Annotated in this window: 333 protein-coding genes, 5 tRNA genes, 98 pseudogenes and 1 other annotated feature (2 of these 437 running past the window's edge); of the genes and pseudogenes, 261 read left to right on the top strand and 175 right to left on the bottom strand. The window is 52.2% G+C overall.

Annotation, left to right across the window (positions count from 1 at the left end; all coding sequences use genetic code 11):
* From rhlE to O3W44_RS07210, 3 genes are all read left to right on the top strand, one after another.
* Positions 1-1,148: the 3' portion of an ATP-dependent RNA helicase RhlE gene (rhlE, locus tag O3W44_RS07220; RefSeq protein ID WP_269292528.1), read on the top strand. 205 nt of this gene lie to the left of the window's left edge; only the last 1,148 of its 1,353 coding nucleotides appear in the window; its start codon lies off the left edge, out of view; the stop codon is at positions 1,146-1,148.
* 3 nt (positions 1,149-1,151) lie between these two features.
* A complete protein-coding gene (gene dusC, locus O3W44_RS07215) occupies positions 1,152-2,102 on the top strand; it encodes a tRNA dihydrouridine(16) synthase DusC (protein ID WP_269294388.1) in 951 nt (316 codons plus the stop codon).
* A 73-nt stretch (positions 2,103-2,175) separates the two neighbouring features.
* Positions 2,176-3,363, top strand: a complete 1,188-nt coding sequence (locus O3W44_RS07210; protein WP_269292527.1) for an MFS transporter — start codon at positions 2,176-2,178, stop codon at positions 3,361-3,363.
* Between the two features lie 38 nt (positions 3,364-3,401).
* On the opposite strand, the gene O3W44_RS07205 is transcribed toward O3W44_RS07210, so the two are convergent.
* The 8 genes and pseudogenes from O3W44_RS07205 to O3W44_RS07170 form a co-directional block, all read right to left on the bottom strand.
* On the bottom strand, positions 3,402-4,367 hold the full coding sequence (locus O3W44_RS07205) for a hypothetical protein (protein ID WP_269292526.1): 966 nt from the start codon (positions 4,365-4,367) through the stop codon (positions 3,402-3,404).
* Between the two features lies 1 nt (position 4,368).
* Positions 4,369-5,982, bottom strand: coding sequence for a DNA methyltransferase (locus O3W44_RS07200; RefSeq protein WP_269294387.1), 1,614 nt, complete (start codon positions 5,980-5,982; stop codon positions 4,369-4,371).
* Positions 5,983-6,113: 131 nt separating this feature from the next.
* On the bottom strand, positions 6,114-6,491 hold the full coding sequence (locus O3W44_RS07195) for a hypothetical protein (RefSeq protein ID WP_269292525.1): 378 nt from the start codon (positions 6,489-6,491) through the stop codon (positions 6,114-6,116).
* A 530-nt stretch (positions 6,492-7,021) separates the two neighbouring features.
* Positions 7,022-8,625: pseudogene (locus O3W44_RS07190) on the bottom strand (inorganic phosphate transporter).
* Between the two features lie 155 nt (positions 8,626-8,780).
* Positions 8,781-10,919 (bottom strand): peptidase domain-containing ABC transporter, encoded by a 2,139-nt coding sequence (locus tag O3W44_RS07185; RefSeq protein WP_269292524.1) that lies wholly within the window; start codon positions 10,917-10,919, stop codon positions 8,781-8,783.
* A complete protein-coding gene (locus O3W44_RS07180) occupies positions 10,919-12,181 on the bottom strand; it encodes an HlyD family secretion protein (protein WP_269292523.1) in 1,263 nt (420 codons plus the stop codon). Before O3W44_RS07180 ends, O3W44_RS07185 begins: the two co-directional genes overlap by 1 nt.
* 155 nt (positions 12,182-12,336) lie before the next feature.
* Positions 12,337-13,442: pseudogene (locus O3W44_RS07175) on the bottom strand (L,D-transpeptidase family protein).
* 195 nt (positions 13,443-13,637) lie between these two features.
* Positions 13,638-15,452 (bottom strand): glycoside hydrolase family 15 protein, encoded by a 1,815-nt coding sequence (locus tag O3W44_RS07170; protein WP_269292522.1) that lies wholly within the window; start codon positions 15,450-15,452, stop codon positions 13,638-13,640.
* A gap of 117 nt (positions 15,453-15,569) precedes the next feature.
* Here O3W44_RS07170 and O3W44_RS07165 point away from each other — a divergent pair, with 117 nt between their 5' ends.
* Positions 15,570-16,343, top strand: coding sequence for an SDR family oxidoreductase (locus O3W44_RS07165; protein WP_269292521.1), 774 nt, complete (start codon positions 15,570-15,572; stop codon positions 16,341-16,343).
* Here O3W44_RS07165 and O3W44_RS07160 read toward each other — a convergent pair.
* A complete protein-coding gene (locus O3W44_RS07160) occupies positions 16,337-16,915 on the bottom strand; it encodes a DedA family protein (protein ID WP_269292520.1) in 579 nt (192 codons plus the stop codon). The two genes, O3W44_RS07165 and O3W44_RS07160, sit on opposite strands and share 7 nt — an antisense overlap.
* 206 nt (positions 16,916-17,121) lie before the next feature.
* Between O3W44_RS07160 and O3W44_RS07155 the strand changes: the two genes are divergently transcribed.
* From O3W44_RS07155 to O3W44_RS07145, 3 genes and pseudogenes are all read left to right on the top strand, one after another.
* Positions 17,122-17,709: a Yip1 family protein gene (locus tag O3W44_RS07155; RefSeq protein WP_269292519.1), complete on the top strand. Its 588-nt coding sequence runs from the start codon at positions 17,122-17,124 to the stop codon at positions 17,707-17,709.
* 176 nt (positions 17,710-17,885) lie between these two features.
* Positions 17,886-18,832: pseudogene (pbpG, locus tag O3W44_RS07150) on the top strand (D-alanyl-D-alanine endopeptidase).
* Positions 18,833-18,967: 135 nt separating this feature from the next.
* Positions 18,968-21,403, top strand: a complete 2,436-nt coding sequence (locus O3W44_RS07145; protein ID WP_269292517.1) for a DUF3772 domain-containing protein — start codon at positions 18,968-18,970, stop codon at positions 21,401-21,403.
* Between the two features lie 117 nt (positions 21,404-21,520).
* Here O3W44_RS07145 and chiP read toward each other — a convergent pair.
* Positions 21,521-22,917, bottom strand: a pseudogene (gene chiP, locus O3W44_RS07140) (chitoporin ChiP).
* A gap of 328 nt (positions 22,918-23,245) precedes the next feature.
* Positions 23,246-24,947 (bottom strand): annotated as a pseudogene (gene dld, locus O3W44_RS07135) (D-lactate dehydrogenase).
* A 154-nt stretch (positions 24,948-25,101) separates the two neighbouring features.
* On the opposite strand from dld, the gene bglX reads away from it, so the two are divergent.
* The 5 genes and pseudogenes from bglX (at position 25,102) to idi (ending at position 32,473) form a co-directional block, all read left to right on the top strand.
* Positions 25,102-27,399: a beta-glucosidase BglX gene (gene bglX, locus O3W44_RS07130; protein WP_269292516.1), complete on the top strand. Its 2,298-nt coding sequence runs from the start codon at positions 25,102-25,104 to the stop codon at positions 27,397-27,399.
* Between the two features lie 83 nt (positions 27,400-27,482).
* Positions 27,483-28,352, top strand: a complete 870-nt coding sequence (locus O3W44_RS07125; RefSeq protein ID WP_269292515.1) for an oxygenase MpaB family protein — start codon at positions 27,483-27,485, stop codon at positions 28,350-28,352.
* Between the two features lie 253 nt (positions 28,353-28,605).
* Positions 28,606-29,716 (top strand): annotated as a pseudogene (locus tag O3W44_RS07120) (suppressor of fused domain protein).
* Between the two features lie 181 nt (positions 29,717-29,897).
* Positions 29,898-31,792: pseudogene (locus O3W44_RS07115) on the top strand (methyl-accepting chemotaxis protein).
* A gap of 147 nt (positions 31,793-31,939) precedes the next feature.
* The gene (idi, locus tag O3W44_RS07110) at positions 31,940-32,473 is read left to right on the top strand and encodes an isopentenyl-diphosphate Delta-isomerase (protein WP_269292514.1); all 534 of its coding nucleotides are present in this window, start codon (positions 31,940-31,942) and stop codon (positions 32,471-32,473) included.
* Positions 32,474-32,506: 33 nt separating this feature from the next.
* On the opposite strand, the gene O3W44_RS07105 is transcribed toward idi, so the two are convergent.
* Entirely contained in the window at positions 32,507-33,976 is a 1,470-nt protein-coding gene (locus O3W44_RS07105; protein ID WP_269292513.1) for an MFS transporter, read from the bottom strand.
* Positions 33,977-34,178: 202 nt separating this feature from the next.
* Between O3W44_RS07105 and osmF the strand changes: the two are divergent.
* From osmF to O3W44_RS07085, 4 genes and pseudogenes are all read left to right on the top strand, one after another.
* Positions 34,179-35,089, top strand: a pseudogene (gene osmF / locus O3W44_RS07100) (glycine betaine ABC transporter substrate-binding protein OsmF).
* A gap of 2 nt (positions 35,090-35,091) precedes the next feature.
* Positions 35,092-36,257 (top strand): annotated as a pseudogene (locus tag O3W44_RS07095) (ABC transporter permease); the annotation flags it as partial.
* Positions 36,258-37,205, top strand: a complete 948-nt coding sequence (locus tag O3W44_RS07090; RefSeq protein WP_269294386.1) for an ABC transporter ATP-binding protein — start codon at positions 36,258-36,260, stop codon at positions 37,203-37,205.
* Positions 37,193-37,923 (top strand): annotated as a pseudogene (locus O3W44_RS07085) (ABC transporter permease). The gene O3W44_RS07090 and the pseudogene O3W44_RS07085 overlap by 13 nt, the downstream one beginning before the upstream one ends.
* A 172-nt stretch (positions 37,924-38,095) precedes the next feature.
* Here O3W44_RS07085 and O3W44_RS07075 read toward each other — a convergent pair.
* Positions 38,096-38,830, bottom strand: coding sequence for a MerR family transcriptional regulator (locus tag O3W44_RS07075; protein ID WP_269292512.1), 735 nt, complete (start codon positions 38,828-38,830; stop codon positions 38,096-38,098).
* Between the two features lie 150 nt (positions 38,831-38,980).
* Between O3W44_RS07075 and O3W44_RS07070 the strand changes: the two are divergent.
* Both O3W44_RS07070 and O3W44_RS07065 read left to right on the top strand, forming a co-directional pair.
* Positions 38,981-39,543: pseudogene (locus O3W44_RS07070) on the top strand (helix-turn-helix domain-containing protein).
* Positions 39,540-40,058: a GNAT family N-acetyltransferase gene (locus tag O3W44_RS07065; protein ID WP_269292511.1), complete on the top strand. Its 519-nt coding sequence runs from the start codon at positions 39,540-39,542 to the stop codon at positions 40,056-40,058. Before O3W44_RS07070 ends, O3W44_RS07065 begins: the two are co-directional and overlap by 4 nt.
* 76 nt (positions 40,059-40,134) lie before the next feature.
* Here the strand turns inward: O3W44_RS07065 and O3W44_RS07060 are convergent, their stop codons facing one another.
* Complete coding sequence (locus O3W44_RS07060) at positions 40,135-41,220, bottom strand: iron-containing alcohol dehydrogenase family protein (protein ID WP_269292510.1); 1,086 nt, start codon at positions 41,218-41,220, stop codon at positions 40,135-40,137.
* A gap of 246 nt (positions 41,221-41,466) precedes the next feature.
* On the opposite strand from O3W44_RS07060, the pseudogene dinG reads away from it, so the two are divergent.
* Positions 41,467-43,628 (top strand): annotated as a pseudogene (gene dinG, locus O3W44_RS07055) (ATP-dependent DNA helicase DinG).
* A gap of 28 nt (positions 43,629-43,656) precedes the next feature.
* The gene (gene ybiB, locus O3W44_RS07050; RefSeq protein WP_269292509.1) at positions 43,657-44,625 is read left to right on the top strand and encodes a DNA-binding protein YbiB; all 969 of its coding nucleotides are present in this window, start codon (positions 43,657-43,659) and stop codon (positions 44,623-44,625) included.
* Position 44,626: 1 nt separating this feature from the next.
* Here the strand turns inward: ybiB and O3W44_RS07045 are convergent, their stop codons facing one another.
* The 3 genes from O3W44_RS07045 to hutH all read right to left on the bottom strand — a co-directional run bounded on the left by O3W44_RS07045 (position 44,627) and on the right by hutH (position 49,282).
* Positions 44,627-45,784, bottom strand: a complete 1,158-nt coding sequence (locus O3W44_RS07045; protein WP_269292508.1) for a M20 aminoacylase family protein — start codon at positions 45,782-45,784, stop codon at positions 44,627-44,629.
* A 236-nt stretch (positions 45,785-46,020) separates the two neighbouring features.
* Complete coding sequence (gene hutU, locus O3W44_RS07040) at positions 46,021-47,715, bottom strand: urocanate hydratase (RefSeq protein WP_269292506.1); 1,695 nt, start codon at positions 47,713-47,715, stop codon at positions 46,021-46,023.
* Between the two features lie 10 nt (positions 47,716-47,725).
* Positions 47,726-49,282 carry a histidine ammonia-lyase gene (gene hutH / locus O3W44_RS07035; protein WP_269292505.1) on the bottom strand — a complete coding sequence of 519 codons (1,557 nt, stop codon included), beginning with the start codon at positions 49,280-49,282 and terminating at the stop codon, positions 47,726-47,728.
* A 303-nt stretch (positions 49,283-49,585) separates the two neighbouring features.
* Between hutH and hutC the strand changes: the two genes are divergently transcribed.
* Complete coding sequence (hutC, locus tag O3W44_RS07030; RefSeq protein WP_269292504.1) at positions 49,586-50,341, top strand: histidine utilization repressor; 756 nt, start codon at positions 49,586-49,588, stop codon at positions 50,339-50,341.
* On the opposite strand, the gene O3W44_RS07025 is transcribed toward hutC, so the two are convergent.
* Positions 50,325-50,864: a HutD/Ves family protein gene (locus tag O3W44_RS07025; RefSeq protein ID WP_269292503.1), complete on the bottom strand. Its 540-nt coding sequence runs from the start codon at positions 50,862-50,864 to the stop codon at positions 50,325-50,327. The two genes, hutC and O3W44_RS07025, sit on opposite strands and share 17 nt — an antisense overlap.
* On the bottom strand, positions 50,861-52,216 hold the full coding sequence (locus O3W44_RS07020) for a formimidoylglutamate deiminase (protein ID WP_269292502.1): 1,356 nt from the start codon (positions 52,214-52,216) through the stop codon (positions 50,861-50,863). The genes O3W44_RS07025 and O3W44_RS07020 overlap by 4 nt, the downstream gene beginning before the upstream one ends.
* A gap of 74 nt (positions 52,217-52,290) precedes the next feature.
* Here O3W44_RS07020 and hutI point away from each other — a divergent pair.
* Positions 52,291-53,513 (top strand): annotated as a pseudogene (gene hutI, locus O3W44_RS07015) (imidazolonepropionase).
* Positions 53,510-54,297: pseudogene (gene hutG / locus O3W44_RS07010) on the top strand (N-formylglutamate deformylase). Before hutI ends, hutG begins: the two co-directional pseudogenes overlap by 4 nt.
* A gap of 86 nt (positions 54,298-54,383) precedes the next feature.
* On the opposite strand, the gene chbG reads toward hutG, so the two are convergent.
* The 7 genes and pseudogenes from chbG to O3W44_RS06975 form a co-directional block, all read right to left on the bottom strand.
* Positions 54,384-55,151, bottom strand: a complete 768-nt coding sequence (chbG, locus tag O3W44_RS07005; RefSeq protein WP_269292501.1) for a chitin disaccharide deacetylase — start codon at positions 55,149-55,151, stop codon at positions 54,384-54,386.
* Entirely contained in the window at positions 55,144-56,505 is a 1,362-nt protein-coding gene (locus tag O3W44_RS07000; protein WP_269292500.1) for a 6-phospho-beta-glucosidase, read from the bottom strand. Before O3W44_RS07000 ends, chbG begins: the two co-directional genes overlap by 8 nt.
* A 50-nt stretch (positions 56,506-56,555) precedes the next feature.
* Positions 56,556-57,389, bottom strand: coding sequence for a transcriptional regulator ChbR (chbR, locus tag O3W44_RS06995; RefSeq protein ID WP_269294384.1), 834 nt, complete (start codon positions 57,387-57,389; stop codon positions 56,556-56,558).
* A gap of 26 nt (positions 57,390-57,415) precedes the next feature.
* On the bottom strand, positions 57,416-57,760 hold the full coding sequence (chbA, locus tag O3W44_RS06990; protein WP_269292499.1) for a PTS N,N'-diacetylchitobiose transporter subunit IIA: 345 nt from the start codon (positions 57,758-57,760) through the stop codon (positions 57,416-57,418).
* Positions 57,761-57,809: 49 nt separating this feature from the next.
* A pseudogene (chbC, locus tag O3W44_RS06985) lies at positions 57,810-59,166 on the bottom strand (PTS N,N'-diacetylchitobiose transporter subunit IIC).
* 71 nt (positions 59,167-59,237) lie between these two features.
* Complete coding sequence (locus O3W44_RS06980; protein WP_269292498.1) at positions 59,238-59,558, bottom strand: PTS sugar transporter subunit IIB; 321 nt, start codon at positions 59,556-59,558, stop codon at positions 59,238-59,240.
* A gap of 349 nt (positions 59,559-59,907) precedes the next feature.
* The gene (locus tag O3W44_RS06975) at positions 59,908-60,540 is read right to left on the bottom strand and encodes a flavin reductase family protein (protein WP_269292497.1); all 633 of its coding nucleotides are present in this window, start codon (positions 60,538-60,540) and stop codon (positions 59,908-59,910) included.
* 139 nt (positions 60,541-60,679) lie between these two features.
* Between O3W44_RS06975 and rlmF the strand changes: the two genes are divergently transcribed.
* Positions 60,680-61,603 (top strand): 23S rRNA (adenine(1618)-N(6))-methyltransferase RlmF, encoded by a 924-nt coding sequence (gene rlmF, locus O3W44_RS06970; protein WP_269292496.1) that lies wholly within the window; start codon positions 60,680-60,682, stop codon positions 61,601-61,603.
* Positions 61,604-61,648: 45 nt separating this feature from the next.
* Here rlmF and ybiO read toward each other — a convergent pair.
* The 6 genes and pseudogenes from ybiO to rhtA all read right to left on the bottom strand — a co-directional run bounded on the left by ybiO (position 61,649) and on the right by rhtA (position 68,454).
* Positions 61,649-63,921, bottom strand: a pseudogene (gene ybiO / locus O3W44_RS06965) (mechanosensitive channel protein).
* Between the two features lie 273 nt (positions 63,922-64,194).
* Entirely contained in the window at positions 64,195-64,917 is a 723-nt protein-coding gene (gene glnQ, locus O3W44_RS06960; RefSeq protein ID WP_269292495.1) for a glutamine ABC transporter ATP-binding protein GlnQ, read from the bottom strand.
* Positions 64,914-65,573 (bottom strand): glutamine ABC transporter permease GlnP, encoded by a 660-nt coding sequence (gene glnP, locus O3W44_RS06955; protein ID WP_269292494.1) that lies wholly within the window; start codon positions 65,571-65,573, stop codon positions 64,914-64,916. Before glnP ends, glnQ begins: the two co-directional genes overlap by 4 nt.
* A 77-nt stretch (positions 65,574-65,650) precedes the next feature.
* Positions 65,651-66,397, bottom strand: a complete 747-nt coding sequence (glnH, locus tag O3W44_RS06950) for a glutamine ABC transporter substrate-binding protein GlnH (RefSeq protein WP_269294383.1) — start codon at positions 66,395-66,397, stop codon at positions 65,651-65,653.
* A gap of 315 nt (positions 66,398-66,712) precedes the next feature.
* A complete protein-coding gene (gene dps, locus O3W44_RS06945) occupies positions 66,713-67,216 on the bottom strand; it encodes a DNA starvation/stationary phase protection protein Dps (protein ID WP_269292493.1) in 504 nt (167 codons plus the stop codon).
* Positions 67,217-67,540: 324 nt separating this feature from the next.
* Positions 67,541-68,454 (bottom strand): annotated as a pseudogene (gene rhtA / locus O3W44_RS06940) (threonine/homoserine exporter RhtA).
* 371 nt (positions 68,455-68,825) lie between these two features.
* Here rhtA and ompX point away from each other — a divergent pair.
* The gene (gene ompX / locus O3W44_RS06935; protein ID WP_269292492.1) at positions 68,826-69,338 is read left to right on the top strand and encodes an outer membrane protein OmpX; all 513 of its coding nucleotides are present in this window, start codon (positions 68,826-68,828) and stop codon (positions 69,336-69,338) included.
* Between the two features lie 262 nt (positions 69,339-69,600).
* Here the strand turns inward: ompX and O3W44_RS06930 are convergent, their stop codons facing one another.
* Positions 69,601-69,792, bottom strand: a complete 192-nt coding sequence (locus tag O3W44_RS06930) for a hypothetical protein (protein ID WP_269292491.1) — start codon at positions 69,790-69,792, stop codon at positions 69,601-69,603.
* A gap of 267 nt (positions 69,793-70,059) precedes the next feature.
* Here O3W44_RS06930 and mntR point away from each other — a divergent pair.
* From mntR to O3W44_RS06890, 8 genes and pseudogenes are all read left to right on the top strand, one after another.
* Positions 70,060-70,517, top strand: a pseudogene (mntR, locus tag O3W44_RS06925) (manganese-binding transcriptional regulator MntR).
* Positions 70,518-70,538: 21 nt separating this feature from the next.
* Positions 70,539-71,647 (top strand): annotated as a pseudogene (locus O3W44_RS06920) (SLC13 family permease).
* A 138-nt stretch (positions 71,648-71,785) separates the two neighbouring features.
* Positions 71,786-72,936 (top strand): annotated as a pseudogene (locus O3W44_RS06915) (HlyD family secretion protein).
* Positions 72,933-74,501: a DHA2 family efflux MFS transporter permease subunit gene (locus O3W44_RS06910; RefSeq protein WP_269292490.1), complete on the top strand. Its 1,569-nt coding sequence runs from the start codon at positions 72,933-72,935 to the stop codon at positions 74,499-74,501. Before O3W44_RS06915 ends, O3W44_RS06910 begins: the two are co-directional and overlap by 4 nt.
* 1 nt (position 74,502) lies before the next feature.
* Positions 74,503-76,035, top strand: a complete 1,533-nt coding sequence (locus O3W44_RS06905; protein WP_269292489.1) for an efflux transporter outer membrane subunit — start codon at positions 74,503-74,505, stop codon at positions 76,033-76,035.
* 332 nt (positions 76,036-76,367) lie between these two features.
* Positions 76,368-77,816 (top strand): annotated as a pseudogene (locus O3W44_RS06900) (sugar porter family MFS transporter); the annotation flags it as partial.
* A gap of 436 nt (positions 77,817-78,252) precedes the next feature.
* Complete coding sequence (locus tag O3W44_RS06895; protein ID WP_269292487.1) at positions 78,253-78,654, top strand: H-NS family histone-like protein; 402 nt, start codon at positions 78,253-78,255, stop codon at positions 78,652-78,654.
* 176 nt (positions 78,655-78,830) lie between these two features.
* The gene (locus tag O3W44_RS06890) at positions 78,831-80,423 is read left to right on the top strand and encodes an ABC-F family ATPase (RefSeq protein WP_269294382.1); all 1,593 of its coding nucleotides are present in this window, start codon (positions 78,831-78,833) and stop codon (positions 80,421-80,423) included.
* A gap of 34 nt (positions 80,424-80,457) precedes the next feature.
* On the opposite strand, the pseudogene moeB reads toward O3W44_RS06890, so the two are convergent.
* Positions 80,458-81,207: pseudogene (gene moeB, locus O3W44_RS06885) on the bottom strand (molybdopterin-synthase adenylyltransferase MoeB).
* Positions 81,208-82,443 (bottom strand): molybdopterin molybdotransferase MoeA, encoded by a 1,236-nt coding sequence (gene moeA, locus O3W44_RS06880; protein WP_269292486.1) that lies wholly within the window; start codon positions 82,441-82,443, stop codon positions 81,208-81,210.
* A 217-nt stretch (positions 82,444-82,660) separates the two neighbouring features.
* On the opposite strand from moeA, the gene O3W44_RS06875 reads away from it, so the two are divergent.
* The 6 genes and pseudogenes from O3W44_RS06875 (at position 82,661) to O3W44_RS06850 (ending at position 89,413) form a co-directional block, all read left to right on the top strand.
* Positions 82,661-83,626 (top strand): isoaspartyl peptidase/L-asparaginase family protein, encoded by a 966-nt coding sequence (locus O3W44_RS06875; RefSeq protein WP_269292485.1) that lies wholly within the window; start codon positions 82,661-82,663, stop codon positions 83,624-83,626.
* A gap of 9 nt (positions 83,627-83,635) precedes the next feature.
* Entirely contained in the window at positions 83,636-85,489 is a 1,854-nt protein-coding gene (locus tag O3W44_RS06870; protein ID WP_269292484.1) for a dipeptide ABC transporter ATP-binding protein, read from the top strand.
* A 63-nt stretch (positions 85,490-85,552) separates the two neighbouring features.
* Positions 85,553-87,087, top strand: a pseudogene (gene gsiB, locus O3W44_RS06865) (glutathione ABC transporter substrate-binding protein GsiB).
* A gap of 45 nt (positions 87,088-87,132) precedes the next feature.
* Positions 87,133-88,053: pseudogene (gene gsiC, locus O3W44_RS06860) on the top strand (glutathione ABC transporter permease GsiC).
* 9 nt (positions 88,054-88,062) lie between these two features.
* A pseudogene (gene gsiD / locus O3W44_RS06855) lies at positions 88,063-88,967 on the top strand (glutathione ABC transporter permease GsiD).
* A complete protein-coding gene (locus tag O3W44_RS06850) occupies positions 88,964-89,413 on the top strand; it encodes a DUF4385 domain-containing protein (RefSeq protein ID WP_269292483.1) in 450 nt (149 codons plus the stop codon). The pseudogene gsiD and the gene O3W44_RS06850 overlap by 4 nt, the downstream one beginning before the upstream one ends.
* On the opposite strand, the pseudogene rimO reads toward O3W44_RS06850, so the two are convergent.
* Positions 89,410-90,740 (bottom strand): annotated as a pseudogene (gene rimO / locus O3W44_RS06845) (30S ribosomal protein S12 methylthiotransferase RimO). The gene O3W44_RS06850 and the pseudogene rimO overlap by 4 nt on opposite strands.
* A 341-nt stretch (positions 90,741-91,081) precedes the next feature.
* On the opposite strand from rimO, the gene O3W44_RS06840 reads away from it, so the two are divergent.
* Both O3W44_RS06840 and O3W44_RS06835 read left to right on the top strand, forming a co-directional pair.
* Positions 91,082-91,717: a carbonic anhydrase gene (locus O3W44_RS06840; protein WP_269292482.1), complete on the top strand. Its 636-nt coding sequence runs from the start codon at positions 91,082-91,084 to the stop codon at positions 91,715-91,717.
* Positions 91,718-91,836: 119 nt separating this feature from the next.
* The gene (locus O3W44_RS06835; RefSeq protein WP_269292481.1) at positions 91,837-92,973 is read left to right on the top strand and encodes a PQQ-dependent sugar dehydrogenase; all 1,137 of its coding nucleotides are present in this window, start codon (positions 91,837-91,839) and stop codon (positions 92,971-92,973) included.
* Here O3W44_RS06835 and O3W44_RS06830 read toward each other — a convergent pair whose 3' ends face one another.
* A complete protein-coding gene (locus O3W44_RS06830) occupies positions 92,974-93,630 on the bottom strand; it encodes an HAD family hydrolase (protein ID WP_269292480.1) in 657 nt (218 codons plus the stop codon). It abuts the gene before it with no gap.
* Between the two features lie 272 nt (positions 93,631-93,902).
* Between O3W44_RS06830 and O3W44_RS06825 the strand changes: the two are divergent.
* A pseudogene (locus O3W44_RS06825) lies at positions 93,903-95,104 on the top strand (serine hydrolase).
* Positions 95,105-95,139: 35 nt separating this feature from the next.
* Here the strand turns inward: O3W44_RS06825 and ybjG are convergent.
* Entirely contained in the window at positions 95,140-95,745 is a 606-nt protein-coding gene (gene ybjG / locus O3W44_RS06820) for an undecaprenyl-diphosphate phosphatase (RefSeq protein ID WP_269294381.1), read from the bottom strand.
* 409 nt (positions 95,746-96,154) lie between these two features.
* Positions 96,155-97,842 (bottom strand): annotated as a pseudogene (locus O3W44_RS06815) (aspartate:alanine antiporter).
* Between the two features lie 256 nt (positions 97,843-98,098).
* On the opposite strand from O3W44_RS06815, the gene ybjM reads away from it, so the two are divergent.
* On the top strand, positions 98,099-98,464 hold the full coding sequence (gene ybjM / locus O3W44_RS06810) for an inner membrane protein YbjM (protein WP_269292479.1): 366 nt from the start codon (positions 98,099-98,101) through the stop codon (positions 98,462-98,464).
* Positions 98,465-98,661: 197 nt separating this feature from the next.
* Here the strand turns inward: ybjM and O3W44_RS06805 are convergent, their stop codons facing one another.
* Positions 98,662-98,925, bottom strand: coding sequence for a GrxA family glutaredoxin (locus tag O3W44_RS06805; RefSeq protein WP_269292477.1), 264 nt, complete (start codon positions 98,923-98,925; stop codon positions 98,662-98,664).
* A 237-nt stretch (positions 98,926-99,162) separates the two neighbouring features.
* Here O3W44_RS06805 and O3W44_RS24665 point away from each other — a divergent pair.
* From O3W44_RS24665 to rlmC, 10 genes and pseudogenes are all read left to right on the top strand, one after another.
* A pseudogene (locus O3W44_RS24665) lies at positions 99,163-99,321 on the top strand (DUF1418 family protein); the annotation flags it as partial.
* 108 nt (positions 99,322-99,429) lie between these two features.
* On the top strand, positions 99,430-100,152 hold the full coding sequence (nfsA, locus tag O3W44_RS06795; RefSeq protein ID WP_269294380.1) for an oxygen-insensitive NADPH nitroreductase: 723 nt from the start codon (positions 99,430-99,432) through the stop codon (positions 100,150-100,152).
* Positions 100,153-100,173: 21 nt separating this feature from the next.
* Complete coding sequence (gene rimK / locus O3W44_RS06790; RefSeq protein WP_269294379.1) at positions 100,174-101,076, top strand: 30S ribosomal protein S6--L-glutamate ligase; 903 nt, start codon at positions 100,174-100,176, stop codon at positions 101,074-101,076.
* 87 nt (positions 101,077-101,163) lie between these two features.
* The gene (locus tag O3W44_RS06785) at positions 101,164-101,646 is read left to right on the top strand and encodes a YbjN domain-containing protein (protein ID WP_269292476.1); all 483 of its coding nucleotides are present in this window, start codon (positions 101,164-101,166) and stop codon (positions 101,644-101,646) included.
* A gap of 372 nt (positions 101,647-102,018) precedes the next feature.
* On the top strand, positions 102,019-103,128 hold the full coding sequence (gene potF / locus O3W44_RS06780; protein ID WP_269292475.1) for a spermidine/putrescine ABC transporter substrate-binding protein PotF: 1,110 nt from the start codon (positions 102,019-102,021) through the stop codon (positions 103,126-103,128).
* Between the two features lie 122 nt (positions 103,129-103,250).
* Positions 103,251-104,384 (top strand): putrescine ABC transporter ATP-binding subunit PotG, encoded by a 1,134-nt coding sequence (potG, locus tag O3W44_RS06775; RefSeq protein ID WP_269292474.1) that lies wholly within the window; start codon positions 103,251-103,253, stop codon positions 104,382-104,384.
* Between the two features lie 9 nt (positions 104,385-104,393).
* Positions 104,394-105,356, top strand: a complete 963-nt coding sequence (gene potH, locus O3W44_RS06770) for a putrescine ABC transporter permease PotH (RefSeq protein WP_269292473.1) — start codon at positions 104,394-104,396, stop codon at positions 105,354-105,356.
* Positions 105,353-106,197 (top strand): annotated as a pseudogene (potI, locus tag O3W44_RS06765) (putrescine ABC transporter permease PotI). The gene potH and the pseudogene potI overlap by 4 nt, the downstream one beginning before the upstream one ends.
* A gap of 74 nt (positions 106,198-106,271) precedes the next feature.
* The gene (locus O3W44_RS06760; protein ID WP_269292472.1) at positions 106,272-106,739 is read left to right on the top strand and encodes a YbjO family protein; all 468 of its coding nucleotides are present in this window, start codon (positions 106,272-106,274) and stop codon (positions 106,737-106,739) included.
* Between the two features lie 48 nt (positions 106,740-106,787).
* Positions 106,788-107,917, top strand: a pseudogene (gene rlmC, locus O3W44_RS06755) (23S rRNA (uracil(747)-C(5))-methyltransferase RlmC).
* A gap of 117 nt (positions 107,918-108,034) precedes the next feature.
* On the opposite strand, the gene artJ (O3W44_RS06750) reads toward rlmC, so the two are convergent.
* The 6 genes and pseudogenes from artJ (O3W44_RS06750) to O3W44_RS06725 form a co-directional block, all read right to left on the bottom strand.
* Positions 108,035-108,766 carry an arginine ABC transporter substrate-binding protein gene (gene artJ / locus O3W44_RS06750; RefSeq protein ID WP_269292471.1) on the bottom strand — a complete coding sequence of 244 codons (732 nt, stop codon included), beginning with the start codon at positions 108,764-108,766 and terminating at the stop codon, positions 108,035-108,037.
* A 123-nt stretch (positions 108,767-108,889) separates the two neighbouring features.
* Positions 108,890-109,557 (bottom strand): annotated as a pseudogene (gene artM / locus O3W44_RS06745) (arginine ABC transporter permease ArtM).
* A complete protein-coding gene (gene artQ, locus O3W44_RS06740; RefSeq protein WP_269292470.1) occupies positions 109,557-110,273 on the bottom strand; it encodes an arginine ABC transporter permease ArtQ in 717 nt (238 codons plus the stop codon). Before artQ ends, artM begins: the two are co-directional and overlap by 1 nt.
* A gap of 6 nt (positions 110,274-110,279) precedes the next feature.
* A complete protein-coding gene (gene artJ / locus O3W44_RS06735) occupies positions 110,280-111,011 on the bottom strand; it encodes an arginine ABC transporter substrate-binding protein (protein WP_269292469.1) in 732 nt (243 codons plus the stop codon).
* A 15-nt stretch (positions 111,012-111,026) separates the two neighbouring features.
* Positions 111,027-111,755, bottom strand: coding sequence for an arginine ABC transporter ATP-binding protein ArtP (gene artP, locus O3W44_RS06730; protein WP_269292468.1), 729 nt, complete (start codon positions 111,753-111,755; stop codon positions 111,027-111,029).
* A gap of 242 nt (positions 111,756-111,997) precedes the next feature.
* The gene (locus O3W44_RS06725; RefSeq protein ID WP_269292467.1) at positions 111,998-112,537 is read right to left on the bottom strand and encodes a lipoprotein; all 540 of its coding nucleotides are present in this window, start codon (positions 112,535-112,537) and stop codon (positions 111,998-112,000) included.
* A gap of 107 nt (positions 112,538-112,644) precedes the next feature.
* On the opposite strand from O3W44_RS06725, the gene O3W44_RS06720 reads away from it, so the two are divergent.
* Positions 112,645-112,965: a heavy metal-binding domain-containing protein gene (locus O3W44_RS06720; protein WP_269292466.1), complete on the top strand. Its 321-nt coding sequence runs from the start codon at positions 112,645-112,647 to the stop codon at positions 112,963-112,965.
* Positions 112,962-113,782 (top strand): annotated as a pseudogene (locus O3W44_RS06715) (N-acetylmuramoyl-L-alanine amidase). The gene O3W44_RS06720 and the pseudogene O3W44_RS06715 overlap by 4 nt, the downstream one beginning before the upstream one ends.
* Positions 113,783-113,785: 3 nt before the next feature.
* Here O3W44_RS06715 and ltaE read toward each other — a convergent pair.
* A complete protein-coding gene (gene ltaE / locus O3W44_RS06710) occupies positions 113,786-114,787 on the bottom strand; it encodes a low-specificity L-threonine aldolase (protein ID WP_269292465.1) in 1,002 nt (333 codons plus the stop codon).
* A 73-nt stretch (positions 114,788-114,860) separates the two neighbouring features.
* Positions 114,861-116,582: a ubiquinone-dependent pyruvate dehydrogenase gene (gene poxB, locus O3W44_RS06705; RefSeq protein WP_269292464.1), complete on the bottom strand. Its 1,722-nt coding sequence runs from the start codon at positions 116,580-116,582 to the stop codon at positions 114,861-114,863.
* A 185-nt stretch (positions 116,583-116,767) separates the two neighbouring features.
* Here poxB and O3W44_RS06700 point away from each other — a divergent pair, with 185 nt between their 5' ends.
* Positions 116,768-118,417, top strand: coding sequence for an ATP-dependent nuclease (locus tag O3W44_RS06700; RefSeq protein ID WP_269292463.1), 1,650 nt, complete (start codon positions 116,768-116,770; stop codon positions 118,415-118,417).
* A gap of 71 nt (positions 118,418-118,488) precedes the next feature.
* On the opposite strand, the gene cspD is transcribed toward O3W44_RS06700, so the two are convergent.
* A complete protein-coding gene (gene cspD / locus O3W44_RS06695; protein ID WP_269292462.1) occupies positions 118,489-118,710 on the bottom strand; it encodes a cold shock-like protein CspD in 222 nt (73 codons plus the stop codon).
* A gap of 320 nt (positions 118,711-119,030) precedes the next feature.
* Between cspD and clpS the strand changes: the two genes are divergently transcribed.
* Together clpS and clpA are read left to right on the top strand one after the other, a co-directional pair.
* Positions 119,031-119,351, top strand: coding sequence for an ATP-dependent Clp protease adapter ClpS (gene clpS, locus O3W44_RS06690; protein ID WP_193403323.1), 321 nt, complete (start codon positions 119,031-119,033; stop codon positions 119,349-119,351).
* A gap of 55 nt (positions 119,352-119,406) precedes the next feature.
* Positions 119,407-121,681, top strand: a pseudogene (gene clpA / locus O3W44_RS06685) (ATP-dependent Clp protease ATP-binding subunit ClpA).
* Positions 121,682-121,772: 91 nt separating this feature from the next.
* Here clpA and infA read toward each other — a convergent pair.
* From infA to trxB, 5 genes and pseudogenes are all read right to left on the bottom strand, one after another.
* Positions 121,773-121,991 carry a translation initiation factor IF-1 gene (gene infA, locus O3W44_RS06680; RefSeq protein WP_002211347.1) on the bottom strand — a complete coding sequence of 73 codons (219 nt, stop codon included), beginning with the start codon at positions 121,989-121,991 and terminating at the stop codon, positions 121,773-121,775.
* 344 nt (positions 121,992-122,335) lie between these two features.
* Positions 122,336-123,027, bottom strand: a pseudogene (aat, locus tag O3W44_RS06675) (leucyl/phenylalanyl-tRNA--protein transferase).
* Between the two features lie 33 nt (positions 123,028-123,060).
* Positions 123,061-124,790: pseudogene (gene cydC, locus O3W44_RS06670) on the bottom strand (heme ABC transporter ATP-binding protein/permease CydC).
* Positions 124,790-126,559: a heme ABC transporter permease/ATP-binding protein CydD gene (gene cydD, locus O3W44_RS06665; protein ID WP_269292461.1), complete on the bottom strand. Its 1,770-nt coding sequence runs from the start codon at positions 126,557-126,559 to the stop codon at positions 124,790-124,792. The pseudogene cydC and the gene cydD overlap by 1 nt, the downstream one beginning before the upstream one ends.
* A 144-nt stretch (positions 126,560-126,703) precedes the next feature.
* A complete protein-coding gene (trxB, locus tag O3W44_RS06660) occupies positions 126,704-127,672 on the bottom strand; it encodes a thioredoxin-disulfide reductase (protein WP_269294378.1) in 969 nt (322 codons plus the stop codon).
* Positions 127,673-128,193: 521 nt separating this feature from the next.
* Here trxB and lrp point away from each other — a divergent pair.
* From lrp to O3W44_RS06630, 6 genes are all read left to right on the top strand, one after another.
* On the top strand, positions 128,194-128,688 hold the full coding sequence (gene lrp, locus O3W44_RS06655) for a leucine-responsive transcriptional regulator Lrp (protein ID WP_006118610.1): 495 nt from the start codon (positions 128,194-128,196) through the stop codon (positions 128,686-128,688).
* Positions 128,689-128,807: 119 nt separating this feature from the next.
* Complete coding sequence (locus O3W44_RS06650; protein ID WP_442954614.1) at positions 128,808-132,293, top strand: DNA translocase FtsK 4TM domain-containing protein; 3,486 nt, start codon at positions 128,808-128,810, stop codon at positions 132,291-132,293.
* A 175-nt stretch (positions 132,294-132,468) separates the two neighbouring features.
* Positions 132,469-133,080 carry an outer membrane lipoprotein chaperone LolA gene (lolA, locus tag O3W44_RS06645; protein WP_269292460.1) on the top strand — a complete coding sequence of 204 codons (612 nt, stop codon included), beginning with the start codon at positions 132,469-132,471 and terminating at the stop codon, positions 133,078-133,080.
* Between the two features lie 7 nt (positions 133,081-133,087).
* Complete coding sequence (locus O3W44_RS06640) at positions 133,088-134,431, top strand: replication-associated recombination protein A (protein ID WP_269292459.1); 1,344 nt, start codon at positions 133,088-133,090, stop codon at positions 134,429-134,431.
* Positions 134,432-134,525: 94 nt separating this feature from the next.
* On the top strand, positions 134,526-135,818 hold the full coding sequence (serS, locus tag O3W44_RS06635; RefSeq protein WP_269292458.1) for a serine--tRNA ligase: 1,293 nt from the start codon (positions 134,526-134,528) through the stop codon (positions 135,816-135,818).
* A 314-nt stretch (positions 135,819-136,132) separates the two neighbouring features.
* The gene (locus O3W44_RS06630; RefSeq protein ID WP_269292457.1) at positions 136,133-137,284 is read left to right on the top strand and encodes an MFS transporter; all 1,152 of its coding nucleotides are present in this window, start codon (positions 136,133-136,135) and stop codon (positions 137,282-137,284) included.
* Between the two features lie 61 nt (positions 137,285-137,345).
* Here the strand turns inward: O3W44_RS06630 and pflA are convergent, their stop codons facing one another.
* The 4 genes and pseudogenes from pflA to ycaO all read right to left on the bottom strand — a co-directional run bounded on the left by pflA (position 137,346) and on the right by ycaO (position 143,609).
* Complete coding sequence (pflA, locus tag O3W44_RS06625; RefSeq protein WP_269292456.1) at positions 137,346-138,086, bottom strand: pyruvate formate lyase 1-activating protein; 741 nt, start codon at positions 138,084-138,086, stop codon at positions 137,346-137,348.
* A 165-nt stretch (positions 138,087-138,251) separates the two neighbouring features.
* On the bottom strand, positions 138,252-140,534 hold the full coding sequence (gene pflB / locus O3W44_RS06620) for a formate C-acetyltransferase (protein ID WP_269292455.1): 2,283 nt from the start codon (positions 140,532-140,534) through the stop codon (positions 138,252-138,254).
* Between the two features lie 70 nt (positions 140,535-140,604).
* Positions 140,605-141,465, bottom strand: coding sequence for a formate transporter FocA (gene focA / locus O3W44_RS06615; RefSeq protein WP_269292454.1), 861 nt, complete (start codon positions 141,463-141,465; stop codon positions 140,605-140,607).
* 381 nt (positions 141,466-141,846) lie between these two features.
* Positions 141,847-143,609, bottom strand: a pseudogene (ycaO, locus tag O3W44_RS06610) (30S ribosomal protein S12 methylthiotransferase accessory factor YcaO).
* A gap of 309 nt (positions 143,610-143,918) precedes the next feature.
* Here ycaO and serC point away from each other — a divergent pair.
* The 12 genes and pseudogenes from serC (at position 143,919) to O3W44_RS06550 (ending at position 157,925) form a co-directional block, all read left to right on the top strand.
* Positions 143,919-145,004, top strand: a complete 1,086-nt coding sequence (serC, locus tag O3W44_RS06605; protein WP_269292453.1) for a 3-phosphoserine/phosphohydroxythreonine transaminase — start codon at positions 143,919-143,921, stop codon at positions 145,002-145,004.
* 85 nt (positions 145,005-145,089) lie between these two features.
* Positions 145,090-146,376 carry a 3-phosphoshikimate 1-carboxyvinyltransferase gene (gene aroA, locus O3W44_RS06600; protein WP_269292452.1) on the top strand — a complete coding sequence of 429 codons (1,287 nt, stop codon included), beginning with the start codon at positions 145,090-145,092 and terminating at the stop codon, positions 146,374-146,376.
* A 194-nt stretch (positions 146,377-146,570) separates the two neighbouring features.
* Positions 146,571-147,251 (top strand): (d)CMP kinase, encoded by a 681-nt coding sequence (cmk, locus tag O3W44_RS06595; protein WP_269292450.1) that lies wholly within the window; start codon positions 146,571-146,573, stop codon positions 147,249-147,251.
* A 124-nt stretch (positions 147,252-147,375) separates the two neighbouring features.
* Positions 147,376-149,049, top strand: a complete 1,674-nt coding sequence (rpsA, locus tag O3W44_RS06590; RefSeq protein ID WP_269292449.1) for a 30S ribosomal protein S1 — start codon at positions 147,376-147,378, stop codon at positions 149,047-149,049.
* Between the two features lie 83 nt (positions 149,050-149,132).
* Complete coding sequence (ihfB, locus tag O3W44_RS06585) at positions 149,133-149,417, top strand: integration host factor subunit beta (RefSeq protein ID WP_003849360.1); 285 nt, start codon at positions 149,133-149,135, stop codon at positions 149,415-149,417.
* 204 nt (positions 149,418-149,621) lie between these two features.
* Positions 149,622-151,874, top strand: coding sequence for a DNA internalization-related competence protein ComEC/Rec2 (locus O3W44_RS06580; protein ID WP_269292448.1), 2,253 nt, complete (start codon positions 149,622-149,624; stop codon positions 151,872-151,874).
* A gap of 34 nt (positions 151,875-151,908) precedes the next feature.
* Positions 151,909-153,657, top strand: coding sequence for a lipid A ABC transporter ATP-binding protein/permease MsbA (msbA, locus tag O3W44_RS06575; RefSeq protein WP_269292447.1), 1,749 nt, complete (start codon positions 151,909-151,911; stop codon positions 153,655-153,657).
* A pseudogene (lpxK, locus tag O3W44_RS06570) lies at positions 153,654-154,654 on the top strand (tetraacyldisaccharide 4'-kinase). Before msbA ends, lpxK begins: the two are co-directional and overlap by 4 nt.
* 28 nt (positions 154,655-154,682) lie before the next feature.
* Positions 154,683-155,899: pseudogene (locus O3W44_RS06565) on the top strand (winged helix-turn-helix domain-containing protein).
* 92 nt (positions 155,900-155,991) lie between these two features.
* A complete protein-coding gene (locus O3W44_RS06560) occupies positions 155,992-156,174 on the top strand; it encodes a Trm112 family protein (RefSeq protein WP_081135850.1) in 183 nt (60 codons plus the stop codon).
* Positions 156,171-156,920 (top strand): 3-deoxy-manno-octulosonate cytidylyltransferase, encoded by a 750-nt coding sequence (gene kdsB, locus O3W44_RS06555; RefSeq protein ID WP_269292446.1) that lies wholly within the window; start codon positions 156,171-156,173, stop codon positions 156,918-156,920. Before O3W44_RS06560 ends, kdsB begins: the two co-directional genes overlap by 4 nt.
* 112 nt (positions 156,921-157,032) lie before the next feature.
* Positions 157,033-157,925: pseudogene (locus O3W44_RS06550) on the top strand (hypothetical protein).
* Here the strand turns inward: O3W44_RS06550 and elyC are convergent.
* Positions 157,905-158,689 (bottom strand): annotated as a pseudogene (elyC, locus tag O3W44_RS06545) (envelope biogenesis factor ElyC). The pseudogenes O3W44_RS06550 and elyC overlap by 21 nt on opposite strands.
* A 125-nt stretch (positions 158,690-158,814) precedes the next feature.
* Between elyC and cmoM the strand changes: the two are divergent.
* From cmoM to O3W44_RS06510, 7 genes and pseudogenes are all read left to right on the top strand, one after another.
* Positions 158,815-159,599 (top strand): annotated as a pseudogene (gene cmoM / locus O3W44_RS06540) (tRNA uridine 5-oxyacetic acid(34) methyltransferase CmoM).
* Positions 159,596-160,917 (top strand): annotated as a pseudogene (gene mukF, locus O3W44_RS06535) (chromosome partition protein MukF). The pseudogenes cmoM and mukF overlap by 4 nt, the downstream one beginning before the upstream one ends.
* Positions 160,898-161,623, top strand: a complete 726-nt coding sequence (gene mukE, locus O3W44_RS06530; protein ID WP_269292445.1) for a chromosome partition protein MukE — start codon at positions 160,898-160,900, stop codon at positions 161,621-161,623. Before mukF ends, mukE begins: the two are co-directional and overlap by 20 nt.
* Positions 161,620-166,086, top strand: a complete 4,467-nt coding sequence (gene mukB, locus O3W44_RS06525) for a chromosome partition protein MukB (protein WP_269292444.1) — start codon at positions 161,620-161,622, stop codon at positions 166,084-166,086. Before mukE ends, mukB begins: the two co-directional genes overlap by 4 nt.
* 169 nt (positions 166,087-166,255) lie before the next feature.
* Complete coding sequence (gene ldtD / locus O3W44_RS06520) at positions 166,256-168,067, top strand: L,D-transpeptidase (RefSeq protein WP_269292443.1); 1,812 nt, start codon at positions 166,256-166,258, stop codon at positions 168,065-168,067.
* A 186-nt stretch (positions 168,068-168,253) separates the two neighbouring features.
* Positions 168,254-168,802: a YcbK family protein gene (locus tag O3W44_RS06515; RefSeq protein WP_269292442.1), complete on the top strand. Its 549-nt coding sequence runs from the start codon at positions 168,254-168,256 to the stop codon at positions 168,800-168,802.
* Positions 168,803-168,841: 39 nt separating this feature from the next.
* Entirely contained in the window at positions 168,842-169,471 is a 630-nt protein-coding gene (locus O3W44_RS06510; RefSeq protein ID WP_269292441.1) for an MBL fold metallo-hydrolase, read from the top strand.
* Positions 169,472-169,515: 44 nt separating this feature from the next.
* On the opposite strand, the pseudogene O3W44_RS06505 reads toward O3W44_RS06510, so the two are convergent.
* The 4 genes and pseudogenes from O3W44_RS06505 to pncB form a co-directional block, all read right to left on the bottom strand.
* Positions 169,516-170,707: pseudogene (locus tag O3W44_RS06505) on the bottom strand (amino acid aminotransferase).
* A 224-nt stretch (positions 170,708-170,931) separates the two neighbouring features.
* A complete protein-coding gene (ompF, locus tag O3W44_RS06500) occupies positions 170,932-172,026 on the bottom strand; it encodes a porin OmpF (RefSeq protein ID WP_269292440.1) in 1,095 nt (364 codons plus the stop codon).
* Between the two features lie 301 nt (positions 172,027-172,327).
* Entirely contained in the window at positions 172,328-173,728 is a 1,401-nt protein-coding gene (gene asnS, locus O3W44_RS06495) for an asparagine--tRNA ligase (RefSeq protein ID WP_269292439.1), read from the bottom strand.
* A 158-nt stretch (positions 173,729-173,886) separates the two neighbouring features.
* Positions 173,887-175,091: pseudogene (gene pncB / locus O3W44_RS06490) on the bottom strand (nicotinate phosphoribosyltransferase).
* Positions 175,092-175,333: 242 nt separating this feature from the next.
* Here pncB and pepN point away from each other — a divergent pair.
* Positions 175,334-177,949 carry an aminopeptidase N gene (pepN, locus tag O3W44_RS06485; RefSeq protein WP_269292438.1) on the top strand — a complete coding sequence of 872 codons (2,616 nt, stop codon included), beginning with the start codon at positions 175,334-175,336 and terminating at the stop codon, positions 177,947-177,949.
* Between the two features lie 35 nt (positions 177,950-177,984).
* Here the strand turns inward: pepN and ssuB are convergent, their stop codons facing one another.
* From ssuB to ssuE, 5 genes and pseudogenes are all read right to left on the bottom strand, one after another.
* Entirely contained in the window at positions 177,985-178,773 is a 789-nt protein-coding gene (gene ssuB, locus O3W44_RS06480; protein ID WP_269292437.1) for an aliphatic sulfonates ABC transporter ATP-binding protein, read from the bottom strand.
* Positions 178,770-179,560, bottom strand: a pseudogene (gene ssuC, locus O3W44_RS06475) (aliphatic sulfonate ABC transporter permease SsuC). Before ssuC ends, ssuB begins: the two are co-directional and overlap by 4 nt.
* Before the next feature lie 10 nt (positions 179,561-179,570).
* The gene (ssuD, locus tag O3W44_RS06470; RefSeq protein ID WP_269294377.1) at positions 179,571-180,716 is read right to left on the bottom strand and encodes an FMNH2-dependent alkanesulfonate monooxygenase; all 1,146 of its coding nucleotides are present in this window, start codon (positions 180,714-180,716) and stop codon (positions 179,571-179,573) included.
* Between the two features lie 10 nt (positions 180,717-180,726).
* Positions 180,727-181,679 (bottom strand): annotated as a pseudogene (locus tag O3W44_RS06465) (sulfonate ABC transporter substrate-binding protein).
* Between the two features lie 10 nt (positions 181,680-181,689).
* On the bottom strand, positions 181,690-182,241 hold the full coding sequence (ssuE, locus tag O3W44_RS06460; protein ID WP_269292436.1) for an NADPH-dependent FMN reductase: 552 nt from the start codon (positions 182,239-182,241) through the stop codon (positions 181,690-181,692).
* A gap of 767 nt (positions 182,242-183,008) precedes the next feature.
* Between ssuE and O3W44_RS06455 the strand changes: the two genes are divergently transcribed.
* The 4 genes and pseudogenes from O3W44_RS06455 (at position 183,009) to O3W44_RS06440 (ending at position 187,333) form a co-directional block, all read left to right on the top strand.
* Positions 183,009-183,989 carry a glycosyltransferase gene (locus tag O3W44_RS06455; RefSeq protein WP_269292435.1) on the top strand — a complete coding sequence of 327 codons (981 nt, stop codon included), beginning with the start codon at positions 183,009-183,011 and terminating at the stop codon, positions 183,987-183,989.
* A 214-nt stretch (positions 183,990-184,203) separates the two neighbouring features.
* Positions 184,204-185,505, top strand: a complete 1,302-nt coding sequence (locus O3W44_RS06450; RefSeq protein ID WP_269292434.1) for a flippase — start codon at positions 184,204-184,206, stop codon at positions 185,503-185,505.
* A gap of 134 nt (positions 185,506-185,639) precedes the next feature.
* A pseudogene (gene pyrD, locus O3W44_RS06445) lies at positions 185,640-186,649 on the top strand (quinone-dependent dihydroorotate dehydrogenase).
* A 141-nt stretch (positions 186,650-186,790) separates the two neighbouring features.
* A complete protein-coding gene (locus O3W44_RS06440) occupies positions 186,791-187,333 on the top strand; it encodes a cell division protein ZapC (protein ID WP_269292433.1) in 543 nt (180 codons plus the stop codon).
* A gap of 3 nt (positions 187,334-187,336) precedes the next feature.
* Here the strand turns inward: O3W44_RS06440 and O3W44_RS06435 are convergent, their stop codons facing one another.
* Entirely contained in the window at positions 187,337-188,446 is a 1,110-nt protein-coding gene (locus tag O3W44_RS06435; RefSeq protein ID WP_269292432.1) for a YcbX family protein, read from the bottom strand.
* Positions 188,447-188,555: 109 nt separating this feature from the next.
* Between O3W44_RS06435 and rlmKL the strand changes: the two genes are divergently transcribed.
* The 6 genes and pseudogenes from rlmKL (at position 188,556) to rmf (ending at position 196,532) form a co-directional block, all read left to right on the top strand.
* Positions 188,556-190,670, top strand: a complete 2,115-nt coding sequence (gene rlmKL / locus O3W44_RS06430) for a bifunctional 23S rRNA (guanine(2069)-N(7))-methyltransferase RlmK/23S rRNA (guanine(2445)-N(2))-methyltransferase RlmL (RefSeq protein WP_269292431.1) — start codon at positions 188,556-188,558, stop codon at positions 190,668-190,670.
* 6 nt (positions 190,671-190,676) lie between these two features.
* Positions 190,677-192,596 (top strand): ABC transporter ATP-binding protein, encoded by a 1,920-nt coding sequence (locus tag O3W44_RS06425; protein ID WP_269292430.1) that lies wholly within the window; start codon positions 190,677-190,679, stop codon positions 192,594-192,596.
* Positions 192,597-192,612: 16 nt separating this feature from the next.
* Positions 192,613-193,881 (top strand): membrane integrity-associated transporter subunit PqiA, encoded by a 1,269-nt coding sequence (gene pqiA, locus O3W44_RS06420; RefSeq protein WP_269292429.1) that lies wholly within the window; start codon positions 192,613-192,615, stop codon positions 193,879-193,881.
* A 27-nt stretch (positions 193,882-193,908) separates the two neighbouring features.
* Positions 193,909-195,512: pseudogene (pqiB, locus tag O3W44_RS06415) on the top strand (intermembrane transport protein PqiB).
* Positions 195,509-196,081: a membrane integrity-associated transporter subunit PqiC gene (gene pqiC, locus O3W44_RS06410; protein ID WP_269292428.1), complete on the top strand. Its 573-nt coding sequence runs from the start codon at positions 195,509-195,511 to the stop codon at positions 196,079-196,081. The pseudogene pqiB and the gene pqiC overlap by 4 nt, the downstream one beginning before the upstream one ends.
* Before the next feature lie 280 nt (positions 196,082-196,361).
* Positions 196,362-196,532 (top strand): ribosome modulation factor, encoded by a 171-nt coding sequence (gene rmf, locus O3W44_RS06405; protein WP_269292427.1) that lies wholly within the window; start codon positions 196,362-196,364, stop codon positions 196,530-196,532.
* A gap of 61 nt (positions 196,533-196,593) precedes the next feature.
* Here rmf and fabA read toward each other — a convergent pair whose 3' ends face one another.
* Positions 196,594-197,112 (bottom strand): bifunctional 3-hydroxydecanoyl-ACP dehydratase/trans-2-decenoyl-ACP isomerase, encoded by a 519-nt coding sequence (gene fabA, locus O3W44_RS06400; protein WP_269292426.1) that lies wholly within the window; start codon positions 197,110-197,112, stop codon positions 196,594-196,596.
* Positions 197,113-197,180: 68 nt separating this feature from the next.
* Positions 197,181-199,048 (bottom strand): annotated as a pseudogene (locus O3W44_RS06395) (AAA family ATPase).
* A 53-nt stretch (positions 199,049-199,101) separates the two neighbouring features.
* Here O3W44_RS06395 and matP point away from each other — a divergent pair.
* Complete coding sequence (matP, locus tag O3W44_RS06390) at positions 199,102-199,569, top strand: macrodomain Ter protein MatP (protein WP_269292425.1); 468 nt, start codon at positions 199,102-199,104, stop codon at positions 199,567-199,569.
* Between the two features lie 84 nt (positions 199,570-199,653).
* Here the strand turns inward: matP and ompA are convergent, their stop codons facing one another.
* Both ompA and sulA read right to left on the bottom strand, forming a co-directional pair.
* On the bottom strand, positions 199,654-200,724 hold the full coding sequence (ompA, locus tag O3W44_RS06385; protein WP_269292424.1) for a porin OmpA: 1,071 nt from the start codon (positions 200,722-200,724) through the stop codon (positions 199,654-199,656).
* Between the two features lie 349 nt (positions 200,725-201,073).
* Positions 201,074-201,565, bottom strand: coding sequence for an SOS-induced cell division inhibitor SulA (gene sulA / locus O3W44_RS06380; protein WP_269292423.1), 492 nt, complete (start codon positions 201,563-201,565; stop codon positions 201,074-201,076).
* Between the two features lie 209 nt (positions 201,566-201,774).
* Between sulA and O3W44_RS06375 the strand changes: the two genes are divergently transcribed.
* Positions 201,775-202,404, top strand: coding sequence for a TfoX/Sxy family DNA transformation protein (locus O3W44_RS06375; protein WP_269292422.1), 630 nt, complete (start codon positions 201,775-201,777; stop codon positions 202,402-202,404).
* Here O3W44_RS06375 and yccS read toward each other — a convergent pair.
* Entirely contained in the window at positions 202,367-204,541 is a 2,175-nt protein-coding gene (gene yccS / locus O3W44_RS06370; protein ID WP_442954613.1) for a YccS family putative transporter, read from the bottom strand. The two genes, O3W44_RS06375 and yccS, sit on opposite strands and share 38 nt — an antisense overlap.
* A gap of 1 nt (position 204,542) precedes the next feature.
* The gene (locus O3W44_RS06365; RefSeq protein WP_269292419.1) at positions 204,543-204,986 is read right to left on the bottom strand and encodes a YccF domain-containing protein; all 444 of its coding nucleotides are present in this window, start codon (positions 204,984-204,986) and stop codon (positions 204,543-204,545) included.
* A 123-nt stretch (positions 204,987-205,109) separates the two neighbouring features.
* On the opposite strand from O3W44_RS06365, the gene helD reads away from it, so the two are divergent.
* Entirely contained in the window at positions 205,110-207,164 is a 2,055-nt protein-coding gene (gene helD, locus O3W44_RS06360) for a DNA helicase IV (RefSeq protein ID WP_269292418.1), read from the top strand.
* Position 207,165: 1 nt separating this feature from the next.
* Here the strand turns inward: helD and mgsA are convergent, their stop codons facing one another.
* Positions 207,166-207,624, bottom strand: coding sequence for a methylglyoxal synthase (gene mgsA, locus O3W44_RS06355; RefSeq protein ID WP_269292417.1), 459 nt, complete (start codon positions 207,622-207,624; stop codon positions 207,166-207,168).
* 69 nt (positions 207,625-207,693) lie between these two features.
* Complete coding sequence (locus O3W44_RS06350; RefSeq protein ID WP_269292416.1) at positions 207,694-208,332, bottom strand: YccT family protein; 639 nt, start codon at positions 208,330-208,332, stop codon at positions 207,694-207,696.
* 168 nt (positions 208,333-208,500) lie between these two features.
* Here O3W44_RS06350 and O3W44_RS06345 point away from each other — a divergent pair, with 168 nt between their 5' ends.
* The gene (locus O3W44_RS06345; protein ID WP_269292415.1) at positions 208,501-208,923 is read left to right on the top strand and encodes a CoA-binding protein; all 423 of its coding nucleotides are present in this window, start codon (positions 208,501-208,503) and stop codon (positions 208,921-208,923) included.
* Between the two features lie 31 nt (positions 208,924-208,954).
* Here O3W44_RS06345 and hspQ read toward each other — a convergent pair whose 3' ends face one another.
* Both hspQ and rlmI read right to left on the bottom strand, forming a co-directional pair.
* Positions 208,955-209,272 (bottom strand): heat shock protein HspQ, encoded by a 318-nt coding sequence (gene hspQ, locus O3W44_RS06340; RefSeq protein ID WP_269292414.1) that lies wholly within the window; start codon positions 209,270-209,272, stop codon positions 208,955-208,957.
* 60 nt (positions 209,273-209,332) lie between these two features.
* On the bottom strand, positions 209,333-210,523 hold the full coding sequence (gene rlmI / locus O3W44_RS06335; RefSeq protein WP_269292413.1) for a 23S rRNA (cytosine(1962)-C(5))-methyltransferase RlmI: 1,191 nt from the start codon (positions 210,521-210,523) through the stop codon (positions 209,333-209,335).
* Between the two features lie 85 nt (positions 210,524-210,608).
* Between rlmI and yccX the strand changes: the two genes are divergently transcribed.
* Positions 210,609-210,887, top strand: coding sequence for an acylphosphatase (gene yccX / locus O3W44_RS06330; RefSeq protein WP_269292412.1), 279 nt, complete (start codon positions 210,609-210,611; stop codon positions 210,885-210,887).
* On the opposite strand, the gene tusE is transcribed toward yccX, so the two are convergent.
* Entirely contained in the window at positions 210,888-211,214 is a 327-nt protein-coding gene (tusE, locus tag O3W44_RS06325; protein WP_269292411.1) for a sulfurtransferase TusE, read from the bottom strand.
* Positions 211,215-211,316: 102 nt separating this feature from the next.
* The gene (gene yccA / locus O3W44_RS06320) at positions 211,317-211,973 is read right to left on the bottom strand and encodes an FtsH protease modulator YccA (protein ID WP_269292410.1); all 657 of its coding nucleotides are present in this window, start codon (positions 211,971-211,973) and stop codon (positions 211,317-211,319) included.
* 220 nt (positions 211,974-212,193) lie between these two features.
* On the opposite strand from yccA, the gene O3W44_RS06315 reads away from it, so the two are divergent.
* The 3 genes from O3W44_RS06315 (at position 212,194) to agp (ending at position 214,273) form a co-directional block, all read left to right on the top strand.
* A tRNA-Ser gene (locus O3W44_RS06315) sits at positions 212,194-212,281 on the top strand.
* 74 nt (positions 212,282-212,355) lie between these two features.
* Positions 212,356-212,443 (top strand) — tRNA-Ser (locus O3W44_RS06310).
* A gap of 264 nt (positions 212,444-212,707) precedes the next feature.
* The gene (agp, locus tag O3W44_RS06305) at positions 212,708-214,273 is read left to right on the top strand and encodes a bifunctional glucose-1-phosphatase/inositol phosphatase (RefSeq protein WP_269292409.1); all 1,566 of its coding nucleotides are present in this window, start codon (positions 212,708-212,710) and stop codon (positions 214,271-214,273) included.
* Between the two features lie 54 nt (positions 214,274-214,327).
* On the opposite strand, the gene O3W44_RS06300 is transcribed toward agp, so the two are convergent.
* The 3 genes from O3W44_RS06300 to wrbA are packed head-to-tail and all read right to left on the bottom strand — an operon-like array spanning position 214,328 to position 216,607.
* Positions 214,328-215,701 (bottom strand): NAD-dependent succinate-semialdehyde dehydrogenase, encoded by a 1,374-nt coding sequence (locus O3W44_RS06300; protein ID WP_269292408.1) that lies wholly within the window; start codon positions 215,699-215,701, stop codon positions 214,328-214,330.
* Positions 215,702-215,757: 56 nt separating this feature from the next.
* The gene (locus O3W44_RS06295) at positions 215,758-215,988 is read right to left on the bottom strand and encodes a YccJ family protein (RefSeq protein WP_269292407.1); all 231 of its coding nucleotides are present in this window, start codon (positions 215,986-215,988) and stop codon (positions 215,758-215,760) included.
* A gap of 19 nt (positions 215,989-216,007) precedes the next feature.
* Positions 216,008-216,607, bottom strand: a complete 600-nt coding sequence (gene wrbA / locus O3W44_RS06290; protein WP_269292406.1) for an NAD(P)H:quinone oxidoreductase — start codon at positions 216,605-216,607, stop codon at positions 216,008-216,010.
* Positions 216,608-216,920: 313 nt separating this feature from the next.
* On the opposite strand from wrbA, the gene O3W44_RS06285 reads away from it, so the two are divergent.
* Both O3W44_RS06285 and O3W44_RS06280 read left to right on the top strand, forming a co-directional pair.
* On the top strand, positions 216,921-217,097 hold the full coding sequence (locus O3W44_RS06285; protein ID WP_269292405.1) for a general stress protein: 177 nt from the start codon (positions 216,921-216,923) through the stop codon (positions 217,095-217,097).
* A 92-nt stretch (positions 217,098-217,189) separates the two neighbouring features.
* Positions 217,190-218,103: pseudogene (locus O3W44_RS06280) on the top strand (DMT family transporter).
* Here the strand turns inward: O3W44_RS06280 and rutG are convergent.
* The 6 genes and pseudogenes from rutG to rutA all read right to left on the bottom strand — a co-directional run bounded on the left by rutG (position 218,104) and on the right by rutA (position 223,061).
* Positions 218,104-219,432 carry a pyrimidine utilization transport protein G gene (gene rutG, locus O3W44_RS06275; RefSeq protein WP_269292404.1) on the bottom strand — a complete coding sequence of 443 codons (1,329 nt, stop codon included), beginning with the start codon at positions 219,430-219,432 and terminating at the stop codon, positions 218,104-218,106.
* 47 nt (positions 219,433-219,479) lie between these two features.
* Positions 219,480-219,995, bottom strand: a complete 516-nt coding sequence (gene rutF / locus O3W44_RS06270) for an NADH-dependent FMN reductase RutF (protein WP_269292403.1) — start codon at positions 219,993-219,995, stop codon at positions 219,480-219,482.
* Positions 219,996-220,016: 21 nt separating this feature from the next.
* A pseudogene (gene rutD / locus O3W44_RS06265) lies at positions 220,017-220,825 on the bottom strand (pyrimidine utilization protein D).
* Positions 220,825-221,219, bottom strand: a pseudogene (gene rutC / locus O3W44_RS06260) (pyrimidine utilization protein C). Before rutC ends, rutD begins: the two co-directional pseudogenes overlap by 1 nt.
* A gap of 36 nt (positions 221,220-221,255) precedes the next feature.
* Positions 221,256-221,970 (bottom strand): annotated as a pseudogene (gene rutB / locus O3W44_RS06255) (pyrimidine utilization protein B).
* Positions 221,970-223,061 (bottom strand): pyrimidine utilization protein A, encoded by a 1,092-nt coding sequence (gene rutA, locus O3W44_RS06250; protein WP_269292402.1) that lies wholly within the window; start codon positions 223,059-223,061, stop codon positions 221,970-221,972. The pseudogene rutB and the gene rutA overlap by 1 nt, the downstream one beginning before the upstream one ends.
* A gap of 295 nt (positions 223,062-223,356) precedes the next feature.
* On the opposite strand from rutA, the pseudogene rutR reads away from it, so the two are divergent.
* Both rutR and O3W44_RS06240 read left to right on the top strand, forming a co-directional pair.
* A pseudogene (gene rutR / locus O3W44_RS06245) lies at positions 223,357-223,987 on the top strand (HTH-type transcriptional regulator RutR).
* 32 nt (positions 223,988-224,019) lie between these two features.
* A complete protein-coding gene (locus O3W44_RS06240) occupies positions 224,020-224,994 on the top strand; it encodes a metal-dependent hydrolase (protein ID WP_269292401.1) in 975 nt (324 codons plus the stop codon).
* A 50-nt stretch (positions 224,995-225,044) separates the two neighbouring features.
* On the opposite strand, the gene cycA is transcribed toward O3W44_RS06240, so the two are convergent.
* The gene (gene cycA / locus O3W44_RS06235; RefSeq protein ID WP_269292400.1) at positions 225,045-226,439 is read right to left on the bottom strand and encodes a D-serine/D-alanine/glycine transporter; all 1,395 of its coding nucleotides are present in this window, start codon (positions 226,437-226,439) and stop codon (positions 225,045-225,047) included.
* Positions 226,440-226,723: 284 nt separating this feature from the next.
* On the opposite strand from cycA, the gene O3W44_RS06230 reads away from it, so the two are divergent.
* The gene (locus O3W44_RS06230; protein WP_269292399.1) at positions 226,724-227,419 is read left to right on the top strand and encodes an extensin-like domain-containing protein; all 696 of its coding nucleotides are present in this window, start codon (positions 226,724-226,726) and stop codon (positions 227,417-227,419) included.
* Here O3W44_RS06230 and O3W44_RS06225 read toward each other — a convergent pair whose 3' ends face one another.
* The gene (locus O3W44_RS06225; protein ID WP_269292398.1) at positions 227,420-228,094 is read right to left on the bottom strand and encodes a DUF4396 domain-containing protein; all 675 of its coding nucleotides are present in this window, start codon (positions 228,092-228,094) and stop codon (positions 227,420-227,422) included. It abuts the gene before it with no gap.
* Between the two features lie 553 nt (positions 228,095-228,647).
* On the opposite strand from O3W44_RS06225, the gene sdiA reads away from it, so the two are divergent.
* Positions 228,648-229,370: a transcriptional regulator SdiA gene (gene sdiA, locus O3W44_RS06220; protein ID WP_269292397.1), complete on the top strand. Its 723-nt coding sequence runs from the start codon at positions 228,648-228,650 to the stop codon at positions 229,368-229,370.
* Between the two features lie 122 nt (positions 229,371-229,492).
* Positions 229,493-230,104 (top strand): acyl-homoserine-lactone synthase, encoded by a 612-nt coding sequence (locus tag O3W44_RS06215; protein ID WP_269294376.1) that lies wholly within the window; start codon positions 229,493-229,495, stop codon positions 230,102-230,104.
* 31 nt (positions 230,105-230,135) lie between these two features.
* Here O3W44_RS06215 and O3W44_RS06210 read toward each other — a convergent pair whose 3' ends face one another.
* Positions 230,136-230,360, bottom strand: coding sequence for a DUF2594 family protein (locus tag O3W44_RS06210; RefSeq protein ID WP_269294375.1), 225 nt, complete (start codon positions 230,358-230,360; stop codon positions 230,136-230,138).
* 414 nt (positions 230,361-230,774) lie between these two features.
* Between O3W44_RS06210 and uvrY the strand changes: the two genes are divergently transcribed.
* From uvrY to O3W44_RS06180, 6 genes and pseudogenes are all read left to right on the top strand, one after another.
* Positions 230,775-231,434 carry a UvrY/SirA/GacA family response regulator transcription factor gene (gene uvrY / locus O3W44_RS06205; protein ID WP_269292396.1) on the top strand — a complete coding sequence of 220 codons (660 nt, stop codon included), beginning with the start codon at positions 230,775-230,777 and terminating at the stop codon, positions 231,432-231,434.
* Positions 231,427-233,258, top strand: a pseudogene (uvrC, locus tag O3W44_RS06200) (excinuclease ABC subunit UvrC). Before uvrY ends, uvrC begins: the two are co-directional and overlap by 8 nt.
* A gap of 68 nt (positions 233,259-233,326) precedes the next feature.
* Entirely contained in the window at positions 233,327-233,875 is a 549-nt protein-coding gene (gene pgsA, locus O3W44_RS06195; RefSeq protein ID WP_269292395.1) for a CDP-diacylglycerol--glycerol-3-phosphate 3-phosphatidyltransferase, read from the top strand.
* Positions 233,876-234,027: 152 nt separating this feature from the next.
* A tRNA-Gly gene (locus tag O3W44_RS06190) sits at positions 234,028-234,103 on the top strand.
* Positions 234,104-234,143: 40 nt separating this feature from the next.
* A tRNA-Cys gene (locus tag O3W44_RS06185) sits at positions 234,144-234,217 on the top strand.
* Between the two features lie 10 nt (positions 234,218-234,227).
* Positions 234,228-234,314 (top strand) — tRNA-Leu (locus O3W44_RS06180).
* A 104-nt stretch (positions 234,315-234,418) separates the two neighbouring features.
* Here O3W44_RS06180 and O3W44_RS06175 read toward each other — a convergent pair.
* Complete coding sequence (locus O3W44_RS06175) at positions 234,419-234,580, bottom strand: hypothetical protein (RefSeq protein WP_269292394.1); 162 nt, start codon at positions 234,578-234,580, stop codon at positions 234,419-234,421.
* A gap of 196 nt (positions 234,581-234,776) precedes the next feature.
* Here O3W44_RS06175 and O3W44_RS06170 point away from each other — a divergent pair, with 196 nt between their 5' ends.
* The 5 genes from O3W44_RS06170 to O3W44_RS06150 all read left to right on the top strand — a co-directional run bounded on the left by O3W44_RS06170 (position 234,777) and on the right by O3W44_RS06150 (position 241,134).
* Entirely contained in the window at positions 234,777-234,974 is a 198-nt protein-coding gene (locus O3W44_RS06170) for a DUF6404 family protein (protein WP_269292393.1), read from the top strand.
* A 471-nt stretch (positions 234,975-235,445) separates the two neighbouring features.
* Entirely contained in the window at positions 235,446-238,223 is a 2,778-nt protein-coding gene (locus O3W44_RS06165) for a hypothetical protein (protein WP_269292392.1), read from the top strand.
* Positions 238,224-238,557: 334 nt separating this feature from the next.
* Positions 238,558-239,295 carry a hypothetical protein gene (locus O3W44_RS06160; RefSeq protein ID WP_269292391.1) on the top strand — a complete coding sequence of 246 codons (738 nt, stop codon included), beginning with the start codon at positions 238,558-238,560 and terminating at the stop codon, positions 239,293-239,295.
* 223 nt (positions 239,296-239,518) lie between these two features.
* Entirely contained in the window at positions 239,519-240,037 is a 519-nt protein-coding gene (locus tag O3W44_RS06155; protein ID WP_269292390.1) for an ankyrin repeat domain-containing protein, read from the top strand.
* A 62-nt stretch (positions 240,038-240,099) separates the two neighbouring features.
* On the top strand, positions 240,100-241,134 hold the full coding sequence (locus tag O3W44_RS06150) for a hypothetical protein (protein ID WP_269292389.1): 1,035 nt from the start codon (positions 240,100-240,102) through the stop codon (positions 241,132-241,134).
* 198 nt (positions 241,135-241,332) lie between these two features.
* On the opposite strand, the gene O3W44_RS06145 is transcribed toward O3W44_RS06150, so the two are convergent.
* Together O3W44_RS06145 and O3W44_RS06140 are read right to left on the bottom strand one after the other, a co-directional pair.
* Positions 241,333-242,838: a SulP family inorganic anion transporter gene (locus O3W44_RS06145; protein WP_269292388.1), complete on the bottom strand. Its 1,506-nt coding sequence runs from the start codon at positions 242,836-242,838 to the stop codon at positions 241,333-241,335.
* Between the two features lie 140 nt (positions 242,839-242,978).
* Positions 242,979-243,239 (bottom strand): biofilm/acid-resistance regulator YmgB/AriR, encoded by a 261-nt coding sequence (locus O3W44_RS06140; protein WP_269292387.1) that lies wholly within the window; start codon positions 243,237-243,239, stop codon positions 242,979-242,981.
* Between the two features lie 629 nt (positions 243,240-243,868).
* On the opposite strand from O3W44_RS06140, the gene O3W44_RS06135 reads away from it, so the two are divergent.
* From O3W44_RS06135 to O3W44_RS06020, 24 genes and pseudogenes are all read left to right on the top strand, one after another.
* Positions 243,869-244,300 (top strand): MarR family winged helix-turn-helix transcriptional regulator, encoded by a 432-nt coding sequence (locus O3W44_RS06135; protein WP_269292386.1) that lies wholly within the window; start codon positions 243,869-243,871, stop codon positions 244,298-244,300.
* Positions 244,301-244,302: 2 nt separating this feature from the next.
* The gene (locus O3W44_RS06130) at positions 244,303-245,982 is read left to right on the top strand and encodes an MFS transporter (protein ID WP_269292385.1); all 1,680 of its coding nucleotides are present in this window, start codon (positions 244,303-244,305) and stop codon (positions 245,980-245,982) included.
* Positions 245,983-245,984: 2 nt separating this feature from the next.
* A complete protein-coding gene (locus tag O3W44_RS06125) occupies positions 245,985-247,076 on the top strand; it encodes an HlyD family secretion protein (RefSeq protein WP_269292384.1) in 1,092 nt (363 codons plus the stop codon).
* A pseudogene (locus tag O3W44_RS06120) lies at positions 247,076-248,448 on the top strand (efflux transporter outer membrane subunit). Before O3W44_RS06125 ends, O3W44_RS06120 begins: the two are co-directional and overlap by 1 nt.
* Positions 248,449-248,690: 242 nt before the next feature.
* On the top strand, positions 248,691-249,077 hold the full coding sequence (locus tag O3W44_RS06115) for a hypothetical protein (protein WP_269292383.1): 387 nt from the start codon (positions 248,691-248,693) through the stop codon (positions 249,075-249,077).
* 220 nt (positions 249,078-249,297) lie between these two features.
* Positions 249,298-250,029 (top strand): beta-ketoacyl synthase chain length factor, encoded by a 732-nt coding sequence (locus O3W44_RS06110; protein WP_269292382.1) that lies wholly within the window; start codon positions 249,298-249,300, stop codon positions 250,027-250,029.
* Positions 250,022-250,831, top strand: coding sequence for a lysophospholipid acyltransferase family protein (locus tag O3W44_RS06105; protein WP_269292381.1), 810 nt, complete (start codon positions 250,022-250,024; stop codon positions 250,829-250,831). The genes O3W44_RS06110 and O3W44_RS06105 overlap by 8 nt, the downstream gene beginning before the upstream one ends.
* Positions 250,832-250,843: 12 nt before the next feature.
* A pseudogene (locus O3W44_RS06100) lies at positions 250,844-251,097 on the top strand (phosphopantetheine-binding protein).
* Between the two features lie 16 nt (positions 251,098-251,113).
* Positions 251,114-251,368, top strand: coding sequence for an acyl carrier protein (locus O3W44_RS06095; RefSeq protein ID WP_269294374.1), 255 nt, complete (start codon positions 251,114-251,116; stop codon positions 251,366-251,368).
* A gap of 16 nt (positions 251,369-251,384) precedes the next feature.
* A complete protein-coding gene (locus tag O3W44_RS06090) occupies positions 251,385-251,936 on the top strand; it encodes a hypothetical protein (RefSeq protein WP_269292380.1) in 552 nt (183 codons plus the stop codon).
* Complete coding sequence (locus O3W44_RS06085) at positions 251,933-253,261, top strand: AMP-binding protein (RefSeq protein ID WP_269292379.1); 1,329 nt, start codon at positions 251,933-251,935, stop codon at positions 253,259-253,261. Before O3W44_RS06090 ends, O3W44_RS06085 begins: the two co-directional genes overlap by 4 nt.
* The gene (locus O3W44_RS06080; protein WP_269292378.1) at positions 253,248-253,595 is read left to right on the top strand and encodes a 3-hydroxyacyl-ACP dehydratase FabZ family protein; all 348 of its coding nucleotides are present in this window, start codon (positions 253,248-253,250) and stop codon (positions 253,593-253,595) included. Before O3W44_RS06085 ends, O3W44_RS06080 begins: the two co-directional genes overlap by 14 nt.
* Positions 253,589-255,316, top strand: a complete 1,728-nt coding sequence (locus tag O3W44_RS06075; protein ID WP_269292377.1) for a glycosyltransferase family 2 protein — start codon at positions 253,589-253,591, stop codon at positions 255,314-255,316. The genes O3W44_RS06080 and O3W44_RS06075 overlap by 7 nt, the downstream gene beginning before the upstream one ends.
* Complete coding sequence (locus O3W44_RS06070) at positions 255,291-255,710, top strand: acyl-CoA thioesterase (RefSeq protein WP_269292376.1); 420 nt, start codon at positions 255,291-255,293, stop codon at positions 255,708-255,710. Before O3W44_RS06075 ends, O3W44_RS06070 begins: the two co-directional genes overlap by 26 nt.
* On the top strand, positions 255,704-256,312 hold the full coding sequence (locus O3W44_RS06065) for an outer membrane lipoprotein carrier protein LolA (protein WP_269292375.1): 609 nt from the start codon (positions 255,704-255,706) through the stop codon (positions 256,310-256,312). The genes O3W44_RS06070 and O3W44_RS06065 overlap by 7 nt, the downstream gene beginning before the upstream one ends.
* Positions 256,281-258,605 (top strand): annotated as a pseudogene (locus O3W44_RS06060) (MMPL family transporter). Before O3W44_RS06065 ends, O3W44_RS06060 begins: the two are co-directional and overlap by 32 nt.
* Positions 258,602-259,174 carry a DUF3261 domain-containing protein gene (locus O3W44_RS06055; RefSeq protein WP_269292374.1) on the top strand — a complete coding sequence of 191 codons (573 nt, stop codon included), beginning with the start codon at positions 258,602-258,604 and terminating at the stop codon, positions 259,172-259,174. The pseudogene O3W44_RS06060 and the gene O3W44_RS06055 overlap by 4 nt, the downstream one beginning before the upstream one ends.
* Positions 259,171-260,332: pseudogene (locus O3W44_RS06050) on the top strand (beta-ketoacyl-[acyl-carrier-protein] synthase family protein). The gene O3W44_RS06055 and the pseudogene O3W44_RS06050 overlap by 4 nt, the downstream one beginning before the upstream one ends.
* The gene (locus tag O3W44_RS06045; RefSeq protein WP_269292373.1) at positions 260,322-260,798 is read left to right on the top strand and encodes a hotdog family protein; all 477 of its coding nucleotides are present in this window, start codon (positions 260,322-260,324) and stop codon (positions 260,796-260,798) included. Before O3W44_RS06050 ends, O3W44_RS06045 begins: the two are co-directional and overlap by 11 nt.
* Entirely contained in the window at positions 260,795-261,526 is a 732-nt protein-coding gene (locus tag O3W44_RS06040) for a 3-ketoacyl-ACP reductase FabG2 (protein WP_269292372.1), read from the top strand. Before O3W44_RS06045 ends, O3W44_RS06040 begins: the two co-directional genes overlap by 4 nt.
* A complete protein-coding gene (locus O3W44_RS06035) occupies positions 261,526-262,761 on the top strand; it encodes a beta-ketoacyl-ACP synthase (RefSeq protein ID WP_269294373.1) in 1,236 nt (411 codons plus the stop codon). The genes O3W44_RS06040 and O3W44_RS06035 overlap by 1 nt, the downstream gene beginning before the upstream one ends.
* 234 nt (positions 262,762-262,995) lie before the next feature.
* Positions 262,996-265,213 (top strand): annotated as a pseudogene (locus tag O3W44_RS06030) (TonB-dependent receptor).
* Positions 265,214-265,341: 128 nt separating this feature from the next.
* Positions 265,342-265,485, top strand: a complete 144-nt coding sequence (locus O3W44_RS06025) for a hypothetical protein (RefSeq protein ID WP_269292371.1) — start codon at positions 265,342-265,344, stop codon at positions 265,483-265,485.
* Between the two features lie 39 nt (positions 265,486-265,524).
* Positions 265,525-265,704, top strand: a complete 180-nt coding sequence (locus tag O3W44_RS06020) for a hypothetical protein (protein ID WP_269292370.1) — start codon at positions 265,525-265,527, stop codon at positions 265,702-265,704.
* Here O3W44_RS06020 and O3W44_RS06015 read toward each other — a convergent pair.
* On the bottom strand, positions 265,692-266,855 hold the full coding sequence (locus O3W44_RS06015) for a beta-glucosidase (RefSeq protein ID WP_269292369.1): 1,164 nt from the start codon (positions 266,853-266,855) through the stop codon (positions 265,692-265,694). The genes O3W44_RS06020 and O3W44_RS06015 overlap by 13 nt on opposite strands.
* 154 nt (positions 266,856-267,009) lie before the next feature.
* Here O3W44_RS06015 and O3W44_RS06010 point away from each other — a divergent pair, with 154 nt between their 5' ends.
* Positions 267,010-268,467, top strand: a complete 1,458-nt coding sequence (locus O3W44_RS06010) for a phospholipase D family protein (RefSeq protein WP_269292368.1) — start codon at positions 267,010-267,012, stop codon at positions 268,465-268,467.
* Between the two features lie 29 nt (positions 268,468-268,496).
* Here the strand turns inward: O3W44_RS06010 and mdoC are convergent, their stop codons facing one another.
* Positions 268,497-269,621, bottom strand: a complete 1,125-nt coding sequence (mdoC, locus tag O3W44_RS06005; RefSeq protein WP_269292366.1) for a glucans biosynthesis protein MdoC — start codon at positions 269,619-269,621, stop codon at positions 268,497-268,499.
* A gap of 268 nt (positions 269,622-269,889) precedes the next feature.
* On the opposite strand from mdoC, the pseudogene O3W44_RS06000 reads away from it, so the two are divergent.
* The 3 genes and pseudogenes from O3W44_RS06000 (at position 269,890) to O3W44_RS05990 (ending at position 274,364) form a co-directional block, all read left to right on the top strand.
* Positions 269,890-271,426, top strand: a pseudogene (locus O3W44_RS06000) (glucan biosynthesis protein G).
* Entirely contained in the window at positions 271,419-273,971 is a 2,553-nt protein-coding gene (gene mdoH / locus O3W44_RS05995) for a glucans biosynthesis glucosyltransferase MdoH (protein WP_269292365.1), read from the top strand. The pseudogene O3W44_RS06000 and the gene mdoH overlap by 8 nt, the downstream one beginning before the upstream one ends.
* A gap of 186 nt (positions 273,972-274,157) precedes the next feature.
* Positions 274,158-274,364 carry a YceK/YidQ family lipoprotein gene (locus O3W44_RS05990; RefSeq protein ID WP_442954661.1) on the top strand — a complete coding sequence of 69 codons (207 nt, stop codon included), beginning with the start codon at positions 274,158-274,160 and terminating at the stop codon, positions 274,362-274,364.
* Here O3W44_RS05990 and O3W44_RS05985 read toward each other — a convergent pair.
* The 3 genes from O3W44_RS05985 to O3W44_RS05975 form a co-directional block, all read right to left on the bottom strand.
* Positions 274,355-274,756: a MysB family protein gene (locus O3W44_RS05985; protein ID WP_269292363.1), complete on the bottom strand. Its 402-nt coding sequence runs from the start codon at positions 274,754-274,756 to the stop codon at positions 274,355-274,357. The genes O3W44_RS05990 and O3W44_RS05985 overlap by 10 nt on opposite strands.
* A gap of 116 nt (positions 274,757-274,872) precedes the next feature.
* Entirely contained in the window at positions 274,873-275,139 is a 267-nt protein-coding gene (locus tag O3W44_RS05980; protein ID WP_269292362.1) for a hypothetical protein, read from the bottom strand.
* A gap of 566 nt (positions 275,140-275,705) precedes the next feature.
* Positions 275,706-276,629 carry a Kdo(2)-lipid IV(A) acyltransferase gene (locus tag O3W44_RS05975; RefSeq protein WP_269292361.1) on the bottom strand — a complete coding sequence of 308 codons (924 nt, stop codon included), beginning with the start codon at positions 276,627-276,629 and terminating at the stop codon, positions 275,706-275,708.
* A gap of 263 nt (positions 276,630-276,892) precedes the next feature.
* Here O3W44_RS05975 and trhO point away from each other — a divergent pair, with 263 nt between their 5' ends.
* Entirely contained in the window at positions 276,893-277,942 is a 1,050-nt protein-coding gene (gene trhO, locus O3W44_RS05970; RefSeq protein WP_269292360.1) for an oxygen-dependent tRNA uridine(34) hydroxylase TrhO, read from the top strand.
* 39 nt (positions 277,943-277,981) lie between these two features.
* Here the strand turns inward: trhO and O3W44_RS05965 are convergent, their stop codons facing one another.
* From O3W44_RS05965 to grxB, 9 genes are all read right to left on the bottom strand, one after another.
* Positions 277,982-278,554: a YceI family protein gene (locus tag O3W44_RS05965; protein WP_269294372.1), complete on the bottom strand. Its 573-nt coding sequence runs from the start codon at positions 278,552-278,554 to the stop codon at positions 277,982-277,984.
* Positions 278,555-278,558: 4 nt separating this feature from the next.
* Positions 278,559-279,134 (bottom strand): cytochrome b, encoded by a 576-nt coding sequence (locus tag O3W44_RS05960; protein WP_269292359.1) that lies wholly within the window; start codon positions 279,132-279,134, stop codon positions 278,559-278,561.
* A gap of 297 nt (positions 279,135-279,431) precedes the next feature.
* On the bottom strand, positions 279,432-280,550 hold the full coding sequence (gene solA / locus O3W44_RS05955; protein ID WP_269292358.1) for an N-methyl-L-tryptophan oxidase: 1,119 nt from the start codon (positions 280,548-280,550) through the stop codon (positions 279,432-279,434).
* Between the two features lie 96 nt (positions 280,551-280,646).
* A complete protein-coding gene (bssS, locus tag O3W44_RS05950) occupies positions 280,647-280,901 on the bottom strand; it encodes a biofilm formation regulator BssS (RefSeq protein ID WP_193405483.1) in 255 nt (84 codons plus the stop codon).
* A gap of 266 nt (positions 280,902-281,167) precedes the next feature.
* The gene (locus tag O3W44_RS05945) at positions 281,168-281,437 is read right to left on the bottom strand and encodes a hypothetical protein (RefSeq protein WP_269292357.1); all 270 of its coding nucleotides are present in this window, start codon (positions 281,435-281,437) and stop codon (positions 281,168-281,170) included.
* Between the two features lie 146 nt (positions 281,438-281,583).
* On the bottom strand, positions 281,584-281,829 hold the full coding sequence (gene dinI, locus O3W44_RS05940; protein WP_269292356.1) for a DNA damage-inducible protein I: 246 nt from the start codon (positions 281,827-281,829) through the stop codon (positions 281,584-281,586).
* A gap of 62 nt (positions 281,830-281,891) precedes the next feature.
* Positions 281,892-282,938 carry a dihydroorotase gene (pyrC, locus tag O3W44_RS05935; protein ID WP_269292355.1) on the bottom strand — a complete coding sequence of 349 codons (1,047 nt, stop codon included), beginning with the start codon at positions 282,936-282,938 and terminating at the stop codon, positions 281,892-281,894.
* Between the two features lie 132 nt (positions 282,939-283,070).
* Complete coding sequence (locus tag O3W44_RS05930) at positions 283,071-283,634, bottom strand: lipoprotein (RefSeq protein WP_269292354.1); 564 nt, start codon at positions 283,632-283,634, stop codon at positions 283,071-283,073.
* Between the two features lie 112 nt (positions 283,635-283,746).
* Positions 283,747-284,394, bottom strand: a complete 648-nt coding sequence (grxB, locus tag O3W44_RS05925; protein ID WP_269292353.1) for a glutaredoxin 2 — start codon at positions 284,392-284,394, stop codon at positions 283,747-283,749.
* A 299-nt stretch (positions 284,395-284,693) separates the two neighbouring features.
* Between grxB and rimJ the strand changes: the two genes are divergently transcribed.
* The 4 genes and pseudogenes from rimJ to murJ all read left to right on the top strand — a co-directional run bounded on the left by rimJ (position 284,694) and on the right by murJ (position 288,520).
* Positions 284,694-285,284 (top strand): ribosomal protein S5-alanine N-acetyltransferase, encoded by a 591-nt coding sequence (gene rimJ, locus O3W44_RS05920; protein WP_269292352.1) that lies wholly within the window; start codon positions 284,694-284,696, stop codon positions 285,282-285,284.
* Positions 285,285-285,300: 16 nt separating this feature from the next.
* Positions 285,301-285,939, top strand: a complete 639-nt coding sequence (locus O3W44_RS05915; RefSeq protein ID WP_269292351.1) for a DUF480 domain-containing protein — start codon at positions 285,301-285,303, stop codon at positions 285,937-285,939.
* A gap of 1 nt (position 285,940) precedes the next feature.
* On the top strand, positions 285,941-286,861 hold the full coding sequence (locus O3W44_RS05910; protein WP_269292350.1) for a Gfo/Idh/MocA family protein: 921 nt from the start codon (positions 285,941-285,943) through the stop codon (positions 286,859-286,861).
* 121 nt (positions 286,862-286,982) lie between these two features.
* A pseudogene (gene murJ / locus O3W44_RS05905) lies at positions 286,983-288,520 on the top strand (murein biosynthesis integral membrane protein MurJ).
* A 35-nt stretch (positions 288,521-288,555) separates the two neighbouring features.
* On the opposite strand, the gene flgN reads toward murJ, so the two are convergent.
* The 3 genes from flgN to flgA all read right to left on the bottom strand — a co-directional run bounded on the left by flgN (position 288,556) and on the right by flgA (position 290,058).
* A complete protein-coding gene (gene flgN, locus O3W44_RS05900; RefSeq protein ID WP_269292349.1) occupies positions 288,556-288,987 on the bottom strand; it encodes a flagellar export chaperone FlgN in 432 nt (143 codons plus the stop codon).
* Positions 288,988-288,992: 5 nt separating this feature from the next.
* On the bottom strand, positions 288,993-289,295 hold the full coding sequence (gene flgM / locus O3W44_RS05895) for a flagellar biosynthesis anti-sigma factor FlgM (RefSeq protein ID WP_269292348.1): 303 nt from the start codon (positions 289,293-289,295) through the stop codon (positions 288,993-288,995).
* 103 nt (positions 289,296-289,398) lie between these two features.
* Entirely contained in the window at positions 289,399-290,058 is a 660-nt protein-coding gene (gene flgA, locus O3W44_RS05890; RefSeq protein ID WP_269292347.1) for a flagellar basal body P-ring formation chaperone FlgA, read from the bottom strand.
* A gap of 153 nt (positions 290,059-290,211) precedes the next feature.
* On the opposite strand from flgA, the gene flgB reads away from it, so the two are divergent.
* From flgB to flgL, 11 genes and pseudogenes are all read left to right on the top strand, one after another.
* Positions 290,212-290,625, top strand: coding sequence for a flagellar basal body rod protein FlgB (gene flgB / locus O3W44_RS05885; protein WP_269292346.1), 414 nt, complete (start codon positions 290,212-290,214; stop codon positions 290,623-290,625).
* Positions 290,626-290,627: 2 nt separating this feature from the next.
* Complete coding sequence (gene flgC / locus O3W44_RS05880; RefSeq protein ID WP_269292345.1) at positions 290,628-291,032, top strand: flagellar basal body rod protein FlgC; 405 nt, start codon at positions 290,628-290,630, stop codon at positions 291,030-291,032.
* 11 nt (positions 291,033-291,043) lie between these two features.
* Entirely contained in the window at positions 291,044-291,721 is a 678-nt protein-coding gene (flgD, locus tag O3W44_RS05875; protein ID WP_269292344.1) for a flagellar hook assembly protein FlgD, read from the top strand.
* A 26-nt stretch (positions 291,722-291,747) separates the two neighbouring features.
* Complete coding sequence (flgE, locus tag O3W44_RS05870; RefSeq protein ID WP_269292343.1) at positions 291,748-292,971, top strand: flagellar hook protein FlgE; 1,224 nt, start codon at positions 291,748-291,750, stop codon at positions 292,969-292,971.
* Between the two features lie 20 nt (positions 292,972-292,991).
* Positions 292,992-293,749: pseudogene (locus O3W44_RS05865) on the top strand (flagellar basal body rod protein FlgF).
* Positions 293,750-293,765: 16 nt separating this feature from the next.
* Positions 293,766-294,548, top strand: coding sequence for a flagellar basal-body rod protein FlgG (gene flgG / locus O3W44_RS05860; protein WP_269292342.1), 783 nt, complete (start codon positions 293,766-293,768; stop codon positions 294,546-294,548).
* A gap of 63 nt (positions 294,549-294,611) precedes the next feature.
* Positions 294,612-295,322, top strand: a complete 711-nt coding sequence (locus tag O3W44_RS05855) for a flagellar basal body L-ring protein FlgH (protein WP_269292341.1) — start codon at positions 294,612-294,614, stop codon at positions 295,320-295,322.
* Between the two features lie 9 nt (positions 295,323-295,331).
* Positions 295,332-296,441, top strand: coding sequence for a flagellar basal body P-ring protein FlgI (locus O3W44_RS05850; RefSeq protein WP_269292340.1), 1,110 nt, complete (start codon positions 295,332-295,334; stop codon positions 296,439-296,441).
* Positions 296,441-297,379, top strand: coding sequence for a flagellar assembly peptidoglycan hydrolase FlgJ (gene flgJ / locus O3W44_RS05845; RefSeq protein WP_269292339.1), 939 nt, complete (start codon positions 296,441-296,443; stop codon positions 297,377-297,379). The genes O3W44_RS05850 and flgJ overlap by 1 nt, the downstream gene beginning before the upstream one ends.
* Positions 297,380-297,503: 124 nt before the next feature.
* Complete coding sequence (flgK, locus tag O3W44_RS05840; RefSeq protein ID WP_269292338.1) at positions 297,504-299,144, top strand: flagellar hook-associated protein FlgK; 1,641 nt, start codon at positions 297,504-297,506, stop codon at positions 299,142-299,144.
* A gap of 13 nt (positions 299,145-299,157) precedes the next feature.
* Positions 299,158-300,123: a flagellar hook-associated protein FlgL gene (gene flgL, locus O3W44_RS05835; RefSeq protein WP_269292336.1), complete on the top strand. Its 966-nt coding sequence runs from the start codon at positions 299,158-299,160 to the stop codon at positions 300,121-300,123.
* 158 nt (positions 300,124-300,281) lie between these two features.
* Here the strand turns inward: flgL and rne are convergent, their stop codons facing one another.
* The gene (gene rne, locus O3W44_RS05830; RefSeq protein WP_269292335.1) at positions 300,282-303,599 is read right to left on the bottom strand and encodes a ribonuclease E; all 3,318 of its coding nucleotides are present in this window, start codon (positions 303,597-303,599) and stop codon (positions 300,282-300,284) included.
* A gap of 576 nt (positions 303,600-304,175) precedes the next feature.
* On the opposite strand from rne, the gene rluC reads away from it, so the two are divergent.
* Entirely contained in the window at positions 304,176-305,132 is a 957-nt protein-coding gene (gene rluC, locus O3W44_RS05825; RefSeq protein ID WP_269292334.1) for a 23S rRNA pseudouridine(955/2504/2580) synthase RluC, read from the top strand.
* Here rluC and O3W44_RS05820 read toward each other — a convergent pair whose 3' ends face one another.
* On the bottom strand, positions 305,133-305,732 hold the full coding sequence (locus O3W44_RS05820) for a Maf family protein (protein WP_269294371.1): 600 nt from the start codon (positions 305,730-305,732) through the stop codon (positions 305,133-305,135).
* 139 nt (positions 305,733-305,871) lie between these two features.
* Between O3W44_RS05820 and yceD the strand changes: the two genes are divergently transcribed.
* The 14 genes and pseudogenes from yceD (at position 305,872) to ptsG (ending at position 318,098) form a co-directional block, all read left to right on the top strand.
* Positions 305,872-306,393, top strand: a complete 522-nt coding sequence (yceD, locus tag O3W44_RS05815) for a 23S rRNA accumulation protein YceD (protein WP_269292333.1) — start codon at positions 305,872-305,874, stop codon at positions 306,391-306,393.
* Between the two features lie 14 nt (positions 306,394-306,407).
* Positions 306,408-306,578, top strand: a complete 171-nt coding sequence (gene rpmF, locus O3W44_RS05810; protein WP_034939285.1) for a 50S ribosomal protein L32 — start codon at positions 306,408-306,410, stop codon at positions 306,576-306,578.
* Between the two features lie 25 nt (positions 306,579-306,603).
* Positions 306,604-307,643: pseudogene (plsX, locus tag O3W44_RS05805) on the top strand (phosphate acyltransferase PlsX).
* A complete protein-coding gene (locus O3W44_RS05800; RefSeq protein ID WP_269292332.1) occupies positions 307,644-308,597 on the top strand; it encodes a beta-ketoacyl-ACP synthase III in 954 nt (317 codons plus the stop codon).
* A gap of 16 nt (positions 308,598-308,613) precedes the next feature.
* Positions 308,614-309,546 carry an ACP S-malonyltransferase gene (gene fabD / locus O3W44_RS05795; RefSeq protein ID WP_269292331.1) on the top strand — a complete coding sequence of 311 codons (933 nt, stop codon included), beginning with the start codon at positions 308,614-308,616 and terminating at the stop codon, positions 309,544-309,546.
* A gap of 10 nt (positions 309,547-309,556) precedes the next feature.
* Positions 309,557-310,291, top strand: a complete 735-nt coding sequence (gene fabG / locus O3W44_RS05790) for a 3-oxoacyl-ACP reductase FabG (RefSeq protein WP_269292330.1) — start codon at positions 309,557-309,559, stop codon at positions 310,289-310,291.
* A gap of 153 nt (positions 310,292-310,444) precedes the next feature.
* Entirely contained in the window at positions 310,445-310,681 is a 237-nt protein-coding gene (gene acpP / locus O3W44_RS05785; protein WP_269292329.1) for an acyl carrier protein, read from the top strand.
* 84 nt (positions 310,682-310,765) lie between these two features.
* Positions 310,766-312,006, top strand: a pseudogene (gene fabF, locus O3W44_RS05780) (beta-ketoacyl-ACP synthase II).
* A 120-nt stretch (positions 312,007-312,126) separates the two neighbouring features.
* The gene (pabC, locus tag O3W44_RS05775) at positions 312,127-312,936 is read left to right on the top strand and encodes an aminodeoxychorismate lyase (RefSeq protein WP_269292328.1); all 810 of its coding nucleotides are present in this window, start codon (positions 312,127-312,129) and stop codon (positions 312,934-312,936) included.
* The gene (gene mltG, locus O3W44_RS05770) at positions 312,936-313,955 is read left to right on the top strand and encodes an endolytic transglycosylase MltG (RefSeq protein ID WP_269292327.1); all 1,020 of its coding nucleotides are present in this window, start codon (positions 312,936-312,938) and stop codon (positions 313,953-313,955) included. The genes pabC and mltG overlap by 1 nt, the downstream gene beginning before the upstream one ends.
* Entirely contained in the window at positions 313,945-314,580 is a 636-nt protein-coding gene (gene tmk, locus O3W44_RS05765; RefSeq protein WP_269292326.1) for a dTMP kinase, read from the top strand. Before mltG ends, tmk begins: the two co-directional genes overlap by 11 nt.
* Entirely contained in the window at positions 314,577-315,566 is a 990-nt protein-coding gene (gene holB, locus O3W44_RS05760) for a DNA polymerase III subunit delta' (protein WP_269292325.1), read from the top strand. Before tmk ends, holB begins: the two co-directional genes overlap by 4 nt.
* An 18-nt stretch (positions 315,567-315,584) precedes the next feature.
* A complete protein-coding gene (locus O3W44_RS05755) occupies positions 315,585-316,382 on the top strand; it encodes a metal-dependent hydrolase (RefSeq protein WP_269292324.1) in 798 nt (265 codons plus the stop codon).
* Positions 316,383-316,664: 282 nt separating this feature from the next.
* Complete coding sequence (gene ptsG / locus O3W44_RS05750; protein ID WP_269292323.1) at positions 316,665-318,098, top strand: PTS glucose transporter subunit IIBC; 1,434 nt, start codon at positions 316,665-316,667, stop codon at positions 318,096-318,098.
* Positions 318,099-318,145: 47 nt separating this feature from the next.
* Here ptsG and bglB read toward each other — a convergent pair.
* A pseudogene (bglB, locus tag O3W44_RS05745) lies at positions 318,146-319,284 on the bottom strand (beta-galactosidase BglB).
* A gap of 9 nt (positions 319,285-319,293) precedes the next feature.
* Positions 319,294-320,885: pseudogene (locus O3W44_RS05740) on the bottom strand (MFS transporter).
* A 359-nt stretch (positions 320,886-321,244) separates the two neighbouring features.
* Between O3W44_RS05740 and hinT the strand changes: the two are divergent.
* The 8 genes and pseudogenes from hinT to O3W44_RS05700 all read left to right on the top strand — a co-directional run bounded on the left by hinT (position 321,245) and on the right by O3W44_RS05700 (position 327,401).
* Positions 321,245-321,595 carry a purine nucleoside phosphoramidase gene (gene hinT, locus O3W44_RS05735; protein WP_269292322.1) on the top strand — a complete coding sequence of 117 codons (351 nt, stop codon included), beginning with the start codon at positions 321,245-321,247 and terminating at the stop codon, positions 321,593-321,595.
* A gap of 21 nt (positions 321,596-321,616) precedes the next feature.
* Complete coding sequence (locus O3W44_RS05730) at positions 321,617-321,985, top strand: YcfL family protein (RefSeq protein WP_269292321.1); 369 nt, start codon at positions 321,617-321,619, stop codon at positions 321,983-321,985.
* A gap of 10 nt (positions 321,986-321,995) precedes the next feature.
* Positions 321,996-322,595 carry a penicillin-binding protein activator LpoB gene (gene lpoB / locus O3W44_RS05725; protein WP_269292320.1) on the top strand — a complete coding sequence of 200 codons (600 nt, stop codon included), beginning with the start codon at positions 321,996-321,998 and terminating at the stop codon, positions 322,593-322,595.
* A pseudogene (gene thiK, locus O3W44_RS05720) lies at positions 322,555-323,396 on the top strand (thiamine kinase). The gene lpoB and the pseudogene thiK overlap by 41 nt, the downstream one beginning before the upstream one ends.
* Positions 323,397-323,433: 37 nt before the next feature.
* Positions 323,434-324,474, top strand: coding sequence for a beta-N-acetylhexosaminidase (nagZ, locus tag O3W44_RS05715; protein ID WP_269292319.1), 1,041 nt, complete (start codon positions 323,434-323,436; stop codon positions 324,472-324,474).
* Positions 324,475-324,514: 40 nt separating this feature from the next.
* Entirely contained in the window at positions 324,515-325,057 is a 543-nt protein-coding gene (ycfP, locus tag O3W44_RS05710; RefSeq protein WP_269292318.1) for an alpha/beta hydrolase YcfP, read from the top strand.
* Between the two features lie 212 nt (positions 325,058-325,269).
* Positions 325,270-326,574: an NAD(P)/FAD-dependent oxidoreductase gene (locus O3W44_RS05705; RefSeq protein WP_269292317.1), complete on the top strand. Its 1,305-nt coding sequence runs from the start codon at positions 325,270-325,272 to the stop codon at positions 326,572-326,574.
* A 284-nt stretch (positions 326,575-326,858) separates the two neighbouring features.
* Positions 326,859-327,401, top strand: coding sequence for a glycine zipper 2TM domain-containing protein (locus O3W44_RS05700; protein WP_269292316.1), 543 nt, complete (start codon positions 326,859-326,861; stop codon positions 327,399-327,401).
* 167 nt (positions 327,402-327,568) lie between these two features.
* Here the strand turns inward: O3W44_RS05700 and mfd are convergent.
* Both mfd and O3W44_RS05690 read right to left on the bottom strand, forming a co-directional pair.
* Positions 327,569-331,011 (bottom strand): annotated as a pseudogene (gene mfd, locus O3W44_RS05695) (transcription-repair coupling factor).
* A gap of 108 nt (positions 331,012-331,119) precedes the next feature.
* Positions 331,120-331,329 (bottom strand): hypothetical protein, encoded by a 210-nt coding sequence (locus O3W44_RS05690; RefSeq protein WP_269292315.1) that lies wholly within the window; start codon positions 331,327-331,329, stop codon positions 331,120-331,122.
* Between the two features lie 246 nt (positions 331,330-331,575).
* Here O3W44_RS05690 and lolC point away from each other — a divergent pair, with 246 nt between their 5' ends.
* From lolC to cobB, 4 genes and pseudogenes are all read left to right on the top strand, one after another.
* Positions 331,576-332,775, top strand: coding sequence for a lipoprotein-releasing ABC transporter permease subunit LolC (gene lolC, locus O3W44_RS05685; protein ID WP_269292314.1), 1,200 nt, complete (start codon positions 331,576-331,578; stop codon positions 332,773-332,775).
* Complete coding sequence (gene lolD / locus O3W44_RS05680; RefSeq protein ID WP_269292313.1) at positions 332,768-333,472, top strand: lipoprotein-releasing ABC transporter ATP-binding protein LolD; 705 nt, start codon at positions 332,768-332,770, stop codon at positions 333,470-333,472. The genes lolC and lolD overlap by 8 nt, the downstream gene beginning before the upstream one ends.
* Positions 333,472-334,716 carry a lipoprotein-releasing ABC transporter permease subunit LolE gene (gene lolE / locus O3W44_RS05675; protein WP_269292312.1) on the top strand — a complete coding sequence of 415 codons (1,245 nt, stop codon included), beginning with the start codon at positions 333,472-333,474 and terminating at the stop codon, positions 334,714-334,716. The genes lolD and lolE overlap by 1 nt, the downstream gene beginning before the upstream one ends.
* 149 nt (positions 334,717-334,865) lie before the next feature.
* Positions 334,866-335,698: pseudogene (gene cobB, locus O3W44_RS05670) on the top strand (Sir2 family NAD+-dependent deacetylase).
* A gap of 30 nt (positions 335,699-335,728) precedes the next feature.
* Here the strand turns inward: cobB and potD are convergent.
* Genes potD through potA form a run of 4 tightly spaced genes read right to left on the bottom strand, consistent with a single transcriptional unit; the run spans position 335,729 to position 339,515 of the window.
* Positions 335,729-336,772 (bottom strand): spermidine/putrescine ABC transporter substrate-binding protein PotD, encoded by a 1,044-nt coding sequence (gene potD, locus O3W44_RS05665; protein WP_269292311.1) that lies wholly within the window; start codon positions 336,770-336,772, stop codon positions 335,729-335,731.
* 13 nt (positions 336,773-336,785) lie between these two features.
* Positions 336,786-337,559, bottom strand: coding sequence for a spermidine/putrescine ABC transporter permease PotC (potC, locus tag O3W44_RS05660; protein WP_269292310.1), 774 nt, complete (start codon positions 337,557-337,559; stop codon positions 336,786-336,788).
* Positions 337,556-338,416, bottom strand: coding sequence for a spermidine/putrescine ABC transporter permease PotB (gene potB, locus O3W44_RS05655; RefSeq protein WP_442954611.1), 861 nt, complete (start codon positions 338,414-338,416; stop codon positions 337,556-337,558). The genes potC and potB overlap by 4 nt, the downstream gene beginning before the upstream one ends.
* Positions 338,400-339,515, bottom strand: coding sequence for a spermidine/putrescine ABC transporter ATP-binding protein PotA (gene potA, locus O3W44_RS05650; RefSeq protein WP_269292309.1), 1,116 nt, complete (start codon positions 339,513-339,515; stop codon positions 338,400-338,402). Before potA ends, potB begins: the two co-directional genes overlap by 17 nt.
* Positions 339,516-339,826: 311 nt before the next feature.
* Here potA and pepT point away from each other — a divergent pair, with 311 nt between their 5' ends.
* Positions 339,827-341,056, top strand: coding sequence for a peptidase T (gene pepT, locus O3W44_RS05645; RefSeq protein WP_269292308.1), 1,230 nt, complete (start codon positions 339,827-339,829; stop codon positions 341,054-341,056).
* 145 nt (positions 341,057-341,201) lie between these two features.
* Here the strand turns inward: pepT and O3W44_RS05640 are convergent, their stop codons facing one another.
* From O3W44_RS05640 to rluE, 8 genes are all read right to left on the bottom strand, one after another.
* On the bottom strand, positions 341,202-342,326 hold the full coding sequence (locus O3W44_RS05640; protein WP_269292307.1) for a ribosomal protein uL16 3-hydroxylase: 1,125 nt from the start codon (positions 342,324-342,326) through the stop codon (positions 341,202-341,204).
* Between the two features lie 56 nt (positions 342,327-342,382).
* Positions 342,383-343,843, bottom strand: coding sequence for a two-component system sensor histidine kinase PhoQ (phoQ, locus tag O3W44_RS05635; RefSeq protein ID WP_269292306.1), 1,461 nt, complete (start codon positions 343,841-343,843; stop codon positions 342,383-342,385).
* A 2-nt stretch (positions 343,844-343,845) separates the two neighbouring features.
* On the bottom strand, positions 343,846-344,514 hold the full coding sequence (gene phoP, locus O3W44_RS05630; RefSeq protein WP_269292305.1) for a two-component system response regulator PhoP: 669 nt from the start codon (positions 344,512-344,514) through the stop codon (positions 343,846-343,848).
* A 105-nt stretch (positions 344,515-344,619) separates the two neighbouring features.
* Positions 344,620-345,990: an adenylosuccinate lyase gene (gene purB, locus O3W44_RS05625; protein ID WP_269292304.1), complete on the bottom strand. Its 1,371-nt coding sequence runs from the start codon at positions 345,988-345,990 to the stop codon at positions 344,620-344,622.
* 42 nt (positions 345,991-346,032) lie between these two features.
* A complete protein-coding gene (gene hflD / locus O3W44_RS05620) occupies positions 346,033-346,674 on the bottom strand; it encodes a high frequency lysogenization protein HflD (protein ID WP_269292303.1) in 642 nt (213 codons plus the stop codon).
* 34 nt (positions 346,675-346,708) lie between these two features.
* Positions 346,709-347,833, bottom strand: a complete 1,125-nt coding sequence (gene mnmA / locus O3W44_RS05615; protein WP_269292302.1) for a tRNA 2-thiouridine(34) synthase MnmA — start codon at positions 347,831-347,833, stop codon at positions 346,709-346,711.
* A gap of 39 nt (positions 347,834-347,872) precedes the next feature.
* Positions 347,873-348,346 (bottom strand): NUDIX domain-containing protein, encoded by a 474-nt coding sequence (locus tag O3W44_RS05610; RefSeq protein ID WP_269292301.1) that lies wholly within the window; start codon positions 348,344-348,346, stop codon positions 347,873-347,875.
* 47 nt (positions 348,347-348,393) lie between these two features.
* Positions 348,394-349,053, bottom strand: a complete 660-nt coding sequence (gene rluE / locus O3W44_RS05605; protein WP_269294369.1) for a 23S rRNA pseudouridine(2457) synthase RluE — start codon at positions 349,051-349,053, stop codon at positions 348,394-348,396.
* A gap of 110 nt (positions 349,054-349,163) precedes the next feature.
* On the opposite strand from rluE, the gene icd reads away from it, so the two are divergent.
* Complete coding sequence (gene icd / locus O3W44_RS05600; protein ID WP_269292300.1) at positions 349,164-350,414, top strand: NADP-dependent isocitrate dehydrogenase; 1,251 nt, start codon at positions 349,164-349,166, stop codon at positions 350,412-350,414.
* 317 nt (positions 350,415-350,731) lie between these two features.
* Here the strand turns inward: icd and O3W44_RS05595 are convergent, their stop codons facing one another.
* From O3W44_RS05595 to O3W44_RS05585, 3 genes are all read right to left on the bottom strand, one after another.
* Complete coding sequence (locus tag O3W44_RS05595; protein WP_269292299.1) at positions 350,732-350,998, bottom strand: hypothetical protein; 267 nt, start codon at positions 350,996-350,998, stop codon at positions 350,732-350,734.
* Between the two features lie 32 nt (positions 350,999-351,030).
* Complete coding sequence (locus O3W44_RS05590; protein WP_269292298.1) at positions 351,031-351,489, bottom strand: glycosyltransferase family 25 protein; 459 nt, start codon at positions 351,487-351,489, stop codon at positions 351,031-351,033.
* 1,112 nt (positions 351,490-352,601) lie between these two features.
* Positions 352,602-352,850, bottom strand: a complete 249-nt coding sequence (locus O3W44_RS05585; protein WP_269292297.1) for a DUF883 family protein — start codon at positions 352,848-352,850, stop codon at positions 352,602-352,604.
* 183 nt (positions 352,851-353,033) lie between these two features.
* Here O3W44_RS05585 and O3W44_RS05580 point away from each other — a divergent pair, with 183 nt between their 5' ends.
* A complete protein-coding gene (locus tag O3W44_RS05580; protein ID WP_269292295.1) occupies positions 353,034-353,240 on the top strand; it encodes a DUF2767 family protein in 207 nt (68 codons plus the stop codon).
* 78 nt (positions 353,241-353,318) lie between these two features.
* On the opposite strand, the gene O3W44_RS05575 is transcribed toward O3W44_RS05580, so the two are convergent.
* Positions 353,319-353,876, bottom strand: coding sequence for a hypothetical protein (locus O3W44_RS05575; protein WP_269292294.1), 558 nt, complete (start codon positions 353,874-353,876; stop codon positions 353,319-353,321).
* A gap of 63 nt (positions 353,877-353,939) precedes the next feature.
* Positions 353,940-354,269, bottom strand: coding sequence for a hypothetical protein (locus O3W44_RS05570; RefSeq protein WP_269292293.1), 330 nt, complete (start codon positions 354,267-354,269; stop codon positions 353,940-353,942).
* Positions 354,270-354,484: 215 nt separating this feature from the next.
* Here O3W44_RS05570 and O3W44_RS05565 point away from each other — a divergent pair, with 215 nt between their 5' ends.
* The 4 genes and pseudogenes from O3W44_RS05565 (at position 354,485) to O3W44_RS05550 (ending at position 355,955) form a co-directional block, all read left to right on the top strand.
* Positions 354,485-354,664 (top strand): hypothetical protein, encoded by a 180-nt coding sequence (locus tag O3W44_RS05565; RefSeq protein WP_269294368.1) that lies wholly within the window; start codon positions 354,485-354,487, stop codon positions 354,662-354,664.
* A 145-nt stretch (positions 354,665-354,809) separates the two neighbouring features.
* On the top strand, positions 354,810-355,037 hold the full coding sequence (locus tag O3W44_RS05560) for a YgdI/YgdR family lipoprotein (RefSeq protein WP_269292292.1): 228 nt from the start codon (positions 354,810-354,812) through the stop codon (positions 355,035-355,037).
* Positions 355,038-355,147: 110 nt separating this feature from the next.
* Complete coding sequence (locus O3W44_RS05555) at positions 355,148-355,531, top strand: hypothetical protein (RefSeq protein WP_269292291.1); 384 nt, start codon at positions 355,148-355,150, stop codon at positions 355,529-355,531.
* Positions 355,532-355,542: 11 nt separating this feature from the next.
* Positions 355,543-355,955 (top strand): annotated as a pseudogene (locus tag O3W44_RS05550) (GNAT family N-acetyltransferase).
* On the opposite strand, the gene O3W44_RS05545 reads toward O3W44_RS05550, so the two are convergent.
* Together O3W44_RS05545 and ldcA are read right to left on the bottom strand one after the other, a co-directional pair.
* Positions 355,956-356,618 carry an MBL fold metallo-hydrolase gene (locus O3W44_RS05545; protein WP_269292290.1) on the bottom strand — a complete coding sequence of 221 codons (663 nt, stop codon included), beginning with the start codon at positions 356,616-356,618 and terminating at the stop codon, positions 355,956-355,958.
* Positions 356,619-356,640: 22 nt separating this feature from the next.
* Positions 356,641-357,561 (bottom strand): muramoyltetrapeptide carboxypeptidase, encoded by a 921-nt coding sequence (gene ldcA, locus O3W44_RS05540; protein WP_269292289.1) that lies wholly within the window; start codon positions 357,559-357,561, stop codon positions 356,641-356,643.
* Between the two features lie 165 nt (positions 357,562-357,726).
* On the opposite strand from ldcA, the pseudogene emtA reads away from it, so the two are divergent.
* A pseudogene (gene emtA / locus O3W44_RS05535) lies at positions 357,727-358,351 on the top strand (membrane-bound lytic murein transglycosylase EmtA).
* 39 nt (positions 358,352-358,390) lie between these two features.
* On the opposite strand, the gene O3W44_RS05530 reads toward emtA, so the two are convergent.
* The gene (locus O3W44_RS05530) at positions 358,391-359,338 is read right to left on the bottom strand and encodes a sugar-binding transcriptional regulator (protein ID WP_269292288.1); all 948 of its coding nucleotides are present in this window, start codon (positions 359,336-359,338) and stop codon (positions 358,391-358,393) included.
* Between the two features lie 183 nt (positions 359,339-359,521).
* On the opposite strand from O3W44_RS05530, the pseudogene O3W44_RS05525 reads away from it, so the two are divergent.
* The 8 genes and pseudogenes from O3W44_RS05525 to O3W44_RS05490 all read left to right on the top strand — a co-directional run bounded on the left by O3W44_RS05525 (position 359,522) and on the right by O3W44_RS05490 (position 368,503).
* A pseudogene (locus tag O3W44_RS05525) lies at positions 359,522-360,462 on the top strand (D-ribose ABC transporter substrate-binding protein).
* Positions 360,463-360,474: 12 nt separating this feature from the next.
* The gene (locus tag O3W44_RS05520) at positions 360,475-361,080 is read left to right on the top strand and encodes a DUF2291 family protein (protein ID WP_269292287.1); all 606 of its coding nucleotides are present in this window, start codon (positions 360,475-360,477) and stop codon (positions 361,078-361,080) included.
* Positions 361,080-362,595 (top strand): annotated as a pseudogene (locus tag O3W44_RS05515) (sugar ABC transporter ATP-binding protein). The gene O3W44_RS05520 and the pseudogene O3W44_RS05515 overlap by 1 nt, the downstream one beginning before the upstream one ends.
* Positions 362,596-362,597: 2 nt before the next feature.
* A complete protein-coding gene (locus tag O3W44_RS05510; RefSeq protein WP_269292286.1) occupies positions 362,598-363,701 on the top strand; it encodes an ABC transporter permease in 1,104 nt (367 codons plus the stop codon).
* 99 nt (positions 363,702-363,800) lie between these two features.
* Entirely contained in the window at positions 363,801-364,631 is an 831-nt protein-coding gene (locus tag O3W44_RS05505; protein ID WP_269292285.1) for a transketolase, read from the top strand.
* On the top strand, positions 364,624-365,574 hold the full coding sequence (locus O3W44_RS05500) for a transketolase family protein (protein WP_269292283.1): 951 nt from the start codon (positions 364,624-364,626) through the stop codon (positions 365,572-365,574). Before O3W44_RS05505 ends, O3W44_RS05500 begins: the two co-directional genes overlap by 8 nt.
* Positions 365,571-367,058, top strand: coding sequence for an FGGY family carbohydrate kinase (locus O3W44_RS05495; protein ID WP_269292281.1), 1,488 nt, complete (start codon positions 365,571-365,573; stop codon positions 367,056-367,058). The genes O3W44_RS05500 and O3W44_RS05495 overlap by 4 nt, the downstream gene beginning before the upstream one ends.
* A gap of 17 nt (positions 367,059-367,075) precedes the next feature.
* Complete coding sequence (locus O3W44_RS05490; protein WP_269292280.1) at positions 367,076-368,503, top strand: L-fucose/L-arabinose isomerase family protein; 1,428 nt, start codon at positions 367,076-367,078, stop codon at positions 368,501-368,503.
* A gap of 58 nt (positions 368,504-368,561) precedes the next feature.
* Here the strand turns inward: O3W44_RS05490 and O3W44_RS05485 are convergent.
* Both O3W44_RS05485 and O3W44_RS05480 read right to left on the bottom strand, forming a co-directional pair.
* Positions 368,562-369,664, bottom strand: a pseudogene (locus tag O3W44_RS05485) (mechanosensitive ion channel family protein).
* Positions 369,665-369,762: 98 nt separating this feature from the next.
* Positions 369,763-370,497 carry a flagellar brake protein gene (locus O3W44_RS05480; protein ID WP_269292278.1) on the bottom strand — a complete coding sequence of 245 codons (735 nt, stop codon included), beginning with the start codon at positions 370,495-370,497 and terminating at the stop codon, positions 369,763-369,765.
* A 211-nt stretch (positions 370,498-370,708) separates the two neighbouring features.
* Here O3W44_RS05480 and O3W44_RS05475 point away from each other — a divergent pair, with 211 nt between their 5' ends.
* Positions 370,709-370,957, top strand: coding sequence for a GlsB/YeaQ/YmgE family stress response membrane protein (locus O3W44_RS05475; RefSeq protein ID WP_269292277.1), 249 nt, complete (start codon positions 370,709-370,711; stop codon positions 370,955-370,957).
* A 58-nt stretch (positions 370,958-371,015) separates the two neighbouring features.
* On the opposite strand, the gene O3W44_RS05470 is transcribed toward O3W44_RS05475, so the two are convergent.
* Positions 371,016-373,118 (bottom strand): TonB-dependent siderophore receptor, encoded by a 2,103-nt coding sequence (locus O3W44_RS05470; protein WP_269292276.1) that lies wholly within the window; start codon positions 373,116-373,118, stop codon positions 371,016-371,018.
* 176 nt (positions 373,119-373,294) lie between these two features.
* Positions 373,295-374,981, bottom strand: a pseudogene (gene treA, locus O3W44_RS05465) (alpha,alpha-trehalase TreA).
* A gap of 222 nt (positions 374,982-375,203) precedes the next feature.
* Between treA and ghrA the strand changes: the two are divergent.
* The 3 genes and pseudogenes from ghrA to O3W44_RS05450 all read left to right on the top strand — a co-directional run bounded on the left by ghrA (position 375,204) and on the right by O3W44_RS05450 (position 377,515).
* Positions 375,204-376,144, top strand: a pseudogene (gene ghrA / locus O3W44_RS05460) (glyoxylate/hydroxypyruvate reductase GhrA).
* A gap of 40 nt (positions 376,145-376,184) precedes the next feature.
* On the top strand, positions 376,185-376,922 hold the full coding sequence (locus O3W44_RS05455; protein ID WP_269292275.1) for a phosphatase: 738 nt from the start codon (positions 376,185-376,187) through the stop codon (positions 376,920-376,922).
* Positions 376,923-376,948: 26 nt separating this feature from the next.
* Entirely contained in the window at positions 376,949-377,515 is a 567-nt protein-coding gene (locus O3W44_RS05450; protein WP_269292274.1) for a TorD/DmsD family molecular chaperone, read from the top strand.
* A gap of 1 nt (position 377,516) precedes the next feature.
* Here O3W44_RS05450 and O3W44_RS05445 read toward each other — a convergent pair whose 3' ends face one another.
* Both O3W44_RS05445 and O3W44_RS05440 read right to left on the bottom strand, forming a co-directional pair.
* The gene (locus O3W44_RS05445) at positions 377,517-378,881 is read right to left on the bottom strand and encodes a CoA transferase (RefSeq protein ID WP_269292272.1); all 1,365 of its coding nucleotides are present in this window, start codon (positions 378,879-378,881) and stop codon (positions 377,517-377,519) included.
* Positions 378,882-378,928: 47 nt separating this feature from the next.
* On the bottom strand, positions 378,929-379,813 hold the full coding sequence (locus O3W44_RS05440) for a DMT family transporter (protein WP_269294367.1): 885 nt from the start codon (positions 379,811-379,813) through the stop codon (positions 378,929-378,931).
* Between the two features lie 181 nt (positions 379,814-379,994).
* On the opposite strand from O3W44_RS05440, the pseudogene O3W44_RS05435 reads away from it, so the two are divergent.
* Positions 379,995-380,716: pseudogene (locus O3W44_RS05435) on the top strand (glutamine amidotransferase).
* Here the strand turns inward: O3W44_RS05435 and O3W44_RS05430 are convergent.
* Entirely contained in the window at positions 380,704-381,267 is a 564-nt protein-coding gene (locus O3W44_RS05430) for a class I SAM-dependent methyltransferase (protein WP_269292271.1), read from the bottom strand. The pseudogene O3W44_RS05435 and the gene O3W44_RS05430 sit on opposite strands and share 13 nt — an antisense overlap.
* Before the next feature lie 223 nt (positions 381,268-381,490).
* Between O3W44_RS05430 and exaC the strand changes: the two genes are divergently transcribed.
* The 4 genes from exaC to O3W44_RS05410 all read left to right on the top strand — a co-directional run bounded on the left by exaC (position 381,491) and on the right by O3W44_RS05410 (position 384,740).
* The gene (exaC, locus tag O3W44_RS05425) at positions 381,491-383,011 is read left to right on the top strand and encodes an acetaldehyde dehydrogenase ExaC (protein ID WP_269294366.1); all 1,521 of its coding nucleotides are present in this window, start codon (positions 381,491-381,493) and stop codon (positions 383,009-383,011) included.
* 89 nt (positions 383,012-383,100) lie between these two features.
* Positions 383,101-384,084 carry an aryl-sulfate sulfotransferase gene (locus O3W44_RS05420; RefSeq protein ID WP_269292270.1) on the top strand — a complete coding sequence of 328 codons (984 nt, stop codon included), beginning with the start codon at positions 383,101-383,103 and terminating at the stop codon, positions 384,082-384,084.
* Positions 384,081-384,443, top strand: a complete 363-nt coding sequence (locus tag O3W44_RS05415) for a hypothetical protein (RefSeq protein ID WP_269292269.1) — start codon at positions 384,081-384,083, stop codon at positions 384,441-384,443. The genes O3W44_RS05420 and O3W44_RS05415 overlap by 4 nt, the downstream gene beginning before the upstream one ends.
* Positions 384,444-384,554: 111 nt before the next feature.
* Positions 384,555-384,740 (top strand): hypothetical protein, encoded by a 186-nt coding sequence (locus tag O3W44_RS05410; RefSeq protein ID WP_269292268.1) that lies wholly within the window; start codon positions 384,555-384,557, stop codon positions 384,738-384,740.
* A gap of 656 nt (positions 384,741-385,396) precedes the next feature.
* On the opposite strand, the gene ychF is transcribed toward O3W44_RS05410, so the two are convergent.
* Both ychF and pth read right to left on the bottom strand, forming a co-directional pair.
* Positions 385,397-386,488 carry a redox-regulated ATPase YchF gene (ychF, locus tag O3W44_RS05405; protein ID WP_269292267.1) on the bottom strand — a complete coding sequence of 364 codons (1,092 nt, stop codon included), beginning with the start codon at positions 386,486-386,488 and terminating at the stop codon, positions 385,397-385,399.
* A 108-nt stretch (positions 386,489-386,596) separates the two neighbouring features.
* Positions 386,597-387,183 (bottom strand): annotated as a pseudogene (pth, locus tag O3W44_RS05400) (aminoacyl-tRNA hydrolase).
* 262 nt (positions 387,184-387,445) lie between these two features.
* Between pth and ychH the strand changes: the two are divergent.
* The gene (gene ychH, locus O3W44_RS05395; protein ID WP_269292266.1) at positions 387,446-387,724 is read left to right on the top strand and encodes a stress-induced protein YchH; all 279 of its coding nucleotides are present in this window, start codon (positions 387,446-387,448) and stop codon (positions 387,722-387,724) included.
* Here ychH and O3W44_RS05390 read toward each other — a convergent pair.
* From O3W44_RS05390 to lolB, 4 genes and pseudogenes are all read right to left on the bottom strand, one after another.
* A pseudogene (locus tag O3W44_RS05390) lies at positions 387,721-388,870 on the bottom strand (GGDEF domain-containing protein). The gene ychH and the pseudogene O3W44_RS05390 sit on opposite strands and share 4 nt — an antisense overlap.
* 218 nt (positions 388,871-389,088) lie before the next feature.
* Positions 389,089-390,036 (bottom strand): ribose-phosphate diphosphokinase, encoded by a 948-nt coding sequence (gene prs, locus O3W44_RS05385; RefSeq protein WP_006118899.1) that lies wholly within the window; start codon positions 390,034-390,036, stop codon positions 389,089-389,091.
* Between the two features lie 125 nt (positions 390,037-390,161).
* Complete coding sequence (gene ispE / locus O3W44_RS05380; protein ID WP_269292265.1) at positions 390,162-391,031, bottom strand: 4-(cytidine 5'-diphospho)-2-C-methyl-D-erythritol kinase; 870 nt, start codon at positions 391,029-391,031, stop codon at positions 390,162-390,164.
* Positions 391,028-391,651, bottom strand: coding sequence for a lipoprotein insertase outer membrane protein LolB (gene lolB / locus O3W44_RS05375; protein ID WP_269294365.1), 624 nt, complete (start codon positions 391,649-391,651; stop codon positions 391,028-391,030). Before lolB ends, ispE begins: the two co-directional genes overlap by 4 nt.
* 214 nt (positions 391,652-391,865) lie before the next feature.
* Here lolB and hemA point away from each other — a divergent pair, with 214 nt between their 5' ends.
* From hemA to kdsA, 6 genes and pseudogenes are all read left to right on the top strand, one after another.
* Entirely contained in the window at positions 391,866-393,122 is a 1,257-nt protein-coding gene (gene hemA, locus O3W44_RS05370) for a glutamyl-tRNA reductase (RefSeq protein WP_269294364.1), read from the top strand.
* A gap of 43 nt (positions 393,123-393,165) precedes the next feature.
* Complete coding sequence (gene prfA / locus O3W44_RS05365) at positions 393,166-394,248, top strand: peptide chain release factor 1 (RefSeq protein ID WP_269292264.1); 1,083 nt, start codon at positions 393,166-393,168, stop codon at positions 394,246-394,248.
* Positions 394,248-395,080, top strand: a pseudogene (gene prmC / locus O3W44_RS05360) (peptide chain release factor N(5)-glutamine methyltransferase). The gene prfA and the pseudogene prmC overlap by 1 nt, the downstream one beginning before the upstream one ends.
* Positions 395,081-395,091: 11 nt before the next feature.
* Positions 395,092-395,489: pseudogene (locus O3W44_RS05355) on the top strand (SirB2 family protein).
* Positions 395,486-396,295: an invasion regulator SirB1 gene (gene sirB1 / locus O3W44_RS05350; protein WP_269292263.1), complete on the top strand. Its 810-nt coding sequence runs from the start codon at positions 395,486-395,488 to the stop codon at positions 396,293-396,295. The pseudogene O3W44_RS05355 and the gene sirB1 overlap by 4 nt, the downstream one beginning before the upstream one ends.
* A gap of 25 nt (positions 396,296-396,320) precedes the next feature.
* Positions 396,321-397,175: a 3-deoxy-8-phosphooctulonate synthase gene (gene kdsA / locus O3W44_RS05345; protein WP_269292262.1), complete on the top strand. Its 855-nt coding sequence runs from the start codon at positions 396,321-396,323 to the stop codon at positions 397,173-397,175.
* A 64-nt stretch (positions 397,176-397,239) separates the two neighbouring features.
* Here kdsA and chaA read toward each other — a convergent pair.
* Positions 397,240-398,330: pseudogene (chaA, locus tag O3W44_RS05340) on the bottom strand (sodium-potassium/proton antiporter ChaA).
* 372 nt (positions 398,331-398,702) lie between these two features.
* Between chaA and chaB the strand changes: the two are divergent.
* Entirely contained in the window at positions 398,703-398,933 is a 231-nt protein-coding gene (chaB, locus tag O3W44_RS05335) for a putative cation transport regulator ChaB (RefSeq protein ID WP_269292261.1), read from the top strand.
* Between the two features lie 205 nt (positions 398,934-399,138).
* Positions 399,139-399,816 carry a gamma-glutamylcyclotransferase gene (locus tag O3W44_RS05330; RefSeq protein WP_269292260.1) on the top strand — a complete coding sequence of 226 codons (678 nt, stop codon included), beginning with the start codon at positions 399,139-399,141 and terminating at the stop codon, positions 399,814-399,816.
* A 71-nt stretch (positions 399,817-399,887) separates the two neighbouring features.
* On the opposite strand, the gene O3W44_RS05325 is transcribed toward O3W44_RS05330, so the two are convergent.
* From O3W44_RS05325 to O3W44_RS05290, 8 genes and pseudogenes are all read right to left on the bottom strand, one after another.
* Entirely contained in the window at positions 399,888-401,318 is a 1,431-nt protein-coding gene (locus O3W44_RS05325; protein ID WP_269292259.1) for a serine/threonine protein kinase, read from the bottom strand.
* Between the two features lie 42 nt (positions 401,319-401,360).
* Positions 401,361-402,313 (bottom strand): annotated as a pseudogene (locus O3W44_RS05320) (hypothetical protein).
* Between the two features lie 14 nt (positions 402,314-402,327).
* Complete coding sequence (locus O3W44_RS05315; RefSeq protein WP_269292258.1) at positions 402,328-403,104, bottom strand: PP2C family protein-serine/threonine phosphatase; 777 nt, start codon at positions 403,102-403,104, stop codon at positions 402,328-402,330.
* Entirely contained in the window at positions 403,101-404,240 is a 1,140-nt protein-coding gene (gene tagH / locus O3W44_RS05310) for a type VI secretion system-associated FHA domain protein TagH (protein ID WP_269292257.1), read from the bottom strand. Before tagH ends, O3W44_RS05315 begins: the two co-directional genes overlap by 4 nt.
* 36 nt (positions 404,241-404,276) lie before the next feature.
* Entirely contained in the window at positions 404,277-404,975 is a 699-nt protein-coding gene (gene tagF, locus O3W44_RS05305; RefSeq protein WP_269292256.1) for a type VI secretion system-associated protein TagF, read from the bottom strand.
* A gap of 13 nt (positions 404,976-404,988) precedes the next feature.
* A complete protein-coding gene (gene tssM, locus O3W44_RS05300) occupies positions 404,989-407,103 on the bottom strand; it encodes a type VI secretion system membrane subunit TssM (RefSeq protein ID WP_269292254.1) in 2,115 nt (704 codons plus the stop codon).
* A pseudogene (gene icmH, locus O3W44_RS05295) lies at positions 407,103-408,317 on the bottom strand (type IVB secretion system protein IcmH/DotU). The gene tssM and the pseudogene icmH overlap by 1 nt, the downstream one beginning before the upstream one ends.
* 81 nt (positions 408,318-408,398) lie before the next feature.
* Positions 408,399-408,889 (bottom strand): annotated as a pseudogene (locus tag O3W44_RS05290) (SH3 domain-containing protein).
* A 489-nt stretch (positions 408,890-409,378) separates the two neighbouring features.
* On the opposite strand from O3W44_RS05290, the gene O3W44_RS05285 reads away from it, so the two are divergent.
* The 7 genes and pseudogenes from O3W44_RS05285 (at position 409,379) to cobA (ending at position 421,298) form a co-directional block, all read left to right on the top strand.
* On the top strand, positions 409,379-410,602 hold the full coding sequence (locus O3W44_RS05285) for a nitrate- and nitrite sensing domain-containing protein (RefSeq protein WP_269292253.1): 1,224 nt from the start codon (positions 409,379-409,381) through the stop codon (positions 410,600-410,602).
* A gap of 259 nt (positions 410,603-410,861) precedes the next feature.
* Positions 410,862-412,112, top strand: a complete 1,251-nt coding sequence (locus O3W44_RS05280) for a CmpA/NrtA family ABC transporter substrate-binding protein (RefSeq protein WP_269294363.1) — start codon at positions 410,862-410,864, stop codon at positions 412,110-412,112.
* Between the two features lie 11 nt (positions 412,113-412,123).
* Positions 412,124-412,996: a nitrate ABC transporter permease gene (gene ntrB / locus O3W44_RS05275; protein WP_269292252.1), complete on the top strand. Its 873-nt coding sequence runs from the start codon at positions 412,124-412,126 to the stop codon at positions 412,994-412,996.
* A 10-nt stretch (positions 412,997-413,006) separates the two neighbouring features.
* Positions 413,007-413,792, top strand: coding sequence for an ABC transporter ATP-binding protein (locus O3W44_RS05270; RefSeq protein WP_269292251.1), 786 nt, complete (start codon positions 413,007-413,009; stop codon positions 413,790-413,792).
* A 10-nt stretch (positions 413,793-413,802) separates the two neighbouring features.
* Positions 413,803-417,869, top strand: a pseudogene (gene nirB / locus O3W44_RS05265) (nitrite reductase large subunit NirB).
* Positions 417,866-420,480, top strand: a pseudogene (locus O3W44_RS05260) (nitrate reductase). Before nirB ends, O3W44_RS05260 begins: the two co-directional pseudogenes overlap by 4 nt.
* Positions 420,477-421,298, top strand: coding sequence for a uroporphyrinogen-III C-methyltransferase (cobA, locus tag O3W44_RS05255; RefSeq protein WP_269292250.1), 822 nt, complete (start codon positions 420,477-420,479; stop codon positions 421,296-421,298). The pseudogene O3W44_RS05260 and the gene cobA overlap by 4 nt, the downstream one beginning before the upstream one ends.
* A 299-nt stretch (positions 421,299-421,597) precedes the next feature.
* Here cobA and O3W44_RS05250 read toward each other — a convergent pair whose 3' ends face one another.
* Entirely contained in the window at positions 421,598-422,410 is an 813-nt protein-coding gene (locus O3W44_RS05250) for a DeoR/GlpR family DNA-binding transcription regulator (RefSeq protein WP_269292249.1), read from the bottom strand.
* Between the two features lie 350 nt (positions 422,411-422,760).
* Between O3W44_RS05250 and O3W44_RS05245 the strand changes: the two genes are divergently transcribed.
* The 8 genes and pseudogenes from O3W44_RS05245 (at position 422,761) to O3W44_RS05210 (ending at position 431,284) form a co-directional block, all read left to right on the top strand.
* The gene (locus O3W44_RS05245) at positions 422,761-423,558 is read left to right on the top strand and encodes a GolD/DthD family dehydrogenase (protein ID WP_269292248.1); all 798 of its coding nucleotides are present in this window, start codon (positions 422,761-422,763) and stop codon (positions 423,556-423,558) included.
* Positions 423,559-423,608: 50 nt separating this feature from the next.
* The gene (locus O3W44_RS05240; RefSeq protein WP_269292247.1) at positions 423,609-424,544 is read left to right on the top strand and encodes a D-ribose ABC transporter substrate-binding protein; all 936 of its coding nucleotides are present in this window, start codon (positions 423,609-423,611) and stop codon (positions 424,542-424,544) included.
* A gap of 45 nt (positions 424,545-424,589) precedes the next feature.
* Positions 424,590-425,201, top strand: coding sequence for a DUF2291 family protein (locus O3W44_RS05235; protein ID WP_269292246.1), 612 nt, complete (start codon positions 424,590-424,592; stop codon positions 425,199-425,201).
* A 10-nt stretch (positions 425,202-425,211) separates the two neighbouring features.
* Positions 425,212-426,744, top strand: coding sequence for a sugar ABC transporter ATP-binding protein (locus tag O3W44_RS05230; protein WP_269292244.1), 1,533 nt, complete (start codon positions 425,212-425,214; stop codon positions 426,742-426,744).
* Positions 426,745-426,761: 17 nt separating this feature from the next.
* Positions 426,762-427,828, top strand: a pseudogene (locus tag O3W44_RS05225) (ABC transporter permease).
* Positions 427,829-427,839: 11 nt separating this feature from the next.
* Positions 427,840-428,637 carry an SDR family oxidoreductase gene (locus tag O3W44_RS05220; protein WP_269292243.1) on the top strand — a complete coding sequence of 266 codons (798 nt, stop codon included), beginning with the start codon at positions 427,840-427,842 and terminating at the stop codon, positions 428,635-428,637.
* A gap of 238 nt (positions 428,638-428,875) precedes the next feature.
* Positions 428,876-430,279: a YchO/YchP family invasin gene (locus tag O3W44_RS05215; protein ID WP_331283433.1), complete on the top strand. Its 1,404-nt coding sequence runs from the start codon at positions 428,876-428,878 to the stop codon at positions 430,277-430,279.
* A gap of 99 nt (positions 430,280-430,378) precedes the next feature.
* Complete coding sequence (locus O3W44_RS05210) at positions 430,379-431,284, top strand: bestrophin family protein (protein WP_269292241.1); 906 nt, start codon at positions 430,379-430,381, stop codon at positions 431,282-431,284.
* A 68-nt stretch (positions 431,285-431,352) separates the two neighbouring features.
* Here the strand turns inward: O3W44_RS05210 and O3W44_RS05205 are convergent, their stop codons facing one another.
* Positions 431,353-431,514, bottom strand: a complete 162-nt coding sequence (locus O3W44_RS05205; protein ID WP_269292240.1) for a hypothetical protein — start codon at positions 431,512-431,514, stop codon at positions 431,353-431,355.
* Positions 431,515-431,698: 184 nt separating this feature from the next.
* On the opposite strand from O3W44_RS05205, the pseudogene O3W44_RS05200 reads away from it, so the two are divergent.
* From O3W44_RS05200 to spy, 6 genes and pseudogenes are all read left to right on the top strand, one after another.
* Positions 431,699-432,917 (top strand): annotated as a pseudogene (locus O3W44_RS05200) (aspartate aminotransferase family protein).
* Positions 432,914-433,945, top strand: coding sequence for an arginine N-succinyltransferase (gene astA / locus O3W44_RS05195; RefSeq protein WP_269292239.1), 1,032 nt, complete (start codon positions 432,914-432,916; stop codon positions 433,943-433,945). Before O3W44_RS05200 ends, astA begins: the two are co-directional and overlap by 4 nt.
* A pseudogene (gene astD / locus O3W44_RS05190) lies at positions 433,942-435,407 on the top strand (succinylglutamate-semialdehyde dehydrogenase). The gene astA and the pseudogene astD overlap by 4 nt, the downstream one beginning before the upstream one ends.
* Positions 435,404-436,731 (top strand): annotated as a pseudogene (gene astB, locus O3W44_RS05185) (N-succinylarginine dihydrolase). The pseudogenes astD and astB overlap by 4 nt, the downstream one beginning before the upstream one ends.
* Before the next feature lie 50 nt (positions 436,732-436,781).
* The gene (astE, locus tag O3W44_RS05180) at positions 436,782-437,777 is read left to right on the top strand and encodes a succinylglutamate desuccinylase (protein WP_269292238.1); all 996 of its coding nucleotides are present in this window, start codon (positions 436,782-436,784) and stop codon (positions 437,775-437,777) included.
* 295 nt (positions 437,778-438,072) lie between these two features.
* Positions 438,073-438,564 carry an ATP-independent periplasmic protein-refolding chaperone Spy gene (spy, locus tag O3W44_RS05175; protein WP_269292237.1) on the top strand — a complete coding sequence of 164 codons (492 nt, stop codon included), beginning with the start codon at positions 438,073-438,075 and terminating at the stop codon, positions 438,562-438,564.
* Positions 438,565-438,642: 78 nt separating this feature from the next.
* Here spy and cho read toward each other — a convergent pair whose 3' ends face one another.
* The 4 genes and pseudogenes from cho to O3W44_RS05155 all read right to left on the bottom strand — a co-directional run bounded on the left by cho (position 438,643) and on the right by O3W44_RS05155 (position 442,346).
* On the bottom strand, positions 438,643-439,503 hold the full coding sequence (gene cho, locus O3W44_RS05170; RefSeq protein ID WP_269292236.1) for an excinuclease Cho: 861 nt from the start codon (positions 439,501-439,503) through the stop codon (positions 438,643-438,645).
* Positions 439,504-439,619: 116 nt separating this feature from the next.
* Complete coding sequence (gene nadE / locus O3W44_RS05165) at positions 439,620-440,444, bottom strand: ammonia-dependent NAD(+) synthetase (RefSeq protein WP_269292235.1); 825 nt, start codon at positions 440,442-440,444, stop codon at positions 439,620-439,622.
* Positions 440,445-440,560: 116 nt separating this feature from the next.
* Positions 440,561-441,714, bottom strand: a pseudogene (locus O3W44_RS05160) (multidrug effflux MFS transporter).
* 44 nt (positions 441,715-441,758) lie between these two features.
* A complete protein-coding gene (locus O3W44_RS05155) occupies positions 441,759-442,346 on the bottom strand; it encodes a TetR/AcrR family transcriptional regulator (protein ID WP_269292234.1) in 588 nt (195 codons plus the stop codon).
* A 190-nt stretch (positions 442,347-442,536) separates the two neighbouring features.
* Here O3W44_RS05155 and osmE point away from each other — a divergent pair, with 190 nt between their 5' ends.
* Positions 442,537-442,872 (top strand): osmotically-inducible lipoprotein OsmE, encoded by a 336-nt coding sequence (osmE, locus tag O3W44_RS05150; protein ID WP_269292233.1) that lies wholly within the window; start codon positions 442,537-442,539, stop codon positions 442,870-442,872.
* A 56-nt stretch (positions 442,873-442,928) separates the two neighbouring features.
* Here the strand turns inward: osmE and O3W44_RS05145 are convergent, their stop codons facing one another.
* The 6 genes and pseudogenes from O3W44_RS05145 to hxpB form a co-directional block, all read right to left on the bottom strand.
* Positions 442,929-443,303, bottom strand: coding sequence for a DUF6515 family protein (locus tag O3W44_RS05145; RefSeq protein WP_269292231.1), 375 nt, complete (start codon positions 443,301-443,303; stop codon positions 442,929-442,931).
* Between the two features lie 198 nt (positions 443,304-443,501).
* Positions 443,502-444,893 (bottom strand): L-cystine transporter, encoded by a 1,392-nt coding sequence (locus O3W44_RS05140; protein WP_269292230.1) that lies wholly within the window; start codon positions 444,891-444,893, stop codon positions 443,502-443,504.
* Between the two features lie 147 nt (positions 444,894-445,040).
* A pseudogene (locus O3W44_RS05135) lies at positions 445,041-445,629 on the bottom strand (metal-dependent hydrolase).
* 131 nt (positions 445,630-445,760) lie between these two features.
* On the bottom strand, positions 445,761-446,522 hold the full coding sequence (gene kduD, locus O3W44_RS05130) for a 2-dehydro-3-deoxy-D-gluconate 5-dehydrogenase KduD (protein ID WP_269292229.1): 762 nt from the start codon (positions 446,520-446,522) through the stop codon (positions 445,761-445,763).
* 15 nt (positions 446,523-446,537) lie between these two features.
* On the bottom strand, positions 446,538-447,374 hold the full coding sequence (gene kduI, locus O3W44_RS05125; protein ID WP_269292228.1) for a 5-dehydro-4-deoxy-D-glucuronate isomerase: 837 nt from the start codon (positions 447,372-447,374) through the stop codon (positions 446,538-446,540).
* A 172-nt stretch (positions 447,375-447,546) separates the two neighbouring features.
* A complete protein-coding gene (hxpB, locus tag O3W44_RS05120; RefSeq protein WP_269292227.1) occupies positions 447,547-448,215 on the bottom strand; it encodes a hexitol phosphatase HxpB in 669 nt (222 codons plus the stop codon).
* Positions 448,216-448,370: 155 nt separating this feature from the next.
* On the opposite strand from hxpB, the pseudogene O3W44_RS05115 reads away from it, so the two are divergent.
* A pseudogene (locus O3W44_RS05115) lies at positions 448,371-448,905 on the top strand (YniB family protein).
* A gap of 4 nt (positions 448,906-448,909) precedes the next feature.
* Here the strand turns inward: O3W44_RS05115 and O3W44_RS05110 are convergent.
* Together O3W44_RS05110 and ghoS are read right to left on the bottom strand one after the other, a co-directional pair.
* Positions 448,910-449,803: a fructosamine kinase family protein gene (locus tag O3W44_RS05110; protein ID WP_269292226.1), complete on the bottom strand. Its 894-nt coding sequence runs from the start codon at positions 449,801-449,803 to the stop codon at positions 448,910-448,912.
* Positions 449,804-449,891: 88 nt separating this feature from the next.
* Positions 449,892-450,200, bottom strand: coding sequence for a type V toxin-antitoxin system endoribonuclease antitoxin GhoS (gene ghoS / locus O3W44_RS05105; RefSeq protein WP_269294362.1), 309 nt, complete (start codon positions 450,198-450,200; stop codon positions 449,892-449,894).
* A gap of 352 nt (positions 450,201-450,552) precedes the next feature.
* Between ghoS and O3W44_RS05100 the strand changes: the two genes are divergently transcribed.
* From O3W44_RS05100 to btuD, 13 genes and pseudogenes are all read left to right on the top strand, one after another.
* A complete protein-coding gene (locus O3W44_RS05100; RefSeq protein ID WP_269292225.1) occupies positions 450,553-451,314 on the top strand; it encodes a DUF481 domain-containing protein in 762 nt (253 codons plus the stop codon).
* A gap of 244 nt (positions 451,315-451,558) precedes the next feature.
* Positions 451,559-453,487 (top strand): threonine--tRNA ligase, encoded by a 1,929-nt coding sequence (gene thrS, locus O3W44_RS05095; RefSeq protein ID WP_269292224.1) that lies wholly within the window; start codon positions 451,559-451,561, stop codon positions 453,485-453,487.
* A gap of 3 nt (positions 453,488-453,490) precedes the next feature.
* Positions 453,491-454,042 (top strand): translation initiation factor IF-3, encoded by a 552-nt coding sequence (infC, locus tag O3W44_RS05090; RefSeq protein WP_269294361.1) that lies wholly within the window; start codon positions 453,491-453,493, stop codon positions 454,040-454,042.
* 100 nt (positions 454,043-454,142) lie between these two features.
* Positions 454,143-454,340, top strand: coding sequence for a 50S ribosomal protein L35 (gene rpmI, locus O3W44_RS05085; RefSeq protein ID WP_006118955.1), 198 nt, complete (start codon positions 454,143-454,145; stop codon positions 454,338-454,340).
* A gap of 39 nt (positions 454,341-454,379) precedes the next feature.
* Positions 454,380-454,736 (top strand): 50S ribosomal protein L20, encoded by a 357-nt coding sequence (gene rplT, locus O3W44_RS05080; RefSeq protein WP_269292223.1) that lies wholly within the window; start codon positions 454,380-454,382, stop codon positions 454,734-454,736.
* A gap of 115 nt (positions 454,737-454,851) precedes the next feature.
* Positions 454,852-454,977 (top strand) — a sequence feature (Phe leader region).
* On the top strand, positions 454,857-454,901 hold the full coding sequence (gene pheM / locus O3W44_RS05075; RefSeq protein WP_106120997.1) for a pheST operon leader peptide PheM: 45 nt from the start codon (positions 454,857-454,859) through the stop codon (positions 454,899-454,901). (Overlaps the previous feature by 45 nt.)
* Positions 454,978-455,048: 71 nt before the next feature.
* Positions 455,049-456,032 carry a phenylalanine--tRNA ligase subunit alpha gene (pheS, locus tag O3W44_RS05070; protein WP_269292222.1) on the top strand — a complete coding sequence of 328 codons (984 nt, stop codon included), beginning with the start codon at positions 455,049-455,051 and terminating at the stop codon, positions 456,030-456,032.
* Positions 456,033-456,046: 14 nt separating this feature from the next.
* Positions 456,047-458,434, top strand: a complete 2,388-nt coding sequence (gene pheT, locus O3W44_RS05065) for a phenylalanine--tRNA ligase subunit beta (protein ID WP_269292221.1) — start codon at positions 456,047-456,049, stop codon at positions 458,432-458,434.
* A 4-nt stretch (positions 458,435-458,438) separates the two neighbouring features.
* On the top strand, positions 458,439-458,741 hold the full coding sequence (gene ihfA / locus O3W44_RS05060) for an integration host factor subunit alpha (protein WP_003853259.1): 303 nt from the start codon (positions 458,439-458,441) through the stop codon (positions 458,739-458,741).
* 202 nt (positions 458,742-458,943) lie between these two features.
* A complete protein-coding gene (locus tag O3W44_RS05055) occupies positions 458,944-459,321 on the top strand; it encodes a DUF2502 domain-containing protein (protein WP_269292220.1) in 378 nt (125 codons plus the stop codon).
* Positions 459,322-459,417: 96 nt separating this feature from the next.
* Positions 459,418-460,401 (top strand): annotated as a pseudogene (gene btuC / locus O3W44_RS05050) (vitamin B12 ABC transporter permease BtuC).
* Between the two features lie 39 nt (positions 460,402-460,440).
* Positions 460,441-460,986: a glutathione peroxidase gene (locus O3W44_RS05045; protein ID WP_269292219.1), complete on the top strand. Its 546-nt coding sequence runs from the start codon at positions 460,441-460,443 to the stop codon at positions 460,984-460,986.
* Positions 460,987-461,373, top strand: a pseudogene (gene btuD / locus O3W44_RS05040) (vitamin B12 ABC transporter ATP-binding protein BtuD); it runs 362 nt beyond the window's last position. It abuts the gene before it with no gap.

Here is a 461,373-nt window from a genome sequence, read left to right as displayed (position 1 = left end):
TTGCGCGTGGCCGTCGTCCGGTTCGCGCTCTGATCCTGACCCCAACGCGTGAACTGGCGGCGCAGGTCGGTGAAAATGTCAGCGACTACAGCAAGTATCTGCCGCTGCGTTCGCTGGTGGTATTTGGTGGCGTGAGCATCAACCCACAAATGATGAAGCTGCGCGGTGGTGTCGATATTCTGGTTGCCACACCGGGCCGTCTGCTCGATTTGGCGCATCAGAACGCCGTTGATCTGTCCCAGGTCGAAGTGCTGGTGCTGGATGAAGCAGACCGCATGCTCGACATGGGCTTTATTCACGATATCCGTCGCGTACTGGCCAGATTACCGGCTAAGCGTCAGAACCTGTTGTTCTCTGCCACTTTCTCAGATGAGATCAAGGGGCTGGCCGAAAAACTGCTGCATAACCCGGAGCAGGTTGAAGTGGCACGTCGCAACACTGCCTCTGAGCAGGTTTCTCAGCAAGTGCATTTTGTTGATAAGAAGCGCAAGCGGGAACTGTTATCGCAGCTGATTGGCGAAGGTAACTGGCAGCAGGTTTTGGTGTTCACCCGCACCAAGCACGGTGCGAATCACCTGGCTGAGCAACTGGGTAAAGATGGCATCACTGCCGCCGCCATTCACGGTAATAAAAGCCAGGGTGCGCGTACTCGTGCGTTAGCGGACTTTAAATCGGGCAGCATTCGCGTGCTGGTGGCTACTGACATTGCGGCGCGTGGTCTTGACATTGAAGAACTGCCACATGTTGTTAACTACGAGTTGCCAAACGTAGCGGAAGATTATGTTCACCGCATCGGTCGTACCGGCCGCGCGGCGGCAACCGGTGCGGCATTGTCACTGGTGTGTGTTGACGAGCACAAATTACTGCGTGATATCGAACGCCTGCTGAAGCGTGAAATTCCACGCCTGGCGATAGCGGGTTATGAGCCGGATCCGAGCATCAAAGCCGAGCCGATTCAAAATGGTCGCCAGCAGCAAACGCGCAGCGGTGGCGGCGGACGTGGCCGTGGTCCGGGTTCTTCTGCTCCCCGTCCTTCTGGTGACAAGCGTTCTTCACAACCGCGTCGTCAGGGTCAGGCACCAGCAGCACAAGGCGATAAGCCTGCGCGTCCACGCCGTCCTGCACCGAAACGTAGCGGAAACGTCTAAGTGATGCGGGTTTTACTGGCGCCAATGGAAGGCGTTCTCGATTCACTGGTGCGCCAGCTGCTGTCTGAGGTGAACGACTACGATCTGTGCATTACCGAGTTTTTGCGCGTGGTCGATCAACTGTTGCCGGTAAAATCTTTCTATCGCCTCTGCCCTGAGCTGCATAACGCCAGCCGCACGCCGTCTGGCACGCGGGTGCGTTTGCAACTGCTGGGGCAGTATCCTGAATGGCTGGCTGAAAACGCTGCCCGCGCGGTGGAGTTGGGTTCCTGGGGCGTTGATCTAAACTGCGGCTGCCCTTCAAAGTTAGTGAATGGCAGCGGTGGTGGGGCGACGCTACTGAAAGATCCCGACCTTATTTATCGCGGTGCCAAAGCGATGCGCGCAGCCGTACCGGCAGAATTGCCCGTCACGGTGAAGGTGCGTCTCGGCTGGGATTCTACCGCACACAGCCTGGAAATCGCCGATGCGGTTCAGCAGGCTGGTGCCAGTGAGCTGGTGGTGCATGGCCGGACTAAAGAGGATGGCTATCGCGCTGAAGCCATTAACTGGCAGGCAATTGGCGAGATTCGCCAGCGGTTACGCATTCCGGTGATCGCCAACGGTGAAATCTGGGACTGGCAAAGCGCGCAGGAATGCTTGCGCATGACCGGGTGTGATGCGTTAATGCTGGGGCGCGGGGCGCTCAATGTGCCCAATCTGAGCCGGGTAGTGAAGTACAACGAAGCGCCTATGGCGTGGCCGGATGTCGTTTCGCTGCTGCAAAAATATACCCGCCTGGAAAAACAGGGCGATACCGGGCTTTATCACGTTGCCCGCATCAAACAGTGGTTGGGGTATCTGCGTAAGGCTTACGGCGAGGCAGATGGCTTATTCAGTGAAATCCGGACATTAAAAATGTCATCCGACATTGCTGCTGCGATTGATCGCCACGCAGTTGTTCACGGTTTGTGAAAAAAAATCAGGCGACTGGTTAGCAGGCTAAGCGTATGATGAACGAAACTTTCCTCTACTTTACAAGCCTGCTATGTCTGACGTCGCTGTATTGAGTAACAGCCAACTCAACAAACGTATTCTCTCCGTCATTATCTTCACTTTTTTTTGTTACCTCTCTGTTGGTTTGCCGCTGGCAGTGCTGCCCGGTTTTGTGAAAAATCAGCTCGGTTTTAGCTCATTTATCGCGGGTCTGATTATTAGCCTGCAATATTTCGCCACCTTATTAAGCCGTCCGCAGTCCGGTAGCCTGGCCGATCGGCTGGGACCTAAACGTGTCGTGATGCTGGGGTTGATCTGTTGTGGCATGAGCGGCGTGCTGACCATTGCCGCCGCACTGGTCACCGGTTTACCGATGTTAAGCCTGGCTTTGCTGGCGCTTGGCCGGTTATTTCTTGGCGTAGGGGAAAGCTTCAGCAGCACTGGCTCGACACTTTGGGGCATGAATATCGTCGGGCCGCTACAAACCGCGCGCGTCATTTCATGGAACGGCGTGGCCACCTATCTCGCCATGGCGATTGGCGCACCGCTCGGTGTATTACTGAATAGCGGGTTTGGCATGAGCGGCTTCGCCGGACTGGTTGCGCTAATGGGACTGGCAGGTTATTGGTTAGCCAGCAATAAACCGGCAGTCAGCGTGAGCGTTGGCGAGCGCATCCCGTTTCACCGCGTGTTTTCCCGCGTCTGGTTATATGGACTGGCTCTGGGTTTCGGCACCATCGGCTTTGGCGTTATCGCGACCTTTATCACGCTCTATTTTGCCAGCCGCGACTGGAACGGTGCGGCGCTGGCATTGTCAGTATTCAGCCTCGGATTTGTTCTGGTTCGCCTGAGTTTTGGTCGTTACATCACGCGCTTTGGCGGCTTGAAAGTCTCTCTGGTGTCATTTGTACTGGAGTGTCTCGGCTTGCTCATCATCTGGCAGGCAGACAGCGCCTGGCTGGTTGGCGGTGGAGCCTTCCTTACCGGCTGTGGTTTCTCGTTGATTTTCCCGGCGCTTGGCGTGGAAGCTGTGAAGCAGGTCGAACGCCAGGATCAGGGCTCGGCGCTCGGCACCTATTCGGCGTTTCTCGATCTGGGATTAGGATTAACCGGGCCGGTGGCAGGATTGTTTATTGCTCACTGGGGCATGCAATCGGTTTATCTGGCGGCGGCAGTGATGGTGTCAGGTGCGCTGCTGATCACGTTGCGACTGCATTTAAAAAGTCTGGTGCGGAATTAGTCCATGCTGCGCGGCATCAGAGAGCCGCGCATTATTGATTAGCTCAGCGCCTTCAGTAACAGCTGTGCTTTGTGCTCGTCGCTTACCGTGTCCCAGACAGTGGATAATTTCCGATAAGACTCTTTAGTGATATCAACGGGTACTGCCAGCCCATCATCTAATTCCGGACCTTTCAAATTATGGCTGTGTTCTTCAATAGCCTTTAGAATAGCATCGCTTACCACACCTTTATCAAGAGAACCCAGGCCCGCACGTAAGGCGTTAGCCGTAGCGGAAGTGATCCATAAACGCACTGTATATGCATCTACAGGTTCACTTTGTGCTCTGAAATAGTATAAATTCTCATCGTCCGGCAAAGGCACATCAAAATAGGGTTGGATTTTTACCCCAGCACTGGTGGTGACGGAATAGCGTTTCTGTCGGGTACTCTTGTCATATATCCATAAGCTTTTACTGGCCTTGCGCGACCCTTTTGCGGGAGTAGTATTCCATGCGGCAATATAATCCTCTGGGTTCGGTATATGCATTTTTTCTTCGAAGTAAAGGAATTCTTCTAATGTATCTTCCCAAATAAGCCAGCCTGTCCGCATATCGGGTTCAATATCAGGCGATAAGGCCCTTACTTTTTGAGTACGATCGCGAATTAAGTCTGCATATTGCTTAAAAACATCAATCATTACCTCGTCAGCAGGTAATGAGGTGTCATCTATTCTGATCGATCTCGTCGCCGCCGGATGCATTAACGTTGTGCCACACACTGATTTTAATGATTTGCTTTTTGCGCCTGAGATACGCAGTGCTTTGAGTTCTAGACCTAATCCTTTATGGTTTATATCAATATTTAAATTACTCCATTTACCATCAGGTATGCCTTTGGCTAAACAATAAACACTGCTCCAGTCGCCTTCTTCAAGCTTTCGCCCCATCATCGAAGCCACCTGAGTGGAAAGATAGCGTTTAGCTGAACGATATTCATCCTCTGAAAAAGCTTTCAAATACGGCACATCAACGCCCTCTGCCTTTTAAAAAATCGACAACTTGCAATCTAAAGGATGAAAAATCTACCATTTTTCCCTGTCGGGTAAAAGAATGCGCTAAAAATTCGCTGTAGAGCGTTCTGTGGTCGATATCTGCATCTCGGTTGACATGAAGGTAAGGAAGTACAGGAACAGGTTCTTGTCTCTCTGCTAAAAATTCAGCAACGGATAAGGGTTTTTCGGACAAGCCACGCATAACGGGTTTTGAGACGCTGCTTGCTTTGCGGCAGTGCAACATTAAATCTGAACCCGCTGTATTATCGCTAACAAACTGCTTAAACGTGCCATGTTGCTTATCGAAAATATCAACACGTTCGATAATAAATCCTGCATTCTCGATAGCGTCTCTTATTCTGTTCCAGATATCTTTGGATGAATTCATAAAAACCAGTACCATCCAGTGATTATCTCTTAAGACGCGATAGCATTCAGATAAGCTTTGCGTCATTAATTCCTGATATTTATCAGCATCTTTTTTCTGGCTGCGATTAACAATGGCTTCATTTTTAACATCAGTAAAGTCTTTGAGCCAGGCTTCCCAAATAACATTCATTTCACTGTAGTTAATATTCGCGCCAAAGGGAGGATCGGTGAAAATAAGATCAACACTGTTATCCGGCAGCACACTGATATGGGTGGCCGAGCCTGTATTGACGACGCATCTTCCTTGATAAAACTTAACCGTAGAGCCAAGATGATCAATTATCGATCTCGCCTTTCTTTGAAAGGTGGTGAAAACATTAGCTTCATTAAAAATGAAAGGAACGTTAAAGTTTGCTGTGTTACCACTTCCACCCCAGAATCTGTATTCAGAGAGCTTTGTGACCCTTTTATAGAGTGATGTAAAGATAAATGCTAAAAAAGCCGCTAAATTATCATCATCAACTTTATGGATCTCTTCCCACAGTTTACTCATGGCGAGTAAGTTTCTCGTCGTATAAAAATCCTTGACGTTATTCAAACCATGCCGTTTAGGTTGAGAAAGATTGACACCATCCGGCAAGTCATAATCCGGTAAATACTTTTCATTGAGTTGCGATGAATTATTAATATTATTAATGACTGCTATATCTTTTTCGTTGGGCTCGACTTCAGCCTGCATTTTAGAACAGCATTTATAACCCACAAGCACGGGCACAGCTTCTGTTCTTTCGAGCTTTGACTTTTTTAACGTTTCGTGACAGTTGGGGCACGGAAACTCTTTTAAAAATTTGTGCTCCCGGACGGTATTACCATAGCTTCGACTTTCATCCCACAGAATAAATTCGTGTGCACAGCAACTGCATTTTACTTTATAAGACCAGACGGTAAAAAGTAAGTCAGTATCTTTACCGCAGGTGCGGCATTGTGTTGAGTAAATCTCTTCCCTTAACGGTTGTAAATTTTTAAATATTTTATTGACAGCAGCAGTTAAAGCCGATGGTTCGCAACGCGAAGTGAAACGATTGGAGATAAAACTGGCCGCAGGCGAAATCTCATTAAGGATAACATCATTACCGGTAACCAGAGCCGCAACGCCTGTCATGCCACTACCAGAAAAGGGATCAAAAACCAGCCCACCAGCAGGAAGGTATTTTTTTATAACCTGCGCAATGCCTTGCGGAGGAACTTTCGTATGATAAGTATGTGCATCATATGTATAAGTATTTTTACCGGCTGATACGCCTCCAGCAACAGCTTCATTAACGGTATCGGCTTCCTCGTCATGATCGCTCAGAATCTCAGAAAGCAGTTCGCTCCCACCGCCCCATAGCTGGCCTTTTTTACTCTTTCAAGAAGAGAGTGAGGATTATTATCTGATAAAGATATTTCGTCTTCACGGGTACTCGCTGTTACAGCATGTTTAATACCTTTAGATGCGAAGTTATTTTCCTGAACAGGCGTGCGGAGATTAATAATCTCACCATTCTGACAATGGATTAATAATGCATTAAGCTGCTGCGTCATATCCACGCCGGGATTAATATCTCCTCGAGACCATCGCATCAAAGCAAAATAAGATGTGCCCAGGTAGTGTGCTAACACTTTATGATCAGAGCCAGTTAATGAGATTATTTCAGCAATAACATCTTTTATTTCTTTTTCAAACATTTCTTTCTCTTTGTATCAGCACAACATGACTTAAAATTTATCTTGCAGGTATCCCTGAAAGCATTACTGCTGGGCATTTTAACATTGATGAAGCAGAAAATCTTGACAACTTTGAATAAGCCAGCCAGATGAATTGTGGCTTATCTCTTTGTAAATCAGGATTAAAATTATCCCATTCAAGCAATGCCACTTGAAAGCTTAGCTCAGGCAGGGAATAAAAAATAAGTGATTTTACGTTGCAGGTGATCGACTGGCTTTAAACCAGAAACGTTAGCATAACGTGTATAAAAAGTGGCTTGAATAAAGCCGACTTCAGTTACGACGTGTAAGTTACGCTTGATTAAGCAAAAGCATAAATTAATTCAGTGCTTCATGAAGTTGCATTAAAAATAATATCATGGGGTTGGCGATAATGTAGCCATTTGCAGCGGGCCGTTGAAGAGCAAATCCTTAATTGTCAGAGAACAAGTCAGGATCCGCTCATACAAAGGTGTATCCATTGCCGTGTGTAGCCCTGACCAACCAGCGGATCAGAGGTGGATAAACAGCCCATACAGCAGAGCCGAAAGTAAAATGGAAACCGGCAGCGTCAGTACCCAGGCAACCGCAAGGTTACGCAGCGTAGAGAGCTGTAATCCTGAACGGTTGGCCGCCATGGTGCCTGCGACACCAGAAGAGAGAACGTGGGTAGTAGAAACGGGCAGGCCGAAACTGTCAGCTGCGCCGATGGTGGCCATCGCCACGAGTTCGGCACTGGCCCCTTGTGCATAAGTCAGATGGGTCTTGCCGATGCGTTCTCCCACTGTTACCACGATGCGACGCCAGCCGACCATGGTGCCCAGGCCAAGTGCAATCGCGACGACCACTTTTACCCACATCGGAATAAAACGGGTGGCGCTATCCAGTTCGCGTTTAACCGCTGCCAGATTGCGCCCGGTCTCTTCCGGCAGCTTCACGTTGCTGGTTTGTAAATGCTTGATTGTTTCCGAAGCCAGATACATCTGGTTGCGGGTATTGGTGACAGACTGCGCCGGAATATTCTCCATTGAGCCGTAGCGCCGGATCTGAGCGCCAATATCATTCAGCGTTGCGGCCAGTGCAGGCAGCACATTTGCGTTCATATTGCTGCTACGCACAAACTGAGTCAGCACCTCACGAGAAGCGGGCGGTTGGCTGGCGGCGGGCTGGATTTGCAGTAATTGTTGTTCCGTCACTTCGGTTAAGGCCGCCACACGTGGGATCTGATCGGGCGGCAGCGATCGATTGAGTGCGTAAGCGATTGGCATCGTGCCCACCAGGATCAGCATGATCAGCCCCATGCCTTTTGCCCATCGTTTGAGCCGTGCGCAAAGGACACGCCAGTGCAGGTAAGAATCAATAAGCCGCGGATCCAGACCGGCGGCGGCTGAGGACTTTCGGGCGCCTGATAAAGCTGACGGTTGCGAATAAACATCTTCATTATCCACAGCAGCAGTGCCGCACAGAGGAAGCCGACAACCGGCGAAAGCAGCAGTGAATAACCCACTTTCAGGGCCTGATCCCAGTCCACGCCGCTGACACCGCTGCGACCATGCAGCATGGCATTCGCCACACCCACGCCAATAATCGAGCCAATCAACGTATGTGAGGATGAGGAGGGCAAGCCGAAGTACCAGGTTCCGAGATTCCAGATAATGGCGGAAAACAGCAGCGCATAAACCATGGCGAAACCGTTACCGCTGGCGGCTTGCAGAATCAGTTCCACGGGCAGCAGCGAGATGATGCCAAACGCCACCACGCCGCTGGACAGCAGCACGCCGAGAAAATTACAGATGCCAGACCACACCACCGCCACACCGGGTGTCAGCGAATGGGTATAGATTACGGTGGCCACCGCATTGGCGGTATCGTGAAAACCATTCACGAATTCGAAGCCGAGGGCAATAATCAACGCCAGGCCCAGCAAAAAGAAAGGAAAATAATGGGTTACCGGCGCGCCAGTTTCTTCAACATCATTGAACAGATTTAGCCCGGCGAACACTAAACCGCCCACCAGCAAAACCAGAAACAGCGGCTTCGAAAAGCGGCCACCTTTTTTGTCAAAGTTGGGACGACCACGCGCTGATGATGAGGACGACAAACTATTTTCGCTCATGGCATACCTCTGATTTCAGTTTGCAGATGCTCATTCGCACCTGTTAACCGCAGTGTGATACGCGCTTTGTATGACAGAAAAATGATGCGGCCCGTCTGACGGCACAAAGCAGGCGCACGCTGTTTCTGTTGACGGTGATGACCGCGCTGATGCTGTTAGTGCTGGTTTTCATGCAGGTGGCTGGTTGGCGGGCTTTGCGCCGACCACGGCACCAGCTGGCCATGTTGCAACTGCAATACGCGGTCTGCGCTGGCCAGCGTTTCGGGCCGGTGGGCAATCAGTAATACCGGCAGATCCAGCTGGCGTATGACCTCTGAAATTAACCGTTCGTTTTCCTGATCGAGCTGGCTGGTGGCTTCATCCAGGATCAACAAGCGAGGACGTTTGTACAGCGCCCGCGCCAGCAGGAGACGCTGGCGTTGACCACCGGACAATGCGCCACCCAGCTCGCCCAACAACGTGTGATAACCCATTGGCAGACGCTGAATATGATCGTCAATCTGCGCCTGACGCGCGCACGCTTCTGCCCGGCAGCGGTCGGCAGGCTGGCTAAACAGGGTAATATTGTCCATTATGGAGCCGCTAAACAGCCGATCATCCTGAAGTACGCAGCCCACCGTTTGCCGGACGCTGGCGCAATGCCGGGCGCTGAGCGGTAAACCAAACAGGTGAATCTCACCGCTTTCAAATGCATACAGTCCGAGCAGCAGCTTTGCCAGCGTGGTTTTGCCACAGCCGGAAGGGCCGGTCAGTGCCAGAATTTCCCCAGGATGCAAGGTAAAATCGACACCATCTAACAGCCACGGTGCCTGCGGATGATAACGAAATCGTACCTGTCGCGCCTCGATCACCGCTGCCGGGGCTGTGGCGATCCCTTCGGGACAGGTCGCCGCCGCCTCTTCCGGCGACGTCAGAACAATATCCGCCAGACGTTCGCGATAAATGCCAATCTGCAGCCAGCTAAATAAGCTATCGGTGAGTTGACTGATGCTGGCAGAAAAGCGGCTCTGAAAACTCAGCCAGGCAACCAGCATGCCCACAGTAAAACGATCTTCCAGCACTTCGGTCGCCCCCAGCCACAGCACCAGCGCCGTGCACAGGCTCATCAGGGTAATTTCAATAACGCCAAACAGCATAGCCAGTTTTTGTTCCGCCAGCTGAGCATTGCGGCGGGCAATATTCAGATGCTGCCAGGCGATTTCGCGTGGCTGCATTGCAGCATTAATGCGCAGGCTCAGCACACCGTGTAAGGTTTCGAGAAAATGGCTGTTTTCTCGCGTGGCAGCCTGCCAGCTTTGTTCCGTGGCCTGGCGAAACGGACGATAAGCCACCAGGCGCAGCAGAAAATAGAGCAGGGCAGCGGCCAATGCCACGGCGGTGAGTTTTACGCTATAAAACAGCATGATCACCAGCATCGTGGTAACCAACAGCATATCAAGCAGTGCACTCAGCAAGGTCTCTGTGAGCGTGCTTTGCAGCGTATTGACGGCATCGAAGCGAGCACTGATGCCGCCTGTATCACGCTTCTCAAACCAGTCGATGGGTAAACGCAGCAGGTGATGAAAGACCTTTTGGCTCCACTGGACGTTAAGTGAGAGCGACAGCGATAAAATGGCCCACTGGCGTAGCAGACCCAGCAGCGTTTGGGTGGCGACCAGCAGGAGCGAGGCCAGCACGATAAGCGTCAGTAAATTACTGTCACGCGCAACCAGCACATCGTCTATCACCATTTGATTCAGCAACGGCGCGCCAAGCGCAAGGATCTCCATCACGCTGGCAAAACAGAATATACGCGCCAGCGCCGGCATTAAACCGTGACAGCGTCCCAGTAGCTGGCGTAGCCCGATATCACGGCGTTGATCCTGAGGGGTAAACTGCGGTCGCGGTGTCAGCTCCAGCGCAATACCGGTGAAGTGGCGATTCACCGACGCCCAACTGAGCGTCAGACGGCCTGCGGCGGGATCGTGGATAATAATGCCTTTGCGCAGCACTTTAACGATCACCACAAAGTGCTGGTTATCCCAGTGAAGAATCGCCGGGCAGGTAAGCTGGCGGATCTGTTCCATTTCCAGGCGCAACGCACGCCCCTGTAAGTCGCACGCTTCGGCACAGGCCAGAATTTCATTAAGGCGCATGCCTTGCGCGGCAGGAACAAAGCGGCTGCGCAGGCTGGCCAGATCGCAGCGTTGACCAAAATGATCAAGCACCATGGCCAGGCAGGCAAGGCCGCATTCAGCCGATTCAGTTTGCTGGATCAGGGCCATGCGCCGCCGCCAGCGAAGAGGCGCGACCACTATACATTTCCTCGCAGTGCCCACAGCGGTTCCAGCAGCCATTCCCACAGATAACGCTGTTCCAGCTCGACCGCGCCGCTCAGCGTCATACCGGGGCGCAGTGGCTCATCTTTTCCATAAGCGCGAAGTGTCGTGCTGTCGAGTGCCACCACGATACGGTAGTGTGCCTCGCTGCGCTGCCATGTCGCCAGCTGGCGTGGCAGGACATCACCCGCCTGCAGACTGACCAGCGTCATGGTTTGTACTGTCCCCCACTGAATACCAAATTTTTCATGGGGAAACGCATTCAGGCGCAGGCCGACCCGCTGGCCTGGCTGGATAAACCCCACGGCAGCACTGGGGGCATAGAGTTCTGCCTGCAGCTGCGCATCGGCGGGGAGTAAAGTTAACAAACGTTCTCCGGCGCGCACGCTTTCTCCCGCTTTTACCAGCAGTGCCGCAATTTTTCCCGCGACCGGTGCATGAATCTGACTAATCCCGCGTTCGGCTAAGGTCAGTTGCTGCTGATGCAGCGATTCTTGCTGCCGCTTCAGCTCCTCCTGACGAATGGCAAATTGCTGTTTTTGTTGAAGTTGGTTGGTTTGCAGCAGGCTGCGATCGCGCTCCAGCCGCTGCTGCTGCTGTTGCAACTGCATCAACGCCAGTTGCGCATCATTAAGCGCGAGCTGTTGCTGTTCACGCTCGTGGGCAGAGATGAATTGCCGCTGGTGCAGTTGCTGATAGCGTTCTGCATCGCGTTTTAACAGGTCAGCTTTCTGTCTGGCCAGCGTCCGCGCCTGCGCTGCGCTGGCGATTTCTGCACTCAGTTGCTTTAGCTGCATGTCGCTGTGCTGCTGCTGCAATTGCGTTAATGTCTGTTCCTGGCTTTGCTGCTCAATCAGATGCTGCTGCTGGCGTGCCAGTGACAGGCGCAAGGCGCGCAGGTTATCGTCTCCGATGCCTTGTAATGATGCGCTGCTGAGTCGTAATAATGGGGTCTCTGCGGCGACGCTGTCGCCTTCCTGAAAAAGCTGAGTCTGGACATAACCCTCACGTGGGCTGGTGATATGAAACAGCCCGGCAGCAGGTAAAATAATGCCCTGGAGCTGCGCTTTGCGGGTATAAGTGCCAAAGACGAGAAGCAGAATAAGCGCCACCAGCAGCAACAGCGATGCCAGGGCGAAGAGGGTAAGGCTGTTCTGCACCGGCAGAACCAGAACCCCCTGAAGGGCGGGCTGTTGCTGGCTGTCGAGATATCCCTGACGTAAAAGTGGTGCTGACATCCTGCTCTCCTTAGCGGGGGTTCAGCGTGCGATTATTGGTGGCTGTGCCAGTGGAATCAATATCGATTCAATTAAAAGAGGCGAAATATTCGGCAAAAAAAGCCAGCGACAGGCGCTGGCTTTTACCGTGCAACTCAGACTAATGCGAGAAGCTTTTATGAATTGTTATCGTTTGCGGTGGCAGGCTGAATTTGCGGCTGCGGCTGCGGCTGCGGCTGTGCGGCGTTCGGCGCCTGTACATTTGCACCCTGTGATGTCACCGGTGACATCGGCTCTTCTTTGGCTGCGCGTCAGGGGTTTCAGGAACATCAACCGGCGCTGTTGGCACGCTGTCAGCGACGCCGTTAACTTTTACCGGCATGCCGGTGCGGCTCTGAATAGCGTTATTCACCTGGTCCTGATTAACGCTAGCGTCAACCAGCACTTTGCTCACCGTCTGAGTCAGCGTAACAGGCACCAGTTCACGCGAGTTAAACTGCTCTTCGGTGGTAGAGAGCGGGTTATGGACTTCCACATAACGTGAACCGTCTGGCTCAACCGTGGCTTTAACTGGCTGGTCAACAAACTGCACGCGCGTACCCACCGGCACATTCTGGAATAGCCATTTGATGTCGTCAGCACGCAGACGGACGCAGCCGTGGCTCACGCGCAGACCGATCCCAAAGTTAGCATTGGTACCGTGAATGGCATACAGACGGCCAATATAAAGCGCATACAGACCCATTGGGTTATCCGGGCCAGCCGGGAACACTTCCGGCAGGTTTTCACCGCGCGCGGCATATTCGGCGTGCATCGCTTTGGTTGGCGTCCAGGTTGGGCCATCCTTTTTACGCTGTACGCTGGTGGTCCAGTTGATCGGCGTATCTTTTCCTAACTCACCAATACCAATGGGCAGAACCACAACGGTTTTGGTGCCTTTCGGATAATAATAAAGACGCATTTCCGCACTGTTGATCACAATGCCTTCACGTGGGGCGTCAGGCAAAATCAGCTGCTGCGGGATGATCATTTTACGGCCAGCCTGTGGCAGATAAACGTCAACGCCAGGGTTGGCTTCCAGCATATTGCTGAGACCCATTTGATACTGCGCTGCAAAGGCTTCCAGCGGCAGTTTGCTGTCTTGTGGGACGGTAATTTCGATATTTTCCCCAACCAAACGGCTGTTAGCGGCTGGTAAAGGGTAAACCACGGCAAAGGCAGACTGGCTGAAAGCGGCCAGGGCCAAAGCGATTGAAGCGAACGCGCGAATGCTCATTTTCATATTTTACAAGTCGTTATCGCCATATTTCAGGCTTGTCAGTGTGTCGAACCCATGCCGGTCAGATGACCCGCTGCGCATTATATGTTCATTGTTCTCAAGTTGTGAATCAGGATTTTAGACCGCTTAACATACTTTACCTAACCTCTTGTGTTAACCAGACGATTCTTTTAGTGATTTTGGGCGAAACAGGGCTTTTCAGGGCTGCCACAACGTCACTTCACCGCTGAGTTTGCGATTCAGGAAAAAGGCGGCACTGATTAAAGCCAGATGCGTCAGAGCCTGCGGAAAGTTGCCTAGCGCATGGCCACGGCTGTCAAACTCTTCCGCATAAAGGCCGAGCGGATTGGCATAGCTGAGCAGTTTTTCAAACTCGAAATGCGCTTCCTGAATGCGCCCGGCACGTGCCAGACACTCTACGTACCAGAAGGAGCAGGCACCAAACGATCCTTCCGAGCCTTTCAGCCCGTCAGCGGGTGTTTCATCGATATTGTAGCGCCGCACCATCCCGTCGCTTACCAGCTGCGTTTTTATCGCATCGAGCGTAGCCAGCCAGTCAGGATCGGTGGCACCGACAAAACGGACCAGTGGCATCAAGAGCATAGAGGCGTCGAGATTCTCTCCGTTTCGCGTTGAAACAAAGTGGCCGCGCTCGCTGTTCCAGAAGTTTTGCCAGATATCTTCGCGAATTTCACGCCGGACCCGGTCCCAGCGTTCATAAGGCATCGGCAGCGATCGTTTCATGCCGAGACGTAATGCACGATCCAGGGCTACCCAGCACATTAAGCGCGAATGTAAAAAATGTTCTGGCTTGCCGCGCATCTCCCAGATTCCGGCATCCGGCTCGTTCCAGCTATCGCACAGGCGGTCAATCATTTGTGAAACGTAGCGCCAGCCGCGCTGGGAAATCGCTTCGCCATATTTATTGGCAAGGTAGACGGCATCCATCAGTTCGCCGTAGATATCCAGTTGGGTTTGCTGCCAGGCATCATTACCGATACGCACCGGACGTGAATCACCGTAGCCAGAAAGATTAAGCAGCTCGATTTCATGCAATTCAGTGCCGCTGTCGAGACGATACATCACCTGTAAACGCATCTCATCATGGTGACTGTTCACGACGCAACGCCCCACCCAGTGGGTAAAATGTTTCGCCTCCTCAACATAGCCGAGCCGCATTAAGGCGTACATGCTAAACGAGGCGTCACGAATCCATGAAGCACGGTAATCCCAGTTACGTTCGCCGCCGACTTCTTCCGGTAAGCCAAAGGTTGCCGCGGCAGCAATAGAACCGTGCTGCCACGATGTCAGCAGCTTGAGTGCCAGCGCCGAACGCTGAACTCTCTCTCGCCAGCGGCCATTGTAGTTGCTTTGGTTGCTCCAGCGCCGCCAGAAGGTAAGGGTATCTTCAAAGCATCGCTCGGTAGCAATAGCTTCTATGTGTGCATCGTTAACGCTGCCAAATTCAAACTCGGCATGCTCGCCTGCCTTGAGAACAAAGCTGGCGGTGGCTGCGTTCTCTTCCCGCGTCATCACCACGGTTGCCGCCAGACGCAGCGAGGGCTGACCCTCCGCATGAAAATCGATACAACCGCGCTGAGCTTCCGCTCGGGTATGCGCACGGGCGTAATCGTGACGCGGCGCGCAGCGCATGTTGAAGCGTGCGCAACCCCGCACCATTTTGACCCGGCGAATCAGGCGTGGCAGTTTGTCGCGGTCATCACAGATTGGCATGTAATCAGTAATTTCCGCCACGCCATCATCACTTAACCAGCGCGTCTGTAAGATATTGGTATCGGGAAGATAAAGTTGCTGGCGGCGCACATCTTGCCAGTCTGGGGCCAGCGAAAACAGCCCGGCCTCGTCGCTGTCAAGCAGGGCGCTAAACACTGAAGGACTGTCAAGCTCTGGCCAACAGAGATAATCAATGGTGCCGTCATTGGCAATCAGTGCACAGGTGCGCAAATCGCCAATGATGCCGTGGTCTTCAATTTTGCGTTTTACCGTGCTCATTCGTTTCTCCCGCTCAGTTTCAGATTTAACTATAGCCAGGTGACTCAATACGGCCTCGCTTGGGCACAGATGGATAACATCTATACTTTTCTGACACACTTTTTATAGGAGGTAGAGATGTCGACTCAACAGACGAAAGTAGCCGTGATTACCGCATCAGATTCAGGTATCGGCAGCCGCTGTGCTGAAATGCTGGCAGAGCAGGGGTTTGATATTGGCATTACCTGGCGTTCAGATGAGCAAGGCGCACAGGAAACCGCCCGTAAAGTGCGTGACAAAGGCCAGCGCGCCGAAATTATTCAACTCGACCTGTCTGATCCGCAGCAGGGCGGTAAGTCATTGCAGCAGTTGATCGACAAATTTGGCCGCATTGATGTGCTGGTGAACAATGCAGGCACCAATGTAAAAGCCGATTTTCTGGATATTAAATTTGAAGACTGGCGAAAAATATTCAGTGTGGACGTTGATGGCGCGCTTATTTGTGGCCAGATTGCGGCGCGTAAAATGGTGGAGCAGGGCGAAGGAGGACGCATTGTTAACATCACCTCGGTGCATGAACATACTCCGCTGCCGGGTTCAGTTGCCTATACGGCGGCGAAACATGCACTGGGCGGCTTAACCAAAGCGATGGCGCTGAGTCTGTTGCCGCATAAGATCCTGGTGAATGCCGTCGCGCCTGGTGCGATCGCCACGCCGATGAATGATATGAGTGACGAAGATGCACACAAGGTGAAAATGCCCGACATCCCTGCGGGTCGGCCAGGCGACACACGTGAAATCGCGAGCATGGTCACCTGGCTCTGCTCAGAGTGGGCCACCTACACCACCGGGCAATCCTTTATTGTCGATGGCGGCTTTATGCTGGCGAACCCACAGTTCAAAGGTTACTGATCGGCCCGTCTGGTGTGCCAGCGACGAATGATCCAGCGGAGCAGCAGCGCAAATACAATCGCCCCGACCAGCCACAGCAGATGTTTTACGTGCTGGTCGAGTTTGTGTAGCCAGGGCGTAATAATGCCGCCTGCAAAGTAGCCGAGCGTGACAAATATCAGTGCCCAAATGGCTGCGCCGACAATGTTCAGTAAAAAGAATTTCATTGGATTGAGGCGGCTGGCGCCAATAATGACTGGTCCAATCAGACGAAAGCCATACATAAAGCGAACACCGATCACAAACAGGCTGGGGCGACGTTTAATCAGGCGGTTGGCTTTGACAATTTTGTCCTGATGTTTCTTGATGCGGCGCAAAATACGCGCGCCGTAGCGTCGTCCCAGCCAGTACAGCAACTGATCGCCAACAATTCCGCCTCCCATTGCCGCCAGGGCCACGCCAGTAAACTGCACCAGGCCCTCATGCGCCGCCACTCCGCCGAGTAATGTAAAGGTTTCCCCTTCCGCGATACAGCCAAGAAACAGCGCGAGATAACCGTACTGAGTTATTAATCCATTGATATCAAAGTGCAAAATTAGCCTCCCTGTCAGATAAACGTTTCTCTCAGTCTATACGCTAACGGCGAAGGCATCTGCCCGGACGCGGGTGTCAGGCTTTTTCGCTGATTTATTGCGCAATCACTACACAAATTGCTGCGCCGTTTATACTTGAGGGGAAGCTGCCCTCGCGATCGGTTTGCAGGTAAAAGGGCGGCCCTTCGCATCAGAGGAGTGATTGTATGAATCATGTCTGGGGTCTTCTGGCGCATCCTAATCAGGAAATGCGCGATATCAAGCAAGAGAATGAAAGCGTTTCGCACCATTACACCCACCATGTTCTGTTAATGGCCGCAATCCCGGTGATTTGCGCCTTTATCGGTACCACGCAGTTGGGCTGGAATTTGGGCGAAGGGCAATATATTCAACTCAACCTGATGACCGGGATTGGACTCGGCATCCTGTTCTATTTGATTATTTTAGGCGGCGTAGCCGTTATGGGCCGCGTTATTCACTGGATGGCGCGCAACTATCCGCAGCGTCCCAGCGTTCAACGTTGTACGGTGTTTGCTGGTTACGTGGCGACACCGCTGTTTTTAAGCGGCTTAGTGGCACTTTATCCACTGGTATGGCTGTGTGTGCTTATCGGTGCGCTGGCAATGGTCTACACCGGCTATTTGCTGTATGTCGGTATTCCGCTCTTTCTGAATATCGACCGTGATGAGAGTCTGCGTTTCTCTGGCTCTACGCTGGCTATTGGTGTTCTGGTATTTGAAGTCCTGCTGGCGATGACAGTTGTTTTGTGGGGATACGGACCAAGGCTGTTTTAATTCTGTCGCTGCCGCCACGCTGGCGGCAGCATGCTTTTAACGCCCGGAAACAATCTCACCAGGAAATCTCCCAATCTTAAGCGTATGATGCTGCTGCCAGCCCGCGCTCCGTCTGGTCTGAAGCGGGCGGCCTGTGTTTAACACAGCGCACAATCTTAACCGGGTCTTTTCTTACGATGCCTGCAAAAATTCGTTATTCACTGCTGTCGCTGGCGCTGCTCGTTTCCGGGCAAGGGCTTTCACTTCCAGCGCAGGCGGCGACGTCACTTTCTCAACTGGCCCCTATTGCCCAGCCGCAAATTGCTTCTGGCAGTGCGATGATCGTCGATCTCAATACCAATAAAATTCTGTTTTCCAGTCATCCAGACCGCGTGCGACCTATTGCCTCTATCACAAAGTTGATGACAGCAATGGTGGTACTGGATGCGCATCTGCCGATGAATGAAATGCTGACGGTAGATGTCAGCCAGACGCCAGAAATGCGCGGCGTGTTTTCCCGCGTAAAACTCAACAGTCAGATTAGTCGTCGTAATATGCTGTTGCTGGCGCTGATGTCATCAGAAAACCGCGCTGCTGCCAGCCTCGCGCATGCTTATCCGGGCGGATACAACGCCTTTATTCGTGCGATGAATGCCAAAGCGCGTGCGCTGGGTATGATGCATACCCGCTACGTTGAGCCGACCGGTTTGTCGATTCATAACGTTTCAAGTGCAGAAGATTTAATTAAATTACTCAAAGCAACCCGCCAGTACCCGCTGCTGGGTCAGCTCAGCACCACCAAAGAAGAGACGGCTGTATTCGCACATCCGAATTACGCCTTGCCGTTTCGCAATACCAATCATCTGGTCTATAAAAATAACTGGCACATTCAGTTAACCAAAACCGGCTATACCGATGAGGCGGGGCATTGTCTGGTGATGCGCACCATGATTAATAACCGGCCAGTGGCGCTGGTGGTGTTGGATGCCTTTGGTAAATATACCCATTTTGCCGATGCCAGTCGTCTGCGCGACTGGTTAGAAACCGGCAAAGCGGCACCGGTTCCCGCTGCTGCGCTGGCGTATAAAAACAAAAAGCGTCACAGGTCGCCAGCAATGGGACCAACAGGGCCGCGGTTGAATAAAAAATGTTCGGTGCTCACTGCGGTGAGCACGTTCAGAATGCCTTAATTCCTATAGTTTCACAGCAGACTAAGCCCTACACTACGCGCGACTGGCGAGGGACGTTCGCCTGATTATTGTGCTGGAATCCCACTCTTATGTTTAAGTTAAAATCCCTTTTTACATTGTTATTCGTGGCGCTGATGGTGTTGGCTCCCACGTTCAGCCAGGCAGCAGATGAAAAGGCTGATGCCGCTCAGGAAGAAGCATCGCAGCCAAAGCTCAATGCAGCAGTTGAACTGCCGAAAATGCAGAAAATCCTCGACAAGCTCAAAGGGCAGGTGTCGGGCGATGCAAATGAAAGCAAACTCAATCAGCTCAATGATATGGCGCTGGAGCTGTCGGGAAATGCCGATACGCTGGGTCAGGCGCTGCTGCCCGATCGGCAACAGCTTGAGGCGCAGCTTGCGGTGCTCGGGCCCGCACCCAAGCCAGACAGCGGCGTGAAAGAGACCGCAGAAGTGACGCGCAAGCGTAACGCGCTCGAAAGCCAGAAAAGCAAAATGGACGATCAAATTAAGCAGGCCGAGGGCATTAAAAACAGTGCGCTGATGCTCTCGTCGCAAATCGTCAATTTACGTCGCGATCAGCTAAAAAACCAACTGGCACTTAATTCCGGCAGTATTTTAGGCACCCGGTTTTGGGCACCCCTGTTCAGTCGCCAGGATCTTGATGGTGAAAAGATCAGTGATTTCCGCGACGAACTGCAAAACACGGCTGCGCTGTCGTGGGAGGCGGGCTGGCGCGTGGGCACCGTTGCCTGGCTAATCGCCGCACTGCTGGTGATGACGTTAGGGCGTCGTTACAGCGAAGAGTTTCTTGCCTGGGTTAGCATTCACAAACTGCCCGAAGGGCGCCTGCGCCGCAGCTTCCTGGCGGCGGCGATCGCCCTGACAACGCTGGTTGCGGTCGTGCTGGCCTTTAATTTTATCGCGCTGGCTTTTACCCGCCGCGATGAAGTCTCAAGCGATGTGCAGGGTTTCGTTGATCGGCTGGTCGAGCTCAGCGTGTTTTGTGGTCTGATTGCCGGTTTAGGCCGTGCCTTTTTATCAACGCGGCGTCCCAGCTGGCGGTTACCACTCCTTTCCAACGACGTGGCGACGGCGCTGAAGCCGTTTCCGCCGATTACCGCCTTGCTGGTGTTTATCTTCCAGACGGCGGAAGCCTACAATTACAGCGTTGGCACCAGCCTTAGTACCACTATCTTTGCCAATGGCCTGACCGCGTTGCTGATTGGCAGCACCGCACTGGCAATCAGCATGCGCACTAATCGCGTACGTCGCCGCATGGCGCTGGCAGGCACACCGCCGGAGGCGCGCTCTACCCTGGTTGGCCTGATCCAAATGGCGCTTACGCTGACAGCGGTTGCGATTCTGCTGTCACTGGTGATTGGTTACGTCGCAATGGCGCGCTTCATGAGTTATGAAGTGATTTGGTGCGGCATCCTGTTTGGCTCGTTCTATTTCCTCAGCCATCTGGTTAATGACGGATGTGAAAGCCTGTTTTCAACCAGCAACTCCTCAGGCAAGCGTATCCAGAACTCGCTGAATATTGATGAGCGATATCTGCAACAGGCTGCCACGCTGTTAGCGGCGATCGGTAAAACACTATTGATCCTGTTCGTTGCGCTGGCGTTGCTGAATGGCACCTTTGCCTCTTCAACCCCGATTGAACTGGTGCAAAAAGCCATTGAATTCTGGGGCGGTAAAGGGCTGGAATCGCTGAATATCGTACCGGCTCATATGGTTAATGCGCTGGTCTGTCTGTTTGTCGGCATCTATGCGCTGCGTTCGGTGCGTCGCTGGCTGGATAATGATTTCCTGCCAAAAACCACCATGGATGTCGGGATGCGCGTTTCGCTGGTGACGCTGTTCAGTAACATCGGTTATGTGTTGATTATCCTGCTGACGCTCTCGATCATGGGCCTGCAATGGAACAAACTGGCCTGGATCGTCAGCGCCTTGTCGGTGGGTATCGGTTTTGGCCTACAGGAGATTGTGAAAAACTTTATCTCTGGTCTGATTCTACTGACTGAACGACCGGTGAAAGTGGGCGATCTGGTAAGCATCAGCGGTATTGAGGGTGATATTCGCCGCATTAATGTGCGTGCGACCGAAATTCAACTGGGCGATAAATCAACGGTAATTGTACCGAACTCACAGCTTATTTCGCAGAACGTGCGTAACGCGACCATGGGTAATGCACAGGGTGTCGTTACGATTTTGCTGACTTTCCCGCTGGATATCGATCCGGTACGGGTGCGCGAAATTTTGCTGGAGGTTTATAACGAAAACGAACGCATTCTTGAAACGCCAGAACCGTCGGTTTCGTTTAAAGATCTGACACCACAAGGTATTGTGCTAAGCGTCACTGGCAACGTGGCGGGCCAGCGACAAATTTCAGGGGCCAAAAGCGATCTGTTGTTCGATATTCTGACGCGACTGCGCAAAGAGGGCATTATGCTGTCGACGCCGCAGACGATGATTATCGAACGACGCCAGCACGCGGCAGCGGCAGAAGAGCAGATGCCATAATGCAAAAGGCCGATACGCTATCGGCCTTTTATTTTTGCCTGAGCCAAACCTGAGCAAACTGGCTTATTACCCTGGTCACGCGGTGTTTAAATCGGCAAGAAAAAGTCTTTCAGGACATTAAAAAACGGTGAAAGGCGCAATCACCATAAACTTCACATCTTTTTCGTCCTGAAAAATATTGCTGTAACCCCCTTCGTAGCTGGGGATATTGGTATGGTTATCATATTGGGTGTAATGCAGCTTAAACGTGGTCTCTTTTAAACGGCCTTGCTGGATCTGGTAAGCTAAATCCAGACTCCAGGCTGACTCTTTCAGGCGCTGCTGTTGATCCCAGGCTGGATTTGTTGACGGTTTCGCATCCCAGCCCCAGGCGTAAGAAGCCCCGACTTTCCAGCCGGCTAATTGCCATGGGGAGAGATCAAGCATAGCGCCGACAAACACCGCTTTTTCCCCGTTGGCGTTCCAGTCAGATCGCTGATCCCACCAGATATCCAGTCGACCATTACTGCTGGCATATCCGGGTGTCATGCGCTGCAGGAAATAGCCCTGATTACCTTCCGCTTTTACCCAGGTTCCTTCCAGACGTAAATCCACCGGGCCGAGGGTATAGCCCAGCGTTAATGCCTGTAGCCATGCGAGACCATCATAGACATCATTAGGATTACTGGCACCACCACGCTCTTTATCTTGTGCGCCATAAAATTGATAACTGGTCCGCAGATCATTTTCACCTAAAGGGAAAGCCCAGGAGAGTTTGGCAAAATATTGATCCATATAGTGAGCAGCCTGGCCGAATGCACCTTCCAGCACCAAATTGTTTTTGAAGTCATATTTAACGCCGATGGAGTGTAAATAAGGGATGCCTGTTTTGCCATCGGCTTTGCGGAAGTTATACATGTGTTGATACCAGGGGCTTTATAATAATCACTCCACATATAGGAAAATGAAAATTCGCCAGCAGTAGAGAAATCATATTTAGCACCACTTTCTAATCCACGATAGGTACCGGGTAAAAAGCTCCAGTGCGGGGCTAACAGAGTCTGACCGCTGGGCTGCAAATATCCCGCACGCAGCCAGTAATCAGACCATTTTAATTTAACCGCAGCTTTGTAAATACTGGCTCCGCTTTTATCGCCACTCCACTCTTCATCCCAGCGGGTGCGTGCATCACTAAAACCAATCTCATTCGGTGCGGCTGGCCCGCTGTTAGCCAATTCCACTGCGCCAAATACCGCCAGATCGAGACCGATGAAATCAGCCGCATAGCCCGATTGATAATCGAGACTGGTATTCAATGTTGAATGATGAAGATTAGCGCGATACTGGCCGTAATGTTCGGCCGTGGGGGTTAACTCTTTTCGATCGCGTTGGCGTTGCCAGTAATAGAAGGCGCCGGTTAAGGTTGAATCCTCGACGAAACCCGCTGCATAGACGGGAAGGGTGGAAATAAAGCAACCGGCACCACTGACTATCGCTGCTGAAAATATAAAAGGTATTGAAATTTTATTACCCATAAAGAACCATCCTTGAGTAAGAAAAATAAAAGGCATTGTTTATTAAAAAGGTGTTACCTGATTGAAAGTATTTTTTGCGCCGCGAATTATCAATATAAAAAAGCCAGAGCTGTGATCCTGTGCGCAAATTAATGCCGGGTGTTGTTTTGGTAAATAAAGGGTTAATTAACGTGAAACGCTAATTTATAAAATCCGTTTTTCGTTAAATTTATGTTTGTTTAATTCAGTGTTGTGGTTGAAGGAATTACAATGTTAATTTCTTATTTGTTGTTAAGAATAAAAAAGGCTTATTAAGCCTTTTTTATCTATTATTTTCGCACGCTATACGTTATGGCACTCTGACCGCCCAGCCTTTTTGCTTGCTGGTTTTACCAATGCCAGGGTTAAAGCTGTTGGTTGGATCAAGATGGCGATAGAACGCCGCAAGCTGCGGCCTGGCCTGATACAAATGCCCCACGTTATGCTCTGCGGGATATTCTGCACCGCGCGCCTGAAGAATTTCTAACATCTTCTCTTTTAACGCATGCGCATCGACGCCTTTCTTAACGATGTAGTCCTGATGAAAAACGTGACAAAAGAAGTGACCGTAATAGAGGCTGTGACTGAGCGATTGCGTAATGTCTGGCGGTAGCGTTTCAAACCAGTCGCGATCGTTGCGTCGCAGCGCAATATCCAGCGCCAGAATATCTTCGACATCGTCAGCATGTACCGCATGATAACGAACCGCCGCGCCTGCCGCTGCATAGCGATGAAGAAACGCATGTGTACCTTCTTTGCCTTCACACTCAAAAATTCACCGCCTCCTTCGCGGAAATAATCTTTCAGATAGTTGCGCGCTTCAGCGACACCGTCGCCAGACATCTTTAACATTAAGTGATGAGCATACTTATCGCGATACTGCGTCATTCGCTTGGGCAGGTGAGGGGAAACAGACGGGTCAAACGTTGCAGCATACGATCGGTGAAGTGGGGTTTGATAAAAGAGAGTTTTGCCAGCCAGGCATCTACGCGACCTTTCAGGGAGAAAAACAGCGGCATTTTGTCGGTGCCCAGTTTGTCGATCATCAGAAAGGTATCTTTGCCATAAACTTCAGCAATATCGTAAATATCACGGTGCATATATTCGCCCGCGACAGGCAAATTTTTGAAATGCGCCAGCATATGACGACGAATGTCGCTCAGCACGGCCACATCGTTAGTCCCAATATAAAAAACCTGCTGCTGCGGTTCAGTGGGAAAGGTGTCGAGTCGCACGGCAAATACGGCAAGCTTGCCCGCACAGCCGGAAGCTTCAAACAGGCGGCGCGCATCGGCGTTAAAACGCGCTGGTGTGTCGGCATCTACATCTCGCACCCGCTCAGCATACTCATGATCTGACGCATGGCGCCCGTCGTGCTGCACATCCTGCGGCTGCCAGCGATCGTCATCCAGCCGGCCTAATATCTCTTCCGGCGATGTGCCGAGATCGATGCCCAGATGGTTAACCAGCTTTAACTTACCTTGCGCATCGATTTGTGCAAACAGCGCCATTTCGCTGTAAGCCGGACCGCGTTTGATCAGCGAACCGCCTGAGTTATTACAGATACCGCCCAGTACGGATGCGCCAATACAGGATGAACCAATCACCGAATGCGGCTCACGTCCCAGCGGTTTAAGCACTTTTTCCAGTTGATACAGCGTGCTGCCCGGAAAGGCTAAAATTTGTTTGCCGCCATCAATCAGCTGTAATTTATCCAGCCGTAACGTGCTGATGATCACAAGCGGGCGATCGTAATCGTTACCCTGCGGCGTTGAACCTTCGGTCAGGCCGGTATTGGCAGCCTGCATCAAAATAATGACATCGGCACTGACCAGTGTTTGCAGCACCTGCCACAACTCTGACAGCGTACCGGGAAAGACCACCGCCAGCGCATCACCCTCGCCCGAGCGAAAGCCTTTTCGATAGCGTGCGGTCTGTTCTGCTTCTGTGAGCAGGTGAGAAGCGCCGACTAAACGGCGTAAATCGGAAAGCAGGGCAGAGGTGTTTATCATCATTCATTCCCTTATCTTGTTAATGCGTCATTACTGTAGCACGTCCGCTGCGTGGGACCAGTGTGCCAGCGGTGGCTACCTGCTATCCTCATCTTGTGGCACACTGCCGCCTGTTTAATTGATATTGCGCAGTCACTTAAGAGAACCCGAACTGATGAAATGGATTTACTCTGTTAGTCTCGCTGTTTCCCTCGCCATGCAACCCGCGCTAGCGGAGGAGTTAAGTGGTAACCATCCGATGACTGAGCAGGCGCGCGACGCCTTCGTCAACGATTTGCTTAATAAGATGACGCTGGATGAGAAAATCGGCCAGCTACGTTTGATCAGTGTCGGCCCCGACAATCCTAAAGAAGCCATCCGCGCGATGATTCATAAAAGTCAGGTCGGCGCGATTTTCAATACTGTGACGCGTCAGGATATTCGCGCCATGCAAGATCAGGCGATGCAACTCAGCCGACTGAAAATCCCCCTGTTTTTTGCTTACGACGTCGTGCACGGTCAGCGCACTATTTTTCCGATTCCACTCGGCCTGGCGGCCAGCTGGGATCTGGACGCGGTGCGTGAAGTTGGACGCATTTCCGCCTATGAAGCTGCCGATGATGGGTTAAATATGACCTGGGCCCCGATGGTTGATGTCAGTCGCGAACCGCGCTGGGGGCGCGTATCAGAAGGCTTCGGTGAAGACACGTACCTGACGTCAGAGATGGGCCGCAGCATGGTGCAATCGATGCAGGGCAAAAGCGCCGCCGATCGCTACTCTCTTATGACCAGCGTGAAACACTTCGCCCTGTATGGTGCTGTGGAAGGCGGACGCGATTACAACACGGTTGATATGAGTCCTCAGCGCATGTTTCAGGACTATCTTCCTCCCTATAAAGCGTCACTGGATGCGGGCAGCGGCGGGGTGATGGTGGCACTGAACTCCATCAATGGCGTGCCCGCAACGGCAGACAGTTGGCTACTGAAAGATCTGCTGCGTGGTGAGTGGAAATTCAAAGGCATTACGATTAGCGATCACGGTGCAATCAAAGAGTTGATTAAGCATGGCGTTGCCAGCGATCCACAAGATGCTGTGCGCATTGCCCTCAAGTCGGGCGTTGATATGAGTATGAGCGATGAGTATTACAGCAAATACTTGCCCGGTCTGGTGAAAAGCGGCGCGGTGAGCATGGCGGAAATTAACGATGCGGCGCGTCACGTACTGAACGTCAAATATGACATGGGGCTGTTTAACGATCCGTACAGCCATCTTGGTCCAAAAGAGAGCGATCCGCAGGACACTAACGCAGAAAGCCGCCTGCACCGTGCCGAAGCGCGTGACGTCGCGCGGAAAAGCATGGTGCTGCTGAAAAACCGCCTGGAGACGCTGCCGCTGAGTAAATCGGGGACGATTGCGCTTGTCGGCCCGCTGGCGGACAGCCAACGCGATATCATGGGCAGTTGGTCAGCGGCAGGTGTCGCAAAACAATCCGTTTCGCTGCTACAGGGAATGCGTAACGCGACGGCAGGCAAGGCCACGCTGTTATACGCCAAAGGGGCCAATATTTCCGACAATAAAGGCATTCAGGACTTCCTTAATCTCTATGAGCAAGCGGTATCGGTTGATAAGCGTTCGCCACAACAATTGATTGATGAAGCCGTCGAAAAAGCCAGACAGGCGGATGTGGTGGTCGCAGCAGTCGGCGAAGCGCAGGGAATGGCGCATGAAGCCTCCAGCCGCAGCGAACTGACAATCCCGGCCAGCCAGCAGAAACTGCTCGCCGCGCTGAAAGCCACGGGTAAACCGCTGGTGATTGTGCTAATGAATGGCCGTCCACTGACGCTGGTGAAGGAAGATCAGATGGCCGATGCCATGCTGGAAACCTGGTTTAGTGGCACTGAAGGCGGTAACGCTATCGCTGATGTGCTGTTTGGTGATTACAATCCATCGGGCAAACTGCCGGTCTCTTTCCCGCGTTCAGTTGGACAAATCCCAGTGTATTACAATCATTTGCCTACCGGCCGCCCTTATAATTTTGCGAAGCCCAACAAGTACACATCACACTATTATGACGCGGTTAACGGCCCGCTCTATCCGTTTGGTTATGGTCTGAGTTACAGCACATTTACGCTGTCGCCGGTGAAGATGTCATCGCGCACGATGCCACGTGACGGTACTATTGAAGCGAGCGTAACCGTGACCAACAGCGGCAAACGTGATGGCGCCACGGTGGTGCAACTCTATCTGAACGATCCTGTCGCCACCCTCAGCCGTCCAGTGCAGGAGCTGCGTGGCTTCAGGCGCATCATGCTGAAGGCCGGTGAGTCACAGACCGTCACCTTTAAGATTGATGTCGATGCGTTGAAGTTCTGGAATCAGCAAATGCAGCATATCGCTGAGCCAGGCAAATTTAACGTTATGATCGGGCTGGATTCCGTACGCACTCAGGATGCGCAGTTTGATTATTTATAAGTAACTCTGCGCGATATTCCCCAACGCTCCTCCTGTAGTAAGGAGCGTTGGGGTAAAAGCATTGAGCCGCAGAAGACAACGACATGAACATTCGATACCGCATTCAACAACAAGTTTTTCGTCTGAACGGCCTGGGACTGAATGAGTTTGATATCTCCCAGCCGCCCGGCGATCCCGGCCTGTTTGGGCCAGACAGCGTGATCTGGCGCGTGCACGGCGATTTCACCTCAATGATGTGCGGCGGCATCAGTGCGCTTCTGCTGCAAATGCTGCATCCCGCTGCGCTGGCAGGCGTCTGGGATCATTCCAACTTTCGTCAGGATATGATGGGACGGTTGCGTCGCACCAGCCAGTTCATCGCCGTGACGACGTTCGGCAACCGGCAGGATGCTGAAATACTCATCGAGCGGGTTAAGCGCATTCATCTTAAAGTCAGTGGCGTTGATAACTGCGGTAAACCTTATGCGGCCAGCGATCCGCATCTGCTTACCTGGGTTCACGTTGCTGAAACCAGCCGTTTTCTGGCTGCACATCTGCGTTATAAAAATGCCTCTCTCAGCGCATACGAGCAAGATCGCTATTACGAAGAGGCGGCTGTCATTGCCGAAGCGTTAGGTGCGAAAAATGTCCCTAAAAGCTGCGCTGCGGTGGAGGCCTGGCTGCAGGAGATACGCAGCGAGTTGCGCTTTGATGAGCGCACAGCGGATGTGACGCACCGGCTTATGAACGCCCCTGCACCGAGCTGGCAGGCAAAACCGGTAATGAAAGTGATGCTAAAGGCGGGCATTGGACTCATGCCAGACTGGGCACAGGCGATGTCTGGTCATCGTATTGGCCGCTGGCAGCAAAGATTGCTTGATCGACAGATTGATGTGATTGCCGCTTCATTGCGTTGGTCAATTCAGCGCGGGGCTTATCAGCGCGCTATGTTGCGCATGGGCAGAAATCCCTGACGGCCAAAACGTAACCTTGCTGACAGGTGTAACAGGCGCGTCGTGAACAGATTGTCACGCAACAGGCGTGGCAATCTTACCTTCAAAAAGGGGCACCGGTGGCACGCAGGGTACTTTTCTGTTTGGCTTAATAAGCTTGCTTATCCTCTCCTTTCGACACTTTGAGATTTTTACCCTTGTCACACATGGCGGCAGTCAGGATCCTGCTCTAATCTCGAGGAAAATGAATTCCTCCTGGCTTTGTCGAGGCACTATGACGTACCAACCTCTGATTGCTGAAGTTTACAATCAGCAACGTACCCTGACGGCGATCGTCGAGCAGGATGCGCGCACCGCTTACTTCTATATCTGGCCGACGGATCTGTTTCGCAGCCAGTATGCGGTGCGTGGCTGCTGGCTGCGTAATCTGTTACCCGCGCCAGCACAGGAAGATCGTGAAGCAATGGAGCAGGGCATTGCGCCGCTGCTCAGCGCCGAATATTGCCGCACGCTGGAAGCGGAGCCAGCACTTGATCCGGCGGGACTGCAAGTCCTGTGGGAGCCGGGTGATGATGGCGCGGCGCTGTGGTATTACGGTCAACTTTTTGGCGGTCATTCCCGGCTGGAGCCTGTATCAAAACAAGCAGGTGAGTTTTTCGGCAGGGTGTATCAGGAAAAATCGCCTGACCGCGCCGCTCGGCTCGGCCTCAACCAACGATTACTACGCGCGTGCCGAACAGCAGCGCCAGTTCTGGCGAGAATGGCATGACGGTAGTGAATGGGACAAGGTGCAGAAAGCCCTCATGACCTGTTACCAGGCGCAGTTTGGCGAATCAGTGAAGTATTACGCTATCGATCAGGGCAGCTGGCCGCCCATGGCTATCTCTCAGCACTGGCATAAAGGCGTATGGTATTTTCTGACGCTGGGCATGAGTATTCGCCCTATGCCGCAGGTCGATTATCTGTTTGATGAGCTGGCGCCGCAGTATCGCCGGATTGAGTTAGCCATAGCGGTTGATGGTGAAGTGATGACCGAAGGCAATGCGGTACAGATGGCCAGCGCGTTGGCAGAATTTGTTCATTTGCCCTGGGCGCGCCTGACCTGGCTGGGTGAAGGGCATACGCTGGCATCTGAAGTTGCTCCAGTGGGGTTTGAAAGTTTTCTGCTGTCGAATGAGCTGGCGGGTGATAAGGCGCAATTCAAGCTACCCAAGCGTGACGGCGACAGGCCAACCTTGTTATGGGCGACACCGATAACAGAAGCGGAGCGCAAATTTGCCCAGGCTGACGAGCAGGGCGGCCAGCGGCTCAGAGAATGGCTGACCGCAGAAGGCAATAATCATATTTTCCGTCCACGCCAGCAGGTCGTGGATTCAGACGAGTAATCGTGGCTATGCGCGTTGAGCACATCAGTGCGCATTGTCCTGAGCTACAGGCTCTGCATCTAAATTATGACAGTAATCAACTATTTCCTGATTCTGTGATCTTCACCACCTCAAGTTCCCTTTAAGCAAGCCGTTAATCCCGATCAGGCAATCGCGCCGTACCAGGCTTGAGGGAACAACGATGTTAAAAACAACCCAATCCCGCTTCACTGCAACACTCATCGCATTTTTTATGTTACTGATGGTGATCACCGTGCTGGTGATCAACCAGTTTGTCGCGCCTCAACTCGTGCATAACGAAAATCGCCTGGTGCGTTATCAGGTCGACTCACTGGCAAGCGGTATCGTGGAACAGATGAACCGCGTGCAGGCGCAGCAACGTGCCATTACGGAAGCGGCATCGGTGATGGAGAGCAGCACCATTGATAAACTTCTGCCAACGCTGGTGAACCAGTATCAGGACAGCAACGTCTTTGGCGGCGGTATCTGGCCTCTGCCGAATCGGCGCGATGCAGACAAAGAGAAAAACAGCAGTTTCTTTGCGCGCGATGCCAGTAATCAATTGCAGGAAAATACTTACTGGAACTCAGCCGCGGCCGACAATTACTGGGAGCAGCCGTGGTACAAAGATGGCATGGCGGCGGCTAAAGGGCATTGCGCCTGGGCGAAAGCCTATCAGGATGCCGCAAGCCCGCAACCGCGAACGAACTGCGCGATGGCAATTTATCGCAATGGCGCGGTTTGGGGCGTAGCCACAATTGATGTGACACTCGGCTTTTTCAACCAACTGGCGAAACAAATGGGTGACGCCATTCAGGGCAACGTCCTGATTGTGGAAGCAGACGGCAAAGTTGTTGGTAACGCCGCGCTGGCGAACAGCACGGCAAAACTGCAGAACCTGACTGACCTGCAAATACCGATGGCGGCACCGTTGAAAGCGATGCTGGCAAATGCAGGCGCGCAGCCAACCGAAATGGCTTACGACACCGATGATGGCGAGCAGACGCTCTTGCTTCAGGCCATTCCTGACAGTCCGTGGTATCTCGCCAGCAGCGTACCGACCAGCCTGCTGAATGCGCAGGCGCATAACATGCTGACGCGCCTTGGACTGGTACAGATCCCCTGGCTGTGATTCTGCTGCTGGTGCTGCTCGGCTTTGTGCGAAACATGATGAAGCGTTTGAGCGTGCTGAACAGCAATATCGAGGCGCTGTCGCAGGGCGGTGCAGATTTAACCCAGCGCCTGCCTGCCAGTAACAGCCCGGAATTTAATGCGGTGGCGCAAAGTTTCAACCAGTTCATCAGCTATCTGCAAGGATTAATGCGTCAGGTTGGCGACAGCGCGCTGGCCATTACCGCCGCATCGCGTGAAATTGCCAGCGGCAATGCGAACCTGTCGTCACGTACTGAAGATCAGGCCAGTTCGATTGTTGAAACGGCGGCCTCTATGGAACAACTGACCGGCACGGTGCGCCAAAACGCGGATAACGCCACGCATGCCAACCAGCTGGCTGACGGGGCGTCACAGGTGGCAGCACGCGGCACTGACGTGGTTCGGCAGGTGGTCAGCACCATGGGTGAGATCCATCATTCGTCACGTAAAGTGGTCGATATCATCAGCGTCATCGACAGTATCGCTTTCCAGACCAATATCCTGGCATTAAACGCTGCGGTAGAGGCAGCCCGAGCTGGTGAGCAGGGACGGGGCTTCGCCGTGGTGGCCTCAGAAGTGCGCAGTCTGGCACAGCGTTCAGCGAACTCAGCGCGAGAAATCAAGAAGCTGATTGAAGAATCCGTGGCAAACATTGATGCCGGCAGTCAACTGGTTGAGCAGGCCGGCACCACTATGGATGAATTGATGCAGGGTGTCAGCAGCGTCACCACATTAATGAGTGAAATCATGTCCGCCAGCCGTGAACAGAGCATGGGCATTGAGCAGGTTAACATTGCTATCACTCAGCTTGATGGAACGACGCAGCAGAACGCGGTACTGGTTGAGCAGGTTTCTGCCGCCGCACAGGCGATGGAAGCGCAAAGCGTGCAGCTTGAGCAGGTAGTACAAAGCTTTAAACTGTAATTTTTCGCAGGCCAGCTATGCTGGCCTGATTTTTTCCTGCCCTTCATACCTTGTCTGGCGCGGCCTGGGGTTTGGGAATACGTTTTTTTACACTCAAAGATCTGATTCCTGTGCCAAAATAGTGAGGAATTAACGCAAGGAACCGACATGTCTGCTATTGAAGTTATTCTCGTCGACCATCTGGATCGTCCCACCGGCAAAATGGAAAAGCTGGAAGTACATGAGAAGGGATTACTGCATCGTGCGGTGACGGTCTACATCTTCAATTCGCGGCAAGAGCTGCTATTGCAACGTCGTGCCAGCGACAAATACCACTGTGGTGGTTTATGGAGCAACACCTGTTGCGGCCATCCTTATCCGCATGAGTCGACACAGGATGCGGCTGAACGTCGTCTGCGTGAAGAGATGGGTATGAATGTCTCGCTCACGCCAGTGTTTGAACTGAGTTATAACCTGCCACTCAGCAATGGCCTGACTGAACATGAGTATGGTCACGTCTTTTTTGCGGTATGTGACGACTTACCCACTCTTAATCCGCAGGAAGCGGATGCGTTCGACTATCGTCCGATAGCGGAGATACAGCAGCAGATGTCACAACATCCGCAGCAGTTTACGCCGTGGTTTATCCATACTTTTCCGCGCATTCCTGCTCATTTTGACGCATTTAGCTTCCCGGTGTAATGTAAAACCGCACCTCATCAGGTGCGGTCTGATTCACTGATTAAAATCCTCAGCGTCAACATCATAGCCCGACGGCTCCCAGCGTATCGCCAGCAGCGCCAGCAAACCTGCCAGCGGCGCAAGGAATATCACCCAAAATACGCCCGTCCCCAGAGCCGCGACCAATACCGGAAACAGAAACAGCGATACGGTTGAACTGCCACGCATTAAGGTCTGATTGAAGCCAACGCCAACGCCGCGCAGCGAAGTTGGATAGCTTAGTGAGGCGAAAGTCATGGTGTGCGAGCCGGGGCCAAATCCCTGGCCGAACAGGAACAGCGCCAGCATACCGATAGCCAGCAATGCTTCCTGTCCACCTTCCGGGCGACCGATCAGCGCCAGACCCAGCAGCGCCACACACTGACAGGCATAGCCCGCCACCGACATCTTCCACGCGCCGAGTGTCGGCACCAGACGTACGGCAAGTATGCCGCCGACAAAGGCAAACAGCAGGTTCAGCGCCAGCGAGACCAAAATGGTGGTCAGCATCGACTGGGCAAAAAAGCTGGAGATGATCACCGGTAAACCAAACGCGACAGCATTATAAGCAAATGATGAAGCGATCGAGGTAATCGTAGCCAGCAACGTCCGGCGCAGATAGACACCCTTCAACAGGGCACCATAGTTACGCCAGCGGGCGCGACGGGCCGGTTTAGCCGGTGTCAGCGAGGCATCTTTTGCGACCTGGGCATTGATATTCCATGAACGGCGTAAAATATTCGCCGCCCCTTGCAAATCGCCCTGATTCGCCGCCCACACCGGCGATTCGCTCATATAGCGGCTGCGAATCGCAATGATCAAAATAGCAGGCACGGCGCCAAAGCCTAAAATCAGGCGCCACAGCCAGTCAGAATGGCTCTCCGGCAACACCGCATACAGCAGAAGCACCAGAAGATAGGAGATGCTGATCGCCGCATACCAGGTCGGACACCACATCGCTACGCTGGCAGCCTTGTTACCTTTACCGCGTAGTCTGGAAAACTCCGCTAAAAATGCCATCGCCACCGGCAAGTCAATACCAACGCCAAGTCCCATCACAAAGCGTGCGCCGCCCAGCACGTACTCATTCGGTGCAAAAGCACAGGCCAGCGCCGCGACAACAAAGAAGAACATGTCGGCCATGAAGACCCGATAGCGACCAATTTTATCGGTGAGATAGCCGCCGATAAGCGCACCGACAATAGCCCCAAAGGTAATAGCCGATGCCACCATGCCGGTGCCAGTGGGTGTTAAGTTGAATTCACGCGCAACGTCTTTGATACCAAACGCCAGCGCACCCAGATCGTATGCATCAAGAAAGACGCCGCCGAGCGCAATCGCCACGACAATGCGGGCGTTATTACGTGCGCTGTTGCCGTTGTTAATCAGACTGGAGACATCTGATGCGCTGCGGATCCATTGCGTTTCGCCCGTGGGCGTACTCCCTGCCGTTGCCACATGGGCTGAAGAAGTTAAGTCGGACATGATGTTGTCTGTTTTTTATAAAAATAGAAATTGAGAATAATCCGCGGACGTCTGGACGTAAATTCCATTAGGTTATAACTCAGATCACAATGGTATTAATCTGTTAACTGAATCAATTATTGCTGGTCGCGCAACCGCAACGCCAGGCTACGCTTTTAGAACATACCGCTAAAAACGTAGTGCTGAAAACAAGGAATGCGTCATGACGAAATTTCAGGGGTGGATCGGAATAAGCGCGCTGTTGCTCAGCCTGAGTACAGCGCACGCTGCCGATCCGGTGCGGGTAGGTTCAAAAATTGATACCGAAGGCTCGCTGCTTGGCAATGTGATTTTACAGGTGCTGCAAAAGCATGGCGTGAAAACCGTCAACAAAATTCAGTTAGGCAATACCCAGGTGGTGCGCGGGGCCATTACCGCCGGTGAGCTGGATATCTATCCGGAATATACCGGTAACGGCGCTTTTTTCTTCAATGATGAAAAAGACAGCTTGTGGAAAAATGCGCAGCAGGGATATGACAAAGTTAAAAAGCTTGATGCGGAGAAAAATAATCTGATCTGGTTGACGCCTGCGCCTGCGAACAACACCTGGACTATCGCGGTACGCAAAGACCTGGCGGATAAAAATCATTTACAGTCACTGGATGATCTCAGTGCTTATCTGAAAAAAGGCGGCACCTTGAAACTGGCCGCCTCGGCTGAGTTTATTGAGCGCAGTGATGCGTTGCCTGCGTTTGAAAAAGCTTACGGCTTCGATCTCAGCCAGGATCAGCTGTTGTCGCTGGCGGGGGAGATACTGCGGTGACGATCAGTGCAGCGGCACAGCAAACCTCTGGCGTAAATGCAGCGATGGCTTACGGCACTGACGGGCCGGTGGCGGCGCTGGGGTTACAGACGCTGAGCGATCCGAAAGGCGTACAGCCAATTTATGCGCCTGCGCCGGTGATCCGCGCGTCGGTGCTTAAGGCTTATCCCGACATTGCTGACTGGCTGAAACCGGTCTTCAGCGCCCTTGATACAAAAACACTGCAACAGCTTAACGCGAAAATTGCGGTAGAAGGGCAGGATGCCAGCAGCGTGGCAACGCAGTGGCTGCAACAGAAAAAGTTACTGTAGCGATGCTGATATCGCGGGATGCGATGATTCACCCCCGTGGCTCGCCAGTGGCGCTGCTGTTGGTCACGCTGCTGGTTATCACGCTGGTCAGCCTGCCGTTTCTCAGCCACGCCGCGAATCGTTTAGTGGGTGGTCAACCGTTAATGCTGTGGCAAGTGAGTAAGGCTATGGCGCTGCTCCTGCCGCTGGCGCTGCTGGTTATCACGTCGTGGCCAAAACCGACTCGCGGCACGCTGCTGATCTCCCTGTTGGCCAGTGAGTTACTGCTGGCCGGGATGATTGGCTTAAGCGGCAATCAGGCCTCCCTGCTGGCAAGCCAGGGCAGCCCGCTGGCGCGCACCAGTTTTGCCAGTGGCATGTGGTGTGCGAGCGGGATCACGCTGCTGTTAATCACTGACACTATCCGTCAGTTGACGCGCCATAAGCTCTGGCAACTGCTGCTTAACCTGCAAGTATGGATTATCCCGTTACTGCTGCTGTTTGGCGGTATGCTTGATCAGCTCTCTTTGCTCAAAGAGTACGACAATCGTCAGTCGGTGTTTGACGCCGCCCTCTCGCGCCATCTGGCCCTGCTTGGTGGAACCTTGCTGCCTGCGCTGATTATTGCGCTGCCGCTGGGCATTGCACTGTATCGCCGTAGCCACTGGCAAAGCGCCGTTTTCAGCGTGCTGAACGTGATCCAGACGGTGCCATCGGTGGCGCTGTTTGGGTTGTTGATAGCGCCGCTGGCGGGGCTGGCAAAACATTATCCCTGGCTTGGCGACTGGGGAGTAAGCGGCATTGGAATGGCGCCTGCACTCATTGCGTTAGTGCTCTATGCCTTGCTGCCGCTGGTGCGCAGCGTGGTAGTGGGACTGCAACAGGTACCGCAGGATGTACGCGAAACGGCGCGCGGCATGGGAATGGGAACGTTACAGCAACTCATTGCGGTTGATGTACCGTTAGCTCTGCCCGTGTGGCTGGCAGGACTGCGCGTGGTGGTGGTGCAAACGCTGGGCATGGCCGTCGTCGCGGCACTGATTGGCGCGGGGGATTTGGTGCGATTATTTTTCAGGGGCTGCTGAGTAGCGCACTTGATCTGGTGCTGCTTGGCGTCATTCCGGTGATTGCGCTGGCGGTCATCATTGATGCGCTGTTTCGGCTGCTTATCTCTCTGCTGGAGAAAAAAATGATTCAGTTTGATGGCGTGAGCAAATATTTTGCCGGTAAAGCGGCGGTAAAAAATTTATCGCTGAAGATCGATCAGGGCGAGTTCAGTGTTCTGCTCGGCACGTCGGGATCGGGGAAATCAACCACGCTTAAGATGATTAACCGGCTGGTGGAAGCGGATGAAGGCGAGATTCGCTTTGCCGGTGAGGCGATTCGTCAGCTTAATGCCAGGGCGCTGCGCCGCCGCATGGGCTATGCCATTCAGTCTATCGGCCTGTTTCCGCACTGGACCGTAGAAAAAAATATTGCCACGGTGCCCGCGCTGTTGGGCTGGCAGAAAAATCGGGTACGCGAGCGGATTGAGGAACTGCTTACGCTGCTCAATCTGGACGAGCAATTGCTGCAGCGTTATCCGCATCAGCTTTCGGGCGGACAACAGCAGCGCGTCGGCGTGGCACGGGCGCTGGCAGCCGATCCGGACGTTTTATTGATGGATGAACCTTTTGGTGCCCTCGATCCGGTGACACGCGGCGCGCTGCAGCAGGAGATGTTGCGCATTCATCGCCTGTCGGGACGCACTATCGTGCTGGTTACCCACGACATTGATGAGGCGCTGACGCTGGCAGATAACATCGTGTTGATGGATGACGGTGAAATTGTGCAACAGGGCAAACCGGTTGAACTGTTAACGCAGCCAAAAAATGATTTTGTGCGGGATTTTTTTGGTCGAAGTGAAATGGGGGTCAGGCTACTGGCGTTGGGTCAGGCGGGTAATGCTGCCCGGCGCGGCGAATGGCTGGAAGGAGAACCGATCGCTGCCGGCTTGTCGCTAAGAGAGGCGCTGTCGCAATTTATTACGCGCCGCACCGACAAGTTGCCGGTGGTGGACGATCAGTTAAAACCGCTGGGCGTACTGCATTTTAATGATTTGCTTAACCTGCGTGAGGGTATGCAATGCGCTGGTTAAAGGATCCGCTGCTGTGGCTGGTTGTGCTTTACCTCGCACTGCTTAGTGCGATGCCCTACAGCGGCCCCTTGTTTGCCCACTGGTTTCCTGAACTCGCTCGCCCGCTTTACCAGCAGGATAGCTTCTGGCAGCTCACGCTGGCGCATCTTTTCTGGTGGTAACCGCCAGCGTGCTGGCGGTGGTTATTGGCGTCGGTAGCGGCGTGTTGGTCACGCGTCGGCATGGACGCGCGTTTCGTCCCGTGATTGAGACCCTTGTTGCTGCCGGGCAAACCGTGCCGCCAGTCGCGGTACTAGCCATTGCCGTGCCGGTGATGGGATTTGGCGCCTGGCCTGCCGTGATCGCCCTGTTGCTGTATGGACTCTTGCCCATTTTGCAGGGAACCTTAGCGGGAATTGACAGCGTGCCTGCCAGCAGCCGCGAAATCGCCCAGGGCGTCGGCATGAGTGCCTGGCAGCGTTTATGGCAGGTGGAATTAGCGTTGGCTGCGCCGGTGATCATTGCAGGCGTGCGTACTTCCGTGATCATTAATATTGGCACTGCGGCGATTGCCTCCACCGTCGGGGCAAAAAGCCTGGGATCGCCCGTGATTATCGGTTTGAGCGGCTTTAATACAGCCTATGTGATTCAGGGCGCATTGCTGGTAGCCCTTTTAGCGATTGTCAGCGACCGTCTGTTTGAGCGTCTGCAACGCTGGTTTAGCGTGCGTGCACAATAAGGCTGTAACCGACCAGCATCAAGCCGCCAGTACCGCCAATAGCCATGATGAAAAACAGCGTTGCGAAAAAGATTTTTGCCAGTTCATGCAGAAACCCGAGAGTAAGACAGAGAGCGGGGAATAATAGCGCGCGCAAGGCAGCAGGCAAAGCGCCCGGCGTGCGTTTTTGTTATCAAGGCGTTTCGTGCAGATGAACGCTGTAGCCTTGTTCCTTCCAGTGATCCATCTGTTCCTGTTGACGACGCGTCAATTTTTTACCGGTCCAGACAAACATATTCATGCCGGGAAAGAGTTCCGGGCGGGGCAAATCAAGCGGTTCAGCCAGTACATCAATACGCCAGCCGTGCTGTGAAAGTCGCCAGCCTTCGAGCCAGATGCGGGTGCGATCATCAATGCCCCAGCCAATAATTAACGCATCTTTACCCGCTTTTTTACGTCCAGAGTTAAGACAAAAAGCCACATAATCGATCAGTAAGCCATCCAGCAGACTACACATGGTGCGCGCGGTGTTTTGATCCAGGCCGAGCTTTTGACGCACCGGCATAAAAACGTGATCGATCAGCGCATCTACCGGATGTTCCCGGCCAACAGCCGCAATTTTATTACGCAGCTTGGCGGGGCGAACATGGCGTAACGTGCAAATCAGCTCATCCTGTAGATTAGTCCAGCCATCATGCGCATCAATATCACTGCCTTCCATCAGTGCTTTGACTTTTCCTACCGGCACACCGCTTTCAATCCAACGTTTAATCTCTTCAATACGTTGAACATCTTCGTCGTCGAACTGACGATGTCCACCTTCGGAGCGTTGTGGCTTTAATAAGCCGTAGCGTCTTTGCCACGCGCGTAAAGTGACTGGGTTTATTCCACAGCGTTCGGCCACATCACCGATACTGTAAAAGGTCATACAATCCTCTTTTTTCTGACGGAGTCGAAACACCTTAACCAGGCACGTTAAGTTGTACAATAGATTTTTGCCTGTACAACTTGACCGTTGGGCTTATTTTCTGCTTAATCTCATATTTGAGAATTAATTCCCAAAAATGAGAGAGTGCCGATGCAAATACCGGATACAGAACAACGGCTGGCCGCTCGCCTTGCCGAGCTTCGACTTCAACGTGGTTGGTCGCTGGACGAGCTGGCGACAGCAACAGGCATTAGTCGGGCGTCATTATCGCGTATTGAACGCAGCGAGACCAGTCCAACGGCAGCACTGCTTAATCGCCTGTGCGTCGCGTACGGGCTTACCCTGTCGCGTCTGCTAAGCGAGGTTGAGGAGGGCGTAGACCTGCTGCTTACGCGTGATCAGCAGCCAGTCTGGCATGATGAAGCCAGTGGATTTCATCGCCGTAACGTGTCACCACCTGCCACTAATTTTAGATGCGAATTGGTAGAGGGCAAGCTGCGGCCCGGCGCTCGCATCGATTATGATGCCCCGCCGTTGCACGGAATGGAGCAACATATCTGGCTACGCGAAGGGGATTAACCCTCACTCTGGCGTCGCAACAGTGGACGCTGCGCGCCGGTGACAGCTTACGCTTTCATTTAACAGGAAAATCTTCGTTTGCTGCTCACCTGACCGAGGGCGCGCGATATCTGCTGGTGGTGTGTAAACCATGATCGATTATGAACAGCTCAGTGCGACACAAGCGCAACAGCTATTGCCGCAGCTCTGTGATGTATTGCAGGCCTGCGTCGCTGATGGCGGCAGTATCGGTTTTATTGATGCCACGGATCGTGATGTCATTGCGCGCTTTTGGCAGGATCGGATTGACAGCCTCGCCCGTGGAAACTGTGATTTGCTGGTGGCACGTCAGCAGGGCGTCGTGGTGGCAACGGTAATGGTGAATAACAGCGGAATGCCTAACGGCCGTCATCGCGCCGAAATCAGTAAACTGCTGGTGCTGCCGCTGGCGCGACGTCAGGGCATTGCCCGCCAGTTGATGCAGCAGGCCGAACTGCGTGCGCAGGCACAGGGGAAAACCTTGCTGGTTCTGGATACGCGCAGCGGTGATGTTGCCAGCGAGCTCTATCGCTCGCTTGGCTGGCAGGTGGCAGGTTCGATCCCGTTTTATGCCGAATCAACCGAAGGTGTTTTCGAGGCCACCACCGTGATGTTTAAAGTATTGCAGTAAAAAATAGCGGGTCATTTAGCCGCCTCTTGCTCTTTCTGTGGCAGAGGCGGGGATGGAAAGAGCAGGCCGCAGAAAATTAAACCTGCGCTGCTAATGCCTCAACGCGCTGAATCGCGGCCAGCACGCTTGCCTCGGTCACCGGCTCTGCCATCATCGCCATGTCTGGCGCATGGACCGACTCCCTAATCACCAAAGCCAGCTCAGCTTCATCCAGCAAGGCGATATCGCGCAGCATCAGCGGCACGCCACACTGACGTGCCAGTTTCATTTCTGCCAGCAGTTCAGCATCCGGGCGATTTTCCAGCGCCAGTAAGCAGAGATTGCCGAAACCCACTAACAACCCATGCCCAAACTCTCGCGTTTTATCACAGAAGGTAAAACCTTCATAAATGGCATGCGCTGCGGCAGCGTGAGCGCCGTTGCTCATCAACGAGGTTAAACCTGCCCAGGTAAAAATAGCATCCAGCACCTGATCCAGAGCAGCACTGCTTTCGCCCTGTAACACGGCCTGATAAGCCTGCGGGCCATGTTCAGCAATCACGTCGTAACAGATCTTGCTGTGAGCCAGTGAGGAGAGCGCATTGCCTTCACGCGCGGGGTGCAGACGGCTGACGGCACGAAATTCATACCACTTCGCCAGCGTGTCGCCCAGTCCAGCCGCTAACCAGCGAGCCGGGGCGCTGGCCAGTAATTCACTGTCGATCAACACCGCAGCAGGCGCTTGCGGCAAGGGAAAAATATCGTAAAAGTTACCGTTATCGTCATAACGAATCGCCAGCGGCGTTACGGCTGAGCAGGTAGCCGCAATTGTCGGAATGGTGATTAACGGTAAGCCAAGCTGAGCGGCAACCGCTTTGCAGGTATCCAGCGATTTTCCACCGCCTACGCCAATGATCAGGTCTGCCTGCAATGTGGCTGCGCGGGCTGCCAGGCGCTCAATCTGTGATAAAGAGGTTTCACCACCAAACCACTCCTGAGCCAGTAGCGTGACGTCAGCGGTGTGCAACTGCGCCTGCACGTCCTTTTCCACTGCACGCAACGCCTGATTACCCCCAATCAGCAGCGCCCGTTTTCCCAGGCTGGCCGCGACGGAACCTAACTGCGCTAAAACGCCTGCGCCGCGTAAGATGCGTGCAGGAAACACCAGATTCATTTCACTCATTCCGCTTTCCCAAAATAATTGATGCTGGCAACAGGCGCAGCATCGTATAAAACAAACAGCTATCTTTTGCTGGACACAGAGACCTGTTCATACTATCCGAGCCTTTTCCTTTTCGGGAGTCGTTCTTTTCATCAGGCGTGCTGAGAAGCCAGTTTCTGAATGGCGCACGAAAAAATCATAACGAAAGCTGACGTTGCCGGGACACTGTGTAAAAATACAGGCAATTTTTCCGGTGGTAACGAGACAATGGCCCTGACAGCAGCATTAAAAAGCCAGATAGCGCAGTGGTATAAATCACTCCAGCAACAGGTGCCTGATTTTATTCCACGTGCGCCCCAGCGGCAGATGATCGCTGAAGTGGCAAAATGTCTGGCAGGTGACGATGGCCGCCATCTGGCGGTAGAAGCGCCGACAGGCGTAGGTAAAACCCTTTCCTATTTGATCCCTGGTATTGCCGTCAGCCGTGCTGAAGAGAAACGGCTGGTGATCAGTACCGCCAATGTGGCTTTGCAGGATCAAATCTTTACCAAAGATCTGCCGCTGCTTAAAAAGATCGTTCCCGATCTCACCTTTACCGCGGCATTTGGTCGCGGTCGCTATGTTTGTCCGCGCAATCTGGCCGCTCTGGCGGCAGATGATGACCAGCAAGGCGATTTGTTGTTGTATCTCGATGATGAAGCGATTAGCAGCACTAAAGAGGAACAAACGCAGTGTGCTCGTTTGCAAACATCGCTGGATCGCTATCAGTGGGATGGGTTACGCGATCACAGCGAAGAGAATGTCAGCGACAGCTTATGGCAGCGGCTCTCAACAGATAAAGCCAGTTGCCTCGGCGCGCACTGCCGTTGGTATCGCGAATGCCCCTTTTTATTGCCCGACGTGAAATTGAACAGGCAGATGTGGTGGTAGCGAACCACGCTCTGGTCATGGCGGCGCTGGAAAATGAATCGGTGCTGCCGCCAGCGAAGCAGTTAATGCTGGTCCTGGACGAAGGCCATCACTTGCCCGACGTGGCGCGTGATGCACTGGAAATGAGCGCCGATATCACGCCTGGCTGGAGCAGCTTACAGCTCGATCTGTTTGTAAAACTGGTCGACGGCATCATGACGCAGATGCGACCAAAATCGCCGCCACCTCTGGCTAACCCTGAGCGTCTTAAAGCGCACTGTGAAGAGTTGCGTGAGCTTCTTACTGTTATCAGCAACGCCCTGAATCCGCTGCTGCCGCCGCATAGTCAGCCCGGCGAATACCGTTTCGTCCTGGGCGAATTGCCTCAGGAACTGCTGGCGCTGTGTGCGCGTTTGTTTAAGTTAAGTGACGCGCTGCGAGGCCTGGCGGAAGGCTTAATTAACGCGCTGAGTGAACAAACCGGCAAGGTAGATATGGTGCGCTTGCATCGGAACTTACTGCAACTGAATCGCCAGTTTGGCTGGTTTGAATCGATCAGTAAGCTGTGGCGCCTGGCCGCTCTGGAAAAAGCTTCCGGCGCACCGGTGTCAAAATGGATCACCCGCGAATTACGTGAAGGCCAGGCGCATTTGCTGTTTCACTGCGCCGGCATTCGCGTCAGCGATCAGCTCGAAAAATTGTTATGGCGCAAGGTGCCTCATGTGGTGGTCACCTCTGCCACGCTGCGCTCGCTCAACAGCTTTAACCGTTTGCAGGAGATGTCGGGATTAAATGAGAAGGCGGGCGATCGCTTTATCGCGCTCGATTCCCCGTTCAGTCATGTTGATCAGGGCAAGCTGGTGATCCCGCAGATGCGTTACGAACCGCTAATGTCGAACGAAGCAGAACACATTGCCGAAATGGCAGGCTATTTCCGTCAGCAAATGGCAGAAAAAAAGCACAAAGGTGTGTTGGTTTTGTTTGCCAGCGGGCGTGCGATGCAGCAGTTTGTTGCCTTTTTGCCCGATTTGCGTCTGTCAATGCTGGTGCAGGGCGATCAGCCGCGTAGCCGTCTGGTTGAGCTGCACCGTAAACGAGTGGAGCAGGGCGATAGCAGCATTCTCATTGGCTTACAGTCATTTGCGGAAGGGCTGGATTTGAAAGGCGATCTGCTGAGCCAGGTGCACATTCATAAAATTGCTTTTCCACCGGTGGACAGTCCGGTAATTTTAACCGAAGGCGAGTGGCTGAAAAGCCTCAAACGTTATCCGTTTGAGGTACAGAGTTTGCCCAGCGCCTCGTTTACGTTGATACAGCAGGTTGGACGCTTAATTCGTAGTCATCAATGTTATGGTGAGATTGTCATTTACGATCGCCGTTTACTGAGTAAAGCCTACGGCAGCCGACTGTTAGCGGCGCTGCCGGTCTTTGCCATTGAGCAGCCAGCAACACCCGAACCTGCAAAGATAAAAAGCGCACCCACGCGCACCGTGCGAAAAAAACGGCCAACGCGGCGCTGACCGCCGCGCACTTTAAGGGAAGCGAGTGATGGAACTGAATAAAATTATCAAAGAGATCGGGCGGGGAAAAAATCACGCTCGCGATATCGATTTTGACACGGCGGTGGCGCTTTACAGCGCGATGCTGGCGGGCGAAGTGCCCGATCTGGAATTAGGTGGCATCCTGATTGCGCTGCGCATTAAAGGTGAAGGCGAAGCCGAAATGCGCGGTTTTTATCAGGCGATGCAGGCAAAAATGATGACGCTTCACGCCCCAGCCGGTCGTGCCATGCCGGTGGTAATCCCGAGCTACAACGGTGCGCGCCGTCAGGGAAATTTAACGCCGCTGCTGGCGCTGCTGTTGTCGCAACTCGGCTTTCCGGTTCTGGTGCACGGCGTGAGCGACGATGCAACGCGCGTCACCAGCGAAGCGGTCTTTGCTGAACTTGGCATTCAACCCGTGACGTCGGCAGAGCAGGCGCAGGCAAAGCTGGATAACGGCGAACTGGCGTTTATCACTATTGATCACCTCTGCCCGCCCATGGCAAAACAGCTCTCGCTGCGCTGGCGTATGGGCGTGCGTAACAGCGCGCACACCCTGGCTAAACTGGCGACACCGTTTGGCGAGCGTGAGGCGCTGCGTCTGTCAAGCGTGTCACATCCCGAATATGTGCCGCGTGTCGGCAAGTTTTTCAGTGATATTGATGCTCCCGCCATCCTGCTGAATGGCACAGAAGGCGAGGTGTATGCTAATCCGCAGCGTTGTCCGGCCATCAGTTATATTCATGGCGCACAGGCCGAGGCGGAAGTTTGGCTGGCGCGGCAGCCTGAAATAACGCTGGAACTGCCAGGCGACAAAACTGCGGCGGTGACGGCTCGCTGGATCGAAACCGTCTTAGCGAAGCAGCGGGCGGTGCCAGAAGCGTTGCGTTTGCAGATAGCCTGCTGCCTGCGAGCCAGCGGTCAGTGTGACTCGCTGGATGCCGGCTTGCAGCGGCTACGCGACGCCGGATACTGACTCAGGCCTGGGGCAGCGTCTGTTCAACCAGGTTCTGCCAAAACGTAATTGCCAGCGGGATCAGCGCATCGTTGAAGTCGTAACGGGCATTGTGTAAGGGTGCGGAAGGGATTTCGCCATCTGCACCCAGCCAAAAATAGGCACCCGGACAGGCTTCCAGCATGCAGGCAAAATCTTCTGAGGCCATCGACGGATTGACCTGCCACTGCACCTTCTCTTCGCCAAAAGTCTGCTGCGCAACCTGACGCACCTGTTCAGCCGGACCCGCGTGATTGGCCGTCACCGGATAACCCGGCAGCCAGTCAATCTCCCCACATACGCCAAACGGTTTTGGCAGCGTGTGGACAAAATCTTCAATCAAACTTCGTACGCGATCGCGCACGTCGGTTTGCAGGCAGCGCACCGTACCGCGCAGCACAATCTGTTCCGGAATAACGTTAATGGCTTCGCCACCGTGAATTTGCGTGACGCTGACTACCGCAGAGGTCAGAGGTGACAGGCGGCGCGAAGGAATAGTTTGCAGGGCGAGAATTAACTCAGCCGCCACCACCATGGGATCGGCACCGCTTTCCGGCATGGCGGCGTGGCAACTTTTGCCGTTCAGGGTAATTTCGAACGCATCGAGTGACGCCATCATCGCACCCGGATTCACCGCCAGCGAGCCAAGCGGCATGCCTGGCCAGTTGTGCATTGCGTAAACCGCATCCATGGGGAAACGCTCAAACAATCCCTCTTTCACCATTTTTCGGGCGCCACCGAGATTTTCTTCCGCAGGCTGAAAAATAAAATGCACCGTACCGCTGAACTGGCGCGTAGCGGCGAGCTGTTTGGCAGCGGCGAGCAGAATAGCGGTATGTCCGTCGTGTCCGCAGGCGTGCATCACGCCGGGCTGCGTTGATCGCCAGGCAACATCGCCTTTTTCGGTGATCGGCAAGGCGTCCATATCAGCACGTAAGCCAATCACGGGACCCGGCCCGTTTTCCAGCGTGCCAATGACTGCCGTTCCCGCCAGCCCACGACTCACCTGCAGGCCTGCCAGTTCAAGCTGTTGTGCAACGACCTCACTGGTGCGGTGCTCCTGATAGCCTAATTCAGGTTCACGATGAAACTGGTGACGCCAGCGCAGGGTTTCTTCAAGCAGGGCAGGGGAAAGGGTCATGCAGAAACGCGCTCCTTACGGATTGAGAAGGTTTCACTTTAGTGGCAAGGCGGCACGGCGTCTATTGCCGAAACAGGGAAATATGGCTGTAACCTAAAACAAAATGGAATAAGTAATAAGAGAGTGAGATTGAACAAGCGGATGCTGATCGCTAACGGCGCGCTATCGCCCTATTGGTTTACCGCAGAAAGGGCAGAGAACCAATAGGGCAGCAGTGCGCAGAGGTGCCAAAAATATCAGCGCGCAGCGGGCTGCATGGGCAAATTCAACCCATGCTGCTGAGCACAGGCCTGCGCCTGTTCATAACCTGCATCGGCGTGGCGCATCACGCCCGTTGCGGGATCGTTCCATAGCACGCGACTGAGACGGGTGTCAGCAGCCTCGCTGCCGTCACAGACAATCACCATGCCCGCATGCTGTGAAAAGCCCATGCCAACGCCACCGCCGTGGTGCAGGCTAACCCAGGTCGCACCGCCTGCGGTATTCAGTAAGGCATTCAGCAACGGCCAGTCAGAAACCGCGTCGGAACCATCTTTCATCGCTTCCGTTTCCCGATTTGGCGAAGCCACCGAACCACAATCCAGATGATCGCGTCCAATCACAATCGGCGCTTTTAACTCACCGTTGCGCACCATCTCATTAAACGCTAAGCCTGCCAGGTGGCGCTCACCCAGGCCCAGCCAGCAAATGCGCGCCGGTAAACCCTGAAAGGCGATACGTTCCTGTGCCATATCCAGCCAGCGATGCAGATTCGTATGATGAGGAAATAGCTCTTTCAGTTTGGCATCGGTTTTACAGATATCTTGCGGATCGCCCGATAACGCCACCCAGCGGAACGGCCCTTTGCCTTCACAGAACAGTGGTCGAATATAGGCGGGAACAAAGCCCGGAAAATCAAATGCATTGTGCACGCCTTCATCCAGCGCCACCTGACGGATATTGTTACCGTAATCAACCGTTGGGATACCCATATGGTAAAAGTCGAGCATCGCCTGGACATGCACCGCCATCGAGGCGCGTGCTGCTTTTTCCACTGCTTTAGGATTATCCAGTTTTTCCCGCTGCCAGCGCGCCACATCCCAACCCATCGGCAAATAGCCGTTGATCGGATCGTGAGCCGAGGTTTGGTCGGTAACAATATCGGGTGTTAGCCCGCCAGCTTTGGCGCGCTTCACCAGTTCTGGCAAAATTTCCGCCGCGTTACCCAGCAAGCCCACGGAAACGGCTTTTTTCGCCTGGGTCGCTTCATCAATTATGGCCAGGGCTTCATCCAGCGAGGTGGCTTTTTGATCGACATAGCGCGTGCGCAGGCGAAAATCGATGCGCGATTCCTGACACTCAATCGCCAGCACACAGGCACCGGCTAACACGCCTGCCAGCGGTTGCGCACCGCCCATGCCGCCCAGACCGGCAGTCAGGATCCAGCGCCCACGCAAATCGTTGTTGTAGTGCTGTCGGCCTGCTTCCACAAAGGTTTCATAGGTTCCCTGCACAATGCCCTGCGCGCCAATGTAAATCCACGACCCGGCAGTCATCTGGCCATACATCATCAGGCCCGCTTTATCCAGCTCGTGAAAATGATCCCAGTTGGCCCAGTGCGGCACCAGGTTTGAGTTCGCCAGCAAGACTCGCGGTGCGTCGGCGTGAGTACGGAACACGCCAACCGGTTTACCGGACTGGATCAGCAGCGTTTCATCGGGTTTTAACACCTGCAAGGACCGCAAAATCTGCTCGAAGCATTCCCGGTTTCGCGCCGCTTTGCCAATGCCGCCATACACCACTAAATCTTCCGGGCGTTCGGCTACGTCAGGATCGAGGTTGTTCTGGATCATGCGATAAGCGGCTTCAATCAGCCAGTTAGCGCAATGCAGCTCATTTCCATGCGGCGCACGAACTTCACGTGCAACGGCCTGAGACAGGGTTTCGCTCATGTCGGATTCCTTATTCAGCAGTAAGAGGACGCATGCTGGGCAGCAGTGCGGTCAAAGGTTGAGGCCAGTCGGTGCGGCTTGCCCACAGACGCATTGCCTCGATGTCCGGTGCGAGCAGCCGATCCTGTTCCAGAAAAGCGACCTGCTCGCGAATGAGACTGATCGCCTGTTCAAGCAAGGCGGAACTCTGTAGCGGGCGGTTAAATTCAATGCCTTGTGCCGCCGCCATCGCCTCAATTCCCACTACTGCGGCGGTGTTAAAACACATATCGCCAAGACGACGCGCCGCATAGGTTGCCATCGAAACGTGATCTTCCTGATTGGCTGAGGTCGGCAGGCTGTCAACGCTGCCCGGATGCGCCAGCGATTTGTTTTCTGAAGCCAGCGCCGCGGCAGTAACCTGAGCGATCATAAAACCTGAATTCACGCCACCGTCGTGCACCAAAAAAGGGGGTAAACCGGATAAACCGGTATCAAGCAACAGTGCAAGGCGGCGTTCAGAAATTGCACCGATTTCTGCCACGGCCAGTGCGATGATGTCAGCGGCAAATGCCACTGGCTCGGCGTGGAAGTTTCCGCCAGAAATGACATCGCCAGAATCGCTGAACACCAGCGGGTTATCCGAGGCGGCATTCGCTTCAGTCTGCAATACGCGCGCGGCGTACGTCAGGTTATCCAGGCAGGCTCCCATGACCTGAGGGACGCAACGAACAGAATAGGGATCTTGTACCCGACCACAGTTGACGTGCGAACCGAGAATTTCGCTGCCCTCAATCAGCGCCGTCACGGCAGCTGCCACAGCGATCTGTCCCTGCTGGCCCCGCGCCTGATGAATACGTGCATCGAAAGGTTTAAGCGAACCTTTAATGGCTTCCAGCGACAGCGCACCGGCCATTAAGCCCGCTGCGAACACATTTTCTGCTTCAAACAGGCCGCGCAGCGCCAGGGCTGTTGACACCTGCGTGCCGTTAAGCAGCGCCAGCCCCTCTTTCGGACCGAGAACAAAGGGTGCGAGACCGACTTTCGCTAAGCCTGCAACCGCAGAGATCATTTCGCCCTGAACGCGCACCTGGCCTTCACCCAGTAGCATCAGCGACATGTGCGCCAGCGGAGCTAAATCACCAGATGCGCCAACCGAACCTTTTGCGGGAATACACGGCATGATGCCCGCATTAAACAGTGCCAGCAGCGCATCGACCAGCACCATACGCACACCCGAGTGACCGCGAGCCAGACTGACAATTTTGCTCGCCACAATCAACCGCGTGACATTATCCGGCAGCAGATCGCCCAATCCTGTGCTGTGCGAAAGCACCAGGTTGCGCTGCAAGTCGGCCAGACGGTTAGCAGGGATTTGGGTCTGCGCCAGCTTGCCGAAGCCGGTATTGATGCCATACACCACGTTGCCCGAGGCCACAATGGTCTCCACCGTTCTTTGTGCCTGCGCGATGGCCTCGCGAGCGCCCTCATCAAGGCTAAGCGTGACGTTACCCTGATAAATAGCGCGTAACGTTGCGAGATCAACCTCGCCTGGCACCAGGCGCACATCCTGCGATGAACCTGACATAGTCTACTCCTGTCTATACAAGTGCGTGGCCGCTAATACCCCGTTCAAAGCGTTAGCGTTTACTGGAATAAAGCGAGTGAAGCATAAGCGTCTAATCTTGTCTATACAAGTAGCAAGGGCTGTGCCAGGCCGATCACAAAAAAGTCGTCGCAGTAAAGAAGGGGAAAGCAGCAACTTAGCGGAAAACGCTGCATCGCAACGGTGCGCGGGCTGCACCGCTGACGAGCAGGGGACAGGCAGATGTCTATACATTTGCATATGCAGACAGTAAACTCAGGGCATTATCAGAATGAGGAAACAAAAATGGTTGAGCATACGGCGATAGCGCAACTGGCTGCGGCCATGAGCGATGAACCTGCCCCAATCTATCAGCGCGTTAAGCAGGCCATTGTGAGTCAGATTCGGGCGGGGCACTGGAAATCGAATCAGCGCGTGCCGTCAGAAAGCGAGTTAGTGAATGAGCTCGGCGTCAGCCGTATGACAATCAACCGTGCGCTGCGTGAGTTAACCAGCGAAGGTTTTTTGGTGCGTATGCAGGGTGTTGGCACCTTTGTCGCTGAGATGAAAGGCTACACGGCGATGCTGGAAGTGCATAACATCGCTGATGAAATTGCCCAGCGTGGTCATCAGCACAGTTGTAAAATCCTCGCTATCGGTCAAACCAAAGCGGATCCTGAACAGGCAGCAGTATTAGGATTAAGCACGGGTCAGACGCTTTTCCATTCTCTGATTGTGCATTACGAAAATGACCTGCCGGTGCAGTTAGAAGATCGCCTGGTGAATCCGTTGATGGCACCCGACTATCTGACGCAGGATTATCAGCGACAAACGCCCTACACCTATTTAATGCGCGTTGCGCCGTTAACCGCGGGTGAACATATTGTTGAAGCGGTGCTGGCGGATGCGCGGCAACGCAAACACCTGGCATTGGATGAGCATGAACCCTGCCTGCTGATCCGTCGCCAGACGTGGAGCGACAATAAAATCGTGACCTATGCGCGCCTGCTCTATCCCGGCTCACGCTATAAATTGCTGGGCCGCTTCAAGGGACACGGCTGAGGCGGGTAAACAACAGGTGTGCCTCCTGACTGAGCGGGGTAAGCTGCACGGGCTCGTCAACCCACCAAATGCCCTGCTGGGGTGCGAGGATTTTACCGTGCGCCAGCCGCCATTCTCCTGACAATACAAATGCAACGCCGTGTTCACTGCTTACCGCAGTTGAAAGCACCTGGACCGCTGCGAGCCAGCTTGCACGGCGCGTCATGATATTGAAATCCAGGCTGGTGCCGCCGGTCAGGGTGGCCTTTAGCGCCAGCTCACCAGGAAACGCCCACGGCTGATGCAGCGTTAAACGCTGCTCTGTACCCGGTGCGTTAAGCCTGACTGCATCGCCCTGTAACAGAGTAATCACCCGATCCACACCGGGAAACAGCGAAAAAGCGCCGTCTGTTGAAATTGTGGCAATACTGGCGCGCCAGCCAAAGTGCACTTCACCAGGCGGAAAGCTGATGATTTCACGCGTTTCGCCACCGCCGTTGCGCCAGCGACTGACCGGCAGATCGTGATATGAAAATGGGTTCATCGTAGCGCCGCCATCGCCTGTTTGAAGCGCGTGGCACAGGCTTCTTCGGCAGAATGATGGCCATCATTAATCAATTGCCTGCCTGCGACATAGACGTCACGAATGTGTTCGCGCTGGCCTGCAAACAGCCAGCGATTCAGCAGGGCGCGCTCATCAATATTGCTGAACCAGGTTTCATCACGTAGCACCAGCCAGTCGGCGCGTTGTCCCACAGCCAGCTCACCGCTACGAATGCCGCACGCTTGCGCACCGCCACGTGCCGCCTGGTGCCAGAGCAGATCGCCCACTGAAGCGTGTCCGGGCATCGTTATCCGGTTGCGGCGGCGATCGCGCAGGCGCTGACCATATTCCAGCCAGCGCAACTCCTCCAGCGCACTGAGCGAAACGTGGCTGTCGGAGCCGATACCCCAGCGCCCGCCCCGGGCAATATAATCCACTGCCGGGAAAATGCCGTCACCCAGATTGGCTTCGGTGGTGGGACACAAACCGGCAACGGCACCGCTGAGCGCGAGACGATCGATTTCACTGCTATCCAGATGGGTGGCGTGGATCAGGCACCAGCGTGCATCAACGTTAAAACGGTTCATTAACCAGCTAACCGGACGTTCGCCCTGCCAGGCCAGACAATCGTTAACCTCTTTTTCCTGTTCGGCGACGTGAATGTGAACCGGTAAAGTGGCATCGCTCGCCGCCAGCACCGCCTGCATTTGTGTTTCGCTTACGGCACGCAGCGAATGAAAACAGAGGCCCTGATTCTGTAACGGCTTGTTGCGTAAGGCGTCGCGCAGTTTGCACTGCTGCTGTAAATAGCGTTCAGTATGCTGAACAAAGCGTTTCTGGCCTTCAGCAGGCGGTTGTGCACCAAAACCGCTGTAGCTGTACAACACCGGCAGCAGCGTTTGACCTATACCTGCGGTGTCGGCAGCGGCAATAAGCTGATGCAGCATGGCATCGTCCGGGTAGGGCACGCCGTGCGGATCGTGATGTAAATAGTGAAATTCTGCGACCTGGGTATAACCGCCTTTTAGCATGTCGATATAGAGCTGCGCAGCAATATCGCCTGTTTGGTGTGGCGTCAGACGCTGCACCATGCGGTACATTAAATCGCGCCAGGTCCAGAAGCTGTCCTGCGGATTGCCGGCGACTTCGGCTAATCCCGCCATTGCGCGCTGAAAAGCATGGGAATGCAGATTGGCCATGCCGGGGATCACGTCACCCTGGAGAATAACATCCGCTTGTGAAGGGCTGTCGGGCGTAATCGCCTCAATGAATCCTGCCTGATTTACTGAGATGCGCACCCGGTGTCGCCAGCCTTCAGTCAGCAAAGCGCGTGCGGCAAAAAAAGTCGCCATGGTTGATCCTCAACGGCTGTGGTTGTATATACATATACATACTTTATGACGCAGTGTAAATGTCGGGACGGGGTATGGAAAAAGCAGATGAGTGGCAAGCAGACAGCCTGTGGCTGGGCGCCGATGTCGTCACGATGCAGGATGGCCGTTACCACACCATCCGTGATGGCGCGCTGGCTGTAAAAGCGGGCAAGCTGGTTTGGGTCGGTGCGCGGGCAGATATGCCTGCTTTCGGGGCCGCTCAACGTCATGTTTTTGCAGGTGGGATCATTACGCCAGGCCTGGTGGATTGTCATACGCACCTGGTGTTTGGTGGCGATCGTAGCCAGGAGTTTGAGCAGCGTTTGAATGGCATCAGCTATGCTGAGATTGCAGCCCAGGGCGGCGGCATTCTTTCAACGGTTCGCGCCACGCGTGCAGCCAGTCAGGATGAACTGGTCAGCTCGGCGCGCTGGCGCTTAGAGAGATTGCTGGCAGAAGGCGTGACCACGGTTGAGATTAAATCGGGCTACGGTCTGGATATTGAAAGTGAATTACGCATGTTACGCGCTATTCGCGAATTGAACACCAGCGTACCCGCCGATCTGTTATCCACCTGCCTGGCTGCACACGGTTTCCCGCCAGAATACAAACACAACCCGGATGGCTGGATCGATATCATTTGCCAGCAACTCCTGCCCCAGGTCAAAGCTGAAGGGCTGGCGGACGCGGTGGATGCGTTTTGTGAACATCTGGCATTATCGCCTGCGCAAGTGGCGCGGGTGTTTGATCAGGCGAAAGCATTAGGAATGCCGGTGAAGCTCCATGCTGAGCAGCTTTCTGCGCAGGGCGGCGCGGCGCTGGCGGCACGTTATGGCGCTCTTTCCGCCGATCATCTTGAATACGCCAGCGAAGCGGATGTCCAGGCAATGGCACAGCAGGGTACGGTGGCCGTTTTACTGCCCGGCGCGTTTTACCTGCTGCGCGAAACCCAGCGTCCGCCGGTTGAACTGTTTCGCCGTTATGGCGTGCCGATGGCGTTAGCCAGCGATGCCAATCCAGGCACCTCGCCGGCGCTGTCGCTACGTCTGATGCTGAACATGGGCTGCACGCTGTTTGGCATGACGCCAGAAGAGGCGCTGGCAGGCGTGACGCTCTGGGGCGCAAAGGCGCTTGGATTGCAGCAGAGCCACGGCTCGCTGGAAGCCGGGAAAGTAGCAAACTTTGTGCACTGGCCGCTGGCGCGTCCGGCTGAACTGGTTTACTGGCTGGGGGGCAACTGCCCTGCAGTGTTATCTGTCGCGGAGAAGCGTTATGACATCCTTCCATTTTACCCAAGGCAAGATCCCGTTGCTGGTCAGCATTCCGCACGCCGGAACGCAGCTTACCCCTGAAGTGGAGGCGGGGCTGACCGAGGCGGCGCGGGGGTTGCCCGATACAGACTGGCATATTCCGCTGCTGTATGACTTTGTACGCGATCTCGGTGCCAGCGTGTTAATCGGCCACTATTCACGCTTTGTTATCGATCTGAATCGTCCACCAGATAATCAACCGCTCTACAGCACGGCCACCACCGGCTTGTTTCCGGAAACCCTGTTTGATGGTACGCCGACCTTTGCTCAGGGTAAAACCCCAACGACTGAACAGCGTCAGGGCTACATTGATTACATCTGGCAGCCTTATCATCAGCAAATCCAGCAGGAGCTGGCGCGACTCAAAGCGGAACACGGTTATGCTCTGCTGTTTGACGCGCATTCAATTGCCAGCGTGATCCCGCGCCTGTTTGAGGGGCGGTTGCCGGATATCAATATCGGCACCCATGACGGCAAAAGCTGTAGCGGCGCGGTTATTGCTGCCCTTCGCGCCGTGTGTGAAGCGCAGAGTGATTACAGCTGGGTGGTCAACGGGCGTTTTAAGGGGGCTATATCACGCGCGCCTATGGTCAACCTGAGCAGAAAGTGCAGGCGGTACAACTGGAACTGGCGCAGCGCCATTATATGGATGAGACCACGCCCTTTGCCTGGCATCAACAGCGCGCTTCCCAACTGCAAAAAGTGCTGAAGGCGCTGATCCTTGCCCTGACTGAACAGGGCAGCATCTGAGTAAAGCAGGGTGATCGCTTTTTCAGGCCCGGCAGGGGCGATGCCCCCTGTCGGGTTGAGATGTGCCGGATCCGGCTGTAAAGGCGTTAACGCATCAGGTCCCGATACGATCCCAGTTGATAACCCCTTTCGGCAATAGCCTGTTTAAGCGAGGGTGCCGTCAGGATATCCAGCTCAATAAGGCGCGGAAAACAATACCGACTTTTAAGAAGGGTATTATCTACAAAGGAAGGGTGGCACATCATCTCCAGCGACTGCTCTTCGCGAAGAGCAGAGCGATCTAACAGCTCTAAAAACAGTTTTTGCGTAATCTTCTCACCATAGAATCCACTCTCGAAGCCGTGTGTGCTGAGCGAGCCGCAAAGCTGGATATGACTGCTTGCCGCGGCGCGTCGGTCGATGCGTATAGCGATGCCTTTATCTTTTGCAAAAGTTTCTACCAGCGGGAAAAGTTGAGAATGCATGTGGACATGATGATGACTGTCGATATGGGTTGGCAGACGGCCAAACAGCTTAACAAAACGCAAAAACTGGCACTCAAGCTCATTTGCTATTGCTGCGAGTGGCAGCGTGCCTGCCTGCGCCTTTAACCAAAACAACTCGCCCAACTTACCCTTTTCATCTGTCAGCTCTTTCAGCGGAGAGAGCGGCTGTCCGGTGGTCAGGACAAAATGCAGGCCAATATCAAGTTCGGGATGTGCCGCGCTGAGCGTTGCTGCCTGCGCGCTGCCCGCAGCATTGACCATTGCTGTTGTGGAGGTCACAACGCCATTCACGAATGCGTCAATGATGCCGTAATTTTGTGCTTTGCAAAGTCCAAAATCATCGGCATTCACAATCAATAATTTATTCATGGGTGTCTTGCTCTTTTAAGGCGGCAACAGCCTGCGTGAAGTTCGGTAATAAATGCTGGTGGGCTAATAACATATCGCGAGCCAGTTTCTCGGCATCTTTATCAGAAAGGATCAGCGGGCTAAGATTCAGGGCCAGTAGCACATCGTTAAATTTTCCGCTTAATGCTGCTTCGCTGGTAGCGATTTCGAAACCTTTAATGGTGTAGATCAGCCCCAGCGTCTTTTCATCAAAGTGTTTCAGGCGTGGGTGTGGTTTTGCGCCATTCCGGCCAATAGAGCAGGTCATTTCAACAGCCCAGTCGGCAGGAATATTATCGATATGCCCGCGATGCGGGAAGTTCACATAATGTTCGGTCTGTTTGTCATTGTAAATTGCGCTAATGACGTCACAGGCAGCATCGGAATAGTAAGCGCCGCCGCGTAATTCAAGCTCGGCAGGCTTCACATCCAGGTCTGGTTTTTTATATAAATCAAACAGCTGTTTCTCAACTTTCTGCACAACAGTGGCACGAGCACCGCCTTTATAAAATTCACCCATTTCAATGGCCAGCATCTCTTTTTGCTTGAAGTAATAAAGCAAATAAGAGCACGGCAGCAAATTAAGCGAACGAATAAGTCCTTCACTGAAAGGTAAATCAAAAATGTTTTTCACTGAATTAGCTGACAACCTACCTGATGCCACACCGTCAAGCAGTTCAGTAAAGCGTGACTGGCCGTTAACATAGACATCTTTAATAAACACTAAATGATTCAGGCCAAACAGATCAATGGATAACGCTTCCTGCGGCCGAACCTTAAGGACATCCCTGATAAACATTTTCATGCCTACAGGAACATTACAGACGCCGATGAAATTTTTAAAACGGGTGTGACGAAAGACCGCCTCGGTGACCATGCCTGCCGGATTAGTAAAGTTGATTATCCAGGCTTTCGGGCAAAGCTTCTCTACATCCTTGATGATGTCAAAGATAACGGGAATGGTGCGCAAACCTTTAAACAAACCGCCTGCACCATTGGTTTCTTGCCCTAAATAGCCGTGGCTGAGTGGAATACTTTCATCAAGTTCACGCGCTTTAAGCTGACCGACACGGAACTGTGTGGTAACAAAATCAGCATCAATCAAAGCTTCGCGGCGATCTAAAGTTTTATAAAGCGTAATCGGCACGCCAGCACGTTCAATCATCCGCTGGCAAAGGTCAAATATAATGTCTTGTTTTTGCTTACCGCTTTCAACATCGACCAGCCATAGCTCTTTGATCGGTAATTCAGCGTAACGTTTTATAAATCCTTCAACCAGTTCAGGGGTATAACTACTGCCGCCACCAATAGTGACTATTTTTAGGTTTTTTTGCATAAGTATTCCTAAAACAGGATTGCGTCGAAAGAAGGTTGTTAAAGTCTCTTTTATTCAGGTCCATTAATCGTGCATAACTTATTGCGATAACGCTTGGGTGTAAAAGAGGTCATCTTTTTAAAGTTTTTGATAAACATGCTAGGGCTGCTATAACCCGATTCGAAAGCGATATCTGTGACAGAATAATTTGTAATTTCCAGCTGCTTTTTTGCGAAGTCGATGCGAATTTCATTAATAACTTGCATAGGTGTTTTTCCATAATGGCGCTGCATGGCGCGGGTGAGATACTCCTGTGATTTCCCCGATAAATTCACCATGTTGTTTAGAGCATTATCACTAAAGTATTTTTTATCGTGCATCTGCTCTACCGTGTACTTCAACCAGTTGGGGATGGTTGGATTACTGTCAACCTCCCGCTGGTGACGTAGACGATTAACAATATAAAATGTCACCATCTCAAGAAATTCATTAAACTCACCGTTCCTGAAATTCAGCGATGCGATAACTGACTCAATATAATTTAAAAATTCACTCTTTATTTTATACGCCTGAGACGCCACGATGTTTGAAGGTAATAAAGGTAAGTAGTGCTGTTCGAAAAACCTTTTGCTGATCCCGACGTTGAGTATCCGTGTTGCACCAAAATCATAATGACTTTGATGATAAGATCCTAAAGGAATAAAAACGAACTCCCCGCGCTCCAGTAATACCTGTTTGCCATTGATGTCCTGATAATAACGGTCGGTGAGTACAATCGTAAATTCATAATAATCGTGTTGATGTAATCCTGAAATGCTTTCAACTTTATTAAAAATTAACATGTGAAAATCTTGACCATCAAACAGTTGATTCTCGTGAGCTGTCTTGATTTCCATTGTTATTATCCGTGGCTACATTAAGGCAGATTACGTTATTTTATCTTTTCATGCAGTACAATGAGCTCCATCACGAGTTCGCGCACCAGCATCGCGTTCATTAAGTGATCCTGAGCGTGTACCAGTATCAAACTGACTTTCGTTTTACCCGTTCCTTCATCATCTTCAATCAGTTTGGTCTGTACCAGGTGCGCTTCATTAATTGAGAGCTGTGATTGCGACATTAACGCTCTGGCAGTATTGAAATTCCCTTTTTTAGCTTCTTTCAGCGCGGCATAAGCCAGACTGCGTGCCTGTCCCGCGTTAATGATCAATCCCATTATGATATCTTCAAGTTCCTGCAATTCGCTATTTTCAGTTATATCATCGGAGGGAAACATGATATTTCTCCAGGTTAGTGATAAGCCGGTTCGCTATACAATTTTGCAATCAAAACTTTAACGCATTAGCAATCTCTTCTTCGGTTTCTTCTTCCTGCAGAATGCTTTGTGCTTTATTGGAGAGGGTAACAAAGGGCAGGTAAAACAGCGTTGCAACACACAGGTTAAATAACGCTAAGGCGAGTGCCGCCAGGCTGCCATTGGTATTGAAAAACGCCCCTAAACCGGTAGGCATTGTCCAGGGCGCAATATTTGTGATCGGTGGGATAACGTTCAGGTGATAAGCAAACAGAGTAATTGCTGCCAGAATGGGCTGTATTAACACGAATGGGATAAACATGACCGGATTCATAATAATGGGCAGACCAAATAAAATCGGCTCATTTATTTGAAAGATCCCTGATGGCAATGAAAGTTTGGCGATTTGCCGATGATCAGCGCGGCGTGAACCAATAAAGATCGCGATGATTAAGCCCAGTGTTGCGCCTGTGCCGCCCAGGAAGACATAGGAGTCAAGCATCGGCTTGGCCCAGACATGAAAGGTTTTTCCCGCCTGCAGAGCAGCTTCAACCGAACCATATTGCGTGTAAATCGCCACGTTTTCCAGCGCCCATGGTGTCATGATACCACTGTCCAGCGCAGCCAGTGCGAGTGAGCCATGCACGCCAAAAAACCACAACAGAGAGGTAAAAATAACATAGGCCCAGCCGACAATTGCACCCATAGACGCCAGCGGTGTAGAGATGGAGTCCATAATGATTTGATGAAAATTGCTACCTGCAACGGCCAACGCCCAGGAAAGAATGCCGAAGAGAAAAAGAATCAGAAAGCCTGGAATAAGTGCTGAGAAGGAGCGCGATACCGAGCCGGGAACGCTCTCGGGTAATTTAATGATCCAGTTGCGCCGAATTACAAAGGTAAACATTTCTGCCACTAACAGGCCGATAACAATACCTGAAATGATATTCGCACCCCCAGCCAGGTTGCGTTAACAGCATAAGCCCCGTTTACACTAAAGGGTGTGACGGTCATAAAGGCAGCCACGGATAATAAGCCTGCTGCCAGTGAATCGACTTTGCGCTCTTCGGCCAGTGACATGCCAATAAAAAAGGGGCCATTAATGACATTAACCCCAGCGTGCCGTTGTAGACGTTGCCGCCAATTAATTTTAGCCCATCAAGCGTTTCAATCGTTGAAGAATCTAAACGAATGCCTAAAGAATGAAAAAAGGAGCCTGCACCAAAACTTAAAAATACATTATTAATTAACACAAACATTGCACCGGTCAGGGTTAAAGGCATCAGTTTTATGAAGCCATTTTTTATTGCGTTGACGTGGGGTTGTTTGCCTATTTTTAACGCGAAGGGCAGGAGTAATTTTTCCAGAGAATTAATGGCGTGATTCATATGCTATCCTTGAATATCACACAGCCAGCGGCCTGAAAGAGTAGAGTTTTACGTTAAAGACAAAAGTAAAACTACCGTTTATCGTTTTGTTTTATTGACGCAACCGCTGCTTTTAAAACACCCAGTCCATCTATTTTCCCGTATAAAGCAGAATCAATAACCTCAACGCTTTTACCCGGTAATAACTGTTGTATTTCCGGAAGCATATAGGCAATTTGTGGGCCAAGCAGGATAAGATCGGCCTCAGGGCCTTTTTCAGCGGCCCGCGTTTCAGGAAAGGCCTCAATACAAACCGGAACTTGATATTTATCCGCTTGCGCTCGCATTTTACTGACCAGTAACGATGTAGACATGCCCGCAGAACAAAAAAGGTAAATGACTTTATTATCCATAACTAAATCCTTATATTCTTAATAAGTTGAAGCCAGATTGTTATATTATCGATAATGTTAATTTAATAGCAGGGGAGAAATTCAGTAACGCAAAATTGGGAAATTTATGGCTGAATTAAGTATACGTTGTTACGTTAAGCTGAAAAAATTTTAAGCAGGCAAAAATCGTCTCTGCTTGACCATTGTTAATGATCGCTCTCCCATTTTAAGTAAATCATTTAAGCGAAAAACAGTAAGGTCCGGTGAGCGTTAACCAGTGACTGGTATGGCGTAGGGCAGGTTAATAGCACGTTAAATATCAGGCGTGATAAACGAAATTTAAAGCGCACCGGGCGGTACGCTTTACAGACTAACGGCGGCGCGCATCCGGGCGAACCAAATCAAACCGCTGCGCTTCGCTGATACTATAATAGGCGCTGGGTCCCCCTGCACGCAGAATGGGCTCCGCTTTCGCGGTCTGATAGATCCCGTCTGCCAGCAATGTCTCATCAATATGAATAGCCACCGCTTCGCCCAGCACCAGCCAGCTATCAATGGGCACGCCGTTTGCGTCCTGCAATTGAATGAGCTGGGTTAATTTACACTCAAAGTTGACCGGGCTTTCTGCGACAAGGCTGGCTTTAACCTGGGAGGCGGGCAGCGGTGTCAAACCGGATAAAGCAAATTCATCCTGATCGGCAGGCACTGACGCCGAACTTTCATTCATCGCTTCCGCCAGGGAGCGCGTCGCCAGATTCCAGACAAACTCTTTGGTTTCAGAAATGTTTTGTACGCTGTCTTTCCAGCCGCTGCTGGCGAAACCGATAATCGGTGGATGATAATTAAAACAGTTAAAGAAGCTGTAAGGTGCCAGGTTGCGATGCCCCTGGGTGCTGACTGAACTGATCCAGCCAATGGGGCGCGGACCGATAATGGCATTCAGCGGATCGTGTGGCAAACCATGCCCAGCGCGCGGTTGATAAGAGTAGCGTTTCTGCGTCATAACCTGTCCTGTTAAGTGATTTATTTTCTCTCAGGACAGCATGGATGGTGTGCGGCAAAAAAGGGTAAGCGGATTGTGCGGGTTTATTTTCGCTGATTCACAGCGTATTGTACGCGCGCCAGAATAATTGAGAGAAAGTATGAAAAAGTCAGTGAGCTTATCGCCATTCCATGCCCGCAATCGCCATCAGGGTGAATATGATTTTGCCGCATTAACGGCTGCGCATCCGCCGCTGGCAGCGAAAGTACGGCCAAACGGTTATGGCGTACAGTCGGTGGATTTTGCCGATCCTGAAGCCGTCATGTTACTGAATCAGGCGCTGATCAAACTGTTTTACGGCCTCGACTGGCAGCTTGCACCGGGCTCGCTCTGTCCCCCGGTGCCGGGGCGTGCCGATTACCTGCATTATCTTGCTGATTTGCTGGCGCTGGATAATCACGGCAACATTCCCATGGCTGACGTGCTGGATATTGGTTGCGGCGCGAACTGCATCTATCCGCTGATTGGTCAGGCAGAGTATGGCTGGCGTTTTACCGGAACTGAGATTGATGAACAGGCCCTGAAAGCGGCAAACCAAATTATTGCCGCAAATCCCGGTTTGCAGCGTAACATCCGGTTGCGCCGCCAAAAAAACAGCGCCGCGATTTTATCCGGCGTGGTAAACAAAAACGATTTCTTTCATGCCGTAATGTGTAACCCGCCCTTTCACGCCTCTGCTGTGGAAGCCGCCGCAGGCTCTCAGCGCAAGGTGCGTAATCTTGGCCTGGAGAACGCGGCACCGCTTAACTTTGGCGGTCAGCATAATGAACTGTGGTGTGAAGGCGGTGAAAAAGCGTTTGTCGCGAAGATGATTGCAGAGAGCGTGGCGCTGGCGCGGCAGTGCGTATGGTTTACCTCTCTGGTATCGCGTAAAGAAAATCTGCCTGCGCTGGAAAAACAGCTTAAGGCACTGGATGTGGCAGAAGTGCGGGTGGTGAACATGGCACAGGGCCAGAAACAGAGTCGTTTCCTGGCGTGGAGTTTTATGCCCGCAGCCGTACGTGCGCAGCGACTCGCTAAGTAATCAACAGGCCAGAGGCTGCGGCTTCTGGCCTGTCAGGTCAGGGCGTTACTGTGGCGGCGGTAACGCCGGTAAGCTGGCGGCACCCGCCACATCGCCGCCGGTTTGCATCACTTCCACCGTTTGATGCGGCGCTTTAATGCCTGCAGCATCAAAATGCTTCTTCACTTTATCATCGAGCGCAAAGCGCACTGTCCACTGCTTGAGCGGCTGGGTGGTGAATGAGACGCGCACGGTAAATGCCTGATTAGTCAGACCCACCAGGCCGGCGAAATTCGGTTCGCCAATCACCATGCCGCGGATCTCCGGGTTTTCCAGCAGTTCATTAACCGCTGACTGCAGCGCCTGTTTCGCACGTTCAGCATCTTCATTACGATCAACATCATAGTTGGCCACAAATGAACCGATACCGCGTACAAAGTTGGCGAAAGTCGTTATCGAAGACCACGGAATAATATGATACGCACCCGTATCCTGGCGCACACCCACTGAACGTATCGACATGCGTTCAACCGTGCCAGTAATCGCGCCGATAGTGACCAGATCGCCAGTATTCATACCGTTTTCAAACTGGATGAAAATACCGGTAATGATATCTTTCACCAGCGTTTGTGAACCAAAGGAAACTGCCAGTCCCAGCGCACCCGCACCGGCCAGCAGGGGTGCGATGTTAACGCCAATTTCCGACAGCAAAATCATGATGGTAATAGTGCTGATAACCACGGCCAGTGCGTTTCGGAATAGCGTGAGCAGCGTACGTGTGCGGGCGCTGGGCATTGGCCGACCGTGAGAATCGGATGCCAGACGACTTTCAATCAGGCTGGCCAGCACCGTCCAGCCAATGGCAGACAACAGTAAAATCATCACGATGCGGATCAGGACATCAACCATCTTCTCGCCTGCGCCTACCGTCAGCCAGTGCCAGAGATCAAACAGATTCCAGGCGTTGAGCAGCAGTAGCAGGGTGGCAAACACCACAATAATGCGTGCCAGTTTCAGCATCGCTTTTACCCAGTCATTGACCCGTTTTTGCAGTTCAGGGTAATTACGACGGACGTCAGGTGACAACGTAATGGTTTTGCTGATCCAGCGTGACAGGATACCGGAGATAAAAGCCGCAAGGCCTACAATGGCCAGGCTACGTACCGTGGCAGACATCATAAACTTCAGGCTATCGCCAGGGTTGAAGATCGAGAACAGAAACAGGGCGATGAAGTAGGCGCTCGCCAGCCAGTGCCAGATCAGGGCAAAGGCACGAATAAACAGCGCGAAAAAGGCCATGCTGCGATCGGCCAGGCCAACCAGAGCGTTATGAATTTTGCGCTTATTGTGAATATCAGCCATAGCGCCCAACTGGTCATCACGGCCATAATCACGATGTTCAGTAATGCCGCGATCTGTACATTTACCTGATTAGAGACAATCGGCACGATAACCAGCAGACCATATCCCATGATGCCACTGAGCCAGCTCAGTCGCGTATTCCAGTAGCTGGCGCGATCGTCGTGGAGAGGGAAAAAACGCAATTCAGGAAAACGTGGGCAGAAAATCAACCGCAGCAGCGCCTTGAAGAATTCAATCAGTGCGAAGGCATTAAGAAATAACCCTTGCTGATAGGAGATGGTGCGGCTGCCGCCATGAAAATTATCGCTAATAATCTGGCCGACAAAGAGTGCCAGCGCCAGCAGCAGCAAATCAATAATAAATGCGCCGATGATCGCCGCAGGCAGCTGAATCCAGTTGCGTTGCTCATGGTTTTTATGCCGCCCCCATTGGCCAAGACGACGATACAGCGGGTAAACCATGCGCCGCAGCAGCCAGTAAAAAGCAAACAGTACCAGCGCCAGCCCCACGAAGTGGTTAACCGCCTTGATAAAAGTGGTTGGGTTAAAAGTTTTATGCGGTGCATAAAAAATATTGTTACGCAGATGCAGGAATTTAGCGGCTACTTCGCCGCCATATTCCCGCGTCATCTCCGTCAGCCCTTGCAGCACCGTTTTCTCTTCCGGCTCTTCAGTCGGCGGTAACAGTTCAGGTGTTTCGGTGTCAGCAGGCGCAGTGGCAGCGTTACGCAGTTGATCGATTAATTCCTGACGCGATTCATCATTCTCAAGGATATTGGCCAGTGCCGCATAGGCTGCTTTCTTCTCGTCCAGACCCGGTGTTTCTTGCGTATTGCTGGCATTTGTTTTGTTTTGCTGGCTTGCAACAGCGGCTTGAGGAAGTGTAACGGCTTGTGCTGTGGGTAATGTAATGAAAAATAACAGACAAAACAGGATCCAACGCCGCAATAAGGTGCGGTGTGGGCAGGCTGACAACATGGCTTTCTCCTTAGCAACACGCTTTCGTCACAAGAGGAAAAGTATAGTCAGGGATGGTAAATGAAAGTTCTGAAAGCTAAATCCCCGTTATGCTTTGCGCGGTTTCTTTGCTGGCTGCGCCCGGCACCCGAATCACGGAGATCTCTACGCTTATCGGGATGACTTCACTTGCCGCCGCGATACAGGGCAAATTATTTAGGGATTTATGGGAAGTGGAGAGTAGAGACTAAGAGCTTCAAAAAAATGGGCCGCTGTTGAAAGCGGCCCGTGAACTCAGGAAACGTGCTGCAAAAATTCACGCAGACGTTCGCTTGGCGGATTGCTGATTAACGCATCCGGGTCGCCATCTTCTGCAATTCGGCCTTTATCAATGAAAATCAGGCGCGATGCCACTTTCTGCGCGAAGCCGACTTCGTGGGTAACAATCACCATCGTCATGCCTTCTTCGGCCAGATCCTGCATCACTTTTAATACCTCATGACGCAATTCAGGATCGAGGGCGGAAGTCGGCTCATCAAACAGCATCATTTTAGGTTTGACTGCCAGAGCACGAGCAATCGCCACGCGCTGCTGCTGGCCGCCGGAAAGTTCAGACGGGAAATGATTAGCGCGCTCCGCCAGCCCCACTTTGCTTAACAGCGACTGCGCGAGCTTGCGCGCATCCTCTTTCTTTGCGCCACGGACGCGAATCGGGCCGAATGCCACGTTATCCAGGGCACTCATCTGTGGAAACAGATGGAATTGCTGGAACACCATCCCGGCTTCCTGGCGAATCAGGCGTTCGTCAACTTTCGGGTCGTTAACTTTTAAGCCATCGACAATCAGTTCACCGCTGGTAATCTCTTCAAGCTTATTGATACAGCGCAGTAGCGTAGACTTACCGGAACCGGAAGGGCCAATAATAACCACCACTTCACCCTGGTTAATCTTCAGATCGATATTGTGCAGCACCTGGGTTTTACCGAAGTGCTTTGAGACGTCTTTAAATTCAATCACAGGATTTTCACCCTTTTCTCAATACGGCGCAGCACAAAGCTCAACACCAAAGTAATCACAAGGTAGATGATTGCGACCGCACTCCAGATTTCCAGTGCACGGAAGTTACCAGCAATAATTTCCTGACCCTGACGCGTCAGTTCCGCTACACCAATCACGATGAACAGCGAGGTATCTTTAATGCTCACGATCCACTGATTGCCCAGCGGTGGCAGCATGCGGCGCAGGGCCAGCGGCATAATGACATAACGCAGGGTTTCGCGGCGCGACAGGCCAAGCGCAAGCCCGGCTTCACGAAAGCCTTTGTTAATGGACAACACCGCACCGCGCGTAATTTCTGCAATGTAAGCGCCAGAGTTGATCATAATGGTAACAACGGCTGCGGTGAACGGGTCGATGCGTAGATCAGGAAACGCCATCGGCAGGGCGAAATAGATAAACATCACCTGCACCACGATTGGCGTGCCGCGAATGATTTCAATGAAAACCAATGCGATGTTATTCGTCACCCAGCCGCCGTAAGCGCGGGCAAAACCGGCCACTAAACCGATAATCAGGCCGCCAACCAGACCGATGACCGAGATCAGCAAGGTCATTTTTGCGCCTTCAAGCAGCACGGGTAAGGCTGGCCAAATAACGCTCCAGTCAAATTCCATGGTGAAACTCCAGATAGGTTGCGATGGAAAAAAGCAGGGATATTATCCCTGCTGAAAGGTAAAGCGGAATTGAATTATTATTTAGGTTCGCTGCCAAACCATTTTTTATACAGCTGATTGTAAGTGCCGTTTTCTTTGATGGTTTTTAGCGCACCGTTTACTTTTTCACGTAAATCGTCGCTGTTTTTCGGGAAAGCGATACCATATTGCTGCGCTTCAATCGAATCACCAACTGCTTTAAAACGGCCTTTGCCAGCGGTGTTAATGAAGTAAAGGATGTTTGGCGTATCATGCAAAACCGCGTCAGCGCGGTTAGTGCCGAGTTCCATATAGGCGTTATCGATGTTCGGGAACTGGCGCAGATCTTTCGATTTAATGTTCGCTTTTGCGTAATCGACGGAGCCGGTACCGCTCTTCACTGCCACCACTTTGCCGTTCAGATCGCTGATGCCTTTGATGTCGTTTTCGTTGTTACGCACCATTACCAGTAAACCGCTTTTGTAATAACCTTCTGAAAAATCAATGGCTTTCTTGCGTTCTTCAGTGATGGTAATACCCGCCAGTGCCAGGTCAACGTTGCGCGTTTGCAGGGCAGGAATAATCCCGCTGAAGTCCATTGGCTTCAGGGTGTATTCCAGCTTCAGCTCTTTAGCGATGGCATCCCATAAATCCACATCAAAGCCAACATACTTATCGCCTTGCTTGAATTCAAAAGGAACGAATGCGGTATCTGTAGCAACAATCAGTTTTTTTTCAGCTGCGGTGGAGGAGAGAGAAAAGGCCAGCGCCAGCGCGGCCACAGAGACTTTAAACAGTGACTTCATCATTTTTCCTTATTACTACCAGGCGGCATGGCCTGCGTTTGCAACTTGTCATATGAAAAAATTATGCCAACTTTGCAAAATCTTTAAAATCAGCCGGTTGGGATAGCGTGCTGACACGATTTTGCTTACCAGATGGCGGTCGCACCAAAATGGTGATCTATGTTGGTGCAACATGCTTTTATGGTGCAAAGCCAGTGTGCCTGACAATATTACGCGGGAAAGATCAGGAAGGAAAAACTGTTAACAAGGTCATAAAATTGCGGTTACGCAGGCATAAAAAAGGCGGGTTTCCCCGCCTTTTTACATCATTCTCTCTTACTCAATGTTAGCTTCGATAAACCACAGGAATTTATCGAGATCGCGAGAAGCGGCAGTAAAGATATCAGCGGTATCTTCATCGTTAACTTCAGAGATAGCTTTACGCACGTCATTTGCCACAACAGCGTAACGATCAGCCAGTGCTTTCAGGTGATCCTGTACGCTATGAATGTTGAGCGGATAGCTCTGCAATGGCGTTTTATCAGTCACAACCTGCGCGGTGCCCAGGGCAACGCCACCCAGCTGAACAACACGTTCTGCAATGGTATCCTGATGATCGGTAATGGTAGTGCGGAAGCCATCCAGCATTTCATGGACGCCGATGAAATTTGCGCCACGCATGTTCCAGTGCGCCTGCTTGGTGATCAACGACAGGTCGATGAACTCGACTACCATACGGTTGAGCACCTCAATGGTAGCTTTTTTCTCGTCTTCAGCCACGTTATTACGGGTGTAAATCAGCTCAGAAGAATTTGTCTTAACCAGTTTAGCGGTACTCATCGTTTCGGTCCTCTCTTAGATGGTTGTCCTAAATCAAGCACGGGAATAAGTATAGCAGTGCTTTTTAAGTTTGCAGCAACGGCAATCCCGATAGCTGAAATAGAGCTTTTCTTCCCAACATATAATGAGTTACGCGCCTGGGTTAATTGAATGTTACGTTAAGCGGTAATTAAAAAAGACCGATAAACAGCAGGTTAAACTTAATCGTTAATATTAATTTTAAGACTGTTTCAAAATAATAATAATTACGTGATTTTTTAATTAAAATTATACGTGGTCGTAAGGTGATTATTATTTGGCCTGTGGGTTAAACAGGCCAAAACGTTATTTTTCGTTTGCAGATTTTATTTCCACTTCACTTAACTGGCTCTTTTTGGGCTTCATTGTCAGGGTTGAACCGGCAGAAGCAATGATGATAGCGAGCAGCGCCAGGCATTGATTCACACTCAATGTTTCCCCTAAAAAAGCATTCCTGACAGGGCAGCCATGGCGGGCTCAAGGCTCATCAGTGTGCCAAAGATGCGTGCTGGTAAGCGCGTCAGGGCAATCATTTCGAGCGAATAAGGTATGGCGCTGGACAGCAGCGCAACGACCAGAGCGATCGGAATAACGCTCCAGTGCCAGATGCCACTTTCGGCAAAAGTCAGGCCCAGCGGTACAAAAATCACCGAAGCGATTAATGAACCCATCGCCACCGTTGCCGGTCCGTGCTCCGCACCTGCGCGCTGTCCTGCCAGGATATAAAAAGCCCAGCATGCGCCAGCGCCTACTGCCAGTAGCGCCCCAACCGGATCGATAGCAGTCATACTGGCGCCAAAAGGCAGCAGGAACCAGAGACCAGTCACGGCGAGGCCAACCCAGAGAAAATCCAGCAGTCGACGAGAGCCGAGCAGCGCAAGCGTGAGGGGGCCGGTAAATTCAAGTCCCACCGCGACACCAAGCGGCACAGTGCGTAGGGATAAATAGAACATAAAGTTCATGGCACCCAGCGCCAGGCCATACATGAGCAAAGGCGTGCGCTGCTCGCGAGTAAACCGCAACCGCCAGGGCTTAAAAATCACACAGAGTATGAGCGTGCCTAAACCTAAACGCAGAGCGGTAATGCCTGTTGCGCCTACAGTCGGGAAAAGTGTTTTTGCCAGCGATGCGCCACCCTGAAGCGATAACATCGCAATCAGGAGCACAGCAACAGGCATGATAACCGGCGCAAGGTTTTTTGACGGTGAGGTAAGTGACATCCTGTGAGCATATCCTGTTGATTGACGTAACACATCAGGCAGTGTACTGGAAAAGTGCGGCAAAAAAGAGAGGTGAGAAGCGGTTTAAATGAGGTTTAACTGAGCATTTGTTGCACAAAAACAGTGCCAGTTTAGTAAAGAACTGTCAGATTTTTTTAGGAATTAACTTAAAGGCACGAAATGAAGATAAAAAGTTTATTGCAGGAAGATGACGTTTTTTATAAGAAAAATGAATGACATAGTATATGGCATTAACGTCCTGTTACACCAAACTTTCTGTTAGACAACAAAATCCGGGCAGAGTTTCTCGCTATTTTTTGTTATATTTTCAGCGTTGTCAGGAGAGTAGTACTTTCACATTTGAGGTGGTTATGAAAAAAATTGCATGTCTTTCAGCACTGGCCTGTGTTCTGGCTGTATCCGCAGGTTCCGCAATGGCTCAAAGCACCGTAACAGGTGGCTATGCGCAGAGCGATCTTCAGGGCGTTGCTAACAAAGCTAACGGCTTCAACCTGAAATATCGCTACGAAGACGGTTCTAACCCACTGGGTTGGATCGGTTCTTTCACTTACACCGAGAAAGATCGTACCGAAGCTGGCGTATATAACAAAGGCCAATACTACGGCATTACCGGTGGTCCAGCTTACCGTCTGAATGACTGGGCAAGCATCTACGGTGTGGTGGGTATCGGCTACGGCAAATTCCAGCAGAACACCACCGCAGTACGTGACAAATCTGATTCCAGCGACGTTGGCTTCTCTTACGGCGCAGGTATGCAGTTCAACCCAATCGAAAACGTTGCACTGGACGTGGGCTATGAGCAGAGCCGCATCCGCAACGTTGACGTTGGCACCTGGATTGCTGGCGTAGGTTACAGCTTCTAAGTTCAGCTTAGACTGCCTGCAAAAAAACGGCCCTTTTCGGGCCGTTTTTTGTTTCTGCGTTATATTGAAGGTTTTCTCTGCTTTATCCCTCGACCCGTTTTGACCGGCACGATTGCGCCAGGATTATCAGCAGTAAGATGCTGTTAATCACCCGGTGATCAAAGCAAAAAAGCGGTGAGCGAGAGCAAACGAAGCGAAAAAGAAAAAATGCAGGGGTAGCCTCTCAACGGCACAGTGAAAGGCTCGCCAGCAGAAGGGGGCGTTATCCGCGCCAGATCAGATTTTTACAGCGACGATCGTCCGTTTTCTTACCGAGCAGTTTTTCGATCAACATAAGGCGAAGCGTAAAAGGGGAACGCGTCAACAGGCACAGCCAGGATTTCATATCCGTGGTTGCTGTGTTCTCAGCCTGGAAGCATTTGCTGCAATCTAAACAGCATTTCAGGGTGCTCATAGAATCACCTCCCAATTAAAGTCGACGCAATAGTAAGCATAGACCAGCGATAAAGCTCAGAAACAAAAGCAGTAACAGATAAGGATCCTGCATGATCTTCACCTTGCATACGCATCGCTGCTTACATTATCAACAAATATAGCACTGGCTATACCCTTTAGCCAATGCTAATTAGGAAAAATTTGAGCTTCCTTCCACCTGGTTTACAATGAGCGCAGCTAATCCGCACTGCAGGCTAAATGCGGAAAATAATAAAGAGGAAGCTGAATGAGTCGTCGTGCTAAAAGCGTGGTTTCTGCCCCGCAAGGACCACTAAAAGATATTGAGGAGCATGTCGAAGGTTTTCGGCAGGTGCGTGAAGCGCATCGTCGCGAACTTATTGATGACTACGTTGAGTTAATCTCTGATTTAATTGGTGAATTTGGCGAGGCGCGTCAGGTCGATATGGCGGCCCGCCTGGGCGTCTCGCAGCCTACCGTGGCAAAAATGTTGAAGCGTCTTGGCACGGCAGGGCTGGTTGAACAGGTGCCTTATCGGGGGTGTTCTTAACCAGTGAGGGCGAAAAGCTGGCTGAAGAGAGCCGGGCGCGCCATCATATCGTTGAAACATTTTTACTGGCCCTCGGCATTAGCCCCGAAACGGCGCGTCGCGATTCCGAAGGCATTGAGCATCACGTCAGTGATGAAACCCTGGCAGTTTTTAAACATTATTACGAAAACCGCTAAATTTTAAGGCGACCGGCCACGATGCCCATCGTTTTTCGTTCCTTTCTGCACGATCACATTTTACATCTGTTGTTGGTGACCGGGGCGATTTTGCTCTTTCTGGCTGACTTTCGTTGGCCAGATTTGCCAGATGCGGTGGACTGGCACACCATCGTTACCCTGACCGGTTTGTTGATCCTTACGAAAGGACTGGAAACCAGCGGGTATTTTGACGTGCTGGGCGGCCGCTTAATTGCGCGTTTCAGGCATGAGCGTGCATTGGCGTTATTCATGGTGCTGGCCGCTGCGCTGCTTTCTACTTTTCTGACCAATGATGTGGCGCTGTTTATCCTGGTGCCGCTGACGCTCACGCTGCGTAAATTCTCCCGTTTACCTGTTTCACGCCTGATCATTTTCGAAGCACTGGCAGTCAATGCCGGATCGCTATTAACGCCGGTCGGCAATCCGCAAAATATTTTATTATGGAGTCACGGTTCGCTCAGCGTTGCAGGCTTTATCGGACAGATGCTCCCTCTGGCTGCCTGGCTGATGACTAGTCTGGTGGTGTTAACCTGGTGGAGCTTTTCGAAGCGAAGCATTCAGAAGCATGACAACGGTGAAAAACCGCAGTGGCAAAAGCCGCTGTTAGGAATGAGCGTCTGTTTATATCTGTTGTTTATCGCTGCGCTGGAGTGGCATCTTACCGGATGGGCGCTGCTGTTAATTGTGTTTTGTTTTATGATCATGGCGCGTCCGGTTTTACTGAATATTGACTGGAGTTTGCTGGCGGTATTCATCGCGATGTTTATCAATGTCTATTTGTTGACACGTTTACCGGTTTTACACGCCCATTTTGCGGCGATTTCTCATTATAGCGAGGGGGCGATTTATCTGCTGGCGATTGGATTGTCGCAGGTGATCAGCAATGTGCCCGCGACCATTTTATTGCTACAGAAACTCCCCCTTCAGAAACGCTTGCATGGGCGGTCAATATTGGCGGATTTGGACTATTGCCGGGTTCACTCGCGAACCTGATTGCCTTACGTATGGCGAAAGACCGCCGCGTTTGGTGGCGCTTCCATCTTTTCTCACTGCCTTTGCTCGCCTGGGCCATGTTCAGCGGTTGGCTGCTGCTCCGCCTGATGGCGTAAGCAAAAGTCCTGAGTAAGTTCAAAGTGGCAAGACGTGCGCCATTCTTCAAGTCAGGTAAAGTTATACTGGAATTTGTCAATTTTCGATCTAAGGTTAGTTTGACCTTTTATGCCCGGGATTTAGGGCCTTAGCCAGTGATGGAAACTATGAGCGAGAACGACAAACGCGAGCCACGCCAGGACGACGCTGAAGACGCGCAGGATAAAAAAGTCAGTCACAAGATAACCAGAACAACGATGAACCCGAACGCAAACGCCCCGGCAAGAAGCCGCTAATTATTCTGGCTATTGTGGTGGTAGTGATGCTGATTGTTGGCTTCTACTTCTGGTTTAGTACCCGCAATGAAGAAACCACCGACGATGCCTTTACTGAAGGCGACGCGGTAACCATCGCACCGAAAGCGTCAGGTTATGTCGTCAGGCTGCTGGTAAAAGATAACCAGCGGGTGAAGAAGGGCGATTTGCTGGTGGAAATTGATCCACGCGACACGTTGGCGCAGCGCGATCAGGCCAGAGCGCAGCTTGGATTAGCGCAGGCGCAACTGCATCAGGCGCAGGCGCAGCTGGCGCTGTCACGGGTACAATATCCGGCGCAGCGCGATCAGGCTCTGGCCGATCAGGCTAAAGCGCAGGCAAACTTACTCAACGCGGAAGCGGATTATCGTCGTCAGCGAGGCGTTGACCCACGCGCCACCAGTCAGCGCAATATCGACACTGCCGCAGCCCAGTTGCGCTCGGCGCAGGCACAGTTACAAAGTGCTAAAGCCCAGGTAGAAGTGGCTTCGCAGGTTAAGCTGCAAATTCGGCAGCAGGAAACCAATGTTGAAGCGCGTCAGCAACAGGTTGAGCAGGCGAAAGCGCAGCTTGATAACGCCGAACTTAATCTTTCTTATACCCAGGTGCGCGCGCCGTATGATGGCTTCGTGACTAAGCGTAACGTGCAGTTGGGCACGCTGGTGCAGGCTGGCAGCTCGCTGTTTTCGCTGGTGTCACCGGATATCTGGATCACCGCCAATTTTAAAGAGTCGCAGCTTGAGCGCATGAACCCAGGCGATAAAGTGGCGATCAGCGTTGATGCCTGGCCGGATATGAAGCTGGAAGGGCACGTTGACAGCATCCAGATGGGCTCCGGCTCACGCTTCTCAACTTTCCCGGCAGAAAACGCGACCGGTAACTATGTGAAAATTGTCCAGCGTGTACCGGTGAAAATCGTGATTGATAAAGGTTTAGATCCTAACCATCCGCTGCCGCTCGGCCTGTCAGTTGAACCGAAGGTAACCGTGGAATGAGTTCAACGCAGAGCTGGAAACCCGCCAGTAACCCGTGGCTGGTGGCTGTCACCGTCACGCTGGCGGTGTTCATGGAGATCCTCGACACAACCATTGTGAACGTGGCACTGCCGCACATTGCCGGTTCGCTCTCTTCCAGTTATGACGAGTCAACCTGGGTGTTGACCTCCTATCTGGTGGCGAACGGTATTGTGCTGCCCATCTCTGCGTTTTTCAGTCGCCTGTTTGGTCGCAAACAATTCTTTTTGATTTGCATCGTTATGTTCACCATCTGTTCGTTTCTGTGCGGCATCGCCACCGAACTGTGGCAAATCATTCTGTTTCGCGTGCTACAGGGATTTTTCGGTGGCGGCCTGCAACCGGTACAGCAATCAGTCCTGCTTGATTACTTTAAGCCTGAAGATCGCGGCAAAGCGTTTGGTCTCTCTTCTATTGCGATTATCGTCGCGCCGGTCATCGGACCGACGCTCGGGGGCTGGATTACTGACAACTACAGTTGGCGCTGGGTATTTTTCATTAATATTCCCGTCGGGATTATTACGGTGCTGGCAATTTACCAGCTGCTGGAAGATCCGCCCTGGGAGCGCAAGTGGGCCAAAGGCAAGCTGAAGATCGACTACATCGGCATTTCGCTGATCACGTTAGGCCTTGGCTGTTTGCAGGTGATGCTGGATCGCGGTGAAGATGAGGACTGGTTTGCTTCCCACTTTATCGTCTCGTTTGCCATTCTGGCGATCATCGGCATTGTCGGCGCGGTTTACTGGCTGATGTATGCACGTAAACCGGTGGTCGATATCATGGTAATGAAAGATCGCAACTTTTGGGTTTCAGGCTTGTTAATGGCAGGCATGGCGATGATTCTGTATGGCAGCTCAGTGGTGTTACCGCAGTTGGCGCAGCAGGATTTAGGCTATACCGCCACCTGGTCGGGGCTGGTGCTGTCGCCAGGGGCGATATTGATCGTCATGACGATACCACTGGTCATTAAACTCATGCCCGTGGTGCAGACGCGCTACATCATTGCTTTTGGTTTTTCCTGTCTGGCCGTGGCCTTTTTCTATTCAGCGAGCTTAACCCCTGACGTTGATTTCACCACCCTGGTGTTGATGCGTAGCGCGCAGTCGATTGGTCTCGGCTTCCTGTTTGTCCCGTTAACCACCATTGCCTTTGTCACGATCCCGCAACGTTTAAATGCGGATGCCTCCGCGCTTTTCACGATGTTCCGTAACGTTGCCGGTTCGATTGGCATTTCACTTTCTACTGCCGCGATCACCGAGCGCGAACAGGTACGGTCTGCGCATATGGTGCATAACATGACGCCGCTCAATGAGCAGTTCAGTCTCACCGTTCAGCACTGGGCGCAGGCGATACGCGACTTTACCTCAGCAGTGGGCGATCCTGTCACGCTGGCTACCGGTCAGCTTTATCAGGAAATGATCATGCAGTCGCGTATTCTCGCGTATATCGACGTCTTTTCAGGTTTGAGCATCGTTGCCCTGATATTGATTCCATTTTGTTGGCTGCTGTCGCCGATTAAGAGCGAAGGCAGTGCAGGAGCACACTGACATGAAGGTTATCTTTTCTCGCGGCATCAAGCCGTTGAGCTTATTAACACTGGCGATATGGCTGGCGGGCTGTGCTGTTGGGCCAGATTATCAGGCCCCTAAACCGCACGTGCCGGGCAGCTTTAACGCTCTCGATTCTCAGGAAGCGTCGCGCCCGCGCTCTTCAGCAATCAATTCTCTCTGGTGGCGCAGCTTCAACGATCCGCAACTCGACAGCCTGATAGCCCGCGCCATTGAAGGCAACCTGACGCTACAACAGGCGGTGCTGCGCATTGCAGGCGCGCGTGAACAGCTTGCGCAGGCGCAGGGCGGCCTGTTTCCCCGCCTGAATGGCTCCGCTCAGGTGACGCGGCAACAGTTAGGACTTGAGGGATTATTAAAAGCCAACGGTGCTACCGATCAGCTCGACAGCGATGTTGCCAGCCAGCTCAACAGCCTGACGCAACCGGTTAATCTTTATCAGGGCAGCTTCGATGCGAGCTGGGAACTCGACTTGTGGGGTAAAGTAAGACGTCAGGTTGAAACGGCCAATGCGCAAACTCAGGCCGCCATTGAACAACGTAACGATGCTTTGGTGTCGCTTGAGGCCGAGGTCGCGCGAGCCTGGCTGCAACTGCGCGGTGCACAGGCGACAGTGCAAACCTTACAGCAGCAGATTGAGGTGGCACAACAGACCTGGCAACTGACGCAAAGCCAGCAGCGTAACGGCCTGGCACCTTTAACCGATGTTGAAAACGCCCGTGCACAGCTCAGTTCGCTGCAGGCGCAGCTGCCGCAATATCAGTCGCAGGCGCGTCAGGCAATGAACGGTTTAGCCGTGCTGTTGGGTAAAACACCGGGTGCGCTGGATGCGGAGCTCAGCACACCAAAAGCGATGCCGACGCTGCCACAAATCGTTTCTGTTGGCATCCCTTCAACGCTGGCCCGTCGTCGGCCTGACATCCGTCAGGCAGAGGCTAACCTGCATGCGCAAACCGCCAGTATTGGCGTGTCGGTAGCGCAACTTTTCCCGAGCCTGTCGCTCACCGGACAGATTGGAGTGCGTAATACCGACGTCAGCTATCTGGATAACTGGAGTAGCCACTTTTACAGTTATGGCCCTTCACTCTCTATTCCGATCTTTCAGGGCGGACAGCTGGTATCCAGCGTGAAGCTGGCACGTGCACAACAGGCGAGTGCTGCGCTGGACTACAGACAAACGGTGCTGACCGCTCTACAGGATGTAGAGAATGCACTGGTGAGCTATCGTGCCGATCAGCAACGCGTGACGGCGCTGGATGAGACGACTGGAGCACTGCAACGGGCCTTTGATCTGGCCAGCGACAGTTATCGTCAGGGGCTGACTACTTTCCTGGATGTTCTGGATGCTCAGCGCCAGCTAGCTCAGGCTCAGGAGCAAGCCACGCAGGCAAGGATGCAAAGCGGTCTGGATTTAGTGGCGCTCTATAAAGCTCTGGGCGGTGGCTGGGAAGGCTATCAAAACGTCACGCTGCCCGATTATCCGGTCTTTGGGCCTGCCACGCAGGTGAACTGAGCGGTTCACGCTGTTAAGGCTGTGACGAAGATTGATTCGCTACAGCCTTTTTCTGCCAGGCCGCGCGCCTTTTATGATAATGAAATGGCAGGGCGCAAGATGAAATGTAACTCAGGCATGGTGAAATTAATATTTCTTTGCTGATGATTTTTCAGGCGTCAAGTCGCCATTAAAAAAGAAGCGGTAAAGACGATAAGGCCATTTTTGTGAATCAAGGCGCATATTTTAAACGGTTTTATGACTCGCCGCGCAAAACTAATATTTCATTCTTACTCTTAATAACATAATTAATCTATTTTCTTAGGGTGTTGTTAATCTCACCAGGAGAAAATATGTCCAGAGAAAGTTATCTGACCCCGAACAAAGCCTCCGGCCCGAACAGCGAAACGCCTACCGAACCCTTTGTTAAAGTCATTGCTATGGTCGCCACGCTTGGCGGCTTACTGTTTGGCTATGACACTGGCGTTATCTCCGGCGCGCTGCTGTTTATGGGCCCGGAACTCAATCTCACGCCTTTCACCACTGGCTTAGTTACCAGCAGTTTGCTGTTTGGTGCCGCGTTTGGCGCGCTGGCTTCTGGCCACTTTGCGGCTGCCGCCGGACGGAAAAAAATTATTCTGGTACTGGCTGTCATTTTTGCCGTTGGCGCAACAGGCACGGCGCTGGCACCGGATGTTAACTGGATGATTTTCTTCCGTCTGGTGTTGGGCGTTGCAGTGGGTGGCGCAGCAGCGACCGTACCGGTTTATATCGCCGAGATTGCCCCCGCCAATAAGCGCGGACAGTTAGTGACCCTGCAGGAACTGATGATCGTTTCAGGACAAATGCTCGCTTATATCTCTAACGCCGGTTTCAACGCCGCGTGGGGCGGGGAAACGACCTGGCGCTGGATGCTGGCGATTGCGACGGTTCCGGCCGTACTGCTGTGGTTTGGTATGATGTTTATGCCAGATACGCCACGCTGGTATGCCATGAAAGGACGTCTGGCTGAAGCGCGCAACGTATTAGAACGGACCCGCGCGAAAGAGGATGTCGAATGGGAGATGACCGAAATAGAAGAGACGTTGAGCGAAGAGAAGCAACAGCGTCCGCGTCTGCGTGAATTACGTAAGCCCTGGTTATTTAAACTCTTTATGATTGGCATGGGTATCGCGGTTATTCAGCAACTCACCGGTGTGAATACCATCATGTATTATGCGCCAACCATGCTTAAAGCGGTTGGCATGAGTGATAGCGCGGCATTATTTGCCACCATAGCCAATGGGGTGATTTCTGTATTAATGACCTTTGTCGGGATAGTGTTACTGGGCAAGATAGGACGGCGCACCCTGACAATGATTGGTCAGTTCGGCTGTACGGCCTGTTTACTCTTTATCGGCACCATCAGTTATTTAATGCCGGAAACGGTTAATGGTCAGCCAGACGTGTTGCGCAGCTATATGGTGTTAGCAGGAATGTTGATGTTTCTTAGCTTCCAGCAGGGGGCTTTATCGCCTGTTACCTGGTTGCTGTTATCAGAGATATTTCCTACACGCCTGCGCGGTATTTTTATGGGTGGCGCAGTCTTTGCCATGTGGATTGCTAATTTTCTTATTTCTTTGATGTTTCCGGTTCTGCTGGCCAGCATCGGCCTCTCCGGTGCATTTTTTATCTTTGCTGCAATTGGGATTGGTGGTGCGGTCTTTGTTATTACCTGTGTACCGGAAACGCGTAACCGTAGCCTCGAGCAGATTGAACACTATCTCCATGAGTGGTTATCCCGTGACGATGAATCCTCTGCGCTAACGCCTGTAATAAAAAAACCTCTTAGCGTTAAAGAATGTGACATGAGATATAAGGCCGGTTTATTAACCGGTCTTTTTTCGTCCGTTGGGGAAAGAGCGGATAAATACAGCAAATTTAAGCCTGGCTTATCGTTCTGACGCTATAGCACATAAAGAATAACCTTAAGACAAATTGTGTTATTTTGATCTTCCTTTCGAAAAATTTACCCACCCGCTTTTGTCTGAAATCGATTCCAGGCTGCAGAGATTAACGCAGCGTGACTGTTAATTTGAAGTTAATAAAAAAAATGGATATGGCGTGATAACAATAAGCGTGACGATTTAAAATACAGCTAAGAATTGTCTGTAGCGTAAAATTAATTTATTTTTTTATTTGAATTAGGTAGTCTTATCGCTACAGTTTTAATTACCCCCCTCAATCAAGGATATTGTGATGAGTGACGCATTTAAAGTTCTGAACAACATTCGCACATTACGTGCTCAGGCTCGTGAACTGCCACTGAGTGACCTGGAAGAAATTCTCGAGAAATTAACTGTTGTCGTGACTGAGCGTCGCGAAGAAGCAGAAGCTGAAGAAACGCAAAATCGCGAAAAAGAAGAAAAGCTCTCTAAATATCGTGAAATGCTGTTGGCAGACGGTATCGATCCAAATGAATTATTAGGTGCACTGGAGCCAGGTAAAAAACGTGCTAAGCGTGCTCCGCGTCCGGCAAAATATTCTTACACCGATGAAAACGGTGAGCAGAAATCGTGGACTGGTCAGGGCCGCACACCCGCTGCGATTAAAAAAGCACTGGATTCAGGTAAGAGCCTGGACAGCTTTTTGATCGATTAATCGACACAATCCTTGTAAGCGGGAGCCGGGGGCCATTTTTAGGCCCTCGGCTTTTTATTTATTCCGGTTTATCAATACCTGTGGTCACCCCGCACGCCTTGCACTGGCATGCGCTGCATCACATCTGGCATAATAGCCGCCGTTTTTTCATCCACTTCTTCACAAAGGTCAATGCCGTGTTAGTTAGCAGCAATATCACCATGCAGTTTGGCAGCAAGCCACTGTTCGAGAATATCTCCGTTAAGTTTGGCGGCGGTAATCGTTACGGTTTAATCGGTGCGAACGGCAGCGGTAAATCCACCTTCATGAAGATTCTGGGTGGCGATCTGGTGCCAACAGGCGGAAATGTTTCTTACGATCCTAATGAACGTATCGGCAAGTTACGTCAGGATCAGTTTGCCTTTGAACAATATAGTGTGCTGGATACCGTAATCATGGGTCACCATGAACTATGGGAAGTTAAGCAGGAACGCGATCGTATATATGCTCTGCCTGAAATGAGCGAAGAGGAAGGCTATAAAGTGGCTGACCTTGAAGTCATGTATGGCGAAATGGATGGTTATAGCGCAGAATCGCGTGCCGGAGAGTTATTACTGGGCGTAGGTATTCCCGTTGAGCAACATTACGGCCCCATGAGCGAAATTGCGCCAGGTTTTAAATTGCGCGTTTTGTTAGCACAGGCACTGTTTTCAAATCCTGATATTTTGTTGCTGGATGAACCCACCAACAACCTGGATATTGATACCATTCGCTGGCTGGAACAGGTTCTGAACGAACGTGACAGCACCATGATTATCATTTCGCATGACCGACATTTTCTGAATATGGTCTGCACGCACATGGCTGACTTAGATTACGGTGAGTTGCGCGTTTATTCAGGTAATTATGATGAATACATGACCGCAGCGACCCAGGCGCGTGAACGCCTGCTAGCAGATAATGCCAAGAAAAAAGCGCAAATTGCCGATCTGCAATCTTTTGTTAGCCGCTTTAGCGCCAATGCTTCTAAATCACGCCAGGCAACGTCACGTGCGAAACAAATGGATAAAATTAAGCTGGATGAAGTAAAAGCCTCCAGCCGTCAAAATCCCTTTATTCGTTTCGAGCAAGATAAAAAATTGTTCCGTAATGCGCTGGAAGTCGAAGCGTTAACGAAAGGATTTGATAACGGCCCGCTGTTTAAAAATTTAAACCTGATGCTTGAAGTAGGCGAAAAATTAGCGGTGCTGGGTGCTAACGGTATTGGTAAATCAACGCTGTTAAAAACGCTGGTGAGTGAACTGACGCCCGACAACGGCAGCGTAAAATGGTCGGAAAATGCGCGTATCGGCTATTACGCTCAGGATCATGCTGAAGATTTTGCAAATGACCTGACGGTATTTGACTGGATGAGTCAATGGAAACAGCCTGGTGACGATGAGCAGAGCGTACGCAGTATTCTGGGTCGTCTGCTTTTTTCTCAGGATGATATTAAAAAGCCCGCTAAAGTGCTTTCCGGTGGTGAAAAAGGGCGCATGTTATTTGGCAAATTAATGATGCAAAAGCCAAACATTCTGATTATGGATGAGCCAACCAACCACCTCGATATGGAATCTATTGAGTCGCTTAATATGGCGCTGGAAATGTATGAAGGCACATTGATTTTCGTTTCGCATGACCGCGAATTTGTCAGCTCGCTGGCAACACGGGTGATGGAAATTAAAGAAGATCGCGTTGTGGACTTCACGGGTAATTACGAAGATTACCTGCGCAGCCAGGGCATCGTGTAATTTAAAACGGGGTAGCGCAGGCTACCCCGTTTTATTAATGACCACAGATTTCGCACTGCGCGTCCTGTGTGACTTTCATGCTGCGGAATTCGGCACTGAGCGCATCGTACATTAATAAGCGTGACGTGGCAGGGGTGCCATAATCAGCCAGCAGTTTGATCGCTTCCATCGCCTGCATGGCACCAATCACACCCACCAACGGTGCCATCACACCCGCTTCGACGCAGCTTAAAGTCTGCTCGCCAAACAGACGACTAATGCAGCGATAGCAAGGCGTTCCGGGTTGCCAGGTAAAAACGCTGATCTGACCTTCCATACGAATCGCAGCACCTGAAACCAGCGGTACACGTTGTTGGCGACACAGGCGATTAAGCTGTTCACGCACCTGAACGTTATCGGTGCAGTCCAGCACCACCTGCTGGCGGGCGATAACAGCCAACAGGGCATCATCATTCAACTGAGCGTTGAGGGGTTCAGCGTGCAGTGTGGGTTGATCGCGGCGAGGCTCTGGGCAGCCGAGTCGACTTTGGCGAAGCCAATATCGGTATTGTGATGCAAAATCTGCCGTTGAAGATTGGAAAGTGACACCGTATCGAAATCGAGTAAAGTTAACTCGCCCACGCCAGCTGAGGCTAAATAAGGCGCAGCGGCGCAGCCCAGCCCCTAAACCCACCACCAGAGCGCGGCTGGCTTTCAGTTTTTCCTGACCCTCAAAATCAAAACCGCGCAACACGATTTGCCGGTTATAACGCAGCATCTCTTCATCGCTTAACTCGGGCAGCATCTACCCCTCCAGCAGGGCATTAAAGGGTTCGATTTCTACCCATTCGCCCACTTCAACGTTACCGCGTTCGCGTTCCAGCACGATAAAGCAATTCGCCTGAGCAAAGGAGCTGAATACGTGTGACCCCTGATGACCAGTGCTGTGGACTTCTGTTTCGCCCCGATCGTTTTGTTGATAAAAACCGCGCTGGAAATCGAGACGGCCCGGTGACTTTTTCAGGCGCGTCGCAGCACGCACTTTTTGCCGCGGCGGCAGCGCCGCTTTTTTCTGGCCCGTTAGCGTGGCGAGCAGCGGCTGCACTAGCTGATAAAACGTCACTGCCGCTGACACCGGATTACCGGGTAAACCGCAAAACCAGCTACTGGCAAGACGGCCAAAGGCAAACGGTTTGCCGGGTTTGATCGCCAGTTTCCAGAACGTAATTACCCCTAACGCTTCCAGCATCGCTTTGGTGAAATCGGCTTCACCGACCGAGACACCGCCCGTGCTGATCACCACATCCGCCTGGCGGTCGGCCTCTTCAAACGCACTGCGCAACGCATGGGGATCGTCTTTAATAATGCCGAGGTCAATCACGTCACAACCCAACTTCTTCAGCATTAAAGAGACGGTAAAACGATTGGTATCGTAAATCTGGCCTGGCGCAAGGGGTTGCCCCACCGGCTGCAATTCGTCGCCCGTGGAAAAAATGGCAACGCGCAACCGACGTAATACAGTGACTTCCGTGATGCCGAGCGAAGCCAGTAGCGGCAGTTCAGCGGCGCCCAGCCGGATGCCTGGCTCAAGCACCGCGTTACCGGCGTGAATGTCATCACCCGTCAGGCGGATATTTTGTCCTGCTTTAACGGGCGCGGTGATCACTATCGCGTCGCCTTGCTGTTCAGTCTCTTCCTGCATCACCACCGCTTCACAACCTGCCGGAATGGGCGCACCGGTCATGATGCGCACCACGCTGCCCACAGGCCACTCACCGTTAAACGGCGCACCCGCAAAAGCTTTACCGGCCACAGCTAAAGGCTGGCCGCTGTTAGCATCGGCCAGCCGCACGGCATAACCATCCATTGCTGAGTTATCAAACGGCGGAACGTCAATGGGTGACGTCACCGCCCGTGCCGTGATACGACCGGGCGCTTCAGCCAGCGGCACACTGAGTGAATCGGTAATGGGCGTCAGCTGCGCCAGCATTTTTTCCTGGGCGTCTTCGAGAGAGATCAATCCTGCGGTAAAGCTTTCCATTGTGGTTTAAACCTGAGTTATCGCATTTGCTGCTTATTATGGTGGCATTTGTTTAATGAGTGTAGGGCTATAAGCCACAATAAAAGGTTATGACCGGACGATGAGTTTCCGCTTTACAACCCTTAGCAGGCTTTCTATAGTCAAAAATCACCTAAAATGAGTGAAAACCATTCTAAATCAGTATTTTCGCACCGAGGCAACCACAGGGTAGAGCGTTATGGTTAAAGCAGTAATCGCCATTCACGGCGGTGCAGGCGCCATCACGCGCTCCGCGATGAGCGCAGAGAAAGAGCAGCAGTACCGGCAGGCATTGACCGACATCGTTACGCACGGGCAAACGATGCTGGCACAGGGCGCAAGTGCAATGGATGCCGTCACAGAGGCGGTGCGGCTGCTGGAAGAGTGTCCGCTGTTCAATGCCGGTAAAGGCGCGGTATTCACGCATCAGGGGACGCACGAACTTGATGCCTGTGTGATGGACGGCCGCACGCTGGACGTCGGGGCGGTGGCGGGCGTGTCCCGCATTCGCAATCCGGTGCTGGCGGCACGCGCCGTGCTTGAAAACAGTTCGCATGTGCTCTTTATCGGCGCAGGCGCAGAAGCCTTTGCCGCCTCACATCACATTGAGCAGGTAGAACCTGATTTTTTCTCGACCCCGGCACGCTGGGAACAATTGCAGCGGGCGTTAAGCAGCGATGAAATGCTGCTGGATCACGATGGTGCCGCGCAGCATCAGGATGACGATCCGCTCGACCCTGATCGCAAATTTGGTACAGTGGGGGCCGTGGCGCTGGATGCTAACGGTAATCTTGCTGCTGCCACCTCGACCGGCGGTATGACCAACAAGCAGGTCGGGCGCGTGGGCGATTCGCCGTTGGCGGGTGCCGGTTGCTATGCGGATAATGAAAGCGTGGCCGTATCCTGTACCGGCACCGGTGAAGTATTTATCCGCACGCTCGCGGCCTACGATATTGCCGCGCAGATGCGTTATGACGGGCGCAGCTTACAGCAGGCCAGCGTGAATGTGATTCACGATAAAGTGCTGGAGCTGGGCGGTAGCGGCGGGCTGATTGCGATTGATCGTGCCGGTAACGTCGCGTTGCCGTTTAACAGCGAAGGTATGTATCGTGGTTTTGCGCGGGTAGGCGAACCCGCAGAGGTGGCGATCTACCGTGAAAGCTAAGGAGCAGGCATGACTGTGCCACAGGCAATGCCGCCACTGACAGCCGGGCAGGTGCTGGCGGTACGCAATCTTAACGTGCGCTTTCAGCATGAAGGCTCGGTAACGCATGCGGTGCGCGATCTTTCTCTCGATCTGCATCGTGGCGAGACGCTGGCGCTGGTAGGTGAATCCGGCTCGGGCAAGTCCGTCACCTCTTTAGCCTTGATGCGGCTGATTGAGCAGAGTGGCGGAGCGGTAAGCGGGGAGATCCAGCTACGTCGTCGCAACGGTGAGGTGCTGGATATCGCGCGTGCCTCATCCCGGCAAATGCGTAAAGTGCGTGGCGCGGACATGGCGATGATTTTTCAGGAGCCGATGACTTCGCTTAATCCGGTGTTCTCAGTGGGTGAACAGATTGCCGAATCCATTCGTTTGCATCAGGACAAAAATCATAGCCAGGCGCTGGCCGAAGCGCGTCGTATGCTGGATTTAGTCCGTATTCCTGATGCACAAAATGTTCTGACGCGCTTTCCGCATCAGCTCTCTGGCGGGATGCGTCAGCGCGTGATGATTGCGATGGCGCTGTCATGTAAACCGGCGTTGCTGATTGCCGATGAACCTACCACTGCGCTCGACGTCACGATTCAGGCACAAATTCTGCAATTGATCCGCGTACTGCAAAAAGAGATGCAGATGGGGGTGATTTTTATCACGCACGACATGGGCGTGGTGGCAGAGATGGCGGATCGCGTACAGGTTATGTATCGCGGCGACGTGGTAGAAAACGCGCCGGTAGAGCAGCTGTTTAGCGCGCCGGTACAGCCTTATACGCGCGCGTTGCTGGCGGCGGTGCCAAAGCTGGGCTCAATGAGCGGGCAGTCACTGCCTGCCAAATTCCCGTTGCTGCACAGCGAAAGCAGCGAGCCGCCCCAGGACACAGTGCGCCGCGCCGACCCGCCCATTTTGCAGGTACGCGATTTGATCACGCGCTTTGATATTCGCGGTGGGCTGTTGAATCGGGTCAAAAGACGAGTCCATGCTGTTGAAAAAGTCAGCTTTGACCTCTATGCCGGTGAAACCCTGGCGCTGGTCGGCGAATCGGGCTGTGGTAAATCCACAACCGGACGCTCGCTGCTCCGCCTGGTTGCCAGCCAGGGCGGCACCATTACCTTTAACGGGCAGCGCATCGATGCTTTATCGGGTCAGGCGCTGGCGCACTTGCGGCGCGATATCCAGTTTATTTTTCAGGATCCCTACGCCTCGCTGGATCCGCGCTTAACGGTCGGGTTTTCTATCATGGAACCGCTGCTGGTGCACAACGTCATGTCACGCCGCGAGGCGGAGCAGCGCGTAGCAGGCTTGCTGGAAAAAGTGGGCCTGTTACCTGAACATGCGCAGCGTTATCCCCATGAATTTTCGGGTGGGCAGCGCCAACGCATCTGTATTGCCCGCGCGCTGGCACTCAATCCGAAAGTAGTGATCGCAGATGAGTCAGTCTCGGCACTTGACGTATCGATACAGGCACAAATCATTAATTTAATGCTCGATTTACAGCGTGAACTGGGGATCGCCTTTCTGTTTATTTCACATGATATGGCGGTGGTGGAGCGTATCAGTCATCGCGTGGCGGTGATGTATCTCGGCCAAATTGTGGAAATGGGGCCGCGTCAGGCGGTATTTGAACAGCCACATCATCCGTACACTAAAAAGCTAATGGCGGCCGTACCGGTCGCCGATCCTGCGCATCGCCGTCGCGAGCGCGCATTGATGGTCGATGAAATTCCCAGCCCAATTCGTTCGTTGGGCGATGAACCCGAGGTTGCTCCACTGATTGAAGTCGCACCGGGCCATTTTGTTGCCCGTCATGCTATCAGCGCGACCTGAGTAATACATCGTAAAACCGCGTCGCTTCGGCGACCTATCCGACAGGGATTACAGGAGAAAGATATGCAGATGACTATGCGTAAAGGGTTACTGGCAGCAGGGGTGCTAAGCAGCGCGATGGCACTGCCTGCCTGGGCGGCGCAGGACGCGGTAATTGCCGTGGCTTCTAATTTCACTACGCTGGACCCTTATAATGCCAACGATACGCTGTCGCAGGCGGTGGCGAAATCTTTCTATCAGGGGCTGTTCGGCTTTGATAAAGAGATGAAACTGGTCAACGTGCTGGCAGAAAGTTACCAGGCGAGCGCCGACGGTCTCACTTACACCATCAAATTGCATTCAGGCATTAAGTTTCAGGATGGCACCGACTTCAATGCTGAAGCGGTGAAAGTGAATCTCGATCGCGCCAGCGATCCCGATAATCACCTGAAGCGTTACAACCTGTTTAAATATATCGCCACCACCGAAGTCGTCGATCCGACCACGGTAAAAATCACCCTGAAGCAGCCGTTTTCGGCATTTATAAATAACCTGGCGCATCCGGCAGCAGCGATGATTTCGCCTACCGCACTGAAAAAATATGGCAAAGATATTGGTTTTCATCCGGTTGGTACGGGGCCGTTTGAGTTTGTAACCTGGAATCAAACCGATTTCGTTAAAGTGAAAAAGTGGGATGGCTACTGGAAAAAGGCTACCCCAAACTCGACACCATTACCTGGCGTCCGGTGGTGGATAACAATACGCGCGCCGCCATGCTGCAAACCGGCGAAGCTAACTTTGCTTTCCCGGTTCCGTTCGAGCAGGCCAAACTGCTGGAGAAAAACAGCAAGCTGAATATTGTGACCACGCCTTCAATCATGCAGCGTTACATCAGCCTTAACGTCACGCAGAAGCCATTTGATAACCCAAAAGTGCGTGAGGCGCTGGAGTATGCAATCAATCGCCAGGCGCTGGCAAAAGTGGCCTTTGCCGGATATGCCACGCCTGCAACCGGTGTTGTGCCGCCATCCATCGACTTTGCGCAACGCTATCCGGCGATTCAGTACAATCCGGCAAAAGCGCGTGAATTGCTAAAAGAAGCGGGCTATCCCAACGGCTTCGAAACCACACTCTGGTCTTCACACAATCACAGCACGGCTCAAAAAGTGTTGCAGTTTACCCAGCAGCAACTGGCACAGGTCGGCGTGAAAGTGAAAGTCACCGCAATGGATGCGGGTCAGCGTGCAGCTGAGGTAGAGGGCAAAGCGCAGAAAGAGAGCGGGGTACGCATGTTCTATACCGGCTGGGCTGCGTCCACCGGCGAAGCAGACTGGGCACTGACGCCGCTGTTTGCCACGTCATCCTGGCCGCCAGCAATCTTCAACACTGCCTTTTATAGCAATGAGCAGGTCGATAAAGATCTGGCGGATGCCCTGAAAACCACCAACCGCGATCAAAAAGCCAAACTCTATAAAGACGCGCAGGACCGCATCTGGAATGACCATCCGTGGATCCCGCTGGTGGTTGAACAACTGGTTTCAGCAAACAACAAAAACCTGAGCGGTTTTTACGTCATGCCCGATACCTCATTTAATTTTGATGAGGCCAGTCTGAAGTAACAAAGCGGGCCAGCCCGTGCGGCTGGCCACTGTTCAGGATGTTGCATGCTTAACTATTTTCTCAAGCGATTGTTGGGATTGATCCCCACGCTGCTGATTGTCGCAGTGCTGGTGTTCCTGTTTGTTCATCTGCTGCCAGGGGATCCGGCCCGACTCATCGCGGGACCGGAAGCTGACGCATCGGTTGTGGCACTGGTTCGTCAGGAGCTGGGGCTGGATCTGCCGCTGCCGCAGCAGTTCTGGCACTTTATACTCAACGCCCTTCAGGGGATTTCGGCCAGTCGATGGTTTCGAGGCGTCCGGTTGCCGATGAAATCGCGTCACGTTTCATGCCCACGCTATGGCTGACGCTGGCCAGTATGATCTGGGCTGTGATTTTTGGAATGTCGACGGGCATCGTTTCAGCCGTATGGCGCAACCGCTGGCCCGATCGTCTGGGCATGACCTTAGCGGTTTCCGGCATCTCGTTTCCCGCTTTTGCGCTCGGCATGCTGCTGATGCAGATCTTTTCGGTCGAACTCGGCTGGCTGCCTACGGTGGGGGCTGAAACCTGGCAGCACTATATTCTGCCTTCGCTCACGCTGGGGGCAGCGGTCGCGGCGGTGATGGCGCGTTTTACCCGCGCATCTTTCGTTGAAGTGATGCAGGAAGATTACATGCGAACCGCACGTGCCAAAGGGGTACGAGAATCGCTGGTGGTCGTGAAACACGGCTTGCGTAACGCCATGATCCCCGTGATCACTATGATGGGACTGCAATTTGGCTTTTTTGCTCGGCGGGTCGATTGTGGTCGAAGTGGTGTTCAACTGGCCGGGGCTGGGCCGCTTGCTGGTGGATTCGGTGGCAATGCGTGATTATCCGGTGATCCAGGCCGAAGTCTTACTGTTTTCGCTGGAGTTCATTTTGATCAACCTGATTGTTGACATGCTGTATGCCGTCATCAACCCGGCCATTCGATACAAATAAGGAGTCGCGATGAAAAACTGGCGACGCGAAGCGGCACTTAAAACGATGCCGCTGATCAAGGAAAACCGGGTGCGCACCCCGTGGCACGAATTCTGGCGGCGCTTTCGACGCCAGCCAGTGGCGCTGCTGGCTGGGCTGTTTGTTTTCGTTTTGATTGTGGTGGCGTTTATCGCACCTTATATTGCCCCCTTTGATGCGGAAAACTACTTTGATTACGACCGGCTTAATGAAGGTCCGTCGCTCATGCACTGGTTTGGCGTAGATTCGCTGGGGCGCGATATTTTTAGCCGGGTAATAGTGGGAACACGCATTTCACTGATTGCCGGCTTCTTTTCAGTGGCAATCGGCGCACTGATCGGCACTTTTTTGGTTTGCTGGCAGGCTATTACGAAGGCTGGTGGGATCGCATAACCATGCGCGTCTGCGACGTGCTGTTTGCCTTTCCCGGCATTTTGCTGGCGATTGCTGTCGTCGCTATTATGGGCAGCGGCATGAGCAATGTGATTGTCGCGGTAGCGATCTTTAGTATTCCTGCCTTTGCCCGTCTGGTGCGCGGCAACACGCTGGTGCTTAAGCATCAAACCTATATTGAATCGGCTCGCAGTATCGGTGCGTCAGACTGGACTATTTTGCTGCGTCACGTGTTGCCCGGTACGGTATCGCCGATTGTGGTCTATTTTACTATGCGTATCGGCACCTCGATCATTACTGCTGCCAGCCTCTCTTTCCTGGGTTTAGGTGCGCAGCCACCGACGCCAGAGTGGGGGGCGATGCTTAACGAGGCGCGCGCCGATATGGTGATTGCGCCTCACGTGGCCATTTTTCCCAGTATGGCGATCTTCTTCACTGTTTTAGCCTTTAATCTGCTCGGCGATGGGCTACGTGACGCACTCGATCCTAAACTAAAAACATGAAACCATTCGATTACGAACAGGACTTTAACACCATCGACTTTCGCAAAAATCCTGAGCTTTATCAGGTTGGACGCGGTGAGCAGGGGGTGTTAATGGTTCAACCTTATAAAGGTGAGATTTTGCCGCACTGGCGTTTTCGCACCGTGCCGATTGCCAAAGTATCGGCAGCAAAAATCATGGCGCTGTTTGAAGAATATCGGGCAAAAGATGATTTCGTCGGTATGGATATGGCGCGCAAATTTATTCAAATGGGTTATACGCGGGCACGCCGGTACAGTAATCATAAGGGCGGACGTAAATATGATGCCGAAGGTAAAGAGCTGCCGCGTGGCATAGACGAAGAAAAGGCCGCTGCGGCGGCCATTTTCAAAGCGTACTGGGATCGGTTACGCGCCGATGAAGATTATCTGGCGCGCAAAAAAGCGCACCAGCAGAAGTACGGTTAAATCCGGCTCGCCCAGAGATCGTATTCGTCCGCGTGTTCGACTTTCACACGTAAAATATCACCCGGTTTTACGTTGCGTTCGCCGTTCAGATAGACCGCGCCATCAATTTCCGGGGCATCAGCCATGCTGCGGCCAATCGCGCCTTCTTCATCCACTTCATCAACAATCACTAAAATCTCACGACCTACTTTTTCCTGCAGGCGCTCAGCAGAGATTTGCTGTTGTAACTGCATAAAGCGATCGTAGCGATCCTGCTTCACGGCCTCATCAACCTGATCCGGTAGCTGGTTAGCGGTCGCACCTTCAACCGGGCTGTACTGGAAGCAGCCTACGCGATCCAGACGCGCCTCTTTGATGAAGTCGAGCAACATCTGAAAATCTTCTTCGGTTTCACCGGGGAAGCCAACGATAAAAGTCGAGCGTAGCGTCAGTTCCGGGCAGATTTCGCGCCAGCGTTTGATACGCTCCAGCGTGCGCTCAACCGCACCGGGACGCTTCATCAGCTTAAGAATACGTGGGCTGGCGTGCTGCAAAGGAATGTCGAGGTAAGGCAGGATTTTGCCTTCCGCCATCAGGGGGATCACATCATCAACGTGAGGATAAGGGTAAACATAATGCAGACGAACCCAAACGCCGAGTTTTGCAAGCTGCTCGCACAGGCTTACCATGCTGGTTTTCACCGGCGAACCGTTCCAGAAGCCGGTGCGGTGCTTCACGTCAACGCCATAGGCGGAAGTATCCTGTGAAATCACCAACAGCTCTTTCACGCCTGCTTCAACCAGGCGCTTCGCTTCATCCAGCACTTCGCCAATGGCGCGGCTGTCGAGGTCGCCACGCATCGATGGAATAATGCAGAAGGTGCAGCGATGGTTACAGCCTTCAGAGATTTTCAGATAGGCATAGTGGCGTGGCGTCAGCTTAACGCCCTGTTCCGGCACCAGGCTAAGAAACGGATTATGCTGGGGCTTCGGCACGTAATGATGAACATGCGACAACACTTGTTCATAGCTGTGAGGGCCAGTGATTTCCAGCACTTTAGGATGGACTTCACGGATCTGATCGACTTTCGCGCCCAGACAACCGGTAACAATCACTTTACCGTTTTCGTTCAGGGCTTCGCCTATCGCTTCCAGCGATTCCTGAACCGCGCTGTCGATAAAGCCACAGGTATTGACGATGACGATTTCCGCGTCGTCATAGCGCGGTACAACGTCATAACCCTCGGTGCGTAATTCCGTCAGAATACGCTCAGAGTCAACCAGGTTTTTGGGCAGCCGAGAGAGACAAATCCTACGCGCGGCGGCACTGTTTTTGTAATTGTAGACATAGCCTTAGTTCCGGTTCAGCACAGCTTTGGCGCGGGATTTTACCTGTGTTGAAATAAAAATTGTAGCGTTATCTGTAAGGGAATAAGCAGGGGCAAGAATGCAGAAAAAAACCGCATCAGATCGGTTGAGGCTCCCCATAAATCACCGCGTGGTAAGGGCAAGTATCAGCTTTTGTCTGTTCTGCAAGGTTAAGTAAAAAAGGCAAAGGTTGTGTTTAACAGAGGGGTTTGTTTAAATCCGCAGTTGATATTTGCTTGTTTACATTAATAATAAACACGCAAATTAATACTGAAGATGCACTTTCTTCAGGTGACAAAGTGGATAATGAGAGAGCTAAATAATGAAAGAGATCATCAATGGATTTCTGAATTTCCAACAGAATGTGTTTCCTGAAAGGAAGGATCTTTTCAAAAGCCTGGCATCAAATCAAAATCCGAAAGCCCTGTTTATCTCCTGTTCTGACAGCCGGCTGGTACCAGAACTGGTGACGCAGCAAGAGCCAGGACAGCTATTCGTTATTCGAAATGCAGGTAATATTGTACCGTCATTTGGTCCTGAGCCCGGCGGCGTTTCGGCAACCATCGAATACGCAGTGGTGGCGTTGGGGGTAACGGACATCATTATTTGCGGTCACTCTAACTGCGGAGCAATGAACGCTATCGCCTCTTGCCAGTGCATGGACACCATGCCTGCGGTAGAGCACTGGCTGCGCTACGCTGATGCAGCGAAAGCCGTGGTGGAAGGACGCCAGTACGATTCGCCTGAGAAAAAGCTGAACGAGATGGTAAAAGAGAACGTTATCGCGCAGCTGAACAACATGAAAACACATCCTTCTGTTGCGGTGGCGCTGCGTAAAGGCGCGCTGCGCCTGCACGGCTGGGTTTACGATATTGAGAGTGGTCAGATTATTGCCCTCACCGAAGGCGGTAAGCAGTTCGTTTCGCTGGCCGACAACCCGGACACCTGTTTCGAATAATCGCTTTTCACCCGCCGCGCCCGGCGGCGGGTCATGCTTAATCTTTTGTAAATCCTCAACATCATCCTGTCATGGCTGTCTACGCTTAAGGGCAGTACATCCCCTGACAGGAGAATTTCATGGCTCGTTTCCCTGCCGCCGTGTTGTTTAGTGGCGCGTTGCTTGGTTCCTTTTCATCGCTTGCCGCAGACGTACAGGTTCAGGTGTTACAAGACAAACTGGATCACCCGTGGTCGCTGGCTTTCCTGCCTGATAACCAGACGCTGTTGATTACCGAACGTTCCGGTGAGTTGCGAAGCTGGCATCCGGGCAGTGGTTTGTCGGCACCGATTCAGGGCGTACCCAAAGTGTGGGCGAGACGGCAAAGCGGCCTGATGGATGTGGTGCTGGCCCCTGATTTTGCGCAAAGCCGACGTGTCTGGCTGAGTTACGTCGAAGCCAACAGCAGCGGCAAGGCGGGCGCGGTGGTTGGCTACGGCACACTGAGCGAGGATAATCGCCAGCTGGTTGATTTTCGCGAAGTGATCCGACAGACGCCGATGCTTTCAAGCGGCAACAATATTGGCACGCGGATAGCCTTCGATCGCCAGGGCTTCTTATGGATTGCCTTTGGCGACAACTTTGCGAGCAGTACCGCACAAGATCTCGATAAGCTACAGGGCAAACTGCTGCGTTTAAATGCAGACGGCAGCGTGCCAAAAGATAATCCTTTTGTCAGCCGCGACGGCGCACGTCCGGAAATTTGGGCCTACGGCCTGCGTAATCCGCAAGGGCTGGCGTTGAATCCCTGGACCCAGCAGATGTGGGAAAACGAGCATGGCCCGCGCGGTGGCGACGAGGTGAATATCCCTGAAAAAGGCAAAAACTATGGCTGGCCACTGGCCACCTATGGTGTGGATTATAGCGGTGGCAAGGTGCCTGAATCACAAGGTACGCATGCAGAAGGCACGGAACAACCGGTCTTTCACTGGAAAGATTCGCCCGCTCTCAGCGGCATGGCATTTTATAACAGCGCCCGTTTTCCACAGTGGAAAAACTCGCTCTTTATCGGTGCGTTAAAGGAGAAAAACCTGATTCGGCTGCGAGTAAACGGTGAGAAAGTGGTCGAGGAGCAACGGTTACTTGACGATCGCAACGAACGCATTCGTGATGTTCGTCAGGGACCAGATGGCTATCTCTATGTGCTTACCGATGCGTCAAACGGCAAGCTGCTGAAGGTGGGATTAGCGCAGGACGCCAGCGCGTCCCGCGGTTAACTATCGCGCCCAGCGACAGACTTCCCAGCCCCGGCTCATCGCTTCCTGATGCAGTAAGGCATCAGGATTGATGACATGTGCATGATCGGCCTGTTCCAGCAGCGGCAGGTCGTTCATGGAGTCGCTGTAAACCCAGGTGCGCTCAAAGGGCTCACCCTGTTGCAGCGAGCGCCAGTCGGCGAGGCGTGTCACTTTGCCTTCTTTATACGTCATGGTGCCATAGGTCAAACCGCTGTAGCGATCGTTGACCACTTCAACGCCAATGGCTAACGCACCGCACACACCCAGTCGTTCGGCGATAGGCACCACTAAATGTTCGCCGCTGGCGGAGATAATCATCACTTTGTCGCCGCGCTGTTGATGCCACTGAATACGCTCGCGGGCTGCCGGAAACACGCGCGGCATAATATCGCGATGGATAAAGCGCCTTACCCAGCCCTCGACCGTTAGCGTGGCCATGCCTGCCAGCGGTGCCAGGGTCGTATTCATATACTCTTCAATGGAAAGGGTGCCAGCGTAGTATTGCGCCATCAATGCCTGCTCTTCATCAATCAGACTGCTTGGGGCAAAACCTTGTGAAACCAGCCATCGCAACCACAGGCTGGTACTGTCATCACAAATAAGCGTTTCATCCAGATCAAAAAGCACTAAGTCCATGGGATCCTCCTCAGGCTGACTGAAATTCAGGTTAGCTGATATTTGTGACGCCCTTATCTGTTCTGCGAAAAATCGGATTTTCACGCATTTCTGTGTACGGCAAACAGAAAGAAAGTGGCAAGCGTGCGGAGAGAATGCCAGGGTTACTCTACTAAACTCTATAAAACTTTACGGTTTGGCGGTTTTTTTCGCTGACGCCAACGGTTAGCGTTCTAACTGAAGGTATTTGCCTTAAAACACCCCGATTTAACAAGGACAATTCGGTCAAGCCCATGACAACTACTCGCTTCGCTTCTCGCCTGCGGCTCTTTGCTGCGACGTCTTTATTCCTCATTGCACCGGTGACCGTGTTTGCCGAGCAAGCGCCCAGTGCCCCTCAAATCGACGCCAAAGCCTGGATTTTAATCGATTATGCCAGCGGCAAAGTGCTGACTGAATCGAATGCCGACCAGCGCCTTGACCCGGCCAGCCTGACTAAAATGATGACCAGCTATGTGGTGGGTCAGGCAATCAAGGCGGGCAAAATAAAATCGGATGATATGGTCACGGTTGGTCAGGATGCATGGGCGACCGGTAACCCGAAACTAAAAGGTTCGTCGCTGATGTTTCTCAAGCCTGGCGATCGCATTCCGGTGCACGAACTTAATAAAGGGATTGTGATCCAGTCAGGAAACGATGCCTGTATTGCACTGGCGGACTATGTAGCCGGCAGTCAGGATTCGTTTATCGGTTTGATGAACAACTATGTAAAAGCACTCGGGCTGCAAAATACCCATTTTATGACGGTGCACGGTTTAGATGCTGAAGGTCAGTACAGCACCGCGCGCGATATGGCGCTGATTGGCCAGGCGCTGATTCGTGATGTGCCGGAAGAGTACGCCCTGAATAAAGAAAAAGAGTTTACCTTTAACAATATCCGTCAGCGGAACCGGAACCGCCTGTTGTGGAGCACGAATCTCAAGGTCGACGGCATCAAAACCGGTCATACGTCGGGCGCGGGAAATAATCTGGTGGCTTCAGCAACCGAGGGGGATATGCGTCTGATCTCCGTGGTGCTCGGCACGGCCAGCGACGCGATTCGTTTTCGTGAAAGTGAAAAGCTGTTGACCTGGGGTTTTCGCTTTTATGAAACGGTAACACCCATCAAAGCCGATGCGCCGTTTGCCCAGCAGCGCGTCTGGTTTGGCGACCGCAGCGAGGTTAACCTCGGCGTCGCGAAAGATGCAGCGTTAACCATTCCAAAAGGGCAAATGAAAAACCTGAAAGCCAGCTTTACGCTTAATTCACCGCAGCTTGAAGCGCCGCTGAAAAAGAATCAGGTGGTTGGCACCATCAATTTCCAGCTTGATGGCAAAACCATTGAACAGCGCCCGCTGGTTGTGATGCAGGATGTGCCTGAAGGGGCTTTTTCAGCCGCATCATTGATTTCGTGATGATGAAATTTAACGGCTGGTTTGGTAAATGGTTTAGCTGAATGCACAAGGGACGCCAAATGGCGTCCCTTTTAGATTAACTTTGCGTCCAGCCTTTGCGAATCGGAACAGCAAACAGGGCCCGATAAAGCGGGTTAAGCTTGTCCAGCAGGCGATGACCATAAATCTGCCAGGCAAGATGCGACGCCAGACAGCCCAGCATGCCCACCAGCAATCCTCCCAGCATATCCATTGGCCAGTGTACGCCCAGATAAATACGTGACCAGGCGATAGCACCGCCGACCACCATCAATATTATTCCCGACCACACGCGATGCCAGAAAATAAACGCCAGGGCGAAAGTGAAAATTGTGGTGCCGTGATCGCTGGGATAAGAATCATCGGGCGCATGAGGCAGGAACTGATGGCCTAATCCAATAGCGAAGGGACGCGGGTGCGGCAGAAGCTGTCCGACACACCAGGAAATGGCTAATGCGTAAAGCAGCGCCATGCCGGTTTTTAATACCAGCACGCGTTGAGATTCAACCTGCTCGCGTGGACCCCATAACCACAGCGCGACAATGAGCAGCGGCACAATAGCAATTACGTCTTTGGCAATAAATGTCGCCAGCTGGAGCAGCCAGGCGGGTGATGTCGGCGTGGCATTGATCAACATAAACAGCGAGCGGTTCAGCGCGTCCATTATCGGCAGGGTTCCTCTTTGAAAAGTCTGGATCAGATCCAGAATGGGGTGTTGTGTGCAAAAAGCGGTTTCAAAAAGCAGCAGCGTTGCGGTGACAAACATCAGGCTGCTTAAAACTGAGCGCACAAATTGCTAACAAAATAAAGGGGCTATCCTGGAAGGATAAGGCGGCATCGTCCATAGCAGAGGTCTTAATCTTAGCGGTGGTTGCAAAACGGTTTAATTTTGATGATACCTTCATGAAGCCTTATCAGAGGCGGCTGGTAGTATACAGCGGGGAAGCAGACATAAAAAAACCCGCTAGCTAAATCACTAACGGGCTCCACAATTTGGGGATTTCAAAGAAAAGCAGTGGCACTTAATCAGACTGTGACCTGAAAAAAAAGTTCTGGACTCCGCTAAAAAAATTTTATAAGGGCAAAATGGGCCAGATAATCACAATAAGCGTACCCGCCAGGGTCAGTAATACATTGGCAATTGCATAGGTGCCTGCATAACCCAGCGCCGGAATGTTGCTTCGTGCGGTATCACTGATGATTTCCATGGCGGGTGCACAGGTGCGTGCGCCCATAATCGCACCAAACAGCAAAGCGCGGTTCATGCGTAGCACATAGGCACCAAACAGATAGCAGATCACCACGGGCAGCAGACTGACCAGCAATCCACACAGCAGCATTAACGCGCCATCACTGCTCAACCCGTGATTGATGCCGCTGCCTGCGCTCAGGCCGACGCCAGCCATAAACACCATCAGTCCAAACTCTTTCACCATGGTCAACGCACCCTGGGAATGTAACCAAAAGTCGGATGGTTAGCGCGCAGAAAGCCGAGCATGATGCCTGCAAACAGTAAGCCTGCGGCATTACCGATGCCAAAACTAAAGTTGCTGAACTGAAATGTAATCAACCCAATCATCAGGCCCACAATAAAGAAGGCGCAAAATGCCAGCAAATCTGTCATCTGACTGTGAATGGCGATAAAACCGATACGATCGGCCACGCTTTTTACCCGCCGCGCTTCGCCGCTTACCTGCAACACATCACCTTTGTTTAACAGGATATTGTCGTCGATGGGCATTTCAATCTGGCTGCGGATCACCCGGTTGAGGAAACAGCCGTGGTCGGTAAGGTTGAGTTTACTGAGTCGCTTGTTGACCGCATTGTGGTTTTTCACCACAATTTCTTCCGTCACAATACGCATGTCTAACAGATCGCGGTCAAACACCTCTTTACCGTTACGGAAACTGGGATCGAGGCGGGCATGGGCATCAGGATAACCGACCAGTGAAATATCATCGCCCAGCTGTAGCACGGCATCGCCATCGGGGCTGGCAATGATGCCATTGCGGCGAATACGCTCGATATAGCAACCGGTCTGCCGATAGATCCCTAACTCACGCAGGTTTTTCCCACCGCTCCATTCCACCAGTTCAGGGCCTACGCGATAAGCACGGATCACCGGCAGAAAAACTTTGCGCTGGCTGTCTGCATCCAGACCGCGTTCACGCGCGATTTGTTGGGCGCAGGTCGGTAAATCCTGATGTTGCAGGCGCGGTAAGTAGCGCGCGCCAAAGATCAAACTGACCAGGCCGATCAGATAAGTGATGGCATAACCAAGGCTCAAATGATCCTGCATTAACGCAAGCTGTTGGCTGTCGCTGATACTTTGTCGTAGCGTATCGCCAGCGCCAACCAGCACGGGTGTTGAGGTCATTGAACCTGCCAGCATGCCGGCGGTTAAGCCAATATCCCAGCCAAACAGTTTCCCCAGGCCCAGCGCCAGCGCCAGGGCGCTCACCACCATGACGATGGCCAGCATGAAATAGTTTTTGCCGTCGCGAAAAAAGATGGAGAAAAAGTTTGGGCCAGCTTCAATGCCGACACAAAAAATAAACAGCATAAAGCCGAGGCTTAAGGCGTCAGTATTAATGGAGAAGTGTTGTTGACCCAGTAATAACGAAATGACCAATACACCAATGGAATTTCCGAGCTGAACCGAACCAAGACGCAATTTTCCCAGGCACAGCCCGAGTGCTAAAACGACAAATAATAACAGTACGTCATTTCCGCTTAACAATCCTGCGACGTTTATATTCACTGTTTAACTTCTTGTTTACATGTAACCTGTTGAAGAGTGGCTTGTTTTTCGCTATCTTGAGCAAGCCGTTTACGCCCTGCAATGAAACAACAGAGACAGGAGCTGATAACGCGGCGGCTATTCTAATCATAAAAAACTTCATCAGCCATTGGCGCTATTCATCTGTTACCACAACGGACTGTTTCTTTTTATTTCCACCTGAGCGCATCAGGGAAAACGTCGGGTTTGTATAAAAGTTTCTGATCAGTGGGGTGATATGCCGCAGCGTTCTTTTTTCTGGACAACACATATTCTTGGCGTGGTGATTTACGGTCTGATATTTATTTACGCACACAATTTTTGGCAGATGAATAATGCGCCAGTGCGCGGTCAGCCAGAATTACTATTGTTCATGCTTCCCGGCGTCTGTATGGCACTTTTGCAAGCAAAGAGTCCGCTGAAAAGCACTGTGCTGATAGCCTGTTGGGGCACGCTGCTGGCTGCCATGCTGTTAAACAGTACGCTGCTCTTATCCGGGCAATGGTTGTATTTAAGCGCGTGGATTTTGAGTGCCATATTTTGGGCGGGCTGTGGTGCGCTGCTGGTGCGCTTGTTGCGAATAGTTTGGGTAATGAGAAATTAGGTCAAACATTTCAGGCGAGCAGCCAGATGCGGGATAGTTCGGCCAGCCGCGCAAAGATCTCATCTTCATGTGGATTGGCCTGGACGTGTCGCTTTTCATGCGCGCCATGCCTGTCCGGTAAGCCTGGCCACTGCTGGTTAAAACACAACAGGTAGCAAGGCCGTTCATTGTTCTGGACGGCCTTGCGTTTAAATATCTTAAGCGTTAAACCCTAAATTCTCTTTTGTCCATGCAGCAAAATCGGTGTAGCCGCCAATGTGTTGCTCATCTAAAAAGATTTGCGGCACGGTGCTCACCGGCTTGCCTGCGCTGGCTTCTAAATCTGCTTTCGTAATGCCTTCCGCCTGAATATCAACATACTGATAACTAAAATCGTCACGATCGGCGGTCAGCTTGTCAGCCAGTTCTTTGGCGCGAACACAATAAGGGCAACCCGGACGACCAAAAATTACAGCAATCATTGAGAACTCCTTGCAGAGACGGTTATGTGATCTGTATCACGTAACAGCATTGAGAATGGCACACATCATGCCCGCTCGTACCGCTTAAAGAAAGCAGGATTTACCTGTTAGTCTAATGCCCGCTGTCTATAGCCCTTGCACGGGCTGATCCACCTGAGACAGGGACTCAGGCGATGGGCAAGCGTTTAAGGATTAACCATAATTGACCACTAAACCGGTGTGAAGCAGGAGCAGGGGATGCGCAATCTGGCGAGATTACCGAAACCCATTTTGATACTGGAAGCCGCTGGCGGGCTGATGATTATCGGCGCATTGCTGTTGATCAATCACTGGGTGCCGGCGCCCAACCATGTCGACAGCAAAACGCTGGCGACAGGGCTGCTACTATTAGGCGTCGTATTGATGCTGCCTGCTGCCTGGCTAGTAATGTGGCGCACCGCAAAGCTATGGCGCCGCAGTTATTCAACCACACCGACAAGAAAAAATAATTTTGCTGGAGAGTTTATGACACCGACAATTGATTTACTGTGTAGCCACCGTTCCATTCGCGCATTTACCGACCAGCCCGTGAGCGAAGCGCAACGCGAGGCGATTATTGCCGCGGCGCAATCGGCATCCACATCCAGCTTTTTGCAGTGTTCTTCTATCGTTCGCATCACCGATAAAGCACTGCGTGATCAGTTAGTCTCGCTAACCGGTGGCCAGCCATGGGTCGCGGATGCGGCGGAGTTTTGGGTATTCTGCGCTGATTTCAACCGCCATCTGCAAATCTGTCCTGATGCCCAACTGGGGCGCGCCGAACAATTGCTGTTGGGCTGCGTGGATACGGCATTAATGGCGCAAAATGCGATGATCGCAGCGGAATCGATGGATCTCGGTGGCGTGTTTATTGGTGGCATTCGTAACAGCATTGCGCAGGTCACAGCGTTACTGGAACTGCCGAAATTTGTGTTGCCGCTCTTTGGCTTCTGCATAGGTTATCCCGAAGCTGTCCCTGACCTCAAACCGCGGATACCACAAACGATGCTGGTACATGAAAACCGCTACAGTCCACTCGATCCGGCGGTGCTGGCTGATTATGATAGCCGCACAGCGATTTACTATGAGCAGCGCGACAGCAACCAGCGCAGCGAAACCTGGAGCCAGTTGATTCAGCGCCTGATTGTGAAAGAAACGCGCCCGTTTATGCTGGACTATTTGCACCAGCAAGGTTGGGCGACACGCTAATCTGACCCAAGGAATATCATGATGAAAATGGCCATACTGTCGCGTGATGGATCGCTTTACTCGTGCCGTCGTTTACGTGAAGTTGCCGAACAGCGTGGTCATTTTATTCAAATCATCGATCCGCTTTCCTGTTACATGAATATCAATCCCGCTTCGCCCGCCGTGCACTATCGCGGCGAACCTCTCGGTCATTTCGACGCCGTTATTCCTCGCATCGGCACAGCCATTACCTTTTATGGTACGGCGGTGCTGCGCCAGTTTGAAATGTGCGGCAGTTATTCGCTGAATGAGTCGGTTGCTATCAGCCGCGCACGCGATAAATTGCGTTCACTGCAACTCCTGGCGCGGGAAGGCATCGATATGCCGGTGACCGGTTTTGCTTCATCGCCTGATGACACCAGCGATCTCATCGCCATGGTGGGCGGCGCGCCGCTGGTCGTTAAGCTGGTAGAAGGCACGCAGGGCATTGGGGTGGTGCTGGCAGAAACACGTCAGGCAGCAGAAAGCGTTATCGATGCGTTTCGCGGGCTGAATGCCCACATACTGGTTCAGGAATTTATCAAAGAAGCACAGGGCCGGGATATACGGTGCCTGGTAATTGGTAATGAGGTCGTCGCAGCGATCGAACGTGAAGCAAAAGAGGGTGATTTCCGCTCTAACCTGCACCGCGGTGGCAAAGCTCACCCCGTTGCCATTACCGATCAGGAGCGCGAAATAGCGGTCAAGGCGGCAGCCACGCTGGGGCTGGATGTCGCGGGTGTCGATATTCTGCGCGCTGCACGCGGACCACTGGTAATGGAGGTTAACGCCTCGCCAGGATTAGAAGGTATCGAAACCACCAGCGGCCTTAACATTGCTGGCATGATGATCGACTGGATTGAAAAACATGCTGTAGCGGGGCACCATCCGAAAACCGCTGGCTAACCCGTGCTTTTCGGCGGTTTTCGTGGCGTCACTGCTAATTTTTCCGTAAGCTTAGTCGCCTGTTTATTCACCCCTTGGGATTTTACGATGGATTCTCTTGTCGTTCCAGATATCGACCTGTTGCGTCGCTGGCTGGATCAGCAAAATATCACCTGGTTCGAATGCGATGCCTGTCAGGCTCTTCATCTGCCGCACATGCAAAACTTTGAAGGGGTGTTTGACGCCAAAATCGATCTGGTCGACGGTGTTATTCTGTTTTCTGCGTTGGCTGAAGTGAAGCCGACGGCACTGATTCCGTTGGTCGGCGATCTGTCACAGATCAATGCCAGCTCCCTGACGGTGAAAGCGTTCATCGATATTCAGGATGATAACTTGCCGAAGCTGATTGTTTGCCAGGCAATGACCACCACGGCAGGCTTAACCTTTGGTCAGTTTGCCCACTTTATGAAGCAGAGCGAAGAGCAAATTTCTATGGTCATTATGGAAGCGTTTGCCAACAATCTGCTGATGATGAGTGAAGATGATGAAGAGCGCCCGGCAACAATCCTGGGCCATTCAATGCTGCACTAAACCTTGCCTGATTTAACTGCTGCATTTTGCAGCAGTTTCCCTCTCTGCCTTACCACGTTTTATTCTGCATTTTGCCCTTAATCGCCACATATCTGTCGTGCTTTATGCCATCAAAGCCGAACCTCATAGCTTAAACATGCATAAAATATCGCGAACAGGCGTTTTTTACGCTGAGGTCTGGTGAACAGTTACGTGTGGGGCTATTCTTGCGGGGCTGCTTCGGCCTTGTAAACGCAGCGCAGGTATAGGTTTTTACTATTAAACTCCCGCTGAATAATGATTCATTGTGTCACTGACTTTACGCACAGAACGCAACGTTAGGATCAGAGAGTTACAGCGTTGTGATGACCCCGCTCAGGAGGAAGAAAAAACATGTTCAACCAACGTCAAACATGGTTGTCAGGTGTGGTTGCTGGCGTGCTGATGGCAGTTTCTGCCGGCACCATGGCGGAAGATAAAACCTTGCACGTTTACAACTGGTCCGATTATATCTCGCCAGACACCGTGCCAAATTTTCAAAAACAGACTGGCATTAAAGTCGTCTATGACGTGTTTGACTCCAACGAAGTGCTGGAAGGCAAACTGATGGCAGGCAGCACCGGTTATGACGTTGTGGTGCCATCTTCCAGCTTCCTGGCGCGCCAGCTGCAATCTGGCGTGTTTCAGCCGCTGGACAGAAGCAAACTGCCGAACTATAAAAATCTCGATCCGGCGCTGATGGAAAAGGTGGCGCAGCACGATCCAGACAATAAATATGCGATTCCTTATCTGTGGGGCACCACCGGCATCGGTTATAACGTTGACAAAGTGAAAGCGGCCCTGGGCGCTGACGCACCGGTTAACAGTTGGGATCTGGTGCTTAAGCCAGAAAATCTCGAAAAGCTGAAAAGCTGCGGTGTCTCTTTCCTTGATGCGCCAGAAGAGATTTTCGCCACCGTACTGAACTACCTCGGCAAAGATCCTAACAGCTCAGACGCGAAAGATTACTCGGGTGCGGCGACCGATCTGCTGCTGAAGTTGCGTCCGAATATTCGCTACTTCCACTCTTCGCAATACATCAACGATCTGGCTAACGGCAACATCTGTGTAGCGATTGGCTGGTCAGGCGATATTCTGCAGGCGAAGAACCGTGCGGATGAAGCGAAAAACGGTGTCAATCTGGGCTACAGCGTGCCGAAAGAGGGCGCACTGGCATTCTTTGACATGATGGCGATTCCAAAAGACGCGAAAAATCTTGATGCGGCTTACCAGTGGCTGAACTACATCATGGATCCCAAAGTGATGGCGGATATTTCCAATAAAGTGAATTACGCCAACGGTAACAAAGCGTCGCTGCCGCTGATTAACGCTGATGTGCGTAACAATCCGGGTATCTTCCCAACGCCGGAAGCCATGTCCAAATTGTTCGTGCTGAAAGTCCAGGATCCAAAACTGGATCGTGTGCGTACGCGTGCATGGACTAAAGTAAAAAGTGGTAAGTAATTCGTTCTGAACGAGTTGATTACATCAAAACAGCAACAGAGGCGCAGTGATGGCCTCTGTTGTGCCATTTTTAGCGGCTGGCTTTGCCGTGCCGTTCCGCCTGGCCCCGGAGATTAACGTTAGTGAATGATGCGATTCCCCGTCCTCAAAATAAAACCGCAAAGGCGTTAACGCCGCTGCTGGAAATTCGTAACCTGACCAAATCTTTTGACGGACAGCACGCCGTTGATGATGTCAGCCTGACCATTTACAAAGGTGAAATTTTCGCTCTGCTGGGTGCATCCGGCTGTGGAAAATCAACCCTGTTACGCATGCTGGCCGGGTTTGAGCCGCCGACCAGCGGTCAAATTGTGCTGGATGGGCAAGATCTTTCGCACGTTGCGCCTTATCAGCGTCCCATCAACATGATGTTTCAGTCTTATGCGCTGTTCCCACACATGACGGTGGAACAGAATATCGCCTTTGGTCTGAAACAGGACAAGTTGCCAAAAGCTGAAATTACCCAGCGCGTTGAAGAGATGCTGACGCTGGTGCATATGCAGGAGTACGCTAAACGTAAACCGCATCAGCTTTCGGGTGGTCAGCGTCAGCGCGTGGCGCTGGCGCGTAGTCTGGCAAAACGCCCTAAGCTGCTGCTGCTGGATGAACCCATGGGCGCGCTGGATAAAAAGCTGCGTGACCGCATGCAGCTTGAAGTGGTGGATATCCTTGAGCGCGTCGGCGCTACCTGCGTCATGGTAACGCACGATCAGGAAGAAGCGATGACCATGGCGGGCCGTATCGCCATTATGAATCGCGGTAAATTTGTACAGATTGGCGAGCCGGAAGAGATTTACGAGCATCCAACCAGCCGTTACAGCGCCGAATTTATCGGCTCGGTTAACGTCTTTGAAGGCTTACTGCGCGAGCGCCGTGAAGATGGACTGGTGATTGAAAGCCCAGGCCTGGTGCATCCGCTGAAAGTCGATTCCGATGTCTCGATAACCGACAACGTGCCCGTTCATGTCGCACTGCGCCCGGAAAAAGTAATGCTGTGCGAAGAGGTGCCAGCTGATGGCTGCAACTTTGCCGTGGGTGAGGTGGTGCATATTGCTTATTTAGGCGATCTGTCCATTTTCCATGTGCGCTTACGCAGCGGCCAAATGATCAGCGCGCAATTGCAAAATGCACATCGTTATCGCAAAGGGTTACCGACATGGGGCGATGAAGTCCGTCTCTGCTGGGATAGCGACAGCTGCGTGGTGTTGACGGTTTAAGGAGTCGCAATGAGCCAGATTTTTCAACGCAGCAAAGCGCCAGCCCGACTGGTTGGCACGCCGCTGCAACGCTGGATGACGCGCATCAAAATGCAGCATGGCCGCAAGTTAGTCATCGCATTGCCTTATCTTTGGCTGGTGCTGTTTTTCCTGCTGCCGTTCCTGATCGTGTTAAAGATCAGCTTTGCGGATATTGCACGTGCAATCCCGCCCTACACGGAATTAATCAGTTGGGCCGACGATCAGTTCAGCATTATTCTTAACTTTGCTAACTATCTGCAGCTCACTGACGATCCGCTGTATATCGATGCCTATTTACAGTCGTTAAAGGTCGCGGCGATCTCAACGATAATCTGTTTGTTGATTGGTTATCCGCTGGCGTGGGCGGTGGCGCACAGTAAACCTTCAATGCGCACTATTTTGCTGCTGTTGGTGATCCTGCCGTCGTGGACCTCTTTTTTAGTGCGCGTTTACGCCTGGATGGGACTGCTTAATAACAACGGCATCCTTAACCGCTTTCTGATGTGGCTTGGCGTGATCGATCATCCGCTGGTGATCCTTTACACCAACACTGCGGTTTATATCGGTATTGTTTACTGCTATTTGCCGTTTATGGTGTTGCCGATCTATACCGCATTAACCCGCATCGATTATTCGCTGGTGGAAGCGTCGCTTGATTTAGGCGCGCGTCCGTTAAAAACCTTTTTCAGCGTGATTGTGCCGTTGACCAAAGGCGGCATTATTGCCGGTTCAATGCTGGTATTTATCCCGGCAGTTGGAGAGTACGTTATCCCGGAACTGCTTGGCGGCCCTGACAGCATCATGATTGGACGCATTTTGTGGCAGGAGTTCTTCAACAACCGTGACTGGCCGGTGGCCTCAGCGTTGGCGGTAATTATTCTGCTGATTTTGATCCTGCCAATCATCTGGTTCCATAAACATCAAAACCGTGAACTGGGAGAGAAAGGATGAATAATCTGCCAACGATCCGCTCGCCCTGGCGTACCGCGATTCTGACGTGCTGCTTTCTGTTTCTCTATGCGCCGATGCTGCTGCTGGTAATTTACTCCTTTAACAGCTCGCAGCTGGTTACGGTGTGGGAAGGGGTTTCACTCCACTGGTATAAAGTGCTGTTTCAGGACAGTGCGATGATTGACGCCGTGGTGCTCAGCCTCACGATTGCCGGCCTGTCAGCAACGATGGCCGTCGTGCTTGGTACGCTGGCGGCGGTGATTATCGTGCGTTTTGGCCGCTTCCGGGGACATAACGGTTTCGCCTTTATGCTGACCGCTCCGCTGGTGATGCCAGATGTGATCACCGGCCTGTCGCTGCTGCTGCTGTTTGTGGCGATTGGCAATGCGATTGGCTGGCCCAGCGAACGTGGCATGCTGACTATCTGGCTGGCACACGTCACGTTTTGTACTGCATACGTGGCGGTGGTGATCAATTCGCGCCTGCGTGAACTGGATCGCTCAATAGAAGAAGCGGCGATGGATTTGGGCGCGACGCCGCTGAAAGTCTTTTTGTCATTACCGTGCCCATGATCACGCCGGCTATTGTGACTGGCTGGCTGCTGGCTTTCACGCTTTCGCTTGATGATCTGGTCATTGCCAGCTTCGTTACCGGCCCAGGCGCGACGACGCTGCCGATGGCAATCTTTGCTACCGTACGTCGCGGTGTGAATCCAGAAATTAACGCGCTGGCTTCACTGATTCTGTTTGTGGTCGGCTTAGTGGGCTTTATCGCCTGGCGCGTTATGGCACATGAAGAAAAACAACGTTTAAGCGATATTCAGAAAGCTAAACGTGGCTGAAATCCGTAACTTTTGCCACTATATGAATGGGCTGGTTTTCCAGCCCATTTTCTATGGCGCGCGGAGCACGGAACATGTCAGAAATTCTAAAACATAGCTCAGTTTTACCAGATGCCCCGGTTCCGGTTACGGTGGCAGGCATTGCTATCATTGCAACGCGCTGTCTTAGCGTATTGATGCTGGTCAATGAGCTGGGCTACACCGAAATGGCTAACTTTGTGCATCGTAGCGCGCAAGCCTGGGATTCAACCTTTATCTTTGTCGCCAGCCAGCTGATTTTTTTGTTTGAGCTGCGCTGCGCGTTTACGTTAATGCGCGGCAGTCATCGTGGACGCTGGGGTTATGTTGCCACGCAGGTCGTTGTACTGGCCTATATGCTGTTGGCCTCAACGGGCTGGATCTATCCGGAAATCTTCAGTATCAGCGGCGCAAATAACACCCAGATAGTGCACCATACGTTGCTGCACAAACTGCCTGATCTGTTGATTATCGGGCTGTTGTTCATGCCAGCCAGCAGCCGCGCATTTTTCCATAAGCAGTGATACAATCACGCTCCGCTTGACCTTCCCACAGTAAATACAGGCTTTACCATGCATTGCGCGCTTTATAACGCAGACCACTGCCAGTCTTGTCAGTGGCTGGAAAAACCCTATTCGCAACAGCTCTCTCATAAACAATCACTGCTTGAACAGTTACTGGCACACCAGCCGGTAGGGCAGTGGTTACCGCCGGTGACATCGGCTGAACAGGGTTTTCGTAACAAAGCCAAAATGGTGGTGAGCGGCAGCGTTGAGCGGCCAGTGTTAGGCATGGTGCAGCGTGAGGGCGATGCGATCGATCTCTGTGCGTGTCCGCTTTATCCTGCCAGCTTTGCCCGTGTGTTTGAGGTGTTAAAGCCCTTTATTGCGCGCGCAGGACTCACGCCTTATAACGTCGCACGTAAACGCGGTGAGCTGAAATTTCTGCTATTAACCGAAAGCACGCAGGGCGGAATGATGTTGCGCTTTGTATTGCGCTCAAAAACGAAGCTGGATCAACTGCGCACGGCGCTGCCCTGGCTACAGCAGCAACTGCCCCAGTTGCGTGTCGTTTCTGCCAATATTCAACCCGTGCACATGGCGATTCTCGAAGGTGAGGAAGAGATTGCACTGACGCCGGAGCAGGCGCTGGCGGAAAACTTTAATAACGTGCCGCTGTGGATCCGGCCGCAAAGCTTTTCCAGACCAATCCGCAGGTTGCTAAAGCGTTGTACGCAACGGCGCGTGACTGGACAAGAGCACTGTCGGTTACCAGCATGTGGGATCTGTTTTGCGGGGTCGGGGGTTTCGGTTTGCACTGTGCGACGCCAGCAATGTCGCTGACGGGCATTGAAATTAGTGCAGAAGCCATTGCTTGTGCACAACACTCAGCAGAAATGCTGGGGTTAAAGCGCGTAAACTTTGCCGCACTCGATTCAACCGCTTTTGCGACCTCACGTGAGGCGGTGCCGCAGCTGGTATTAGTGAATCCACCGCGTCGCGGCATAGGCCACGCACTGTGTGACTATCTCAGCGAAATGGCGCCGGATTACCTGCTTTATTCAAGTTGTAACCCTGAAAGCATGGCGAAAGATATCGCCCGGTTATCTGCCTACGATGTGACGCGCGTGCAGCTGTTCGATATGTTTCCGCATACCTCACATTTTGAAGTGCTGACACTGCTCACGCGGCGGTGTCAGTGATTCAGCCTGAAACCCGTGCGCCGACGTGTCACGGGGAAAGGGCGGGCCAGCAAAGCGACACGCTGCGCTGAGGACGTGCAGAACCTGTCAGCGAATCAGCTTGCTGGCCCATAATTCTTACTCAGGAAACCACTTCTGATTGAGCTGCTGCCAGCTACCGTTAGCTTTCATCTCAGCCAGCGCGCCGTTTAGTTTTTGACGCAACGCATCGTTGCCTTTGCGCACTGCAATGCCAAGGCCAGTGCCAAAGTAATCAGCATCCGTTACATGCTCACCCACTGTGGCAAGATCGCTGTTGGTCTTCAGCCACTGATTCACGACCGCATTGTCGCCAAACACGCCATCCAGGCGACCATTTTTCATGTCCAGAATCGCGTTTTGATAGCTGTCATACGCCACCACAGTCACTTCAGGATGCTTATCCTGGAGGTATTTCTGATGGGTAGTGCCATTTTCAACGCCGATCCGTTTACCTTTCATCTGGCTGAGATCGCTGAACTTGCCTTTGCGGGCAATTACGATTGCGGAATTAGCGTAATAAGGCTGGGTGAAATCGACCTGCTTGCTACGCTCAGGGGTAATGTCCATACCTGAAATGATTGCGTCGTAACGACGAAACTTCAGCGAGGGGATCAGGCTGTCAAAAGCGTTGTTTGTAAAAGTACATTCTGCTTTTAACTGTTGGCATAACGCTTTAGCCAGATCGATATCAAACCCGACTAACTGATTTTCACGATCGAGGGATTCAAACGGAGGATAGGTTGCCGACGAGGCAAAACGGATTTTTTCTGCAGCGTTGGCACTCATTGCCAGAGTTGCCAGCGCAGCGGCAACTATCCATTTGTTCATATTACGGCTCCTGTAGAACGTCATTCTTCACACTTTCGACGGGCTACAAGATGCCAGTAAATGAATCTTTATGCAATAACTGTGATTAAATAAGTAATAAAGGCGAGAAATCTCGCCTAATTATTAACTGCGGCGCTCAAAGGCCAGTGCGCGCTTTTCGATCAGACGCATCATCAGCGTCAGCAGACCGTTGACACACAAATAGATCAGACCTGCGGCAGCAAATACCGTTACGTCATAGGTGCGGCCATAAAGCAGTTGCCCCTGTCCCATCACCTCCATCAGCGTAATGGTGTAGGCCAGTGACGTGCCTTTGAACACCAATACCACTTCGTTGGAGTAGGAGGAGAGGGCGCGTTTAAAGGCGTAAGGCAAAAGAATACGCAGCGTATCTTTCCGGTTCATTCCCAGCGCAGCACAGGATTGCCACTGACCAGAGGGGATCGCGCGTACCGCCCCATAAAAGAGCTGAGTAGTGTAAGCGGCACTGTTTAGCGATAACGCCAGCATCGCACAGAGCCAGGGCTGCGACAGAAGATGCCACAACCATGGAATTTGCTGGATACTGGGAAACTGACCAGGGCCGTAATAGATCAAAAAAATCTGCACCAGCAGCGGCGTGCCGGTAAACAGGGTGATAAAGCCTTTAACCAGCGGGTTGAGCAGGGGGTCTTCAGCGCCAGCACCACAGTAAACAGCAATGACAACACCAGCGCGACAATCAGTGAAGCCAGCGTCAACGTCAGGCTGGTGTGTAGCCCTTTCATCAATTCGGGTAGGTATTCGAGCATTAGCTGCTTCCCCGTTCAAACCGCGTGGTACGCAACTCAATGCGGCGCAGCACCGCCTGGCTAAACAGCGTAATCACCAGGTAAATCGCCGCCGCCACCAAAAACCAGGTAAAAGGTTCCTGAGTACGGGTAGCAATACTTTTGGTTTGTAGCATTAAATCGTTCACGCTAATCAGTGACACCAGCGCGGTATCTTTCAGTAACACCAGCCACTGGTTGCCTAAGCCAGGCAATGCGTGACGCCACATTTGCGGCATGATCAGGCGGAAAAATATCGCCGATTTTTTCATGCCCAGCGCCTGTCCTGATTCCCATTGCCCCACCGGCACCGCTTTAAGTGCACCGCGCAGGGTTTGTGAGGCGTAGGCGGCGTAAAGCATCGCCAGCGCAATCACGCCGCACAGGAAAGGACTAACGTCGAAATTCTCAATTTCTATCTGAATCGGCAACTGAAACAGGCCGAAATTAAGGGTAAAACCATCGGACAGTGTCAGCAGCAGTTGCGAGGCACCAAAATAGATAAACAGCACCACCAGAATTTCTGGCAGACCGCGAATCAACGTGACCAGCGCGGTGCCGAGCCACCCCAGCGGTTTCCAGCGCACCGACTCCCAGCCAGCAAAAATCATCGCCAGCACCAGGCCAGCGACGAGAGCACAAACAGCAAGGCCGACGGTCATGCCGGCGGCGCTTGCGAGCGGGATCATTTCACTCATTAGAAATTACTGCTGAAACCATTTGCTGTAGATGGTTTTATACGTGCCGTCAGCTTTCACTTTATCCAGCGCGGCGTTGAACTTGTTTTGCAGATCGGTGTTACCCATGCGCACCGCGATGCCCAGGCCAGTGCCAAAGTAGGCTTTGTCGGTGACTTTTTCACCCAGCGGTGCCAGCGTCGTGTTCTGCTTCAGCCACTCATTCACGACGGCAGTATCACCGAACACTGCATCAATACGGCCATTTTTCAGGTCGAGGATAGCATTCTGATAGCTGTCATACGGCACGGTGGTGATTTCGCTGTGCTTCTCGCTCAGGTATTTCTGATGAGTGGTACCGTTCTGTACGCCGACACGCTTGCCTTTCAGCGCGGCAACGTCAGCCACTTTGCCTTTCTGCGCGACGAACAGCGCAGAGTTGTCATAGTAAGGTTTGCTGAACAACACCTGCTTTTCACGCTCAGGCGTGATGTCCATGCCCGCCATGACGGCATCGAAACGACGGAATTTCAGGCTGGGGATCAGGCTGTCAAAAGCCTGGTTAGTGAACGTACAGGTTGCATCAATCTCTTTACACAGCGCGTTAGCCAGATCGACATCAAAGCCCTGAATTTTGTTTTCAGCGTCAACGAATTCAAACGGCGGATAAGACGCCTCGGTGGCGAAGCGAATAGACTGGGCAGCAGATGCGCTCAGGCTCAAACCAGCAAGCAGTGCAGCAAGTACAACTTTTTTCATTTTTAGCATCCTGACTTAGTGCGAAAGATAGTTTGCAAACGCCTCGGTTTGCGGCTGTGAAAATCGGCTCGCGTCGCCCTGTTCCACAATATGACCGTTCTCCATATAAACGACGCGGCTGGCAGTTTTACGCGCCACTTCCACTTCATGGGTCACGATTACCTGGGTAATTTGAGTCTGGGCAAGCTCACGAATAATGCTGACAATTTGTGCAGTAATTTCGGGATCGAGTGCAGCGGTCGGCTCGTCAAACAGTAACACCTGCGGCTCCATCATCAACGCACGTGCAATCGCAACGCGCTGCTGCTGACCGCCAGAAAGGTGTAGCGGGAAGCGGTCGCTGTAGGTGGTCAGACGCAAGCGATCCAACAGTTTATCTGCGCGCGCACGCGCCTCAGCCTTGCTCAAACCCAGGACGCGACAGGGCGCTTCCATCAGGTTCTGCAAAACGGTGAGGTGAGGCCAAAGGTTGTACTGCTGGAAAACCATACCGACATTCTGCCGCAGCTCGCGGATCGCCGTGTCTGAGGGTTTTTGGGTGAAATCGAAGTGGTTTCCGGCGATCTGCAACTGACCAGAGCGTGGCTGCTCCAGCAGATTAAGAACGCGCAACAGAGAACTCTTCCCCGCGCCGCTTGGACCCAGCAACACCAGGGTTTCGCCTTGTGGACATTCCAGGTTGATGTCAAACAGCGCCTGATGAGCACCGTAGAAGCAGTTGATTGCGTTTAGTTGAATACTCATGCGCCAAATTTGAATAGCTATTAGTGCGGCGAATTTTAACGTCACCAGAATAGTTATGCAATTGAGGTGGGTTAAAATTTATTTAACAGCACAGAAACCTCTAAAGCGTAGCACAATATCGTGCCACACACGCCAGAAAAGGACTGCACAAAATCTTTCAGCGCCGCGCAGAATGTGAAAACGCGCCGCAAAAGATGCAGCGCGCTTATCATTAAAAACTGACCGGCTGAAAAACAGGCAGCTTATTTCTGCGCATGTTCCAGCGTCTGGCCCAGCGTACCGCCGCCCGGATGCGGCCAGTCAGCCACATAACGGATATCATCTATCACCCAGCAGGTGCCTTCATGAATCATCAGCACTTCATCCTGCCACTGTTTACCGTCGCGGCTCAGGTCAACGCTCAGCGGAATATTGCGCGCATCGCGGTTAGGAATAGTCGAGGCCCAGGTTACGCTGGCTGTGGTTGGGCCTTGCGCCAGGCTGGAGAACATATCGCCGCTGGCCCAGGGACCGCTGGCATGGCTGTTACTGACCTTGACGAGCGTTTGATAGAGATGCTCACTCAGATAAGGACGATATTTTGCCAGCGTGGCGCTGTCTGGCAAACCTTGCGTAGGTTGCGCAATCCGCAGATCATAAAACTGCTGCGCAACGCTGTCGGGTCCGCCATCAACGCAAGGAGCGGTGCGCACGCCATTATCCTTAGTGACCGGCTCAACCGTCGTACAGGCGCTAAGCAGCAGTGCCGCTGGGATCAAAAGCGCAAAGGCTTTGTTTCTCATCTCGATTTCCTTATTGTTCTCTGGCAAAGCGCCATTTTTAGCATAGAGTATAGTCCTGCTTTTTAGTCGTAAGAGCTTTAGTCTGTTTTTGAGAAAAGGAGAGCACAATGAAAATGACCACAACCCCTACCCTGGAAGGGCACAGCATCACGGACTATTGTGGCGTTGTGACCGGTGAGGCGATTCTGGGGGCCAACATCTTCCGCGACTTTTTTGCCGGTATTCGCGATATCGTGGGTGGACGCTCTGGCGCGTATGAGAAAGAGCTGCGTAAAGCGCGTGAGATTGCTTTCAAAGAGCTGGAAGAGCAGGCCAAAGCGTTAGGCGCTAATGCGGTAGTGGGGATTGATATTGACTACGAAACCGTGGGCAAAGACAGCAGCATGTTGATGGTTAGCATCAGCGGCACGGCGGTAATTGTGCGTTGAAAACGCTTTTGCTCATTCTGGCAGCGTGGTTACTGGCTGGCTGCCATTCCGGCGTTGAGCGACGTGACGGCTACTGGGCCGATTTGCGTCATCCGGCACAGGGTGCTCGTCCGCGCGTCAAGGTGATTGTGATTCACTACACTGCCGAAGATTTTTCTTCATCGCTCGCCACGCTGACCGATCGTGAAGTCAGCGCGCATTATCTTATTCCGCGACAGCCGCCTCAGCGTGATGGCAAAGGTGTTATCTGGCAGCTGGTGCCTGAGCAGCAGCTGGCCTGGCATGCCGGAGCGAGCTTCTGGCGCGGCGCAACGCGGATTAACGATACTTCAATCGGCATTGAACTGGTGAACAGCGGCTATCGTCGCAGCTTAACCGGCCGTCAATGGCAAGCTTTCAGTGCGCCACAAATGGCTTCGCTGAGCGCATTGCTGAAGGATGTGGCGCAGCGTTACGCGATTGCGCCGGAAAACATTGTTGGTCATAGCGATGTTGCGCCGCAGCGTAAACAGGATCCCGGCCCGCGCTTTCCGTGGCAACAGCTGGCGCAGCAAGGTTTAGGTGCCTGGCCAGACGCAGATCGCGTGCAGCACTATTTAGCCGAACAGGCCCCTACACGCCGGTGCCGCTAGAAAAAGTTTTGACGTTGTTGCAGCACTACGGTTATGACGTGACGCCAGAGATGACGCCGCGTCAGCAGCAGAATGTGATTGCTGCGTTTCAGATGCACTTCCGACCTGCGGATTACCGGGGATTGCCTGATGCAGAAACGGCGGCCATTGCCGCCGCGCTGCTGGAAAAATATGGCGCAGCCTGAGGGTTATTGCTGCAAAAAGGCTTTCCAGTGGGCCACAACCTGTTCCAGCGCCGCCCGATCCACATCAATATGGGTGACTAAACGGGTTGTTGGTCCTGCACTGATCAACACATCACGCTCGGCCATCCAGGCTTTGAGCTTTTCTGCCTGCCCGGCGGGCAAGCGGACAAACAGCATGTTGGTCTGCTGATCAACCACCTCAACGCCAATCTCATGCAACTGCTGCCCCAGCCAGGCGGCGTTGTCGTGATCGTCTTTTAATCGTGCCACGTTATGTTGCAACGCATACAAACCCGCTGCTGCTAAAATGCCGACCTGGCGCATACCGCCACCGACCATTTTGCGCCAGCGCCGTGCGCGTTCAATGTAGGCGGCATCACCGCAAAGCAGCGAACCAACCGGCGTACCAAGCCCTTTGGATAAGCAGATAGTCAGGGTATCGCAGTAGCGTGCAATCGCTTCCAGCGTGACCGCTTGCGCCACCACCGCGTTGAAAATGCGTGCGCCATCAATGTGCAGAGCCAGCTTGCGCTCGCGGGTAAATGCCCAGGCTTTTGCCAGGTAATCGAGCGGCAGCACTTTACCGTGATGGGTGTTTTCCAGGCTCAGCAGGCGAGTGCGGGCAAAGTGAATATCGTCGGGTTTAATCGCGGCTGCCACCACCTCCAGCGGCAATGTCCCGTCGTCGGCCGCTAAAATGGGCTGCGGCTGAATACTGCCCAGTACCGCTGCGCCACCCGCTTCATATTTGTAGTTATGGGCCTGCTGGCCAACAATATATTCTTCGCCGCGCTCGCAGTGACTCAGCAGCGCCACCAGATTAGCCTGGGTGCCGGTGGGGAAGAACAGCGCGGCGGCTTTGCCGCTCAGGCGCGCGGCTTCCGCTTCCAGCGCGTTAACGGTAGGATCATCACGATAAACATCATCGCCTGTTTCAGCCGCCATCATCGCTTGCAACATCGCGGCACTGGGCCGGGTAACGGTATCACTGCGTAAATCGATCACGTTGCGCTCCTGAGCTTTCCTGAACAACAGATAAAAAAAGCGGGCATCACGCCCGCATGTGGAATGATCCGTTTTACCGCAGCCAGTTGGTTTTCGCCAGCTCAACCACTTCGTCACCCCGACCATTCAGAATGGCTCGCAGCATGTAAAGGCTAAAACCTTTTGCCTGTTCCATTTTAATTTGCGGCGGCATAGCCAGTTCTTCTTTTGCCGTAATGGCATCAATTAATACCGGGCCGTCGTGCGCAAATGCCTGTTCAAGCGCGCTGTTAAGCTCGGAAGCTTTCTCCACCCGAATGCCTTTTATGCCGCACGCCTGCGCGATGGCAGCAAAGTTGGGATTATCCAGCTCAGTCCCGTCAGTAAGATAGCCGCCAGCCTTCATTTCCATCGCCACAAAGCCCAGCACGCTGTTATTAAAAATCACCAGTTTTACCGGCAGTTTGAGCTGTGCCACGCTAATAAAATCGCCCATTAACATGCTGAAGCCGCCATCGCCACACAGGGCAATCACCTGACGATCGCGATCAACAGCCTGCGCACCCAGGGCTTGCGGCATCGCATTTGCCATCGACCCGTGATTGAATGAGCCGAGCAAACGGCGCTTACCGTTCATTTTTAAATAACGAGCCGCCCAGACGGTTGGCGTGCCGACATCACAGGTAAAAATCGCATCATCACTGGCGTAGTGGCTAATCTGCTGCGCCAGATATTGAGGATGAATGGCCTGTTTATCATTGGGTTTCGCTAAATCGTCGAGACTTTTACGGGCGTCAACATAGTGCTCAAGTGCGCTGTCCAGATGATGGCGATCAGATTTGTGGGTTAACTCAGGCAGCAAGGCTTGCAGCGTACTTTTTACCTCACCGACATAAGCCTGATCGACATGACAATGCGCGCCCAGGCTGCCTGGATTAATATCAATCTGAATAATTTTGGCTTTTTCCGGATAGAAAGCGCGATAGGGAAACTGTGTGCCAAGCAGCACCAGCGTGTCGGCATTCATCATAGCGTGATAGCCTGAAGAGAAACCAATCAGGCCGGTCATGCCAACATCGTAAGGGTTATCATATTCGATATGCTCTTTGCCACGCAGCGCATGAACAATCGGCGCTTTCAGGGTGGCAGCCAGTTCAACCACTTCTTTATGTGCCCCTGCAACACCGCTGCCGCATAACAGCGTAATGTTGCTGGCAGCATTCAGCGTTTGTGCCAGCTGTGCTAATTCTGCGGGCTGCGGTTGAATGTGCGGACGCTGCGGCGTATACCAGTTTGCTGTCGCCGTTTCGGGTGCCAGCTTCAGGGCAACATCGCCCGGTAATACCACCACCGACACGCCACGGTTCAGGATAGCTTTGCGCATGGCGATGCCCAGAACTTGCGGTAACTGTTCAGGATTAGAGACCAGTTCACAATAATGGCTGCATTCACGAAACAGCTCCTGCGGGTGAGTTTCCTGAAAATAGCCGCTGCCAATTTCGCTGGAGGGGATATGCGCAGCAATCGCCAGCACCGGCACGTGGTTGCGGTGGCAATCAAATAATCCGTTAATCAGATGCAGGTTACCCGGCCCACAAGAACCGGCACACACTGCCAGTTCGCCGGTTACGTGCGCTTCAGCACCCGCCGCAAACGCGGCAACCTCTTCGTGGCGGGTGGGCATCCATTTAATGGTGCCCATGCGATTCAGACTGTCGCTCAGGCCGTTTAACGAATCACCCGTTACGCCCCAAATGCGTTTGACACCCGCGTTTTCAAGCGTTTTTGCCACCAGTGCCGCTACGGTTTGTTTCATCCTCTTCTCCTTTTTGTGGCCGATCACCCTGGTCGTGACACAGCCGAAAGCGCAAAAGAGAAGCTTAGACGACATAAAAGGAACCCAGCCGTGAAAAAATGCGCTCTGTGCCGTCTGCACGCTGACCACTTGACCGGCTCGCGAACGCCGACCATGCTTCGGTTAACGAGAGGACGGAACACGCTATGATCCTGGAACATATCGACATTCGCGGTTTTCGCGGTATCAACCAGCTTTCTCTGCCGCTAGCGCAAACCAATCTGCTGATCGGGGAAAACGCCTGGGGCAAATCCAGTTTGCTGGATGCGCTGACGTTATTACTTTCGCCGCAAACGCAGCTTTATCAGTTTACGCCAGCTGATTTTCACTTCACGCCTGGCGACGTTAACGCACAAATGCGACGGCTACATATCGTGTTTCATTTTCGGGATGACGGTAACACTGACGATGAGCGGCTTTCGCCGTTTTGGCAGCGAGACGAACAGGGCCAACGTCACCTGCATTACAGCGTTCGGGCAAAAATGCGCGAGGCGTATGTGAGCACATCGCATCGCTTTGTTGACCATCAGGGAAATGTGTTACCGGCGGCGGGGAGCGAGGCCGCGATTCATTTTCTGCTGCGTATACATCCGGTGTTACGCTTGCGAGACGCGCGCTTTAGTCGTCGTTCAGAGCCTGATGAAAGCAGTGCCAATGCGCGCGCGTCTGCCTTAAATCAACTGACGCAAGAGGTTGAAACGCTGACGCATGATTTAGTGCTGCAGCCGCAAACCGTCAGTGATGAGATGCTGCGGCAGGGTTTGCAAACCATGCAGCAACTGATGCAGCACTATTTTCTGGTACAACATCCAGCTGATGTCAGCGAAGCGCGTCGGGTTGAGCCGCAGACGCGAGACGGGATGCAGGGATGGCGCTCGCTGGATAAGCTTAATCAACTGATTGCGAAAACAGATACGCGCAGCCGACAGTTGATTTTATTACGGATGTTCTCCTTGCTGGTGCAGGCGCGCGGTAGCGAACCTCTGGCCGCAGGGGCTCGACCATTACTGTTGGTTGAGGATCCTGAGACGCGGCTGCACCCCATCATGCTTTCCGTGGCCTGGGATCTGCTGGAGCTGCTGCCGCTGCAAAAAATTGCGACCACCAATTCAGGCGAACTGCTGTCGCAGGTGCCGGTGGAAAATGTCTGTCGCCTGGTGCGCGAACCGGCACGTGTTGCCGCATGGCGTATTGGACCCGAAGGGCTGAGCGCCGAAGAGAGCCGACGCATCGGTTTTCATATCCGAATGAATCGACCATCGGCGCTGTTTGCTCGCTGTTGGCTGCTGGTAGAAGGCGAAACCGAGGTGTGGATCATCAATGAGCTGGCGCAGCAGTGTGGCTATCATTTTGCCGCAGAAGGAATCAAAGTCATTGAATTTGCGCAGTCAGGATTAAAACCGCTGCTGAAGTTTGCCCGTCGTATGGGCATCGACTGGCATGTGCTGACGGATGGCGATGAAGCGGGAATGAAGTACGCTGCGACAGCGCGTAGTCAGTTGCAGCAGTACGATGAAGAAGATCATCACCTCACACTGCTGCCCGCGCTCGATATGGAACATTTCCTTTATAAACAAGGGTTCGATGATGTTTATCGTCAGACAGCGCACCTGCCGTTAAACGCGCCCATGAATGCCCGGCGTATTATTACTCAGGCGATTCATCATTCATCGAAGCCGGAACTGGCCATCGCCGTCGCGATGGCAGCGGCAGAACGCGGGCCAGAAGCGATTCCGCCCCTGCTGCGGCAGATGTTTTCCCGCGTGATGTGGCTGGCGCATGGCAAAGCGGATTAATGATGACAAGAAAAATGCCAGCAACAAGGGCTGACATTTTTTTCGGGGGTGTTCAGAATGGAATATAAACGTCAGGCAACGGCCTGCGTTTCAACTGGCACGATCAGACTGGCATGATTGCCTTTTGGACCTTGATGGACATCAAACTGAACTTGTTGGCCGGCTTTCAACGTTCTGTAACCATCCATCTGAATCGTTGAGTAGTGCGCGAAGATATCTTCGCCGCCCCCGATTGGACAGATAAAGCCGAAGCCTTTGGCGTTATTGAACCATTTAACTGTACCCGTCTCCATGCTTTTACTTCCCTCGCAAGACATTTTATTGAGTAGGTGAGGTCATCTAAGCTGTGAGTCGAGTTTGATTAAAACTCAATCAGCTTGTGTCTGTACAATGTAGAGAAAGGGACACTGGCGTCAAGCAAAGCGCCAGACTGTAGAGGGAAAAAATCATCAAAATTTGAGGCAGTTAACGCTATTGCAAATTTTGTGATACAGGTCGCGCATGAAGATTTTCGGATAAATTTTCATCGTCGGCAAGCTGCTTGACAGGCGTGTTAAACTCTAAATATGAACACAGGGTTTATATGCGATGTGCGCAATCTCAACGGAACATTATGGCAAACACAAACGACTGGCTTAACTTTGAACATCTGGCCGAAGACAAAGTACGCGAAGGGTTAAAGCCGCCTTCAATGTATAAAGTCATTCTGAATAATGACGATTATACACCTATGGAATTTGTTATTGACGTTCTGCAAAAGTTCTTTTCTTATGATATTGAACGTGCAACGCAGCTGATGTTGAAAGTTCACTACCACGGTAAAGCGATATGTGGTGTATTTACCGCTGAAGTCGCTGAAACCAAAGCGGCCCAGGTGAACAATTATGCGCGGGAGAATCATCATCCGTTGCTATGTACGCTGGAAAAAGCCTGATCCCGTCTCCATATAGGAAACAGGTCATCAGAGCGATAATTGGGGGAGGTGCCTAATGCTCAATCAAGAACTGGAACTCAGTTTAAACATGGCTTTCGCCAGAGCGCGTGAGCACCGTCATGAGTTTATGACCGTCGAGCATCTGTTACTGGCTCTGCTCAGTAACCCGTCGGCCAGAGAGGCACTGGAAGCCTGTACGGTGGATATAGTGGCTCTAAGGCAGGAACTCGAAGCCTTCATCGAACAAACCACACCGGTGCTGCCTGCCAGTGAAGAGGAGCGCGACACTCAGCCGACGCTCAGCTTCCAGCGCGTGCTGCAGCGTGCGGTTTTCCATGTCCAGTCATCGGGTCGAAGCGAAGTCTCCGGCGCCAATGTGCTGGTTGCCATTTTCAGCGAGCAGGAGTCGCAAGCGGCTTACCTGCTGCGCAAACACGAAGTCAGCCGCCTTGATGTGGTGAACTTTATTTCTCACGGTACGCGTAAAGACGAACCCGGCCAGGCGCCGAACGCAGAAAATCCGGTTAACGAAGAGCAAGCAGGCGGGGAGGATCGTATGGAAAACTTCACCACCAATCTCAATCAGCTTGCTCGCGTGGGCGGAATCGATCCGCTGATCGGTCGCGACAAAGAGCTGGAACGTACCATTCAGGTGTTGTGCCGTCGTCGCAAGAATAACCCGCTGCTGGTGGGTGAATCGGGCGTTGGTAAAACGGCTATTGCGGAAGGTCTTGCCTGGCGTATCGTGCAGGGCGATGTACCGGAAGTCATGAAAGATTGCACCATCTACTCACTGGATATCGGTTCGCTGCTGGCGGGCACTAAATATCGCGGTGATTTCGAAAAACGCTTTAAAGCGTTGCTGAAGCAGCTGGAGCAGGATAACAGCAGCATTCTGTTTATTGACGAAATCCATACCATTATCGGTGCCGGTGCGGCATCAGGTGGACAGGTCGATGCTGCTAACCTGATCAAGCCGCTGCTCTCCAGCGGTAAGATTCGCGTGATGGGCTCCACTACTTATCAGGAATTCAGCAATATCTTTGAGAAAGATCGTGCCCTGGCGCGTCGTTTCCAGAAGATCGATATCACCGAACCGTCAGTTGATGAGACAGTGCAGATCCTGAATGGCCTGAAGCCAAAATATGAGGCGCACCACGATGTACGCTATACCGCGAAAGCGGTGCGTGCGGCGGTTGAGCTGGCGGTAAAATACATTAATGATCGTCATCTGCCAGATAAAGCTATTGACGTGATTGATGAAGCAGGGGCGCGAGCCCGACTGATGCCAGCCAGCAAGCGTAAGAAAACCGTGAACGTGGCTGATATTGAATCAGTGGTTGCACGTATTGCCCGTATTCCAGAGAAGAGCGTATCGGCAACCGACCGCGATACGCTGAAAAATCTGGGGATCGCCTCAAAATGCTGGTGTTTGGACAGGATAATGCTATCGAAGCCTTGACCGAAGCGATCAAAATGAGTCGTGCAGGTTTAGGCCAGGATCGCAAACCGGTGGGTTCTTTCCTGTTTGCAGGCCCGACTGGCGTGGGTAAAACCGAAGTTACTGTCCAGCTGGCAAAAGCTCTGGGCATTGAACTGCTGCGCTTTGATATGTCCGAGTATATGGAACGTCATACCGTCAGCCGTTTGATCGGTGCGCCTCCAGGATACGTTGGGTTTGACCAGGGTGGTTTACTGACCGATGCGGTAATCAAACATCCTCATGCAGTGGTATTGCTGGATGAAATTGAGAAAGCGCACCCGGACGTGTTCAACCTGCTGTTGCAGGTTATGGACAACGGTATGCTAACGGACAACAACGGACGCAAAGCGGACTTCCGCAACGTGGTGCTGGTGATGACGACCAATGCCGGTGTGCGTGAAACAGAGCGTAAATCTATTGGCCTGATCCATCAGGACAACAGCACCGACGCGATGGAAGAGATCAAAAGATCTTTACACCAGAGTTCCGTAACCGCCTCGACAACATCATTTGGTTCCGTCACTTGTCTCCGGAAGTGATTCATCAGGTGGTCGACAAGTTTATTGTTGAGTTGCAGGCGCAGCTGGATGCGAAAGGCGTATCGCTGGAAGTCAGTGATGAAGCGCGCGACTGGCTGGCGGAAAAAGGTTACGACAAAGCGATGGGCGCACGTCCTATGGCGCGTACCGTGCAGGAAAATCTGAAAAAACCACTGGCTAACGAACTGCTGTTTGGTTCGCTGGTAGAGGGGGGATCGGTTTCTGTTGAACTGGATAAAGAGAAAGGTCAGCTGACCTATCACTTCCTGAGCGCGGAAAAACGTAAAACTGAAGGCACAGTGCATTAATGTGCCGATGTCAGAAATGAAAAAGGCCGGATGATAATCCGGCCTTTTTTTCGCTGTTACGTATTAATTACGCCCAGCGCACTGAAGCAACTTAGCGACTACGGAAGACAATGCGGCCTTTGCTCAGGTCGTACGGGGTTAACTCGACTGTCACTTTGTCGCCCGTCAGGATGCGGATGTAGTTTTTACGCATTTTACCGGAGATATGAGCGGTAACCACGTGTCCGTTCTCAAGTTCTACGCGGAACATGGTGTTAGGTAACGTATCCAGTACGGTACCTTGCATTTCAATATTGTCTTCTTTGGCCATCGAATCCTCTGGGTGTACTACCTTTCAGTTGAACCGGCAAGATAATGCCCAATTCAACGATTTATGTAAAGAACCGTCGACGATTTTGCCAACGCTTCGCCGTGCTTCGCGTTATAACGCGAGCATCTCGGTTAAATTGGGGTGTTTATGTGACGTCTGCGGGGGATTAGCGGGCTAAGAATCTGTATCAACCGGTTACACGCGCACGATTGAAACAGTTCCGAGAGTGCGTTGAGATTCCCAGCCTGGCAATTCCGGCTTATAACGCAAAGCGCGGACGACATACCAAACTCGCTTATTATATCACTTATACGGCTTTATGTGTGCAAAACATCGGTGTGATGTTAAAAAAGGGTCTGAGTACGCCAGCAACCCTCGCTGACAGGCTGCCAGGCAAGGCTTTGCACATATTGCAGGTAATCCACACGCGGGATCTCCTGGGCACCAAGGGACGCAGTATGGGGATTAATGACCTGACAATCGATCAGTCTGCCCTGATGCTTAACAAAATGCTGGCAAAACACCCAAAGTGCGGTTTTTGAAGCGTTTTCCTGGCGACTAAACATCGACTCACCGCAAAAAATTTGCCCCAATGCTAAACCGTACATGCCGCCGACTAATTTGTGCCCGTTCCATACTTCAACCGAATGCGCGTGACCGGATTCATATAAACGTAACCAGGCGCGTTTAACCTCGAAAGTGATCCAGGTTCCTTCCTGACGCCTACTGGCGCAGCCTTCCAGCACGTCGGCAAAAGCTTCATTCATCGTCACGCGATAGGGCGATTGCTTGTGAAAACGTTTCATGCTGCGGCTGAGATGAAAATATTCAGGCAACAGAACGGCACGCGGATCGGGCGACCACCACAAAATGGGATCGCCAGGTGAAAACCAGGGAAAATGCCGCGCTGATACGCATTTAGTAAACGAGCAGGGGAAAGATCACCGCCCATTGCCAGCAAGCCGTTTGGCTCACGTAGCGCCATTTCTGGCGGCGGAAAATGCAGTGACTCCCGTGAAAGTTGTACCAGTCTCATTAGGTTGTTCTACCTGTTAGCTCTTCGCTAAAACTATAGCGTAAAGCGTTGCTGGAAACGCCAGTAACGTCCACTTTTTGAGATTAGTTCGGCGTGGTGACCTTGCTCAATAATTTCACCGTTATCTAACACACAAATCCGATCCAGCTGATGCAAACCGCTTAAACGATGCGTCACCATAATCACCGTTTTACCCCGGGTAACCTGATTGAGCAACGCCAGAATATGCTGCTCTGTGCTGGCGTCTAATCCTTCGGTGGGTTCATCCAGCAACCATAAATCACCGTTGTGTAACATCGCCCGGGCAATCGCTAACCGGCGCAGTTCGCCGCCAGACAGCGGACGGCCGCCGTCGCCAAGCCAGGCATTTAACCCTTCATTATTCGCCAGTAACGATGCCAGCCCAACCTGATTCAGCACTTCTGTAAGCGTGTCATCACTCGCGGTCGGGTTGGCGATGCGTAAATTATCACGTAACGTCTGGCTAAACAGATGCACGCGCTGCGTCACAACGCTGATGCGCTGACGCAGTTGGGCTTCATTCAGGGTGGTCAGCGGCACATCGTTAAGCAGGATTTCGCCCTGCTGGCTATCCCATGCGCGGGTTAACAGAGCCAGTAATGTGGATTTACCACAGCCGGTTGGCCCAAGCAGCGCGATACGTTCACCCGCCTTAACCTGGAGAGAAAAAGCATTAAGCACCGCATCGGGACGATCGGGATAGGTAAAGGTCAGATTATTAATTTTTACCTTTACGCTACCCGGTTTCATCTCAGCCGAGGCAGGGAAGGTAATCGCGGGCGACTGATCGATAATAGCATTGACGCGCTGCGCGGCAGCGATCACTTGTGCAAGCGGCAAAAACGCACCGGCTACGGGGGCCAGAGCTTCAAAGGCAGCCAGCGCACAAAATACCACCAGCGCAATGAGCGGTCCTGGCAGCATATTTTCGCTGACTGTTGCAGCACTCATCCAAAGAAGTAAGGTCACGGTAATGCCGCTAACAAGCAGGAGCGCGCCCTGGGAAAACGCATGTAAACGCTGTTGCTGATGCTGAGCGTGCTGCCAGCCGCGCTCCAGCTCATCCAGCTGTTGACGCCATAACGGGGCTGCGCCATACAGCAGTAATTCAGCCTGGCCGCTTAACCAGTGGGTCAGTTGGATCCGCCATGCGACACGTCCTTGTGCAATTGTGCGTCCGGCCGGGCCGCCCAGGCGATAAAACAGGGGGGCAGTATCAATAACGTCGCTAACATAACGCTGCCCAGCACCAGGGCGAGCTGGAGATCAATCAGACTGAGCCCCAGCGTGACGCACAAGATAACCACAAAAGCACCGATCAGCGGTGAAATGACACGCAGATAGAGGTGATCGAGCGTGTCGACATCACTGACAAAGCGAGTGAGTAAATCAGCCTGGCGAAAACGGGAAAGCTGGCCGGGCGATAAGGCCATCAAACGGCTAAAGGTAAAGACACGCAGGTGTTGCAAAACACGGAAAGTCGCATCATGGCTGACCAGACGTTCAAAATAACGTGCAGCGGTACGTGAAATCGCCGCACCGCGTACGCCAGCCGCCGGTAGCATATAATTGAAACTGTATAATCCAGCCAGGCCCGCCACTGACGACGCGGCAAGAAACCAGCCTGAAAGCGTTAACAGGCCAATGCTTGCCAGCAGCGTGACGATAGCCAGTATTACGCCTGTCGCTAAGCGATAAGGATGGCGTAGCCAGAGAAGAAGAAAAGGACGCAGCGCGGACATCAGGCAATCTCCTGCTGGCGATGTTGCAGCATCTGTTTGAAAGGGCCTGGTTGTGCGCTTACCTGTTGCCAGTTTCCTTGTTGCACCAGTTGCCCTTCATGCATTACCCAAATGGCTTCCCAGCCGTCCAGGTTGTCGAGTTGATGCGTAATCATTAACGTGGTTTGTTGCGTAGCGGCCCGATTCAGCGCCTGCATAATATGCTTTTCGCTAAGGGCATCCAGGCTGGCAGCAGGTTCATCCAACAACAGCAAATTCGATGATTTGTACAGCGCCCGCGCCACGGCGATACGCTGTGCCTGGCCTACCGACAGGCCTGTGCCGCCGTCACCAGGCTGAGTATCCAGACCTTGCGGCAGACGCTGTAAAAATTCATTGATCCCGCACGCCTGTAATACCACGTTGAACCGCGATGCATCATAAGAGGTGTTCATTAAAATATTGTCACGCACGGTGCAGGCAGGAAGATGCGGATTTTGCCCCACCCAGGCAACTTGCTGATACCAGTGAGTGCGAATAATGTCGCGCAATTCCACGCCGTTAACCCTGAGCGAGCCCTGATAAGGTAAAAAACCGAGCAGTGCATTCATCAGGGCGCTTTTCCCCGCGCCGCTTTGCCCAACCAGCGCCACCCGCTGACCCGCCGCAAGCGTAAAAGTCAATGGACCACAAAGCCGGTCTCCTGCTGGGGCATAAACCTGTAAATCTTTTGCCACCAGTTCAAGGGATGAGGCGGATGTGAAGGCAATTTGTTCTGCTGGTGCCGGTGAAGCGGGCGCATCTTGCATAAAGCGTTCCAGCGTGTCCGCACCGCCTACTGCCTGCGCTTTAGCATGATAAAAGGTGCCGAGATCGCGCAGCGGCTGAAAGAACTCTGGCGCGAGGATTAAGACTAAAAAGCCTGCAAACAGCGTCACACCCTGGCCGTAATCACCAAAGTGCAACTCACCTAAATAGGAAAAGCCAAAATAGACTGCAACAACGGCAATTGCTAACGAAGCGAAAAATTCCAGCACGGCGGAAGAGAGAAACGCCAGGCGTAAGACTTCCATGGTGCGCTGACGAAAATCAGCCGTTGAAGCGGCAACTGCCGCTTTCTCTGCTTCGCCGCGAAAGAACAGGCGGAGCGTTTCACGCCCGCGCAGACGATCAAGGAAATCGCCGCTGAGTCGGCTTAACGCGATAAAATTGCGCCGGTTAGCCTCGGCTGCCCCCATGCCAACCAGTGCCATAAACAGCGGAATTAGCGGGGCGGTGACGAACAGAATTAAACCTGCGGCCCAGTTAAGAGGAAACAGCGTAATTAAGATACAAAATGGGATCACCACGGCCAGCGTCATCTGGGGCAGATAGCGGGCGTAGTAATCCTGCATCTCTTCGATCTGTTCAAGCAGCAGGGTTGCCCAACTGCCAGCAGGCTTACCCTGTATCCAGGCCGGACCCAGTTCAGACAAGCGATCCAGAATGGTTTTACGCAACGCCTGACGAATAGCCTGACCGGCACGAAAGCCCGCTTGTTCTCGTCCATAATTCAGTCCGGCGCGTAGAGCAAAGCACAGCAGCAGCAGGCCAAAAGAGGGGATTAATTGCTCGCGGGGCTGCTGTTCAATAATCAGTGCCTGAAGAAGGGAAGCGAGCAAACCAGCCTGAACGATAATGATCAGCGCACTGGCTGTGCCCAGCAGCGTAGCGATTCGCAACCAGCTTCTGGCGTGACTGCGTTGCTGGCGTAGCCAGCGGGTAAGATGCTGCTGCCGCGATTTGTTCATGCGAGACCGTGAAGTGTGCCGATGACCAATGAAAACCGGGGAGAAATCCCCATCCACTATAGGGGCATGAATCTAGCATGACGACAATAAAAAGGCGACTGAAAAACAGTCGCCTCTGACAATTACGATCAGGGGATTAACAACTTAGCGATCGTTTTTAACCAAACCGTCAAGGTAACGTTCTGCATCCAGCGCCGCCATACAGCCTGTACCTGCTGAAGTAATAGCCTGACGATAGATATGATCCATAACGTCGCCCGCCGCAAACACGCCAGGAATACTGGTTTGTGTCGCGTTGCCGTGCAGGCCAGACTGCACTTTGATATAGCCGTTTTCCAGTTCTAACTGACCATCAAAAATCGCTGTGTTTGGGCTGTGACCGATAGCAACAAACAGGCCAGCAACCTCCAGTGCTTCAGTTTCTTCGCTGTTATGCGTTGAGCGTAAAGTCAGGCCGGTCACACCCATTTGATCGCCCACCACCTCTTCAAGCGTACGGTCGGTGTGCAGCACGATATTGCCGTTACGTACTTTTTCCATCAGGCGATCAATTAAGATTTTTTCTGCACGGAAGCTGTCACGACGGTGAATTAAATGCACTTCTGAAGCGATGTTCGCCAGATAGAGTGCTTCTTCAACCGCAGTATTACCCCCACCAATAACGGCGACTTTTTGGTTACGGTAGAAAAATCCGTCACAGGTCGCGCATGCGGATACGCCTTTACCTTTGAAAGCTTCTTCAGAAGGCAAACCCAGATAACGTGCAGACGCACCGGTGGCGATGATCAGAGCATCAGCAGTATATTCACCGCTATCGCCGGTTAAACGGAATGGGCGATTTTGCAGATCAACCGTATGAATATGGTCGAAAATAATTTCAGTATTGAACTTTTCTGCATGCTCATGCATGCGTTCCATCAGTGATGGCCCTGTCAGATCGTGCGGATCGCCCGGCCAGTTTTCCACTTCAGTGGTGGTGGTGAGCTGACCGCCTTTCTCTAAGCCGGTGATCAGCACCGGGTTCAGGTTGGCGCGTGCAGCATAAACGGCTGCGGTATAACCCGCTGGGCCGGAGCCCAGAATGAGTAGCTTACTGTGTTTGGCCGTACTCATGCGTTCCTCAGTTTCATTCGGCTGACATAGCCTGCGATTGTAGGGAATAACCTGTTGCAATGACAAGGCTTGGGCGATTTTGTTAACGATAGCTGCAAACGGCGTAGTCGATGACACCGGATTTCGCCTCTCTGCTGCGCCAAAAGGGGCAAAAATCGGCTTTTTGTGGTGCAGCAGTTCAAAAATACTCATTTAAAAACAGTTACCCAGCGTAGTGTCTGGCATCTTGTACTGGATTTGGACATTTTACTTTGACAATCGCCTGCGCTTTTGCGAAAACAGTGTCAGAAGCGAAGAACGTTAATCGGAACAAAACAGGGTTTCATGCCTTGTTTTGCATGCAATACCGAATAAAAGCAGCCTGACATGGGTAATGACGCATGATGTGGACAGACAGCATGCGTCATGCGGATGGGTGCGTTAGCGCACAGGCTCGGTTACTTCACTTCAAAAATGCCCCGAACAATGAGCGTTTTCAGGGCGTGGCAGGTAAAGGGAAGGAATTAAGAGAGACAATAATAATGGTAGACAATAAGAAACGCCCCGGGAAAGACCTCGACAGAATCGACAGAAATATTCTGAATGAACTTCAGAAAGATGGTCGTATTTCAAACGTAGAACTTTCCAAACGCGTAGGATTATCGCCTACGCCATGTCTTGAGCGTGTGCGTCGCCTTGAACGTCAAGGTTTTATTCTTGGCTACACTGCGCAATTAAACCCGCATTATCTGGATGCATCACTGCTGGTATTTGTTGAGATTACTCTGAATCGCGGCGCGCCAGACGTGTTTGAACAATTTAACGCCGCTGTGCAAAAACTTGAGGAAACTCAAGAGTGTCACCTCGTTTCCGGCGATTTCGATTACCTGTTAAAAACGCGCGTGCCTGATATGTCTGCTTACCGCAAATTACTCGGTGAAACCTTGTTGCGTCTGCCCGGTGTAAACGACACGCGTACTTACGTGGTAATGGAAGAAGTCAAACAGAGTAATCGTCTGGTGATTAAAACTCGCTAATGCGGGGCAGGTGCAAACCGTGTGGGATTTCGGTACACTCCTGTGAATTCATACAGGGACCAGCGTCGGGGTAGCCCGACGCTGTTGCTTCATACTTTACAGGCACCTGGAGAGTTCTCTTGAGCCAGGAATACACAGAAGATAAAGACGTTTCGTTACAATCGCTAAGCAGTGGACGTCGTCTGCTGGAAGCGTTACTCATCCTGGTGGCACTTTTTGCCATCTATCTGATGGTTTCTTTAGTCAGTTTTAACCCTTCCGACCCGAGTTGGTCGCAAACGGCCTGGCACGAACCCATTCATAATATTGGCGGCAGCGTAGGCGCCTGGCTTGCCGATACCTTACTCTTCATATTTGGAGTAATGGCCTATGCCATTCCACCGGTCATCCTTGGACTCTGCTGGATAGCGTTTCGTCAGCGCGACAACCAGGATTATTTTGACTATTTTGCCGTTGGGCTGCGTTTAATCGGTGTGTTGGCGCTGGTCGTCACGACGTGTGGCATGGCTGCCTTAAACGCGGATGACATCTGGTATTTCGCCTCGGGCGGCGTGATCGGTAGTCTGGTGAGCAATGCTATGGCCCCCTGGTTTAGTCCGGCGGGCGGCACACTTGCATTGCTGTGCGTTTGGGCGGCAGGCATTACGTTATATACCGGTTGGTCATGGCTCACTATCGCTGAAAGAATTGGTGGCGTAGTAATGGGTGTGCTGACATTTGCCAGCAACCGCTCGCGCCATGATGAACCCTGGCAGGAAGAGGAAGATGAGCATGATGAGATTGCCGTGCGTAAATCTGCACGCACCTCACCTGCTCATTCTCAAGAGAGCGATGAAGAGGATGTGCTGCTTTCTGCTCCACGTAGCGTCTCGGTTGAACCTGATAGGGCACCAGAGCAAGATCCCTTGTTAGCAAAAGCCGCAGCGGCAACGAGTGCAGCGGTTGCCACCACGATAGAAGCCGCGGATATCACTTTAGCGCCTGTAGCGCCAACAGCAACCGCTGCTGTGGCTCCAACAGCAGCACCTGCACAACCCGCTACAGAACCTTATGCGGCACCAGTGGCGGCATCGCCTGCACAACCGGCTACACAACCTTATGCGGCACCAGCACAACCCGCTATACAACCTTATACAGCACCTGCACAACCTGTTGTTCAGCCAACTGCATCGGCTGAAGCGGTTGCTCCACCGCTGTATCGTTTTGAACTCCCTGAAGAATCAACGCCTGCCGCAAGTTTCACATCTTATGATGATGAACCTAAAATGGGTAACTGGCGTGAAGCCTCTTCATCAATTCCGGACGTGCCCGCTGCGTCAGCCTTTGTCGCAGGGGCAGCAGCGTCTGCTGCGAGTCGTGCTACACCGCCATCGCCAGCCTTTGATCTCGCCCCGGAGATCAATGTCAATCCACAGGTTAAGCAAGGTATTGGCCCTGCATTACCACGCCCTAATCCGGTGAAACTGCCGACGCGCCGTGAACTGGCTTCTTACGGCATTAAATTACCGTCTCAGCGGATGGCAGAAGAGAAAGCGAAAGCGGAAGAGGCGGCGGCGGCACAGAGCAGCACATCATCTGCCGAAAATAGTGCCTGGACGGCAGAGGATGAAGAAGCCTTACAGCAAGCTAAATTACGTGAAGCCTTTCAGTCTGAACAGCAGCAGCGTTACGGTCAAAGCTGGCAGCAGAATGATGACGAGGAAGAGGAAGAGGCGTTGCAGCAAGCTGCGTTGGCACGCCAGTTTGCTGAACAGCAGCAGCAGCGTTATGAGCCGGAGCGTGTTGAACAAGCGGCACCCGTATTCACTCTTGATACCTCCTCTGCTTTCGACTTTTCACCGATGAAAGATCTGGTGGATGAGGGACCGACTGAACCGTTATTTACTATCGCGGCTACGCCAGAGTCAGAAGAACCCGTAGTGACTCACGAACCCTGGCAGCAGGTGACGGAAGTCTCCGCACCGCAAGCGCCTGCACAGGTTCCTGCGCCTGAAGCCTACACAGATTTTGCTGCTACAGCGCCTGAGCCAGCAGCCGTTACCGAAGCGAAACCGTCATTACATGACAGCCTGATTCATCCTTTCCTGATGCGTCACGAACAGCCGCTGGAGAAGCCGTCTACGCCGTTGCCCTCTCTTGACCTGTTGACGGCACCGCCAGAAGAGGAAGAGCCGGTTGATATGTTTGCGCTGGAGCAAACGGCGCGTCTGGTTGAGTCGCGTCTGGGTGATTATCGTGTGAAAGCTGAAGTCGTTGGCATTTCACCCGGACCGGTTATTACCCGCTTTGAACTCGATCTGGCGCCTGGTGTAAAAGCGGCGCGCATTTCAAATCTGTCACGCGATCTGGCGCGTTCACTCTCGACAGTGGCGGTTCGTGTTGTGGAAGTTATACCAGGTAAACCTTATGTTGGGCTGGAATTGCCGAATAAGCATCGTCAGACCGTTTATCTGCGTGAAGTGCTGGACTGCGTCAAATTCCGTGATAATCCGTCGCCGCTGGCGGTGGTATTAGGAAAAGATATTGCTGGCCAGCCTGTTGTTGCTGATTTAGCAAAAATGCCACACTTACTGGTCGCAGGGACGACGGGATCGGGGAAATCCGTTGGCGTAAACACCATGATTATCAGCATGCTTTATAAAGCGACGCCGGAAGAAGTTCGCTTTATCATGATTGACCCCAAAATGCTGGAGCTGTCAGTTTACGAAGGCATTCCGCATTTGCTGACTGAAGTCGTTACTGACATGAAAGATGCCGCAAATGCGCTGCGCTGGAGTGTCGGTGAGATGGAGCGTCGCTACAAGCTGATGTCTGCGTTAGGCGTACGTAATCTGGCAGGTTACAACGAGAAAGTTGAGCAAGCTGAAGCGATGGGCCGTCCTATCCCCGATCCGTTCTGGAAACCGGGCGATAGCATGGATATGACACCGCCCGTGCTGGAAAAACTGCCTTATATCGTCGTCATGGTGGATGAATTCGCCGATTTGATGATGGCTGTGGGTAAAAAAGTCGAAGAGTTGATTGCACGTCTGGCACAGAAAGCGCGTGCTGCGGGTATTCACCTGGTGCTGGCAACGCAGCGTCCTTCGGTGGATGTCATAACCGGCTTGATCAAAGCCAACATTCCAACCCGTATCGCTTTTACCGTTTCCAGCAAAATTGACTCGCGTACCATTCTTGATCAGGGGGCGCGGAATCTCTGTTGGGCATGGGTGACATGCTTTATATGCCACCAAACTCCTCTATGCCAGTGCGCGTTCACGGTGCCTTTGTGCGCGATCAGGAAGTGCATGCGGTTGTTCAGGACTGGAAGGCGCGGGGGCGTCCACAATACATCGAAAGTATCACTGCCGGTGAAGAGAACGAAGGCGGTGTGGGTGGCATCGACAGCGATGAAGAGCTTGATCCGCTGTTCGATCAGGCGGTTGCTTTTGTTGTGGATAAACGCCGCGCCTCGATCTCGGGCGTACAGCGCCAGTTCCGTATTGGCTATAACCGTGCAGCGCGTATCATCGAACAGATGGAAGCGCAGGGCATTGTTTCGCCTCCGGCCCATAACGGTAACCGCGAAGTCTTGTCTCCACCTCCTCATGAGATGTAATTGACACATAAGCTTTGAAACATAAATTAATGAGCCAGTTTATACTGGCTCATTGTTTATCGCTGGATGATCCCCATCTCTGACTATGCTTTCGGTTTTTTCTCCTGTTTAAATTGCAGGGCGGCGACCAGGCTTAATGCAGTTATTAATGGGAACAAATAGATAAGGAATTGAAGCAGATGAAATTACGTGTAATCGCTTTGGGCCTGATGGCCACTTTTGCCTCTGCCAGCGTATTGGCTGATGCTTCCAGTGACTTGCAGCAGCGTTTAAATAAGGTCAGCAGTTTTCACGCCAGCTTTACTCAAAAAGTCACTGACGGAACCGGCGCAAATGTACAGGACGGCGAAGGTGAGCTGTGGGTTAAACGCCCCAGTCTGTTTAACTGGCATATGACGGCGCCAGACGAAAGCGTCATTATCTCTGATGGTAAATCGTTATGGTTTTACAACCCCTTTGTCGAGCAGGCAACGGTCAGTCTGTTAAAAGATGCCACCAGTAATACACCTTTCATGCTGATTGCGCGTAATCAGTCCAGCGACTGGCAGCAATATAACATCAGGCAGCAGGGCGATAATTTTGAGCTGACACCGAAAAACAGCGATGGCAACCTGAAGCAATTCACGATTACGGTGACGCCTGGCGGTACCATCAATCAGTTCAGCGCCATTGAGCAAGATGGTCAGCGCAGCACCTATCAGCTGAAAAGCCAAAAAAATGGCGCAATCAGCCCAGACAAATTTACGTTCACACCGCCTGCAGGCGTGACGGTGGACGATCAACGTCAATGAGGTCGTGGTGAGTAACCTGTCCCTGGATTTTTCCGACGAAGATTTCAAACCGCTGGCCGCGCGTATGCGGCCAGAAACCCTGAAACAGTACATTGGTCAGCAACACTTGCTTGCGCCCGGTAAGCCCTTGCCACGTGCCATCGAAGCGGGCCATCTGCACTCAATGATTTTGTGGGGACCGCCGGGAACAGGTAAAACCACGCTAGCCGAGATTATTGCGCGTTACGGCAATGCAGATGTTGAACGTATCTCAGCGGTAACATCAGGCGTGAAAGAGATTCGTGAAGCGATTGAGCGTGCGCGGCAAAGCAAGCAGGTTGGCCGTCGCACCATCCTGTTTGTTGATGAAGTACATCGTTTTAATAAAAGCCAGCAAGATGCCTTCTTACCGCATATCGAAGATGGCACCATCACTTTTATCGGTGCGACTACTGAAAATCCCTCATTTGAACTTAACTCAGCCTTGTTATCGCGTGCGCGCGTTTATTTGTTGAAATCACTCACCAGTGAGGACACAGAGCAGGTTTTAGATCAGGCAATGCAGGATAAGACACGCGGCTACGGTGACAGTGATATCGTGCTGCCTGATAACACGCGACGGATGATTGCTGAACTGGTTAATGGCGATGCCCGACGCGCACTCAATACGCTGGAAATGATGGCCGATATGGCTGAAACCAATGCGGCAGGGCAACGCGAACTGACGCCGCAACTATTGAATGAGGTTTCAGGTGAACGTGCAGCGCGTTTCGATAATAAAGGCGATCGCTTTTACGATTTGATCTCTGCGCTTCATAAATCGGTTCGTGGTTCAGCACCTGATGCCGCACTTTACTGGTATGCACGCATCATTACCGCAGGAGGCGATCCTTTATATGTCGCCCGGAGGCTGTTAGCTATTGCTTCTGAAGATGTCGGGAATGCCGATCCACGCGCTATGCAGGTAGCAATCTCAGCATGGGATTGCTTTACCCGTGTCGGCCCGGCGGAAGGCGAGCGGGCTATCGCCCAGGCCATTGTTTATCTGGCGTGTGCGCCCAAAAGCAATGCAGTTTATACCGCCTTCAAAGCTGCCCTGCATGATGCACGTGATAATCCCGACTACGATGTGCCTGAACATCTGCGCAATGCGCCGACCAAATTAATGAAAGAGATGGGCCTGGGTAAAGCGTATCGCTATGCCCATGATGAGGTGAACGCCTATGCTGCCGGTGAGGTCTATTTCCCACCGGAAATGGCACAAACGCGGTATTACATCCCCACGCAGCGCGGTCTTGAAGGCAAAATTGGCGAAAAGCTAGCCTGGCTGGCTGAACAGGATCAAAATAGCCCGACAAAACGCTACCGCTGAAACAGGCGTTGCGGTAATGTGGTCAAGGTTTTCAACGCGTTCCGGCAGGAGCGCGCCCCTTCGTTCAATCAACTTTTAAATACACAGGATAAGCATGCTCGATCCCAATCTGCTGCGTAATGAGCCAGACGCAGTCGCAGAAAAACTGGCACGCCGAGGATTTAAACTGGATGTGGAAACGCTGCGTTCGCTCGAAGAGCGTCGTAAAGTGCTGCAGGTCGAAACAGAAAACCTGCAGGCCGAGCGTAATGCCCGATCCAAATCCATCGGTCAGGCCAAATCCCGCGGGGAAGATATCGAGCCGCTGCGCCAGGAAGTCAACGCGCTGGGCGAACGCCTGGACGCAGCGAAAGCAGAACTGGATCAACTGCAGAATCAAATTCGTGATTTCGCGCTGGCTCTGCCTAACTTACCGGCAGATGACGTTCCGCTGGGTAAAGATGATAGCGAAAACCTTGAAGTCAGCCGCTGGGGTGAGCCACGCCAGTTTGATTTTCAGGTAAAAGATCACGTCGAACTTGGTGAAGCAGCAAAGGGCCTCGATTTTGCTGCCGCAGTTAAACTCACCGGCTCGCGTTTTGTGGTTATGCAAGGGCAGATTGCTCGCCTGCATCGTGCGCTTAGCCAGTTCATGATCGATCTGCATACCGAGCAGCATGGTTATCTCGAAACCTACGTGCCCTATTTAGTGAATCATGAAACGTTATACGGCACCGGTCAGTTACCAAAATTTGGTGAAGATCTGTTTCACACCAGGCCGCTGGAAGAGCAGTCCGACAGCAGTAATTATGCGCTAATCCCAACGGCTGAAGTGCCTTTGACCAACCTGGCTCGTGATGAAATTCTGGAAGAAGAGAGCCTGCCGGTTAAGCTGACCGCTCATACGCCATGTTTCCGCTCTGAAGCGGGTTCCTATGGTCGCGATACGCGTGGTTTGATCCGTATGCACCAGTTCGACAAAGTTGAAATGGTACAGCTCGTGAAGCCAGAGACCTCAATGGAGGCGTTGGAAGAGTTGGTAGGGCATGCTGAGAAAGTGTTGCAGCTATTGAACCTGCCTTATCGCAAGGTGCTGCTGTGTACGGGTGATATGGGCTTTGGCTCAACCAAAACCTACGATCTGGAAGTTTGGTTGCCTGCACAGAACACCTATCGTGAGATCTCTTCCTGCTCAAACATGGGTGACTTCCAGGCGCGCCGTATGCAGGCACGTTGCCGTAGCAAGCAAGACAAGAAACCACGCCTTTTACACACCCTTAATGGCTCCGGGCTGGCTGTAGGCCGTACTTTGGTTGCGGTACTGGAAAATTATCAGCAGGCAGATGGCCGTATTGCGGTACCAGAAGTTTTACGTCCTTATATGAACGGTGTCGAATTTATCGGCTAACCGTTGTTCGTGAATAAACCCGGCTAACACCGGGTTTTTTATGCCCTGAATGTCAATAAGCTATTAGTCAGAGGCAGGAACTTATCAGAAATAAACGTTATCGACGCCTGTTCCCTTCTGATAGCTAAAAATCACAGTTTTCATAGAGATAGCATTATCCCGCTTGCGCTTTAACCACGGCGTAACTTGCTGAAGATTAGTAAATTAAATTGTCATACAGCAAAATGTGCTGCGACATTTTTTTGTCCGTTGACTTTAAAAAGGCAGTGGCAAACTGCGCGCAATTTCTCTTGTTTCTTGTGGTTTTATCCCCTATGCCAACCTGGTCACGTCCTGTGATGTTGCTGCTTTGCGGCTTGCTGCTAATGACAGTGTCAATTGCGGTACTTAATACACTTGTTCCGCTGTGGTTAACTCATGATTTACTGACCACCTGGCAAGTCGGTATTGTTAGCTCATCGTATTACACGGGGAATCTGGCCGGTACGCTGTTGGCAGGATGGTTCATTAAGCATTATGGATTTAACCGCAGCTACTATCTGGCTACGTCATTATTCGCAGCGGCCACCGTTTGCCTGGTGCTGTTTGACGGCTTCTGGGCGTGGACCACGCTGCGCTTTATTGCCGGCACTGGCTGTGCGCTGATGTGGGTAGTGGTGGAAAGTGCACTGCTTTGTAGCGGCACTGTCCGTAATCGTGGTCAACTGCTTGCGGCTTATATGATTGTTTACTACCTCGGCACGGTAGCTGGACAATTGCTGGTGAGTAAGGTCTCAACAGATGTTTTGAGTGTGATCCCCTGGGTCACGGCGCTGGTGATCTGTGCAGTACTGCCGCTGGTGTTTACTCGCGTCTCTTCAGCAAGCGAATCATCTGAAGCTGCGCCTGGGCGTATCTGGCCAATGCTGCGTCGTCGCAGTTCGCGCCTGGGCGTCAACGGCTGCATTATTTCCGGCATTTTATTGGGTTCACTGTATGGCCTGATGCCGCTTTATCTGTCACATCAGGGAATGAGCGATGCGAATGTCGGTTACTGGATGGCGCTGTTAGTCAGTGCAGGCATTGTCGGGCAATGGCCGGTTGGTCGCCTGGCTGATCGCTTTGGCCGTATGCTGGTGCTGCGTGTACAGGTCTTTGTGGTGATTCTCGGTGCGATGGCGATGTTGGCTAATGCCGCGATGGCTCCGGCACTGTTTGTTTTAGGGCTGGCGGGTTTCACGCTCTATCCTGTGGCGATGTCATGGGCATGTGAAACGGTAGCGCACCATGAGCTGGTCGCGATGAATCAGGCTTTATTGATGAGCTATACCGTGGGCAGTCTTGCAGGCCCAGGTATGACAGCGATGTTGATGCAGAATTATTCTGACAGGTTGCTGTTTGTGATGATTGCTGCGGTGGCGTTAGTTTATCTGGTTATGCTATTGCGCAAAGCCGATCAGCAGGCGACGCCTGTGGCACACGCCTGATTACAGGGGCTGTAAACATAAAAAGGGAGCGATAAGCTCCCTTTTTTACTGCGCGTGCAGATTAATACATCACGTTGTGACCATAACCCGCCAGGATGTTTTTCACCCGCTCCATCGTCTCTTTTGAAGGGGGATGCACACCGTCCAGTTTGTACTCTTCGCCCATCGCCATCCATTTATGCTTGCCCAGCTCATGGTAGGGCAGCAGCTCAATTTTCTCGATGTTATCCATATCTTTAGTGAACTCACCCAGGCGGTGTGCCGAGTCGTCGTCATCGGAATAGCCCGGAACCACCACAAAACGTATCCAAGTACGTTTGCCTTTTTTCTGCAAATAGCGGGCAAAATCCAGCGTCCGATGATTTGACACGCCAACCAGAATTTGATGAATATCATCGTTCATCTGCTTGAGATCGAGCATGACTAAATCCGTGACTTCAAGTAGCTCATCAATCACCGGATCGTAGCGACGCACGAAGCCGTTAGTGTCCAGACAAGTATGAATTCCTTCTGCTTTACAGGCTCGGAACCAGTCACGAACAAACTCAGCCTGCAAGATGGCTTCGCCACCCGACGCCGTTACGCCGCCGCCCGATGCGTTCATGAAGTGTCGATAGGAAAGCACGTCTGCCATTAAGGCCTCGACGGTGATCTCTTTGCCGCCGTGCGTGTCCCATGTATCACGATTATGGCAATACATGCAGCGCATCAGGCAGCCCTGAAAAAAGGTAATGAAACGGATGCCGGGACCATCAACGGTTCCGCAGGATTCGAATGAGTGGATACGACCGGTGATTGACATAGCGATGTATCTCCAGGTAAGCCCGCCGCAGCGAGCAGCACAATCTGCGTTGTGCTTGAAGCATAAAATCTATTTTGGTTGTGGCCTGAAACAGATAACAGCCAAAGCAGACTTCTGGATTAAAGGCTCCCGAAGGAGCCTTTGTACTTCGTCAGGCAGCCACGGTTAAAGCGACTGCGTGAAGGTTCGGGTTATCACATCCTGCTGCTGTTCTTTTGTTAACGAATTGAAGCGCACAGCATAACCAGAGACGCGGATCGTTAACTGCGGGTATTTCTCTGGATGTTCCATTGCATCTAATAACATGTCGCGATTCATGACGTTCACGTTGAGATGCTGACCACCTTCAATATTGTTTTCATGATGGAAATAACCGTCCATCAAACCTGCCAGGTTAGCCTTACGCACGTTGTCATCTTTGCCTAATGCGTTTGGCACGATAGAGAAGGTGTAGGAAATGCCGTCTTTAGCGTAAGCAAAAGGCAGTTTCGCGACAGAGGTAAGAGAGGCCACCGCACCTTTTTGATCGCGACCATGCATTGGGTTTGCTCCCGGGCCAAACGGTGCACCCGCGCGACGTCCATCAGGTGTATTACCGGTTTTTTTGCCGTATACCACGTTCGACGTGATAGTCAGCACTGACTGAGTTGGCACGGCGTTGCGATAGGTTGTCAGTTTCTGAATTTTCTTCATGAAACGTTCAACTAAATCACACGCGAGGTTATCTACCCGGGCATCGTTATTGCCGAACTGTGGATACTCACCTTCGATGTCGAAATCAACAGCCAGGCCATCTTCGTCACGAATCGGTTTTACTTTTGCGTATTTAATCGCAGAGAGCGAGTCGGCTGCCACAGACAGGCCGGCAATACCACATGCCATGGTGCGATAAACATCACGATCGTGTAACGCCATCAGTGACGCTTCGTAGCTGTATTTATCATGCATATAGTGAATGATATTCAGCGAGGTTACGTACTGTTTAGCTAACCAATCCATGAAATGATCAAGGCGCTCCATAACCACGTCAAAATCCAGCACGTCATCAGTGATTTTGTCGCCTTTCGGACCAACCTGCATTTTCAGTTTTTCATCAACGCCACCGTTAATTGCGTACAGCAGAGTTTTAGCCAGGTTGGCACGAGCCCCGAAGAATTGCATCTGTTTACCGACAATCATCGGGCTGACGCAACAGGCAATGGCATAGTCGTCATTGTCAAAGTCGGGACGCATCAGATCATCATTTTCATATTGTAATGATGAGGTATCGATGGACACTTTTGCCGCATATTTTTTGAAGTTAACCGGCAATTTTTCTGACCACAAAATGGTCATGTTGGGTTCCGGCGAGGGGCCCATCGTGTAAAGCGTATTCAGGAAACGGAAGGTGCTTTTACTGACCAGCGTCCGGCCATCTACACCCATACCGGCTAAGGATTCAGTTGCCCAGATAGGGTCACCAGAGAATAATTCATCATATTCTGGCGTACGCAGGAAGCGCACCATACGCAGCTTCATGACTAAATGGTCGATCAGTTCTTGCGCCTGCTCTTCATTCAGCTTACCGGCTTTAAGATCGCGTTCAATGTAAATATCAAGGAAAGTAGAAACCCGGCCAAACGACATTGCTGCGCCGTTTTGTGATTTAACCGCGGCCAGATAGCCATAATATGTCCACTGAACGGCTTCGGTTGCGTTAGTCGCAGGGCCTGAGATGTCGTGTCCATATTTTGCTGCCATCTCTTTGATCTGGCCCAGCGCGTGATGCTGATCGGAAATCTCTTCACGTAAACGAATCGTTGCTTCGAGGTTTACGCCATTTTCCAGATCGTTCTGTAATGAAGCAAACTGCGCGAATTTATCAGCCATCAAATAGTCGATGCCATAGAGCGCAACGCGACGATAGTCGCCGATAATACGACCACGACCATAGGCATCAGGCAAACCGGTCAGAACACCCGACTTACGGCAGCGCAGGATATCCGGTGTATAGACGTCAAACACGCCCTGATTATGCGTTTTGCGGTATTCGGTAAACACTTTTTTCAGGGCTGGATCGAGTTCACGCCCATAAACCTTACACGATCCTTCCACCATTTTAATGCCGCCAAAAGGAATAATAGCGCGCTTTAATGGTGCTTCAGTCTGGAGTCCAACGATCTTTTCAAGAGACTTATTGATATAACCCGCATCATGGGAAGTAATTGTCGAAGCAAGGTCGGTATCGAAATCAACGGGTGCGTGCGTGCGGTTCTCGATTTTAATGCCTTCCAGTACGCTTTCCCAAAGTTGAGTGGTTGCGTCGGTTGCACCTGCCAGGAAAGATTCATCACCTTCATAAGGTGTGTAGTTTTTCTGGATGAAATCACGTACGTTGACACTGTTTTTCCATTCACCCTCAGCGAATCCTTCCCAGGCCGAAGCCAGTTTTGCATTAAGTTCGGTCATAATATACCTGCCTTATCTAAGAAGACTTTTGCATTCAGGCGCAAAGTGACTGTTGCGCCATCCAAAACGGTTAATGCGCTGAGTCACTACCACGTAAATAGATAACCCAGTAAGTCAACCCGACCAGTAATCCACCCCCGATAATGTTGCCCAGAGTGACAGGGATCAGGTTGTCGAAAATGAAGTTATTAACAGAGAGCGTCTGAAATTGCGCTGCGCTAGTGCCGGTGGCCTGCCAGAATTCCGGGCCGGAAAAATCACGAATAACGATTGCAAAGGGGATCAGAAACATATTGGCGATACTGTGCTCAAAACCACTGGCGACGAACATCGCGACCGGCAGAATCATCACCACTAATTTATCTGTCAAGGTACGACCGGAATAGCTCATCCACACTGCCAGGCATACCATTAAATTGGCCAGGATACCGAGACAAACGGCCTGAATAAAAGTGTGATGCATTTTATGGTCTGCTGTTTGTAAAACATTTAAGCCCCACGCGCCGTTCGCGAGCATGTGTTCGCCTGCAAACCACATCAATGCGACAAAAAACAATGCGCCACATAAATTACCGAGATAGACGTTGAGCCAGTTACGCGCCAGTTGTCCCCAACTAATGCGTCCGCTTGCTTTTGCCACCACAATCAAGACTGTAGATGTAAAAAGATCTGCGCCGCAGACCACAACCAGCATTAAACCGAGTGAAAAACAGATGCCGCCGATGAGTTTCGCCACACCAAATGGCATGACGCCACTGCCTGTGGTCGCGGTGATATAGAAAACAAACGCAATTGAAATAAAAACACCGGCCGTAATGGCCAAAAAGAAGGTTGTGAAAGGATGTTTAGTCGCTTTATAAACACCGGCATCTTCAGCAACTTTTGCCATTGCAGCCGGTAATAATAAATTAAAAGGGTTGTCAGCTTTCACACTAACTATCTCCAGGAGTTGTCTGTAAAAATACTAACAAAGGAGTAGGGCTCAGGAATTGATATAGATCATATTTGACGAAAGCATGAAGCCATAAGAAGGAGAACTAATAAGCTTAATTGATTTAAATAACTGAAAAACAAGGTTTAAATTTTTTTAAAAAATGCATTAAATTTTTAACTGGTTTTTTTGAGTGTTTATAAAGAATGTTGGTTACGTTGAAATTTGGCATTGAATGTTAAATAAAATGATAATTGAGTGTAGCGCCTTTTTTAAAGTTGAGATTATTTAACTGATTTATAAAGTCAAAAAAAGGCACAGAATTTTAGCTGTGCCTCTGAGCGGTGTTTAATCACACTTTTTAATTGAAACCACTAAATTTTATTTTTCTTGCCAGTAACGGCGTTTGGCATTTTGCAATTTTTCATAAGCCGCAAGCAGTGCCTGATGCGCAGGAAAAGCCTTTAAATCACTGTCAACGGATTGCAGGCCGTAAAATGGCGCTTCGCCACTTATAGCTGCAGAAGCGGCTTCCACAGCGTTGGCACCATACATACGCATAAAGGCGTGATGATATTGCAAGGGATCGCGCTCATCTTCCATTGACAACAGCAGAAGTGTTTGCAGGCAACGGTAGTAATTAGCACGCTCTGGACTGAAAATGGAGCTGTTGAATTCCATTGTCCATTCGGTCCAAATCAGTGCCTGATCTAAATCACCACCGGCGAGCGCCAGCATTGCTTTAAGCTCGCCAATACGCAGCGTGTACCAACCGTTGTCTTTGCCTGTTGCCAGGCCGAGCAATTCCCGTACACGGGTGAAATCATCGAAGCCTTCATCGTCAAGCTGTGTAATCAAATCCAGATATTTTTCTGAATCCCAGTTGCTTTCCGGCAGTGCTAATAAGGTTTCACGGATGCCTGCCCCCATGCTGTTATTGGCAAGCATTAAATCTTCTGCCGGGTAAATATCAGACATGCCAGGCACGATGATACGGCAAGCATAGACGCCAAGATGTTCGTAATCGGCGATATAAACGTCCTGACCTTCCGCACGGAAAATGGCCATCAGCGTGTCAAATTCTTGCTCTGTTGTCCCGTCAAACTTCCAGTCAACAAAGGCGTAGTCAGCTGTTTCTTTAAACAAATCCCAGGAGATCAAGCCGCTGGAATCGATAAAATGCGTTTCGAGGTTGGCATGTTCAGCCACTTCTTCATCATCAAACGTTGGCGGTGTGAAGACGTCTAAATCTTTCAGGCTGCGACCCTGAAGTAATTCAGTAACGGTACGCTCGAGCGCCACACCAAAATCAGGATGCGCACCGAACGAAGCAAAACAGGTGCCGTTTGCTGGATTAAACAGTACGACGCAAATAACCGGATATTTCCCGCCTAATGAGGCATCGTATGCAAAAATCGGAAAACCTTCATCTTCCAGGCGAGCGATAGCTTCAACCACGCCAGGATAACGCTGCATCACAGCTTCGGGAATGGCAGGAAGGCTGATTGCTTCTGCAATGATTCGGTTTTTGATATAACGCTCAAAAACTTCAGAAAGCCCCTGCACACGAGCTTCGTTAGCCGTATTACCCGCCGACATGCCATTAGAAACGTACAGATTGCCAATGATATTCATTGGAATGTAAACCGTCTGCTGATCTGACTGGCGCGTAAACGGCAGGGCGCAAATACCGCGCTTGCTGTTGCCAGACTGAAGATCCACTAACTCCGCAGCGGTAAGTGCATTGTCCGGATCGTAAAAGGCACGAAGGCGCGCATCAAGGATCCCTTCGGGTAAAGCACCGTCTGCCGGTAACGGGAACCATTTTTCATTGGGATAATGAACAAAGTCACCTTTGGCAATCGCATTGCCTAACCAAAAATCAGCAAAGAAATAGTTAGTTGAGAGACGTTCGAAATATTCGCCTAACGCTGAAGCCAGGGCCGCTTTTTTGCTGGCACCTTTGCCGTTAGTGAAACAAAGGGGGCAGTCACGGTCACGAATATGCACTGACCAGACGTGCGGAACAGGGTTTAGCCAGGAGGCTTCTTCAATATTAAAACCAAGCTCCTGCAGTTTATGCTGGAAGCGTGCGATGGAGTCTTCCAGTGCGGCATCTTTGCCTGGATAAAAGTTTGCGTCATGGTGCCGCTCTCTCTGTTATAGGTGTGCGTAAAGCGCGCAATCATACGGATTTTGCTGCCTGTTCGCTATTAAGGTGCAATAAATTTCTGTTGGCTGTTCTGCACGCTTTTTCTGTCAGCCCGGCCCGAAAAACGTTTCACGGAAGATGCGTTACAAAATTTCAGGACGTTATGCATTCGTAACATAACCTGCCGGGCGGCAGATTCAGAAAATGTGATCGCGACCTGATTTGTGATTGCAGCCGCCGAGACGCAGTGATAAAACCGATACGTTATTCATAACCGTTCTATATGACAGTGGTGAGGGAAATGACACAAATTTATAATTTTAGCTCCGGGCCCGCGATGCTACCGGTAGAAGTGCTCCGTCGTGCAGAACAAGAACTGACAAACTGGCATGGCCTGGGCACCTCCGTAATGGAGATCAGTCACCGCAGCAAGGAATTTATTCAGGTAGCGGAAGAAGCCGAACAGGACTTTCGTGATCTGCTAAAAATACCGGCTAATTACAAAGTTTTATTCTGTCATGGCGGCGCGCGTGCGCAATTCGCTGCTGTACCGGGTAACTTGCTGGGTAGCGTAACCACCGCTGATTATATTGATGGCGGCTACTGGGCACACAGCGCGATAAAAGAGGCGGAGAAGTATTGCTTACCCCGCACGCTGGACGTAAAGACCACGCTTGATGGCAAACGAGCCATTTTGCCAATGCGCGACTGGGATGTCAGCGACGAGGCAGCTTATATTCATTATTGTCCTAACGAAACCATTGACGGCATTGCCATTAACGATCAACCCGACTTCGGTAATAAGGTTGTAGTGGCGGATTTCTCCTCAACCATTCTATCCCGTCCTGTTGATGTCAGTCGTTACGGTGTGATCTATGCAGGCGCGCAAAAGAATGTTGGCCCGGCAGGCTTAACACTCGTCATCGTGCGTGAAGATTTATTGGGTAAAGCCCATCCTTATGTGCCATCTATCCTGGATTACAAGGTATTGGCAGAAAATGATTCAATGTTTAACACGCCGCCAACGTTTGCCTGGTACCTTTCTGGCCTGGTATTTAAGTGGTTAAAAGAGAAGGGCGGAGTGAGTGAGATCGATAAAATCAATCAGGCTAAAGCAGACTTGTTGTATGGCTTGATTGATAAAAGCGATTTTTACCGCAACGATGTGGCAGCCAACAACCGTTCGCGCATGAATATTCCGTTCCAGCTAAGCGACGCGTCGCTGGATAAACTGTTTCTGGAAGAGTCTTTCAAGGCGGGTTTACATGCGCTGAAAGGCCACCGTGTAGTGGGCGGCATGCGTGCATCTATTTACAACGCCATGCCGCTGGACGGTGTGAAAGCCCTGACTGATTTTATGGTTGAATTTGAACGCCGCCACGGCTGATGATTAAAGCGATACCAGTATGAATGCTGGTGCCAGGCCCCGTCGTGAGGCGGGGTCTTCGTATTTTTTGAGGATTGAGTTTCACATGCAGGATTCCCTGACGTTACAACCGATTGCGCGCGTTAACGGCACTGTTAATTTGCCTGGCTCTAAAAGCGTGTCAAACCGTGCGCTACTGCTGGCTGCGCTGGCGAAAGGCACCACCCGACTGACTAATTTACTCGATAGCGATGACGTTAAACATATGCTCAATGCGCTTACTGTGTTGGGTGTGAGTTATACGCTTTCCGAAGATCGCACCGTTTGTGAAGTCACAGGGAATGCGGGGCCGCTGCAGTCAACCCAGCCGATAGAATTATTTCTTGGTAATGCGGGTACTGCGATGCGTCCACTGGCGGCGGCGCTTTGCCTGGAGCAGCAAAATGTGGTGTTGACGGGCGAGCCTCGTATGAAAGAGCGACCAATCGGTCATTTAGTCGATGCGTTACGTCAGGGCGGAGCGAAAATCGATTATCTGGAAAATACCGATTATCCACCGGTTCATTTGCAGGGTGGATTTACGGGCGGCGACGTTAGCGTTGACGGCAGCGTCTCAAGCCAGTTTTTAACTGCGCTGTTAATGACGGCTCCGCTGGCAGAGCAAGATACCCAAATCACGATTAAAGGCGATCTGGTATCAAAACCTTACATTGATATCACGCTACATTTGATGCGTTGTTTTGGCGTGGACGTTGAAAACCAGCACTATCAGCGATTCCTGATTAAAGGGAAGCAGCAGTATCAATCACCGGGTGATTATCTGGTTGAGGGAGATGCCTCATCAGCGTCCTACTTCCTTGCTGCTGCGGCCATCAAAGGCGGCACCGTGCGGGTAACCGGTATTGGGCGCAAGAGCGTTCAGGGCGATATCCGCTTCGCCGATGTGCTGGAAAAAATGGGTGCAACCGTTGAGTGGGGCGATGATTACATTGCCTGTACTGCCGGGAAATTGCAGGCTGTTGATATGGATATGAATCATATCCCTGATGCGGCGATGACTATTGCTACGGCGGCCTTGTTTGCTGAAGGTACTACACAGTTACGCAATATCTATAACTGGCGTGTTAAAGAAACCGATCGGTTGTCAGCCATGGCGACAGAATTACGTAAAGTGGGTGCTGAAGTCGAAGAGGGCCATGATTTTATCCGTATCACACCGCCCACCACTTTAGTTCACGCTGATATCGGTACCTATAACGATCATCGGATGGCAATGTGTTTTTCGCTGGTGGCGCTGTCCAATACACCAGTGACCATCCTTGACCCAGGCTGTACGGCTAAAACTTTCCCTGACTATTTCGAGCAACTGGCCAAAATAAGCCAGACTGCCTGATGTCACCTATCCGGCGCGTAACCGTGCCGGATTTCTTTTTTCTATGGTCGCATCCTTTCAGAAGTGCTCTGATTTGCCTGTAATTTTTAACCCTGTTTACGCTAAAGAGTAACTAAGATTGCCAGGGAAGCGTATAATGCCTGCCATTATTAATGGTTCAGATGGCTAAAAAAGCACAGCAACAGGAGAGAATAATGTCAGCGACTGCCCCGGTTATAACTATCGACGGGCCAAGCGGTGCGGGAAAAGGGACCCTGTGCAAAGCAATGGCTGAATCTTTACAATGGCATTTACTGGATTCAGGTGCTATTTATCGCGTTTTAGCGTTGGCCGCGTTACATCATCAAGTGGATATTGAATCAGAAGAGGCGCTGGTGCCTATTGCGGCGCATCTTGATGTTCGCTTTCTTTCGCATAAGGGCGATATGCAGGTCATTCTTGAAGGCGAAGATGTCACGGGTGAAATTCGCACCCAGGAAGTCAGTAACACGGCCTCACGCGTTGCGGCTTTCCCTCGCGTTCGTGAAGCACTGTTGCGTCGTCAGCGTGGTTTCCGCGAAGAGCCCGGTTTAATTGCGGACGGAAGAGATATGGGCACCGTTGTTTTCCCCGACGCGCCGGTAAAAATTTTCCTTGATGCAAGTTCAGAAGAACGCGCCCACCGCCGTATGCTACAGTTGCAGGAGAAGGGCTTTAGTGTTAACTTTGATCGCCTTTTAGCCGAGATAAAAGAACGCGATGATCGCGATCGCAACCGCGCAATTGCGCCTCTGGTACCTGCAGAAGATGCGCTGGTGCTGGATTCGACACAAATGTCGATTGAGCAAGTGATTGATAAAGCGTTGCAATATGCCCGTGAAAAACTGGGCATATAATATCCCGGCAAGAACAGAATCGTAATAACCCTGTACCACGGATCCGGTGCTGGGCATGTGAAACAACCCCATCCGACATGAAGTCAGATGGACGTTAAATTGAAGAATCCTGAAGATTATCAATATGACTGAATCTTTTGCTCAACTATTTGAAGAATCGCTGAAAGAAATCGAAACCCGCCCGGGTTCCATCGTTCGTGGCGTTGTTGTCTCTATCGACAAAGACGTTGTTCTGGTTGATGCGGGCCTGAAATCTGAATCTGCAATCCCTGCAGAGCAGTTCAAGAACGCAGCCGGCGAACTGGAAATCCAGGTTGGTGACGAAGTTGACGTTGCTCTGGATGCAGTAGAAGACGGCTTCGGTGAAACCCTGCTGTCCCGTGAGAAAGCTAAACGTCACGAAGCTTGGATCACGCTGGAAAAAGCTTACGAAGACGCTGAAACTGTTACCGGTGTTATCAACGGCAAAGTCAAAGGCGGCTTCACTGTTGAGCTGAACGGTATTCGTGCGTTCCTGCCAGGTTCACTGGTTGACGTGCGTCCAGTTCGCGACACACTGCACCTTGAAGGCAAAGAGCTTGAGTTCAAAGTTATCAAGCTTGATCAGAAGCGTAACAACGTCGTGGTTTCACGTCGTGCTGTTATCGAATCTGAAAACAGTGCTGAGCGCGATCAGCTGCTGGAAAACCTGCAGGAAGGCATGGAAGTTAAAGGTATCGTTAAGAACCTCACTGACTACGGTGCATTCGTTGATCTGGGCGGTGTTGACGGTCTGCTGCATATCACTGATATGGCATGGAAACGCGTTAAGCATCCAAGCGAAATCGTGAACGTGGGCGACGAAATCACTGTTAAAGTGCTGAAGTTCGACCGCGAGCGTACTCGTGTATCTCTGGGCCTGAAACAGCTGGGCGAAGATCCATGGGTTGCTATCGCTAAACGTTATCCAGAAGGCACCAAGCTGACTGGTCGTGTAACCAACCTGACTGATTACGGCTGCTTCGTAGAAATCGAAGAAGGCGTTGAAGGCCTGGTACACGTTTCTGAAATGGACTGGACCAACAAAAACATTCACCCATCTAAAGTTGTTAATGTGGGTGACGTGGTTGAAGTTATGGTTCTGGACATCGACGAAGAGCGTCGCCGTATCTCCCTGGGCCTGAAGCAGTGCAAATCTAACCCATGGCAGCAATTCGCAGAGACCCACAACAAAGGCGATCGCGTTGAAGGTAAAATTAAGTCAATCACTGACTTTGGTATCTTCATCGGCCTGGACGGTGGCATCGACGGTCTGGTTCACCTGTCTGACATCTCCTGGAACGCGACTGGCGAAGAAGCCGTTCGTGAGTACAAGAAAGGCGACGAAATCGCTGCCGTTGTACTGCAGGTTGATGCAGAGCGCGAGCGTATCTCTCTGGGCGTTAAGCAGCTGGCAGAAGATCCGTTCAACAACTACATCACTTTGAATAAGAAAGGTGCAATCGTCACCGGTAAAGTGACTGCAGTTGATGCTAAAGGTGCTACAGTTGAATTAGCTGATGGCGTTGAAGGCTACCTGCGCGCTTCTGAAGCTTCACGTGACCGCGTTGAAGACGCAACTCTGGTTCTGAATGTTGGCGACGATGTTGAAGCTAAATTCACCGGTGTTGATCGTAAAAACCGTGTTGTTAGCCTGTCTGTCCGTGCGAAAGACGAAGCTGACGAGAAAGATGCAATCGCAACTGTTAACAACAAACAGGAAGAAAGCAACTTCTCTAACGCAATGGCTGAAGCGTTCAAAGCGGCTAAAGGCGAGTAATCGACCTGACGCACCGGGTGGGCAACCACCCGGTTTCGGTAGAAAGCTGCCATACATTCCAATAGGGATTAACCGGAGGTTACATGACCAAGTCAGAACTGATTGAAAGACTGGCGGGACAGCATACTCATATACCGGCGAAAGTCGTTGAGGATGCGGTAAAAGAAATGCTTGAGCATATGGCCACTACGCTGGCACAGGGCGAACGCATTGAAATCCGGGGATTCGGCAGCTTTTCGTTGCATTATCGCGCACCGCGCACTGGCCGTAACCCGAAAACGGGTGACAAAGTGGATCTGGAAGGTAAATACGTTCCCCACTTCAAGCCAGGCAAAGAATTGCGTGACCGTGCAAATATTTACGGTTAAGCCGATACCGAATCGCATAAACGACACCTCCGGGTGTCGTTTTTTTTGCCTTTTATTTGAATTGCGAGCTGTTATCCATATTGATGTTGCGCACAGTGTAAAAACATATCCTTGCTGTGCAGCTTCGCTCATCGCTGTAACGACCTGACTATTTATTACCAGACATCCTGTCAAACTGATGAAATCTGATTAACGGAATTTATCATGCTGACATGGATAGCCCTGGCACAATTAACTGTTCTCGCTGCTTTACCTTTGTTGCTGTTGCCGCAACTGCCTTCGCTGAGCGTATTGCTGGCACTGTGGGGAACAGGTTTTGGCCTGTTGCAGTTCTCTCAATCAACAGTGCGCATCGTCGCTGTTGCATTGCTGCTCTTAGCATGGATGTTACATGACGCGCGTCAAACCGTAACGGATACAGAACGACTTGCCAAACCGGGCCAGTTTACGGTGCTGATTGATGAAGTGCGGCGTAACACTAAGCAAATTAAAATCAGGTTGTTAAAAGAGAATTCGCGCTATCTCTTTCCACCGCGTTTTGCCTGGGTTGCTTATGAAAATGAAACCGCTGATTACTGCTCCGGCCAGCGTTGGATTATGCATCTGCGACTGCGTGCGTTACATGCCCGGCTAAATGAGGGAGAGTTTGATGCGCAGCGTTTTGCCTTTGCCAGCTATACGCCATTACAGGGCCGCATTCTTAAACGCACACCTTTAGAAACCCGTTGCGACTGGCGCTGGCATTTTATTCAACGACATGACGCTCAACTGGCACATTTATCACAGCGCGCCACCCTAAAAGCTCTCGCTTTTGGCATCAGAGATGAACTGAGTAAAACAACGCGCCAGCTTTTACGCGACACGGGAACAGCGCATTTGATGGCAATTTCAGGCATGCACATTGCGCTGGCAGCAGGGGTGGGCTGGATCTTAGCCCGCGGTATACAAAGTGTCTTTTCGGCCCGCTATATCGGTTATCTGTTTCCGCTTACCGTCAGTTGGCTGGCCGCCGCCATCTATACATGGCTTTCTGGCGGGCATGCGCCTGCACAGCGGGCACTATTATCGTTAACGTTATGGATGGCGATACGCACAGCAGGAATACAACTGAATGGCTGGCAAATTTGGTCATTGTGTCTGGGCCTGCTGCTTTTGATCCATCCCTTAACCGTGCTTTCAGGCAGTTTTTGGCTCTCCGCTCTTGCCGTAGGCAGTTTATTAGTCTGGTATCACTGGTTTCCTTTGCCCGCTCGTTTCACTCATCAGCGACGCTGGATACCGCTCCGGCTTTTGCATCTCCAGGCGGGCATGATGATACTGATGGCACCTTTGCAGGTCGCCATGTTTAATGGCATCAGTTTAACCGCACTGATTGCCAACTTATTCGCGGTTCCGGTTATTTCCTTTATTACCGTGCCGCTGATTCTGCTGGCGATGTTGATGCCATTTATACAGGTGTCTGGACTCTTTTGGTGGCTCGCCGATCTCTCTTTGCGAGGTCTGACTGAGATGCTGACAAGCTTACCGGCTGGCTGGTGGCCGCTACAGGATGCGACGCTGATAGCGGCGATGGTGTGGGGTGGTTTAATTGTGTGGCGCTTGCAATTTTTTTATCGTGCACCCCTGAGCTGTTGCGCGCTTGCCCTGTCATTATTGATGGCCCGTCAGCCCGAGGATAAACCCGGCTGGCGCATTGATATGTTAGATGTGGGACATGGGCTAAGTATCGTCATTAGCCAGGGTAAAGAGGCTGTTTTATACGATACTGGCCCACGCTGGAATAATGACGATGCGGGCGCACGAGTGATTGTTCCCTGGCTGGAGCGTAAACAGTTGCAATTGCAGCAAGTGATTCTGAGTCACAAACATCTCGATCACAGTGGCGGGCTGGAATCAATTAAGCAACGCTGGCCCCGGCTCAGTATACGCAGTGCCTTGAACCAGGCCGGGCATTTACCCTGTGTGCGCGGCACGCACTGGCAATGGCGTCAGTTAACATTCAACGTTTTGTGGCCCTTAACCGCTTCGAAAGAAGGCAATAACAATGATGCCTGCGTCATCAGTGTTGATGATGGAAAAGTCAGACTTTTACTGACCGGCGACATAGAAGCGGTGGCAGAACGAAAACTCGTCACGCTTGAAAAACAGCGATTACACGCGGATATCGTGCAAGTGCCGCACCACGGCAGCCGGACTTCATCAACGGCTTTGCTGCTGCGTAATATTCAGGGCCGTGCCGCGCTGGCCTCAGTGGCACGTTACAATGCATGGCGAATGCCAGCTAAATCCGTTGTGAATCGCTACAAAGAACAAGGATTTAACTGGATGGATACCGCCCAGTCAGGACAGATAAGTATTCTGATCCATAAGGGAAAAATGCGCCTTGCTGGGTTTAGGGAAGATTTAATGCCCCGTTGGTATCATCAGTGGTTTGGCGTGAAACGCGAATCCAGGTAGAATGACCGGCTATTTCCAACAGCGTGAATAAATAATGCATCAAGACAAAGATCTCTCAACGTGGCAGACATTTCGTCGACTCTGGCCGATGATCTCGCCTCACAAAGCGGGTTTATTTGTGGCTGGAATAGCCTTGATAATCAACGCCGCAGGCGACACCTTAATGCTCTCCCTGTTGAAGCCTTTACTGGATGATGGCTTTGGTAAGGCAGACAAGTCGGTGATGCTGTGGATGCCATTAGCGGTTATCGGGCTAATGTTGATTCGCGGCGTAACCAGCTATATCTCCAGTTATTGCATCTCATGGGTTTCAGGTAATGTCGTGATGGGCATGCGCCGCCGTTTGTTCAGTCACATGATGGGCATGCCGGTTTCTTTCTTTGATCAACAGTCCACCGGGACGCTGCTGTCGCGTATCACATACGATTCCGAACAGGTTGCCTCTTCTTCTTCAAGTGCTCTGGTAACAGTAGTGCGTGAAGGGGCATCAATCATCGGGCTGTTTATTATGATGTTCTATTACAGCTGGCAGCTATCGTTGATCCTGATTGTGCTGGCACCCATTGTGTCGTTCGCTATTCGTACTGTGTCTAAGCGTTTCCGTAACATCAGTAAATCGATGCAGAACACCATGGGGCAGGTGACAACCAGCGCAGAGCAAATGCTGAAAGGGCATAAAGAAGTGCTGATTTTTGGCGGACAAGACGTTGAGTCAAAGCGATTTGATCGCGTCAGTAACCGTATGCGTCAACAAGGTATGAAGCTGGTTTCGGCTTCGTCCATCTCTGATCCTGTAATTCAGTTAATTGCTTCACTGGCTCTGGCGTTTGTGCTTTACGCGGCAAGTTTTCCAAGTGTGATGGACACCTTAACTGCCGGGACGATTACCGTTGTGTTCTCCTCCATGATTGCGTTGATGCGCCCGTTAAAATCACTGACCAATGTCAACGCTCAGTTTCAGCGTGGTATGGCGGCCTGCCAGACTCTGTTTTCTATTCTTGATAGCGAGCAGGAAAGCGATAAAGGTACGCGGGAAGTGGAGCGTGCTAAAGGCGACGTTGAGTTCCGCGATGTGACTTTCACTTATCCTGGCCGTGATATTCCGGCACTACGCAATATTAATCTGTCATTGCCTGCCGGGAAAACTGTTGCGCTGGTAGGACGATCAGGATCGGGCAAATCCACAATGGCCAGCCTGCTGACGCGCTTTTACGACATTCAGCAGGGCGAAATTTTGCTGGATGGTTACGATTTGCGTGAATACACGCTGCGTTCATTGCGCAATCAGGTGGCGCTCGTCTCTCAAAACGTTCATCTGTTCAATGACACCATTGCAAACAACATTGCTTACGCGCGCAGCGAACAGTACAGCCGCGAAGAGATTGAAAAAGCGGCAACCATGGCGCATGCAATGGACTTCATCAGCAAAATGGATAATGGCTTAGACACCATTATTGGTGAAAATGGCGTGTTATTATCAGGAGGGCAGCGCCAGCGTATTGCCATTGCACGTGCGCTGTTACGTGACTGCCCAATTTTGATCCTTGATGAGGCAACCTCTGCGCTTGATACTGAATCGGAACGTGCTATTCAGTCTGCACTTGATGAACTTCAGAAAAACCGAACGTCACTGGTCATCGCGCACCGTCTTTCTACTATTGAAAAAGCGGATGAAATTGTCGTGGTTGAAGATGGGCAAATTGTTGAACGTGGCACTCACGCTATGCTTCTGGCAGAGAAGGGAGCCTATGCGCAGCTTCACAAAATGCAGTTTGGCCAATGATTGAGCGCATCTGGAGCGGGCGATCGCCGTTGTGGTTACTGCTCTGGCCCCTGAGCCTGCTGTATGGCGCGATCACCGCTCTGATTCGACTCTGCTTTTTGCGCGGCTGGCGTAAAAGCTGGCGTGCGCCTGTACCCGTCATCGTGGTGGGAAATCTCACCGCAGGCGGGAATGGCAAAACGCCTGTGGTGATCTGGCTGGTAAACGTATTGCAACAGCGTGGATTAAAAGCCGGTATCGTTTCACGTGGCTATGGCGGCAAAGCTGAGCGTTATCCGCTGCTGGTTAATGCACAAACCTCCCTGAACAGGCCGGTGATGAGCCTGTACTCATCGCAGCACGTACGGGGGCACCAGTTGCGGTCGCACCAAAGCGTCGTTTAGCCGTTGAGGCCCTACTTAAACATAACGATCTTGACGTCATCATCACTGATGATGGCCTGCAGCATTATGCGCTGCAACGTGATAAAGAGATCGTGGTAGTGGATGGTGTGCGTCGTTTTGGCAATGGCTGGTGGTTACCGGCGGGTCCGATGCGTGAGCGAGCCTCACGCCTTAAGCAGGTGGATGCAGTGATTGTAAACGGAGGTGAGGCGCAGCCAGAGGAAATTGCGATGCACCTACAACCCGGTATCGCAACGAATTTGCTGACGGGAGAAACCCAGCCGCTGCATCAACTCAATAACATCGTCGCAATGGCCGGAATTGGTCATCCTCCCCGTTTTTTCACCACGCTGAAACAGCAAGGTGTGAACCCGGTGGCTGAGATTGCCTTTGCCGATCATCATGCATACAGCGAAGCAGAATTGTCTGGTCTGACGCTGGCAGGGCAAAACCTGTTGATGACAGAAAAAGATGCGGTTAAATGCAGAAATTTTGCGCAGCAGAACTGGTGGTATTTACCGGTTGACGCGGTATTGCAAGGCTCAGGGGTTGAGTCTTTGCTAAGCGATATCGAACAATTGTGCCGTCATCCTACATCTGATCCTCAGCATTAATATCAGGTGAGGCTGGCTAAGGAAGAGAATGAAGGCCATACATTCACTTTCATTGCAGCAAGCACGTAACCTTCACCTCGCTGCGCAGGGTTTATTGCGTCGTCCCACGCGCGCTGCGCAGTATCAGGATGTTGTAGATTGCGTTTCACGCATGTCACTGCTACAAATTGACACCATTCATGTCGTTGCCCGTAGTCCTTACCTCGTTTTGCATAGCCGCCTTGGTCATTATTCGCCAGCATGGCTGGATCAGGCCCTGGCACAGGGGGCGTTATTTGAATACTGGGCTCACGAAGCTTGCTTTGTACCTCGACAGGATTACAAACTCCTGCGGCATCGCATGTTGTCACCGCAACGCCTGGGATGGAAATACAACGCACAGTGGGTAAGCGACCATCAGCAAGAGATCGCTGACTTACTCGAACAGATCAAAGTGACTGGGCCCGTGCGGGCGGCAGATTTCGGTCGCGGCGCTGATCATAAGCCGGGATGGTGGGCCTGGAAACCGCACAAGCGCCATCTGGAAAATCTGTTCAGCGCGGGGAGTTGATGGTCGCTGAGCGTCGTAATTTTCAGCGTGTTTATGATTTACGTAGTCGAGTCATGCCGGAGTGGCAGGACGCGCTGCATAGCATCAGCGACGCGGAAGCGGTCAGGTTAATGCTGCTAAACAGCGCACGCAGCCTGGGCATTTTCCGTGCTGCCTGGCTGCCTGATTATTATCGTCTCAAACGTGTGGCGCTTCAGCCTTTTACAGATCAGGCACAGGAAGCCGGTGATATTGTTGCTGTTGAAGTTGAAGCACTTGGCAAAATGTGGCTGCATCGCGACTACCTGCCTTTGCTCAATACGCCGCTCAACGCCACGCATAGCGCCTTGCTGTCACCTTTTGATCCCGTGGTCTGGGATCGCAAGCGGGCTCGCGAGCTGTTCAATTTTGATTACCGCATTGAGTGCTATACGCCTGAGGCCAAACGTCAATATGGCTATTTTGTGCTGCCCATTTTACACCGGGGTGAAATCAAGGGCAGGCTTGATGCGCGCATGCTGCGCCCCGCCCGGCAGCTTATCGTCAAAAATATCTGGCTGGAGGAGGAGGTTCGTGTGACGCGCACGTTTATTCAGGATCTTCAGCGCACCCTGAGCGATTTTGCTGGCTGGCAAAATGCTGATCAGGTGGTTATTCAACATGCACCCGAGGCGCTGCAGGCGGCCTGGGGATCGTCATGGCGCACGCAGGCGTAACCAACAGCAAACTCGCACGGTTTCCACACACCCGCAGTGCATGCGCTATGGTATGCTTAACGCCTCAGAATTCGGTCCTTGATGGAGGATATATGGATCACCGTTTGCTCGAAATCGTTGCCTGTCCGGTATGCAATGGCAAGTTGTATTACAACAATGCTCAACAGGAACTCATCTGCAAGCCAGACGCACTGGCATTTCCGGTGCGTGACGGCATTCCTGTCTTGCTGGAAAACGAAGCGCGCACGCTGTCAGTTGAAGAGATTCATCCATGAGTTTTGTTGCCATCATTCCCGCGCGCTATGCGTCAACGCGCTTGCCTGGGAAACCGCTGGTCGATATTCACGGCAAGCCAATGGTCGTGCATGTCATGGAACGCGCACGCGAATCGGGTGCCAGTCGCGTGATTGTCGCTACCGATCATCCTGAGGTGGCAAAAGCGGTTGAAGCCGCCGGCGGCGAAGTCTGTATGACGCGCGCCGATCACCAGTCTGGTACCGAACGCCTGGCAGAAGTGATTGAAAAGCTGCAATTAGCCGATGACCAGATTGTGGTGAATGTGCAGGGCGACGAGCCGATGATCCCTGCGGAAATTGTGCATCAGGTCGCGACAAATCTGGCACAGGCAAAAGCAGGCATGGCCACACTGGCAGTGCCGATTACTGATGCGGAAGAAGCATTCAATCCCAATGCGGTCAAAGTGGTGATGGATGCGCAAGGCTATGCGCTCTATTTCTCACGGGCCACTATTCCCTGGGATCGCGAACGCTATGCGACTTCCCGGGAACAGATTGGCGATACCCTGCTGCGGCACATCGGCATCTATGCCTATCGCGCCAGCTTTATTCGCCGTTACATAACCTGGGCACCCTGTCCGCTGGAGCAGATTGAACTGCTCGAGCAGCTGCGGGTCTTGTGGTATGGCGAAAAGATTCACGTTGCAGTCGCGAAAACAGTCCCCGGCGTCGGTGTCGATACCCCCGATGATCTGGTACGTGTCCGTTTAGCTATGCAGGCCTGATGTCGCCGGGGATTTTCTCCCCGGCCTTAGGTAAAAAGTTTGATCCACTTCTAAACGCGCAAAAGTCAGGCCCTCCAGGATAGTGTGTTAGTTCATCTGAGGAGGATGAAGCATGGAACATCTCAAAGCAGAATTAACGCTGGTGCTCGGAGAACAAATCAGCCGCCTCGAAACCATCAGCGAACAACCGCCCGCCAGACTCTACGCCTTATACGATCACGCCGGTAAGCCCATGCCACTAATGGCAAAATATTATCGTCATCAGGGTCGCGCAGCACTCGAAGCGAAGAAGCTGGCGCTGTTAGGTCATGAAGGACTGATTAGCGTACCGGCGGTGTATGGATTAGTGATCAGTCAGCAGAAGCCGGTGCATGAAATGTTGCTGTTGGCGCGTCTGAATGGCGTCTCGGCCGAAGCGCCAACGCGAGATGCGACGCGCTGGCAGCAATTTTGCGAACAGGTGGTTGAAGGTTTACTGGCCTGGCATCGTATCGCCAGCCATGGCTTAGTTGGCACCGTAGACAGCACACAGGAAAATCACTGGCCCGCCTGGTTTCAGCAGCGTGTTGAAGTCTTATGGTCAACCTTAAGTTATCTGCGGCCGCCTTTTTTACGCTTGAAGATCGCCAAATTTTGTATCGCTGCCGTGCGCGGCTGGCCTGTTTTTTTCGTGAATTTGATGATCCCTGCGTTATGGTGCACGGCAATGTGCGCTTGCAGAGTATGGTCAAAAACGCCCGCAGCGATCAGCTGTTAGCGATGACGCAGCCGGGCAATATTTTATGGGCACCGCGCGAGTATGAGCTGATTCATTTAGGCAATACACCAGCCGAAATGGCGCTTTTACACCACTATTTACAGCGTGCGCCGGTATCAGAAGGGTTTTTGTGGCGACGCTGGGTTTACCAGCTGTGGGATTGCGTTGATACACTGGTCCACAGCGGGCAGTTTGACCGCCCGCGATTTGATCATGCGCGCCAGCAGTTACTTCCCTGGCTCGGTTGAAGGCGCATTTTTTGCTTTTAGCCGCTGCCAAATTTGCCCCAGCGTCTCATAGACCGCGCGTTCGCTGTGGCTCAGCCAAAGTGGAGAAGGGATGGCACGCTCCCAGCCATTAAGCGGCGAGGTGATAGCCAGTTGATTGGCTGGCGCGGCAACAGGATCAAGCCCGGCGGCCTGAAAAAACAACATCGCTCTGGGCAGATGATTCGCTGAGCTGATCAACAAAAAAGGACGATTGCCAACCAGGGCTTTCACCGCTTGCGCTTCTTCTTCGGTATCTTTCGGTTGATCGAGCATTTTAATCTGCTCAGATGGCACACCTAAACTTTCTGCAACAGATGCGGCAACCCATGCATTGCTCTTCGGATTCTTTCCTGCTGCGGCACCGGTAAAAATCAACGTGGCGTGAGGATTAAGGTGCCATTGCCGTACACCTTCTGCTACCCGAGGCAAACTATTGCCGATTAAATTTGAGCTGGGTGCCCAATTCGGATTAAAGGTGTAGCCGCCGCCCAGCACCACAATATAATCAACCCTTTCTGAACCATTCCGGTGGGAAACCGGTTTTCAAGCGGTAACAGCAGCCGGTCAGCTACAGGTTGCAGGCTCAGTAACAGCAGGAACAGCCAACTGAATGAGATCAAAATTTTGCCACTTTTTTGCCAACGACTGAACCAAAGCAGCAAAATACCCAAAGCCATCAGCAAAAGCAGAAACGGCAAGGGCAGTAACATGCCTCCCACCACTTTTTTCAGGGTAAAAAACATCAAAAAAGACTCCTGTTGTCTGAAAAAACAGCAGCTGGAAGAGAAGAACAGGATGAAAGGTTCATTCTTCTTGTGCCTGTGACAAAATAGCATAAGTCTCACCGCAGCATACCGGAGCCAGAGCCATGCAGGATCGCAACTTTGACGATCTCGCGGATAAATTTTCGCAAAATATTTACGGCACCACCAAAGGACTTGTGCGACAGGCGATTTTATGGGATGAGCTTGACGCCATACTTCCCAGTCTCTCGCCACAGCCGTTAAACATTCTTGACGCCGGTGGTGGCGTAGGACAAATTTCCAGCGGCCTGGCGGCGCGAGGTCATCAGGTTTTGCTGTGTGATTTATCTGCAGAGATGTTGCGCCGGGCGCGGGAAAATGCCGATGCGTCAGGCGTGAGCCACAACATGCAGTTCAAACAAATTAGCGCCCAGCAGGTTGGCGAACATTTGGATAAGCCAGTGGATCTGGTATTGTTTCACGCTGTGCTTGAATGGGTGGCTGAGCCTGAAAAAGTGCTGAAGGCGTTGTTTGATGTGTTGCGGCCTGGCGGCGTGCTGTCGTTGATGTTTTATAACCTGCACGGCTTAACGTTACGCACCTTAACGCTCGGCAACTTTGGCTATCTGCGCACCAATTTAACCAAACGTAAAAAGCGCACGTTATCGCCTGATTACCCGCGCGATCCCGATCAGGTTTACCAGTGGCTCGAAGCCTGCGGTTTTGTGCTTGAGCAGCGCGCCGGTATCCGCGTATTCAGTGATTATATGAAGCCGCCTAAAGGCGAGCCGAAAAGTGACGATGAAATTATTGAGATGGAGCGGCGCTTTTGCCGTCAGGAACCCTTTTGAGCTTAGGGCGCTATATCCATGTAACTGCGCGCAAACCCGGGCAGAAGGACGAATTATGAGTGAATTTTCCCAGACGGTACCTGAACTGGTATCCTGGGCGCGTAAGAATGACTTTTCCTTGCGCTGCCAGTAGAACGTCTGGCCTTTTTGCTGGCCATCGCCACCCTTAATGGTGAGCGAATGGATGGCGAAATGAGTGAAGGTGATTTGATTGATGCTTTCCGTCACGTCAGTAAAGCTTTCGAACAAACCCATGAAACTGTGCTGGTACGCGCAAACAACGCCATCAATGATATGGTGCGTCAGCGTTTATTAAACCGTTTCACCAGCGAACTGACCGAAGGTCACGCCATTTACCGTCTGACGCCGTTAGCCATTGGCATCACAGATTACTACATCCGTCAGCGAGAATTCTCTACGCTGCGTCTGTCGATGCAGTTATCCATTGTTGCAAATGAGCTGAAGCGCGCCGCCGACGCTGCCGAAGAGAATGGTGATGAATTTCACTGGCATCGCAACGTGTTTGCACCGTTGAAATATTCAGTTGCAGAGATCTTTGACAGCATTGATATGACCCAGCGCCTGATGGATGAGCAACAGCAGGCGGTGAAAAACGATGTCGCTGAACTGTTGAACAAAGACTGGCGTGCGGCGATTTCCAGTTGTGAAATGTTACTGTCGGAAACCTCAGGCACGCTGCGTGAACTGCAGGATACGCTGGAAGCGGCAGGGGATAAGCTGCAGGAGAATCTGCTACGCATTCAGGATGCCACGCTCAACAGCCCGGATTTAGGCTTCGTTGACAAGCTGGTATTCGATCTCCAAAACAAGCTTGACCGCATTACCAGTTGGGGCCAGCAGGCAATTGACCTGTGGATTGGCTACGACCGTCACGTGCATAAATTCATTCGTACGGCCATCGACATGGATAAAAACCGCGTCTTTGCCCAACGATTGCGTCTGTCAGTACAAAATTATTTTGATGCGCCCTGGGCTTTAACTTACGCCAATGCCGAGCGTCTGTTTGACATGCGCGATGAAGAACTCACGTTGCGAAATGATGAAGTTATGGGCGAGCTGCCGGCTGAACTGGAGTATGAAGAGTTCAATGAAATTCGTGAACAGCTGGCAGCGATGATCGAAGAGGCGCTGCAGGCGTATAAATTGCAGCAAAAACCGCTCAACCTCGCCACCGTGATGCGCGATTACCTGGCACAATATCCCCGCGCGCGCCATTTTGATCTCGCGCGTATTGTCGTGGACCAGGCTGTGCGTCTCGGCGTAGCAGAAGCTGATTTAGCCGGTTTGCCCGTAGAGTGGCAGGCCATCAATGATTACGGAGCCAAGGTGCAGGCACATGTCATCGACAAATATTGAACAAGTGATGCCAGTTAAGCTGGCTCAGGCACTGGCAAATCCGATTTTCCCGGCGCTGGATAGTCAACTGCGCGCCGGACGACATATCAATATTGAAGAGCTGGATAACCATGCTTTTCTGATGGATTACCAGGAATATCTCGAAGAGTTTTACGCACGTTACAACGTTGAGCTGATTCGTGCGCCAGAAGGTTTCTTCTATCTTCGCCCCCGCTCAACCACGCTGATACCACGCTCGGTGCTGTCAGAGATGGATATGATGGTAGGAAAAATTCTCTGTTATCTCTATCTCAGCCCGGAGCGTCTGGCAAACGAAGGCATCTTCACGCAGCAGGAGCTTTACGATGAGCTACTGTCGCTGGCCGACGAAAGCAAGCTGCTGAAGCTGGTAAACCAGCGGTCAACGGGTTCGGATGCCGATCGCGCCAAATTACAGGAGAAAATGCGCGCTTCACTGAATCGCCTGCGTCGCCTTGGCATGGTGTGGTTTTTTGGCAACGACAGCAGCAAATTCCGTATTACGGAATCGGTGTTCCGTTTTGGTGCTGATGTGCGCAGCGGTGATGATGCGCGCGAGGCACAGTTACGTCTGATCCGTGATGGCGAAGCAATGCTGTTGGCAAACGCAACGGCCCCAGTAGAAGCGGATGAAGTTGATGAAAACAGTAGCGAAACGAGCGACAGCGCGGAGGAAGAGCAGGTATGATTGAACGCGGAAAATTTCGTTCGCTAACGCTGATTAACTGGAACGGTTTTTTTGCCCGAACCTTTGATCTGGATGAACTGGTAACGACCCTCTCCGGCGGTAACGGCGCGGGTAAATCGACCACCATGGCGGCGTTTGTTACCGCCCTGATCCCAGATTTGACGCTGCTGCACTTTCGTAACACCACGGAAGCGGGTGCAACGTCGGGCTCACGTGACAAAGGCTTGCACGGTAAATTGCGTGCTGGCGTCTGCTATTCAATGCTGGACGTAGTCAACTCACGTCATCAACGTGTGGTTGTCGGTGTTCGTTTACAACAGGTCGCAGGCCGCGACAAAAAAGTGGATATCAAGCCTTTCAGTATTCATGGCTTGCCCACCGATACCAATCCAACTGACATGCTGACGGAAATTCTCGACAGCCGTCAGGCGCGTGTGCTGCCGCTGAATGAAGTAAAAGAACGGGTTGAAGCCCAGGAAGGCGTCCAGTTCCGCCAGTATAATTCCGTCACTGATTATCACGCCATGATGTTCGATCTTGGCGTGGTGCCGCGTCGTCTGCGCTCAGCCAGCGATCGCAGCAAGTTTTATCGCCTGATTGAAGCGTCGCTGTATGGCGGGATCTCCAGCGCAATTACGCGCTCACTGCGTGATTATCTGTTGCCAGAAAACAGCGGTGTGCGCAAAGCCTTCCAGGATATGGAAGCGGCATTACGTGAAAACCGCATGACGCTGGAAGCCATCCGCGTGACGCAGTCTGACCGCGATCTGTTTAAGCATCTTATCTCTGAAGCCACCAGCTATGTTTCTGCAGATTATATGCGTCACGCCAATGAGCGGCGCATTCATCTGGACAGCGCACTGGTGTTGCGTAATGAGCTTTTCAGCAGCCGCACCCAGCTTGCTTCTGAGCAATATCGTCATATTGAAATGGCGCGCGAATTGTCAGAACACAGCGGTGCTGAGAACGATCTTGAAGTTGATTATCAGGCAGCCAGCGATCATCTGAATCTGGTGCAAACAGCCATGCGCCAGCAGGAGAAAATCGAGCGTTACGATAACGATATTGAAGAACTGACGCTTCGTCTGGAAGAGCAGAACGAAGTCGTGGCAGAAGCGCGCGAAGTGCAGGAAGAGAACGAAGCGCGTGCTGAAGCTGCTGAACTGGAAGTCGATGAACTGAAAAACCAGCTGGCCGATTTTCAGCAGGCGCTTGACGTTCAGCAAACCCGCGCCATTCAATATCAGCAGGCGTTGCAGGCACTGGAGCGCGCCCGTTCGCTCTGTCAGCTTCCTGAACTCACCATCGACAACGCCAGCGAATGGCAGGAAAACTTCCAGGCAAAAGAGGAAGAAGCCACTGAGCAACTGTTGCGTCTTGAGCAAAAGCTGAGTGTGGCAGAAGCGGCGCACAGTCAGTTTGAACAGGCGCTGGCGCTGGTCACCAGCATTGCTGGCGAAGTCAGTCGCCAGGATGCCTGGCAGACCGGACGCGAGCTGCTGCGTGATGCCAGCAATCAGCGACATCACGCCGATCAACTCTCTTCGCTGCGCCTGCGGTTGAATGAGCTGGAGCAGCGCCTGGGTGAACAGCATGACGCAGAGCGTCTGCTGGCAGAGTTTTGTAAGCGCCAGGGTCAGCACTATGAGGCTGATGCGCTGGAAGGCTTACAGCGTGAACTGGAAGCGCAAATCGAGCAACTGAGCACCAGCGTCTCTGACGCAGGCGAACAGCGCATGATGATGCGTCAGGAGCTGGAGCAGCTGCGCGAGCGTACTGCGGCCCTGACCACACGTGCGCCACACTGGCTGGCGGCGCAGGAAATTCTGACCCAGCTGAGTGAGCAGACCGGCCAGGCGCTGACCAGCAGCCAGCACGTAACGGAATATATGCAGCAACTGCTTGAGCGCGAGCGCGAAACCACGGTTGCGCGTGATGAAATCGCGGCGCGCAAGCGCGAAGTCGAGCAGCAAATTGAACGTCTCAGCCAGCCGGGTGGCGCAGAGGATGCCCGCTTAACGCAACTGGCAGAACGTTTTGGCGGCGTATTGCTTTCTGAAATCTATGATGATGTCACGCTCGACGACGCCCCTTATTTCTCCGCACTTTATGGTCCTTCGCGTCACGCTATTGTGGTGCCGGATCTGTCGCTGATCCGCGAACAGCTTGATGGGCTGGAAGAGTGTCCGGAAGATCTCTATCTGATCGAGGGCGATCCGCAGTCGTTTGATGACAGTGTGTTTAGCGTTGATGAGTTACAAAACGCCGTTGTGGTCAAAGTGGCCGAGCGTCAGTGGCGCTATTCACGCTTCCCGAAACTACCGCTGTTTGGCCGCGCTGCGCGTGAAAACCAGTTAGAACTGCTGCACAGCGAACGCGATCGTCTGGCGGAGCGTTACGCCACGCTGTCGTTTGATGTGCAGAAAACCCAGCGCCTGCATCAGTCTTTCAGCCGCTTCATCGGCAGTCATTTAGCGGTGGCGTTTGATGACGATCCGGAAGCACAAATTCGCCAGCTTGGCGCACGTCGTGGTGAGCTGGAGCGCGCGTTAAACCAGCATGAAAGCAATAACCAACAGCAACGTCAGCAATATGAGCAGGCGAAAGAGGGCGTGTCGCAGCTCAACCGACTGCTGCCGCGTGTTAATTTGCTGCTGGATGATACCTTAGCCGATCGCTGCGAAGAGATTCGTGAGCAGGTAGAAGAAGCGCAAGAAGCTGCACGCTTTCTGCATCAGCACGGCGCTAAGCTGGGCAAGCTGGAATCGCTGATTTCAGTGTTGCAGAGCGATCCGGAGCAACATGAACAATTGCAGGCCGACTATCAACAGGCGCAGCAGCAGCAGCGTATTGCTCGCCAGCAGGCGTTTGCCTTGACGGAAGTGGTACAGCGTCGTGCGCACTTTGGTTACGACGACTCGGCCAGCATGCTGAACGGTAACAATGATCTCAGCGATAAACTGCGCCAGCGTCTTGAGCAGGCTGAAGCAGAACGTAGCCGCAGCCGTGATCGCCTGCGTGAACATCAGGCACAGCTCACGCAGTATTCGCAGGTTCTGGCGTCGCTCAAAAGTGCATACGATGCCAAGCGCGACATGCTGAGAGAGTTGCAGCAGGAGATGCAGGATATCGGGGTACATGCCGATGCCCAGGCTGAAGAGCGGGCCCGCATCCGTCGCGATGAACTCTATACGGCACTGAGCCATAACCGTGCACGTCGTAATCAGTTAGAAAAACAGCTGACCTTCTGTGAAGCGGAAATGGAGACGTTACGCAAAAAGCTGCGTCATCTCGAACGCGACTATCATCAGAAACGTGCCCAGGTCGTCAGTGCAAAAGCGGGCTGGTGTCTGGTGCTGCGTCTGGTGAAAGATAACGGTGTCGAACGCCGCCTGCATCGCCGCGAATTAGCCTATCTCAGCGGTGATGATCTGCGCTCCATGTCGGATAAAGCCCTGGGGGCGCTGCGTCTGGCGGTAGCCGATAACGAGCACCTGCGTGATGTGCTGCGCTTATCAGAAGATCCTAAGCGCCCGGAACGTAAAATTCAGTTCTTCATTGCCGTTTATCAGCATCTGCGTGAGCGCATTCGCCAGGACATCATCCGCACCGATGACCCGGTTGAAGCCATCGAACAGATGGAGATTGAACTGAACCGTCTGACTGAAGAGCTGACCGCGCGTGAGCAAACGCTGGCAATCAGCTCGCGTAGCGTGGCGAACATTATTCGTAAAACCATTCAGCGTGAACAAAACCGTATCCGCCAACTCAATCAGGGTTTGCAGACCGTCAGCTTTGGTCAGGTGCGCAGCGTGCGCCTCAACGTCAACGTGCGCGAAACGCACGCTATGTTGCTGGATACGCTGTCAGAAGAGCATGAGCAGCATCAGGATCTGTTTAACAGCAATCGCCTGACCTTCTCTGAAGCACTGGCGAAGCTTTATCAGCGCCTGAATCCGCAAATTGATATGGGACAGCGTACGCCACAAACAATTGGTGAGGAGCTGCTTGATTACCGCAACTATCTTGAGATGGAAGTGGAAGTTAACCGTGGCTCTGATGGCTGGCTGCGTGCTGAAAGCGGCGCGTTGTCTACCGGTGAAGCGATCGGTACGGGAATGTCAATTCTGGTGATGGTGGTACAGAGCTGGGAAGAAGAGTCCCGTCGTTTACGCGGCAAAGATATCTCGCCGTGCCGCTTGCTGTTCCTTGATGAAGCGGCGCGTCTCGATGCGCGCTCTATCGCCACCCTGTTTGAGCTGTGTGAACGTCTGGAAATGCAGCTGGTTATCGCGGCACCAGAAAACATCAGCCCGGAGAAAGGCACAACCTATAAACTGGTACGTAAAGTGTTTAATAACACGGAACACGTTCATGTTGTTGGTCTGCGCGGCTTTGCGGCTGATCCCACACCGGCACGGCGTGAGCGTGAGGCCACGTCTCTGACAGAACCCGAGGCGTAAAAATCGCTGGCTGAAACGTAGTCAAATACTGCGCCATTCGTTAATCTAATCACGGCATTTGTCGAAGAGGCAAATGCCGTTTTTTATTCGTATACTCATAAGTATAAGAAGCAGCCCATCGCAGTAGTTTCAGGGAACGCTGCGCAGTAGATTAAACAAGGGGGCAGGGATGTTGCTGGCAAACAGGTTCAAACATCGTCGCGTTATTTCATTGTTAGCACTGGCGCTAACGGTTATTCCATTGGGCACAGCACAAGCCGCAATTATTGCTGCTTTACCCGGTTCGACAGCAGGAGCTCTGCCGATAACCGAAAGCCAGCAGCGTATTCAGCAAGCGTTCTCCCGCGGCAATCAGCCTTTCTATCTCTCTTCACTGGCAACCATTTACGCTGCACGTCATATGCAGCCGATTTGGCAGGATCGCGAGGCGGTACAAAGATTTCAGCAGCAGCTGGCTGAAGTGGCACTTTCCGGGGTGCAGCCTCAGTTTACCCGTTGGGTTGATCGCTTAACCGATCCAAATATTCAGGGTCTTGCCCGCGATCTGGTGTTGTCAGATGCCATGCTCGGCTATTTGCAGTTCGTATCAAATGTGCCAACGCAGGGTGAAACCTGGCTGTACAGCAATGTGCCTTACAAGCTGGCGCTGCCATCCGTGGCAGTGGTGAACCAGTGGCAAAATGCCGTCAATGCTGGCGCTAATGCGACCTTTATCGCGTCGCTGGCCCCTCAGCATCCGCAGTATGTTCCGATGCATACGGCACTTAAAAATTTGCTCAGCGATAAACAACCCTGGCCGCAACTCAAAAATAGCGAAACGCTGCGTCCAGGACAGGTCAGTGACGATGTGCCCGCGCTGCGCGAAATATTACAGCGCAGCGGCATGCTCACGGCCCAGACGCTGTCTCCGGCACCGACCGATGATGCAGTTCCCACCGCACCTGAGCCCGTCAGCCATACTGAACAACCTGTTGCGGTTAGCCCGTCAGCAACAAACGTGAACGACCTGCCGGCGCAATCGCCCCAATCACCGGGTAATGTGCAAAATACAGCCTTTGATGCCAGCACGGCGAATGTTTATGACAACACGCTGGTGGCAGCCGTTAAGCGATTCCAGCAGTGGCAAGGTTTAGCTGATGACGGCGCAATCGGCCCACGGACCCGTGAATGGCTGAATGTGTCACCCCAAATGCGTGTGGCGTTGCTGGCGCTTAATATTCAGCGATTACGTTTGCTGCCGGATGATATGCATAACGGCATCATGGTAAACATCGCCAATTACTCGCTGATTTACTACAACAACGGCAACAAAATCCTTTCATCACGGGTGATTGTAGGTCGGCCAGATCGTAAAACGCCGCTGATGCGCAGTGCGTTAAACAATGTTGTGCTCAATCCGCCGTGGAATGTGCCGACGACGCTGGTGCGAAAAGATATCATTCCAAAGGTGAAACAAGATCCTGGCTATCTCTATAAGCATGGCTATACCTTGCTGTCAGGCTGGAGTGCAGATGCGCAGGTTATCGATCCCAGTATGATTGACTGGAGCATGGTCTCTGCGTCCTCTTTCCCGTATCGTCTGCGCCAGGCACCCGGTCAGATGAACTCGCTGGGGCGCTATAAATTCAATATGCCCAGCTCAGATGCTATCTATCTGCATGACACGCCGAACCATACGCTGTTCCAACGCGATATCCGCGCGCTGAGTTCGGGATGTGTGCGCGTCAATAAAGCTTCTGAGCTGGCGGGATTGTTGCTTCAGGATGTAGGTTGGAACGACAACCGCATCTCAAGCACCTTAAAAGAGGGTGATACGCGCTATGTACCTATTCGTCATCGCATTCCGGTTAACCTGTATTATTTAACCGCGTGGGTAGCTGATGATGGCAAACCGCAGTATCGAACAGATATTTACAATTATGACAACACGGCGCGTTCAGGTAGTCAGGTGTTGATGCGTGCCGAAAAACTGCTGCTCTAGTATTTGATTTATGGGCACTCTTCGAAACTGATCAACATCAAGCCAGCGTGTAAAAAGGCGGTCCTGAACGGGATCGCCGCATAAACTCAGCTCTTCCGGGTTGACGATTATCTGATGGAAAGTTATGGTGCGGCCTTGTGCGCTTTTTGCACATTTCTATGGCTTCACTCTCAGGTAATACGTTACATGTCTAATATTGATTCTTTTCGTCGCAAACTACTGCTTTGCGGAAGCGCAGCCGCTGGTCTGGCATTATTGCCTGCCTCAGCCAGGGCCTCACTTTCAACTTCCCGACCGCGTGTATTAACGCTAAATAATTTACATACGGGCGAAACCCTTAAAACTGAGTTTTTTAATGGTAAAAGTTACGACAAGGATGAGTTGTCGCGTTTGAATCATTTCTTCCGCGATTTCCGTGCTAATAAAGTTAAAAAAATTGACCCGCATCTGTTTGATCAAATCTTTCGGTTACAGGCGCTGCTCGAAACGCGCAAACCTGTGCAGTTGATTTCCGGTTATCGTTCGCCTGCAACCAATAATATGCTGCGTGAAAACGGGCCTGGTGTGGCAAAACACAGCTATCATACCAAAGGCCAGGCGATGGATTTCCATATTGAAGGGATTACACTCAGCCATGTTCGCAAAGCGGCATTATCTATGCGCGCAGGTGGTGTAGGATATTATCCTCGCAGCAACTTTGTACACATTGACACCGGGCCAGTCAGGCACTGGTAACACTACCGGCAACGCTGCGTGTGCCGGACATGGAGCGTTATGAACTACCACATTATTCCTGTAACCGCGTTTGCACAAAATTGTTCGGTCATTTGGTGCGAAACCACGCGTGAAGCGGCTCTGGTCGATCCCGGCGGGGATGCAGAGATCATTAAACAGACGCTGTCGGAACATAATCTTAAGCCAGCACAAATTTTGTTAACCCATGGACACCTTGATCATGTGGGTGCTGCCGCTGAGCTGGCGGCCTTTTATCAGGTGCCCATTGTCGGGCCGCAAAAACATGATGCGTTCTGGCTGGAAGCGTTGCCGACGCAAAGCCGTATGTTTGGTCTGGAAACGTGCTCTGCTTTTACGCCGGATCGATGGCTGGAAGAGGGCGAGCGCGTGCAGGTGGGGTCAGTTACCCTTGAAGTGTTGCATTGTCCCGGCCATACGCCGGGCCATATCGTCTTTTTTGATCGCGTCGGACGTCTGTTGATTTCAGGTGACGTCATTTTCAGCGGTGGCGTAGGGCGCACAGATTTTCCACAGGGCAATCATGCTCATTTAATTGAGTCGATAAAAACTAAGTTACTGCCGTTAGGCGATGACGTTACGTTTGTGCCCGGTCACGGGCCGATCTCTACGCTGGGACGTGAGCGTATCAGCAATCCTTTCCTGCAATAAAAAATGGGCCAGCAGGCCCATTTTCATCTCATTTCTTTCTCAACTCACAGCACGGCAACGATCGCTTCACACAGCGCCGACATATTATCCGGCGTCATGCCTGCCACGTTCACACGACCTGAGTTGACTGCATATACACCAAACTCTTCGCGCAGACGAATAACCTGATCTTTCGTCAGACCGCTAAAAGAGAACATACCGTTTTGCCTGATGATAAAGCTGAAGTCTCGCTGCGCCCCTTTTTCCGCCAGGGTATTCACAAACAGATGACGCATGCGCTGAATACGTTGACGCATATCTGATAGCTCTTGTTCCCAGATAGTACGCAGTGACGCATTATCCAGAATTGTCGCCACGACTGCCGCACCGTGCGCTGGTGGGTTCGAGTAGTTAGCGCGGATAGTATATTTCACCTGGCTGAATGCGCTTTCGGCCACAGCAGCATTAGCAGCGACCAGCGTGATGGCACCTACACGCTCGTTATACAAACCGAAATTCTTGGAGTAGGAACTGGCAACGATCAGTTCCTGATGCGAGGCAGCGAAGATGCGCAGGCCTTCAGCATCTTCATTCAGACCACGGGCAAAGCCCTGGTAAGCGAAGTCAAACAGCGGCAGCCAGCCATTAGCCTGTGAAAGTTGTGCCAGTTGTTGCCACTGTTCGGCGGTAGGATCGATGCCGGTTGGGTTGTGGCAGCAGCCGTGGAACAGCACCACGTCTCCCGCTTTCGCTTCTTTCAGCGACGCCAGCACCCCGTCAAAATCCAGCGAGTGGTTTTCGGCATCGTAATACTGGTATTCACAAACTTCCAGACCCGCCGCGTTAAACACGTTTTTATGGTTTGGCCAGCTGGGATTGCTCACCCACACACGTTTAACCGACGTTTGCGTCGCCAGAAAATCAGCTGCTACGCGCAATGCACCCGTGCCGCCGGGGGGTTTGTGCTGTGCGAGCACGGCCCGCGCCTGTCAGCGCATTCTCTTTACCGAATAACAATTCCTGCGTGCAACGCGCGAAATCTGCCAGGCCATCAATGCTGAGGTAATTTTTGGTGGTTTCATTCTCCAGCAGATACTGTTCGGCTTTTTTAACGCTGGTCAGAACAGGCGTTTTGCCGGTTTCGTCTTTATAAACACCAATACCAAGGTTAATTTTGTTAGAGCGGTCATCAGCGCGAAACAGATCGGCCAGTCCAAGAATAGGATCGGCGGGTGCAGCAGAGATCGATTCAAACATGTGTCAGGTCCAGTAGTGTGAACTTTAGCAAAATGAGCTATCAGGTTAGCGCCGGGAAAAGCAAAAGCCAACCGTTTGCGAAACAATTTCACGATTTAGCGAGTAAGATTCAGAACATTGAAAAGACGCGAATAAAAGCGGGGCAGAAAGGAGACCTGAAAAACCAGCAGCCATAAAAAAACGGGACCGAAGTCCCGTTTTCTTGAATCATCAGACCATCAAACTTAGAACTGGTAAACCAGACCTACAGCTACGATGTCATCAGTGTTCAGACCCAGTGCGTTGTCGTCATCCAGCTGGTTGATGCGGTAATCAACATAGGTCGACATGTTTTTGTTGAAGTAGTAGGTTGCGCCTACATCAACATATTTGATCAGGTCAGCATCGCCCACGCCTTCGATGTCTTTGCCTTTAGACTGAACGTAGGCCAGAGACGGACGCAGACCGAAGTCGAACTGGTACTGTGCAACCACTTCGAAGTTCTGTGCTTTGTTAGCGAAAGCAGTATCGCCGGTATCCAGAGAGAATGGCGTAGAGTTACGGGTTTCACCGTAATAAGCTGCCAGGTAGATGTTGTTAGCATCATATTTCAGACCGGTTGCCCAGTTTTCAGCGCGCTTGCCTTGACCTACGATAGTACCATCAGCTGCAGCAACACCTGCTGCCTGAGCATTGGTACGGTCGCTGCTGCTGTAAGCACCTACAACACCCAGACCGATTGGTGAGGTGTAAGAGGTAGACAGGCCCCAGCCGTCGCCGTTCGCACGACGAATGTCTGCACGCTCGTTTTTACCCTGGTACTGAACAGCGAAGTCCCAACCGTCAACCAGACCAAAGAAGTTGGTGTTGCGGTAGGTCAGCAGACCGGTGCTACGGCCGTTCATGAAGTTGTCTGAGTAGCCTGAATCGCCACCAAACTCTGGCAGCATATCGGTCCAGCCGATTGCATCGTAAACCACACCGTAGTTACGGCCGTAGTCGATTGAGCCAGCATCACCGAATTTCAGACCAGCAAAGCCCAGACGGGTTTTGTTGCCGGTTTGTGCGTCAGAACCTTCAGAGTTGTTAGCCTGAACGTTATATTCCCACTGACCAAAACCGGTCAGCTGGTCATTAATCTGAGTTTCACCCTTAAAGCCGAAGCGAACATACGTCTGGTCACCGTCGCTGCCATCATCATCAGAAAAATAATGCAGACCAACAGCTTTACCGTACAGATCCAGTTTGTTGCCATCTTTGTTATAGATTTCTGCTGCGTTTGCTGCGCCTGCAGCTAACAGAGCAGGGATAACCACTGCAAGAATGTTGCGCTTCATCATTATTTATTACCCTCATTGGAGTTATTCGGACACCTGCCACTGCCGTCAAGAAACCTTTACGGGAACCTTGAGGAAACTTTGGTGTCTTCCTGTGTCTGCACGCATCTTTCCATCACACAGACGGTAATTCTACCTCGAAAATGCTACAAAACTCTTAATCTGGTTTCTAAAAGAAAATATGTATTACAAAATGTAAAAACAGCGGAACTTTGTGAGAGAACTCAAAATTTACAAAAATAAAAAAAGGCCGACCAGGTCGACCTCTTTATATATATGAATTTCTTATATTTAATGACGAAAATCAAAAACTCGCATTGCGTGGTGTGCGTGGGAAAGGGATAACATCTCTTACATTTTGTACGCCAGTGACATAGGCGATTAAACGTTCAAAACCTAATCCAAAACCTGAATGCGGCACGGTGCCGTAGCGACGTAAATCGCGATACCACCAGTAATCTTCTTTATTCAGGCCCATCTCTTCAAGCCGTGCGTCCAGCACATCAAGTCGCTCTTCGCGCTGCGAGCCGCCGATAATTTCACCAATTCCCGGTGCCAAAACATCCATTGCTGCAACCGTCTTACCGTCTTCGTTAAGGCGCATGTAGAAGGCTTTAATATCTTTCGGGTAGTTTTTCACCACGACCGGGGCTTTGAAGTGTTTCTCAGCCAGATAACGCTCATGCTCAGACGAGAGATCAATACCCCAGGAAACCGGGTTCTCGAAGGTTTGGTCACAATTCAGTAAAATGTCAACTGCGTCGGTATAGTCTACCTGAGCGAAATCGGTAGTGATAAAACGCTGCAAACGATCGACAGCATCTTTATCAACGCGCTCAGCAAAAAATGCCATATCGTCAGCACGCTCTTCCAGTACCGCTTTAAAGACATATTTCAGCATCGATTCGGCCAGTGCTGCGGCATCATCCAGCGAGGCAAACGCGATTTCCGGCTCCAGCATCCAGAATTCGGCCAGGTGGCGACTGGTGTTAGAGTTTTCAGCACGGAAGGTAGGGCCAAAGGTGTAGATTTTTGACAGCGCACTGGCGTACGTTTCGCCATTTAACTGGCCTGAAACCGTCAGGAAAGCTTCTTTACCGAAAAAGTCTTCAGCGAAATCGACTTTACCTTGATCGTCACGCGGCAGGTTTTCCAGATCCAGCGTCGAAACGCGGAACATTTCTCCGGCGCCTTCCGTGTCAGAAGCGGTAATCAGCGGCGTTGAAACCCAGAAGTAACCATTCTCATGGAAGAAGCGATGCAGCGCCTGCGCCAGCGTATGACGTACGCGCGCCACGGCACCAATCAGGTTAGTACGCGGGCGCAGGTGGGCGACTTCACGCAGATATTCAATGCTGTGGCGTTTGGCCGCCATCGGATAGCTGTCTGGATCTTCAACCCAGCCCACCACCTCAAGTTGGGTCGCCTGAATCTCAAATGCCTGGCCCTGACCTGGAGAAGCCACTACGGTGCCGGTGACAATCACAGAGCAACCGGTGGTCAGACGCAATACTTCATCCTGATAATTATTCAGAGAATTATTGACGACAGCCTGAACGGGATTAAAGCAGGAACCGTCATAAACGGCGATAAAGGAAAGACCGGCTTTTGAATCTCTTCGGGTACGTACCCAACCACGTACGGTGACTTCACTGTCAACCGCAACGCGACCGTGCAGTACATCCGCTACAGGCACTACGCTCATAAATATCTCTCTATATAGAAGAAGTGAGTAAAAAGTTCCCCTGTCCGGGGTGTTGCTATGTTACTTGTGACTAAACAGGAAACAAGCAAAATTCCGGACGAAAGGCAGATTTATTACAGCAGAAAAGGGGGCGAATCAACGCCCCGATAAGATGGCGCTTAACTGGCTTTTTTAACCAGTGGCAAATCGAAGGCTTTTCTTAACGCTCTGACAAAGGCTTTGTCCTGGCAAATGGTTTTACCGGGGCTGTCAGAAAGTTTCGCGACGGGCTTACCGTTACACTCTACTAACTTGATCACAATGTTAAGCGGCGTCACGCCCGGAATATCACAGGTAAGGCGAGTTCCAATGCCAAATACCACATTAGCGCGCTGGCCGAAGTGACGATAAAGCGTCAGAGCCTTATCCAGATTCAGGTTATCGGAGAACACCAAAGTTTTGCTTTGCGGATCGATACCCAGTTTCTCGTAATGCGCAATCGCCTTTTCTCCCCACTCAATGGGATCGCCTGAATCATGGCGTAAACCTTGATAACGACTGGCAAAGGCCAAACCAAAATCACGCAGAAACGCATCCATGGTGATGCAATCTGTCAGGGCAATAGCGAGCTGACCATCATATTCATCTAACCATGCCTGTAAGGCTGCTCGCTGGCTGTTTGCCAGCACCGGGCTGATTTGCTGGAACGCCTGAAACCATTCATGCGCCTGCGTACCAACCGGCGTTAAATCTAAGCGACGCGCCAGATCGTAGTTGCTGGTGCCGATAAGCCAGGGAAATCTTGCTTAAGCGTGGCGACAATAGACTGCTGCACATCCTGGGAGTAACGGCGACGGGTGCCGAAATCCATCAGGCGGAAGCGCGACATATCAAGATCAGCCACCTCCTGCTTAAACGCCTGCAGTTTAGTCTGTAGATGTTCAACGGCCTGTTGCGTGCCGATACTGGGCGTATGGTGACGATGTACTACTTCACTGATCAGCGCCAGCAGCGGAACTTCCCACATGATCACTTCGCGCCATGGCCCCTCAATGCGAATATCAAGTACACCGTTGTGATTGCTCACCTTGACCTGATCGGGGTTATAACGGAACTGGCGTAGCCAGCTGAGATAATCGGCCTGAAAAAAGGGGAGGTTGGCCAGCCAGGCATATTCGTCATCGCTGAGAGCCAGCGCCTGCATGGCGTGGATCTCATGGCGGATCTCATCAGCGTAACAACCCAGCAGCTCATCACCGCGGCAGCGGAAGACTGCCGCCACTGTTACATCATGGTAGCGGTGAAACACGGCTTGCTGCATATGAAGCTTATAAGCGTCAGTATCCAGCAGCGAGGTCAGTATCGGGGAAGCATGTCCTGTCATGGCGCGTTTCAGCATCCTGTTCGGTGGCGCAGAGCCCGGTGTGATAAAAGTCATAAAGACATAAAAGTATAAATCAGTAACTGCAGCCGATCACAGCATATTTCAGGGCTGTGGGTCGAGGTTAATCTGTGCCATTGTTAACGGTTTGTAGCGATTTCTGCCATTGATAAGATTGTGCATGGCAAGCTTGTATTAACCAGCATAGACTTTGGCGGTTAACTTATAACAATGCGAGACGGAATATGACGCAACAGCCCCAAATTAAATATCGCCACGATTATCGTGCACCCGATTACACCATAACTGATATTGACCTGACCTTTGAACTGGACGCTGCCACCACGCGTGTGACAGCGGTAAGTCAGGTGAAACGTTTAGGGGACAACCAGGCTGATTTGCGTCTGGATGGCGAAGCGTTGACGTTGATTGCGCTGGAAGTGAACGGACAACCCTGGACGGCTTATCATGAAGATGAAGGCGTGCTGGTGCTGAGCCAGTTACCTGACAGCTTTACGCTGAAAATCATCAATGATATCCATCCGGATCAGAATACGGCGCTGGAGGGTTTGTATAAATCCGGTGAGGCGCTCTGTACGCAGTGTGAAGCGGAAGGGTTCCGTCATATTACCTGGTATCTGGATCGCCCAGACGTGCTGGCGCGCTTTACCACGACCATCATTGCTGATGAGCAACGCTATCCGTTTTTGCTTTCCAATGGAAACCGTGTGGACAGCGGGCATAATGCGCAAGGCCGTCACTGGGTAAAATGGCAAGATCCCTTCCCAAAACCCTGCTACCTGTTTGCGCTGGTCGCGGGAGATTTTGACGTATTGCGTGACAGCTTTAAAACCCGCTCAGGCCGGGATGTGGCGCTGGAAATCTTTGTTGATCGCGGCAATCTCGATCGTGCCGACTGGGCGATGACCTCGCTGAAAAACAGCATGAAGTGGGATGAAGAACGCTTTGGTCTCGAATATGACCTCGATATTTTTATGATCGTGGCGGTGGACTTCTTCAATATGGGCGCCATGGAGAACAAAGGACTCAACGTCTTCAACGCCAAATATGTGCTGGCTAAAGCGGAAACCGCGACCGACAAAGATTATCTCGGTATCGAGGCGGTCATTGGCCACGAATATTTCCATAACTGGACAGGTAACCGCGTAACCTGCCGCGACTGGTTCCAGCTCAGCCTGAAAGAGGGATTAACCGTGTTCCGCGATCAGGAGTTCAGCTCCGATCTCGGCTCGCGTGCGGTAAATCGTATCGACAATGTGCGCATCATGCGTGGGGCGCAGTTTGCCGAGGATGCCAGCCCGATGGCACATCCTATTCGCCCTGAACAGGTGATCGAAATGAACAATTTTTACACCTTAACGGTGTATGAAAAAGGTTCTGAAGTGATCCGCATGATGCACACCCTGTTGGGCGAAGAGAATTTTCAGAAAGGCATGCAGCTTTACTTTGAACGTCACGATGGCAGTGCAGCTACCTGTGATGATTTCGTTCAGGCAATGGAAGATGCCTCAAATATCGATTTGTCACAGTTCCGTCGCTGGTACAGCCAGTCGGGCACGCCGGTATTAACGGTGCGTGATGACTATAATCCGGAAATGGAGCAGTACACGCTGCACGTTACGCAACACACGCCAGCCACAGCCGATCAAAAAGAGAAACTACCGCTGCATATCCCGCTGGATATTGAACTTTATGATGGTGAAGGCAACGTTATTCCACTTCAGCACAACGGCCATCCAGTGCATAACGTGCTGAACGTGACCGAAGAATTCCAGACCTTCATTTTTGATAACGTCTATTTTCAGCCAGTGCCTTCGCTGCTGCGTGAGTTTTCAGCGCCAGTGAAACTCGACTATAAATGGAGCGATACGCAACTCACCTTTCTGATGCGTCAAGCCCGCAACGATTTTGCGCGCTGGGATGCCGCACAAAGCTTGCTGGCTATCTATATTCGCCTGAACGTGGCGCGTCATCAGCAAGGCCAACCGCTGTCGTTACCTTTGCACGTTGCTGATGCTTTCCGCGCAGTACTGCTTGATCAAAACAGCGATCCGGCATTGACGGCCCTGATCCTGTCGCTGCCAGGCGAAAACGAAATTGCCGAACTGTTCGATGTTATCGATCCGCAGGCGATTGCCGTGGTGCGGGAAGCATTACTGCGCACGCTGGCAAAAGAGCTGGCAGATGAATTTTACGCCGTTTACAACGCCAACCAGCAGGGCGAATACCGCGTTGAACACGCCGCTATTGGGCAACGTTCGCTGAAAAATGTCTGCCTCGGCTACCTGGCCTTTGGTGAAGCGAAACTGGCCGATCAGCTGGTGAAAACCCAGTATCACCAGGCAACAAACATGACCGATGCACTGGCTGCGCTGTCGGCATCGGTAGCTGCGCAGTTGCCGTGTCGTGAAGCCTTGCTGACAGCCTTTGATGAACGCTGGCATCAGGATGGCCTGGTGATGGATAAATGGTTCATGCTGCAGGCCACCAGTCCGGCGGCGGATGTGCTGACAAAGGTGCGTGAGCTGCTGCATCATCGCGCCTTCAGCATAAGCAATCCAAACCGCATTCGTGCGTTGATTGGCGCGTTTGCGTCGGCGAATCCTGCGGCTTTCCATGCGAAAGATGGCAGTGGCTATCAGTTCCTGGTGGAAATGCTGACCGATCTCAACACGCGCAACCCGCAGGTGGCTGCGCGCATGATCGAGCCGCTGATTCGTCTGAAACGTTACGATGCCGATCGCCAGGCATTAATGCGCAACGCGCTTGAGCAGTTGAAAGCACTGGATAAGCTGTCGGGCGATCTCTATGAGAAGATTACCAAGGCGTTAAACGCCTGATAGCAAAATGGCGGGTGAGTAAACCCGCCATTTTTTTAACGCTGCTGCGCATAACGCACCGGCTCGTCGCTTTCTCCGCGCCGCATCACACGATCTAATACTTCCGCTTCCAGTTCAGCCAGTCGGGCCGAACCTTTACGTCGTGGACGTGGCAGATCAACCAGCAAATCGAGACCAATCTGACCCTCTTCAATCAGCAATACGCGATCCGCCATCGCAACTGCCTCACTCACGTCGTGCGTCACCAGCAGTACGGTAAAATGGTGCTCTAACCATAGCGACTCGATCAACCCCTGCATTTCAATACGGGTTAAGGCATCCAGCGCGCCGAGCGGTTCATCCAGCAACAGCAAGCCTGGACGGTGAATCAATGCACGCGCCAGCGCCACGCGCTGCTTTTGTCCGCCTGACAAAGCGGCAGGCCAGTCATCGGCGCGCCCGGCAAGGCCAACAGCTTCTAACGCCTCAAGGGCGGCACTGCGCCACGCCCGGCCACGCCGGCCAAGAGCCACATTATCGATCACCTTTTTCCACGGCAGCAGACGGGCATCCTGGAACATCAGACGAGTATCGTCTTGCGCCGATTGCAAAGGCGCATTGCCTGCCAGCAGCGTACCGTGTGTGGTTTGCTCCAGGCCAGCCAGCAAACGCAACAGGGTACTCTTACCGCAGCCGCTGCGTCCAACTACTGCGACAAACTGCCCCGCCGGAATGTGCAAATTGATCCTGTTCAGAATGGTGCGATTGCCATATTGCTTGCTAACCGCATTGACACCAACAGGCGTACCGCTATTAAGACGCGCCGGGGAAAGTACGTTACTCATGCGTTCTCCTCCTTTCTTTGATATGCCGGATGCCAGCGCAGCCAGACGCGTTCCAGCAGCAACGCGGTGACGTCGGCCAGCTTACCGAGCAGGGCATAGAGAATAATGGCGACAACCACAACGTCGGTTTGTAAGAACTCGCGCGCGTTCATCGCCAGATAGCCAATGCCGGCGTTAGCCGAAATGGTTTCAGCCACAATCAGCGTCAGCCACATCAGGCCGAGCGCAAAGCGTACACCCACCATAATACCGGGCAGAGCGCCCGGCAGGATGACCTGAATAAACAGGCTCCAGCCGGACAGGCCATAACTGCGCGCCATCTCCACTAAGCCGCGATCGATGTTACGAATGCCGTGATAGGTATTGAGGTAAATCGGGAACAGCGTGCCCAGCGCCACCAGGAAAATCTTTGCCGCTTCATCAATACCGAACCACAAAATCACCAGGGGGATCAGCGCCAGATGCGGCACGTTGCGTAACATCTGAACGGAAGTATCCAGCAGGCGCTCACCCGTCCGTGATGTGCCAGTGATTAAGCCTAAAATTAAGCCAGCCGACCCCCGATACTGAAGCCGATCAATGCACGCCAGCCGCTGATAGCCAGGTGCTGCCATAGCTCACCGCTGGCGGCCAGGCTGTAAAAGGTAATAACGATATTTTCTGGCGAAGGCAGAATGCGCGTCGACAGCAAACCGGTTTGCGAAGCAATTTGCCAAATCACAATCAGCAGGGCAGGCAACAGCCACGGCAATAACTGACTGGAAATGCGCTTGCGTACTTTAGCCATGTTGCTCTCCTTAGCCCTGAGCCACTTTTTTCTCAGGTGTAAAGTCATTCGCAACCGCCTCGCCATGCGCCTGAATAATCCGCGGCTGCGGCACCTGTGGCACGTTTAAATCGAGGTGCGGGAACAGTAACTCGCCCACGCGATAAGCCTCTTCCAGATGCGGATAGCCAGAGAGAATAAAGGTGTCGATGCCTGATGCTTCATACTCTTTCATGCGCGCGGCGACCGTTGGGCCATCACCAACCAGCGCCGTACCGGCACCACTGCGTACCAAACCAACCCCGGCCCAGAGGTTAGGGCTGATTTCCAGTTTGTCACGGCGTCCGCCATGCAGCGCCGCCATACGTTGTTGACCCACTGAGTCGGCACGCTGGAAAGCAGCCTGCGCCTTAGCGATGGTGGCATCGTCGACGTTGGCGATCAGCTTATCCGCTGCCTGCCAGGCTTCTTCGTTGGTTTCGCGCACAATCACATGCAGGCGAATGCCAAAACGCAGGGTACGTCCCTGTGCCGCCGCCCTGGCACGCACCTGTTCAATCTTCTCTTTAACCAGAGCTGGCGGCTCGCCCCATGTCAGATAGACGTCAACCTGCTCGGCAGCCAACGCTTGTGCCGGTTCTGATGAACCCCCAAACCACAACGGCGGACGCGGCTGCTGTACGGGTTTAAACATCAGCCGCGCACCGCGAACGTTAACGTATTTTCCCTCGTAATCGACCGTTTCACCCTCCAGCACCCGACGCCAGACGCGGGTAAACTCGGCGGATTCAACGTAACGTTCACGATGGTCAAGGAATACGCCATCGCCCGCCAGCTCTTCCGGATCGCCGCCGGTAACCAGATTAAACAGCGCGCGGCCGTTTGACAGGCGATCTAAAGTGGCTGCCTGACGCGCCGCCTGGGTAGGTGAAATGACGCCCGGACGCAGCGCCACCAGAAAACGTAAACGTTGAGTCACCGGAATCAGTGAGGCTGCCACCAGCCAGGCATCTTCGCAGGAGCGCCCCGTAGGAATGAGCACGCCGCCAAAGCCGAGACGATCGGCCGCCTGCGCAATCTGTTGTAAATAGGCGTGATCGACCGGGCGTGCGCCTTCTGCAGTACCAAGATAGTGACCATCGCCATGAGTAGGCAGAAACCAGAATACAGAGACCATTTTTTGCTCCTTATTGCGTGACGGCATGCGGATGCCAGATGCGATCGTTGACTGACACCTTCACTGGCAGTAAATGACGGGCATAAAAGAGGTCAGCGGTTTGCTGCTGAGCCGCCGCAGTTTTGGCGCTGACCGGTGTAATGGTGGTGGGAGGACGATGATCGAGATAGCTGGCAATCACCGGCTCCGGTAAACCCATCGCCTTTGCCAGCAACGCCGTACTCTGCTGGCGCTGCGTGCGGGTTAACGCATCAGCCTCGCTAAAGGTTTTCAGCACCTTTTGCACGAAGTTGCCGTGCGCTTCGGCAAAGCTGCGCGTGGCTAAATAGAATGAACCGGTTTGATTCAGCTTACTGCCGTCAACCAATACGCGAACGTTGCCCTGCAGCAAGGCGGCAGAATAGTAGGGATCCCAGATCGCCCAGGCATCGACATTGCCCTGTTGAAAGGCCGCGCGTGCATCCGCTGGCGTCAGGTAAATCGGCTTAATATCGCTAAAACTCAAACCCGCCTGTTGCAGCGCGCGGAGTAAAAGATTGTGTGAGCTGGATCCTTTCTGGAACGCGACTTTTTGCCTTTCAAATCGGCCACGCTGTTCAGCGCACTGTTTTTTGCCACCAGAATCACCTCAGCCTGCGGCTTCGGCGGTTCAGCGCCGACATAGAGCAAGTCGGCACCCGCGGCCTGCGCAAACAGCGGTGGAATATCACCCGTGCTGCCAAGGTCAATGCTGTTAACATTCAGGGCTTCGAGCATTTGTGGTCCCGCCGGAAACTCGATCCACTTGATATGCGTTTGCGGAAAACGTTGCTCCAGCATCTGATGCGTTTTGGCTAACACCATGCTGACCGAGCCTTTCTGATACCCCACGCGCAGTACCGAAGGATCTTTCTCCGCCGCATATGCCTGTAAGCTCAGCAGTAAAAGTCCGGCTGTCAGCCATTTTCCTGCGATCCTTTTCATCTGTTAGTCCTTATACCGCTTGCGCGACAGGGTAGTGATGACGGGTGAGCGCCAGCCAAAACGCGTCGATAGCGTCGTCGAGGCGTTGCGCCAGCGATGAATGCAACTCGGGATGACGATCGTACTGGGTGATCTGGTTATCTTCGGCATAGACGCCATGCAAAATTTCCTGTGCCTTGAGTGCGTTAAGCACAGGTTTAAGGGCGTAATCCAGCGCCAGCATATGGCCGGAACTGCCGCCGCTGGCTAAAGGCAGCACCACTTTATGTTCCAGCGCCCGTTCGGGCAGTAAATCCAGTAGCGTTTTCAGCGCCCCCGAAAAAGAGGCTTTATAAACCGGCGTAGCCACAATAAATCCATCTGCGAGCATCAAATCTTCACGCAAGGCCAGCAGTGCAGGAGCATCAAAGCGCGCCTGAATAAGATCGTCCGGCTGGAAATTATGAATATTCCACGGCATGACCTCTACGCCGCGCGCTTCGAGCTTGTGTTGGCAAATCGACAGCAGTGAAGTCGAACGTGATGGAAATCGCGGGCTACCCGCCAGTGTCAGAATGCGCATCGCCACTCCTTATAATTAAAAGTTATTGATTATCTAATGTTGATAACTAATGTCTTCATCCTGGCAGAGCAGGCGGCAGGGCTTAAATGATTTATCCGGTAATCAAAACGCAGAATTGGCATAAAGCGGATAATTCAAAACAGCCTGTTAAACAAAAGGGCGGGAGCGGTTACGATAAATCTTAAATATCAACAAATGGGCTTTAGCACACATTAAAGCCCGTGATGCGATTTGCGATTTTGCTGACATTGTTATGGCTAATTTATCCCTGTTGCCATTCATTATCATCAGCAGTACCGCAGGCAAGTATTGATAAAAGAAAAAACAGGGCGTAACCCGAAAGGAAACGTAAAAATACGCTAAAAATCAAAAGGGTTTTTAAAGGAAGGGATTATTTTATTCAGATTAATTGCACAGGCATCAGTGTAATGAAATTTGTTCTTCAGCGTATAAGTTAACGCCGCGTTGAGTACAGGCATACAGACTTATTAATATTCCCGGACATTTAAGCGGCATAACGTCAATCAACGTTAAACGCCTAAAAGCCCTGATAGTGCTGAATCATGCAGTGTGTTAAACATTCTGTCAGGTCAGGGTGATGCTTTAACCATTTTCCGTATAGGTATTTCACTGCTTCAGGTATTAAGATTAAGCCGCACAGGGAAAACCGCTATTTATTTTTCATTTACCCATAACAATATTTCGGGTTCAGCCACTGCGTAAGCAGGCGGATCCTATTCCTTTTTTCTTACAGCAGAGAATCGCATATGTCTGACATCCTTTTATCGGTCATCATTCCGACTTACAACGTTGAAAAATACATTGTTGAGTGCGTCGATTCCTTGTTACGGCAAGTTAAATCGCCGAATGAAATAATTATTGTTAACGATGGATCTACTGACGGAACGCTTGCCTTAATTGAGCAGAATTATGCGCACCTTTCTCATATCCGCGTTATTACGATTGAAAACGGCGGGTTAGGCAATGCGCGCGACACCGGCATTGCGCTGGCAAAAGGCAAATTCTTATTCTTTTGCGACCCGGATGATGTAGTAGGTGAAGGCCTGGTGAGTGAGTTGAAAACCGTCAGTGAAAAGCATCCTGACACTGAGCTTTTTTGCTTCAATTCATGCGTTTATGAAGATGGTAATATCACTTTAACCTCGCCAAAAGTGCGGCATGAAATCTTTGGCGTACAGCGGCCTCAGGATGTTTTTGCGCGCCTGTTGCGTAACGGCAGCTATACATCAGCGGTATGGAATTATGCCGTCAAAAGAGAGGTTGTTGAGCAATATCATCTGCGTTTTATTCGGCGTGTGCATGAAGATCATAATTTCACGCTCTCTGTATTTATGAAATGTAAACAGGCCTGGGTTAGCCGTCAGGTCTATTATAAGCAGCGTATTCGCACTGGATCGTTAACCAACAGTACCAAAGGCGATGATTTTTTCTTTCAGCGATATGATGCGTTTATTCATTCCTACAGTACGCTCAACAATTCTTTGGCCAAATCAGAACGGCGTAATGCGTTAGAGAAAGAGTATTTAATCCATTCTTTCCGCCTGATGATTTATCTTTCTCTTTATAATCAAACACCCGTGCCAGAATATGTACGTAACGCTATTCGTTTCCTTGGGCGAAACGTTAAAACAAATAACGCCAAAGAGTGGTTGCTGTTCAATCGTCCGGAAATATTCATTCTGTTGCAAAACTATAAAGTGAAGAAAGAGATGAAAGGTGCCGCCTGATTCTGAAAAAACAGCGGTGATATTGAGAGTGCCTTTGATAAATGAGAAGGTAATTATATCCGTTGTACTTTGGGTTGCCGTGACTATCTGGCTACAGGGTTTTCAGTCTCTCAAATACCGGCGCATGTTCTTCAGCCCCGGTATTTTTTGCGAGCTTGCCGGACGCCTGCAACGCAAGTTTGGATATAAGCAATGTGTATAAGGTTGTTGTGACATGGCAAAAGTGCTTGATAAGAGTTTAGTGGTCAACATTTTATCGTTGCTGGCCTATCGTGGCGCATCGTTTCTGTTCCCACTGGCAACGCTGCCCTATCTGGCGCGCATTTTGGGCGTTGAACAGATGGGGATACTGGCATTAGCCATTGCCTGTGTTCTTTATTGCAGCACCATATCGGACTGGGGATTTAATGTTTTTACCACTAAGGATATTGCCCATCATCGCGATGATAAAGCGCGTGTCACGCAGCTTTTCTGGTCAACATTCAACGCCAAACTGATGCTGTTGCTGTTAACCAGTGCCGTTTTGCTGTCAGCAACCTGGTTTAACCCCTCCTGGCATTCGCTGTTTTTTATTATCCTGGCCAACTGTACCACCCTGATCGGATCGCTGTTTTCATTTGGCTGGCTGATGCAGGGATTCGAAAAACTGGGTAAAACCGCAGTGATCGCGACCTTTGGTAATTTTTGCGCAATACCGCTGACCTTTTTGCTGGTTAAAACTCCAGACGATACCTGGCTCGCGGCATTGATACCCGGCGCGGTATCAATCATTAGCGCACTCATTACCCTGAAATTTGTATTAGAGATGAAGGTCATCGGGCGCTATCGCTTTGAGCCACGCGAAATCAAACAGCGCATCACCGACAGTGTGGATGTGTTTATTGCTATTGCCGGGGCCAATTTGTTTAACAGCGTTAACGTGGTGATCCTCGCCAGCTTTACCTCGCACTATATGGTGGGAATTTACAACGGTGCCGATCGCTTACGTAAGGCCGCGAACTCGGTGCCTGAACAAATTGGCAGTGCTTTTTTCCCTCGCGTGAGTCACCTGTTTGGTCGCGATAAACTGGCCGCAATTGCGGCGACGCGAAAAAGTTTGCTGATCTCCTTTTCGCTCAGCCTGTCGATTGTCATCTTTACCTGGTTCTTTGCCGATGAAGTGGTTTCACTGCTGCTGGGTAAAGATTTCATCCCTTCGGCAGATGTGTTGCGGGTATTTGTGGTCTGCTTCCTGTTTGGCAATATCTCTTATCCCGCCGGGCTTCAGATCCTGATACCGCACGGGCTGGCGCGCCAACGTATGCTGGTAATGATGGCGGCTGGCGTCATCAACGTGCCGATTTGCTGTTTTCTTGCCTGGCAATATGGCGCGATCGGCGCGGCCTGGTCGATGGTCATGGCTGAAGCCTTTGTCTGCATCGGTATCTTTGGCATCATGGCCCGCCACGGTATTCTGCGTGAATACCTGTTTCCTGCCCGCACAGACGTGGCCCCTGTCAACGACAGTGCAGTGTAAGATCAAGCCAGACGCAATCTCTGCTTGTCAGCCTCGTGGTTCGATTTACTTTTGCGCCAGAGCACTTTACCATTCTGGCGCACAAATTCCCGTGCACCGACTTTCACGATCGCTTTCGTCCTTCAGGAGAGTGCATGCTTTATCCTATCGTCCGACCGGCGCTGTTTAAGCTCGATCCCGAGCGCGCGCACGAACTCACTTTTCAGCAACTGCGTTTTATGAGTGGTACGCCGCTGGAAGGATTGATCCGCCAGAATCTACCGTCGCGTCCCGTCACCTGTATGGGGCTGACTTTCAAAAACCCGCTTGGCCTGGCAGCCGGTCTGGATAAAAACGCCGAATGTATTGATGCTTTCGGTGCCATGGGCTTTGGCTTTGTGGAAGTCGGAACGGTCACACCGCGTGCACAGGCGGGAAATGACAAGCCGCGTATGTTCCGCTTAGTCGAAGCGGAAGGGATTATTAACCGTATGGGCTTTAATAATCTGGGTGTCGACCATCTGGTGGAGAATGTCAAAAGGCGCGCTTTAAGGGCATCCTCGGCATTAATATCGGCAAAAATAAAGATACGCCAGTTGAACAGGGCAAAGACGATTATTTAATTTGTATGGAAAAGTCGTATGCCTATGCCGGATATATCGCTGTCAATATTTCCTCGCCGAACACGCCCGGTTTACGTTCCCTGCAATACGGTGAAGCATTAGACGATCTTCTCAGTTCAATTAAAGCGAAACAAAAAGAACTGGAACAGCGTCATCTGAAATATGTCCCGGTGGCCGTAAAAATTGCGCCTGATCTTTCTGAAGAAGAATTAATTCAGGTTGCTGACAGTTTAATTCGCCATCAAATTGACGGCGTTATTGCCTGCAATACCACCCTTGACCGCTCGTTGGTAAATGGCCTCAAATACAGCGACGAAGCGGGCGGATTAAGCGGTCGTCCGGTTCAGTCACGCAGCACCGCTGTTATCCAGCGTCTGTCGCAAGAATTACAGGGGCGTTTACCGATTATTGGCGTTGGCGGGATCGATTCTCTTACTGCCGCACGCGAAAAAATGGCGGCGGGTGCAACTCTGGTACAAATTTATTCCGGCTTTATTTATAAGGGGCCGGGTTTAATTAAAAATATCGTGACCCATCTCTAAGACTTTTCCCACAATAGCGTGCCGAGGGGTTTATTTCTCTCTTCGGCTCGTTTATATTTTGGCCTGTAGCACTTTTTTCAGTTTTTCCTTAGGTCGCCTGGTTCGCGTGCTTAAGCGAAGCGGTTAACTACAGGGCACACCATGAAAATCAAACCTGATGACAACTGGCGTTGGTATTTTGACGCCGAGCACGACCGGATGATGCTTGATCTGGCTGACGGTATGCTTTTTCGTTCCCGTTATTCTCGCAAAATGCTCACGCCGGATGCGTTCAATGACACGGGATTCTGCGTTGACGATGCCGCCCTTTATTACACCTTTGAAGAGAAGTGCCGCCAAACTAAATTAAGCAGCCATCAACGCGCTGAGCTTGTATTAAATGCGCTGGTTGCCGCCCGTTTTTTGAAACCATTAATGCCCAAGAGCTGGCATTTTTCCAGCAATCAGCAATGTCTGCAGCCAACTGTCGGTGAAATGGTTGAAGTGACACTGGCTGATAATGGCGAGCAGGTGCGCTTACTGGTAGTTGAAAATGGCGACAATGCAGCACTCTGTTTACTGGCACAGCCGGCATTGACGCTGGCGGGTAAAAATATGGTATTGGGCGATGCGATTAAAGTGATGAACGATCGTCTTCAACCGCATCGTCAGGAAAATACACCGCGTTACGCCTACGCGGTGTAATTATCAAGCCAGTTCGATATCGCCTGACGGAACACAACTGCAACTTAAAATTGTGCCGTCAGGACGAATGGCACTCTGCTTTAATGCTTTTACTTCGCCTGATACCAGCGTCATTTTGCAACTGCCACATATTCCCGCCCGACAGGAATAGGGAATACGAAAGCCCTGCATCTCTAACTGCTCCAGCAATACCTGCTGGTTATCACCGCTAAACTGTTTGCCCTGATAATCAATAGTCAGCTTCGCCTGCGCCTGCTGCTGCGGTTTTATGCTTTGTACCACTTCACCAGCACCATAGGCGCGCGGTGTATGACGTTTAAGCACCTTGACTTCATCACCCACGCGGATCACGCCGCTGTTACGCGCCACTAAATTTAAGCCAAAATCGATGTCGCCACTGCCATCCTGTGCACTGCGGAAACGCTGTAGCGTGGCGAGCGGCTGACTATCAACATGTTTGCGGCCGCTTTCCGGGCTGACGGTCGTCAGAACGCAGCGGCTGCACGGCTTCGGCACCTCAAACGTAACGCCGCCAATGGCAATTTCTGCCCAACTGTCTTCATCCCAGGCCGCCGCGCCATTGACCACCAGGTTAGGCCGAAACTGCTCCATGCGGATGCTGGCGGGACAACGCTGTTGCAGATCGTGTAACGAGGCGCTGTTTGTCAACAGGAAGGGGTAGCCGTCGGCGAAACCCAGTGGCACTGCGGGAAGACGTTTAACCCGACGAGATGGCTGCGGACCGATCCAGCGTAACTGCACTTCACGTGAGAAAAAGCGGCTCAGCCATTGGTTGATCTCTTCCGGCGCGATGCGTGAGGTGAAGTGATTACCCCAGACTTCGGTCGGCTGCTCCTGCGGGGTGAAATCACCGAAGCGAATCAGTGACTGACTGCCATCCGGGGCCTGTAAAAACAAGCCGTCTGGCAAAACCGCCGGGGTGAAACGCACCATTTCCGGGTACTGACGTGCCGTAATAAAGGTGCCATTTGGCTCGGTCACCATGAAGATGCGATCAAACGCCAGGCCCGTTTCTAAAACCTGTGCGTGCGACAGGTGCAATCCCCGCATTGATTTTACCGGATGAATAAATAAGCGGGTAAGCGTAATCATGGCAATCTCCTTGCAACCAGGGCAAAAGACAAAAGAAGCTAACTTTATGACATAGGTCTGCGATTCGCTATAATGCGCATCAATTTTCTCAAGTGTAAGAAGTGACGATATGAATTCTCTGTTTGCCAGCACGGCGCGTGGGCTCGAAGAGCTGCTAAAAAGTGAGCTGGACGCGCTGGGTGCGCAAGATTTACAAGTGGTGCAGGGAGGCGTTCACTTCGAGGCTGACGATCGTGTCATGTATCAAAGCCTGATGTGGAGCCGCCTGGCATCACGTATTTTGCTGCCGCTGGGAGAATTTGGCGTCTACAGCGATCTCGATCTCTATCTCGGCGTGCAAAGCGTGGACTGGCCCGCCATGTTTGGCAGTGATAAAACCTTTGTCGTGCACTTTAGCGGCACGAACGACGCTATCCGTAACAGCCAGTTTGGCGCATTGAAAGTCAAAGATGCCATTGTTGACAGTTTCACCCGCCAGAAGCGCGAACGGCCAAATGTGGATCGCGAGCAACCTGATATTCGTATCAACGTCTGGCTGAATAACGATCGCGCCAGTATTGCGCTGGATCTGAGCGGCAATGCGCTGCATCAGCGTGGCTATCGTCAGCAGACCGGTCAGGCCCCGCTGAAAGAGAACCTGGCGGCCGCCATTGTGCTGCGTTCCGGCTGGCAATCCACGACACCGCTCATCGATCCGATGTGTGGGTCAGGTACGCTATTGATTGAAGCTGCGTTAATTGCCTGCGATCGTGCGCCGGGTCTGCTGCGTAATCACTGGGGCTTTACGGCCTGGAGCCAGTTTAACGACGCATTGTGGCGTGAAGTGAAAAGCGAGGCGCAAACGCGCGCGCGCGCTGGAACAGCTGCTGCTCAGGCACGTTTCTTTGGCTACGACAATAATGGTCGCGTGCTGGAATGGGCGCAGGCTAATGCGCGTCGCGCGGGCGTATTTGAGCTGTTTACCTTTGCCCGACAGGATGTGTTGAAACTCAAAAACCCGCTCGCACCGGAGATTCACGGTACGGTTCTCAGCAACCCGCCTTACGGTGAACGTCTTGAGAGCGAACCGGCGCTGATTGCCTTGCACAGTCAGCTTGGTCGTCTCATGAAACAGCACTTCGGCGGCTGGAATTTATCGCTGTTCAGCGCCTCACCCGAGCTGCTGAGCTGTCTGCAATTACGCGCCGATCGCCAGTTCAAAGCGAAAAATGGTCCACTGGATTGTGTGCAGAAAAATTATCAGCTGTCGGTCAGCAGCGGTGAAAGCGTCAACCAGATTGCTGAAGATTATGCTAACCGCCTGCGCAAAAATCTCAACAAGCTGGAGAAGTGGGCACGTCAGGAAAATATTGAATGCTATCGTCTCTATGATGCCGACCTGCCAGATTACAACGTTGCGGTTGACCGCTACGCCGATTGGGTAGTGATTCAGGAATATGCGCCGCCAAAAACTATCGATCCTGCTAAAGCGCGCCAGCGTCTGTTTGATGTTATCAGCGCCACGCTGGCGGTGCTGGAATTGCCGGCTAATCGTCTGATCCTGAAAACGCGCGAGCGTCAAAAAGGCAAAGCGCAATATCAAAAACTGAGTGAGAAGGGCGACTATTTCGACGTTCAGGAATTTAACGCACGTTTTTGGGTAAACCTGACGGATTATCTTGATACGGGTTTATTCCTTGATCACCGTATCGCACGCAAAATGCTGGGCCAAATGAGCCAGGGCAAAGATTTCTTAAATCTGTTTGCTTACACCGGCACAGCCAGTGTGCATGCAGGGCTGGGCGGCGCACGATCCACCACCACGGTGGATATGTCCCGTACTTATCTGGAATGGGCAGAGCGCAATTTACGCCTGAATGGTCTGACCGGACGTCAGCATCGCCTGATGCAGGCCGACTGCCTGAGCTGGCTGAACGAAAGCGAGGAGAAATTTGACCTGATCTTTATCGATCCGCCGACCTTCTCTAACTCTAAGCGTATGGAAGAGAGCTTTGACGTGCAGCGCGATCATATGATGCTGATGCGCAATCTGAAGCGTCTGCTGCGTCCGGGCGGCACCATTATGTTCTCTAACAATAAACGCGGTTTCAAAATGGATCTGGAAGGCATGCAGGCGTTAGGCCTGAAAGCGCAGGATATCACCCAGAAGACCCAGTCGCAGGATTTTGCGCGTAACCGTCAAATTCACAACTGCTGGCTGATCACTCACGCCGGTAAGGAATAAGTTTACATGTCATTAATCAGTATTCACGGTGCCTATCTCTCTTTCAGCGATGCGCCGTTGCTCGATAATACCGAGCTGCACATAGAAGAGAACGAGCGCGTCTGTCTGGTGGGGCGTAACGGCGCGGGTAAATCCACGCTGATGAAAATCATTAACGGCGAACAACCGCTTGATGATGGCCGTATCATTTATGAAACCGATTTAGTGGTGTCGCGTTTGCAGCAGGATCCACCGCGTAATATCACGGGATCGGTTTACGACTTCGTTGCTGAAGGCGTAGAAGAGCAGGCTGAACATTTAAAGGCCTATCACGCGATTTCGCATGTGGTAATGGAAGATCCAAGCGAGAAAAACCTCAATGAGATGGCGCGATTGCAGAGCATTCTTGACCATCAAAATTTGTGGCAGTTAGAAAGCCGCATCAATGATGTTTTACAGCAGATTGGCCTGGAACCCGATACCGAACTCTCTTCGCTGTCGGGCGGCTGGCTGCGTAAGGCCGCACTGGGCCGTGCGCTGGTCAGCAATCCGCGCGTGCTGATGCTGGATGAACCCACCAACCACCTTGATATCGAAACCATCGACTGGCTGGAAACGTTCCTGAAAACCTTTACTGGCAGCATTGTATTTATCTCGCACGACCGTTCTTTCATTCGCAACATGGCGACGCGCATTGTCGATCTCGATCGTGGCAAACTGGTCTCATGGCCGGGCAACTACGATCAGTATCTGGAAGGGAAAGAAGAGGCGCTGCGCGTTGAAGAGATGCAAAACGCTGAATTTGACCGCAAGCTGGCTCAGGAAGAGGTCTGGATCCGCCAGGGTATCAAAGCGCGTCGTACCCGTAATGAAGGGCGCGTGCGTGCTCTGAAGGCGCTGCGTCGTGAACGTTCAGAACGCCGTGAAGTGATGGGTAAAGCCAACATGCAGGTAGGCGAAGCCTCGCGTTCCGGCAAAATTGTTTTTGAACTGGAGCAGGTTAACTACGCCGTTGGCGGCAAAACGCTGGTGAAGGATTTCTCCTCACAGGTTCAGCGCGGCGACAAAATTGCCCTTATCGGCCCGAACGGTTGCGGTAAAACCACGCTGCTGCGTTTGATGCTGCAACAGCTCAAAGCTGACAGTGGACGTGTACATTCTGGTACTAAACTGGAAGTCGCCTATTTTGACCAGCACCGCGCTGAGCTCGATCCTGACCGCACCGTGATGGATAACCTGGCCGAGGGTAAACAGGAAGTCATGGTAAATGGCAAACCGCGCCATGTGCTGGGATATTTACAGGACTTCCTGTTCCATCCGAAGCGGGCCATGACGCCGGTGCGCGCATTGTCCGGTGGAGAGCGGAACCGCTTGCTGTTGGCACGTCTGTTTCTGCGCCCCAGCAATCTGATGATCCTCGATGAACCGACCAATGACCTCGACGTCGAAACGCTGGAACTGCTCGAGGAGCTGATTGAGGGTTATCAGGGCACGGTTTTACTGGTGAGTCACGACCGTCAGTTTGTTGATAACACCGTGACGGAGTGTTGGATCTTCGAAGGCAACGGTGAAATTGGCACGTTTGTTGGCGGCTACCACGATGCCCAACAGCAGCGGGCTGCTTATAAGCAACAAAAATCAGTGACCATGGCTAAAGCCGCTACGCCAGTCGCTAAACCGGCGGCAGAAAAAAATGATTCTGCCAAACGTAGCGCCAACAAACTAAGCTATAACCTGGCACGGGAGCTTGAGCAGTTACCGCAGAAGCTTGAGCAACTGGAAGCCCGTATTGGCGAATTGCAGACTAAAATGAGTCACCCCGATTTCTTTGGTCAGCCGCACGATAAAACCCAGCCAGTGTTAGATGAACTGGCGCAAACAGAGCAGGCGCTGGAAACTGCTTTTGCCCGCTGGGAAGAGCTTGAGTCACTGAAAAACGGTGCGTAGTTAAAAAGGAAAGAGGATGTGTTCAGCAGATAAAACTGGCGCGTGGATACTTTGCCCACAGTGCGATTTAATGGTAAAGCTGCCGGATATTCCTGTTGGCAGCCGTGCGACCTGTCCGCGCTGCCATACTAACCTGGCGGCAAACTGGCACGAGCCGCGCAAACGCCCCACCGGCTATGCACTGGCGGCGCTTTTTATGCTGCTGTTAGCGAACCTTTTTCCTTTTATCAATATGAAAGTGGCGGGGATCAGCAGTCAGATTTCGCTGATGCAAATTCCCCGGGTGATGGTCACTGAGGATTACGGCAGTCTCGCCACGCTATTTTTACTGTTTGTGCAGGCCATTCCCGCCTTTTGTATGCTGGCGATCATTCTGCTGGTCAACCCAGTCCGTTTGCCTGTGGGCCTGAAACGCATACTGGCCCGCATTCTGTTTCAGCTTCGCAACTGGGGTATGGCCGAGATTTTTATGGCCGGCGTGCTGGTCAGCTTCGTCAAGCTCATGGCCTATGGTGAAATAGGTTTGCAAACCAGTTTCTGGCCGTGGTGCCTGTTTTGCGTGTTGCATTTGCGTGCCTTCCAGTGCGTTGACCGCCGTTGGCTATGGCAACAGATTGCACCAACGCCTGCATTACAAAACCCACCAAAAGTAGGCGTCACCGGTCTTCGTCAGGGCTTGCGGTCTTGTCCCTGCTGTACGGCGGTGTTGCCTGTCGATCAGCGCGCCTGTACCCGCTGCGGGGTTATTGCTCACGCCCGGCGTAAGCACAGCCTGCAATGGACTCTGGCGCTGCTGATGACTTCCGTCATGCTTTATGTTCCTGCCAATATTTTGCCCATCATGGTGACTGAGATGCTGGGGACGGCCAGCCCGTCAAATATCATGGCCGGGGTTATTTTGCTCTGGAGTGACGGCTCCTATCCGGTGGCGCTGGTGATTTTCATTGCCAGCATCATGGTACCTACCCTGAAAATGCTGGCGATTGGCTGGCTGTGCTGGGATGCCAGCGGACGCGGCAGCCGCGACAGCCACAAAATGCATTTTATCTATGAGGTGGTCGAATTTGTTGGCCGCTGGTCAATGATCGACGTGTTTGTGATTGCTGTGCTCTCTGCGCTGGTGCGTATGGGGCAGTTAATGAGTGTGTATCCTGCATGGGGGGCGGTGTTATTTGCGCTGGTGGTGATTTTGACCATGATCGCCGCGATGACTTTTGACCCTCGCCTGACCTGGGATCGTGAACGCGAAAATAAAATAAAGGAGCTGCGGCTTGACGGAAACTAACCCCCTGGCCATGCAAAAGTAGAGCAGATCAAGCGATGGTCGCCGGTCTGGATTGTCCCTGTTGTTACCCTGTTGATTGGCGGATGGATTCTGTTCTATCACTTTAGCCATCAAGGGCCGCGAGTTACCCTGATTACGGAAAATGCAGAGGGCATTGAAGCGGGCAAAACTGCCATCAAAAGCCGCAGCGTGAATGTCGGTGTGGTAGAGAGTGCAGTGCTGACGGATGATCTCCATCATGTTGAAATCACAGCACGCCTGAATTCCGGTATGGAAAAGTTGCTACACGGCGACAGCGTGTTTTGGGTGGTGAAACCACAAGTCGGGCGAGAGGGCATTACCGGCCTGGGCACCTTGCTTTCCGGGGCGTATATCGAACTGCAACCCGGCAGTAAAAACGAACAGCCTGAACAATACCCGTTGCTGGATGCGCCACCGCTGGCGCCGCCTGATGCCAAAGGTATTCGTATTACGCTCGACAGTAAAAAAGCAGGTCAGCTTAACCCGGGCGATCCCGTGCTGTTCCGTGGTTACCGTGTCGGCACGGTCGAAACCAGTAGCTTCGACACAGATAAACGAATGATGACCTATCAGTTATTTATCTCTGCCCCCTATGACCGCCTTGTCACCACTAACGTGCGCTTCTGGAAAGACAGCGGCATTGCGGTTGACATGTCTGCGTCAGGCATGCGCGTTGAGATGGGCTCTTTAACGACCCTGTTCAGCGGGGGCGTGAGCTTTGACGTGCCAGAGGGTTGGGAATTAGGTAAAGCTGCTGAGAACAAAGCGGATTATCATCTGTTTGATGATCAGCGTAGCATCCAGGACTCGCTCTACACTAATCATATCGACTATCTGATGTATTTTACTGACTCGATCCGTGGCCTGCAGGTTGGCGCGCCGGTTGAGTTCCGCGGTATTCGTCTGGGGACCGTTGCAGAAGTGCCGTTTATGAAGGGGGAGAAAATCAGGCGCTTAATGATGATTATCGCGTTCCTGTGCTGATCCGCATAGAGCCGGACCGCTTTATCAGTCGACTCGGCGAGAATTTCGATCTTGAGCAACATCTGCAGGATGGCAAGAGGCGTGGGCTGCGCGCAACGCTGAAAACCGGCAACCTGCTGTCAGGCTCACTTTATGTCGATCTCGATTTTTACGAAAATGCGGCACCTTATAAGGGGCCGAATAAGATATTGGGTTATGAAGTGATCCCAACCGTCAGCGGTGGCTTAAGCCAGATTCAACAGAAACTGATGGCTGCGCTGGACAAAATCAACGGTCTGCCGCTGAACGGATTGCTTAATCAGGCAACCGGTACGCTGAAAGAGAGCCAGCGCACCATGCGCGATCTGCAACGTACCATTGAAAATATCAACAAGGTTACCAGCAGCCCGGCAATGAAAACGCTGCCGGAAGATATGCAGCAAACCCTGCGTGAGCTGAATCGGAGTATGAAAGGTCTGCAGCCAGGGTCACCTGCTTACAGTAAGTTGGTGGGAGATATGCAGCGCCTGGATCAGGTCTTGCGTGAACTGCAACCGGTACTGAAAACGCTGAACAGTAAGAGCAATGCGTTGGTGTTTGAAGCCAAACCGGGACAGGATCCCCAGCCAAAGAGGGCGAAACAGTGAAAAAAGGGTTCACACTTCTTGCTGCACTCGCGCTGAGCGCATGCAGTAGCACCATTGATACCACCTATTATCAGCTGCCCTCCGGGGCGGCCTCAATGCACGTGAGCAGCAGTAGCCAGGCTGCATCACCACAACCGACATTGTGGGTTCAGCAGGTGACAGTGCCCGACTATCTGGCGGGTAACGGATTGGTTTATCAAACCAGTGACGTGAAATATGTTATCGCAGCGAATAATCTGTGGGCCAGTCCGCTCGATCAACAGTTACAGCAAACGCTGATTACTAATCTCAGCAAAGCGTTACCGGGAAGATTAGTCTCAGGCTCACCGTTAGGAGAGCAGCATGACACGCTGAACGTTACGGTCACTGGCTTTCAGGGACGTTATGACGGGCAGGCAATCATCAGCGGCGAATGGACGCTTGAACATCAAGGAAGGTTAACGAAACACGCGTTTAATCTTATGCTGCCGCAAAACGAAGATGGTTATGATGCTTTAGTCAGAACGCTTTCTACTGGCTGGCAGCAGGCAGCACAACAAATAGCCAGCAGCGTTGTGGCAGCAAATTAGGATTAGTTTGATTATTTATCTAAGCCCTTGATTAATCATGATGTTATTGGTGTGTTAATCAGGGCTTTTTTTGATAGACGAATCAGCAAGATAGAACCATTAACTGAGTCACAAATCGACATTTTTTTGTCGGATTCAGGTCACATTTATGACATTGGCGTGAATTTTGCGCATTGATCTTTCTCGCTCAAGCAGGTAGAACATTAGAGTGGTTGAACATTAATTCGCCACCTTTTTCTTTCCACCAGATTCCACAGGCCTGATATGAGGGACACGGAGTATGAAGAGACAGAAACGAGACCGCCTTGAGCGCGCCCATTCACGAGGTTATCAAGCAGGCATCACTGGACGCTCAAAAGAGATGTGTCCGTATCAACTGGTTGACGCTAAGTCTCACTGGTTAGGAGGCTGGCGGCAAGCTATGGAGGACAGGTCGGCAGCCATTGCCTAGCCGGATGTCACAGAAAAGGGAAGGAACCTCCGCAAAAGGCGGAGGTTTTCATTTTCAGGTCTCAGAACGCAGCAGTGTCCTTGAACAGACCGACTTTTAAATCGCTTGCAGTATAGATCAGGTTGCCGTCGACGAAGACTTCGCCATCCGCCACGCCCATAACCAGTTTGCGATTAATTACACGTTTGAAGTGAATGCGATAAGTGACTTTTTTCGCTTCAGGCAGCACCTGACCGGTGAACTTAACCTCGCCCACACCCAGAGCACGGCCTTTGCCTTCGCCACCTAACCAGCCCAGATAGAAGCCCACTAACTGCCACATGGCGTCGAGGCCCAGGCAGCCAGGCATAACGGGATCGCCGATAAAGTGACAGCCAAAGAACCACAAGTCAGGATTGATATCTAACTCGGCTTCGACAAAACCTTTATCAAATTTACCGCCGTCTTCGGTCATTTTGACCACGCGGTCCATCATCAACATGTTGCCTGACGGAAGCGGTGGTCCGTTTTCGCCAAACAATTCACCGCGACCAGACAGAATCAGGTCTTCTTTGGTATAGGATTCGCGTTTATCTACCATGTTTTCAATAAGCCTTGTTTTAGTGAATCACGAATACTAGCGAACAGTTGTACGCTGAGCAAATCGGATTAACGGTGGTTAAACCAGTTGAGCCAACGTAGCGGCCATGGACGGTGTGGCGTATCTGGCTGATTGAGCTGGCTGATGCGATCCTGAATGGTAAGCAGCAGGCTTTCGCCTTCGCCATCTTCAGTACGCCAGATTTTACCGGTTAATAAAGGTAACGCTTCATCCGCACGATCAATGGCCCAAATGTGGAAACGGCCTTGCTCAACCGCAGTGACAACGTCCTGATTCAGACAAAGATGGCGCACGTTACAGGCAGGAATAATCACGCCCTGTTGGCCCGTAAGTTCACGCTGGTGGCAGATATCGAAGAAGCCTTCGATTTTTTCATTCAGGCCCCCGACGGGCTGAACATTGCCGAACTGATCTACCGATCCTGTTACTGCAATCTGCTGATTAACCGGTTGATTAGCCAGCGCACTGATCAGGGCGCACAATTCAGCCAGCGAGGCGCTATCGCCATCAACTTCTGAATAAGATTGCTCGAATACCAGCGACGCAGAAAAAGGCAGTTGCTGTTCAAGTTCAAGTTCAGCGATCAGATAAGCCTGCATAATCATCATGCCCTTGGCATGAATATTACCGCCCAGTTCTGCTTTACGCTCGACGTCCATAAACTCGCCGTCACCCGGATGCACGACGCAGGTGATGCGAGAAGGATCACCCCAGGCACGCGGATGGCCAGGATATTCAATGACCGACAGACCGTTGATCTGTCCGACAACTTCGCCTTCTGTCTCGATTAAAATCTGCTTAAGCAAGATTTCATCGCGCATCCGCTCATTGAGGTAATTTTCACGCCACAAGCGAGCATCGAGCGCATCACGTAACGCTTCGGCATTAAGGTTTTCGCCCATCAGTGCCGATTCGCGCATCTGGCGCAGCAACCAACGCGGACAGAGTGGCAGTGTTTCTTGATCGCCGCTATACCGCACGCCTTCTTTGATTAACTCAGGCCAGAAGTCCGCCTCAGGCAAAGGCAGACCTGCTTGCTGCGCCAAATCAGCACTCCAGCGACACCACGCCAGCATATCGTCTTCATCCAGCACCTGAATATTTTCCTCAAATTCAGTGTAGATGGCCATTTCATGCGTTTCGGGATCTAACGCCTGAAATTCAGCTAATGCTTCACGATCACCGCAAAGTACCAGCTGCAGCTTGAGCGGAAGAGGGGGAACAGACACCGGCAGCGGACGACGTTCATCAGGTGAAATCCAGTCAACGTAACCTTGTTCGACGCATTTTTTTAGCCGCAACCACAAAAGCGGCTGCGCCAAAAAGAACGCAGCGCCAGCACCAGCGTGCCACCGTTAGCACGGTGAATCAGGCCGGGTTCAAGCTGAATGCGATCTTTATGCAAGCGGACAGAGCCAAAGAGCTGTTCCATTTCAAACCACTCAGCAAAATGAATTTCGCCTTGTCGGGTGAAAGGACGCTGCGGATCGGTCGGCGGTTGCAGTGTCACGTTATCGGCAATGATATGATAATCACCGCCAAACAAGGTGGTTGAAGAACCTGCAAAGCGTTGTGCTGCCTGCGCGATAAGCGATAAATAGTCACTATTTTCCTGGCTACGTACCAGTAGCAGAGGAAACCCTTGCGATTGATGATATAAATGCGCCAGGGCATTGAGCAGCCGGGGCTGAACCGATGCCAGTGAATCGGTCTCTTCGTCAGCAATTCGGGAAAAAACGGACAGGTATTGCGAGCTATCCGGTTGTAGGTTTTGCCACGTAAGTTGGGAGCTGGTCAAAATAATCGCATTTGTCTGATTTAAGAAAAGCGAGATTATACAGTAATCACCCCTGTTAAGCACTGTGGAGTTCCAACAGAAGATGTGACGCTGGCGACATGCTTTTCGTTGCTGCATCCAGGAAAAAAGCTGTTATTCTTAGTTTGTTACGTGATCACGATGAGATTCCGATGAAATACCAGCAACTCGAAAATCTTGAATGTGGATGGAAGTGGAAATACCTGGTGAAAAAGCATCGGGAAGGTGAACTGATCACGCGTCACCTTGAATTAAGTGCTGCACGGGCTGCGGTTGATGTGCTGTTGGCGATGGAAAACCATCCCGTTGAGGTAGGTAACTGGATTGCAGAGCATATCCATCCCGATCTTGAAAACCGGCTTAAGCAAACGATACGTGCACGACGCAAACGTCATTTTAATGCTGAGCATCAGCATACCCGTAAGAAATCGATCGATTTAGAATATCTGGTTTGGCAAAGACTGGCGGGATTAGCACAACGTCGAAATAACACCTTGTCTGAGACAATAGTCCAGTTGATTGAAGATGCCGAGCGTAAGGAAAAATATGCGACGCAGATGACAAGCCTGAAACAGGATCTGCAAGCCATTTTAGGTAAATCAGGTTCAGAAAACGAATAGCCACTCTGTTCGCTGTTAGACCGATTCAGTCAGCGAAAGGCATAAAAAAACCCCGCCTGAGCGGGGTTTTTATTACGTGTAAACTTAAGCCTGTGGCTGAGTTACAACGTCTTTGATACCTTTAACGTCGATTTCTACGCGACGATCAGGTGCCAGGCAGTCGATCAGGGCATTACGGCCTTTCACGCTGTCACAAGTGTTGCCAGTAACTGGGTTAGATTCGCCCATGCCACGTGCAGAGATCTTGTTAGACGGGATACCTTTAGACACCAGGTAATCTACAACAGACTGAGCACGCTTCTCAGACAGAGCCTGGTTGTACTGGTCTGAACCGATGCGATCGGTGAAGCCCAGAACAACAACGGAACCGTCTTTCGGATCCATTGAGCTCAGCTGGCTGTACAGCTGATCCAGAGCCTGCTGGCCTTCTGGCTTCAGGGTAGATTTGTTGAAGGTGAACAGTACGTCAGACTTCAGGGTGAAACGCTTGGTTTCAACCACTGGAGCTGGCGCTGGCGCTGGGGCTGGAGCCGGAGCAGCTTCATCCTGGCCAAAGCGGTAAGAAACACCTACGCTCAGCATGGCGTTGTCAGGACGTGCACCAACGGTACCTGCGTCACCGATGTTGTTAACCCACTGGTAGTCCAGACGGGTTGCCCAGTTCTGGGTCAGAGCGTATTCAACACCAACGGCTGCCAGTGGCGAAACGCCAGTGTCGTGGTCGCTGATACGGTTGCCAGTAGCAACGTTTTGCTGCGTAGAGTCAGCGCGCCATACCATACCGCCCAGACGGGTGTACACGTCCAGATCGTCAGCGATTGGGTAGCTCAGTTTAGCAGCCAGCTGAATGCCTTGTGCTTTGAATGCGCCGTTGGTTACGTTGCCTTTGTTAGGCATGCGACCAAGCCAGTCATAGCCCAGCTCGAAGCCCAGGTATGGGTTTGCCTGGTAACCCAGGAATGCACCCGCACCCAATTGGCTTTCGTGAGTTGGACCGTCATTGTTCACGTAGTTGTTACCGTAGTAACCAGTATCGTGATACTGAGACCAGCCCAGTTTGGCACCGGTGTACCAGGTGTCATCTTTCGGTGCGGCCTGCGCTACGGTAGCGAAGCCAGCCAGTGCCACTGCAATTGCGATAGCTGTCTTTTTCATTTTTGCGCCTCGTTATCATCCAAATAGGCAATGAGCAAAAAAGTTGCTCTTGGTTTAATCCTTCGCCGGGTAAAACGCTCGCTTATGACTCTACCGAAAAAAACGGAGGTTATTGAGCACCCTGGCGAGATAAAGTCTACAACGAGATTGGAAACTTACAAGTATGATGTGAGGCGCCACTGTAAATAAACAGCGTTTTATACATAAATTCTAACGATTAACATGGCATTCTTGCCAGGGAGGAAAAGGGCAAAAAGCGGCTAAGCCATTGTCAATACTGGACGGAGCAGAATCAGTGGCTTAGCGATATCCGGTAAGATATTTAACCTGAGAAAATTCCCATTTTTACTTAATGAAACAAATCAGACTGAATTTTTCTCGAATTTCGTGGTCGAAGTGGCGATTCTGAGGGCGTGCCTGAACGTAAAATCAGCCCCAGGGCTTCACCTTCAGTGGCTGCTCGTTCTAATTCGCGTCGCTCTTCTTCTCCCAGTTCATACGGAATCCATGCGACAACCACGCTGTAATTACCGCTGCGCAATGCTTTAATCATCTTTTCAACCGCAGTAAAGCGATCAGAATCAGCAATATGCATACTCTTCTCAAGCGGCAGCCCTGACTGTTGCAGCCAGGCTCGGTTGAGCTTATGTGCAGGGGTTAACCATAACTGCCAGCGCGACTGTTGGCTCAATTGCTGCAGCAATGGCAACAACAACATCTGCATCATACCCGGCTGCTCGCTATAGCGTAATTCAGTTATCCAGCCGCTATTTTGCGCTGGCCTGGACGCAGACGCATAATGATGAGCATAGCGTGTATTGTTGGTATGTTGTGTTCGCATAAGTGACTTACTCAGCAGTGACTGTATGAATATACAGTAATGTCATCGTGGATAAAGATCAACCCAAATTTCTGAAAACATCCCGCAAAACAGAGACAAACTCAGCCCTTCCTGCATTTATTAATTGAACCTGTTACGGCTTTTTCTTATCTTTTAACTGGCTGAATATGTTAGCTTTTAAGAAATTTCTCGTACAAGGAGGTGGTCCAGTGAAGAAACATCATCAGGTTGTTGAACGGTCCCGAGTACAACTGGCACCGTTAGGGAAAATTGAGTCTCGTACCCAGTTTGGCGGATATGCCTTAGCGGTTGAACAGGTCGTTTTTGCTTTAGTTAATGAAGAGGGACTCTACCTGCGAGCCTGCGAAGCTCTGCGTGAATATGTTGCTGAACGACCGTTAGAAACATTGGTTTTTCGCAAGCGCGGCATCCCCGTCAGCCTTAATTATTTCAAAGTGGACGAGGCGCTGTGGCGTAACCCCGAACATCTCCTTACGCTGTCGGCGGCCTCGCTGCAGGCGGCGCAGGTTGAATTAAAAGCCAGACATAACGCACTGCGATTAAAGGATCTTCCTAATCTCAGCCTGCGTATTGAGATGATGCTGCGCGAAGCAGGAATTTGTACGGTTAAACATCTCTGTGAGATAGGAGCCAAGAAGAGCTGGCTTAAACTTAAAGCGATAAACCAGCATGTCGGTTTTAAAACCTTGCTGGCGCTGCAGGGTGCGATATCAGGCCATCATCAGGCCGCCTTACCGCATGCGGTAAAGGCGGAGTTGAGTGACTGGTATAACGCAACCGTTAAGCAGGCCTTTCAGCGGGAAGGTTCGGGTCGTTAACTTTTTCCAGCGTGCGGCACAGGCGCGCAATATCGGGTAACAGCGCAACCAGCAACCCCAGTTGTTGCAACACCAGCGGCGCGCGCGTATCAGCATCTGCAGCCAGTTCACTGATACGTTGCGCGAGCGAAGCACGCATCGCTTCGGCTTGAGATTCACTCACGGTCTCTGTCTGCAAAATATCTTCAACAAAGCAAACGGTGTCATCCAGTAACGTCAGAAGGTCTGATTCGATAATCTTGTCACGATGTGCGCCGAGCGCCGAGATATAACTCAGAAATGAGTGATTCAGGCAGAGCAACTGAAAAGCCGAATCCCGCAGCCCCTGACGCGTTCGCGTCTCGCTGCTCATATTCGATACCACGGAAGCCAGTTCCGCATCAGCATTATGGGCATCGCGCCGGGCAATACGGTAAGCCAGCCGGTTATCTTTACCCTGATGATATTGTTCCAGAATGGCGTCAAGATAGCGGCAATTGGCGTTCAGAGTTCGTTTAGCGACCGCAGGCAGCTGACGGAAGCGCCAGTCTGGCCAGATAAAAGCCACAGCAAACCATGCCAGTGCGCAGCCTAAAAGCGTATCCACAACGCGCGGTAACGCTACCTCAAATCCTTCGCCCAGCAGGTTGAAACACAGCAACACCAGCAAGGTAATGAAAAGCGTCGCCTGAGCGTATTGCACCTGGCGGAATGCGAAAAACAGGACACCGCTCAATACAATCAGTATCAACTGGCCTTCAACGGACGGCACCAGCCACAAAACAGGTAAACCAATCGCAACACCCGCCAGCGTCCCGGCAATACGCAATGCCAGACGCCGCTGTGTGGCATTGTAGTTTGGCTGGCAAACAAACAGACTGGTAAGCAGGATCCAGTAACCGCGCTCAACGCCGGTAATTTGTATAAATCCATAGCCGATACAGAGCACGACGGATACACGCACGGCGTGGCGAAACAGAGCAGAAGCAGGGGATAAATGACGGCTAAAGCGTAGCCGGATATCGCTCCAGCCACTCAATCCCTCACGAGAAAGCAAATTATCGCTGTGCTGGGGATCGTCGCCCGATAACGCCTGTTCAGATTCAATCGACGCGAGCTGCGCATCAATAGCGCGTAAATTGCGCAACAGCCAGTGCAAGGCCCGAATGTGCGCCGCTTCCGGTTCGCGCTGTTCCAGCCTTTCAATCGCTTTTTGCAGGCGCTCAAAAGCACCTTCGAAGCGACTGTCATGCTCCCACCGCTCACGTAATAAAATGCATTGAGCTAACTGGCGACACGCCTGGGCCTGCATATTAAGCAAGCGTTGGAAGCGAAATAAAATCTCATTGTAACGCCAGTCATCACGCAGTAAATGATATTGCAGATGCGAAGAGCTGGCGCGTTCATGAATATCCTGCGCCACGAAATAGTAATGCAGGCTTCGTCGTGTGCCGCGCGAACCGCGATCGCCGCGCAAACGACTTTGTAAGGTGGTTTTGGTCAGATTAAGCTGGGCGACCAACTGGCTGTTCACCATGGCGGTATTAATCAACGTGGCATCATTTTGCTCACTGACGTCAGGATCAAACAGGTTAGCTTTCGCCTCCAGATAACGGGCAAGCTGGGAAAAGCTGCCAGCAAGCTGTTCCTGCACCGGGCGCACCGGAAAAATCAAATGGCCCAGTAGCGTCAGCAGGTTATACCAGAGCGCACCGGTCAATAGCAGCATCGGCTGTAGATACCACTGGAGGAAAAGCTCAATGCCCAGCATGGTATAGACAGCAATTAACAGGGCACCAAAGGCGATGGTAGCGTAACGCTGTCCCAGCGCGCCCAGCAGGATGAACCCCCAACTGGAGAGCGCCAGGCCAACAATAAACGCGGCGGGATGGGGAAACAGTAATTCGACGGAAACCGATGCGATACAGAAACAGAGCAGGGTAATCAGGAGGTTTCTCAGGCGACCCGTAAGGCGATCGTCTAAGTCAGCCAGCGCGGCGGCTACCACGCCCAGCGTAAGCGGTATTGTCCACTCAATTTGATGCAGCCACCACGGCACCGCAGCGCACCCGGCCAACGCAAAGAAAATACGAAGCAGATAGCGCCAGCTGCTGTTAAACAAATATTGCCGCCAACCGGGCAGCGTTTTCGACATCATATTAATAGCGCCGACGGGCATTGGCTTCGCGTGCTGCACGCGCCTCTTCAACCGAAACAACACGACGACCGACAGGCCATAGCGCGATCGCGGCTATTTTAAAATTAGCGATGCCAACAGGAATGCCAATAATCGTCAGGCACTGAACGATGCCGGCTGAAATATGCGCCACGCACAACCACCAGCCAAAGAAAACCAGCCAGAAAATGTTTAAAAAAGTGCCCCCGGCATTCAGGATGTGGCTTTTGCTGTCCGGACGCAGCACATCAACATGCACCGCTTCATTACCGAATGGCACCAGCGAAAGTTTAGTGATCTCCCAACAGGAGCGGGTCAGAGGAAGAGTAAAAATCAGGACGATGGTCACCAGCGTAGCAAAAAGCCAGCTCAGCGTGGTGATAAAACCCCCGAGGACAAAGTTAAGAATATTTAAAACGGTGCGCATACTCAGCTTTTCCTTTTGCATTCTGCTAGATGTGTCGCCAAGTTTAGCCTGTTTTAGGGCTGGAGCGTTAAGAGTCTGACAGGTAGACTTCGCTTAATCTTTTATTTAGTCGTTGGTGTGGACGTGGAACTGAAAGCAACCTCCATGGGCAAGCGGCTTGCTCAACATCCTTATAATCGGGTTCGCCTGTTACCCGCTGGCGTTGACGTTAGCGGTGATAAGCATGAATATCTGATCCCCTTCAATCAATTGCTAAATATCACCTGTAAACGAGGCCTGGTTTGGGGCGAACTGGAATTCCTGCTGGCAGACGATAAAGTGGTGCGCCTGCACGGCACTGAATGGCAGGAAACGCAACGTTTTCATCACTATCTTATGCAGTCGTGGCAACGCTGGAGCCTCGAAATGAGCGACGTGTGCCATGAAGTACTTCATGCGCTGCGTCTGGATATTGAGGGTTTCAGCGAGCAAGATCGCTGGCTGAAACGCAGTGAATCAGGTGACTTAAAAGAGAAAATCCTCAAGCAGTTTGATGCGTTGCCGCTGCCACTGTCACGCCTGAATGAATTTGAAAATCTGCGTGAAGATGCCGCGTTCTGTCAGCATTGGCTGGAACAGGGTGAGGCGGCCCTGGCACAGCGCAATCGCGACTGGACCGCGAAGATACGCGATCGTTACCACGATTTCTTTTCCACTGTTGAAACTTCGCCACTCAATCCTGCGCAGTGCGAAGCCGTGGTCAATGGTGAAGATGCATTGCTGGTGCTGGCAGGGGCAGGAAGCGGTAAAACGTCAGTGCTGGTGGCGCGGACAGGATGGTTGTTACAGCGTAAACTCGCGACGCCCGATCAAATTTTATTGCTAGCGTTTGGTCGCCAGGCGGCAGAAGAGATGAATGAGCGCATTCAGTCTCGCCTTGACGTCAGCGACATTCAGTCACGCACATTCCACGCTTTAGCCCTGCATATTATTCGTGAAGGCAGTAATAAACAGCCGATCGTCAGTAAATTAGAAAGTGATGTTGATGCGCGACAGAAACTATTGCTAACGCACTGGCGGCAACAGTGCGATGAGAAAAAAGCGCACGCTAATGGCTGGCGGCAATGGCTGCGCGATGAACTGGAATGGGAGGTGCCAGAAGGGGCATTCTGGCAAGATGACCGGCTGGCAAAACGGCTGGCTTCACGACTGGATCGCTGGCTCGGACTGATGAGAATGCACGGTGGCGCGCAGGCTGCGATGATTGCTGACGTGCCTGAAGCCGCACGCGATCTGTTTAGTAAACGTGTGAAATTAATGGCTCCGCTACTTAAAGCCTGGAAAAGCGCGTTGAAAGAAGAGGGCGCGGTAGATTTCTCTGGTCTGATTCACCAGGCTATCGCTATTCTGGAAAAAGGCCGCTTCATTAGCCCGTGGAAACATATTCTGGTGGACGAGTTTCAGGATATTTCTCCACAGCGTGCCGCCTTGCTGACCGCGCTGCGGCAACAGAATAAACGCACTACGCTGTTTGCTGTGGGAGATGACTGGCAGGCCATTTACCGTTTTAGCGGTGCTGAAATGAGTCTGACCACCGCATTTCATCACTATTTTGGCGAGGGCGATCGCTGTTTTCTGGATACCACCTATCGCTTTAACGAACGCATTGGCGATATTGCTAACCGCTTCGTTCAGCAAAATCCGCATCAGTTGCGTAAACCTCTCAACAGCCTGAGCAAAGGCAATAAAAAATCGATTGCATTACTACCTGAAGATCAACTTGAGCCGCTGCTGAATAAATTAAGCGGCTATGCCAAACCAGACGAGCGTGTGCTGCTACTGGCGCGTTATCACCATCTGCGCCCCGATATCACTGAAAAGGCTAAAACTAAATGGCCGAAGCTCAAACTCGACTTTATGACGATTCACGCCAGCAAAGGACAGCAGGCAGATTACGTTATTTTGTTAGGCCTGCAGCAAGGCAAAGAGGGGTTTCCGGCTGAAGCGCGCGAGTCGATTATGGAACAGGGCCTGCTGCCGCAACCGGAAGCGTTTCCCGATGCAGAAGAGCGTCGGCTGGCTTACGTGGCGCTGACGCGGGCGCGTCAGCAGGTGTTTTTGATATATGACAAAATGCAGCCTTCTGTGTTTGTTGATCACTTTCGTGAACTCGGCGTGCCGGTTTTACGTAAAGCCTGAGTTACTTCAGGCGATCCGCTAAGTAACGCTGATAATCAGGGATTTGAATATCCATTGCCTGAGCAAAGAGCGGTGACTGAATAATAAAGTCAGCTGTTGACCGATTCGTCGCCACAGGAATATTCCACACGGTTGCGAGACGTAGCAGGGCCTTAACGTCCGGGTCATGCGGCACAGCATTTAGCGGATCCCAAAAGAATATCAACGCATCGATTTTTCCTTCAGCAATCATCGCACCGACTTGCTGATCGCCGCCCATTGGGCCGCTGAGCATGGCATTCACATTAAGCCCGGTATGACGGTTAATAAGATTGCCCGTGGTGCCTGTCGCGTAAAGCTCATGGGGCTCCAGGGCTGGCTGATTTTGCTTAACCCATTCAAGAAGCGTGATTTTACAGTGGTCATGGGCAACCAGTGCGATATGTTTTTTTACGCCAAGAGTACGAACAGTTTGTTCCATAGGGCTTCCAGATGATGTCACACGCGCAGTAATCGGTTGCACGAGTTTACCTCTTGCCTTTCCTGTCTATCAACTTGTACGTAACATTTTGACCAGATTGAGAAATTGCTGGCGTGTGGCTTCATCGAAACGCTGAAACCAGCGTTTGATAGTAGGCATTTCAGGCTGATCGGCCCAGGCGAGATCGGCCGTGAGTTGTGCTGCTGGGGCAGTCGCGGTTGTTTGTGCGAACTGCGGTACTGAGGCAATTTTATCGTCACGGTTATAAATCAGCATCGCATTTTCCACATCGCTGTCTGAATTCGCGGGCAGGCGATCGCGAATACTGGAAATTTCTTTGCCGTGCTCATCCACCAACTGAAAATTCAGGGTACGATCAAAACGGTGACGATCGTGTTTGTTAACCAGCGCAGGCAGGCGAATAGCGATAGTTTTGGCTTCAGCATGAAACGTGACAATCATCGGCACCGACTGATAGCGCAACGATGTGTCTTTACGGTCATCGCGTAACTGCTCAACACGAAACAGGAATTGATGCTGGCCACGGTCAAGTTCTAAGCTATCGGCGCCTTTGAGCAAAGAACCGGAAATTTTCCGGCCATCCAACACCAAAAGATCGATTTGTGGATCGAGCTTTAAAGTAATGGCAGAACACGACGCCGTGACGAGGAGAGTAATTAACCCCGTGACAGCCAGCAACAGCTTCATTTCAACTCCGGAAGGGCGCAAGGGATGGATGTAGCAAATTCTTACATTATGGCAGTAAATTTACATTTGAACATATTTATTCGTGCAGCGAGCCAATAAATTCTGCCTCAATTGATCCGGGTCAGAAATGCACACACTACAATCAACCTGTTGCCAAAGGAGATAAAAATGAATGATCAAACGATCCGTGACGTGCTGGCTCGTACCCAACGTATTGCGCTGGTAGGTGCCAGTGATCGCCCTGAGCGTCCAAGCTATGGCGTAATGCAGTATCTGCTCAATCAAGGCTACGACGTTATTCCGGTCAGTCCAAAACTGGCGGGGAAAACATTGTTAGGTCAAACCGCTTACGGCAGCCTGGCGGAGATTCCGGGTAAAGTCGATATGGTCGATGTATTTCGCCATTCTGAAGCAGCATGGGGTGTTGCGCAGGAAGCCATAGCGATTGGTGCGGATACGCTGTGGCTACAATTAGGCGTGATTAACGAACAGGCTGCGGTACTGGCACAGGATGCGGGGATGACGGTGATTATGGATCGCTGTCCAAAAATAGAAATTCCGCGTCTGGGCATTGCCGCTAAAAACAGATAAGCAAGGCGGCATCGTCTGCTGCCGCCCTGAATTAATGACGTAAATGCGGTGATTGCAACTGCTTACGCACCGAAGCAGCGAGTTCATCCAGGGAAGGATGTTCCGGATGCTCATGCGTGGTTTCACCGGAAAGCTGAATTTCAGCGACATAGGTATGTACCTGAGCGCCATGTTCATCTTCCATGACTACGTGATACCACGGTGCGCTGCGCAATGTCTCTGTCGCACCGACTTCTTCCAGCTTTGGCTCATCTAACGAGTATTCGGGATCGACATCAACGACAACCCCTAATACGCCAGAAAGGCGATGACGAACCTGCTGTCCAATTCCAAATTTACTGGCAATCATTGTGACCTCCCAAAAAACTTGCCCTGTGATCAATATGGCGTCACGGACACGTTTTTCAAGTCACATTACGCGACAAGCAAAACCTTTTAAGTAAAGACCTTCTGGATAGCTGGCAATAACGGGATGATCGGCGGCCTGACGGAACTGCTCAATGAACTGCACTTCGCGCCCGGCGTCGACCGACGCGTCAGCAATGATTTTCTGAAACAGGTCAGTTGCCATCAAACCGGAGCAGGAGAAAGTCATTAAAATGCCTCCCGGATTCAGTAACTGCATCGCCAGCATATTAATATCTTTATATCCGCGACAGGCACCCATCAACTGGCTCTTGTTTTCAACGAACTTAGGCGGGTCCATAACGATGAGATCGAATTTTTCACCGTTGTCGCGATAGCGACGCAGCAGTTTAAACACATCATCGCGCTGAAATTGCGCGCGGGAAACGTCCAGACCGTTCAGCTCAACGTTTTGACGGGCAACATCAAGCGCATCTTGCGAAGTATCCACACTGATCACTTCACGGCATCCCCCCATTAAGGCTGAAACAGCGAAGCCACCGGTGTAGGAGAAGCAGTTCAGTACGCGCGCATCTTGGGCGTAGCGACGTGTCGCCAGACGACTGTCACGCTGATCAAGGTAATAACCCGTTTTGTGACCGCCCTGAATATCCACCAGCAACTTCATACCATGCTCGGTAACAGGTAAAAGCGGCGGTGGCAATTCGCCGGTCACGGTACCTTGCGTCAGTTCCAGCCCCTCTTTTTTACGTACGGCCACATCGGAACGATCGTAAATCGCACATTCAGGGAAACAGTGCTGCAGCGCCGAAATGATCGCCGGACGCTGATATTCGGCACCGGCAGAAAGTAACTGAAGCACGAGGAAATTGCCAAAGCGATCGATTGTCACACCCGGTAAACCATCTGACTCACCGGCGATCAGGCGATAACTGTCGAGACCGTCACGCTCGGCCAGCCATTTACGCCACTGCTGCGCCTGCTCGAAACGGCGCACAAAAAAGGCGATATCGATAGATTCATCGGGTTGCCAGCTCCAGACGCGGGCACGAATCTGCGATTGGGGCGACCAGGCGGCGCGAGCCAGCCATTTGCCATTGCTGTCGCAGACATCAATAGTTTCACCCAGCTGGGCTTTACCTTCCATACGTGCGACCGCACCCGAAAATACCCATGGATGGCGACGGAGCAGGGATTTTTCACGTCCCCTGGCGAGAATCAATCGAACTGTCATAGTTTGCTATGCTTACCTGAAAAAATGAGGCGCCATTGTCCGGTGGATAACAGGAAAATGCAACGAACAGCAGCAGGAGAGAAAAATGTCAGCAACCTGTTTTAAAATCTGGGTACACGGCCAGGTACAAGGTGTTGGATTTCGCTACAGTACGCAGTCACAGGCTGACAAACTTGGCGTAACGGGTTACGCGCGAAATTTAGCTGACGGCAGTGTAGAAGTCTTAGCGTATGGCGAACCGCAACAGGTTGATGCGTTAATTGACTGGTTAAAATCAGGCGGCCCACGCAGTGCACACGTCGATAAAGTGTTAGTGGAACCGCACCAGCTAACACAGCCTCCTCAGTCATTCACCACACGCTAATCAAAGACACTTCGCCGGTTTTGGCAGACCGGCAATTTTTGTTGCCTGTTTGGCCGGGCCTTCTGGAAAAAGACGAAACAGATAACGGCTGTTGCCTTTCTCTTCGCCATATTTCTGCGCCATGGCTTTGACCAGCATTCGCACCGCAGGTGAGGTGTTAAACTCCAGATAAAATGCACGAACAAAATGCACTACTTCCCAGTGAGCTTCACTCATTTCGATGCCTTCCTGCCCGGCAATCTGTGCCGCCAGTGCTTCACTCCAGTCGTTGCGATCTTTTAAATACCCTTCGGCATCGACTGCAATTTCGTTACCGTTAAATTTCACGTTATTTCCCCACGACAAATGACGGCATATTTTATCAAATTTGCACAGCAGAAAAAGCAAAACCCCGCGAAGCGGGGTTTTGTCATGAACCGGAGGTGTCGGTTAGTTGCTGCGGGCGAAACCCAGCAGGCTCAACAGGCTGACAAAAATATTGTACAGCGACACATACAGGCTCACAGTGGCGCGAATGTAATTGGTTTCACCGCCATGAATGATGTTGCTGGTTTCCCAAAGAATGGCGCCTGCCGAAAACAGAATAAACAGGGCGCTAATCGCCAGGTGCAGCGCAGGCAGTTGCAGAAAAATATTGGCAACCACAGCGACCAACAGCACCACAAAGCCGGCCATCATCATGCCGCCAAGAAAAGACATATCACGGCGGGTCGTTAATACATAAGCTGAGCAGCAAAAGAAAACCAGAGCCGTTCCGCCCAAAGCGAGTGCAATAACATCACCCATACCCGCAGTCAGAAATGAACTGAGAATAGGGCCGAGGCAGTAGCCAAGAAAACCGGTGAAAGCGAAGGCCGCCAGAATACCCATTGGGCTATTAGCCAGGCGATACGTCAGGAACATCAGACCATAAAAACCCACCAGCATTAATATTAAGCCTGGCGCGGGCAGGGCAAGAAGGGTACTGGCCGTTGCGGTCACTGCAGAAAAAGCCAGTGTCATGCCCAAAAGGAAATAGGTATTACGCAATACTCTGTGCGTGCTGAGCAGCGACTGCTGCGATGAAGACGAGACTATTCTTTCCATTGTTGCGCTCCTGTAAGCAGAACACCAAATATGCGCTGAGAATACGCAGTGCAACAAAGCGGTAAAAGGCGTTTTACCCTTCTTTACGCGTAAACGCGCTAATTGTTTGAGCAAAGTGGTGATTTTGACAACAGATAACAATTATTTGGCTGTTTTTCAGGCGAACGAATTGTTCTGGGGTTTACATCTCTCAGGGGATGTTTATAGTGCGCCTCATTGCGGAGGGGTGGCCGAGCGGCTTAAGGCAGCGGTCTTGAAAACCGCCGATGGGAAACCATCCGAGAGTTCGAATCTCTCCTCCTCCGCCACTTCATCAGCTTAATGCAATGAAGTGGCAGGAACATGACACGTCATGTTTTTCTGCAGTAAATAGTTTCAAAACGGAGGGGTGGCCGAGCGGCTTAAGGCAGCGGTCTTGAAAACCGCCGATGGGAAACCATCCGAGAGTTCGAATCTCTCCTCCTCCGCCATATTCTACAGGCCAGCACGCAGTGCTGGCCTGTTTCGTTTCTGCCTTTCCCTTCAGGGAATCTGAAAAACATCCTGTTGCTTTTCAAACTGCTGTCACCTCTGCTACAGCCGCTGGCAACTCTGCTATAGTCCACTAACTGTTTTTGCAAACACCTGGCGCTTTTCTGCGGCGAGCTGAGTTACACTATGTAGCACTTCGCTCGATATAAGCTAATCGGTTGATAGCCTGAGTGTTTCTCTACTGAATAAATGGAATAGGCACAATGATCAAGAAACTGAGTCTTTGCGCATTGTCGGTGCTCGCTGCATTACCAATCGGAACGGTGGCGCAGGCTGCTGATGGCGATATGCAGCTACAGCAAGTGCTGATGTTGAGTCGTCATAATTTACGTGCACCGCTGGCGGATAACGGCAGCGTACTGGCGCAGTCGACCAAAAAAAGCTGGCCGCAGTGGGATGTGCCGGGCGGAGAGCTCACCACGAAAGGTGGCGTGCTGGAAGTCTATATGGGCAGCTATACGCGCCAGTGGCTGGCTCAACAGGGATTGATAAAAAATGGCAGCTGTCCTGACAGTGACAACGTTTTTGTCTACGCCAACAGCCTGCAGCGCACCGTCGCAACCGCCCAGTTTTTTGTGAATGGCGCTTTCCCTGGATGTGATATTGCCGTCACGCATCAGGACGCGATGGGCACCATGGATCCCGTTTTTAATCCCGTGATTACGGATAACAGCGAAGAGTTTAACAAGAAAGCACTGGCTGCAATGGCGGCGGCGAATGAAAAGCTGTCGCTAAAACCCGCTTTCCAGCGCCTGGAAAAGATTGTCGATTATAAATCCGCACCCGCCTGCGATAATAAAAAACAGTGTGATTTAAGCAACGCTGAAAATACGTTCAGCGCCGAAAACGGCAAAGAGCCGAATGTCAGCGGCCCGCTAAAAGTGGGTAACTCACTGATGGATGCCTTTACACTGCAATATTACCAGGGTTTCCCGCTTGAACAGGTGGCATGGGGACAAATCAAAACGCCTGAGCAGTGGAAAGAGCTGTCAGCCATCAAAAACGGTTATCAGGATGCTTTATTCACCAGCCCGGATGTTGCACGTGAAGTTGCCGCGCCACTGGTGGATTATATCCGCAGCCAGTTAGTGGATCAGGACAAAGCGAACGCGCCAAAAGTGACGCTGATGGTGGGGCATGATTCCAACATCGCTTCGTTATTAAGTGCACTGCAGGTTAAATCATACGAACTGCCGGATACCTTTGAAAAAACGCCGATTGGCGGGCAGGTCGTATTTGAACGCTGGCACGATGCCAAAAATAACAAGGATTTGTTGAAGGTCGAATACGTTTATCAAACTGCCGATCAACTGCGCGATGGCGATTCTCTCAGCCTTAAAAATCCACCGAAGCGCGTGACGCTACAGCTCACAGGCTGTCAGGCTGATGCCAATGGCTATTGTGCATGGGATCAGTTTGCTCAGGTGTTAAACAGCGCGCTGCAGGGCACGCCGATGCAGCCTGCGTCCGCACCACAACCTCAAATACAGCCAGCTAAGCCACAGCCAGCAGCGGATGATGCTAACGTTAAAGCGGATCAGGCTACGGCAGATAAAGCCGCGGCCGATAAGGCCGCCGCCGATAAAGCCGCGGCGCAAAAAGCAGCTGAAGCAAAAGCCGCAGAAGAGAAAGTAAAAGCCGACAAGGCGGCGGCGGAGAAAGCGAAAGCGGCTGAACAAAAGGCGGCGGCTGATAAGGCGGCTAGCGAAAAAGCAGCAGCCCAGACGGCGAGCAGTGACGGGAAGAGTAATCAGCCTGCGGCTAACTAATGAGTTCTGCTACAAAGAAAAACCCCGCCGATGCGGGGTTTTTTATGGCTGCTATCAACCGGCCACGACCACCAGTTTTTGATTGGCGAATTCCTTGATGCCGAGGTCGGAAAGCTCGCGTCCGTAACCCGAACGCTTTACGCCACCAAACGGCAGTTCGGCCGAAGTATCACTTTGTGAATTGATAAACACCATGCCGGTTTCAATGGCAGACGCCAGTTTACGCCCGCGCGCGATATCTTTTGTCCACACGGAACCGCCCAAACCATAGTGAGAATCGTTCGCCAGCGCCACAGCAGCGCGATCATCGCCGACCACATAAACCTGCGCAACGGGGCCAAAGAACTCTTGATAATAAGCGGGATTATCCGGTGTGAGATGGGTCAAAATAGTGGGCTGAAAATAACAGCCGACGCCTGCAATTACTTTGCCGCCGGTCAGCACTTTTGCACCGTTCGCCACCGCCTCATCAACCTGCTTAACCAGGCGATCGCGCGCATCGCTTGACGATAACGGACCCAGCGTGGTGTTCTCATCCAGCGGATCGCCTGGTGTTGCAGCAGATAGCGCGGCGGTGAATTTAGCGATAAAACTGTCCGCTATGTTTTCATGCAGGATAAAACGCTTAGCGGCGGTACAGACTTGTCCGCAGTTACTCAGCCGCGCCTGGGCACCCTGACGCACAGCTTCGTCGATATCCGCGTCGTCCAGCACCACAAACACGTCGTTTCCGCCCAGCTCCAGCGTAGATTTTTTCAGATGCTTACCCGCTTGCTCTGCTACCGCGCTACCGGCACGTTCTGATCCGGTAAGCGCGACACCCTGCACGCGATGGTCAGCGATCAGCTCAGCCACCTGGTCGGTCGAGATGAATAAATTGGTCCAGGCTCCTTCGGGTGCGCCCGCTTCCTTCACCAGCTTTTCAAACACATCTGCACAGTGCGGCACAATGTTCGCATGTTTTGCCAGCACCGGGTTGCCTAACGCCAGGTTAGGGGCCAGCACGCGCATCAGTTGATAATAGGGGAAATTCCAGGGTTCCACGGCTACCAGTACGCCAATCGGATGATATTCCAGCCACGCCTCGCCTAATTCACTGGCATAAGGCTGCGGTTTAAGAATACGTTCCGCATTCTCTGCGTAATAACGGGCAATTTGCGCACAGATTTTTACTTCACCGCGGCTTTGACCAATCAGTTTTCCCATCTCTTTACTGGCAATGGTCGCCAGTTCGTCGACACGGCTGTCAATCAGATCGGCCAGTTTTTTCAGGACCTGTAAGCGTGGCTGAATATCTCCTTTACTCCAGTCAGAGTGAAACAGGCCATCAGCCTTCTCCAGCGCCTGGTTTACTGCTGTCGCATCGTGGGAAGGCCAGCTTTTCAGCAGCTGATTGTTAGCAGGATTAATACTTTGATAGGAAGACATACAGCGATCCTTGGTCAGTGACTAAAAAAGATGAGGCGGGAAATCCCGCCCCAGCCTTAAACATTTTTACGTTCTACCGTCTTATCGTCCCAGGTCAGGACATCCTGATCGGTTTTATCGAAGGCGCGAAACAGCACTTCGTCATTACCTTGTTGACGCCAAATTTCTTCAGCAAGTTTTTCGTCGTAGTTCGCCACTTCGAAAATGGCCTCAGCGATTTCAGGTGAGGTGTGACGCAGGCTGGCCCATTCGCCAACGTGATGTTCTTTCGCTTGATCGGTAGCCATATTGGTCTCCTTAATGAAATCAGTCCTTTAGTTTAACTGCCAGCCCGGCAACGTGTTCGCCCTGGAAACGGGCAATATTCAGTTCCTCTTCCGTGGGCTGACGCGAGCCATCTCCACCCGCCATCGTGCTGGCACCATAAGGCGTGCCGCCGCGCGTTTGCGAGATGTCGAACAGCTCTTTGGTACCGTAGCCAATCGGGACAATCACCATGCCGTGATGCGCCAGTGTGGTCCAGACTGACGTAATAGTTTGCTCCTGGCCGCCGCCAGTACCGGTTGACGTAAAGACACTGGCGACTTTGCCGAACAGCGCGCCGGACGCCCAAAGACCACCGGTGCGATCCCAGAAGGTGCGCATCTGTCCAGACATATTGCCGAAGCGGGTAGGGGTGCCAATGATAATGGCATCGTATTGAGGAAGAATTTCTGGTGTCGCTTCCGGCGCAGCCTGATCGGTTTTGCCGCCAACCTGTGCGAAACGTTCGGCATCCATGGTTTCTGGTACACGCCGAATATCCACTTCTGCACCGGGAACCTTGCGGACACCTTCAGCGACCGCGTTCGCCATTGTTTCGATATGTCCATACATTGAATAGTAAAGCACCAGAATCTTAGCCATCTAAATCTCCGTAAGGGTTATTCAGCGTAACCAGAAGTATAGAAGAGCTTTAACTGGCTGCGAGCTTGCCCGGCAAAAGATCGGGTTTTTAGGACCTTTGACCTCTGGCTAAGCCGTTAAAAGCTGAATGAATATTTGATAATGGAGCGAATTTGCAGTGAATTATCTGTTGCTAAATGTAACAACGCACTGGGAGTGAGCAATGTCTGGCTAAGCTTTAACCATGATCACCCTGCAAAACAGGCGAACGGCAGGGTTGATGCTGGCAGGTAGACGAGAGTTAACGCTTACCCATTTGCGACCGGAGGAAAAGATGGCAACACATCGTGGAGGTTTAGGCAATTTTGCCGAAAACCGTGAGCGTGCGGCAGAAGCCGGGCGCAAAGGCGGCAAAAACAGCGGCGGAAATTTCAAAAACGATCCGCAACGCGCTGCGCGTGCTGGCGAAAAAGGTGGGCGCAGCAGTAACAAAAAATCTGAGACAGAGTAAACGCCGGGCCGCCGGGTAAAACCGGCGGTCCGCCATTGCATTTCCCGCTTTCCCTCCGCAAAATGGCGCCCGAATCTCTTATCAGGTGAATTATGTCGGACGCTATCCGCAGCTTATCCTTGCGCCTGTCGCGCCAGGAGCTGGTGCTAATTTTTATTACGATGATCTGGGGTGGCACCTTTTTAGCGGTGCATCGCGCGATGGCGTACTCCGGGCCGTTTTTCTTTGTCGGGCTACGCTTTGCGACGGCTGCGCTGTTGCTGGCGCTCTTTTTCGCCGCTATTTAGCGGCGATAACCTGGACTGAAATCAAAGCGGGGTCGCTGATTGGTTTGTCGATTGCCGGCGGTTATGGCCTGCAAACTTATGGTCTGCAAACCATATCCAGCAGTCAGTCCGCTTTTCTCACGGCGCTCTATGTTCCCGTGGTGCCGTTGCTACAGTGGATTTTTTTACGTCGCCCGCCGGGCCTGATGGCCTGGCTCGGCATTTTACTGGCGTTTGGCGGTTTGCTGCTGGTTGCCGGGCCACAGGATGGTCGTATTAGCCTGAATCAGGGCGAAATCGCCACGCTGATCAGTACGCTGGCGATTGCAGCGGAAATTATTCTAATCAGCCGCTATGCAGGCGAGGTCGATGTGCGCCGCGTGACGCTGATTCAACTGGTCGTGGCCTCACTGGGTGCCTTCTGCCTGATGTTGCCAAACGGGGAATCAATACCCGATATGTCACCCAATCTGCTGCTGAGTGCGCTGGGCTTAGGCGCAGCCAGTGCGCTTATTCAGGTCACCATGAACTGGGCACAGCGTAGCGTATCGCCTACGCGCGCAACGGTAATTTATGCCGGTGAACCGGTATGGGCTGGCGTGGTAGGGCGCATTGCCGGTGAGCGTTTGCCTGCTGCCGCGTTGCTGGGCGGGGCATTGATTGTCTGTGGCGTGATTGTCAGTGAGCTGCGTTTCAAACGTAAGAAAGCGGTGCAGCCAGTTACCGCACCGCCTGAATAATCAATTATCCTGACGCACAACCTGTTTCTCTACCTGTACTGCGCCGCGTTGGCGCAGTATGGCGTTCAGGATAATCGCACCAAAAGTGGCGGTACCAATACCGCCAAGCGTGAACTGACCAATCCTGAGAGCGAAATCGCCTGCACCTAACACCAGCGTCGTCGCCACCATGATTAAATTACCGTTTTGGCTAAAATCGACACGGTTTTGCACCCAAATACGCGCGCCAGCCACGGCAATCAGGCCAAACACCACAATCGACGCCCCGCCAATGACCGGACCAGGAATGGTATGAATCAATGCCCCGAACTTCGGCGAAAAACCGAGTATGAGTGCAAAAGCCGCGGCAGCGACAAAGGCCAGTGTGGAGTAAACCTTTGTCACTGCCATCACGCCAATGTTTTCTGCATAGGTTGTCACGCCGCTGCCTCCCATCGCCCCGGACAGCATGGTCGCCAGGCCATCGCCTGCAAATGCGCGGCCCATATAGGGATCAAGGTTGCGCCCGGTCATTCCTGCCACCGCTTTGATGTGACCTAAATTTTCCGCTACCAGAATAATCGCGACGGGGGCAATCAGCACCACCGCCTGAATATCAAAGGCAGGGGCGGTAGTGCGGGGTAAGCCAAACCATGGCGCTTGCGACAGCAGGGTGAAGTCAACGGGTTTACCCAGGCCCAGCCCGTTGGTCAGCAGCATATAAATCGCCCACGCGACGATAAGTCCGATAAGAATCAATAAACGCTGGACCATACCGCGGGTAAACACCGCGACCACACCAATACAGAGCACGGTCATAACCGCCATCCAGCTGTCGAAAGCGGAGGCCGATACGCTGTGTACTGCAATCGGTGCCAGATTCAAACCAATTGCCATCACCACGGCGCCCGTTACCACCGGTGGCATCAACTTTTCAATCCAGCGCGTGCCCGCTTTCATCACAACAAAGCCAATCAGTGTATAAAGCAAACCACAGGCGATCACGCCACCCAGCGCCAGGCTGAGATTCGGGTTTAATCCCTGCCCATTAAAACCCGTTACCGCAATCACAACGCCCACAAAGGCGGCGCTGGAACCCAGATAGCTGGGAACACGTCCTCCGGTGACAATGAAGAACAGCAGCGTGCCGATACCGGATACCAGGATCGCCAGGTTAGGATCGAGGCCCATCAGCAGAGGCATTAGTACGGTTGCGCCAAACATCGCGACCGCATGCTGCAATCCGAGGATCAGGGTCTGACCCATCGGCAAGGTTTCATCCGGGGCAATCAGCCCATTTTCTGTTACTGCCGACTTCTTTTGCCATTGAGGAAACCAGGAATTTGCCATCGTTAACTCCACAAAAAAGGGAATGATGCCGGACCGCGTTGGGCGAATTAACAGGCTTCCTGCCGCAAAAGGGGATGGTATCCACGATCAAACCAGACCAGACCGTGCGCATTGTCGTTGCGAACCAGCGCCAGCACTTCACAAAAAAACGTGTCGTGTGTGCCAACGCTGACTGTCTGCGTAACGCGACAGTCAAATGAAACCACGGCACCGCTCAGCACCGGGGAGCCCGTAACGGCTGTTGTCCATTCCGCTGCGATGAAACGCTCTGCCATCGGCGTTTTACCGCCGAACAGCGTAGAGAGAGCCTCATGCCCGGAAGCCAGTGTGTTAACGCACAGCTGCCTGTTTTCACGGAACAGTGGATAGACTGAGGCGGAACGGTTCAGGCACACCAGCAGGGTAGGAGGTGAATCGGTCACGCTGCAAACGGCCGATGCGGTAAAACCGGCCCGTCCCGCTGGCCCTTCGGTGGTAATGATATTTACCGCTGCGCCGAGTCGCGCCATGGCATTGCGAAACGCCTGTTTCTCTACCGGTGGCATAACATTTTCTCTGTTCATATTTTTCTCTCGCTCGAAGGTTTAGCTAACCTCATCGGGTTGAAGCAGCAGGCAGTCGGTATCCGCCAGCCACTGCACGAGCAGGGCATTGAACTGCGCGGCATCGGTTACACTCATCGCATGCCCACCCCAGGGCATCTCAGCGCGTGTAGCGTCAGGCAAGGCAGCAGCCAGTTGCACCGAGCAGCTCCACGGCACTAGCAGATCGTCTTTGCTGCAAATCACCCAGACCGGTTGTGAAATGCGATCAGCACAGCTCCTGAAGTCAGCCTGCATTAAGGCGTGCAGGCGGCGCAGCAGATTTTCCATGCCCTGAAAGTGCGCAACGTGGTGCGCATCTTCCTGCTCCAGACGCGCCTCATGCTGCGCCATCCATTCGGCAGGATAGAGAAACAGCGGCTGCGCGCGGACAAATGCCTCAACACCGACATTAAGCAGCAGATGCTGTCGCACCTCGAAACAGCGCCGGGTGTGCGCGTTGAGCGTCAGCCACCCGTTAATCACTGCGACACGCTCAACCCGTTCCGGATAATCAAGGGCCAGCTGCAAGCCGATTAATCCCCTAATGCGTGGCCGATGACACCGAAGCGGGAGATACCCTGTTGTGCCAGCGCCTCAGCCAGCTCCGCAGCCATCATAGACAGGGTATAACCTTCCGGCAGCGAATCGGCGCTGCGGCCGGTGCCTCGCTGGTCATACAGCACCACCCGATAGCGTTCGCTTAAAACTGCGAGCTGCGATTGCCAAAAGCCCGCAACGCCCCCTAAGCCTGAAGAGAACACCAGCGTGGGCGCATCATGAGTTTGCAGGCCATGCGTCTCAACATGCATCAGGCCCCCTGTTTTCCAATATGCGCGATGCTGGCAATCTCAACTAACGCATCGGGTTTGACTAACCCGCACTGAATGCAGAAGCGCGCCGGCTTTTCACCTGGAAAGTAGTCGGCATAGACCTGATTCACTGCGGCATAATTTGTCCAGTCAGTGATAAAAATCGAATTGAAGGTGACGTCATCCATACTGCCCCCGCTGTTTCGATGACCTTTTTAATGGTTTCCAGCACGTGGCGGGTTTGTGCCGCCGCATCGCCCACATGCACCACATTGTTATGTTCATCAAACGGCAAAGTTCCAGAGACATAAACCACGCCATCGGCCAGCGTACCCGGCACAAAAGGAGCGATGGGGGTAGAACTTCCTGGCGGAATAAGGGCACTTTTTGGCATAGCTACTTTTCCTTTTATCAACAGGTGAAGCAGGATTTAGGATGCGGATCGCAGGCTCTCACAAAACGCGTCCACGTCAGAGACCCACCCAAAAAAGGTTTCAATATTGAAGATTGCGGCGTGTTGAGCAAAAGCAGGGCCAGCCTGATAAGTTGCGTCTTCCAGCACGACACCAAAATATTCCAGGAAAAAGCCATCACGCAGCGTTGATTCCACGCATACGTTGGTGGCGATACCGGTAAAAATAAGATGGCGGATCCCACGGCTGCGCAGCAGGCTGTCGAGTGGCGTATTAAAGAAGCCGCTATAACGCGGTTTTGGCAAGACAATGTCACCTGGCAGGGGCACCAGCTCATCGACCAGCGCATAATCCCAGCTGCCTTTAGCTAATAATGTGCCTTGCAGCTCGGGGCGTTTACGCATGGTTTTCAGTGCGTTCGATTTATGAAAATTGGGCGAGCCAGCATCACCCGCTTCAACATACTGATCGTCCCAGCCGTTCTGGAACCAGATAATCTGAACGCCCGCAGCTCGTGCGGCGGTCACTGCCTGATGAATCTTCGCAATCACCGGCTGGGTGGCGGAGACATCAAATCCCGCCAGATCCGGTATCCCCCTGAGTGGCATAAGCGTTTTGCATATCCACCACGATCAGCGCACTCTGGCCTGGCGGGAAGGCGATAGGTTCCGGGCGCGCAGGCAGCTCTACCTGTGGAATATCGGGTGTATGAGCGCAATAAACCGTATTCATTAAGCCACCTCCTGTTGCGCATCAATTACTGCGTTGCGGCAGCTCATCAGGGGCTGAATATGTTGGCCAAAGTCGTCGATACCTTGCAGGAAATCATCAAACGTCAGCAGTACGCCATGTGTTCCGTCAACCTGTGCAACCTCGTCCAGCATACGCGCAACGTTGGCAAAAGAGCCTACCAGGGTGCCCATGTTGATGTTAACGGCAGAGGTGGGATCGGCCATCTGGCGTACATTGGTGTCGCTGCCTGATTTGGTGTCCTGCTGGCTCTGCGTGGTGAGCCAGGCGAGAGCCTCTTCATCCGCTCCGGCTTTGTAATGTTCCCATTTGGCACGCGCCTCTTCATCGGTTTCTGCCGCGATGATCATAAACAGCACGTAGGAGCCCACATCGCGTCCGGCTTTTTCTGCGGCCTGCTTCATGCGCGTTGAGGTGGCCGAAAAGGCAGTCGGAGTATTAACACCTTTACCGAAGCAGAAGTTGTAATCCGCATATTGTGCTGAAAATGCCATTCCGGCGTCGCTCTGACCGGCGCAAATGACTTTCATCGGCTTTTGCGGCTGCGGGCTAACGCGGCAGTCATTCATGGTAAAGAACTCACCTTTAAAGTCCGACGTGCCACTGCCCCATAAATCGCGCAGCACCGTGACATATTCAGTGAGGTAGTGATAGCGACGGCTAAAATAGTCATCACCCGGCCATAAACCCATCTGTTCATATTCGGGCTTCTGCCAGCCGGTCACTAAATTGACGCCAAAACGGCCATTTGAAATAGAGTCGATAGTCGCTGCCATGCGCGCCACGATAGCCGGGGGCAACGTCAGTGTAGCCGCCGTCGCATAGATCTCAATACGTGAAGTGACCGCCGCTAAGCCTGCCATCAAAGTAAACGATTCCAGGTTATGATCCCAGAATTCGGTTTTGCCACCGAAGCCGCGCAGCTTAATCATTGAAAGCGCGAAGTCGAAATGGTAATGCTCAGCTTTTTGCACAATCGCTTTGTTGAGTTCAAAGGTTGGCTTGTATTGCGGAGCATGAGAAGAAATCAGCCAGCCATTGTTACCAATCGGAATAAAGACACCAATCTTCATACAGAACCTCTTGCACATGGGTTGGACTTTTTTCACGCGCTGGGCCGAATCTTTTACGGCGCGCTCAAAAGCATTTGTGCAAAGGCTGTGCCACATTTTTTAATTCTATAAATAACAATGTGTTAAAAATAACCCAAAAGAGTTAACCAGATTGGTTGGTCCGTTTTGGACCATTTGGTCAAAACAGGCTGCACATTTTGCAGGCAGGTTGAACAAAAAAGGTGCAATGGCAAAATTGGGCAGCTACCTGTGGCTTTGCTATGATGCCGGAACGCAGAAGGGATGAGGCAACAGGATGAAAACAGAAATAAAACCCACGCGCCGTTCACGCGCTGTCGCGGCTAAACGTGCAGCTATTCTGGAAGCCGCGCTGACCTTTTTTCCCAGTTTGGCATTCATGGAACCCGCCTCGATCAGGTAGCCGAGCGGGCTGATGTCTCGAAGACCAACCTTCTTTATTACTATCCTTCCAAAGAAGCGTTATACATCGCGGTGTTAAAAGAGATCCTGGATGTCTGGCTGGCGCCACTGCGTGCATTAGCGCACGATCAGGAGCCTTTAATGGCTATTCGCCGCTACATACGCCTGAAGCTCGAAGTCTCGCGCGATCATCCACAAGCCTCCCGGCTGTTCTGTCTGGAAATGCTGCAGGGCGCGCCGCTCCTGAAAGGAGAATTAGCGGGGACTTAAAGCAACTGGTTGATGAGAAAGCGGCCATTATTGAACGCTGGATTGATGAAGGTCGGCTGGCTGGCGTACAGCCGCAACATTTAATCTTTATGCTGTGGGCAACCACGCAACACTATGCTGATTTTGCCAGCCAGGTTGAAGCCATTACCGGCCAGACCCTGAGCGATCCGCAGTTTTTCGATCAAACAGTAGATAATGTACAGCGCATGATCATTGAAGGTATTCGCGTGCGTTAATTTTCGCTACGGCTTTTTTGCGGGGAGCAAACATGGATTCTGTTTCGCAACTGGTTCTCGGCGCATCCGTCAGCGTCGCGGTAATGGGACGACGTGTCCCGCTTTGGCAAGCGGCCGCTGTCGGTGCCGCATGTGGCACGCTTCCCGACCTGGATGTTTTTCTTGATCATGGCGATGCAATACGCAACATGACTCTGCATCGTACTGAAAGTCATGCGCTGCTCTATCTGACACTGATCTCGCCGCTCGTCGCCTGGCTGGTCGCGGGCCTGTTTCGCCGAGACGTAAAGTGGCAGGCGTGGTGGCCGGCTATCTGGCTGGCATTCATCACCCACCCCCTGCTGGATCTAATGACGGTTTATGGCACGCAGCTGGGGCTGCCGCTGACCGATCATCCCTATGCTGTCGGCAGCATCTATATTGTGGATCCGCTCTATACTCTACCGATGCTGATTTGTCTTGCTGTGGCGCTGTGGCGACGCGGTGAACAGGGTTTACGGTGGAGCCGCCTCGGCTTAGCTATCAGTACGCTTTATCTGGCGTGGAGTATGGTGATTCAGGGCGTTGCCAGTTGGCAGATCAAACAATCGTTAGCCGCGCAGGCCATTCCAGCAGATAAAATACTGGTGACGCCGACAGCGTTTAATACGCTGGTGTGGCGAAGCGTTATCATCACGCCTGAACGTTATGGCGAAGCGTACTGGTCACTGTTATCACCGGGTCGGTCGCTGAAGGTCAACTGGCGGCCACGCCATCCCGAATTGTTTGAACAGTTAAAAGGTGACTGGTATGCCGAGCGTGTTGCCTGGTTCAGCCATGGTTTCTATGCCATGGGCGAAAGCAACGGGCAGATCACTATTTCCGATTTGCGCATGGGAGAAGGCGGGCATTACACCTTTACCTTCAATTTAGGCACACCGCAGCAGCCCGCAACGCATCCAGAAAGAGTGCCTTCATCGCGACCTGCGCTAAGCGTTAGCTTTACTGCATTAAAAGAGCGACTGTAAATAAAAAGCCCGGCCATCACTGACCGGGCTTTTTTTATCGTGTGATTACCTTAGCGTCTGGCACGGCGGCGTAGCAACCACCCCAACGTCAACAGCGCGAACCACAACGGCGTGACCATCAGTGCCTGGCGTGTATCTTCTTGCAGGGTCAACAGCACCAGCACAAAGGCAAAAAAGGCGATGCATACCCAGCACATGAATTTACCCAACGGCATTTTGAAACCAGATTCTGCATGGCGCTGAGGATACTTTTTACGGTACGCCAGGTAGCTGCACAGAATGATAGTCCAGACAAACATGAACAGAATCGCAGAGACCGTAGTGACTAAGGTGAACACCGTCATCACATCAGGGATCAAGTAAATCAACGCCACGCCACCCAACAGGCACAGGCAGGAGAAAAACAGGCCAGTTGTGGGGACAGCGCGTGCTGACAGGCGACCAAATGCACGGTGTGCCACTCCCTGCTGCGATAAGCCATAGAGCATACGGCTGGTGGAGAAGATACCGCTGTTCGCTGAGGACGCTGCTGAAGTCAGCACCACAAAGTTAACAATGCTGGCGGCGGCGGGTAAGCCGATCAACACAAACATTTCAACAAACGGGCTGCGGTCCGGCATGACCTGGGTCCAGGGTGTGACGGCCATGATCACCATCAGTGCTAATACGTAGAACATGATCACCCGCAGCGGAATAGCATTAATCGCGCGCGGTAACACTTTGTGAGGATCGTGCGTTTCGGCAGCAGCAGTGCCGACTAACTCGATTCCCACAAAGGCAAAAACGGCAATCTGGAAGCCAGCAAAAAATCCACTCAACCCTTTCGGGAACATACCGCCGTGATCCCAGATATTGCTTAATGACGCCGTCCCTCCACCTGGCGATGGATAGTGCATTGAAACCAGCACAATGCCGGTGACAATCAGCGCGACGATAGCGACAATTTTGATAATCGCGAACCAAAACTCCATTTCGCCAAACAGCTTAACCGTGGCGATGTTGAGCGTCAGAAAAACAAAGACGCACAGCAGGGCGCTCATCCAGATGGAAAAGCCGGGGAACCAGAGTTGAAAATAGGCGCTTATTGCCACGACATCAGCAATGCCAGTAACGACCCAGCAGAACCAGTAAGTCCAGCCCGTAAAATAGCCTGCCCAGGGACCCAACAGGTCAGCGGCGAAATCACTAAAAGATTTGTATTCGAGGTTCGAGAGCAATAATTCGCCCATGGCGCGCATGACGAAGAACAGCATGAACCCGATAATCATATAAACGAAGATAATAGAAGGGCCGGCAAGGCTGATGGTTTTACCCGAGCCCATAAACAGGCCAGTGCCGATTGCACCACCGATAGCGATAAGTTGAATGTGACGATTATGCAGGTTGCGCCGCAGCTTTTCCGGGTTCTCCTGCGTAATCAACGCTTCTTTTGATTGATCGACCATATAATTGTCTTTCCTGTCTTGATGTTGTGTCAGCTCTGCTGGCTGTTATTGGGCGAGCCTGCCTGACTGGCAAGTTGGCATAAGATAGTGGAATACCCTGCAAAGTCGGAAATTGTTTTTTAACAATTGTGACCTTTCATCTCTAACGCACCGGCAGGAATTGTTTACGCGGGCGATTATTCCGTCAGGCTGGGTAATTTTTAATCTCGTTGTGTCAGGTTTCGCGCAACCTGCCTGAGAGCTTCTACACTTTTTTTGCTAATCATCAGGCTGCGAGAGGGAAAATGCGCACGCTTATACTTTTACTGGTATTGATTACGGTGGGCTGGGGCAGTTTACCGTGGATCAAAAAGAACCTTCCGCCTCAGTTTAATCCTTTTACACCGCTTTCCGTCACCGATGCGCCAGGCTGGATGACGCGGTTGAAATTGAAACGGTTGTCAAACGATCCTGAGGCGTGTCTGGATGTCATGCACCGTGCGCAACAGGCCGGCTTTGTCAGTTTCAGCGCGCGTCCGCCTGTCACCGGCAACTGTCCGCTGAGCGATCCGCTGCGTATACAGAAATTTGGCCCTGTGAGTCTGAGCAGCAGTTTTCTTGCCAGTTGTCCGATGGCTGTCGCCAGCACCATGTATGTTCTACGCAGCCGTGAGCAGCTTACCCGGCAGCAGCAAAGCCCACTGGTGAGAATTACGCACGTTGGCAGTTATGCCTGTCGAAATATCTATCATCGTACTGAAGGCCGGTTGAGTGAGCACGCGACGGCGGACGCCTGGGATATCACGGGCTTTCAACTGGCGAACGGACAACGTTTAGACGTGAGTAAAAACTGGCAGCAACCCTCAGGAAAAGCCCAGTCGCTGCACAGTTTGTGGCGGGAAGGATGCAATGTTTTTGGTAACGCGCTGGGGCCAGATTATAACGCCGCGCATGCCACACATTTCCATTTAGGGATGCGTGGTGCAGGATACTGTCGGTAATCAGGTCACCGGATGAATACCGCGTTTTATCAAGAAATGATTGGCAGGCCAGGAAAAAACAAAACCCGTTATCATTGAAAGTTGCAACATAAACCAGAAGGCGCTCAATAGCGGATTGATTTGTTGATTTAATACATATTTTAGCGCCAGCGCCATAAAGATAAAAATACCTAATTGGTAAATGACTAACGGAAAAGTTTCTGTTTTTACGGCCAGCAGTAATGTGCGCCATATTGAAACTTTTTCACGATGCTTAATGACAAAGAACTGAAAAAATATACCGATCAATAATGTAATCACGAGTGATAAAATGGCGTATTGCCAAATGGCAAATGAAACGTGCAAGTGATTTAGCAGGGTGATTATCGGTAATGTTATTATGTCGCCAAAAATAGAGGCGGCAGCAGATAACGATGTCGAAATAAATATCGTTTGCCAACTCATAGCGCGACCTGTTTTTTGTGGCACCAGCAAGGCAAGTTTTACCTGCCGGGAAGGTTGTCTCCCAAGGTGCCACCAGGCTACCCAGCCAATAAACGGCATATAGAGTCCGGTAAGAGGCCAGATAATATTCATGACAGCAACCGGATGAGGATGTCTGAAAATATCCTTAACAATCATCAATGCGGTGCAGCCGCCAAGCATTAAAAAGGGCAATGCCAACTGGTTTAACATAGTCTACCCCAAAGCGAATCGTTGATGGCCGGTGGTGCAGAGCGGCTTGCCGCTGTGCTATTCAGGCACGATAGTCTGGTAAGATTGTCTGTGTATTAACGGCTAAGAGTAGCGTTAAACAGTCTGATGCAAAAGTCTGCTCAGCCTGTTAAAACGCTGCATTTTGCCGCTGTCCAACTGCCTCGCTTTAAATCCTTTTATGAATAAGCTGCTGTTTATAAATAGTTTGCGCAAATTTTATCGATTTACCTTAATTATAATGCGCTACCGCAACCAAACAATTTACACGCGATATTTTTTCAAGGATTGAATTCCTATCGGAAAAATCTTATTCTGTTTGAGGTTGGTCATTCAACAGAGCATGGATCCCATTCTGCGATTCTCTGTACTCTTTATTTTTCTGGTAAGGCCTGCATATTGGAATGAAACGGGTATTTTTACCGGCGAGATTGAACATTGCTCAATCAAAATTTTTACTCATCTTAATTAAATTTTTGTCATAAACGAGAATGAATAACAAAGCGCACCTGCGTGAGGATAACGCTGAGGCAATATGACTAACGACAATTATTTTGCCTGGCGTATTAAGGCGGAAAATGAATTTCAAAGTTTAACAGTGGCTTCTCAACTGAAGACGGTAATACAGCATTACACCGAATCGTTGGGATTCGATTACTTTGCTTTTTTGATTCAACATCCGGTGCCTTTTACCCGGCCACGTATTCATCTACATAGCACTTATCCTAAATTATGGATTAAGCGTTACGAGCAGCAAAATTATTTTGCGGTCGATCCGGTATTGCTGTTGTGCCAACGGCCAGGCCGCGGCATTGAGTGGACTGCCGATCTGTTTACTGGTGCCGGAGATTTGTGGAAAGAGGCGGGCGAATTTGGTCTGCGCAGCGGTTTTTCTTGTTCAGCAATGGCACCAAATCGAGCCATTGGTATATTATCTATATCGTCGCAACAACCTTTTGCGACGCAACATCGTCGCGTTGAGCTGGAAGTGAAACTGCACTTTCTGGCGGAGCTGAGTTTGTGTGCGCTAGAGCGTCTCGGTGACGAAGCCATGCTGGTACTGAAAAATGATTTTAGTCAGCGCGAACTGGAAATTTTAAAATGGACCGCTGAAGGAAAAACTTCGGTAGAGATTTCTCTTATTTTATCTATTTCTGAACACACAGTGAATTTTCACCAAAAAAATATGCAAAAGCGTTTCAATGTTTCCAATAAAACGCAGATTGCCTGTTATGCAGCTGCAATCGGACTGATTTAAACGAAATACAACTACTAATTTTAGTAGTTCCCTCGTTAGAGTCAGTTGTCTACCCTGCGCCGGTGCTTTGCCAGGCGGGCGCAAAGAAATCATTGCAAACATGGGGATGTCAGGGGCGCATGATGAAAATAATTCAAACGCAATTAAAGGATATGCCATCCTCTTTACTGGCCGAATTAGGCAGTTACCGATACAGCGTTTTTGCACGTGGCGAAGGTTGGTCACTCCCACCTCGTTTAAGCACGCCGGGTCAGGAATATGATCGCTACGATCGCTCTGATGTCACCTGGTTGATTGCCTGGAATGCGCGTGAAGGGATCTGCGGTTGCGCACGTCTTATGCCGTGGTTTGAGCCTGAGCAAAGTGAAGGCCTCATTGTGCCGTTCAATCATGAAAAAGTGTGGGAAATGTCGCGCTTCTCGGCACGCCTGGCTGTCGATGCGGAGCTGCCGCTCAATATTCTCTGGCATGCTGTGCAGTTGGCTGAGCTGAATGGAATAGACTATCTCATCAGTTCAGCAACGCCGATGCTGGAAAAGATGTTTGAACAGCACCAGGTCGCTTATGAACCGTTAACGCCAGGCTTGATCCAGTCAGAAGATAATTTGTTTGCCATCCGCATTCCGGTTGCTCAACCTGCGCTGGCCGAGAAATATCGCGGTACACGTCGCTTTAGTCCGGAAGAAGTATTGCCCTCTTTGGGGGTGTCCATCAACTGGCAATCACACAATTGATGTTATGCCCCGCAGGTCGGGGCATACGCTTTTACTGACGATAAGCCGTTTTTATCTGCTTGATGGTGTTACTAAAGACTTCCGCCTGCGGCTTATCGCCGAGCGTTTGTACGTAACGTTCCATGTTGATAATGACTTTCCCGGCATCTGCCTGACCCATTCCTTTCAGAATCAGGGTAACCATCATTTTCAGGCAGGCAACTTCGTCAGCCAGGTTCTCAGTTTCCTGCGAGGTTGCAAAATCTTCATCGCTCATCATTTTCTCCTTTGTGATGTTCAACAGGTTGGCAATCTGGCCGCACAGCAGTGCGTGAGTATATCACAACGCAAGTGACAACATGGCTTATACCGTTTCGCTAATCTTTAGGCTATTTCACGCTAAGCGTAACCTGCGAACCCTTTTTTGCCGCGCAGAAATAATAAAGCACAGCGACTGTCAGGTTGACAGGGAATTATTTTTAACCAGTTGAAAAAGAGTGGTTTTTAAATATAAGTTTTTGATTAACAAATTTGTTTAGAATATTTAGCCGTGATGTTAATCGTGCTTGATGTATGTCATGGAACAGCGGTACTCATTGAGTTTGTTGATGTGCTTTTAAACTAAAAACAGGTATGATTGCCGCTTGCAATTTATCGCTTCCTCTTTTTTTAGCTTGCGGAGTGCTCCCCGTTGATCAGTGTGCTTCTTGTTGATGACCATGAACTGGTTCGCGCCGGTATACGCCGCATTTTAGAAGACATAAAAGGTCTGGTGATTGCGGGTGAGGCCAACTGTGGCGAGGACGCCGTGAAATGGTGTCGTGCAAATCAGGTTAATGTCATTCTGATGGACATGAACATGCCCGGCATCGGTGGGCTTGAGGCGACGCGCAAAATTGTGCGTTACAATCCCGACATCAAAATCATCATGCTGACCATTCATACTGAAAATCCTTTGCCTGCTAAAGTTATGCAGGCCGGTGCAGCCGGTTATCTCAGTAAAGGGGCTGCGCCGCAGGAAGTGGTCAATGCCATTCGCTCGGTGAATGCCGGACAACGCTATATTGCTTCTGATATCGCTCAGCAAATGGCACTTAGTCAGATTGAACCGCAGAAAACAGATTCTCCCTTCAGCTGTTTGTCGGAAAGGGAATTGCAGATTATGCTGATGATCACCAAAGGACAAAAGGTGACGGAAATTTCCGAGCAGCTCAATCTCAGTCCTAAAACCGTTAACAGCTATCGTTATCGCATGTTCAGCAAACTGAATATCAGTGGTGATGTAGAGTTAACGCATCTGGCCATTCGACATGGCTTGTACAATGCGGAGCCGTTAATCAGTAGTGAGTGACGTTTTTAATTCCAAAGCCTTTCTGAGCACAGTGACCAGCAAACCCGGCGTTTATCGCATGTATGATGCTGCTGGAACTGTTATTTATGTGGGTAAAGCGAAAGATCTGAAAAAGCGACTGACAAGTTATTTTCGCAGTCAGGTCGGCAGCCGCAAAACCGAAGCGTTGGTGAGCAATATTCAGCACATCGATGTCACCGTAACCCATACCGAAACCGAAGCGTTGCTGCTGGAGCATAACTACATCAAGCTCTATCAGCCGCGTTATAACGTGCTGCTGCGCGACGATAAATCTTATCCCTATATTTTCCTGAGCGGCGATACCCATCCGCGCCTGGCGATGCATCGCGGGGCGAAACATGCCAGGGCGAATATTTTGGCCCCTTTCCAAACGGTTATGCGGTTCGTGAAACCCTGGCATTATTGCAAAAAGTGTTCCCCATCCGACAGTGTGAAAACAGTGTCTACCGCAATCGCTCGCGTCCCTGCTTGCAATATCAGATTGGTCGCTGCCTCGGCCCTTGTGTGGCAGGTTTAGTCAGCGAAGAAGAATATGCACAGCAGACCGACTATGTGCGGCTGTTTCTGGCAGGTAAAGACGATCAGGTATTAAATTTGCTGGTTAAGCGCATGGAAGAGGCGAGCATGGCGCTGCGCTTTGAAGAAGCTGCACGACTGCGCGATCAAATCCAGGCTGTGCGCCGCATAACGGAAAAACAATTCGTCTCTAATCAGGGCGACGATCTTGATGTCATGGGCGTCGCGTATGATGCGGGTATGGCGTGTCTGCACGTCTTGTTCATTCGTCAGGGTAAAGTGCTGGGCAGTCGCAGCTACTTTCCTAAAGTCCCTGCTGATACCGATCTTGCTGAAGTAGTGCAAACCTTTGTCGGGCAGTTTTATCTGCAGGGCAGTGAGGCGCGCACGTTGCCAGGCGACATCCTGCTCGACTTCAATCTGCCAGAGCGTGAACTGCTATCTGACTCGCTGAGTGAACTCGCCGGACGCCGCGTCACTATTCAAAGTAAGCCGCGTGGCGATCGTGCACGCTATTTAAAACTGGCGCGAACAAACGCGGCAACGGCGTTAACCATGCGTCTTTCGCAGCATTCCACGATTCATCAACGCCTGGCGGCCTTGGCTGAGTTCCTGGATCTTGAAAAAATCAATCGCATGGAGTGTTTCGATATCAGCCATACCATGGGTGAACAAACTATCGCCTCCTGCGTGGTTTTTGATCAGAACGGACCGTTGCGTGCTGATTATCGCCGCTACAACATCAACGACATTACGCCGGGCGATGATTATGCGGCGATGAATCAGGTGTTACGTCGTCGATATGGCAAAGCCATTGAAGAAGATAAAATCCCGGACGTGATTCTTATTGACGGCGGTAAGGGACAACTGGCGCAGGCGAAACAGGTTTTTGCCGAGCTGAATGTTCCCTGGGATAAAACTCGCCCAATTTTACTCGGCGTAGCGAAAGGCAGCGATCGAAAAGCAGGGCTGGAAACCTTGTTCTTTGAACCGGAAGGGGAGGGTATTTCCTTGCCACCTGACGCGCCGGCCCTGCATGTGATCCAACATATTCGTGACGACGCTCACAATCATGCAATTTCAGGTCACCGTAAAAAACGCGCCAAAGTGAAGAACACCAGCGCCCTGGAAAGCATAGAGGGCGTTGGACCGAAACGGCGTCAGCAGCTGCTTAAATACATGGGTGGTCTGCAACCCTTGATGAACGCTTCGGTTGAAGAGATCGCCAATGTTCCCGGTATCTCTTTCGCTTTAGCAGAAAAAATCTACTACTCATTGAAACACTAGCATTGAAACAGGGTGGGCAATGTAGGAACATACGGTAAATTCTACCCATTCCAGACAGTTACCAGCATATGCAATTTAACATACCGACGTGTCTCACTTTGTTTCGGGTCGTCCTCATTCCATTCTTTGTGCTGGCTTTCTATCTGCCGTTCCACTGGGCACCGTTTGCTACCGCTTTGATATTTATTATTGCTGCCGTCACTGACTGGTTTGACGGCTTTCTGGCTCGCCGCTGGAAGCAGACGACCCGCTTCGGGGCATTTCTCGACCCGGTAGCCGACAAAGTGATGGTCGCAATGGCGCTGGTGCTGGTCGCTGAATATTTTCATGCCTGGTGGATTACCTTACCGGCCGCAACCATGATAGCGCGTGAAATCATTATCTCCGCGCTGCGTGAGTGGATGGCAGAAATTGGCAAGCGCAGCAGCGTTGCCGTTTCCTGGATAGGTAAAGTAAAAACCACCGCGCAAATGTTTTCACTGTTCGCCCTATTGTGGCGTCCAGACAGCACAGTCGTCGGCGTCGGCGTTGTCGCTTTATACATCGCAGCGGTGCTGACCTTCTGGTCAATGTTTCAATATTTAAGCGCCGCACGAGGCGATTTGTTCGAACGGTGATCGATGCGATTTAAAAAGCAGCAAACGGACGCAGAGTAAGGATAATTTTATTGACTCATTGCGTCAGGTCAGTAGAATGCATCGCATCGAACGGCAGCGAGTCTGTCAGAAGATAAAGAAAATCAGCATGTTCGATGAAATTGCTGAGAAATGCGGGAATAGCTCAGTTGGTAGAGCACGACCTTGCCAAGGTCGGGGTCGCGAGTTCGAGTCTCGTTTCCCGCTCCAGATTTTGCCTTTCAGGATAACCTGAAAGCATTCAGAATAAGGCGCGTTGGCAGAGTGGCCATGCAGCGGATTGCAAATCCGTCCACCTCGGTTCGACTCCGGGACGCGCCTCCAGTTATACCCTGCCCGGGTGGTGAAATCGGTAGACACAAGGGATTTAAAATCCCTCGGCTTTATGGCTGTGCGGGTTCAAGTCCCGCCCCGGGCACCATTTCTTCTGAAAAGAAAGCCAAATAAAATCAAAGCAATATGCAGTAATGTCGTAACCGCCCAAGGGCGGTTTTTTTGTGTCTGCAAAACGCTGACTGAACCATCTTAAGATTGTGGCTGACCGACGGGGCCGCTGCCGCCAGGGGCTCCGGTTGGCTGTTGTCCGCTTGGTGGCGCTGGTGCATCTCCACCGTGCTGGCGTGGGGTGCAGGCTGAAAGCAGAGCAACGAGGCTGAGTGCGGCTAAAACAGGGATTGTGCGTTTCATCGTGTGTTTCCTGTTGAGGGAGTGAACAGCTAAGTATAGAAAACGCTGCTCAGAACAACTGCAAATGAAAGGCTGCACTGGGTAAGTCGCTGATTGCCACCCAGAATAATTTGAAACGCTTCGCAACTCTGGTGGTTTGCACATGCATTTTAACCGCGCTGCAGGTATTGTAACGCCTCATATTAAAGGAGTCGTTATGAATGGCATACTGAAGTTCGTCCGGGGTTGGCTGGTTTTTTCCGTGCTGTGGGGCGTATTCATGTGGTTTATGTCATGGCAGGCGCAGGGCAAAGAGATTGGCCTGGCGATATTGATGAGCTTGTATGCGGGGCTGATTTACCAGGCTCTGATGACCATGGTTGCGCGCTACAAAGCACGAAGATCACAGGTCTGAGGCTAAACGTAACAATTACTGTACTGATTTAAAATGTGGGTTAGCCCGTCTGTAAATTATTAAATTTACGCATATAATAATTAACTGGTTTTGTGCTGAGTAATAGTCAAGGCGAGCGGTTAAGAAAAATATTCTGCGCTCTTTTTCTGATACTGTGAAAAAGAAGGTGAAAAAAGAGGCGTGCATAAAATAATATCAATTTAATTTTAACCTTCCATAAAAAAGCATTTTTTCAAAGAATTGCTTTTTTTTGCGCGATAAAAAGCAAATTTTGCTCAGGAATGCAGGCAGTAAAAGCTGACTTTAAAAATTTAATAACTGGTTTTATCCACTTTTTTACTTTATTTTCTCTGAATTAAAATACGTCATTGTTAACAATAGCGCCAGGCGTAAATGAGTGCGCTCGTTTTTTGCAATCTTTTTTATTCAATATACTTAAGAATACTCGTTCTACTAACGAAGGAGTATTTTATGCCTGTCTTATTTCCTACGCTAACGCCGAACCCTTTTTTACCCTCTGCAACAGATGATAAACATCAGGAGCAGGATATCTGGTTTGACGCCCTTGATTATGTCGATATGGATGAGACATGGTTTGATGCCAGCGATGAAGCCCTTGGGGATCAGTCTGAATATAATAAAAAAGCAGACATGCTGGTGCCTTTTACAGAAGACTGTCAGCGTTGTGTTAAACAACTAATTGGCATCCTCGGAGATGTGAAACAAAACGAGCTCATTGCAGCTTGTTTGAGTTTTATGCCTGGCGTTCCTGTTAGTCTGGTTATAACAGTAAACACTATTTACACCGCGGTCCTTGAAAGAAAAAATATTGATCTCGCGATTTTACAATCTTTGGGACTGGCATCGGGTTATTTACTTCCAAATGGCAATCATTTATCTGCGCTGGCCAGTTTTATTCGTGAGACAGTACGGGGATATACAGACGAGACCTTTGTAAGCCAGTTTCTGAACGATGAGAGCAATGGCTCTTCAGGACAAATTTGTATGTTACTGGCAGTAGTCGCGGTTGCGGCAAAATATTATCTTACCGATAACGCTGCGCCACAGCGTCGTATCCTGCAAGTTCCTGCTTTTATGGCTAATTTATTGATACGTATTCATTCCTACTGGCAGGCTCTTGGCACTATCGCTGTGCCAGTCAGCATTAAGCAAAAGCAAGGGACTCATGCGGTTGCGCCTGAACCTGTTGCTGCGTCAGAACCTTCTGCGGCTGGTGAATATGCTGCTGCTTTTGAAATTGATACAAATATAAAAACTGTTCAGAAAGCGGGTGATACGCAGATCTTTATAACAGACTTTAGTAGTAACTCTACGGTGCGTGAAAGCCTGTTTACTCGGGGCACGGTATTAAATAAGCCAGGCCCGAGTGCAACTGAAAATGATGATATTCCTGCAAAGGCACACAGTCTGGCCGTTGAGAGATTAATGCGTATGAATGGCATTCAGAACCTGGAACATAGCGTTACGTACCGACAACAAACGACCTGGCGTCAAGAGGGCCAGACAGTTAACTATACCCATTTCAACACTAAGGTTGGCGCTGTCGCAAATCCAGGGAATGAACCACAACAGACAGCAATGTCCATTTCTCTTTTATCCTCAGACTTAACGAAGCTTTCCACAAATATTGCTAATACCGCTAATGCCGAAAGTGCCGTTAATAATACTAATAGTGCTGATCTGTTAACATTGCTCTCCGAAAAGGAAAAGAAATTCGTTGATATCAAGGAGAAAACACAGCCTAACAACGAAAATAGCGCAGATATCAGTGCCCCACATCATGCCTCACATAAGAAACGAGAGGGATGGGGTTTATTAAAAGATTTTGCAAGCAGAATAAATAATTATAATCCTCTGTCGCTTACCGTTGCATCAGCTATGCCACTACCAAACAGCCAGCAGGCACTGGCTAAGGCAAGCTTAACAGCGGAAAATGACGCGTTGCTGAAAAAAACGAATAAACATGTAATAAGGGCCTTGAAAAAAGAAGCGATCCCGGATAGCAAGCTGAAAGCGGTTACATTTTCCGGTGAGCTTTTGACAGGGGTTGTGGCTGACTTTTTGTTTAATGAGATTAAGATGAAGCCCGCTGACAGAGTGCAATTAATTGCCAGGGCAATACTCTCTGCATCAAACCAATATGGCTCCGGGCTAAATGAACCATTGTCTGTTCCACACAGTATTGCGGTAGTAAAAAATTGGTTTTTTGAAAATGTGCTGGGCTCAACATTTCATCTCTATTTTGCTGAAAGGATAGTCGCCACTGAGCGAGGCTCAGAGTTAACGCTCGGTGAATTCAAAGACTTTTGCTCTATAGAAGAGTTAATTGCAACAAATAAGATAGATCCAACTAAAATCATTAAAGAGGGTAGTTGGGATAACTTTGAAGCTATGTATACTTACTTTGTAAGTCTGGAGTTTCCGCTTTTCAAACTGCCTGATTTTGGGCGTGATGATATCAAGGCAATGAAATTTAGTGATTACGATTTTGCATTGCTACATGCTGGCGCGCTGGGTATTGATTCTGTTAAAGATATTTCACATTTTAATAGCGACGAAGCATTCCAATTTGGAGCGGCTATCTTACAGCAAATAAGAGAACTGGATAATGCAGACATACCATTTTTATCCTGCCTGAATAATGCGGCCATTTTATTTTTTGCTCAAAAAAATCCTGCTGAATTTAAAGAGAGCAGGCTTGCAAGGGAAAAAACGCTACAACAGGAGTCAGTTAAATTTTTCATTGAAAAGTGGAATGAATCAACGATAAAGCTGGATACTATCGTGACGAATTACAATGCGTTTGAAGGAAGTTTAAATCAATGGAAAAATAAGAGAGAGCTTGCCAGTCACTATATTGAAAAGTGTCCAGATGATGTTATTATGAAAATACCCATTGTTGGATATAATTACCCAAAAAACAGGCACGATGCAAAGAATAATGCAATTCAAAGTTATCTGTCAGGAAACAGAGTCGTCTGTCCGGGTATACCACGTTATCTTGATCTAAAGTATAAAGAACTTACTTCAAAAGTTGCTGATAATTTTAAAAAATTTGATGATTCATTAATTGATTTATCCTTTAGCCAGCTTAAGCAAAGTGAGTATGATTTTATTTCAGACCCTCAGTCTATAATCAAACCGGCCAGTATTAAAATGGAGGCAACACATAAAGAGCTTAGACTAACTATCAAAGGCATGATAGTTGTTCCTTTTAAAAAGAGGTAAAGCTATCTCATTGCGACTTATTCTCCGTTAATAAAAACAATGAGGTAAGAATTTATGGAGTTAAAAAACTTGATAAAGGGGGTATAATGTTATTCGTCTCGATAAAGAAATTGAAAATTATATTGAGCATGATGTCCTTGATTTTAGCGGGGTTGGTGATGATTTCCATATAAAAAATGGGAGGCTTCAGGTTTCATTTATCCCGCAAAGTAATTACGGGAAAAATAAGATAACACTGGATTTTGATTTCGAAGTTGTTAATGAAAGGGTTTCATTTGGAGAGGGCGATATTAATGCTTACCGTAACTGGCTAAGTACAAAGCATCGTGCTGCTGTGTATGAACCATTATATGAAAGTGGGAATAATAAAAGTATTTATCATAAGGCGCGCGACTTTGCCACAAGCCTTATTCCCTTCGTTGATTGTATTAATTACTCCAGGCAAGGGGACAAAGCAGCAATTATCACTTGTTTTTTAGATATTATTTCAATAATCAGTATAGGCGCTACAGCTACTAAAATAGGTGCAAAATTTGGCATGCAACTTTATGGTGCCGGACGTAAAAGCACTGAATATATAATGAGATCGGGTTTTAATAAAAAAGCAATTTCAAATATATTAAAAGAATTTGATATTACAGTTAAGTTGCCAACACTTAACGATTACACCCTTTTAAGTAAACAGGCAATCAGTGTCTTCGATCCTGGTTTTGGCTTACTCTACTCCGTGGGGCAATCAAGTACACAGGGTTTAAAAAGAATTATTGCTTTGATAAAAGCCAACGGTGGTAGTCCCAGCCTGATATCCAGGCTTGATGAATTATTGCCTGAATCGAAAGGGAGTGATATTGCGCAGCCAGCACAATATCATATCGCTCGTCTTCCACATGTTAATATTAATATGCCGGTTAAAAATATAGGTAAAGTACAGGGTTACGACGCCTACGCTATTGTTAATCCCCAAAACGGAGAGGCCTCAGGTTATCGCTATTACTTATATAATAATGATCTACATAAACTACCTGAAAAATCACATGTTCCAGATAAATACAAAAAAATGTCAGGGATATAAAAAAAGTCACAGAAGAGTTAAAAAATGATGGCTGTTTTATATCCAAAAGCGGTGGGCGTAACGTGCGTTGTGTTCCATCCGAACTGCTTGAAAAACTCAAAGCAATGCCCCTTGAAATATTACATGAAATTCTTTCCTGTCTGGAAATCAAGGAATTAAGCGTATTGGCAAACGCGCTGGGGAGCAGTTCGAAAGTGCGGCTGTTGACATCATCAACAGAAGATTGAGAAGAAATGATAATTATCAGAGAGATGTGCTCGTTCAGGCTGTCAGCAATCAAGATTTAGACACTATCAGATTTTTGCAAAACAGTGCGATAAAACCCAAAATCGATTTCAATGCTCAGGATATTGATGGCAATAATATTCTTACTCACAGTGTGAAAAAAGGCGCGTTAGATTCGTTGCGTGAATTACTAAGCATACCTGGAATGAATGTTAATCATAAACACAGGCATGATGGCAGCTTATTAGTTATCGCAGCAGAAATGAACAATGGAAAGATGATAAATTATCTTTTAACGCATCCAGATATTGATGTTAATCTTTCAGATGATCGTGGATGTACAGCACTGCATTATGCCATTGTGAAAAAAAATAATGAGCTGGCGAAAAAGTTATTACTGAACGAAAGCTGCGATATTAATATAAAAGAGGATGTGCTAGGCGTTACCGCTTTTATGCAAGCGATTTGTTTAAATAACAATAATATCGCAAGTGAATTTTTATCCGGTATGATTTAAATACTTATTTAAAAGATTATGCAGGAGATGATGCTCTTGATTTAGCGCAGCAACGAGGGAATGTGAGAATAGAAAATGAAATAGCCATAGTGCGTGACTTACATCAAAAGAATGACAAGGCTATAAATTTTCTGATACAACATAATCGTAATCCTCAACAGGCCTGGGATTTCCTTCAAAACTATGATCTTCCTTCGGGCGATCTCGTCGGTAGTCATTCTATAGCCAGATGGATAGTCGATAAGCAACAAATTCCTTCTTTTATTGATGACTACAAAATAGCGACAATAAGAGTGATCAATGACATAAAAGTTCATATTAAAACATCAGGTAATGAAAACAGTCAGCAGCTACTTTTTCCTGAAAAAGATGAAATTAAGCTATATCAGTCAGAATTTGACGCTTCAGCTTATGAAGCGGGAGTGGCAGCACTTTCAAATGAGCAAAGGGAAGCTTTAAGGACCTGGACAGCTTTAGATGAAGAGCATGGCCTGCACTACAGTGATGGCACACCTGAAATTAATGACGGCATTAATTTTGAACTGAATCAAAAACTATTTGATGACAGGCCACTCACGGCAGAAGAGCAAATAACGTATGACAATATGAATGCCGCAATGGCAAGTGGTAAAATTCCCACCTCCAGAGGCGATTATATTCGTGAAAGCCACTATACCAGCTCTATGTTTGATCCATGGGCCGCGAAGGCGATAAAAGTTGGCGATATTGTTACAAATTCGCGTGCATTTATGAGTGTCTCATCTGAGACGGATTTTGTTAAAAGTGCCGTCACAGATAATGGGGGAATATCTGAACCCGTTGAAAGTTTCATTTTTTACAAGTTTGAGAATGCTGATCAACCCATTCCTTTGCTTCCATTAACGTTATCTGTGGCCAATGCTGAAAGTGAATTCCTCTACTGCCCAAATAGTTTATTCAGAGTGACAGGAATATCAGTTTCTCAGGCTGCCTCGTTAATAGGTATGAAGCCTGACCAGGTAACGTTGAAAAGAACAGGAGTGACCCTTTCAGAAGTGAAAAAGAAGAACTTCGACAAAATACTGTTGTTCGCAATATATTTACCGGAGAAGGCGTAAATGTTTTTAAAAAGTATTGAAAACATATACCAGCATGGACGTTATAGTCGGTGTAGGACAAAAAACTGGTCTGGCGATTTGATAAGTTTGTATGCGGGACTGGTTTATCAGACATGAGCGGCAATGATAGCGCGCTACAAAGCGCGTAAACAGCAGGCGTAAAACGGCCTGCTGTTTAATAACAGCAGACCCGCACAGTTAATTGAGATTACCGGTCAGACGGCGATGAAAATCGCTGCTACGCATATCCAGTCCTTCAATTGTCACCTGAGCACCGTACCGCTGGTAACGATATTCAATACCGTCCAGTGCTGCCACGCTGGAGGCATCCCAAATCTGTGCATGCGTCAGATCAATGGTCACATGTTTAGGATCGTGAGCATAATCAAAGTGCTCAAACAGATCGTTGCTACTGGCAAAGAAAAGCGGGCCACGTACTTCATAACGCACCGATTCACCATCTTCACTCAGCTGTCGCTCAGCGCGGATAACGTGAGCGATACGTCGGGCAAACAGCACCATTGCCACAATAACACCGGCCAAAACCCCAAGCGCCAGATTACCGGTCCAGACGGTGACAATAACCGTTAACACCATCACCACTGTTTCTGACCACGGCATACGTTTCAGCGTGGCAGGTTGCAGGCTGTGCCAGTTAACGGTTTTCACCGCCACAACCATCATGATCCCCGCCAGCACCACCATCGGTATTTGCGCCATGATTTCACTCAGGCCAGTCACCAGCAGCAGCAAAACTAACCCGGCAGCCACGGTGGACACGCGGCTGCGTGCTTTACCAAGCTCGACATTGACAATGGTTTGACCAATCATGGCGCAGCCAGCGATGCCGCCATAGAAGCCAGCAAAAATATTAGCCACACCCAAACCCCAGGATTCACGGCGTTTGCTCGAGGGCGTATCAGTGATGTCGTCAACCAGTTTAGCCGTCAGTAACGACTCCATCAGGCCGACAAACGCAATACTCAATGCCGTTGGCCAGACAATCTGTAATGTTTGCAGCGTCAGTGGCACCATCAAGGTGTTAAAGCCCGGCAGGCCAGCACTCATTGGGCCTTCATCGCCTACAGTGGGAACGCGATAGCCCATCAGCAGTGCCACGGCAGTAACCACCACAATAGCAACCAGCGGTGAAGGCACGCTTTTCAGTACGCGGGGCAGCAGCAATACGATGGCCAGCGTGGCGGCAAAGAATAACCACACCAGGGAAGACTGGCCCCAGACATGCGGAACCTGAGCAAAGAATATCAATACCCCAAGTGCATTAACGAAACCCAGCATCACTGAACGCGGGATATAGCGCATCATACGCGCCAGCCCGGCGACGCCAAACAGGATTTGAATTATGCCGCCCATGATCACCGCAGGCAGGATATATTCAACGCCGTGCGCATGAACCATGGGGCCAATCACCAGCGCGACCGATCCCGCTGCCGCCGTAACCATCGCCGGGCGTCCGCCGAGAACCGATAAGGTTAAACAGAGCACCACCGACGCAACCAGGCTGACTTTAGGATCAACACCAGCAATAACGGAAAAAGAGATCACTTCAGGGATCAACGCCAGGGCAGTGATGATTCCAGCAAGGCATTCACGGGTGAGCAGTGCAGGCGAACGTAACACACGCCCTACACTGATATCGCTGTCTACGGCGTGCGAGGCAGCGACGTCATTCGAGTTAGTCATAAATATTTGCAGGCTCTTTTTAGTTTTCGCTCTCGCGCGAAAGGCGAGAAAGGTTGGATAAAACGCGAGAGAATAATGTTACCGGGCGAGAAGGGAAGATGCCAGCGAAAGCCGTATTGACTCCATCCCTGGAGTCGGTGTTATACGGTAAAATCGTCCGGCGTTTTATGCACCACCAGTTCAAGCAACTGGCGATAAATGTCGAGCGAAACGACGTCTGTTTCCAGCTCAAGACGATGAATTAATTTAGAGATGATGGCTTTGTTGCTTAACGGTGTGCCTGATTGCAGCAGTTCCGTCACAACAACGCCAAGGATCTCCATGTCGCTGGCAGATTTATTTGCAGCAGCATTAAAGTAATCAGCAATTTCTTTATCGGTTTGCGGGAGTGCGTTTTGCATGTGTCAGCCCTTCAAAACAGCCCGAACTTCCACTTCGGATGCCAGGACAAATTGACGTAAAAAACCTTCGCATGGACAGATGCGAAGGAACCTAACGAAACGAACACGTCACTAAACAGGTAAAAAAGGACCTCTGAAGGTGGAAATCCACTGACACCTTCAGAGGCGACGCAAGCGCATCATTCGTTACAGAGTCGTAGTCAACTCACGGGGAGTAAAGTTATACAAAGAGGGCTAATCTGTACAAGCCAATTATTTAGCATAACGTGCTATTTTAGCTTAAACAGTAAGTTATAAAGATTATTCTGAGGAAAAAGCTGTACAAAATAGTTGTACATGCGGCTGTACCCCAGTGAAAAATCATGAAAACAGTACCCATCCTTGATCATTATCCTCCTGCCGGATTGATAAAGTCGTGCTCTGCTTGCCAGATGAACTTCACAGGTTGCCTTTGAGCACATTCCCGGTTTTTTGCAGGCGTGATTTCTCTGTGTTCTTGCTCTCTCCTGTCTGGACATTTCATCGTTATCCACCATTTTTAACAGAGCATGCTCTTTTCATCAGCATTTAGCTTTGCGTATAATAACGCGATTATTTAATTAGATACCTAACCATTAGGGCGCTATTTTTTGACGCTACAAAACCAAACCTTTACGCGTTTACTCTACCTTACTGCCCATGCCTGGCGACTCGCGGTTGATCGCCATCTCAAAGAGACGGGTTTGAGTATGAGCAGCTGGATGGCCATTGGCTTTATTGCCAGCGAGCCAAACCGGTTAACACAAACTGAGCTGGCCCAGTTACTGGGGCTGGAAGATGCCAGTATGGTGCCGCTGGTGGATCGTCTGGTGAAACAAGAACTTCTCTCCCGCGTTCAACCGCCTGAGGATCGCCGCAAACGCCATTTAGTCTTAACAGAGAAAGGCAATCAGGTTTTTGCCCAGGTGAAAACCCAGGCCGATATGCTGCGTGCCGCATTAATGGCCGATATTGATCCGCAGGATTTAGCCGTGACGGAACGCGTGCTGCAACAATTGCTGGCCCGTATGGAAACAATGTAATCGTGGCACGGCGTAATCCTTATGCTCCGCGTGAATGGCTCCCGCATGAAAAGCCGATGCTGCCGGGTTCGCCGTCGACGCCACTGCACTCAACGCCTAAACGCATCGCCTTTGGCCTGATAGGTATCCTGATCTCCCTGACCGGTGCGCTGAGTAATGCGCTGGTTACCGCGAATCTGACAAATCTTCAGGGTACATTTGGGGCCTATTCGAACGAAATCGCCTGGCTCCCTGCGGTATACGTGATGGGCAATATCTCCATCAACCTGCTGCTGGTAAAGTTTCGCCAGCAATTCGGTCTGCGCGCCTTTACCGAAGCGTTTCTGGTGCTGTATGTGCTGGTGGCATTCTTTCATCTTTTTGCTAACGACCTCAGCTCGGCGATCATCGTCCGTACTGCACACGGCATGGTAGGGGCGGCACTGAGTTCGTTGGGTATTTATTATCAGATACAGGCCTGGCCCGCTAAACACCGCATGAAAGCGTTGGTGATTGGGCTGACGGCATCGCAGCTGGCAATCCCTCTGGCCCGTCTCTTTTCCAGCGAACTTCTGCAACTGGACGAATGGCGCGGCCTTTATTTGTTTGAACTCGGGCTGGCTTTAATCGCCCTGGGCTGCGTGCTGGTCGTAAAACTGCCTCCCGGCGATCGCATCAAAGCCTTCGAGAAAATGGATTTTGTCACTTTTATCTTGCTGGCACCGGGCATGGCGCTGCTGTGCGGTGTACTGTCGCTGGGCCGAATTGAGTGGTGGTTCAGTACGCCGTGGTTGGGAATTTGCACCGCCCTGGCACTGACATTAATCGTCACGGCAATTGTCATTGAACACAATCGGCGTAATCCGTTGATTAATACGCGCTGGATCAGTAGCGGAATGATGGTCCGGCTTGGCATTGTGATGATCATGATGCGCATCGTATTAGCCGAACAGAACACCGGAGCGATCGGTTTTTTACAGCAGCTTGGCTTGCTCAACGATCAAATGCGTGGCCTGGCGCTGGCGATTATCGCCGGCGTGATGCTGGGGATCGTGACAAGCGCCTTAACCATCAAACCGACTCATCTGAACTGGCCGATTGTGACCTCGCTGGTTGTGATGATTATCGCCTCGCTGATGGATGCCCAATCCAGCCCACTTACGCGCGGTAACAACATGTATTTCAGCCAGTTCCTGCTCGGCTTCAGCAGCGCCTTCTTCCTTGCGCCGGCCCTGTTGATTGGGATGGGAACGGTAGTGACCCAGCCGAAAAACCTGGTGAGTTTTGTAGTACTGTTCGGCATGAGTCAAAACCTCGGCGGTCTGATTGGCTCAGCCATCCTGGGGACATTTCAGGTCTGGCGTGAAAAATATCATTCCAGCTTGCTCGCCGACAAACTTTCGCTGCTCGATCCCAATGTGACCGAACGCCTCAGTCAATATAATGCACTCTACAATAGCCTGGTCGGAGACACCGTGCTACGCGGCGCGCAAAGCACCAGTCAGTTACAGGTGGTGTCAACGCTACAATCTAACGTGCTGGCTTACAATGACACCTACTTATTAACCGCTGCACTGGCCTTAATGACATTGATGTGGGTGTTATGGCGCTTAACGCGTCGACGCTTCCTTGACTGGCGAAAGGCAAATTTTAACAGGCGAGAGCAGCAACAGCTTGCCGCCGCACAAGAACCTACGGAGTAATAATGAGTCAACAGGATGAAGCTGTGGCTGCGGAACGCGATCGGGTGAACCGCCGCCGCATTCTTTCTATTGCCGCAGGCAGTGGCATCGTTGTCATTGGTGTACTGGTGATTCTGTATGCCTGGCAGCTTTGGCCTTTCACCAGCGCGGTACAAAGCACCGAAAACGCCTATGTACGCGGACAGGTGACTTTTATCAGCCCGCAGGTAAATGGCTATCTGACCTCCGTTGATGTCATCGATTTGCAGCCGGTAAAAAAGGGCCAGTTACTGATGACTATTGACGATCGCATTTATCGCCAACGCGTGCATCAGGCGCAGGCACAGCTGGCGATGAAGCAGGCAGCGTTAAGCAATAATAAGCAACAGCGTCGTAGCGCAGAAGCCACCATTCAAAGCAACAAGGCTGCGCTGGAAAATGCCAAAGCACAGGCGCTGAAAAGTGGTTTTGACCTTAAACGAGTGGAAAACCTGACGGCGGATGGATCGCTTTCGATCCGCGAACGTGACGCCGCACGCGCCGCGAATGCCCAGGCGCAGGCGCAGGTTCGCCAGGCTGATGCTCAGGTTGCGGTATCACAGCAAAATCTGCAAACCGTCATTGTCAATCGTGCCTCGCTCGAAGGGGATGTTGCCAGCGCCCAGGCGGCACTGGAACTGGCAGAAATTGATTTAGCCAATACGCGCATCATTGCCCCGGATGACGGGCAGCTCGGTCAGTTGTCGGTGCGCAAAGGGGCTTACGTAACTGCCGGAACGCGACTTACGTCGGTCGTGCCAGACAATAAATGGGTTATTGCCAATATGAAGGAGACGCAGCTGGCGCGCATTCGTCCGGGTTTGCCGGTCGACATCCGTGTTGATGCGCTTAACGGTAAACATTTCAACGGCCGGGTGGAGTATATCTCGCCTGCAGCCGGTTCGGAGTTCAGCGCCATTTCTCCAGATAATGCTACCGGTAACTTCGTTAAAATCGCCCAGCGCATTCCGGTGCGCATTCGCCTTGAAACTCAGGATATGTCGGCGCTACGTCCCGGTATGTCGGTGGAGGTAAAAATTGACACCGATGCGCCGGTTCAAGAGGCGACCCCATGATGCGTGGCGTAACCGTGGCCAGCCTGCTCGCTGTGATGCTGACAGGTTGTGCTACTGAAGTCGAAAGAGCCCCTTCTTCACTGCCGATCCCGCCAGCGTGGCGCGATCAGGTTGGTCCTTCTGCACCGCTGGAAGCCGAATGGTGGCGGGCATTTGGTGATGATGCCCTGAATCGTTTAGTGGCACAGGCGTTGCGCAATAATCCCGATATTCTGATTGCGCGCTCGCGTGTCGATCAGTATCGCGCTGAACTGCGTGCGGCGCAGGGGGATAACTTTCCAACGCTCAGCGCCGGTGTGGCCGCGACGCGCGAGCGCACCCTCTCTTCCGTTACCGGACTGCCTTACGAAACCGATGTGTTTCAGGGATTACTGCAAGCCAACTATGATGTCGATTTGTGGGGGCGCGCAGCAGTGCTATCGCTGCGTCACAAGCCTCGCTGGAGGCGCAGCGTGCCGCCGCTTCCGCCGCAGAGTTGACCATTGCCAGCTCCGTGGCGTCAGGGTATTTCAGCCTCTGTGCCCTGGATGAGCAGTTGCGCGTTACGCAGGCAACGCTGGAAACGCGAAGTAACTCACTGCAACTGGCACAGCGTCAGTTTGAAACCGGCTATACCTCCCGGCTGGAGTGGATGCAGGCCGCATCCGAATATCAGTCAGCTAAAGCGCAGGTTCCGCAGCTTCAGCATCAAATTGCCCAGCAGGAGAATGCACTCAGCATTTTGGTGGGGATGAATCCGCGTCAGATCGCCCGTCGTCCGCAGTTTGATCAGATTTCGCCGCAGCAGATGCCAAATTTAATGCCATCGCAGCTGCTGAATCGCCGTCCCGATATTATCCAGGCCCAGCGTCAGTTACTGGCAACGGATGCCAGCCTGGCCTCAGCAAAAGCCAGTCTGTTACCCAACCTCAACCTGACCGCAACGGGAACGATGCAAAGTTCCGTGCTGCATCAACTGGTGGATAACCCCTTCCGCTTGTGGAGTGTGGGAGGCAGCGTCCTGGCACCGTTGCTTAACCGTGAGGCGCTGACGGCGCAGGTTGATGTTTCAATGGCAACGCGTAACCAGGCGCTTTACAGTTACGAAAAGGTGGTGCGTAACGCGTTTTCGGAAGTCAATGATGCGATGGATGCGATTCGTCGCGGCGAAGCACAACAGGAAGAGCTGCAAAAGCAGGAAAAGTATGTGGCTGAAGCACTGCGTATCGCCAGTAACCGCTATCAGAATGGCTACGCCTCTTACCTGGATGAACTTGATGCACAGCGCACCTTATTCAGTACGCAGCTCAACCTTGTCACGGTTAAAAATAATCTGTTGCTGGCGCAAATTGATCTCTATCGCGCATTAGGCGGTGGCTGGCGAGCGCCTTAACTCATCCCGACAACGGGCCCGGAGTAATCTGCTAACCGGGCCACTATTTTATCAAAAATTTAACACCGGCAATTAACCATAAACACGGCATTTCTAATGTCTGCTTCTGCTTACGCCTCTTTACAAGAGATGTTATTATGCGCCGGCTTTACACTGTCTGAACGGAAAAACGCAAAAAGGTTAAATTTGCGCACGGCAGGTTACATCTGTAACCAGCTGAAAATAAAAAGGATAAAAGGAATATGAATAACAAGGCTATGGTGGCGCTGGCTTTTACCGCCATGTTATTAACCGGCTGCGCGCGTACTGCTCCTGTTCACAATGTGAACCAATCGCTGTCACAGCGTTATACCAGCGATCAAATGAAAGTCGCGATTCTGGAAGCGGGTATTGGTCGTAAATGGGTGATGACGCCGGTTGAGCCGGGCGTGATTAATGGTCGGCTGGCGCAGCGTGGTTTTATCGCCAACATTCGCGTGAGCTATACCACGCAAAGCTACAGTATTCAGTATCTGAGCAGTGAAAATCTGAAAGCGGAAGGTGGCAAAATCCACAGCAACTACAATCGCTGGATAGCCAACCTTGACCAGGATATTCAGCTGCGCCTGGCCGCACAAAGCATTAAATAAGGTCTTAATCGTTGCGTAAGGCGTGCAGCGATTCGCTCCTCAGGAAATGTCTGCTGGCAAATCAGAGGACCTGCAATTGCGCTGTGGCAGGGTAAACCCTACCGTGACGTCCACATCAAACGCTGGCAGATATTTCAGGGATGATTTTTTGCTGGCGCAGGGAAGGGAGTTGACGACCCGCATGGACGGCAATTCCAACACGCTATAAAAGAACGCTGGTATGAAACTCGCTTATACGCTTATTGACTGGCAGGCTCTGGCGCCTGGTTTGGCTGAACGTGATGCCTGGCACGACTGGGCGCAACAGCCTGCCGCTCTCGATAACACACAGCCGCTTGCCAAACCGCAACACTTACCGATGATGACAGCCCGTCGTCTCAGCGGCGGCAGTCGTGCTGCGGTTGAATCCGGTCTGGCGCTACTGGCGCGTCAGCGCGTTGATGCCGTCGTTTTCACCAGCCGCCACGGCGAACTTGAGCGCAATCTGCGTATACTCATCGCGCTGGCTGAAGAGCAGACGCTGTCACCCACTGATTTTGCCATGTCAGTCCATAACTCGGCAGTCGGCAGCCTGACGATTGCCGCGAAGCAGCCGCTGGTGTCGACCTCACTGTCAGCAGGGATCGATTCGTTTCAGCAGGGGCTACTGGAAGTGAGTGCACTCCATCAGGCCGGGTATCAACAGGTTATGCTGGTGGATTTTGACGGCCTTCTGCCTGACCACTATTTGCCCTGGCTCCCCGAAGTCATTACCAATGCGCCGTATGCGGTGGCGCTGTTGCTCGGTACAGGCGAGCAGTTAACCTGCACCACGACCCGCAACACCGACACTGAGCCTTATCCCGCACTGCCGCAGAGCCTCTCCTTTCTGCACGCTCTGCTCGCACAAACGCCAACGTTTCGCATTACGGGCGAACGCCTGAACTGGCTCTGGGAGAAAGCGCATGGCTGATTCTTCGTTGTCGCTACGCCCTGGCCGTACGCGGCCTGGCTGCAATTATTACTGGCGTCTGGTAATGACAGCCGTGAGTTTTACGCTGTTCAGCGTCGGTGGGTTGTTACTTTCCCTGACATGGTTCAACCTGCTGCTGTTGGTACAGCGCGATAAACATCGCCGTCGTCAAATGGCGCGTCGTAGCATCGCCTGGAGTTTCCGCTGTTTTCTGCGCTTCTGTCGTCTGGTTGGTGTGTATGACTACCGCATTGAAGGCACAGAACAGTTACAGCGCGATCGCGGTTGCTTAATTGTTGCCAATCATCCGTCCCTGATCGATTACGTCATGATCGCCTCAGTGCTGCCCGAAATGGATTGCCTGGTCAAAGCCGATCTGCAAAGAAATTTTTTCCTACGGGGTGTGATCCGCGCCGCTGATTATCTTATCAACAGCGAAGCGGACACGCTGTTACCCGACAGCCAGCAGCGTCTGGCTCGCGGTGAAACCATCCTGATCTTCCCGGAAGGCACACGCACACGCTACGGCGAATCGCTGAAATTGCAGCGTGGTGCCGCCAATATTGCGGTGCGGGCAGGGTGCGATTTGCGCGTTATCCACATTACCTGTACCCAGCGAATGCTCGACAAACAGAGCCGCTGGTATCAAATTCCGCCGGTAAAGCCGCTGTTTACCGTGCGCGTAGCATCGCGAATCGACAGCCAGTCATTCTGCGAAAACCATGAAGATGCACAGCCACTGGCTGCGCGTCGCCTGACCCGCCATTTAGAACAGGCGCTGGTCCCCGAGAATAAGCTGTAATACGGAAAACGTATGGATTTAATTAATGATATCAAACAGATGATCATCGACACGCTGAATCTTGAAGAGATCAGCCCCGACGACATCGAAACCGAGGCCCCCTTTTTGGCGAAGGTCTGGGGCTGGACTCCATTGACGCGCTGGAACTCGGACTGGCAGTGAAAAATCGTTACGGCGTGACACTTTCCGCTGAGAGCGAAACCCTGCGTGCGCACTTTTATTCCGTAGCCTCTCTGGCGGCGTTCGTGAACCCACAACGCGCCTGATCGCTGAGACAAAATGATGATGAACAAAGATGAAATTTATCAGGAAGTCGCTTCCCTGTTGACCAGCCTGTTTGAAATTGAGGCCGAGGCTATTCGCCCCGATGCGCGCCTGTATGAAGATCTCGAACTCGACAGTATCGATGCCGTCGACATGGTGGTGCATTTGCAAAAGCGCACGGGCCGGAAAATCAAACCTGAAACCTTTCGTTCAGTGCGCACCGTACAGGATGTGGTCGATGCGGTTGAGCACCTGATGCGCGAAGGCGCCTGATTTCAGCGTGTACGCCATGCTGCACTTGCTGAACCTGCTGATGCTACTGGCCTGGCCTTTTCTGGTCTGGCTGGCCCTGACGCAACCGCACTGGCAGGGCCTTTTCTGGTTGCTGGCGGGGGTGTTTGGGCTGCGCTGGCTCGCGCTCCGGCGACAAAAAACGCCGTTCAGCAACCTGACGGGCTGGCTGGCACTGCTGGGGGCACTGCTCTGTGCCAGCAGCATAACGTTGCGCAGTCAGCATTTACTGCTGTGGTATCCGGTAGTGGTCAATCTGGCAATGCTACTGCTGTTTGCTGCCTCGTTATGGCGCGCCATGCCGCTGGTGGAACGCCTGGCGCGCTTACGCGAACCCAATTTGCCACCGCAGGCCGTGCGCTATACGCGACGCGTGACGCAAGTCTGGTGCCTGTTTTTTATTTTTAACGGCGGCATGGCGCTGGCGACCTGTTTAATCGGAAATCTTCACCTGTGGACACTGTGGAATGGCGGCATCAGCTATCTGCTGATCGGGATGTTAATGGGTGGCGAATGGCTGGTACGACAACGCATGAGGCGCAATGTATGAACGCGCAGCCGATAAGCCACTGGCTTAACAGCGCCGAGCGCATCGTTGCCTGGCGTGGAGAGCAGGCATTGATGCTGAGTAGCCTGCGTCGTCAGGTCGTGGCACTGAGCCGCACGCTGCAAGCGTTACCCGGCACGCAGTGGGCGCTCTGTTTCGATGACGGCTATCGCTTCTGTGTGGCGCTGCTGGCGGCGTGGTATGCCGGAAAAACGCCGGTTATACCAGGACACTGCCGCGCGGCGTTACTGAATGAAATGAACGACGCACTGGATGGCGTCATCAGCGACCTGCCGCTGGACACCACTTTGTCGCTGCTTACCTTTCAGGAAGAGGAAGCGGAAGGCGAACTGCCTGCATTACCAGCTAACGCGGCGCTGGTGCTGTTTACCTCAGGTTCAACCGGTACGCCGCGACGGGTGGTTAAATCGCTGGCGGTACTGGAACAGGAGTCACGCTGGTTAGCTGCATTGTGGGGCAAACAGCTCGCCGGTTGCCGCGTTATTGCGTCGGTCAGCCACCAGCATCTGTACGGCTTAACCTTTCGTATCCTGTTGCCTTTGGCCCTGGGCCGCCCGTTTTCGGCGCAGCAAATTTTCTACAGCGAACAACTGGCAGAGCAGCAGCGTTACGGTCGTCATGTGCTGATCAGCAGCCCGGCATTTTTGCGTCGCCTGGATGATTCACTCATCGCATCTGATTGTGCCCTGACTGTTTCAGCCGGTGGCATGCTGACGTGGCGTGATGCGCAACACGCGCGTAAAGCATTGAAATGTACCGTTAATGAAATCTATGGCAGTACCGAAACCGGCATCATTGCCTGGCGTCAGCGTGACGCCGATGAGGCGGTGTGGCGCTGTTTTCCCGGCGTTAAATTAGAACAAACGGCACCGGATCGCTGGCAGGTTTTCTCTTCCCTGATTGACTGCAACGCGGGCTGGCCGCTCGACGATCGCTTGATCGTGACGCAACAGGGCAGTTTTCAGTTAGCGGGTCGTCACGATCGGGTGGTGAAAATAGAGGACAAGCGCGTTTCGCTCAGCGAAATAGAGCGCCGCCTGCTGGCACTGCCCGGTGTCACCGATGCCGTCGCGCTGGCCGTTACGCGCCACGAGCGCCAGGCGATTGGCGTAGTAGTGACGCTGAATGCGCCACTAAGTGAACCTGATTACCACGCACAAAAACGCCGGTGGAAACAGGCGCTGCAGCCCTGGCTGGAGCCGGTAGCGATGCCGCGCCACTGGCGGGTAGTGGACACTATTCCCGTTACCAGCCAAAGCAAGCGCGCCTGGCCGCAAATAGAGGAGCTTTTTCATGTTGCCGATTGAACGCAGCCGCCAGCTTCAGGATAAGCGCGCCACGCTCACGCTTTATCTGGCTGCCGATCTGTTTTGGTTTCAGGGACATTTTCCCGTGTTACCTGTTTTACCTGGCGTGGCCCAGATCGACTGGGTAATGCATTACGGCGTGCTGCTGCTGGCGCCAGGTAAGCAGTTTGTCGCGATAGAAAATATTAAATTCCAACAGCCGGTTGCGCCCGATTCTCTGCTGCAACTCACGCTGGACTGGGACGACATCAAATCCCGCCTCAGTTTTCACTACAGCCTGTTGCACGACGGCGGTGAAACCCGTGCCAGCAGTGGAAAAATTCAGTTGTGTTAACCTCAGACTTCTCACCCTGTGTGGTGATCCCGTGCTACAACCACGGTGCCATGATGGCTTCAGTGCTGGCGCGCCTGGCATCTTACAACCTGCCGGTGATTATCGTTGATGACGGCAGCGATGCCTTAACCCAGCAGCAGCTTGCCAACCTGCGCGCAGAAAAGGTCACGGTGTTGCGTCTGTTGCAAAATCAGGGAAAAGGGGCGGCGGTTATTCATGGGCTGCGGGCTGCCGCTGCGCAAGGCTTTACCCACGTATTACAACTGGATGCTGACGGCCAGCATCAGGTGGAAGATTCCCCGGCAATGCTGGCGGAAGCCCGGCGCTATCCGCACTGCCTGATCTCCGGCAGGCCGCTCTATGATGACTCCATCCCCAAAGCACGCTTGTATGGTCGCTATATCACGCACTTTTGGGTCTGGATCGAAACGCTCTCCTTTTCCATCAAAGACAGCATGTGCGGATTTCGCGTCTATCCGCTGGCACCGACGCTGGCGCTTTGCAGCCAGCGACTCATTGGCCAACGCATGGATTTTGATACTGAAATCATGGTGCGACTTTACTGGCAGGGCACAGCAAGTCGTTTCCTCCGTACCCGTGTCACCTATCCGGAAACAGGCGTTTCGCACTTCGATGCGCTGCACGATAATCTGCGTATCTCCTGGATGCACACGCGGCTCTTTTTTGGCATGTTGCCGCGCATACCACGCCTGCTGGCGATGCGCCGCCAACAGGCGCACTGGTCTGGCGAGCCGGAGCGGCGTGGCCAGGCGGGTCTGCGCCTGATGCTGGCTGTTTATCGCTACGGCGGACGCTTACCCTTTACGCTGCTGCTCTGGCCTGTTGTGGCGGTTTACTGGCTGACGGGAACCCGGGCGCGTCACGCCTCGCAGCAGTGGCTCCAGCGCGTAAGCGAGGAGGCAAACCAGCGCCAGATAACGTTGCCAGGGCCGCTGAACAGCTATCGTCACTTCCTGCGCTTCGCTGAGGCGATGCTGGATAAAATTGCCAGCTGGCGGGGCGATTTGCGCTGGGGACGTGATATCGATTTTGCCCCAGGCGCCGAGGCGGTGATTCGCGCGCCGACTGAACGCGGTAAGCTGATTCTCGCTTCGCATCTGGGAGATATTGAAGCCTGCCGCGCCATGGCAAAGCAGGTTAGCGGCCTGGTGATCAATGCGCTGGTATTTACAGACAATGCGCAGCGATTCCGCGATGTTTTAGAAACCATTGCGCCCGAAGCGGGGGTCAATTTAATGCCGGTCACCGATATCGGCCCCGATACCGCGATTCTGCTGCAACAAAAACTGGACGCCGGGGAGTGGGTGGCGATTGTCGGCGATCGCACCGCAGTGAACCGGCAACGTGGCGGCGCGCGGCGCGTGGTCTGGAGCACGTTTCTTGGTCATCCCGCCCCCTTTCCACAAGGTCCGTTTTTACTGGCAGCGGCATTACGCTGTCCGGTGCTGTTGATGTTCGCCTTACGTCAGCAAGGCAAGTTACGTGTTCACTGCGAATCCTTTGCCGATCCGCTGCTGTTGCCGCGTGCGCAGCGGCAGGTTTCGTTACAACATACAGTAGACCGTTATGCCGGGCGCCTGGCCCATTATGCGCTGCTGGCGCCGCTCGACTGGTTCAACTTTTTCGATTTCTGGATGGTGCCTGACCACAAGGCATGCCAGGAGGAGTCCAATAATGCGAGAAAAAATGCACAGCGTTGAGGTGCCCGTTACCGTCTCTTTTCACGACTGCGATCCGATGGGCGTGGTCTGGCACGGTAACTACTTCCGCTACTTTGAGGCAGCACGCGAAGCCCTGCTGCGTAGCATCAATTACAGCTACAGCGAAATGGCCGCCAGCGGCTATGTCTGGCCGGTAGTCGATACGCACGTTAAATATCGTCAGCCGCTGCGCTGTGAAGAGACAATTAGCGTCAGCGCCACCATCACAGAATATGAAAACCGCCTGCGCATTGACTATGTGGTACGCAACGCTGCCGGGCAGATCACCACCAAAGCCTATACGTTGCAGGTCGCCGTAGAGCAGGCCAGCGAAACCTTATGTTTTGTCTCACCCGCTATTTTGCTGGAACGCTTAGGAGTGAAGCCGTGCTAAAAATTCTCCTCACCACGCTGTTGCTCTGGGCCAGTGCAGCCAGCGCGGTAACGCTGGATCAACTACAACAACGCTTTGCCCGCCAGCCGGTGATCCGGGCTGATTTCACCCAGATGCGCACGATTTCTGGCATGGCGCAACCGCTGGTATCACGCGGAGAAATGCTTCTTGCCCGACAGCAGGGATTATGGTGGCACCAGCAGGCACCCTTTGTGATGACGCTGCTGCTGGACGATAACCGTATGGTGCAAACGCTGAACGGGCAGCCGCCCCAGGTGGTTACCGCCGGGAGTAACCCCCAAATGTTTCAGTTCAACCATCTGCTGCGGGCGCTGTTTCAGGCGGATGAGAAAGTGTTGCAGGAAAATTTTATTCTTGATTTTCAGGACAAAGGCGCTAACCGCTGGACGCTGGCGCTAACGCCTAAGGCCGCGCCGCTCAATAAGATTTTCAATCGTATCGATCTCACCGGTAGCGACTTTCTGGAGCGTATCGATTTAGATGATAAGCAAGGCGATAAAACCCAAATTCAGCTCAGCAATACGCGTGTGCAGCCGTCGCAGTTAAGCAATGAGGAGCGCGCACGTTTTGCCGGGCCGTAACGATCGATTATTAGCCATATTATGGTTGCTTTGTTGTCTGACACTGGCGATTGCGCTTGTGCTGCTGCTGCCGCGTAGTCAGTTAAACAGCAGCGTGCTGGCGCTGTTGCCGCAGCAAAATCTTGGCGCTGCGCCAGCGGGAACTGCAGCAAGGCTTTATGCAGCGGCTGGATCGCCAGATGGTCTGGCTGGTGTCGGCGGGCAAGCAGGACGACCCGCAGGTGGCAGCGTGGTGGCTGTCACAGTTACGTGCGCTGCCGGCGCTGAAACAAGTGCAGGGCGCGTTAAGCGACGATCAGCAGCAGCAGTGGGGGCGCTTCGCCTGGCAACATCGCAACGGTTTGATAGATGATGCCACACGCGCGCGACTGCAAAATAACGGCAACGCCCAGGCGGACTGGCTGCTTGGTCAGTTATTTTCCGCTTTTGCCGGGGTGGGCAGCCAGGAGCTGCAAAACGATCCGCTGATGCTGGTGCGCGGATCGCAACTGGCGCTACAGCAAAATGCTGACCGAATGATGCTGCATAACGGCTGGCTGACGGTACAGGATGCGCAGGGACAACGCTGGTATTTCATTCATGGCGAGCTGGCGAATAACGCTTTTAGCATTCAGCAAAGCCACCAGCTCGTTACCGAACTTCGGCAGCGTGAGCAGGATTTAAAACAACGCTGGCCGCAGGCGCAGTTGCTGACGCGCGGCACGGTTTTATTCAGTGACGATGCCAGCCAGCGTGCGCAGCATGATGTTCAGACCCTGGGCAGCATCACGCTGGCTGGCGTGCTGCTACTGGTCCTGCTGGTGTTTCGTTCGCTGCGCCCGCTGCTGCTCTGTGTGATCCCGGTTGCGATCGGCGCGATTGCAGGCACGGTGATGACGCTGCTCTGTTTCGGCGAACTGCACCTGATGACGCTGGTTATGAGTCTGAGCATTGTCGGCATCTCCGCCGATTACGCACTCTATTATCTGACGGAGCGCATGGTGCACGGCGCGCAGGCGAGTGCATGGCAAAGTTTGCGCAAGGTTCGCGCCACGCTATTGTTGGCTTTAGGCACGACGGCCATTGCCTGGCTGCTGATGCTGCTGGCACCGTTTCCCGGTTTGCGCCAGCTGGCAGTATTTGCCGCCAGTGGATTAACGGCATCCTGCCTGACGGTGGTGTTACTTTATCCGTGGCTGGTTGGTGGTTTACCGGTACGACCCATCCCCTGATGGTGCAGCTTGCGCGCTGGCTGGCAGCGTGGCGGCGGCAAAAGGCGCTACGCATCGGATTGCCGCTGCTGGTGGCGCTCTACGCGCTGGGCGGCATGGTGCAGTTGAATGTTGATGACGATATTGCGCATCTGCAAAGCGCCCCGGCGCAACTGTTAGCGCAGGATCGCCAACTGGCGGCGCTGACCGGACAGCGGGCCGATCAAACCTGGTTTGTGGTCTGGGGCGATAATGCACAACAGACGCTGCAACGCCTGGCGCACCTGATCCCTGACTTACAACAGGCACAGCAGCAGGGCCTGTTGCAAACTTACCGCGTGCTGCCGCTGCGCTCACTGGCCCGGCAGCAGCAGGATCTCGCTACGTTGCAGCAGGCCGCGCCACACATTATGGCGCGCCTGAAACAGGCAGGCATTAGCGTACCGGCACCCGATTTACAGCCGATGCCGGTGACGCCACAAGCCTGGCTTGCCAGTCCGCTGAGTGAAGGCTGGCGTCTGTTGTGGTTGTCGCTGCCGGATGGCCGTAGCGGGGTGCTGGTGCCCACCAGCGGCGTGAAAAACAGCGCGGCGCTGAGTGCGCTGGCGCAAAAACATCAGGGTGTCAGTTGGGTCGATCGCAAAGCCAGTTATGATGCGCTGTTCAGCTTCTGGCGCGCGCTGTTGAGTGGGCTGCTTGCGCTGGCATTAGCTTTGATCGCGCTGAGTTACCTGTGGCGTTTAGGCCTGAAAGCGGGCTTGCGCAGCGTATTACCTTCTGTGTTGTCGCTGGCAACGGCATTGGCCACGCTGGGCTGGAGTGGCGCATCGCTTAATCTGTTTGCGCTGCTGGCCCTGATTTTAGTACTGGGCATTGGCATCAACTACACGCTGTTTTTTAGTAATCCACAGGGCACACCACTGACTTCACTGCTGGCGGTCTCGCTGGCGATGATGACCACGCTCCTGACGCTGGGGATACTGGTTTTCAGCAGCACCAGCGCGATTGCCAGCTTTGGCACCGTATTGTGCAGCGGCATCTTCAGCGCATTTTTGTTGTCGCCGCTGGCCATGCCGCAAACTAAATCGAGGAAGAGAAGATGATCCGCGCAGCCCTGATTCTGTTTTGTGGCCTGCTGCTTAGCGCCTGCGCCAGCAAAGCGCCTGATGAGACGCGGCCCACGGCCTGGCTCAAGCCTGGCGTACAGGTCACCTTGCCGCCGCCGGGCATGACACCCGCGTTTCAACAACAGCAATTGCTGACCGGGCAGGTCAAAGGGCAGAGCCAGTCGCTGCTGGTTTTACTGAGTGCCGACCCGCAGAAAATTGAGCTGGCTGGGCTGTCATCGGTGGGGATTCGGCTGTTTCGCGTGCGTTATGATGCCAGCGGCATACATACCCAACAATCGATGCCGTTGCCACACATGCCGCCCGCCAGTCAGGTGCTGGCCGACATTATGCTGAGCCACTGGCCGGTTGCGGTATGGCAAACGCACCTGCCGCCGGGCTGGTCGCTGCAAGACCAGGGAATGAAGCGGGTGCTGAAAGATGCGGCAAATCAGGTCGTCACTGAAATTGACTACCTGCAACGCGGCGGTAAGCGTGAGCCGATCGCTATTCAGCAGCGCGCATTTGGTTATCAGATTCATATCCAACATCTGGACGCATCATGATTTACATTTCTGCTATCGGTATGCTGAATGCGCTCGGGAACACGCCTCAGCAGATTGCCGCAAACCTGAGAAAAGGGGTGGCACCAGGCATGCGTGAGCGAGAAGGCTGGCTGACCTCGGGAAAACGCTGCTGGCTGGGCGCGGTAGAGGGCGAACTTCCTGCGGTGCCTGCGGCGCTTGCAGCGCACAACACGCGAAACAATCAACTGCTGTTAGCCGCACTGGCGCAGATCCGACCGACGCTGGATGCTGCCGTCGCAAAATATGGTGCCGATCGTGTTGCCGTGGTGATGGGAACCAGCACGTCGGGGGTGGATGAAGGGGATGAGCACATACGCGGCGATCGTCAGCAGTATGATTACCGCATGCAGGAGCTGGGCGATCCGTCGCGCTTTTTGGCGCACTATCTGCAACTTAACGGCCCGGCCTATACCCTTTCAACGGCCTGCTCCTCCAGCGCCCGGGCACTGATCAGCGGGGAGCGTTTGATCGCTGCAGGCCTGGCGGATGTCGCGCTGGTGGGTGGGGCCGATTCCTTAAGCCGCATGCCGGTTAACGGTTTCGCCAGCCTTGAGTCGCTGTCAGAGGATCGCTGTGCGCCGTTCAGCCGCGATCGTGACGGTATTTCGATTGGTGAAGGCGCTGCCTTGATGTTACTGACGCGCGAACCGCAGCCGCTTGCGCTGCTCGGCGTGGGCGAATCCTCAGATGCCTGGCATATGTCAGCACCGCATCCGCAGGGCGAGGGCGCTGAGCGTGCCATTCGCATGGCGCTGCAACACGCAGCATTAACCCCCCAGGATATCGGTTACATTAACTTGCACGGAACGGCGACGCCGCTAAACGATCAGATGGAAGCGGCAGTGATTAACCGGATATTTGGTGATGCGGTGCCCTCCAGTTCGACCAAACACCTTACCGGCCATACGCTGGGCGCGGCGGGCGTATGCGAGGCGGCACTTTGCGCGCTCATCCTTAGCGAAGATATCCCGCTACCCGCGCAGGATTTTTCCCATGCTGTGCGTGATGAAAGCCTGGCGGATTGCGGCTTACTGCTGCACAACCAACCACTGCAGCGTCCGGTTATTGCCTCCAATTCTTTTTGCTTTTGGTGGAAACAATACTTGCCTGATTTTGGGACGTAACAATGACAAATAATCAGTGCGCAGCCGACTTTCTGCCGCATGACACGCCGATGGTGCTGATCGATCAGCTGATTGCGGTTAGCGATGACAGCGTGCATTGCCGGGTATCGACAGCACCGCACGGCGTGCTGGCGCCCTTTCTGACTGCGCAGGGAACGTTACCGGGGTGGTTTGGCGTAGAGATCATGGCACAAACCGTTGGCGTTTGGTCTGGCTGGCAGGCGATACGTAACGGCGCAACCCACATTCAGCCCGGCATGTTACTGGGCGGGCGCGGCTGGCATGCGCAACAGCCCACGTTTCCGGCGAACGCCACGCTGGATATTAGCATGCGACTGCTGATGCGAGACGATCGTATGGGCAGTTTTGAAGGCGAGATTCATCACGGCGATCTGCTGCTGGCCAGCGGACGCCTGAATACTTATCAACCCGATGAAGAAGCGTTAGCGTTACTTATGTCACAAGGAAATCAGCCATGACAGATTCGGTATTGGTTACGGGAGCCAGTAAAGGTATTGGTCGCGCCATTGCGCTGCGTCTGGCGCAGGATGGCTTTGAGCTGGTGGTACATTTCAACCGGGATCGTGCCGGTGCTGAACACACCTTGCAGCACATCGTGGCAAAGGGCGGCAGTGGACGCCTGCTGGGGTTTGACGTCGCCGATCGTGAAGCCGCCCGCAGCGCGCTGGAAGAGGATATTGCGCAGCACGGCGCCTATTACGGTGTGGTGAACAACGCGGGTATCACACGCGACGGTGCGTTTCCGGCGTTGAGCGAAACAGAGTGGGATGCGGTGATCCATACCAATCTCGATAGTTTTTATAACGTCATCCATCCCTGCGTTATGCCGATGATTGGCCTGCGGCGCGGCGGTCGTATTATCACGCTGTCATCGGTATCAGGCATTATGGGAAATCGCGGTCAGGTCAATTACAGTGCGGCCAAAGCGGGCATAATTGGCGCGACCAAAGCCCTGGCTGTTGAACTGGCAAAGCGCAAAATTACCGTGAATTGCATTGCGCCAGGTTTGATCGACACCGGCATGGAAGGCATGGAACCGCACGTTATTGAAGAAGCGATGAAGCTGATCCCGATGAAGCGCATGGGGGCAGCAGACGAAGTCGCGGGATTAGCCAGTTACTTAATGTCAGATATCGCGGGTTACGTTACCCGTCAGGTGATTTCAGTTAATGGAGGCATGCTGTGATGCAGCGCGTAGTCGTAACGGGTATGGGCGGCGTCACCGCGTTTGGTGAGCAGTGGCAACAGGTGGCAGCACGTATCCGGGCAGGGAAAAATGCGGTGCGCCACATGCCAGAATGGCAGGTCTATGATGGCTTACATACGCTGCTCGGCGCACCGGTTGATGATTTTACGCTGCCTGCGCACTACACGCGCAAACGGATCCGCGCCATGGGGCGAGTTTCCCTCCTGGCGACGCGCGCGACGGAGCTGGCGCTGGAGCAGGCTGGTTTGATTGATCATCCGGTATTAACCAGTGGCGATACCGGTATTGCTTACGGTTCATCCACCGGCAGTACCGGACCGGTCAGTGAATTTGCCACCATGTTAACGGAGAAGCACACCAACAATATTACCGGCACCACCTATGTCCAGATGATGCCGCATACCACCGCCGTTAACGCCGGGCTGTTTTTTGGTTTACGTGGTCGGGTAATTCCGACATCCAGCGCCTGTACGTCGGGCAGCCAGGCGATTGGCTATGCGTGGGAAGCGATTCGCCACGGCTATCAAACCGTCATGGTGGCGGGCGGGGCAGAAGAGCTTTGTCCTTCCGAAGCCGCTGTCTTTGATACGCTGTTTGCGACCAGCCAGCGAAACGATGCACCGCATACCTCGCCTGCGCCTTTTGATCAAAACCGTGATGGTCTGGTGATCGGTGAGGGAGCTGGCACGCTGATCCTGGAGTCGCTTGAACATGCTCAGGCGCGCGGTGCCACTATTTACGCTGAGCTGGTGGGATTTCACACTAACTGCGATGCGGCGCATATCACCCAGCCGCAGCGGGAAACCATGCAAATCTGCATTGAACGCGCGCTGAAAAGTGCGGGTCTTGATGCATCGCAAATTGGCTACGTTAACGCCCACGGAACGGCAACCGATCGTGGTGATATTGCCGAAAGCCAGGCAACCGCCGCCGTCTTTGGCGCCACGACACCCGTCTCCTCACTGAAATCCTATTTTGGCCACACGCTGGGCGCTTGCGGGGCGCTGGAGGCCTGGATGAGCATTGAAATGATGCGTGAAGGTTGGTTTGCGCCGACGCTGAATTTGACACAACCGGCTCAGGCGTGTGGAGAACTTGATTACATCATGGGTGAGCCGCGCTACAGGGAAACAGACTATATCCAGAGCAATAATTTTGCTTTTGGTGGGATTAACACATCGTTAATTTTCAAACGCTGGCGCGACACAGAATAAACCGCACTGCACACGCAAAGAGACCCTGCCATGAGACCGATGCGGCGAAAGCCGCTAAAGCGCCTCAGTTTAACTGTTATCCGCCTGCCTCACTTAACCGCCACACTTCGTGATCTGCGCTGTGTAAATCCTGCTTTCAGGTTACAGATTTTTCTTGCATTAACCTTCGCGCCACGCATAATCGCAAACCGCAATAATAATGATTCTCAGTATAATTTCTATTAGGGAACGACGATGCGCCAATTCCTTTCTACACCAGGATTTAAACCGACACTGCTTGCAATGCTTGTCAGTGCCGGTTGTTTGCCAGTGATGGCTGCGACAACTAACACCGGTACTGCTGCCAGTGGGACAGCGACACCAGCCGGCCAGGGCGAACAGACGCTGACGGTGACGGCTTCACCGGAAAGCGATTTCAAATCTGGCGGCGATCAACTGGTGCCCGCCTATCTCGACGGACAAATTGCGCATGGCGGACGCCTTGGGATGCTGGGCGAGCAGAAAGCGATGGATGTGCCGTTCAGCGTCATCGGCTTTACGTCAAAAATGATCCAGGATCAGCAAGCGCATACCATAGCGGATGTGGTGAAAAACGATGCTGGCGTACAGAGTGTAAAGGCTACGGTAACTTCGCCGAAAGTTACCGTATTCGTGGTTTCCTGCTGGATGGCGATGATATGACGTATGGCGGTTTGCCGGGCGTCGTGCCGCGTCAGGTGATGGATGCCTCACTGATTGACCGCGTAGAAATTTTCAAAGGCGCGAACAGCTTGCTGAACGGTGCTGCAACTGGCGCAGTGGGCGGCATGATCAACCTTGAGCCAAAACATGCAGATGATGTGCCGCTAACACGTGTTGGCGTGGATTACACCACCTCTTCACAAGTGGGCACTAACGTTGATATCGGTCGTCGCTTCGGAGATAACAACCAGTTCGGCGTTCGCCTGAATGCGGTGCATCGCGAAGGCGAAACCGGTGTGGATGATGAAAAGAAACGCACAACCGCTGCGTCAATTGGCCTGGATTATCGCGGCGATCGTCTGCGTACCTCGCTGGATGTCGGCTACCAGAAAAAAACGTTCCATAATGCTGGACTGGGCGTCAACATCAGCGGCGTCGATTTTATTCCAGCCGTCCCGTCCAACTCGCATAACTACAGCCAGAAATGGGTGTACAGCGACATGGAATCAGAGTTTGGCATCGCCAAAGCTGAGTACGACATCACCAATAACTGGACAGCCTATGCGGCGCTGGGCGCGCAGCATGCCCATGAAACCGGCAACTACGGCACGCCAAAAATCATCAACAGCAACGGTGATGCCACTGTCGGTACGTTTAACACCAACCGCATTCAGGACAACATGAGCGGTATGGTGGGATTACGCGGTAACTTCGAGACCGGTTTCGTAACGCATAAAGTTAACATCGGTTATTCGGCGCTGACCACTAATGCTAAAAACGCCTATAACATGTCACTTACCGGCGTTTCGACCAACATTTATGATACGAATGCTGTCGCCGCGCCAGCCGCCAATTATGCAGGCGGCAATTTCTCCGATCCGTTAACCACCGCGCGTTCACGTACGCAGGGTTATCTGCTGAGCGACACGCTGGGCTTTTTTAATGATTCTCTGCTGTTTACCGCAGGGGCGCGCCATCAGAAAGTCGTGGTGCGCAACTACGCCTACACGGGGCCGGAAGATCTCTCTTCCCGTTACGACGGCAATCGCTGGATGCCAACCTATGGCGTGGTTTATAAGCCGTGGCAGTCGGTGTCGTTTTATGCCAACCATACCGAGGCCTTACAGCCTGGCGAAGTGGCACCCAATAACAGTTCAGTGACTAACCCGGGTGCTATTACCGGTATCGCACACTCAAAACAGAACGAACTGGGCGTGAAAACCGATTTTGGCCGCATCGGGGGCACGCTGTCGTTATTCGAAATTAAGAAACCGTCCGGCATGATCAATGCAGATGGTTCGTATGGCATGAACGGCGAGCAACGCCACCGGGGTATTGAAACCAATATTTTCGGCGAGCCAGTGTTAGGCTTCCGCCTGAACGCCAGCGCAACCTGGCTCGACCCGGTGATGGAAAAAACCGAAGGTGGCACCTATGACGGCAAACAAGCTGTTGGTGTACCGCGTTACGATTACACGCTGGGTGCGGAATATGACATCAAACCGGGTGAGGGATTGACGGCAACCGCATTGTTAAACCACACCGGTTCACAGTGGGCCGATTCAGCCAACACCAAAAAGATCGACAGCTACACCACGCTGGATCTCGGCCTGCGTTACCGCACCAGGGTTAACCAGAACGATATTGTCTGGCGCGTTGCGGTTGAAAACGTAACCAATGAAAAATACTGGGCCAACATTGATGATTCCGGCACTTACCTCTCTCAGGGGAGGGTCGTACCCTGAAAGTCGGTATGAGTTACGACTTCTGATAACACCACGGGGCGCAGCATGCGCCCCGATTTCAGGAAGAAACAAAAAAACCTGACTCTTTAAAGGGATTCTACTAAACTGTTGCCCGCCGTAGCGTTTACCGAGCCATTACTTTTGTAGAGATCTCATGTCACCACCGTTGCCCCCCGACAAACATGACGAGCCTGCGCGCCAGTCGCTGGACGATGCGCAATTCGCCATCGTGGTACTTGCAGTGACGTCGGTTACGCTTATAATCTTCGTGCTGATGGTCACGCTCTGGATGGGTTAACACGTTCGGCGCGAAAAGGACATTCAACAGGAGAGGGCGATGGAATCGAGAGATGACAAACTGATTGCGATTATTGGCCTGCTGGCCGCCTGTCTGATTGGCGTCACGTTCCTGTTTACCATGACCTGGCTGACCGATGTTCGCCATCCCACCGATCCCTCACTTGATGTTCAGTCCTGTTACCCCAAAACAAAAACGCTACCCTCTCAGGCTTCCTGATCGCGTTTCTGAAATTTAATTTGTTGACTGCGTAATACCAGCGCCAGCTTTTCATGCAAGGTGCGGTTGCCGTTTGGGTCACCTAAACCTAACAGGGGTCGGGGCGAGCGGCGATCATCAGCCCATGCCGGATATTCCACGATCGGATAGAGCGAAATGCCTTCTACCGCAATGCCATTATTCAGCGCGACAGCAACATTCTCACTCACTTCCTGAAGCCAGGGCGCGCACGCATCGCCTTCAGCACCGGTTTCGGCCAGCAGCATCGGGCGCTGAAAGCGTTGCCAGCACTGCGCCAGCAGCGTATGCAGCGGCACGCGCGAAGGATGATCGGCTTCCATAGGTAAATCGGGGAAAAACCAGTGATTATCGGGATAGTAATTCAGCCCGAGAATATCGAGACAATCCTCACTGCCGCCCAGTTCTTTATCCAGACGGCCTGCCAGCATATCCCAGGCTTCAAACTGCGCCTGATGTTGTGCGTCAGCATAGGGTTTACTGTCAGGATTAGCGGGATCGGTTGCGATCTGTACTAACGGATCGGTGAGCACAAAGCGCGCATCAGGATAAACTTCGCGAATGGCATGTATTGCCGCCAGCGACGCTCGCACCAGTTGGCGTTTCAGCTCTTTACCACGATTCGCTACGTGCGGGTTTAGCCAGGCAACGTCGGCACCGGCCCATGCCCAGAACGAGATCTGATTAATCGGCGTGAAGAAGGGATGCTCTATCCCTTCATCGCGCATTAACTGCGCCATAGCCCGCGCGAATCGCTCAAAGTGCTCAACAAACGCTGACTTCCAGATATTGAGATGATCGGGATAACCAAAGTGCGCCAGTTCCCAGATAATCTCTGTGTTTTGTCGGCGTGCGGCTTCAACCATCGGTAAAAAAGATCGCCAGTCATACTCGTTGGGCGTTTTTTCAATCAAATGCCAGCGCGCACCGTCACGCGCTGTCAAAATATGCTGTTCTGCCAGCGTGGCATAATCTTTTTCCAGTAGCAGATCGTGACCACTGGTGATCACCATATCCAGCCGCTTTCCTTTTGCGCGACAGGCGGTAGAGCAGGGAAAACTGCCCTGAAAGAAACTGCGGAAAAGCTGCGGATGATGGCGCTTCGGGGTGTCGGTAAAAGAGTGCTGGGTCATTTTCCGCTCCTTCCTGGGGATCGCCTGTCACAGAGGGTTCGGCTAAGTCTAGACTAAAAAACATCATCGGCCGGTTTGCAAAGTCGGAAGGCTCGCATAGCGCACAGTGCTGGGCCGGTGAATAATAAAAAAACAGATTATTCAGGGAAATGATATGACCGAAGCTTTTGACCTGCAGCAGCCCCCACGCCAGACCTGGCTGGAAGAGCGACTTGAGCCACAGCGTGCACGCCATGCCGGACTAAGCGGTATCTATCCGCTCAGCGATGGTCTCGATGCTTTCGCTGCACGTTACCTGTTAATTGAAAAAGCGGAGCGTTCGCTCGATATCCAGTATTACATCTGGCAAAACGATATGTCTGGCAGATTGCTGTTTAGTGCATTACTGGATGCGGCTGAACGCGGCGTAAAGGTGCGGTTGTTATTAGATGACAACAACACGCCAGGTCTGGATGAAACGCTGGCGCAACTGGATCGCCATCCCAATATTACCGTGCGGTTATTTAATCCTTTCTCCTTCCGCACGCTGCGGGCGCTCGGTTATCTGACCGACTTTGCGCGACTTAATCGTCGTATGCACAATAAAAGCTTTACTGTCGATGGCATCACCACGCTGGTGGGCGGGCGTAATATTGGCGATGAATACTTTGGCACCGGTAACGAACCGCTGTTCGCGGATTTGGATGTCATGGCGATCGGACCGGTGGTTGATGAAGTGGCGAACGATTTTGAGCGGTACTGGAACAGTTCGCCGGTTTCCCCTCTTAAGCAAGTGTTAGACGAAACGGATGACGACAAAAGCGCGGTACGTTTGCCTGAGGCGTGGCGGCATAGCGACGCTGTGCAGGTCTACCTTAAACGGCTGGATCACTCCGCGTTTGTCAGCCAACTTAAGCAGGGAAAACTGGCGCTAACCTGGGCGAAATCCCGTTTGTTGAGTGACGATCCGCGTAAAGGATTAGGCAAAGCGCGGCGCAAAACGCTGTTGCCTCAGCGCATGCTGGAAGTAATAGGCACACCGCAACGCCAGTTCGACATTATTTCGGCCTATTTTGTGCCGACGCGAGCAGGGATAGCGCAGCTTCTGGCACTGAAGCGCAAAGGGGTGAAAATCGCCATTCTGACTAATTCGCTGGCGGCGAATGATGTCTCCATTGTGCATGCTGGCTATGCCAAGTGGCGTAAAAAATTGCTGCGTCACGGCATCGCGCTGTATGAATTAAAACCCCAGACCGCGCTGCCGGACGCGCCTCACGATCGCGGATTAACCGGTAACTCAGGTTCCAGCCTGCATGCCAAAACCTTTTCCGTTGATCAGCGAACCTTATTTATCGGTTCGTTTAACTTTGATCCGCGCTCGGCGGAGCTGAACACCGAAATGGGCCTGGTGATTGAAAGCGAATCGCTGGCTAAAGAAACTCATCAACGTTTTACGCAGTCGATGCGCGATCGTGCGTGGACGTTAACACTGGACAAGTGGGGAAGGGTTAACTGGCTGGAGTATCCTGGTGAGCCGCAACAGCGTGTACACAAACATGAACCCGGCTGCTCACTGTGGCAACGATTGCAGGTCAGACTGGTATGGCGGTTACCGATTGAATGGTTGCTGTAAAAAGCGATCCCCAAAGGGATCGCTTTTTTCTACTTATTCTGTGGTTTTCCAGAGAACAGAAAGCGCAGTAGCGGTATGCGCAGATGGATTTCATACAGCAAAAAGGCGAGACCAAATACCATGATCAAACCCAGAAAGAAGCCCAGGGTGTTGTTATGCACATAAGGGGTGATGTAGATGCCATACAGCAGCGTCAGGGGATGGTGCACCAGATAGATGAACAGCGATGCATTGACCAGGTACATAATACGCGGTGAATGTGAATTCAGCATTTTATGACCAAAGCAGAAGCAGACGTTCAGCATGCACAAACCCATCAATGTCGAGATCAACGCATCCAGTTCATATAACCATCCTTCGCCGCTGCTAAAACGCTGGTTGGCATAATAAGCGATGAACACCACAATTGCGCCGAGGCTCATTACCGGGTTGAAGCGAGTGAACATCTCCTTCAGGGGCGGATGCTTCCAGGCCAGTGCACCCAGCATAAAGAACGGCAGGTAAAACAGTGAAAGCATGATCACAATGCTGAACAGTCCGTTCATTAACCACTCAGGCTGGAAGATAAAGACCAGACGACGAAGCACGCACCAGAATAACGCCCATGCCATGACTGCCAGCGTCACGGTTCCCCAACCAACGCGCTGATAATCAATATGCCGTTGTTGATCGCGCAGCCAGCGGAAAGTCAGCATACCGAGTGTCGTCAGGACAACAAGCACCACCAGAAACCATAAATGGGAGATTAACTCCCACATCAGATTATTAAATTTCTCATAGAGACTAAAATTGTCCCAGTTGCTGAGCTTTTGCGTCCACGCTTTCAGCATGAAAAATTGAGGCAGCGTGATTAACGGGACGGCCGTAAGTAGCGGAATGCCAACACGCTCAAGGCGGACTTTTAAAAAGCGTTGCGGCTGATAACGCAAATAGAGCATGTAAGAGAAATAGCCAGATATGACGAAAAAAACCTGCATACGAAAGGCGTGAATAAAATCGTTGAACAGGGTCAGCCACAATGAAGGCTCCTGACTGTTTACTGCCCACTTTTGCATGGAATAAATGAGGGAAACATGAAATGGCACCCCCAATAACATCAAATATGCGCGAATCGAATCGAGAAAATATTCACGTTCAGGTTTTGCTGTACTCATAAAGTTCCCGTTCGTTAGTCCCTGTTGGCTGGTTTCACCCTGAAACCAGATTATGCCGGAGTGCAATTCTACCTGCGCTAAACGAGGTATACTATCAGTTGAATCTGTATCGTTTAATTGTCCTAAAAGCACGCCTCTGGCTAACGAATTAAGGGAACATTCTTGCGCATAAGCTGTCGGAAAACCGAATAATCCTTTAAGATAAGCGGGTTTGTTTTAAGCACACGAAAGGGGGGATGTGCTAACTAAAGTAAAAAATAAAGCTGGACTGATGCAGGTGCGTTGGATTGGCGCTGCAGTTCTGCTGGCGTTGTACGCCAATAACAGTTGGGCGTTTAACATTGATGATGTTGCCAAACAAGCTAAAGCGTTGGCTGGGAAAAGTTTCGAAGCGCCTAAAAGTAATTTACCCTCTCAGTTTCGTGAAATGAAATTTGCTGACTATCAGCAGATCCAGTTTAACCACGATAAAGCCTATTGGGGCAAATTGCGCACGCCGTTCAAGCTGGAATTTTATCACCAGGGTATGTACTTCGATACGCCGGTGCAAATAAATGAAGTCACCGCCAGCTCGGTGCGCGAAATCAAATACAGTCCCGATTATTTTAATTTCGGCAATGTAAAACATGATGCCGACGCGGTAAAAAACCTTGGTTTTGCCGGATTTAAAGTACTTTACCCGTTAAACACCAAGGGTAAAGATGATGAAATTACCAGTTTTCTTGGCGCCAGCTATTTCCGTGTGATTGGCGCTGGTCAGGTTTACGGTCTCTCTGCACGTGGCCTGGCGATCGATACCGCTTTGCCGTCAGGTGAAGAGTTCCCACGCTTTAAAGCGTTCTGGATTGAGCGTCCTAAACCACAAGACAAACAGTTAGTTATTTATGCTTTGCTGGATTCACCCCGCGCAACCGGAGCTTATCGCTTTGTGATTCGTCCGGGTAAAGCGTCAACCGTTGACGTCCAGTCAAAAGTCTATCTGCGCGACAAAGTCGGCAAACTGGGTGTAGCGCCGCTGACCAGCATGTTCTTGTTCGGCGCAAATCAGCCGTCGACGGTGAACAACTTCCGCCCATCGCTGCACGATTCGGATGGTCTCTCTATCCATAACGGCAACGGCGAATGGATCTGGCGTCCACTCAACAATCCACGCCATCTGGCGGTAAGCACCTATACCATTGAAAGCCCCCAAGGCTTTGGCCTGCTGCAGCGTAGCCGCGACTTCAGTGCTTATCAGGATCTGGATGATCGTTACGATCTGCGTCCAAGTGGTTGGGTGGAACCGTTAGGCGACTGGGGTAAAGGCCGCGTTGAGCTGGTTGAAATCCCGACTGCCGATGAAACCAACGATAATATTGTTGCCTTCTGGACGCCGGAGAATCTGCCGGATCCGGGCAAAGAGATGAATTTTAAATATCGTCTGCATTTCACCCGTGACGAAAGCCAACTGCACTCTGATGATACCGCATGGGTAAAAAAATACGCTGCGCTCAGCGGGTGACGTCAAGCAATCTAATCTGGTACGTCAGCCGGACGGCTCCATCGCTTTCACCATCGATTTTATCGGGAAAGCGATGAGCGAAATGCCGGAGAACAGCCAGGTTGCTCCACAGGTTAGCGTGGGCAAAAACGCGGACGTTGTAGAACAGAATGTGCGTTATAACCCGGTCACCAAAGGCTGGCGTTTAGTGCTGCGTCTGCGTGTGAAAGACAACAAGCAGCCAACCGAAATGCGTGCCGCGCTGGTTAGCGGCGACAAGACATTGACGGAAACCTGGAGCTATCAGTTACCTGCCAATGAATAAAACGACTTTTACACCTCAAAATTACGTGGAATCCCTGCCGCTGGATGCGGCAGGAAAAGCACGGTTAAGCGCCTCGCTGCAAAATGCCGGGGCGTTTCACTTCATTCACGAAACACTGGGCCAGGATGTGGCTGCCAGCGATCGTTCTGATGATGCACCGCTTAAATCGGTTTCATCACGCGTGAAAATGGCCTGGCCAGATTCGCTTAATGAGGGTCAACAGCTCGGTAAAGATTACCTTGATCGCACGACGCTGAAGGCGATGCCGAAGGTCAAGCGTTCCCTGATGTTCCCGGAAGCATGGGGAACCAATCCGCTGGTGCGGGCATGGTCGTCACTGCGCGGCAAAAAAACCGTACCGCGTTACGCTAATGCGGAAGAGCAGCGTTCTGAAGAGAAGTGGCGCCACGTCGGTTCAATGCGTCGCTATACCTTGCTGATCCTGACCATTTTCCAGACGGTGGTCGCCACCTGGTACATGAAAACCATTCTGCCGTATCAGGGCTGGACGCTCCTCGATCCGATGGAGATGATTAATCAGAACTGGCAACAGTCCGTGATGCAGATTCTGCCGTATGTGCTGCAAACCGGTATTCTGTTCCTGTTCGCCATCCTGTTCTGCTGGGTTTCTGCCGGTTTCTGGACAGCATTGATGGGGTTCCTGCAACTGCTGATTGGTCGCGATAAGTACAGCATCTCCTACTCAACAGTTGGTGATGAGCCGCTGAATCCTGAGCATCGCACTGCGCTGATCATGCCGATCTGTAACGAAGACGTCGAACGCGTGTTCGCCGGTCTGCGTGCTACCCGGGAATCGGTTGTGCGTACCGGTAATGCAGAGCATTTTGACGTTTACATCCTCAGCGACAGCTACGATGCGGATATTGCAATAGCTGAGCAAAAAGCCTGGATGGAACTGGTGCGTGACGTTGATGGCGCAGGCAAGATTTTCTATCGTCGTCGACGTCGTCGCGTAAAACGTAAAAGCGGCAACATTGATGACTTCTGTCGTCGCTGGGGCAGCAATTACAGCTACATGGTTGTGCTGGACGCTGATAGCGTAATGAGTGGGGAGTGCCTCACCGGGCTGGTGCGCATGATGGATGCGAATCCGAACGCCGGTATCATTCAGTCTTCACCAAAAGCGTCAGGCATGGACACGCTCTACGCGCGTTGCCAGCAGTTTGCTACCCGCGTTTACGGGCCGCTGTTTACTGCAGGGCTTCACTTCTGGCAGCTGGGCGAATCGCACTACTGGGGCCATAACGCCATTATCCGCGTCAAGCCGTTTATTGAGCACTGTGCACTGGCACCGTTACCAGGCGAAGGCTCCTTTGCGGGATCCATTTTGTCGCATGACTTCGTGGAAGCTGCGCTAATGCGCCGGGCAGGGTGGGGCGTCTGGATCGCCTACGATTTGCCGGGCTCTTATGAAGAACTGCCGCCTAACCTGCTTGATGAGCTAAAGCGTGACCGTCGCTGGTGTCACGGAAACCTGATGAACTTCCGCTTGTTCCTGGTTAAAGGCATGCACCCGGTACACCGTGCTGTGTTCCTGACGGGCGTCATGTCTTATCTCTCGGCACCGCTGTGGTTTATGTTCCTTGCGCTCTCTACCGCGTTACAGGTGGTGCATACCTTGATGGAGCCAACCTACTTCCTGCAACCCCGTCAGCTTTTCCCGGTGTGGCCGCAATGGCGTCCTGAACTGGCGATTGCGCTGTTCTCAACCACGCTGGTATTGCTGTTCCTGCCTAAGCTTCTGAGTGTGGTGCTGATTTGGTTCAAGGGCGCGAAACCCTACGGTGGGGCGTTCCGGCTGTTTATCTCTCTGCTGCTGGAAATGCTGTTCTCGGTGCTGTTAGCACCAGTACGCATGCTGTTCCACACCGTGTTTGTGGTGAGCGCATTCCTGGGTTGGGAAGTGGTATGGAATTCACCGCAGCGTGACGACGATGCGACGCCCTGGGGCGAGGCATTTAAACGTCATGGTTCGCAAATGGCATTAGGCCTGGTCTGGGCAATCGGTATGGGCTGGTTGGATCTCAACTTCCTGTGGTGGCTGGCCCCGATTGTGTTCTCACTGATCCTGTCGCCGTTTGTCTCGGTCATGTCGAGTCGCGCAACGCTGGGTATCAAGAGCAAGAATGCAAAACTGTTCCTGATACCAGAAGAGTATGAACCGCCGAAAGAGCTTATGGACACCGATTTGTACCTGAAACTCAATCGGGAGCGTGCGCTGGAAAACGGTTTCATGCATGCGCTCTTCCACCCAGCGTTCAATGCGCTGGCGACCGCGCTGGCAACTTCACGGCACAAGCAGAGCCAGTTGCTGGAACATGCACGCGATCGCCGTGTTGATCAGGCATTGAGTGATGCGCCGGAAAAACTGAGCCGCGAGCAGCGTTTGCAGCTGATCAGTGATCCGGTGGTGCTGGCGCGAGTGCATACCCGTTTATGGGAAAATGGTGAGAAATACCACCAGTGGGTGGAGAGTTATCAAAAACTCACGCTCAATCCTCAGGCGCTGCCACACAGCGCATAACTAAAAAAGCGGCAGAGATGCCGCTTTTTTTATGGCTCTACTTCGAGTTTGTACTGCCATTTAACGTTAACTTTACAGTATTCCGTAGAAATGCAGATGTAACTTAAGGCCACCTGTGGCTAAAATAGCGGCAGTCCATTGTGAGTAGATGTTGTGAATCGTTTTCTTAAACTAACTGTTTTAACCTTGTCGGTGGCGTTGCTAAGCGGGTGCGGCAGCATTATCAGTCGTACCATGCCCGGACAGGGGCATGGCAACCAATTTTATCCTGGCGTTCAGTGGGATGTGCGCGACAGCGCCTGGCGCGTAGTAACTATTATTGATCTGCCGCTGTCGCTGGTGGTCGATACGTTATTACTGCCTGTTGATGCCAGCCACGGTCCTTACGAATAGCCGCGATCTGAATCGCTGTTATCGTCTTCCCACTCTTCTGCCGCAGCTTCGCCTTCTTCGGTGTCCAGCGGCGGTTCTAACTGAAATTCACCGTCATCCCATTCATGTAGCGTATTTTCTGCCAGCCATTCCTGACGTAACTCGATCTCATCAAAGTCACCGTCAAAGATGGCTTGTGCCGCCTCACCGCTACGGATCGGCAAACATTCACCTGGTTCGCCTTCATCCTCAAAAAATTCAGCCTGCCACATAATATCGCCGTCCTGCATGACGTATTTTTGTAGGCCAAACTGGCTAATCGATGCATCAGCTTCGTCGAGCTCGGGATGATTGGCGAGAAACTCTTCACGCGCAGCGTCAATGGCTTCTTCTAACGTACTGAACATGCTCATCGTTTTTCTCCTTGCCTGTTTAACGGGATTCAGAGAAGGATAGACGAAAATCAACAGAGGGAAAGTTGACAGGGCGGCGAGCGGCGGGAAAATGGTCAATTCCCGCCGGGCCAGGCTTAAACTGGTTTTTGTGGAAAATGTAAAACCGGACGCACTGTTTCTTGAATAACGGGAGCTGAATAACGAATACAGCATTTGATACAGGGTTTCACTTTTTTGAAATTAATTCTGGCGATTGAAAGCGCCTGGTTCAGGTTATACAGTGTGCCAATAAATATAATGTCCTCTTTGGCTGGCATACGCTTGCACTCTTTACGATGCAAATAATGATAATTTTCCTGATCGGTACTGATCGTCACGTAATAATAAATGCCTTTATTCATATTATTTTCCTACTAAAGGTTTGCTGTGGGTAATCTTTTTTTATTTTTTTAACGCGCAGTTAAATATTGAACTGACGCGGTTGAAATTACCGATAATAAATTTAATATTCAAATTCCATAAGGTTATAAAAATCATTAAAAATGCTAAAAAAGTAATATAGTGGTCTGGCATTAAGACAATGCCTTGTAAAATAAGTTAATTTTACTGGATTGATAAGCCAGGGCAAAGAGTTAAGCGTTGGGAAATAGGAAAAGACCTGGAAGAAGAAAAATTCAGATCCGTATGTGAGAAATTTAATCAGCTAATTTTCTTATTAATTATCCGCTACAGAACGGCGGTAATGCTTTATTCAGGCTAAAAAAGGTTAATATTATTAATCAAAGATTTAAGGATCAGGGTTTAAATGTAGTAAAAATACAGTATTTGCTGGTTTATAAAAATTTAGAGACTCAAATTAATCATGGCCTGCTGACAACACAGGTGCAAAATCCTTAAAAGAATGGATAAGAAAAATTTCTGATTAGAAAGGTGAAAAGCAGGAAGGGGAAACCCTTCCTGTGTGCGGCTAGTAACGCGGTGCTTCGCCTTCAGGTTTGGTTTTAAAACGGCGGTGCAGCCACATATACTGTTCGGGCGCGATGAGTACGCCTTCCTCGACAACTTTGTTCATGCGGGTTGCCGTATCTACATCACTTTCCAGCGGAAATTGTGCGCTCACGTCTGGCAATATCATTAATTCATAACCGCGACCATTGGGTAAACGGCGAGGTACAAAAGGGATAACCGCTGATTTTCCGGTACGCATTAGCATATGCGTACCCACAGTGGTCGCCGCCTTCTCTACGCCAAAAAATGGCACAAATACGCTGCTGCGTGGGCCATAATCGTGATCCGGCGCATACCAAATGATATCGCCGCCTTTCAGCGCCCGAATCATGCCTTTCAGATCTTTTCGATCCAGCATCCCTTTATTGGAGCGCATACGGCCCCGTACTTGCAGCCAGTCGATGAGTTTGTTGTCATTAGGACGATAAACCCCAATGCCTGGGTTATGAATACCAAACATACGCGCGCCAATTTCAAGCGTCAGAAAGTGCATGCCAATCAGTAACACACCACGTTGCGTGTCGCGCGCCTGCTGAATGTGCTCCAGTCCGGAAGGCTTATGCCATTTATTGATGCGCCAGTCAGGCCAGAACCAGGCCATGCCGGTTTCAATCAGTCCCATGCCGACAGATTCGAAATTATGCTTTACCATCGCTTCGCGCTCATTAACCGGCATTTGCGGGAAGCAGAGTTCCAGATTGCGTCGTGCGATGTTGACGCGCCGCTTCATAAAGCGCATACCAATGCGACCAATACCACAGCCCAGCATATAAAGCAGGGGATAAGGTAACAGCACTAAAATATAAAGAAAAATAATACCCAGCCAGGTTAACCAATAGCGGGGATGAAGAAGTTCACGCGAAAATTGAGGCAAATGGGTCATGTGGAGTGTGGTTATCCTGCGTCGCGCACTTGATAGTGCAGTTATCTCGTTGATTTTCCCTATTGTGCCAGTTTTTGCTTTGTGCGGAAATATTCCCGGTTACTGTAACATTCTGACAATATGATTAAGCCTTGCAGATAAATAGCCTGGCTGCCACAAATATCCTCCCTTTCCATCATTTTCCTCCGCGCTCTTTGCATCCTGCTGATTTCATGTATCATATGCGCGCTAAATTTCTTCTATTGATGACAGGATCGAACACCATGCCAGTGTTACATAACCTTGTTTCCAATAAAGAGCTGAAGGCGCGCATGCTGGCTGAAACCGAGCCGCGCACGACTGTCTCTTTTTATAAATACTTCCAGATTGCCGATCCTAAAGCTTTCCGCGATGCGCTTTACCTGGGTTTAACCGGGCTGAAAGTCTTTGGCCGCGTCTACGTCGCGCATGAAGGTATCAATGCGCAAGTGAGCGTGCCCGCCAGCCAGTACGAAAAGATGAAATCATTTCTCTATGGTTTCGATCCTGCACTGAATAATCTGCGCATGAACGTCGCGCTGGATGACGATGGCAAATCTTTCTGGGTGCTGCGTCTTAAGGTGCGCGATCGTATTGTGGCTGATGGCATTGAGGATGACTCTTTCGACGCCAGTGACGTTGGCACCTACCTTAAAGCGGCAGACGTCAACGCTATGCTGGACGATCCTGAAGCGGTATTCGTCGATATGCGCAACCATTATGAATATGAAGTGGGGCGTTTTGATAATGCAATGGAAGTCCCTGCGGATACCTTCCGCGATCAGCTGCCAATGGCAGTGGATATGCTGAAGGAACACAAAGACAAAAAAATTGTTATGTACTGCACTGGCGGGATCCGCTGTGAAAAAGCCAGCGCCTGGATGCGCCATAACGGTTTTGAAGATGTTTACCATGTGGAAGGCGGCATTATTGAGTATGCGCGCCGCGCGCGTGAGCAGGGTTTGCCCGTGCGTTTTAAGGGCAAGAACTTTGTCTTTGATGAACGTATGGGTGAGCGGATCTCTGATGACGTGTTATCGCATTGCCACCAGTGTGGCACATCGTGCGATACGCATGTGAATTGCGTGAATGACGGCTGTCATTTGCTGTTTATTCAGTGTGCAAGCTGTGCTGAAAAGTACGCGCACTGCTGTAGCCCGCTTTGTCAGGAAGAAGCCAGGCTGTCGCCGGAAGAACAGCGTGCCCGCCGTGCGGGTCGTGAAAACGGTAATAAGATTTTTAACAAATCTCGTGGTTTGTTAAACATGACAATCCCCGCGCCGCTGAAAAAGTAATTCACACCGCCTGAAGTTTGGCTTCAGGCGGTTTTTCGCTTACTGACGTACCCCTTCAACCGAGATCATCAGCTGAACTTTCTGCGACGCTGGCCCCAGATCTTTAGTGATATTAAAATCTTTCAGCGCAATTTCGCCTTCTGCTTCAAAACCTGCGCGGTAACCGCCCCAGGGATCTTTGCCTTCACCTAACAGCTTCGCTTCCAGTGTTACCGGTTTAGTGACGCCATTCAGGGTCAGATCACCGATAATTTCCAGCTCGTCACCCTCTTTCTTCACTGAAGTCGATTTGAATGTCGCTTGTGGATTTTTTCCTACGTTAAGGAAATCTGCGCTGCGCAGATGCTTATCACGTTCTGCATGATTGGTGTCAACGCTGTTGGTATTAATAGTGACGTTAACTTTATCAGCGGAAGGGTTATTTGCATCAAAGCTAAAGCTGCCATCAAAATCCTTGAAGGTGCCGTATAACCAGCTATAGCCCAGGTGCTGAATACGGAACTGAATAAAGGCGTGCTGACCTTCTTTATCAATTTTGTAATCAGCGGCATTCGCCGACAGGGAACCCAACAGTAAGCTGGCTCCGGTTATCGCGAGAAGCGTTTTTTTCAGCATATTAATTATCCTTTTCAGAGGGTAAAGGGATGCGCATACCTAACATCCGTTTTAGCGTGACATCGCGATCGATATAATGATGTTTCAGGGCGGCCAGACCATGTAGCACAGAAATAATCACCACACCCCAGGCCAGCCAGAGATGAATATCGCCAGCCAGATCGGCTTGCTCGCCCGCGCCACTCAGCAAGGCGGGCAATTCAAACCAGCCAAAAACGGAAATCGGTTTGCCATCTGCGGTTGAAATCAGGTAGCCACTAATCAGAATGGCCAGCAAAAGACTGTAGAGTAACCAGTGAGCGATCACGGCACTGCTACGCACCAGCATCGAATAGCTACTGAGAGGAGAAGGCGGAGGCGATACCACACGCCAGACTAAACGGATGATTAACACCAGCATCAGGATAACACCGATGCTTTTATGAATTTCAGGCGCATCGTGATACCAGCTGTCGTAATAACCGAGGCCCACCATCCATAAACCCAGCGCAAACATAGCATATATCACCAGCGCCATGGCCCAGTGTAGGGTAATGCTAATCAATCCGAAATGATGACGAGAATTACGCAACAGCATAGTGATCTATTCAGTAGTAACAAGTGGAAATAATCATCCACAGAATGAAACGAAAAAGCAATCAGGCTTACCTTTCTATAATATTATTTTTACAGGGCGAATTTTATGAATTAAAGCCGCTTTATTTCCGCAGTTTTATTGACGGAGTTATTTTTATTTATTCTTTAATGAAAATGACAAGGGGTTAGCTTTAACGTTTTGCGGCATTAAAGAAATACCGAAAGTCTGTTTAAGTCAGTTTATGTAAATCAGCGTAAATTAGCGTAAATCAGCGGCGCCTGTGCGCCGCCCAATTTGTCAGGAAGAGAAGCGGGATAAAGAAAAAGGCGAGAGATCAAACGAAAAGGGTTTATTTTGGGCAAACTCTGTTGCCAGTTCACCTAATACGCTGGCAAATTTAAAACCATGGCCGCTTAAGCCCGTCATCACCAGGCGATTAGGGTCGTCGGGTAATGTATCAATGATGAAATCTTCATCTGGGCTGAAATCGTAACTGCAGGCTTCACCGTGCAGGCAAACGCCAACGCCCGGTAAGAATTGACGCAGAAAAGCAAAAGCTTCGTTACCGTCTGCGGCCACTGAGCCGAAGGGCTTGCGATCTTCTGGCTGCGCCATGACCTGACCGCCATCATGGCGACCTACCTTCAGGGCATTGTTAGTAGCGGGAAAACCGTAAAACTGGCTACCGTTTTCCATCTCAACGGTAAAACCCGGGAACTGATTGTTTTCGCTGTAGCGGCCATCCGCCTGATACCAGGCGAAAACTTTGCGCGTCGGCGTAACAGGCAGATTAGGGACCAGTTTACTTACCCAGGTTCCGGCGCTAATTAACAGCTTGCGGGCGTGAAAGACGCCATCAAGTGTCGTAACCTGTTGTAAATCTCCGTCTCGTCCAATCTCACTGACCGGGCAATTGAACAGTTGCGCACAGCCCGCCTTCTCGGCTAACTGAATGTAGCTGCGCACCGCTTGTTCACTTTTCAGATAACCTGATTGCGGCTCGAAAACGCCAAGGTAACCATCGGGAACACTGAGCTGTGGCCAGCGTTTACGCACCTCGTCAGCTTGCATCACCTGAACATTAAGTTGCCAGGTGTTGGCGCTTTCAATCACGTTATTAATGAAGTCTGACTGTACCGGTGCCAGATTGAGCACGCCGCTGCGGTGCATTATCTGTTCACCTGCCTGCTGTTCCAGTTCGTCCCAAAGCGTTTGCGCACGCAGTACCAGCGGAACATACCGTTCGCCTTCACCGTAGGCATGCCGAATCAGACGGCTTTCACCGTGATGTGTCCCCTGGTTATGCGGAGGATGGTTGCTGTCGATCATCAATACTGACAGGCCTGCCTGAGTTGCATAAAAACCCGCTGCCGAGCCGATGGAACCACTGCCTACCACAATAAGATCATAAATCATTGGAACGAAACTCCTGAAAGGGTCACACAATCAAAAGCATACCAGAAACAGAGACGAAAAAGGCACCCTGAAGGGTGCCTCTTGATGTGGCAGGAATTAGTGTTTCTTGAGAAGTCGTTCTACCTGCTCGGCAGATTCTATCTTAGCGATACCCGCTTCAAGTATAGAGATAAACTGCCTTGCCACATCCGTTGTCAGCCAGTAAGTGGGGCCGACGTCCGCCTCTTCTTCTTTTTGCTCCTGCGACGAAAGCGAGTGCAGGCGAATCATCATGGCGTCATAGCTGTCAACGGTACTGATGTCCCAACCCACCAGTGAATGGGTCTGAATCACATCTTTATTTCTGTCCATTATAACCTCCTTATTACTCGTTAAACGAAGTGCTTGATGAGGTTCAATGCGGCTTTTTTATTCCAGTAGCGGAACAATTATAACATTAAAATAACCTTGTACTGTTTAAAAAATGCGTTGAACAGCGTCCGGATAGAATAATTACGCTTAAAACAGGCGGATAAAAAAATAAAATGCCTGACGAAACAGGCATTTTAACCAGCAGTTTGGCAAGATAAAACGGTTATAGCGCGACGCCTGAACGATACCGTCGCGTTGTGCTGCGATTACGCCAAAGAGTCTGGCGCTGCACCACCTGCGCGCTTCTGCAGCGACTCTGCCAGTCGGGCAAAATGCAGTTGCAGTTGCTCATCATGATTTTGATTTTGCGCTTCCAGCGACAAATTATGCACAAGTAACTGACTGGCACGATCGTCGAGACAGAAAATCAAACTGGAGAACGCGTTTTCCAGCACCGTCAATCGACGCTGCTGTTCACCAATTAACGCTAATAACTCGCCAAAGGTCATCGCTTCTTCAGGTTTATCAGTAGTCATGTTGTCGCACCTCCTGTTTAGCATGACGAGCGCAAGAATAGGGGATTGATCAATCAGAGTCTAGATGCAGGAAAGGGTTATAGCGAGAAGGGCAAAAATTAAAAAAGCCGGGCGGCGAAACCCGGCAAAAAACAGCACAGTGGCGGTTAATCGGTTATGAACCAGTCATCAGCACTTTCCCAGGTTTGTTGCAGGATGTCGCTGATTTGGTCGCGTGCCTCTTTACTGCCACCCAGCACGCTTAGCTGATTGGCAGTGGCATAACGTACCTTGACATGATGAGTAGTATCGGGGAATTGTTCATCAATGCGGCGAGCAAGCTCCTGACTCAGGGCTTCCATCGCGCCCGCAGGAAGAGGTTGGGTCCTGGCAACGGTAATTTCAACACGCATAAAAACCTCCAGATAAGATACTGTACATATATACAGTAACAAAGATCTGGAGGCAAGCAATATTACGCTTTGATGCGCCAGTTCAGCGTTTCACCGGCGAGGAAAGGCACCAGCTTGTGCGCGCCCATTTCAATGCTCTCTTCCACGGTCCAGGGTTCACGCACCAGCGTAATGGTTCCTTCATTGAGCGGAAGGTTGTAGAAGCGAGGGCCATTTTCAGAGCAGAAGGCTTCAAAGTGCTGAAGGGCATTAAGTTCCTCAAACACAGTGGCATAAGCAGGCAGCGAGGTGGGGGCATTGAACACACCGGCACAACCGCAACTGGCTTCTTTGAGGTGGCGAAGATGCGGCGCGGTATCGGTGCCAAGGAAGAAACGTGGATTACCGCTCGCCACCACTTTACGCAGCGCCTCCTGATGCACATTGCGTTTCAGAATAGGCAGACAATAGAGGTGCGGACGGATGCCGCCGACCAGCATATGGTTACGGTTAAACATCAGATGCTGAGGGGTGATGGTTGCTCCAAGTTTTTCATTCGCGGCTTCAACGTACTCAGCTGCCTCTTTGGTGGTGATGTGTTCCATGACCACCCTGAGATCGGGAAACTGCTTGCGCAAGGGTTCCATCACCGTTTCGATAAAGCGCGCCTCACGATCGAAAATATCGATATGGGCGTCTGTGACCTCACCATGAATCAACAGCGGCATGCCGAGTGTCTGCATGCGTTCCAGCACGCGGGCAATAGACGCGATATTGGTTACGCCGTGGCTGGAATTGGTGGTGGCGTGCGCCGGATAAAGTTTAGCGGCGGTGAACAGGCCAGCAGTAAAACCACGTTCGATCTCATCAGGGTCGAGTGAATCGGTCAAATAGCAGGTCATCAGAGGGGTAAACTGATGCTCTGGCGGCAAGGCTGCCAGAATACGATCGCGATAGGCTTCGCCTGCTGCCACGCTGGTGACCGGTGGCACCAGATTTGGCATCACGATGGCACGTCCATTTACCGCGCTGGTATAAGGCAGGACCGTTTTAAGCATCTCGTCATCACGTAGATGGATATGCCAGTCATCTGGGCGGCGGATGGTGAGTTGCTGAGGTTGTGCAGTCATCAATGAGGCTCCGGCAGAAAGGAAACAAAAGGCATGTTTAGGCCGGGGTCTAAGCATAAGGATTCAGGCAACCGTTTGCACCTGGTTTTTATCGTACAGGAAAGAAAACCGCGCCAGTGGGCGCGGCAGAGCTTATTGCGTGAAGGGAATCACTAGCTCACCCGGCTTGACTTCCAGCCCTTTGGCAAACTTTTTCGCCAGCGACTCAGCTTCACTCCGGTCTTCGCTCAGGACATAAGCGGGTTTTTGATTGAAATAGCTTTTCAGCGACTGATTCAGATAGGGCGTCAGGGTTTTCATAATGGACGCCATTTTTTCCGGCTGCACCTGCGCATCAATGATTTCCAGATCGCGCAAATAAATGGCTCCCTGCTGCTGATCAAACACCGGCTGCGCGCGCATTTTCAACTGCATATCTGCCTGCTGCGGCCCAAACAGTGAGGAGACATTGATATCAGCCTTACCCGATAAGGTGACGGTGCCTGGCGTGTCGCGCCCGATTTGACTGGTGAGGTTGCTCAACACGATGTGCGCATTCACCAGGCCAGCAACGCCAATATCTTTTTCATAATTATTGCGCTTTTGCAGCGCCTGGTTCACTTCTTGCTCGCTGATGGTGTACTGCGTCAGTTTGTTACAGCCGCTAAGCGTCACGGCTAACAGCAGGGTAGTGAGCGCCAGAAAAGCCTTTTTCATTTTTTCTCCCGAAGTGACAGTGCAATAAAGCGAGACATAGCCTGCCTGAATGTCGAGCGGGTGTCACCAGGAAGGGATGAGAAACGCGGTCACGTTTCTCATCGGGACGGGATTATTGTGCGATGGAAGAGAGCAAATTAACCTGAGTCTGTTTTGCCATATTGTCACGATAATCCGCTACGCGGGTGGGCCATTCGATTCCATTGACCAGCGTAAGTGAACGTAACAGCGGGAACAGATTAAAATCATCCTCCGACAGTTCACCGTTTACCGCATTGGGCTTAACGATCAGCTTATCTAGCTGACGTAAATCTTCGCTGACATTTTTAATAAAGCCAGGCGCATGCTGCATCAGCTCTTCGAAGTTACCGATACTGGCCTGTTTTTTAGTGCGGAAATAGTGACGCGCTTCGGGTGTGGCAAACTCGGCAAACGGCGCTTCAGCAATGCGTGGCAGCAGTAATTTGTTCACATAACCGTTGATATGGCGAAGCCAGTCGTTAATGGCTGAATTCGTTTTTCCCACGATTAACGGCTCGCCATCTTGCTGATCAACGAAGCGCACAATATCCATACTTTCAGGCATCGCGCTGCCATCCTGCTTTTGCAGAATCGGTGCTGTTTTTTGACCAACAAGTTTGTTGGGCGTCGCTTCGTCATCGTTTTGCATGACCACCAGCTCAATAGGCAGATTTTTCAGGCCGAAAATCATGCGTGCTTTGACACAGAAAGGGCAATGTTCATAAATGTACAGCTTCATCCCGATCTCCTTAGTTTAACAACATGAAAATGACGCATGCTGTTCGCGGACGTGCAAAAAGTATGGAAGAGAACAGGAAACAGAGCAAACCAGCGGCAGTAAAACCCGGGCAGTATCACAGGGTATAAACGGGCCTTATTAATAAATTTTTAATGGAGCGAAGCCGTATTTATATCGATAAATCAATCTGTTTTATTCAGAAGGTTGTGTAACGTTTTACCGCAGCCCAGGCGACGGTTATAGTGAGGTGGCGCATAAAAGGCGCACCCTTTTCTCAGCCATCTATTTCAGGAGTCATAATGTTTGGCTATCGTTCTGCCGCGCCCAAGGTGCGATTGACCACCGATCGGCTGGTGGTCCGTCTTGTACACGAACGTGATGCGTGGCGGTTGGCGGATTATTACGCGGAAAACCGCGCTTTTCTTAAGCCGTGGGAACCGGTGCGTGATGAAAGCCACTGTTACCCTTCCGGCTGGCAAGCGCGCCTGGGCCTGATTACCGATATGCATAAGCAAGGCTCGGCTTTCTATTTTATTTTGATGGATGCTAATGAAACAGAAGTGCGTGGCGTGGCTAACTTCAGCAATGTGCTGCGCGGCTCGTTTCACGCCTGTTACCTGGGCTATTCGCTGGGCGAAAAATGGCAGGGTCAGGGGCTAATGTTTGAAGCGTTGCAGTCAGCGATTCGCTATATGCAGCGTCAGCAACATATCCACCGCATTATGGCCAACTACATGCCGCATAATCAGCGCAGCGGCGATCTGCTGGCGCGCCTCGGCTTCGAAAAAGAGGGCTATGCAAAAGATTATTTGTTGATTGACGGCGAGTGGCGCGATCACGTGCTCACCGCATTAACCAGCAAGGAATGGACGCCAGACCGGCGAGGATAAGAATGAGGAATGGGGCATGAAGATGGCTTTGTCGGCGCAGGCGCTGCGGGTAATAGGCTGCCTGTTAGAGAAACAGGTCACCACACCAGAACAATATCCGCTTTCTCTTAACGGCGTGGTGACGGCCTGTAATCAAAAATCGAATCGCGAGCCGGTCATGAACCTGAGCGAAGGTGAAGTCCGGGATCAGCTCGATCAGCTGGTAAAAAAGCATTTGGTCACTGCAAACAGTGGTTTTGGTCAGCGCGTCGCTAAATATGAACAACGCTTTTGCAATTCAGCGTTTGGTAATCTGCAACTGAACAACGCCGAAGTCGCAATTTTAGCCCTGCTGTTTTTGCGCGGCGCGCAAACACCTGGCGAATTACGTACCCGCAGCGGTCGTCTTCATGAATTCGCCGATGTCGCTGAGGTTGAACAGACGCTGGAGAGCTTAATTCAGCGTGACGACGGGGCAATGGTTGTACGGCTGGCGCGTGAGCCCGGTAAGCGTGAAAGCCGCTTTATGCATCTGTTTGGCGGTGAGCTGGATGAGCAATCCACGCCAGTGGAGACAGACGCTGACAGCGAGTTAGCCACGCGGGTTGCCACGCTGGAACAGCAAGTGATCGCGCTTCAGACGCAGCTGGCACAGTTGCTGAAACAGGAGAGTTAACATGACGTTGCGCATTGGTATGGTCGGGCTGGGCGGTATCGCACAGAAAGCCTGGCTGCCGGTATTATCCCCTGCGATTGACTGGACATTCGTCGGCGCGTTTTCCCCGAACCAAAACAAAGCTAAACCGATTTGCGACAGCTATCGCATCGCCTGTTTCAGCACCCTGAACGATCTCGCTGCCGCCTGCGACGCGGTATTTGTTCACAGCAGCACGGCCAGCCACTATGAAGTGGTCAACGCTTTGCTGCTGGCGGGTAAAGATGTCTGTGTTGATAAACCCCTGGCCGAGACACTTAGCCAGGCTGAAGCCTTAGTTGCCCTGGCGCATAAGCAGAAGCGTAAGCTGATGGTGGGATTTAACCGCCGCTTCGCCCCCTGTTATCAGCAGCTAAAAGCCAACATGCCCAGTGCCGCCTCGCTGCGTATCGAGAAACATCGCTGCGACAGCGTAGGCCCACACGATTTGCGCTTTACCTTACTCGATGATTATCTGCACGTGGTGGATACCGCCCTGTGGCTCGGCGGCACCCAGGCCATCAGCCTGCAGGGACACATTGAGACCAATGAGCGCGGTGAAATGCTTTATGCTGAACACCATTTTGCTGCCGGACGCCTACAAATCACTACCAGTATGCATCGTCGGGCGGGCAGCCAGCGCGAGCGCGTCAGTGCCGTGTGTGACAGCAAATGTATTGATATTGTTGATATGCGCGACTGGCAGGAGGAGAGCGCCAGTGGCCTGCTGATTACGCCGCCCGCCGCCTGGCAAAGCCAGTTAACGCTGCGCGGATTTAGCGGAGCAGCGCAGCATTTCATTACCTGCGTACAAAATCAGACAATGCCGGAAACCAGCGGCGAGCAGGCTTTACTGGCGCAGCGCGTCGTGGAAAAGTTGTGGCGTGAGGCTGAGCGCGAATAACCCCTTGTAACACTCAGTGCTGGTCATTTCCCGCCGTGGCAGTAGACTATCGCCGGGCATCACAGGATGCCTGCGCTAAGTCACTCATTTTGCCGATTCTTTTCAGGATGCGCCGCTAATTATGAATTTGTTGAAATCGCTGGCAGCGGTCAGTTCCATGACCCTGTTTTCCCGCGTACTGGGCTTTGCCCGTGATGCCATCGTGGCGCGAGTCTTTGGTGCCGGTATGGCAACCGATGCTTTTTTCGTGGCCTTTAAACTGCCTAATCTGCTGCGTCGCATTTTTGCTGAAGGCGCGTTCTCGCAGGCCTTTGTCCCGATTCTGGCTGAATATAAAAGTAAGCAAGGAGATGAAGCGACGCGGCTCTTTTTCGCCTATGTTTCAGGGTTGCTGACGCTGGTGCTGGCGGTTGTCACAGTGTTGGGCATGATCGCCGCACCCTGGGTCATTCTGATAACCGCGCCAGGATTTGCCGATACTGCCGATAAGTTTGCGCTGACCAGTGCACTGCTGCGCGTGACTTTTCCTTATATCTTACTAATTTCACTCGCCTCGCTGGTGGGCGCAGTACTGAATACCTGGAACCGGTTTTCAGTTCCGGCCTTTGCGCCGACACTGCTGAACGTCAGCATGATCGGTTTTGCGCTGTTTGCTGCTCCCCATTTTCACCCGCCAGTAATGGCGCTGGCGTGGGCGGTGGTAGCAGGAGGCGTATTGCAACTGGGTTATCAGCTGCCGCACCTGAAAAAGATTGGCATGCTGGTGCTGCCACGCCTCAATTTAAAGGATGCGGGCGTCTGGCGCGTAATGCGTCAAATGGGACCGGCAATCCTTGGCGTTTCGGTCAGCCAGATATCTCTCATTATCAATACGATATTCGCTTCTTTTCTGGTTTCCGGTTCGGTGTCGTGGATGTATTACGCTGACCGTCTGATGGAGTTTCCGTCTGGCGTATTAGGCGTGGCGCTAGGCACGATTTTGCTTCCTTCACTGGCGAAGAGTTTTTCCAGCGGTAATCACGATGAATATTCGCGCCTGATGGACTGGGGGTTGCGGCTCTGTTTCCTGCTGGCGCTGCCAAGTGCGGTGGCGCTGGGTATGTTATCCGGTCCGCTGACTGTCGCACTGTTCCAGTATGGCAAATTCACGGCATTTGATGCCGCCATGACTCAGCGCGCGTTGATTGCCTATTCAGTGGGGCTGATGGGGTTGATTGTGGTGAAAGTGCTGGCACCGGGCTTCTATTCGCGTCAGGACATTAAAACACCGGTTAAGATTGCGATTATCACCTTAATCATGACGCAGCTGATGAATCTGGCTTTTATTGGCCCGTTAAAACATGCCGGTCTGTCGCTTTCAATTGGTCTGGCGGCCTGCCTGAATGCGGCGCTGCTTTACTGGCAATTGCGCAAAAAGAATATTTTCCAGCCACAGCCGGGCTGGCGCCCGTTTCTGCTGCGCTTGTTTGTCGCCGTGTTAACCATGGCGGCAGCGTTATATGGCATGTTGCTGCTGATGCCCGCATGGGAGCAAGGCGCCATGTTATGGCGTTTACTGCGTCTGGCTGCGGTTTGTGCGGTGGGGGTGGGGCTTATTTTATGATGCTGGCTCTGCTGGGGTTTCGTCTGCGCGACTTCGCACGGCGCACCACCGCCTGATCATAAAAAAATCCCGCGTTTATCGCGGGATTTTTTTACACTTTTTGACGCAGTGTCGACTGGCCTTTACCCTTGCCGTCCGGACCGTAAAACGCCTGGGTTTGATGCGGTTTCAAAACGTCGAGTGCTTCATTAGTGAAGCGAATCTGATGTTGTAGCAGCAAGCCGTTATGGCTGTTCGCGTCACGTAAACGCCGCGTATGTTGCTGAATAGTTTGCCAGACACGCACCAGGTCATTTTGACCGCGATAAGGTGCCTTGATGCCCTGCGTGGACTCGGCGCTACGGCGCATCTCATCCAGATAACGCAACGTTGCGAGTAGCGCGCTCTTATCTTCTGTTATGCGCTGCAACAGGTTGCTGTTAATCTGGCCTGCCGCCAGCTGTTGCTGCTCTTCGTTTAACACGTTCGCTAACGAAGCGAGCACTTCCTGCATCTTATCTAACGTGGTCAGCAAATTACTCATGGGGATTATTTACCCTCTAAATACGCCTTAGTGTCGGCAATCAGCGCGTCAGCAATCTTGCCGGTATCCATTTTAAGTTCGCCATTACGAATGGCGGTTTTCAGTTGTTCAACGCGCTGGACATTAATGTCCTGGCTGCTGGGCTGCATCAGTTGTGACTGTGCGCTGCTCAGGTTGACCTGCGCGGCACCCGGCGTGGTCGCTGTAGCGGTACTGTTTGGGCGCACTTTGCTGCTGCTCTGCTCGCTGGTATCGCGCGTTTGTACGGTACTTACCGGTTTCAGCGGTTGGGTTCTGTCAATGCTCATATTCGGGCTCCTGTACGGTCAGTGGAGTCTGCCACCTGAATCAGAATAGCGTAATTGCTTTACTGATTCTTCTATCGGCAGAACAACAGGCTTCTTTAACGCTTTATAGTGTTATCAGAATATTCCCATCATCACTGACCCGACCGCTAACAATCTGGCCATTTCCCATCCTCACACGTACCCATTGTGCGCTGGCTGCATTATTCAGTGCCTTGCCTTCACTGCTGGCGTTAAAGCCTTCTCCGCTGGCAATCACCTGCACGTTTTGTCCGGCTTTCACTCGCCAGGGTTGACGCAGCATCGACAAACTTACCGGCTGACCGGGTTGAATGTCGCGTAATACCACCGCATCGGCAACGGATTCACTCGTAAACAGCGTGCGTGCAGGAAGCGTATCCAGCCGCCCGTTTTGCAGACGAAAGTCATCTTGCGCAACGTGAGTTCCCCGCGCCAGTTGACGTTTAGCCACCAGATATTCGCCGGTGACCTGCACCTGCACCTGAAGATAACGGCGGTTTTCACCGCAGTTTGCCGCCACGCTCATATTGCCCCACAACCGGCTGTTGCCCGGTAAAGCAAAGCGGGGCGCATCACAATCGGGCCATTGTGTTTTTGGCGTCCGTATCACTACTTTCATGCCCGCGGCGTGCTGCGGATCGCGTGCTTTAAAAAATTGGGTCAGTTGTGCACTGAGTTCAGTTGCGCTAACGGGCAGGGCACTTATTGCCAGCAGGCTCGCTAACAGAATGGGATAGCCACGCATGGTGTTCTCCTCACTGATGATGGCGACGAGTGTACGCGCAGAAAAAAAAATCAAGAGTCAAAAATAGCATCGATTTGGGGCGTTATTCAGACGATGGCTCTTGCATTTCCCCGATTAAGCTGCTTGCTCGAAATTCTCATTCGTGGAGGAAGCATGCTCGACAAACTTGATGCGGCGCTGCAATTCGGTACCGAAGCCCTCAACCTACGTGCTCAACGTCAGGAAATTTTGGCGTCAAATATTGCCAACGCCGATACCCCGGGTTACCAGGCCCGAGATATCGACTTTGCCAGCGAGCTGAACCGGGTCATGGCCAACGGCCGTGCCGAGGGCGGCAGCATGTCGTTAAAGGTCACGTCGGCGCGTCACATTGAAGCACAGACTCACTCTATGCCGTCGATGGAGCTGCTGTATCGCATTCCCGATCAGCCCGCTGCTGACGGTAACACCGTAGATATGGACCGTGAACGTACGCAGTTCGCGGATAACAGCCTTAAATATCAAACCGACCTCACGCTTATCAGTAGCCAGATCAAAGGCATGATGAGCGTATTACAAGGGCAATAATTATGGCCTTGCTGAATATTTTTGACATTGCCGGTTCAGCGATGACCGCGCAATCACAGCGATTAAACGTCAGTGCCAGTAACCTGGCCAACGCCGACAGCGTGACCGGTCCCGATGGTCAGCCCTACGTGGCAAAACAAGTTGTGTTTCAAACCGATGCTGCACCGGGTGCCGCAACGGGCGGGGTAAAAGTCGCCCAGGTAATGAACGATCCGTCACCCGCCAAACTGGTTTACGACCCAGGCAATCCCATGGCCGATGAGAAAGGTTACGTGAAGATGCCGAATGTGAATGTGGTCGCTGAAACGGTTAATACCATGTCAGCTTCCCGCAGTTACCAGGCCAACGTTGAAGTCCTGAACACCGTGAAGTCGATGATGATGAAAACCCTGACGATAGGTCAATAAAGGAGAGTTTTATGGGTATCGCGGTAGGCGTTAATGAGCGGCTGGACCCCAGCGTCCTGAGCTCATCCAGCAGCACAGGCACCGGTAACAGTGCAGAAGATTTGCAGAACCAGTTTTTGACCATGCTGGTAACGCAGTTGCAGAACCAGGATCCAACCAATCCAATGGATAACAGCCAGCTCACCACGCAGTTGGCGCAGATCAATACCCTGAGTGGCATTGAGAAACTCAACACGACGCTGGGCTCTATTTCCGGCCAGATCAGTACCAGTCAGTCGCTGCAAAGTTCAACGCTGATTGGTCATGGCGTAATGATTGACGGCTCGCAGGTGTTAGTAGGCAGCGGCACGACCACGCCATTTGGCGTTTCGTTGACCACGGCGTCTACCGCCACTACCGCCACCATCAAAGATTCAGGCGGGAATGTGATCAGCACGGTTGATCTGGGTGCACTCAGCGCGGGGGTTCATACCTTCTCGTGGGATGGCAAATTACCCGACGGCTCTGTTGCGCCAGATGGCAAATACTCGGTTTCAATTGCCGCCAGCAATGGCAGCACCCAACTGGTTGCACAACCGCTTAACTACGCCCTGGTAAATGGCGTAAGTAGTTCAGCAGACGGCAACGCAAAACTGGATCTCGGCACCATGGGCTCCGCCACTCTTGACGAAATACGTCAGATTCTCTGATTAACCTGTAACCAGGAGAAATAAATATGTCATTTTCCCAAGCAGTCAGCGGCCTTGGTGCTGCCTCAAGCAACCTTGATGTTATCGGCAACAACATTGCGAACTCCGCAACTGCGGGCTTTAAGTCAAGCACCATCGCCTTTGCCGATATGTTTGCCGGTTCTAACGTGGGCCTCGGTACCAAAGTGGCTGCGGTGATCCAAAACTTTAACGATGGCACTACCACCACCACCAGCCGTGGCCTGGATGTGGCGCTGAGCGGTAACGGTTTCTTCCGTATGACTGATACCAGCGGCGCGGTGTATTACTCACGTAACGGCCAGTTTACGCTGGACGAAAACCGCAACCTGGTGAATACCCAGGGCCTGACTGTTACCGGTTATCCCGCCAGCGGCGTGCCACCGACTATCCAGACCGGTGCTAACCCGGTTGCGATCAGCATTCCGACAGATCAGATGTCAGCGCGTGCTACCACCACTGCGAGCCAGGTTGCCAACCTGAACTCAACGGACGAAACGCCAAGCGTGACGCCGTTCTCGGCCAGCGATGTGGACAGCTATAACTCCAAAAGCACCATGACGGTATATGACTCGCAGGGTAACGATCATGCGCTAGACATGTACTACATCAAAACGGCTGATAACCAGTGGACGGTGCATGCGCTGGACTCCAGCACCTCACCCGCAAGCGATGCGGGCACCTTCACGCTCGCATTTGATGCCAATGGTCAGCTTACCGGCATTAATGGCGGTACAGCGTCTACCGTGACACTGCAGATCAACGGCAGCAATGGCGCCGCTGCGAATCAGAACATCACGTTAAGCATGCTGGGCAGTGCGCAGCAAAATACCGGCTCCACCACCTTTGGCAACCCGACGCAAGACGGCTATGCGCCAGGTGACCTGACCAGCTACGCGATTAACGATGATGGCACCATTACCGGTACCTATTCCAACCAGCGTACCCAGCTACTGGGCCAGATCGTGCTGGCGAGCTTCTCTAACCCGGAAGGCTTGCAGTCAGAAGGGGATAACGTCTGGTCTGCCACCAACTCTTCAGGTCAGGCAGCGATTGGTCTGGCTAACACCGGAACTTACGGTTCACTGACCTCAGGCGCGCTGGAAGCATCCAACGTGGATATGAGCAAGGAACTGGTAAACATGATCGTGGCGCAGCGCAACTATCAGGCGAATGCCCAGACCATCAAAACTCAGGACCAGATTCTTAACACCCTGGTTAACTTACGTTAATCCGCTAACGGGATTGCTTTATGGATCATGCGATATATACGGCGATGGGGGCGGCCAGCCAGACACTGGATCAGCAAGCCGTCACCGCCAGCAACCTCGCCAACGCCTCAACGCCGGGCTTTCGTGCTCAGTTGAACGCGCTGCGCGCGGTGCCCGTCAATGGTTGGTCATTACCGACCCGTACGTTGGTCACCGCTTCAACACCGGGTGCCGACATGAGTCAAGGGGCGATGGATTACACCGAGCGTCCATTGGATGTGGCGGTTCAGCAAGATGGCTGGCTGGCCGTACGTACGGCGGATGGCAGTGAAGCCTATACCCGCAACGGTAATATGCAGATTAGCCCGGACGGCACCTTGACCATTCAGGGCAATCCCGTGATGGGCGATGGCGGGCCAATTGCGATTCCTCAGGGTGCTGAAATCACCATCGCAGCTGACGGCTCAATCACCGCATTGAATGCGGGTGACGCGCCGAATGCCACGGTGCAGCTTGGACGTCTCAAGCTGGTAAAAGCCACAGGCCAGGAGATGCAGCGCAGTGATGACGGCATGTTCCGGCCAACGCAAGCGGCGCAGGCGACGCGCGGGGCGACATTGCAGGCTGATGCGACCATGCAGGTAATGCCTGGCGTGCTGGAAGGCAGCAACGTTAAACCAGTCGAAACCATGGTCGACATGATCGCCAACGCCCGACGTTTTGAGATGCAAATGAAAGTGATCACAAACGTCGATGAAAACGAACAAAGGCCAATCAGCTGCTGAACATGAGCAGCTAAGGCGCGAGGATAAAATATGATTCGTTCTTTATGGATCGCCAAAACCGGTCTCGATGCACAGCAAATGAACATGGACGTTATTGCCAACAACCTGGCAAACGTCAGCACTAACGGCTTTAAGCGATCGCGTGCGGTGTTCGAAGATTTGATGTACCAAACCATGCGCCAGCCAGGTACGCAGTCGTCTGAACAGACGACGCTGCCGTCAGGCTTGCAGATTGGTACGGGTGTGCGTCCGGTGACGACCGAACGTTTGCATACCCAGGGCAACCTGTCACAGACCGATAACTCAAAAGATATTGCGATCAACGGCCAGGGTTATTTTCAGATCCAGCTGCCAGACGGCACCGCCGCGTATACCCGTGACGGCGCTTTCCAGGTTGATCAGAATGGTCAGTTAGTGACGAACTCCGGCTTTCCGGTACAGCCAGGCATCACCATTCCGGCCAATGCCTTAAGCATTACCGTGTCGCGTGATGGGGTGGTGAGCGTGACGCAGCAGGGGCAAACCCAGGCGCAGCAGGTGGGGCAGCTTACTCTGAGCACCTTCATCAACGATTCAGGTCTCGACAGCATCGGTGAGAATCTCTATCAGGAGACGCAGGCATCAGGCGCACCCACTGACAGCACGCCAGGCCAGAATGGCGCAGGTTTGCTCTATCAGGGATATGTGGAAACGTCGAACGTTAACGTGGCTGAAGAGCTGGTCACAATGATCCAGACGCAGCGTGCGTATGAGATCAACAGCAAAGCGATCAGCACTTCGGATCAAATGCTGCAGAAATTAACCCAGATTTAATGCTGGTGATAACGGCCAGCTCTGGCTGGCCTGAAGAATAGACATTTATAAGGTCGTGACTCCGTGGCGAAGCAACAGATTCTCAAGCCTGGTCATTGGTTAGTAGCAACACTGCTGCTGACTCTTAACGGTTGTGCATTAGTGCCGCGCACGCCGCTGGTGGAAGGGGCGACCACGGCTCAGCCGCTGCCGTCTGCACCGCCCGTGGTGAACGGCTCCATTTTTCAGGGCGTCGCACCGCTCAACTACGGCTACCAGCCGCTGTTTGAGGACCGCCGTCCACGTAACATTGGCGATACCCTGACGATCACGCTGCAAGAAAACGTCAGTGCCAGCAAAAGTTCTTCTGCCAATGCCAGCCGTGACAGCAGCAGCAGTTTCGGCCTGACCAGCATACCTACAGCCTTGACTGGGTTGGTCGGCGCAAGTGGTGAAAAAGCCAATATTGGCGCAGAAGGAAATAATGATTTCGCAGGCAAAGGTGGCGCATCTGCCAATAATACCTTTACCGGCACCATCACCGTCACCGTGGATCAGGTGTTGTCAAACGGCAACCTGCACGTTGTTGGTGAAAAACAGATCGCCATTAATCAGGGCACGGAGTTCATTCGCTTCTCGGGCGTGGTCAATCCGCGCACCATCAGCGCCAGCAACTCTGTGTTATCGACGGCGGTGGCCGACGCACGTATTGAGTACGTCGGAAATGGGTATATCAATGAAGCGCAGACCATGGGTTGGTTCCAGCGTTTCTTCATGAACGTGTCGCCGATGTAAGAGGTTTCGATGAAAAAGTTAACGTTATTGCGTATGGGTCTGTGTTTGCTGTTGGGCGTAAGCCTGATGGCCCAGGCCGATCGTATTCGCGATCTGACCACAGTACAGGGCGTACGTGATAACCAGTTGCTTGGTTACGGTTTGGTTGTTGGCCTGGATGGCACCGGCGACCAGACAACTCAGACTCCGTTCACCACGCAAACAGTGAACAATATGCTGTCGCAGTTAGGCATTACCGTCCCGACCGGCACCAACATGCAGTTAAAGAACGTGGCCGCGGTGATGGTAACCGCCAAGCTGCCGTCGTTCGCGCGTCAGGGACAAACATTAGATGTAGTGGTCTCTTCGCTGGGTAATGCGAAAAGTCTGCGCGGCGGTACGCTGCTGATGACGCCACTGAAAGGGGTAGACAACCAGGTTTATGCGCTGGCGCAGGGTAACATTCTGGTCGGTGGTGCAGGGGCTTCGGCGGGCGGCAGTAGCGTGCAGGTTAACCAGTTGAACGGTGGCCGCATCACCGGCGGCGCAACGGTAGAGCGTGAACTGCAAAGCAATTTCGGTTCGCAAAATACCCTTAACCTGCAACTGAATACCGAAGATTTCTCAATGGCGCAGCGGATTGCTGATGCGATCAACGCACGCGGAGGGTACGGCGCGGCACAACCGCTGGATGCCCGCACCGTTCAGGTTCGGGTCTCTCCGAATAACGGAGCGCAGGTGCGTTTGCTGGCGGAAATTCAAAATATTGACGTGTCGATACCGGTGGAGGATGCCAAAGTCATCATCAACTCACGTACCGGTTCGGTGGTGATGAACCGCGAAGTCACGCTGAATACCTGTGCCGTGGCGCAAGGAAACTTGTCGGTGACCGTCAATCAGCAAAACAACGTCAGTCAGCCTGATACGCCTTTCGCCGGTGGTCAGACAGTGGTTGCCCCTCAAACGCAGATCGATCTGCGTCAGAGCGGCGGTGCGCTGCAGCGGGTGAATGCCAGCGCCAATCTGAACAACGTGGTGCGGGCGCTGAATGCGCTGGGTGCGTCGCCTATCGAGCTGATGTCAATTTTGCAATCGATGCAAAGTGCGGGCTGCCTGCGCGCCAAACTGGAAATTATCTAATGGATACCCAATCGCTGATGAATGCGGCTTACGACAGCCGCTCACTGAACGAACTGAAACGCCAGGCGAGTAGTGACCCAAAAGGCAAGGCCTTGCAGGTAGCGCGACAGGTAGAAGGCATGTTCGTACAAATGATGTTGAAAAGCATGCGTGAAGCATCGCCGCAGGATGGTTTGCTGAGTAATGACCAGACGCGGCTTTATACCTCGCTTTACGATCAGCAGATTGGGCAAGAAATAGGTAAACGTGGCCTCGGCTTGGCTGAGACCATTGTAAAACAGATGCAGCCCGCCAAAGCGCCCGACGAGCGGGCAGGCACGGTGCCGATGAAGCTGGATAACAGCTTCATTATGAGCACGGTTGCGCCGATGCAGCTGGAGCAAATGGTTCGCAAAGCCGTACCGCGCTTGCCCGTCTCGCCATCAAATCTGCCCAGCGACAGCAGTGAGTTTATTGCTCAACTGGCGCAGCCAGCGAAAGCAGCCAGCCAGGAGAGTGGCATTCCACATCATCTTATTCTGGCGCAGGCTGCGCTGGAATCAGGCTGGGGACAACGTCAGATCCTGACCCGCGACGGCAAACCGAGCTACAACGTTTTTGGTATCAAAGCCAGCGGTAACTGGAAAGGCGAAACCACTGACATCATGACCACAGAGTATGAGCAGGGTGAAGCGAAAAAAGTAAGGGCCAGTTTCCGCGTTTATAACTCCTATTTCGAGGCGATAACCGACTACGTCAAACTCCTCACCAATAACCCTCGCTATGCCGCCGTTGCTAACGCGCAAAGTGCAGAGCAGGGTGCACAGGCATTACAGGCGGCAGGCTATGCAACCGATCCGAAATATGCGCAAAAACTGGTAGGAATGATTCAGCAATTCAAGAACATGGGTGAAAAGGTTGTAAAAGCTTACAGTCAGGATTTAACCGATCTGTTCTGATATTTCAGCCTCAAGTTTCGTGTAATTAAGCCGATAATAACATCATACGCCAGGGGCGTTTTCGCACGTTGGCACCCACATTGATGTCTGCCACCCCGGTTAACGGGAAATGTAAGGAACCGAGATGTCCAGCATAATTAACTCCGCGATGAGCGGGCTCAGTGCAGCGCAGGCTGCGTTGAACACCACCAGTAACAACATCACCAACTATACGGTGGCAGGCTATTCGCGCCAGACAACGATTCTGTCTCAGGCCAACAGCACACTCCAGGGCAACAGTTACTACGGTAACGGCGTCAATGTGTCGGGCGTGCAGCGCGAATATGATGAGTTCATCACTGCGCAGTTACGTGGATCCAGCGCGAATTACAGTGCAGTCAGCACCCAATACAGCCAGATCTCGAATATTGACGATATTCTGTCAACTTCCAACGCCAGCCTGTCAGATGCGTTGCAAGGCTTCTTTACCAACCTGCAAAATATCGTGAGTAATGCGGACGATCCGGCGGCGCGTCAGTCAATGCTGAGCAATGCACAAGGTCTGGTCAATCAGTTTCAGACCACGGCGCAATACCTGACGAATATGCAGACCAGCATTAACACCGATATCACGTCGAGCATTGATCAGATCAATACCTATACCAGTCAAATTGCCGATCTCAATAAACAAATCGGCAAGCTGACGACCGGTACTGGTGCTGCACCGAATAACTTACTCGATCAGCGCGATCAACTGGTTAACAGCCTGAACAGCGTAGTTGGCGTTACCGTTACTCAACAGGACGGCAGTTATGTTGTCTCAATGGCCAATGGGATGTCGCTGGTAAATGGCAATAAATCAACCGAGCTGGTTGCCATGAACGCCAGCAGCGATCCTTCGCGCGTTACAGTGGGTTACGTTGACAACACGGCAGGCAACGTTGAAATTCCGGAAAAATTGCTTACTAAAGGCTCACTGGGCGGATTACTCGCTTTCCGTAGCGAAGACCTGGATCTGGCGCAGAACCAGTTAGGTCAACTGGCGGCGGCATTTACCACCAGCTTTAACGACGTACATAAACAGGGCTACGACAGCAACGGCGATCAGGGCAGCGATTTCTTCGCTATCGGCAGCCCGGTCGTGCTGAGCAACACAAAAAACAACTCTAACGCTACCGTGACCGCACAATGGACAGACACCAGTGCGCTGAAGGCGTCGAATTACACGGTGAGCTATGACGGCACTAACTGGACCGCGACCCGCGCCTCTGACAAGGTCACGATTAACCTGACGCCGGTTACCTCTGGCGGCAACACCACGCTGAGCTTTGATGGCCTGGAGCTCACCGTAAATGGGACGCCATCGGCGAAAGACAGCTTTTTGGTGAAACCGGTACAGAACGCCATTGCTGGCATGTCGGTTGCCATTACGGATGAATCACAAATTGCTGCGGCAGGTGACATCGGCGGCGAAAGTGATAACCGCAATGCGCAAAAGCTGTTGGATTTGCAGGACGCTAACCTGGTTAACGGTAATGCAACCTTGTCCCAGGCTTATGCTTCGATTGTCAGCACCGTAGGCAATAAAACCAGCTCGCTGGAAACGGCCAGCACGACCCAGGAAAACGTAGTGAATCAGTTAAGCGATCGTCAGCAATCTGTTTCTGGCGTTAACCTCGATGAAGAGTACGCTAACCTGACGAAATATCAGCAATATTACATGGCTAATGCGCAAATTCTGCAAACCGCCAGCGCCATTTTTGATTCTTTGATGAGCATCCGCTAGAGGTAAAAAAAGAATGCGTATCAGTACAAACATGATTTTCTCCCAGCAGGTGCGTGGGATTACGGAATCACAATCCTCCTGGCTGAAATCCGGCGCTGAGCTGACCAGTGGTCGCCGCGTTAGCAATCCTTCTGACGATCCCATTGCCGCCTCGCGCGCGGTGGTGCTGTCGCAGACGCAGGCGCAAAGCAGCCAGTACGCACTGGCGCGCACGTTTGCTAACCAAAACCTGTCGATGGAAGATAATATTCTGGGCGGCGTCACGCTGAGCATACAGTCAGCGCAAGAGAAAATTGTTGCGGCCTCAACGGGAACCTTAAGTGATGATGACCGTGAGTCATACGCAACAGAACTTGAAGGTATTCGCGCGCAGTTACTTAATCAGGCAAACAGCCAGGACGGTAATGGTCGCTATATTTTTGCCGGTTATAAAACAGACAGCGCCCCGTTTGTTGATGGCGGCAGCTCCGCTGTCACCTATGCCGGTGGCAATGATGCGATCACGCAAAAAGTAGACGCCAGCCGCACCATGACTGTGGGCCACACGGGCAGCGATATTTTTATGTCGATCACCAGTAATGCCAGGCCTGAGCCGGATGGCAGCGCCAGCGAAACCAACGTGTTCACTATGCTGGACACGGCAATCGCTGCGCTGAGAACGCCCCAGACGGATGCTGATGACGCAACGCGCCAGGATTTTCAGGATACGATGGATAAAACCAACCGTGGCTTAAATAATGCCCTGAACAATGTGCTAAGCGTGCGCTCTGAAATCGGTGTCCAGATGTCTGAACTCGATACTCTGGATGCGCAAGGGGACAGCCGTGACGTGATTTTAAAATCACAGATGAGCAACCTGGTGGATGTCGATTACACTGCGTCGATTTCTGATTACACTATGAAACAGGCAGCCCTTCAGGCTTCCTACACAGCGTTCAGCGACATGTCGCAAATGTCGCTGTTCCAGTTAAACGCATAAATTTTGTTATTTGAGCGCGCTTAAACCGGGCGCGCTTCAGTTTCCCACTCGCTTGTGACAAGAGAGTGGGATTTTTTTGCCTGCTGTTTGTAAAGCTGAAAGAGGGCAATAAAAAACCCCGGTCAGAAACCGGGGTTGAGTTTGCATCATGAAAACGATTAAGGCTTAGTCGCCGGTGCCGTTGCCTGATGCGTTGCGCTGTGACCGCCCGCTGAACCTTTTCCTTCGAACCGGAACGGCGCACGGACCCAGTCACTGTGACGAACCGGCTCCGCCTGCCATGCAGGCGCAGGCGCTTTGGTCATCGGGGCGGAAGCAAAATGCTTCCAGCGCGTTCCGTCATTTGGCACAGCCTGTGGCGCGATGTCGCGTGCCGCAACCGGCGCATGAGGTTCGCTAACCGGCGTGACTTCAGTCGCTGCTGCAACCGGTGCATTCAACACTTCTTCAACTTGCGCTTCTGTTTCCGGGCTGACGTCAGTTGCAGAGTTTACAGCAACTTCAGTTGGCTGATCACTGACTGGCGCAGCCGTTTCAGCCGGTTGCTGAGCCGCTACGGGTGCAGTTTCGGGCACGTGTTCAGCGACGGGCTCTTCAACCACCGGCGTTGCAGGTTGTGCCTGCTCAGCAATGGCTTCGGCGACCGCTTCCTGCGCGGCTGGAATAACGGAAGGCTCTTCATTAACAGGCGCTTCGATAGCCGTTGTGTCATCCGTATTAACAAGGGTAACCGGGGTGTCAGCCTGTGGCTCAGCCTGCTGTACCGGTGCATCTTGTGACACTGTGGCGTCAACAGCCGCCGCAGCCGGTAATGCGATAGCGGCCGCGGTTTCCTGACGGCTGTAGTCTGGCGCTTCGTTCACCGCATCCTGAGTGATAACTTCATCATTGGTCTGAGTGACCGGATAACGAACCCATACCTTGCCGGAAGCCATTTCTGGCGAGGCAGCGGCTGCCGCGAGTGGCATGGCTGACTGCGTTGGATAGCGTTCATCACGATAGCGGCGACGGCGCTGACCACTCACGCGCAGATGACGTGGTGAACGACGCGAGCGGCGCGGCATATTGGTGCTGTCACGGCCTTCAGCGTCGTCCTGCAGCTCTTCAGCTTGCGGCGCTTCTGCCACAGGCTGAACCTGACGCATCTCTTCCTGCTCAGCCTCAACGTCGGCCTGAACCAGCGGCTGCTCGCTGCTATCCACAATGCGCACTTTCTGGCTGAGCTGACGCTGTTTACGGCGTGGCATCACCTGAATGCGCTCCTCTTCCTGAGCCTCCGGTGCTTCTGTCGTTTCAACAACAGCCGTTTCCGCCGCCTTAGCGGCTTCCTGCTGGGCGCGTTTCTCTTCCTGACGACGACGCTGGCGTTCAGCGCGCTGTTCACGACGCTGCTGCTGCTGTTCATCACGCTGTTGACGCGCTTCGTCGCTCAGTACGTTACGATCTTCACGCGCCTCGTTTGGTGCTGACTGACGCTTATTACGGCGGTTGTCATTGTTTTCACGCGGCTCGCGGGCTTCACGTGGTTCGCGATTTTCGCGTGATTCACGGTTATCACGCGCTTGCGCATTGTCACCGTTACGCGGTGTACGCTCGCGACGATTATTGTTACGACGGTTGTTGCGACGATCGCCACGCTGCTGGCTGCCTTCTTCCTCGCTGGCTTTTTGCGGCTCAGGTTCGGCAACAACAGGTGCAGTTGCAGGTGTTTCTTCACCGGCAAACAGTTTCTTCAGACCACCCAACAGGCGACCCAGGAAACCGGTGTTAGCGGCTGCGGCGGGAGCTGTTTGCGCGGCAGTTTTAGCAGCGGGTTTGGTTTCTGCTTTCGGTGCGTCAGGGGCCACTTCAGTAGGCGCGGGTGGCGCATCTGGCATCACAAACGCCGCCAGTGCAGGCTGTTCAGGACGACGACGCTCGGCGTGCTCTTCTTCTGAAGGCATCGCCATTTCCGCTTCATGCAGCTTCGGCAGATGGTAGCTCAGGGTTTGTGTCTCTTCGCCTTTGCGTACGCGCAGCACGGAGTAGTGCGGGGTTTCCATGCGATCGTCAGGTACGATGACCGCACGAACGCCACCCTGGCGTTTCTCAATGGCATTAACCGCTTCACGTTTTTCGTTCAGCAGGTAAGACGCAACCTGGACCGGCACAATGGCGTGAACTTCTTTCGTGTTATCTTTTAACGCTTCTTCTTCAATCAGACGCAGAATAGAGAGCGACAGCGATTCGTTATCACGGATGGTGCCAGTACCGCTACAGCGCGGGCAGACGTGATGGCTGGATTCACCCAGTGATGGGCTGAGACGCTGACGCGACATCTCCAGCAGACCGAAGCGTGAAATATGGCTAATCTGGATGCGTGCACGATCCTGACGCACCGCTTCGCGCAGGCGATTTTCAACGGCACGCTGATGGCGGACTGGCGTCATATCAATGAAGTCGATAACGATCAGGCCACCAAGGTCGCGCAGGCGTAACTGGCGCGCAATTTCATCCGCAGCTTCAAGGTTGGTGTTAAACGCGGTTTCTTCAATGTCACCACCGCGCGTTGCGCGTGCGGAGTTGATGTCGATAGCGGTTAATGCTTCGGTGCTGTCGATGACAATCGAACCGCCAGAAGGCAGACGCACTTCACGCTGGAAAGCGGACTCAATTTGCGATTCGATTTGATAATGGCTGAATAACGGAATTTCACCGGTATAGAGTTTGATTTTGCTGCTAAAGTCTGGCCGGCCCAGCGCAGCGATGTGCTGACGTGCCAGTTCCAGAACATTTGGATTATCGATCAGGATTTCGCCAATGTCCTGACGCAGGTAATCACGGAAAGCACGCACAATGACGTTACTTTCCTGATGGATCAGGAACGGAGCCGGGCGACTTTCGGCGGCTTTTTTGATTGCTTCCCAGTGTTTAAGACGGAAACTGAGGTCCCACTGGAGTGATTCAGCAGATTTACCCACGCCTGCGGTGCGTACAATCAGTCCCATGCCTTCTGGCAGTTCGAGTGCTGACAGCGCCTCTTTCAATTCGGTACGATCATCACCCTCGATGCGGCGTGAAATGCCACCGGCACGGGGATTGTTAGGCATCAGAACCAGATAACTACCCGCCAGAGAGATAAAGGTGGTCAGTGCAGCGCCTTTGTTGCCACGCTCTTCTTTATCGATCTGAACAATAACTTCCTGACCTTCGCGCAAAACGTCTTTGATGTTTGGACGACCATGAGCATTGTAACTGGCAGGGAAGTATTCGCGGGAAATCTCTTTCAGAGGGAGGAAACCGTGACGCTCTGCGCCGTAGTCAACAAACGCAGCTTCAAGACTGGGTTCAATGCGAGTGATTTTACCTTTGTATATGTTGGCTTTTTTCTGTTCGTGTCCGGGGCTTTCGATATCCAGATCGTACAGACGTTGACCATCAACCAGGGCAACGCGCAACTCCTCCTGCTGAGTTGCGTTGATTAACATTCTTTTCATCGTGACTTACTCGTTATTCTTTCATGAGTGATTAAAGCTGCGGGCATAGTTACCCTGGACGAGTATCAACCGATGGCCCCGTGACTTAGTGCAATGTCGTCTACCTCACGGCTGTCGACCGCGCGAGGGGCGCAAATAACGTCGGCGGCCTGTTTTTCATAAGGAAAAACAGCACCCGATAGTGGAAATGCCAGAGAGAAATCGAAAAAACCTGTGCATCCCATACTGTTGTCCAGGCCGCAACCCGCAGCCCGCTAAGTGCCTGATTTCGCATTACGTCTTACGCCATTGCTGCGTGTCTGCTCAATCCGGCAAAATGACTAATTTCGCTCTTTTTCTGCCCTGAAACCCTTCAGGTAAGAAACTTAAGCATTATTCCATTGCTAACCTTCATATAGCAAGGCGACTTTTCCCGCCTCATTAAGTTTCTTTACACTTAACTCGCTAATATGCCGGGCGAATGACCGCTTTGCTGAAAAAGCCAGCGTTTAGTTCGCTCAAGGGCAGCAATACGCAAAGAGTTAAGCACAGAAAAAGGGGTGGCGCTATCAGGGGACACTATTTAGAATCGCCGCCATGAAAACAGAGAATCCTGGCGTACAACTTGTCGCCATCACGGCTGAGAATGCCGGACAGCGTATTGATAACTTTTTGCGCACGCAGTTAAAGGGTGTGCCAAAAAGCATGATTTATCGCATCGTGCGTAAGGGCGAAGTGCGGGTGAATAAAAAACGCATTAAGCCTGAATATAAATTAGAAGTCGGTGATGAGGTGCGTATTCCCCCCGTTCGCGTAGCGGAACGTGACGAAGAAGCTGTGTCACCTAAGCTGGCGAAAGTCGCGTCGCTGGCGGATGCCATTTTATATGAAGATGACCATTTGCTGGTAATGAACAAACCTTCTGGTACAGCGGTACACGGCGGCAGCGGATTAACGTTCGGCGTCATTGAAGGCTTACGGGCGTTACGACCAGAAGCGCGTTTTTTGGAGTTAGTGCATCGCCTCGATCGTGATACGTCGGGCATTTTGCTGGTGGCGAAGAAGCGTTCGGCGCTTCGCTCGTTACATGAGCAGTTACGTGAAAAAGGCATGCAGAAAGATTATCTGGCGCTGGTGCGCGGAAACTGGCCATCGCACCTTAAAGTGGTTCAGGCTCCGTTACTGAAAAATATTCTGCAGAGCGGTGAACGTGTCGTGCGGGTAAGCAGCGAAGGTAAACCCTCTGAAACACGTTTTAAAGTTGAAGAACGTTTCGAATTTGCCACGCTGGTTAAAGCCAGCCCGGTCACTGGCCGAACCCATCAGATTCGCGTGCATACTTTACATGCCGGTCATCCCATCGCATTTGACGATCGCTATGGTGAGCGCGTGTTTGATCAGCAATTAGCGGCCACGGGGTTAAACCGACTCTTCTTGCATGCCGCGGCGCTGACTTTTACCCATCCGAATACGGGAGAAGTGATGCGGATGGAAGCACCGCTGGATGAAGGCTTAAAGCGGTGCCTGATAAAACTGCGTCAGCAGAAAGGCTGATTACATCGGCAACACCTGCTGTAAAGGATTAATGCCGACATCACGTAACATGCCGCTGAGAGCAATCAGCGGCAAGCCAATCAGCGCATTCGGATCGCGTCCCTCTAAGCGATCAAACAAGCAGATCCCTAATCCCTCGCTTTTAAAACTGCCGGCACAATTCAGTGGTTGTTCTTTCTCTATATAGGCTGCTATTTCGTCGTCACTTAAAGGGCGAAAATGCACCACGAATGGCTCACAGCAGTGTAATAAGCGTTGGCTGCTCGGCTGATAAAGCGCCAGGCCGGTGTAAAAAGTAATGCTGTTGCCGCTGGCTGCACGTAACTGCGCTTGCGCATTTTCAACCGTATGGGGTTTGCCTGTAATGGTTCCCGCCAACACGCAAACCTGATCTGATCCTATAATCCAGTATTCAGGATAACGTTCAGCCAGTGCTTTCGCTTTTGCTATTGCCAGGCGGGTTACTAATGCGTCGGCAGTTTCTCCCGCCAGTGGAGATTCATCAACATCAGGCGAAGCCGTAATAAAAGGAATGCCAAGCTTGGTTAATAACGCCTGGCGAAAGGGTGAGGTTGAAGCTAAAAGAATCGATACCGTCATTTTTTTCAATATTGATAGCGAATTGGTGACAGTCATTTTAAACTGTGCACCGCACTGGATGCGAATAGTGGTTGAAAGATGCTGTTAAACGGCCTTTTTCTTTGACTCTATGACATTACAAAGTTAATATGCGCGCCCTATGCAAAAGGTAAAATTACCCCTAACGCTGGACCCCGTCCGCACCGCTCAAAAACGCCTTGATTATCAAGGTGTGTACACATCTGAACAGGTGGAGCGCGTGGCTGAGTCGGTCGTTAGTGTGGACAGTGATGTAGATTGTGCCATGTCGTTTGCGGTTGACAGTCAACGTTTGGCGGTACTTACCGGTACTGCTGATGTACAAGTAACGTTGCGTTGCCAACGCTGCAACCAGCCGTTTCCGCATCATGTCCACGTAAGCTATTGCTTCAGTCCTGTTTCTTCTGATGAGCAGGCCGAAGCGTTGCCGGAAGCGTACGAGCCGGTCGATGTCAACGAATATGGTGAGATCGATCTGCTGGCTGTGATCGAGGATGAAGTGATCCTCGCGCTGCCTGTCGTTCCGGTGCATGATTCTGAACACTGTGAAGTGTCCGAGGCGGACATGGTCTTTGGCAAATTGCCTGCAGAGGCGGAAAAACCAAACCCATTTGCCGTATTAGCCAGTTTAAAGCGTAAGTAATAGGAGTAAGGTCCATGGCCGTACAACAGAATAAACCCACCCGTTCTAAGCGTGGCATGCGTCGTTCGCACGATGCGCTGACCACCACCACTCTGTCAGTAGATAAAGTTTCTGGCGAAACTCATCTGCGTCACCACATCACTGCGGATGGTTACTACCGCGGTCGCAAGGTTATCGTTAAATAAGACTTGCGTTTAGCAAGGCGATACCTTGACACGTTTGACCCTGGCGATTGATGCCATGGGCGGGGACTTCGGTCCTTGCGTGACAGTGCCTGCAGCATTGCAGGCACTGGCCTCTCATTCGCAACTACACCTTCTTTTAGTCGGCAATCCCGACATTCTCACGCCATTGCTTGCCAAAGCGGATTCCTCCTTGATGGGGCGTTTGCAGGTTGTACCTGCCGAATCGGTTATTGCAAGTGATGCGCGACCCGCTCAGGCCATTCGTAACAGCCGCGGCAGTTCAATGCGCGTGGCGCTGGAACTGGTGAAAGAGGGGCGTGCACAGGCCTGCGTCAGCGCCGGAAATACGGGGGTGCTGATGGGACTGGCTAAATTAATGCTAAAACCGCTGGACGGTATTGAACGTCCGGCGTTGATGTCCGTGTTGCCTCATCAGCAGCAGGGTAAAACAGTGGTGCTGGATTTAGGTGCCAATGTTGATTCAGACAGTACAATGTTAGTGCAATTTGCGCTGATGGGCGCTGTGATGGCGGAGGCGGTGCTGGGCATCGATAAACCGCGCGTGGCGCTGCTCAATATTGGTCAGGAAGAGACTAAAGGACTCGACACTATCCGCGAAGCGGCAGCTGTCCTGAAAGAATCAGCGCAAATCAACTATATTGGTTACCTTGAAGGTAACGATCTTCTCACGGGTAAAACGGATGTACTGGTATGTGATGGTTTCGTTGGAAACGTCACATTGAAGACCATGGAAGGCGTGATAAGAATGTTCCTTTCGCTGCTAAAATCGCCAGGGAAGGTAAAAAACGGTCATGGTGGTTGACGTTGCTGGGACGTTGGGTTCAAAAACGTCTGGCGAAACGCTTTGGTCACCTCAACCCCGACCAGTACAATGGCGCTTGTCTGCTAGGATTGCGCGGAACAGTGATCAAGAGTCATGGCGCAGCGAATCAACGTGCGTTCGCCGTGGCGATAGAACAGGCAGAGCAGGCGGTGCGGCGGCAAGTTCCTGAACGAATTGCCGCGCGCCTTGACGCTGTATTAGCCAGGAGTGACAAAGCCTAGATGTTTACCAAAATTATCGGTACGGGCAGCTATTTGCCCAACCAGGTTCGCACTAATGCCGATCTGGAAAAAATGGTCGAGACGTCGGACGAGTGGATTGTAACCCGTACCGGCATCCGTGAGCGTCGCATTGCTGCACCCGATGAAACGGTAGCCAGCATGGGTGCTGAAGCTGCACAGCGTGCGCTGGAAATGGCGGGTGTCGATGCCAATGACGTGGGCCTGATTATTGTTGCCACGACGTCATCCAGCCATGCTTTTCCGAGTTCAGCCTGCATGATCCAGCATACGCTGGGCATTAAAGATTGCGCTGCCTTTGACTTAGCGGCGGCCTGTGCAGGATTTACTTATGCACTGAGCGTGGCCGATCAGTACATCAAAAACGGTGCGGTAAAACATGCGCTGGTGATTGGTGCTGACGTGCTTGCCCGCACCCTTGATCCTAACGATCGCGGCACTATCATTCTGTTTGGTGATGGCGCAGGCGCAGTGGTGCTGGGCCCAAGTGAAGAGCAGGGTATTATTTCAACGCACCTTCATGCTGATGGCCGTTACGCAGAATTGCTGACGCTGCCCTACCATAATCGTGCGCAGCAGGATCAGCCTGCTTACCTCACTATGGCGGGCAACGAAGTGTTTAAAGTGGCCGTCACTGAGCTGGCACATATCGTTGATGAAACGCTACAGGCGAACAATCTCGATCGCGAAATGCTCGACTGGCTGGTACCGCATCAGGCCAACCTGCGCATTATCAGCGCAACCGCGAAAAAACTGGGCATGACCATGGATAAAGTGGTTGTCACCTTAGATCGCCATGGAAATACTTCTGCTGCTTCAGTGCCAAGTGCACTGGATGAAGCGGTACGTGATGGCCGTATCAAACCCGGACATTTAATTTTGCTGGAAGCTTTTGGTGGCGGTTTCACCTGGGGTTCTGCACTGGTTCGTTTTTGATTGACAGGAAATAAAGATGACGCAATTTGCATTTGTTTTCCCGGGACAAGGCTCACAAACAGTGGGAATGCTGACTGAATTAGCCGCAGCGTATCCGTTAGTTGAAGAGACGTTTCGTGAAGCTTCTGACGCGCTGGGTTACGATTTATGGCAGTTAGTCAGCCAGGGTCCGGCTGAAGAGTTAAATAAAACCTGGCAAACGCAGCCGGCACTGCTGGCAGCCTCTGTTGCCCTCTATCGCGTGTGGCAGCAGCAGGGCGGTGAGCAACCCGCGCTGATGGCAGGCCACAGCCTGGGCGAATATTCTGCGCTGGTTTGTGCTGGCGTATTGAATTTTGCTGATGCGATCAAACTGGTCGAACTGCGCGGCAAACTGATGCAAGAAGCGGTGCCGGAAGGAACAGGCGCAATGCAAGCCATTATCGGTCTGGATGATGCCGCTATCCGCCAGGCCTGCGAAGAGAGCGCGCAGGGTCAGGTTGTGTCGCCCGTGAATTTTAACTCGCCGGGCCAGGTTGTTATTGCTGGCAACAAAGAAGCGGTAGAGCGTGCCGGTGCAGCCTGCAAAGCGGCTGGTGCCAAGCGCGCACTGCCACTGCCTGTCAGCGTGCCTTCTCACTGCGCACTAATGAAGCCTGCGGCTGATAAACTGGCGGTTGCGCTGGAAAAAATTAACTTTAACGCACCGTCTGTGCCCGTTATCAACAATGTTGATGTCAAGGCAGAAACCGATGCTGAAGCTATTCGCCACGCTCTGGTGCGTCAACTCTATAGCCCGGTACGTTGGACAGAAAGCGTTGAATCCATGGCTGCACAGGGTGTGACGCAGTTACTGGAAATGGGTCCAGGTAAAGTTCTGACCGGTTTGACCAAACGTATTGTGGATAGCCTGACAGCAGCAGCGGTTAACGACACGGCGTCATTACACGCTGCACTCGGACAGGAATAAGAGGAAAAACATGAGCTTTGAAGGTAAAGTTGCGCTGGTAACCGGCGCGAGTCGCGGCATTGGACGTGCGATTGCGGAAACGCTGGCCGCACGAGGTGCTAAAGTTGTAGGTACTGCAACCAGCCAGAGCGGCGCCGACGCTATCAGTGCTTACCTGGGCGACAGTGGCAAAGGTTTGCTGCTTAACGTGACAGATAGCGCATCAATCGACAGTGTTTTAGAGAAAATTCGCGCTGAATTTGGCGAAGTAGACATTTTAGTCAATAATGCAGGCATTACGCGTGATAATCTGCTGATGCGCATGAAAGACGATGAGTGGCAGGATATCCTTGATACCAACCTCTCTTCCGTTTTCCGTCTTTCTAAGGCGGTATTGCGTGCCATGATGAAAAAACGTGTGGGCCGTATCATCACCATTGGTTCCGTTGTTGGCACCATGGGTAACGCGGGTCAGGCAAACTACGCGGCAGCAAAAGCGGGTTTGATTGGCTTTAGCAAATCACTGGCGCGCGAAATCGCGTCACGTGGCATTACGGTCAACGTCGTCGCACCGGGCTTTATTGAGACGGACATGACGCGGGCACTGAACGAAGATCAACGTTCTGGTATTTTGGCGGAAGTACCGGCGGGTCGCTTAGGCGAAGCGCAAGAAATCGCCAATGCTGTTGCATTTTTAGCCTCTGACGAAGCAGCCTACATCACAGGTGAAACGCTGCACGTCAATGGCGGCATGTACATGGTCTGATAATCACGAAATCATTTGCATTATTTGCGGTGAAAACCGCAAAATAGCGTAAAATCGTGGTTTGACCAGCCGGGATTTTGTTGCATCTTTTTCAACATTTTATACACTACGAAAACCATCGCGAAAGCGAGTTTTGATAGGAAATTAAATAGTATGAGCGATATCGAACAACGCGTTAAGAAAATCATTGGTGAGCAGCTGGGTGTGAAAGAGGAAGAAGTGACCAACTCTGCATCTTTCGTAGAAGACCTGGGCGCTGATTCTCTTGACACCGTTGAGCTGGTAATGGCTCTGGAAGAAGAGTTTGATACTGAAATTCCAGACGAAGAAGCTGAGAAAATCACTACCGTTCAGGCAGCGATCGATTATATCAATAGCCACAAAGGCTAATGAATACCGTCAGGCGGTCTCTCGACCGCCTGAGTTTTATGTTTGTCCCACATAGTTCTTATTTCCCCTCCCTGGAGGACGAACGTGTCTAAGCGTCGTGTAGTTGTGACCGGTCTTGGCATGTTGTCTCCTGTCGGCAATACCGTAGAGTCTACCTGGAGTGCTCTCCTTGCCGGTCAGAGCGGCATTAACCTGATCGACCATTTTGACACTAGTGCCTACGCAACTCGCTTTGCTGGCTTAGTGAGAAATTTTAATTGTGATGATTTCATCTCGCGTAAAGATCAACGCAAGATGGATGAGTTCATCCAATATGGCATCGTTGCTGGTATTCAGGCCATGCAGGACAGCGGTTTAGTGGTAACCGAGGAAAATGCAGGTCGCGTAGGTGCAGCCATTGGTTCCGGCATTGGTGGATTGGGGTTGATTGAAGACAACCACACTTCACTGGTGAACGGCGGCCCGCGTAAAATCAGCCCGTTCTTTGTGCCTTCAACCATTGTTAACATGGTGGCGGGACATTTAACCATCATGTATGGCCTGAAAGGTCCAAGCATTTCGATCGCGACGGCATGTACATCTGGCGTGCATAACATCGGTCATGCGGCGCGTATCATCGCCTATAACGATGCCGATGTCATGCTGGCAGGCGGTGCTGAAAAAGCCAGTACCCCACTGGGTGTCGGTGGTTTTGGCGCAGCGCGTGCCCTTTCTACGCGTAACGACAACCCACAAGCGGCAAGTCGCCCGTGGGATAAAGAGCGTGATGGTTTTGTACTCGGCGACGGCGCAGGTATTGTTGTGCTGGAAGAGTATGAACATGCCAAAAACGTGGCGCGAAAATCTACGCGGAAGTGGTTGGTTTTGGGATGAGCAGCGATGCTTATCACATGACTTCACCGCCGGAAGATGGTTCAGGTGCTGCAGCTGCCATGATCAATGCGCTGCACGATGCACAGCTTTCTCCTGAGAAAATCGGCTACGTCAATGCGCATGGCACTTCAACGCCAGCGGGTGACAAAGCGGAAGCGCAAGCGGTGAAATCGGTCTTTGGTGAAGCAGCGAAAACGGTCATGGTGAGCTCAACCAAATCCATGACGGGTCACCTGCTGGGCGCAGCCGGTGCCGTTGAGTCAATTTATTCTATTCTGGCTCTGCGCGATCAGGCTGTTCCTCCCACCATTAACCTCGACAATCCGGATGAAGGCTGCGATCTCGATTTCGTACCGCATACCGCACGTCAGGTAAGTGGTCTGGAATACACGCTGTGTAATTCTTTCGGTTTCGGCGGCACCAACGGATCGCTCATTTTCCGTAAAGTGTAATCGACGCTAATTGCTAAAAAGGCCCGCAATGCGGGCCTTTTTATATTTTTTCCGCTCTGGACAGCATCACTCTTTGCGGACTCGCTAAGCGTGTGCGCTTTTGTAACGGGAGAGTCATCGATGTGGATAAACGGCATTGAACAAAACCAGCTTCCCGCCAGCGATCGCGCAGTGCAATTTGGCGATGGTTGCTTCACCACAGCGGCAGTGCGGCAGGGTAAAATAGTGTTACTTGAGCAGCATATACAGCGGCTACAGGAAAGCTGTAAGCGGTTATGGCTGGCTGGTGTTGACTGGACGCTACTGAAAAATGAAATGCGACATGTCGCCCGACATGAGCAGCTGGCGGTTTTGAAAGTGATTATCACCGCAGGAGTTGGTGGGCGTGGCTACAGCCGTAAAGGTTGCGGCTTGCCAACACGCATCCTGTCCACTTCACCCTGGCCGCAGCACTATCTGACCTTACAGCAGCAGGGTGTAAAACTTGCGTTGAGCCCTGTCCGGCTTGCCAGTAATGCACAATTCGCTGGAATAAAGCATCTTAATCGTCTTGAGCAAGTCATGATCCGTGCCCATCTTGATCAGACTGATGCGGATGAAGCGTTGGTGCTTGACACTCAAGGTTACGTAGTGGAATGCTGTGCGGCCAATTTATTCTGGCGCAAAGGCGATACAGTATTTACTCCTGAAGTGGAACGGTCGGGAGTAGATGGCATTATGCGCCGCTACTTAATAAAAGAAATGCAGGCGTCAGGTCAGCACTGTCAGGTGGTGCAACGTGAATTTGCGGATGTGCTGGCTGCGGATGAAGTGATTATTTGTAATGCATTAATGCCGGTGCTGCCGGTACGGCAGATCGATTCGGTGAACTTTACTGAGCGTTCGCTGTTTAATCAATTGCAGATAAGCTGTAAAAAAATGGAAGCATAATGAGTCGAAGTAAAAAAATTATCGTCGCTGCGGTGGCGATTCTGGGTCTCGCTGCTGCCTTCAGTTACTGGCAGGTTAAGCAGTTCGCCTCGACCCCTTTAACACTGAACCAGGAAAAAATTTATACGCTGCCTGCCGGAACGGGTCGTGTAGCACTGGAAGCGCAGCTGGAAAGCCAGCATATCATTCCCGAAAGTATCTGGTTTGGCGCGCTACTCAAACTTGAGCCAGAATTAGCCACGTTTAAAGCCGGTACTTATCGTCTGGAAACGGGCATGACCGTGCGCAGTTTGCTGCAACTGCTGGCGAGTGGTAAAGAGGCACAATTTCCTTTGCGCTTTGTTGAAGGGCAGCGACTTAAAGAGTGGCTGGCAACGCTGCGCGCCGCCCCCTATATCAAACACACCCTGAAAGATGATCAATTTGCCACGCTGGCGGATGTTCTCAGGCTTGATCAGAATCAGCTTGAAGGAAGCTTTTTCCCGGATACCTATCTTTATACGGCCAATACCACCGATCTCTCGCTGCTGCAGCGTGCCCATGCGCGCATGCGCACCACCGTTGATGAAGTATGGAAAGGACGTGCCGATAATCTGCCTTATAAAAATGAGCAGGATCTGGTTACCATGGCATCGATTATTGAAAAAGAGACAGGTGTCACTGCAGAGCGGGCCAGAGTCGCTTCGGTATTTATCAATCGCTTGCGTACCGGTATGCGGCTGCAAACCGATCCCACCGTTATTTACGGGATGGGGGATAGCTATAACGGGACGTTAACGCGAAAAGATCTCGAGACGCCAACCGATTACAATACCTATATCATTAACGGATTACCGCCGGGACCGATAGCGATCCCGGGTAAAGCTTCGCTAGACGCGGCGGCACATCCGGAAAAAACGAATTACCTCTATTTTGTTGCTGATGGCAAAGGCGGGCATACGTTTACCACCAATCTTGCCAGCCACAATCGTGCGGTTCAGGCATACCGGTTGGCCCTGAAGGAAAAAAATGAAAAGTAAGTTTATCGTCATTGAGGGCCTTGAGGGCGCTGGAAAAACCACCGCGCGTGATGCCATTGTTGAAACGTTGCGTGAGCAGGGGATTGAAGAGATCGTGTTTACGCGTGAGCCCGGCGGTACGCCTCTGGCTGAGCAGCTGCGTGTATTGGTGAAACAGGGTATCGAAGGGGAACAGGTCACCGACAAAGCCGAGCTGTTAATGCTCTATGCAGCCCGGGTCCAGCTCGTCGAAAACGTGATCAAACCGGCGCTGGCGCGTGGTGCGTGGGTGATCGGCGATCGTCACGATCTCTCTTCTCAGGCGTACCAGGGCGGTGGCCGCGGTCTCGATACTGTTTTAATGCAGACCTTACGCGACGCTGTATTAGGTGATTTCCGCCCGGATCTTACGTTATATCTGGATGTCACGCCCGAAATTGGTTTACAACGCGCCAGGGCTCGCGGTGAGTTAGATCGCATTGAGAAAGAGTCGTTACGATTTTTTGAGCGCACACGTGAACGCTACCTGGCACTTGCTACACAAGACAGCCGGATCCGTATTATTGATGCCACGAAAAATCTTGATGAAGTGACAGCGTCACTTAAGGCAAATTTGTTATCCTGGCTGGCGGAACAGGCCGCATGAACTGGTATCCGTGGCTGAATCAGCCTTACCGACAAATTATTACTCAGCATCAGGGCGGACGTGGTCATCATGCTTTGTTAATCCAGGCGATTGATGGCATGGGCGATGAGGCGCTGGTATGGGGACTAAGCCGTTGGCTGATGTGTCAGCAACGAGAAGGCTTAAAGAGTTGCGGTCACTGTCATGGTTGCCAGCTGATGCAGGCCAATACGCATCCTGACTGGTATCGGCTGGAAGCGGAAAAAGGCAAAAGCACGCTGGGAATTGATGCGGTACGTCAGGTAACTGAAAAAATGTACCATTTTGGTCAGCAGGGCGGTGCAAAAGTGGTCTGGTTGCCTGATGCCGCCCAGCTGAGCGAAGCAGCAGCCAATGCTTTGCTTAAAACACTGGAAGAGCCTCCGGCCAATAGCTGGTTTTTCTTAAGCAGTCGCGAACCCTCCCGCCTGTTAGCCACGCTACGTAGCCGATGCATGACGCTGCATTTGTCACCGCCCGATGAAGCACAAACGCTACTCTGGCTAAAAAAACAGACTTCACAGGATGATAAGGTGTTGCTGGCTGCACTGCGGCTCAGTGCGGGCGCGCCTGCTGCTGCATTAAATTTATTTGAACCCGCCCGTCTACAGGCCCGGCAGAAATTGTGTGATGCACTGCCAGGCGCGCTGCAACAGGATATTTTACAGCTGTTGCCTGCACTTAACAGTGAGGATGCTGCGGTTCGCATCGGCTGGCTGTTATCTTTACTGTTAGACGCCATGAAGTGGCAGCAGGGCGCAACCCAGTGGTTAAGTAATGTGGATCGCCAGGATCTCGTCGCGCTGTTAGCGCAGCATTTCTCCGCCAGCGCGCTCAATGCCAGCGCCCATGACTGGATGCTATGTCGTGAGCAGATCCTGCATGTCGCTGCAGTTAACCGGGAATTATTACTAACCGACCGCCTGTTGAGCTGGGCTGAAAAAATGAAACCTGCCCTGGTCGGCTAAATCTAAACGAGAAAATGTATGTTTATAGTGGATTCCCATTGCCATCTTGATGGCCTGGATTATGAAAAAAATCATCGTGATTTAGACGATGTCATTGCGAAAGCGGCTGCACGTGACGTGAAATTTATGCTGGCGATTGCGACCACCTTGCCGGGCTTCCATACCCTGAAAGCATTAGTAGGCGAGCGGAAAAATATTGCGCTTTCATGTGGCGTCCACCCGTTAAATCAGGAAGAGGCTTATGATGTTGAAGAGTTTCGTCGCCTGGCAGCCGATCCGCAAGTGGTGGCGTTAGGCGAGACCGGGCTCGATTACTATTACCAGCAGGAAACCAAAGCGCAGCAGCAGCTGTCGTTTCGTGAACATATTCGTACCGGTATCGCACTGAATAAACCGATCATTGTGCACACGCGCGATGCACGCGAAGATACCTTAGCTATTTTGCGTGAAGAGCAGGTTGAGCAGTGCGGTGGCGTTCTCCACTGTTTTACGGAAGATCAGGCCACTGCCGCTAAGCTGCTGGATATGGGATTCTATATCTCGTTCTCTGGCATCGTCACGTTCCGCAACGCAGAGCAGTTGCGTGAAGCCGCGCGCTATGTGCCACTTGATCGCATGCTGGTGGAAACCGACTCACCTTATCTGGCACCCGTGCCGTTTCGCGGCAAAGAAAATCAGCCCGCTTACACGCGCGACGTGGCAGAATATCTGGCGGTGTTAAAAGGGGTCGATATTGAAACCCTGGCCGCTGCCACCACACAAAACTTTTCCGAGCTCTTCCATGTTCCCATGAGCCGTTTACAGGCTGACAGTTAATTATTTCAAAGTTCGTAATTAATCCGAATAACGCTCGTCTGGCCTTGAAAAGTGTGACAAGGCCAGCGTTTTATTGCCAATAATTCCTGTCAGTCAGGCAAAAATAGCGGCAGGCAGCGCGGGACTTTTCTGGAAACGTGATAGCCGTCAAAGTAAGAATTATCTATTTATTTTACGCTTCGTAATAAATCAAAAGGCGTTCATCGCCAACCCGGTAAGGGATCCTCCCTCCCTGCCACGCGTACTGCGCGAAAATGCACTCATACTCAGGAGCTTCAGGCTATGTTCAAAAATGCTTTTGCCAACCTACAAAAGGTCGGTAAATCGCTCATGTTGCCGGTATCGGTTCTGCCGATTGCCGGTATTTTATTAGGGGTGGGTTCGGCGAATTTTAGCTGGTTACCTGCGGTGGTCTCGCATGTAATGGCAGAAGCGGGCGGATCGGTGTTTGCCAACATGCCGCTGATTTTTGCCATTGGTGTTGCGCTCGGCTTCACTAATAACGACGGCGTTTCTGCACTGGCGGCAGTAGTAGCCTACGGCATCATGGTGAAAACCATGGCGGTTGTTGCACCTTTGGTGCTGCATTTACCGGCGGCGGAAATAGAAGCTAAACATCTGGCCGATACCGGGGTATTAGGCGGGATTATTGCCGGCTCTATTGCGGCCTATATGTTCAACCGCTTTTATCGCATCAAGTTGCCGGAATATCTGGGCTTCTTTGCGGGTAAACGTTTTGTGCCGATCATCTCCGGCCTGACCGCGATTGTGCTGGGCGTGCTGCTCTCCTTTATCTGGCCACCGGTGGGTGCTGCCATTCAGGAATTCTCACAGTGGGCCGCTTATCAGAACCCGGTTGTGGCGTTTGGTATCTACGGTGTGGTTGAACGTGCGTTGGTGCCTTTCGGCCTGCATCATATCTGGAACGTACCTTTCCAGATGCAGATCGGTGAATTTACTAACGCAGCAGGTCAGGTATTCCACGGTGACATTCCTCGCTATATGGCGGGTGACCCAACGGCGGGTAAATTGTCTGGCGGCTTCCTGTTCAAAATGTATGGCTTGCCTGCCGCAGCGATAGCGATTTGGCATTCAGCCAAACCGGAAAACCGTGCGAAAGTTGGTGGCATCATGATCTCCGCCGCCCTGACCTCTTTCCTGACCGGTATCACCGAGCCGATTGAGTTCTCATTCATGTTCGTGGCACCGATTCTGTACGTGATCCATGCCATTCTGGCAGGCCTGGCATTCCCCATCTGTATTCTGCTCGGCATGCGCGATGGCACCAGCTTCTCGCACGGCCTGATCGACTTTATTGTACTGAGCGGTAACAGCAGCAAAATCTGGCTGTTCCCGATTATCGGTATCATTTACGGTCTGATCTACTACACCGTGTTCCGCGTCTTAATCGCTAAGCTGGATCTGAAAACCCCAGGCCGTGAAGAGAGTACCAGTGAGCAATCTTCAGCAACCGGCAGCGAAATGGCGGGCAAGCTGGTAACAGCGTTCGGTGGTAAAGAGAATATTACTAACCTTGATGCCTGTATCACACGTTTGCGCGTGAGCGTGGCAGATGTCGCCAAAGTTGATCAGACGGAGCTGAAAAACCTCGGCGCCCGTGGCGTGGTGGTGGCTGGCTCTGGTGTTCAGGCGATTTTCGGCACCAAGTCCGATAACCTGAAAACAGATATGGATGATTACATCCGCAGCATGTAATCAACAAAAGAAAAGCCCCTGCAACAGGGGCTTTTTATGTCCGTTGTTTACAGATAAACCCGTAAATATTCAGTAAGGCAAAGCAGCGCCATCGCCTGACCATAAGGCATCGACGTGAGCGGCACATCACGGTAATAATCGAGATCGCTGCCCATGGCCGTTCCAAACGACACCTGCTTTAATTCGCCATCACTGTCAATATTAGCGATCACGCCGCGCAACGCTTTTTCCGCCATCTCGCGATAAGCCTCCGGCAGATAACGTTTACGAATGCCTTTCAGAATGCCGTATGCGAAGCCCGCAGTGGCGGAGGCTTCAGGATAGCTCTCAGGATCGTCGAGCAAGGTATGCCACAGCCCGCTGCTATGCTGGCAGGCCTGCAACGCTTTGACCTGACTTTCCAGTACCTGCTGTAAAAAGCGTCGTGTCGCATGATGTTGCGGCCAGTTCATCATCTCTAAAAAATCGGGAATAACAATGGTGAGCCAGCTATTGCCGCGTGCCCAGCGCGCCTGGGCAAAATTATGTCGTCCTTCAAAACTCCAGCCGTGAAACCACAGACCGGTTTCACGATCCATTAAATATTGCGTGTGCAGTAAAACTGATAGCTGGCTTCTTCTACCCACTCTTCACGCTGCAGGAGTTGCCCGATTTTTGCCAGCGCCATAACACTCATCATCAGGGTGTCGTCCCATAACTGCTGATGATTCTCGTTGTTATAAACAATGTGTTGTAAGCCACCTTGCTCGGTGCGCGGCATTTCATACATGACCCATTCTGCCCAACGCTCCAGCACCGGTAGCCAGGCCGCATTACCGGTCTCTTCATAGCGATACGCCAGGGTCAAAAACGGGCAAACGGTATTGACGTTTTTTGTCGGCGTACCCTCAGCAAGGCGCTGCGCAAACCACTCATCAATGATGCGCAGCGTCTGCTGATCGCCCGTTTGCTGATAATAGTGCAACATACCGTAAAGACCGATGCCGTGCGTCCACTCCCAGCCTGCCCAGCCTTTGGTATCAATAACGCGACCATCATCCAGATGCAGTAAGAACTCGCCGGTTTCGTCAGTAATATTCACCAAATTTTGCGTCAGCTTTTGAATAAGCTGTACCAGTTCGCTTTTCGGCAGCAAATGCTCAGGTTGGCGCAGCAGGGCGCTCTGCTTCACAGGAAATAAAGTCATCAGTCGTTCCTATCTTTTCAGGGTCGAGGTTAAAGGAGAAAGCGCGGGGCGCTGATTCGGCAAGGGCGGGGCGGCAGGCTTGTTGCGATTCAGGAAACCAATATTGTTATTGCCCCATAAATTTTCATACGGCATACCGGCCAGCGTTTCGACGATGAGGCGCGCCTCCGGCGTGATACGCTCCGGTAACACGCGATTCGCCTCACGCATCTTCACGGTTTCTTCACGTAATACCGTGTGCGTGTGCAGGTTTAGCTTGAAGCGTAGCGACACTACAAAGCCACAGGCCAATACACACACCGTGCCGATACTCAGGATCACCAGAATGGTATGGCTGACGCCCGGCGCTTGCGTAGCTTGACCGGAAACGAACCCGGATAGCTGCAGCACAATGCCCACGAACATCACTGCGCCTGCCTGCGAGGCTTTACGCGTCAGCGTCATGATGCCAGCAAAGATGCCTTCACGGCGCTGACCGGTAATGACCTCATCAACATCAGCGATATAGGTGTAGGTATTCCACGGCACATAGTTGATGCCACCACGACCTAATCCGGCAAGCGCAGAGATCAACAACAGCAGCGAGAAGTTGTCGTTCATACCGGCATACCATAAGCCTGCATAGGAGAGGGCTGCGGCGGCAAAAAGTATCACCACCAGGCGATAAGCAGGCGCAGGTCCCATGCGGATGCAGAGCGGGATCATCCCGATCACAGCGATAAACTGTAAAACTGCCATGGTGCCCATCAGGTTAGAGGCGATTTGCGCACTCTGCATCAGCACAAAAACCACATACCAGGTAAAGACCGCATTGAAGACGTCCTGCGCGATATAACCCCTAAATACATCCCCAGGTGCTGACGGAAAATACGAATGCGCAGGGTAGAAGCCAACTCGACATAGAGCCTTTTTAAACTTTGAATTAATGTCAGCTGCCGCTTTTCTTCTTCAGCGCGACGTGATTCCACAGAAAAATCCCTGGGGTCGCGCTCCCAGGTAAAAAACCACACCAGCGTGAGTACCAAAGCGCAAATCACCGAGAAGACCAGGCTGGCATAAAAGAACGAGTGGGGATTATCCTTTCCCAATGCCCCTAGCAGAATACCAGGCAAAAACGCCGCCAGAATGGCTGAGAGCTGTGCCAGCGCAATGCGTGCGCCAGAAAAGCGCGTTTTCTGCTTAAAGTCATCGGTCATTTCTGGCACCAGCGTTTCATATGGCACCAAAATCATGGTGTAAACCATATCGAAAATCAGGTAGGTACAGAGGTACCACCAGAAGTTCATGTCGCTGATCCACATCAGGCTATAGCTGAAGACACAGGGAATGCCCAGCAGGATAAAAAACTTGCGGCGGCCAAAACGTTTTCCTGGCCAGGTAGATCCAAAGTTATCTGTCAAAAAGCCCATTAACGGACTGATCACCGCATCGAGTACGCGTGCGGCAGCGAAGATCAATGTCGCTTCTATCGGGGTTAAGCCACAAAAAGTCGTGTAAAAATAGAGCAGCCAGGCGGCAGTCAACGCCGTCGTGCCTGCGCCGAGAAAATCGCCTGAGCCATAAGCTAAATAGTGGAGGGGTCCAATCTTACGTGAGCGCATTGTGGTTGCTCCCTGGTTATAAAAGTCAAAACATCCTTCCTCGCTCCGGACATCACACTCGGATTGGATAGAAAGTAGAGCCGCCAGCGCCGTTAAACCTTCGCGATTTAGCAACCCGAAACGGATAGCTGGCAGTAATACAAAGAAATGGCGGGTGAGAATCTAATTTATAAAACAGCGTTTCATTTTACCAAGAGTTGCTGGGCTGACAGTGGAGGCAAAAAGGCAGGGTATGAGCGAGGCCGCTAAAATGGCGTAAAGGCAGGCAGACAGATGAAGAAAAATGGTCCTGAGGTTGAAAGAAAACAAATTTGTCCCGCATACTGATTGATTACGACTCAGGCTAAAGGAATTGCATCATGGCTGAAGAAACTATTTTCAGTAAAATTATCCGTCGCGAGATCCCCGCTGATGTGGTGTATCAGGATGAGCTGGTCACTGCTTTTCGCGATATCTCACCGAAAGCGCCGACGCACGTTTTGATTGTGCCCAACGTTTTGATCCCAACTGCGAACGATGTACTTGAGGCACACGAGCATGCCCTGGGCCGGATGTTTACTGTCGCCGCCAAAATAGCCCGTGCTGAAGGCATTGCTGAGGATGGCTATCGCCTGATCGTTAACTGCAATAAGCACGGCGGGCAGGAGGTTTATCATATCCATATGCATCTGCTGGGCGGTGAGCCGCTTGGTCCGATGCTGTCAAACTGATCTTTCGAACGGAAATCTGCTATGCGCCCATGGCTCGTAAGCCTGCCGTTCTTGCTCAGCCTGGCTGGCTGTAGCAGCGACAAGCCGATGATAAACACCTCGCAATCGCTGGTGATGGAATCGTCGGTACTGTCGGCTGGCATCATCACAGACGAACCCGCGCTGGATGAGGAAGATGGACAGAAGCGTGCCAGCAGCACGCTTTACAATCAGCGCGAAACGCCGGTAGTTGTGCACTATCGTTACTACTGGTATGACGACAAAGGGCTGGAAATTACGCCCCGCGAACCGGCGCAGACCGTTACGGTTCCTGCGTTGGGTAGCCTCGCCGTGACCTCCCAACTCGGTAACCTGACCGCCAGTAAGGTTCGTCTCTATCTCTATCTCTGAGGACTGTTAAGTGATTCGCAGTGTAAATCGTACTGGAGTGCTGCTAATGGCACTCATTCTTTCAGGTTGTGTGGTTAAACAGCAACAGCCCGCACCAGTAGAACCCACCCAGCCGGTTGAACCTGTTCAACCGGTTCCGCAGCCGCAGCCTGTTCCGCAACCTCAGCCGCAGCCTGTCCCGCAGCCGCCAAAACTTAAAACCATTAACTGGGATGCCAGCGTACAGCCTTTAGTGGCACAAATGCTGGGCGCTGCAAATGCTGATGCGGGCAATGTGCTGTTAGTGGATCGCATCAAGAACAGCACCAATGGCGCGTTACAGACTGAAAAAGCAACCGATGCCATTCAGAATGCGTTGCAGAATAATGGCAAATTTACGCTTGTCTCTGCCGATCAGGTTAACCAGGCAAAACAGACTCTGGGTTTGCCAGCGGATGACAGTCTTAACTCGCGCAGCAAAGCGATTGGCCTGGCACGCTATCTCAATGCGCAATATGTGCTGTACAGCACTGCCAGGGGCGAGGTGAAAACCCCGACATTGCAAATGCAGCTAATGCTGGCACAGACCGGTGAGATCATTTGGTCGGGCAACGGGACTACGCAGAATTAATCCCGCTATGCAGTTGTTGATTGCGCGCACGCTGGGTGAACACCACGGGAACACCAGCGTGACGCCATTGCCTGGTTTGACTGGACAGAGCCTGGAAATTCAATCTGCGCAGGGCAAGCTCGTTGCTCGCCCGGCACCTCAACGGCCCATTCCGTTTGTAAATCGTCAGCGTGAATTTCGCATCTTACGAAAACTGCATCGTGGTGGTTTGGTCCCGGCACCGCTGGCAGGGGATCAGCAGGGCATTATATTGCCGTGGCAGGAAGGGGAAGTGCTCGCGCCTGACGAATTTACCCGACGTATGCCAGAGGTGATTACCTTGTTGCGGCAACTGCATCAGCAACCCTTGACGGGCTATCGTCTGCGAATGTTGCCGCTGTTATGGCAATACTGGCAAATCTGTCGTCAACGCAATCTTGCCTGGTTACGTGCGCTTCAGCGCCTGTCCCGCCTGGCAGAGCCACGACCCTTGCGGTTAGCGCCTTTGCATATGGATGTCCACGCCGGGAATATCGTCTCAGCGAAGGGAGAGTTGCATCTCATCGACTGGGAATATGCCGCTGATGGTGATGTGGCTCTGGAGCTGGCAGCAGTCTGCGCTGTCGATCCGCAACAGCAGCAGCAATGGTTGATCGGTTATGCCAGGCCACACAGCTGCCGCTGTGGCAATTAGCGCGTCAGGCCGCGTACTGGCAGCCGTGGCTGCGCTTATTAATGGCCAGCTGGTATCAGTTGCGCGCTGAGCAAAGCGGCGAAAAAACGCTATTAACATTGGCTCAACAGAGCTGGAAACAGATTTAACCGCTTTGCGTATGCGCAAAGCCACAGGATTAAGGTTATGAAAACAGATTTACCCGGTCCGCTGATGCTGGACGTTGAAGGTTATGAGCTGGATGCGGAAGAGCGTGAAATCCTTAAGCATCCTCTTGTGGGCGGGCTGATTCTTTTTGCGCGCAATTACCACGATCCGGCACAGCTTGCCGAGCTGGTGCGACAAATCCGCGCCGCTTCGCATACCCGGTTAGTGGTGGCGGTAGATCAGGAAGGCGGGCGCGTACAGCGTTTTCGTGAAGGCTTTACCACGTTGCCTGCGATGCAGTCTTTTGCCGCTTTGCATGATATTGCTACTGCGGGTGAGCTGGCACAGCAGGCTGGCTGGCAAATGGCAGCAGAAATGGTCGCCATGGATATTGATATCAGTTTTGCGCCCGTGCTGGACATTGGTCACATCAGCGCGGCGATTGGCGATCGATCCTTCCATGAAGATCCTGACATTGCGCTGTCTGTCGCACGCCGCTTTATTGCTGGCATGCACGAAGCAGGTATGAAAACCACCGGCAAACATTTTCCGGGCCATGGTGCGGTGAGCGCGGATTCGCACAAAGAGACGCCACGCGATCCGCGTGATGAAGCCACCCTGCGTCAGCATGACATGGCAATTTTTCATCGCTTAATCAATGAGCGGGCGCTGGACGCCATCATGCCAGCCCACGTTATCTATACTGAGGTTGATGATTTGCCCGCCAGTGGTTCGCCTTACTGGTTGAAAAATGTGCTGCGGCAGGCGCTGGGTTTTGACGGGGTGATCTTCTCAGATGACTTGTCGATGGAAGGGGCGGCAATCATGGGCAGTTACGCGGAGCGCGCGCAGCAGTCGCTTTCTGCCGGTTGCGATATGATTCTGGTCTGTAATCAGCGTCAGGGCGCAATCAGTGTGATGGATAATTTGACCGTGATCGGGGCTGAGCGCGTGCCACAGTTGTACCATCAGGGAACCTTTAACCATCAAAGCCTGCAAGCGAGCACACGCTGGAAACACAATGCTCAACAGCTGAGTGCATTACAGGATCGCTGGCTGGCTCATAAAGCGTCGCGGTAATCACAAGCTACCCGACGCGTTCATCACGTTGAGGAAAGCCATGATTATCTATCTGCACGGTTTTGATTCTACCAGCCCAGGCAACCACGAAAAGGTGCTGCAACTGCAGTTCATTGATCCTGACGTCAGGATGATCAGTTACAGCACCCGCCATCCCAAACACGACATGCAGTTTCTGCTCAAAGAAACCGATAAAATGTTAACGCTGTGCGATGACAGTCGCCCGTTAATTTGCGGTGTGGGTCTGGGCGGCTACTGGTCAGAGCGCATCGGATTTTTATGTGGTGTGCGGCAGGTGATTATCAATCCCAACCTCTATCCGCATGAAAACATGGAAGGGAAAATTGACCGGCCTGAAGAGTATGTCGATATTGCGACTAAGTGCATCACTGATTTTCGCGAAAAAAATCGCGACCGCTGCCTGACCATTCTTTCCCGTCATGATGAGGTGCTCGACAGCAAGCGCATCGCTCAGGTTTTGCATCCTTTTTATGAAATCGTCTGGGATGAAAACCAGAGTCATAAATTCAAGAACATTTCCCCACATCTTCAGCGGATAAAAGCTTTTAAAACATTGGGTTAAACTTAAAGGCATTCACGCAATGCCTGATTTTTATAGGTAATACTCTGAGTTTTTCGTAGTAAAATTGATGTAAATCAAATTTGGTATGCCCAACACTTCTCGCCATGCTATTCTGCCAGCAGATTGCGATTTTAAATTCGCCAACCCTATGTTTATTAAGGTTTAATTTAACCATTAATTAACTTTTGGTTCACATTTTGAGGGGGTCCTTGTTGACTACATCGATTAAGAAAATTGTTATCGTCGGAGGCGGTGCTGGCGGTCTGGAAATGGCAACACAACTGGGCCATAAACTGGGCCGTAAGAAAAAGGCTGAAATCATCCTGGTCGACCGCAATCACAGTCACTTATGGAAACCACTGCTGCATGAAGTCGCAACCGGATCGATGGATGAAGGGATTGATGCGCTGAGTTATCTGGCCCATGCGCGTAATCACGGTTTCCAGTTTCAACTCGGTTCACTGACCGATATTAACCGTGAAAAGAAAGTCATTTCCCTGGCTGAAATACGCAATGAGCAGGGCGAAGTGCTGGTATCGCAGCGCGAGCTGGCCTATGACACTCTGGTCATGGCCCTGGGCAGCACCTCGAATGACTTCGGCACGCCCGGCGTGAAAGATCACTGCATCTTCCTTGATAATCCACATCAGGCGCGTCGTTTCCATAATGAAATGCTCAATCAGTTCCTTAAATTCTCTGCCAGCGAAGGGCAGGTGAGTAAGGTTAATATCGCCATCGTTGGCGGTGGGGCAACCGGCGTTGAGCTCTCTGCTGAACTGCATAATGCAGTGAAACAGTTGCACAGCTACGGTTATAAAGGGCTGGGCAGCGAAGCGTTGAATGTGACATTGGTTGAAGCCGGTGAACGTATTCTTCCTGCTCTGCCTCCGCGTATTTCGGCTGCGGCGCATCAGGAGTTGACCAGGCTCGGTGTGCGCGTACTGACACAAACCATGGTCACCAGTGCCGATAAAAATGGTCTGCATACTAAAAGCGGCGAATATATTGAAGCTGACCTGATGGTATGGGCGGCAGGTATCAAAGCGCCAGATTTCATGAAAGATATCGGTGGACTTGAAACCAACCGCATTAATCAGCTGGTGGTGAAAGAGACGTTGCAAACCACGCTGGATGACGACATCTATGCCATTGGCGACTGTGCATCCTGTGCTCTGCCATCTGGCGGTTTTGTGCCGCCGCGCGCGCAGTCAGCACACCAGATGGCATCACGTGCAATGGACAATATTCTGGCGCAGCGTAACGGCAAACCGCTTAAGGCCTATGTCTATAAAGATCACGGTTCGCTGGTTTCGCTATCCCGCTTCAGTACGGTTGGTAGCCTGATGGGCAACCTGATGCGCGGTTCAATGATGGTTGAAGGGCGTATTGCGCGTTTTGTCTATATTTCCCTGTATCGCATGCATCAGATTGCGCTCCACGGATACTTCAAAACCGGCCTGATGATGCTGGTAGGCAGCCTTAACCGCGTGATCCGGCCGCGCCTCAAGCTGCACTAATACGTTAAGAGGCGTTAACGGCTTTTTAACCGCGCTATTGCGCTGATTTCACCGTAGATCCATTACCTTCATTAATGAAATCAGCGCCTTTTCTGCCGCTAAGAACTCTCCTAAAAGCTGGCCCTGAGGGCCACCGTCCAGATTTCCTCCATTTATCTGATGTTGCAATTTCGGTCCATCTGCAAAACTTTATCGACAAACACGGCGGGCCGCGCACGTCGGTTAGGCCTCATCAGTTAAGGTGAAGCAGCAGGGCGCGGTGACACTTTCAGGAGGAACGTCCTGTGAATAAATCAATGTTAGCGGGTATCGGTATTGGTATGGCAGCGGCGCTGGGTGTTGCCGCCGTAGCGGGCATGAATGTGTTTGACCGTGGGCCTCAATACGCACAGGTGCTGTCAGCGACGCCGATAAAAGAGAGCATTAAGCAGCCGCGACAGGAGTGTCGTAATGTAACATTGACCCATCGTCGTGCGGTGCAGGATGAAAACCGCATTACAGGCTCGGTGTTAGGTGCTGTGGCAGGAGGTGTGTTAGGACATCAGTTTGGTGGCGGACGCGGTAAAGACGTTGCTACCGTAGCAGGCACGGTTGCAGGTGGGTATGCCGGTAACCAGGTGCAGGCCGGTTTGCAAAACCGTGACACTTACACCACAACTGAACAGCGTTGTAAAACGGTCTACGATAAGCAAGATAAAATGCTGGGATATGACGTGACCTATAAAATAGGCAATCAACAGGGCAAAATCCGCATGGAGAACGATCCTGGTACGCGTATTCCACTGGACCGTAATGGTCAGTTGATCCTTAACAACGATCAGGCGTGATTGGGCAAAGCTTTGCCGCTGATAAGCGGCCACACAGCAAATAAAAGACAAAAGCGCATCAGGGATGATGCGCTTTTTTTATGGATTACATGCGATACGTGAGCCGCCTCTGCCTGGCGCTCTTTAGTAACAGAACAGGCGCCAGGGAATGAGGACAACTGACACAATTAAACCTGGTTTTCAGCCAGCTGGTTTACGAACCCCTGAACCCATTCCATCCGCACTTTCCTTTCCGTCAGATCGCGGGTGAAGCGCAACCGCGTCGGGCCATCCAGCTTCCACTGTTTTGGATCTTTTGTAGCAACCCGATCAGCCATGCCGGATCCACACTGTTTTGCGCTGCAAAATCAAAGAAACCGCCTTTGTCGCTCGCTTCAATTTTTCGTACGCCCAGCAGTCGCGCCTTCAGACGTAATGCTGCAATATCAAGCAGATTGCGCGCTGCATCCGGCAGCAGGCCAAAGCGGTCAATCATCTCCACCTTCAACTCCTGCAATTCATCTTCGCCTTCGGCGCTGGCGATACGCTTATAGAGTGACAAACGGGTGTTAACGTCCGGGATAAAATCCTCGGGCAACAGGGCAGGCATGCGCAACTCTACTTCAGTCTGGTTACTGGTAAGATCTTCCAGCGAAGGTTCACGGCCCGCTTTCAGTGCATCTACAGCGTTTTCTAACAGCTCCATATAAAGCGAAAAGCCCAGCGTTTCCATCTGCCCGCTCTGCTCTTCACCCAGCAATTCGCCCGCTCCGCGTATCTCCAGATCGTGTGTTGCCAGGGCAAAACCGGCGCCTAAATCTTCCAGTGAAGCAATCGCTTCGAGGCGTTTCTGAGCATCAGTCGTCATCGCTTTTGGCGGCGGCGTCAACAACCAGGCATACGCCTGATGGTGCGAACGGCCCACGCGTCCGCGCAGCTGGTGCAGCTGAGCCAGACCAAAATGATCGGCACGTTCGATAATAATGGTATTGGCAGTCGGGATATCGATACCGGTTTCAATAATTGTGGTGCAGACCAGCACGTTAAAACGTTGATGATGGAAGTCATTCATCACCCGTTCCAAATCGCGCTCGCGCATCTGGCCGTGACCAATTGCCACGCGCGCTTCCGGCACTAAATCCGCCAGACGCTGTGCCGCTTTATCAATATTTTCAACGTCGTTATACAAATAATAAACCTGTCCACCACGCAGAATTTCACGCAGAATCGCCTCGCGAATGACCAGATTATCAAACTCACGCACAAAGGTTTTTACCGCCAGACGGCGCGCAGGCGGTGTAGCGATAATGGATAAATCGCGCATGCCGCTCATTGCCATATTCAGGGTGCGCGGGATCGGCGTGGCAGTGAGCGTCAGAATATCAACATCAGCGCGCATCGCCTTGATGCGTTCTTTATGCCGTACACCAAAGCGGTGCTCTTCATCAACAATCAGCAGGCCCAGATCGCGCCACTTCAAATCGCTCATCAGCAGCTTATGCGTACCAATCAAAATATCGATTTTGCCTTCGCTGGCCTGTTCCAGAACCTGTGCCTGCTCTTTGGCGGTACGGAAGCGTGACAGCATTTCTATCCGTACCGGCCAGTTAGCAAAGCGATCGCGGAAGTTATCATAATGCTGTTGCGCCAGCAGCGTGGTGGGTACCAGTACCGCCACCTGCTTGTTGTTCTCAACGGCCAGGAAGGCGGCACGCATCGCAACTTCGGTTTTACCGAAGCCGACATCACCGCACACCAGACGATCCATCGCCAGGGGCTGACACATGTCGCTCAACACCGCATTGATGGCCTGCGACTGATCGGGCGTGGTATCAAAGGGAAAACTTTCACAAAACAGTTGATACTGTTCGCGATTGTGTTTGAAAGCGTAACCGGTTTTAGCGGCTCGCTGGGCATAGATATCCAGCAGTTCTGCGGCGACGTCGCGTACTTTCTCGGCGGCTTTTTGTCGAGCCCGTGACCACGCATCGCTGCCCAGTTTATGCAGCGGTGCATTCTCATCTGCGCCACCCGCATAGCGGCTAATCAGATGCAGCGATGAGACTGGCACATAGAGTTTGGCGTCATTTGCATAGGAGAGCATCAGATATTCAGCCTGAATGCCGCCCGCTTCGAGTGTTGTCAGGCCGATATAGCGTCCTACGCCGTGTTCAAGATGCACCACGGGCTGACCCGGGTGAAGCTCAGCCAGGTTACGGATCAGGACATCAGGATTAATGGTGCGGCGCGTATCCTGGCGGCGTCGACTAACGCGTTCACCAAGCAAGTCGCTTTCACAAATCAGCGCGCGATTCGCCTGCGTATCGATGAATCCGCGCTCGCTGGCACCAATCATTAGCGTAAAACGCTCATCACGCGCCTCGTCCAGGCGATGCACTGCCTGCGGGCGTAGCTTGATGCGCGCCAGTAACTCTTGCAGGCTTTCACGGCGGCCTTCACTTTCGACCGAAAAGGTAACGGCACCGTTGAACTGTTCAAGAAACTGCCGCAGATGGTCCAGCGGCGCTTTGGCCTGGGCCTGTACGGTTAAATCAGGCAGCGGCTGGTAGCCAAGGTTGGTATTGGCAGCTTTTTCAGGCAGCACGTCGTGGGTCATCTGCACACGTGGCCAGGCTTTTAATTCGCCCATTAATGCGTCCGGACGCAGCCACAGCGTGACGGGTTCCAGCAAAGGGCGCATAGGATCGACACGCCGGTTTTCATAGCGCGCATTAGCGTCCTGCCAAAACCGTGTGGCGCTGCCTTCCAAATCGCCACAGTTAACGATCAGCGTATTATCAGGTAAATAACTAAACAGCGTTGGCAGCGGCTGATCAAAAAACAGCGGCTGCCAGTATTCGATCCCGGCAGGCAAGGTGCCTTTACTGACTTGCTGGTAAACGTGCTCCGCCTCACGGCGAACATCAAAGGTTTCACGCCAGCGACTGCGAAACAGCTCAATAGCCGCTTTATCACTGGGAAATTCACGAGCGGGAAGCAGATTGATCGCGGGCACCGCTTCCAGCGTGCGCTGGCTGTCAACATCAAACAGGCGCAGGCTGTCGATTTCATCATCGAAAAAATCGATGCGATAGGGCTGGTCGCTGCCCATCGGAAAGAGATCAAGCAGCGCGCCGCGCGTTGCGTATTCGCCATGTTCCATTACCTGATCAACATGACGATAACCGGCTTGTTCCAGCTGATCGCGCAGGCGATCGCGCGACAGTTTTTGGCCCTGCTTCATCACTAATGCATGACCGTGCAAAAAACTGTGCGGACAGACGCGCTGCATTAACGTGTTGACCGGCAAAATCAACATGCCGCGTTGCAGGCCGGGTAGTTGATAAAGCGTAGAAAGGCGCGCCGAGATAATGTCCTGATGTGGAGAAAAGCTGTCATAAGGCAACGTTTCCCAGTCGGCAAGATGGCTAACCGGCAGATCGGTAAACTGACGAATTTCATCCAGCAAGCGCAAAGCCGTTTGCGTATCAGGGGTAATCATCAGCACCGGACCCGAATGGCGCTCGGTGATACTGGCACACTCGACCGCATGTGCGGCACCGATCAACTGACCGAGTTGGCGCTGATCGCCAGATTTTACGGGCAGGGTATAGCGAGTCTGTTCGGACATAAGATCTCGAGGTTTCTCCATTTTTACCAAGGCGTAATCATTCCATATTACGCCAAGGGGAGCACCTCTGCGGCAGAATTTTACTGTCGCTTCGCCTCTGAGTGGGCTTTATTTAGTAGATTGCTGTGTGTAGTGCATACGTGGTCGGTCAATATTGGCCCAGCACAGATCGCCTTCAAGGTGATAACTGTGATTGCCGTCGTCCCACTTCACGTAGTATCCGGTTGGCGCATCTCCTTGCTCAAAGACGTTAACCACTTCGCCTCTGATCTCCCCTGATTTGTGCTTCACAATACTGCCTTTGGGAAATTTGAACATGGCTGCTACCTCTTACTTCTGCGCGATACTGAACTTCTTATCGTCTTAATAATTGTAGTCTACCGCGTTGTTAGCTGAATAATCGTACAAAAAGCGTCATTTTTTTGTCGCATATTTATGGATTGCGGGTTGTATTGACGCATTCTGACGCAACTTTGCCGCAGACTCAGAGGGTTAGAGGTTTCATAAAGCAGGCGGCTCCTTTATCATCCCACTACATTTTCAGGCAACTGCTCATTGGATTTCATGTATCAACCTGTCGCGCTATTTATCGGTCTGCGTTACATGCGCGGACGAGCATCGGATCGCTTTGGTCGCTTTGTCTCCTGGCTTTCTACCATTGGTATCACGCTCGGCGTGTTAGCCCTGGTTACCGTGTTGTCGGTAATGAACGGCTTCGAACGTGAGCTGGAGGGCAATATCCTCGGTTTAATGCCCCAGGCACTGGTGACCAGTGAAAAGGGCAGTATCAATCCGCAACAGCAACCGGCATCGAGCCTGCAGTTGCAGGGTATTCGTCGCGTTGCGCCACTGACCACCGCCGACGTGGTGTTACAGAGCGCGCACAGCGTTTCGGTGGGCGTCATGTTAGGCATTACGCCGGATGAACACGATCCACTGACACCTTTTCTGGTGAATACGCCACAGAGCGTGCTGCAGACGGGCCAATATAACGTCATTCTCGGCGAGCAACTGGCTAACCAGTTAGGGGTTAAACGTGGCGACCAGCTGCGTTTGATGGTGCCTTCGGTCAGTCAGTTTACCCCAATGGGCCGTGTGCCAAGCCAGCGTCTGTTTACCGTTGCCGGTACTTATGCTGCGAATAGCGAAGTCGATGGGTATCAAATTCTTGTTAATCAACAGGATGCTTCGCGCGTGATGCGCTATCCGGCGGGAAATATCACCGGCTGGCGTCTGTGGCTGGATAAACCGCTGGACGTTGATACGCTTAGCCAGCAAGCATTACCCTCCGGCATGGTTTGGAAAGACTGGCGCGAGCGCAAAGGTGACCTTTTCCAGGCGGTGCGCATGGAAAAAAATATGATGGGGCTGCTGCTCAGCCTGATTATTGCCGTTGCCGCGTTTAACATTATTACCTCGCTGGGCTTGCTGATTATGGAAAAGCAGGGCGAAGTTGCGATTCTGCAAACCCAGGGCCTGACGCGTCGCCAAATTGTGGCGGTATTTATGGTGCAGGGTGCCAGTGCCGGAATTATCGGTACGCTGTCAGGAACGCTGCTTGGCGTATTACTGGCCAGCCAGCTGAATAATTTAATGCCGGTGATCGGTCTGTTCCTGGATGGCGCAGCGTTACCGGTAGACATTAATCTGTGGCAAGTCGTAACCATCGCCCTCAGCGCGATGATCGTTGCGTTGCTTTCTACGCTTTATCCTTCCTGGCGCGCTGCCGCCGTTCAACCCGCTGAGGCTTTACGTTATGAGTAACTCTCCTTTGTTGCAGTGTCGCGATCTGTGCAAACGCTATCAGGAAGGCAGTGTGCAGACTGACGTGCTGCGCAATGTGACCTTCAGTCTGCAACCGGGCGAACTGATGGCTATTGTCGGCAGCTCGGGGTCAGGTAAAAGTACCTTGTTGCATCTGCTGGGTGGCCTGGACGCACCGACCTCAGGCGAGGTGGTATTTGATGGCAAATCGCTGAATGGCATGTCTTCTTCAGCAAAAGCTGAATTACGCAACCGCGAACTGGGCTTTATCTATCAGTTTCACCATCTGCTGCCCGATTTCAGCGCACTGGAAAACGTAGCGATGCCTCTGCTAATAGGCAAAAGCGGTAAAGCCGAGGCGCAAGCGCGCGCTCATGAAATGCTCAAAGCGGTGGGCCTGGATCATCGCGCTGCTCATCGACCTTCTGAACTTTCTGGCGGTGAGCGTCAGCGCGTCGCCATTGCCCGTGCGCTGGTCAACAATCCACGTCTGGTGATGGCCGATGAACCTACTGGTAATCTCGATGCGCGCAATGCTGACGCTATTTTTGAACTGCTGGGCGAACTGAATGTGCGCCAGGGTACGGCATTTCTGGTGGTGACACACGATCTGCACCTGGCGAAGCGTATGTCGCGTCAGATGGAAATGCGTGACGGGCAGTTGAGCGATCAACTGACCTTTGCGGGAGCGGTGTAATGGGCTCTTCGCTATCGCTGCTGTTAGGGTTGCGTTTTAGCCGCGGACGTCGTCGCGGCGGTATGGTGTCGCTCATTTCGATTATCTCCACCATCGGGATTGCACTCGGAGTGGCAGTATTAATTATCGGTCTGAGCGCGATGAACGGTTTCGAGCGCGAACTCAATAACCGTATTCTGGCGGTTGTGCCGCATGGCGAAATCGAGGCGGTAAATCAGCCTTTTAATCGCTGGCAGTCAATGATCGCGCCGATTGAGCAAGTGCCGGGTATCGCTGCTGCTGCGCCTTATGTCAACTTTACCGGGCTGATTGAAAGTGGCGCAAAGTTACAGGCCTTGCAGGTTAAAGGGGTCGATCCCGCGCAGGAACCGCGCCTGAGTGCCTTACCGCGTTTTGTTGCCGGTAATGCCTGGTCAACCTTTGCCGCCGGTAAACAGCAAATCATTTTGGGTGGCGGAATTGCGCGGTCGCTTAACGTTAAGCAGGGCGACTGGATCACCGTCATGATCCCCAATAATGAAGGGGGCAGCAAGCTACTACAGCCGAAACGGGTGCGTTTGCAGGTCAGCGGTATTTTGCAACTTAGCGGCATGCTTGATCATAGTCTGGCGCTGGTGCCGTTAGCCGATGCGCAAAAATATCTGGATATGGGCAGCAGCGTGACCGGGATTGCCCTGAAGATGACCGATCCGTTCAGCGCAGTGAAACTGGTGCGTGATGCGGGTGAAGCGACACATTCGTATGTCTATATTCGCAGCTGGATTGGGACATATGGCTACATGTATCGCGACATTCAAATGATCCGCGCCATTATGTATCTGGCGATGGTGCTGGTCATCGGTGTTGCCTGCTTCAACATTGTCTCAACGCTGGTGATGGCGGTGAAGGACAAGAGCAGCGATATTGCGGTATTGCGTACGCTGGGAGCCAAAGATCGTCTGATTCGCGCTATTTTTATCTGGTATGGCTTGCTGGCAGGGTTGCTTGGTAGCGTCAGCGGGGTAGTGATTGGTGTTCTGGTGGCCTTAAACCTCACCACTCTGGTGCAGGGGCTGGAGCATATCACCGGCCATCATTTACTGGCGGGCGATATCTATTTTATCGATTTCCTGCCCTCTGAATTGCACTGGCTGGATGTATTTTCGGTACTGATTACTGCTATCGTTCTGAGCCTGGTCGCAAGCTGGTATCCGGCCAGACGCGCCAGCCGTATCGATCCGGCACGGGTATTAAGCGGACAATAAGCGTTTAACTGACGCGGCGTGAAAGGATTACTGAGCGCCGCGCACATTTTCGGGCTCTGCTGCATGGCACTGTCATGCGCAACCGTTATCATCGGGCCTTACGCCCCCCTCTAAAGCGGCTCGCCGAAGCCGCCGTACAAGGAGCCTTTATGCGCACACCCCGTCGACGCTTACGACTTGCCCGGCTCAAAAGACCCGGCGAAAAGTGCATCAACGCTTTCGCCAACGTATTTTTGAGCGCGATCGGCAGGCTGAACTGGCTGCCCATCCATTGCCTCATGTAGTTGTTCTGACCGGAGCCGGTATCTCAGCCGAATCAGGCATCCGTACTTTCCGTGCCGCAGACGGGTTATGGGAAGAACATCACGTAGAAGATGTTGCCACGCCAGAAGGCTTCCAGCGTGACCCGGCACTGGTGCAGCGGTTTTATAACTCCCGACGTCAACAGTTACAGCAGCCAGACATTCAGCCCAACGCCGCGCATAAGGCACTTGCTGAACTGGAGTTAGCGTTAGGCGACAACTTTCAGTTAATCACGCAGAATATTGATAATTTGCATGAGCGAGCAGGTAATACACGCGTACTGCATATGCATGGTGAATTGTTCAAAGTGCGTTGTGTCACCAGTGGTCAGGTGATTGAGTGGACAGGTGACCTGACCATGGACGATCGCTGTACCTGCTGCCAGTTTCCTTCAGCATTACGGCCCCATGTCGTCTGGTTTGGTGAAATGCCGATTGGCATGGAAACGATCTATCATGCGCTGGAAAAGGCCGATCTGTTTATTGCCATCGGCACTTCAGGCCACGTTTATCCCGCCGCTGGCTTTGTTCATGAGGCGAAGTTGCAGGGCGCGCATACGGTTGAATTGAATCTGGAACCCAGTCAGGTAGGCAACGAATTTGCTGAACGCCATTACGGTTTAGCGAGCGCAATCGTACCGGAATTTTTGCATACCCTGCTGCGCGGGCTCTACAAATAACAAGGGCGGCCACGCTGCCGCCCTTACCGGTTAACGGCCTGCCTTTAGTTTCTGGAAAAGTGTTTCGTATTGCACACTGGCCTCGCCAACATCATTTTGCCATTCACCGTTTTTGATCACATCGGCAGAAGGGTAGAGTGACGGATCTTCAGCAACAACTTTCGGCAGTAACTTTTTAGCCTCGAGGTTCGGTGTCGGATAACCAATCGTTTCGGCTACTTTTGCCGCGACATCGGGACGCAACAGGAAGTTGATAAGCTTAAGTGCGCCCTCTTTGTTTTTTGCATTAGCCGGAATGGCCAGGTTATCCATCCAGAAAATCCCACCTTCTTTTGGCCAGATAACCTGTAACGGTGTACCCGCCTGACGGGCGACATAGGCAGAACCGTTCCAGATCATGCCCAGATTAACTTCACCTTCCATAAACGGATTGCCGGGATTATCTGAGTTAAACGCCAGCACGTTTGGCATCAGCTTTTTCAGCTCTTCGTAAGCCGCTTCGATCTGTTTGGGATCGCGCGTGTTACCGGAGTAGCCTAATTTGCGCAATGCCATCTGAAACACCTCGCGTGCGTCATCGGTCAGTAGCAGGCTCTGCTTATATTCCGGCTTCCACAAATCGGCCCAACTGCTGACGCTGTTTGGGTCCATTTCATCCGTGTTGATGCCAATGGCGGTTGCACCCCAGATATAAGGGATGGAGTAATCGTTGTTCGGATCGAAAGGTTTATTTAACAGATTGGGATCAAGATTTTTGAAATGCGTCAGCTGAGATTTATCGATTTTCTGCAGCATCCCTTCATTACGCATTTTGGCAACGAAATAGGTAGAAGGCACAACCAAATCATACGCGCCATCTTTCCAGGTTTTCAGCTTGGCGTACATGCTTTCGTTGGATTCATAGGTGGAATAGATCACCTTAATGCCGGTCTCTTTAGTGAACTGCTCAAGCAGCCCTGGCGGCACGTATTCGGTCCAGTTGTAGAAATAGAGTGTTTTGCCATCGTCAGCCTGCGCACTCTGCATGCTCAGCGCCAGCGCCCCAGCCGCCAGCCAGTGAGACCATTTCTTCATTGTTTTTCCTCTGTTATTTGTTTCTTTCACGAAGCAACCATTGGCTGCCAGCCACTAACAGCAACGATAGCAGCAGCAAAATTGTGGCGAGCGCATTAACTTCTGGCGACACGCCGACCTTGACCATGGAATAAATTTTCAATGGCAGGATTTCAAATGTCGGTCCGGTAACAAAGGACGACACCACCACATCATCCATTGAAAGCGTAAAGCTGAGTAGCCAGCCTGCTGCGACGGCGGGCATGGCCAGCGGCAGAATGATCTTGCGCAGAATGGTGGTTTCGCTGGCACCTAAATCTTTGGCTGCCTCTAGCATCCGCACATCAAAACCTTTCAGTCGCGAATAAACGGTAATTACCACAAACGGTAAACAGAAAGTAATGTGAGAGAACAGTAAAGACCAAAAGCCAAGTGAAATGCCGAGTAACATGAACAGCACCAACAGCGAGATCGCCATAACGATATCCGGTGACATCATTACGACAAACAGCATGCCACTGACAAAAGGCTTACCGCGAAAACGGTAACGATAGAGCGCCACTGCGGTCAAAGAGCCGATAAGCGTGGCGCAACTGGCGGAGAGTATCCCCATGATCAACGAATGCTGTGCTGCCTGAATCAGGCTGTCGTTATTCACGAGCAGGCGATACCACTGCGTGCTAAAGCCCTGCCAGTTGATACCAAAACGCGATGCATTAAACGAATTCACGATCAAAATAATGATCGGAATATAAAACCAGGCGTATATGACGGCCATAAAACCGCCGCGTAACCAGCGCGCCATCATTCCAGCTCCACATTTTTATTTAACAGGCGCGCGGCGCGCCAGTAAATCAGAAGCATCAGGCCCATTAGCAAGGTCATGACGACGCTGGTAGCGGCACCAAAAGGCCAGTCGCGAATATTCAGGAACTGACTTTTAATCACATTCCCGATCAACAAATTTTTCGCGCCGCCCATCAAATCGGCCACATAAAACAGTCCCATAGCGGGAATCAGCACCAGCAGACAACCGGCGACGATTCCCGGCATGGTCAGCGGTAATATCACGCGGAAAAAAGTTTGCACCTTGCTGGCCCCGAGATCGCGCGCCGCCTCCAGATAGGCTTTATCCAGTTTTTCCAGACTGGAATAGAGTGGCAGCACCATAAATGGCAACAGGATATAAATCAGGCCGAGAATAACCGCTTCGGGTGTATACATAATGCGAAAAGGCTTATCGATCAGGCCAATGCCTGTTAAAAAATCATTGAGCCAGCCGCGGGTGCTGAGAAAAATTTTCAGGCCATAGATGCGGATCAGCGAGTTGGTCCAAAAGGGCACAATCAATAAAAACAGCATCAGTGGCCGAATGCGGGCAGGCAACTTAGCCAGACACCAGGCAAACGGATATCCCAGCAGTAAGCAGCAGGCAGTGGCAATGAGTGCCATATTAAGGGAGTGCAGCAGCACTTCGGCATAGAGCGGATCGAGCAGGCGAGTGTAATTTTTAAGGGTAAATACCGTGCTGACGAAATGCGCATCGTCACGTGTTAAAAAGCTGGTGACGATGATCATCAGGTTGGGCAAAAAGACAAAAAGCGTCAACCAGCCGACAATCAGCGCAACGACACTTTTCTGGAAACGATTACGCATCAGCTTCATACGGCAGCACTACCTCCCAGCTGGCGACCCAGTTAACCGCCATTTTCTGGTTTAGCGAGTGGTCAAAATCGGGATCGTCTTCATTAAAGAATTCACTGACCGTTACCAATTTGCCATTTTCCAGCTCGACGGTCGATTCCAGCGTCATGCCTTTGTAATTACGTTCGCGAACATAACCCATTAATCCCTCAACGGCGCTGTCGCCGTGGATCTCTTCAACGCGTAAATCTTCCGGGCGCAGCATCACGTGCAGCCTGTCGCCTTTTTTTACCGGGAAAGGGCAATGAATGTCACACTCACGGCCTTCAACGCGAGCACGGATCAGTGGCGTGTTTTCAGTAGCAACAACCTCGGCATCAAAAACGTTAATTTCACCGATGAAGCGCGCTACAAACAGATTTTTGGGTTCTTCGTAAATTTCCCGCGGGGTGCCGTCTTGTTCAATGTTGCCGTTGCGCATCACGACGATACGATCGGACATCGTCAGCGCCTCTTCCTGATCGTGCGTCACAAAGACAAAGGTAATACCGAGTTTACGCTGCAATGCTTTTAACTCGTTCTGCATCTGTCGGCGCAATTTGTAATCCAGGGCGGATAACGACTCATCCAGTAACAACACCTCAGGACGATTGACGACTGCACGTGCAATCGCAACACGCTGCTGCTGGCCACCTGATAATTGATGCGGACGACGATCGGCGAACGCATCGAGTTGCACCATAGCCAGAGCTTCGTTAACGCGAGTGGTAATGTCGGCGTTGGGCGTTTTCTGCATGCGCAAACCAAACGCGACGTTCTCAAATACCGACATATGTGGAAACAGCGCATAACTTTGGAACACCGTATTCACATGACGATGTTCAGCAGGCGTGTCGGTAATATCGCGGCTATCTAACGTAATGCGGCCGCTGTCAGCCTGTTCCAGTCCTGCGATGAGGCGCAAAATGGTTGTTTTGCCACAGCCAGAAGGGCCAAGCAGCGTAATGAACTCACCGTGACGAATAGTCAGGTTGAAGTCTTTAATGATGGATTTGCCATCGAAAGCTTTACTGATGCCAGAAAGCGTAACCAGCGCCTGGTGTGCGCGTGTTTGCGTCATTTTAGTCTCAGTCTGTCAAAGTCAAACAGGTTACAGCATAGCTGTTTATGTCAGCCAGCCAGCAAGAAGGGCCGGATAATACCTGAAAAATATAGCAATGCCATGTTTTGCCAGCGATAAAGCAAGATAAAAGGCTGTCTGTTGAAGTTGCTGGGAGACTCGCCGCAAAACAATGAACGCAAAGCAGCTTTTTACGTTTATAGACTTCCCGAAACAAGCCAGAGAGCGTTAACCTGTCTGATAATAGTGTGACGCAGCATCGCGTCTGGCTTGTCTGTTAATAATAACGACAGCAATTTTGAGGATGGTAAATGGATCAGTTACTCGATCGCTTTTTAAGTTATGTGGCAGTGGAAACGCAGGCGAAACCTCAGGCGCGTCAGGTGCCGAGCAGCGAAGGCCAGTGGACGCTTGCCCGTCAGTTACAGGAAGAGTTGCTGGCGTTGGGTTTTGTCGACGTCACGTTGAGCGATCACTGCTGTGTAATGGGCACTCTTCCTGCCAATGTTGACTGGCCAACGCCGGTCATTGGCTTTATTTCGCATATGGATACTTCACCTGATTTCACCGCGAAGAATGTCACGCCGCAAATCATTGAGAATTATCGTGGAGGGGATATCGCACTGGGCAAAGGCAACGAAGTGCTGTCGCCGGTGATGTTCCCGATACTGCATAAGCTTATCGGTCATACGCTGATTACGACCGATGGCAAAACGCTGTTAGGCGCAGATGATAAAGCGGGTATTGCTGAAATCATGACGGCGATGGCGCATCTGGCACAAAGTGATATCCCGCATGGTGCGATTCGGGTTGCCTTTACGCCCGATGAAGAAATTGGTCGCGGGACATCCTATTTTGACGTCGAAGGCTTCGCTGCCGACTGGGCTTATACCGTAGACGGCAGCGATTTGGGCGAATTTGAGTATGAAAACTTCAATGCCGCCTCCGCGACGGTAAAAATCGTCGGGAACAATGTGCATCCGGGCAGCGCAAAAGGGGTAATGGTAAATGCACTTGAGCTGGCTACGCAGTTTCATATGGCGGTTCCCGCGAATGAAAAGCCGCAATATACTGATGGCTATGAGGGTTTTTACCATCTGCATCAGATGAAAGGTACGGTAGAAAATGCCGAATTACTTTATATCATTCGCGATTTTGACACGGACAGCTTTGAGCAGCGTAAACAGACCCTTGAAAATATTGCGCAGGAAATCACTAAAGGGCTGCATCCCGATTGTTCGGTAAAAGTGGAGATCACTAACAGCTATCGCAACATGCGTGAAAAGGTTGAGCCGTACCCACATATTATTGATTTGGCGCTACAGGCGATGCGCGACTGCGGCATTGAACCTAAAGTCAAACCGATCCGTGGTGGGACAGATGGTTCGGCGCTGTCGTGGAAAGGGTTGCCCTGTCCGAATCTGTTTACCGGCGGCTATAACTATCACGGCAAACATGAATTCGCTTCGCTGGATATTATGGCGCAGGCAGTCAAGGTGATCGTGCGACTGGCTGAACTGGCGGGGCAGAAGCAGAGTTAAGCCGTCTGCGCAATGCCCGCCGCGTCGCCCTTGTCCCCGCAGAAAGGGGGATACAGCCAAAGGCTACTAGCGAGCGGGCAGCGTGTTGCGCCTTGCTTCTCCCTCAAGCTGGAGAAGCAAGGAGGACGATAGCCTGCACGAAGACTTATTCGCCGCTGAAGTACCAGTAACCTGCATTCACTAACGCGGCGATCTGCGCTAATACCGACGGATCGTCCAGTGCATCACCCAACTCTTCCAGTGAAATGTCATGATGATGCGCTAATACCGTCAGCACTTCCGGGTGCGAGCACTCAACACGTTCACCGTTGACATAAACGGCGTCACCCAGCGTCAAAACGCGCAGTCCCCCAAGACGGGAAAGCACATCACCGGATTGCAGCGCATCGTAAATTTCATCGGGTTGGTAAGGTGGCTCCGGTGGGGCAACATCCAGCTCGTGGCGTGATTGCGAAATAAATTCGCCAAACCAGCGCGCAAAATGTTCCGGCTGGTTAATCACGTCCAGCATCACCTGACGCACACCTTCAATTTCCTGCGGTAAAATCTGTGAAGGGCAATCGCGTGAGGGGACGTCCGGATCGGTATAGCGGTAGCTGCCTAATTCATTTGCTAAGGCGTAATCAGCAAAGCCGCTGATCAATTCACGGCCACTTGGCGCACGGAAGCCAACTGAATAGTTGAGCGCGTTTTCCAGCGAGTAGCCTTCATGTGGGAATCCTGGCGGAATATAAAGAATATCGCCTGGTTCCATCTCTTCATCAATAATGGCGTCGAAAGGTTCAACCTGTAGCAAATCGGGGTGTGGACAATGTTGCTTCATGGGCACCTTTTCACCGACGCGCCAGCGACGACGGCCTGTACCCTGAATAATAAACACATCGTATTGATCGAGGTGCGGTCCAACGCCACCGCCTGGCACGGCAAAAGAGATCATCAGATCATCAATGCGCCAGTCGGGCAAAAAACGAAATGGTCGCATTAATGCTGCTGAAGGCTCATGCCAGTTGTTCACCGCCTGAACCAACAACGACCAGTCGTTTTCACCAAGATGATCGTAGCTTTCAAACGGACCGTGGCTGACCTGCCATTTGCCATTTTTTTGGCTGACCAGGCGGCTGTCTACTTCGTTTTCCATCGCCAGCCCGGCCAGCTCATCAGGAGAAATGGGATCGATAAAATTTTTGAAACCACGTTTTAACACGACCGGGCGTTTTTGCCAGTAGCGTTGAATAAAATCGGGCCAGTTGAGATCGAGCTGATAGTCCATAAAAGGTTCCGCTTAGGGCTGTAAATGCCAGCAAGTATAACAGCCCGCGCGCCTTTCTACTCGCGACGATATTCGACTTCCTGGCGCTGAAAAATCACTTCCATACGAGCACCGCCTGACGCACTGTTCGAGGCGATGATTTTTCCTGCGTATTGTTCAAGAATGTCGCGAGCCACTGCCAGACCCAGCCCTTGTCCCGGACGCAACGTATCGGCGCGCTGGCCCCGAACAAAAATCAGATCGCGTTTGCTTTCAGGAATGCCAGGACCATCATCATCAATGTAAATATGCAGTGATTTTTCATTTTGATAGGCGCTGATTTCAATAAACTCCAGACAATATTTGCAGGCGTTATCTAACACATTGCCCAGCACTTCCATGAAGTCATTCTGGTCACCGACAAAGATCAGTTCAGGTGAAATGTCCAGCGTAATGGCTACGCCTTTGCGTTGATAAACTTTATTTAACGCGGAGCATAAGCTGTCGAGCAAGCCAGACACTGAATGCAAATCGCGCTGTAGAGGATTGTGATCGGCCTGCATACTGGCGCGATGCAAATAATAACCAATCTGCTGTGAGATACGGCTGATTTGTTCCAGCATCACAGGTTCAGCCTCTTCAATGGTCAGCTCCTTGCCTCCGCGCAGTGAGCGCAGTGTGCTCTGTAGCACGGCCAGCGGCGTTTTCAGGCTGTGGGTGAGATCGGACAGGGTTGTCCGATAGCGCATATAGCGTTGACGTTCGTTCGTTAATAACAGGTTGAGGTTGCGAACCAGGCTGCGCAACTCCTGGGGAGGATTGTCTCCCAGATTTTCACGCTGGCTGGTTTCGAGCTCACGCACCTGCTGAGTGAGATCGCGAATAGGGCGTAAACTCCAGTGCGCAGCCAGCCATAATAGCGGAATGATCAATATCAGGTTAGCGGCTAAAACGTAGCTGAACCACGACCAGACCACATCAGAGTGTTGCAACTCCTGAGGTATTGAATCCACGACCACAATGGTCAGGGCAGGAAGATTCGTGGTCGCATCATAGCGGTTTACGGCTACAGAGTGGGTAAATGTATCATCGCTGTCTGTATCCCAGGCATGCAGGCGGCGTTGTGCTGAAAGGTTGTTTCCCATCGCTGCCAGGCTGGTGCGATTACTGGTATCAATTTCATAGAAGTCGGGTTTCAGTAGCCAGTCCCGATGGATCTTGCTGCGAATATCCGGTACGTCGCGTTGCTGCCATAACAGTTTGCCGTGTTCATCATAAATAAACACCAGCGTCGGAAAATTAAGCGTCATGCGCTCCGGTTGGGCGATGGTGAGCTGATTGTTTTGCCATTGGGCGAGGGTAAAAAACAAATTGCTTTCACCGCGCATTACGCGATAGGTGTTTTTATCGAAGCTCACCACATAACCGATAACCGCCACCATGCCATAAGAGAGCGACAGAAACAGCACAATGGCCGCTGACGCCAGTAAGAAGCGGGCGCGTAGCGAAATAGGGCGGTAACGTTTAAACCAGGCCATGGTTACAGATCAAAGCGATAACCCTGACCGCGTACCGTAGCGATAACCTCGTTGGGATAGAGCGCCAGGATTTTTTTACGCAGGCGTCCCATTAACACGTCAATGGTGTGGCTTTCACGCAGCTCTGCATCGGGATAGAGTTGTAGCATAAGTGAGTCTTTACTAACCACTTTGCCTGCATTGCGGATTAAGGTTTCAACAATGGTATATTCAAATGCGGTAAGCTTGACAGGCTGCTCGTTAATAGCCAGTTCGCGTCGTGACAAATCAACCTGAAATGGCGTCATATCAATGATTTGCGAAGCATGACCGCTGTTGCGACGCATCAGTGCCTGCAGGCGTGCTGCCACTTCTTCAATATGAAACGGCTTAGTGACATAATCGTCAGCACCCGCTTCAAGCGCCTCCACCTTGGCCTGCCAGCCTTCACGTGCAGTAAGCACTAAGATCGGCTGACGTACAGCATCACTGCGCCAGCGGCGAATAAGCGACATGCCATCTTCATCCGGCAAGCCCAAATCAACCAGCGCAATATCCGGCAAATGTTCCTGAAGGAAATAATCAGCCTCTTTGGCGTCTTCGGCGGCATCTACCTGATGACCCATTTCACGTAATTGTACGGCGAGATGGTGACGTAGCAGGGCATTATCTTCTACAACCAAAACACGCATAGAATTTCCTTACTTTTAGAACAAAAAGAATGAAAGAAAGTATACGCGACGGGAACTAAACAGCAGGTTAACGCAGACCGGCGTCAACCGGCCTGCAAAGAGGAGTTACTTCAGGTCATCCACCATCTGAGTGGCGCGACCCAGGTAGTTTGCCGGGGTCATTTGCTTCAGGCGCGCTTTTTCCTCTTCCGGCAGCGCCAGGCTGTCGATAAAGGTTTGCATGCCTGCGGCATCAACGCGCTTGCCACGGGTTAACTCTTTCAGTTTCTCGTAGGGCTTTTCAATGCCGTAACGGCGCATCACGGTTTGAATCGGCTCAGCCAGTACTTCCCAGTTATGATCTAACTCGTCGAGCAGGCGCTCACGGTTTACTTCCAGCTTGGAAATGCCTTTCAGCGTCGCCTGGTAAGCAATCAGCGCATAACCTACCCCTACGCCAAGGTTGCGCAGCACAGTTGAGTCGGTCAAATCACGCTGCCAGCGTGAAACCGGCAGTTTGCTTGCCAGATGTTGCATCACCGCGTTCGCCAGACCCAGGTTTCCTTCGGAGTTTTCGAAGTCAATCGGGTTAACTTTATGTGGCATGGTTGAAGAACCAATTTCACCCGCGATGGTTTTTTGTTTGAAATGATTCAGCGCCACATAGCCCCAGATATCACGATCAAAATCGATCAGGATGGTGTTAAAACGGGCGATGCAGTCAAACATCTCTGCGATATAGTCGTGCGGCTCAATCTGCGTGGTATACGGGTTCCAGGTAATACCCAGTGAGGTCACAAAGGTCTCGCTCAGCTGATGCCAGTCTACTTCCGGATAAGCCGCAATGTGCGCGTTATAGTTACCTACTGCGCCGTTGATTTTGCCCAGCACCTCAATGTGGCCTAACTGACGTAACTGGCGCTCCATACGGTAAGCGACGTTAGCCATCTCTTTACCCATAGTGGAGGGCGTGGCCGGTTGACCGTGGGTGCGTGACAGCAGCGGAATGTCACGGTACTCCTGCGCCAGGCCTTTGACGGCATCGATCAACTGCTGCCAGTAAGGCAGAATCACCTCGCGACGTGCCGTTTCCAGCATCAATGCGTGCGACAGGTTATTGATATCTTCAGAAGTGCAGGCAAAGTGAATGAACTCAGATACGGCATGCAGTGCCGGGACATCAGCCACTTTTTCTTTCAGGAAATACTCAACCGCTTTAACGTCGTGGTTGGTGGTACGCTCGATGGTTTTGATGCGTGCAGCGTCAGATTCGTTGAAATTAGCCACAATAGCATCGAGGAAAGCGTTTGCGTCGGCGTCAAATGCAGGAACTTCCTTGATCTCTGCGGTATCAGCCAGTTTTTGTAACCAGCGTACTTCAACCTCAACGCGGAATTTCAGCAAACCATATTCGCTGAAAATCGCACGCAGCGGGCTGACTTTATCGCCGTAACGACCATCGACAGGTGAGACGGCGGTCAGAGAGGATAATTCCATCAGTGCAACTCCTGAATCATTAAACAAAAATGCCGCCCTGACTTAGTAAGTCAGTGGCAGCCGGGATAATAAGTTTTTTGCCTCGCGCAACAGGCGCTGGCGAGAGAACATTAACTGCAAACGGCCACCACCAACCTGTTGCCAGAGTACAGCAGCGCGAATACCCGCCAGCAGCGTGGCGCGGACTTTACTTTGCAATTGCGAATTTTGCAGTACCGATGGCGAGCCGGTTACCTGAATACGTGGCCCGAGCGGACTAATCACATCGACATAGATACCTGCCATTGCGCTGACAATGGTATCGGACTCCAGCTCGTAGTGCGCCAGCTGACGGTCCAGTTGACTAATGCGCTGCGCCAGCGTGGCCATTGCTTGCTTGTTGGCGCTCAGCTTGCGCTCCAGCACCATCATGCTCAGGGTATAACGCGTTAATTCAGCGCCTGCGCCCTGACGGCTGCTGCTGTTGAGCACCGCTATCAGCGTTTCCAGACCCAGACGCAAATTAGCTTCGTCGTTACCAAACACTGCTAATGTTGATGCGGGATTGAGATCCAGTACACTGCGCAGCGATACACTGAGCGGCTCAGGCGGACATTGCCCCTGATGCGCAAGCTGCTGAACCAGATGTGCGGCCTGGCAAATACCGGCCAGCGCGAGCGTGATTTCTTGATAATTCTTAGCCACGGTTACTCCTGTGTACGCGTTGTTAAGGTCGACGTTACGCGGCAACCCACGGCAGGCGTTCTTCAATAATACCGCCGCCGAGGCAGACGTCGCCAAGATAAAACACCGCGGACTGGCCTGGTGTGACCGCTGCAACAGGCTCGTCGAAACGCACTTCAATGCGATCATCGCCGTGCGGAATAATTTCGCAAGGAATATCGGTCTGGCGATAGCGGGTTTTCACGCTACAGCGCAGTGGCGCGGTTACTGGCTGGCGGCTTACCCAGTGTAATTGCTGGGCAATCAGGCCGACCGACATCAGGCGCGGATGGTCGCTGCCTTGCGCAACAATCAGGCGGTTACGCGCAACGTCTTTATCCACCACATACCAGGGATCGTCTTTGCTCTCTTTCATGCCGCCAATCCCCAGACCTTTACGCTGACCCAGCGTGTGGTACATCAGACCCTGATGCTCACCGACAACCTGGCCGTCAACGGTCTCGATTTCACCGGGTTGCGCAGGCAGATAACGTGCCAGGAAATCACGGAATTTGCGCTCACCAATAAAGCAGATGCCGGTAGAGTCTTTCTTTTTCGCCGTAATCAGATCGAGCTGCTCGGCAATACGACGGACTTCCGGTTTCTCCAGTTCACCCACCGGAAACAGGCTTTGAGCAATCTGCTGGTGGCTAAGCGTATAAAGAAAATAGCTTTGGTCTTTGTTGCCATCCAGGCCACGCAGCAGGCGGCTTTGGCCGTCAACATCCTGACGACGCACATAATGTCCGGTCGCAATGAGATCCGCGCCCAGATCCTCTGCTGCGAATTCAAGGAACGCTTTGAATTTAATCTCTTTATTGCAGAGGATATCGGGGTTCGGCGTGCGGCCCGCTTTATACTCTTCGAGAAAATGCTCAAAGACGTTATCCCAGTATTCGGCAGCAAAGTTGACTTTATGCAGCCTGATGCCGAGCTTATCGCAAACGGCTTGCGCATCCGCCAGATCGTCCGCAGCGGTACAATACTCCTCGCCGTCGTCTTCCTCCCAGTTTTTCATAAACAGGCCTTCAACCTGATAGCCTTGCTGTTGCAGCAACCAGGCGGAAACGGAAGAATCGACGCCGCCGGACATACCGACGATCACTTTTTTCTGGCTGTTGCTCTGGATAGTCTCAGACATCACATGCTCGCATAACATTAAAACAGGCGGCGTATTCTATCATGCGTCGGTGTGGCGCGCACCCTCGTGAATCGGCCAGTTGTACGGGTTGATAAGATGCAAAGGGTAGCGCGCGCCCTGCTGCCACAGGCGAACACTTTCTGCCACCAGCGGCGATCGCAGGTTATCCGCAGCCAGAATCTGGGCTGGCGGCAGCCACCAGCAGCAATCGATGTCGCTGTCCTGCGGGGTCGTTACCTGCTTTTCAGCCAGATCGAGTCCAAAAAGAAAACGCACAAAAGGTGTATTGTCGGGTGCTATCCACTGCTGAACGCCAAGAAAATAGTCCATTGACGAGGCGATGCCGGTTTCCTCGAATAATTCACGCTGTGCCGCCGCCAGGAGGGTTTCATCCGCCTCCAGATGACCGGCGGGCTGATTCCAGGTCGCACGGCCATTGATTTGCTCTTCAACCACTAACAGTTCGCCTTCAGCCTGTACCAGGCAGGCAACAGTGACATGAGGTTTAAACATCGATTCTCCGCAATTGTTAACCTGACGTTATAAAAAACCGCAGGGTTTTAGATCAAATCAGTAATGTCACGCCACGCGCCTGGCGCAAGATTATCTAACGTGTGAGGACCCATCGAATAGCGAATCAAACGCAACGTTGGAAAACCAATATGGGCGGTCATACGGCGAACCTGACGGTTTCGCCCCTCATATAAAGTGATTTTTAACCACTGAGTTGGGCTGTTTTTTCGTTCACGAATCGGCGGCTGGCGTGCCCACAGCCAAAGCGGTTCAGTGACTTTTTCGATGCCAGCTGGCAGGGTTAAGCCATCTTTCAGATTAACGCCATCTCGCAATGGTTGCAGATCCTGCTCCTGCGGCTCGCCTTCAACCTGCACATAATAAACCTTTCCGGTGCGCTTGCCGGGCTGCGTCAGTGCCGCCTGCAAGGCGCCATCATTGGTCAGCACCATCAGGCCTTCACTGTCGCGATCGAGTCGTCCGGCAGCATAGACATCGCTGACGCTAATGAAGTTTTTCAGCGTGCGACGTCCCGCTTCGTCGGTAAACTGCGGCAGAACATCAAAGGGTTTGTTAAAAAGTATGACGCGCCGCGGCGCATCTGGCCGTGAAGAAGTGCGCCGTGCCGCACGTAGCGGATGGCTGAATCGTTTATCCCGGTGAATTCGGTGAGAAGTTTTTCGCATAAGCTTTGCAGTCAGAAACAAACGGCGCATTATAACGCGAAATTGCGGTGATTGGCGTGGCGGAAATATTCAAGTAGTATTGACGCGCATCTTACAAATCATTAACAAAAAATCGCTCGAAGGAGAGGTTAATGGAAAGCAAAGTAGTTGTTCCGGCGGAAGGTCAAAAAATCACCCTGGATCAGGGAAAACTGGTGGTCCCGAATAACCCGATCATTCCTTACATTGAAGGCGATGGTATCGGTGTTGACGTATCACCTGTGATGCTGAAAGTGGTTGATGCCGCTGTGAAGAAAGCCTACAACGGCGAGCGAAAAATCTCCTGGATGGAGATTTACACCGGTGAGAAATCCGTTGAACTTTACGGTCAGGATGTCTGGCTGCCGCAAGAAACCCTCGATTTAATCAAAGACTATCGCGTTGCCATCAAAGGTCCCCTGACGACCCCGGTTGGCGGCGGTATTCGCTCTCTGAACGTTGCGCTGCGTCAGGAACTCGACCTGTATGTTTGTCTGCGTCCGGTGCGTTACTACAAAGGCACACCAAGCCCGGTTAAGCGCCCCGAAGAGACTGATATGGTCATCTTCCGCGAAAACTCCGAAGATATCTATGCCGGTATCGAATGGAAAGCAGGCTCTGCTGAAGCAGATAAAGTGATCAAATTCCTGCGCGAAGAGATGGGCGTGAAGAAAATTCGCTTCCCGGAACAGTGCGGTATTGGCGTTAAGCCATGCTCGGAAGAGGGCACGAAGCGCCTGGTTCGCGCAGCAGTGGAATATACCATCACGAACGATCGTGACTCACTGACGCTGGTCCACAAAGGCAACATCATGAAGTTCACCGAAGGTTCTTTCAAAGACTGGGGCTACCAGCTGGTGAAAGACGAATTCGGCGGCGAGCTGATCGATGGTGGCCCATGGATGAAGTTTAAAAACCCCAATACGGGTAAAGAGATCATTGTTAAAGATGTGATCGCCGATGCGTTCCTGCAGCAAATCCTGCTGCGTCCGGCTGAATATGACGTTATCGCCTGTATGAACCTGAACGGTGACTACATTTCTGACGCCCTGGCGGCGCAGGTTGGCGGTATTGGTATCGCACCGGGCGCAAACATCGGTGACGAATGTGCACTGTTCGAAGCAACGCACGGTACTGCACCGAAATATGCAGGTCAGGATAAAGTGAACCCAGGTTCCGTTATTCTGTCTGCAGAAATGATGCTGCGTCACATGGAATGGTTTGAAGCCGCCGACCTGATCGTTAAAGGTATGGAAGGCGCTATCGCCAACAAAACCGTGACCTATGACTTCGAACGTCTGATGGATGGCGCTAAACTGCTGAAATGCTCAGAGTTTGGCGAGGCGATTATCGAAAACATGTAATTTGTTTTCGTCATCAAATTTCACGGTAGCACCTGCTACCGTGAATTCTTAAAGCCTCAAATCCTTTTTCTGCAAAACTTCTGCAAAATCCTTCCCCAAAACTGGCTACCAAACAGGCTGTTCAGACGGCGATGACCGTGCGTGTGGCTCTGCCGCCAAATCAGATGCAGATATTCAAAATACAGCCACAGGAGCACCTTCATATTCTGTGGCAGAAACAACTGCAAACACGGATTCAGACAGTGCGATTACTGTTATCAACGCATTTATTAAGCTTACAGACTGATATTGCCGTGCTTACTTAAGCCCGTTTGGAGTCAAATCCCTTTGCCGTGGTCTGTTATCTGAGTAAATAACGGGATGAATCCACGACGTATTCTGTGCTTAATCTTAGCTTTCAGGGGGCGTTTCTTCATAAGTACATCCCAAATTTCCTTTTTCTTTTTGTTGATATGAGCATCGCCTTTTTTCATGTTTATCGTTGAGGCATTAGCACTATTGGAAAGTGTTATAAGGTGCGGGATTACAGCATAGACATTAATCATGGATAAATCTTCGAACAAACTCCATTTGTCCGCCGTCATCCATATGGGGGTTAATCCTGCCAGTAATGACGCTACACCTTTTTATTGATGATATAACTGTGTGCTGTTGTTGCCTGCTGTGTCTTATGGAGGCAATAGCCCGCAGTAACCTCATGTAATGGTTTGCTGTAATATTTATTGACCCGACTCAATAAGATAATCGCCGCTGAAGCTGACGGGAAAGTGATGCTGTCGAGAATGTTTTTAAGATTTTCAGGCAGTGTGACATCGTCTTCTAAAATAAGCGCCTGCTCAATGTTGTCGGCGATCATTTTTGCATAAATGGCCTGATGACTTAATGCACAGCCAATTTCACCGTCAAGAAAAGCATAATTTAACGTGCTCGTGGCGTTTGTTTTTTCATCACTGGATAATTTGTTGCCTTCTACGGCTTCTGTAAACACGTAATCGAGACCTAAGAGCCTGAGTTGCTGCTCCATTTTGGCGCGTCTTTCCGTGGAGTTCTTTAGATTAATAATGAATATTTTCATTTCCATGTCTTTTTAAAGTCGAGCACCGGTGTCGTGCATCTTATTCAGTACAAGTTCAAGTCCTGCTGGCGTAAGGGTCAGCTTTGCGATCGCGGTGTGGATTTTTTCAGAACGGCGGTTTTCATAGCGTGAGTGCGCATTGTTCATCCCTTTGAGGCAAGGCGCGTCCTTTCCGCACTTAATGCCAGGCACGCTAGCCAATCTACGACTATGTGTCAAATATTGAAGTAACGCTTTCGTTTCTCTCAACAAAAATTAACCACAGCTATTTATTGTTTTTTTGGTTGCACTTTGCTGTTGTGTTGCTGGAATTTTTAGTTAAAAAAACATTAAATTCAGTGGGTTAACAGATTTCGAGTCATTTTCTGTTATGCCATATGGAATGGTTCGAAGCTGCAAGCCGGAGCGTTAAAGGCAGGGAAGACGCACTTGCCAGCGCATTATCAAGCGCATTGATAATGATATACAATCTGCCACCACAAGCGTTTATGCCGGTGCGGAGGGAATTAACCATGGCAAATCAGCAATATCTTTTTGGGTGATGGCGGGGGCGTTGACGCTGCTGTTTTTGGTCGTGTCAGTGTTCGTGGGCATGTCCCGCACTGCGAAGCATGGCTTTATAACCTTCGGCATAATGTTTGTTGTGCTGGTGATTGGGGCGTTTATCATCAGCCGTTAGATAAGCAATAAAAAACCGGCACTCAGGCCGGTTTTTTATTATGACTGCGGTTGTCCAACCGGGCCTGCGCCGAGCGTGCCGCCCGGCACGGCCTGGCCGCTTGGTGCGTGCGGACGACCATCTTCTTTACTGCGCTGCTGCGATGTGAGCAACCGGCCAGCGCCGTGAGTGACGCTACAACCAGAAGCAATGCGGAAACTCTCTTCATGTGATCCCCTTTTTGAACGTTAATAAAAGCGTTTCTAAACCTGCAAGAGTGTAAGCATAGACAAGGAAAGCGATCCCTTCTGTAAAAAGAGCTTATTTTTCATGGGGTTTTTCTTAAAACTGGCGTTATGGCTGGAGCGGACAATGCGAAACGCCACTTTAAAGCAGAGCAGGCGGCTCAGAGAGGACAAAACAAAACGGAAGCCGAAGCCTCCGTTGGGAAAAATTACTTACGTCCCAGCAGAAAGCCGATGAATACACCGACACCTGCGGCGACAGCCAGTCCGGCAAAAGGATTCGACTGTACCTGGTCTTTAATGCAATCTGCTGCATCGCGTGCCGCATAGCTGGCCTGATTAGTGTAGCGGCGTGCCGCACCTTTTGCCTGATGCTTAGGTGAATGCGTCGCTTCACCCCATTGTTCTTGTGCTGCACCCGCTGCTTCTTTTACTGCATCTTCAATTTTTCCTGACATCTTTATCTCCTTGGTTTTAATGACACCTTCAAAGCGTAGCAAACGTGGCTGAATCTGCGGCGAAACAGAGTAAATGAATCGGTAAAAATCATTTCTGGCTGTTAATGATGACAACTTTGCAGGCTAAGCTTTTCCTGTCTACCCTTGTCGGAACAGCTTATCGACAGAGAAAAGGGGGTGATCATGAAACGTGATGTGTTGAGTGAAGACGATTATGACGAAGTGTGTCGGGTTATTGGCGATGCCGTTATTATGCTGGCGGAATCGGGTCATGAAACCAGACGCAATGAAATCTTCGATCTGTTGAAACGTACCCGTCAGCACCGTGCACACAGTGAACGTGATGAGCAACGTATGCTGGAGCATGCGATTCGCCTGGTTAAACCCTGAGTTGTTATACTGAGATTGTATGACGATACGCCTGAAATCCTCTGTGTTAATGCACTACCCGTAGGGGCAGACAGGATTTCATGGCGTAGGTAAATGTTCAGCGGTGGGATACCAGCTCACCAGAAAATGACGTAAATGATCGAAACACCATTCGGCATCTTCTGCCTGCTGGCAATAAAACTGAATAGTGATTTTTTCATATTCACGCTGGCGCTGGCGCAGCGGCGACCAACACCAGTCCAGCACTGAGCGGGCGTAATTGACCAGTGAGCCAGCGGTCATGTTGTGCTGCGCTTCTTGCTCAGTCAGGTATGCATCAAAGGCCCGTTCAAGCTTTAGGGCCTCTTCGCGGGTGTGATGAATCAGGTCGGGGCGAAAAGCGATATCGATAAAACCGCAGACAGCATCACTTCTCTGTTGCCAGTCACAGGCCAGCGTCATAAACAGGCCATCCTGTAAATTCACCTCTTCGAGCAGACGACGCAAATTCACCGAGTGTTTGATAACGGCTATTTCCTCAATGCGATCGGTTTCCAGCGTAAGATCGATGCCGCAGGGATTAACGGAACCATTGGCGTTACGCGTGGCGGGAAAGGGAAAATCAATATAACCGTTATTATCCAGACGCTTTTCCATAAATTAAAAACCGGCAATCCGACATTTCCTGACAATAAACGATCTGCTGGCAGGATTCACCCTTTAAGGGCACGTCCAGGTAATTTGCGTATCCTGATAAGGATTGATAAGGCGGAACTGTTTATTTGAGAGGCGCTGCGCGTAATACCCTTCGCGCGTAACGGCAGAGGGCACATATCTGAAACGATCAAGCGATCGCAATGTCCCACTTTGCACAGTCACATCATCTTTACTGACAGTAAAGGATGTCACCAAGTCAAAAATGACGCCATTGGTTTGGCCCATGGGCTGACCATAAATTGTTGCAACTGCTCCGGGGCAGTCTATCCCTTTCGGCCCAGATGAACAGCCGGTGAGAAGGGCAATAAGTGTAAGAATGGCGAGTCGCAACATATTCCTGTTCCTGCTTCAGTCCCCGGGGAAACGCATGGCACTAAATCTGTCATATTGCGCCACTTATGCCTTGATCATAGCAGTTTTAGCTCAGGTTCCCATTTGCATTTTGTTCAATAGTTAAGCGATAGAAATGCAAAAGGGTGACTTTGGTAGCAGATAAACGGTATTCTTGCCATCTTTGCGCACCACTTAAGCAAAACCAGGGATAAATGATGAAAGAAGAAGAAGCCAGTCTAATGATTATTCGTCACGCTATTGAGAAGCTGGACGTTGATAAAAAGCAGCAGGTCCTGATGTGTGCCGACGTTATTCGCGAAGTGATGCAGAAGTTTGATAACGAAAATGCGGGATTAGCATTGATGTTAGTGGCAGCTGAAGTTGCAGCAGAATAAAGCATTATGGGTCAGCATCGTGTGACGCGGTGCGACTTTTCCTCTCTCTCAGCTCTTTCCAGTCTGGCCTGGGTATTACACTTTTTCCTGGTCTCAAACGCTGCCGCCTGTGCTAAACCTGGAAACAGGGTTAATTCAGGAGACCATGATGAAAAAAATGCTGATACTAATGAGTTTGCTCACCAGTGGTTTACTGCTGGCGGGTTGCACTAACGATCATATTCTGCACACCAGAGATGGCCATACGCTGGTTGTTGAGGGTAAACCGCAGGTGGATGAAGATACAGGCCTGATTACGTATAAAGATATTTATGGTCACGAGCAGCAGATCAACCGTGATCAAATCAAAGATATCTCTTCGGTGGGTAACTAACCGCAACACATCGGCCCGCTCCCGGCGGGCCAGCGGCCTTTTTTCTCTTCCCGATTATGCTAAGCTGAAAAAATAGCTAATAAAATCAAAATAGTTCAGCGGAGAACCGAATGAAGGCAGCAATGATTGCCGCAGGCCTGTTGGCCTGCCAGATCGCACCAGCCTGGAGCGAAAGCGAGTTTCAGATTAACTGTCCCGGACGACCTGTCATGACTGTTTCGCGCGCCAACTATGGTCTCAGCACCGTGATGTGGCCAGAAGGGCACTTCCAGATCGCTTCAGGTCAACAGCGTGCCCGTCTTGATGAGGGTGACAAAGTGGCTATCACACGCTTTCGCAATGGCGATCAACTGATTGTGAATAAAAGCAGCCAGGAAATCTTTTTTGTCTATCGTGACAGCGATAAACTGCTGCCTTGTCGCCGCACCAACAAGCGTGAAGTTGATGTTTTAAGTCTGGAACGCTATGACGACAGCCAGCATCCTAACTCTTAACCGGAGCCTTTATGCAACTGAACATTACTGACAGCGTGACGCATCACGATTTAGATGAAATTCGTTTGGGTCTGAATGCCTTTAACAGCCGGTTCATTAATATTGATGAAATTAAAGCGATCGGTGTTTTTGTCAGCAATGCGCAGGGGAAAAAGCTGGCTGGGTTGACCGGTTCCACTACCGGTAACTGGCTGCGCATTGATATGTTATGGGTCAGTGATGCACTACGCGGACAGGGGTGGGAAGCCAGTTGATACAGGCAGCAGAACAGGAAGCCCGTCAGCGAGGCTGCCTGTATGCGCAGGTTGATACCGCCAGTTTCCAGGCGCGACCCTTCTATGAGAAATTAGGCTATACGCTGCGCTTCAGCCTCGATCACTATCCTCGTCATCATCAGCGACACTATTTAAGTAAAGCGTTGTAATCAAAACAGCGGCTGCTGACGCAGATCCAGTGGGTTTTGTTCTCCTTCATCAATCGCGGCCAGCCAGCTTTGTAACGTCACTTTTTTCCAGGGCAGATGACCGCGCGTAGTACCCATCAACACCACATCGGGGCGGAGCGTGCGGTAAAATTCCAGCGATTGCTTTAAATCCGCCAGATTACTGTCCGGTACTAAAACCGTAATCCACTGATTGTGCGCGCGCGTCAGGGTATCGCCGACGAACAGATAAGTCAGACCTAACGGGGAATGATAGAGAAAGCTACAGCTCCCAGGCGTATGGCCCGGCGTCGGCAGCAGATGAAAATCACCAAAATGAATTTCCTGCTGGCTAAAGGTGTCATCAGGTTCAACATAACGACTGATCAGCCCGAGCGAACGGTTGTGGCAATAGAGCGCACTGTTAAACCGTTGCTGGATCACCGCTGAACCGGGCGCCGACTCATGCCAGTGTGTCAGATAGTGGCGGATCACGCCGCCAGCATCAGCTAATACTTCGTGATCAAGCGGATTCTCGACCCGGCCAATCAGCAGATTGCCACGCGGATGACGCAGCATGAATCCATGCATCATTAAATCATTAACGGCATCTTCCACCGGAAATTCCGGCGTTGAGATCCACAAATCGTCATACAGCGGCTTCAATGTCGATCTCCAGACTACAGGTTTAGCGCAAAACGGGATGCCCGGTTGCGTGTAACTGCGCCTGACCCTGTATCACCTGTAAGCGCGCACTGACGCCCAGCGGTAATGTCACGGTATCAGGTGCGTGGCCGAAGGCTAAATCGCTGATGACCGGCAGTGAGCAGGTATCACGCAAGCGTTGCCAGACGGTAGTGAAATCAAAGCCGTTGTCATACTCAGACAGCGCCGTGCTGGTGAAGCTGCCGGTAATAATAGCGCGCTGCCGCGCTAAAATGCCGCTTTGCTGCAGTTGAAGCAGCATACGCTCAATGCGAAACGGGTGTTCATTCACATCTTCGATCACCAAAATGCCATTTTCAAACTGTGGCATCCAGGGCGTACCGATTAACGAGCAGATCATGGCGAGGTTTCCTCCCCACAACGTGCCTTGCCATTCACCCTGATCCGGCGTCGCGCTTTGCCACGCTACATTGACTGTAGGCGATGTTAAGGCGTGCCAGAAGTGATGCAGGGTAAATTCAGATAAAACCTCGGCACCAAAATTTCCCGCTAACATCGGGGCGCTGAAGCTGGTTAAGCCGACCTGCGCGAGCAGCGCGAGCTGAATCACCGTAAAATCGCTGTGTCCGCATAACGCGATCGGCTGATTAAGCAGGCGGCGCTGCAAGCCAATATAATCAATCGACTCCAGTAAACGACTGGCACCATAACCGCCGCGTACCGCCAGCACAATATCCGGTAACACAGAAAGTTGCGCTAACTGGTTAATATCCGCAAGCCGCTCGGCATCGGTTCCGGCGAAACGCTGAAAACGTCGCGTGATAACCTTCTCATTTTCAATCTGATGTCCCGCCTCTCGCAAATAATGAACGGCGCGTTGAGCGGCAGTCTGATTATGGCAATAGCCGGAAGGGGAGATAAGACGAATCGAACGAGGAAGCATAGGGTTTTCCTGCTGTTAGCGGGTATCAGACAAGGCGATAATGAAGAAAAATGTGGCTGAAGTCATCCCGCGATACCCTTTTTGCGCATTTAGGATAAACGGTAATTTTACGGCAGACCGCGCCAGGTATGATAACGTGCGAGACTCCTGCAACGAGATGAAAAATTGCTGAAAATTCGCCACTTTATGCTATCAGCCTTATTACTGACCGGCTGCGCCAGCGAACCCCTCAACCGCATGTTGAAAAAAATACACCACTCACGCAGGCTCCCCCTCCAGTGTGAATGATGCCTGGGCGCTATTCACCGAAGATGCTGCCAGTCATTATGGTGTTGATGAGAAACTTATCAGCGCCATTATTAGTGTCGAATCCGGTGGAAATCCAACGGCCATCAGCCGCTCAAATGCGGTGGGCTTGATGCAGATTAAAGCGTCAACGGCGGGCCGCGAAGTGTACCGCACCCAGGGGCGCCGCGGTCAGCCATCCATTGCTGAGCTGCGTGATCCGGCCAAAAATATCGATATTGGTACGGCTTACCTGAAGATTTTACAGGCGTCCGCGCTGGCCGGTATTCGCGATCCATTAACCCTGCGCTATGCAACCATTGTTTCGTATGCCAATGGGGCGGGTGCGCTGCTGCGTACTTTTTCGCGCGATCGCGATCGGGCGATTGCGATGATCAATGCCATGTCGCCGGATGAGTTTTATCAGCATGTACAGAAGAAACATCCTGCTGCACAGGCGCCGCGTTACTTGTGGAAAGTGACCACGGCGTACCGCACGATTTAAAATTGTGTTCTTAGCGCGCTGCCCGGACAGCGCGCACAATCAATCCAGCAGCAAACGCGCAGTGGGATAATCCACTATCAACACCTTGACATAACCGCCGCGAAGCGCGCCGCGGATTGCATGGGCTTTGTCTTTGCCACCTGCCAGCGCCACCACCTGCGGGCACTGTTTCACCTGGGCTAACTCCATGCCTATCACCGGATCTTCATCGGCCCTGAGAACCGGCTCACCTGTGGCATCAAAGTAGCGCAGACAGATATCACCCACTGCGCCGCGTCCGGCCAGCGTGCGTAACATATTCTCGTCATAGTAATTGCCAGAATTACGCAGCAGCGCCGACGGCTCTAAATCCCCGATTCCGACAATCGCCAGGCTGACTTCATCAAACTTGCGCAATACTTCTGCTACTTCGACATTGGCCGACAGGCGCTGGCGATCGCTGACCGAGTGCTCAATAGACTGTGAAGGCAACAGCCAGGCCGGACAATTCAACAGGGCGGCCAGATTCTGCGTTAAAATGGTGGCCTGCACATTGCCGTTGGCACCGACACCGCCCAGCAGCTGAATCACACCTTTACAGGACGCATTCAGCGGATGCAGCGCATCGACCATGGCGCGAATCGTCCCGCTCCAGGAAGAAATGCCGATCAATTCATCACTGCGCAAGCGCGTTTCCAGATAATGGGCTGCTGCCGAACCAATCGCCTGTTTAATTTGCAGTGCCGATGCATTGTCCGGGACATCAACCACAATGGCCTGCGGCAGGTTATAGGTTTGCTCGATCGCTTTTTCCAGCTCGGGAAACACATTAGCCGGGGGCACCACGCTAATTTTGACCACACCTTCTTTCACGCTGCGATTCAGAATGCGTGAAACAAAAGATTGCGACAGTTTCAGCGATTCCGCTATCGCTGACTGTTTCATCCCTTCGGCATAGTAAAGCGTGGCGATCTTCACCATGAGCCGTTGTTCGTCCTGTTTAGCCATTCATTTTCCCTCTCTGATTCTGACCGGTATTGTTCACTAAGGCGCTAAAAATCACAATGTCGGACAAATTGTGATCGTTTTCGCTTTTTAATCATCGGGCATTGGACGGCATTCAAAGGCGAGTGCATAGTCAGTTTGAATATAAAGTCGCATTTGAATATTTATTCAAGCGGAGAATAACCGATGAACGCACCTCTCGTCAAAATTACCCTACTGGCTTCAATGATGGCATTTTCAGCCGCTTCGCTCGCCGCAGACAAAGGCTTGCTGGCGATTATCACTCCTTCACACGATAACCCGTTTTTCAAAGCTGAAGCGGATGGCGCCTTAGCCAGGGCGAAAGAGTTGGGCTACACCACGCTGGTGGCTTCACACGATGATGACGTAAACAAACAGAACCAGCTCATTGAAACGGCAATTGCCCGTAAAGCAAAAGCCATCATCCTTGATAACGCTGGCGCGGATGCCACCGTTGGACCCGTGCAAAAAGCCAAAGATGCTGGCATCCCCACTTTTTTGATTGACCGTGAAATTAACAAAACCGGCGTTGCGGTGGCGCAGATTGTTTCCAATAACTATCAGGGCGCACAGCTGGGTGCAGAAAAATTCGCCAAATTGCTGGGAGGAAAAGGCGACTACGTTGAACTGCTGGGCAAAGAGTCTGACACCAATGCCGGGGTGCGTTCACAGGGCTATCACGACGTGCTGGATGATTACAGCGACATGAAAATGGTTGCCCAGCAGAGTGCCAACTGGAGCCAGACCGAAGCGTTCAGCCGTATGGAAACCATCCTGCAAAAAAATCCCAACATTGTGGGCGTGATCTCCGGTAACGACACCATGGCACTCGGCGCGGAAGCGGCGCTGAAAGCCGCCGGAAAAACAAAGGTGATTGTGGTCGGCTTCGATGGCAGCGACTACACGCGTGACTCCATTCTCAACAAAGGCAATATCAAAGCGACGGTGCTGCAACCCGGTTGGGATCAGGCGCAAATGGCGGTCACCCAGGCGGATTACTACCTGACAAACGGCAAAGCGCAAAAGAGGAGAAGCAGCTCATGGATTGCGTGCTGATTGATGACAGTAACGCCGCCAAACTGAAAAACTTCAAACTGGCTAACTAGAGCGGAGAGCGCATGAAGCGAATGCAGGCTGTAATGGGCGCAGTGACGCTGATGTTACTGAGCGCCTGCACCGTTGTGGATTTGGACGCAGAGGGTAAGCCAGTAATACCCAAAGATCCCAACGCCAAACCGAGCTATACCCGTCAAACCCCGCAGCAAATAGCGGAGGAGAACTGGCAATCCCGGGTGGTGACAACGGCAAACGATCATGCGCTGAGCTGGGCTGATATGGAGACAAAAAGCCAGACGGTAAAAGCAGGCACCAATGAAAGTGTCTTTGTGCGTGCCAGCGGCACCGTGAGTGCCTTCAATGACAGCAACAACCGCGAACGCACGCTGACTCTGACCATTAATGGTAAGCCGGTCGCTGTCAGTGTAGGCCCGGTGATACGCAGCAATGCTATTCGTGATGCTGCGGGTTTCCGCTTCGAAGAGTTCACTAATCAGGTGCAGTACGCGCAGCTAACCAAAGCGTTGAACCGCCATGCGGTGAAGCAACTGCCAGCCGTGGACGCCAGCTGGATCAACAAACCGGTGCAGGCGCTACTGGCGGTCACGATGGAACAGGGTCGTGTTGATGATGTTGTGGCGGTCGAGCTGAAACAGGGGACACCCTAATGCACGATGACATTATTCTTCAGGCATCCGCGATAACGATGCTGTTTCCCGGCACGCTGGCGCTGGATCGGGTCGATTACCGCGTCTGGCGCGGCAAAGTCAACGTCATTATTGGCGAAAACGGAGCCGGAAAATCCACCCTGATGAAGATTCTTGCCGGCGTTCAGCAGCCTACCCGTGGCGAGCTGACGCTCAACGGGGAAAAAGTGGTGCTGCACAGCACGCGCGATGCTGCCCGTCACGGTATTGGTATGGTGCATCAGGAACTCAATCTGTTTGAAAACCTGTCGGTGGCAGAAAATCTGTTTTTAGGGCGCGAAATCCAGAAGGGCCTGTGGCCAATCAACGAAGCGGAACAGGCGCGGCGCACCGCCGCGCTGATGCAGCGCCTCGATCAACAAATATCCCCAAAAGAGCGCGTCGGTAATCTGAAAGTGGGGCAACAGCAACTGGTTGAGATTGCCAGGGCGCTGGCTGAAGACGCCGATATTTTGATTCTCGACGAACCAACATCGGCGCTGAGTAAAACGGAAGTGGAAATTCTGTTTCGCGTCATTCGTGAACTGACGCGGCAAGGGGTTTCGATCATCTATATCTCACACCGGCTGGAAGAGCTGATGGCGATTGGTGACGTAATCACGATCCTGCGCGATGGTCGTTTTCAGGCGGAAGCAAAAGTCAGCGACATTGACGTGCCGTGGATCGTGCGCGAAATGCTGGGCAGTGAACCGGTGGCTAATTTTTTTGCCGGAAGAGCGCGACGTTGGCGCGCCGATGCTTGAGGTGCAGCACATCACCTGCGTCAGTCCAAACGGCAACACGCTGGTGGATGATGTCAGCTTTCAGGTGCGGGCGGGTGAAATCGTCGGTATTTACGGTCTGATGGGCGCGGGCCGCACAGAATTGTTTGAATGCCTGCTGGGCAGTGAACGCAATTATCTCGGCAAAATTTGGCTCGACAGCAAGCCGCTACCCACTCGTTTGCCTACTGCGGAACGGATCCGTATGGGGATGAGCCTGGTACCGGAAGATCGCAAACGTGCCGGCATTTTTCCGGTCTCTTCGGTAGCGACCAACCTCACAATCGCCAGCTTATGGCGGCGTTTGACGCATCGCTTCGCCATTGCCCAGCAGGAAGAGCAGCAGGCAGTTGCCAGCACGGTGGGCAATCTGGCTATCAAAGTCTCCTCGCCGGAGGTTGCAATCAGCGCCCTGAGTGGCGGCAACCAGCAGAAAGTGGTCATTGGACGCTCATTGCTGACGAATCCACGCCTGTTGCTGCTGGATGAGCCAAGTCGCGGCATTGATGTGGGCGCAAAGGCAGAAGTGTTTCGCATGATGGTAAAACTATCGCAGCAGGGTATTGCGGTGCTGTTTTCAACCTCCGATCTCAAAGAAATTATGGCCGTGGCTGACCGCATTCTGGTGATGTCCGGCGGCAAACTTACCGCTGATATTCCGCGCGCTCAGGCGGAAGAATCAGCACTGGTCAAAGCAAGTGCGCAGGGGTTTTAGGCATGAAATCACATCAGGCAGTGGCGCTGGCTACGCAACCCGCGAAAGCGTTTAACTCACGTGAAGGTTTTCTGTTGCTGCTATTGAAGCTGCGCACTTTTATTGCGTTGATTTTAATTGTCGGCTTTTTCTCCATTACCGTCCCGGATTTCCTCGCGCTTGGCAGCATGGTGATTATGGTTAAGCACATTGCTATCAATGCTTTTTTGGCGCTGGGCATCACCTTTGTGATTATTACCGCCGGTATCGATCTTTCGATCGGTGCCACGCTCGGATTATGCGGCATGATCGCCGGTTGGCTGATCACCAAAGGCATTGTGCTGCCGATGTTTGGCATCGCTATCTTTCCCAGCGTCTGGCTGATTGTGCCGATTGTGTTGCTGACTGGCGCGCTCATTGGTGCCGGTAACGGCTGGATCATCACCCGTTACAACGTCGCGCCGTTTATTTGCACGCTTGGCACTATGTATATCCTGCGGGGCGCAGCAATGCTCACCTCAGGCGGCGAAACTTTTCCAGGCTTACAGGGTAATCCCCAACTCGGTAATACCGGTTTTGACAAAATTGGTGCAGGCAATTTTCTCGGTTTGCCTTACGCCATCTGGATGATGATCGTGCTGGCGCTGATTATCGCCTACATTGCCCGTCGACTGCCGTTTGGCCGCCAGGTTTACGCGATTGGCGATAATGAACGAGCCGCTGAACTTTCAGGGGTGAAAACCAAACAGGTCAAAATTCTGGTGTATACGCTTTCCGGTTTTTGCGCCGCGATTGCAGGCATTGTGGTGTCGTCGCAACTGGTGGCGAGCCATCCGGCTAACGGTACAGCGTTTGAGATGAACGCCATTGCGGCGGTGGTATTAGGCGGCACCTCATTAGCTGGCGGACGCGGCACCATTCTGGGCACGCTGGTTGGCGCATTCGTCATTGGTTTTCTGGCGGATGGCTTGATCATGATGGGTGTCAGTGAGTTCTGGCAAATGGTGATCAAAGGCATCGTGATCATTATTGCCGTCATCATTGATCAGACGCAAAACCGTATGCAGCAGAAAGCGGCGGTAGTCGCTCAGAAAGCCCTGATTGAGGAGAGTGAAACGAAGCCCTAATCTCTTCAACGGACGTTAAGCAGCACAGGGAGCAGTGACCCCTTTTTTTCACTGTTATGAATATATATTCGAAAGCGATTTAAAATTCAGGGGTGGAGTATGAATCCTTTTAATCTTTCGGTGGATGCGTTGCAGCGCAAGGCACGCGCTGTTCGCCGTCGCATTATTCTGCTGAATGCAGGTAGTCCGGCTGGCGGCCATACGGGGGCCGATCTGTCACAGGTGGATATTTTGACCGCGCTCTATTTCCGCATCCTTAATTGCGCACCGGATCGCACCGAAGACGATCAGCGGGATATTTATATTCAGTCGAAAGGCCACGCCGTTGGCGGCTATTACTGCGTGCTGGCCGAAGCGGGCTATTTCCCTGTTGACTGGTTGCCAACCTACCAGCATGCCGATTCTCACTTACCGGGTCATCCGGTCCGGCAAAAAACGCCGGGCGTTGAGCTTAATACGGGCGCACTGGGACACGGTTTGCCAGTCGCAGTGGGCATCGCGATCGCGGCGAAAAAAGATAACAGCACGCGCCGCATTTTTGTGGTCACCGGCGATGGCGAACTGGCTGAAGGCAGTAACTGGGAAGCGGCGCTGGTGGCTGCCCATTACGGCCTCGATAACCTGATCATCATTAACGACAAAAACAAACTGCAACTGGCTGGCACCACGCAGGAAATCATGAACTCCGATCCGCTGCCGCAAAAATGGCGTGCTTTTGGGCTGGAGGTCACTGAATGCAGCGGCAATGACATGGCATCGGTCGTCGGGACGATCGAAAACCTGCCTAAAACCGGTAAGCCGCAGGTGATTGTGGCGCATACCGAAAAAGGGTTCGGCATCTCCTTTATTCAGAGTAAACCCGAATGGCATCACCGCGTACCCAAAGGAGACGAGATCGACCTGGCAATGGAGGAGTTAAAAGATGAGTAATGCACAACATCTGGCAAATGTGATGGTGACGGCGTTCATTGATGCCGTAAATCGCGGGATCGATTTGATACCAGTGGTTGCCGATTCCACCTCAACTGCCAAAATAGCTCCCTTTATTAAGGCGTTCCCCGACCGCCTGGTGAATGTCGGTATCGCGGAACAAACCCTGGTGGGCACAGCCGCCGGACTGGCATTAGCCGGAAAGGTCGCTGTGACCTGTAACGCCGCGCCGTTCCTGGTCTCGCGTGCCAACGAACAGGTGAAAGTGGATGTCTGCTACAACAATACCAACGTTAAGTTGTTTGGTCTGAATGCCGGGGCCAGCTACGGCCCACTCGCCAGCACCCATCACAGTATTGATGATATCGCTGTGATGCGCGGCTTCGGTAACATTGAAATCTATGCGCCTTCCTGCCCACTCGAATGTCGGCAAATTATTGATTATGCACTGGAACATCAGGGGCCGGTTTACATTCGCCTTGATGGTAAAGATCTGCCGCAGCTGCATGATGAGAACTACCGGTTTAAACCGGGCCAAATCGACCCACTGCGTGCAGGTCATGATATTGCGCTGGTGGCGATGGGCTCAACAGTTCACGAGGCGGTTAACGCGGCGATGCAACTGGCTGAACAAGATATTTCAGCCGGTGTGATCGCCATTCCATCGATTCGACCTTGTGATACCCAACAGCTGCGCAACCTGTTAAATCACTATCCAGCCGTCATTACCCTTGAAGAGCATAACGTTAGCGGAGGTGTCGGCAGCCTGGTCGCGGAAGTCTTAGCTGAAGGCGGCTGTGGCATTCCACTCTTACGCCTGGGGATCCCGGACGGAGAATACGCGATTGCAGGCGATCGCGCGTCAACCCGGGCGCATCACGGCATTGATGCCGCCAGCGTCGTCAACAGTGCAGTGCGCATCTGCACAGGAGCGTCAACATGAGGGAACCGCTGATCTTGGCAATTGATGAAGGCACCACCAACGCGAAAGCCATTGCGGTTGATCGTCAGGGCCGTGTCGTGGCGCGTGGAAGTCAGAGCCTGACGCTGGAACATCCGCATCCGGGACTGGCAGAGCAGGATCCACTGGCCATTTGGCTGGCAGTGAAACAGGCGACTATTCAGTGTCTGGCACAATGTCAGGGCGCAACCGTGACAGCCGTGGCGATCAGCAACCAGCGTGAATCGGTACTGATTTGGCAACGCCGTGACGGCAAACCCCTGACCCCGCTGGTGAGCTGGCAGGATCGCCGCTCTGAAGCTTTTTGCCGCGAGCTGCATCAGGCGGGCAAAGCGCCACGTATTACTGGCCTGACCGGGCTTGCGGTTGATCCGATGTTTCCCGCCGCCAAACTCACCGGGATGCTGGCGGCGATCCCGGATGGCGCATCGCGTGCGGCCGCAGGCGAGTTATGTATCGGCACGGTTGACAGCTGGCTCACCTGGCAATTAACCGCGGGGACCAGTTTCGTCACCGATCATGCCAATGCCGCACGCACCCAGCTTTACAGTTTACACACCCACGACTGGGACGATGAACTGCTGGCGCTGTTTCATCTGCCACGAGCCGCTCTTCCCGTTATTACCTCATCGGCCAGCGAGCAAGGCGTAGTGAAGGTCGATGATATTCCAGGCTTAGCCCCCGGCACGCCAATTTTGGCGCGTATCGGCGACTCGCATGCCGCGTTGCAGGCCCAACGACGTGGCGATGCCGAAGTGGTCAAGGCCACCTATGGCACAGGCTCATCGCTGATGATGTCAATGGCCATGCCGCTGATGACGGAAAATGGTCTGAGTACCACCGTGGCTTGGCATGACGGTCAGCTTCGCTTTGCGTTCGAAGGCAACATTACCCATACCGGTTCCGGGGCGGCCTGGCTGGGAAAAATGCTCGGTATTCATGACCCACGGCAACTGACCGCGCTGGCGGAAAGCACCTCAGACAATCAGGGCATCTATTTTGTCCCGGCGCTGTCAGGTCTTGGCGCGCCCTGGTGGGATCTCAAAGCGCGTGGCCTGGTCTGTGGGCTGACCGACGCCGCCACACCGGCCGTATTAGCGCGCGTGGCGCTGGAGTCGGTTACTTTTCAAATTGCCGATGTATTTTTTGCCATGGAAGAAGCCAGTGGTCAGCAGCTTCCTGCGCTGTGTGTTGACGGCAGCGCCACAGAAAACAGCTGGCTAATGCAGTTGCAGGCGGATGTGTTGCAGCGTCCCCTTCAGCGCGTGCCCACCGCCGAAGTTTCGGCGCTTGGCGCTGCCTTGCTGGCGGGAAAAGTATTGGGCTGGTGGCAGCAGGGCAGTGAAATGCAGGCGCTGCAAGGTGGTAGCGTCATTATGCCGCGTGAACAACATGCGCAGACCATGCAGGAAAACTATAAAGGCTGGCTCGACGCGGTTGCCCGTTGCCGTTATCAGCCACAATAACTTTTCGGAGCAGAGCAATGTCAAAACTTCCTGAGCAGTTAACGTTCGGCATTATTATTGGTAACCGGGGCTTTTTTCCCAGCTATCTGGTTGGTGAGGCGCGCCAGCAGGCGGTGGCGCTGTTTGAAAAACTGAATATCAACACCGTGATGCTCAATGAGTCACAAACCAGTCTGGGCGGTGTCGAAACGCGCCAGGAGGCAAAAGTCTGTGCGGCGCTGTTCCGCCAGCATCGTGACGCGATCCATGGCATTGTGGTGCTGTTGCCGAATTTTGGCGATGAGAAAGCTATCGCCGAAGCGATTCGCCTTTCCGGGTTAAATGTGCCGGTATTAGTGCAGGCGGAGCAAGATAATCTCGACAAGATGGGACTGGCAACGCGCCGGGATAGCTTCTGCGGCAAGATTTCGCTGTGCAATAACCTGCGGCAATATGGCATTCCCTTCACCTTAACTACCCAGCACGTATGCGCCTTAAGTGGCGAATTGTTCATGCAGGATCTTCAGCGATTCGCCCAGTTATGTCGCGTCGTCAACGCCATGCGTCGGGTGCGCGTCGGGGCGATAGGTGCCCGCCCGGCGGGATTCAACACCGTGCGTTACAGCGAAAAGCTGTTGGAAAAAATGGGTATTGCGGTGGAAACGCTCGATCTTTCAGAGATATTCAGTCGTATCAAACATCTGCGTGATGATGATATTCGCGTGGCTGAAAAGCGTGACATTCTGGAAGCCAATGCGGATGCGCGCGCTATTCCGTCTGAAAAGCTGCAAACCATGGCAAAACTGTTTGTGGTGATCAGCGAATGGGTAAATGACAACGATATTGATACCACAGCGATTCAATGCTGGACATCGTTACAGGAAAACCTTGGCATTAACGTCTGTTCAATCATGAGCGTGATGTCAGGTCAACTGATGCCAAGCGCCTGTGAAGTTGACGTGATGGGGGCGCTTTCGATGTATGCGCTGGCCAGTTGTTCCCTGAGTCCCGCTTCTCTGGCGGACTGGAATAACAATTTCGGCGACGATCGCGATAAATGCGTACTGTTTCACTGCGGTAACTTTGCCAGCGCCAGTCTGGACTCGCCGACCATGGGGACAGCCGATATCATTGGCACTACGGTAGGTAAAGAAAATACCTGTGGCGCGGTACATGGACGAATGAAAAGCGGTGATTTGACCTATTTTCGCCTCTCTACCGATGATTTCAGCGGGGAGATTAAAGCCTATGTGGGAGAGGGGAGATCAGTAGACGATCCGCTTGATACGGTGGGCTGTCGTGCTGTGATTCAGGTTCCCCAACTGGAAACATTACTGGCGTGGATTTGCCGCAACGGCTTTGAACACCACGTGGCGATGAATCACTCTGCTACCGCCGCGGTACTTCAGGAAGCCTTCAGCAATTATTTAGGGGTAAATTGTTATCACCATCAACAACGGGGATGATGTAAAGATCCTCATCCCAGCCTTCTCCTGCAAACGGGAAAGGCTGGGACGATGTTAACTACTCATTCGCCACCGCTTTTAAATCCACGGTTGGGAAGTTACCGCCACTGAACTCAACCTGACGGATCGGGAAGGCGAAGCGGATATCACGTGCTTCTAATTCCGCCATAAGCCGTAAATTAATCTCCTGCTGAATATCCATATATTTGTTGTAGTCAGCGTCGAGCACGATATAAACCACCTCAAACGACAACTTCGAATCTTCAAAAGCCAGGAAATGGGCGCGGTCAAATCGCGTCAGCTCAATGCTCTGAATAATATCTTTTACCAGTCCACTGATTTCACGCACTTTTTCTGACGGCGTGGCATAGCTGATACCAAACTTAAACACAATGCGGCGCTGCTGCATACGCTTATAGTTATGGATAGTTTGCTGCAACATAATGGTATTAGAGCAGACGATCTGTTCACCGCTCAGGCTACGTATGCGGGTGGTTTTCAACCCGATGTGTTCGATTGAACCGGCAATATCGCCAAACACCACAAAATCGCCGTGCTCAAACGGGCGATCTAAACCAATCGCCAGTGAGGCAAACACATCGCTCAACACCGTTTGAATAGCCAGAGCGATGGCAATACCGCCGACGCCTAAGCTGGCAACCAGTGCGGTAATGTTAATGCCCATATTGGACAGAATGGCGAGCACCATCATGACCCATACCACGATACGCAGCAAAATGCCGAGAATGACCATGGTGACGGGGTTACGCACATGAAGCGGATCGCGTAACAAATTTTGCAGCCATAAGCGAATGCCACAGTCAATCCACAAGGCTAACTGAACAATGAAGGCCAGGAACCAGCCGTGGGAAATCGTAACGCGCCAGGCGTCAGGAAGATCAATAAATTTCAGCGCGATCAGCAGTGAAAAAATCATCAGCAGCGTCTGGCTGGTGCTGCGGAGAATCTCAACCAGAATAGCCGTGGCGCGCACATGACGATGTTCGCTGTAGTGAGCGACGCGGTTGGAGATAAAACGAATAAGCGTGCGCAGCAGCCAGTAAATCACCAGCGTGGCCACGACGACAATTGCGCTGTTTATCCAAAAATCCTGATTAAAAAAATTGACTGAAAACGACGTGATGAAAGCCAGTTTTCCATTGGGGAGTCTCTCCTTGCTGGGATCCGGTTTTAGGAATGAAGCAAGCAGAAGCATAGCCTGGATGCGCCGGATATGTGTGGCGCATCCAAAAAGGAACTTATTGAAAACGATTTGCTTTGTCGCGAGCCAGTCGTTCCAGAGCAAAGATCACCTGCTGTAACTGACGCTCCTGTTGCGGTTCAATGCGGGTAAACCGGAAGCTCAGGCGTGGCGTCACGCGGGTTTCATTTTTACTGGTGACGACGCTGCGCTCACCGATATGCAGCAGCGTAGCGCCCACCTCAAACTGCCCATATTCGCCCAGCTCTACACGTAACTTTTTAAAACTGTCTCCGCTTTTCAAATCTTCAGGGAGCGACTCATCCACCAGCACCCCGATACCGCCCAGGGACAAATCTTGCAGGCGAAAACGTGTTTTCTTACCGTCTGGCCATTCACTGTGACACCAAAACTGCGGCTCAAGCGGGGCATTAATGCGGAAAAATTCCCGGCGCTGAATTTGCCACAGCAGATCTGGAAGTGCAGCACTGAAAGCCGGTAATCCTTCGAATTCTACCCGTTCCAGCGAATCCAGACTGAATTCAACTTTTGCGCCTTGTGTCTCAGCAGAAATAGCGATCTCATTGCATTGAAGCGCGTAGTCGTTATCCAGATTGTTACTGCCCAGATCGAACAGAATGCGATCTTCATCCGCCGCAAGCATACGGCTGATAAACTGTCCCCGTGAAAAACTCACCATTATGGGTGTCTGAAAGCGCAGCAAATCCTTCATCACACCCAGGACAGCCAGCGTGCCACGTTTGAGATAGTGTTCTTTATCGGCTTCTTTCACTTTTGGCTCCAAATGATTGCATCATCATCTTTTCTTTTTCCTTTGCCACCTGTGCGTTATCGGCACAGGTCCCCAAATCTTTACCAGACTAACACTTTTTTTTTACTGTGACCCACCAAGCAGAATTGAAAACCCTGTCTATACTTATTGCGGTAAACCGCTTGATTAATCAGGCGATCGCAAAGTAACCAAAAAATGAAAGGAGCAGTCAATGGGTATTATTTCATGGATCATCTTTGGGTTAATCGCCGGTATTCTCGCTAAATGGATCATGCCGGGTAAAGATGGCGGCGGTTTTATTCTTACCATCGTGCTGGGCATCATTGGTGCAGTCGTCGGTGGCTGGATCAGTACCCTGTTTGGCTTTGGCCGCGTAGACGGTTTCAACTTCGGTAGCTTCGTTGTGGCGGTAATTGGTGCCATTGTGGTGCTGTTTATCTATCGTAAAGTACGAAGTTAACGATACGTGTTCGATAAAAAAGGGGACGAAGATTCGTCCCCTTTTTACTGCTCAGCGATTAAAAATCGTAACCTACTGTAGCCATCACCGAACGCTCCGCACCCCAGTAGCAATAGCCCGTACCATAACAGGCCGCAACGTATTTACGATCGGTCAGGTTGTTGGCATTGACCTGAATCCATGCCCCTTTGAGACGGCTGTCCCAGGTCGCTAAATCAGCGCGAACGGATGCATCAAACAGCGTAACGGAAGGCAGACGTGTGGTGTTTTCATTGTCGGCCCACTGTTTGCCGATGTAACGCACACCGGCACCCGCGCTCAGACCGTAATCAAACCGATAATAGCCCCAGAACGAGGCCATGCTGTTTGGCGTTACGTAAGGGGTATGGCCGTCGTTGCCATCCACCGAGTCCTTAAAACGCAGGTGATTCAGCGTGTAGCCTGCAAGGGTACTCAGGCGCGGGGTGATTTGATTATGCGCTTCAAGTTCAATCCCTTGTGAATGCACTTTGCCAGAAGGCGTATAGGTTGCAGTAAGCACATCGCGGTTAGAGACATCCTTTTGTGTCAGGTCATAGAGCGCCAGCGTATACAGGTCGCGCGTGCCTGTGGGCTGGTATTTTATCCCGGCTTCGTACTGTTCGGCTGTGGTGGGTTTCAGCAAATTATTGTTTGCATCGGTAAGGGCCGTTGGCGTAATCGCCTGGCTCCAGCTGAAGTAGGGGGATAAGCCATTATCGAAGGCATAGAGCAGCGCCGCTCGTCCGCTAACGTGATCATCCTGACGGCGATCGCTGCCGCTGTTGTCCGCTACAATCCGATCGTAACGCCCCGACAGATCCAGATGCCAGCGATCCAGCGTTATCTCATCTTGCAGATAGAAACCGGTCTGATAATAGCGCCGGGTTTTTTCGCTCCACGAGTAAGTGGGCATGATGCCCACCTGTTCACCGGTCAGTGCGTTGAGCTGATTCGCGGCCCCGCCTGCGTTACTGATATCATTTTTATAGCGATGATATTCCGCGCCAATGCTGACGCGATGTTCCAGTTCGCCGGTAGTGAAACTCGCCTGCAAGCGGTTATCTGTTGCCCAGGCCGTTAGTGAAGAGCGTTCACCTGAATAATAACGATTCAACACATCGGGATTTACCGCATCCCAGCCAGTTTGATAAACCTGATCGAGATCGACGTTAGAATGGCTGTAGCTGCCGAGAGATGAAAACGACCAGATATCGTTGAATTGATGTGAGAAATCGTAACTGTAGATCTGTTCGTGTCGTTTGAACTGGTCGAGGTCGCTGTTGCCCTCGTAAAAACCGTTACTCAGTTTGTAGCCGTTGTGTTCAGTAATGCTACCGTCACCGGGTACCGAGCCGTGATAGCCACCAGAAGGATCTTTTTGCAGATAGGCTCTGAGAATGAGGTGGGTATCTTCCGTTGGCTGCCACAGCAGTTGCGGCATCAACGCATATTTCTCTTCACGGGTATGATCGTACTGCGTGTCGCTGTTGCGCGTGATACCGGTCAGGCGAAATGCCCACTGTTCGTTGAGGGCAGAGGTGTAATCAAAAGCCGCGTTGGTGGTGGCATTCGTGCCCGCTGAAAGCTGAAAGTGACCTTCCTCGCTGAACCGGGGACGTCGGGTTGTCATATTGACCAGCCCGCCTGGCACAGTCTGGCCGTAAAGTGCAGAAGAGGGGCCTTTGATGACATCAATACGTTCCAGAAACCAGTTATCGACCTGTAACACGTTAAAGCTGCCGCCGTCACTCATCACCCGTAAACCGTCGAGGAACGTGTTATCCACATCGCCGCCGTGGAAGCCTCGCAGCGAAAGAGTGTCATAACGGGTAGCGGCACCAGCAAAGTTAGTAAAAACGCCGGGTGTGTAATTCAGTGCCTGATTGAGATCGAGCGCGCCCTGATCCTGAATTTGCTGTCGCGTGATCACTGACACCGATTGTGGTGTTGTCAGTAATGGACGATCGCTTTTTGTCGAGCCCTGGCTGGTCGTTACGCGATAATCCTGGGTGGGTGAGTCGGCACTCTCCTGGGGTTGAGCCGTGACGACAAGGGTTTCAGCCGCAAAAACCAGGGATGGTGCAGCAAGCGCCAGCGCACATACGCCTGCGCAGCGTGTTAACGGGAAAGGCAATTTCATTGACGGTCCTTTCAGTTCAGTTAAGCGAACAATGTTAACAATCGATAAAGATTCTCGTTTTAATATTGAGAATTATTACCATTTGTTAAAAATGTTGCAATTTTGCCTGTGAGTGAAGGGAAGTCAAGAGAAATGAACCGATACTGCCACAAAGAGGCAGCAGTATCGGAACAGGATCATTGCACGGAGGTTGTGGTCTGCGGAATATCGTGGGCGCTGTTACAGGTTTTGTCCTTTGGACAATATTTGTCGAGCAGCATCAGCGTTACGCCATTCGTCCAGCCGAAGCCGTCCTGTAATGGATATTCGCCGCCACCGCCGCCGCCGAGGTTTTTACCTTCAACCACATATTTTTCAACCAGCTTGTGCTCTTTGTCATAGGTGGTTTGTACGTTTCGCAGGAAGCGTACACCCACCTGCTGAGCCAGCTGAGGTTTGTTGTAATGCTCCAGACCTTCAACGGCCACCCACTGCAACGGTGCCCAGCCGTTTGGCGCATCCCACTGCTGACCGTTGTTCACTGTCGTGGTCACCAGGCCGCCGGGTTTCAGCAACTGCTTCTCAACCGCACTGGCTGTGCTGTCAGCCTGCTTATCGCTGGCAACCTGCAGGTAAAGCGGGAACAGCGCCGCAGCGGTCAACTGTGGATGTACCTGCTTTTTCTTCCAGTCATAATCGGCGTACCAGCCTTGCTGGCTGTTCCACAGATAACGGTTGATTGCTGCCTGACGCTTCTCGGCGCGATCGGCATACTGCTTCGCCATATCGTCCTGCTTATTGAGCTGATAGCTTTTCGACAACACTTTTTCGAGGTGGAACAGCAGGCTGTTGAGGTCGACCGGTGCCATTTGGGTGGTGCGAATCGTGGCCAGATTTTGCGCATCGGTAAACCAGCGCGAGCTAAAATCCCAGCCCGAAGCTGCGCCTGAACGCAGTTCGCGATAGAGCTCCGCTTTATCACGCTGCGGCGCTTTTTTCGCGGTATTAATATCATCCATCCAGGATTCAGTGCGCGGCACATCACGCGCATCCCAGTAGCGATTAAGCAGCGTACCGTCGGCGAGTTTAATGACACGTTTGCTGGCGTTGCCCGCTGCAACGGTGTTGCTGTCTGCCATCCAGTAATCGTACTCTTTTTTGTAGCTGTGGCAGATAACGGGTATAGGCTTTACCACCGTCGTGGGTCGCCAGCAAATCCACCATCAGGCTAAAGAAAGGCGGCTGTGAACGGCTTAAATAGTAGCTGCGGTTGCCGTTAGGAATGTGGCCGTAGCGATCGAGCAGCGAGGCGAAGTTATCGACCATATCCTGGACGCGATCCCAGTGGCCGCTCTCAGCCAGGCCGAGCATCGTAAAGTAGCTGTCCCAGTAGTAAATCTCACGGAAACGGCCGCCAGGCACGACGTAAGGCTTAGGCAATTGCAGCAGCGAATCATACTGTCCGGCGCTTTTTGCGGTACGTGTCAGGACGGGCCACAGCCCATCGATATGATCGCGCAGATTCTGTCCGGCAGGCGGCACATATTTTTCCATTTCAGGCGGCAGAGTGAAGTTTGCCGTTACGAAACGTTTCAGGTCGAAGCTGCCCTGATTCTTCTGCATCTGCCAGTCGGCAAGAATAGAAGAGGGATCATATTTTGGCAGCGCATCAGCAAAGGTTTTTTGGTCGGGATAAAATTTCGCCTGTTGCACCGCATTGAATAGCGGGCCTAATCGTACATCGGGCGGCTGCGGCTGGTTGCTCAGCATGCGGGAATTATCGTCGGCATGGGCGGTAAAAGCAGGCACGCTCAATAACAGCGTCAGCAGCAGCGGCGCATAACCGTAACGCCGTTCAGTGGCGCTTACCTCAGTTTTTAGCATCGGTTGTTCTCCTTGTCCGAAAAGGCGGTCTCGCGTAACGCATTGACCACCCGAACAACTTTAGACGCTATCTGCCGATTTCACCGGATAGCGAACCGGAATTGTGAAGGCGCAGGAAAAAATAGTGTGTAAAGTCCCGGATAAAAACCGCGATGACCACACGGTTTTTTCTTGCCCTTGTCACACTTTTCCCCGACGCTGGAAAGAAAAAAGGAGAGCAGCATGGAGATCATCTGGTATCACCCTTCGCAACCGGCGGCGCGCTGGATTGAGGGATTACAAAAACGTTTACCGCAGGCGCGGGTGCGGCGCTGGCAACCAGGCGACAACGCGCCTGCAGATTATGCACTGGTACGTTCGCCGCCCGTTGAGATGTTAAAAGGGCGGGATGCGTTGCGGGGGTGTTTGCATTAGGCGCGGGCGTGGACGAAATTCTGGCTCAGCTCAGGCATCATCCTGATATGTTGTCCGCCTCCGTGCCGCTTTATCGTCTGGAGGATACCGGCATGGCGCGTCAAATGCAGGAGTATGCGACACACAGCGTACTGGGCTGGTTTCGTCGTTTTGACGATTACCGTCTGCAACAGCAGCCGCCCTGCTGGCAGCCTTTAACCGCCTATGCGCGCGATGACTTTACGGTGGGCATTCTTGGGGCAGGCGTGCTGGGCCAACGTGTGGCTGAATCTCTGAAAATTTGGGGCTTTCCGCTGCGTGTCTGGAGCCGTTCTGCGAAGCAACTCCCCGGCGTCACCAGCTTTGCCGGACGTGAGTCGCTGAACGATTTCCTGCAAGGCACGCGCGTGTTAATCAATCTTCTGCCCAGCACGCCTGAAACCCTCAACCTGATCGATGAAACTTTTTTACAGCAACTGCCACAAGGGGCGTTTTTCCTTAATCTGGCGCGAGGGGCGCAGGTGGTAGAATCGGATCTGCTGGCGGCGCTGGACAGCGGTCAGCTTAAAGCCGCCGCGCTGGATGTGTTTCAGGTGGAACCGTTGCCGGAAGATCACCCGCTGTGGCGTCATCCGCGCGTGACAATCACGCCGCATAATGCCGCTGTCACTTTGCCCGAGGAGGCGATGGATTATATCGCTCGCGCCATTAAGCAGCGTGAGGCGGGTGACACCCCACCAGGTTGCGTTGATCGGCAACGCGGCTATTAATTATTTATGCCCAGTGATGGGCTATCAGCAGGAGTTGAAGATGTATCCGGTAGATCTGCATATGCACACTGTTGCCAGTACCCATGCTTACAGTACGTTACACGATTACGTTGCGCAGGCGAAAAAGAATGGTCTGAAGCTGTTTGCCATTACCGATCACGGCCCGGATATGGCCGATGCGCCGCATTACTGGCATTTCGTCAATATGCGCATCTGGCCACGGGTGATCGACGGCGTGGCGATCCTGCGCGGTATCGAAGCGAATATTAAAAATCAGCAGGGGGAGATTGACTGTTCCGGGCCGATGCTGGATGCGCTGGATCTGATCGTTGCAGGCTTTCACGAGCCGGTGTACGCCCCGCGTGATAAAAAGCACCATACGGATGCGATGATCGCGGCCATGGCGGGCGGGCTGGTGCACATTGTCAGCCATCCTGGCAACCCAAAATTCCCGGTCGATATTCCGGCCATTGCGGAAGCCGCTGCGCATTACGATGTGGCGCTGGAGATTAACAACTCCTCTTTTACGCATTCACGTCCCGGCAGTGAACCTAACTGCCGCGCTATCGCTGAAGCGGTGCGCAATGCGGGCGGTCGGCTGGCGTTTGGATCAGATTCACACACGGCTTTTACGCTGGGTCATTTTGAGCACTGTTTACGGATAACGCGCGAAGTGGATTTTCCTGAAGATCGCGTGTTAAATGTCACGCCGCGTCGTCTGCTTGATTTCCTCGAGCAGCGCACCGGCAAACACATTGCTGAACTGGCTGACTTTTAATTTTATTGCTTCAAGGATTTTGACTCATGAATGAGTTTTCCATTTTGTGCCGCGTGATCGGCTCATTGTTCAATCGCCAGCCGCAAGATCCGCTGCTGGTGCCGCTTTTTACGCTGCTGCGTGAGGGAAAATTGCAGGCGCAATGGCCACTGGAGCAGGACGATCTGCTCAAACGCTTACAGCAAAGCAGCGATCCGCAGGCGTTAGCGGCAGATTACAATGCGCTGTTTGTTGGCAGCGATTGCAACGTCCCGCCTTATGCGTCGCAGTGGCCAGGAGGGAAAACAGAGCCAGAGGTGCGTGCGTTTTTAACCTCTCGCGGGATGCCGCTCAGTGAGGCGCCTGCCGATCACTTTGGCATATTAATGCTGGCAGCTTCCTGGCTGGAAGATCAGTCTGAAGCAGATGAAAGCACGGCACAGCTTGAGCTGTTTGAAGCGTACCTGCTGCCGTGGTGCGGCGCGTTTTTAGGCAAGGTAGAAGCGCATGCCACTACCCCATTTTACCGCACGCTGGCAGCACTGAGCCGCGAAGCGATTCAGGCTATGTACGATGAATTAGCCGATCAGGCTGAAGACGACGAAGACGAATAACTTACCAGCTTGCCGGATCGGTTCCCGGCAGGCATCCCGGCGTCGCGCAGAGAAAGGGCGTGCCGGGAAGGTAAGCGGCGGCACGCAGCCGGATACCCAACCCCCACGGCGTTAATTCCAGCATCGGCAGGTTATCTTTTACCTCCGCTGTGATGCCCGTTTGCGTACTCCCTGGCGCATACCTGTGCTGTTGCAGTAATTGTGCGGTGCGCGCCAGTGAGAGTCGCGCCTGACTGCCGTTACCGTTTTCCACCCGCTGCTGTAACCCTGTTAACACGGCTGCCGCCATCAGATAGCCTGTGGCGTGATCTAACGCCTGCACCGGCAGGGGTGTCGGCTTGTCATGTTGCTGCCAGTGCATCCCCTGTTCAGCAATACCGCAGCCCATTTGTACCAGACTGTCGAAGCCGCGACGATTGCGCCAGGGACCTTGCCAGCCCCACGCATTCAGACTGACATCCACTAAACCCGGCGCAATCTTCTGACGTGTTTCGGCGTCCAGGCCCAGCCGGTCCAGTGCATCGGCGCGATAACCGTGCACAAGCACGTCGGCCTGACGTAGCAACCGAATTAACTGTTCGCGATCGTCCGTGTGCGTTAAATCAAGCACCGCACGCCGCTTGCCGCAGCTGATCTCTTCATCCAGCCCTGGTTCCTGCCAGCCGGGAGGATCGATGCGTAAAACATGCGCGCCCAGGCTGGCAAGAAAGCGCGTCGCAACCGGTCCGGCGATGATGCGCGTTAAATCCAGCACGTTAACACCGAGCAGAGGGCGTGCCTGAGGTAAAAGCCACGCAGGCTTTGGGCCGGAGGGTGTTATCTGCCAGTCAATCAGCGGCTCAAGGCTGACTGCCTGGCCCTGAGGATGCTGTTGCCACGCAGCGGCACTGCGCATTTCAGCAGCACATCCACCTGCGTCAACGATCGCCTGTTCCAGCTCACTGGCGCGCCAGCGAGAGACTTCCTGCGCAAGCGCGTCACGGTGGTGATGTTGACCGAGCACGCTTTCCATCGCCTGACGATGATGTGCCGCATTGGTGTGCAGGCGTATCCAGCCATCGGCGCTGGCGTAATCTCCGGCGAAAGCATCCCATAACTGAGGCGCAGGGCGGTTGAGCGTCATAAAACTGTGCTGAAACCAGCGCGAAGCCAGGCGAACATTCACCTCAACAGGTTCGGATGAGGCAATCAGGCTGGCTGTGGCTTGCGTGGCAAGACCGATGCTGGTGGCCGCCAGTTCACTGACAGCGAAGGCGGAAGAGAAGGTGGCCGTATCAACAAACGTGGGCAACGGTTGCGGTGCAGAGTTGCCACGCAATCCTTGCCACATCTGCTGCCATAGAGAAGTGGCGAGCTGATGGTCCATTTTTATGCTCCTGAAAATGACATTCTCTCAAGCATAGCACGTCATTTTTAACGCCGACGCAGCCGGGGAAAACGCGCGTGCATCCGCAGATTGCGTAAATTTATCACCGCAATCGCCGTACCTAAAATAACCAGAGACGCACCGATAATTTTAAAGCTGTTAAGGCTGTCGCCGAGCACCACAATCCCCATCAGTACTGACAGCACCGGCGTGAGCAGCGAATAGGGCATAATCAGGTTGACGTTGTATTTTTTTAACATCGCATACCATAAGGTGTAAGCCACAATAGAGGAGGCGATGGCGCTATAAAAAATGGCAAACCATCCTCGCCATCCGGCGTGGCTCAGCGCACTTATTTGACTGGATTCCATTATCCACGTTGCGGCACCGACAATCGGAATGGCCAGAAAAGCAATCCAGCCCGTCATGGTCAGCGGCTTGATGGGCGGTGACTTTTTCACGATAAGATTACTGATGGCCCAACCGGTCGCACTGCACAGCAACAGACACAGCACCCACCACGCTGGGATAGTGGGACTGCCTGACAACACCACCACGCCGCTGAGCGATACCATAATGCCAGACAGCTGCACCAGCCTGAGTTTTTCCTTCAGCACTACCATCGCCAGCAGCATCGCTATCGGTGTGCCGAGCTGAACCACGATCGCACCGGTCCCTGCGTCGGTATAGCGCATGCCGACAAACAGCAGAGAAAAATGCATAAAGCCAAAGGTGAACGCCAGCAGCAGGAGCCACGGCAATTGCTGACGTGTAATACGGCAAAACGGCACCAGCACAATCGCCACCACCACGAAACGCATCCACGTCAGGAACAACGGCGGCAACTCAAGCAATCCCCATTTCACCGCCACGTTATTAAACGCCCAAATACAGACCACCATCAGAATCAGAAAAAAATGCCGCACCGCCACGTTGCCATCCTTTGAATAATTACCGTTGCCCGTTAATGATGGCATGATCTCGCGGCATTCGGTCATCAGCTGAAAGAAAATTTCTGTTTTTACTTCGGCGGGAAAAACATAAGACATTTAAAGCGTTTACTGTCAGACTGGTTTTCCGAAACGCTCACCCCCGTAGAGGACTCGATTCGGTATGACAAACACGCCTGCTTTGCCCCTTGCTTTGATTCAACTGGAAGTTCCTCCCGCAAACGTCGTCGCGCAGATTGGCGAACAGCCAGACTGGTTTATCGACGCATTAGATTTGCAGCCCCATGAATATGTGATTATCCGACCCCATCTGGGTGAATCACTGCCCGATTTTAGCCAAATCTCTGGCGCAATCCTGAGCGGTTCCTGGGCCATGGTCACCGACCACGCGGAATGGAGCGAGCGCAGCGCCGCCTGGGTGCGTGCTGCACTGGAAGCTGAACTGCCGCTGCTGGGCGTGTGCTACGGCCATCAGCTCATGGCCTATGCATTAGGGGAAAAGTCGGGGATAACCCGCAGGGCTGGGAGCGCGGATTATTACCGTTAATCTGTACGGCGCAGGCGCAGCGCGATCCTCTGCTGGCGAGCCTGCCAGCCACGTTCCATGCCTGGTTGTCACATCGACAAACCGTGATTACACCGCCGCCGCAGGCACAGGTGCTGGCACGTTCCGATAAAGACAGCTGTCAGATTGTGCGTTATTCACCGCAGGCGCTATCGGTGCAGTTTCACCCTGAATTTTCTCAACGAATTATGCGCGCCTGTTTGCCGGAACGCGGCGAAGATAACGGCGCGACACTGGAAGGCGTTGACTGGGCACGCGAACTGCTGATCGCCTTCTGGCTGCAGACGCGCCCGGCAATCGATCAGGCTCAAGGTGCGTAGTGACGTGTACAGCGGTAAACCCAGGCGGGTGGCACATTTTTTAACACCCGCTGGCGTTCCCAGGTGAAATAACGCGACAGATCGGGCTGGGTCAGCGATGTGTACTGAAACTGCACAAACACGCCCGTCGGCGTTAATGAATGACAGACCGCACGTAAAATAGCATCACGCAACGTTGGAGGAAGCGACAGCAACGGCAGGCCAGAGAAAATCGCATCGTACTGGCCGTTGAGATATTCCGCTGAGCAGGTACGCACCGTCATTCTCGCGTCATCAAGCGCACCTAATTTTTCTGCCAGTGCCGTACTGATCTCAAACACATCCAGCGTGGCCTCGGGAGCCATGTGCGCCAGCAGCTGACGTGTTAAAACACCATCCCCAGCGCCTAATTCTGCCACGCGCAGATGATTTTCCCACGTTACCGATTCAGCCATCATTCGACACAGCGTGTCGGATGAGGGCGTGATGCTGCCCATTTTGCGCGGGTTACGAATAAATTGTTGAATAAAATCTGCTTTTTCGCGCATTAAGGTCAAAGCCGAAGCCAGCATGCTGCTCTCCTGTATGAATACTTCCCCCTATTGACCGTTTCTCTGCGACAAGTTTCTTTTGTTTGGCTCCCGCGCGGAAAAGTCGGATTTATCCGTAGCGAGACACTTTCCTCTGCCGGGGTCACAGTTTCTGGCCAGGAGATCTGACAGGCTGGCGGTAATCGCTCATGTTAATAACAAGTTTCATTGTTGTTACGTCTCTTATCCTGGAAGGAGAATGACCATGCGTTACGCGGCTCCCGGAGAACAAGGTTCTCTTATTCAATTGCAAAAAAGCTATGGCAACTTTATTAACGGTGAATTTGTGGCGCCGGTTAATAACAACTATTTCACCAATACCTCGCCGGTAGATGGGTCAACGGTAGGGGAGTTTCCGCGTTCTGACCGCGCCGATGTGGACAACGCTGTTGCTGCGGCAGCGGCAGCAGCCGAAGCCTGGGGTAAAACCTCGCCCCAGCAGCGATCGTTAGTGCTGCTAAAAATTGCCGACCGGCTGGAGCAGAATCTCGAATATCTTGCGGTAAACGAAACCTGGGACAACGGTAAACCGGTGCGTGAAACCCTGGCTGCGGATATGCCACTGGCGGTCGACCACTTCCGTTATTTTGCTGGCTGTGTCCGGGCGCAGGAAGGCAGTGCGGCGGAAATTGATGAGTTCACTGCGGCGTATCATTTCCATGAGCCGCTGGGTGTGGTGGCGCAAATTATTCCATGGAACTTCCCGCTGTTGATGGCGGCATGGAAACTGGCACCGGCGCTGGGCGCAGGTAACTGCGTAGTATTAAAACCTGCCGAGCAGACGCCGCTTTCTGTCACGCTGTTCATCGATTTGATCAAAGATTTATTGCCCGCGGGCGTCGTGAACATTGTGCACGGTTACGGCAAAGAAGCAGGCGAAGCGTTAGCCTCGCATCCGGGTATCGCTAAAGTCGCCTTTACCGGCTCAACCGCCACGGGTGGACACATTCTGGAGCTGGCCGCGAAAAATCTTATCCCCTCTACCGTTGAGTTAGGCGGCAAATCGCCGAATATTTTCTTTGAAGACATTATGCAGGCGGAAGAGAGCTTCATTGATAAAGCCGCTGAAGGCGTCGTGCTCGGCTTTTTGAATCAGGGCGAAGTCTGTACCTGTCCGTCACGCGCACTGGTGCAGGAGTCGATCTTCGAACCCTTCATGGCGGCGGTCATGAAACGTGTTAAAACCATTAAACGCGGCGATCCAATGGATACCGATACCATGGTGGGTGCGCAGGCGTCACAGCAGCAGTTTGATAAAATTCTCTCCTATCTGGAAATAGCTCAGCAGGAGGGCGCAGAGGTGCTGGTGGGCGGCGGTGCGGAAAAACACGAAGGATCGCTTGCCAGCGGCTATTATATTCAGCCGACTTTGCTGAAAGGCAATAACAGCATGCGCGTTTTCCAGGAGGAAATTTTTGGACCGGTTATCGGCATCACCACCTTCAAAGATGAAGCCGAAGCGGTCAGCATCGCCAATGATTCGATATATGGCCTGGGGGCCGGCGTCTGGACGCGCGATATTAACCGCGCTTACCGGGTAGGACGGGCGATAAAAGCAGGCCGCGTCTGGACTAACTGTTACCACCTGTATCCGGCTCATGCGGCATTTGGTGGCTACAAAAAATCGGGTATTGGACGTGAAACCCACAAAATGATGCTTGATCACTACCAGCAAACCAAGAACCTGCTGGTAAGTTACAGTATTCAGCCGCTCGGCTTCTTCTGATAAACAACGGCGTGCCGCATTATGTGCGGCACGTCTCATTTTCACTTCTATGCTGATAAATGCCGATTTATTTGCACAGGATAGTGAAGATGACGTTGACGCACCGACTCTCTGGCTTGCTGCTGCTGGCGTTTTGCCACAGCGCACTGTCGATTCCCACCGCCGTTCCTGTTGGTACAACCTATTACGATCCCGCCCGCGCGTGGAATGGTTTTATCTTGTTTCCAGGCAGTGATAACCAAACCCACCTTATCGACATGAGCGGTAAAGAAGTGCACCGCTGGAAATATGAAGGTTTTCCCGCCTGGCCGATCAATGCCGGACAGGCTAAAGGTGAACGTGGCCACGTTTTAGTGCAGCTGGCACGACGTGAGAAACTGGATGAGGTTGCCAGCCCCGGCAACGGGATGGTGAACGCCAGCGTGGCAGAAGTGGACTGGCAGGGCAATGTGGTGTGGCAATATGGCAGCCAGGAAAATCCGGTGCATCAACACCATGAAATGCAACGACTCGCCAATGGCAATACCTTGCTGCTGGGCGCAGCATTGAGGCGCATTGCCGGTTATCACTACGATGTCATTGATAACACGCTGGAAGAAATTAATCCGCAGGGGAAAAAAATCTGGTCCTGGTCAGTGGCCGATCACTTAGATGAATTTGGTTTTAGTGCCCAACAGTTAGCTCTGATACGCGACAGCAAGGATCCCGATTTTTTACATATGAATACGGCGGCGCCACTCGGACCAAACCACTGGTTCGATGCCGGGGATAAACGCTTTGCACCTGATAATATTTTGCTCAATTCGCGCAACGGTAATGTTGCCGTCATTGTTGATCGTCAAAGCGGTAAAGTAGTGTGGCGCATCGGGCCTGATTATCCCGGTTTACAACTAAGCAAACCGCTACCGCGCCCGCTTGATCAGATGATTGGCGAACATGACGTGCATATGATCCCGGCCGGGTTGCCAGGTGCGGGTAACATATTAATTTTTGATAATCAGGGCAACGCCGGTTATCCACCGACGCGCCAGGGCTTTTTTCCGCGTCGCGCGTCATTGAAGTGGATCCGGTGAGTAAACAGATTGTCTGGGAATATACCGCAGAGAAATCAAAACAGGCCATTTCGACGTTTTACAGTGCTTACATCAGTAATGCGCAGCGTCTGCCTAACGGCAATACCTTGATTGATGAAGGGCAGAGTGGACGGCTTTTTCAGGTGACGCCGCAGGGCGATATTGTGTGGGAGTACGTTAGCCCCTTTTATGGCAAAGCGATGCCGCGCGATCACTATGTCGCCAATACAGTCTATCGTGCTTATGCGCTGCCATACACCTGGGCGCCGGCTGATACGCCGCACAACGAAACGGCAGTTAAAACCGATTGCGCGCGCTATCCGGTGCTCTCTGGCTGTGAGGCTGTCATATCGCAGTAAACTTTACCTGTCATTGTTCTGGCAGCAAATATTGCTGCCAGAACCGCTCAAGAAAACATCAGTAATGACCGATAACAGGCTGGCGATATTAATTAATATAAGGAAATAACCATGGAAAAATTTTACAGCTCACTGAATCAGCACGATGAACTCCTGGATGCCGTTGAGCAAAGCATTATTACTGTTAATCTGCCGGGAAAAGAGTCGGTCTATGTTATTTGCCAGGAAGATGCCGACCTGTTACTCGCAGTGGAATCAAGAGGAAATGAAGACGAAAGAAGTCGTATGCTTAACTAATTCAGGGCGGAGTAGATTACCGACGCATAATAAGTAAAAAAGCGGTAACGATTAATATGGCATCTGCATCTCTTTTCGCTGCGCTTGTCTCAACCTGAAAATGACATGAGCGGTAAGCAGCTCATTACTCCTTCTCCTGAAACCAGCAACCCACCCGCTGACACATAGCCGCGCCAGAAAAAGTAGCAGGCTGGTGAGAACATACAGCGCGCCACCCTGATAATACCAACCCCGCAGGCAAAGAAAGGCCGGAATCCGCATGGACGTGCGCCCGGAATAATTGACTCTGTTTTAATAGCCCTTTGCTCAACGTGAGTTCTTAAGCGGATATATGCTTTTTCGCTTATCTGCACCGATGATCACCATAAAAGAGAGGCCAGGGAAACGTTTCGCTGAATGATAAAGAAGCGTTATTTACGGTGACTGTTTTAAAGGTAAAAGCGTGCGTGGCGTTGTTTTCAGATTCGATTCAGTTGCGACTATTTTAATGAGTTATTCATGGACTAATGAATGAGCGGCAATGTAAAAGCCGTGGTTAGCCTGGCTTGATTTTATGTTAATAGTTAAACGCAAGGTGTGTTGAACGATAAATCATTAAATAAAAGTTATAAAAAAATCCACGCATTTGCGTGGATTTTTTAAAGCAGAGAAGGAGATTAGACGTTGAACAGGAAGTTCATGACGTCACCATCTTTAACGATGTACTCTTTGCCTTCTGAACGCATTTTGCCTGCTTCTTTCGCACCTTGCTCGCCTTTGAAAGCAACGAAATCATCAAATGCGATGGTTTGCGCACGAATAAAGCCTTTTTCAAAGTCGGTGTGAATTTTACCGGCTGCCTGTGGCGCCGTTGCACCCACCGGAATGGTCCATGCGCGCACTTCTTTCACACCAGCGGTGAAATAGGTTTGCAGATTCAACAAAGCGTAACCCGCGCGGATCACACGGTTCAGGCCAGGCTCTTCAAGCCCCAACTCCGCCATGAACTCATCACGATCTTCATCATCCAGTTCAGCGATGTCCGATTCAACCGCTGCGCACACAGGCACCACGACAGAACCTTCAGCTGCGGCAATGGCACGCACCTGATCAAGATAAGGGTTGTTTTCAAAGCCGTCTTCGTTGACGTTAGCGATGTACATGGTGGGTTTCAGCGTCAAAAAGCTCAGGTAGCGAATCGCCGCTTTCTCATCAGCATCCAGATCCAGCGCGCGCAACATACCGGCGTTGGAGAGGTGCGGCAGACATTTTTCTAACGCAGCCAGCTCAGCTTTTGCATCTTTGTCGCCGCCTTTGGCTTTCTTCTGTACGCGCTGAATGGCCCGCTCACAGGTATCCAGGTCAGAAAGCGCCAGCTCAGTATTGATAACATCAATATCTTCTGCCGGATTAACCTTGCCCGACACGTGAATGATGTTGTCATTCTCAAAGCAACGCACTACGTGACCGATAGCTTCGGTTTCACGGATGTTAGTCAGAAACTGGTTGCCCAGGCCTTCACCTTTGGACGCGCCTTTTACCAGACCAGCAATATCCACGAACTCCATTGTGGTTGGCACTAAACGTTGCGGTTTAACGATCTCCGCCAATTGATCAAGGCGCGGGTCCGGCATCGGCACCACGCCAGTGTTGGGTTCAATGGTGCAGAAGGGGAAGTTAGCCGCTTCAATGCCCGCTTTAGTCAGCGCGTTAAACAGGGTGGATTTACCGACGTTCGGCAGGCCCACAATACCGCATTTGAATCCCATGGTTTGATACCCTTTATAACTGGACAGATAAAACACGCCAGGGTGTTTTATCGGAAACGAAATAGAAAATTTCGCGCATTATACACAGAATCGCGACGATCTGGGCGTTTAGCTTGGCCTGAACGCGTGTAATCGATTCATTGCCTTAATGCGATCTTCTTTTAGCCACAGTTCAGTACAGCGCGCAGCTTCATCAATCGCATCATCGATCAGTTTTTGTTCACTGGCGGGCGGTTTGCCGAGAACAAAGCCGGTCACTTTGTTGCGATCGCCAGGATGGCCAATGCCCACTCGCAGGCGATGAAAATTGTTGTTGTTGCCCAGCTTACTGATGATGTCTTTCAGGCCATTATGCCCGCCATGTCCGCCGCCTTGCTTAAATTTGGCTACGCCTGGCGGTAGATCGAGTTCATCGTGCGCCACCAAAATCTCTTCCGGCGCGATACGGTAAAACGTTGCCATCGCCGCGACGGCTTTACCACTTAAATTCATAAAGGTCGTCGGAACCAGTAAGCGCACATCATTACCCGCAATCGCCAGTCGTGCCGTGTAGCCGAAGAATTTGGCTTCTTCTTTTAAAGACTGATTATGGCGATCTGCCAGTAGATCCAGATACCAGGCCCCGGCGTTATGGCGCGTGGCGGCATATTCCGCCCCGGATTGGCAAGGCCCACAATCAGTTTAATGCTGCTCACGATGAATATCCTGCTCTAAGACGGAAAGGGCGTTAGTTTACTTCGGCCCCGTTAAGATCTCAAAGTTCACGCAAGGATAATAGTTACTAAAGGTGATTAATCATTTTTCATCTAAATCAACAGGCTACCCGTAAAGTTGTGTCAACGTTTCTTGCGGTTGTGTGATCTTGCCCGCAACGTCAGGGCCAGCCATTGCCTAAACTTATGGTGAGTTAACATTGTGTGCGGTTTTTGTCTTGCCTGAAAAGGATGGAGGTGAAAAATGAAACGTCATCACTCTCGCGCAGCGGGTAATACTTTAATGGTGTTGGGATTATTAACCATGGTTCTCGGCGTAGGGTATTCGATCATCAACCAACTGCCTTCGTTACAGTTGCCACAATTTCTGGCACACGGTGCGATGTTCAGTATTTTTATCGGTGCACTCTTATGGCTGGCAGGTGCCCGCGTTAGCGGTCGTGAAAAGATAGAAGATCGCTATTACTGGTTGCGTCATTTTGGTGATAAACGCTGCCGCCGTTCGCATCACACTCACCGCTAACTTGCTGTAAAGAGGCTAAGGTATTGTTCCGTTCGGTTTCTGCCGCTGGCCTTGGCGCGATATAACGCTTCATCGGCCAGCGCCAACAGAACATCAAAGCGGGTTTCAGTGTGCGTTGACGCCGCAAAACCGATGCTGACTGAGTAAGCAATGCTGTCCGGTTGAGAACGCTGCACAGCAAGGCGCACCCGCTCACACCAAATCCACGCTTCGCCCGCACGCGCAGGAATAATGGCTGCAAACTCTTCTCCACCCAGACGCGCAAAGCGACCACCGCTGGGTAGCAGCTCTTGCACCACTTCGCAGAAATCAATCAGCACCCGATCCCCTGATGATGGCCAAAGCGATCGTTGATGCTTTTAAAATGATCGAGATCGAACAGCACCGCTGTAAAGGATTTTGCTGGCGCAGGCAGCGTGAAATGATGTTTTCCGCTTCGTTCAACAATGCCCGACGATTCCAGACATTCGTTAAGGGATCGTGCAGCGAAGCATGTTTATGCGCAATCTGCGTGCGCTCGTTGACCATGGCTAAGATCGTAAAGGTTAAACCAATAACAAACAGAATCGATTCTAAAATCACGTAAACCGAGAAGCTGGAGCCGCCTATTGCGCCTTTTAACGGGCTGACAACAGCGTTATCAAGAAAAATGCGTGCCAGATGAAATAACAGGTGTATCCACAACAGCAGTTGCGCGGGCCAAAAAGTGATTTTAAGCGTGGCGCGCTTGAGCCATAACAAATGGATCAATGCGCTGGTGTAGAGCATGCATAAGATGCACAACACCAAAACACGCTTAGGCAGAGCGTGGTAAAAAGAGGGGAAACAGCAGAGTAGTGCCCATAGCAGGGCACCCAGCAGCCAGCCAGTACCGAGCGGCTTACCGCAAAACTGGCGAAAGGCCTGTAATAAGCCGCCATAGGCCAACATCATCACGACATTTCCCAGCGCAACGGGCAAAAATTGCAGGCCTGTGCTGCGTAAACTGCTCAGGAAAACAGCGGCAAGAGTGAGAACCAGCGAAAGACAGGTAAAGCCCAGAACACGATCGTACTGCGATCCTATCCAGGCAAAAACCATAATAATGCTTAAAAATCCAAGCACATAAAGCTCGCAAATAAACAATGTATAAATGTCGAGGTTCATAGTGGTCGGAGTTCTCGCCAAAAAATGGGATGCAAAATACCACTTATTAATTCGCGGCAGAAGCCCTGATGTCAGGCTTAAATTAAAAAAGTGACTGGCATTGAAAATAACGGTTTTGGTGGGAAATTATCGGGGAATAGTGAATAAGAAAGCGCGTTGGGCGGCAAATGGATTTAGCCGGATGAAAAAACCGGGCGCAAGGCCCGGTTTAGCGAAGATTAATGCTCGAACATAGCCGAAATAGATTCTTCGTTACTAATACGACGAATAGCCTCAGCCAGCATGCCGGACAAAGTCAGCGTGCGGACGTTAGGCAGAGACTTCATCTCTTCAGACAGCGGAATAGTGTCGCAGACGATCACCTGGTCGATCACGGATTTACGCAGGTTTTCCACCGCGTTGCCTGAGAAAATCGGATGGGTTGCGTAAGCGAATACACGCTTGGCGCCACGCTCTTTCAATGCTTCAGCCGCTTTGCACAGCGTGCCGCCGGTGTCGATCATATCATCGACCAGCACGCAGTCGCGGCCAGCAACGTCACCAATAATGTGCATCACCTGAGAAACGTTCGCACGTGGGCGGCGCTTATCAATGATAGCCATGTCGGTGTCGTTCAGCAGTTTAGCGATGGCGCGTGCGCGCACAACACCACCAATGTCTGGAGAGACAACGATAGGGTTTTCCAGACCGATCTGCAGCATGTCTTCCAGCAGGATCGGGCTGCCAAATACGTTATCAACCGGGACGTCGAAGAAGCCCTGGATCTGCTCGGCGTGCAGGTCAACCGTTAGAACACGGTCAACTCCGACGCTGGAAAGGAAGTCTGCCACAACTTTGGCGGTGATCGGCACACGTGCGGAGCGCACGCGACGATCCTGACGGGCGTAGCCAAAGTAAGGAATGACTGCGGTAATACGACCAGCAGAAGCACGACGCAGGGCGTCGACCATCACAACCAGTTCCATCAGATTATCGTTGGTGGGAGCACAGGTGGACTGGATGATGAAAATATCACCACCGCGTACATTTTCATTAATCTGTACGCTCACTTCACCGTCACTGAAACGACCAACAGCGGCGTCTCCAAGAGAGGTGTAAAGGCGGTTGGCAATACGTTGTGCTAGTTCCGGGGTGGCGTTACCAGCAAATAGCTTCATATCAGGCACGAGAAGAACCTCAGGCTTTGCGTCCAGAGAATGAACGGCATGACAGTAACCGGCGAATACAGTCATGTGCGTTCACACGGGTGTGTTAATGCGAGACGTGCAGTGTCTGAAACGAGGTGACACTGTCACGCGATCGCTGGTCGCCCGGAAAGTGTACGCTGTAGCGGCGAGACATTAACGCCTCTTGCTACAAAGCCGCGTACCCAGTTCGGGGCAAGTTCCAGCACCTGACGAGCAGCAGACTCGGTGTCAAATTCAGCAAACACACAAGCACCCGTGCCAGTCAGGCGCGACGGCGCGTATTCTAGCAGCCAGGAAACAAGCTCATCAACCTCACGAAAACGTTTTCTTACCACTGACTCACAATCATTGCTGAACGGTGCCTGCAAAAGCGTCGTTAAATCACGTACAGGCGTATTGCGTATTAATGCGGGATCATTAAAGACCTCTGGCGTGCCGACGCTGACACCAGGATGCGCCACCAGATACCATTTTTCTTCAGGCGCGGCGGGCTGTAGCTGCTCGCCGACACCTTCGGCAAAGGCGGCAAAACCTCTGACAAATACTGGCACATCCGCCCCTAAATGCAGACCAATTTGCGCCAGTTCATCTACGGTTAAGCCACATTGCCATATATTATTGAGCGCAACCAATACCGTTGCTGCATTGGATGAGCCACCGCCCAGTCCGCCACCCATGGGTAATTTTTTTTCAACGCTGATTTGTGCTCCCGCGTTCAGGCTCAGGGAATGCTTATTCTGCGCTGCCTGCTTAAGCTGTTCGGCTGCGCGCACAATCAAATTTTGTGCATCGGGCACGCCTTCAACCGGTGTCAGTAAGGTGATAAGACCGCTTTGATCGGGTTGAATATGCAGAGTGTCGCCATAATCAAGGAACTGAAACAGGGTTTGCAGGTTGTGGTAGCCGTCAGAACGACGGCCGGTGATATAAAGAAAAAGATTCAGTTTTGCCGGCGCGGGCCAGGTGGTCATCATTGTACGGTCCAGCTATCCATACGCAGTTTAATCCGCTGTTCGCCTTCTTTCAGCTCCAGGCTGGCTGGCAGGGAAGGCGTCACCTTATTGTCGTAACTGGCAATCGTGACCTGCCATTGCTGACCATCACGACTGTAGTTCAGGTTGCGCAACTGATACTGTTCATTCAACTGGTAATCACGGGCGTCTCCGGGTAAGCCCATCATCCATTGACGCAGGTTTGCCAGTGGAATATCCATACCGGTAAGCTGTGAAATCATCTTTTCCGCATCGTTACTGACATAGCGTTTCCCTTTATTATCAACCAGCTGCACCACAGAGCCTTGTGCATCCAGCTGCAATTCGGTGCTTCCTAATGGATTGGTTAACAGCAGGCGGTAACGATCAGGCGCGGTTTGTTGCCAGTTAAAGCGTGCGTAAACTTTTTGTTTATCAGACAGATAAGCAAACGCACCGCGGGTTTGATAATGCGTCACTTTACTGACCGCTTGTTGATGCTGTTGCCACTGTGGCGCAGTAACGTTTGGACCCGGACCTTGCGGTTTATTCACGCTACAGGCAGCCAGCAACACGCTGGCGAGGGGCAAAAGGCGCAACAGATTGCGTGGGGAATTAAGCATCAAATGGTCATCTCCTCAGACACGTTTATCATTCGTAACGGATAACGCTAACCATCCGCATTTAAGCAGTCAATGCTGTTATACGCGAAATTATTGATGATCAGGTTATTCTTATTACAGTCATAGCCTTTGTATGGCTTTTCATGATCTGTCGCATCTTGTAGAATGCGCCTCACAAAACCCTGACATTATTGGGACATCCCAACTCAAATCCATGACGCTGCTTGCACTCGGAATCAATCACAAAACTGCCCCTGTCGCTCTGCGCGAACGTGTCGCGTTCGGGCCGGAGACGCTGGAACAGGCTTTGAACAGCCTGTTATCTCAGCCGATGGTGCAGAGTGGCGTGGTGTTATCGACCTGTAATCGCACCGAGCTTTATCTGAGTGTAGAGCAACAGGCCGATCTGCAAGAGCGACTGGTGCGCTGGCTATGTGATTATCATCAGCTCAATGATGAGGATGTCCGCAACAGCCTGTACTGGCATCATGATAATGAAGCGGTAAGCCATTTAATGCGGGTTGCCAGCGGACTTGACTCGCTGGTACTGGGTGAACCGCAAATTCTGGGCCAGGTCAAAAAAGCCTTTGCTGATTCGCAACGTGGACAGGCGTTGAGCAGTGAGCTGGAACGTATGTTCCAGAAAACCTTCTCTGTGGCCAAACGGGTACGAACCGAAACTGAGATTGGCTCAAATGCTGTCTCAGTAGCGTTCGCAGCCTGTACGCTGGCGCGTCAAATTTTTGAATCTCTCTCGACGGTTAACGTATTACTGGTTGGCGCTGGTGAAACCATTGAGCTGGTGGCGCGTCATTTGCGTGAACATCAGGTGAAAAAACTCATTATCGCTAACCGTACCCGCGAGCGGGCGGAAACGCTGGCGGCTGAAGTGGGGGCAGAAGTGATAAGCCTGGCCGATATTGATGCCCGGCTGTCAGAAGCTGACATTATTATCTCCTCAACTGCCAGTCCACTCCCGATTATTGGCAAAGGGATGATGGAGCGTGCGCTGAAAGCCCGCCGTAATAAGCCCATGCTATTGGTAGATATTGCGGTTCCGCGTGACGTTGAACCTGAAGTAGGCAAATTACCTAACGCGTACCTTTATAGCGTGGATGACTTGCAGGCGATTATCGAGCAAAATCTGGCGCAGCGCAAAGCAGCGGCAGTGCAGGCCGAAACTATTGTGATACAGGAGAGTGGCGAATTCATGGCATGGCTGCGTGCACAAGGCGCCGTCAATACCATTCGTGAATATCGCTCACAGGCGGAAGAGGTGCGCGCAGAACTGGAAGGCCGCGCATTACAGGCGTTGCAACAGGGCGCCGATCCGCAAAAAGTATTGCAAGAGCTGGCACACAAACTAACAAACCGATTGATTCACGCACCAACCAAATCTCTTCAGCAGGCCGCCCGCGATGGCGACAGTGAACGCCTGCAGATTTTACGCGACAGTCTGGGTCTCGAGTAGACCAACCGGCTGTTGCCACCTGTTACGGGAATCCCACATTTAAATGAAAACCTCTATTGTTGCCAAACTGGAAGCCCTGCAGGAGCGCCACGAAGAAGTGGAAGCCATGCTGGGCGATGCGGCGGTTATCGCCGATCAGGAACGCTTCCGTGCGCTTTCGCGCGAATATGCTCAACTCAGCGACGTTACGCGCTGTTTCCGTGACTGGCAGCAGGTTCAGGAAGATATTGATACCGCCAAAATGCTGCTCGACGATCCTGAAATGCGTGATATGGCGCAGGAAGAGTTACAGCAGGCGCGTGAACAAAGCGAAGTACTGGAACAGCAATTGCAAGTGCTGCTGTTACCAAAAGATCCGGATGATGAGCGCGCCTGTTTTATTGAAGTGCGCGCCGGAACAGGCGGGGACGAAGCGGCTATTTTTGCTGGCGATCTGTTCCGCATGTATAGCCGTTACGCAGAAGCACGCCGCTGGCGGGTTGAAATTGTCAGTGCCAACGAGGGCGAGCATGGCGGTTACAAAGAGATCATTGCGCGCATTATTGGTGACGGAGCCTATGGCCGGTTCAAATTTGAGTCTGGCGGTCATCGCGTGCAGCGCGTACCTGAAACCGAATCGCAGGGCCGTATCCACACCTCGGCATGCACCGTGGCGGTGATGCCTGAATTACCCGAAGCGGAAATGCCAGAAATTAATGCCGGCGATCTGAAAATTGATACGTTCCGCTCATCGGGCGCAGGCGGTCAGCACGTTAACACCACTGACTCCGCGATCCGTATTACCCACTTACCTACCGGCATTGTGGTTGAATGCCAGGATGAGCGTTCACAGCATAAAAACAAAGCCAAAGCTCTGGCGGTGTTAGGCGCACGTATCCATGCGGCCGAGATGGCCAGGCGCCAGGCAGCCGAAGCCAGCACGCGTCGCAATTTGTTAGGTAGCGGCGATCGTTCCGATCGTATTCGGACCTATAACTTCCCGCAGGGGCGCGTCACCGATCATCGTATCAACCTGACAATCTATCGTCTGGATGAAACGATGGAAGGCAAACTGGAAAGCCTGATTGAGCCAATCGTGCAGGAATATCAGGCCGATCAGCTGGCGGCGCTGGCTGGGCAGGATTAATGGATATTCGTCACTGGCTGAAACAGGCCGTTGCCACGCTTTGTGGTGGCGACAGCCCTAAGCGTGACGCTGAAATCCTGCTGAGTTTTGTCACCGGTAAATCGCGCAGTTGGCTCATCGCCTTCGATGAAACGTTGTTAAGCGACGCACAGTTAACGCAGCTCAATGTATTGCTGGCGCGTCGTGCGCAGGGTGAACCAGTGGCACATTTGGTTGGCGAACGCGAGTTCTGGTCGTTGCCGCTGCGCGTGAATGATGCCACGCTGATCCCACGGCCCGATACGGAAATTCTGGTTGAACAGGCACTGGCAAGATTGCCTGCCGCACCGGCCCGCATACTGGATCTGGGCACCGGTACCGGCGCTATCGCTCTGGCCATTGCCAGTGAGCGGCCCGATTGTCAAATTATGGGCGTTGATCGCATCGACGCTGCCGTCGCCCTGGCCACGGAGAATGCGGAACGACTCGCCCTCAGCAACGTCACGTTTGCGCTGAGTCACTGGTTCCGTGATCTTCCTTCTTCTCGCTACGATCTCATCGTAAGCAATCCCCCTATATCGACAGCAACGATGAACATCTCTCGCAGGGAGATGTCCGCTTTGAACCGCGCAGTGCGCTGGTGGCTGAAGAGTCGGGCCTGGCTGATTTACGCGCCCTGATCGAACAGGCCCCGGACTGGCTGCTGGCAGGCGGCTGGTTATTGCTGGAGCATGGCTGGCAGCAGGGCGGGGCGGTGCGTCAAATGATGATGCAACAGGGCTATCAGGCCGTCGCCACAGCAAATGATTATGGCGGCAACCCACGTGTCACTTATGGACAAATAGTCAATTAAAAGGAAAGCAGATGTTTGCTTATTACCCAGTCATCAAAAATCTCCACCTGATTACGGTAGCGATAACGATTCTTTTTTTCTGGTACGTTTTTACTGGCAGCGCAGCGGTTCAGCGATGCTGGCGCGCCGTTGGGTGCGCATTTTACCGCACGTCAACGATACGCTGCTGCTGGTGACCGGGGTAATGTTAGTGCTGATCACTCATTTCTATCCCTTTTCTCCACAAGGAAGCTGGCTGACTGAGAAGCTTTTAGGCGTTATTATCTATATCGCCTTAGCTTCCGTGGCCTTAAGTCGCCGTCCGCGAACTGACCGCACGCGCTGGATCGCTTTTAGTGTGGCAGCCATTGCGCTGGTGATCGTCATCTCGCTGGCGGTGAGTAAAATGCCGTTATTGGGGATAGTATGACCTCGAATGAACAATTAGATTTTAGCCAGACGTCGCTGTGTGAAGCGGTGATTGGCGCTACGCTCGTCATCCGCGCCGATTTCCCGGCGCTGACAGTAGAAGAGCAATTAGCGGCCCTGGTTGCTGAAGCGCGCGAATATGTGCGTAGCGAGCAGGACGCCGATTTACAACTGGGAAAGCTGCTTGAACTGTTTTATGACCAGTGGGGATTTGGCGGTGCCAGCGGTATCTATAATCTGTCTGATGCGTTATGGCTGGATAAAGTATTAAAAACACGACAGGGAACGGCGGTTTCACTGGGTGTCATTCTGCTGCATATCGCGGCTGAATTAGAGTTACCTTTAATGCCAGTGATTTTCCCGACGCAACTTATATTGCGTGCCGACTGGATTGACGGCGACAAATGGTTGATCAACCCTTTTAATGGTGAAACGCTGGATACGCATACGCTCGAAGTATGGTTGAAAGGCAACATCAGCCCGACAGCGCGTTTATACGACGACGATCTTGATGAGGCGAAAACGGTCAGCGTCATGCGTAAAATGCTGGACACACTGAAAGCCGCGCTGATGGAAGAGAAACAAATGGAACTGGCACTCAACGTAAGCCAGGTGCTGTTGCGTATTGATCCTGATGATCCCTATGAAATTCGCGATCGCGGTCTGATCTATGCTCAGCTTGAATGCGAACATATCGCCTTAAATGATTTAACCTACTTCGTTGAGCAGTGTCCTGAAGATCCCGTCAGCGAAATGATTAAAGTGCAGATACACGCAATCGAACAAAAACAAGTGACGCTTCACTAAGCGGACACATTATTAAGGAAAGGACATGACTCAGAAAGTCGTCAATATTGGTGACATCAAAGTAGCAAACGACCTGCCGTTTGTGCTGTTTGGTGGTATGAACGTGCTGGAATCACGCGATCTGGCGATGCGTATTTGCGAACACTACGTCAAAGTAACCGAGAAACTTGGCATTCCTTACGTATTCAAAGCCTCTTTTGATAAAGCAAACCGTTCATCTATTCACTCTTATCGTGGTCCGGGCCTGGAAGAGGGCATGAAAATTTTCCAGGAGCTGAAACAGACGTTTGGCGTAAAAATCATCACTGATGTCCATGAAGCGTCGCAGGCGCAGCCCGTTGCGGATGTGGTTGATGTGATTCAGCTGCCAGCATTCCTGGCGCGTCAGACCGATCTGGTTGAAGCAATGGCGAAAACCGGCGCTGTGATTAACGTGAAAAAGCCCCAGTTCGTCAGCCCCGGTCAGATGGGTAACATCGTAGATAAATTTGCCGAAGGCGGTAATGAAAAAGTGATCCTCTGCGATCGCGGCAGCAACTTTGGTTACGACAATCTTGTTGTAGATATGCTCGGCTTTAACGTCATGAAGAAAGTGTCTAAAAACAGCCCGGTGATTTTCGATGTAACCCACGCGCTGCAAACCCGCGATCCGTTTGGTGCGGCATCAGGCGGACGTCGTGCTCAGGTGGCTGAGCTGGCACGTGCTGGTATGGCGGTAGGGATTGCGGGCCTGTTCATTGAGGCGCACCCGGATCCAGCCAACGCCTTATGTGACGGTCCATCGGCGCTGCCGCTGGATAAGCTGGAGCCATTCCTGGTTCAGATGAAAGCGATCGACGAGCTGGTGAAAAGCTTCCCGGAACTGGACACCAGTCATTAATCCTGCGCCCGGAAAAGAAAAAAGAGCGAATGTTCGCTCTTTTTTCGTCTTAATTAAGCCTTAATCACAGCATGATGGTAATCAAATAACCTGCAAACAAGGCCAGATGGGCCGCTCCGTTAAGAACGTTTGTCCGTCCGGTTGAGAACGAGATTTGGCACAGAATCAGCGACGCCATCATGATGACCATTTGTGGCGGCTCAAGGCCGAAAATTAATTCCTGATTTGTCAGCGTAGCAATAATTGTTACCGCCGGAACCGTAAGGGATATGGTGGCCAGCACCGAACCGAAAAACAGGTTCATTGCACGCTGCACCTGATTCATCAAAACCGCTTTGATTGCGCCTAATCCTTCAGGCGAAAGGATCAGCAACGCCACCAGGAAGCCGGTAAATTGCTGCGGTGCGTTCAGTTCCGTCAGCAGATATTCCAGCGTATTAGCGTTCATTTTCGTTACGGCAATGACTGCAATAAGGTGGATAATCAGCCAAACGGTATGCCAGAGGCTACTGTGCGCAGAGGGTTTACCGTGATGAGGATCGCCATCGTCGCTTTCATCTTCGTGCTCATAAACAAACAGGCTTTGGTGCGTTTTCGTCTGGATCAGCAAAAAAACGCCATACATTGCGGCAGAAATCGCTGCAATCAGTAGTGCCTGGGTAGGGTAAAATTACCGCCAGGCAGCGCATTAGGAAACACCAGCACTAAAATGCCTAACGGAAAAATCGCGATCAGATACTGTTTCACGCCAGCCAGATTGACGTACTGCGTAGCAAACTTACGCCCGCCGAGTAACAACGCAAAACCAACCAATCCACCGGTGACAATCATAATGATGGAATAGAGTGTATCGCGCATCAAACCCGGCGCGGCATCGCCTGTTGCCATTAGCGCCGAGATCAAACTTACCTCAAGGATCACCACCGATAAACTGAGGATCAGCGAGCCGTAGGGTTCACCGAGGCGATGCGCCAGTACATCAGCATGACGAACCACGCTGAATGCACTGCTGAGTATGGCCACAAGAGCCAGTAAATTGATGCCGACGATGAGGGAAAACGATGTTTGCCCGCTAAAGAAATAAAGAACACCCAGCGTAATAAGGGGAAATATCAGCGAGAATTCCTTGTGGCGTGTTTTTTCATGTGTTGGCATTCACTCTCCTTTTAAGCGGTACAACATGACCGGACAGAAATGGTGCTCCTGTCAAATATAATGAAATTTATAACCAGAAACAGTTTATCTTTCTGATATTACAAAATGTGAACCTTTACTTCTTTTTACTTTTTCACCTGGGTGATGCGAAAGGGGATTAAAAACCAATTTTTATGATTAAATGATTAAAAATCAGTATGTTGATGTAAAAGAAAAAATTGAAATCATCTCATTTTCGGCCTTAAAGAGCCTTAATAAGTGATTTTTAATTCGTTTAGGTTTTGTTTAGCAAAAAACATTGCCGTTATGCACGGTTTGTCATTTCGGCGATATCAGCCAAAATTAAGGATAGCTGATAACCAAGGAGGAATTATGCCTTACGATAGCCGAAGCGACCTGCCAGACAACGTTAAACATGTTTTACCTGCCCACGCGCAGGATATTTATCAGAAAGCGTTTAACAGCGCCTGGTCGCAATATAAAGACGAGGATGATCGTCGTGGCGATGAATCTCGTGAAGAAGTGGCGCATAAAGTCGCCTGGTCAGCAGTGAAAAAAGAGTATGAAAAGGGTGAGGACGATAAGTGGCATCCGAAAGATTGAATCTTCTCCTCTTACAAGGGCCAGAAAAATCTGGCCCTTTTCTTTTTATTTCTTAATTTTTTTTAACTTGTGACCTTAATCACCCTTGAAACCCTCAATAAAAATGAATTAATGTCGTTTTAATGAACGAGGCGCCAGGCCGTTTCAACTCAGTCAAACAGAGGAGTTTTCCGAACGGGATGTCAGAAGCATCGAGGAGGTCAGATTGTTAACCCGGGAATTTTTATTAAAAGCGGATTGTAAGACGTCATTCGGTGATATCGAAGAGACGCTGTTGTGGAGCTGCGAACAACGGGCCGCTTCACTGGCTGCCACGCTGGCATGTCGTCCCGATCACAGCCCGGTCTGGATCTTCGGCTATGGTTCCCTGATGTGGAATCCCATTTTTGAAGCGGATGAAGTTGCATCGGGGTCGCTGGAAGGCTGGCATCGTGCGTTCTGTTTGCGCCTGATCGCGGGGCGCGGTACATCCAGCCATCCTGGCCGTATGCTGGCCCTGAAAGAGGGGGGCAGAACCAGCGGGTTAGCGTTTCGCCTGCCTGAAGCTCGTCTGCATGAAGAGCTTGAGCTTCTGTGGAAGCGCGAAATGATTACCGGCTGCTATTTACCCACCTGGTGTGAGCTAACGCTGGAGGACGGGCGCAGCGTGACGGCCCTGGCTTTTATCATGGATCCGCGCCATCCACTGTATGAATCTGATACTTGCCCTGATGCGGTTGCACCGCTGATTGCAGCAGCGACCGGACCGCTTGGATCAAATGCGCAGTATCTGTTTTCGCTGGAACAGGAACTGGCGAAGCGCGGCATGGAAGAGGAGAGTCTGAGTCGCCTGGCGCATCAGGTTCGTGCGCTACAAACCTGCGTAAGCCAGGCTCAGGGTTAAAACAGTTCCACAACGGCCAGGGCATTGCGTCAAAGAGATTTTACCGACGCAATGCCCTGGCCACAGCAATGTTAATTGCCTGGATTAATCAACCACGTGCCGGGTTTATCAATCGTCAGCGATTGCGCATGCGTCACGCTGCCGCTGTGCACCTCAATACGATACTCGCCAGCACCCAGATTCAATGCAGCGAAACCACTGCTGCCCGGCTTTACTTCCAGCGGCTGTCCATTGAGCACCACGTTATCGCCAGCCGCCAGTTTGAGATAGACGGTGGCCAGTGCCAAAGGTACGGCGGCAACGCTGCTGGTGGAAGAGGGGGCTGAGGAGGCTGCTGGCGCACTCGCCACAGCCGGTTCATCGCTACGCTGGTTAACCAGCCAGACAACGACCGCGACAGCGAGCAGCGCCACAGCGGCAACCGAGAGTAGACCGGGCGACAGGCGACGCACATTGCGTGGCGTAACCGGTTCAACCGTCGAGGCGCCATGATTGACGGCCATCACCAGCGGAGCAACCGGCTCAACGGGCTGCTCCGGCTCTTCTGCCGCAGGGTGCGGCTCGGCTGCGAGTTTGAGGCTGTTTACCACCGCTTCCACGTCACTCACCGGCAAATCCAGCAGGGCAGCGAAAGCGTCAACGCTTTGCGGTCGATCGCCGGGCTTCATGGCCAGAGCGCAGTCAATTGCGTGAAGCAATGACAGGGAATAACCTTCTGGCTTGCGTTCCACCAGAGGTTGATAATTATCTTCAATGCAGCGTACAACGCTGACCGGCGGCGGATTGTGAGTGATCAGGCTGTGCAGCACGGCACCAAGGGCGTAGATATCGGTCCAGGGACCCTGTTCCACTTCACCTTCTTCACTGTACTGTTCAATCGGCGCAAAGCCTGGCTTAAGCATGATCTCCGTTTCATCAGAGAGGTTGCCAATCTCTTTACGCGCTGAGCCAAAGTCGAGCAGCACCGGCAGCTGATTTTCCTGAATTTGAATATTATCCAGCGAAATATCACGGTGAAGATAACCAGCCTGATGAATGGTACTAATGGCACCCAGCAGGGGCGGCAACAGCCGACGGATCCAGGCTTCAGAAATCGAATCCGGGCTGGTAATTTGCCACTCTTTTAGCGTCATGCCACTGTAGTAAAGCGTGCCCATATAGGCTGTGCCGTTCTCTTCCCAGAAACGCAGCACGTGCAGCAAGCCGGGATGATTAAAGCGAGCCAGCAGGCGAGCTTCCTGAATAAAACTGCTGAGGCCGGCGTTAAACAATTTCTGAAAACGCTCGCCACGCAGCTCAAGCGATAAATCGGCGTTACGTAGCGCCAGCGAAACTGGCATATATTCTTTAATCGCGATCGTACGCTCGAGCTGATGGTCCCATGCGCGGTAGACAATGCCGAAGCCGCCGCCGCCAATCACTTCCTTGATCTCAAATTCATTAAATCGGTAGCCGTCAGGCAAAGCATTGGGCACCGTTTTTTGATTATCATTAGCCGACATAGTGAACTCTCTGAACACTGCCTGTTCGCCAGGCTGCGATAATTAATTAATGTTACGCCAGGCACCAATCGCCGGATCAACCAGATCCGCATGCAGGGTGTCGATGAGTAACACATTCACTTTTTGCTGTGGCATGAAATGCGACGCCCAAAGGCCGCGCAAGGTTTCAACTTGCGTTTTCATTGCGTCAACGTCCTGTTGCGCACTCTTTTATCCATTTGTATTAACAGCGTCCCGTTAAAGCGCCAGAGATGCTGTTGCGCATCGAACGGCAGCACCAGCCAGCTCCCGTTGGCATCTTTGTGCGTGACGATCATGCGCTGATTATTGGCAGAAACCACCTCAAGCGCATTGCCGCTAATGGTCAGGTTAGCAATCGGGTAGCCTTGATAGAACGTGACAGGCACCGCTACCGATTGGCCTGCATTGTTGATTGTCAGGCTGCTTTTGCCCTCAACCCAGCCATCAGGTGAGCACTGTTGCTTGCTGACATCAGGTATAAACATCGCTTCGGCATTGTTATCCCATGCGGTGCGGAAATGGCAGCCGCTTGGCAGATCAAAATGCTGCAGGGGCGTGCTGTCTGCCGGGCGTGATAAATCAAGCGGGGCCGCGTTGCTCTCGCTGGCACTGGCTGTGGCATCGGCCATCACGATGGGACGCCAGTTTTGCAATTTGCTGGCGCTACCGCTGGCTAATACGCCACCCTCTTTATCGGTCATCTGCCAAGGCAATAGATCCAGCGCACCGCATTGATTCGCTAACAGCGTGCCCACGCGCGGTAAAAAGGTTGTCAGTATGGCTGAATCTTTGCTTTTACCCGAAACAATGCGCAGGGGCAGTGTCTCTTTACACCAGTCGTCAGGCGCTTTACTCACCACATTATCGATATAGACCTCTAACGCCAGACTCGGCGAATAAACCACACGGTAATCTTCAGCCTGGGCGTGAAAGGCGATCAGCATAGTGGCGATGCCGGGCAACCACAATTTCATAAGAATCCTTGGAATCAATAACGAGGCGGCAGAAAACGTGCCGAATCAGCCAACGAATAGAGCAGGGTGGCTTCCTGCGGTTCACCAATCCAGACAGCCAGTGCGCTCAGGTTATCTTTTTTTATGCTGCGGCTGACGGCTTCTTCCATTAAGGCTAACCACTCTTCGCAGGCATTTACCATTCGTAACGCTTGCTCCATCTCGCGGGTGGTCAGGTTTAGCCAAAAGCCATCGGTACAGACTAAAAAGGCATCCCCGTCTTCCAGCGTGATCGTTTCAGAGAACGTCACCGGACGAGCCGGTTTAGCGCCCAGCGCATTATAAAGTAAATTACTGTTGATACCGGTATTTTCATAGCCCGCTTCTTTCAATTGTTGCGCCAGGCTGTGATCGCGAGTGACATCATGCAGCCTGCCATGGCGGAAATGATAAACCCGGCTGTCACCCGCGTGCGCCCACCAGGCACACTGTTTTTCACGGTCAATAAACAACGCGGCAAGAGTGGTGCTCATGCGTGAAAATTTCGGACTTTTACCTTGCGCCTGATGCAGTAAAGTACGGCATTGCTCAATCGCACGCTGGGTGATAACAGGTGAAAACGGGCCGTTCTCTTTTAACTGACTGATTAAATTGTCGCGTACCAGCTGAGCGGCCTGTTCACCGCCCGGCAAACCTGCCACACCGTCACACACCACAAAACAGGCTTTATCGTCACCCAGTTCTGCGCCGGTGCGATCTTGATTTTCATCACGCAATCCCTGCTGGCAACGGCTGGAAAAGGCTATTTTCATGCTTCATCCATCCGTGTCTGAGAATCTTTATACTGATTAACTTCCATATCGTAAGCATGCAGAAAGGCTTCGCCGAAGAGCGTGTGAAAATCATCTTCAATCTCGCCTGCGGTGCGTTGGTAGTCGCGTGTAAAGTAATCCCACAGCGCGGCTTTTTTCAGGCTGGTAAGAGGCAGTTTCGGTAATACGCCATCTGCTCGCGCCTGTTCTTCGAGGCGTTGAGGATTAAACGATTGCAACATGGCAGCGATAATGGCGCGGATCCCGGCAATCATACCGAGTTGATGCGCCTGTAAGTCTACCAGCGCATCACGTACCGCCTGCTCAGGCTGCATAAAGCCAGGCATCTGGCTTTGATACATCTGCATTAATACCGTTTTACCCGAGGGTAAAATTTTAAAGGGGTTATTGGCTTCGTTGAGGATCATCGTCATGTCAGCTTTCACGCCGCGCTTGAGGATGGAACGAGACGACATTAACGCCACGGTGCCTTGTGAAAACAGGCTAAGCATACGCCCGGTAATGCGCATTTGCTCCTCATCAATCGGCGTAGCGTGACCATTGTTCAGCCCCATGCCTTCAAGCAGCGCCGAGATGAGCTTGTCCTGATCGTAAGGCTGCGTCTGCAAATGGCGCTGTGGCCCATTGCTTTGGGGATCAATGGCTAAACGCGCATCGCTGTGGCGCTCATGACGTCCTGGACCGTTCCCGGGTTCGATCGCCAACGCTTCAGCTTCTGGATGATTGTTTATACCCAGCGGATTCGCCGGTTCGGTCGCGTCAGCGGTGAAGAAAGCCAGCGGATCATCTTTACTCTCTTCGACACGAGTCGGATCGCGGACTTCCAGTGCGTAGTCGCCAATGCGCAGCGCATCGCCGTGCTTAAGCGGCACCTGCATACCGCGGCTCAGGGTAACACCGTTGTGTTCAACCGGCGTTACGCTCCCCTGGTTCGTCAGACGACACTCGCCTTCATTCGACACATGAACTAATGCCTGTAGACGCGAAATCGCCCGCGATTCATCCGGCAACACCAAATCGTTATCCTGGCTGCGACCAATGGTGCCGCCAGGGGGTTGAAATACCACGGTTTTAACCGGAACATCCGTAGTGCATTGCACAATGGTAAATTGCATGAGTCATCCCGTGTTTTTGGGCAAACGCAACTGGCCTTATTCAAACATTGGCGGATAGAGGCCATTACGTCCCGGCTGTGCACCTGCTGCCGGGTTAAACAGTAACGAAAACAGTTGAGCAGTGAGGTTACCGCTGTGCTTGTGAGTCGCATGGGCGAAACCGTCGCTGCGATTACTCCACCAGTAGCTGATATGCTGCTGAGGATCGAAGCGTTCGGCCACTTCACGCCAGCTTAGCGTGCAGGGCAGATCCTGAAAACCAATCACATCCATGATGTCAGAGTGCTGCTTTACCGGCACCATCAGCGGCGGTAGCATTTTAATCTGCTGCTCCAGTTGTTCAGCACTCAGCGGCGTTTGTACCGCCTGTAGCAAAGTGGCACCCAAATCCTGAAACCAGTCTCCCGAAATGGTCAACTGCGCCGGGTGCCACTGTTTAAGCGAAAAGCTTTGCAAAGCAAGCAGCGGCCAGGCCCGGCCTACGCGGTCACAAGAGGGCAACAGACAGCCCATCTGGATCTTTTGCCTGCCAGGGGTTATCGGCAGGACAAAGTTCCACACCGGCGCGCGTAAAAACGTCGCAGCAGAGGCGTTCTCTTGCTGATGCCAGTGTATTAAGCCCTGCTGAAACCAGTGACTCCAGGGCGCAATATGCTTTTCACTGAGACGATGATGCAAAAAGTCGCCGGTGGCAGGCAGCTTGCCATACCAGCCGGGTGCCATGTATGCAGCCATGTTCACCTCACCATTACTCACTATGCGTGGTCAATCGCTGTGCTGAGAGCGAAGGCGTCACAGCAAGCGTATTGCCGTCGCGACCCGCATTTTTCAGATTTTCCGCAAGTTTACGCATCATCAATGCATTATCACGAGCATAAGGTGAAGACTGTATCTGTTGATCCAGTAGCTGGCTGAGGTGCCAGTCTAACTGTTGCAGGTCGCGCGCTGAAACATTCTCCGGCAAGGTACGCTGTAAATTTTGCAACAGCCAGGCGCGCAGAAACTCGCCATCATAATTACGCGGTTGATAGAGCATTTGATAAGCGCGTAAGGCGCTGCGACTGTATGCATTGTCATCGCCCGGATCGTTTCGCAACAAATTAGTAATCTGTTGCGCGACACGCGGCAGCAGCAAAGACTTAAGCGCATTTTGATAAAGCACCCAGGCAGCGTCGCTAACTTGCGTACCACGATATAAGCCAACCCGCATAGTAAGCGGCGGATTATCCAGTGAAAAGCGGTCTGACAGCGGCAGCTTCACCAGGCTATTAAGAAAGGGTAGCAGATCAAAAATATTATCAGCAGGCTGATGAATGACCTGCTGACTTTGCTCGATAATTGCCGGTACGCGTGTTTCGACCGTTTCCAGATAGCGTTGATTCTGGTAATAGCTGATGCCCCATAAACCAGACAAAATTAACAGCGCACCGGCCAGCACGCCGTAACCAATCCAGTGGAAGAGTTGGTTGCGGTACTCCCAGTGTCGGTTGCTGCCCGCCAGGCCACTCTCTTTAAAGATCAAGGTACTGAGCAGGTCGCGAATAAAAAAGCTTTGCCCTTTGTTGCCTGGAATCGGGCTGCTGCGATTGACGCTGTCCCACGCAGCAATAGAGTGATCGCCAGCCTGACGCAACTGAAGTTTGCGGCTCAGTTCACCCATTACGCGGTCAAACGGTAACCCCTCTTGCGTGCCGCTGGTAAAGAAAAGCCCGCGCGGACTCCACGCCACCGCCTCTTTATGATCCGAAAACACAATATCAAGATATTCATTCAACAACGGGCGCAGTGACGCAAACTCTTGCGGAAACAGGAAGCACTCAGCACGTTGATGGAGATCGCGCTCCTGCGCCATGTGCCGGGCAAGATGCAGCTGTAGCTGCTGCTCCAGACGCTGAAACTGCTGAGCAAAGCTGTGGTGCCACTCCTCTTTACGCGGTTTGCTCAAATCCCAGTTAAACGTAAATCCCCAAATCGCATCACGCTGGGCTTTATCCAGCGCGCCAAAATAGCTCATAAAGCCTTTTAGCAGGTCTGTTTTGGTCACCATGACATACACCGGAAAGTGAATACCGGTTTGCTGATGCAGTTCCACCATGCGCTCACGTAACGCTGTTGCCTGGGCGAAACGCGCTTCGGCAGAATCGCTCAGCAGATCGGCCACGCTAATGGTCATGATCACGCCATTGATAGGCTGACGAGTACGATAACGCTTGAGCAAATTGATAAAGCTGCGCCACTCGCTGGCATCACGGGCGCGCTGGCTCTCCTGCAAGGCGTAACGACCCGCCGTGTCGATCATCACGGCGCTGTCGGTAAACCACCAGTCGCAGTGACGTGTACCGCCCACGCCGCGAATGGCGTTTTTACCAACACTGTCAGTCAGAGGAAAGTCGAGGCCAGCATTCAGCAGCGCCGTGGTTTTACCTGCACCCGGCGCACCCATCACTAAATACCAGGGCAGTTGATAGAGATAATTCGCACTGAGTCGTGATAACCAACTGCCGCGCTTAGGCCGACCAAACTGGGTGCGTTTTAGCTGCGTTGCGGCATCGCTGAAGCGTTGATTAAGTAACTCCTCTGTTACCTGTCGTTCGGCTGGATCGTCGCTGTCGGAAAACTGTAGCTGCGTTAATAACTGACTGTTAAACCAGGCGCGATAAAGCCAGGGAAGCAGCTGCAAAATAATCCAGAAAAAATAACAGACGCCCACAGTCAACTGGCGATTCAGCGCAGGCTCAAGCGGGCGAGAATCTCCCCACACCCAAAGAGGACCGAGCATCCAGAGCAAACAGCTCAGAGCGGTGACGCCGATAAAGCTCCACAGGAGGCGATGAGTCAGTAGCAGACGAAGAGAAGCGCGCATCACTGTACTCCCTGGTGATTACTGAGCGTTTCGGGTGCGGCAAAAGCGTAATTTCAACGCGGCGGTTACGGGCCCGGTTTTCGCTGCTGTCATTAGGCAGTAGCGGATCGCTGTCACCCCGGCCTTCTGAACGGATCGCATGACCGTCGGCGAGCTGCACCTGCATGAGTTGGGTCACGGCGCGCGCGGGCAAAAGAGAATTCATAGCTGGAGGCGAAACGACTGCCATCAACCGGATGATCATCGGCATATACCGAGACGAGGATGGTGCCTTTTACGTCTTTCATGGCCGCCGAAACGCGGGCTAATAAGGCTCTGCCGACGGGGTTTAACGCCGTACCTTCAGCGGCAAACAACTTATCGGCAGGAATAATGACTTTGCTGCCAAATGCGCCGTCACTCACTTCAAGCTGACCGGCAGCTATAACATCATTCAGACGCTGGCGTAAATCGAGCAGCGCCTGAGGAGAAGAAGGACGACGCCCGACGGTAATTTGGGGCAGCGGGGTTTGATAAATAGCGCGCAGCAGGGGTTCCGCCGCATTGCCCAGCCGCCAGTTCAGTCCGCTGTAAATCAGGCAGGCGATCAACGCCACCAGAGTGGCACAGGCCCATAATGGCACCATAGGGCGCGCCAGCGTACTGACTAGGGGATGCACTTCCACACGGGGTGTTTGCGGTGCGCCCCGTTGCGCCCGGGTCTCTTCGATTAAGGTTGTCAAACGCTGACGAATACCTTCACACTGCACGCGGCCATTATCACTGCCCCGGTAGCGCCCTTCGTAGCCCAGAAGCAGGCAGTAATGCACCACTTCAAGCAGCCAGAAATGCTGCTGTGGGCTTTGAGAAATGCGCGACAGCAGCTGAAAAAATTTTTCACCGCCCCAGCTTTCATTGTGAAACGTCACCAGCATGCCATTGCCAGACCAGACGCCACGAGTTCCCCACGGTGTCTGTGCTGCCGCTTCGTCGAGCGCGCTGCACAGGCAGTAGCGCGCACCAATGATCATTTCGAAAGGCAAACCGGCCTGTTTACAACGATGCTCAAACTGGCGGATCTCGTCAATAAGCGACTGGCGTAGCCCGGCAGGATCGTCATGCGTAGCCGCCTGACGAATTTGCACCACAGCGTTCAGCAAAGGCGCCGCAGCATGAAGTAACAGATTCTCGTTGCCGGAGGGAATAGCCTCACGCGCAGGGGATTCCACGGTCATTAATGGTTCTTCCAGCTAATGGCAGATCCTGAACCCGCAGCCCAGGACGGTGCTGCGGGCAATATGCGCCGGATTCCATGTTTAGTCTAAGATCCAGGTCGCGGTATCGTTAGTGCGACACGCTTTACTTGCGCCACCCACGGCCACGCAAACTTGTTTGCTTTTGCGTGGACGGGGACGATCGCTACGCAGAGTGGCGTCATAACGGCTGCTTTCTACGCCAGCTTTTAACGGCACGTAGCCGATCATCGGGCCATCTGCTTCATCAGCAATAGCCAGCCAGTTATGTTCAACGCGGCCTAATACTTCAAAAGACTTACCGTTTTCCAGATAACGCACCACTTTACCGCCGTAATCGGGGGTGGTCATTACCGAAGCACTGTATAACGCTCGCCAGGTTTCATTTAACGGCTCAAATTCCTGTGGTGCTGCCACAGCATGTCGGTGAACCAACGTGACGTTGTTAACCACGCTGGTGACCAGCGTATCATCGGTGACGGAGGGGGCGGGGCCTTACACCCTGCCAGGGCAAACACCGTCAGCAGCGTTAACGCGAGACTCTTTTTCACCATGTTCCTCGTGATCCCATCAAAGTATCTGCATATTGCCCGGCTATGTGCATGCGTTCGCCGAAGCTGGCCGGAGGCCTTACCTAAAATTAAACCATTTGAAAAACGGTCAAAATACATCGAGATAATGCAACGCTCAGTCTACCTAAGACTTTTGAGAATTCAAACCATTGCACATACAGTAAATGCGTGTTAGCGCGCTCTTTTCCAGTAAGCGAAGACGCTAAAAAAGAGCGTGCTTTGGGTTAGTTAACGTGAATTGAATGATCACGACAGTAAAGTATGTTGGGGCGGTGGCACTCATTTTGTCACGCCGCCTGTAAAATTGGAAATTATTAAGTTTTTCTAATATCACATTGACGAAAGATTCTATCAATTTGGCTTAAGGGCTGCAGTAAAATCAGAATTTTCAGAGTAATAAAGCTGACCGAAAGAGACTAAAACGGCATGGCTTTTGCTTCACTGATACCTTTAACAGCGGAGGGATGGGCAATGACCGATGCTCTGAGGTACCTGCAAGCGTCACGCGAGAGCGATATAGCCAGCCTGCAGCGGCTACTCCATACCGGTAAACTCATTACCACGGTGAGTGAAATGGTGCATCAACTGCAACGGGAACGCGGCGCAAGCAACATCTGGATCTGTTCTCAGGGTAAGCTGTTTGCTGAAGAGCGCACGGCTCGGGAACAGGATGTGAATCAATGCCAGCGTGCTTTTTTGCGGGTTTTGCCGCCCGCAGCCGCTCAGCCGGGTTACAGCCGCTTCTGTAACGTCATTGCCGCCGCGTTACAGGCACTCGAAGAGTTACCTACGCTGCGTGTTCAGCTGGCTCAGCGCCAGCTCACTCATGCCCAGGCCATGTCTGCTTTTAATCAGATCATTCGCACTTTACTGAATGTAGTGTTTGAAGCAGCGGATACCGCCAGTCATCCCGATATTTCCCGTGCGCTTATTGCACTGTTCAGTTTTATGCAGGGTAAAGAGCTGGCGGGTCAGGAACGCGCTACCGGCTCAGCGGGATTTGCAGCTGGACAATTCAGCGATGAACAGCGTCGGCGCATGGTGGCGCTGATTGATGCCCAGGAACAAAGCTTTGCCACCTTTAGTCAGTTTGCCGATAGCGACGCGTTACTGCACTGGCAGCCGCTGGCGCAGGCTAGCCGGGAAATAGAACGGTTACGACGCATCGCCTGTACCGGCGGGCAAAGTGAAGAAGCGGGCGCGCTTAACTGGTTCTCACTGCTTTCCGCCCGTCTCGATCAGATGAAAATTCTGGAGGACAGCCTGTCGCTCACGCTGATGTCGCGCTGCCGTGAAGCGATTCGCGTGGCGCAGCAGCAGGCCGCCGCACCCCTGATGCCTTCCCGCTGTGACAGCACTTTTTCGCTGTACGTATCGGGAGCCGACTGGCTGAACGGTGAATCAGCCACGCTCAGCAGCGATGGCCTGGCGCCGCAGCTGAGTCGCTCAGTGTTGACACTGATTGGCGAGCAGGCACAGCGTTTACGTGTGCAGGCGGATGAACTGACGTCAATGCGTGCCACGCTGGATGAGCGCAAAGTGATCGATCAGGCTAAAAGCTGGCTGATGCAGCATCATGATTTTAGCGAAGAGGCGGCCTTTCAGGCGCTGCGCAAAAGTGCCATGAATCAAAACAAACGCCTGTCAGATATTGCTCAGGCGGTGCTGGCGGTGGCCGCCACGGTGAAGGGCTAACCCAAATGAGTTAGTTGCACAAAGCCTGTGCGCAATCTGCTTCAGGAAAGTGCAAATTTGCGCATCTTTTAATCAACTCCGCCACCAGATGCCCCGCCAACAGGCGTTTATCATTCTGGCACAGGCTTTGCTTTACCTTACAGACATTGCGCATTTGCTTTGCCAACGGCGGTGAAGTGAGTGCTTTGGATAAAGGCGTCCATCCGCATGCTACGGCATGTCGGAGGACGCCTTTTTTATTTCTTTTAGGGTGCCAATGATGAGCAAAACGCCTTTTTCCGTTTCACGTCGTCAGTTGCTGTTGGCAGGAGCCGCGATCGGCGGCACATATTTATTACCGGGCTTGCGCAACGCCGTCTGGGCTGCCGGTTCAGATGCGCCAGAAAAATCTACGGTGCGGGTTGGCTTTATTCCGTTGACGGACTGTGCGCCCGTCGTAATGGCCGCCGTGAAAGGTTTTGATAAAAAGTACGGCTTATCGGTCCAGGCAAGTAAAGAAGCGAGTTGGGCGGCGGTACGCGACAAACTCACCGCAGGCGAACTCGATGCCGCACACGTACTGTACGGCATGATTTATGGACTGCAACTGGGCGTGGCTGGCCCGCAGCATGACATGGCTAACCTGATGACGCTTAATAACAATGGTCAGGCAATCAGCCTGTCAAACCAGTTAAAAGCACAGCACGTAATCGATGCAGCCAGCCTTAAAAAGGCGATCGATGCGAAAGCCAAAGGGAGCTTTACGTTTGCTCACACTTTTCCAACCAGCACCCACGCAATGTGGCTCTATTACTGGCTGGCGAATGCCGGTATCGATCCGTTTGAAGATGTGCGCACCGTCGTGGTTCCGCCGCCACAAATGGTGATGAACATGAAGATTGGCAACATGAGCGGTTTTTGCGTTGGCGAGCCGTGGAATCAGCGTGCCATCAGCGACAACATTGGTTTTACCGCCGTCACCAGCCAGCAGATCTGGCCCGATCATCCCGAGAAAATTCTTGGCACCCGCGCCCAGTGGGTTGCAGAAAACCCCAACACCGCACGTGCATTAACCGCTGCCGTACTGGAAGCCGCACGCTGGATTGACGCTTCTGATGACAATCGCCGCGAAACAGCCAACGTGCTGGCAGGTCGGGCGTGGATCAACACTAAAGTCGAGACGCTGGAAGGACGCATGCTCGGCCAGTATGAAAACGGACTCGGCCAAAAATGGCAGGACGCGCACAGCATGCGCTTCTTCCACGATGGCAGCGTCAACTTCCCTTATTTATCGGACGGCATGTGGTTCCTGACGCAGCTAAAGCGTTGGGGAATGCTGAATAGCGATCCTGATTACCTCGCCATCGCGCGTCAAATCAACCGCATCGATATCTACAAGCAGGCTGCCAGCGCGGTCGGCAATGTCGCGCTGCCTGCCAGTGAGATGCGCAGCAGCACCTTAATTGACGGCAAAGTCTGGGACGGTACCGATCCCGCCGCTTACGCCGCCAGCTTTGCCATCAAACGCTAAGAGAGATTGTTATGAAAACTGACGCTCGCGCCCTGGCGCAACCCGTAAAAGCAGAGAGCACCGCGACCATTATTCCACTACAGGTTTCGCCCAAAGCAGCGGCTAAACCGGCGCGTCTGCGTCCGCTGTTGCAGCGTGTCATCCCGGCGCTTAGCGGCATGCTGCTGCTCGCCCTGATCTGGCAAATCGCAGCGATGTCGAGTCAGGGTTTCCCAACCCCTTATGCCACATGGCAGGCGGCGCAGACCCTGTTTGCCGACCCGTTCTATAACAACGGGCCTAACGATCAGGGTATTGGCTGGAACGTCATCGCCTCGTTACAGCGCGTTGCGGTTGGGTTTGGCCTGGCGGCGCTGGTGGGTATTCCGGCCGGTTTTCTGCTGGGACGCTTCACTTTCATGTCGCGCATGTTCAATCCCATCATTGCGCTGTTGCGTCCGGTGAGCCCTCTGGCATGGCTGCCGATTGGCCTGCTGCTGTTTCAGCGCGCAGAACCGGCATCCAGCTGGACCATTTTTATCTGTTCCATCTGGCCGATGATCATCAACACCGCTGAAGGCGTGCAGCGCATTCCACAGGATTACCTCAATGTGGCGCGGGTGTTGCAACTCTCTGAATGGACGGTGATGCGCCGCATTTTACTGCCTGCCGTACTGCCAGCGGTGTTAACCGGCGTGCGCCTTTCCATCGGTATCGCCTGGCTGGTGATTGTCGCCGCTGAAATGCTGACCGGCGGTCTGGGTATTGGCTTCTGGATCTGGAATGAGTGGAACAACCTCAACGTGGAAAACATCCTGATCGCCATCCTGATTATTGGCGTGGTGGGGCTGCTACTGGAGCAGGGCCTGATGCTACTGGTTCGTCGTTTTAGCTGGGATAAATAAGGGGATCGCCATGCAACACATTATTCGCGTAGAGCAGGTCAGTCAGCGTTTTAACACTTCGGGCGGCGATTTCCTCGCGCTTGATAACGTCAGCTTTGATATTCGTGAGGGCGAAACCCTGAGCCTGATCGGCCACTCCGGCTGCGGCAAATCGACGTTGCTGAATTTGATTGCCGGTTTGACCCGTCCCAGCAGCGGTGTGCTGCTGTGTGATAACCGTGAAATCACCGGCCCTGGCCCGGAACGTGCAGTGGTATTTCAAAACCATTCGCTGCTGCCGTGGTTAACCACTTATCAGAACGTTGAGCTGGCGGTACAGCAGGTCTTCAAAGGCAAAATGAGTAAAGCTGAGATGGGTGACTGGATTGAGCACAATCTCAATCGTGTGCAGATGAGTCACGCCATGCACAAGCGCCCCAGCGAAATCTCAGGCGGCATGAAACAGCGTGTTGGCATTGCGCGCGCGCTGGCGATGAAACCGCGTGTGCTGCTGCTCGACGAACCTTTCGGGGCGCTTGATGCATTAACCCGTGCGCATTTGCAGGACAGCGTGATGCGCATTCAGCAGGAACTCAACACCACTATCGTGCTGATTACTCATGACGTGGACGAAGCGGTGCTGTTGTCAGATCGGGTACTGATGATGACCAACGGCCCGGCAGCGCAGGTGGGCGACATTCTTACCATCGATCTACCGCGCCCACGTTCGCGCGTGGCGCTGGCAGATGATGCGCGCTACCACCATTTGCGCCAGAAAATCCTGCATTTCCTCTATGAAAAACAGACTGCGGCGTGAGGAACCCACCATGAAACAGCGGCTGCTGGTGATTGGCAATGGCATGGCGGGTATGCGGATGGTGGAAACGCTGCTGCAACGCGCGCCGCAGCGTTACGCCATTACGGTCATCGGGCGTGAACCGCACGGCAATTATAACCGTGTGCTGTTGTCGCCGGTGCTGGCGGGCGAAAAAGCCTTTGCCGACACGCTGATCCACGATCTTGACTGGTATCGCGACAACGGCGTCACGCTACTGGCGGGAGAAACGGTGGTGCACGTCGATCTTAGCGCACGCTGTGTGGTTACCTGTCAGCGTCAGCTTCACTGGGATCGACTGGTGTTTGCTACCGGCTCACAGCCGCGTATGCCTGACATTCCCGGCATCCGGCATTCCCACGTAAGCGGGTTACGCAACCTGCAGGATGTGACCACGTTACAGGCGGGCAAGGGGCCGGTGGTGATACTGGGCGGCGGGTTTCTTGGCATTGAGACAGCGGCTGCGCTGAACAAACAGGGACGTGATGTCACGCTGGTGCATCACAAGCCCTGGCTGCTGGATCGCCAGCTGGATGCCAGGGCGGGTGATTTACTGGCAGAGCAGTTGCGTAAGCGCGGCATTGTCTGCGAACTCAACAGCGGCTTAGCCGCGATTGCAGAGCAGAGTGTGGTGCTCAGCGACGGCAGCAGCCGTCCGGCACAGCAGGTAGTGATAGCTATCGGTGTGCTGCCAGAGATTGCAGTCGCGCAGGCGGCTGGCGTGCCGTGTCAGCGCGGTATTGTGGTTGATCGACAACTGCGCACCCGGATCCCCGCCGTCTATGCGCTGGGTGAATGCTGCGAAATCGGGGATGAAACTTTTGGCCTGGTGGCACCCTGTCTGGCGCAGGCGGCGGTGCTGGCTGCGCAGCTGGCGGATACGCCGCAAGCCGATTTCCACACCGAAGAGAGCGGTACACGTCTTAAAGTCAGCGGTATTTCGCTGTTCAGCGCAGGTGATATTCGCGAAGCGCCTTCTTTAACCAGTTTCGATCCGCTCTCCGGGCACTATCGACGTCTTTTCTTAAAGCATGGGCGGCTAAATGGCGTGCTGCTGTTTGGCGACAGCCAGCAGGGCGCATCGCTGTTAGCGCGCCTGCACGCTGCCGACCGCGTTAGCGTTGAGACGCTGTTTGGCCTTGATGAACCTGAACCGCAGCCTCAGGCTGCAGGAAGCCTTATGATGAGTAAACCTACACTCGCTGTGATCGGCCACGGCATGGTTAGCCACCATTTCCTGGAGCAGTTGGTTGCACGTGAACTGCATCAGCATTATCACATTGTGGTCTATGGCGAAGAGCACCAGCTGGCTTACGATCGCGTACATCTTTCTGAATATTTCACAGGCAAAAGCGCCGACGACTTATCGCTGGTGAGCGAGGGCTTTTTCGCCCGACACGACATTGAATTGCGCAGCGGTTGTCAGGTGGTTGCGATTGATCGCCAGCAACGCAGTCTGCGCGACAGCGCGGGCAACGAGCTGGCATGGGATAAGCTGGTGCTGGCAACCGGGTCACGCGCTTTTGTGCCGCCGATGCCGGGACACGATGGCGATCGCTGCTTCGTCTATCGCACGCTGGACGATCTCGATGCGATCGCGGCCTGCGCCCGCCAGAGCACACGCGGCGTCGTCATTGGCGGCGGTTTGCTTGGCCTTGAGGCGGCAAATGCCCTGAAACAGCTTGGTCTTGAGACACACGTTGTGGAATTTGCGCCGCGCCTGATGGCAGTACAACTGGATGATGGCGGGGCGCTGATGCTGCGCCAGAAAATCGATGCGCTTGGCGTTACCGTTCACACCTCAAAACAGACTGAAGCGATTGAACCGCAGGAGGATGGCAGTCTCCTGCTGCGCTTTGCGGATGGCGGCCTGCTGCCGACCGATTTAGTGCTGTTCTCTGCAGGCATTCGTCCACGCGATGAGCTGGCGCGCAGTGCAGGCTTAATCCTGGGGCCGCGTGGCGGCATTGAGATCAACGATCGCTGCCAGACCAGCGATGACGCTGTTTTTGCTATCGGTGAATGCGCCCTGTGGAACGGTCAGATTTTCGGTCTGGTTGCGCCGGGTTATCAAATGGCGCGTGTGCTGGCAGGGCATTTAGCCGCTGAGGCCAGCGCCTTTAGCGGTGCAGATATGAGTACCAAACTCAAGCTGTTAGGCGTTGAGGTGGCTTCATTTGGTGATGCGCATGGCCGCACTGCAGCGAGTCAAAGCTACCACTGGACGGACGGCCCTAAAGGCATCTACAAAAAAATCGTGGTCTCGGGCGACAGCAAATTGCTGTTGGGCGGCGTGCTGGTGGGCGACAGCAGCGATTATGCCACCCTGTTACAGATGATGTTGAATAAACTGCCGCTGCCAGCCTCACCTGAAAGTTTAATTCTTCCGGCGCTGGCTGGCGCGCCGGTGAAAGCACTCGGCGTGGCGGCGCTGCCCGACAGCGCGCAGGTCTGCTCCTGCCATAACGTCAGCAAAGGCGATATCTGTGCGGCAGTACAAGGTGGCTGCGGCGACATGGCCAGCGTGAAAAGCTGCACCAAAGCGGCGACCGGCTGCGGTGGCTGCTCGGCGCTGGTGAAGCAGGTGATGGAATTCCAGCTGGAAAACCTCGGCGTAGAAGTAAAAAAGATGTTTGCGATCACTTTGCTTACTCACGTCAGGAGCTGTATCACCTGATTCGCGTCGGCGAGATTAAGACCTTCGACGCCTTGCTGGCGGCGCACGGTCGTGGTCACGGCTGCGAAGTCTGTAAGCCGCTGGCCGCATCGCTACTGGCCTCCTGCTGGAATGATTATCTGCTTAAGCCAGCTCATTTGCCGTTGCAGGACACGAACGATCGCTACTTTGCCAATATTCAAAAAGATGGCACCTATTCCGTGGTGCCGCGCGTGCCAGCGGGCGAAATTACACCCCAGGGCTTGATTGCTATCGGTGAAGTGGCAGCCCGTTACGATCTTTATACCAAGATCACCGGCGGCCAGCGTATCGATCTGTTTGGTGCGCGTCTCGATCAGTTGCCTGATATCTGGCAGGACCTGCTGGCAGCAGGTTTTGAAACCGGTCACGCCTATGGCAAATCGCTGCGCACGGTGAAATCCTGCGTCGGTTCAACCTGGTGTCGCTACGGCGTACAGGATTCCACCGCCTTCGCCATTGCGCTGGAGAATCGCTATAAAGGGTTACGTGCGCCACACAAAATCAAAATGGCCGTTTCAGGCTGCACGCGGGAATGTGCCGAAGCACAGAGCAAGGATATTGGCGTGATCGCCACTGAAAAAGGCTGGAATCTTTATGTTTGCGGCAACGGTGGTATGAAGCCGCGCCATGCGGATCTGTTTGCCAGCGATCTCGACGACGAAACTCTGATCCGCTATGTCGATCGCATTTTGATGTTCTACGTGCGCACCGCCGATCGTTTGCAGCGCACCAGCGTCTGGATGGATAACATGGAAGGTGGTCTCGACTATCTGCGTCAGGTGGTGATTGAAGACAGCCTCAGCATTGGCGAGACGCTGGAGCGGGAGATGCAGCAGGTGGTTGAAACCTACCAGTGCGAATGGCAAACCACCTTGCAGGATCCAACGCGACGTGCACTGTTTACGCCCACCCTTAACAGCACTCAGCCGGACGAAACGCTGCACTATGCTCGCGTGCGCGGTCAACGCCAGCCGCAGGCTGCCGACGTCATGCCTTTGATGCATTTGCCCGCCGAACCCTGGAGCGCGGTGTGTGATCTGGATGCGATTCCTTCACAGGCGGGCATTGGCGCCCGGCTTGGCAGTGAACGTATCGCGCTGTTCCGTTTTGGTGATGCGTTATATGCACTGGAAGATCGTGAACCCGGCAGCGATGCCAGCGTGCTGTCCCGCGGTATCCTTGGCGATGTGGGCGGAGAGCCAGTGGTGATTTCACCCTTGTATAAACAGCGCATCCGTTTACGCGACGGACAAAGTCTGGATAACCCGCAGCTGCAGCTGCGCTGCTGGCCGGTGAAGCTGGAAGCCGGACAAATTTGGCTGGCGAACCGTCCGCTTAATCTGATGGCGCAGGCATCATGAATACCACCTGTCCCTATTGCGGTGTCGGCTGCGGCGTCAGCGTCACGCGGCAGGACGATAGCCGGGCGCAGGTTACGGGTGACAGCCAGCATCCCGCCAATTTTGGCCGGTTGTGTGTAAAGGGCGCAGCGTTAGGCGAGACGCTGCAACAGGCAGGGCGACTGTTGTGGCCGCAGGTAAATCAGCAGCGCGTAAGCATGGATGCGGCGCTTGATGCGGTAGCAAGCGGCCTGCGTGACGTTATTGAGCAGTATGGCCCGCAGGCAGTGGCGTTTTATGGTTCAGGTCAGTTACTGACGGAAGATTATTACGTTGCTAATAAACTGATGAAAGGATTTATCGGTGCGGCCAATATCGACACCAATTCCCGGCTCTGCATGGCTTCAGCCGTAGTGGGCTACAAACGCGCCCTCGGGGCGGATGCTGTGCCCTGTTGCTATGAAGATCTGGAATGCGCTGATGTGGTGGTTATGGTGGGATCTAACGCTGCCTGGGCGCATCCTGTGGTGTTTCAGCGGCTGGTCCAGGCGAAACAGCAGCGACCGGGCATGCAGGTGGTGGTGATCGATCCGCGCCGGACCGCCAGCTGTGAGTTAGCCGACCTGCATTTGCCGCTGCGTCCCGGTAGCGATAGCGCGCTGTTCTCTGGTTTGCTGAACTGGCTGGCAGAGAACAATGGCATAGATGCCAGTATGCTGCCACACCTGACAGGCGTTGACGCCAGCTTACGCGCTGCCAGCCACTGGACGCTGAGTCGCGTTGCGCACGCCTGCGATCTTGAGCCAGACCAGGTGCTGGCTTTCTGGCAACTGTTTGCCAGCACTGCACGTGTGTTGACACTATGGTGCATGGGGATCAATCAGTCTGTCACCGGCAGTGACAATAACAACGCGATTCTCAATGCCCATCTGCTGAGCGGCAAAATAGGGCATCCCGGCTCTGGGCCGTTTTCGCTTACCGGGCAACCCAACGCCATGGGCGGACGCGAAGTGGGCGGGCTGGCAAATCAGCTGGCGGCGCACATGACATTCAATGAGGCCGACTGCGATCGTCTGCAACGCTTTTGGCAAAGCCCCACCATCGCGCGTCAACCCGGTTTGATGGCGGTCGATCTGTTCGATGCGATTGAGCGAGGTGATGTCAAAGCGGTATGGATTATGGGAACCAATCCGGCGGTGTCGATGCCGGAAGGCAACCGTATCGCGCAGGCGTTGGCGAATTGTCCACTGGTTATCGTTTCCGATGTGTTGGCGCACACCGATACCAGCGCCTTTGCCGATATTTTGTTGCCTGCGCTCGGCTGGGGCGAAAAAAATGGCACGGTGACCAACTCTGAACGGCGGATATCACGCCAGCGCGCATTCGTTCCCGCACCGGGGAGGCACAAGCGGACTGGTGGCTACTGGCGCAAGTGGCGCAGCGTTTAGGGTTTAGCGCGGCGTTTAACTGGACCCATCCGGCACAAATCTTTCGTGAACATGCTGCGTTGTCTGGCTTCGAAAATAACGGGCAGCGGGCATTTGATATCAGCGCACTGGCCGCGCTCAGTGACAGCGAGTGGGACAGGTTGCGTCCGGTTCAGTGGCCGGTAAATGCACAACATCCAGAGGGCTGCGCGCGCCTGTTCGCCGATCGCCGCTTTTATCATTCTGATGGCAAGGCGCGTTTGATCCCTCCTGAAACAGGGCAAACAGCAACGGTGGATCTCCATTATCCCCTGTTGATGAACACCGGACGGATACGCGATCAGTGGCACACCATGACGCGCACCGGTGCTGTTCCGCGCCTGATGCAGCATTGCGACGAACCTTTTATCGCGCTGCATCCTGAAGATGCAAATCACTATGGCGTCACGGCGGGCACCCTGGCGCGGGTGCAGTCGCATCATGGCTGGATCGTGGCCCGCGTGTCGCTCGACACTGGCTTACGGCGTGGCGAGCTGTTTGTACCAATGCACTGGAATCGTCAGTTTAGTCAGCGCAGCAATGTCGACACGCTGGTTGCGGCAACCCGTTGTCCGGCATCGGGTCAGCCTGCGTTGAAGCAAACCGCTGTGCGCATTCAGCCGATCTCTACTGACTGGCAGGGCTGGCTTTGGCGGCGTGATCATCAGGCTCCCACCGGTATACGCTACTGGGCGCGAGCGCCCCAGCAGGGTGTGCAGCGTTTTGCGCTGGGCGGTGAAGGCACACCGCAGAGCTGGCTCGCCTCTCAGCACGATTTAACTGGCCTGCAATTACAGATTGCCGCTGGCGGGCACGATTATCGCCTGCTGGCCTGGCGTGACGGTGAATTAGCGTTGGCGTTTTATGCGGGTTCACAGCGGCCCACCCTCGACCACGCTTTTGTTGCCGCTGGCTTTGCTACACCGGTGCAAAGCGCCGCGCAACGCCACGCTCTGTTGGCCGGGCAGGCGTCACAGGGTAGCGCGGCAGGGCGGATCATCTGCAGCTGCTTTGCGGTTGGCGAAAAGACGATCGCACAGGCTATCGCGCAAGGCTGCGCCACGCCCCAGGCGCTGGGCAACAAACTCAGGTGCGGAACAAATTGTGGCTCCTGCATTCCTGAACTGAAACAACTGCTTATCTCTTGCATAACGGAGAAAATATGACACTTGCCATTGATGCACTGGATAAATTGCTGACGCCGCACGGGGCAGCATCTGCGCAGGGACGTGTCTGGTTGGTGGGCGCGGGTCCCGGTGACGTTGAGTTACTGACGGTAAAAGCCCTGCGTTTGCTGCATGGTGCAGAGGTTGTGGTCTATGACCGGCTGGTGAGCGAGGCGGTGATGGCCGAAGTGCCGGAGAGCGCACTCTGTATCGATGTTGGTAAACGTCCCGGTCATCATGGACTGAAGCAATCACAAATCAATCAGCTACTGATTGATCTGGCGATCAGCGGTCGCAATGTGGTGCGCCTGAAAGGCGGCGACCCGTTCATTTTTGGTCGGGGCGGTGAAGAAATGGTGAGCCTGCAACAGGCTGGAATCGTTTGTGACGTAGTGCCTGGCATCACCGCTGCGGTCGGCTGTGCGGCGGCCAGCGGCATTCCATTAACCCATCGCGATTGTGCGCAATCACTGCGTTTCATTACCGGACACGGTCGCAGCGGTGAACCCCGGCTGGAGGATGCTTCACTGGCTGCGGCTAACCAGACGCTGGTGTTTTATATGGGGCTACGCTGGAGCGCCTCTATTAGCGCACAGCTACAGGCGCAGGGGCGAGAAGGTACGACGCCGGTCGCAATTATTGAAAACGGCACGCGGCCTGAGCAGCGGGTAATCATCACCACGTTAGCGGCGCTGGCAACCACGGTTGAGAAAGAGCAGCCTGTTTCGCCTTCGTTGTTGATGATAGGCGAAGTGGTGCGCTATTACCGCAGCGCGATGCCGGTAAGTGGTGCGCCTGTGTCAGCGACGGCGGGATAGGTTTGTCGCTTTGCGTTGGGTGTTCAGATCAGGAAAGGCATGCCCGTTCGCAAAGGAACCTCACATCCATGTGGGTCGGCCCCGGACGCTTTGCTCTTCGGGCATGCTTTACCTTCCCGCTGGGTTTGATCCCTGCTGCTGAACAAAACGCAGCGTTAGCATCAGCATCAGAGAGATGATGGAGAGTCGTGGAGTAAAGCGTTCGCCGCATGGATGCTGCAGCCGGGCAGCAGGGAAAGATTTACGTCCTCTTTACGTAACGCCTCTCTGCTACCCACTGTCAGGCACAACAGAAGGTTTTACATTGCCCGCTTCAGCGGCAGCGGCGCGACCAGCACTTTTACCCCTAATGCCTCGAAAGCGGCAACCTGGGCTGCGCTAATGCCGTTATCGGTGATCAGATAGTGAATATTGCTCCAGTCACACGGCAGGGCAAACATCGATACCTTGTCAATTTTGCTTGAATCAGCCACCACATACACCGTATTAGCAGAATTGATCATCGCCATTTTGACTTTGATATCGGTCTCGCTGGGGAAGCTTAAGCCGAGGCGCGGCGAAATACAGGCTGTGGCGAGAAACAATTTCTCCGCCAGCACATTCTCAAAGAAGTTTGCCGCTTTTTCGCCAGAAGTTGACAGCGTTGGAAATTTAAACGTTCCGCCCGTCAGCAGAATATTGATGCCTGGCTCGCCACCCAGTTTTAGCGCAATGTTAACTGCTGTGGTCACCACTGACAGCCGACGAATATGCCCGATCGCATCGGTAATTGCTGTTGTGGTGGTGCCTGAATCGAAAATCACCGTGTCGCCATTTTCGATGTGTTGCGCTGCTAACCGACCAATGGCTTCTTTCTCTTCCAGATGCGTTTGCCGCTCCAGCAGCAAGGCGCCGGTATTTTGCTTGCCGGTCATTAAGGTTGCGCCACCGTGGTAGCGTTGCACAAAACCCTGTTTTTGCAGCATGCGCAGATCGGTTCTCAGCGTCGCTTCCGTCAGGCCAAAGGTTTCAGTTAAGGCTTTCACCGTCACCGTGCCATCTTCACGGATCATCTCCAGAATCTTCTCGCGGCGTTGCTGCATATCAGCCAGCTGCTCACTTTTGCTTTTCAATCGAAATGCTCCATTTTCCATTCGCGTTTAGTTAAGGCGAAGAAAGGCCTGTCGCAAAGTTTACCGCGCCATTTTAGCGATTGCGAGATGGCCGCAGGGGTTGTTTGTTTTCGAACGAAAATCATAATTTGGCAGGATATTGATTTCCATCGTTTTACGCAGCGGGTAAATTCATATTATTTCTTTGAATTGCAACGCTCCTCACGCTATTTCAATAAGATAAAAATAAAAACACCCCATTTGTATGAAATTTGATCTCACCCACACAACGTTTCTTTTCGATAGCATATATTTTTGTTCGAAAATGATGTGCTCAATTGCGATAGCGAATAGCGTAAGGAGTGAGGCTGATGGGTAGTGAATATGACGTGAACCTGCGCTATGGCGTAGATACGGCGTTAGATCTGAGCGGTAAAGTTGCGGTAGTGACCGGGGGTTTAGGCGGTATCGCGATGGCAAGCAACGCCATGCTGCTGGAGAAAGGGGCACGGCTGGCGCTGCTTTATCCACCGTTTGAAGCGGAAAAAACACACAGTCTGAGAAGCCAGTTCGCAGAAGATAGCGTGCATTTTGTCTGTTGCGACGTGACCGATCCGGCGTCCGTTGAGCAGGCTTTTGAGGACGTTGAGTCCCACTATGGTCACATCGACATTCTGGTGAACTGTGCCGGTTATGTGATGCTGCAACCGGTGCTGGAAACCGACTTTGCCGAGTGGCAAAAGCAGATTGCCGTCAACCTCACTGGCCCGTTTTTATGTTCCCAGGCGGCGGGCAAGCGCATGGTGAAAGCCGGAAACGGCGGCAAGATCATCAATATCGCCTCGCAGGCAGCCTCCATCGCTATTGATAACCACGTCGCTTACACCTCTGCTAAAGCCGGACTGCTGGGCATGACCAAAGTGATGGCAAAAGAGTTTGCACCACATCGCATTAACGTCAATACGCTTTCACCTACCGTGGTATTGACGCCGATGGGCGAAAAAGCCTGGCGCGGTGAAAAAGGTGAGCAGATGAAAAAACTGATCCCACTAGGCCGGTTTGCCTATACCGATGAAATCGCCGCCGCCGTGCTGTTCTTTGCCAGCAACGGCAGCGACATGATTACCGGCGCCGATCTGATGATCGATGGTGGCTTCACCATTTGGTAAGCCTGTTCGCAAAAACACTGCCCTGGAACGATAACAGAGAGAACATCACCATGAAAAAACGTAGCCTGCTGTGTACCGCACTGATTGCCTGCTTGGCTTCTCATGCCGCGATTGCCGTAGAGAAGGGCACCATTATGATTCTGGTTAACTCACTCGATAATCCTTATTACGCCTCTGAAGCCAAAGGTGCCAACCTCAAAGCACAGGCGCTCGGTTATAAAACTTCGGTGTTGTCTCACGGCGAAGATGTCAAAAAACAGAGCGAACTGATTGATGCCGCGATTGGTAAGAAAGTGCAGGGCATCGTGCTGGACAATGCTGACTCAACTGCCAGCGTGGCGGCCATTAAAAAAGCCAAAGATGCCGGCATTCCCGTGGTGCTGATCAATCGTGAGATCCCGGTTGATGACGTGGCGCTGGCGCAGATTACCCATAACAACTTCCAGGCCGGTTCAGATGTTGCCAACATTTTTGTCGAAAAAATGGGCGAAGCAGGGAAGTATGCGGAACTGACCTGTAACCTCGCCGATAACAACTGTGTGACGCGCTCTAAATCCTTCCATCAGGTGCTGGATCAGTACCCGGATATGCAAAGCGTGGCGCGTCAGGACGCTAAAGGCACCCTGATTGACGGTAAACGCATCATGGACAGCATTTTGCAGGCGCACCCGGATGTCAAAGGGGTGATTTGTGGCAACGGGCCGGTGGCGCTGGGCGCTATCGCTGCGCTAAAAGCGGCAGGACGTGATGATGTCATCGTGGTCGGCATTGACGGCAGTAATGACGAGCGTGATGCCGTCAAGGCCGGCACGCTGAAAGCCACCGTGATGCTACAGGCGCAGGCAATCGCAGCTCAGGGCGTCACCGATCTCGACAACTATATCCAGAAAGGCACTAAGCCAGAGAAACAGCGCGTCATGTTCCGCGGCATTTTAATTACGCCAGACAATGCTAAAGGCGTGCAGGACTTCAACTACAAGTCGTAATTAACCGCAGTAGCGCCCGTGCAAACGGGCGCCAGGGAGAATGAGATGTCCACAAAACTCTGGCTGACGCTGGCGGTAATGATGCTGGGCGGCTGTCGCATCGTGTCGCAGCAGGAACTGGCCGATCTGAAAAACCCACCGAATCCTCAAATGGCCAATATTGCCCAAACCTGGCAGCAGAAGCTGGTGCCACAGGTGGCGAGCGAGGCGAAACCGCTGGCAGAACTGATGAAGTTACTGCAATCGGCAAAGGATTTTGACAGCGCCTGCAAAAGTTACGGCTACCGCAGTCAGGCTGAAAATCCCTGCGTCTTTAGCGTCAGCGTAACGGGTGACGTTACCGCTGTGAATACCACATCCCGCAGCGGCAAAATGTCGGTTAAAGATATTTCAGGTGACAGTGTCACAATTCAGATCGGCCCGATTATTCGCGGGACAGCTCTGCGTGATGCTTACAAGGGTGCCAGCTATCAGGATTTTAACGATCAGGTTTTGTTTGGCGATTATGGCAAAGCGATTAACCAGCAGGCTTCGACACTAATGGCAGACTTCAAGCCAAAAGTGGGCGATAAGGTCACCGTAGCCGGTGTGTTCAGCAGTTGGGATATTCCGCAAAAGCTGCCTGATATCACGCCTGCTCAGATTACGCGGCAGTAAGGAGCGGAGTATGCAAAATCCTCAACCGCAGGCGCTACCGGAAGTCATCATTGAGACGCGCAATGTTTCGCGTGTTTATCCCGGCGTGACGGCGCTCGATCAGGTCAATTATCGCGTCTACCGCAACAAAGTTAACGTGCTGATCGGAGAAAACGGCGCGGGAAAATCCACCATGATGAAAATGCTGGCAGGCGTGGAAACCCCGTCTTCCGGCGAAATACTCCTCGACGGCGAGCCCGTATCCCTGTCATCAACCCATCAGGCTGAGAAACAGGGTATCAGTATCATTTTTCAGGAACTTAACCTGTTTCCCAACATGAATGTAATGGACAACATCTTCATTGCTAATGAATTTTTTCAGCGCGGCGTGATCAATGAAAAGTATCAATACGCGCTGGCGAAAACCCTGCTTGAACGACTGGAGCTGGATGTTGATCCTTATGCGCCGCTCGGCGAACTGGGCATTGGCCATCAGCAGTTAGTGGAAATTGCACGCGCGCTCTCTAAAGATACCCGCGTGCTGATTATGGACGAACCCACCAGCGCACTGAGCCAGTCGGAAGTTAAAGTGCTGTTCAACGTGATTGAGCAACTCAAGCGGCGTGGCGTCACCATTATCTATATCTCACACCGGCTGGAAGAGCTGATGGAGATTGGCGATCACATCACGATTTTCCGCGACGGGCGCTTTATCAGCGAGCGCGACGTTCGTGATGCCAGCGTGCCGTGGATCATTGAGCAAATGGTTGGCGACAAGAAAAAGCACTTCGATTATCAGCCCGCCCCGCAGGGCGAAACGGTATTGCAGGTAGAGGGCCTCACCGCGCTGCATCAGAACGGCGGTTACAAATTAAACCAGGTGAGTTTTTCGCTGCGAAAAGGGGAAGTGATCGGCATTTATGGATTGCTGGGGGCGGGACGTACTGAACTGTTTAAAGGGCTGATTGGTTTGATGCACTGTCAGTCGGGTACGGTGCATCTGAGCGGAGAGTCGCTGGAAAAACGTAATTTTCAGCAGCGTCTGAAGCGTGGCATCACGCTGGTGCCGGAAGATCGTCAGGGTGAAGGCGTGGTGCAGTTGATGTCGATCACCGCCAACATGACGCTGACCGATCTCAGCCTGCGCGGCTTTCGACGTGCGCTTCGTCTGCTGAACCCAGGCAAAGAAAACCAGCGAGTCAACGAGATGATTGGTCATCTGGCGATAAAAGTCAGCGACGTCGGGCTGCCCATTACCTCGCTGAGTGGCGGCAATCAGCAGAAAGTGGTGTTAGGTAAAGCGTTGATGACCGGACCGCAGGTGGTATTGCTGGATGAACCGACACGTGGCATCGATGTGGGCGCTAAAACCGATGTCTATCACCTGATTGGCAACCTGGCACAACAGGGGCTGGCGGTGATGTTTTCCTCATCTGAGCTGGATGAGGTGATGGCATTAGCGGACCGTATTTTGGTCATGGCGGATGGCCGTATCACAGCGGATTTAACGCGCGCAGAGGCGACGCGAGAAAAACTGATCGCTGCTTCTACCCCGCAAGATTAAGGTTGCCGGAGAATTTCATGAATCAAAAATATCTGCTCTACATGTATCTGCTGAAAGCGCGCACGTTTATTGCCTTGCTGATTGTCATTGGATTTTTCAGCGTCATGGTGCCTAACTTTCTTACCACCTCAAACCTGCTGATCATGACCCAGCATGTGGCGATTACCGGACTGCTGGCGATTGGTATGACGCTGGTGATTTTGACCGGAGGCATCGATTTATCCGTAGGCGCGGTAGCGGGCATTTGCGGCATGGTCGCAGGTGCGCTGCTGACCAACGGCGTGCCATTATGGGGCGGTAATACGCTGTTTCTGAATGTGCCGGAAGTGATTCTGGTGGTAGCGATCTTTGGTGTGCTGGTAGGCCTGGTAAACGGCGCGGTCATCACCCGCCTGGGCGTGGCGCCGTTCATCTGTACGCTTGGCATGATGTATGTGGCACGCGGTGCGGCACTGCTGTTCAACGACGGCAGCACTTACGCCAATCTGGTGGGAGAGCCTGCGCTTGGCAACACCGGCTTTGCCACACTGGGTTCGGGTACTGTGCTGGGCGTCTACTTGCCTATCTGGTTAATGCTGGGCTTTCTGTTACTTGGCCTCTACCTGACGCGCAAAACTCCACTTGGTCGCTATATCTACGCGACAGGCGGAAACGAATCGGCGGCACGGCTGGCGGGTGTGCCAATCATCAAAGTAAAAGTCTTTGTTTATGCCTTCTCTGGCCTGTGTGCCGGCCTGGTAGGGCTGGTGGTGGCGTCACAGCTGCAAACGGCTCACCCGATGACCGGGAATATGTTCGAGATGGATGCGATCGGTGCCACGGTTTTGGGCGGGACGGCGCTGGCGGGGGACGTGGACGGGTCTCCGGTTCGATCATTGGTGCGTTTGTTATCGTTTTCCTGGCAGATGGCATGGTGATGATGGGCGTGAGCGATTTCTGGCAGATGGTTATCAAAGGTCTGGTCATCGTCACGGCTGTTGTCATCGACCAGTTCCAGCAGCGTTTACAAAGCAAAGTGGTGCTGTTGCGTCGTCACGAAAAAAAGCAGCAAGCGACGCCGGTATCTAAAGTCAGTCACAGCTAAGCGGAGACGATATGACACGCGATTTCAGTGGAAAAACAGTGGTGATCACCGGGGCCTGTCGCGGTATCGGGGCAGGCATTGCAGCACGCTTTGCACGCGACGGCGCGAATCTGGTGATGGTCTCGAATGCGGAGCGGGTATTCGAGACGGCAGAAAAATTAACACAGCAGTTCGGCAGTGAAATTTTACCTTTGCAGGTTGATGTCACCGATGAAGCTGAAGTGCAGCAGCTCTATCAGCAGGCTGCCGATCGCTTTGGCCGTATCGACGTTTCGATTCAAAACGCTGGCGTGATCACTATCGACAAATTCGACGCCATGCCAAAAAGCGATTTTGAAAAGGTGCTGGCCGTTAACACCACCGGCGTCTGGTTGTGCTGCCGGGAAGCGGCAAAATATATGGTAAAACAGAACAGCGGCAGCCTGATCAATACCTCTTCCGGACAAGGGCGGCAGGGTTTCATTTATACGCCGCACTACGCCGCCAGCAAAATGGGTGTGATTGGCATCACCCAGAGCCTGGCGCTGGAACTGGCTCCCTGGCACATTACCGTTAACGCCTTTTGTCCGGGGATCATTGAAAGCGAAATGTGGGACTACAACGATCGCGTCTGGGGAGAAATCCTCAGCAGTGAAAAGAAAACCTACGGCAAGGGCGAATTGATGGCGGAATGGGTTGAAAATATTCCGTTGAAACGTGCCGGGCAGCCGGATGATGTCGCCGGACTGGTGGCGTTTCTGGCATCGGATGATGCGCGCTATATCACCGGGCAGACCATTAATGTCGATGGCGGGTTAATCTTTTCGTAAATGCTCAACAGGGTTTGCCCGCGCAAACCCTGTTTTTTGGCTGCGTTTTTTCTCAAAATCTTCGCGTATAAGCATATAAATCGAGACGTGTCCTGCACAGCGGTCACAATATGTTAAGGTAATCTCTGTTGGTTTAGTCAATCTTCTAACCTGAGACCTGAAAATTACCTTATAGCCTATGCCTTTTGCGTTACAGCCTCAAAAATCGTTGATTTTCTCTCTGATCGCTGCGGCAATCATGCTGGCGCGACCTGCTGCTGCGTTGCCAACCGACACCAGAGTGTCAGAAACGCCGTTCGACGATCCGGGGCGGTTTCAGCAATCGCTGGATAATCTGCCTTCGCTTGGCAGTGCTGATAACAGCACTGACTGGAGTAAACGGCTGGCAACGGTCGCGAAAAGCATTGGCGAAGCCAGTCAAAACAGTGACAGCGAACTCTCATTTGGTCAGCAGGCGAGGGTCTGGGCATTCAACCATTTACGAGATGAAGTCGCGGATCGCGTTGAGAGTGAAGGGCAATCTTTGCTCTCGCCTTACGGCACTGCCCAGCTTGATTTGATGGTCGATATGGACGGCAATTTTACCGGTTCAGGCGGCGATCTGTTTAGCGCCTTAGCCGATGAGCAGCGTTATCTTACCTTTAGCCAGGTTGGGTTACGGGATACCTCTGATGGCCTGGTGGGCAATGTGGGATTAGGCCAACGCTGGGAAGCCAGAGAGTGGCTGCTTGGCTATAACACGTTTGTAGATCGCCTGTTCAGTAGCGGACTTCAGCGCGCTTCACTGGGCACGGAAGCCTGGAGCAATAATCTGCGTTTTTCCGCAAACTATTATCATCCGCTGAGCGGCTGGAAAAATAACAGCAATACGCAGCAGCAGCGCATGGCGCGCGGTTATGACATCACGACACAAAGTTATTTACCTTTTTACCGCCAGCTAGGCATGTCTTTAAGCTGGCAGCAATATCTGGGTGAAAACGTCGATCTTTTCAACAGCGGCAATCGCTATCATAATCCCTCGGCGATGACCTTTGGCCTCTCTTATACGCCTGTACCCCTTGTGACCCTTTCTGCCAGCCATAAAACCAGCAGTGCAGGTGAAAGCCAGGATCAGCTGGGACTCAAGCTTAACTATCGCTTCGGCGTGGCGCTCAGCCGCCAGCTGGATGCCAGTAACGTGGCCGCAGCGCGCTCACTGCGCGGCAGCCGTTACGACACCGTTACGCGCAGCAACACGCCGGTACTGGCCTTCCGTCAGCGCAAAACGCTGTCGGTGTTTCTCGCTACGCCGCCGTGGCAGCTCAATGCCGGTGAAAGCTTACCGCTGAAGCTGCAAATCCGTGCCAGTAACGCCATTAAAGCGGTCAGCTGGCAAGGGGATACTCAGGCGCTGAGTCTGACGCCGCCAGAGAATAATAACGATCCGCAAGGCTGGAGCGTTATCCTGCCGCAATGGGATAATTCACCCGGTGCCAGCAACGAATATCACCTCTCCGTCACGCTTGAAGACAGTAAACAGCAACGGGTCACGTCCAACTGGATAACGCTAAAATTGCAGCCGCCGATCATGTTAAGCGATCAGCCGGAGACTCGTTTTGACCTGATGGATCCCGCTGGAAATTCAACGAATATAAGCCTTTAATCAGACGGCAAAAAAGTGTGACAATTGTCACACTTTTGTAGTGGAAAGTTTTCAAAGAACATCGCAGAATCGGCGAAAATTCCTGTTCACCTTCACACCATGATCCTTCGTCCGCAACGCCATTGGTTCGTTCGTTTGTTCGCCTGGCACGGCTCTGTGCTGCCTGATATTATGTTTCGCCTCTCCCTCAACTTAATGATGTCGCTGATCGCGTTAGCCTCATTAGGTTGGTATGAAACCCTTGGCATCAAACTCACGCTGGCACCATTCAGTTTACTCGGCGTATCCATTGCTGTCTTTCTCGGGTTTCGCAACAGCGTCTGTTTTGCCCGCTTCAGTGAGGCACGCCAGTTCCTCGGATCGTTACTGATTGCCTGCCGTACTATTCAGCGACAGGTGATGGCGGTTTGTCCGGCTGATGCGCCGCGGGTTCAGGCGTTGCTGCTGGCATTTTGTGCCAGCCTGAAACATCAGTTACGCCGTACCGATGCCCGTGAAGATCTCACTCGTTTATTAGGTGAAGAAGCCGGGTGGCTCATGAACCGACATTCGCCTGCTAACGTGCTGCAATTACAATTATCGCACTGGCTGGCAGAGCAGCGTCGTCAGGGCCAAATCAGCGACATCGTGTGGGGCAACATTGACAATAATCTCAATCAGCTCGCTGCGGTTTTAGGCGGTTGCGAACGCCTTGCCAGTATGCCAGTGCCGTTTGCTTATGGTTTATTACTGCACCGCACTGTTTACCTGTTCTGCTCTTTATTGCCGTTTGCGCTGGCACCCGATTTACATGCGATGACGCCGCTGGTTTCCATGTTTATTGCCTACACCTTTTTATCGCTGGACACCCTGGCAGAAGAGTTAGAGATGCCGTTTGGCTATGAGAACAACCATCTGCCGATGGATGCGATCTGCACCAATATTGAAATCAATTTGCGTGAAATGGCCGGTGAAAGTGAACTGCCGCAGCCGATGCAGCCAGATAAATATTACCGCCTGACCTGATGTTGCCCCCTTGTCGCTTTGGCCTGAACACTCTGGCTGAAGCGACACGCCTGTTTTGCCTCTCCTCCTCATGCTCCATGACAGCGCAGCGCGCCCCGTAAATGTGCAATTCCTGCCCGTTTTTGGACAGATAATTTATCAGCGATCACAAAAGCGATATTTCCTTCGGCAAATGCATAATCTTTCTTAATAACACTCGGCGCAAGCAGGGGGATAAGATAGTTATTCACTAATTATGCACTGCAAGTGAATACCGTCTTGATTTAAGTTATTGATATTTCGTTAATCCATTTCTTTTATGCATTATTCCCCTTGGCTGGCACGCTATCTGCAATTTACAGTAGAGATGAATTACAACTTTTAACAATTTTAAAACATTAGCTTTACCCAGCGGGGTAAGCAGGAGAGTAGGCCATGTCACTGCAGGTTACACGTCACGATTTTGATCAATGGATGATGCCCGTTTATGCGCCTGCTGCCTTTGTGCCGGTGCGTGCTGAAGGCTCAACGGTGTGGGATCAAAACGGTAAGGACTATATTGATTTTGCGGGTGGCATTGCTGTTAACGCGCTGGGACATGCGCATCCGGCACTGCAACAGGCGCTGCAAGAGCAGGCGGGCCGTTTGTGGCACACCGGCAATGGGTATACCAACGAACCCATTTTACGCCTGGCAAAACAGTTAATCGACGCAACTTTTGCCGATCGGGTGTTCTTCTGTAATTCAGGTGCCGAAGCCAATGAGGCAGCACTTAAACTGGCGCGCAAAGTGGCACACGACCGCTTCGGCCCGCAAAAAGCGGTATTGTCGCGTTTACCAATGCTTTCCATGGCCGCACGCTGTTTACCGTCTCTGCAGGCGGACAACCCGCGTATTCAAAGATTTCGCGCCGCTGCCGCCAGAAATCCAGCATGCTGCGTTTAACGATCTTGCTGCTGCGGCCGCGCTGATTAACCACCAAACCTGCGCAGTGATCGTCGAGCCTGTTCAGGGTGAAGGCGGCGTACTGCCTGCCGATCCTGCCTTCCTGCACGGCCTGCGTGATCTGTGTGACCAGCATCAGGCGCTGCTGATTTTTGATGAAGTTCAGAGCGGGGTAGGACGCACCGGATCGCTGTACGCCTACATGCACTATGGTGTGACGCCTGACGTTCTCACCAGCGCAAAAGCACTAGGCGGCGGTTTTCCCATTGGTGCCATGCTGACGCGTGAGGATCTGGCGTTGGTTATGGGCGTGGGCACCCATGGCACCACTTACGGCGGCAACCCGCTGGCGGGCGCGGTGGCAGGAAAAGTGATGGAACTGGTCAATCAGCCCGAGATGATGGAAGGGGTAGCACAGCGCCATACCTGGATTGTCGAGGCGCTGGAAACCATTAATCAGCGACTGCATATGTTTAAACAGGTACGCGGGCTGGGGCTGTTGATCGGTGCGGTATTAAGCGACGAGTTTGCCGGTAAAGCTAAACAGATTAACCTTGCTGCGGCTGAAATGGGGGTGATGGTGCTGATTGCGGGCGCTAATGTGGTGCGGTTTGCCCCGGCCCTGAACATCAGTGAGCAGGAAGTTAAAACGGGTATGGCGCGTTTTGCCGAAGCCTGTGAAACATTTGCGCGAGGGACCTCATCATGATGGTAATCCGCCCGGTTGAACGAGATGACCTGAGCCAGCTTATGACGCTGGCAGGCAAAACCGGCGGTGGACTGACATCATTACCGGCAGACAGCACCACGTTGCAGGCGCGAATCGAACGCTCACTGCAAACCTGGGAAAATGCGCTGCCGCGTGCAGAGCAGGGCTATGTTTTTGTGCTGGCCGACAGTCAGGATAATCGCGCGGTGGGTATTTGCGCCATTGAGGTCGCGGTGGGATTGCAGGAGCCCTGGTACAACTTTCGTGTTGGCACCCATGTCCACGCATCTAAAGAGCTTAACGTTTACGCAGCATTGCCAACGCTCTCTTTGTGCAACGATCACACTGGCAGCAGCGAACTCTGTACGCTGTTTCTGGATCCTGATTATCGCGACGGTAAAAATGGCTATTTGCTGTCGAAATCGCGCTTTCTGTTTATGGCTAACTTTCGCGATCGCTTTATGGATCGCGTGGTGGCTGAAATGCGCGGTGTCAGTGATGAACAAGGCCATTCGCCCTTCTGGGATAGCGTAGGCAGCCGCTTCTTTTCGATGGAATTCAGTAAAGCAGATTTTCTCAGCGGCACTGGCCAAAAGGCATTTATCGCCGAGCTGATGCCAAAACACCCTTTGTACATTCATTACCTGACGCCGGAAGCACAGGCGGTAATTGGCCAGGTGCACCCTAAAACTGCCCCCGCGCGTGCCGTTCTGGAAGCAGAAGGTTTCTGCTATCGCAACTATGTCGACATCTTTGATGGCGGCCCGACGCTGGAGTGCGAAATAGATCGTATCCGCGCCGTGCGTAAAAGCCGTTTGCGAACGGCAGAGAAGGGTGTGCCTGAAACGGCAGCGCCACTCTGCCTGGTGGCGAATAATCACTATCAACAGTTCCGCGTGGCGTTATTGCCTGTCGATCCGCATCGCGACAGCGTGCAGTTAACCGATGAACAGATGCAGGCACTGAAATGTCAGCCAGGTGATAGCCTGCGCGTCGTAACGCTAAGCCGTGAGGAGAATAAAGCATGATGATGATCAATGGACAATGGCTAACCGGCAGTGCAGAGACTTTCACAAAACAGGATCCGGTCAGCGGTGAGACGCTGTGGCAAGGGCAGGCGGCTTCATCCTCTCAGGTTGCCGAAGCCTGCGCAGCGGCGCGCGCAGCGTTTCCGGCATGGGCAAAATTAACCTTTGCCGAGCGCCAGGCTCAGGTTGAAAAGTTTGCTGCCCGGCTTGAGGCCAGTAAAGCGGATCTGGCTGAAACCATTGCGCGTGAAACCGGTAAGCCGCGCTGGGAAGCGTTGACCGAGGTTAGCGCGATGATCAACAAAATCGCCATTTCAGTCAAAGCCTGGCATACCCGTACAGGCGAACAGGCTGAAGGTGAAAGTTCGTTACGTCATCGACCACACGGCGTCCTGGCCGTCTTTGGTCCTTATAATTTCCCCGGCCATCTGCCGAATGGCCATATCGTTCCGGCTTTACTGGCTGGTAACTGCGTGGTGTTTAAGCCCAGCGAACTGACCCCGTTGACTGCTGAAAAAACCGTACGCTTATGGCTGGCCGCGGGGTTACCCGCTGGCGTGCTGGCGCTGGTGCAGGGTGGCCGTGAAACCGGACAGGCCCTGGCAGGGGATCCGCAGATCGATGGCCTGCTATTTACCGGCAGCGCCCATACCGGTTACCAACTGCATCGCCAGTTTGGTGGTCAGCCTGAGAAGATGCTGGCGCTGGAGATGGGCGGCAATAACGCACTCATCGTGGAAGATCCTTCAGACATGGATGCGGCAGTGCATATCGCGCTGCAATCAGCGTTTATTACCGCCGGACAGCGGTGTACCTGTGCGCGTCGCCTGCTGGTGAAGCGCGGCGCAGCGGGGGATGCTTTTTTGCAGCGTTTGGTAGACGTCAGTGCGCGCCTGCAGCCGGGCGCGTGGGATGCGGAGCCGCAACCCTTTATGGGCAGCGTGATCTCTTGCGGCGCAGCGGAAAAAATCTTTAATGAATGGCAACAGCGTGTCAGGGCGGGGGTAAGGTGCTGCTGGAGATGCGTTGGCCAGATCGTCAACGTGCGCTGTTAACGCCGGGGATTATTGATCTGACTGACGTTAACGATCTGCCCGATGAAGAAGTGTTTGGCCCTTTGCTTGGGGTCATGCGCTACGACGATTACGATCAGGCGATTCGCATGGCTAATCAGACGCGCTACGGCCTGTCATGCGGATTAATCTCCCCTTCACGCGCCCACTTTGACCAACTGCTGACAGAAGCGCGTGCCGGAATTGTGAACTGGAATAAACCGCTTACCGGCGCAGCCAGTACCGCTCCGTTTGGCGGCATTGGCGCATCCGGCAACCATCGCGCCAGTGCGTGGTACGCCGCAGATTATTGTGCCTGGCCGATGGCCTCACTGGAAACCCCCGATCTGGCTTTGCCTGCCACGCTTTCGCCGGGCCTCGATTTCTCTGCGCAAGGAGACCAGAAATGAAAGCACGGGAAGTCAATTTTGATGGGCTGGTCGGGTTAACGCACCACTATGCGGGCTTATCTTTCGGCAACATTGCCTCAACGCGCAATCAGTTGCAGCCCTCTAACCCACACCTGGCCGCAAAACAGGGCCTGCTGAAAATGAAAGCACTGGCGGATATGGGGTTCGTACAAGGCGTTATTCCGCCCCATGAACGGCCTAATATTCCGCTATTACGGCAGCTTGGCTTTCGTGGCAGTGATGAGCAGGTGCTGGCAGACGCTGCGCAGGTCTCGCCAGGTTTGCTCTCTGCCGCCAGCTCTGCCTCGGCGATGTGGGTTGCCAACGCCGCCACGGTGTCGCCCTCGGCTGACAGCGGCGATCGCCGGGTACACTTCACCGTTGCAAACCTGAATAACAAACTTCATCGTGCCATTGAAGCGCCACAAACGGCTCAGCTGCTACGCGCCATATTTCGCGACCCGCAGCATTTCTGTGTGCATGATGCGTTGCCGCAGGTGGCGATGTTTGGCGATGAAGGGGCCGCCAACCATAACCGCTTTGGTGAGGATTATGGTGAGGCAGGCGTGCAGCTGTTTGTTTACGGGTGTCATGCGAGTCACGATGGCTCAGCACCGCAGCGTTTTCCGGCACGCCAGACGCGGGAAGCCAGCGAAGCGGTGGCACGTTTGCATAAGCTTGCTGCCGATCGCGTGATATTTGCTCAGCAAAATCCTGCTGTTATCGACGCAGGCGTTTTCCATAATGATGTGATTGCCGTGAGTAATCAGCAGATGCTGTTCTGCCACCAACGGGCCTTTGTGGATCAACCGGCGCTGCTGGCGCAGCTTAAAGCGCGCGTACCGGGATTTGTGGCGATTGAAGTGCCGGACAATCGTGTCTCCGTGCAGGAGGCAGTTAACACTTATCTGTTTAACAGTCAGCTACTCAGCCGTGCTGATGGCAGCATGATGTTGGTGCTGCCGGAAGAGTCGCGGCAACACGCGGGTGTATGGGATTACCTGTGCGAAGAAGTGGAAAAAGGAGGGCTGTTAAAAGCGTTAAAGGTGTTTGATCTGCGCGAAAGTATGGCAAACGGGGAGGCCCGGCGTGTTTACGCTTGCGTGTCGTGCTTACGCCTGACGAACTGCGTGCCGTGAATCCGGCGGTGCTGATGAACAATCGTCTGTTTAATACCCTGAACAGCTGGGTCGATCGTCACTATCGCGATCGCCTGACGCAGGCCGACTTGGCCGATCCGCAGTTGTTGCGGGAAGGACGCCAGGCGCTGGATGAGCTTACTCAGCTGCTAGACTTAGGAAATGTCTATGCGTTTCAGCAGTGAAGTGTGGGCGGCGATAGCGGCCCGATAAATTCACGCAGTAAGGGGGAACGATGCAGGATTTTTTACAGCAGACGCTGTCTGAACAGGCACCGCGTAAGCGTCAGGGTGAAACGGCACATCTGCGCTGGCAGTGGTTAGATCATGGCATCCTGTTGATGGAACCAAAGGTGAAAGCCGGGCAGGCGCTGGTGTTGTCAGCAGGAATTCACGGTAATGAAACCGGGCCAGTTGAGATACTGAATCAGATTCTGTTGCCGCTGTTAAAGGGAGAAAAGCCGCTACAACAGCGGCTGCTGGTGGTGCTGGGCAATCCGCAAGCCTTAAAAGCCGGTAAGCGTTATTTGCGTTACGATATCAATCGCCTGTTTGGCGGGCGCTGGCAACAGATTGTTGACAGCGATGAAGCGCATCGCGTGTTGCATCTTGAACAGGCCGTAGAAACGTTCTGGCAAGCCTGCGAGAGCGATGAAACGCGCTGGCATCTGGATTTACATACCGCGATTCGTGGCTCGTATCACAGCCGTTTTGGCGTGCTGCCGCTTAATCCGCGCCCGTGGCCGACCAACTTTCTCGACTGGCTGGCCGCAGCGGAACTGGAAGCATTAGTCTTTCATCGCGAACCGGGCGGCACTTTTACCCATTTCAGCTGTGAACATTTTGCCGCCGCCAGTTGTACGCTGGAATTAGGTAAAGCCTTACCTTTTGGCGAAAACGATCTGTCACAGTTCACTGCTGCACACCAGGCGCTGGCGGCGCTGCTTTACGGCGACTCACTGCCCGCAGTGCAGCGGCAACCAAAGCGTTATCGGGTGGTGCAACAAATTACCCGCCTGAGTGAAAATTTTAAATTGCACATGGGACAAGAGACGCTGAACTTCACCGCTTTTCCGCAAGGCACACTGCTGGCAGAGGATAGCGAAACACGTTACTTCGTTCAGCAGGCGCGGGAATATGTGTTATTTCCTAATCCTGATGTCGCGCCGGGGTTACGGGCCGGTTTAATGTTAGTTGAAGAGAACGAACAGACGCAGGCGCTGCCTCTGTAGCCGGTGTTGTCATGAAAAAGTAAAACAGCGGGAGTTTTTCTTCCGCTTTTCTGCCAGAACCATTACACTCCCGCTGCTTTCCTCCATGATTTCTACCAAATTCACTGCAAATTCATAAAGTTTTGCAATTCCTCACGCAATTCTTCGCATTCTCTTCATGATTGCCGGATTTCTGTCTTTTATGCTTTCACGGCTTTACTCAGCCTCTGAGTAGTTGACGTTCAGCACCGTATGCTTGTTTCCGAAGACGCGACAGAGTGCTGTCGTCATTAATCTGAATTAAAAGGACACTATTATGCGTAAACTGACTTCCCTGTTTCTGGCTTCTACGCTGGCGTTTGGTGCAGCCAGTGCCGTTCACGCTGCGGCTGACAACCTGACGCCACCGCCAGCCGGTAGCGAAAAGCCAATGCATAAGCCGCCGATGCGTCACCACGGCATGGACATGATGTTCAAAGGTCTGAATCTGACGGATGCGCAGAAGGGTCAAATGCGTGAAATCATGAAAGAGAGCCGCAAAGATATGAAGCGTCCGTCGCTGGAAGAGCGCCGCGCTAACCACGCCATCATTGCATCTGACCGCTTTGATACCGCCAAAGCAGAAGCACAGGCTGAAAAAATGACCGCTAACGCCAAAGAAAACGCGGTGAAAATGATGGAAACCCAGAATAAGCTGTACAACGTACTGACTCCTGAGCAGAAGAAGCAGTACAACGCGAATTTTGAAAAACGTCTGACAGAGAAACGCCCGCACGATGGCAAAATGCCACCACCGCCGGCTGAGTAATTCTTAACCAGCGTAACCGTCTGAGACCGCCGACGTTGTTCACTTTGATTCAGTATGTGAGCAGCGTCGGCGGTTTTTTTATAGCGGATGGACAGGATATGCCCCCGAAAGAATGGGGCGGCAAAGAATTTTATAGCCGTCGTGATCGAAGCCGCCTGGGGCACGCTTTAACGTCTTCGCCTCTTCCAGGCTACTCACTGAGCCCAGATAGAACCAGTGATCGATAACGTGAATCTGCGTCATGTTTTTGCCTTCTTCGACCAGGCCCACCGCGCCTTGCCACGGCCAGCAAAATACCCGCACATTTTCCAGCGCAGCCAGCAGCCGATCCTGATGATCGCTGACCGGCTCTTTACCACAGCAGGCGCCAGCACATCTTTTCAGCGCGGAGCGGAAACAGCCGCGCCGGGGGCTTAATGTTTCCAGCCCCAGTAAGCCGTGACAAAGTTGATACTCATCCGCGAGCTGTTTCAGCCTTTCCAGCGCGGCAAAGCGACTGCGGTAGAGGCCAAACAGATTAGGCGACTGGGTAAAATCGAGTTCGCGCGCATAGACCACCTGCGGCTTACCGTCCGTAATTTGCAGTGAGCAGAGCTGGCGGTTTTTACGTAATCGCTTATTAAACAGCGGTTGCTGCGTTTTGATCATTTGCGCTTCGAGCAGCAACGCGCCGAGATCGCCCGCCGTGGGGATCCAGCTAATGCGCCGCGACTGGCGCAACATTTTTGCTTCATCCGGCGTCCGGAAATGGGACATCACCCGCGTACGCAAATTGACACTCTTGCCGATATAAAGCGGCATGGTGTCGCTTTCACCATGGAAGGTATAGACGCCTGGCACATTTGGCAGGCCTTCCAGCCATTCACGTAAATGCTCGGGATATTCATATATTGCCGCCGCGTCGAATTCGAGGCGGTGCGTCGCTGCACGTCGTACCAAGATGGACTCCAGTTACTGGTTGTCCATACAGTGTATCAGGGCGGTGAAATGTTCGCCAGTAGGGCACATGCGCTGAAGAGATTCTCCCTTACCGGGGGTAAGGGAGAGAGAGAGATTTATTGCCAAAAATCGTCAAACACCGTGATCGGCGGACGGCGTTTGTGTTCCGTTTTCAGATACCAGCCTTCAATGATTTTCGCCGTATCATCCGCGACGGTTTTACCTTCAAGATAATCATCGATCATCTCATAAGTGACACCAAGCGCCACTTCATCCTGCAAACCCGGACGCTCATCTTCCAAATCCGCGGTGGGTTTTTTCAGGTAAAGGTGCTCCGGGCAGCCCAGGGCCTTCAGCAACTCTTTGCCCTGGCGTTTGTTAAGACGAAAAAGGGGATTGATGTCAGTTCCGCCATCGCCATACTTGGTGAAAAAGCCCGTCACGGCTTCTGCCGCATGGTCGGTACCGACGACAACGCCTTTGGTCATGCCAGCGATGCTGTACTGCGCTTTCATACGCTCGCGTGCTTTTTCATTGCCGCGGATAAAGTCAGACAGAGTAATACCTGCCTCTTGCAGGGCGCGTTCGCTGGCCAGCACCGACTCTTTGATATTGACCACCAGCGAGCGATCCGGCTTGATAAACGCCAGCGCGTCCTGACAATCTTGCTCGTCAGCCTGTACGCCGTAAGGCAAACGCACCGCCACAAAGGCGTAATCATTATCGCCGGTCTCTTCGCGCAGTTCAGTGATTGCCAGTTGCGACAGTTTGCCTGCCAGCGTGGAATCCTGACCGCCACTGATGCCGAGCACCAGCGTTTTTAAACCCGAGTGGCGCTTCAGATAAGATTTGAGAAAATCGACGCTGGTACGAATTTCTTGCTGAGCGTCAATGGTAGGCTTAACGCCAAGGGCTTCAATGATTTCCTGCTGCAGTGACATGAACATCTCCTCGTCAATAGCCTGTCGGCACGATGCAAACAATACAATAAAGCTAACGTGCAAAACCGAAAACAACAAGCCAAAGCGGCCGCTGTTTTCGGTTAATCGTTGCTAAATCAGACAGTTTTTACCTGAGGCTGCGGTTTTTTCGCCAGCAGGGTAAACATAACAATAGCGGACATAAAGCAGCCAAAGATTGTAGCGGCCATGCTGATGACCGAGGTGCCGCCAATGCCGGAGATCGGCACTGCCAGTGCGCCCAGGCTGAACATAGTGACGCCAATCACCGCTGACGCGCTGCCTGCACGATGGCCCTGACTTTGCATCGCCAGCGAGGAGGCCGTGGTGGCGATTACGCCGTTGCTGGCAATGGTGAAGAACAGCGCAACCAGCAGCAGTGGCAACGGCGCCGCGGTCAGTGCGGCAAGCAGCAGCAGGCTGGAAGCGACAAACGCCAGCGTCAGGCCGCCTTTCAATACGCGATATTCACCCCACAGTGGGCAGAGGCGCGCACTGGTCTGTGACGCAATGACCAGGCCAATGCCGTTGGCGGCAAAGCAGAAGCTGAACGCCTGCGGTGATAAGCCGTAAATTTGCTGTAAAACAAACGGCGATGCGCCGATGTAGGCAAACATGCCCGACATCATAAAGCCCTGAGTCAGACAAAACCCCATGAACGGACGATGCGTAATGACCTCACCGAGTGCCGCATAAGCGGAAAAAGGGTGCCTTTGCTGCGGCGCTCCTCTGGCAGCGTTTCATGCAGTTTCCAGCGCGTCAGAAAAATCAGTAACACAGCAATACAGCCCAGCACCACGAAAATGCCGCGCCAGTTAAGCACTGTCATCAATACCCCGCCCAGTACCGGCGCTGCGATTGGGGCCAGACCGTTGACCAGCATCAGCAGTGCAAAGAAGCGAGTCAGTTCATGACCGCTGTACATGTCACGCGCCACGGCACGAGACAACACTGCACCGCCTGCACCCGCTAAACCTTCAAACAGGCGCGCCAGCAGCAGTTGGTTAATGTCCTGTGCCAGCGCGCAGCCCACGGAGGCGATAAACAGCAGCACCAGCGATAACATCAAAGGGCGAATGCGGCCAAACTTGTCACTCATCGGGCCAAACAGCAGTTGCCCGGCGCCCAGACCCAACAGTCCGGCCGTCAGGCTAAGCTGCGCGGTCGCCGTTTCGGTATTCAGGTCATGCGCCAGTTGCGGTAAAGCCGGCAAATAAAGATCGATACAAAGCGGCCCAAGCGCCGCAAGCATTCCCAGCGTGATGGCATAGACCAGCCGGTTAGTATGTGCAGGTGTCATTTATCCTCTGAATGTTTAACGATGTGATGAATCAATTGTTGATAAAGGGACTGGAGCGTGGCCGCTGACGCTTTCTGTGGCGTCAGTCGTCGAAAGGCGGTGCCTTCAACCAGTACGGCTAATACTTCTACGCAGGCTGTGATCTGTTCTGCGCTCAGGTGTGGATGATTAAGTTGCATATTGCGGCAGGCATTACTGAAGATGCGGGCATCGGCAGCTTGCAGAATGTCTGCCACGCGCGAATTGCGACTGGCTTCTGCCGCCACTTCCAGCATCAGCATCTCATCATCTTCATTCAGCGTTTCACGCCAGGCGAGCGTCGTGGCAAAAGAGTGTGCATCAAAGGTATCACTCATCGCCGCAACGCGGTTATCAATGATACGTTTCACCATCTCTTCAATGAGCGCATCTTTGCTGGGGAAATAGCGATAAATTTGCCCCACGCTCAGGTTAGCTGCACTCGCCAGTTTCGCCATGCTGGCAGCATGAAAACCGGATTGCCGAAAGCACTGACGGGCCGCCACGATGATTTCATCCTGGCGGGTGCGATGGCGTCTGTCACGCGCTTCTCGCTGTTTGTTCATGCCAACTCCAGATAATAGTTTTGAGAGTGCTTATTCTCGCCCGCGATTATACGTATGCCTTGACGCTATAACAGCTTTCTTTACGAAAACCTGACGCTTCAGAGTGCACTTAAAATTCGCCATAAACTTGATAAGCCTGAATTTATGTTCCAGGCTTTCACATCATGGACAAAAAACGAGGAACAACAAGATGAATAAAGTGATGGGATGTATCGCTGCGGCACTGACTCTGGCTGCACTGTCTGGTTGTACGACTTACGATCGCGCTGAAAGCTACGTGACTAAGCCGGTAGTGAAGGATGTCAAAAAGGGAATGACGCGCGACCAGGTTCGTCAGATTGCTGGTACACCGTCAACGGAAATCACCATGGTCCACGCACGTGGCACTTGTCAGACGTATGTGTTGGGTGAACGTGACGGCAAACCGCAGACTTACTTCGTTAGCTATAACGACACAGGCCGTGTCATGAATTATGGCTTCCAGAGCTGTGCGGATTATGACACTGATCCACAAGCCAACCAGTAAGCTGGCGGCAGAACAGCAAACGGCCCATCACTGATGGGCCGTTTTCGTTTAAGCCATTATAAACCGGCAGGGCGAGGGACTTCGACGTAATCGCCATTTATCTCGCGCTGGTAGTAATGCCCTTCCTGCACGTAGAAACGCTTACCGTTAAAATCGAGTACGCGCATTTCACCGTTTGACGGCTCTGAAGGTGGCTGAACCGTCACGTAGGTGTCGCCCTGGCGCTGATAATAGCTGCCATTCAGCAGAAAGTAAGTCAGACCCCCGATTAATACAGCGGTCGCGGTCTCGGGCAGAAAATGTAGCGGACCCGGACCACCCCAATGCGGGCTGCCTCCGCGTGGAGCCTGATCCCAGCCGCCGGGATGAGCAAAAACAAACGTGGGCGATAACAAGGTTAACGCCAGCACGGAGGCGATAACATTTTTCATGGGTGTTCTCCTGCGATGAAGGCATGCAGGATTCCGCTTTTAGTGGAAAAAGACAAGCAGAAAAGCGGTGATTTTTCGGCTTTTTACCCTGCTTAACGCTTTCTTAACCCGGCCCTCATGATGGCGGGCAATTGTGAAGGTTTTTTGCCTGGAAATGCAGAAAAACCTGGCACGGTTATGCCAGGTTTTCACAGGAAATTAGCGGTGGGCCAGTTCGGCGTGCTCGTCGCTTTCCAGCAGTTTCTTATCGGTTAATCCTAACCAACGGCTGGTGAGTGAACCGGCGGTCATTGCACCATTCACATTCAATGCAGTACGCCCCATATCAATCAACGGCTCGATGGAAATCAGTAGCGCCACCAGCGTGACCGGCAAGCCCATGGCGGGCAGCACAATCAGCGCGGCAAAGGTTGCACCACCACCGACACCAGCAACGCCAGCAGAGCTCAGCGTAACGATACCCACCAGCGTAGCAATCCACAGTGGATCAAAGGGGTTGATGCCTACCGTCGGCGCAACCATTACCGCCAGCATGGTTGGATAAAGTCCGGCACAGCCATTTTGGCCGATGGTGGCACCAAAAGAAGCCGAGAAGCTGGCAATCGATTCCGGTACGCCCAGGCGACGGGTTTGTGTTTCGACATTCAGCGGAATGCTGGCTGCGCTGGAACGGCTGGTAAAGGCAAAGGTAATGACGGGCCAGACTTTGCGGAAAAAGCGCAGCGGATTGATGCCGTTTACCGACAGCAGCAGCGCGTGAACGGCGAACATGATCGCCAGACCCAGATAAGAGGCAACAACGAAGCCGCCCAGCTTAATGATGTCATGCAGGTTGGAACCGGCCACAACCTTGGTCATCAGCGCCAGCACACCATAAGGCGTCAGTTTCATGATCAGGCGCACCAGCTTCATTACCCAGGATTGCAGGGTATCGATGGCAACCAGAACGCGCTGACCTTTTACGTTGTCATCTTTTAACAACTGAAGTGCGGCAACCCCTAAGAACGCAGCAAAAATCACGACGCTAATAATAGAGGTCGGATTTGCGCCGGTTAAATCGGCAAAGGGGTTTTTAGGTATAAACGACAGCAGCAACTGCGGCACAGTGAGGTCAGCGACTTTGCCAGCGTAGTGGCTTTGAATGGCATTCAAACGCGCGGTTTCCTGCGCACCCTGAACCAAACCTTCTGCACTCAGACCAAACAAGCCGGTAACCAGCACGCCAACCAGTGCCGCAATGGCGGTAGTAAATAGCAGCACGCCAATGGTCAGTACGCTGATTTTACCCAGCGAAGAGGCGTTATGCAGCCGTGCCACGGCGCTGAGAATAGAAACAAACACCAGCGGCATAACAATCATTTGCAGCAGTTGCACATAACCGTTGCCCACTACGTTGAACCAGCCGATTGAAGATTTTAATACGTCGCTCTCTGCACCATAGATGAATTGCAGCGCCAGACCAAACAGCACACCCATGACCAGGCCGGTGAGCACTTTTTTGGACAGGCTCCATTTTTCCCGTCCCAGACGCGACAGCAGCACCAGCAACACAACAAAGGCTGCGATATTTAGCGTTAAAGGAAGATCCATACTGAAACTCCGTAATGCTGCGCTGAACCAGGTCCAGGCAGCATAATGTTATGCACGAATTAAGTGGACAGGGATGTTATCAGCAGGTGAGGGTGCAGCCTTATATCCAAATAGAATTATTTATAACAAAAGGGGGGATTTGTCTTCTTAATGTGCATTTTGTGCAGAAATAAGCCGACTGACGCCATTTTGCAGCGTATCAAAAAGCTGAGCAGGCCAGCCGTTTGCACCAAAAGAAGGCATGCCAACCGGAAACCACAGCGCATAACCCACTAATCCCGGCATAACGCCCGCTCAAGTTGATTGCCTTTTTGCGTTCTGAGAACAGGTACGCGAAAGCGCCAGCGGCATGGCCAGAGTAACGGCACGCCAGCCGGTGTCAGCATGTCAGCCACAATGTGGCTCAAATAGCCCAGCGTCAGCCCTTGCAATACATCAGCCGGAATCGGCCACTCTTTCGGCACGTTGATCTGGAAGAGCCATAGCGCGGCGGCGACGGCCAACAGGCTATGAGTGAACCCGCGATGCCCAAAAGCGCGGGCTATTGGATGAGAGATCCATTTCAGCCTTTGGCCCAGCAAGGATTTAGGGTGATCGATATCGGGCAACAGGCAGGTCAATAATGTTGCTGGAATCAAATGCCACCAGTCCGCTTGTGCCATCACGGGCGTGAGTTCGGCACGTTTAGCGAAAATAGCGGTCGCAATGGCAAAATGATGTGGCCTTCGCCCGTCATGATAAAACCTGGCTGCAAAAAACTGTCAATGCATCCAGTATAGGGATTTAACCAGTAAATGAGAACATGTGACGCTGTAACGAAGCGTTAATTTTTTAGGCTAACGGGCTGCATGCGCGGCCCGTTCTGAATTAACGAGCCAGCCAGCCACCATCCACCGCAATGGTATAGCCGTTGATATAGTCGGAGGCAGCAGAGGCTAAAAAGACCACGGGTCCCATCATGTCATCCGGATCGCCCCAGCGACCTGCGGGAATACGCGCCAAAATTTCTTCGCTGCGCGATTCATCATTCCGCAACTGTTCGGTATTGTTCGTTGCCATATAGCCAGGCGCAATCGCATTGACGTTGATATTGTGTTTCGCCCATTCGTTGGCCATCAGACGGGTTAAGCCCATTACTGCGCTTTTTGATGCAGTATAAGAAGGGACACGGATACCGCCCTGAAATGACAACATTGAGGCGATATTGATGATCTTCCCGCCGTGCCCCTGAGCAATAAACTGGCGCGCAACCTGCTGTGACAAAAAGAACACGCTTTTGCTGTTGATATTCATCACATCATCCCAGTCCTGCTCGCTAAAGTTCAGCGCATCTTCGCGGCGAATAATGCCAGCGTTGTTCACCAGGATGTCTATTTTTCCAGCAGCGGCGAGAGCCTGTTCAACCACCGTAGAAACGATGTCAGGATGAGTAAGATCGGCCTGTACCGACCAAAACTGACGACCCAAAGCTTCTACTTTGCTTTGTGTCTCATCAGGACCGGCGCGATTTACGCCTATGATGTCACAACCCGCCTGTGCCAGTCCGATCGCCATTCCCTGGCCCAGCCCGGTATTGCAGCCCGTTACCAGCGCCACTTTGCCTTCCAGGTTAAACGCGTTCAGTATCATCTTGTTCTCCTCTGCTTAGCGCAGTTCGCTAATTTTGACGTGGTCCATGTCATCAAACACCTGATTTTCACCAATCATGCCCCAGATAAAGGTATAACGCTGCGTGCCCACACCAGCATGGATAGACCAGCTGGGAGAGATCACCGCCTGTTCGTTATGTACCAGCAAATGACGTGTTTCTTGCGGCTGCCCCATCATGTGGAACACGGCGGTCTCGTCACTCATATCAAAATAGAAATAGACCTCCATGCGGCGTTCATGGGTATGGCACGGCATGGTGTTCCATAAGCTGCCTTCTTCCAGTTTGGTCAGTCCCATGGTGAGCTGGCAGGTTGGCAGTACGTCCGGCACGATAAACTTATTGATGGTGCGGCGGTTAGAGGTCGCGGCATCGCCGAGCGTGGTTGAAGAGGCTTCCTGCAACGTGATTTTCTTATCAGGGAAAGTGGTGTGAGCGGGGGCGCTGTTGTAATAAAACTTGGCAGGCTGCGCGGGGCTGGCGCTGCGAAACACCAGATTGCGAGCGCCTTTGCCGACGTAAAGCGCCTCCTGATGACCTATTTCCCAGGTTTTACCGTCGACTTCCACCAGGCCAGCACCGCCTACGTTAATCACGCCAAGCTCGCGTCGTTCCAGGAAGTAGCTCACGCCGAGCTGTTTCCCGAGGTCGTCCCCAAAAGAGACCGCTTTGTCTACCGGCATCACACCGCCAATGATGATGCGATCAATGTGGCTATAGGTCAGGGTGTAAGTATCGGCATCGAAGATTTTTTCAATCAGAAATTCACGACGCAGTGCGGTGGTATCAAGCTGCTTTGCGTGGTCGCTATGAATGCTTTGACGAACGTCCATCTCAGGCCTCTCTACAAAAGGATTATGCACGCCCCGGCTGGGGTCTCTTTGCGCATCTTAGGCAGAGTGAATTACGAATTCAATTAAAATGAAACGTTGTTTTATTTATTTGCGGGGAGATCAATTCTGCGCAATGTTATTGATAAAAAGCCCGCCGGAAAGCGGGCTGTTTTTAACCTTGCAGGTGCGCTGCCGTCAGTTGCGTAAGATCGCTAAGTTTAACCTCTGCCAGCGACCAGCGCGGATCATCGCGGTGTTCTGCGGCGGGTACAACAATTGAACGCATACGCGCCGCTTTGGTTGCAATCATTCCGTTGAAAGAATCTTCAAGCGTCACGCAGTTTAGCGGATCGATGCCAAGTTTAGCCGCGGCATCCAGGTAAACCTGTGGGTGCGGTTTGCTGTAAGGTAACGCTTCTGCTGACACCAGAACATCAAAGTAAGAACGTAAACTGAAGAGCGCCAACACGCGCTCCAGCATGTGCAGCGGCGAAGCCGAAACCAGGCCAATTTTCAGGCCCTGCTGCTGGCACAGTTGCAGCGCAGCTTCAACGCCAGGTAATAAAGGGCGCGTCTCTTCGATTAAATTCAACGCGCGGGTGATGATCCGGTCAGTGACCTCTTGTTGACTCGGCCCGCTCCACGGCAACGTTTCGTACCACATCCGCACAACCTGATCGATGCGCAGGCCGAGCGTATCGGGTAATTCGCTGCGGCGCGTCAGGTCGACGTCCAGCGTTGAAAAAATATCCATTTCAGCCTGATCCCACAGCGGTTCGGAATCAACAATTAATCCATCCATATCAAACAAGGCAGCAAGAACAGGGCGGTGATAAGACATTTGACATCTCCTTGAGAAATTTGCGCTACCTTAGCACGAACGTTCGGCGCGGGTATTGCCAGCGCATACGCGCTGCAGCCTGCTCATTTTTTTGGGAAATTTTTCTGAGCGCAGGTAGACTTAGTGCACATTGGATTTTGGGTTCAGGAGATATTATGACCTATCAACAGGCTGGCCGCATCGCCATCCTTAAGCGTGTGGCTGGCTGGGTGATCTTTTACTGGCGCTGTTGTCCACGGTAATTTCCGTGCTGAGTTTTATGTTCAGGCACAGTGAGAAACAGCCCGGCATTGATGCGGTAATGCTGGATTTTATCCATGTCATCATTGATATGATTCGTTTTAACACGCCATTCCTGAGCTTTTTCTGGCACAACTCACCAGTGCCTGAGTTCAACGGAGAAATGAATATCGGTTTCTGGATCATCTACATTCTGGTGTTTGTCGGCCTGGCGCTGGAAGCCTCTGGCGCACGGATGGGACGCCAGGCTCGTCACATAAAAGAAGGCATTGAAGATCAACTGATCCTGGAACAGGCCAAAGGCAGCGAAGGGCGCACACGCCAGCAACTGGAAGAAAAAGTGCGGGTCCCTCGCCACACTATTTTTTACAGATTTTCCCACTCTATATTTTGCCGATCGTGATTGCGATTGCAGGCTACTTTGTCCTGTCGCTGCTGGGATTTTTATAAGTAATCAGGCCGGTTTGGCCTGATGCTGTGCCGCTTCATCCTCATCCAGCAACTGGCCAATAGCGTACTGCGCTTCGCTGAGCCAGTTGCCACCAAACACGTTGGCGCGGTTCAGCAAATAGTAGAGCTGATAAACCGGTTGACGCTGCGAAAAGCCATCCGGCAACGGCCAGACAGAATGATAACCATCAAATATTTGTCGTGGCAGATCGGTATACCAACTCAGCATCGCTAAATCGCATTCGCGATCGCCCCAGTAGCATGCCGGGTCAAATATCCACGGGCCTTGCGCACTACCGGCAACGTTGGCGGGCCAGAGGTCGCCATGCAGCAGAGAGGGCTGCGGATGGTGGGACGCCAGAACGCGCTGTACACAGGTGACGATGAGATCGGTGTCACCGTACAAAATTCCTTTTTCAGCAGCAATTTGCAGCTGCCAGCCAATACGCTGCTCTGCAAAAAATACTGACCAGCGGCGCAACCAGCTATTAGGCTGCGGCGTAGTGGTAATGTTGTTATCGAAATCAAGGCCGAACTGCATTTGCTCGCTCCACTGATGCAGTTGCGCCAGCTGCTGGCCCAGTTGAAAGGCGCTGCGATCGTCAAGCGGTTGCGGGGCAATGTACTCAAGCAATAAAAAACTGTCGTCACGGTAGCTGTCAACGCCGTACACCCCGGGAACACGCACGGTTTGCGTTCGCTCAAGAAGGGCCAGTTGATCGGCTTCCCACGTAAACAGTGAGAGCATGTCGCGGTGATTACATTTTACGAAAACATCATGTTCACCATAACGAATATGCCAGGCAGGATGCACATCCCCACCGGGAAGTTCATGGCGTTGCGTGATTTCGGCGTTGCCTAACTGCTCGCTTAACAGACGACTAATGGCTGACCACATCGGGCTATCCTCTTTATTCGCTGCGTAAGATCGATTTTAACGCTTAAATATTCACCAAAACCAGCGTTGATGCACAGCTTTATTCTGGCTAAACGGATGAACTTTTACCGGCGGCGTCGCGTAAGAACGTCTCAAGTGTAGAAATCGTCACTTCAGGCTGCTGTCCCAGCACGCTTTCACCCACTGCTGTAGCTTGCTGTTGTAAATCGGCCTCATCCAGCGTGCTGACAATGCCAAAGCTATTCGTACCGAGTTCGTGTGGATGGCCTTCATCATCTGTCAGCGTGGTGGTGAAGCCCGCAGACGTCATGGTGCTGGTCAGTTCCAGAATGTCACTTAGCCCAGACTCCTGAAAATGAAAAGTAACGATATAACGGGTTAACGATTGGCTGCTCATCATTCACCTCAATATGATTTTTCCTGACCAAATCGTAGTTCAAGATGAAAAAATGGGCGAATTATTAAGGAGATGAGATCAAAGTTTTCTCATTTAAGCGAGTAAAGAGATGTAAGTTAATTTTCGCCGGTTGAGAAAAATCTTATCGTTAACGGGATGTCTTTACGTTAAGTGCCGATTATAATGCGCTGCGTTAATGGGAAAAGTCCCATTAATCAGGGCGTATCAAGGCATTTGCAGAGATTTCACTGGCGTTAATATTTTTTTACAAATCTTACCGTAAATTGCATTGCTTGACTTGCGAAACGCTTCAAACTCTCCGTTTTTTAAACTGTCGCACGGATCACATTTAATGAAAGCCTTAAACAAGCTGTCTGCTGTTCTTTTGCTCTCTGCTGGCGCGTTTTGCCATCAGGCATTGGCTGATAACAACGTTTTTACCTCTATGGATGACCCTTCCACAGCCAAAAAACCGTTTGATGGATCAGCGTCTGCGGGTTACCTGGCGCAAACCGGTAACACCACCAGCTCATCGCTGACTGCGCAAACCAATATGACATGGTATCAATCTTCCATGGCTTACAGCTTGTGGGGTAATGCTGCAAATACCTCATCAAATGATGAACGCTCCTCTGAAACCTATAACATTGGTGGCCGTAGCCGTTATAACATCAGCAATTACGACTACCTGTTTGGCCAGGCGAGTTGGCTGAGCGATCGTTTCAACGGTTATGATTCACGTGATGTTCTGACGGCGGGTTACGGTCGTCAGATCCTGAACGGCCCGGTGCATTCGCTGCGTGCTGAATTCGGTCCGGGTGTGCGTTACGATGATTTTCATGATGGCGGCCACGAAACCAAAGCGTTGGGTTATGGCGCTGTCAGCTACCAGTGGCAACTCACCGATACCACCAAATTCATCCAGGGTGTTTCTGTGCTGAGCAGCTTTGGCGAAGATACCACGGTGAACTCAGAAACCGGTTTGCAGGTCGCTATCAACGAACATTTTGCCCTTAAACTGGCTTATAACGTGACCTGGAATAACAATCCGCCAGAATCGGCGCCGGATCGTACCGACACCAAAACCTCGATCATGCTCTCTTACGCGATGTAAGCGTTGGTACGCGACATCCGTTAAAGCAGCCGGGTATGATACCCGGCTGCTTTTTTTGCTCTCTCCGAGGCTTAGCGAAAAAGCATGGGTTTTGATCGTCAGCCAAAACTGCTATTATCTGCGCCGCACTACAATCCTGGCGTCATTCCGACAATGTGGGTCTGACATCACGCCAGGCAATCAAATTTACTCAATGTTGCATGTAGGCTTTCGTGTGGCTTACCACTGCAATTAAGGATATGAAATGCCTGTAATTACGCTTCCTGATGGCAGCCAGCGCGTTTATGACCGCCCTGTCAGCGTCATGGATATCGCACTTGATATCGGCCCTGGTTTAGCCAAAGCCTGTATTGCCGGTCGTGTGAACGGCGAGCTGGTCGATTCGGTTGATCCCATTACTGAAGATGCATCTGTCGCGATTATCACTGCGAAAGATGAAGCCGGTCTGGAGATCATCCGTCACTCTTGCGCGCACCTGTTAGGTCATGCGATTAAGCAGCTGTGGCCAGACACCAAAATGGCGATCGGTCCGGTAATTGATAACGGCTTCTATTATGATGTCGACATCGATCGTACCCTGACCCAGGAAGATATCGACCTGCTGGAGAAACGCATGCATCAGTTGGCTGAGTCCAACTACGATGTGGTGAAGAAAAAAGTCAGCTGGCAGGAAGCGCGCGACGTGTTCGCTGCGCGTGGTGAAGTCTATAAAACCACTATCCTTGATGAAAATATCAGCCACGACGATCGTCCTGGCCTTTATCATCATGAAGAATACATTGACATGTGCCGCGGTCCGCACGTGCCAAATATGCGTTTCTGCCATCATTTCAAACTGCAGAAAATCTCAGGTGCTTACTGGCGCGGTGACAGCAATAACAAAATGCTGCAGCGCATTTATGGTACGGCCTGGGCAGACAAAAAACAGCTGGCAGCCTATCTGCAGCGTCTGGAAGAGGCCGCAAAACGCGACCATCGTAAGATTGGTAAGCAGCTTGATCTCTACCATATGCAGGAAGAAGCGCCGGGCATGGTGTTCTGGCACAACGATGGCTGGACCATCTTCCGCGAGCTGGAAGTGTTTGTTCGTAGCAAACTGAAAGAATATCAGTATCAAGAAGTTAAAGGTCCGTTTATGATGGACCGCGTGCTGTGGGAAAAAACCGGGCACTGGGAGAACTATAAAGAAGCGATGTTCACCACCTCTTCAGAGAACCGCGAATATTGCATCAAGCCGATGAACTGCCCAGGCCATGTACAGATTTTTAATCAGGGCCTGAAATCGTATCGTGACCTGCCGCTGCGTATGGCAGAGTTTGGCAGTTGTCACCGTAACGAGCCATCAGGAGCACTGCATGGCCTGATGCGTGTGCGGGGTTTCACTCAGGATGACGCCCACGTTTTCTGTACTGAAGAGCAGGTGCGTGATGAAGTAAATAGCTGTATTCGCATGGTTTATGACATGTACAGCACCTTCGGCTTTGAAAAGATTGTGGTGAAACTTTCCACCCGTCCGGAAAAGCGCATCGGTACGGATGAAATGTGGGATCGTGCTGAAGAAGATCTGGCAGCCGCGCTGAACGAAAACAACATTGAGTTTGAGTTCCAGCCAGGCGAAGGTGCCTTCTATGGCCCGAAAATTGAGTTTACTCTGTACGATTGCCTCGATCGTGCCTGGCAGTGCGGAACAGTTCAGCTAGACTTCTCCCTGCCGAAGCGTCTTGATGCCACGTATGTTGGCGAAAACAACGATCGCCAGACGCCAGTGATGATTCACCGTGCGATTCTGGGTTCAATGGAACGCTTTATTGGCATTTTGACCGAGGAGTTTGCCGGTTTCTTCCCAAGCTGGTTGGCACCGATGCAGGCTGTGGTAATGAATATTACCGACGGACAAGCAGAATATGTTGAGACTTTGACACGTAAATTGCAGAATGCTGGCATTCGTGTGAAAGCGGACTTGAGAAACGAGAAGATAGGCTTTAAAATCCGCGAGCACACATTACGTCGCGTCCCTTATATGTTGGTCTGCGGTGACAAAGAGGTGGAAGCTGGCAAAGTAGCCGTTCGCACCCGCCGTGGTAAAGACCTTGGGTCGATGGATGTTGATGTGTTTGTTGAGAAGCTGCAACAAGAGATTCGCAGCCGAAATCTTCACCAATTGGAGGAATAAGGTATTAAAGGCGGAAAACGAGTACAACCGACGCGTCCGAATCGAATCAACAGTGAAATCCGCGCAACAGAAGTGCGCTTAACAGGCGTTGATGGCGAGCAGATTGGTATTGTCAGTCTACGCGAGGCTTTGGAAAAAGCTGAGGAAGCGGGCGTTGATTTAGTTGAAATCAGCCCGAACGCCGAACCGCCGGTTTGCCGCATTATGGATTACGGCAAGTTCCTCTATGAGAAAAGCAAATCTTCTAAGGAACAGAAGAAGAAGCAAAAAGTTATTCAGGTTAAGGAAATTAAATTCCGTCCTGGAACCGATGATGGCGACTATCAGGTCAAACTACGCAACCTGATTCGCTTTCTGGAAGAAGGCGACAAAGCCAAAATCACGCTGCGTTTTCGTGGTCGTGAGATGGCGCACCAACAGATCGGTATGGAAGTGCTTAACCGCGTCCGTAAAGACCTGTGTGAAGATCTGGATTTGGCCATTGTCGAATCCTTCCCTTCGAAGATCGAAGGCCGCCAGATGATCATGGTGCTCGCTCCTAAGAAGAAACAGTAGGCTTTCAAGTAATATTTACCGCGCAGCGTTCGCGCTGTGCGGCTAAGTGTTCGCCTGTCTGGGTCATGTTATCAACAATGCGAAGTGGATATTTTTTAAAATGCCAAAGATTAAAACTGTACGTGGCGCGGCTAAGCGCTTCAAGAAGACCGCTTCTGGCGGCTTCAAGCGTAAACACGCAAACCTGCGTCATATTCTGACCAAAAAGTCAACTAAGCGTAAACGTCACCTGCGCCCTAAAGGCATGGTGTCTAAAGGCGATCTGGGTCTGGTTGTTGCCTGCCTGCCGTACGCATAAGTCAATTTTTTTAACAGAATATAGAACAGGAGAGCTCACATGGCTCGCGTTAAACGTGGTGTAGTTGCTCGCGCACGTCACAAAAAAATCTTAAAACAAGCTAAAGGCTATTACGGTGCACGTTCACGTGTATACCGCGTTGCCTTCCAGGCTGTTATCAAAGCTGGTCAGTATGCTTACCGTGACCGTCGTCAACGTAAGCGTCAGTTCCGTCAGCTGTGGATCGCACGTATCAACGCTGCGGCGCGTCAGAACGGTATGTCTTACAGCCGTTTCATCAATGGTCTGAAAAAAGCAGCCATTGAAATTGACCGTAAAATCCTGGCTGACATCGCCGTATTCGACAAAGTGACATTTACTGCACTGGTTGAAAAAGCGAAATCAGCTCTGGCGTAAGTCAGATGAAAAAGGGAGCTTGCTCCCTTTTTATTGCCTGTAACTCATGCAAAAGATTGACATTTTCGCCGTTGGGCATTTCAATAGTGCCGTTCATTTGATGACAAGGTAACTGCAAGCATGAATGCTGCTATTTTCCGTTTCTTTTTTTACTTTAGCGCCTGACAGTCAGGGGCTTTTGCGCATAAGAAAAGAAACGAAAAATCGCGCCGAAAGCCTCCCTCGTGGAGGCTTTTTTGTTTTTGGCGATAGCACATTGGATCTAAAGGTCCCAACGAGAACTGACCAGCCTGACTGGAAGAAGAGGAAAACATGTCCCAACTCGCAGAACTGGTGGCCAAAGCCACGGCGGCCATCGACGGGGCGACGGATATCGCCGCCCTTGACGCGGTGCGCGTCGAATATTTGGGTAAGAAAGGGCATCTGACATTACAGATGACCACATTACGCGAGCTGCCACCAGAAGAGCGTCCAGCAGCCGGTGCGGTAATTAACGAAGCCAAACAGCAAGTGACTGATCGCCTGAACGCACACAAAGCGTCGCTGGAATCAGCGGAGCTCAATGCGCGTCTGGCGGCTGAAACCATCGATGTGTCACTGCCGGGTCGCCGCATTGAGAATGGCGGCTTGCATCCGGTGACCCGTACGATTGATCGTATCGAAACCTTTTTTGGTGAACTTGGTTTCGCAGTCGCGACCGGTCCGGAAATAGAAGATGATTACCACAACTTTGATGCACTGAATATTCCTGGGCATCATCCTGCGCGTGCCGATCACGACACCTTCTGGTTTGACGCCACGCGCCTGCTGCGTACTCAAACGTCAGGTGTACAGATCCGTACCATGAAGAATCAGCAGCCGCCTATCCGCATTATCGCGCCAGGACGGGTCTATCGTAACGATTACGACCAAACGCATACCCCGATGTTCCATCAGATGGAAGGCTTGATCGTTGATAAAAACATCAGCTTTACCAACCTGAAGGGGACACTGCACGATTTCCTGAATAACTTCTTCGAGGAAAACTTGCAGATTCGCTTCCGTCCTTCCTATTTCCCGTTCACCGAACCCTCTGCTGAAGTGGACGTGATGGGTAAAAACGGCAAATGGCTGGAAGTGCTGGGCTGCGGCATGGTGCATCCTAACGTACTGCGTAACGTGGGTATCGATCCAGAAGTCTATTCAGGTTTCGCCTTTGGTATGGGCATGGAGCGTCTGACCATGTTGCGCTACGGCGTCACCGATCTGCGCGCATTCTTCGAAAATGATTTACGTTTCCTCAAACAATTTAAGTAAGGGCAGGTTATCCAATGAAATTCAGTGAACTCTGGTTACGCGAATGGGTAAATCCAGCCCTGGACAGTGCTGCGCTGTCTGAGCAAATCACCATGGCCGGTCTGGAAGTTGATGGCATTGATCCGGTTGCCGGTGCGTTTCACGGTGTGGTTGTCGGTGAAGTGGTTGAGTGCGGTCAGCATCCTAACGCCGACAAACTGCGCGTGACCAAAATCAATGTAGGCGGTGAACGTCTGCTGGATATCGTTTGTGGTGCGCCAAACTGCCGCCAGGGCCTGAAAGTGGCAGTGGCGACCGTTGGCGCAGTGCTGCCGGGTGATTTTAAAATCAAGGCAGCAAAACTGCGTGGTGAGCCGTCAGAAGGAATGCTGTGCTCTTTCTCTGAGTTGGGTATTTCTGACGATCACTCCGGCATTATCGAACTGCCAGCGGATGCGCCAGTCGGCACCGATATTCGTGAGTATCTGCAACTTGATGACAACACGATTGAAATCAGCGTAACGCCAAACCGTGCCGACTGTCTGGGCATCATCGGTATCGCCCGCGACGTGGCCGTATTAAACGGTCTGCCGCTTAATGCGCCGGAAATCAAACCGGTTGCCGCAACGATCAACGACACGTTTCCTGTTCGTGTCGATGCGACAGACGCCTGCCCACGCTATTTGGGCCGGGTTGTCAAAGGTGTCAACGTTGGTGCAGCCACGCCATTATGGATGAAAGAGAAGCTGCGTCGCTGCGGCATTCGTTCTATCGATCCGGTGGTGGATATTACCAACTATGTGCTGCTCGAGCTGGGCCAGCCAATGCACGCCTTCGACCTTGATCGTATCGATGGCGGGATTGTGGTGCGCATGGCCAAAGAGGGCGAAACCCTGACGCTGCTGGACGGTAGCGAAGCCAAACTCGCTAACGATACGCTGGTGATCGCCGATCATCACAAAGCTCTGGCAATGGGCGGTATCTTCGGTGGTGAACATTCAGGCGTGAATACAGAAACACAAAACATTCTGTTTGAGTGTGCCTATTTTGATCCGCTGGCGATTACTGGACGCGCACGCCGCCACGGCCTGCATACTGACGCATCGCATCGTTACGAGCGCGGCGTTGACCCGGCGCTGCAACACAAAGCCCTTGAGCGTGCAACGCAACTGCTGCTGGAGATCTGCGGTGGAGAAGCGGGGCCGGTCATTGATCAAACACATCAGGATGCTTTGCCGCCGCAGGCCACGATTACTCTGCGTCGTGAAAAGCTTGATCGTTTGATTGGCCATGTTATCGCCGACGAACAGGTTACAGATATTCTGACGCGTCTGGGCTGCCAGGTCAGCGTAGGTGAGGGCGAATGGAAAGCGACCGCACCTACCTGGCGCTTTGATATGGCAATCGAAGAAGACCTGATTGAAGAAGTTGCACGTGTTTACGGCTACAACAATATTCCTGATGTGCCGGTGCAGGCTGGGCTGATCATGACTCAGCATCGTGAAGCTGATTTGTCGCTGAAACGTGCGAAAAACCTGCTGGTTGATAAAGGCTATCAGGAAGCGATTACGTACAGCTTTGTCGATCCGAAAATTCAGCAATTGCTGCATCCGGGAGAAGAGGCGCTGCTTCTGCCAAGCCCTATCTCCAGCGATATGTCGACCATGCGACTCTCTCTGTGGACCGGTCTGCTGAGCGCGGTGGTGCACAATCAAAACCGTCAGCAGAGCCGTGTGCGTCTGTTTGAAAGCGGTTTGCGCTTTGTACCAGATACACAAGCTGATTTAGGTATCCGTCAGGATCTTATGCTGGCTGGCGTCATCAGCGGTAATCGTTATGAAGAGCATTGGGATCTGGCGCGTCAGACGGTTGACTTCTATGATTTAAAAGGCGATTTAGAATCGCTGCTCGATTTAACCGGCAAAACAGACGAGATCAGCTTCCGTGCTGAAGTGAATCCGGCGCTGCATCCGGGTCAAAGCGCGGCAATTTATTTGCAAGATGAACGAATCGGATTTATCGGAGTGGTTCATCCCGAGCTGGAACGTAAGCTGGATCTTAACGGTCGCACCTTAGTCTTTGAACTGCTTTGGAATAAGGTCGCAGACCGCGTCCTGCCTGACGCGCGCGAGATTTCACGCTTCCCTGCAAACCGTCGTGATATCGCTGTTGTAGTGGCTGAAAATGTCCCTGCAGCAGATATCATTGCGGAGTGTAAGAAAGTTGGCGTAAATCAGGTAGTTGGCGTAAACTTGTTTGACGTGTACCGCGGTAAGGGCGTTTCCGAGGGCTTTAAGAGCCTCGCTATCAGCCTGATTTTGCAGGATACCAGCCGGACACTCGAAGAAGAGGAGATTGCCGCGACCGTTGGCAAATGCGTTGCGGCATTAAAAGAGCGATTCCAGGCAACCTTGAGGGATTGAACCTATGGCGCTTACAAAAGCTGAAATGTCAGAGTACCTGTTTGAAAAACTCGGACTAAGCAAACGCGATGCGAAAGAGTTGGTGGAACTGTTTTTCGAAGAAGTTCGCCGCGCTTTAGAAAATGGGGAACAGGTAAAACTGTCTGGGTTTGGTAATTTCGACCTGCGAGACAAAAACCAGCGTCCAGGCAGAAACCCTAAGACGGGAGAAGATATTCCAATCACTGCGCGTCGCGTAGTGACCTTCCGTCCAGGGCAAAAGCTGAAAAGTCGCGTCGAGAACGCTACACCCAAAGAAACTGACTAATTTCAGTGTTTAAAAAAGGCCGCGTAAGCGGCCTTTTTCATGTCTGTCTGCGGCTGAAGCTGTTATACAGGCTCAACTTTTCTTCACTGTGTCAGGATTGTGTAAGCATCGGGAAAACGACTTGCAAATCAGCACCTGCCGATAGTGACGTATCAAACGCTTTTGATATAACAGCGCCACTACATAACCAGAGGTCAGGCTGATGAAAAAGACAGCTATTTTATTAAGCATCCTGTTAGGCATGCCGCTGCTGGTGAACGCCAGTGTTTCTGTGAATATCAATACACCGGGCGTGTCCATTCATATTGGCGATCGCGATAATCGCGGTTATTACTGGGACGGTTACGACTGGCGAGCACCCACCTGGTGGAAGCAGCATCAGGGGCGTCATGTTGGATTAAAAGGACCACACGGCTACTGGAATGGTAATGGCTGGCAGTCACAACGCCCAGGCAATCATAAGTCCGCGCAAGCTGCACAAAAGCATGACAGCAAGCCGCAACATAGCCAGCCGCAGCAGAAACATGATAATAAAGGTCACGGCAACGGCAACGATCAGCAAATGCCTCTGCATAAATAACGCTGCCCCGGCACCGCAAGGTGCCGCATTACGCGGCTTTCTTTTTTCTACAATCCCACTACAATCAAATCTCTGTTTTCTCAGTCAATCCTGCTTATGTCTCTGCTGGACCAGCTCGCGCGCAAGGCCGATCGCCGTAGCCAAAAATGGTTAATCGGTCTGGGCATTGCACTACTTTCTCTTTTTATTTCTTAGCCTGTGCGCCGGTGACAGCTGGATCACACCCGCACAATGGATGAGCGACAGTGGCCAGCTTTTTGTCTGGCAACTGCGAATGCCGCGCACCCTGGCCGTTATGTTAGTCGGGGCAGCCCTGGCGGTGTGTGGCGTTGTGATGCAGGCGCTGTTTACCAACCCTCTGGCTGAACCGGGGCTGCTGGGCGTGTCGAACGGGGCCGGTATCGGCCTGGTGCTTGGGGTGCTGCTTGGCAGCGGTTCGCTATGGAGCCTCAGTCTGGCGGCCATGGCCGGTGCGCTGCTCATCACGTTAATTCTGCTGCATTTTGCTCACCGGCAGCTTTCAGTTACGCGCCTGTTGTTGACGGGCGTGGCACTCGGCATTATTTGCAGTGCCGTTATGACCTGGGCTGTTTATTTCAGTACCAGCCTCGATCTGCGCCAGCTAATGTACTGGATGATGGGGGCTTTAGCGGCATTGACTGGCGCTATGGTTGGATGATGCTGGCCATGCTTCCGGTCACTCTGCTGCTGATGCAATCGGCGCGCGTACTCAATCAGCTGGCGCTGGGGGAAACCTCTGCGCGTCAGCTCGGCCTGTCGCTGTTTTTCTGGCGCAACCTTTTTGTGCTGGCGATGGGGTGGCTGGTGGGTATCAGCGTCGCGATGGCGGGCGCTATCGGTTTTGTCGGTTTGGTTATCCCCCATCTGTTGCGCCTGAGTGGATTGAGCGATCATCGTTATTTATTACCCGCTTCGGCGCTCGCAGGTGCGGGGGTGCTGCTCGGTGCTGACATCATTGCCCGCCTGGCGCTGACCTCGGCTGAATTGCCAATTGGGGTAGTAACTGCCACGCTGGGCGCACCGTTATTCATTGCGTTATTAGTAAAATCTTCGCGCTAGCTGCGGCTGGCTTTAATGCATTAACAACAGGAATTCGTTATGAGCATTTATCAAACTGAACTGGTTACGCTGGATGGGGAAAAAACCACGCTATCACAGTGGCAGGGAAAGGTGCTGCTGGTCGTCAACGTCGCGTCAAAATGTGGGTTAACGCCGCAGTATGAAGAGCTGGAGAACCTACAAAAAGCCTGGCAAGAGCACGGTTTCAGCGTCCTGGGCTTCCCTTGTAATCAGTTTCTGGAGCAAGAGCCGGGCAGCAACGAAGAGATCAAAACATTTTGCAGCACCACCTATGGCGTGACCTTTCCAGTGTTTAGCAAAACTGAGGTCAACGGTGCCGAACGTCATCCCCTCTATACGCAACTGGTCGCGGCGCAACCAGAAGCGGTGCGTCCTGAAAGCAGCGGTTTTTATGAGCGGCAGGTGAGCAAAGGGCGTGCACCCAAGGTGCCTGGCGATATTTTGTGGAACTTCGAAAAATTCCTTATCGATCGTCAGGGCAATATTGTGCAACGTTTCGCACCCGACATGACGCCGGAAGATCCGATTATCCTGGAAAGCATTAAAGTGGCACTGGCAAAATAGATGCTATTGCAATTAAAAGACGCAGCCGTTCCCGGACGGCTGTGGCCTTTACTGCCGGACTTGCCGCCGGGCAACGAGTGCATATTGTTGGTCCTAACGGGGCCGGAAAAAGCACTTTGCTGAGCCTGTTAGCCGGGTTGCAAAGCAGCGAAGGCGAGGTGATTTTATCAGGCACACCACTTTCGCTCTGGCGCGGTCCGGCGTTAGCGCGTGTACGTGCCTGGCTGCCGCAACAGCAGCCTGCACTGAGCCTAATGCCGGTATATCATTATTTGCGACTCCACCTGCATGCCAATATGCCTGGCGCCGATCAGCGGCTGGGTACGCTGCTGGAGAAATTGCAATTACACGACAAGCTCACCCGGCCATTAACCCAGCTTTCTGGCG

It is taken from the genome of Pantoea sp. LMR881, from assembly GCF_027157825.1.
In the GTDB taxonomy this organism is placed as follows: domain Bacteria; phylum Pseudomonadota; class Gammaproteobacteria; order Enterobacterales; family Enterobacteriaceae; genus Pantoea; species Pantoea haifensis.
Note: the sequence above shows the minus strand (reverse complement) of the source record. Positions and strands in the feature narration are given on the sequence as shown.

What these genes read in the sequence shown, in the direction of transcription:
- dusC (WP_269294388.1), top strand. Translation starts at nt 1,152, where the DNA reads ATGCGGGTTTTACTGGCGCCAATGGAAGGCGTTCTCGATTCACTGGTG.
- O3W44_RS07210 (WP_269292527.1), top strand. Translation starts at nt 2,176, where the DNA reads ATGTCTGACGTCGCTGTATTGAGTAACAGCCAACTCAACAAACGTATT.
- O3W44_RS07195 (WP_269292525.1), bottom strand. Translation starts at nt 6,491, where the DNA reads ATGTTTGAAAAAGAAATAAAAGATGTTATTGCTGAAATAATCTCATTA.
- O3W44_RS07180 (WP_269292523.1), bottom strand. Translation starts at nt 12,181, where the DNA reads ATGTCAGCACCACTTTTACGTCAGGGATATCTCGACAGCCAGCAACAG.
- O3W44_RS07170 (WP_269292522.1), bottom strand. Translation starts at nt 15,452, where the DNA reads ATGAGCACGGTAAAACGCAAAATTGAAGACCACGGCATCATTGGCGAT.
- O3W44_RS07165 (WP_269292521.1), top strand. Translation starts at nt 15,570, where the DNA reads ATGTCGACTCAACAGACGAAAGTAGCCGTGATTACCGCATCAGATTCA.
- O3W44_RS07155 (WP_269292519.1), top strand. Translation starts at nt 17,122, where the DNA reads ATGAATCATGTCTGGGGTCTTCTGGCGCATCCTAATCAGGAAATGCGC.
- O3W44_RS07145 (WP_269292517.1), top strand. Translation starts at nt 18,968, where the DNA reads ATGTTTAAGTTAAAATCCCTTTTTACATTGTTATTCGTGGCGCTGATG.
- bglX (WP_269292516.1), top strand. Translation starts at nt 25,102, where the DNA reads ATGAAATGGATTTACTCTGTTAGTCTCGCTGTTTCCCTCGCCATGCAA.
- O3W44_RS07125 (WP_269292515.1), top strand. Translation starts at nt 27,483, where the DNA reads ATGAACATTCGATACCGCATTCAACAACAAGTTTTTCGTCTGAACGGC.
- idi (WP_269292514.1), top strand. Translation starts at nt 31,940, where the DNA reads ATGTCTGCTATTGAAGTTATTCTCGTCGACCATCTGGATCGTCCCACC.
- O3W44_RS07105 (WP_269292513.1), bottom strand. Translation starts at nt 33,976, where the DNA reads ATGTCCGACTTAACTTCTTCAGCCCATGTGGCAACGGCAGGGAGTACG.
- O3W44_RS07090 (WP_269294386.1), top strand. Translation starts at nt 36,258, where the DNA reads ATGATTCAGTTTGATGGCGTGAGCAAATATTTTGCCGGTAAAGCGGCG.
- O3W44_RS07075 (WP_269292512.1), bottom strand. Translation starts at nt 38,830, where the DNA reads ATGACCTTTTACAGTATCGGTGATGTGGCCGAACGCTGTGGAATAAAC.
- O3W44_RS07065 (WP_269292511.1), top strand. Translation starts at nt 39,540, where the DNA reads ATGATCGATTATGAACAGCTCAGTGCGACACAAGCGCAACAGCTATTG.
- O3W44_RS07060 (WP_269292510.1), bottom strand. Translation starts at nt 41,220, where the DNA reads ATGAGTGAAATGAATCTGGTGTTTCCTGCACGCATCTTACGCGGCGCA.
- ybiB (WP_269292509.1), top strand. Translation starts at nt 43,657, where the DNA reads ATGGAACTGAATAAAATTATCAAAGAGATCGGGCGGGGAAAAAATCAC.
- O3W44_RS07045 (WP_269292508.1), bottom strand. Translation starts at nt 45,784, where the DNA reads ATGACCCTTTCCCCTGCCCTGCTTGAAGAAACCCTGCGCTGGCGTCAC.
- hutU (WP_269292506.1), bottom strand. Translation starts at nt 47,715, where the DNA reads ATGAGCGAAACCCTGTCTCAGGCCGTTGCACGTGAAGTTCGTGCGCCG.
- hutH (WP_269292505.1), bottom strand. Translation starts at nt 49,282, where the DNA reads ATGTCAGGTTCATCGCAGGATGTGCGCCTGGTGCCAGGCGAGGTTGAT.
- hutC (WP_269292504.1), top strand. Translation starts at nt 49,586, where the DNA reads ATGGTTGAGCATACGGCGATAGCGCAACTGGCTGCGGCCATGAGCGAT.
- O3W44_RS07025 (WP_269292503.1), bottom strand. Translation starts at nt 50,864, where the DNA reads ATGAACCCATTTTCATATCACGATCTGCCGGTCAGTCGCTGGCGCAAC.
- O3W44_RS07020 (WP_269292502.1), bottom strand. Translation starts at nt 52,216, where the DNA reads ATGGCGACTTTTTTTGCCGCACGCGCTTTGCTGACTGAAGGCTGGCGA.
- chbG (WP_269292501.1), bottom strand. Translation starts at nt 55,151, where the DNA reads ATGAATAAATTATTGATTGTGAATGCCGATGATTTTGGACTTTGCAAA.
- O3W44_RS07000 (WP_269292500.1), bottom strand. Translation starts at nt 56,505, where the DNA reads ATGCAAAAAAACCTAAAAATAGTCACTATTGGTGGCGGCAGTAGTTAT.
- chbA (WP_269292499.1), bottom strand. Translation starts at nt 57,760, where the DNA reads ATGTTTCCCTCCGATGATATAACTGAAAATAGCGAATTGCAGGAACTT.
- O3W44_RS06980 (WP_269292498.1), bottom strand. Translation starts at nt 59,558, where the DNA reads ATGGATAATAAAGTCATTTACCTTTTTTGTTCTGCGGGCATGTCTACA.
- O3W44_RS06975 (WP_269292497.1), bottom strand. Translation starts at nt 60,540, where the DNA reads ATGACGCAGAAACGCTACTCTTATCAACCGCGCGCTGGGCATGGTTTG.
- rlmF (WP_269292496.1), top strand. Translation starts at nt 60,680, where the DNA reads ATGAAAAAGTCAGTGAGCTTATCGCCATTCCATGCCCGCAATCGCCAT.
- glnP (WP_269292494.1), bottom strand. Translation starts at nt 65,573, where the DNA reads ATGGAATTTGACTGGAGCGTTATTTGGCCAGCCTTACCCGTGCTGCTT.
- glnH (WP_269294383.1), bottom strand. Translation starts at nt 66,397, where the DNA reads ATGAAGTCACTGTTTAAAGTCTCTGTGGCCGCGCTGGCGCTGGCCTTT.
- dps (WP_269292493.1), bottom strand. Translation starts at nt 67,216, where the DNA reads ATGAGTACCGCTAAACTGGTTAAGACAAATTCTTCTGAGCTGATTTAC.
- ompX (WP_269292492.1), top strand. Translation starts at nt 68,826, where the DNA reads ATGAAAAAAATTGCATGTCTTTCAGCACTGGCCTGTGTTCTGGCTGTA.
- O3W44_RS06930 (WP_269292491.1), bottom strand. Translation starts at nt 69,792, where the DNA reads ATGAGCACCCTGAAATGCTGTTTAGATTGCAGCAAATGCTTCCAGGCT.
- O3W44_RS06910 (WP_269292490.1), top strand. Translation starts at nt 72,933, where the DNA reads ATGAGTTCAACGCAGAGCTGGAAACCCGCCAGTAACCCGTGGCTGGTG.
- O3W44_RS06905 (WP_269292489.1), top strand. Translation starts at nt 74,503, where the DNA reads ATGAAGGTTATCTTTTCTCGCGGCATCAAGCCGTTGAGCTTATTAACA.
- O3W44_RS06895 (WP_269292487.1), top strand. Translation starts at nt 78,253, where the DNA reads ATGAGTGACGCATTTAAAGTTCTGAACAACATTCGCACATTACGTGCT.
- moeA (WP_269292486.1), bottom strand. Translation starts at nt 82,443, where the DNA reads ATGGAAAGCTTTACCGCAGGATTGATCTCTCTCGAAGACGCCCAGGAA.
- O3W44_RS06875 (WP_269292485.1), top strand. Translation starts at nt 82,661, where the DNA reads ATGGTTAAAGCAGTAATCGCCATTCACGGCGGTGCAGGCGCCATCACG.
- O3W44_RS06870 (WP_269292484.1), top strand. Translation starts at nt 83,636, where the DNA reads ATGACTGTGCCACAGGCAATGCCGCCACTGACAGCCGGGCAGGTGCTG.
- O3W44_RS06850 (WP_269292483.1), top strand. Translation starts at nt 88,964, where the DNA reads ATGAAACCATTCGATTACGAACAGGACTTTAACACCATCGACTTTCGC.
- O3W44_RS06840 (WP_269292482.1), top strand. Translation starts at nt 91,082, where the DNA reads ATGAAAGAGATCATCAATGGATTTCTGAATTTCCAACAGAATGTGTTT.
- O3W44_RS06835 (WP_269292481.1), top strand. Translation starts at nt 91,837, where the DNA reads ATGGCTCGTTTCCCTGCCGCCGTGTTGTTTAGTGGCGCGTTGCTTGGT.
- O3W44_RS06830 (WP_269292480.1), bottom strand. Translation starts at nt 93,630, where the DNA reads ATGGACTTAGTGCTTTTTGATCTGGATGAAACGCTTATTTGTGATGAC.
- ybjG (WP_269294381.1), bottom strand. Translation starts at nt 95,745, where the DNA reads ATGGACGCGCTGAACCGCTCGCTGTTTATGTTGATCAATGCCACGCCG.
- ybjM (WP_269292479.1), top strand. Translation starts at nt 98,099, where the DNA reads ATGCCGCAGCGTTCTTTTTTCTGGACAACACATATTCTTGGCGTGGTG.
- O3W44_RS06805 (WP_269292477.1), bottom strand. Translation starts at nt 98,925, where the DNA reads ATGATTGCTGTAATTTTTGGTCGTCCGGGTTGCCCTTATTGTGTTCGC.
- nfsA (WP_269294380.1), top strand. Translation starts at nt 99,430, where the DNA reads ATGACACCGACAATTGATTTACTGTGTAGCCACCGTTCCATTCGCGCA.
- rimK (WP_269294379.1), top strand. Translation starts at nt 100,174, where the DNA reads ATGAAAATGGCCATACTGTCGCGTGATGGATCGCTTTACTCGTGCCGT.
- O3W44_RS06785 (WP_269292476.1), top strand. Translation starts at nt 101,164, where the DNA reads ATGGATTCTCTTGTCGTTCCAGATATCGACCTGTTGCGTCGCTGGCTG.
- potF (WP_269292475.1), top strand. Translation starts at nt 102,019, where the DNA reads ATGTTCAACCAACGTCAAACATGGTTGTCAGGTGTGGTTGCTGGCGTG.
- potH (WP_269292473.1), top strand. Translation starts at nt 104,394, where the DNA reads ATGAGCCAGATTTTTCAACGCAGCAAAGCGCCAGCCCGACTGGTTGGC.
- O3W44_RS06760 (WP_269292472.1), top strand. Translation starts at nt 106,272, where the DNA reads ATGTCAGAAATTCTAAAACATAGCTCAGTTTTACCAGATGCCCCGGTT.
- artJ (WP_269292471.1), bottom strand. Translation starts at nt 108,766, where the DNA reads ATGAACAAATGGATAGTTGCCGCTGCGCTGGCAACTCTGGCAATGAGT.
- artQ (WP_269292470.1), bottom strand. Translation starts at nt 110,273, where the DNA reads ATGAGTGAAATGATCCCGCTCGCAAGCGCCGCCGGCATGACCGTCGGC.
- artJ (WP_269292469.1), bottom strand. Translation starts at nt 111,011, where the DNA reads ATGAAAAAAGTTGTACTTGCTGCACTGCTTGCTGGTTTGAGCCTGAGC.
- artP (WP_269292468.1), bottom strand. Translation starts at nt 111,755, where the DNA reads ATGAGTATTCAACTAAACGCAATCAACTGCTTCTACGGTGCTCATCAG.
- O3W44_RS06725 (WP_269292467.1), bottom strand. Translation starts at nt 112,537, where the DNA reads ATGAGAAACAAAGCCTTTGCGCTTTTGATCCCAGCGGCACTGCTGCTT.
- O3W44_RS06720 (WP_269292466.1), top strand. Translation starts at nt 112,645, where the DNA reads ATGAAAATGACCACAACCCCTACCCTGGAAGGGCACAGCATCACGGAC.
- poxB (WP_269292464.1), bottom strand. Translation starts at nt 116,582, where the DNA reads ATGAAACAAACCGTAGCGGCACTGGTGGCAAAAACGCTTGAAAACGCG.
- O3W44_RS06700 (WP_269292463.1), top strand. Translation starts at nt 116,768, where the DNA reads ATGATCCTGGAACATATCGACATTCGCGGTTTTCGCGGTATCAACCAG.
- cspD (WP_269292462.1), bottom strand. Translation starts at nt 118,710, where the DNA reads ATGGAGACGGGTACAGTTAAATGGTTCAATAACGCCAAAGGCTTCGGC.
- clpS (WP_193403323.1), top strand. Translation starts at nt 119,031, where the DNA reads ATGGCAAACACAAACGACTGGCTTAACTTTGAACATCTGGCCGAAGAC.
- infA (WP_002211347.1), bottom strand. Translation starts at nt 121,991, where the DNA reads ATGGCCAAAGAAGACAATATTGAAATGCAAGGTACCGTACTGGATACG.
- cydD (WP_269292461.1), bottom strand. Translation starts at nt 126,559, where the DNA reads ATGAACAAATCGCGGCAGCAGCATCTTACCCGCTGGCTACGCCAGCAA.
- trxB (WP_269294378.1), bottom strand. Translation starts at nt 127,672, where the DNA reads ATGAGTACGGCCAAACACAGTAAGCTACTCATTCTGGGCTCCGGCCCA.
- lrp (WP_006118610.1), top strand. Translation starts at nt 128,194, where the DNA reads ATGGTAGACAATAAGAAACGCCCCGGGAAAGACCTCGACAGAATCGAC.
- lolA (WP_269292460.1), top strand. Translation starts at nt 132,469, where the DNA reads ATGAAATTACGTGTAATCGCTTTGGGCCTGATGGCCACTTTTGCCTCT.
- serS (WP_269292458.1), top strand. Translation starts at nt 134,526, where the DNA reads ATGCTCGATCCCAATCTGCTGCGTAATGAGCCAGACGCAGTCGCAGAA.
- O3W44_RS06630 (WP_269292457.1), top strand. Translation starts at nt 136,133, where the DNA reads ATGCCAACCTGGTCACGTCCTGTGATGTTGCTGCTTTGCGGCTTGCTG.
- pflA (WP_269292456.1), bottom strand. Translation starts at nt 138,086, where the DNA reads ATGTCAATCACCGGTCGTATCCACTCATTCGAATCCTGCGGAACCGTT.
- pflB (WP_269292455.1), bottom strand. Translation starts at nt 140,534, where the DNA reads ATGACCGAACTTAATGCAAAACTGGCTTCGGCCTGGGAAGGATTCGCT.
- serC (WP_269292453.1), top strand. Translation starts at nt 143,919, where the DNA reads ATGACACAAATTTATAATTTTAGCTCCGGGCCCGCGATGCTACCGGTA.
- aroA (WP_269292452.1), top strand. Translation starts at nt 145,090, where the DNA reads ATGCAGGATTCCCTGACGTTACAACCGATTGCGCGCGTTAACGGCACT.
- cmk (WP_269292450.1), top strand. Translation starts at nt 146,571, where the DNA reads ATGTCAGCGACTGCCCCGGTTATAACTATCGACGGGCCAAGCGGTGCG.
- rpsA (WP_269292449.1), top strand. Translation starts at nt 147,376, where the DNA reads ATGACTGAATCTTTTGCTCAACTATTTGAAGAATCGCTGAAAGAAATC.
- ihfB (WP_003849360.1), top strand. Translation starts at nt 149,133, where the DNA reads ATGACCAAGTCAGAACTGATTGAAAGACTGGCGGGACAGCATACTCAT.
- O3W44_RS06580 (WP_269292448.1), top strand. Translation starts at nt 149,622, where the DNA reads ATGCTGACATGGATAGCCCTGGCACAATTAACTGTTCTCGCTGCTTTA.
- msbA (WP_269292447.1), top strand. Translation starts at nt 151,909, where the DNA reads ATGCATCAAGACAAAGATCTCTCAACGTGGCAGACATTTCGTCGACTC.
- O3W44_RS06560 (WP_081135850.1), top strand. Translation starts at nt 155,992, where the DNA reads ATGGATCACCGTTTGCTCGAAATCGTTGCCTGTCCGGTATGCAATGGC.
- kdsB (WP_269292446.1), top strand. Translation starts at nt 156,171, where the DNA reads ATGAGTTTTGTTGCCATCATTCCCGCGCGCTATGCGTCAACGCGCTTG.
- mukE (WP_269292445.1), top strand. Translation starts at nt 160,898, where the DNA reads ATGTCATCGACAAATATTGAACAAGTGATGCCAGTTAAGCTGGCTCAG.
- mukB (WP_269292444.1), top strand. Translation starts at nt 161,620, where the DNA reads ATGATTGAACGCGGAAAATTTCGTTCGCTAACGCTGATTAACTGGAAC.
- ldtD (WP_269292443.1), top strand. Translation starts at nt 166,256, where the DNA reads ATGTTGCTGGCAAACAGGTTCAAACATCGTCGCGTTATTTCATTGTTA.
- O3W44_RS06515 (WP_269292442.1), top strand. Translation starts at nt 168,254, where the DNA reads ATGTCTAATATTGATTCTTTTCGTCGCAAACTACTGCTTTGCGGAAGC.
- O3W44_RS06510 (WP_269292441.1), top strand. Translation starts at nt 168,842, where the DNA reads ATGAACTACCACATTATTCCTGTAACCGCGTTTGCACAAAATTGTTCG.
- ompF (WP_269292440.1), bottom strand. Translation starts at nt 172,026, where the DNA reads ATGATGAAGCGCAACATTCTTGCAGTGGTTATCCCTGCTCTGTTAGCT.
- asnS (WP_269292439.1), bottom strand. Translation starts at nt 173,728, where the DNA reads ATGAGCGTAGTGCCTGTAGCGGATGTACTGCACGGTCGCGTTGCGGTT.
- pepN (WP_269292438.1), top strand. Translation starts at nt 175,334, where the DNA reads ATGACGCAACAGCCCCAAATTAAATATCGCCACGATTATCGTGCACCC.
- ssuB (WP_269292437.1), bottom strand. Translation starts at nt 178,773, where the DNA reads ATGAGTAACGTACTTTCCCCGGCGCGTCTTAATAGCGGTACGCCTGTT.
- ssuD (WP_269294377.1), bottom strand. Translation starts at nt 180,716, where the DNA reads ATGGTCTCTGTATTCTGGTTTCTGCCTACTCATGGCGATGGTCACTAT.
- ssuE (WP_269292436.1), bottom strand. Translation starts at nt 182,241, where the DNA reads ATGCGCATTCTGACACTGGCGGGTAGCCCGCGATTTCCATCACGTTCG.
- O3W44_RS06455 (WP_269292435.1), top strand. Translation starts at nt 183,009, where the DNA reads ATGTCTGACATCCTTTTATCGGTCATCATTCCGACTTACAACGTTGAA.
- O3W44_RS06450 (WP_269292434.1), top strand. Translation starts at nt 184,204, where the DNA reads ATGGCAAAAGTGCTTGATAAGAGTTTAGTGGTCAACATTTTATCGTTG.
- O3W44_RS06440 (WP_269292433.1), top strand. Translation starts at nt 186,791, where the DNA reads ATGAAAATCAAACCTGATGACAACTGGCGTTGGTATTTTGACGCCGAG.
- O3W44_RS06435 (WP_269292432.1), bottom strand. Translation starts at nt 188,446, where the DNA reads ATGATTACGCTTACCCGCTTATTTATTCATCCGGTAAAATCAATGCGG.
- rlmKL (WP_269292431.1), top strand. Translation starts at nt 188,556, where the DNA reads ATGAATTCTCTGTTTGCCAGCACGGCGCGTGGGCTCGAAGAGCTGCTA.
- O3W44_RS06425 (WP_269292430.1), top strand. Translation starts at nt 190,677, where the DNA reads ATGTCATTAATCAGTATTCACGGTGCCTATCTCTCTTTCAGCGATGCG.
- pqiA (WP_269292429.1), top strand. Translation starts at nt 192,613, where the DNA reads ATGTGTTCAGCAGATAAAACTGGCGCGTGGATACTTTGCCCACAGTGC.
- rmf (WP_269292427.1), top strand. Translation starts at nt 196,362, where the DNA reads ATGAAGAGACAGAAACGAGACCGCCTTGAGCGCGCCCATTCACGAGGT.
- fabA (WP_269292426.1), bottom strand. Translation starts at nt 197,112, where the DNA reads ATGGTAGATAAACGCGAATCCTATACCAAAGAAGACCTGATTCTGTCT.
- matP (WP_269292425.1), top strand. Translation starts at nt 199,102, where the DNA reads ATGAAATACCAGCAACTCGAAAATCTTGAATGTGGATGGAAGTGGAAA.
- ompA (WP_269292424.1), bottom strand. Translation starts at nt 200,724, where the DNA reads ATGAAAAAGACAGCTATCGCAATTGCAGTGGCACTGGCTGGCTTCGCT.
- sulA (WP_269292423.1), bottom strand. Translation starts at nt 201,565, where the DNA reads ATGCGAACACAACATACCAACAATACACGCTATGCTCATCATTATGCG.
- yccS (WP_442954613.1), bottom strand. Translation starts at nt 204,541, where the DNA reads ATGATGTCGAAAACGCTGCCCGGTTGGCGGCAATATTTGTTTAACAGC.
- O3W44_RS06365 (WP_269292419.1), bottom strand. Translation starts at nt 204,986, where the DNA reads ATGCGCACCGTTTTAAATATTCTTAACTTTGTCCTCGGGGGTTTTATC.
- mgsA (WP_269292417.1), bottom strand. Translation starts at nt 207,624, where the DNA reads ATGGAACAAACTGTTCGTACTCTTGGCGTAAAAAAACATATCGCACTG.
- O3W44_RS06350 (WP_269292416.1), bottom strand. Translation starts at nt 208,332, where the DNA reads ATGAAGCTGTTGCTGGCTGTCACGGGGTTAATTACTCTCCTCGTCACG.
- O3W44_RS06345 (WP_269292415.1), top strand. Translation starts at nt 208,501, where the DNA reads ATGAATGATCAAACGATCCGTGACGTGCTGGCTCGTACCCAACGTATT.
- hspQ (WP_269292414.1), bottom strand. Translation starts at nt 209,272, where the DNA reads ATGATTGCCAGTAAATTTGGAATTGGACAGCAGGTTCGTCATCGCCTT.
- rlmI (WP_269292413.1), bottom strand. Translation starts at nt 210,523, where the DNA reads ATGACAGTTCGATTGATTCTCGCCAGGGGACGTGAAAAATCCCTGCTC.
- yccX (WP_269292412.1), top strand. Translation starts at nt 210,609, where the DNA reads ATGTCAGCAACCTGTTTTAAAATCTGGGTACACGGCCAGGTACAAGGT.
- yccA (WP_269292410.1), bottom strand. Translation starts at nt 211,973, where the DNA reads ATGGAAAGAATAGTCTCGTCTTCATCGCAGCAGTCGCTGCTCAGCACG.
- agp (WP_269292409.1), top strand. Translation starts at nt 212,708, where the DNA reads ATGATCAAGAAACTGAGTCTTTGCGCATTGTCGGTGCTCGCTGCATTA.
- O3W44_RS06300 (WP_269292408.1), bottom strand. Translation starts at nt 215,701, where the DNA reads ATGTCTTCCTATCAAAGTATTAATCCTGCTAACAATCAGCTGCTGAAA.
- O3W44_RS06295 (WP_269292407.1), bottom strand. Translation starts at nt 215,988, where the DNA reads ATGGCTACCGATCAAGCGAAAGAACATCACGTTGGCGAATGGGCCAGC.
- wrbA (WP_269292406.1), bottom strand. Translation starts at nt 216,607, where the DNA reads ATGGCTAAGATTCTGGTGCTTTACTATTCAATGTATGGACATATCGAA.
- O3W44_RS06285 (WP_269292405.1), top strand. Translation starts at nt 216,921, where the DNA reads ATGGCAACACATCGTGGAGGTTTAGGCAATTTTGCCGAAAACCGTGAG.
- rutG (WP_269292404.1), bottom strand. Translation starts at nt 219,432, where the DNA reads ATGGCAAATTCCTGGTTTCCTCAATGGCAAAAGAAGTCGGCAGTAACA.
- rutF (WP_269292403.1), bottom strand. Translation starts at nt 219,995, where the DNA reads ATGAACAGAGAAAATGTTATGCCACCGGTAGAGAAACAGGCGTTTCGC.
- rutA (WP_269292402.1), bottom strand. Translation starts at nt 223,061, where the DNA reads ATGAAGATTGGTGTCTTTATTCCGATTGGTAACAATGGCTGGCTGATT.
- O3W44_RS06240 (WP_269292401.1), top strand. Translation starts at nt 224,020, where the DNA reads ATGGATTCTGTTTCGCAACTGGTTCTCGGCGCATCCGTCAGCGTCGCG.
- cycA (WP_269292400.1), bottom strand. Translation starts at nt 226,439, where the DNA reads ATGGTCGATCAATCAAAAGAAGCGTTGATTACGCAGGAGAACCCGGAA.
- O3W44_RS06230 (WP_269292399.1), top strand. Translation starts at nt 226,724, where the DNA reads ATGCGCACGCTTATACTTTTACTGGTATTGATTACGGTGGGCTGGGGC.
- O3W44_RS06225 (WP_269292398.1), bottom strand. Translation starts at nt 228,094, where the DNA reads ATGTTAAACCAGTTGGCATTGCCCTTTTTAATGCTTGGCGGCTGCACC.
- sdiA (WP_269292397.1), top strand. Translation starts at nt 228,648, where the DNA reads ATGACTAACGACAATTATTTTGCCTGGCGTATTAAGGCGGAAAATGAA.
- O3W44_RS06215 (WP_269294376.1), top strand. Translation starts at nt 229,493, where the DNA reads ATGAAAATAATTCAAACGCAATTAAAGGATATGCCATCCTCTTTACTG.
- O3W44_RS06210 (WP_269294375.1), bottom strand. Translation starts at nt 230,360, where the DNA reads ATGAGCGATGAAGATTTTGCAACCTCGCAGGAAACTGAGAACCTGGCT.
- pgsA (WP_269292395.1), top strand. Translation starts at nt 233,327, where the DNA reads ATGCAATTTAACATACCGACGTGTCTCACTTTGTTTCGGGTCGTCCTC.
- O3W44_RS06175 (WP_269292394.1), bottom strand. Translation starts at nt 234,580, where the DNA reads ATGAAACGCACAATCCCTGTTTTAGCCGCACTCAGCCTCGTTGCTCTG.
- O3W44_RS06170 (WP_269292393.1), top strand. Translation starts at nt 234,777, where the DNA reads ATGAATGGCATACTGAAGTTCGTCCGGGGTTGGCTGGTTTTTTCCGTG.
- O3W44_RS06165 (WP_269292392.1), top strand. Translation starts at nt 235,446, where the DNA reads ATGCCTGTCTTATTTCCTACGCTAACGCCGAACCCTTTTTTACCCTCT.
- O3W44_RS06145 (WP_269292388.1), bottom strand. Translation starts at nt 242,838, where the DNA reads ATGACTAACTCGAATGACGTCGCTGCCTCGCACGCCGTAGACAGCGAT.
- O3W44_RS06140 (WP_269292387.1), bottom strand. Translation starts at nt 243,239, where the DNA reads ATGCAAAACGCACTCCCGCAAACCGATAAAGAAATTGCTGATTACTTT.
- O3W44_RS06125 (WP_269292384.1), top strand. Translation starts at nt 245,985, where the DNA reads ATGAGTCAACAGGATGAAGCTGTGGCTGCGGAACGCGATCGGGTGAAC.
- O3W44_RS06115 (WP_269292383.1), top strand. Translation starts at nt 248,691, where the DNA reads ATGAATAACAAGGCTATGGTGGCGCTGGCTTTTACCGCCATGTTATTA.
- O3W44_RS06110 (WP_269292382.1), top strand. Translation starts at nt 249,298, where the DNA reads ATGAAACTCGCTTATACGCTTATTGACTGGCAGGCTCTGGCGCCTGGT.
- O3W44_RS06105 (WP_269292381.1), top strand. Translation starts at nt 250,022, where the DNA reads ATGGCTGATTCTTCGTTGTCGCTACGCCCTGGCCGTACGCGGCCTGGC.
- O3W44_RS06095 (WP_269294374.1), top strand. Translation starts at nt 251,114, where the DNA reads ATGATGAACAAAGATGAAATTTATCAGGAAGTCGCTTCCCTGTTGACC.
- O3W44_RS06090 (WP_269292380.1), top strand. Translation starts at nt 251,385, where the DNA reads ATGCTGCACTTGCTGAACCTGCTGATGCTACTGGCCTGGCCTTTTCTG.
- O3W44_RS06085 (WP_269292379.1), top strand. Translation starts at nt 251,933, where the DNA reads ATGAACGCGCAGCCGATAAGCCACTGGCTTAACAGCGCCGAGCGCATC.
- O3W44_RS06080 (WP_269292378.1), top strand. Translation starts at nt 253,248, where the DNA reads ATGTTGCCGATTGAACGCAGCCGCCAGCTTCAGGATAAGCGCGCCACG.
- O3W44_RS06070 (WP_269292376.1), top strand. Translation starts at nt 255,291, where the DNA reads ATGCGAGAAAAAATGCACAGCGTTGAGGTGCCCGTTACCGTCTCTTTT.
- O3W44_RS06055 (WP_269292374.1), top strand. Translation starts at nt 258,602, where the DNA reads ATGATCCGCGCAGCCCTGATTCTGTTTTGTGGCCTGCTGCTTAGCGCC.
- O3W44_RS06045 (WP_269292373.1), top strand. Translation starts at nt 260,322, where the DNA reads ATGACAAATAATCAGTGCGCAGCCGACTTTCTGCCGCATGACACGCCG.
- O3W44_RS06040 (WP_269292372.1), top strand. Translation starts at nt 260,795, where the DNA reads ATGACAGATTCGGTATTGGTTACGGGAGCCAGTAAAGGTATTGGTCGC.
- O3W44_RS06035 (WP_269294373.1), top strand. Translation starts at nt 261,526, where the DNA reads ATGCAGCGCGTAGTCGTAACGGGTATGGGCGGCGTCACCGCGTTTGGT.
- O3W44_RS06025 (WP_269292371.1), top strand. Translation starts at nt 265,342, where the DNA reads ATGTCACCACCGTTGCCCCCCGACAAACATGACGAGCCTGCGCGCCAG.
- O3W44_RS06020 (WP_269292370.1), top strand. Translation starts at nt 265,525, where the DNA reads ATGGAATCGAGAGATGACAAACTGATTGCGATTATTGGCCTGCTGGCC.
- O3W44_RS06015 (WP_269292369.1), bottom strand. Translation starts at nt 266,855, where the DNA reads ATGACCCAGCACTCTTTTACCGACACCCCGAAGCGCCATCATCCGCAG.
- O3W44_RS06010 (WP_269292368.1), top strand. Translation starts at nt 267,010, where the DNA reads ATGACCGAAGCTTTTGACCTGCAGCAGCCCCCACGCCAGACCTGGCTG.
- mdoC (WP_269292366.1), bottom strand. Translation starts at nt 269,621, where the DNA reads ATGAGTACAGCAAAACCTGAACGTGAATATTTTCTCGATTCGATTCGC.
- mdoH (WP_269292365.1), top strand. Translation starts at nt 271,419, where the DNA reads ATGAATAAAACGACTTTTACACCTCAAAATTACGTGGAATCCCTGCCG.
- O3W44_RS05985 (WP_269292363.1), bottom strand. Translation starts at nt 274,756, where the DNA reads ATGAGCATGTTCAGTACGTTAGAAGAAGCCATTGACGCTGCGCGTGAA.
- O3W44_RS05980 (WP_269292362.1), bottom strand. Translation starts at nt 275,139, where the DNA reads ATGAATAAAGGCATTTATTATTACGTGACGATCAGTACCGATCAGGAA.
- O3W44_RS05975 (WP_269292361.1), bottom strand. Translation starts at nt 276,629, where the DNA reads ATGACCCATTTGCCTCAATTTTCGCGTGAACTTCTTCATCCCCGCTAT.
- trhO (WP_269292360.1), top strand. Translation starts at nt 276,893, where the DNA reads ATGCCAGTGTTACATAACCTTGTTTCCAATAAAGAGCTGAAGGCGCGC.
- O3W44_RS05960 (WP_269292359.1), bottom strand. Translation starts at nt 279,134, where the DNA reads ATGCTGTTGCGTAATTCTCGTCATCATTTCGGATTGATTAGCATTACC.
- solA (WP_269292358.1), bottom strand. Translation starts at nt 280,550, where the DNA reads ATGATTTATGATCTTATTGTGGTAGGCAGTGGTTCCATCGGCTCGGCA.
- bssS (WP_193405483.1), bottom strand. Translation starts at nt 280,901, where the DNA reads ATGGACAGAAATAAAGATGTGATTCAGACCCATTCACTGGTGGGTTGG.
- O3W44_RS05945 (WP_269292357.1), bottom strand. Translation starts at nt 281,437, where the DNA reads ATGACTACTGATAAACCTGAAGAAGCGATGACCTTTGGCGAGTTATTA.
- dinI (WP_269292356.1), bottom strand. Translation starts at nt 281,829, where the DNA reads ATGCGTGTTGAAATTACCGTTGCCAGGACCCAACCTCTTCCTGCGGGC.
- pyrC (WP_269292355.1), bottom strand. Translation starts at nt 282,938, where the DNA reads ATGACTGCACAACCTCAGCAACTCACCATCCGCCGCCCAGATGACTGG.
- O3W44_RS05930 (WP_269292354.1), bottom strand. Translation starts at nt 283,634, where the DNA reads ATGAAAAAGGCTTTTCTGGCGCTCACTACCCTGCTGTTAGCCGTGACG.
- grxB (WP_269292353.1), bottom strand. Translation starts at nt 284,394, where the DNA reads ATGAAGCTGTACATTTATGAACATTGCCCTTTCTGTGTCAAAGCACGC.
- rimJ (WP_269292352.1), top strand. Translation starts at nt 284,694, where the DNA reads ATGTTTGGCTATCGTTCTGCCGCGCCCAAGGTGCGATTGACCACCGAT.
- O3W44_RS05915 (WP_269292351.1), top strand. Translation starts at nt 285,301, where the DNA reads ATGAAGATGGCTTTGTCGGCGCAGGCGCTGCGGGTAATAGGCTGCCTG.
- O3W44_RS05910 (WP_269292350.1), top strand. Translation starts at nt 285,941, where the DNA reads ATGACGTTGCGCATTGGTATGGTCGGGCTGGGCGGTATCGCACAGAAA.
- flgN (WP_269292349.1), bottom strand. Translation starts at nt 288,987, where the DNA reads ATGAGTAATTTGCTGACCACGTTAGATAAGATGCAGGAAGTGCTCGCT.
- flgM (WP_269292348.1), bottom strand. Translation starts at nt 289,295, where the DNA reads ATGAGCATTGACAGAACCCAACCGCTGAAACCGGTAAGTACCGTACAA.
- flgA (WP_269292347.1), bottom strand. Translation starts at nt 290,058, where the DNA reads ATGCGTGGCTATCCCATTCTGTTAGCGAGCCTGCTGGCAATAAGTGCC.
- flgB (WP_269292346.1), top strand. Translation starts at nt 290,212, where the DNA reads ATGCTCGACAAACTTGATGCGGCGCTGCAATTCGGTACCGAAGCCCTC.
- flgC (WP_269292345.1), top strand. Translation starts at nt 290,628, where the DNA reads ATGGCCTTGCTGAATATTTTTGACATTGCCGGTTCAGCGATGACCGCG.
- flgD (WP_269292344.1), top strand. Translation starts at nt 291,044, where the DNA reads ATGGGTATCGCGGTAGGCGTTAATGAGCGGCTGGACCCCAGCGTCCTG.
- flgE (WP_269292343.1), top strand. Translation starts at nt 291,748, where the DNA reads ATGTCATTTTCCCAAGCAGTCAGCGGCCTTGGTGCTGCCTCAAGCAAC.
- flgG (WP_269292342.1), top strand. Translation starts at nt 293,766, where the DNA reads ATGATTCGTTCTTTATGGATCGCCAAAACCGGTCTCGATGCACAGCAA.
- O3W44_RS05850 (WP_269292340.1), top strand. Translation starts at nt 295,332, where the DNA reads ATGAAAAAGTTAACGTTATTGCGTATGGGTCTGTGTTTGCTGTTGGGC.
- flgJ (WP_269292339.1), top strand. Translation starts at nt 296,441, where the DNA reads ATGGATACCCAATCGCTGATGAATGCGGCTTACGACAGCCGCTCACTG.
- flgK (WP_269292338.1), top strand. Translation starts at nt 297,504, where the DNA reads ATGTCCAGCATAATTAACTCCGCGATGAGCGGGCTCAGTGCAGCGCAG.
- flgL (WP_269292336.1), top strand. Translation starts at nt 299,158, where the DNA reads ATGCGTATCAGTACAAACATGATTTTCTCCCAGCAGGTGCGTGGGATT.
- rne (WP_269292335.1), bottom strand. Translation starts at nt 303,599, where the DNA reads ATGAAAAGAATGTTAATCAACGCAACTCAGCAGGAGGAGTTGCGCGTT.
- rluC (WP_269292334.1), top strand. Translation starts at nt 304,176, where the DNA reads ATGAAAACAGAGAATCCTGGCGTACAACTTGTCGCCATCACGGCTGAG.
- O3W44_RS05820 (WP_269294371.1), bottom strand. Translation starts at nt 305,732, where the DNA reads ATGACGGTATCGATTCTTTTAGCTTCAACCTCACCCTTTCGCCAGGCG.
- yceD (WP_269292333.1), top strand. Translation starts at nt 305,872, where the DNA reads ATGCAAAAGGTAAAATTACCCCTAACGCTGGACCCCGTCCGCACCGCT.
- rpmF (WP_034939285.1), top strand. Translation starts at nt 306,408, where the DNA reads ATGGCCGTACAACAGAATAAACCCACCCGTTCTAAGCGTGGCATGCGT.
- O3W44_RS05800 (WP_269292332.1), top strand. Translation starts at nt 307,644, where the DNA reads ATGTTTACCAAAATTATCGGTACGGGCAGCTATTTGCCCAACCAGGTT.
- fabD (WP_269292331.1), top strand. Translation starts at nt 308,614, where the DNA reads ATGACGCAATTTGCATTTGTTTTCCCGGGACAAGGCTCACAAACAGTG.
- fabG (WP_269292330.1), top strand. Translation starts at nt 309,557, where the DNA reads ATGAGCTTTGAAGGTAAAGTTGCGCTGGTAACCGGCGCGAGTCGCGGC.
- acpP (WP_269292329.1), top strand. Translation starts at nt 310,445, where the DNA reads ATGAGCGATATCGAACAACGCGTTAAGAAAATCATTGGTGAGCAGCTG.
- pabC (WP_269292328.1), top strand. Translation starts at nt 312,127, where the DNA reads ATGTGGATAAACGGCATTGAACAAAACCAGCTTCCCGCCAGCGATCGC.
- mltG (WP_269292327.1), top strand. Translation starts at nt 312,936, where the DNA reads ATGAGTCGAAGTAAAAAAATTATCGTCGCTGCGGTGGCGATTCTGGGT.
- tmk (WP_269292326.1), top strand. Translation starts at nt 313,945, where the DNA reads ATGAAAAGTAAGTTTATCGTCATTGAGGGCCTTGAGGGCGCTGGAAAA.
- holB (WP_269292325.1), top strand. Translation starts at nt 314,577, where the DNA reads ATGAACTGGTATCCGTGGCTGAATCAGCCTTACCGACAAATTATTACT.
- O3W44_RS05755 (WP_269292324.1), top strand. Translation starts at nt 315,585, where the DNA reads ATGTTTATAGTGGATTCCCATTGCCATCTTGATGGCCTGGATTATGAA.
- ptsG (WP_269292323.1), top strand. Translation starts at nt 316,665, where the DNA reads ATGTTCAAAAATGCTTTTGCCAACCTACAAAAGGTCGGTAAATCGCTC.
- hinT (WP_269292322.1), top strand. Translation starts at nt 321,245, where the DNA reads ATGGCTGAAGAAACTATTTTCAGTAAAATTATCCGTCGCGAGATCCCC.
- O3W44_RS05730 (WP_269292321.1), top strand. Translation starts at nt 321,617, where the DNA reads ATGCGCCCATGGCTCGTAAGCCTGCCGTTCTTGCTCAGCCTGGCTGGC.
- nagZ (WP_269292319.1), top strand. Translation starts at nt 323,434, where the DNA reads ATGAAAACAGATTTACCCGGTCCGCTGATGCTGGACGTTGAAGGTTAT.
- ycfP (WP_269292318.1), top strand. Translation starts at nt 324,515, where the DNA reads ATGATTATCTATCTGCACGGTTTTGATTCTACCAGCCCAGGCAACCAC.
- O3W44_RS05690 (WP_269292315.1), bottom strand. Translation starts at nt 331,329, where the DNA reads ATGTTCAAATTTCCCAAAGGCAGTATTGTGAAGCACAAATCAGGGGAG.
- lolC (WP_269292314.1), top strand. Translation starts at nt 331,576, where the DNA reads ATGTATCAACCTGTCGCGCTATTTATCGGTCTGCGTTACATGCGCGGA.
- lolD (WP_269292313.1), top strand. Translation starts at nt 332,768, where the DNA reads ATGAGTAACTCTCCTTTGTTGCAGTGTCGCGATCTGTGCAAACGCTAT.
- lolE (WP_269292312.1), top strand. Translation starts at nt 333,472, where the DNA reads ATGGGCTCTTCGCTATCGCTGCTGTTAGGGTTGCGTTTTAGCCGCGGA.
- potD (WP_269292311.1), bottom strand. Translation starts at nt 336,772, where the DNA reads ATGAAGAAATGGTCTCACTGGCTGGCGGCTGGGGCGCTGGCGCTGAGC.
- potC (WP_269292310.1), bottom strand. Translation starts at nt 337,559, where the DNA reads ATGATGGCGCGCTGGTTACGCGGCGGTTTTATGGCCGTCATATACGCC.
- potB (WP_442954611.1), bottom strand. Translation starts at nt 338,416, where the DNA reads ATGAAGCTGATGCGTAATCGTTTCCAGAAAAGTGTCGTTGCGCTGATT.
- potA (WP_269292309.1), bottom strand. Translation starts at nt 339,515, where the DNA reads ATGACGCAAACACGCGCACACCAGGCGCTGGTTACGCTTTCTGGCATC.
- pepT (WP_269292308.1), top strand. Translation starts at nt 339,827, where the DNA reads ATGGATCAGTTACTCGATCGCTTTTTAAGTTATGTGGCAGTGGAAACG.
- O3W44_RS05640 (WP_269292307.1), bottom strand. Translation starts at nt 342,326, where the DNA reads ATGGACTATCAGCTCGATCTCAACTGGCCCGATTTTATTCAACGCTAC.
- phoQ (WP_269292306.1), bottom strand. Translation starts at nt 343,843, where the DNA reads ATGGCCTGGTTTAAACGTTACCGCCCTATTTCGCTACGCGCCCGCTTC.
- phoP (WP_269292305.1), bottom strand. Translation starts at nt 344,514, where the DNA reads ATGCGTGTTTTGGTTGTAGAAGATAATGCCCTGCTACGTCACCATCTC.
- purB (WP_269292304.1), bottom strand. Translation starts at nt 345,990, where the DNA reads ATGGAATTATCCTCTCTGACCGCCGTCTCACCTGTCGATGGTCGTTAC.
- mnmA (WP_269292302.1), bottom strand. Translation starts at nt 347,833, where the DNA reads ATGTCTGAGACTATCCAGAGCAACAGCCAGAAAAAAGTGATCGTCGGT.
- O3W44_RS05610 (WP_269292301.1), bottom strand. Translation starts at nt 348,346, where the DNA reads ATGTTTAAACCTCATGTCACTGTTGCCTGCCTGGTACAGGCTGAAGGC.
- icd (WP_269292300.1), top strand. Translation starts at nt 349,164, where the DNA reads ATGGAAAGCAAAGTAGTTGTTCCGGCGGAAGGTCAAAAAATCACCCTG.
- O3W44_RS05595 (WP_269292299.1), bottom strand. Translation starts at nt 350,998, where the DNA reads ATGACGGCGGACAAATGGAGTTTGTTCGAAGATTTATCCATGATTAAT.
- O3W44_RS05590 (WP_269292298.1), bottom strand. Translation starts at nt 351,489, where the DNA reads ATGAAAATATTCATTATTAATCTAAAGAACTCCACGGAAAGACGCGCC.
- O3W44_RS05585 (WP_269292297.1), bottom strand. Translation starts at nt 352,850, where the DNA reads ATGTCAGGAAAAATTGAAGATGCAGTAAAAGAAGCAGCGGGTGCAGCA.
- O3W44_RS05580 (WP_269292295.1), top strand. Translation starts at nt 353,034, where the DNA reads ATGAAACGTGATGTGTTGAGTGAAGACGATTATGACGAAGTGTGTCGG.
- O3W44_RS05575 (WP_269292294.1), bottom strand. Translation starts at nt 353,876, where the DNA reads ATGGAAAAGCGTCTGGATAATAACGGTTATATTGATTTTCCCTTTCCC.
- O3W44_RS05570 (WP_269292293.1), bottom strand. Translation starts at nt 354,269, where the DNA reads ATGTTGCGACTCGCCATTCTTACACTTATTGCCCTTCTCACCGGCTGT.
- O3W44_RS05565 (WP_269294368.1), top strand. Translation starts at nt 354,485, where the DNA reads ATGAAAGAAGAAGAAGCCAGTCTAATGATTATTCGTCACGCTATTGAG.
- O3W44_RS05560 (WP_269292292.1), top strand. Translation starts at nt 354,810, where the DNA reads ATGATGAAAAAAATGCTGATACTAATGAGTTTGCTCACCAGTGGTTTA.
- O3W44_RS05555 (WP_269292291.1), top strand. Translation starts at nt 355,148, where the DNA reads ATGAAGGCAGCAATGATTGCCGCAGGCCTGTTGGCCTGCCAGATCGCA.
- ldcA (WP_269292289.1), bottom strand. Translation starts at nt 357,561, where the DNA reads ATGCTTCCTCGTTCGATTCGTCTTATCTCCCCTTCCGGCTATTGCCAT.
- O3W44_RS05530 (WP_269292288.1), bottom strand. Translation starts at nt 359,338, where the DNA reads ATGGCTAAACAGGACGAACAACGGCTCATGGTGAAGATCGCCACGCTT.
- O3W44_RS05520 (WP_269292287.1), top strand. Translation starts at nt 360,475, where the DNA reads ATGAAGCGAATGCAGGCTGTAATGGGCGCAGTGACGCTGATGTTACTG.
- O3W44_RS05510 (WP_269292286.1), top strand. Translation starts at nt 362,598, where the DNA reads ATGAAATCACATCAGGCAGTGGCGCTGGCTACGCAACCCGCGAAAGCG.
- O3W44_RS05505 (WP_269292285.1), top strand. Translation starts at nt 363,801, where the DNA reads ATGAATCCTTTTAATCTTTCGGTGGATGCGTTGCAGCGCAAGGCACGC.
- O3W44_RS05500 (WP_269292283.1), top strand. Translation starts at nt 364,624, where the DNA reads ATGAGTAATGCACAACATCTGGCAAATGTGATGGTGACGGCGTTCATT.
- O3W44_RS05495 (WP_269292281.1), top strand. Translation starts at nt 365,571, where the DNA reads ATGAGGGAACCGCTGATCTTGGCAATTGATGAAGGCACCACCAACGCG.
- O3W44_RS05490 (WP_269292280.1), top strand. Translation starts at nt 367,076, where the DNA reads ATGTCAAAACTTCCTGAGCAGTTAACGTTCGGCATTATTATTGGTAAC.
- O3W44_RS05475 (WP_269292277.1), top strand. Translation starts at nt 370,709, where the DNA reads ATGGGTATTATTTCATGGATCATCTTTGGGTTAATCGCCGGTATTCTC.
- O3W44_RS05470 (WP_269292276.1), bottom strand. Translation starts at nt 373,118, where the DNA reads ATGAAATTGCCTTTCCCGTTAACACGCTGCGCAGGCGTATGTGCGCTG.
- O3W44_RS05455 (WP_269292275.1), top strand. Translation starts at nt 376,185, where the DNA reads ATGTATCCGGTAGATCTGCATATGCACACTGTTGCCAGTACCCATGCT.
- O3W44_RS05450 (WP_269292274.1), top strand. Translation starts at nt 376,949, where the DNA reads ATGAATGAGTTTTCCATTTTGTGCCGCGTGATCGGCTCATTGTTCAAT.
- O3W44_RS05445 (WP_269292272.1), bottom strand. Translation starts at nt 378,881, where the DNA reads ATGGACCATCAGCTCGCCACTTCTCTATGGCAGCAGATGTGGCAAGGA.
- O3W44_RS05430 (WP_269292271.1), bottom strand. Translation starts at nt 381,267, where the DNA reads ATGCTGGCTTCGGCTTTGACCTTAATGCGCGAAAAAGCAGATTTTATT.
- exaC (WP_269294366.1), top strand. Translation starts at nt 381,491, where the DNA reads ATGCGTTACGCGGCTCCCGGAGAACAAGGTTCTCTTATTCAATTGCAA.
- O3W44_RS05420 (WP_269292270.1), top strand. Translation starts at nt 383,101, where the DNA reads ATGACGTTGACGCACCGACTCTCTGGCTTGCTGCTGCTGGCGTTTTGC.
- O3W44_RS05410 (WP_269292268.1), top strand. Translation starts at nt 384,555, where the DNA reads ATGGAAAAATTTTACAGCTCACTGAATCAGCACGATGAACTCCTGGAT.
- ychF (WP_269292267.1), bottom strand. Translation starts at nt 386,488, where the DNA reads ATGGGATTCAAATGCGGTATTGTGGGCCTGCCGAACGTCGGTAAATCC.
- ychH (WP_269292266.1), top strand. Translation starts at nt 387,446, where the DNA reads ATGAAACGTCATCACTCTCGCGCAGCGGGTAATACTTTAATGGTGTTG.
- ispE (WP_269292265.1), bottom strand. Translation starts at nt 391,031, where the DNA reads ATGATGACCACCTGGCCCGCGCCGGCAAAACTGAATCTTTTTCTTTAT.
- lolB (WP_269294365.1), bottom strand. Translation starts at nt 391,651, where the DNA reads ATGCTTAATTCCCCACGCAATCTGTTGCGCCTTTTGCCCCTCGCCAGC.
- hemA (WP_269294364.1), top strand. Translation starts at nt 391,866, where the DNA reads ATGACGCTGCTTGCACTCGGAATCAATCACAAAACTGCCCCTGTCGCT.
- prfA (WP_269292264.1), top strand. Translation starts at nt 393,166, where the DNA reads ATGAAAACCTCTATTGTTGCCAAACTGGAAGCCCTGCAGGAGCGCCAC.
- sirB1 (WP_269292263.1), top strand. Translation starts at nt 395,486, where the DNA reads ATGACCTCGAATGAACAATTAGATTTTAGCCAGACGTCGCTGTGTGAA.
- kdsA (WP_269292262.1), top strand. Translation starts at nt 396,321, where the DNA reads ATGACTCAGAAAGTCGTCAATATTGGTGACATCAAAGTAGCAAACGAC.
- chaB (WP_269292261.1), top strand. Translation starts at nt 398,703, where the DNA reads ATGCCTTACGATAGCCGAAGCGACCTGCCAGACAACGTTAAACATGTT.
- O3W44_RS05325 (WP_269292259.1), bottom strand. Translation starts at nt 401,318, where the DNA reads ATGTCGGCTAATGATAATCAAAAAACGGTGCCCAATGCTTTGCCTGAC.
- O3W44_RS05315 (WP_269292258.1), bottom strand. Translation starts at nt 403,104, where the DNA reads ATGAAAATAGCCTTTTCCAGCCGTTGCCAGCAGGGATTGCGTGATGAA.
- tagH (WP_269292257.1), bottom strand. Translation starts at nt 404,240, where the DNA reads ATGCAATTTACCATTGTGCAATGCACTACGGATGTTCCGGTTAAAACC.
- tagF (WP_269292256.1), bottom strand. Translation starts at nt 404,975, where the DNA reads ATGGCTGCATACATGGCACCCGGCTGGTATGGCAAGCTGCCTGCCACC.
- tssM (WP_269292254.1), bottom strand. Translation starts at nt 407,103, where the DNA reads ATGCGCGCTTCTCTTCGTCTGCTACTGACTCATCGCCTCCTGTGGAGC.
- O3W44_RS05285 (WP_269292253.1), top strand. Translation starts at nt 409,379, where the DNA reads ATGACCGATGCTCTGAGGTACCTGCAAGCGTCACGCGAGAGCGATATA.
- O3W44_RS05280 (WP_269294363.1), top strand. Translation starts at nt 410,862, where the DNA reads ATGAGCAAAACGCCTTTTTCCGTTTCACGTCGTCAGTTGCTGTTGGCA.
- ntrB (WP_269292252.1), top strand. Translation starts at nt 412,124, where the DNA reads ATGAAAACTGACGCTCGCGCCCTGGCGCAACCCGTAAAAGCAGAGAGC.
- O3W44_RS05270 (WP_269292251.1), top strand. Translation starts at nt 413,007, where the DNA reads ATGCAACACATTATTCGCGTAGAGCAGGTCAGTCAGCGTTTTAACACT.
- cobA (WP_269292250.1), top strand. Translation starts at nt 420,477, where the DNA reads ATGACACTTGCCATTGATGCACTGGATAAATTGCTGACGCCGCACGGG.
- O3W44_RS05245 (WP_269292248.1), top strand. Translation starts at nt 422,761, where the DNA reads ATGGGTAGTGAATATGACGTGAACCTGCGCTATGGCGTAGATACGGCG.
- O3W44_RS05240 (WP_269292247.1), top strand. Translation starts at nt 423,609, where the DNA reads ATGAAAAAACGTAGCCTGCTGTGTACCGCACTGATTGCCTGCTTGGCT.
- O3W44_RS05235 (WP_269292246.1), top strand. Translation starts at nt 424,590, where the DNA reads ATGTCCACAAAACTCTGGCTGACGCTGGCGGTAATGATGCTGGGCGGC.
- O3W44_RS05230 (WP_269292244.1), top strand. Translation starts at nt 425,212, where the DNA reads ATGCAAAATCCTCAACCGCAGGCGCTACCGGAAGTCATCATTGAGACG.
- O3W44_RS05220 (WP_269292243.1), top strand. Translation starts at nt 427,840, where the DNA reads ATGACACGCGATTTCAGTGGAAAAACAGTGGTGATCACCGGGGCCTGT.
- O3W44_RS05215 (WP_331283433.1), top strand. Translation starts at nt 428,876, where the DNA reads ATGCTGGCGCGACCTGCTGCTGCGTTGCCAACCGACACCAGAGTGTCA.
- O3W44_RS05210 (WP_269292241.1), top strand. Translation starts at nt 430,379, where the DNA reads ATGATCCTTCGTCCGCAACGCCATTGGTTCGTTCGTTTGTTCGCCTGG.
- astA (WP_269292239.1), top strand. Translation starts at nt 432,914, where the DNA reads ATGATGGTAATCCGCCCGGTTGAACGAGATGACCTGAGCCAGCTTATG.
- astE (WP_269292238.1), top strand. Translation starts at nt 436,782, where the DNA reads ATGCAGGATTTTTTACAGCAGACGCTGTCTGAACAGGCACCGCGTAAG.
- spy (WP_269292237.1), top strand. Translation starts at nt 438,073, where the DNA reads ATGCGTAAACTGACTTCCCTGTTTCTGGCTTCTACGCTGGCGTTTGGT.
- nadE (WP_269292235.1), bottom strand. Translation starts at nt 440,444, where the DNA reads ATGTCACTGCAGCAGGAAATCATTGAAGCCCTTGGCGTTAAGCCTACC.
- O3W44_RS05155 (WP_269292234.1), bottom strand. Translation starts at nt 442,346, where the DNA reads ATGAACAAACAGCGAGAAGCGCGTGACAGACGCCATCGCACCCGCCAG.
- osmE (WP_269292233.1), top strand. Translation starts at nt 442,537, where the DNA reads ATGAATAAAGTGATGGGATGTATCGCTGCGGCACTGACTCTGGCTGCA.
- O3W44_RS05145 (WP_269292231.1), bottom strand. Translation starts at nt 443,303, where the DNA reads ATGAAAAATGTTATCGCCTCCGTGCTGGCGTTAACCTTGTTATCGCCC.
- O3W44_RS05140 (WP_269292230.1), bottom strand. Translation starts at nt 444,893, where the DNA reads ATGGATCTTCCTTTAACGCTAAATATCGCAGCCTTTGTTGTGTTGCTG.
- kduD (WP_269292229.1), bottom strand. Translation starts at nt 446,522, where the DNA reads ATGATACTGAACGCGTTTAACCTGGAAGGCAAAGTGGCGCTGGTAACG.
- kduI (WP_269292228.1), bottom strand. Translation starts at nt 447,374, where the DNA reads ATGGACGTTCGTCAAAGCATTCATAGCGACCACGCAAAGCAGCTTGAT.
- hxpB (WP_269292227.1), bottom strand. Translation starts at nt 448,215, where the DNA reads ATGTCTTATCACCGCCCTGTTCTTGCTGCCTTGTTTGATATGGATGGA.
- O3W44_RS05110 (WP_269292226.1), bottom strand. Translation starts at nt 449,803, where the DNA reads ATGTGGTCAGCCATTAGTCGTCTGTTAAGCGAGCAGTTAGGCAACGCC.
- ghoS (WP_269294362.1), bottom strand. Translation starts at nt 450,200, where the DNA reads ATGAGCAGCCAATCGTTAACCCGTTATATCGTTACTTTTCATTTTCAG.
- O3W44_RS05100 (WP_269292225.1), top strand. Translation starts at nt 450,553, where the DNA reads ATGAAAGCCTTAAACAAGCTGTCTGCTGTTCTTTTGCTCTCTGCTGGC.
- thrS (WP_269292224.1), top strand. Translation starts at nt 451,559, where the DNA reads ATGCCTGTAATTACGCTTCCTGATGGCAGCCAGCGCGTTTATGACCGC.
- rpmI (WP_006118955.1), top strand. Translation starts at nt 454,143, where the DNA reads ATGCCAAAGATTAAAACTGTACGTGGCGCGGCTAAGCGCTTCAAGAAG.
- rplT (WP_269292223.1), top strand. Translation starts at nt 454,380, where the DNA reads ATGGCTCGCGTTAAACGTGGTGTAGTTGCTCGCGCACGTCACAAAAAA.
- pheS (WP_269292222.1), top strand. Translation starts at nt 455,049, where the DNA reads ATGTCCCAACTCGCAGAACTGGTGGCCAAAGCCACGGCGGCCATCGAC.
- pheT (WP_269292221.1), top strand. Translation starts at nt 456,047, where the DNA reads ATGAAATTCAGTGAACTCTGGTTACGCGAATGGGTAAATCCAGCCCTG.
- ihfA (WP_003853259.1), top strand. Translation starts at nt 458,439, where the DNA reads ATGGCGCTTACAAAAGCTGAAATGTCAGAGTACCTGTTTGAAAAACTC.
- O3W44_RS05055 (WP_269292220.1), top strand. Translation starts at nt 458,944, where the DNA reads ATGAAAAAGACAGCTATTTTATTAAGCATCCTGTTAGGCATGCCGCTG.
- O3W44_RS05045 (WP_269292219.1), top strand. Translation starts at nt 460,441, where the DNA reads ATGAGCATTTATCAAACTGAACTGGTTACGCTGGATGGGGAAAAAACC.